Here is a 461,373-nt window from a genome sequence, read left to right on the forward strand (position 1 = left end):
GCTGCAGCCATGGTCAACGCGGTGTTGTATAACCTCGATCTTGTAAAGTAGGTGACGTCAATGTCAGAACCAGAAGATAATTTTGTTTACTATAACGGTCGTAAGTTACGAAAAGGGTACACCACTGGCACGACTGCAACCGCTGCTTCCGTTGCAGCGGCCCAGGCCATTCTCGACCAAAAAGCGCCAGCTGTGGTTAAAGTGAATGCCGCAAACGGGACACCGGTGCAGTTTGATGTTCAGGAGTGCTCATTCGATCGTCATCATGCGAGTGTCGCGATTCAAAAGGATGGCGGGGATGACCAGGATGCTACGGATGGGATGTTGATCTATTCCACGGTGACGTTACGAGATGACCACACCATTACCCTTGATGGTGGTGAGGGGATCGGCCGGGTCACTCAGGATGGACTGGCGAATAAGCCGGGGATGCCGGCCATTAACCCAACGCCGTACAAGCTGATTCAAGAAGGGGTTCGACACGTGCTTGGCTCGGAGAAGGGCGCTGACATCGTCATTTCAGCCCCTGAAGGCGAGCGTGTTGCTAAGTTGACCTATAACCCAAAACTGGGCATTGTCGGTGGCATTTCGATCCTTGGTACAAGCGGAATCGTGACCCCGATGTCTGAGGAATCCTGGAAACATTCGATCTCGATTGAAATGAACATTCACCGCAAGCGCGGCGATACTGCGCTCATCTTAACGCCGGGTAATTATGGCGAAGATTTTCTGAAGGATGAGATGCATATTTCAGTTGATAAGCAGGTGCAGATGAGTAATTTCGTCGGCTACGTCCTTAAAGAGGTGCAACGGCTTGGGTTCACTAAACTACTGATCGTGGGCGACCTTGGCAAAATGATCAAGGTCGCTGGCGGTATATTTTCGACGCACAGTAAGGACGCCGACGCACGGGCAGAAATCATGGTTGCAAACCTCGCATTAATGGGTGCGCCACTAGATCTGATGAAAAACGTCTATGGCTGTTTGACGACCATTGCGATGATCAAATTGATCAACGAAGCCGGTTACCAAGACGTTTACCAGATGATCGTCGATAAGATCAAGGGTCGAGCCGACAAACTGTTGGCGCATAAGGAACCGAAAATCGACATCGATGCGGTGATTTTCTCACGTGATACTGGCTTTTTAGCTGCAACCAAGCCACTGAAAGAAATTGAGGCGGATTGGCAATGATCACAGTCTTAGGCATTGGTCCCGGCAGTCCAGAACTGCGCTTGCAGGGGACTGAGAATTTATTGCAACAGGCTACGCTGGTGATCGGGTCAAAACGACAGCTTGCAGGGTTTGATATACCGGCTGAAAAACAGCTTGTCCTCCCTAAACTAGCGTTGCTCAAAAAAGTACTGGTTGAACAGTATGATCAAAAAGTTGTTTTACTGGCATCCGGTGATCCATTGCTATATGGCATCGGAAGTTGGACATTGCGACAATTTGGACCGGATGACGTGACGATCATTCCCGGCATTAGCTCGATTCAGTACATGTTTCACCAGGTGGGACTAGCCATGAACGATGCTTACTTTACCAGCAGTCATGGTCGAATTCCTGACTTTGATTTTCTGCTGGCACACAAAACGATTGGCATGGTGACGGATGAGGTCATTGGTCCCTACCAGATTGCCCAAGAAGTGGTGCACCGTCATCAAAAGCGGGCAATTTACATTGGTGAACAGCTCAGCTATCCAGAAGAATGCATCAGTCAGTTTCAGCCTGAAGCCGTTCCAGATAAAAAATACAAGATGAACGTGGTGATCATAACGAATGCGTGATGAGGAATTTTTACGGACAAAGGTCCCAATGACAAAGGCTGAGGTGCGTGCAATCAGTCTTGATAAGTTACAACTGCACGGCAAGTCACAGTTCCTTGATATTGGCTCAGGGACGGGCAGCGTGAGTTTGCAGGCTGCGCTGGAATTTCCAGAACTCCAGGTGACTGCTGTTGAGAGAAATGACGATGCAGTGGCCATTATGCAGGAAAATATGGCGCGTTTTGGCACAACCAACATTTCGTTAGTCCAGGGTGAGGCACCAGCTGATATTCCAGACCAGCAATACGACGCGATTTTTGTCGGCGGCAGTGGCGCTAATTTGGAGACGATCATTGATTTTTCAGTGGCTCACTTAGTTGATAGTGGGGCACTGGTGCTCAACTTCATCCTGCAAGAAAACGCGTTTGAAGCGATGACACACCTGCAGACTGTCGCTGTTACCGACCTAGAAATGGTCGAAACGCGGATCGCAAAGTGGCACGCACTTGGCAAAGGTCACTTCTTTAAACCCCAAAATCCGACACTCGTTGTGAGTGCCATCAGAAAGGTTAGATAAATTATGACAGTAGTAAGTTTTGTGGGCGCAGGCCCTGGTGATAAAGATCTCATTACGTTGAAGGGGTATCGGCGCTTAGCTGAGGCTGACGTCGTCATTTATGCGGGTTCATTAGTGAACCCAGAGTTGCTGGATTATTGCAAAGATGGCGCGGAGAAAGATGACAGCGCTAGCATGACGCTCGAAGATATTATTGCCAAAATGCAAGAAGCTGTTGCAGCAGACAAGACAGTCGTGCGGTTACAGACTGGTGACTTTTCAATCTATGGGTCGATTCGTGAACAAATTGAAGAATTAAAAAAGCTTGATATTGGGTATGAATGCATTCCCGGTGTCAGTTCGTTCCTCGGTGCGGCATCCTCAATGGGGGTTGAATATACAGTTCCTGAAGTCTCACAAAGCGTCATTATTACCCGGATGGCCGGTCGCACACCGGTGCCTGATAGTGAATCACTGCAAAGACTCGCCAGTCATCACACTTCAATGGTGATCTTCCTCTCCGTTCAGGGTGTCGGGAAAGTTGTTCGCGAACTCTTAGCCGGCGGGTACAAAGAAACGACGCCAGCTGCCGTGATTTATAAAGCAACTTGGCCGGATGAAAAAATGGTCAAGGGGACGCTGGCGGACATTGCCATGAAGGTCAAGGAAGCGGGCATTCGTCGGACAGCCTTAATCATGGTTGGTGACTTCTTAGGTGACGACTACAGTTACTCTAAACTTTATGATGCCACGTTTACTCATACCTATCGAAAAGGAATTAAAAATGCCAAGCAATGATGGCCCAAAACTCGGTGTGATCGCATTAACGCTTCAGGGGACACGGGTTGCCCGACAGATTGCGACAGCGATGCATGGTGGCCTTTATTTACCGGCCCGCTTTGCGGCACCTGATGAGTCGTCGTTTGGTAAGGGTCAGTTTACAGTCACTTGCCAGCAGCTTTTTCAGGAAATGGATTGTGTGATCTGTGTGATGGCGACCGGAATCGTTGTGCGCACGATTGCACCACTGATCAAGGATAAAACGGTTGATCCAGCTGTCCTGGTCGTCGATGAACGTGCTCACCATGTGATCAGTCTTCTGTCTGGCCACGTTGGCGGCGCTAATGCTTGGGCGACCCAGTTAGCGACCTTGCTGGATTCTGATCCCGTTATCACGACAGCGACTGACACAGAGCACGTTCAGGCATTGGACACGCTGGCACAACAGGTTGACGGCTGGTACCCGGATTTTAAATTCAATACCAAAAAATATAACAGTCTATTGGCTGCTGGTGAGCCGGTTGAAATTTGGATCGATCCAGCGTTTAACACTTATTTTCCAGACCTAAGCGGCTTTCGAAAGCTGACCACGTTGGCCGACGCATCAGCTGATGTGCCGCTGGTCATTGTGTCTGATAAGGTGAACTTTGAAAAACGTGCTGCTAGCGTCCAGGTGATTCCTAGAGTCAATGCGTTAGGTATCGGTTGTCGAAAGAATGTGACGTTCGACATGATTCAAACTGTATTTACCCAGTTTTGTATCGAACATCAATTAGCTTGGCAATCCATTTATGCGTTGGGTTCTATCGAAAAAAAGCAGCACGAGGGCGCTATTCATTACCTGGCTGACACGCTAAATGTGCCGGTAACGTTCTATACTGCGGCGGCATTGAAACCAGCAAGCCAGCACTATCCACAGTCGACATTCGTTGCCAAAACAGTGGGTGTCGGCAACGTTGCTTGCGCTGCAGCTGAAACGCTCACTGGGCAACGAACGATCACTGATCGGTTTGCGTTGGATGAAATCACGATTGCAATGAGTCGCAAGTCGTTGTAATGCAGCGCTGCGTCATCTAAATAGCACTATCATGCCGCTTCGTTGCACCACGCAGAGTGCAATGGATCGTCACCTAACATTAAAAGACGCAAGAAGCTAGTCAAAAATCATTAAACAAAGAGGAGTACAGACATATGTTATACATCGTTGGGCTTGGCCCGGGGTCAAAGGACCTGATGACTCAAGAAGCATTAGATGTCATTGAAAAAACAGACACGATCGTTGGCTACGCAACTTATGTGCGGTTAGTACAGGACATGCTGAAGGGCAAGGAACTTGTTGTAACTGGCATGCGAGGTGAGATAGAGAGGTGCAAAAAAGCCATTGAAATTGCCCAAACGGGTAAGGACGTTGCCATTATTTCCAGTGGCGACGCTGGGATCTACGGGATGGCCGGTTTAGTATTGGAACTTGCTTCAAAGGCTGACCAGCACATCGACGTTAAGGTCGTCCCTGGTGTGACGGCAAGTATTGGTGCGGCCGCTGCGTTAGGAGCACCGTTGATGAACGATTTTTGTCACATCAGTTTGAGCGACTTAATGACCCCGTGGGATGTCATCAAGGACCGCGTGGACGCTGCAGCCAAGGCCGATTTCGTGATCTGTTTGTACAACCCGCGCAGCAAGGGACGGCCAAACAATCTGCATGAAGCACTGGCTATTATTTTGAAATACAAGTCAGAAGATACAGTTGTGGGAATCGGTAAAGACGTTGCCCGCAAGAAAGAAATTGAAAAAGTGACCACTATCAAAGACCTCGATGAGGAGGAGATCAACATGACGACGATCGTAATCGTGGGAAACAAGAACACCTACGTTGCGGACGGTCGAATGGTGACACCACGGGGGTACACCCTGTGATCTTGCTCCTTGGGGGCACGAGTGAAAGTTTAGAGGTTGCTGACGACCTGACTCAGCGTAAGGTACCGTTTATCCTATCGGTCACTACGGCATACGGTGCAGAACTAGCGCGAGCCCACGCAGCACAGGTGAGTCAACAGATCCTAACACCGGCAACCTTTCACGCGTTCTTTACGCAACACGGCGTGACACTGATTATCGACGCGACGCACCCGTTTGCAAAGGTGATCTCCAGCACGATCATGAGTGCTGCTAAGACGGACGGGATTCGCTACATCCGCCTTGAACGCACAAACGGTCTGGCCGAGGGCCCCAACTTAAAGTTATTCGATGATCTGGATGGCGTTGTGCGCTATTTACAGCAAACAACTGGCACTGTTTATCTCTCGACAGGGAGTAAGACAGCCGGTGAATACGCTGAAAAATTAGGTGTTGATCGGCTGCACGTCCGCGTCTTACCAACTGTGAAAGCCATTGGCCTAGTGGATGATGCCGGGTTTGAAGCGGACCAGATTGATGGCGTTCGTGGCCCGTTTACTGAACAACTAAACGTGGACCTGTTTCAGCGGTGCAACGCTGTAGCAGTCGTCACAAAAGAGTCTGGTCGACGCGGCGGGGTTCAAGAAAAAATGGCCGCCTGTGACGCACTTGGCATTCCGTGTTTAGTGATCAAGCGACCAACGCTGACGTATCCAGAACAGGCCGCAAGTTTATCTGAATTAACGACACTATTGGAGGGAACGCAATGAATGGTTTAGTCTCATTGATCGGTGCGGGTCCGGGAAATCCGGAGCTGCTCACCTTGCTGGGAAAACGCCGGCTAGAAGAAGCCGATGTGATCGTTTACGACCGGTTGGTGAACCCTGCGATGTTGGCACCATACGCGGCCGAAAAGATCGATGTCGGGAAGTTACCGTTGCATCATAAGGTCAGCCAGTATCAGATCAACGATATGCTGGTGGACTTGTCCAAAGCCGGTAAGCGGGTGGCGCGACTCAAAGCGGGCGACCCCTACGTGTTCGGGCGCGGCGGCGAAGAAGGTCAATACTTGAGTAAAAATAAGATTCCCTTTGAAGTCGTCCCTGGCCTCACGAGCGCAATTGCGGGCTTGGCAGCCGCGGGAATTCCAATTACTCACCGTGATTTTGCGTCGAGTTTTCACGTCATTACTGGCCATCGCAAGTCAAATGGTAAGGAACTGGATTGGGAAAATATCGCGCATCAGGAAGGCACCATTGTTTTCCTGATGGGCATGGCCCAGCTGCCAACTATTACGCAGGAACTGATGGCGCATGGGATGGCGGACACGACGCCCGTTGCCGTGGTGCAGTGGGCAACACATTGGAAGCAGCGGGCAGTCTCCTCAGACTTGGCGAACATTGTCAAACTGGTTGAAGAAACGAAAATAACCTCGCCAGCGCTTATCGTTGTTGGCGGTGTCGTTCAACTCATGGGAGACCTTCAACCGCACCAACCGCTTCAGGGACTGCACCTTTTAATTCCGTATAAACAGGATTCTAAATTGTGCAACGCACTGCAGGATGAGGGTGCTGCAGTTAACTTCTTTGACCGACGTGTGAAGCGACCATTGGCGTTTGATCTACCAGATTTCAACGCTGGCGGTACGCTGATTGTGATCGACTTTGCGGCCTTTCACTATTTTCAGGAGCGGCTCTTGACAATGGGCATTGACAACCGGGCGTTGACGAATTGGAAACTGGTTGCCTGCAACCACATCGTGAAGTACCGGCTGCAACAAGATGGCCTGCTGGCAGACGAGTTGTATGATCCGCAAAAGTTAGACTATCAGCGCCCGGTTGTTTTCATTGGCGAAAAGACGGCACTCACGAGCTATAAGCCAGCAATCAAAGCAGATTATCTAGCAACCTACCAAAGTGAGACCGTGGACCAGTCAATCGACCTGAACGCGTTTCACGGAATCGTGTTTCCCAGTTCGGCTGCTGTGGCTGACCTCTACACCGGTTGCACGAGTGATGAACAGGAACTCATGCGGCACATGCGGTGTTTTGCAATGGGCCAGACAGTTGCTGATGAGTGCCAAAAACGGGGTCTCCAAAACGTGATCGAAGTTAAACCAAGTTACGATAATGTGATTCAAACAGTAAGGAAGGTCTTTGCACGATGAGTAAAACAGCACTATTGATCGTTAGTTTCGGCACGACCTATCCACAAACGCGACACGAAACGATTGAAGCCACGGAAAACGCCTTTCAAATGGCATTTCCGGATGCTGAAGTCTTTCGTGCGTTTACGTCAAAAATCGTGGTGTCGCGCATCAAACAAAACGAAGACATAACTATTGATTCCCCACAAGAAGCGATTGCTAAGATCAGCGCGGCGGGATTTGATACCCTGTATGTGCAATCGTTGCATTTGATTCCAGGCATTGAATACCATCAGGTTGAAGATGCCGTTCGCGCATCAGCGAGTCACTTCAAGCGGGTGGTCATCGGCCGGCCGTTGCTGAATGACTTTGCTGACTATCAGGCAATCGTGCACTTTCTAAAACAGATCGGCAGTCCGCTCGCAGCTGATGAAGCCGTCCTCTTTATGGGGCACGGTACGGCTAACAGTGCGTTTACCGCCTACGCGTGCTTGGATCACATGTTGATGGACAGTCAGCATTATATGGGGGCTGTGGAGAGTTACCCCGACATCCAGTTTGAGATTGGTCGGTTGAAAGCCGCTGGTACCAAAAAAGTTCGGTTACAGCCCTTTATGCTGGTCGCTGGGAATCACGCCCACAACGACATGGCATCTGATGCACCTGATTCTTGGCAGTCACAATTGCAACGCGCAGGGATTCAGGTCACGCCTGTCCAAAAGGGCATGGGCGCTTATCCTGAGATTCAGCAGCAGTTCGTAGCGCATTTAAAACGTCAGTTGGCCGCACCTTCGGCCGCTGAAACGAAAGGCGGAATGTAAGCATGGCAACATTTTACGGCATTGGCGTTGGCCCTGGTGACAGCGAGTTGATGACGATTAAGGCGGTCAACACGATCAAAGCCCTTGATGTCCTGTACGCCCCCAAGGCGCATAACGACCAACCAAGCGTGGCAGAAAAAATTGCGGCGCCGTACTTTTCAGCCCAGTTGACAATCAAACGGCGCCGGTTTCCAATGGTCAAGAACCTGGCAGAAAAACAGGCGAGTTGGCAAGCCATTGCTGAAGAAATCGTTACCGACGTTCAAGCAGGCAACGAGGTCGGCTTCATTACACTGGGTGACGCATCCGTATATAGTACCTATAGCTACTTGCTGGATATTATTGGTAATCGCATTAGTGTTGAAACACTGGCCGGCATTTCATCATACTCCCAAATTGCAGCGACCATTTCGACACCCTTAATGCTTGATGATGAATTGCTGGAAATTATTCCGGCAACCGCGGATGAAACAGCCATCGCCACCGCCATTGATGATAATGACAACGTGGTCATGATGAAGATTTCAGCCAACTTACCGCTGGTCTATGCGCTGCTTGAGAAACGCAATTTGTTGGACCACGCGCTCATCATTAGTAACGCATCAATGCGCACACAACAAACAGTCAAGTTGTCGGAAGTGGATTCAACGGAAAAATTGCCCTACTTCTCAACATTATTATTGAAGAAAACATATGCGTTTTGAGTTTCAGGTCTTTTCGTTTTGTCTTTGAGGGCGTTGGGTTCCTTGATTGGTAACGCTACTAAAGCAAAAGCCACGCTCATTTTAAAGTGGCAGATAAGATCGAAAAGACCCTACATACATGGTGGCCGCATCCCGGTCAAGACCATGAGTGTGACGCACGATCACGCGTCATTTATAAGAATCGATGACCATTGATGAATTCAGGAGGGTTGATTAGATTATGGGCACACAATCAATCATGTTTCAGGGGACCGCGTCGGATTCAGGCAAGAGCTGGGTTGCGGCCGGGCTTTGCCGGATATTGAAGAATCGCGGCTTAAAGGTTGCCCCGTTTAAATCACAAAATATGGCACTCAACTCATACATTACTGCGGATGGCAAAGAAATGGGCCGCGCGCAGGTGTTTCAGGCAGAGGCGGCTGGCGTTGCACCAGACGTGCGGATGAACCCGCTACTACTTAAACCGTCGACGGACAAGGAATCACAGGTCGTCTTTATGGGGAAGGTCCTGACCGACATGACGGCGGTTGAATACCAGAATCACAAGATGGCGCTTAAAGACCGCGTGTTAGCCACGTACCGGTCATTAGCTGCTGAAAATGATGTGATGGTGCTGGAAGGGGCTGGCAGTCCAGCAGAAATTAATCTCGATACCAAGGGCCTGGTCAACATGGGCATGGCTGAAATGGCCCACGCACCAGTGATCCTCGTTGCGGATATTGATAAGGGCGGCATGTACGCCTCAATTTATGGGACGATCAAACTGTTGCCTGAAGAAGACCAAAAGAGGCTCAAGGGCATCATTGTCAATAAGTTTCGCGGTGATGCTAGTCTACTGAAGCCCGGCAATGATATGATTGAAGAATTGACTGGTGTGCCGGTGATCGGTGTCATTCCGATGACTGACGTTGACCTGGATGAAGAAGATAGCGTGGCCTTGGAACGCAAGTCGCGAGTCATGGATACGACCAAGGACTTGGATGTGGCCGTGATGGCACTCCAGAAATTATCGAACTTTACTGATTTTCACAGTCTTGAAATTCAACCGGATGTTTCCGTTCGGTACGTGGTTAAGCCAGAAGACCTTGGCAACCCCGACTTACTGATCTTGCCAGGGAGTAAAAACACCAACGAAGATATGGCCTATCTGCGCGAGCATGGATTCGTGTCAGAAATTCAGGCGCTGCATGAACGAAAAACACAAATTGTTGGCATTTGCGGCGGTTATCAGATGTTGGGCAGTAAGCTCCATGACCCGAACCATGTTGAATCTGATATTACTGATCAAGACGGCTTACAGTTATTGGATATTCAAACGACCTTTACCGGTGAAAAAACGACCACTCAAGCGATTGCACAGCATGCAGGCACGGATTTGCACGGCTATGAGATTCACATGGGTGAAACCAGTTTAGGGGTAAACGCCAGCCCATTTTCAACGATTATTGAAAATAACGGGCAACCGGAGGATCGTTTAGACGGTGCGGTCAATGCTGATGGCAGCGTGTGGGGCACCTACCTGCATGGGATATTTGATAATACGGCATGGACGCGCCAATTATTGGATCAGCTTCGGGTTGCAAAGGGGCTCCAGCCACTACATGCCAAGAACGAAACAATGGCTGAGTATAAGGAAGCCCAGTACGAAAAATTAGCGAAAATTGTCGAAGAAAACGTCGATATGGCTAAGATTGATGACATTTTAGCTGCGTCTGACGTGGATTACAGGAAGTGAACCTCGTGAATTATCCATACCCAATCAATATTGATCTGAGTCGCAAGCAGGTCGCCGTCATTGGCGGCGGGAAGATTGCCGCTAGGAAAGTAGCCGGTCTGCTGGACGCTAAATCGAACGTCTTTGTGATCAGCCCATCGCTGTGCGACAAAATTGATCCGGCAAAAATCACCTGGATCAAAAAAGACTACGCAACGGGCGATATTGCCGACATGGATCTGATTATTGCCTGCACCAATAGTCGTCGCGTCAATCGGCAGGTCACAAAAGACGCGACTCACTTTCAATTAGTTAACGACGCGAGTGATAAAAAACAGTCTGACTTTTTCAATGTGGCGCGCGTTGAGTCAAAAAATTTGCTGGTGACCGTCTCAACGAAGGGCAAATCACCAACTAAGGCCAAGCAGATCAAAAAAGAAATTCGCCAGTGGCTGGAAACGAGACACTGGTTTAATCAGGAGGAGGGTTAACCCATGTTTGTCATCTACGTCAGTCTGAACTATCAACAGCTGCCGATCACGACCCGAGAACAGCTCGTTTTCAGTAAGGATGAGCTGACCCGGGCGAACGCACTGTTAAGTGACGAAAAATCGATCCTCGAAAATATGATATTATCAACGTGTAACCGAACCGAAGTTTACGCCGTGGTCGACCAGATCCATACCGGCCGATACTATATCAAACGGTTCTTAGCGAACTGGTGTCATGTCAGTATTGACCAAATCACACAGTGGGCGCAGATCGGGTTTAAACAGGACGCGGTTGCCCACTTGTTGCGTGTGACAACTGGGTTAGAGTCGCTGATCGTCGGCGAGCCGCAGATCCTAGGACAGGTGAAGGAAGCCTTTTTTACCGCTAGAGATCAGGGAACAACGGGGGTCATCCTTAACCATCTGGCTAAAACTGCTATCACGTTTGCTAAGAAACAACACACAACGTATCGGGTCAGTGAACTGGCTAAAACATCGGGACAGACTGGGTTACATCAAATTAAACTGAGTTTGAAAGACCTGACTGACAAGCATTTAGTCATTGCCGGTCTTGGTGATGTCGGCACTCATGTCCTAAAAAATGCAAGTACCATGGGTTTTCAAGACATCACCATTTTAAATCGGACAAACGAGCGGGCGACCGCGCTTGCCGCTAGCTATGGTGAGACGGTGCAGGCAGCTGATTGGGATAAACTGGCTGTTGCGGCTAACGCTGCGGATGCTGTGGTTTTAGCAACCTCAGCTAAACAGCCGGTGCTCAACGGCCATACCTTGGCGAGTGGCGCAACCAATTTGAAGACGGTCGTTGATCTGGGTGTGCCGCGTAACGTCCACAGTGAGGACCTACCAACTGAAATCACCTACTTTGACATTGACCATCTGACGGCGATTATCTCTGAAAACCAAATGGCTAAGGGTGAGATGCTTGAAGCGATGGCAGCCCAAGTACCAGCGGCAGTTGATGCCTTCTTTGTTTGGCAGCAACAGCTTCACGTGGTGCCCGTCATTCAAGAGATTCGTGAGTCGGCACTGGACGTTGAGAAAACCGCGTACGACAGTTTATTGCGTAAACTGCCAGAGCTAGATGCCCATCAGCGCAAAGTAATCAGCAAGCACATGAAATCGATCATCAACCAGATGATTCTTGGTCCCATTAAGAGTGTGAAGGAACTCTCTTTGCAGGATGATGCTGACTTGGACCTCGCGTTTGTTTGCCAGATCTTTGGTCTTTCAACGGACTTAGTTAAACAGGAGCAGCCTTATGAAAAATGAAGTTATTGTTGGATCCCGTAAATCGCTGCTGGCCATGTGCCAATCTAAATTGGTCATCGCAGCCTTACAGGAACGCTTCCCAAACATCACGTTTAAGATCAAGGAAATCGTGACGCAGGGGGACCGTAATTTAAAAGATAGTTTACAAAAAATGGGTGGGAAGGGCGTTTTTGTGAAGGAAATCGAGGCCCAGCTGCAAACTGGCGAGATCGATTTTGCGGTTCACAGTCTAAAGGACGTCATGCCTGTCTTACCGGATGATCTGATGATTGGGGCCATTCCCAAGCGTGAGTCGCCGTTTGATTGTCTGATCAGCCCGCGGAAGTTTTCGAGCTTAACAGATCTACCCGAGGGGGCGCGCATTGGCACGAATAGTTTGCGCCGTCAGGGCCAACTGCTGCATTTGCGCCCGGATGTTCAGGTGATTCCAATTCGTGGTAACGTGGATACGCGCATCAAGAAAATTGAAACGGAACACCTGGATGGCGTTATCTTGGCCGAATCGGGGTTGGATCGCCTGCAAGTGCCATTAGATGGGCTCTACCGTCTAAGCTTGAAGGATGATATCCTGCCTGCAACGGGGCAGGGGGCACTCGCCATCGAATGTCGCAAAACAGATGCCGACACCTTGGCCCTGTTGAGTACGATCGACGATGCAACAACCCAACTGAACGTTCGCGTGGAACGCGACTTTCTGCGTGCTCTTGGTGGCAGCTGCAATTACCCAATTGGCGCCTTTGCTGAGACGACTGGCAGTCAGGTCACCTTTAAAGGCCTGGTTGCATCGCCGGATGGCCACCATTTATTCAACAAAATAGTCCAGGGCGCGCCTGAGGATAACCTTGGCCAACAAGCTGCTGAGACATTAATTTCAGAAGGCGCTTTGAAATTAATTGAATCAACGTTAAAATAAATTTATAAGCTGGATGGTGACGCTTACTTGCTGACAATGCGGTAAGCGGTCGACACCCAACAGAAAGAAGCGTTTATCATTATGGTTACATTTGATCGTCATCGTCGTTTAAGAAGCAGTGCTGCAATGCGTGATCTCGTCCGCGAGACGCACTTGGAAAAGTCTGATCTCATCATGCCGGTTTTCGTAGATGCCACGATTTCTGATAAGGAAGAAATTGCCTCCATGCCTGGCATTTTCCGGTATAGTCTCAATACGATCTTAGATGAAATTAAGGAAATCGTTGATCTTGGTATTCAGTCGATCATCATTTTTGGGATTCCAGATCACAAGGATGACGTCGGGTCAGGCGCGTGGGAGGATGACGGCATTGTGCAACAGGCCATCCGTAAGATCAAGGCAGCCTACCCAGACCTCATTGTCATTGCCGACACCTGTATGTGTGAGTACACATCCACTGGCCATTGCGGAATCGTGAGGGATCACAAAGTGTTAAATGATGAATCACTTAAATACAACACTAAGGTTGCGGTCAGCCAAGTAAAGGCCGGGGCTGACATGGTTGCGCCATCAAATGCGATGGACGGGTTTGTTGCCGCTATTCGTGAGGGCTTGGATAAAGCTGGTTATATCGAAACGCCGATCATGGCTTATTCCGTTAAGTTTGCATCAAGCTTCTACGGCCCATTCCGGGATGCTGCTGACGGCGCCCCACAATTTGGCGATCGTAAAGGCTACCAGATGGATCCGGCTAACCGTCTTGAAGCAATTCGGGAAATGAAGAGTGATGAAGCCGAAGGGGCTGATCTTACCATGGTCAAGCCAGCGATGGCGTTTGCTGATATCATTCGTGATGTGCGTAACAACACCAATTTGCCGCTCGTGGCCTATAACGTTTCAGGCGAATGTGCGATGGTTAAAGCGGCTGCCGCAAATGGCTGGATCAATGAAGAACAGATCGTTAACGAAGTGCTGGTGGGGCTTAAGCGTGCTGGTGCTGATCTGATCATTACCTATTTTGCGAAGGAAGTTGCTGCTCGGATGGCTCAGTAGTCGGGATGTGTTGAGGCGTTTGCGTTTAATCTGTGTTTTAGATAATAATGAAACGACTTAACCGGCAACGGCAATACTCATTAAGAAGGGAACCAAACACATTGAAGAATTTTGACAACTCAAAAAAAGCGTTCAAGGAAGCGCAGGGTTACATGCCAGGTGGTGTGAATAGTCCAGTTCGTGCGTTCAAGAACGTGGGTGGCGACCCGCTGTTTATTAAACAGGGAAAAGGGTCACACATTGAAGATATTGATGGGAATACGTACATTGATTACGTGCTCTCGTGGGGACCGCTGATCTTAGGTCATGCTGATGATCAGGTCGTGAGTGCGCTCCAAGCAGCCACGGCGAAGGGAACCAGCTACGGTGCGCCAACAGAATTGGAAACACAGCTGGCAAAGAAGATCCGCGAGATCGTCCCATCCGTTGAAATGATGCGGATGGTGTCCTCTGGGACGGAAGCCACGATGAGTGCGATTCGTCTAGCCCGCGGTTTTACCCACCGTGATAAGATCGTTAAGTTCATTGGGAACTACCATGGGCATAGTGATTCATTGCTGGTTGACGCGGGTTCCGGGTTAGCCACGTTTAACATCAACACGTCGCCAGGTGTGCCAAAGGATTTGGCTTACGATACCTTGACCGTGCCATATAACGATGTTGAAGGCATCAAGGCCGTGTTCGAAAAGAACGGACCAGAAATTGCCGCTGTGATCGTTGAACCAATTGCGGGAAACATGGGTGTAATCCCTGGGACCCAAGAATTCCTGGATACGTTACGGCAACTGACAACTGACGCAGGATCACTGCTGATTTTTGACGAAGTGATGTCCGGTTTCCGGGCAGCCTACCATGGTGCGCAGAGTTTGTACCACATTAAGCCAGACCTGACCACACTTGGTAAAGTTGTTGGCGGCGGCTTGCCCGTTGGCGTCTTTGGCGGCCGGCGCGACATTATGGAACACATTACGCCGGATGGCAGTGTTTACCATGATGGGACACTGTCAGGTAATCCCCTTGCGATGACTGGTGGGTTGAGCACGCTTAATCAGCTGAATGATAACCTATACAAGAAAATGACGGCTAAAACGACGCGGTTAGTTGAAGGCATCAAAGCCGCAGCAGATGCGCACGATGTACCGATCACAGTGCACCACGTTGGGACGATGTGGAGCTACTTCTTCAACGGTGGCGACGTCAACAACTTTGCGGACGTGCAAGCCAGCGATGTGGCCTACTTTGCGAAATTCTTTAAGCAGTTGCTGCAACAGGGTATCTACACGGCACCATCACAGTTTGAAACGAACTTTATGTCGAGCAAACACACGACGCAAGACATTGACGACACGATTCAGGCGTTCAACGATGCGTTCGACGCCGTGAATAACGGGTAAAACAGATGAAAAATACACAGTTTCGAGACTTAACGTTAGCACCGATCACTTCTGAGGAATCACTCGTGATCGCGTGCGACAGCAGTGCCGGAATTGGGGAGAAAAAAGCAGACGTTGTAGCCGTTGATCCAGCTATTACGGCTGCTTATTCTTTAAGGGTTCCCTTGCTCGAGTTAATGTGCTATGGTGCCCAACCCATAACGGTGATCGATACGATCGGCAATGAGCTGGTGCCGACAGGTGAAAAAATGATTGCGGGGGTGCGTGCCGAAATGGCGCGGGCGAAGTTAGCTGATGTGCCGCTAAATGGCAGTACCGAAGATAACATGGCCACAATTACAACCTCCATTGGTATTACGGTGATCGGCCGCATTCAAAATAACATGATGCCGACGACCGCAACGGCTGAATTGACAGTTTTCCAGCTGGGGGTGCCGTATGTTGGCGATGAAGTGGTTGCCCATTTGGACAGCATTTTCAGTTATGATACGGTGCGCCAAATCAGGCAACAGTCTGCAGTGGTGGACATGCTGCCGGTTGGATCAAAAGGCGTCACCTATGAGCTCGGCCAGATGGCGCAGACTCACGGACTTGCTATTCATTATCTGGTCGACAGTGAAGCGCCAGCGTTGCACACGTCAGCAGGGCCGGCAACGGTTGTGCTGGTTGCTGTGACAAAAACGCAGGCGGCGGAAGTGACCCAGAAATTTCCAGAATTAGTTGCGATTGCGGACTTGAAGGAGGCGATAAAATGACAAACAGCTTAACACTCGTGACGGGCGGGGCAAAGAGCGGTAAATCCGTGTTTGCCGAGCAGTCTCTTCAAGATGATGCGCGAGTCTGTTATATTGCCACTGGCGTGATGACGCAACCGGATCCGGAGATGCAGTTGCGTATCAAAACGCACCAAAAACGGCGGGAAGCCAAGAATTGGGTGACTGAGGAGCGTTTTAAACAAGTTGGTGAGTTTGTGGCTTCCAGTCAATACGATGCCTATCTGCTGGATGATGCTACGATGCTCAATACCAACTTATTTTACGATTGGGCAATTGAATTTGCTAGTTCGCGCCATCTTGAGCTTGATGATGCCATCGACCAGATGACAAGCGATGAGATTGCCACGGTCAGCCACCTTATTTTTGAGGCGTGGGAAAGCATCATTTCAGCCTTGCAGAAAACCAGTCAGTCAATGGTGATCGTGACTAACGAAACAGGTCTGGGCATCGTCCCGGCAACGAAGCAGACCAGAATATTGCGAGATATTTATGGTCAAGTTAATCAGCGTCTGGCCCAAGCCGCGGACCATGTGTATTTTGTCGTCAGTGGATTACCGCAACAGTTGAAATAATTGGGGGTTCGTATGGGACAAGCAATGATTTTATACGCGCAATTCTTCACGCGCATTTCGATTCCAATTGAAATAGAGGATGCAACGACTAAATTTAAAAATAATATTCAGTACTTCAGCCTCTTTGGACTCTTATTGGGCTGCATCGAGGCGCTGATCTTCTGGGGGTTCGCTAGTATTTTTCCACTGTGGTTTGCTTGGATGATCTACTGGATCACAGATGGTCTGCTCACGGGCGGCTTTCATTTAGATGCGCTTGCGGACACTGCTGATGGGTTGTTTTCATCGCGGAAACCAGAACGGATGAAGGAAATTATGCACGATAGCCGGCTGGGGACAATGGGCGCGCTGGGGCTGATCTACTTTTACCTGATCGTTATCGGCAGTGGTATTGTGATCTGTAACCAGTTACCCCTTTGGCAGTTGATCGGACTCACCGCGGTGATGACAATGATGGCCAAAACGGGTATTGCACTACTGTTTTACAAGATGGTCTACAACGGCGATAGTGGTCTTGCCAGTATCTGGGTCGGCGTGAAGACTTGGCGGATCGTTGCCTCGCAGGTGCTCGCAATTGTGGTGATCGGCGCGGTGTTGCAGTGGCCGGGACTAGTTGGCTATTTAGCCATGGTTGTTTTCGGGTATTTTTATCGGCGCTTTCATATTCGATTATTAAAGGGCTTCAGCGGTGACACCATTGGCGCCTTTGGTGAGCTGTCGCAGGTTGTCTTCCTGCTGGTCTATAGTGGGATTATAGAGGTGCTAAAATGACGCTATTTGTGACCCGTCACGGTGAAACAACGCTTAATCAGCAACGTAAATTTTACGGTGCGCTGGATGTTCCGATTGATGAACAGGGCCGACAACAGGCAAGCCAACTGGCTGCCAAGCTACGCGGACAACCGCTAGACGTCATTATCCGTAGTGATACGCGTCGCACGCAACAAACGGCTCAGCCCATTATCGAAGACCACCCGAACGCAGAAGTACTCGTTAATCCCGGCTTGAATGAAAAAGGGTTTGGTGATTGGGAGGGCTTGGATGCGGATGAAATTGAGGCCAAGGACCCAGTGACCTGGCATGATTGGATTGCCAATCCCTTTGATGTAACGCCCATAACGCCCAATGGTGCGGAATCTTTCGCTGATTTTTCTAATAGGGTACTGACTACTGTTGCAACGTTGATGCCGATGTTCAATCAAACGGCAAACATGTTACTAGTGGCCCATTTAGGGACACTGCGCGTCATGCACCAAGCGTGGGTACCGGGAACGGTTTTCTGGAACCTCGACTTTAAGGCGGGCCACTATTCGACGTATCAGATTCAAGGTGGCAAGGGACTTCTACAAGCGCTAAATCGTTAAAATGAGAAGGTGTTTTAAGTGGCATTTTTGATTACGTATCCGAAAGAAAAGGTCTCAACTGAGTTTCAACGGGCACTCGCAACGGTAACGACGCCGTTGTATATGTCGTTGCGTGAACTGGTCGCTAGTCAGTTAACGCCGTCAGAGGTGGCTCAGATTGCCCAAGCCGAAAACATTGTGATCACCAGTCCCTTTGCACTCCAGCTCTATTTAGGACAATATTGGCAAGACCAGCGGCAACCACACTACTATGTCTTAAGTCAAAGAATGGCTGATCAGTTACGTCGCCGCGGGGCAACTCAGGTGCACCAGTCTCAATCGGAAAATCAGGCCAGTTTGGCGCAACTGGTGCAGCATAGTACCAATGCTCCCGTGCTGTGGTTAACCGGCAATCGTCACGTCAAACAAAATCGGTTGTCGGCACTCGTAAATGTGCACCAAATGGTCTGTTATAAGAACACTTGGTCGCAGCAAAAGGAGAACGAAATTGTTGCCGCGTTACAGGGTCAAACCATTAATCGAGTGCTGGTCACTAGTCCGTCGTCTTACACTCGGCTTCGTGTGATTGAGTCGCGACTTTCAAAGGTGTTTTCATCAGTCACGTATTATACGTTAGGCGATAGTACATTTACTGAAATCAACAAATTTAGCCATGACGTTGTTAAACCTGTTAACAGGCAACACGTTCTTGGACAAATGCTTATGAAAATGTGCAATGACGAACGGGCAGACCAGTAAAATATTGAACGACATCACACATTATTGTTGTAAGGAATCACATTTATGTTGTAAAGAAGTGAAAATAATGTAAATAAAGCGATTACAAATATGCTAATATTAGTTTGTTAATTGTGAATTAACAAACTAATATAAAGGTGGGTGTCACTAATGGATGGTTTTATTGGTGAGTTTTTCGGCACTGCCATCCTGATTCTCTTAGGAGCCGGGACTGGTGCTGGGATCAACTTAAATAAGACGTATGCCAAAGGCTCAGGTTGGCTGTTCGTCTGCCTGTCATGGGGTATGGCTGTTACCATGGGGGTCTATGTTGCAGGTCTTTTGGGTTCAGATGGGCATTTGAACCCTGCAGTTACAATTCCATTTGCAATCTTCGGGTTGTTTCCATGGAATGAAGTTTTGCCATATTTAGCAGGTCAATTCTTAGGTGCGTTTTGTGGCGCAGCAATCGTCATGGTTGCCTTTGGGGCACACTTTAAAGAAACCAAAGGGGAAGAGAATGGGAACACTGTTGGGATATTTGCTACGATGCCAGCAATTAAGTCACCACTTTTCAACTTCCTCTCAGAAGTTATCGCAACATTTGCGTTTGTCTTTATTCTTCTTAACTTAGGTAACTTCACAACTGGCTTGAAACCACTTGTTGTTGGTTTCTTGATCTTCGTCATTGGTACTAGTTTAGGGACGACCACCGGGTTCGCCATTAACCCGGCCCGTGACTGGGGTCCGCGGTTCGCGTACACGATCTTGCCTGTTTCTAACAAGGGTTCAGCTCATTGGGACTATGCATGGGTTCCAATGTGTGGTCCACTGATCGGTGGTTTTCTTGCCGCCGCATTGGAAACGGCTGTTCATTAGTCATCCTGCACTTATTCAAATAAAAAATGCTATCAAGTTAATTTGATAGCATTTTTTTTGCGTATTCAGAAAAGTGTCCAGTATACAATGTCATAAATTAAGTATTTTTCCTAAATTACGATGTGAAATTGAAAATAGGAGAGACTTTTAATTTATCAAACGTTAAATGGATGAGAAAACCAACTATTACTTAATTGTCGTAGGATAATTGACGCGTGTTCAAAAAAATACCATTATTTTTGCTTGTACCTGGTAAAAATGACCTAATTCGCGAATGCCGTGTAGATCCACTGTACAACTGACTTGCCTTTAATGCTGACAGCACTCGATGGCACCGTCGGCTGTTTACAGTCAACGGTATAGATCCAACCGCGAGAGCCGGTCGAGTCGGCGAGGTTGCTGATGTTATTAAAGTACGGGTAGCCATTTACCGGCTGCGAGAAGTAGGCAATGTCATTTTTTTGGAAATAGCGTTTTGAGACGTCAAAAACGGTGTCACTTTCCTGCCAGGTAATATCGCGGTGAATTGTAAAGATCTTTTGAATCGACGTATTCTGGTGGCGGTATTCCGATGGTGTCAGACCAGTGCGTTGCTTAAAGATCTTGGTGAAATAGCTCGTCTGTTGGAAGCCGATTTGATTCGCAATGTAGTTGATCGGCAGCTTAGACAAAGCGAGTTTTTCACTGGCTACTGCAATCTTTCGGTAGTTCACGTAGTCGATGAAGTTGACGTCGAGGATCTTCTTAAAAATTCGACTGAGGTAGGACGGGGACAAAAAGACTTCTTGCGCGACGGTCGACAGTGAGATCGTGTGCCGAATGTTCTTTTCAATATATTGAATGGCGGCATCAATACTCTGGGTGACGCCATCATCCTCACTTTGGACAGTGGGCTGCGATTCAGTTTCTACATTGTGGTACTTATTGCGGTCCGTCTTGACCGGCTGCGTGGTAATTTGATTACCTTCTGCTGTTGAGGCACGCAAGAAAGTGTCGAAGTAGCGGATTTTAGACAACTGCTCCGTATCTAGGGCATCCCAGACAGACACGGTGATGTTGAAATCCGGTTCTAGCAGTTGATTAAAGATATTTTCGAGATAACTTCTAGAAAGATAAATACGCTGTTGGGAAACGTTTACTGAGTTACAAATAATGAATCCCCATAGGCGATGCTCAATGGTGACAGGAAAAATCGCGTAGACCTTTAACGCATCAAAGTTGATATTCTTTTGGACCTCGTCAAGCCCTGAGTACACAGCGTTATCCTTTAGTAATTGCTCGTCTAAGGTATAAAAAACAGTGTCGATCTGAGTAATACCGGCGAACGTCGCAACCGCCCCTGCAAGTGTACGATAGTCTTCTGTTTTAAGTGGATAGTCGATCATAAATGGTCCTCCTCCAATTGTATGAGAAGCGGTTCACGTACACTGTATAAATACGGTAAACGCTGCCAACTCCTTTACAATTGATTTTAAAATAATCGCAACGGTAGTTCAACATAATTTTTAAATTAATTTGTATTATTTTGCACTAATGCCATATTCTTTTGAAAACGTTTACCTTTTTTGACATCGTGAAATACACTTGATTAAAATATCACAAATAGAATCACCTATAATGTAAGTGTTTTCGAAACTAATTGGAAATGCGCGGAAATTAGATAATAACAACTTCTCAAACGTTTACTGTCTAACGTCACTGCACTTCCAAAATTTAGGAGGAAGCTCTAATGAACCAAGAAGCTTTAGGATTAATCGAAACGAAAGGTCTGGTTGCCTCAATCGAAGCAGCCGACGCAATGGTCAAGGCCGCAAATGTTGATTTGGTGGGCCAAGAAAAGATTGGTCATGGGTTAGTCACAGTTATGGTTCGCGGTGACGTTGGTGCCGTAAAAGCCGCTGTTGATGCTGGTGTTCAAGCAGCTGAAAATATCGGTGAAGTCTTATCTAACTACGTCATTCCACGTCCACATAGCGATGTTGAAAAGATTCTCCCAGATCCTAAGAAACTCTCTGCAGAATAGTCAGTTAGCCTGATTATTAAAGGAGATTAGGGTATGAGTGTGAATAAAGACGCGTTAGTTGAGCAAGTAATGAGTGAGCTCCTCAAAAAAGGAATCTCGCTTGATGATAAAAATCAGTCAAATGCATCGGGAGGATTCGAAATGAATGATTTTTTAAACTCTACTAGTGTTGTCCCTGAGTTTGTTGGAACTCGAGAAATCGGTGACACCATTGGTATGTGTATTCCCAGTGTTGACCCAACTTTGTTAGATCAACTGCACATTACAAAGAAATACTCTGTACTTGGTATTCTTAGTGCTCGTTCAGGTGCTGGCCCACAAATTATGGCCATGGACGAAGCTGTTAAGGCAACCAACACAGAAGTTGTCGATATCGAACTTCCACGTGATACAAAGGGTGGCGCTGGTCACGGTTCTTTGATTCTTGTTGGTGGGTATGATCCTTCAGACGTTCGTTCAGCTATTAATGTAGCTTTGGATAACCTGAGCCGGACTTTTGGAGACGTTTATAACTCTGCTGCTGGTCACTTGGAATTACAATTTACTGCCCGTGCTTCAGGCGCCTGCCACATGGCATTCGGCGCTCCTGAAGGCAAAGCATACGGTTTGATTTGTGGCGCCCCTTCTGGGATCGGTGTTGTTATGGCCGATACTGCAATTAAAACTGCCGGGGTTAACGTTCTTTCCTTTGCTTCTCCTAGTCATGGGACCAGCTTCTCAAACGAAGGGATGGTTCACATTAGCGGTGATTCAGGTGCCGTTCGCCAGGCCGTTATTGCCGGCCGTGAAGTTGGCCTTAAGCTTTTGGCACAACTTGGCGAAACTCCAGTAAATGATTTTCCATCATACATTAAGTAGTAGCAGAGAGGAGGAACAATATTGGAACGTCAAAAAAGATTTGAAAAATTAGAGAAACGTCCAGTTCATTTAGATGGGTTCGTTAAGAACTGGGATGATGAAGGATTAGTTGCCCTTAACGGTAAGAATGATCCAACACCAAGTATTACGATCGAAAACGGTGTTGTTACTGAAATGGATGGTAAGAAGAAGGCAGACTTCGACCTTATCGACAAGTACATCGCCGAATACGGGATCAACTTGGACAACGCTGAAAAGACTTTAAAGACCGATTCAGTTAAGATCGCCAACATGATGTGTGATCCTAACGTCTCCCGTGCTGAAATTATTGAATACACAACAGCTATGACTCCTGCAAAGGCTGCTGAAGTTATCAGCCAGTTGAACTTTGCTGAAATGATCATGGCAACTCAAAAGATGCGGCCACGTCGGACACCTATGACACAAGTCCACGCCACCAACACGTTGGATAACCCAGTTGAAATTGCTGCTGATGCTGCCGAAGCCGCTTTACGTGGGGTTCCTGAAGAAGAAACCACGACTGCCGTTGCTCGGTATGCGCCAATGAACGCCATTTCAATCATGGTCGGTGCTCAAAGTGGCCGTCCTGGTGTTATCACCCAATGTTCAGTTGAAGAAGCTGACGAATTGAGTTTAGGGATGCGTGGGTTTACCGCCTATGCCGAAACGATTTCCGTTTATGGGACTGACCGGGTCTTCACTGATGGTGATGATACCCCTTGGTCAAAGGGCTTCTTAGCTTCTTGCTACGCTTCACGTGGGTTGAAGATGCGGTTTACTTCAGGTGCCGGTTCAGAGGTTATGATGGGCTACACTGAAGGTAAGTCAATGCTTTACCTTGAAGCACGTTGTATCTACATTACCAAAGCATCAGGTGTTCAAGGCCTGCAAAACGGTGGTGTTAGTTGTATCGGAATGCCAGGTGCCGTCGTAGGCGGGATCCGTGAAGTTCTCGGTGAAAACTTACTATGTATGTCACTTGACCTTGAATGTGCTTCTGGTAACGACCAAGCCTTCTCTCACTCTGACATTCGTCGGACTGGCCGGATGATCGGTCAATTCATCGCCGGTACTGATTACATTTCATCAGGGTATGCCGCCGAAGAAAACACTGATAACACCTTTGCTGGGTCAAACATGGATGCCTTAGACTTCGATGATTACATTACTTTGGAACGTGACTTGGCCATCAATGGTGGGATCATGCCTATCACTGAAGAAGAATCAATCAAGATTCGTCACAAGGCCGGTGTTGCTCTCCAAGCTGTCTTTGATGGGTTAGGCTTACCACCAATCACTGATGAAGAAGTTGAAGCCGCAACTTACGGCAGCAATTCAAACGACATGCCAAAACGTGACATGGTGCAAGATATGAAGGCTGCTCAAGACTTAATGACTCGTGGTATTACGGTCATTGATGTTATCAAGGCCTTATACGACCACGATATCAAAGACGTCGCTGAAGCTGTGCTTAAGTTAGCTCAACAAAAAGTTTGTGGTGACTACCTGCAAACATCCGCTGTCTTCTTGGATGGTTGGAAGTGTACTTCAGCTATTAACGATGCTAACGATTACAAAGGCCCAGGTACTGGTTACCGTCTATGGGAAGACAAAGACAAGTGGAACCGTCTAGAAAACGTTCCGTGGGCTTTGGATCCTCAGAAGTTGGAATTCTAACCAGACAGGTCGAAGGGAGGTAAGCACAGTGAGTTCAGAAATTGATGAAACATTGCTTAGAAATATTATCAAAGGCGTTTTAAGTGAAGTTCAAAACACTGATACGCCAATTTCCTTTGATGGTGACCAATCTGCAGCATCAGCCCCAGTTGCTGGTGCCAAGGAAGGTGCCGTACCAGAGAAGAAGTTAGATTGGTTTGAACACGTTGGTGTCGCCAAGCCAGGTCTGTCAAAGGACGAAGTTGTGATCGGGGTTGCCCCAGCATTTGCTGAAGTTTTGACTAAGACCATGACCAAGATTCCTCACAAGGATATCCTACGTCAAGTCATTGCCGGGATCGAAGAAGAAGGCTTGAAGGCTCGGGTCGTTAAGGTATACCGGACTTCAGATGTTTCCTTTGTTTCCGCTGATGTTGACCAGTTATCTGGTTCTGGCATTTCAGTTGCTATTCAATCAAAGGGTACAACGATCATTCACCAAAAGGATCAAGCACCATTATCTAACCTTGAATTATTCCCTCAAGCACCAGTGTTAACACTTGATGCCTACCGGGCAATTGGTAAGAACGCTGCCCAATATGCCAAGGGAATGTCACCAAACCCAGTGCCAACCGTTAACGATCAAATGGCTCGTGTCCAATATCAAGCTCTTTCAGCCTTGATGCACATTAAGGAAACGAAGCAGGTTGTCGTTGGTAAGGCTGCCGAAGAAATTAAGGTTACCCTTTAATTGAGGAGGATTTAATACTATGAGCGAAGTAGATGACTTAGTCGCTAGAATTGCTGCTCAGTTACAACAGGGCGGCAACGCTTCTAGTGCATCAACTAGTGCTAGCACCGCTACTAGTTCTGAAAAAGAATTAGGGGCTGCTGACTACCCACTATTTGAAAAGCATTCAGATTTAATCAAAACACCAACAGGACAAAGCGTTAACGAAATTACGTTGGAAAACGTCGTTAACGGTAAGGTTACTGCCAAGGATATGCGGATCACCCCAGCAACGTTGAAGTTACAAGGTGAAATTGCTGCCAACGCTGGCCGTCCTGCCATTCAACGGAACATGCAACGGGCTTCAGAATTAACTTCTGTTCCTGATGATGTTGTTTTGAACCTTTACAACTCATTACGGCCATTCCGTTCAACAAAACAAGAATTATTGGATACCGCCAAAGATCTTCGTGACAAGTACCACGCACCGATTTGTGCCGCATGGTTCGAAGAGGCTGCTACAAACTACGAAGTCAACAAGAAGTTGAAGGGCGATAAATAGTTAGGGGGTTTTAGTATGACACGTGTAATTGGTGTTGATATCGGAAATTCCTCTACTGAAGTTGCCCTTGCGGATGTGTCTGACAGTGGTGAAGTAAATTTCATTAATTCTGGAATTTCCGAAACAACTGGCATTAAAGGTACCAAGCAAAACTTGATCGGGGTTCGTAAATCGATTCAAATCGTTTTGCAAAAATCAAACATGCAAATTTCCGATGTTGATCTGATTCGGATCAACGAAGCAACGCCCGTTATTGGTGATGTTGCGATGGAAACCATTACTGAAACGGTCATTACTGAATCAACGATGATCGGGCATAACCCAGGTACGCCTGGGGGTGTCGGAACAGGTTCTGGCTACACGGTAAATTTGCTGGATCTGTTGAGTCAGGGTGATAAGGACAAGCCTTACATCGTGATCATCTCCAAAGAAATTGATTTTGCGGATGCGGCAAAGCTGATTAACGCTTACGTTGCATCAGGCTATCAGATCACAGCTGCCATCCTCCAAAGTGATGATGGTGTCCTGATCAATAACCGGTTAACAAAAAAGATTCCAATTGTGGATGAAGTGTCACAGATCGACAAGGTACCGTTGAACATGCTTGCCGCGGTTGAAGTTGCACCACCTGGCAAGGTCATTGCTCAATTGTCAAACCCATATGGTATCGCCACACTGTTCGAACTTTCTTCTGAAGAAACTAAAAACATTGTGCCCGTTGCCCGGGCTTTAATTGGAAACCGTTCAGCTGTTGTCATTAAGACGCCAGCTGGTGACGTTAAAGCGCGTGTGATTCCAGCTGGTAAGATCTTGATCAATGGCCAACCAAACGGTCATGGCGAGGTTAACGTTGCAGCTGGTGCGGATGCCATCATGAAAAAGGTGAACGAGTTCGATAGTGTCGATGACATTACCGGTGAATCGGGCACTAACGTCGGCGGAATGTTGGAAAAGGTGCGTCAAACGATGGCGCAGTTAACTGACAAACAAAACAGTGACATTGCGATTCAAGATGTGCTGGCTGTCAACACCTCCGTTCCTGTAACGGTTCGGGGTGGTCTGGCTGGTGAATTCTCGATGGAACAAGCTGTTGGGATCGCCGCCATGGTTAAATCGGATCACTTACAAATGCAAGCGATTGCGGATCTCATGAAAGACGAGTTCCACGTCCAAGTTGAAATTGGTGGTGCTGAAGCTGAATCAGCAATTCTGGGTGCGTTAACAACGCCTGGGACAACGAAGCCGATTGCCATTCTTGACTTGGGTGCCGGTTCAACCGATGCTTCAATTATCAACCAGAAAGATGAAAAGGTTGCGATTCACTTGGCTGGTGCCGGTGATATGGTCACCATGATCATCAATTCTGAACTTGGGTTGGAAGACCCATACTTGGCAGAGGATATTAAGAAGTATCCACTTGCAAAGGTTGATAATTTATTCCAGTTACGGCATGAAGATGGTGCCGTTCAATTCTTCGAAGATCCATTACCTGCTGATTTATTCGCCAGAGTTGTGGCCGTTAAACCAGATGGATACGAACCGCTTCCAGGTAATTTGAGCATTGAAAAAGTTAAAATCGTGCGTCAAACAGCCAAGAAACGGGTCTTCGTTACAAATGCTATTCGTGCCTTACACCACGTTAGTCCAACAGGTAATATCCGAGATATTCCGTTCGTGGTCATTGTCGGTGGGTCCGCCCTCGACTTTGAAATTCCACAACTGGTAACCGATGAATTATCACATTATAACTTAGTTGCAGGTCGTGGTAATATTCGGGGAATTGAAGGTCCAAGAAACGCCGTGGCGACTGGTTTGATTCTTTCATACGCGAGTGAGAAGAGGGGATAGTATGGCATTTGATTCTGAACGGCCGTCAATTATATTGGCGACACCAACGGGTTCTAATGGCCAGCTTCCTGCAGTTCTTGATCCAATGCTAAATGGCATGGAAGAGGAACAAATTCCGTTTCAAATTCTCGATATGGAAGGCAGTTCAGCCGTTGAACGAGCTTACAACGCTTCCGTTGCTTCACGATTGTCAGTGGGGGTCGCCTTTGATGATACACAGATCATTGTGCATTACAAAAACTTGGCACCTGATAAACCACTGTTTGATGTCCAGATCACTGATCCGGTCACCGTTCGTAAAGTTGGGGCAAACGCTGCTCGACTGGTAAAAGGAGTTCCATTCAAGAAGTAAAGACAGGTGAACGTTTTATGCAATCAATTGGATACCTTGAAGTAGAAGGGCTTCCTGGCGCAATCGTTGCGGCAGATCGAATGCTTAAAACAGCCGATGTGAGTCTGAAATACGTTGAAAATACTAAGGGTGGCGGTTGGATCACCGTCTCTGTCACTGGTGATGTTGCAGCCGTTCAAGCCGCAATCGATGCTGGTATCGGTGAACTTGGCGATCAAGTTTACTGCTCAGACGTGATTGCCAACCCAGCGCCTGGTATTGAGACCTTAGGGAAAAATGATGCGATCAAAGGCAATCATTTAGACGACCAAGGGCCAGATGATCCTCAAGGACCTAGTGATCCAAAGGGACCAGATGATCCGAAGGGGCCAAATGATGGACCAGCACCAAAGGATACCCCTAAGCCAAAGGACGATTCATTGGCAGCATCACCGGTGGAAGAATCGACTAATACAATCGATCAAGCTGGAGGAGCAAATGCTGCTCCTTTAGCTATTTCAAAAGGGAATACACCAGATGCTAAGCAAAAGGAAGCACCAGTGTCGGATAAGTCAGCAACTGCAAAGACAGCCGACAAAAATGATACAAAAGAAGCCACATGTAACCTTTGTGGTGATCCTGCCTGCCCACGCAAGATGGGGGAACCACATAAGAAGTGCATTCACTACGCTGAATTAAAAGGCACCAAAAAATAGGAGGAATTGATTATGAACAACGCATTAGGAATGATTGAAACAAAGGGTCTTGTCGCATCTATCGAAGCAGCCGATGCTATGGTTAAAGCAGCTAACGTCGTTATGGTTGGCCAAGAAAAGATCGGTAGCGGGTTAGTTACTGTTATGGTTCGTGGTGATGTTGGTGCCGTTAAAGCTTCTGTTGATGCCGGCGTTCAAGCTGCTGAAAACATTGGCGAAGTCTTAACGTCATTCGTTATCCCTCGTCCACACGCTGAAGTAGAAAACATCTTACCTCAACCTGCAAAATAATCAATAATCGAACAAAGGGTGGCTGTTAATTTATGGAATTAACTGAAGAGAAACTCAGACAAGTTATCAAACAAGTGATTGCGGAGGAATGCGACCCTAACCGTGTTCAGGTTAGCGTTTCAAACCACCATATTCACTTGACTGAAGCAGATTTTAAAACGTTATTTCCTAACGGCAAGATGGAAGCGTTTAAGCCTTTGAAACAACCTGGCGAATACGCAACTGCAAACGTGGCAACGATCGTCGGCCCTGCTGGCAAGATCGAACACGTGCGGGTCCTTGGCCCATGCCGGTCCCACTCACAAGTTGAAATTGCCCGTTCAGAAGCCATTGCAATTGGGGTCGATGCCCCAATTCGGCTTTCTGGGCACTTGGATGGTACGCCATCCGTTAAGCTTGTGACGCCGGATGGACAAGTTGACGTTCAAGGGGTCATTGTTGCAAAGCGTCACATTCACATGAGTGATGACGATGCCAAGCGCCTTGGCGTTAAGCTTGGCGATACGGTCTGTGTTGAGATCATGTCAAACAATCGTCGGACAACGTTTAACGACGTTATTGCCCGTCCTCGTAAGGACTTTGTTCTTGAAATGCACATCGATACTGACGAGGCCAATGCGGCTAACGTTGGTATGGGGAGCACAACATATGGCCGGATCATCGTTCCGGATAAGAAATAACTTGAATAGTTAAAGGTTGGTGGCCAACATGGATCATCTTATTGAGCAAGTACTGACGAAAATCAGACAACGCGAACACCAATCATTCGAAGTTGATTATCTTGATAAGACCTTACCACCTGATGACCAGGTTTTTACCGACTTTGCAAACGTCTCAATTAACAATGTCACCATTAATTTGTTAATTGATCTGTACCGAGTGGACACGGCAAATGACTGGGTTCACTGGCTCTTGCAAGGGATTAGCTTTCAAGTAAACTTCACGTTTAATATTAGTCAATACATGGTCAACTTTATTCCTAAAAAGATGCTGTTAAATTGGCCGGTGAAATTTGTTGTTGATAAGGGACGTCCTGTGGTGACGTTCAATCGCAAAACAGTTAGCAGATCAGACGTTGCTGCCTTACCTGATAAAGCGGTACTCGTTGTCACTACTGCTCAGCATTTAACAACCGAAGCCACGGAAGTTAGCCGGTTGAAGCAGATTACTATACAGATTAGGACTGATGAAGATTGTATATGGCAAAAGTAGTTGGAAGCGTTGTTTCAACGCAAAAAGATCGTTCACTTGTCGGTAGAAAGTTGATGATCGTGCAACCAGTCAATTCTAATGGAGAAGAAGTTCGCCACGAAGAAGTGGCTGCTGATAGCGTCGGTGCCGGGGTTGGCGAGTATGTGTTACTCGTCAGAGGCGCCGGGGCACGACGCACAAACTCAGAGGATATATCTAAGGATGTCAATGATTGTTCGATTGTCGGCATCATAGACCGATTTGATAAGTGATAAAGAAGGGGTAACTATGGCCATTTATACTAAGGGTGGCGATAAAGGCAACACAAGTTTATTCGACGGTAAACGGGTCCCCAAGAATTCCTTGCGGGTTGAAACTTATGGTACCTTTGATGAACTGAATGCAAATGTCAGCTTAGCTGATAAATTTTGCCTTGATCCGGAAAACCGTAAGATCTTACAACGAATTGAATATCGCATGTTTTTCCTTCAAGGTGAGATTGCCACCGAAGAACCAGAAAAATTTCGGCAACAAAGTACCATCATCACTGACGAGGACGTGCATTACTTGGAATCAATTATCGACAAATACACAGCCGAACTCCCTAAGGTAACGACGTTTATTTTACCCGGTTCAAGCTGTGCAGGTGCGCAATTGCATGTTTGTCGGACCGTCTGCCGTCGCGCCGAACGACAATTTGTTTCCTTTATGGCCGAAAATGACGTTCGACCAGAGTTGGAACGCTATGTAAACCGTCTTTCTGATTTCTTCTACATCATGGCGCGTTCTGAAGACCACGTTGCAGAGAATCAGAAGATCCTTGACATGGTTGTTGAACGGTATAAAAAGGCAACGGAGGAATCCTAACAATGGATAAAGATCAAATTAGTAAAATTATCAGTGAAGTTCTGGCAGAAAACGGCGTTCAAGCTGGTTCTGCTGCTCAAGCAAACGTTTTCGATAAGCATAAGATGGAACGTGCTATTGATGCCGGTATTGCAAAAGCAAATGAACTTAAAGTTGGTGTGACCTTTGCCATCATGGATTGCAAACAGGTCGTTCAAATGTCTTACCACATGCCAAACGGTAATTTGGTGGGGACATTCTTGGCACCAAAAAAGGCTTGGTCAGCAATTGCAATGAAGGAACCAACGAAGGATATCAGTAAAGATATTCAACCAGGTGGACCCCTTTATCAAATGGAGACCATGCTGGATGGCAAACTTGTGTCATTCCCAGGTGGAATCCCGTTAACTTGTGATGGTGAAATTTTCGGAGCTGTTGGTGTTAGCGGTGGCCTGATCGAAGAAGACCAAGCAATCTGTGAAGCCACAGTAAATGAGTTTCTTAAGGAGACGACTAAATAATGACAACTGAAGCAGAACAAGCAAAATTATTTGACAAGCATAAGATGGAACGCGCAATCGATGCTGGTGTCGCAAAAGCCAATGAACTTAAAGTTGGCGTGACCTTTGCAATTATGGATTGCAATCAAGTTGTTCAGATGTCATATCATCTGCCAAACGGTAACTTGGTCGGGACATTTTTAGCCCCTAAAAAAGCTTGGTCCGCTATTGCAATGAAGGAACCAACTAAGGATATCAGCAAAGATATCCAACCAGGTGGTCCTTTATACCAAATGGAAACCATGCTGGATGGCAAATTGGTGTCATTCCCAGGCGGAATTCCATTGACTATAAACGGCGAGATCATCGGCGCCGTTGGCGTTAGCGGTGGGTTGATCGAAGAAGATCAAGCCATTTGTGAAGCCGTCGTAAGCGAATTTCTAAAGGAGAGTAACTGAGTATGGCAGATCAAAATATTGAAGCAGAAATCAGACGAATTTTACAAGAAGAATTAAGCGGCAACGCTTCATCTAGTGCTGCTGGTGCAACTACCAGTCAGCCTGATGGGTTAGGCAACGGGATCTTCACTAACGTCAATGATGCCATTGCTGCTGCTAAGCAAGCTCAGGAAATCTTACAAGATAAGCCACTTGCCTTCCGTAAAAAGATCGTGCAAGCAATCAAAGACGGCTTTGGCCCATATATTGAATATATGGCCAAGCAGACCCGTGAAGAAACTGGCATGGGGACTGTTGAAGCTAAGGTTGCTAAGTTAAAGAACGCCCTCTACAACACACCAGGCGTTGAATTACTGGACCCAGAAGTTGAGACTGGTGACGGTGGAATGGTGATGTATGAATACACCCCATTCGGTGTTATCGGTGCCGTTGGCCCAAGTACCAACCCTTGTGAAACTGTTTTGAACAACTCTATCATGATGATCTCAGCTGGTAACGCTGTGTTCTTCGGTGCCCATCCTGGTGCTAAGAACATTACCCGTTGGACAATTGAAAAGTTGAACGAATTTGTCTGCAAGGCAACTGGCTTAAAGAACCTGTTAGTTTCTCTGGACACACCATCGATTGAATCCGTTCAAGAAATGATGCAACACCCAGACGTTGCCATGTTAGCTGTTACTGGTGGCCCCGCAGTTGTGCACCAAGCATTAACGAGCGGTAAGAAGGCTGTCGGTGCCGGTGCTGGTAACCCACCTGCAATGGTTGATGCCACCGCTGATATTGATCTAGCAGCGCACAACCTCTTTACATCAGCTAAGTTTGACAACGAAATCCTATGTACCTCAGAAAAGGAAATCATTGCTGAAAACTCAATCAAGGATGAACTCCTTCAAAAGATCGTTGCTAAGGGTGCTGCCCTTGTCACTGACCCTAAGGATATTCAACATCTCGCTGACATGACCATTTCAGCTAATGGTGCGCCTGACCGTAAGTATGTTGGAAAAGATGCCACCGTCATTCTTGATGCTGCGGGTATTTCATACACCGGCGATCCTAAGTTGATCATGATGGATGTTGATAAGGATAACCCATTGGTTAAGACTGAAATGTTAATGCCAATCTTACCAATCGTGGGCTGCCCAGACTTTGACGCCGTCTTAGCCACAGCCATTGAAGTTGAAGGTGGCAATCACCATACTGCTTCAATTCACTCAAACAACATTCAACACATCAACAAGGCTGCTCACCGGATGAACACCTCGATCTTCGTTGCCAATGGCCCAACATTTGCTGCAACTGGTGTTGGTGATAACGGCTACTACAGTGGTGCCGCTGCGCTGACAATTGCTACCCCAACTGGTGAAGGTACTACCACTACTAAGACCTTTACCCGTCGTCGTCGTTTCAACTGTCCACAAGGGTTCTCATTGCGTTCTTGGGAGGTTTAATCTATGGAAGAGTTTAAAATTCCAACCAAGGTCTTCTCTGGTAACGACAGTCTAACTTGGCTGCAAAACATTTCTAACAAAAAGATTTTAATGGTCTGCGATGCATTCTTGCCTGGTACACCAACTCTTGATCGTATCAAGAAGAATGTCGAAGGTAAAAATGAAGTGACCATCTTCTCTGATGTGAAGCCAGATCCACCTTTGGAAAACATCATGGCCGGTGTTGAAGTCTTCAACAAAGTCCAACCAAACGTTGTTATCGGGATTGGTGGCGGTTCTGCCATCGATACTGGGAAGGCTGTTCGGTTCTTTGGTGAAAAGCTCAACAAGTACACCATTGATCTGTTTGTCGCTGTACCAACGACCAGTGGGACTGGTTCTGAAGTCACCCAACACAGTGTGTTGACTGATACGGAACACCATAAGAAGGCCCCAATTATGGAGGACAGCATCATCCCTGATGTTGCCCTGCTGGATCCACAACTGGTGATGACGGCACCTAAGAGTGTCAGTGCGTTCTCAGGACTTGACGTCTTGACCCACTCACTAGAATCATTAGTTGCCCAGGATTCAAACACCATTACTGACGCTTTAGCTGAAAAAGCAGCTAGTGTTATCCTGCATAACTTGGTTGAATGCTATCGTCATGGTGATAACGAAGCCGCTCGTAAAGTGGTTCATGAAGCCTCATGTGCTGCCGGGATGGCCTTTGCCAATGCCGGCCTCGGAATTGCCCACTCAATTGCGCACCAATTAGGGGCAAACTTCCATGTACCGCATGGGTTAGCATGTGCCATGATGCTGCCGCACGTTGTGTTGTACAACGCAAGCAAATCTGACTTTGCTTTACACAAGTACGCAGAAGCCTTCAAGAAGTCTGGTTTAGTTTCAAACAGCATGAGTGACCGGATCGCAGTGAAGCGTTTAGCTGTTCAGATCCAACACATGATGGTTGAAATGGATTGTCCACAAACGCTTAAGTCATTTGGCATTGACCCAGCTGAAGCGTTGAAGATGGTCGATACAGTTGTTGATGGCGCTAAGAAGGATGGGACTTTCCCTGGCAACCCAGTTGTGCCTTCAGACGAAGACCTGGCTGCATTGTACAAACAAGTCATTAAATAAGTTTAGAGAGGAAGCTCATCTATGTCACAGAAAATCCTTGCCATCAATGCCGGGAGCTCTTCTTTGAAGTTTAAGCTCTATGATATGCCCGAAGAAGTCGTCCTGGTAAGCGGATTGGTTGATCGGATCAGTCACGAGGATGCCATTTTTACCTATAAAATTGGCGGTCATAGTGATAAACATGAAACGACACAACCGGTCAAAGACCACACAGCAGCTGTCCAACTGGTGATCGACGCACTTCTCGGAAGTGGGCTCATCCAAGACAAGTCTGAAATCGTTGGCGTCGGTCACCGGGTCTCTCATGGTGGGCGTTATTACACCCAATCCGTTGAGATCAACGATGACGTTGCCGAAAAGATCGACGAATTGTCCGTCTTGTCACCACTGCACAACCCTGTTAACCTCCTGGGGATTCAGGCATTTGAAAAATTATTGCCCGATGCTAAAGAGGTTGCAGTCTTTGATACTTCCTTCCATAGCACGATGCCGCGTAAGGCATTTATGTACGCGCTTCCTTACAAATACTACACTGAAGATGGCGTACGGCGTTATGGGTTCCACGGCCAATCTCACCAGTACATCTATAGCGAGGCGACCCGCTTAGTTGGTGAGCAGGCGACAAGTAAATTGATTTCTTGTCACTTGGGCAATGGTGCTAGTATCTGTGCCATCAAGGATGGTAAATCCGTCAACACCTCCATGGGCTTTACGCCCTTGGCTGGTCTCGTGATGGGGACCCGGTCCGGTGATGTTGACCCAGAGATCTTACCGTTCTTGGAAGAAGAACACCATCTCAGTTCTGAAGATGTTCGCAGTATGTTGAACCATGATTCAGGCTTAAAGGGCTTATCGGATGTTTCAAACGATGTTCGAGATGTCCTGGATGCTGAATCACAGGGCAACGACCGCGCAAAATTGGCACTTGAAGTTTATGTGCACCAGATTCAAGAGTATATCGGCAGTTACACGACCGATCTTGAAGGATTGACAACGTTAGTCTTTACAGCTGGCGTTGGTGAACATTCAGCACCAATCAGACAGCGGGTCTGTGAACGACTTGGGTACCTTGGCGTGAAGATCGATGACGCCAAGAACCAAGCCAATGAAATTGAGATTCAAGCCGATGATTCACGTGTTAAAGTGATGGTCATTCCAACTGATGAGGAACTGATCATTGCCCGTGACACGCAAAAAATTGTTGGTTAACACAGTCGTAACGGAGGGGTTCAGTCATGGCTAGGGATATTGAACGGACAATTCAAGAATACGTTCCAGGTAAACAGGTTACGCTGGCTCATATCGTTGCAAATCCGACCGAAGACATTTACGAAAAGCTTGGGATTCAAATCCACAAGAATGCGTTGGGAATTTTAACGATCACACCTAGCGAAGCATCCATCATCGCTGGTGATATTGCCATCAAGGCCAGTAACGTTCAATTAGGATTTATTGACCGGTTCAGTGGTTCTGTCGTCATTGTTGGTGAAGTTTCTGAGGTTGAGTCAGCGTTGACCCAAGTGATTGAGAAATTACACGAATTACTTGGTTTCGATATTCCTAGTATTACTCGAACTTAAATATGGAGTGGTTAGATGAAAATTGATCAAATATTCAGTCCATATCAGCTTAACAAGCGTGTCACACTTCGTAACCGTCTTGTTTTAGCACCTTTGAACTCCAATCGTCATTATTTGATGGTTCGGTGAGTCTAAACGACCTAAATTTTCATAAGGCGCGGGCAAAGTATGTGGGGCTAGATATTATCGGGTCAGCATACATTTCGGATTCGGCAAATACTGCCTATGGTGCGATCAGTGTCGCAGATGACAGTAAGATCGACGGATTGAAAAAGCTTGCAACGGTCATTCATCAAGGTGGCAGTAAGGCAATTTTGCAGCTGGTCCATGCGGGGCGGATGACAAATGCTTATGCTGCGAAGGGGGCGCCAGTCCTTGCACCAAGTGAAGTGAAAGCAGCCCATGGTGATGTTGATCTGCCGAAAGCAATGACGAAGACCGACATTGAAACGGTTATTCAACAGTTCGAAGACGCAACTATTCGGGCAATCAAGGCTGGATTTGACGGTGTCGAATTGCATGGGGCAAATACCTTTTTGTTCCAGCAGTTCATGTCACCATTGTCAAATCTGCGGACTGACGAATATGGCGGGTCACTCGAAAACCGCATTCGATTTTGTGCCCAAACGACTAAACGCGTTTTGGACACAGCGCGGGCACACAAGCCTGGGTTTATCGTTGGGTATCGGATCTCACCAGAAGAGTTTGAACCCGGTGCGCTGAAATTAGGAGACGATCTTCTCTTAATGCAGGTTCTTGGCAAGCTGGGCATTGATTATCTCAGTCTTTCACTTCGCCAGTATGATCAGACCTCGATTACATGTGAGACGCTCTCTGATTTGCAAATTACTGACATCGTGAAACAGGCAGTCGGGGACGACTTGCCGATCATGGTTGCAGGGCATCTTGGTACACAATTTGCGTTTGAACGAGCCTCAGGTGACTTGTTTGCGGTTGGCAGTAAGTTTCTTAAACAACCTAACTGGCCAGCTCAGGTACGCAACCCAGGTGTGCAGCCAGAGTCCAGGGTGACTGGCACGGTGATTCCATACACCACATTAAACTTGTAACGGTAAAGGGTGATATTAATGACACGATACAATGAGGCAATCCCAATATCAGGTGGGCTGAACTGCCGTGATCTCGGTGGTCACGTCGCGCGTGATGGCAGAACTGTCAAGTATCATAAATTAATAAGAGCCGGTCATTTGTCAGAATTGACGCCCACTGGTCAGCAGCAGTTGCTCGACTATGGGGTGACAGTTGATATTGATCTACGGTCTAGCGCGGAACTCGAACAGTATCCGGACCTTATTCCAGCGGGAATTGACTTTATTCACTTCCCATGTCTGGATAACGATGACACTGAGAGCACTGAAACAGTGAATGAGTTAAATCAATTCTACTCGAGTAGTGCGCACAGCGGCTATCTGCGGATGCTCTATGTGTACCGCAAGCTTGTGATCAATCAGCATTCTCAATCTGCAATGCGTCAGGTATTTACCTATCTTCTTGCCTATGGAAACGACGAGACTGTCCTCTTTCACTGTTCAGCAGGAAAGGATCGGACTGGACTGACCAGTTTGCTGATTTTATCGGCACTGGGCGTTTCTTTGGCGGATGTGAAGCAAGATTATCTGCTGACGAACAACTTCCTCGTTGAGCGGTTAAATCAACGGATAAGTGACGCAAAACAGGCGCATTTGAATCAGAACTTTATCAGTTCGATTCGCGACCTGTCCACGGTGAATGAAGATTATTTTGATCAAGCAATGACGTTGATCAACTATGAGTTCGGCGGTATCAAAGCTTATCTGCGTGATATCGTTCAGCTCAGCGATGCTGACATAAGACAGTTACGCGACACGTATTTGGAATAATGTATCGAAATGCAATAAGCGATAGGGACAAATAAAAGTCTCCTTTCAGCCAATGACTGAGAGGAGACCTTTTTTGGTGCGCCCGGCATGGGCGCCAACTAGACGGTGAAAGTCCGTTGCGGGCCGTAGTAGTCGGAACCGCAAGTCAATGACAAGGGTGTCCATCGTGAGGTGGAATCTGAAGGAAGTCGGCGACAAAGTACCGCATTGATGTACAAGAATCAGCTATAAGGCTGTGTTGGTCGGACGAGGTTGCCAAACAAACCAAAGTCCAATACTACTCGAGGCCATCGCAGTAAAGCTGGCAATGACATGGTACGAAAGTGGGCGTTCTTACCCGGGGAGGCCTGTATCGTACGTTCCCGACAAGAGGCGCGCTAAGCGCCACAGGAACAAACATCGCAGTGATGTGGTGCAGAACGATACAGGAGTCAGCCGAGGCCATAGTAGTGGTATCTGCCACGAAGGGCTGAACAATAATAGGTCATCATTGATATTGGAGGTGGAGACAGTGCAACAACCGCAGAATACAGAAAAAGCTGACCGCCGGCGGACAGTAGGACTGGAAGCCCAAGAACAAGTCGGGGTGCGTAGCACTGACTCTGGTGAAAATACGATGATGAACGGCACTAAGTTTCAAGAGTTAGTCTTAGACCGAAATAACCTGAACGAGGCTTATCTTCGCGTCTGCAGAAACAAAGGTGCAGCAGGACTAGACGGAATGACCGTTGACGAACTGTTGCCCTACTTGAGGAAACATAAACAGGAATTACTGCAAGCTTTACAAAACGAGACCTATCGGCCTCGTCCCGTTAAGCGGGTTGAAATTTCAAAACCTAATGGTGGTAAACGCAAGCTCGGAATACCAACTGTGATTGACCGACTTGTTCAACAAGCCATGGCGCAAGTCATGGTGCCAACATTTGAGCGTGTCTTCTCAGATAATAGTTTTGGGTTCCGACCGAATCGAAGTGCTAAAGATGCCATTGATAGAGTGGTTCAGTTCTACAATCAGGGCTATCACTATGTCGTGGATCTCGATTTAAAAGCATACTTCGATACGGTCAACCACGATCTGCTTATTAAATTTATTGAGCAGTATATTACGGATCCATGGATACTGCATCTCATTCGTCGCTTCCTAACCAGCGGTGTCATGAATGGTGGTCTATTTGAACGAAGTGATAAAGGCACCCCTCAAGGTGGCCCCTTATCGCCACTTTTGGCTAACATTTATCTCAACGAACTGGATAAGCTGTTAACTTCCAGAGGTCATAAGTTTGTCCGCTATGCGGACGATTGTAATATTTATGTCCGAAGCAAACGTGCTGGAGAACGGGTTCTGACTAATGTTACTCGCTTTCTTGAAGGCGACCTAAAGGTCACCGTCAATGAGGACAAGACATCAGTAAGTTCGCCTCTGCGGGCCAAGTTCCTGGGATTTTCCTTGGGGGTTGGTCGAGGAGGTGCGTATGCGCGACCTGCTTGGCAGGCCAAGCAACGCATCAAGTCTGCACTCAGGAAAATGACCAAGCGCAATCGGGGCGTTTCGTTAAACCTGGTGTTTAACGAGATTCATCAAAAGATGCGTGGGTGGTTACAGTACTATTCGGTCGGGAAAATGACCAATTTTATCCGTCACTTAGACGAATGGTTGCGAGCAAGGATTCGCCAGTATATTTGGAAACAGTGGAAGAAGCTCAAAACAAAGGTCAATCATCTTGTAAAACTGGGGCTTTCTGGCACCAGTGCTTATACAATGGCCAATACCCGTAAGGGTTATTGGCGAACTGCGCATAGCAAGACATTGACCTATACTCTGACAAACAAAAGACTGGAACGCCTTGGACTCATCAATATGAGCAAGACACTCCAGTCAATACAAAGTGCTTAAATTATTGAACCGCCGTATACGGAACCGTACGTACGGTGGTGTGAGAGGTCGGTAATTGAATTAATCAATTACCTCCTACTCGATTAGAGAGTGTGAAGCAAGGCGGTTAAGGGGCAGAATGTAACGGGCTCTGGCCGAAAAGTCCGGGCCTGACTTTTTGGTCAGAGCCCGTTACATGGCCGCCCCTTGCCTTGCTGAACACGTTTCGGCAATGTAAAAGTAGCGCACGTTGCCAAGCAAGACCAACAAAATAGTACGCCCAAACAAGGTATTTTCGTCAAGGCCGCTATGCGGAAGCCGTTTACTTAATGAACATAAATGCGTCCAATTCAGAAAACGCTGGCAAGAATCCATCATAGAATTTTTGTCAGCGTTCTTACGTTTCTAATAATCATGGAACAAATTTCAATTGAAACCAGCACATATAATGCTATTTCTCGGCAGCTGCCACCAACTTATCAGTAAAGGCAGCCAACGTTTCAACATCCTCTTCTACGGGTTCCAGATCGATCTTCACGTTCTCAGCCCCCTGCGTTGCACTAGCGGCCTTAAATGCCTCGCCATACTCGTCGACAGCCTTATTGAAGTCATCGCCATAGAAGACGTCGCCAGAGCCGGCAACCCCGTAAATTTTGCCTGTGAGGTCGAGGTCCTGCAGGTCCTCGTAGAAGTCCATGCCTTCTTCAGGGAGGGCACCTTCATCATAGGTGTACGGGCAAACAACACAGATGTCGGCGTCTAAGAGCTCTTCGGCATCTGTTTGTGAGATCTCCGTTTCATTGACGTCGATATCGTGTTTTTTGAGTTGATCTGAAATAATATCAGCGATATCTTCATTATTGCCTGTGATACTTGCGTAAACGACGTGTGCGTTCATAAAATAAATGCCTTCTTTTTTAGTGTTTGGTAACGGCTTGACAGTGCCTAAGCAAGTAAATCCGAAACCTTATCAATATTAGTATCAGTATAAGACGAAATCGAAATAATGGGATCAGCCCCAGCGTCATCTAACCGCTCCTTGACGATCGCGACGTCTTTGTCGTTGGCAACGTCGGTCTTAGTGACAATGCCGATGGTGGGGCAGTTGAACATTGAACTGAACCCGGTAGGAAGAATCACCCGCGGGTCAGTGGCGCTTTGCATCAACACGATAATGTCCGCACCCATGGCAGACGTCATGAGGTTGGAATACATAAATCGATGCTCGACATATTCGCCGGGGGTATCGATGATGTTGTCGTAGTATTCGATGGTTTGCGTTTTGTTGTACTGGATCTTCATTTCGTTTAATCGCTGAATCAGGGTGGTCTTGCCGCACCCAATTGGCCCGATAAACATTGCCTTCTTCATAATAAAAGGCCTCCATATCAATAGTTATAATGATGTCATTGGTTGCTGAACGCTTAAAAAGCGTTGTTTTTAATGAGGATGTAAACCCCCAGAACAATGAAAATAAGTGGGATGACCCACTTCCGGTAGTGCTCAATACGTTTCTTTAAGACGGGCAGGTTGGCTAGTTTGTACCCAATGAAGCACCAAATGAGCGTCATGACCGCGTAGACGGCGATCGTTAACCATGTTTCGCCATCATTGTATTGGGAAAATAGTGGGACGTAGATGCCGATGTTATCAGCACCGTTTGAAATGGTCAGTAGGCAAATGCTCAGGATTTTAATGATGGCAAACTGATTGTATTTGATAGCCTTGGGCAAGTTGCTGTTGTCAGTTTTGCTCCGATAATAGTAGTCAAACCAGTACTTGATGCCCAAGCAAATTGGCAGTAGGCCAAGCCATTTAAGCAATCCCGTTGTTAAAAAACTGAGGCCGTAGTCAATCAGTAGACTGAAAACGACTAGGCTGCCGATACCCAATAGTTGTCCCAAAACGATTTGGTAGTGTTTATATTTTTCTTCCTGTGTAAATAGGAGCGTGAGGACCACAATGTCGTCTAGGTCTGAACTGATAAATGACACGACCCCCGTAATAATCAGTGCTAACATGTTCAACCCTCTGTATCCGCTTTCATTTACTGCTTATCTTTTCATTTTAAGTGATAAGATGCACATATTCAAGCGCTTATCTTGTTCAGTTAGCGGTTGTCAAAATTTAAGAAGCTGCCCTGATATCAGGGTTGTGAGGATTAAATGCGTTAGGCGTGGTTTTCAGAAAGCCGTTAGATCGGGCCACCAGTTCAGGCCTGAATTATGATTATTTTGTTAGCCTTGAGACAAAATAATTGAACCATGCGAAATGTGACCATAGTGTCCCGATGAACAAGGGCGCGGACCACTGTGGTAAGTGGCAAAATTGTGATACTGACGAAGTATGTATTTTTGCCTCACGTCTCGTTGGGATGACGAGTAGAATAGAAGATAACGGTGCGTTAATCCTACATAGTAACAAGCGTTGCACCGTGTGTGCGATTCAGAAGGGAAGTTCAATACTTGACATCATCCACAAAACGCACCACCCAACTCGCCATCGGGTACGCATTAATTTCCGCGTTACTCTACGCCTTTTACCCACCGCTGGCAAAGCTCCTGATCCACTCGGTACCAGTGGCGATCCTTTCGAGTCTGTTATATTTGGGAACCGGCATCGGCACGGCGTTGATCTATCCGCTGGTGCACCGTGGTCACCACGTCGCTAACGGGTTGAAACGCAGCGACACCACGGCGTTAATTGCCGTCATTGGATTTAATATCGTTGCCAGTATTTTGATGAACCTGGCACTCAAGCTGAGTGACGCAGGCAGTGTGTCACTACTGGGCAACTTTGAGATCGTCGCCACTTCAGTGTTAGCGATGCTCTTTTTCCACGAACATATTTCACAGCAGTTGGGATTGGGCATCGTGGTCATTACCATTGCCAGTATTCTGCTGAGTTCGACCGGCGTGCTGCATTTTTCCTTCTCACTTGGCGCTGTTTTGGCGCTCATCGCCACGGCCTGCTGGGGACTTGAAAACAACCTCACCCGCGTTCTATCGGATCGTGATCCGCTGCAGGTCGTGATCGTTAAGGGACTCGGAGTTGGTATTGGGAGTTTGATTGTTTCGGTTGCGCTCCGGGAGAGCTGGCCCGCAATTGGGACTGTGATTGCAGCGCTGATCCTTGGATTTTTTGCCTATGGCATCAGCATCGTGTTCTACATTTTGGCGCAACGCAGTATCGGGGCAGCCAAAACGAGCGCTTACTATGCTGTGGCCCCCTTTCTGGCGGTTGTACTCTCGTTCTTCTTATTAGGCGAGCGGCCCACGGCTCTGTTTGGTATTGCTCTAGTGTTGATGATTATCGGCACGGTGTTTGTGACCCTTGATGCCATGAAAAATTAAAAAACACGTTGCGGGCAACTAACAGCCGTAACGTGTTTTTTTATTGGTTCAATCTTCAATACCACTGTCGTGCTAGTGCGTGTACAGCCACACACGTAACGTCAGCAAATAATCTTCAATAATCGGAAGTTCCACGTTCTCCGGCAACAACTTATCTAAGCCATCAATGGTCTGTTGCGACCAGGGGTGGCTTTCTTTTTGTTCAGAGATCAAGGCCAATTGCGCGGGTGTGAAGTAGCTGGCCAACGCCGGCCGTTTCACATGACCGAACCGGTAACGCATGCCGACGGTCCATAAATAGTTGTAAAGCTTTTGCTTCGCGTCTGCTGGCACCGTCATGACAGCCGTTAGCGCTTCGATCCGGTCAGTAAAATAGGGTTCCAGTTCGCTGTCGGTTATCGAAAAATGGGTGGTGAATTGACCGGTAACGGCGGCTGCGTTTAACAGATCCAATACGGCTCGGATAATGTTTGATTCCTGGCCGACTGCGCCTACTTTCTGGTCGTCTGTGGGGTCCACCACGATTTTATAGGGGTACAGGTAAGATGAGACCAGGTTTAAATCATGGCGCAGCGTCTCTTCATCCGTTCTTAAGTAATCCTTCAAGTCAGTTAAGGCCGTGTGTTGGGGTGCATGCACCAGCAGCCACAAGGCAAGCTGGGCTTGCCGTTCAACGAGTTCAGGGTTCATGTCTCTAATCATGTTCAGTCCCTCCTAATCGGTTAAGTATCTCGTGAGTTAATTCACGTTCATCTTCATTTTCCCAATATTTGACGGGTGTGTCAATAGAATTGAAACAATTTATAAAGCGCTTTCAACATTTTTAGCTGCGCATTAATCGTAAAGTGGTATAGTTGCGCATTTTATTGCTTTAGTAGCGTAACACACAGATGTAAGAAAAATGGTCTTGACGTCATTTAATACGAAACAGTAGCAGTGGTTGTCTTTGGTGACGATTAGGATCACAGGTCATTCAAACGACCAGCGTCTGTCGGCATTAAATACTGGTCATCGTACGTTTATGGTTCAGACAAAACAGGTTAATTGTCGCTATTTACAGGTACGGATAACCCTGGATTTACAATTACTATGCCAAACAATAAGGTATTTTTGATATTAACTTGTGCGTATTCCTGGTTTAACAGGGCTAATACAAAAATGGCAAAGATGGGTTAACTGTTGGTTAACTAAATGTCTAATTCTTAAATTAAAACGCACTTAAACGTTGCTATAACAGCGTTTATCACGATTTATGTTACAGGAATGTGTCAAACGTGATTCTTGAAACAAAATATTAACTATCATGATATTTTCTGGTAACTGACCTGTCGCACAAGAGGTGTAACTTAGTAAGCGTATCAAATGAGGAGGAATTTTTTTGAAACGAAAGAATGGACATCATTTCTATATGAAGGTCGGACTACTGGGATTGCTAGGGCTGGGTATTGGCGTTAGCGGCCACACCTTAGCCCACGCCGACACGTACGTGAAGGAATCCAGTATGACGCCCACGACATACGTTAAAAAGAGTACCGCCGGGGCGCCATGTACAATTTATCGATCAGTAGCTCAACGGTCACTTTTAGCAGTAAGACCCACTACTTATCGAACTATCCCAACACGACTTGGGAAGCAACTAAGAAACTTTACGAGAAAAAATCAGACGGCGTTACATACCTGTACTACTACGTGACCAGCAAGTCTGGGAAGGTCAGTGGTTGGATCTGGAACGGGTACCTTAAAGCTGGTGCCAGTTATGCCACAGTTTATGGCGTGGCTAAAAGTGAACTGGGAAAGTCGTATAGCTATGGGGCAACTGGCCCATCATCATTTGACTGTTCTGGCTTGACCCAGTACGTATATGAAAAGGCAGCTGACAAGACGCTGCCACGGACCGCACAGTCACAGTACAACACGTACACTCACGTCTCGAAGGCGAACTTAGAGAAGGGTGATCTCGCCTTCTTCGGGACAAGTACCGGCAGCATTACCCACGTCGGGATGTATATCGGCAGCGGTAAAATGTTGGATGCGCAAGACGATGGTGTGATCACAGAAGCGATTTCGGCACCATGGTGGCACGTGGTCGGTTACGCTCGACCAGAAACGTTAGCCCAATAATTGATTTGGATAAGGATGCATTGGTTAAACGATATCGCGATATGACTCACACGCGCCCTATCGTTTAACATAGAGGAAGGATATGATTTTTGTGAGTGAGACAGGTAACCGCCTCGGTGGTCATCGACTGATCATCTGGCTCTTTACAGCAATTTTAGTGGTGTTCGGGAGCTTGAGCATTGCCACGAAGCCGGCCAAAGCCGCCGTTGGCAGTTCGATTCCCGATCTCTCAGAGTGGCAGGGGAAACTAACCGCTACCGAAGTTCAGAATTTGAAGAAAACAGTGCCGTACGTCATCCTACGGGTTCAATACGGGAGCGACTACAAGGACAAAGACTTTGCAACAACCGCAGCCTTATGTAAGAAATACGGGTTGGAATATGGGGTCTACTCATTTAGCCAGTACTCGAGCACCTCAGATGCCAAGACTGAAGCAAAGGACCTCTACAACCGCGCCCCTGACGCTGACTTCTACGTGAACGACTACGAAGATCAGACCGTCACAAGTGGGACCACCAACAGCGCTACCGCAGCTTGGTACACTGAATTACGGTCATTGGCGCCACACAAACGGATCCTGTTTTATTCCTACAACAGTTTTGCGACTGAATACGCCAACACTGCCATGACCAAGTACGATGGTTACTGGTTGGCCGCTTACCAATCAAGCGAACCAACCATCAGCCATGATCTTTGGCAATACACCGATTCATGGGCTTCAAGTGCATTGGGTCAAAACGTTGATGCAAGTAAGGAACACAAGCGTAACAAGAGTTGGTTCCTGTCATCACGGGCAATCAGCTACAACAAGACCGTCAAGATCACAAAGTCTGGCTATGACATTTGGAAGTCATTAGTATTTACATCAAATGCTGGTACAGCCACGGTCGGTAACACGTACACGGCGAAGTACTACTATAACCACTACAACGGGCGGAAATATTACTCACTGTACTCAAACGGCAAGTGGGTCGGCTACATCAATGCCAACGCCGCTACTGTCACAGACTAATTGAAAGAAGGGCTATCAATGTTACGCAAACAAAAACTAATTACGGCGGTTGCCACTCTGGCAATCTGTGTCGGTGCCGGGGTCGGCTTATCTAAGGCCGCCTCACTGATCAGTGTTCAGGGGGATTCCGCAACCAGTACCACTCAGTTATCAGTCCCAACCAAGGTCGATTCTGATGGGTCAACGGCAAAGGCCAGTTCTGTCAGTGGGACTAACGCCAACGCGAAGGTGACATACAAGACAACGGATGACAACGATACGACAGCAACCTATCAGCAACAGACAAAGTCTTCTACTGATAAGGCAGCGTCGGACGTTTCAGCTGCTACGCACGGTGGGCAAGCGGTGACCTTGTCAAACGGTACAAAAGCCGAAGAACAGGGCGTTATGGGCCACGTGATCCTCAACTGGAAGCAGGGCGATTGGACGGTGACCACGGTGACCGACACCTCAACCTTAGCGCATTCCGCGCCATCAACGGTGGCATCAACGGTGTCAAACCAATTGAAGAAGAATAACATTACCAACCAGGATGTCGATAAGGGTGCTGTCACGGTATACGATACCGCGCAGGATTCACAGGCAAACCAGATCAGTTGGCAAAATAATAAGAAGGTCTCTACGGTTTCAAGTCAAACTTCGGACACGGCTTTGCAGATTGCTAAGAGTGCTTTGAAGGGAGATAAGTAGAGAGTGGAAGGAAGCGGTTAGAGACCAGAGTGTAAGAGCGATTAGTGAGAAATCCCGGGTTTGGATTTGTCACTAATCGCTCTTACGCGGCCGGTCTCTGCTTCCTGGAACTCGTTTCGGCTACGTGGCCTAGAAAGACAAGCTTGTAAAGCCTATCTCTCAAGGACCATAGTAAGTATGTTAATTACACAGCCAATTTTTTCCAACGTAACTATAAAGCGCCCCCAACTTAAAATCCTGATTTGGATTTTAGTTGAGGGCGTTTTTGTGTTCTAGTTTACTGAGTGCAATTGGCGACGAGCTTTAATACCACATTGTAAAAACGTGTTCAGCAAGGTCAGAGGGCTACTGTGTAAGCAACTCTGGTCAAAAAAGTCAGACTTGGGATCCATTTTCACTTTACTTAGTGCCACTGGCGACGAGCTTTCATGTCATATTGCCGAAACGTGTTCAGCAAGGTAGAGGGCTCCTGCATAAGCCAACTCTGGCAAAAATGCCAGACTTGGGGTCCATTTTCACTTTACTTAGTGCCACTGGCGACGAGCTTTCATGTCACATTGCCGAAACGTGTTCAGCAAGGCAAGGGGCTAACGTGTAACGAACTCTGACCAAAAAGTCAAGCCCAGACTTTTCGGTCAGAGTTCGTTACACACCGCCCCTAACCCGCCTTGCTTCACACTCTAAAAAACACCCCCACCAGATCATGCAAAACCTGACAGGGGTGCTATACTGGTCACCCGTTTTCTAGACGGGCAACATGCTTGATGAATTACGAGTTTAATAGTAATTCGGACTTCATTATATAAAATTATTGCGAGCCTGTCCATGTTTTTACCCAATTGTAACCGGGCTTTAAAATCGCTGAAACGTGTTAGCAACAGGGTGTTACTTTATTTTTTGATATTTAATTCCGCTGTTTATTGCTTTGGCTCTGCCCGCTGGACTGTTACTTTAACTTTGGCAACACAGACTTCTTTAAAAAGATCACTAATTGATCATATTGTTCTTGGTCTTTAGGTGTTGGAAACTGCGTTAGGTCAATTGTTGGCACCTTCAGCTCTTCCCTCAGTCTTGTCACAAACGCTTTTCGGGTCATAAAGTCTGTGTCGCCTTTATGCTCACCAATCGAATAGAATTGCATGTTAATTGTCTCTTTTCATTTAAAGGATTACTACACCGGCCATTGTTGCCAATCATAAGCCCACAATACCGCCATTGTACCGGCGCCCACGTGAACGCCCAGTACGGGTCCCAAGATGGATTCGTCGATCACCATGTCCGGGAAACTAGCGTGTAGATCTGTGACCCACTGTTGTTGGCGCTCGGCGTTGTCGGCGTTGATCACGGTGAACCGTAGCGGCACCTTGCTTGTTTCATAAGCGTTGGCAACTTTTTTCTTAATGGCATTATATGCGCGCCGCATCGTGTGTTCACGCTCGATGGCGACAATTTGACCGTCTTCGTTAAACGTCAGGATCGGTTTCACCCGCAACAGGTTCCCCACCAGACTTGAGGCGTTTGAAAGGCGTCCCGTATGAACGAGGTGTGACAGGTCGTCCACGACAAAGTAGGCGTCAATGGTATCGCGAAACTTGGTCAGCGCGGCGATAATTTCTTCCGGCGTCTTTCCAGCTTCAACCAAACGAGCGGCCAGTAACGCTAAGTTAGCTTCGCCAGCTGATGCGATCATTGAATCAAACGGGTACACCTTGATGTTCGTGACACTCGGCACGAACTGTTCAAGATTGTTGAAGAAGGTAGTGATACCGGATGATAGGTGGATACTGATGACAGCGTCGTACCCTTCATCGGCCAACTGGTCGTACATGTCCTGCATTTGCCCGAGGGTGATCTGTGATGTTGACGGCATGATGGGGTCTGCAGCCATGCGCTTATAAAATTCTGCGGTTGTGATGTCAACGTTATCAAGGAAGGTCTGCTTGCCAAAGATGACGGTGATGGGCATCACGTGGATGTTGTATTTCTTGACGTCCTCGAAATCAAGGTACGTTGCTGAATCGGTTACCACTGCAATTTTCATGGGTTGAGCACCCTCCGAAATTTCCTAGTTTTAGTGATACGTTAGTGTCAAAATGTGTATTTTGCGTAAAAAACTAGTTCCAGTTTAACGAACCGAGGTAGAAAATTCAATTAAGTTGTCGACGGGCATACCGAAATTGTGAACACTTGTCAAAAAAATTGGTAATCGTTAAGGGCTTTCACTAACGGCCGTTGAATATGACATGTTATAATAACTGTAATATTTTTAACGGTTGTTTATTAACGCGCAGATTGGCTAAGTGGGGTGGATGTATGATGAGCAGTGCCCATAACGGAATGCTAAGCATTAGTGATAATCAACAGTTGCTGCTTGATCATAAGCCGCAACTCATTTACTGTGCCAGTCAGTTTAAACATGTTGATCTGAGTCTGGCCCAGGCCCAGGCAATCATTGATTATGCAACAACTGAGGCCTTTAATCAAAACGATATTGACGTGTTATTACATTTGGTGGATGCCTTTCGTTTTATCCTGATCAACACCAACACCTTTACGTTTCGAACGATTCAGCGCATCAATCAGCTTGTCGTGGGTCCCGGTGTGGCTGGCGCTGGTAAGTTGCGAACTGCTACGATCCGTCATTTGGCACCGAGGAGTCAATGGGTACCACCGATTCCGGACCAAACGGAACGTGAGACGTACCTGATTGAACTGTTGACCAGCCGGCAACCGGTGACGGACCAAGCGATTGACCTGTTTTTAGATATTTGTCGGCTCCAGTATTTTGTGTCAGGTAATCAGCGGACTGCTTTGTTTGCGGCGAACAACCTGTTGCTCAGTCAAGGCGCCGGTGTGCTGACGATTCCGGCTGACGAACACGATGTTTTTCGGGAGCTGTTGGATGCCTTTTGTTTGAGCGGGGATGATGAGATGGTGAAGCAGTGGTTGTATGAATTTGGATTGGTGAATTGAATTGGTGATTGTATAAGTGCGAGTATGTATGGGTCGGCTGCCTTGAATTAGGGCTGGCTCTTTTTTTGTGTTAAAGGCGATTGTATGCTAGTTGATATGTACTACGGATGGGTAGTGTGATGGAGGTAGTGAGCTTTTGATGCACTTTTCTTTTTTGATTTCCGAAAGGACCCGTTTGGCATGGTGTTCTACTTTTATCTAGCCGAAACGTGCGACACGGGGCAAGGAGTTGCACCTAGTGGACTTCGCCCGCAAAAGCCAAGCCCCGGCTTTTACGGGTAAAGTCCACTAGGCTCCACTCCTTAACCGCCCCTGGTTCTGCACTCTGTTTTCTATTCTATCTTTTCTAAAGCCCCGCTATGCATGGTGTTCTACTTTTATCTAGTCGAAACGTGCGACACGGGGCAAAGGGTTGCACCTAGCCAACTTCGACAGCAAAGGCCAAGGGCGGGCCTTTGCTGTCAAAGTCAGCTAGGCTCCACCCTTTAACCGCCCCTGGTTCTGCACTCTACTCTAAAAAAGCATCCCTCCCCGATCCATGCAAAGAAAGGGGTGGGATGCTTTGGGTGTAAATCTGGTTTCCGAGCAGATTCACGGGCTTGATGAATTACCTTGTTTCGGTAAATCGTATATATTATATGGTGGTTCGAGAACTTTGTCTAGTCATTTCAGGAAAAAAGTTCTTAAATTTTGGCGGGTCAATAGTCGAAATGAGCGCGGAAACCACGCCATTTTTGGCGGGTTTGCTTGGAGGTTTGATTGTAGAGGATCGTGTTTCTTGTCACCGTCGCTGGACGCAGTTTGTTCAGGTTTTCGTGCAGGTTTGGCACCCTGTTATCTGTCCCATCGCCAAACAAGGACACCCGAAGTCGGCTCACTGAACCCGTTGCATCCTGCCAACCATACCGCAGTCGTGTCAGGTGACGCTGCGTTGGGTTGATCACCAGCACGTCCCAGGCTGAGTCAGAAGGGGTTGCGTGCGCCCCGTGGGCTGACTTCCTGCGGTCCGGCGCATCGCAAGTTGTGGTGATCCAGTTGATACCGTCATCATCCGCCCAATCGTCGACATGGGTGTGGCCGTTCATGACGCTGATGATTTGTGCGTGATGACGGATAATCGTTTGATAGACCTGAACGTAAGCACCCTGTTGATTGTTCGCAAACCAGTCGTAGGTCCAAAAACGACCAACCGCGTTATCGGTCACGGCTGAGCGGATGCTGTCGTGCGTGAAAATAATGACTTGTTCATTTGGTTCTAAATCTGCCATGGTCTGGCTAAACCAGTCTGCCTGTGCCTGTTGAATCCGGGAACGACTATGACGGATGTTTTGTAAGATTCCTGTCCAGTGAAGGCCAGTTGGCGCCTCAACGTAATCACGCTTAAAATAGCCCTCTGAGGACGAATCGGGGATATCAAACGTATCTAATAGGATCAAACTGACTGGGCTGTGAGGTACCCGGTATTTGCCGTAGAAGGCAGGCTCGCTTGTTTGTGGCCGAATTTGGCTGGCAGAAGCATGACGATTTCGTAAATTGGATGCTGCAACGTTTGAGAGCACCTGGTCAACGCGGTAGCCGTTTTCGTATCGGGCAAATCCGGAGTTGTCATCGTGGTTGCCCTGGGTGATGAAGAATGGGGTGTCACTGGTTTTGAGTGCAGTAACTGCCCGGTCGATGTCTAAAATCGTGCGATCGAGCGTTTGAACGCCATCGTTGAGGTCACCGTTAGCAACCAGGGCATCCAGTCCGTAGTTTTTGGCGAAATAACTTAGTGCCTTAAGGTCATGCAATGTGTTAGCGGATTGCGCGGTGTTGTAGCTATCAAGATGGGTGTCATTGATCAGGCCAATGACAACGGTGTCTGAAGCAGCAACCTGGGCAATTTTGGCGGCTAACTGATCGAACCCGGTTTTTTCATCGGTGGTGGGTACTAAGGATTGACGCGGGTCTTCAGTAGTTGTGATGGTTTCTGGATGCGTGTAAGTCCAGGGCTCAATTAAACGGGTCACGCCTTTCGACCCGGTCTTTTCGCGACCCCAATACTCGGCTATTCCTGCAACGTAGCGGATAAAGGGGACATACCCGTTACCACCCTCAGCATGCGAAATTTCTAGCCAGCCATGGTGAGCAGTGCGGTATTTGGCGACATATGGGAGCGTCGCACCACGTTTAAAGGTTCGGCTGACTGGCGCATTGAAATCAGGTGCGCTGTGTTCGGCAAGGGTCTTACGAGTCACTCGAAATAGTCCGTTCATTGCGTATCGATGGCCGACAACAGGCGTTTGATTTGGCACCTGCGAGACAGTGGGGTCACTGTCGGCACCAAACACGGTGTTGGTTGTCAGATCAGCCGTTGGCAGATAAGTCCCCTCAGTTGTCTTGACGTATCGGTAGTGACCAGTGGTGACGTGGTCAACGTAGTGCACAAGTGTGCCGGCCGGCAACGTTTGCGGTGGGGTGGCCAACGCGGTCCATTCCGGCGCGGTGCGGATCATCAGCGATTGCGCCAGAATAAAGGTGTGGTCGTCTGGATAGGGCGTGTGCCCACCGTGGTTGTGTTGGTTAAAGGGTTGGTCGCTCATTTCATCGGTCCTTTGCGTGTGATTTAAGGCCCAATATAGCGCGTTTCGATTAGGTTGTCTAGAAGACCGTACAAAAAAACGACATATAAAATAGCAACACTAATCCCCTGCAAACATCTCCAGAGTAGGCGCTGGTGCACGTTATCCACGTTCCATCTGAAACGCTTCAGCGTGATAGCCAAAAAAGGTGCGGGAATCAAACATCGATTCCCGCACCAGACCGTTGAAAGTCATCCTAGTTATTTAATTAGGATCAAATATAAACTATAGGGTCAACCACTGTGATTAATGATTAACCGCATTAAACGCCAAGGCAAAGTTCCCAACCGTTGCGGATCCGTTATGTTCCACGAGTGGCATTGTCAGATAATCAGCCAGCTCGCCAACATCGAGGTACCCATTCATCAAGGTCTTAAATTGGTCACGTACTTTATCCAAAAATGCCTCACTCATGACGCCACCGCCAAAAACGATTTTAGCAGGACGCATGACCAAAGTGGTCTGCAAGGCTGCTTGGGCAATGTAGTAGGCCATAATATCCCACACGTGGTCGGTCAGTGGCACATCGGCACCCTTGTTGCCGGTCCGCGCTTCAAAGGTTGGTCCGGCAACAAGGCCTTCGAGACAGTCGCCGTGGTAGGGGCAAATTCCTTTAAAGTCGAGGTCATCAGGATGGCGCTTCAACCGCACATGGCCCATTTCCGGATGTCCAAGTTCGCCGACAAACTTCCCGTCGATCACGGTTCCCGCCCCGACGCCGGTACCAATCGTATAGTAGGTCAGTGAATCGATTCGCTCGTTATATAGAACGGACATCACGTATTCACCATAGGCCGAGCCGTTCACGTCGGTCGTCCAAACAATTGGCAGATCAAAGTCCTGTTTGAGTCTGCCCAAGAAGTCGACATTGGACCAGTTGGGTTTGGGGGTTGCCGTAATGAACCCATATTTTGGCGCATTTTTACGAATTTCAATGGGGCCAAACGACGCAATTGAAATGGCCTTTAAGTCCGGAAACTGTTTAAAGTAATCGACCGTCTGTTGCAAAGTTTCCACCGGCGTTGTGGTTGGAAATTGCACCTGATCTTCAATTTGATAATTTTCGTTGCCCACAGCACAGACAAACTTTGTGCCATCGGCTTCGATGCTTCCTAGGCGCATCGGTGCCACCACCCTTGCTTGTATTTTTGGAACCGTTTTCGTTACCACTATCATAGCATGTCTTCTAAGAAATCAGGGTGTAAATTAACGGTTTAAATATGACCTTAACGCTGATTTAGCGCTGTAGACGGGCAATGTAATCGATTGTATTTTTGAACTCGTTTTAGCGCGACACCCATAGCGTACGCGAGAGGACTCCGCTATAATCAAAGCAAATGGGACATGAGAAGGTGGGTGACATAATGGCTGACAACAAGAAGGTCACAATTCGTGAGCTGGCCAAAAGGGCGGGCGTTTCTGAAGCAACCGTCTCTAGGGCGCTCAACGATAGTCCGCGGGTCAAACCAGCAACGAAGCACAAAATTCAGCAGTTAGCTAAGACACTGGGCTACCGTCCTAATTTGCTAGCGCGTAGTATGCGAACCAACCAGTCGAAAACGATTGGCGTCATCATTTCCAATATTGCGAATCCCTTTTTCACCGCAGTTGTTCGTGCCATTGAGGATGAGGCCGCGACGCTGAACTACCGAACCATCGTCATCAATACGGATGAGAACCCGGGCACTGAACGACAGGCCATTGAGATGCTGCAGGGCTACATGGTCAGCAGGTTTATTATCGCTAGTACCCGTCGCGGTGTGGATTATCATCTACTATTGGGTCGAACACCGGCCATTTTTATTGATCGTTTGCCGAACAATAATGGCGACTACGATACGCTGTTGGTCAATAATGCGGATGGCGCAAAACAGGTCGTTAATGCGTTAATTGCGCAGGGGGCTACCCGAATCGGCGTCATTTCCAGCAGCGTCTCCACGGCGGGTCAGGAACGATTGGCCGGGTACCGGATGGCGCTGCAGGAAAATCGCATTGCGGTCGACGAGAATATTATTAAATGCAGTGACGTCCAAATGAGACGGGTGCGACGGTACACCAGCAATCTACTGATCAATCAGGCCTGTGATGGGCTGTTTACGGCAGACAACGAAATTTTTTTAGCCGCTATGGCGGAAATTACGGCGAGGAATTTAACTGGCCTCAAATTAGGCACGTTCGACAATGCACCATGGTTTGACTTCTTAGCGCTTCCGGTGACTGCTGTTCAACAGCCTACTGTGGAAATGGGCACCCGGGCTGTTCAGCGCTTGGTTGCCCGAATTAACGGGTCAGATAAGTTGGATGAACCCGAGCTGATTCGTTTGTCAGTTAAATTAGTGAAACGTAACTGAAAAACGGTCTTTCCAATGTTAAAAGATTCAAATAGAACCAGCATGTCGTTATGTTCCACCATCCGGCCCCACTACACGGCCTTCCCAAATTGCGGAATGAAACGGCCTGCTACCTAATAAAGGAAAGGCTCTTAAAAAAGCAACGCCTCGATTCACCAACCAGTGGAATCGAGGCGTTGCTTTGCTTTAATATCTAACACACAAGATTAAGCCTGCTTCGTCAGCGGCGCCTTCACAAGGGAAGCGGCCGTGTCTTGAGCAGTGAAAAGGGTGACCTGGTGGCTCAGTGCCTTGGCAGCGAGCTGTTTAGAAGTCGGCGTCTCGTCTTCAGTTGCGAGGACGAAGGCGACGTTATCTGGCCAGTCTTGGTCAAGCTGGTAGACGGTGTGCGGATAGCCGCTGTCTTCCAATCCAGCCATCAACTCCGTGTTTTCAGCATCGTGCGCACTGACCAGAATGGGGCCCGTGACACTGCTGTCGAAGTGGTAGCTGTCAAAGAAGGCCTTGTGCAGCGCCTCATCCAACGTTTTACCGTGACCGAGGTCTTCACCGGTGGATTTCATTTCAGGGCTTAAGGCTGTCGGCGCGTCAGGCAGTTTGGCAAACGAGAAGACGGGTGCCTTGACGTAGACCTGGTCGGGTTCGGGGTACAATCCCGGTTCCAGATCAAGGTCTGCCAGCGATTTGCCAACGATCAACTGGGTTGCGAGTTGTGCCAGGTGCAAATGGGTAATCTTACTCATAAACGGCACGGTCCGTGATGCCCGCGGGTTCACGTCGATGACGTAAGGTTTGTCCGCCATAATAAACTGAATGTTCATCATGCCGACACAGTGAACGGCGGTGCCGATTTCCGTGGCAATTTTAACGATTTCGGCCTTCTGAGCGTCGTTTAAATGCTGTGGCGGATACATGGCAATCGAATCGCCGGAGTGCACGCCAGCGCCTTCCAAATGTTCCATGATGCCCGGAATGAAGACGTCCTTACCATCGCTCAAGATATCGACTTCACATTCGATTCCCGTAATGTCCTTGTCGACCAAAATGGGTTCGCCATGACTGTTCTTGAGGGCGGGAACCAGATAGTCATCGAGTTCTTCTTGAGTGTGGACTACGGCCATGCCCTTGCCGCCAAGGACAAAGCTCGGCCGTACTAAAACGGGGTAGCCCAGGTTGTCGGCAATGGCGTGCGCGTCGTCTAAACTGAGCGCCGTGTCGCCGGCTGGATGGTCGATGCCTTTTTCAATCAAAAGTTGTTCGAAATCGTGACGGTTTTCCGTCATTTCGATACCTTTCATGGAAGTGCCAAGAATCTTAACACCCTTGTCGACCAACTGTTGGGTGAGGTTGATGGCCGTTTGACCACCGAATTGCACGATCACGCCCATTGGCTTTTCCAAATTGATAACGTTCATGACGCTATCAATGGTCAGGGGTTCAAAGTACAACTTGTCAGAAATTGAGAAGTCCGTTGAAACCGTCTCGGGGTTGTTGTTAATAATAATGGCGTTGTAACCAGCGGCCTGAATGGCCTTTACAGAGTGGACGGTTGTGTAGTCAAATTCCACACCCTGGCCAATTCTGATGGGGCCAGCACCGATAACCACAATACTGTTGCCCAGCGGTTCGCTTTCGTTCTCGTCGCCGATGGTGCTGTAGAAGTACGGTGTGGCGCTGTCAAATTCGGCGGCACAGGTGTCGACCATCTTGTAAACGATCTTTTGATCGGCCATTTCATGGAGCTGTGCCAACTCGTGGTCGGTGATTTCCCGCACGGCCTTGATCATGGTATCGCTGAAGCCCAGCTTAGCAGCCCGCGTCAGCAGGTCAGCCGTCAGCATCCGCGTCATCAGCCGCTTTTGCATGTCCATAATGTGGGCGAGCTTTGATAGGAAGAATTCGTCGATCAGGGTGGCATCGTGCAGTTGCTCGATCGTGGCGCCCTTAGCGATGGCGGCGAAGAGTTCAAATAACCGAATGTCGGTGTCAGTGCCAACTGTGGCGAGGAACTCTTCAAGTGATTTGCCCTGAGCATCCTCTGGCAGCAAGGTGTTTTGCATGTTGGCGTTCAATTCTAGGGATTGGACGGCCTTTAAGAGCGACTCTTCGATGTTGGTCCCAATGGCCATGACTTCACCAGTGGCCTTCATTTGGGTGCCCAGAACCCGGTCGGCGTTGTAGAATTTATCAAACACAAAACGGGGGATCTTAGCCACCACGTAGTCCAGTGTTGGTTCAAACATGGCGTAGGTCGTTTGGGTGATCGGGTTGATGATCTCATCAAGGTTCAAGCCAACGGCAATTTTTGCGGCAATCTTAGCGATCGGATAACCCGTGGCCTTTGACGCAAGGGCAGATGACCGGCTAACACGCGGGTTCACTTCAATGACGAAATAGTGCTTGCTGTTCGGATCTTGAGCGAGCTGAACGTTACAGCCACCCTCGATCTTTAACGCGTTAACGATGGTCAGTGAAGCATCCCGTAACCGTTGATATTCCCGGTCTGTCAGCGTTTGCGTTGGAGCAAACACAATGGAGTCGCCAGTGTGGACACCGACAGGATCGAAGTTTTCCATCCCCGTAACGATGATGGATGAGCCGTTGTGGTCACGCATCACTTCAAATTCAATTTCTTTGTAGCCGGCGATGCTCTTTTCAATGAGGCATTCTGTTTCGGGTGACATGGTCAGCCCACGAGTCAAAATGGTGGTCATTTCATCGTCGTCCTTGGCGATCCCGCCGCCGGTTCCGCCAAGCGTGTATGCTGGCCGAATAATAACTGGGTAGCCGATCTCATGGGCGAAATCTAACCCGGATTGTAAGTCGTAGACGGTGAGCGATGCTGGAATCGGTTGGTTTAATTCGTGCATCAGGTCTTTGAATTCTTCCCGGTCTTCAGCTTGGTTGATGGTGTGCAGGTTCGTGCCCAACAACTCAATGTTCAGGTCGTCTAATACCCCGGTCTTAGCGAGTTCAACGGCCAGGTTAAGCCCAGTCTGACCACCTAAAGTTGGCAGGATGGCGTCTGGTTGTTCCTTCTTAAGAATCTCAGTGACACTGGCAACCGTCAGCGGTTCGAGGTAAACCTTATCAGCTGTCTCGTCATCGGTCATAATGGTGGCGGGGTTGGAGTTGATCAGGACCGTTTCGTAGCCCTCTTCCTTTAAGCTTAAACAAGCCTGGCTGCCAGCATAGTCAAATTCAGCGGCTTGGCCGATAACGATTGGACCAGAGCCCAAGATCACAATTTTTTTAATATCAGTTCTTTTTGGCATTATTTCGTCTCCCCGTTAGTGTGCGCGTTCATCAGATCAATGAATTGGTTAAACAAGCGATTTGCTTCGTGAGGGCCAGGTGCGGCTTCCGGATGGTACTGAACGGAAAACACTGGTCGTCCCGGATATCGCAGGCCTTCGCAGGTCTTATCATTGATCTCAACGGCGGTCACTTCTAACGGGGTGTCGTTAACGGAGTCGACGTCAACGGCATAACCGTGGTTCTGAGAGGTAATCACAACTTCATTGGTCAGTAGGTTCTTGACTGGGTGGTTGATGCCCCGGTGACCGAAGACCATTTTATAGGTCCGAGCACCGTTTGCCAGTCCTAATAATTGGTGGCCAAGGCAGATACCAAACAGCGGGTAGTGGTCCTGTAACTCACGGATAACGGGCAGAAAGGCCTCGTAGTCCTCGGGGTCGCCAGGGCCGTTGGACAGCAGCACACCAGTTGGGTGTAACTGTTCAATGTCCTTAAAACTTGCGTCTGGGGTAACGATGGTGACGTTGCAGCCCAGTTTTTGCAAGGAGTTGACGATGTTTGACTTGACCCCGAAGTCGACAAGGACAACGTGGTCAGGATGTTCGTCTTGGGGCGTCGTGAAGGTGGCCGATTTAACAACCTGTTCAACGGACTGGCTCGTGTTGAGCTGACTGTCAGCGAGTGGCTGGTTGGTTAAACTGGCCTTCATGGTCCCATGTTTGCGGATGATCTTGGTCAATTTCCGCGTATCGATTCCCGTAATCCCTGGAACGCCAGCCTTATCAAGGAAGTCGTTCAGGCTCATCACGCTTTGGTAATGAAAAACCGTTGATGCAAGTTCATGCATGACAACGGCCGATGCGGCCACTGCGGGTGATTGATTCGCATTTAGCGAAATACCGTAGTTGCCGATTAGGGGATAGGTAAATGTAATGATCTGGTTGGTATATGATGGGTCGGTGAGGGTCTCTTGGTAGCCGGTCATACTTGTTGTAAAGACCAGTTCGCCCTTGATTTCCTTGCACAGGGCACCGCAAGCATTCCCTACGAACACGTCGCCATTCTCAAGTGTTAGATATTTTTTCATTTAATAGCCTCCTGAATTTCCGCCTCACGGGACAGTGTTAATTGCTTTTTGTATAAGATAAGAGAATTATGAGAAGATGTCAAGCTCGTCTATACATAAAATTAGCTAAATATAGATTAATATACAATTTTTAGCTAAAATACGCATTTATATAAAACGTCTTTCATCATTCTCTCATGTCACAAAAAGGGTGGTGCGAGAAACTGGTAACCGTTTCAAACAGTGTGGCTATTACATTCATGAAAATTCAAATATTTACGAAAACGTGTATACATAACTAAATATATGCATAAATCGTATATACAAAAATTTTTTTGTGAATATTGGCCATCTAACGGTCACTTGATCCCAGATCATCAATTAGTTTAAAGGGAAATCGTGAACATTACTAGGGTAAATTACGACATTGTTTAATAAATTAGTGACTATTTTGACGTAAAACGATTTAATTAATCGTATTTTGTAATCATTTTTGTGAATTTTAATTTTCGAGTTTTATTTACAGATAAATCGCCATTGATATCTATTAGGCTTGATAGCGGATTCGATTAGGGTTGAAAGATCGTTGTATCAGATTGTTGCGTAGTTGATGCTCATTCAACTGGTTAAGCCAGCAGGATAATTGTGCTGGATAATGCACAATAGAAAACACTAAACGGGATAGCTATGAATGAAAAATGTATAATAACTAACAATCACTCATAAGATTGCAGACCTACTTTTGGATCATCTGGTGTGATGAATGTTTCAACATACAGTCACGTCAGCGTAGTGGCACCGGGCGGAAGCAATCATCAATGTAAGAAACTTCAACATAATGTAGGGAATCGAGTAGGAGGTAATTGATTAATTCAATTACCGACCTCTCACACCACCGTACGTACGGTTCCGTATACGGCGGTTCAATAATTTAAGCACTTTGTATTGACTGGAGTGTCTTGCTCATATTGATGAGTCCAAGGCGTTCCAGTCTTTTGTTTGTCAGAGTATAGGTCAATGTCTTGCTATGCGCAGTTCGCCAATAACCCTTACGGGTATTGGCCATTGTATAAGCACTGGTGCCAGAAAGCCCCAGTTTTACAAGATGATTGACCTTTGTTTTGAGCTTCTTCCACTGTTTCCAAATATACTGGCGAATCCTTGCTCGCAACCATTCGTCTAAGTGACGGATAAAATTGGTCATTTTCCCGACCGAATAGTACTGTAACCACCCACGCATCTTTTGATGAATCTCGTTAAACACCAGGTTTAACGAAACGCCCCGATTGCGCTTGGTCATTTTCCTGAGTGCAGACTTGATGCGTTGCTTGGCCTGCCAAGCAGGTCGCGCATACGCACCTCCTCGACCAACCCCCAAGGAAAATCCCAGGAACTTGGCCCGCAGAGGCGAACTTACTGATGTCTTGTCCTCATTGACGGTGACCTTTAGGTCGCCTTCAAGAAAGCGAGTAACATTAGTCAGAACCCGTTCTCCAGCACGTTTGCTTCGGACATAAATATTACAATCGTCCGCATAGCGGACAAACTTATGACCTCTGGAAGTTAACAGCTTATCCAGTTCGTTGAGATAAATGTTAGCCAAAAGTGGCGATAAGGGGCCACCTTGAGGGGTGCCTTTATCACTTCGTTCAAATAGACCACCATTCATGACACCGCTGGTTAGGAAGCGACGAATGAGATGCAGTATCCATGGATCCGTAATATACTGCTCAATAAATTTAATAAGCAGATCGTGGTTGACCGTATCGAAGTATGCTTTTAAATCGAGATCCACGACATAGTGATAGCCCTGATTGTAGAACTGAACCACTCTATCAATGGCATCTTTAGCACTTCGATTCGGTCGGAACCCAAAACTATTATCTGAGAAGACACGCTCAAATGTTGGCACCATGACTTGCGCCATGGCTTGTTGAACAAGTCGGTCAATCACAGTTGGTATTCCGAGCTTGCGTTTACCACCATTAGGTTTGGGAATTTCAACCCGCTTAACGGGACGAGGCCGATAGGTCTCGTTTTGTAAAGCTTGCAGTAATTCCTGTTTATGTTTCCTCAAGTAGGGCAACAGTTCGTCAACGGTCATTCCGTCTAGTCCTGCTGCACCTTTGTTTCTGCAGACGCGAAGATAAGCCTCGTTCAGGTTATTTCGGTCTAAGACTAACTCTTGAAACTTAGTGCCGTTCATCATCGTATTTTCACCAGAGTCAGTGCTACGCACCCCGACTTGTTCTTGGGCTTCCAGTCCTACTGTCCGCCGGCGGTCAGCTTTTTCTGTATTCTGCGGTTGTTGCACTGTCTCCACCTCCAATATCAATGATGACCTATTATTGTTCAGCCCTTCGTGGCAGATACCACTACTATGGCCTCGGCTGACTCCTGTATCGTTCTGCACCACATCACTGCGATGTTTGTTCCTGTGGCGCTTAGCGCGCCTCTTGTCGGGAACGTACGATACAGGCCTCCCCGGGTAAGAACGCCCACTTTCGTACCATGTCATTGCCAGCTTTACTGCGATGGCCTCGAGTAGTATTGGACTTTGGTTTGTTTGGCAACCTCGTCCGACCAACACAGCCTTATAGCTGATTCTTGTACATCAATGCGGTACTTTGTCGCCGACTTCCTTCAGATTCCACCTCACGATGGACACCCTTGTCATTGACTTGCGGTTCCGACTACTACGGCCCGCAACGGACTTTCACCGTCTAGTTGGCGCCCATGCCGGGCGCACCAAAAAAAGCACTCAGAACAGCTGTCCTGAGTGCTTCCGTTAATTACGAGGTAGACTAATTAGTTGTTGCCCTGTAACTTTTCAGCTTCATCGTCAATAGTGGCGAAGCCTGACTTCGTTGACTTGGGCTTTGGGTGCTTTGCACGCTCTTCCTCGGCTTTTTCGATCATAGCTTTACGTTCTTCTTTGCTCAATTTGTTTGACATATGATCACGCTCCCTTTTACTAATTAAAATGTTAGCGTTTTAACTAACACGTTCATCTTAGCACTCTTTTTGGAGATTGTTAAAAAAACATCCGGATAATCAAATGATTTACCATTTCGTAAGAAACGACCTACACTAGACCTGTTAGGAGGAATTCAAAATGGCAAAAACAGTAGATGAAACACAGTTTATTGATTATCAAATGAGTGACGCCTTTGATTGGAGCGACAGTGAGATGCCGGTCCGCGACGCCATTTGGGATTACCTGATGGAAAAGAACGGTCACGACACATTGAAGACAGAGGCCGATATGACCCCATTCATGACAATGGCTGAGACTGACGTTCGCGACTTTGTCGACAAGAATCTCAAGACCGTTTCCAGTAAGTAGGCCTTCTAATGTACCGCTTACCCAACCAATGAAACAGGGCTGAAAGGCACTGTCAAATAATAAAGCAGGCAACCAAACACTTTATTGCGTTTGGTTGCCTGTTTTTAGTTGGTGGCTAAGTGCTTGGCACCCTGATTAAAGATGTCGTCTAACTTATCATAATCGGTAAAGATATTAAACTTCTGGTTAGTCCGTTGGATCCAGCGCGGAATTGCGTTGACCCGGCCGATGAAGAAGCACTTATCTAATTCACTGATTTCAGTGCGTTGGTCGATCAGGCGTTCCACGAAGAAATCAAAGAAGGCACTCACAAATTCCGTGTCGTGTGCTTGGTACTGAATCATATTCTTTAGACTAGATCCCTTGATCTGCGCGAGCATTCGAAACGGGTGTTCATACAAGGTGCTCGTGTCGATGGCGTCCTGGTCCAAGACACCCTGAAAGACAGTTTCGAGCAGCTCATACTTGTCCGTGAAATGAACGTAGAAGGTTGAGCGGTTAATAAATGCGGCGGCCGCGATGTCGTTTACCGTGATCTTCGTAAATTGTTTTTGTTGCATCAATGCGTTAAACCCGTTAAACCCGTTGAGAATCATAGCCCGGGTGCGTTTTGTACGTAAGTCTGTCATAAGCGTTTCCCCACAATTTTAGATAGTGTCTATTAACACAATAACCTCTGATAATCGTGCATTGTCTTGTTAATCTATGGTGTTAGTATAGCAATATTCCAAAAATAAACAAGATATCGAGGCAATTAAAATGACAACAGTATTTATGACAGGTGCAACAGGTTACGTTGGCAGCAAGGCCGCAGCAGAATTAGTTGAAAAGGGCTATAACGTTCGGGCATTGACGCACTCTGATAAGGGTGCAGAAAAATTAACACAACAGGGCATCACTGCTGTTAAGGGTGACCTCGAAGATAACGCATTGTTAACAACTGAAGCCAAGAACGCGGATGCCGTTTTACACTTGGGCATGGGTGTCACTGAACACTACAACACGTTTGAAGGGATTTCTGACCTAGACAGCCAGAATATTCACGCCTTTGGTGATGGTGTGAAGGGGACCACGAAGCCCGTTATTGTGACTCACGGGACGGCGTCAATGATGCCTGGGCAGTTCTTTACGGAAAACGACCATGCGGATGCGGGCTTCCCAAGCCGGTCACCACGGCTTTCAGAAGTGGCTGCCCGCGAACTGTTAGCAGACGGCATCAACGCTTACGTTGTCCGGTTGGCACCGTCCGTTCATGGTGAAGGTGATGACGACCATGGGTTTATCCCGCAACTAGTTACCGAATCTCAGAAGCAGGGTTATGTCATCAACTACAACGGTGGTGAAAACCGCTGGACCGCTGTTAACGTACTGGATGCTGGTCATCTCTATGTGTTGGCCCTAGAATACGCTTTGAACGGCGATGACAACGACAAGAAGCTGCACTTTTTCAACGCCAACGATGAAGAACAGCTCAAGATGCGTGTGGTTGTCAAGAAGATCAGCGATGGCTTAAACATCCCCGTTAAGGAAGAACATGCTGATCCAGAAAAGCTGGACTTTTCACACCAGCTCTTTGCCATGGACATTCCAGCTTCAAGCAAGCTGACTCGTGAAACGCTGAAGTGGACACCAACCCATGATGATCTATTGACCGATATGGCACGGTATTTCAAGTAATTGCGACACTAGATTATATCAAAAAAGCGCCTCAAAATTCCGATTGGAGTTTCGGGGCGTTTTTTTGTATCCTGCAGTTAATGTGCAACCTTAATATCGACTAACCAGTTATCCTGGTTACTGCGGTTCTGTAAGTCATCAGTGGCCTTCAACAGGTCGTTGTTGCGCGCAATGATCCTTCCGGTTACAGGCGCCTTCAGCGTTTCAACGGCCTTGTCACCCTCGAGTTCGATCAGGTCATCGCCGGATTCAATCGCATCGTCAGGGTTTGAAAAATCCATGAACGACACGCCGCCAATGTCTTGGTAGGCAAACGGGGTCAGCCCCACGCGGACAACACCTGGTTGCAGTTCCTGGTACCAGACACCATCCTTTTCTTCGGGATCAAAGGCTGGCTGTTTCGACGTGGTACTGCCGCCAAATAGTGTTTTAATGCTGGTCATCAAACGCGTCCAAAATGAGGGTCTTGCTGCCATAGTTATCGCTCCATTCGTAAAAGATCTTATCTTGAGTATACCGAGTTTTCACAATAAAAGAAAGCGGTTATCATTGAGTGGCGAACAACGCAAAAAACCAGTAGAATAGAGATGAGACAGGAACGTCGGCTATTGGGCGACGCAACTCATGCTGCTATGTGAATTGTCAGCCGCCTAAAACTCAAAATAAAGGGGAACACTGCTATGTTCTTAATTGATACTAGTCGCGATGGCAAGCCGATCTACGACCCCATTGTGAACCAATCCTTAGATAACTATTTGATCAATGATTTAAAACTGCCCGGTCACGGGTTGATCATGTACATTAACGACCCATCCGTCATTGTCGGTGTGAACCAGAATATCTTTGCGGAAGTCAACGTACCGTATCTGCGGGCGAACAACGTTGCGTTAGTGCGCCGATCCTCTGGTGGCGGCGCCGTTTACCATGACCGCGGTAATTTGATTTTTGAAAATATCGTGGTGGGTGATACGGATGATGGCGCAAAGTGGGGCGACTACAAAGTCTTTGCTGATCCCATTTTGGACGCTTTGCACGCCCTTGGCGCCAACGATGCTGAGCTCCGTGGTCACAGTGACCTGGTTGTCAACGACCACAAGTTCACTGGGATGACGATGGTTAAATCCGGTGATGCGTTTGCTGCCGGCGGGACGTTGATGTTTGATATGAATCTCGACGCTGCCAGTCAGGCGTTGCACCCGGTGGAAGACCGGATCAACGGTAAGTGGGTCAAGTCAAACCGCAGCAATATCGAAAACATCAAGTCCCATTTGGCGCCTGAATATCAATCGTTGACGCCGGACGACTTTCGCGAGCAGCTCTTACTAAAATTGTTCAACGTTGACAAGCTGACAGACATTGAAACGTACCACCTGACCGATAAGGACTGGGCCGTTATTGACCAGCGTTTGGCAGAAAAGTACAATACCACGGATTGGAACTACGGTGAAAATCCAGGCTTTAACCGCTATCGGTTTGTGGCACTGGAACAGGGCGACCTGGGTGTCAACATGATGGTTGAAGGCAGTTTGATCACTAAGGTAGCCGTTTATGGGACCGCCTTGGATGAAAAAATTGCGCACAAACTGGAAGGCCAGTTAACGGACACCAGTGTGAACTTGGCAGAACTACAGAATAAGTTAAGCAAGCGGTGGCTGAAGAAGGCCATCGGTGAAGACGGCATTGCCGTATTAGCAAAAGAATTGTCGATTGAGCGACAGTAAAGGAAGTTTAACTAGTTGAAGGCAAAGTACAAGGTTGAAGAATATATCGGCGTGCCCGTGGAGCAGGACCAAAGCGGCCACTACGTCATTAAGGATAAGGATTTTTCGCTGCACTCGTGGCGAACTGGACGGCATACAAAAGGCAAGTTTAAACAGCTGGGTCAGGTCTTTTTGACCGAAAACAGTTTGATGGTCGCGGTCATTGACATGAAACCTGTGGCGTATAAGGACCGCCATGAGATTACGCCAATGGCGCGGTTTACTAGTGAAGTGGTTTCGGAGGAGATGTTGGCATTGGGAAGGACCAAGTTATAGAGAGTGGACGGTTTGTAGGTAACCAGTCCGTTCCATTCCGCAATTTGGCACTCCGCCATAGTGGCTCGCGATGAAGCTAATTCAGCTGTCGCGGTGCGCCATCTGAATGGATCTTCATCGTCTCGCACATCAGTAACCGACCACAGTACGGTCGCTAACTGATGTCGACACCATGGCTCCGTGCCAAATTGCTCCATTCCACTGACAATGAACGACGATATCAAACTAGTTAAGGATTGAAAGACAGTCAAAGGCCAGTTGGTAGAGAATCCGCCCTCGACTGTTAGCATATCCATTAACTGGCTTGCTTCATATGATGCTCAAGTGAACAGTAATGATGACCTAGCTTCTTTCGTACCGCATACGTAGACTGGTAGTACATGTTGATTTTTACCAGGATGTAGCTTAGAGGAGCCGTTCGGCATTGCAGCCGAAGCGACCCCACCTCAGCCTGCAGGGCCAAACGGCGTAACGAAGCGACACGTCAACACTATTTAACTCACCAGACAGTTAAAAGATTCAAACCACAACAAAAAAGGCGTCATCCAAAACTGGATGGCCCCTTTTTTTAATATAAACAGGTTTACTTCTTCACCTCAACCGCAGAAACAGTTGGCAGCCCATCCACAAAGTTCAAATAGGCCGCTTCCTCGTCAGTTTCAGTAACATCAGTCGTTTTAACGGTCACATTAGCGTGGTGTAGATCAGCCTCGTCAACATCAATGACGTGCGTTTGAGTGGCGTTACCGATTAAATCAATGTAGTACCGGTCAGCGTCCTTGTGCACCTTAGTTTTAACCATGCCGCCGGGATTGTAAACGGTAATTGGGTCGTCAAAATGGCCGAGGTTCGGGTGGACCATCGCGAAAGCCAGTGAAGTGGCTGACATACCGGTGCCACAGGCGTTGGTAAAGCCAACACCACGTTCAAAGGTTCGGACAAAGAGTTGGTTAGGCCCGAGAATCTGCGCAAAGCTAACGTTGACGCCATCCGTAAAGTATTCGTTTGGCTTGTTCAACATGGTTCCTAATTTCCCAAGGTCATCGTTGTTGATCTCTTCTTCATCAACAAAACTGATGAGGTGTGGATTGGGCACTGCGATGGCCGTGAAGTTCAGACCAGGTAAGAAGGCCGGCACTGGCGAGTCGATCAGCGGCTGGTCGCCCAAGTTTTCAAATGGAAAGGCACTTGGATTAAAACGCACCGGTGAAATTTCAACACTAAAGGCGGGGACGTTGGCTGCTAAGTCGCTTTGTCGACTGACCTGCAGATCCGCTTGTAACGTTTCGACCTTGAATTGGTTGGTGTGATGTTTTTCAGCGAGATATCGGGAAACGGTTCGCAGACCGTTGCCGCACATGGAGGCTTCGCTGCCGTCTGCGTTGATCACACGCATTTGACCCAGAACGTTGTCGTGGGTCGACTCATCAACGACTAGCACGCCATCGGCACCATTCAGGATGCCGGTCGCAGGATCGGTGACCTGTTGTGCGAGAGCGGTCAACTCTGCGTCATTTAATTTTTCAGAAAGGGTGGTTTGGTCGAGTAGAAAAAAATGGTTTTCAGAACCATGCACCTTGCGTAATTGCACCATGTAGAAGTCTCCTTGTTGGGTTAAGTGAATTAATAGAATTGCAGTTATTGTATCAGGCTGGTTGTCAAAAGTCGCGTGGATTGACTAAAACTTAATCGTTCGCAACGGCGTGTTTGGTAAAAAACTCGTCATAGATGCATTTTACAGCTTCATCCGCATCAGCTTGACGCGTGCCCAGCATGATTGAAATGCGGGACGCCCCTTGATTGATCATGTGGACGCCAATATTGTGGGCGGCCAGCGGTTCGATAATGTGCTCTGTGACACCGATCTGGTTACGCATGCCTTCACCGACAATCATGATGATGGCGTAATCGTTGATCCATTCGATGGTGTCGGGATGCAACGCCTCTTGAATATCATGGCACATGGCGTGGATCGTTTCGGTGTCTAGCTGCGTCTTATCAAAAATAACAGTCAGGTCGTCGATTCCCGAGGGCATGTGTTCGTAGGAAACGTTGTATTTGTACAGCACCTGCAGAAGCTTGAGCGTAAAGCCGACTTCCTTGTTCAACAGGTAGCGGTGCAGGTAAAGTGCCGCAAAACGATTTGAGCTCGCCACGCCCGTAATGGTTTGGGTAGGTTCAAAGTCTTTCTCGGGCACAATCAGAGTTCCCGGTAAGTCTGGCTGGTTGGTGTTCTTGACGTTGATCGGAATCTGGCCTTCAATCGCGGGAATAATGGCTTCGTCGTGGAAGACGGAAAAACCAGCGTAGGAAAGTTCTCGCATTTCGCGATAGGTCATCCGAGAGATGGCTTGCGGATGCGCAATGATCTTAGGGTTAGCCGCATAAATGGCGTTCACATCGGTAAAGTTTTCGTACCGGTCAGCGTGAAGACCGCGGGCAATGATTGCCCCCGTGATATCGGAGCCACCGCGAGAGAAGGTGGCAATTTGGCCGTTCTTTGTAAAGCCAAAGAAACCAGGGAAAATTAATTTCTCATCCCCGTAACTCAAGCGGTCAAGGTTGTCGTAGGTTTCAGGCAAGACTGTTGCGTTGTTCGGTTCATCGCTGACAATGAGGCCGCATTCCTTCGGGTCGACAAAACGTGCCTTGATACCCAGGTTATTGAGCACGGTAGCCATAAGCCGGGCGTTGAGCCGCTCGCCATGAGCCTTGAAGGCGGCCATGAGATAGTCGTCGTTGGGGTAGATGTGGTGGGGTAAATTAACGATGGCCTCTTTGATCGGTGTCATTTCTTCAGCAGGCACGTTGAAGTACGTGCCGATGGCCTGATACCGCGCAGAAATTTGTGCCACGATCTCAGAGTAGTCCTTGTGCGCAATCGTTAATGTTGCATATTTGATTAAAAGGTCCGTCACCTTAATGTCGGTATCGTGACGTTTACCAGGAGCCGAGGTAACCACCACCTGGCGCGCTGGATCTGACTTAATGATATCAATTACCTTTTCAAACTGGGGGCCATCCGCAAGCGAACTCCCACCAAACTTAACGATCTTCACATCAATACACTCCTCAATTCGTAACACCTGAGTTCTCAGTTATCACTATTTGTTAATAATTAAATCGAATTCTAACTTTTTTTAAGTGGTTGTGCAACTGTCTTTATTTTAGTTTGCGGTTCAAAATGATTCGCTTAGATAGTAATAACTATTTTTATCATGTTATTTAAGTGACGTTTTTTATGAGAGTCCGTTGCATTCCGTAATTTGGCACTCCGCCATAGTAGCTCGCGATGAAGCTAATTCAGCTGTCGCGATGCGCCATCTGAATGGATCTCCATCGACTCGCACATCAGTAACCGACCAAGAAACGGTCGCTAACTGATGTCGACACCATGGCTCCGTGCCAAATTACTCCATTCCACTAACAATGAACGACGATATCAAACTAGTTAAGGATTGAAAGACAGTCAAAGCCAGTTGGTAGAGAATCCGCCCTCGACTGCAGGACAGTCATACGGAGCGACTCTTCGAATACTGAATAAGGGTAACCCTAATCCTTCGAAATAACGGGATTTATGCATAACATGAGGGCGAATAGACTGAATTGGACAGATGAATTTGCAAGTTTAAAGTAGCATTAACATACCATCAATCTTTGAGGACTCGCTCAAATTGACTACCTGACCAGTCAAGGGCGGATTCATATCAAACTGGGGTTAATGCTTTTTTGATATTCAATGACTTTATGCGAGAAGCACTCTGTAGCGTAACGGAACGGGGTGGCATTGCGGAATGGTGTGTCGATGGTTGTTAGCGAGGGTCCTTTCCTCGCTTATAACCATGGGAGACGGAGGAGATCCACTTTCGTTGACCGCCAGGGGCGGGCAATGAAAGTTAGCTCCGGAGCGACCCACACCATGGAGCAGGGCCACCCCGTGGAGTGAAGCGACAATAGAAAACAAACCCAAAAGGTTTGCGATTTCAAAGGATATTGGACAAAATATAAGCGCTTAATGTGAAAGATTGGTTAAAAGGGGGTTGACTATCTGAAAGAATCATTATAATATCTTTAGTAAATCGAAGAGGTTGCGACCAATAAGAGTCGGTTAGTCGAGTTTCTGTATGGATGTTGACACTAACTTAAAGGGGCGGTCGCCGAAGCGCTGATAGCATACAGCTATCAGTTAGCTGGGACGTTGTTGAATAAATGACGGACTGTCGCGAGCTACGTGCTCGCGGGGCGCTATCGAACTGATACCAAATGAATCTTGTGATCGAACTATTTTGGGGTCCTTTTGTTTAGCGTAAACAAAAGGGCCCTTTTTTTGATGCAAATTGGCCGCAGCCCACGATAAAAACTATTTGGAGGTCACAGGAATGAGTGAACAAGTATCAAACCAACAGATTAACGATGCAGGACATTTAACCATCGGCGGCGTGGATGCACTGAAATTAGCTCAGCAATACCAAACGCCGTTAGCAGTGTACGATGTGTCAAAGATTCGCGACCAGATCCGCCGGTTTAAATCCGTGTTTGAGGACAACGGCGTCGACTACGCTGTGACCTATGCCAGTAAGGCGTTCGCAACCATTGCCATGTATCAAGTGGTCGACCAAGAAGGCGCCCACATCGACGTGGTGTCAGGCGGCGAACTTTACACAGCCTTGCAAGCGCACTTTCCGGCCGCTAACATCAGTTTCCATGGCAACAACAAGTCCTATGATGAACTTGAAATGGCCATTGAAAATCACGTCGGTACCATTGTGCTGGATAACTTCCATGAAATTGAGCAACTCAGTGACGTGTTGGAGAAACACGATGCCAGCGTTCAGGTTATGATGCGCATCACCCCAGGGATTTCCGCCCACACCCACGAATACATTCAAACGGGTCAGGAGGATTCCAAGTTTGGCTTTGACCTTAAAACAGGCTTGGCAGACAAGGCCTTGCAACAGGTGCTTGCGAACAAGCGGATGAACATGATCGGGATTCACGCCCACATCGGTTCCCAAATTTTTGAACTGAACGGCTTCCAAATGGCAGCTGAAAAATTAGTTGACATTGCTGCCGAATGGCACACCAAGTGTGGGTATCAACCACAGGTAATCAACGTGGGTGGCGGCTTCGGCATTCGCTACACCAAGGATGACAATCCGTTAGCACCCGAAGCGTTTGTCGATGCCATCGTCAAGACAATCAAACAAAGTGCCGCCGATAAGGGATTAACGATGCCAGCGGTTTGGATCGAACCGGGCCGTTCAATTGCCGGTCCTGCCGGTTACACCCTTTACACAGTGGGCGGACGCAAGGATGTTGACGGTCTGACCTCGTATCTGACGGTTGACGGCGGCATGGGCGATAACATCCGTCCCGCGCTGTATCAAGCGGAATACGAAGCCGTTTTGGCTAGTGATCCGTTCGCGAAGACGACCGAAACGGTGCACCTGGCCGGTAAGTACTGTGAGTCAGGCGATATCCTGATCGACCAAGCACACCTGCCAGCCACCAAGCCGGGTGACGTGCTCGCCATGTTGGATACCGGTGCTTACGGTTACTCGATGGCCTCCAACTACAACCGAAATGGTCGGCCAGCCGTTGTGTTTGTCGAAAATGGCAAGTCGCAGGTTGTTGTTAAACGTGAGTCTTACGCTGATATGACGCGGTTAGACCAATCCTACGATCCTGAATAAACTAAAAAAAATTCCTATTATAATTGAGAAAGAGGTATTTAAATGGCAACCCTAGACGCACAAGCAATTATTGATTTTATTGGTAACGCCGACAAGAAGACGCTGGTGAAGGTTTATATCAAAGGCGACCTTGACCAGCTGACCGTCCCCTCAAGCATCAAAGCGTACGTGGAAACAAGGACGGGTGTGTTATTCGGCGATTGGGCTGACATCAAGCCCTTCTTAAAGGATAACCAATCCCAGATCACCGACTACGATATTGAAAATGACACGCGTAACTCCGCCGTTCCATTATTAGATATGAAGGAAATCAACGCGCGTATCGAACCTGGCGCCATCATCCGTGACCAAGTGCTGATCGGCGACAATGCCGTCATCATGATGGGGGCGATCATCAACATCGGTGCTGAAATCGGGGCCGATACAATGATCGACATGGGCGCCGTGCTTGGTGGCCGGGCCATCGTTGGCAAACACGCCCACATTGGTGCCGGAACCGTCCTTGCCGGGGTCGTGGAACCCGCTTCCGCTCAGCCCGTTCGCGTTGACGATAACGTGTTGATCGGGGCAAACGCTGTTGTGATCGAAGGCGTCCACGTCGGTGAAAGTGCAGTTGTTGCGGCCGGCGCCGTTGTGACGAAGGACGTTGCTCCGCACACGATGGTTGCTGGGGTTCCTGCTCAATTTATTAAGAACGTTGATGACCAGACCGAATCTAAGACCGGCCTGGAAGACGATTTAAGAAAGCTGTGATTACATGCCTGTACTAACAGAAGAAAGTCTCATTCAGATTCGGCGTGACCTGCACGCCATGCCAGAGTTAGCCCTCAATGAAGTCCGAACCGAAGCTTATTTGGAGAAAGTCATCAGTGGCTTTAACCAGGCGCATTTGACGGTCAAACACATTGCGGACCTGCCGACTGCCCTGTTAGTACGGGTGGCTGGCAGTCATCCTAAACGCACTTTAGGATACCGCACCGACATTGATGCGCTGCCAGTCAGTGAAAAAACAGGCTTACCGTTTGCGTCAAAGAATCCCGGTGTCATGCACGCTTGCGGCCATGACATCCATATGACGGTTGCGTTGGGTGTCCTGAGTTATTTTTCAGAACATCAGCCGACTGACAACATGATCTTCTTTTTCCAACCCGCTGAAGAAAGTAAGAATGGCGGGAAATTGGCATACGAACTTGGCGTGTTCGAAGGCGAGTGGCGGCCGGATGAATTTTATGGGTTGCACGACAATCCTGATTTGCCTGCTGGCGCGATTGGCTGTCGGATGGGGACGTTGTTTGCCGGCACCACCGAGGTCAACATCGACCTGGAAGGCAAGGGCGGCCACGCGGCCTACCCGCAAGATGCCAACGACATGGTGGTGGCTGCGGCGCAACTGATCGGCCAAGTGCAAACCATCATTTCCCGCAGTATTGATCCCATCGAAGGCGGCGTGATCACGTTAGGCAAGATGGAAGCGGGCACGATCCGCAACGTCATTGCCGGCCACGCTCACATTGAAGGCACCATTCGTGGCCTGACCCAAACGATGATTCAAAAAATCGACCAGCGCCTGCAAGAAGTCGGCGCCGGCATCGCAAAGAGTTTCAATGCGCAGGTGACCGTCACCTTGAACCAGGGTGGGTACCTGCCAGTAGAAAATGACCCAGAACTGACCCGTCGTTTCATCACGTATATGAAGCAAAACGACGACGTCACCTTTATTGAAACGGAACCCGCCATGACCGGTGAGGACTTCGGCTACCTATTATCGAAGATTCCTGGCACCATGTTCTGGCTCGGGGTGGAAGACGACTCCCAGTTGCATTCCGCCACGTTGAACCCAGATGAATCTGCAATTGCAAAAGGCATCACCGGTATTACAGGGTTTCTAGAATCCCGAATGGCTGACTAATTTGCACCCGACAGTTAAAGTAGAAAGAGGAGAACGACTATGACTACATTGAATAACATCGATTTAATGACCGCCATCATTACCCCGTTTGACGGCAACGATAACATTGATTACACCAGTCTGGAACGCTTAACGAACCACTTATTTGAGACGGGCAGCCGCGGGTTCGTCATCGGCGGGACCACGGGCGAAACGCCGACGCTGACCCACGATGAAAAGATCGACCTCTACACGCGTTTTGCGCAAATCGTAAACGGTCGCGGTCCAGTCATTGCCGGTACTGGCAGCAACAATACCCGCGAGACTGCTGAATTAACGCGCGAAGTCTCCCAGATCGCCGGCGTTGATTACATGTTGGTCGTTGTGCCCTACTACAACAAGCCAAACCAACGCGGGATGATCGCCCACTTTACCACGGTTGCGGACGCGTCCGAGAAGCCGTTGATCATTTACAATATTCCGGGGCGGACTGGTGTGACAATGGCAAATGAGACCATTATCGAATTGTCGAAGAATCCAAACATTGCGGGTGTTAAGCAATGCACGTCAATTGAAGATATTGAATATCTGGTTGAACACACGGCGCCCGGGTTCAGCGTGTACTCTGGCGAAGACGCACAAGCCCTCGCTGCAAAGACGGTGGGCGGTGCCGGTGTTATTTCCGTAGCGGCCCACATCTACGGCGCTGAAATGCGCAAGATGTATGATGCCATTGAATCAGGCGACGTTGCTACAGCGGGTCAACTGCAACGTCAGCTAACCCCAAAGATGGCCGCCTTATTCGTGTTCCCATCACCGTCACCCGTCAAGGCCGTTTTAAATGCGCAGGGCTTCGAAGTCGGCAGCAGCCGGATGCCCGTTTTACCATTGAACGATCCTGAAAAGCGGGAACTGGCCGTTGCTTTAGGGCTTGACCAGGACGCACTGTTACACGAAGTTTCGCAAGAGTTAGGAGTATAGCCATGACCACAAAAGTGTTAGTTGCTGGATTTACCGGCGCGATGGGACAAAAGGCAGTCAATTTGGTCAACGAGAGTGATGGATTTGTCCTCACAGCTGTTTTCGCGGCGGGATTAACGTCCACGACACCTGCAGACTACGACTTGCCCGCCAACGTTGCGGTGTTTAGCAGCCTAGCTGATATTGAGACGGATGCTGAGATCTGGATCGACTTTACATTGCCAAGCGCGGTATACGCAGACACGACCTTTGCCATTGAACACGGCATTCATCCGGTAATCGGGACGACCGGTTTAACGGATGATCAGGAGACTGAACTGCAGGCACTGTCAAAAGAAAAGGGACTGGGCGGCATTATCGCGCCAAACTTTGGGATGTCGGCGGTCTTATTGATGAAGTTTGCAAAGGAGGCTGCGGCCTACTTCCCAGACGTTGAGATCATTGAAATGCACCACGGTGACAAGGCGGATGCTCCATCCGGAACGGCGCTGAGTACTGCTAAGTTGATCGACGAAGTTCGGCCGGCGCACAAACAGGGCAACGAAAACGAGACTGAAACGTTAGCCAATGTCCGCGGCGGCGATTACAACGGTATTCGGATCCACGCGGTACGGTTGCCAGGTTATCTCGCCCACGAACAGGTCCTCTTTGGCGGCCCAGGTGAAGCCCTGACCATTCGCCAAGATTCTTTTGACCGCAGCTCGTTTATGACCGGCGTGAAAGTCGCAATCGACAAAGTCAGTGGGCTTTCTGAATTGGTGATTGGGTTGGAAAACGTGCTTTAAACAAAAATAACAAGAAAAAGCGAGAGCACGCAATTCGCCTTGAACTGGATGTCTTTCGCTTTTTTTGACCAAAAATTTTACTGATTTCACCAGGGTAAGTTGTTTTTCTCAGGCAACTTAGTGTTAGCGCATGATGGTGAAATGATGAAGATGATTGAACAATAATGTGTTAATGAAGTGGTTTTCAACATGTCGTACATGCCACAACGTGTACAATTAGACACTATTGCGCAAGTTAAGCTTTCGTGAGCACCACTATGCGTGATAATTTCATATGGTGATTGCTATAAGTATCGTAGCGTAGTGGAGTCGTTCGGAATTGCAGGCTGTGGTGTCGGTGATCGTTAGCGACTGTTCTTTAGTCGGTTACGACCACGGGAGACGTAGGAGATCCTTGGATTTCTGCTAAGACATTCAATAACTCCCCAAAGCGACCCACTTCAGCCTGCAGGGCCGAGCGACGCAACGGAGTGGCAGTTCGAGACATGTTACGGCAATATAGTCTCTATCGATGACTAAACTTGCTCTAAATGCTCTAATTGAATTATAATGTTCTCAATATCTTAAGGATGGTGGATGTGTGATGCCAAAATTGGCGAGTGAGTTATCGGGACAGGTTAATGAACGCCTGAACCAAGTTGGGCCATCGGGAATCCGCGAGTTTGACCTGCGAATTTCATCGGTACCCGACATTATTAAATTAACATTAGGTGAACCGGATATGAATACGCCGGAACACGTCAAAGAAGCTGCAATCAAAAGTATTCAAGCCAATGATTCCCACTATTCTGCACAAAAAGGCACCATTGAATTGCGTCGCGCAATTAGCGGTTACCTGAAGAAAAGTCAGAATTTAGACTATGATCCAGAAACAGAAATTATCGCGACTGTCGGGGCAACCGAAGCCGTTACGGCAACGTTTCTCTCAATGCTGAACCCGGGCGATAAGGTCATTATTCCCACGCCGGCGTTTGCGCTGTATTTCCCACTGGTGACGATTGCTGGCGCAGAATTGATCATGGTCGATACCTCAAAGGACGGGTTTATCCTGACGCCGGAGAGCTTGGAAGCCGTTTTAAAGAAGGAGGGTCCCGCCGTCAAAGCGGTCCTGCTGAACTACCCGGGGAATCCAACTGGTGTGGAATACCCAGAGGAAACGATTGAGGCGCTCGCAGACGTCATTCGCGAACATCACATGTACGTTATTGCGGATGAGATCTACTGTGAATTGACGTATGGTGTCGATCACTTTTCAATTGCCAAGATCCTGCCAGAGCGAACCGTCCTGATCAACGGTCTGTCTAAATCGCACGCCATGACTGGCTGGCGGATGGGCTACATTGCCGCACCAGCAGAATTTACGGCGAACGCTACGAAGATGCACGCCTTCATGGTGACGTCACCGTCGAACCCCGCCCAGGCTGCAGCTACTGAAGCGCTGACCAACGGGTTGGATGATCCCGTTGCCATGCGGAAAATTTACCAGAAACGGCGTGACTTCGTTGAGGCTGCGATTAAGGATATGGGTCTTGACATGGCAACGCCGTCCGGTGCGTTTTACGCATTCGTCAAGATTCCTGAAGCCTTTGGAACCGACGATGTGCGCTTTGCTGAAACGTTAGCGAAGGAAGCTAAGGTCGGCGGCGTACCAGGCAGTGCGTTTGGTGCTGGCGGCGAAGGCTACATCCGCTTCTCCTACGCCGCTTCAGATGAAAACCTGCATGAAGCCATGAAACGGTTGAAGAACTACGTGGCATCACTAACGACAAGTCAGGTTGATTGATTTTAAAACAAAAACCTGTAACAATATGACAAACAAATTCTCTGAGCAGTCGTCAGAGTCAAAACGAGGTATGAGATATGAGTGATAAGTTAAGGGTTGGTGTGATTGGTGCAACGGGGATGGTCGGACAACGATTCATCACCATTTTAGCGGATCACCCATGGTTTGAAGTTGCCGTTGTTGCTGCAAGTGCCCACAGCGCTGGCAAGACGTACGGTGAGGCTGTTGACGGTCGCTGGAAGATGGACACGCCAATTCCAGAAAACGTGAAGAATATGGTCTTGATGGACGCCAGCAAGGTCAACGAAGTCGCTGATCAAGTCGACTTCGTGTTCTCTGCCATCAAATTAGATAAGGCGGACACCCGTAACCTGGAAGACCAATATGCGAAGACGGAAACTCCAGTTGTTTCCAATAACAGTGCGCACCGGTGGACGCCTGATGTGCCAATGATCGTGCCAGAAATCAACCCGCAACACGCTGATATCATTCCATACCAACGTCAACGGTTGGGGACGGAACGCGGCTTCGTTGCCGTTAAGCCGAACTGTTCGATTCAATCCTACACGCCGGCACTCTCTGCTTGGCGCAAGTTTGAACCAACGCAGGTTATCGCAACGACCTATCAAGCCATTTCCGGCGCTGGCAAGACGTTCAAGGACTGGCCAGAAATGGTCGGCAACGTGATTCCTTACATTGCCGGTGAGGAAGAAAAGTCTGAACGCGAACCGCTTAAAATCTGGGGGAACGTGGACGCTGCAACGAAGTCCATCGTGCCTGACGAAGGAACGGTGATCACGAGCCAGTGTCTTCGAGTACCAGTCCTGTATGGGCACACGGCAGCAGCGTTCGTGAACTTTAAGCAAAACCCAACTAAGGATGATTTGATTGAAGCGCTTGAAACTTACTCAGGTGAACCACAAGAACTCGGCTTGCCAAGCGCGCCAAAGCAGTTTATCCAGTACATGACGCAGGATGACCGCCCACAGGTCAGCCTTGACGTGAACTTTGAACACGGCATGGGCATCTCAATCGGCCGGTTGCGCGAGGACAAGATCTTCGATTGGAAGTTCGTCGGCCTGTCGCATAACACGGCGCGTGGCGCTGCCGGTGGTGCGGTTGAGTGCGCGGAACTCTTAAAGGCTAAAGGGTATATTTCTGCAAAGTAGAGTGTGGAGGCAGGCGGTTAGCTTATGCAGTAGCCCTCTGCCTGCTGGAACACGTTTCAGCTACGAAGCCAAGAAAGTCAGCGCACTGTAACCGTCCAAAAAGTAAAAGCCAAAAAAGCTTTGGGATTTTAATGTCCCAAGGCTTTTTTGCGTATAACAGTGAACCCCTTTAAATCATCTGAGAATTTTTAGACAATAAATAAGGCTATTGTCAATTTTCGCCCCACTGGCTAGGCGTTGATTATCTCTCTCTGGTATAATCGACCAAGAGAAAAAAACAGTTCCAAATCGAACCACGTAGTTAGAAGAAGTGAGGGAGAAACAAATGATTTTGTTGATTGTGTTTGAGCTAATTGTGGCAGTGGGGTACGCGGGCATCACCGCGTTGCTGATGAGTGTGCAGTATCACGACCATGCGGTGACCCTAACGTCGTTTCGCAAACATCTGATGTATGCGCTGTTCGTTTGGATCGTACTGATCATCATTGAAGTGGTCGTGTTTTATTGATACGGGTAACCGGCGACGCCAAAATCTGATAGAATTGAACTAATCATTTTAAAGAAGGGAATTGACACCATGACGCCGCAGGAAATATTAAAACAACAGTTTGGTTATGACACGTTTCGACCGGGGCAGGGAGACGTGATCGACCATATTATGAACCACGAGAACGTCCTGGCGATTATGCCGACAGGTGGCGGGAAATCGCTGTGTTACCAGATTCCAGCATTGCTGCAGGATGGACTCACCCTGGTGGTCTCACCGCTGATCTCGCTAATGAAGGACCAGGTGGATGCACTCAATGAAAACGGCATCCCGGCGACGTTTATTAACAGCTCGCTGACGTACGGAGAAATCAATGACCGTTTTGACCAAGCGCAGGATGGCCGAATAAAGCTGCTCTATGTGTCGCCGGAACGGCTCGATTCAGGTTATTTTGACCGGTTGGCAGAATTACCAGTTGAACTGGTCGCCATTGATGAGGCCCACTGTATTTCACAGTGGGGACACGATTTTCGCCCAAGTTATCTGAACTTGACGGCGACGATTCAACAACTGCCATCCAACCCAACTATCGTGGCTTTGACCGCCACGGCCACGCCGAAGGTCGCCAAAGATATCATGGACCGGCTACAGTTGGATGCGGAGGTCAAAACGGGGTTTGCGCGTCCCAATTTGTCGTTTAAAGTGGTTAAAGACCAAGACATTGACGCGTTTTTGATCGATTATTTAAAAACCAATGCTGACCAATCTGGCATCGTTTACGCCTCAACGCGTAAGGAAGTTGAACGCCTGACAAAGTTGCTGCAACATCACAAGGTGGCCGCAACCATGTACCACGGCGGTCTGACCAAGAACCAGCGGCGTGAAAACCAAGATGATTTTCTGTACGATCGTACGCCGGTGATGGTGGCCACGAACGCCTTTGGGATGGGGATTGACAAGAGTAACGTCCGGTTTGTGATCCACGCTCAGGTGCCGGGTAGTCTGGAATCGTGTTACCAAGAAGCTGGCCGTGCTGGTCGGGATGGATTACCTAGTGAAGCAATCCTATTGTTCAAACTGGCTGACGTTCAGATTCAACAGTTCCTGATCGACCAATCTGAGCGTGATGAGCAGAATAAACAGCGTGAGTACGAAAAACTTCAGGCGATGACCCAGTATGCCAACACGCCGGAATGTTTGCAGAAATACATTTTGGGCTACTTTGGCGAAACCTGCGATGATTGCGGGCAGTGCAGCAACTGTCTGGATACGCGTGAAAGTCAGGACATTACCGTGGATACACAAAAGGTGCTGTCGTGTGTGAAACGGATGAATGAACGATTTGGTAAAAGTCTGGTGGCTCAGGTGCTTGCTGGGTCGTCTAACCAGCGTATCAAGCAATTTCATTTTCAGAGTTTATCCACTTATGGTCTGATGAAGAATCGTAAACAAAAGGCCATTGCGGATCTAATCGATTTTTTGACGGCTTCCGGCTACCTCGCAGCGGAGGGCGGGCAGTATCCCGTTTTGAAACTGACCCCCGCTGGCGTTGACGTGTTGAAGGGTGAGACCCAGGTCTTTCGCAAGGAAGCTGTTAAGGTCGACCACACCTTGCCAGTTAACAGCGAGCTGTTTGAAAAGTTGCGTGTTCTTAGACGTGAATTTGCTGAAAAACAAGGGGTGCCACCGTTTGTTATTTTCTCGGATAAAACGTTGCGTGATATGTGTGCGCAGATGCCGCAGACCCTTGATGATATGCTGAACGTTAAGGGGATCGGCGCTAATAAGCTGGAGAAGTATGGCGATGAGTTCTTGGCTGTTGTGCGGGCTGAGGGGGACGCTTCTGACGTTGAAGATGCTGAAGAGACCGCAGGAGTTGCGGCTTCTAATGCTGATGATGGTGAATAAATTGATCGACAAAAAAGACATCTGTCCTGTTGGGGAGATGTCTTTTTTTAGTTACGCTTCCAAAATTGAATTTCGAAAAACAAATAGTTAAGTGTAAGTCAACTGTAGGGAAACAAGTTCTGCTCAGCATTGCGGTGTGGTTCTCTGTCCTCGAGCCGAAACGGGTTCCAGAAAGCAGAAGGTTGCACACAAGCCAACTCTGACACAAATTCCAAGACCGGGAATTTCTGTCAGAGTTAGCTTGTGCTCCACCTTCTAACCGCTTTCTTCCACCCTCTACTTCACCAAATACGCACTCTTATAATCCGCAACCACCCCACTAATATTATAAACAACCCCATTCAACTTAGGATTCGACAAGTAGGAGTCCGCCTGCTGGTACAGGGGCGTGACCGCCTGGTTTGTCATCAGCAGTTTTTCTGCATCCAACATTTCTTGCCAACGATTGAGTTGATTGCCAGTCGGATTGTTACTGATTTTGATAATCAGGTTATTATAGGCTTTATTTTGCCAGCTGCCGTAGTTGAACCGGCTGTTGGCTGTCATGATCTGCAGGAAGGATAGTGGGTCCGGATAGTCGGCACCCCAGCTGCTCAGTAGTAATTGGTACTGGCCGTTCAATGCCAGCCGATTTGCTGTACTGGTCCGGACGGTCCGGATTTTTACGTCAAAATGGTTTAGTTTTGTTTCTAACTGGTGTTTAATGTTAGTAGCGACTCGTTTGCTGGCCCAGTCGTTCGCAACGGTCAGGGTCAGGCTGTAATGGGACAGATGCAGTGTTTGCTGAGCTTGTTGCCACTCCTTCTTGGCCAGCGCAGTGTTCCCTTTAACGGTGCTTTGCGCAGCTTGCTGGTCAGCAAAGTCGGCCTTTGTTTTAACGTTCTTGCTCAGCCCCGCAGTCACCAGTCCCTTTGGTGCTAACGAGGCATTTTTGAGGGCGTTGTTGATCAGCGTTTTTCGGTTAATGGCGTGGGAGATGGCTAACCGCGCGTCCTGATTGTTGATCAGCTGGTCGGCCGTTTTATTGGTGGTCTTAAAATTGTAAGAGATAAACCGCATGGATGAAAATGGACGAACGAGGTAGTCGGGCTGATTTTTATTTTCAGTGATTTGATTATCAAACAACTGAACCTCGTCCAGCTTACCGGCCCGGTAATTTTTCAGGTCGGTTTTTAACGACGTCGCGGTGGTGATGGTTAACCGGTGGAGGTACACGTGGCGCTTATCCCAGTAGTAGGGGTTAGGTGCCAACACACGGGTCTTGCAATTTGACCGCCATTTGACGAGCTTAAACGGCCCACTGTACAGCTGGGTGCTGGCTCTTTTGCCATACCGAGTGCCATATCTTTGCACCTCAGTTTTGCTTTGCGGGGCGAATAAGGGTAAGCTAGAAGGGTCTTAAAATACGCAATCGGGTGATCCAGAGTAACCCGCAAATGATGAGCGGACACCGCTGTGACACCAAGTTTGCTGGCGGGAAGCTGCCCGCGACGAATCGCAGTGGCGTTTTTAATGCCGGCAAATAAGTTGGCATTGACCGAGTGGGTCGATTTCGCAATCGTTCGTTTCCAGGAGTACACAAAATCCTGGGCAGTTATCGGCTGACCATTGGACCAGCGGGCGTTTTGGCGAATCGTGAAATCGTAAATGGTACTGTTATGGCTGACCTGCGTCTTACTGGCGAGGCCGGCAACCAGATGACCGTTTTTACCCTGACGAAACAAGCCCTCAGTTGAACTGCGGAGCTTTGAAAAACTCGTCACTTTAGAAATGTCAACGGTGTCCGGTGGTGTTTGTTGCACAATGGTCACGTTTTGGTTGTGCAACATGACGCCTTTGTTATCAGATTTGGTGGCTGACTGGGTGCTTGGGTGACAGCCGGTGAGCACCAGCAGAGTGAGTCCAAGGACCCCCAGCACAGATAGCAATCGTTTCATAACGATGTTCCTTTCGTAAAAATTGCTTATGAATTGATAATAGAAGAGCAGAAGAGCCCTGTCAAACACGATTGGGCCATAAATGATGAAATCAAGGAATGACTTAAAAATGGAAGATGTATTATTAACGGCGGGACAGTTTGCGGCAATGCTGAAAATTGACCGTCACCAACTAGATTGGGCGGATGAGCGGGGCTTGTTTGTTCCCGTTAAACGGGAAAATAACGGCCATCGCTGGTATGGTCTGTCACAGGTAAACGCATGGCTGACACTGCAGTCACTGCAAGAACTGGGTGTTGCCGAAACAGATATCAAAACAATGATGTCCCAGACAACCGACTTTTCCAGCTTACTACACCAGCAACAAAAATTATTGAATCGCCAAATTGAACGCCTGACAGCTGGTCAGGAACAGGTCAGTGAACTGATTACCGCAAATGAGACGGCCAACCGGGCAGTGCCTGACCAGGTGACACTCGTGAACCGAGCACCGCAGGACATGCTGCTGACCCCTGTTACAAGTGAGACAAAGTCAGAGTCAGCACTGATTCAGGCACATCTTCAAACGCTGACTGCTGGCTTAGACGTTCCCGTAGCGACGCTCATTGTGGGAAAAATTCGTCCACGAAGCGATGTGACGGATCATAGTTTAGATCGGTTAACAGGAGTGTATACGCCACTGATTGGTGGTAACAGCGCGTTAGCGAAACACACGCGGGCAGCAGGCAGATTCTTATTGCTGTACCACCACGCTGATCAGCCTTTAGAAGTGGGGTATCAGCGGCTATTGGATTATGCGGCTGATAACCACTTGGCACTGGGCGAGCACTTCTTTGAGAGCACGATCCCAACGGCATTGCAGACGCCGTTGATTCAGGGGCCGGTGGTGCGAATCTTTGTTGCTGTGAGGGCGTAAGAGCGCGGAGCAAGGTGTTTTGAGGGCGGAGCGCGTTTCGGCTAGGTTGCGAAGAAAGTTAGAACCTTTCGAACCGCTTATAACACAAAACTTAGAAATAACAGTCAGACAAGACAAAATTTCAATCAACCAAACAGAGAGTAGGTACCCGAATGATCACTTGGTCACCATCAAAAATCAAAGCCTTCCAGAAGGCCCTATTAACCTGGTACGACACCGATGGGCGTGACCTGCCGTGGCGTCGAGACCACGATCCGTACCACGTGTGGGTCTCAGAAATTATGTTGCAGCAGACCCAAGTTAATACTGTGATTCCATACTATAACCGGTTTATGGACTGGTTTCCGACGGTGACTGATTTAGCGGACGCCCCTGAAGAGAGGCTGATGAAGGCCTGGGAGGGTCTTGGTTATTACTCCCGAGCGCGTAATTTGCAAAAGGCGGCGAAGCAGGTCGTTGAGGATTTTAACGGCAAGTGGCCGAGAACCGCGGAGGAGTTGTTAGACCTTGCAGGTATTGGTCCCTATACTGCTGGTGCCATTGCCAGTATTGCGTTTGGGGAGCCTGTGCCGGCGGTGGACGGCAATGCGTTTCGGGTGTTTTCACGGTTGTTAGAAATTGATGATGATATTGCTAAAACGCAGACGCGGCAGGTATTTGAGCAGGTTATTGGCACGATTATTCCGACTGATCGCCCCGGCGACTTTAATCAGGCCATTATGGATCTTGGATCCAGCTACATGACTGCTAAAAATCCTGATTCAGAAAACTCGCCGGTCAAGGCGTTTGACCAGGCTTATTTAGATGGCGTGGAGGATCAGTACCCGGTGAAGACAAAGAAGCCCCGGCCGGTCCAGATCCCATACTTTGGGTTGGTAATTCATGCTGACGACCGGTATTTGATGGAAAAACGCCCCAGTACGGGCTTATTGGCGAACTTCTGGACGTTCCCACTCGTTAAACGAGAAACGCTGCTGACAGGGCTAGAACACCCGGAAACGGTGACGGATGAGGAACTGGTGACACTTCTGGAACATGAAGTAGCCGAGACAGACGGGCTAAAGCTGCATCTGACACCACGTTCGGGTAAACAGGTGACCCACACATTTACACACCAAAAGTGGCTGATTACGCTGATGGACGCAGAATGGTCGGGCGACCTTGATTTAAGTTACTTCCCTGGCGAATGGCTGACTGCCTCAGATTTTGAACGGTTAGCACTCCCGAAAGTTCAGGATAAGATGTGGCAGCGGGTGAGACCGAAATAGCGTCGCCACCTTACTCAAGTAAATTGTGGTGAGGTGTCCTATTTTACTTATGTAACTAACTATAAAACCGACACATGATTGATTAAGGGAGGACAAGCAGGCGTAACTATTTGATTGAGTAGAATTATTTGTTTTAAGCTGTTGCAATTATTCAGAGAGGTGTGAACCAAATGCACAATAGTTCAAAAGCGGTCGAGCAGCCGCTTGATCAAAACGGCAAGCCATATAATCGAATCTTGCTGGTTTTGACAATGTTGATCGGAACGTTCAGTACGTTTATTACGTCAACCATGCTCACAACGGCGTTTCCAACGTTAATGAACGCCTTTAGTATTTCTGCCGATACGGTTCAGTGGTTAACGACTGGATTCATGCTGGTCATGGGGATCGTGATGCCGATCACGGGGTTCTTTCTCCAACGGTTTGATTCCCGAAAACTGTATTTATCTGCTATCGCCATCTTTTTAGTCGGGACGATCATTTGTTATTTCGCTCAGAATTTCTGGACGATTTTGATTGGGCGGCTCGTCATGGCTTCAGGAGTTGGGATTACGGCGCCCGTTTATCAAACGATTATGACGACCATTTTTCCGCCGTCGCAACGGGGAGCTGCCATGGGGACGGCCGGCATCGTTATTGGGTTAGCACCCGCTATTGGGCCGACACTTTCTGGCTGGATCCTGATTCACTATTCATGGCGGATGCTGTTTTTGGTGATCATGCCTGTTTCGATCATTGTGTTGATTATGGGGAGTTTTACACTCAGAAAAGTGTTACCCACGCGAAAGGCGCCAGTCGACTGGTTCTCAGTTTTACTGTCGATCATCGGGTTTGGGTCAATGCTGTACGGTTTTTCCTCCGTTGGGCAGTACCAGTGGTCGGATCCGATGGTTTACATGACCCTGATCATTGGGGTCATTGTGGTCGCGCTGTTCATTTGGCGGTCGCTTACAATCAAGAACCCACTCCTGCAGTTTAAAGTCTTTAAACGCTCAGATTTTGCGTTGTCGGCCACATTGGTTGCCGTTTCGTTTATGTCCATGAACGGATTTACGCTGGTGGTGCCATTGTATCTGCAAACATTGCGGGGTGAATCACCGTTAGCCTCTGGGTTGACTTTATTACCAGGTGCGATCGTGATTGGGTGTATGAACCCGATCACTGGGCGGATTTTTGACCGGCTGGGCGCTCGAAATATGGCGATTACAGGCATGTTTTTGCTGACCATTGCAACGGCCGCGTTTATTCCGATCACGGCGCAGGCACCGATTTCCTACATTGTGGCGTTGTATGCGCTGCGGATGTTTGGTATTTCAATGGTCATGATGCCAGTGACCACGACTGGGATGAACGCGTTACCGTTGAACCTGATCGGTGATAGGACGGTCGTCAACAACACGGCCCGGCAAGTTTTCGCGTCAATGGGGACCGCCATTTTAGTCTCGACGATGTCGAACGTGACGCTGAATCACACACCAGCTCACGCGGTTGCGAAGGCGACCCCATTCCTTTATCGGAAGTTGGCCATTAATGCGAATGTGCTAGGCTTCCGTTACGCATTTGGAATTGCGACGGCGTTCTCACTGCTAGGGTTCTTACTGACATTCCTGTTGAAACGTGATCCCAAGAAAGTGGGGGTAGCGAAATGATCATCCTCTTATTATTTGCGGGGGCGGTTTTGTTTGCTTGCAGTATGATCTTTATGCAGCATACCGGTTGGCGGGCAGTCTGGATCACCGTTGGACTAGTGGTGACCGTGGGCAGCGTGTTATTGATGTGTCTGAACTATAATCAACATTTGGGAATGAAACGCGTGACGACACGAATGACTTATCCGCTGACGAGTAGTGTGACGGGTAAACATATCCTGCTCTTCAAACCGGTTGGGACAAAAACGGAGCGCATTTATTTGTATAATACTAATCCGCTGCAGTCGAAATTAGAAAAAACAACACCGGCAACGACAACTGTCATTGTGCGACATCATGCCAAAACAGCCAGTATGCATATCGACACCACCCACTGGGTCTATAAAAATGAAGAGCTGCGATTGATGTTTGCCGTTGGTATGGGCGATCACACGTTTATTGGCAAACACATCACGTTTGAACTGCCGGCGAATTGGCGGGTGGTGCCAGTCACAACAGCAGCAAGATAGGGCAAAATTGTGTGGTAATGGCGAATTTTCAGCAAAGACATAAGCATTTAAGTCGTTTTCGTGTATAATAGCAAACAAACGCGTGCAGGCGAAACGGAGGGTAAGCGCAATGAGGAATATATTTGATATCTTGAAGATGGTCACGGTCAATCACCAGGGGGTCAGCAGTCCCCAAATTGTGGTGACGGACGTGTCGGGAAAGCCGAACGGGTTGCTGACGGACCTTCTCCGGGACGCGTTAAGCAACATGCGCTTGTTTGTGGATATTGATGACGTCGATTCAGCAAACGAGGTATTGAGTGCGCTGAACATTCACACCCCGCTGCCTGACGATGTGCTGGACGAATACGCAAAAATCTTAAAGGAACCGGTCCTAGGACTGAATCTAGCACCGCAGAAGGATCAGGTGGAGATTTTGGTGAGGGGCTGAGTGCGGAGCACGTTACGGCTAGGTAACATAGAAAGCCAGTAGCAAGAACCACGCAGAAAATAATGACTCACAATCCAAATGTGTATTTTTTGCCAGAGTCCGTTACATGGCCGCCCCTTGCCTTGCGGAGCACGTTACGGCTATGTAGAATAGAAAGTCAGTAGCAAGAACCACGCAGAAAAATCAAAGTGGTTCTGGCGGTTTTTGCCAAAGTTCCAACAACAAGATTCCAACAAAAAAGCAAACCCAACAAAAAAGGCTGAGAACCCACATTTCCTCAGCCTTTTTAATTCCAATCCTCTAATATATGGGACTTTCATCACCAATCGTCCGAATTCGGACATTCCACTTCAATCGTCCCAAGTTTTCCATGAAACTGGTTTCATCCTGATGAAAATAGGCCGGACTTAAGACTTTCAAAAATCATGAACACGTAAGCCAGCCGTGGCTTTCAGAGTAAATACGAACGATTCACTTATATTTTGATAACCAAATAATACTAAACATTCTCTTAAAATGTTTTGAATTTCGAACTTTATTTCTTGCCTTTTTGGGGATTAACTGTTAACCTTTAGATAATGTATTTATGCTTCGGATTAAGGTACAACGTTCTTACTAGAATGGCTCCTTATTCAAAAGTTTCAAATGCAAAATATAATTTGCGCAAAGCGCATGGAGGTTTCATTCTAATGGAACAAGGTACTGTTAAATGGTTCAACGCTGACAAGGGTTACGGTTTTATCACTTTGGAAAACGGCTCAGACGTTTTCGTTCACTTCTCAGCTATCCAAGCTGACGGCTTCAAGACTCTTGAAGAAGGCCAACACGTAACCTTAGACGTTGAAGAAGGCGACCGCGGCCCACAAGCTGCTAACGTCACTGTTGCTTAATTAGTATTAATTAAGAATAGGAAAAACACCAACCCTTTGGCTGGTGTTTTTTTGGTGCGCCCGGCATGGGCGCCAACTAGACGGTGAAAGTCCGTTGCGGGCCGTAGTAGTCGGAACCGCAAGTCAATGACAAGGGTGTCCATCGTGAGGTGGAATCTGAAGGAAGTCGGCGACAAAGTACCGCATTGATGTACAAGAATCAGCTATAAGGCTGTGTTGGTCGGACGAGGTTGCCAAACAAACCAAAGTCCAATACTACTCGAGGCCATCGCAGTAAAGCTGGCAATGACATGGTACGAAAGTGGGCGTTCTTACCCGGGGAGGCCTGTATCGTACGTTCCCGACAAGAGGCGCGCTAAGCGCCACAGGAACAAACATCGCAGTGATGTGGTGCAGAACGATACAGGAGTCAGCCGAGGCCATAGTAGTGGTATCTGCCACGAAGGGCTGAACAATAATAGGTCATCATTGATATTGGAGGTGGAGACAGTGCAACAACCGCAGAATACAGAAAAAGCTGACCGCCGGCGGACAGTAGGACTGGAAGCCCAAGAACAAGTCGGGGTGCGTAGCACTGACTCTGGTGAAAATACGATGATGAACGGCACTAAGTTTCAAGAGTTAGTCTTAGACCGAAATAACCTGAACGAGGCTTATCTTCGCGTCTGCAGAAACAAAGGTGCAGCAGGACTAGACGGAATGACCGTTGACGAACTGTTGCCCTACTTGAGGAAACATAAACAGGAATTACTGCAAGCTTTACAAAACGAGACCTATCGGCCTCGTCCCGTTAAGCGGGTTGAAATTCCCAAACCTAATGGTGGTAAACGCAAGCTCGGAATACCAACTGTGATTGACCGACTTGTTCAACAAGCCATGGCGCAAGTCATGGTGCCAACATTTGAGCGTGTCTTCTCAGATAATAGTTTTGGGTTCCGACCGAATCGAAGTGCTAAAGATGCCATTGATAGAGTGGTTCAGTTCTACAATCAGGGCTATCACTATGTCGTGGATCTCGATTTAAAAGCATACTTCGATACGGTCAACCACGATCTGCTTATTAAATTTATTGAGCAGTATATTACGGATCCATGGATACTGCATCTCATTCGTCGCTTCCTAACCAGCGGTGTCATGAATGGTGGTCTATTTGAACGAAGTGATAAAGGCACCCCTCAAGGTGGCCCCTTATCGCCACTTTTGGCTAACATTTATCTCAACGAACTGGATAAGCTGTTAACTTCCAGAGGTCATAAGTTTGTCCGCTATGCGGACGATTGTAATATTTATGTCCGAAGCAAACGTGCTGGAGAACGGGTTCTGACTAATGTTACTCGCTTTCTTGAAGGCGACCTAAAGGTCACCGTCAATGAGGACAAGACATCAGTAAGTTCGCCTCTGCGGGCCAAGTTCCTGGGATTTTCCTTGGGGGTTGGTCGAGGAGGTGCGTATGCGCGACCTGCTTGGCAGGCCAAGCAACGCATCAAGTCTGCACTCAGGAAAATGACCAAGCGCAATCGGGGCGTTTCGTTAAACCTGGTGTTTAACGAGATTCATCAAAAGATGCGTGGGTGGTTACAGTACTATTCGGTCGGGAAAATGACCAATTTTATCCGTCACTTAGACGAATGGTTGCGAGCAAGGATTCGCCAGTATATTTGGAAACAGTGGAAGAAGCTCAAAACAAAGGTCAATCATCTTGTAAAACTGGGGCTTTCTGGCACCAGTGCTTATACAATGGCCAATACCCGTAAGGGTTATTGGCGAACTGCGCATAGCAAGACATTGACCTATACTCTGACAAACAAAAGACTGGAACGCCTTGGACTCATCAATATGAGCAAGACACTCCAGTCAATACAAAGTGCTTAAATTATTGAACCGCCGTATACGGAACCGTACGTACGGTGGTGTGAGAGGTCGGTAATTGAATTAATCAATTACCTCCTACTCGATTACACTCATTTTGCCAAAATAAAAGTGCTGACGGCAGACTAAGCCACAGCACTTTTATTTTAATTTTATATGTACCCCATGGTTGATGCCCTACTTGAAACGGTTTATATAAGTGATCCAGTTTAGCGCTAATTATCGTACATCGTGGCCAGGCCCCGAATATCTGACGTTGTGATGGACTTATTTTTATTAGCGTAGTACATGACACTGTTCTTCGACGTCGCGTGTTCTAGTCCTAACGCATGTCCCAGTTCGTGTTCAGCAACGTGTTCGCGCTGAAGTTGAGAATATTTCATCTGAGTGGCCACGTTCGTGTAAATGTAGGACGTGGTGCTGACAAGAACATTGAGGTTATCAATTTTCTGGCTGCTGTGGTAAGAAGAATACGTCAGACCCACTGCATCTCCAGTAGCAGAAGTGGTCTTTTTAGTCGTGGCAGTTGCCAGTGTCATGTCGGCCTTATCACCAGGCTTAGCCGCGACAAGTGTCACGACGTTGGCATCGTTCCAGTGCTTAACGGCGCTGTTCCAGATTTGCTGGTAATAGGCGGAACTGTTATCGATCTTGTACGTGATCGTTGTGTCTTGCCAGCGGTAGCAGCCGGGGGTGGCTGTTGCGGTACCGGCAGAAAACGCATACGACATGTGCATATACGATGTGGCTTTAGCTTGAACGGATTGTTGCGTGTCTTGCGGCACAACGAAACCGGTTACACAAGCGGTTAATAAAGTGATGATAAATATGAGGGCGCTACGATATCTACGTTGCATCACAAACTCCTTTAGAAGATTTGTTTTGCCCCGTCTGATAAGTCAGTGCACGTTCGACATTCCAAAGTAAATTTATATAATTTGTTACTTAAAATTGCGACTTCATTTCACTCGTTGAAGAGGTGGCTGAAAAACTACCAAACTTCGCAAATTGTTGGGCTCAAAGACACTGTACCGTCTAAGTTATCCAACAACAACCACAGATTAGCATGTATTTGTTTGCAAATCAACAATAATTCCTATGAAAATGTGGCCATTATGAGAAGATTCATTTGTTGCAAATAACCCCGCTGTTTTCTGGATTAGATTTTAATGATGAAAGCCTACTGTGCACACGGTTTAGTGGGTGTATGTGCTTCGGGTTATAAAATATGCGGGACAAACGTGTGTACATGTCGGTATAAAATAAATTAATTTATGGCTTTTGCTTTTTGTGAAGATGGGGACTTTAGGGGAAGTTGTCATTATGTTTTTATTAAGAGAGATTATTATTGACGAGGTTTGTTTTTTATTGAACAGCTGTTGTGTCGTTTTAGATGGCGTTATGAATTTATAAAAAACGCACCGTTCTAGATGAACGATGCGTCTTTTTTTTATTTTGTGGTAACTTTCTTGGCTTCATTGCGGAAACGCGTTCAGCAAGGCAAGGGGCTACTGTGTAACGGACTCTGTCAAAAAAGTCAGAACCGGACTTTTCTGACAGAGTCCGTTACACTCCGCCCCTTAAGCGCCTTGCTTCACGCTCTACAATGCGAGATGCTTTTCCAGCAACGTCTGTCCTACCGTCAATAACCAACAGCAGAACCAGTACAGAATCGCAATCATAATGTAGATCGACATGTAGTCCTGATCCGCTCCTGCGATGATCTGGGCCTTCATGAACATTTCACTGACCGTGATCATTGCCGCTAGTGAGGTGCCCTTAAAGAGGTCTAACAAGATGTTACCCAGCGCGGGAATCGAAATTCGGAACGCTTGGGGAAAAATGACCTTGCTGACGACTTTACGGTAGGGAAGCCCCAATGAATAGGCCGCTTCCCATTGCCCCTTATCCACGGCGAGAAATGAGGACCGAAAGACTTCGGACACAAAGGCGCTGCAGTTGATCGTAAACGCAATGACCGCTGCCGGAAACGCCGCTGTTTGAAACCCAAAATAGATGACGAACAAAATGACCAGCATGGGCACACCTCGCATGCAAGAAATGAAGCTGCGAGACGCCCAGTGTAAAATTTTGATGTGGCTCAGTTGCGCCAACGTCAAAAACAGGCCTAAAATGAGTGCAAGCACGAAGCTAACGGCCGTTAACCCGATTGAAACTGGGAATCCCGACATGATCGACGGAATCGAGGAAAAGGCTAGCGGGGCGTTAAAGAAATTTGGAATCGAAAGATAGTGTAAGAATGACATGACCCATCACGTCCCTAGTTCTTGATCGTAAAGTGCTTTGAAATGTGAACTTTAGGTTCCTTAGTGACGTTGGCGCCATAGAATTTCTCAGAGATCTTCTTCAGGGTCCCGTCTTTCTTCAGTTCAGCCAAGGCCTTGTTCACTTGCTTGACCAACTTTGTGTTCCCCTTCTTCATCAAAATACCAACGCCAGAGCCGTCGTCATTGGTCGTGAAGTACATATTGTTCATGATCTTCAAACCGCTGTTTGGCATTGCCTTGAGCGCTAACTTCTGCAAGTAGTAGTCGTTCATGATTAAATCAGTCCGACCATTTTTGACATCGCGGAAGTAAACGTCGTTTGACACGTTGTTGTAGTTGACGGTTGTTGCACCAAGTTGCTTTGCAAGACGCTGGTAGTTGGTTCCGGCTTCGCCAGCGGCCTTCTTACCCTTGATGTCAGCCCATGAGTGAATGCCTGAGTCATCTTTCTTACGGACGATAATACTGTTAAACGAATGCTTGTATGGGGTAGACAGGGTGAATTCCTTCTTCCGTGCAGGCGAAATACCAAAATCGTTAGCGGCCATGTCAGCTTTGCCCGTCTTTACGGCAGTAAGTTGGCCATCAACGTTCAGTTGTTTGAATTCAACCTTTCGACCTAATTTCTTACCAACGGCCCGAACAATTTGCACGTCGAACCCAGTCAGTTTCTTTGTTTTTGGATCATGGTACGAAGTGGGGTACAGCGTCCCAGAGGTTGCCACAATTAGTGGTGATTTATCTGCTGACTTACTACTGCTGCTCTTTTGCCCACAACCTGCCAATACCAATCCAACAACGGCTACCAAACCTAATACTTTAACCCAACCAATATTCCTTTTAAACATAACCAAAACTCCTTTTATAAGAATATTTTCAGTATAAAATGATGAAAGCGGTTTTACAAGGAATTTCATTTTCATTTGGATTATAATTTCATGTGAATTAGGTTGTCTGATTTAACAACATTAGGTACAATTAATCACAAATTAAGTTGTCCACAACCAAAATAGCTTTCTGAAAGGAGCACCATTGATGAAAACAGTGGTTATTGTGTCTCACCCAAATATTGCCTCATCCAGTACGCAACAATTTCTCAGGGAGGCGGCTGCAGAACCAAATGTGACTTGGCATGTGCCGACTGATCAGCCACTAGATATCCCCGCTGAGCAGGCGCTCATCCGGGATGCTGACCGACTCATTTTTCAATTTCCACTGTACTGGTACAGTGCGCCAGCGAGTTTAAAAGCGTGGGAGGACACTGTCCTGACCAGAAGCTTTGACTATCCGTCTGTCGGCGGGGCGCTAGTGGGAAAGGAGCTGGGGCTTGTTATCTCACTGGGGCAGCCAGCCGCGCACTATACGGCAGGAGCGCCCGAACAATTCTCATTGTCACAACTGACAACGCCATACCAAGCATTGGCACACCGTCTCGGAATGACGTGGTTGCCATCGTTTGTTGTTGACCAGTTTGGCTACCAGACTGAGACTGAAAAAATGCACCTGCTTGTCGATTATCAGCGCTATCTGACTCAGGAACCACTCACTCATTTTTCAGATCAAGTTAACTGGACGGTGCGCAAGTTAAAGGCAGTCAGTGAGACCCAACCGGACGCTGACCAACAAAAAATTGGTCTTGTGATCGACCAGATCTCACAAAACGCGGCCACGTTAAGTGACCTTCAGGATACGTTGGCATTACTAAAAGATGGGGGTGAAGACTAAATGGCAGAACAGCAATGGCTTATTGACCAATTGCGGACCTTAAGTGACTCAAGTACGCGGTTTAAAGACCGAGCACTCTTTTATGCCGCGATTCAGCTCGTTGAAGAACAGCAGCGACGCATTGAAGCGGCCGAGGGGGAAATCGACGGTCGAAGTTGGAACCCATCGGGCTGGTAGATGGCGGTATCACTGGGATCGATAGTGATTTCAAATGTGTTAAATTGTTATGAAGGTGCAAGCAAAATTTAACCGACACAAGTTACGAAAAGGGTTACAATCGAGGGTAGATAAACTAATTCGAGGTGATCAATATGGGATTGGGATACACGTTTTTGGCAGGTGCCATTGTGTTTGAAATTATCAGCAGTTCACTACTGAAGGAAGCCGATGGGTTTCATCGGTTAAAACCGACCATATTGCTCATCATCGGCTACACCATCACCCTGTTTCTGTTTTCAAAATCGTTACAGTGGTTAAATCTTGGAGTGGCCTTTGCCTTATGGGGTGCGGTTGGGACGTTGTTTACGACGATCCTTGGCGTTGTCTTTTTTAAAGAGCAATTTAACCGAACCAAGGTTCTGGGGGTAGCCTGCATTATGTTGGGTACTGTGATGTTAAATCTACTGTGAGGTGAGCGGCATGCTGAAATACTATGCGGCCCTAGGTGTGGCCATTGTCAGTGAAATTTTAGGAACGATGACATTGAAATACTCGAGTGGATTCACCAGATTGTGGTGGTCGTTAGCGAGCATTATGATGTATGTCATCATGCTGTACTTTTTGTCGTATGCGATGCGCGTGGTGCCGTTAAGCGTTGCGTATGGCCTATGGAGCGGCGTTGGAACGATCTTGACAGCGGCAATGAGTGTGCTGTTGTTTCACGAAGCCATGACGATAGGCGAAACGATGGGGCTAGTGATCCTGCTCATCGGTGTCTTTGTGCTAAATAAGTCTGGTGCGCAAGAAGAAGCAGTCGATTATGAAGAGCTGCAGATTGAGGAGGAGTTCCACCAGAGATAGAGAGTGGAGCGAGGTGGTTAGAGGGCGGAGTGTAAGTAACTCTGGTCAGAAAAGTCCGGGCCTGACTTTTTTGACCAGAGTTGCTTACACAGGAGCCCTCTACCTCGCAGAACTCGTTTCGACACGGAGGCCAAGAAAGCCAGCAGCAACAACCACTTCAGTCGAAAAAGAGCAAAAATATCCTGGATTTTTGCCAGAGTCCGTTACATGGCCGCCCCTTGCCTCGCGGAACTCGTTTCGACACGGAGGCCAAGAAAGCCAGCAGCAACAACCACTTCAGTCAAAAAAGAGCAAAAGAATCCTGATTTTTTGCCAGAGTCCGTTACATGGCCGCCCCTTGCCTCGCGGAACTCGTTTCGGCATGGAGGCCAAGAAAGCCAGCAGCAACAACCACTCCAGTCGAAAAAGAGCAAAAGGATCCTGAATTTTTTACCAAATCCCGTTCAACCCGATCCGCCAACATTTTTAATTGACATCCACAAAATTTCCAGTTATAGTCATTTTGATCAAACAAGAGAGGAATCGGTGTGTGCCGCAATGAAATAAGTAACCTGTTGATCAACCAATGTTCAAAAAACCACTGTTCTTAGAGACAAGTGGATCATTTGAGCTGGTTGCAAATGGGTTACGGACACATCGGGACCATTAACGGGACCATTAACGGGACCAGTCTGCCGCCTATTTGCGAATAGGGGGCTTTTTCTATGCGCAATTAAGGGTTTACTCCAGATAAAACTAAAAGGAGTGACTTGAATGTCCGATTACCAAATAACGAACCTTGAGCAACAATATGGCGCCCGCAAGTTATACGAGATTGCCCAGCTCACAATACCCGCCAACGCTAGAATTGGGTTAATAGGGCACAACGGCGTCGGTAAAACGACTTTGTTGAACCAATTAGCAACTAAGGGAACGATCCAGCCAGAAGCCGACGTTTTGCTGGTGCCGCAATTAAAACCAACTGCAGCATTAAGTGGTGGTGAGCAGGTCCGCCAGTACTTGAATGACGCGTTTTCAAAACGTCCTGATATCCTGTTGCTGGATGAACCCACTGCTAACTTAGATGTTGCGACAATTAAGTGGTTGGAAAAGCGCTTGAAGCGATTTCGTGGTGCATTAGTGATCATTTCGCATGACCGAGATTTTCTGGATGATCTGTGTACGACAGTTTGGGCGCTTAGCGAAGCTGTCGTGACAGTATATTCCGGTAATTATTCAGCGTATTTATCGCAACGAGAAGCGGAAAAAGGGCGTCAGCAGGCGCAATACGATCAGTATGTAACCGAAAAGAAACGGTTAAAGAAGACCATTGAAAAACAAAAACAACGCGCAGAACACGCGACAGTGGTGCCGAAGAATAAACGCGGCACCTCAGAAATTCATGGCAGCAAGCCGTACTTTGAAAAAATGAGTAAGAAATTACACCAGGTTGCGAAAGCGACTGGGTCACGGATGGCACAGTTAGAAGAGGTTAGGCGTCCAAAAACAGCTAAGCCCGTTCAAATGATGATCCCCAATGCGGTCAAAATGGCTGGCAACACACTATTAACAGTGACGGATCTCACTGTTACCCAAGGTGGACATCAGCTGGTCCGCAACGTTTCTTTCAAAATCAAAGCCGGCGACCATGTCGCCATCACTGGCCCCAATAAGGCAGGCAAAACAAGCTTACTCACAACGCTGCTTCATCAAGATGATGATACCGTAAAGTGGTCACCGTTAGCGAAACTTGGTTATTTCCAACAAAATCTGTCAAATTTGAATCTAGAAGGGTCGATTCTTGCCAATGTGACTTCGACGAGTATTCAAGATGACGAAACAAACCGACTCATCCTTGCTCGGTTGGGTTTTTCTGCGAGCGATTGGGATAAACCCGTCACCGTGTTAAGCGGTGGCGAACGTGTCAAAGTCTCACTGGCTAAGGTCATATTGAGTGATGTCAATGGATTGATTTTGGACGAACCTACAAACTTCCTAGATATCGAGGCCGTTACAGCGTTGAGTGAAATGTTGCGGGAGTATAAGGGGACTGTTATCCTGGTCTCACACGACAGGTGGTTTGTCCGTCAAGTGACGGCGCGCCAGTATCACATTCGTAACCAGCAACTGGTGACTGAACAGTCGGATCAGCAAGCGAGAGCTACGACGTATGATGCGGAGAAATTGCAGCTTGAGTTGAAGCAGACTGAGTTGATCAATCAGTTAGCTGTGGCACCGAATGATACGGCGTTGGAGGATGAATTTCAGGCCGTTTCTCGGCGGTTGCGGGAATTGTCTTGAAATGAAAAAGCATCGGATTGTCGGGCGTTTTGGCAGTTCGATGTTTTTTGTTTTGGGCCGTTTTATTGATTAAAGAATCGGTCCACATAGACGCATTGCTAAATTGGCGTCGAAACGTGCTCCGAAAGGCAGAGGGCTCCTGCCTAAGCCAACTCTGCCACAAATCCAAGTTCGGGATTTCTGTCAGAGTTAACTTAGGTTCCGCCCTCTAAACGCCTTTTTCCGCACTCCACCTTCTAGGCAGCGGAGCCGAAACGTGCTCCACAAGCCAAGAGGTTGCATGTAAGCGACTTCCGTCACCAAATCCAAGCCCGGGATTTGATGACGAAAGTCACTTACATGCAACCTCTTAACCGGCTTGTTCCACACTCTACGGGTTTGCATCCCCATTAAACCTCTCCACATCCGCCGTATTACCTACCACCGAAATTAGGTCGTTTAGATCAATGACGTCTGAAGCAACTGGGGAGGTGTTGACCTTGCCGTCCGTTACGATGGCAATGACGTTGACGTGGTACTTATTTCTCAGCGCTAATTCAGCGAGGGTCTTGCCCACGAAGTCTGGGTTATCGACCTTGACCTCTGCTAAGGTCACTTTTTCATTTAAAATTAAATAGTTGACGATGTTTGGTTGGAGTTTATGAAAAACGATCCGCCGAGCCATGTCACGCTCCGGTTGGACGATCTGGTCTGCTCCGATTTTCTCCAATACGCGAGCGTGGCTGTCGTTTTCAGCTTTACAAATGACATCTTTAGCACCTAATTCCTTCGAGAGCAGCGTTGCCATAATACTAGCTTGAATGTTAGAGCCAATTGCCACAAAAACGTGGTCGAAGCTTCCAATTGATAGATCCTTCAAGGCATCCTCGTCCTGGCAATCAGCAATCACTGCGCGGGTGACGATGTTTGTAAATTCATTAACTGCGTCCTCGTCAATATCGATGGCCATGACCTCTTGGTTCGCCTCAACGAGCGACTGGCAAATTGACCCGCCAAACTGACCGAGACCAATTACCGCATAGTTTTCACGTTTAGTTGTTTTAACCAATTAAGACACTCTCCTCTGGGTAACGATAGTTTTTTTGTTGCCGATCAGCGTTTAGAATTGAGAACATGACCGTGTAAATGCCCACCCGGCCAATGAACATGAGCGCCATAATGATCAGTTTACCCAGAACGGTTAAATGTGGCGTCAGTCCAAGTGAAATGCCGGTTGTACCAAATGCTGCTAAGACCTCAAAGGTAACTGATTCGAGCCCGTTTGTTTTAGGAATCGGTTGCGTCGCACAGAGAATCAGGGTGGCGCCAGCGAGGATAATCAGGGCGACAAAGATCAGCGTTAGCGCACGGAACATATTTTCCTGCGTAAATCGCCGGTGGCCAAAGGTCGCGTCACGTCGGCCACGCAGTGTTGCAATGCTTTGAATCGTCAGCAGGCCAATCGTGGTCGTTTTGACCCCGCCAGCCGTTGATCCGGGTGTTCCACCGACAAACATCAGGAACATGGTAAATGCAATGCCAGCAATTGATAGTTTCGTGTAAGGCAATGTGACGAGCCTGGCGGTTTTAGGCGTGATCGCCATAAAGACGGTATTCATAAATCGATTGCCAGCCGACAAAGGTTTGAGTTGCGCGAGGTTATTTTCCGTTAATAAGTAAACGATCAACGACAGTACCATCAAAACGGCGCCGGTACCTAACGCTAATTTCGTATGGAGTGAGAGATGGTGTCGTTTATGAAATAACAACAGGTCCTGCCATACCAGGAACCCAAATGACCCAGCGATGATCAATAGGCTCATGACGCCAAGAACGTATGGATCGTTCGTGAAGGATTCAAGGCTATTACCGAATAAATCGAAGCCGGCGTTGCAAAAGGCGGATACGGCGTGAAACAGGCTGAACCATAATCCCTTTGTCAGACCGAACCGCGGATAAAAATCAATGAAAAGTAATCCGTTGCCGACTAATTGGATGATGAAGGATAGTAAGATAATGAGTTTAATGACGCTTAATTGTGATAAGTTATCGAGATTGAGGGATTCTTGCGCCAGCAATTGGGTTGAGAGCCGCATTCGCCGTCTGATGAATAGGAACAGCATGACGGTAAACGTCATAAACCCGAGCCCGCCAATCTCCATGAGAAATAGGATCACGACCTGACCAAAAAGTGACCAATGCAGCGCCGTGTTGACCAATGTGAGCCCGGTCACACAGGTTGCGCTGGTAGCGGTAAAGAAGGCTGTTAGAAAAGAAGTCGCGTGGTCGCTGTTCGTTGCCACGGGCAGTCTGAGAAGCACTGTGCCGATTAAAATGATGATGATAAACCCCAGCGTCAGCATCTTAGGTAACGAGAGGTGAAAATTCCGAATTTTGATCACGATAATGGCCTCGCTTTCTACAATTAAGTTCAGTATATCGTAACCGTGAAAGCCCTTCAAACAATGTCCTAGAAATGTGTTGGCCAGTGGTATAATGAACTGAGATTAAAGTTGGAGGTTGAAATTACGATGCTCATTCAACAAGTGTCAATTGAAAACGAAACAACGTTGAAGGATGTTCGCATTGAAAACGGCAAGTTTGCCGCTATTGCTGAACATCTAACGCCAGGGGATAACGAACAAGTGATTGATGGTAAGGGAAAGTTACTATTACCACCATTTGTCGACCCGCACGTTCATTTGGACTCCACATTAACTGCGGGTGATCCAGAATGGAATCAAAGCGGGACGTTGTTTGACGGTATTCGCATCTGGTCAGCACGGAAGCAAAAATTATCCATTCAGGATGTGAAGGAACGGGCAACCGCGACTTTGAAAAAGCAGGCCAGTCATGGGACACAATTTGTCCGGTCTCACGTCGACGTGACTGATCCAAACCTCACCGCTTTGCAGGCACTACTTGAAGTACGTGACGAAGTGAAAGATTTCATTGAGTTACAACTTGTGGCGTTTCCGCAAGAGGGTATTCTTTCCTTCCCAAACGGTAAAGAATTAATGACCAAGGCCGCTGAAATGGGAGTTGACGCCATTGGTGGGATTCCCCATTTTGAGTTTAATCGCGAGTACAGTGTGCAATCCTTGCATTTTGTCAGCGACCTCGCTGAAAAATACAACCGGCTCATTGATGTGCACTGTGATGAAATTGATGACCCCGCTTCTCGTGGCCTTGAGACCATGGCCACGTTAGCTTATGAGACGGGCATGCATGACATGGTGACTGCGAGTCATACCACTGCGTTGGGGTCATACAACGATGCCTATGCCTACAAACTGTTCCGTCTGTTGAAGATGTCACAGATCAACATGATTGCTAACCCGCTGGTCAATACCTTCCTAGGTGGCCGGTTTGACACGTATCCGAAGCGTCGCGGGATGACTCGGGTCAAGGAACTGGATGCTGATGGGATCAATATTGCGTTTGGTGAAGATGATATTAAGGATCCGTGGTACCCAATGGGTGATGGCAACATGCTGGATCCACTGCACCTTGGGTTGCATGTGGCCCAAACAATGGGTTACGACCAAATAATGAACGCTTACCACTACGTCACCTTGAACGGTGCAAAGGCAATGCATGTTCTGGACCATTACGGGATTGAAGAGGGTAAGGAAGCCAACTGTATTTTGATGAACCGCGGGAACTTCTACGATGCGTTGAATGAACGGGCTGAGGTGCTTTATTCCATTCATCATGGGAAGATCATTGTACAAACAAAGCCTATTGAGGTAACGACACACTTTGAGTAGAGCATGAAGGAAAACGGGTGAGGGCGGAGCCTAAGCGACTCTGGCAGAAATGCCCGAACTTGGCATTTTTGCCAGAGTCGCTTAGGCAGGAGCCCTCAGTTTTCCGAAACGCGTTTCGGCTAAAGGCCAGAGAACCACACAGAAAGGCCTGAACTTGGCCTTTCTGTCAGAGTTGGGTTACATGCAGCTTTCTGTTTTCCGAAACGCGCACAAACACTCCAATCAGAAAAAACTAAAAAAGAGACTGATGCAAACAAGCCAGTGGCAACCCCACCAACTTGCTGCACAGTCTCTTTACTTTTGTATGACGCATTTTTTACCTAGGCGTGGTCCTGTCCCAGCTTTAAAGCTTGAGCATACTGTTCCTCCTGGCGAACAACCCGGGAGCGTTCATGTTTATTGAACCAAGGTGAAATCGTAAAGGCCAACGCATCATTGGCGAGATACACTGCACTGTTCACGAACATGGCAAGGGTTGCTGAACCCTGCTGGAAGGAGATGAACCACAGCACCATTTGCGCGAGTCCTGACGCCACCCACCAAATATATTGATTGTTGTAGCGCATGAAACAAATGACACCAGCAGTCAAACTAATTGAGAAACTGATGGCGTCTATCCAGGGACGCGGATCGTTAGTGAAAGCGCCAATTAGGGTACCTGAGACACCGTAGACCACAATGGTCGATAGAATGGCAACCACCCAGGTTCGGGGCGTAAACTTACGAATTTTAGCAGCCATGTTGACGTTCCAGTTAGCACTGATCAAGACTGGCACATCTAAGGTAATGACGTACGCTAATTGTTCGGCCATACTGAGATAATTTTTAGCAGCAAACCCAGTGATCATGAAACAAATGGCAGAAAGGATCCCCAAGAAGCCGTTGACTGATTTTGCGGCGTTAATGGCAAGGACGCACAGAACACCCAACGTGGTACCGATAAAGGTCAGCACAGTCAGACCAGTGATCGGTGAGTTGACGAGGGTCATCACTTGGCAGCCCAGGCTAAAGAAGAAGAGATAGTAATTCTGTTGTGGCCAACCCTTTAGCTGATGAGAAAGAAATTGAAAATAGTTGCGCATTTTGGGACACCTTCCAATTATGAGAATAAATACTATATATGACAATTAAATGATAAAATTCAAAAGCAACCACAACATGTTGTAGGTGATATTTCGCGACAAAATTCATTATATCATCGAATGTACGTTTGGAAAGTCTTTATTTTCAGAAAATAGTCAATTTAAATCGATTAATCTGAAAACAATTCTGATGAGAACAGGGATAGCCGGCAATTTTACTATTTTTTGTCTGACAAAAGTCGACTCATTTTCTGAAATTTGTCACGTTATGGCACACACAAAAATCCCCACTAAATTCAAGTTGAATTTAGTGGGGATTCTTGTAAAATAATAGCGTTAAGCTTTCTTAGCCAACATGGCTTCTTTCTTAGCGCGGTGCATTTCGCGCAGCTGGTCCTTAAATGCAACGATATCGTCGGCATTTTTATCCTGCCAGTCTTTGAATGAGACCGATGTGTCGGAGTCACCCGGTTTTAGACCGGTATCAAGCCAAAATAGTGCTTGGCTAAGACCTGAGAAATTATGCATCCATAATGTTTGACCGTTTTCAGAATCAAAGGCAACATAGGACTTGTAATGCTTCTTCAGGAACGTGTGCTTACGAATTTTAAAAGCTTCCCGTTTCCGAGTTAACCAATAATCAGGTAAAATGTATTGACCGGTCAATGTGAGTTCTGGAAAGATTTCATTTGCCTGATTGTGCTGTTCTTTCAGCATAGAACGGGCTTGGATGATGTTAATAAGGTGGGCGCGGATAGCAGACATCAAAGATTCTCCTTAGGGACGACAGCCGAAAATGATTAACGTAGTGGACCATTCGACTTTAATTTTCTTACTCTTAGTTTTAACTTTAGCATATTATAAGGTAAATGAAAATTGATACGGCCTAGTTTATCAACATCTTAACTATAAATAGTCAAAATTAATGGAGCGATAGTCTTGAGCAAATATTATGCAATTAAAAACGGACGGCACCCTGGTATCTATACCACTTGGGATGACGCCAAAAAACAGGTCGATGGATTTTCCGGTGCGGTGTATAAAAGTTTTAAACAACGTAGCGACGCCGAAACATTCATGGCCGGGGTTGATCCGACAGCGGGTCATAGCAGATCAGGTAAACGACCAATTAAAACGCCAGTGCACGCGACTCCTGACCAGATTGTCGGATATACGGATGGCGGTTCGCGAAACACCGGTAACGTCAATGGCGGTCATGTGAAGGCCACCGACAAAGCCGCCTGGGCTTACCGGCTGGAACTGCCAGACGGCACAATTGTCGCCGATTCCGCTGGCGAATGGGGGGCCACGAATAATCGGATGGAGATCATGGCCCTGATCAAAGCGCTAACTAAGTTGCGGGATCTGGATAAAACGGATGCGGATATTCACATGGTATTAGATTCGCAATATGTTTTAAATGCCATTACAAAAAATTGGATCAGCGGCTGGAAACGACGCGGTTGGAAGCGGTCAGCCGGTGAGCTAGTCAACGCTGAATTGTGGCAAGAACTGGATGGACTTTTAAGCCAGTTTAGTCATTTATCCTATGCTTGGACGAAGGGGCATGCGACGAACGAAGGCAATATTTTTGTCGATGATCTGCTGAATAAGTCAATGGACGAAATGAAGACTGGCGAGTCACTGAAAGCTACCCATGAAACGGTCGTTAAGGGTGCCAAGCCAATTGCACCAGCGGTTCCGGTGCCACCGAAGCGGCCAGCAGTAAGTGATTCAAAACAGGCTAAAAAACCTGATAAACCACTTTCTGAGGACGTTAAGAAGTCTGTTTCGGATATTGAGAGTTCTTTGGGGCAGTTGGATTTGTTTAAGGATCTATAGAGTGTGAAGGAAAACGGTAGGAAGCGGAGTGTAACCCAACGATGACAGAAAGGCCTGATTTTGGCCTTTCTGTCAGAGTTGGGTTACATGCAGCTTCCTGTTTTCCGAAACGCGTTTCGACTCAAGGACAGAGAACCAGAAGAAAGGCCTGATTTTGGCCTTTCTGTCAGAGTTGGGTTACATGCAGCTTTCTGTTTTCCGAAACGCGTTTCGGCTGAAGGACAGAGAACCACGAAGAAAGACCTGAACTTGGCCTTTCTGTCAGAGTTGGGTTACATGCAGCTTTCTGTTTTCCGAAACGCGTTTCGGCTGAAGGACAGAGAACCACGAAGAAAGACCTGAACTTGGCCTTTCTGTCAGAGTTGAGTTACATGCAGTTTTCTGTTTTCCGAAACGCGTTTCGGTGTGGCAGCATATCCAGACAACTTGAATGGTTAACTTATGAATGATTCAAAAAGCGTGTGCCGACTGGTTTTGTTGGCATACGCTTTTTAGGACATGTAAATTAGTATCTGTTAATTTGACCAGTTTTAGGATAGAATCATTATTTAGGGACACTATGTTTTCCTCACTTTCGATTACTTTGTGGTGATTTAATCGTACCATGTGAGGACATAGCGTCCTTTTATAATGGAATAAGACAATAAAAAAGCTGGCATTGGTGTGGTCACCAATACCAGAAATTTTACAGCCGCTTTTTGATTGGGTCTATTTTTGATCTTGGTCGTCTTTCTTGGCAACCGCCCCTTGCCTTGCTTCACACTCTACTCCCTGTGTGTTGCCTTCCTAAACCTCTGATCAACTTCCTTACTCCAAAAGCCACCAGACATGTGGGTTGGTTCGTTCACCATAATGAAGGCGTCTGGCGCTAGTTCGTTGACCAGCGTCATCAAGCGCCGGTCCGCTTTCCGCGGTGCTAGAATATTCATGATCAATCGGGTACCGTTTCGACCATAGCCCCAAGTTTCAGTGACGCCATAGCCGTGGTCACGAATTTTTTCTGGTAACGCCTTGTTTTGCTCATAGTTCTTATCGTCATTATTAATATTGACCGTTACTTGAAAGTTGACGTAGCCCAACGCCACGTGGTCTTCAATGATAATCCCTAGGTAAATGCCCAGGCCAAAGCCGACCGTATATGCAATAACGTTCAACGGAGAGTTAATATTTTTTAACGCAATCGCCAGCGCAATAACGTAAACGAATTCTTCAAGGACTGCGAGTAGCGGCGCCCAGAGTCTTTGCCGCCGGACGACCAACATGGTCCGAAACGTGTTAAGCGTGATATAACAAGCGTTTAGTAGAAAAATTGTTGCTGCAAGTTTCATTTAAACCGCCTCTATTCTTAAAAATGAACACATCTATTTTAGTGTGTTTAGGCGTGTGATGAAAGTATTTACCTCGCAAGTTTCATGTTTTTAGTGTGCTATGATAAGAGACAAGGAGGAATCTTAAATGACGACTGAACGCGAAAAAATGACTGCCGGTGAACCTTACCAGCAGTTTGATAAAGAATTGATCGACCGGCGAGTATACATTCGTCAGCAGATCGAAGAAATTAACCACATTACTAATAATAACAACCGTAACGACCGGTTTAAGGCACTACTGGCGGATACCGGGGACGACTTTTTTGTTGAAAGTGACTTTAAATTTGATTACGGCTTCAACATTCACATCGGGGATCATTTTTATGGTAACTATGACATGACCTTTCTGGATACCTGTCCCATCACGATCGGCTCACACTGTTACTTTGGCCCCAACATTGGGCTGTATACGCCAGTGCACCCGCTTGACCCAACGAAGCGGAATGCTGACGTTGAGCTTGGAAAACCGATCACCATCGGAAATAGTGCCTGGCTTGGCGGTCGGGTAACCATTCTTCCTGGTGTGATACTCGGCGATAACGTTGTGGTGGGTGCCGGGGCGGTAGTCACAAAATCATTTGGCGACAACGTTGTGATTGCGGGTAATCCAGCCCGCATCATAAAAGAGATTCCGTCAAAAGCGTAAGTCATGATTTAAAAAGTTCTCAATTGCTTAAAACGCAAATTGAGGACTTTTTGTGTGGACTGATAGTCGATAACGATATTATAAATGGCAAGGAGTAAAGTGATTATTTTGATGACGCTTTCAGCTAGAGTAAGCAACGCATCAGTGATTATTTTAAAGGGGACAAATGACTAACCAACAGCTCAACTTGTTTTATAACAGATCAACCAACTGGCGCACACTTACTGTTTCATATGACTTTGCTTATTATTGTACTCGATTTTACTTATTATTTTAAACGTGTATAATGAATAATGTAAATTTGATCGGGTTTCTTTGGAAACGGCAATTTGTTGCAGAAAACGCTGTTGCAGGTGGTCTATGACTAGTCTCAGCAGCGTTTTTGTGTACAATTTGCAATCTGATCAAAAATACGCTGATTTTTTTGAAATTAAACTGAAAAAATCCGGCATGAGAGATTATAAGAGGAGGATTATTATTTTAAGAAGCAAGTTAATCAACAAGTGGGTCTTTGTTCCAACTGTTGGTTTGTTTCTGATGGCTACGTTGGTGTTAATGGTGGGCGGAAAGGGTCTGCAATCACCGTTAAGTGGTCTTCTGAACTGGATTAACCTGAAGTTGGGATGGCTGTATCTTGGTATCTATATCGTCAACTTCGTCTTCTTAATTGGATTGGCATTTAGCCATTACGGCAAGATTAAAATTGGAAAACCAAATGACAAGCCAATGTATAGCGGGTTCAAGTGGGGTGCGATGGTGTTCGCCACCGCAATCGATGCCAGTATCATGATGCTATCGATCACCGACCCGTTGACGTTTATCCAACATCCAGCGTTTCATTTACACGCCTACTCAAACGCAGCGTATGTGGCTGCAACGGCATACGGCCAGTTTAACTGGGGGCCGATGGCGTGGATGATGTTCGCGCCCGCAGCAATTTTGATCGGCTACCTGATGTATCGCAAGGGTCAGCCGGTCCAAAAATTGAGTGACGGCATTGCGATGTTGAATGGAAAATCACCATTGAAGCATTTTCTGGCCGGTTTGGTCAACTTCTTGGTGGTTGTCGGCATTATTGGCGGTGTTGGTTCGTCGATCGGGATGGAAGTGCCGATCACGGCCAAAGCGTTCTCGAGTGCAACCGGGGTGAAGTATGGTTTGCCTCTGGAACTTGGGTTATTCGCCGTTTTGTTTGTGCTCTTCGCTATGACGGTCTTTAAGGGCCTAAATGGTGGTATTGACCGTTTGAGTCAGGCACATATCTGGTTAGCCATTGGTTTTCTGGTCTTAATTTTGGCAGTGGGTCCAACCCGCTACTTAATTGTGAACCAAGCAAAGAGTCTGGGCGTTCTCGTCCAGAAGTTTATTCCGATTGCCACTAACACGGCTCCAAGTGTCACCCAGCAGGATACGATTTTCTACTGGGGTTGGTGGCTGTCATACATGCCTGTGATGGGCTTGTTTATCGCAAAGATTTCACGGGGCCGAACCATTCGGCAAATGCTGTTTGGGATGCTGCTCTACGGGTTTACAGGCTGTGCGTTGTTCTACGCCGTTATGGGTGGCTATGCACTCTGGCTGCAGCAAAATGGGGTCATTAACCTGGTCCACATTTTGAACACCCAGGGTCAAGCTGCGACGATTGCGACCGTCATTGGCACGTTGCCGATGAAGTCGATCATGACGCTCCTATACTGTGCGTCATGCTTCATCTTCCTGGCTACGACCATTTCGGGGTCAGCTTACATCCTGTCGTCGTTTACCAGCACGCCGTTGAATAACCGCGAACCAAGTCGTTTTAACCGGATGACTTGGGTGGTCGTCTTCATGATTTTTGCGTTCTCACTGGTATTAGTGGGTGGGTTCAACGTCATTCAAACGATATCAGTGATTGCCGGCTTCCCATTAATTGGAGTCGTCGTGATCGTCCTAATTTCCATCTACAGGTTGGTCCGTCGCGATTCCGAACTGGTCTTCAGCCCAAGCGAGACGGATATGAGTCTCGACGAGTTGCCAGCAACGGTGGAACGCAAGTCAGCAATTAGGGGAAAGTTGATTTTGTCGCCTAGGAATGTGGCCTGAGCGCGGAGCAAGGCGTTTTGAGGGCGGAGTGTAAGGTGTTTTGACCCGAAAAGTCCGGTTCTGACTTTTTGGGTCGAAACGCCTTACACAGGAGCCCTCAGCCTTGCGGAGCGCGTTACGGCACGGTAGCCAAGAAAGACGCTGACTTTTAAACCTAAAGTCGGCAAAACCATTCAAAGCAAATAACACGCAAAGATAAATACTGCAATTAAAAAACAGCCTTAGAAATCAATCCGATTTCTAAGGCTGTTTGTTTTCTATGGGAAGGAGGGCGTTAAACCTCTTTCTAGGCAACCGTGCCGAAACGAGTTTCGGAAAACAGAAAGCTGCGCGTAAGCCAGCTCTGACAGAAAGGCCAAGTTCGGGCCTTTCTGCCAGAGCTAGCTTACACTCCGCTTCCTCCCGTTTTCCTTCACTCTCTATCCATCAGTTGCCCCATCACCCGTGCCCATTTTCTTGTCAGCTCCGGCACTAAAGCGTCAGTAAAATTCGTAAAGCTAAGCCGTAACTGGTTCTTAGTCACCCCAAACAAAAATCCGGGACGAACTAGCAGTTCATTATTTAAAAACAACGTGTAATCCGATGGCACCAGTTCATGTGGCAGATTCAAAGTGACCCACACATTATTGCCGTTTACCGGTGGCTGAATCGTTAACCGACCAGCAGACTCAAACGGGGTCAAAGCTCGTTTGAGATTGTCGTAACGGGTCTGAAGCTGGGCATTTTGCTGGTGTAATTGGGCTGCTAAATTAGGCTGAGTTAAGAATTGGGAAGCGACTAACTGCGGAAATATACTGATACCAGATTCCATTTCCTGCCGAATATTGGCCAACCGATCCACAAGCTGTGGCGGGGCAATCAACCAGCCAATCCGCGCGTTGGCACCAATCAGTGATGACAGCGAGCCGATGTAGAGCACGTTATCAGGATCGAGCGCCTTTAAAGGTTTGATTGCTGCCCCAGTGAGTGCGAGGTTCATGCCCAACGGATCATCTTCCACGATGGGAAGTTTGAGTTCTTGACACTTTGCAATCAACGCTTGCCGTGCGTGAAGCGGCATGGTTTGTCCGGTTGGATTCTGCCCGGTTGGATTCACAAAAAGAAACCGTAAGTGGTGGCGGTAGTATAGCCGTTGCAACTCATCTAGATCCAAACTGCCATCAGGACTTAACGGAATACCAAGTACTCGGATCCCAGCGGCTTGAAACAGTGACAGTTGGTAAAAGTACGATGGCTTTTCAATCGCAATCGCATCACCATACTGTAAGAGTCCCTGAGCAATCAAATAAAATGCCTGTTGCGCCCCGGATGTGATCAGAAGCTGGTTTGCTGTCAAAGGTTGGTCCAGGTAGGTCGTTAAATGACGTATCAGCTGGTCCTTTAAGGCTGCTGAACCGCTAATGTTGACGTGCCGTTCCTGTGCCACAAGCTGGTTGCCGGACAACGCAGTCATTTCCACCGGTAATGCGAGGTCGGCACCAATACTTGAGTGGGCGAGGTTGATCACGTGCGGCTGCCCGTCTAGTTGGCGAAGGCGAACCATATAGTTATCTGGATCGCTCAACCGGTTAGCGGTGAGATAGCTTTGCCAGTCCACTTTTTGGGAGAGCACGCCCCACTTACCAGAGTTGACCCAGGTGCCGCTGCCGACTCGGCGTTCCAGAATGCCGCGGCTGACCAGTTCATTAAAGGCGTGCTGAACGGTTGACCGGTTGACGTTTAATTGTTTGGCTAATTGCCGTTCTGGCGGCAGTTGCTGACCCGGTAAAAGGGTGCCCTCTTGCAAGCCGGTCGTAATCAGTTGAATGATTTTTTGATAGGGCGGTTGTGTCCCTGAAGGTAAGTCCCACTGCATGTTAAGCCCCACTTTCAAAAATTGGTTGGGATAATTGCCTGCCAATTGGTGGTAGGCTTTTTCATTAGAATACCATAAGATGAGTTCGCGTTTCAATTAGAAAAAACACATTTAAACGAGAGGAAGTTTGTGGGTTATGGTAGAAACTGGAACAACACTTGTTAAACGAGGTATGGCTGAAATGCAAAAGGGCGGCGTCATTATGGACGTGGCGAACGTGGAACAGGCTAAGGTCGCTGAAGATGCTGGCGCCGTTGCCGTTATGGCACTGGAACGCGTCCCATCAGATATTCGAGCGGCTGGCGGCGTTGCCCGGATGTCCGACCCTGCGATGGTTGAGTCCATCATGAATGCAGTGACCATTCCGGTTATGGCAAAATGCCGCATCGGCCACATCGCCGAAGCCCGGATCTTGGAAGCTATTGGGGTTGATTACATAGATGAAAGTGAAGTACTGACACCAGCGGACAATAACTATCACATCGATAAAAACGACTTCAAGGTGCCATTTGTTTGCGGTTGCCGTGATCTTGGTGAGGCACTGCGCCGGGTCGGTGAAGGCTCATCAATGCTGCGGACGAAGGGTGAACCCGGGACAGGGAACATCATTGAAGCCGTTCGGCACATGCAGAAAGTCAACGAGCAGATTCGCCAGGTCACGTCAGCTAAACCAGAGCACCTCATGGCGATTGCTCGCGATCTCAGAGCGACTTACGAACTTGTGAAACAGGTTCATGATCTTGGAAAATTACCGGTCGTTAATTTTGCGGCTGGTGGTGTTTCAACGCCTGCCGACGCCGCACTGATGATGAATTTAGGTGCCGATGGGATCTTTGTTGGCTCAGGAATCTTTAAGTCTGAAAATCCTGCGAAGTTTGCGAAGGCAATCGTTACGGCAACGGCGCACCCAACTGATTACAGTCTGATTGCTGAAGTGTCAAAGAACTTGGGCAACCCAATGAAGGGAATCGAATTATCAACGCTGACGGAGGACCAAAAGATGGCACCCCGCGGTGTTGAATAGGAGGTGCTGATATGGAGATTGGCGTTTTAGGGTTGCAGGGTGCGGTCAGTGAGCACGAACGTCTATTGACTGCCTGTGGTGCAACGACTCGTCGGGTCACGACGGCAAACGATTTTGAGGGGCTTGACGGCATCGTGATTCCCGGCGGTGAAAGTACCGCTATTCGGAAATTGTTAGTCCGCGAAAACATGTTGGTGCCGCTGCGAGAGTTGATTGCAAAGGGCTTGCCAACGTTTGGTACCTGTGCGGGTATGGTGTTGTTAGCCCAACCTGAGAGTCTAGCCGGGATTCATGCAGATGTTGCGCGCAACGGGTTTGGCCGGCAGCGGGACAGCTTTGAAACTGACCTAACCGTTCCAGGCTGGAATACGCCATTTCCAGGCGTGTTCATCCGGGTACCGTATTTGAAGTCGGTCAGTGGTCCAACCGAGACACTTATTACCTTGAGCGATGGCCGCATTGTCGCAGCACGTGAAAAAAATGTCCTTACGACAGCGTTTCATCCGGAACTGACAGGCGATACGCGGTTTCACCAATACTTTCTTGATGAGTTTGTGAGGACGCCTGTGAAGCAGACACACTAAACCACAACGAAAAACGCCCACGACCTTGAAAAAGGTGCGGGCGTTTTTGCTATTCTGGTTGGTTAACTGCCCAGTCAGGGGTCTGACCAGACAGGACTTGATCAATCATTTTAGACGCACCAACGGCCATGCGATTGTGGGCTTCTAACGTCTGTGCAGCTGTGTGTGGTGTCAAAAAGACGTTGTCTAGATCGAACAGGGGACTGTCAGTTGGTAACGGTTCCTGGTCAAACACATCCAGCGCTGCACTTTCAATCGTGTGCGTTTTCAGTGCGGTGATCATTGCGTCTTCGTTGATGATCGGACCACGTGCCAAATTAATAATTGAAGCGGTTGGTTTCATCATTTCAAATTCAGCCTGACTGATCCGACCTTCAGTTTCGGGCGTTGCAGCGAGGTGGATCGTAATGTAGTCCGATTCTTTAAACAGCGTGTCCCAATCAACGAAGGTTCCATAAGTGGTTTCACGTGGGGTACGATTATAGATCAATACGTTGACGTCAAAGCCGGACAAAATTTTAGCAACACTTTGCCCAATGTGGCCGTAGCCAACGATGCCAACTGTTGACCCAGCGACATCTCGGCCCATTAATTTGAGGGCACCACTGAGGTCGCCGGCGCGCATTTTTTGGGAGATCCAGGGACTGCGCTTGGCAAGCAATAGCAGGTCGGACACAGCGGATTCAGCAACACTTACGGCGTTGGCACCTGGTGTATTGGTTACCCAGACACCTTTGGTTGCCGCGTACTGGGCGTCAACACTGTCGTAGCCAACACCATAACGGGCAAGTACTTTTAAATTTGGCAACTTGTCATAGATCGTATTTGGAATAGGGGCGACAAAGAGAATCGCTGCTGAAACATCAGGATGATCAAGCAAAGCTTGCTCAGTTACATTCGGAACGGTGATAATATCGTAGCCCTTTTCTTTTAAATAATGATTTGATAGGGTATCCGCCGTAGCTGGCATAATAATTTTAGGCTTCATAATCGATGGTTCCTTTCTATCACGTGGGTTTAGTATACGATAAGTTTACCACTGAATGATTTTTAAGGGCAAAGAGACAGGCCGGCACACCGTCGATTTAATCTGTTACAACCGTTGATGCTTCAACTTACGAAAGACCCATTTATCACTCGTTGCGATAAAGCTACCCTGAAAGATCAGGGCGACCAGCGTCCCAATATTGACGGCCCAAATAGTGTGTTTAACGATCAGTGTAATGATGATGATCGTAATCGGGGTCGCGTAGGCGACAAGTTGGGCAAGAATGGCGTTCCCGTGGAGAAAACGGAAGCGAATGATCTGCATCAGGTCATCGTTTGGATGCAAGATCAAATTGATGCGCTGGTAGATCGAGATGCCAGCTGCAATCAGCATGATACCCACAATGTCTAACAGCACTCGAGGAATGAGCGGCAAGCTATTGATGCCCGACCTGACCATGAGCGCCGCCAGACCACTGACCAAATAACTAAACGGGATCATGAAACAAAAATTCCCCAGCATCCGGTGCCAATCCGCGTGGTGCAGCAACACAGCGTTCACCGCAACCACGGCGACCCCTTCGAGCAGCAACATGTTACCTAGGCTGACGGGAAAGAGGTGCGAGAGATTGACCGCTGAGGCCGTCCACATGGCGCTCCCAAGATTGAGAGACACTGTGAGTGCGTTACCGAGACTATTGATCATAATCGAGACGAGAAGCAGCACAAAATCGCCGAATATAGTGGGTTTTCCATTTGCCTGGTACATTGATTTACTCCTTTTTTAAACGTCCTTAAGGCGCCGAATTGACGCTCACAAGTCAACATGATACCACAATTGCGTCTGTCTGAAAGCGATACCGAAAGATCCATGAAATTAATTTGAGAATTTAGTCATTAAGAATTGCGTAAATGCGTCACAACTTATAAAATAACGGTGTGACCACAGAAAAAGTAAAACGTAGAGGTGGTTACCATTCATACTTGTCTTTCTATTGGTTAATGAGCAATGACACCCTGCCAAGTGTTAACGCTATGAAGGCTAGACTGTGACCACAGTTTATGAATTTTGTTGACGTCATATGTCAATTCAACTAAGAAAGGGAAGCTATATTTTCTTTCTGAGTACAGCTACGCAATTGCGCTGACTTTTCTACGTTTAATATAGTAGGTAATTTTAAAAATGTCAGAACCAGATGAATTTACACCACTTTTCTTCAATCGGGTCTTACTGACCGTGGATGAAGATGATAGCACCTCTACACAGCGGGCATTCCGCTATGCCGTCACTGTTGCGCGCGACTACCAGGCCCATTTGGGTGTGTGTTCCGTGATTGAGAGTCAGGATATTAACATCTATGACTCAATGACGCCTTCTAAGGTTCAGGAAAAGCGTGACGCTGTTCAGGCCGTTGTGGACCGCTATGCTGCGGACGCAAAGAAGGCCGGTATCAAAGATGTGACTGGCTTTGTGGGTGAAGGCGGCGATGTTGACGATACGATCCTTGATGAGATCATTCCTGATTTCCAACCGGATCTGATCGTTTGTGGTGCTGATACGCAGTTTGCAAGTCACCGAGTTGCAGGCACCGTCAGCGTTCAACTGGCAAAAAAGGCGCCGGCTTCTGTCATCGTTGTCAGATAACAAGGCGTCCCTCACCGTTTTAGACGGCGGACGCGTTAAAATAAGGCACGGGAGAGGCTCTCGTGCTTTATTATTTTTCTTTTATGCAACCGTTTGCAATGCTATAATATAACCAATTAAACCGGTAAAGAAGGGGAGTACAATGACATCGTTTTCGCAACTTAAGGGCTGTCTGTTCGACCTCCATGGCGTCATTGCGGATTCGTCGACCTACCACACCCAAGCCTGGCATCAATTGGCAACTGATCTGGGGGTCACGTGGACGCAACACTTAGCAGACCAGTTACTCGGCATGAGTCGTGACGCGGCGGTTGACACCATTTTAGCTGCTGGTAATATGACGCAGGCTTTTACGGATGCCGAGAAACGCACGCTTGGCGACCGCAAAAACCAATACTACTTGGCGCTGATACAAACCATGTCCCCAAAGGATATTTTGCCAGGAATCACCCCATTTTTAAACGAGCTTCAGGCAAACGGCTACGGGATCGTTTTGGCTTCAGCTTCGGTGAATGCCCCTGTTGAGATTCAAAAAATGCAGCTGACCGACTACTTTCCACTGATTGTCGACCCCAAAACACTTCAGCATAATAAGCCGGACCCTGAGATCTACGTTCGCGCAGCTGAATTGTTAGATTTGGCGCCAGACCAATGCATGGGCTTTGAAGACTCTCAACCTGGATTAGCAGCTCTGAATGGGTCAGGGGCGCTATCCGTTGGCGTTGGTGAGCCAGACGAAATTAAGTCCGCTGATGTTCAGTTACCAAGTACGCAGGCACTGACGCTCGCAAATATTGAACGGGCGTTGCTTTAAAAAATAGTCCTCATTCACGATTGTGAGTGAGGACTATTTTTAGGGTTGCAGTTGTTTTTCGATAAATTCTTGGAGCACCACAGCTTGATTATGCGTTTCGTCTTTGGCACCAAACAACATGATCACATTACCATGGTTGAGTTTGTCTTTGATGAGCGCTAAAAACTCTGGAAGATCCGGATTGGCAGTCAATTCAGCTTCATACCGCGTTTTAAATTCTGGATATTTTTCGGGTTCGTGATTAAACCATTGGCGCAACTCCTTTGTCGGAGCAATGTTTTTAAACCAGTCATCTAACGCTGCGTTGACTTTCGAGATCCCACGCGGCCAGACCCGATCCACCAAGATTCGGTAACCATTCATATCAACTGGTTTCGTATAGATCCGTTCAATTTTTAAGGGCATCTCAATCACCTTCCTCTTATGGGTCACTATACCATAACTTGATTTAAACGTAACGGATGTTGACTGCATGACACGTGTCTTGGTTTTAAGACCACCACCGTGAATAAAAAAAGGGCGCTATTACGGCGTCCTTTTTGCAGTCTTGAGTGATTTTAAATTGTGCCACTACACTACGATAGTTGTAATTGTCATCATAGATGATAAGGCTTCATAAGTGGCGTCATGAAACCTGTTAATCAATTGTAACATGTGACAACCATATTGTGTGAGAAGCATTGCTATCGATGGTCTGACACGCAGTCGAGGGCGAATTCTCCGCAAACTAGGGTTACGCCATTGTGATGCTTAACCTGTGGTAACAAGTAAGCTCAACGTAAGTGGAATGGAGCCAAATGGCGGAATGCAACGGACAATTATCATCTATCCATAAGTTTCCCAATAATGAAAACTTAATCTTCACGCTGTTTTTGATCCTTATCATACATCTTGTCATGCACATAAGGGTAAGTGAATTTGACCATGATCGGCATGATGGTTGGTAACATAAAGACGAGCAGGATAAGCCCAACGATGACGGCGAGGGCGACTTGAATCAGTGTCGTGACGCCAGATGGCATCAGGGCTGCGAAGGTCCCACCAAGGATGATAGCGGCGGAGATAACGGTTGTCCCAATCAGGGCGGACGAATTAATGATCCGTTTTCGAACATCCTGGATGGTACCCGCATCGTCTCTGTATCTCATCATAAGGAAGATACTGTAGTCAGTGCCAAGCGCAATCAGCATGATGAAGCTAAAGAATGGTGTGTTCCAGGTCAATAGTGATTGTGACAGGAAGGTGGCTGAGAGCCACTTAGTGATGGAGAGGGCACTGTAGTAGGCAACGGTCAGCGTCCCAATAATGGTCATCGGTTGAATCAATGACCGGGTCACAAACATCAACGCGATGCCGATACCGACGAGCATAATAACGACCGTTCGTTTGAAATCAGAGTTGGCTAATTTCTGAAGGTCGGCGGTCTGAGAGGTTTCGCCGCCAATTTTTACCTTATCGTTTTTCAGCGTGCCGTGCTTTAGTTTTGCGTGTACGTCACTCGTAATCTGGTTGAGTTGGTTAGCAGCCTTGGTCGAACTTGGGTCGTGGTCTAAGACGACTGTGATCTCCGCAATTTTGCGGTTGCTTGACATGTAGGCATCCATTGATGGTTTGAAGGTGCTAGAGCTGAGTTGGCTCTTTGGCATGTAGAAGTCATTCCCTACGTAAGAGCTTTGCAGTTCCTTCAGGTAAGCATTTACTGTTGCGGTGCCCTTGCCAATTTTGCCTAGCGACTCATTAGCGGTCGTTAAACCAGCCTGTAATTGCTTCGTTTGCGACTGGACCTGCTTAAGTTTGGCGCTCATTTCCTGAACGCCGGTGTTGACTTGTGTGCTGGCACTGGCCACGGATTGAGCACCGGAAACGAGCTTGGTGCCGCTGCTGGTCAATTGTGATGCACCGCTGCTCAGTTGTGAACTGCTGGAAGCAAACGGGGAGACAGCACTATTCAGCTGACCTAAGCCACTAGATAACTGTGAGGACCCTGTCGCTAACTGGGCAGTGCTTGCGTGCAAGGTTGGAACGGCGATTGTTTGCTGGTTTAAGGCAATCGCACCGGTCGCTAATTGTTGGCTGGCCTTGTTTAATTGACTCACACTGCTGCTTAGCTGTGACGCACCACTAGTCAGTTGCGCGGTGCCGCTGGTCATCTGGTTGACGCCAGAAGTGTACGTTGACACGCCTGAGCTTAACTGCTGAGCGCCCGACTGCAATTTAGCAGTGCCGGCTGTTAGTTCATTGAGTTGTGAAGTACTGCTGCTGGAACTGGCTGAACTCAATTGTGTGTTTGCTTGGTTCAAGCCCGTTTCGACTTTCTTTAAGCCGGCGTTTGCCTCATTTAACCCAGTCACCAGCTGACTTAACTGGCTCTTGAGGTAAAGGGCTTTGATTTTTGAGCCGCCTGGCTGGGTGACGGAAGTGACTGTCTTCACACCTGGTTCTGCCCGCAGGTAATCAGTGAGGTCGTCGATGGCAGCGAGGTCTTTTTGATTGTTGAGGCCGTTTTTACTTTCAATATAAACGGTTGAGGTGCCTGACATACCGGCTGGGAAATGTTTTTGAATCAGATTATAGCCGGCCTTAGATTCAATCGTATCAGGAAGTTCATCCGCATTATTAAAATTGAGTTTTTGTGAACTAGTGAGAACCAACGGCACAAAGATGACCAGTAAAACGATGATGGCGGTCACTGTGTGCGACATGGCACCGGTTGAGATGGCTTCCCAGAGCCGGTTGCGACCATGCGCGTTCAGGTTCTTGCTTGGCCAAAACATCGCGCGACCCATGGTGGTCATGAAGAACATGTTCAGGGTCAGTAAAACGGCGAGTAGCACGATGACCCCAATGGCAACCCCAACGGCGGATTGGTAAAACGAGAATTTAGCAAGCCCGAGGACTAAGAATCCAATCAGGACGGATGAGCCACTATAGAGAATTGTCCGGCCGGCGTGTTGTCGAGCCGTATTAGCGGCTTCGGTTGCGTCAAGACCGTTTGCGAGTTCCTCTTTAAACCGGTTATAGAGCAGAATATTGTAGTCGGTCCCGATCCCAAACAAGACAACAACCATAAAGATCTGGGTGAAGTTTGAAATGGGGAAACTGACGGCTTTAGCGAGGTTCATGACAATGTTAGATGAAATCAAGTAGGACAGGCCAACGGTCAGTAGTGAGATGAGCGGGACTGGTAGTGCTCGGAAGACCAGAATTAAAACGATAAAGATGAAGATGGCTGCAATAATCTCGGTCTTCTTCAATCCGGCTTGCGTCACCGTGGAGAAGTCGTCATTCAACAGATCACTGCCAGTCACGTAGGTCCGCACACCCTTGGTCTTGACGTGGTTGCGAATGATGTTTGCCTGTTTGCTGATGGCGGTGCCTTTTTCAACGTTGATCATGGCTAACTGGGTTGACTTATCTTTTGAAGTCAGCTCTTTTTTGGCTTGTGCGTTTTGGTTGGCGCTCGTAATGCTCGTGATGTTCAGCTGTTTGTCGTTATTGACGCGGTGAATCGCCTTGGTGATATGACGATTATCACTAGCCGACAACTTACCGTTCTTTTTATTAAATACAACGATCAGCGACCGCACATTCTTGTTGCCGGACGCTTTCTTTTCAATGGTCTGCGCCACCTGGCTTTGCATATCCGATGGCAACGTCACTGAGCCGTGCTGCCGAACGAGTGACGACACGTTTGGCATCGTTACGATGGCCGCAATGGCAATGATGATCCAAACAATCAGCGAAATGCCATGGTGTTTCCATAATTGCTGCATAATTTCTCTTCCCCTTTTTTCCTTATAGATTAATAAACGAGTGATTAAATTTAGACACTTGTATAAGTTTAAGTATGATGATAAACTCGCAGGGAACAGGATTCAACTCACAAAAAAAGGATCCCGTCTAAATTTAGACAGAAACCTGAAAATGCAAAAGGAGTGTTTTCATGAAGTACGACCTACACAGAAAGCCGACCCGGGGCGCGAAACGGACCCTTGATGCGTTCTTTCACACAACACTGGCACTCTTAGCAGTGAAACCATTTGAGGCGATCAACGTCAATGAGATCTGCAACAAGAGCGATTTTCCGAGAGCGACCTTTTACAATTATTTTGATGATAAGTACGATCTGATGAACTTTTGCTGGTACATGCTTGCAAAGGATGTCGGTATTCAAAACGCTGATGAATATAAAAGCAATGAAGTGCTGACCCTCTATTTTGACCGGTTGTACGATATTTTTGAAAACAATAGTCGCTTATTGAACAGTATTTTAAAACACAATGATGCGGATGGAACGCTCCTCGATAGTTTTACAAACTTCCTGCGTCGTACAGTCCAAAAAGTCTTTACCCAACTTTTTGGCGATAAGCAGTACCGGGTGCCCGTTGAACTCATGGTCGACCACTGTGCGTCAACGGTAATGATGTTGCTGGAATGGATCTTTTTAAAGGAACAGCCAACGACAAAGGAACAGGCTCATCAGTATCTGGCTATTTTGATCAGTGACCCGAATATGGTCGTTTGCCCAGGTGAAGTGTCGCCGCACCAAGATCAAATTGCTGATAAGTGACATCGCGTAAGCCAACGTCCTGGAACATGGTTTTCAGCTGCTCGGCTGTGACGAATTCCGCGGTCGTGCGCTGCAAATAGGCGTAGTCATCATAGTTATGCACGGCCAGTTTTGTCATCGTGGGGACAAGGTTGAAGTAGATCTGCCAGCCCAAATGGATAATCGGTTGGGTCGGCTGTGAGGTTTCCAAACAGGCCACCTGACCGCCGGGGTGGATCACCCGAGCCATTTCGCTGAGCACTTGACTGGCATCGGGCACATTGCGCAACCCAAACCCAATTGTCGCTGCGTCAAAGGTGTCGTCAGGGTAGGGGAGATGCATAGCGTCGCCCTGGACAAGGGTAATGCGGTCTTCAAAATGGACCGCCTCGACCTTTTTCTTTGCTATCGCTAGCATCTCTTCGCTAAAGTCTAACCCAACCACGTGACCAGCTGGCCCCACGGCTTTTGCAAGTGCAATCGTCCAGTCACCAGTGCCACAACAAAGATCAATGGCAAAGTCACCCGGCTTAAGTGCCATTTTCTTCATGGTCACGTTGCGCCAGTGACGGTGCGTATGCAGAGTGATCAAGTTATTCATATCATCATAGTTACCAGCAATTCGGTTAAAGAGCCCCTGAACATTTTCTTCGGGGGTGTTATTGGTTATAGGCATGATGCACCTTCTAGTTTTAGAATAGTAAATTATTCTTATATTGTACCAGAGCTACTCTGTTCTGGAACAATAATTGATTGTAATTTAAAAGCCGCCTTTCCCGTTTTGGGGAAGGGCGGCTTTTGTTGATTATAGATACTTAGCATCCATTTCAGGATCTTGTGACGTTAAAATCTTGGGGCCATCCTTGGTAATGACCAGGGTGTGCTCGTACTGAGCGGATGGCGTGCCATCTGCTGAGGCATAGTATTCCCAAGTGTCACCAGGAACTTGTTTAGAAATGATTTCCCAAGTGCCAGTGTTGACCATGGGTTCAATGGTAATCGTCATGCCTTCACGTAATCGCAAGCCCTTACCCTTTTCACCGTAGTGGGGGACGTTGGGCTGTTCGTGCATCGTTGGCTGAATCCCGTGGCCGATGAGTTCGCGAACGTCGCCCATGTGGTTTTCGTCTTCAACGTAGTGTTGAATCGCGTAACCGATGTCACCGATCCGGTTACCGACAACGGCCTGGTCGATCCCCAAGTAGAGCGCCTTTAAGGTGACGTCCATGAGATGTTGTTTTTCTTCTGAAATCTCGCCGACAGCATAGGTCCAGCAAGAGTCACTCATGAAGCCGTCCAGGTTAACGACCATGTCAACTGCAACGATGTCGCCTTCTTTTAACAGCAATTCCTTACGGGGAATGGCGTGAGCAACTTCATCATTGACGCTGACACAGGTCGCATACTTGTAGCCCTCAAAGCCTTTTTCTTCGGCTTTGGCGCCGTGTTCTTCAATATATTTGTTAGCAAACCGTTCGATATCCCAAGATGAAATACCGGGTTTGATGATGTCACGCAACCCAAGGTGCACACCAGCCAAAATGGCACCAGACTTACGCATCATTTCAATTTCACGAGGTGATTTTAAAGTAATCAAATTCGTTTCTCCTTTGAATTTAGTCTCATGTATTAATGTACACCTTTTGTAGAGTGTGGAGCAAGGCGGTTGAGGGGTGGTGTGTAACGGACTCTGGCAGAAATGCCCGAACTTGGCATTTTTGCCAGAGTCCGTTACACGTTAACCCCTCGCCTTGCGAAACACGTTTCGGCATGGTTGCCAAGAAAGCCGTAGCCATAACTAGTCGGCTGACAGAAAACACAATCCAGGGCCCGTTACACGTTAGACGTGCATAACACGATTCAGCGACCTGACGACAAAAAACAATCAAACCCACAATTCCCGCCAGCAAGAATACAACATCCGCACAAAAAAGCCACCACCACAACTCGCAGCAGTAACCTGTGTATTTGACTGACTAAATAGCTTCATAAAACGCGTCCAGCTTATCTAGCCTAAACGTGCAACTCCCGGTCATATAAGGCACCCCAGACTAAACTCCAAATTCAGGATTTTAGTCTGGGGTGCCTTATATTCTGGGAGCAAAACCGCCGTTTGTCCCACTCTTCTAAGTTAAACTCGTTACATCGCCATTCTTAATGGCTTTCTTGATCTTGTTTGCTTCATCTAACCGGGATTCAACAATGTACCGCATCGTGACGTCGTTCTTGTCCTTCGCGTCGTTGAACTGTTCGGTTAGAAATTCGATTTGGTCGTTCAAATAAGAAATTAAGTCCATATTTACACCTACTTTACGTGGTCTTCACAGTTTATTATAGCGCTTTTCTACATATTCTGATATGAAAACGCTAATTGTCCCGGTCGCCACCAAAAAGGAGGACTAACCGTAAAAGTTGCAGGAAGGTCGACAGAGCCGCTGCTACGTAAGTGAGGGCGGCTGCTGTCAGCACTTTGCGAACCATTGGCACTTCTTCTTGGGTCAAAACGCCGCCTTCACCAAGAATCTTGAGGGCGCGGTGTGATGCATTGAATTCAACGGGAAGGGTGACCAGTTGAAATAGCAATGCCAGCGAGAACAATAGGATGCCGAGGTGTATTAACGTTTGATTGAAACTCAAAAGCACACCGATCAAAATCAGGGGAAACGATAGTGAGGAGCCGATGTTGGCTAGTGGGACGATGGCTGTTCGGATGCGCATTGGTGCGTAGTTGGTCGCATCTTGAACGGCGTGACCGCATTCATGGGCCGCCACACCGATGGCGGCGACCGAAGTTGAGTTGGCTGTTGATTGTGACAGACTCAGTACCTTTGTTTGTCCGTTGTAGTTATCAGTTAGATTACCAGAAATCTGCGTGACAGCAACGTCGTTAATCCCGGAATGCTGCAGAATATAGTTCGCGGCGTCAGTGCCGGTTACACCGCTGCGGGAGCGGTATTGGTCGTATTTGCGAAACGTACTATTCACGTAGCCGGATGCAACCATGGAGAGCACCAGGCCGATGATCACTAAGAAATACGTGGGGTCAAATAGGGCAAAGATGGGTGATGTCATTCAAGTTCCTCCTTCAGATAGTCTGACTAATGTTGACTAACATTCTATCAAGAAGGACTATAATAGTCACGGAAATTCCTTTAATTTTTTTGAAAGCGCAACAACCAAACTGCCATCAAGCAGGTGTCATCTATCAGGGCATCAGCGAACGCCTGTTTACATTTTTCAATCAAAGGGCTAAGATGAATATAGTTAAGAATTATTCTAAATTGCTTGAGAGGAAGATCATTGTATGTCTGATACAGTTCAATTACACGGCTCACAGCGGTTGTGGTTTATTACCACGCTGCTGATGGGTACTTTTACGATGTCCATTAGTCAGTCAGCCTTGTCGACAGCGTACCCGACGCTGATGCGGTACTTCGGGATCTCCGCGTCAACGGTACAGTGGCTGACCACTGGCTTTATGCTGATTATGTGTGTCATGATGCCAGTCAGTCCCTGGTTGCTGAACAACATTGGGTTTAAGCCATTATTCTTATTCGTGTTGCTCACCTTTGATGTTGGGACGTTGCTGATTATTTTGGCACCAAACTTTCCGTTAGTATTACTTGGACGAGCCATGGAAGCCGTCGGGGTCGGCATCTTATTTCCTTCTTATCAAACGGTCTTGCTCACCATTACGCCTAAGGAGAACCGCGGGAGTGCCATGGGGGTTGCCGGTTTGGTCATGGGCTCTGCTTTAGCAGTTGGTCCAATTATTTCCGGTATCGTTTTGAAGTTTACGACTTGGCAGGGGCTCTTCTGGGTCTTCTTAGTCATCATCACGCTGGTCGTGCTACTTGCAACACGGACGATCGTGAACGTGATGCCAAGTGATAAATCAAGTCTGGATTGGCTTTCAGTCATTTGCCTGGTTGGGTTTATCGGTATCCTGTACGTGATCAACTTGATTGGTGAGACCGGTGTCAACTGGCCACTGGCCTGGGGAATCCTAATTGTCAGCGTTCTGGCCATTATTCTGTTTGCAACGCGGCAGTTCAAGTTGGAAACCCCACTGCTTGACCTGCGGGTGTTCGGCGTGGGTCAGTTCAACATTGCCGTTTGGCTGACGGGGCTGTCCTACATTGCGTTGATCGTGGTCACGATTGTCTTTCCGTTATACTATCAAATCATTCTTGGCGTTAGTCCGTTTATTTCTGGGATGGCGCTGGTTCCTGGTGCCGTATTCCTCAGTATTCTGAACCCAATTACGGGGAAACTTGCTGACCGGATCGGATTTAAGGCAGTGCTCCTTTGTGGGATGATCATGATTCTGGTCGGATGGGGATTGCTGGCACTGATCCAGGGCGAAGTTGGTCTCTGGGGCATGATGCCGATTGCGATGTTAATCGAAGGCGGGAACGCATTTGTGATGATGCCGGCGGTCACGCTGGGTGCGGATGCGCTGCCAACCCATCTCGTCTCACACGGGACGGCGGTGATCACAACGATGCGGCAATTGTTAGGGTCCACGGGGGTTGCCGTGGCAACGTTATTATTAACGATTGGTCACGTGAAGACAGCGACACTGGGCAATTTCCATATTGTCTTCTGGGTCTTCTTTATCCTGGAAATTATTGGGTTGTGCCTGGCCTTAGCGTCGAAGCGGCCTTAGGTGCAACTCCTTGCCTTCTGTAACTCGTTTCGGCATGGTTGCCTAGAGAGTGGCGCACAAGCGGACCCTGACAGAAATTCCGGGCTTTGGAATTTGTGTCAGGGTCCGCTTGTGCGCAATCTTTTACTTTCTGGAGGGCCCCATTGTTGGGTGATTCAAAGTAGTGTTTTAACGTCGCTTTGTTCCACTGTTCGGCCCTGCAGGCTGAGGTGGGGTCGCTTCGGAGCTATTGAATGTCTTGCCAGAAATTCTAGAATCTCCTACGTCTCCCGTGGTCGTAACCGACTAAAGGACAGCCGCTAACGACCACCGACACCACAGCCTGCAATACCGAACGACTCCACTACGCTATGACTCTGGTCGTGGTCGTCACAGCTAGTAAGTCTTCATAAGTGGTATCACGAAATCTCTATATTAAGTGTTACTGGTGACGGACACATCATGAGAAGCATTGCTGTCAGTAGCCTTACCAGCAGTCGCGAGCCACTACACGGAGTGCCAAATTGCGGAATGCAACGAACTATCACCCAACATTGGAAAGACCCTATCTGTAACTTGTTTCGGCATGGTTGCCTAGAAAGAGAGTGGCGGACGCGTTTCCTCCACTCTCTTTTTGCGTTATGATAACCCTAGCCAGAAATAACCTCACTTAGATAGGAAGATGACACAATGGAATTTGATGACGTAATCAATGCACGGCACTCTGTCAGAGCGTATAGCGACAAGCAAGTTGATAAGTCGCTGTTAACTGAACTTGTGAGTGAAGCAATCAAGAGCCCTTCTTGGGTGAATTCACAACCTTGGAAGGTCTACATTGCAACGGGCGACACCATGCGCCGGCTAGCAGATCAGCAGGCAGATTTAGAATCACGTGATGTTCAGTCGCACCCCGATATTCCTGTTCAACACCGTGAATTGTGGGAAGCACCGCAACAAGCTAATATGCAGGAAAACTCAACGCGGCGTGCCGAATGGGGGACTGAACACGGCGTCAGTTATCCAGAATCACAGAGGCACCTGTACAACGCGCCAGCAGTCGCCTATTTGACCATCGCCAAATCAAGTCCGCAGTGGTCACTTTACGACCTGGGCAATTTTGCCGAGACGTTGATTCTTGCTGCAACGAACAAGGGTCTCGGGACGATTCCTTCCTATTCACTGGTTAAGTACCCAGAATTAGCACGACAGGCACTTGGCATTCCTGAAAACGAGTTGCTAGTCATCGGCATCGCCATTGGGTATCCTGCGATGTCGCCAATGAACGATTACCGCTCAAAACGGATGGCACTAGACCAAATTTTAACGATCAGCGATTAATTTAACGTTTCAACAATTCACTAGGATTAATAATGTATAAATATTAAAAATATCGTCATTTTTTCTAATTATTTAAAAAAGAAAGACGGTATTTTCACAGAAGTAATTATGATGATAAGATATGAAAACACTGGTACGGCTTCCTTTCCGTACTGTAAAATTAGATGTAAGCGGTTTATATGAAAAAATGCTAATTTTTTTATTTATATTTAATTTTTGTATTTTCGTTCGTGTTTAAATAGGCTACAATAGCCTTAAGTCGAGAAACTGACCTGGAAGGAGAATGCGATTTTATGACAGAACCACAAAATGTTGAAACGGCTGCGTTATACATGAACCCAGCCCGCGACGTCGCTGTTATTGATTATAGCAGCAAGTACATGTCAGACATCTTTACCTTGATTAACAGTAAAGAATTGTTTGAAGTCGTTCGTTTATATCTTGAACAACTTAGCCACCACGAGGCAGACTCCGATAATGAGTTTGAGGATACTGACCCGAAAACATACTTGGACACAGTCAAGGCTGTCCTGCTTGACCGTGAGGATGCCTACGATAAGTTCAACCGATATGAAATCCTGGATAGTATTGAAAACTTGTATTCATACTATCGGTCATTCCTCAGAATCGGCGTTTTGAACCTGCATGGTAACGAAGCATCTGCCAACACGTTCATGCAATTAGATGATCAATTTAACAGTCTGGTGATCCGTTCATACCGGACGATTGAAGAAAAACTACAGGGCTTTAAAAACAAGACCTACCGTCAAGTGAGCGCCGGAACCTCCGCCGTTGTCCTGACCCAGTCACACGACTGGCCAATTCCAAAGGGGTACGAATCCCTGAAGCCAATTCGCTTCCTGGACACGTTGAGCTTACGGCCACCAATGATGATGACCACGCCAAGTAACAAGCGTGAAGGGACCTTCACCGCTGTGCCTGACAACCCAATTGATAAGTTCCATGGCGATCGCAAAGAATGGTACTGTTTCCCAGCTAAGATCGGTGAGAGTTTATGCTATATCTACTTCCATCGCGACTACTTCGTAAGCGGTATTTCCCTTGCCAACTTGTTTGAAGTTGCTGACGCTAAGGAAGTTGCCGGCCATAAGCCAGACGAGATCCTGTTATTCGGGATCGATAAGACTGAGGGCGATGTTTGTCACTATCACCATGATGAAGAAAATGACATCTGGGTCGGCGAAGTGCCATACAACGATAAGACCACTTACTTTGGTTACATGAAGAAGATGTGTCTGACGTTGCATAACCTGCACATGATCTACGAGAACCGGTTGCCAATTCACGGCTCAATGGTCCGCATCAAGTTCGCTAACGGTAAGAACAAGAACGTTGTCTTCTTTGGTGATTCAGGTGCCGGGAAGTCCGAATCCTTGGAAGCCTTGCAAGAAATCGCTGACGACAAGATCATTAGTTTGGAAACGATTTTCGATGATATGGGCAGCTTCGCCTTTGACGCGGATGGCAACATGTATGCGCAAGGGACTGAAATTGGCGCCTTCGTTCGATTGGATGATCTGAGTTCGGCCGTTGCTTTCAACAACATGGACCGTGGGGTTTACTTGAACCCTGACCGGAAGAACGCCCGGGTTATCATCCCGGCCGACTCATACCGTCGTGTTGTGAAGCATCATCAAGTCGATATGTGGGTCTACGCTAACAACTACGATACCGAAATTGGGATTCACCAATTCGATAACGAAGAAGATGCAAAGGACACCTTCATCACTGGGAAGCGATTTGCGCTTGGAACCACTGATGAAGTCGGCATGAGCACCACCTTCTTTGCCAACCCATTCGGGCCTGTTCAAGAAGAAGAAAAGACTCGGCCAGTTATTGACAAAGTCTTTAATCACTTGTTCAAACAGGGCACTTATGTGGGTGAAATTTACACCCACCTTGGGACTGATAAGTCTAAGGATAGCTTGAACGAATCAGCACAGGAATTGTTGGATGTGCTTTGGAATTCATAAACTGAAATGACACTAAAAGTTCTGTAACTTCCACTTAGGAGGTTACAGAACTTTTTTTGCGTTTAAAAACAACGCAATATTAGGTTACGTAGTTAGAGGTGTTAGGAAAATTAAAATACTTTGACTAATACTTCTAAAACTTAATTTGCTATCATTAAAATGAAAATATCTGAAAACGTGAAGGAGGTTTCCAAATGAGCTTTATTGATGATTACATTGAAAAGAGAAGTAAGACGGATCTAGTCTTTGCTAAGGCTGTTCACCAAGAGGGTTTTAACCTAGCAGCGGCCAAGGCGGTTAAACAATTACGAGGTAGTTTGGGATTGACGCAAAGCGCTTTTGCAACGTTAGTCGGGCAAACACAGTCCACGATTTCGAGGATTGAGACTGGTGACTTTGATTTGTCAGTAGATCTTCTTGGACAGATTGCCAGTGCTGCCGGGAAAAGGTTGCAAATCGAATTTGTTTAAGAAACTAGTTGCCTTTAAGGAAGGAGCAACCACTAAATGTCCGAGATTGAAGAGATGATTCAACAAAGAATCAAGCAGGATCCAAATTTTGTGCACTATTTGAGACAGTTTGAATTCGATACAGCTACTGCCTTTGCTGTTGATGATTTGCGTCATCAACTTAACTTAAATCGTCCAGACTTTGCAAAAAAGATAAAAGTTCCCAAGCGAGTGCTATTGAAATTAGAGTCAGGTGATATGGAAATTACACCTCGTTTACTGAATCAGATAGCAACCAGAACTGGTAGGAAAATCAGGCTTAATTTCATCGATGCAGAAAAAGGTAAGGAGAACGCAAATGAATCTGCACACTCGAAAAATCAACCAGAATCACATGGTTGAAATTCCAGCTGAATTTAATATTGAGCCCGGGATTGCTGTGCGACCTTACCGGTTCAAAAACGGATTTGGTTATGAATTTGTTTCTGACGACCATCTTCATGTGACGGATGATGATATTTTGGCAGAAGTTTTGCGAGAAAATATTCCACGTGAAGCAGTTTTAAGTGAATTTCAGCGACGACGGGCTGCAATTGATCAGGCGTTTAAATTATTGCTGGATGAAATCGTCCGTGGAGAAAAAAGGTAGCTCGCGGCGATGGTATATAAAAGGCAATTTTCCGTCTAAAAAACACGGAACCTCAGATAGAAAATGTTCTCTGAGATGCCGTGTTAAAAAGTTTTTTAACCTATTTAGTTGGTCTTACTAATCTGCTCAGCATCCTTAGCTAAACGATAGAGCTTAAATGCTTGGTAGTCGCCCTTAACTTGTTCGATATAAGCCTGCGACCAGTCAGCAATGGCGGCGTCAAACTTTTCAGAGTGGCCCACGTAGCCAAGAATCATGCCGGCAGTTGGACTCTGTGCGTGCGCGGTCCCAAGAATCCAGGCGCAGGTCTTGGCGTAAGCTTCAAACTGTTCCCAATCGAGCTCGCTGAGGTCGATTGAAGCCTTCATATCCCGGAATTGGCGGACGTAGTAACTCCGAGATGAGCTGGCGAAATAGCCTAAGAATGGGTCGGAAGCCGATTGGAGGATCTTTTGAGAGTAGACGATCCGTTTGCCTTCGTTCTTTGCAAAGGCGGCGCTGGCTTCGTCAGGAATTCGATCCGCTAACTTACGTGTTGGCAGGGCTTCTTTGATCTGCAGCACAAGGTGACTGCCATCCGAACTGGTCAGCAACACAAGGTAGCACCGTGAGCCGAAACTCCCAACGCCAACACTGTGGCGCACGACATCCGTCACCGTAAATTGTGACAGCAGCATGTTCACATCCGGCTGCAAGGTATCGCGGTATGCCGCAAGATAGTCTTCAATGTTTTTCGTTACGTTATCCTTCACATGCTTCGTGCGCGGGGCGTTTTCGTTAAAGAGGCAGGTGCCGTCTTCCTTGGTTGTAGTAAACTTGCGCACGACTTGCTCAGAATCACGTTTACCGGCTTTTTCCATGAACTTTTTGAGCTTTTTACTGTGTTGAAGTTCGTCCGGAATCGCGTTTAACAAATTTTCGACTTCATTGATTGGGTAGAACCGGTTTAAGGTCGTCCGTTCAAACATCGCGTTCATGCTTTCTCGATAGGAGCGGCCGATGTCTTTGAGTAGCTCAGGCAGCGGTGTCTGATCGAAGTCATCGTGTTCACCGGCAGCCAGCATGACACTGACGGCCAGACGCTTGACGTCCCATTCAAATGGGTTGATTCCAGCTTCGTCAAAATCGTTCAGATCAAACAATAGATGCCGTTCTGGCGACGCAAACAGGCCAAAGTTACCGACGTGGGCGTCACCACACGTGATGGCATGGATCGGTGAGTTCGTCTGGTGGGCCAAATCAAATTCCATGAGTTCGGCCGTTCCACGGAAGAACGTGAAGAGCGACTCGCTCATCCGCTGGGTACGCTCTGGTAAGAGTTCCGGAATCAGAATCTGACGGACTTGGTCCATGAGCTTGTTGGCACTGCGTTTAATGGGTTTAAAGGTGCCCAGGGTTTCAAAGGGCGCTGTTTTTCGAATGGTTTTGCCGAGCTTTTCCTGTTGGTCAAGCGGTTGACTCACTTGAACCTGGCTAAAACTGTAGGGGCGTACTGACAAAATAAGGACCTTCTTTCAGATGATGCATTTCTTCAACAAGTGTACCATGAGTTGGGTAGAAGCGTTAGTGTGGTGGTTGGAGGTGTGGTGTTGGTGCTTTGCGGGGAGGGATGGTGGGCTTATTTACTGGTACAAAATTCAGAGTTTGATTTTTCTTGTGACACTTTAGAAGTGGCGACGTGCTATTGTTTTATGTAGCAAAAAGTGTTCCGCAAGGGGGCTTTCCATTGTTGGGTGATTCAAAGTAGCACTTTAATGTCGCTTCGTTCCCCCGTTCGGCCCTGCAGACTGAGGTGGGGTCGCTCCGGGGAGCTAGTGAATGTCTTGGCAGAAATTCAAGGATCTCCTACGTCTCCCGTGGTCGTAACCGGCTAAAGGACAGCCGCTAACGACCACCGACACCACAGCCTGCAATGCCGAACGGTTCCACTACGCTATGATCCTGATCGTGGTCGTCGCAGTTATTAGGTCTTCAAAAGTGGCATCACGAAACCTCTATATCAATCGTTACTGGTGACAGACACATCATGAGAAGCATTGCTATCAGTAGCCTTGCCAGCAGTTGAGGGCGGATTCTCTGCGAACTAGTTTTAAAGCTATTGTGATGCTTAACTAGTGTTGAACGGTAGCTCAACGTCAGTGGAATGCAGCAATTTGGCACGGAGCTGTGGTGTCGACATCAGTTAGCGACCGTACTTTGGTCGGTTACTGATGTGCGAGACGACTGAGATCCACTCGAGAGCTGCGCAGCAGAAATCGAGTTAGCTCAGTCGCGAGCCACTACACGGAGTGCCAAATTGCGGAATGCAACGGACTGTCACCTAATATTGGAAAGAACCTCCGCCCCTCTAATCGCCTTGCTCCACACTCTTTTACTAAAACTTTTACCATTTCCCTCTACCTGCGTTACAATGAAAGAGGTATAATAAGTAATCGTAAATTAGAGATGAATAAAGAGGAGCGATTTTCGATGAGCTGGAAAGATAACTATCAAACTTGGAAAAACTATCAAGACCTCGATCCACAATTAGCGACTGAATTAGCCGACATGGCGAATGATGAGACGGCACTTGAAGAAGCCTTCACCGCACCCATGTCATTTGGGACAGCTGGGATGCGCGGCTTGATCGGCCCCGGTATTGGACGGATGAACTTGTACACCGTTGGTTCAGCCAGTGAAGGGTTGGCCCGGTTCATGGACACATTAGATGATGCCACAAAACAACGTGGTGTTGCCATTAGCTTTGACTCGCGTTACCAATCGCGTGAGTTTGCCCACCACGCCGCAATGGTTCTGGGTGCTCACAACATTCCTTCCTATGTCTTTGACGATATTCGGCCAACCCCAGAATTGTCGTTTGCCGTTCGTCATTTGCACACCTACGCTGGGATCATGATTACGGCCAGCCATAACCCTAAGCAGTACAATGGGTTTAAAATTTACGGCCCAGATGGTGGTCAAATGCCACCCGTTGAAGCTGATAAGATCACTGAATACGTGCGCAGCATCGACAACCTGTTTACAGTCGCTACCGTTGCTGAACAAAAATTACGGCAAACGAACACCATGCACATCATTGGTGAAGACGTTGATGAAGACTACTTCAAGGGGATTGCTGAAGTGTCTATCAACAATAAGCTGATCGATGAAGTCGGCAAGGACATGACGTTGATCTATACGCCGCTGCATGGGACGGGCCGAGTTATTGGCTACCGTGCTTTGAAAAACGCCGGTTACGACCACTTTACGATGGTCAAGGAACAAGCCATTGCCGACCCTGAATTTCCAACGGTTGAACATCCCAACCCAGAATTCCCAGAAGCCTTCAACATGGCGATTGTTTTAGGCAAGAAACAGGGCGCTGATTTGTTGGTTGCCACCGATCCCGATGCTGACCGTCTCGGCGCCGCTGTACGGATGCCAAATGGCGACTACCAGTTGATGACTGGGAACCAAATTGCCTCCGTTTTGTTGAACTATATTTTGAAAGCTAAGCAAGATTCCAATACCTTGCCAGCTGATGGTTTAGTGGTGAAGTCGATCGTCTCCACTGAATTGGCAACTAAAATTGCTGACCACTATGGCGTGACGATGAAGAACGTCCTGACTGGGTTTAAGTACATCGCAGAACAGATCAAATTGGCCGAAGAAAATCACGACCACACCTTCCTGTTTGGGTTCGAAGAAAGTTTTGGCTACCTGATCAACCCGTTTGTTCGGGATAAGGATGCCATTCAGTCAACGATTCTGTTAGCTGAAGTTGCGGCCTATTACAAACAACAAGGTCTGACACTTTACGATGGGATTCAGCAGCTTTACAAGGAATATGGCTACTACGCTGAAAAGACCACCTTTAAAGAATTTGATGGTGTTGATGGTGCTGACAAGATGGCCGCTATCATGGCTGCTTTGCGGGCCGACAAGCCAACAGAATTTGCGGGTGTCAAAGTGGCAACCACGGATGACTATCAAACGCAAACGGCCACCCATGCTGATGGCACGACTGAAAAACTGGACTTGCCGGTATCCAACGTTTTGAAATACTGGTTAACGGATGGCACCTGGATCGCTGTTCGGCCTTCAGGGACTGAACCAAAGATTAAATTCTACACTGGTACCAGCGGCAAAACTGATGCCGAAGCCAACCAAAATCTCACCAACTTCGTCAACGCACTTGATGAGTGGGTGGCTAAGTTCGATTAATTTAAATGAATGACGATGACGACTGCTCTTATTGGGTGGTCGTTTTTTTTGGTGCGCCCGGCATGGGCGCCAACTAGACGGTGAAAGTCCGTTGCGGGCCGTAGTAGTCGGAACCGCAAGTCAATGACAAGGGTGTCCATCGTGAGGTGGAATCTGAAGGAAGTCGGCGACAAAGTACCGCATTGATGTACAAGAATCAGCTATAAGGCTGTGTTGGTCGGACGAGGTTGCCAAACAAACCAAAGTCCAATACTACTCGAGGCCATCGCAGTAAAGCTGGCAATGACATGGTACGAAAGTGGGCGTTCTTACCCGGGGAGGCCTGTATCGTACGTTCCCGACAAGAGGCGCGCTAAGCGCCACAGGAACAAACATCGCAGTGATGTGGTGCAGAACGATACAGGAGTCAGCCGAGGCCATAGTAGTGGTATCTGCCACGAAGGGCTGAACAATAATAGGTCATCATTGATATTGGAGGTGGAGACAGTGCAACAACCGCAGAATACAGAAAAAGCTGACCGCCGGCGGACAGTAGGACTGGAAGCCCAAGAACAAGTCGGGGTGCGTAGCACTGACTCTGGTGAAAATACGATGATGAACGGCACTAAGTTTCAAGAGTTAGTCTTAGACCGAAATAACCTGAACGAGGCTTATCTTCGCGTCTGCAGAAACAAAGGTGCAGCAGGACTAGACGGAATGACCGTTGACGAACTGTTGCCCTACTTGAGGAAACATAAACAGGAATTACTGCAAGCTTTACAAAACGAGACCTATCGGCCTCGTCCCGTTAAGCGGGTTGAAATTCCCAAACCTAATGGTGGTAAACGCAAGCTCGGAATACCAACTGTGATTGACCGACTTGTTCAACAAGCCATGGCGCAAGTCATGGTGCCAACATTTGAGCGTGTCTTCTCAGATAATAGTTTTGGGTTCCGACCGAATCGAAGTGCTAAAGATGCCATTGATAGAGTGGTTCAGTTCTACAATCAGGGCTATCACTATGTCGTGGATCTCGATTTAAAAGCATACTTCGATACGGTCAACCACGATCTGCTTATTAAATTTATTGAGCAGTATATTACGGATCCATGGATACTGCATCTCATTCGTCGCTTCCTAACCAGCGGTGTCATGAATGGTGGTCTATTTGAACGAAGTGATAAAGGCACCCCTCAAGGTGGCCCCTTATCGCCACTTTTGGCTAACATTTATCTCAACGAACTGGATAAGCTGTTAACTTCCAGAGGTCATCAGTTTGTCCGCTATGCGGACGATTGTAATATTTATGTCCGAAGCAAACGTGCTGGAGAACGGGTTCTGACTAATGTTACTCGCTTTCTTGAAGGCGACCTAAAGGTCACCGTCAATGAGGACAAGACATCAGTAAGTTCGCCTCTGCGGGCCAAGTTCCTGGGATTTTCCTTGGGGGTTGGTCGAGGAGGTGCGTATGCGCGACCTGCTTGGCAGGCCAAGCAACGCATCAAGTCTGCACTCAGGAAAATGACCAAGCGCAATCGGGGCGTTTCGTTAAACCTGGTGTTTAACGAGATTCATCAAAAGATGCGTGGGTGGTTACAGTACTATTCGGTCGGGAAAATGACCAATTTTATCCGTCACTTAGACGAATGGTTGCGAGCAAGGATTCGCCAGTATATTTGGAAACAGTGGAAGAAGCTCAAAACAAAGGTCAATCATCTTGTAAAACTGGGGCTTTCTGGCACCAGTGCTTATACAATGGCCAATACCCGTAAGGGTTATTGGCGAACTGCGCATAGCAAGACATTGACCTATACTCTGACAAACAAAAGACTGGAACGCCTTGGACTCATCAATATGAGCAAGACACTCCAGTCAATACAAAGTGCTTAAATTATTGAACCGCCGTATACGGAACCGTACGTACGGTGGTGTGAGAGGTCGGTAATTGAATTAATCAATTACCTCCTACTCGATTGGCGACCGTTCTGCGCTATGATTTGGTGCGCTTTACTTTTGAAAAAAATGACAAACTGAGGATTCTTGTATAGACGTTAGAGGTTAATTAGTTCATATTGCATACTCGAATCCCTGATCGTTATTAGTAAAGCAACGTGAACGGTCAACAGGTTAGGCGAAAATTCATCTCAAATTTGGTTTAACCCATATTCAATTATTAAGTGAAGTGGTTTGGAACCAGTTTTGTGAGCGTAACGGAGTCGGACGAGCTCGGAGCAGTGGTGTCGATGTTACTTGGTGAGGGTACTTTCCTCGCCTAGTAACATGTGAGTGAAGGAGATCCATTTTTTCTGAAAGAAAAAATTAGCTTCTTCGCGAACCACTACAGCTCCCAGAGTCGTCCGACGGAGTGAAGCGGACGCAAGCATAATCTCATAACCGTAGTAAAATTTACAAAGAAAATGTATGAAAACAAAATCCCATCTATGAAAAGTAACCGATTATATTTGACTTGTGACGGCATTTGGCGTATCTTAGTTTATGGTAAAAGTTTTAGTAAAAACGGAGGCCTGATCATGGACTATTCAAGTTTAAAAAAGGAATTTAACGATGCATTCGGCTACGAAGCTGACAAGGTGTACTTCGCCCCAGGCCGGATCAACCTGATTGGTGAACATACTGATTATAATGGCGGCAACGTGTTCCCTTGTGCGATTAGCATGGGGACGTACGGTGTCTACAAGGCACGTGAGGATAACAAGATCCGCGTGCAATCTGCCAACATTCCAGACGCCGGTGTCATTGAATTTACAACTGATGAATTAGATTTCAAGAAGGATCTAAGCTGGGACAAGTTCGTTCGCGGTGTCCTTTATGAATTAAAGGCTAACAAGAATTTTACTGCTCCTCATGGGTTTGATTTATTTGTTCATGGTGATTTGCCAGATGCTTCTGGCTTGTCATCTTCCGCTTCAATCGAATTACTGTTGGGCAACATTTTCAACACTGAATTTGGTTGGGGTCTCGAACAACTCGACCTCGTTAAGAATGGCCAAGCTGTTGAAAATGACTATCTTGGATTAAATACCGGGATCATGGATCAATTCGCTATCGGGATGGGGAAGAAAGACCAAGCTGTTTTGCTGGATACCAACACCCTGAAATACGAATATGTGCCTGCTGAATTGGGCGATAACGTGGTGGTGATCATGAACACCAACAAGCGGCGTGAACTCGTTGACTCAAAGTACAACGAACGTCGCAGCCAGTGTGAAGAAGCGGTTGCCCGCATGCAAAAGGGCGGCGTTGTTATCAAGACGCTTGGTGAATTAAGTCAGGATGAATTTGATGAAGAATCCTACTTAGTTGATGACGATATTTTGATCAAGCGTGCCCGTCATGCTGTTATCGAAAATCAGCGGACCCTGCGTGCTAAGCAGGCGTTGACGGATGGCGACCTTGTGAAGTTTGGCAAGCTAGTGAATGCTTCTGGCGTCTCATTACGTTATGACTACGAAGTCACTGGTAAGGAATTGGATTGCTTAGTTCAAACCGCCTTGAAACAAGACGGTGTCTTGGGTGCCCGGATGACTGGTGCCGGTTTCGGCGGCTGTGCCATTGCCATTGTCAATAAGGATAAAGTTGACGCCTTCTCTAAGGCTGTCGGTGACGTTTATAAGAAGGAGATCGGTTATGATGCTAGCTTCTATGTTGCTAATATTGCTGATGGTCCTAAGGAAATCAAAGCTTAATCTCGTTTTAGTAAAAGCGTACAATTAAATTGTGAATTGAAAAAAATGACACTCGCTGGCCCCGCCCGGTGGGTGTTGTTTATCAGATAAGAAGAGAGACTATCAGGAGGTTACTTACATGACTGTTGTTGTATTAGGTGGTGCCGGTTATATTGGCTCCCACACCGTTGATCGTTTAGTTGAAAAAGGGTATGACGTTGCTGTGATCGATAGTTTGATTACTGGGCACCGTGCTACTGTGAACCCGAAAGCGCGGTTTTACCAAGGGGACATTCGCGACCGTGGCTTCTTAGACCGCGTTTTTGGCACTGAGAAAAACGTTGAAGGCGTTATTCATTTCGCTGCCTTCTCCATCGTGCCAGAATCGATGGAAAACCCGTTGAAGTACTTTGATAACAACACTGGTGGCATGATCACTTTGTTGGAAGCCATGAAGGATCACGACATTAAGCGGATCATCTTCTCAAGTACCGCTGCAACCTATGGCGAACCTAAGCAGATTCCTATCAAGGAAACGGATCCGCAGATTCCTACCAACCCGTATGGCGAATCAAAGCTCTGCATGGAAAAAATTATCAAGTGGGCTGACAAGTCATACGGTATCAAGTTTGTGACGCTGCGCTACTTTAACGTTGCCGGTGCTAAGGACGACGGTTCCATTGGTGAAGACCACCATCCAGAAACCCACTTGGTCCCAATTATTCTCCAAGTGGCTGCTGGTGAACGTGACGGGTTGAAGATCTTCGGGACCGACTACCCAACTAAGGATGGAACCAATGTTCGTGACTATGTCCACGTGATGGATTTGGCCGACGCACACATTTTGGCTCTTGAATACCTCAAGGACGGTCATGACAGTGACGCCTTTAACTTGGGCTCTTCAACTGGATTCTCCAACAAGGAAATCTTGGAAGCTGCTCGGAAGGCCACTGGCCAACCCATTCCTGCCGAAGATGCTCCTCGGCGGGCTGGTGACCCAAGCACCTTGATTGCTGCTTCAGACAAGGCCCGTAAGATTCTGGGCTGGAAGCCACAGTATGATGACGTGGAAGAAATTATCCGAACTGCTTGGAACTGGAAGCAGAGTCATCCAAAGGGTTACAACGATCGGGGTGAAGCCTAGTCATGTCTAAAACAGTTGATCAATTCGTGGATGCAATCATTGACAGCGGCACCTATCAACCGCTGGATCGCATTTACGTGACAAATAAGGTCCTTGGCTTTGTGGGCGATGCCCAAGCCGTTGACGCCAAGAGTGACGACCTGTTAGACGTGCTCGATGCGTTGCTTGAAACAGCCGTTCAGAATGGCAAAATTGAAGACAGTCAAACGGACAAGGATATCCTTGAAGCCCAACTGACTGATTTAATGACGCCAACGCCAGCCAACATTAATGCCAAATTTTGGAACAAGTACAACAACAGTCCAGAAGAAGCCACTGACTACTTCTACGATTTGAGTCGTAAGAATGATTATATTAAGACCCGTGCGATTGCGAAGAACATCGTCTTTGACGCGCCAACTGACTTTGGTGATCTGGAAATCACGATCAATTTATCCAAGCCTGAAAAGGATCCGAAGGCCATCGCGGCCGCTCGGAACCAGAAGACTAACACTTACCCGTTAAGTCAGCTGGCCATTGAAAACGAAGGTTATCTAGGGCGGTTAGGCTATCCGGCGCGTTCCAATCACCGGGTTATTCGGATGACGCTTGGCGGCGAACCCTGGGGTTTCCAGTATTCGCCATACGCTTACTTCAGTGAGCATGCCATCTTCTTGTTGGCAGCTCACCGACCAATGGCTATCACACAGCGGACGTTTACGAACCTGCTGGAGATCGTGCACACGTTCCCACACTATTTTGTGGGGAGTAATGCTGACCTGCCAATCGTTGGCGGCTCTATGCTGGCGCAGGACCACTATCAGGGTGGTCGCCACCAGTTCCCAATGATGAAGGCCCCCGTTGCGCGCGAGATTACCTTGCCCGGTTTTGACGACGTGGATGCCGGAATCGTGAAATGGCCAATGTCCACGATTCGCCTGACTGGGGACACCCCAGATTCACTGATCAATGCCGCCAACCTGATTGCGGAATCCTGGAAACAGTATTCTGACGAAACCGTTGATGTGCGCGCCTTTACGGATGGGAAACGGCATCATACGGTGACGCCGATTGCCTACCGCAAGGGTGATCAATTCGTGCTGGATATCGTTTTACGGGATAACCAAACCTCTGACCAATATCCAGACGGCATTTTCCATCCACATCAGGATGTGCAACACATTAAAAAGGAAAACATCGGTCTCATTGAAGTCATGGGACGTGCCATTTTACCGGCACGACTGAAGACTGAAATGCAGGAAGTTAAAAAGTACGTTCTTGATCAACCTAATGAGATGAAGGACTACCACAAGGCTTGGGCTGATGACCTTAAGGCAACTAACGACTTTACAGCTGATAACGCTGATCAAATTATTGATCAAGCCATCGGGAAAGTCTTTGCGCGGGTGTTGCAAGATGCTGGCGTGTTCAAGCAGACCGCCGACGGTGAAGCCGCATTTGACCGGTTTATTGCACAGTTATAACAGTCTTTATCTGTCGTTTTGACAGGTGGTAGCTCGTGGGCGATGGTCTGCGGGCTATTGTTGTGAGGGTGTTTTGATGGTTGACGTAAGGGCTTCCATGCGACACAATGGTGATGTAAATATGTATGGAAGGGTAGATATGAGAGATGTCTCGGTTTGAGGGTCTCTCTTATCTAGCCGAAACGTGTTCAGCAGGGCACGGGGCTACTGCGTAAGGTACTCTGGCCAAAAAAGTCAGGCCCGGACTTTTTCGACCAGAGTACCTTACGCTCCGCCCCTAACCGCCCTACTTCACACTCTATCGAAACGTGCTCAGCAAGGCTGAGGGCTACTGCATAAGCTAACTATGACAAAAAATCCAAGCCCGGGATTTTCCGTCATAGTTAGCTTATGCTCCGCCCTCAAACCGCCTTGCTTCACACTCTAGGAGGGGGCTCCCCATGAAAGTCACACTTAAAGATATTGCACAAAAAGCGGGTGTTTCCTTATCCACTGTTTCTCGGGTACTGAACTACGACACCACGCTTTCGGTGAGCGACGACACTCGGCAACGGATCTTTGAAATTGCTGAAGAGTTGAACTACACCAAGATCAAACGGTCACCGAAGAATCCTGAGGTGCATCGAATCGCTGTCGTTCAGTGGTATTCAGAGAACAAGGAAATGGATGATCTCTATTACATGGCCATTCGCATGGGTATTGAAAAGCGCAGCCAAGAGTTGCAGATTCAGACCACACCCGTTTTTCAAAACCAAGTCTCTGAAATTAGCCAGGATGTTGACGGCATCATCGCCGTTGGTAAGTACAGCGAAGACCAGGTCAGTCAGCTATCAGAGTTGACAAATAATCTGATGTTCGTTGACTGGAGCGAAATTGGCCGCGGCTTTGACAGCGTTGTGACTGACTTTAAAACACCGGTGACAGCAGCGTTACAGCTATTATTAGCGCAAAGTGATGAAGTTGGAATCATTTACGGGTCAGAATACACAACTGACCGCAAGCTAAAGATTCCAGATCCAAGATATAGCATTTATAAACGCCTCATGACGAGTTCTAGCAAGTATAACGACAAGCTGGTATTCCAGGGCAACTACACAAATCAATCGGGCTATGACCTGATGCAGCAAGCCATTCGCGAATTAGGTGATGACTTACCACACGCGTTCTTTATCAGTAACGACCCAATGGCAATCGGTGCTTTGAAAGCACTGGGCGAGGCTAATATCGACGTGCCGGAACGGGTAAGCTGTTTTAGCTTTAACGACACCTCAGTGGCAAAGTACGTCTATCCAGAACTAAGCGCAGTCCATGTATACACGGACCAAATGGGTGTCACGGCTGTGGATATGATGAAGTCAAGGTTGGATGACGGGAGAGACGTCCCGTTGAAGACCGTGGTTGCGACGACTTTGATGAAGAGGAAGAGTACAAGGTAGAGTGTGGAAGCAGGCTCCGCCCTCTGCCTGCTGGAACACGTTTCAGCTATGATGCCAAGAAAAGTAGTAGCCATAAGCACTGTGCAACTAGCCCAAACAGGCTTACATGCAGGTCTTTGCTTCCTGGAACACGTTTCGGCTATGACGACAAGAAAGTCGTAGCCATAAGCAATATGCAACAGGCCAGAGTTGGCTTACATGCAATTCCTTGCTTCCTGGAACACGTTTCAGCTATGACGACAAAAAAGCCGTAGCCATAAGCACTATGCAACTAGCCCAAACAGGCTTACATGCAGTTCCTTGCTTCCTGGAACACGTTTCGGCTATGACGACAAGAAAGCCGTAGCCATGAGCAATATGCAGCAGGCCAGAGTTGGTTTACATGCAGTTCCTTGCCTTCTAGAACACGTTTCAGTGATGATGCCAAGAAAGCCACAACCACAACGCAGCAAAACATCAAAACCAAAAAAAGCGTTCAAACAGCCCCACAACATCGTCATCAAGTACCCAAGTTAATGCTTTCAACAAAAATATTAACTTTCCTAACCAAACGAGGCTCATTGACAATGTGAGTGCTGCCTAAACTAAAAAACAGATCTTATTGTTCAAAAAATGAATAATAAGATCTGTTTTTCATTTACAAAAAAGAAAAACAGCCACCTAATCAAATTAAAGATCAGTTGGCTGTTTTACAGTTTCATGCGACTAATGAATTACCAGATCTTAACCCGATCCGCAGGTGCCTTATACATGGCATCCCCCTCAACAACGTCAAACGTGCTGAAGAAGTCATCCAAATTCTGAACCTGGACGTTTGCCCGCAACTTAGCAGGGGAGTGAACATCAATGGATAACAGAAGCTGTTCGCGTTCCTTGGTTGCTTTTGAACGCCAAATTGTGGCCCAGTTGATAAAGAAGGCTTTTAGGTCAACATCGGGTTCGCCCTTTGCGGCTTCCAGCGCGCAGCTCAACCCGCCGCCATCAGCGATGTTTTCGGAAACAGTCAGTTTACCATTTACCTTTTGCCCAGCGTATGGCAGGCCGTCGAACTCATCGATCATGTTTTGTGCAAGATCTTTGAAATGCGCGTTGTCTTCTTCAGTCCACCAGTTGTTCAAATTACCGTATTCGTCAAACAACGATCCGTTGTTATCAAAGGCATGAGAAATTTCGTGGGCGATAACGGCACCGATACCACCGAAGTTCTCGCTGGACGATTGGTTCAGACTGTAGAACGGTGCTTGAAGAATCGCAGCTGGGAAGACGATGATGTTGTGGAATGGGTGGAAGTAAGCGTTGACCGTGTTAGCGCTCATTTCCCAGCGGGTGCGGTCGACCGGTTGGTTCCATTTCGAAAATTCGTCTTCGTTACGGATGCGGGTAAAAGTCATGATGTTGCTGAGCAGCGAACCGCCGTCTTCTGCAGTGGTGACTTTAAATTTCGAATACAGTGGGGTGATGGTGTCGGGGTAACCAACTTGAATGCCCAGTTTATCCAGTTTTAATACCGCCTTGTCACGGGTGGCTTTACCCAGCCAAGTGTTGTTGGCCAGCCGTTTCTTATAGACGTTGACCATCTTAACGACCATGTTGTGAACGTCCTTTTTGGCTGCCTCGCCAAAGTATTTGCGGCCGTAGTAGTCGCCGACAACTTGGTCAAACACGCCGGTAGCGAGGTCGTAGGCGGCCTTTTCTTGGGAGCGCGCTTCCTTGCGACCGGAGAGTGCCCGACCAAAGATGGTGCTTGTTTGACGGAAATCTTCGGTTAAGTAAGACGATAATCCGGAAACGGTCTTCACCAGCAACCAACTCTTCATGAGTGGGAAGTTGGCGTCAGTGAGCAGGTCGTTCAAGGCATCAAAGTACGCTGGTTCTGGCGTGATAATGACGTCTGGCGTGCCCTTCACTAAGGTCATAATTGCAGCCTTCAAATCAAGCTTATCCGTGCTGCCGGCAATGTCATCCAAACTGCGTGGATTGTACATCTTGCTGTAGTCCGCGCCTTCTTCAGCAGATTTCACGTGTGGCGCAATCAGGCGGTCGAACTGTTCAGCCTGATCGATGATCGTTTTTGCTTCATCGTCACCGTACCCGGCCAACTTAAAGAGTTGGGTCATCATGTCGGTGAATATTGGCATTAATTGAGCAGCGGCTTGGTTGCCTTCAGCGTAGTAGGTCTTGTCAGGCAGAAACAGAGAAGGACCACTCGCAAACAGCGCGTAAGTTGTGGAGTTTTTCATGTCAGAATCGATGTCAAATGAAAATGGCGTTGGCAGCCCGGTCAGGATCCAGTCAGCCAGTTGGTCACTGAGATCCTGATAGTTGGTCAATTTAGTGATGCGGTCAATGAACGGCTTCAATGGTGCGGCGCCGTCTTTTTCCCGTTTTGCAAAGTTCGTCGTCAACGCGTAGAATTTCTTGAATTCAGTTTGTTCAGGATTGGTGGGTTGTAAGTTGCCTTTGAGCAACTCATCAAAGTCGCTCATCAGCGTTTTTTCAATGTTGTCAGCGAGATCTGTAAAACCGCCAGTGGTGGAGTGGTCAGCGGGAATCACGGCCGTTTTCAGCCAGTCACCGTTGACTGCGTCGTACAGATCCGTTTTGATCTTAGTTTCATCAATTGTGTTTGCCATGCAGATACCTCCAGAATTTTCAGTTACGGTTATTATACCGCTTTGATTGGGGTTACCCAATTGATTGTATGCACAAAGTTGCGCGATGAGGCCGCTGAAAATAAAGCGAACCTAACTTTTAGTACGCTATAATGGTATATACCTATTTGAAATTTTAAATAAACAATGTTTATCAGGGTTAAGAAAACATCATGAGTGGTATCCGAATGGTTATACTCTCACAGTTGCCATGGACGTTATAGTGGATTTAATTGACTTGCTTTAGCTTATTAAGTAGGCCAATGATAATGAAAGGACGGTTCGACCGTTCGCTAGCACAGGTATTGCCGAACGCTAGTTATTAAAAAGACATTTCAAAATTATCCGATTTTGAAATGTCTTTTTGTTTATCTCAATTACAGGTTAAGGTATTAACGGATAGAACCTTTATAAAGTTAAAAGGCCCAGCATTAAAGTTCTTTTCGCTGAATCAATCCCAGCGACAGCAAGAAGCAAACAGCTAGAATTGCTATACTGACCCAAGCATATGGCCAAAATTGACTCACAGTGATCTGTCCGACACTGATCTTGACCGTGGTTGAGAAAAAGTTGATATATTTCAACCAGTGCCAGTGTGCGACAGCCGCAATGATGGAAACGGCCAACGGGAAGATGACAATAAACGCGGCACTGCCGATCTGTGACCCCGTTAAAATAAGCAACACCACCGCCATCCCGAAGACCACGCTGATGAAGAAGGTCGTGATGCCGACCGTTGCCAGCGTTGTTGATAAGAGGTGCCCCCAGCTAGTGCCTAGCTTACGGCCCATTGCCAGCCCAACGAGAATGCCGAAGACGTAGTAGGCGAGAATTTGCAGCAGGATATCTACAAGCATCGTAATGTATTTGGCGACAATGAACCCCGAACGGGAGATACCTGAAATGAGCGTGTTTTTATAGGTTTCCTGACTAAATTCATACCCGATCACCATCACGAAAATACTGATAAACGCGTACATCAGAATGCTGGCACCAATCGTCATGGCGCGGACGCCTGAGAGAACCGTCCACGTCCCACTCGCGAGTTGGGCAAGGGTGTCCTCGGGTGCACTAACCATCACGCCGCCAACGGATTTAAAATAGATCGTGACGAAACTGTAGATCAAAACTAAAACGAGTAAGAGATAATGGCCGATCGTGTGCGTTTGTCGGTAGAAATCAGCTCGTAATTGATTAAGCATGCTGGCCGCCTCCTTGCGTCTTGAGTAGATCGGTGTAATATTCCTCCAAGGAGCCCTCCTGGCGGGTGATATTCTTAACTGCGACCCCCGCAATCACCAGTTCTTGATTGAGTTTCGCAGTGTCTACTGAAAGGTCATGGACCAGGATGCGAGCATCATCTAAAACGGTGAACGGTTGGATATTTGAACTGTCTAACAACTCGGCTGCTAATTTGACATCATCCACCGTGAGTAGGATGCCTGATCTATTCTCCTTGTCCAGGTCTTCCTTGGTCACTTCTTTAATAAACTGACCGTGAGAAATGAAGCCAAACTTCGTTGAGACTTGATATAACTCTGTCAAAATATGGCTGGAAATCAAAATGGTGGTGTTCTGTTCGCGATTCAGTTTCTTCAGGAGTTCCCGAAAAGCCATGATGCCAGAAGGATCCAACCCATTGATGGGCTCATCTAATACCAAAAAATCGGGTTGCGAGAGTAATGCCAGTGCTAACCCCAAACGTTGCCGCTGCCCTAATGAGAGCTTACTGGCTTTCGTTGTTGCCTTTTCATCTAAACCAACGAAGTGAATGTTGTCCGTAATCACTTGCTTATCCTGAATCCCGTGTTGAATGGCGGCCAGCGTTAAATTTTGTTTAACCGTCAACTTCTTAAATGCAGCAGGTGTCTCGATGGCGGCGCCGACGTGCTTCAGTGCCTGCTGATAATGCGGTGCCTGTTCTCCTAATAGTGTAATACTGCCGCTGTTAAGCGGTGAGAGGTGCGTGATCAGCCGCATAATGGTTGTTTTACCGGCGCCGTTTTCGCCGATGAGCCCGTAAATATCCCCACGATTTACGGTGAATGACACATCGTTTAGTGCCTGAAAACGACCAAATTGTTTACTGACGTGTTGTAATTTTAAAATGGTGTCCATTGCGTGTCGCCCCTTTCTTGTGATTATCATAACGAATCTTTCTTAACTAGTGCCATAAGTAATCCTTAATTAATCCTTAATTAATCCTAAATTAATCCTAAATTGTGATGGCGGCATGTAAGCGGTAAAATAGAGGTAAAGAAGGAGGGGACTGCCATGCCGACCGCAACGATTCTAATTGTTGAAGATCACGACGATATTCGCACCTTATTGAAGGACGTATTGGCGCCAATGTACACGATTGCTGAGGCGGCAGACGGCGTCAAAGCCCTCTCACAATTCAATGCCACTCACCCAGATTTAATCATTCTTGATCTCATGTTGCCAGGCATCATGGGGGAGAGTGTGTTGAAGACACTGCGGCAGATAACGCAGGTGCCAGTCCTTGTCCTCACAGCGATTCAGGATAAACAAAAGATCGTTGACCTGTTAGAAGAGGGTGCGAATGATTATCTGACAAAGCCGTTCGATATCGATGAATTAGTTGCGCGTGTAAAGGTCCAGCTGCGGCAAGTGCCGGCGCAACAATCGAGTAGTACGACACTTACTTGTGGATTAGTGAGCGTGAATCAGGATACCCATGAAATACTGGTAGCGGGAAAACGGTTAACACTGCCGAAGAAAGAGTTTGAGCTGTTAACGATTCTGATGCGCCACCCACATCAGGTGTATCAAAAAGAGCAGTTGTACGAAACGGTGTGGGGCGAACCCTATGTCAACGGTGATAACACCATGAACGTGCATTTGAGCAACCTCAGGACAAAGATCAATAACTTGTCGCCGGATGCGCAGTATGTGAATTCGATTTGGGGGATTGGGGTGAGATTTGATTAAGAGCGTGGAACAAGGCGGGGTAGGGGCGGTGTGTAACGGACTCTGGGCTAAAAGTCCGGGCCTGACTTTTAGCCCAGAGTCCGTTACACGTTAGCCCCGTGCCTTGTGGAACGCGTTTCGGCACTGTTGCTAAGAAAGAGATCCTGGAACGTATGTCGGCTAGCTATCAAGAAAGCCATAACCCACAATTCAAAAAACACAAGGAGCATGAACGAGAATGACCATTCTATTATACATACTCATCGTTATCCTACTGGGCATTATTGCGCTGCTAATGACCGAAATTCACCGGATCACCAAGGAACTCACCTTCATCAACGCTCACGAAACAAACGGATACGTCACGTCAAACACTGCCTTGCCAATCATTAAACACCTAGTTACTGCCAGCAATCACAGCCTCAAAGTGAGTCGTGATCTCCAACAGCACCAAGCCCAGCAAGAAGCTGAAGTGCAGCGGATGCTGACTAATTTGACGCATGACATTAAGACCCCTCTGACCGTTTCAATGGGGTACGTGCAGTTGTTGTCTAAGGATGTGTCGCCCCAGCATCAGCCACAGTTGCAGCGGATCAGCCGCAACTTGGCGTCGGTTAATTACTATTTGCGGTATCTGATGGATTTTAATTTGATGCAGGAAAAGAGTACAACACTGACGGTTAAGCCGGTCAACGTGTCACAATTATTGGAAAATGAATTGTTTGATTACTATGATGAATTGACGAAACGACAGTTGGTTGTGACACCCGATATTGCGCCGAATGTGACGATTCCAACGGATGCTACCTTGCTGACGCGAGTCTTTCAAAATTTAATCGGCAATATTTTAAAATATGCTTCAGGACAGGTGGCTGTTAGTCTCAGTCAAGTGGATGGTAGTCACTATCACCTTGTTTTTGCAAACCAGGGAAAGCACTTGCCAGAACATCCTGATGAGTTGCTGAACCGGTTCTATACCGCAGATGAGTCACGCACCAATCAGAGTGTTGGCCTGGGATTCAGTATTGTGCAGTCGCTGGTGACCACGTTAGGCGGCCGGTTGCAGTTAGCCACTGAGGACGACTGGTTTAAGGTGACCGTGGTGTTAAAACCGTTGCAAGAAATCAAAAAATAAGTGTTGACTTGTTTTGAGCGAGCGACTATAGTATGCACTTGTGTTCAGAGTGAACGTCCTGCTTGATAGGGCGTGTTTATGAAAATAGAATCAATGCGCAATTTAGTTTTACTGGGTGTCGCTTGCGATGCACAGTAGTCATGTCTAAATTGAGATGTATCTGATGATCAGTTGTTTAGTTAGTCGTACCAATGACAAACTAAATAGGCTTATTTGGTCAGCCGATGCATCGTTTAGTTTGACTGCTGCGTTGACGCCACCCATTAAACACCAACAGCGTGAACCAGACGATACACCGGTTGATGAGGCCGTAACTGTCAAGATACGCCACCTCATAAACCCATCAACTCTCACGAAAATTCTCAACATAAGAGGGGTATCGTCATGGCAACTGAGTCTTATTTAAAGAATCAAACTGTACAAAAATACCGGTGGCTGATTTTAGTAGCTACCGGTCTCTTTACGTTTATGTCAACGCTGGACTCCAGCATTGTGAACGTGGCACTGCCGGTCATTAGCCGGGATCTGAAAGTCCAAATGAACCGGGCAGAGTGGGTCGTTTCAATCTATTTGATTGTCATTTGTGCGTTATTGTTATTATTTGGTAAATTGGGCGATTCACTTGGCAAAGTCCGGGTCTTTAAACTCGGGACTTACCTGTTCGTGATCGGCTCGTTTATGGCTGGCTTTAAGTGGAGTTTCGCCCTGTTGCTAGCTGCCCGGGTTATTCAGGCGCTGGGCGCTTCAATGACCATGGCAACCAGCAACGGTATCGTTTCCGAAGTCTTTCCCTTGGCTGAACGCGGTCGGGCATTAGGTATGATTGGCTCGTTTGTTGCGCTCGGTTCAATTACGGGACCCGGTGTCGGGGGTATCGTGCTGGCGCATTTTAGCTGGGGCTTTATCTTCTGGATCAACGTGCCCGTTGGCATTATCACGATTTTGATTGGGCACTTTGTGTTGCCGAAGGATCTCACACAGTCCCATGAGGCTATTGATCGAAGCGGCGTCACCAGTATGGCATTGCTAGTCGTCACGTTCTTCACAGCTATTTTTCTGGCTCAGGAATATGGGTATCGCTACCGGCCAGTTATCGTGTTATTTGCCATTGCAGCGGTGACGGCCATTTGGTTCGGTATCACAGAAACGCATCAAACAAAGCCGCTATTGTCATTTGCACTGTTTAAGAATAGTGCGTTTTCGGTCAGTTTACTTTGCGGGTTCCTGATTTTTATTAACAACTTCTTCTATACGGCCATCACGCCGTTCTACCTTGAAAATGCGCGGGCACTGAGTCCAAACGATGCCGGGTATATCTTGATGATCTCGCCAATCGTGCAAGTCGTAGTTGCCCCGATTGCCGGTAGTCTATCGGACCGGATCGGACCTGAAAAAATTACGTTGATTGGCCTGTGCTGCATTCTGTTGACCCAGGTTGGGTTCATGACAACGACAATGAGCACACCGTTTTGGCTGTTTGCGGCTAACATTGCGCTCCTGGGTCTTGGCAACGGATCCTTTCAGGCGCCGAACAACACGATCGTTATGAATGCGGTTGAACCCAAGGATTTGGGTGTTGCCGGTGGGATGAACGCGCTTGCCAGAAATCTAGGGATGGTCATTGGAATCGCCATTTCAACGTCAGTCCTATTTGCTGGGATGAGTCATAAAATTGGCCACCATGTCACCACCTACATTTACGGCCGGCCGGACATCTTCATCTATGGGATGCACGTTGCCTTTGCGGTTGCCATCGGTATTTGTGGCTTGGCTACGCTGATTACGTTGTACCGAGTGATTGCGGCTGAAGTGGTTAAACGTCGGGCTTAAACAATCAATTATAGAAATCCAAAGTAGTCTGCTGACTTGCAGGTTACTTTGGATTTTTTTCGTTGACACTCATTTTTTTGCGTAGTTAACAAGAGACACATAAATTGATTAATACACATAAAATGTGTATTATGAAGATCAGAAAAATGATCATGAAAACTAGAGAAATCATTAGGTTATTGCATCAGAATGGGTTTATTGAAGAATCTGAAAATGACTCATCGCATTTAAAGTTGCATAATCCATTTACAAATACGACTGTAATGGTACCGAGACATGCTCAGAAACTCGGTAAGGGATCAGAGCGCGCTATTTTGAAAGAGGCAGGTTTGAAAAAGGAGAAAAATCATGAAGAAAGATAATGTTTTATATCCAGTAGTTTTAAAACCAGATAATCAATTTATTTTTGTTCGGGTACCGGATTTAGAAGGTGGGTATACTCAGGGAAACGATACGTTTGATGCAATTGAAATGGCTGAAGACCTTATAGGCAATTTACTTGAGAATACAACCTCCTACCCAAAACCCTCGGAACCATCAGATATTTCCTTGAAAAAGGATGAAAAATTAGTCTATGTAACTGTTGATTTAGCGGCCTTTAGACGCAAATTTTCCAAAACGATTCGTCGGAACGTGACGATTCCCGAGTATCTCAATCACATGGCGAACGATGAGAAAATCAATGTCTCACAAGTGTTGACTGAGGCACTTGAGGAAAAACTGGGCGTTTAAGAAAAAAATTGTGCACACTTGAATATTATTACAAAAATAATAAAAGCATCACTTTTTCCTACACAACCGAAATCAAGGCCTATAAATTGATATAAACCCACGCAGTTATCTTAAGAAAACCGGTTTCAAAATGAGTAAACTTTAACACGAACTCATATTTTTTTAATTTACCTGTTGACACGCGTTTCATTTCGACGCATAATGGTCACTGTTAAATTCATATGAGAAACTAACGAGAAGATGAGTAGATCAGTAATCATCCCGAGAGAGTTGCCGTTTGGTGCAAGGTAATGATGAGAGCTGATTGAAGATGGTCTTTTACATCGTTTCAGCGCTGAACTACGGCTAGGCGCTGGCGGGGACGCCCGTTACAGCGTTAGGGTATGCACAACAGTAAGTACTGATTTATTAAACCAGACTTTGTTTGGCGTACCCACGAGGAATGGCTCGCGAGGGTCGTTTAAACTAAGGTGGTAACGCGAAGGCATTTTCGTCCTTATCTAGAGATAGATATGGATGGAAATGCCTTTTTATTTTGGAAAGGGAGTGTCCCGAATGAGTGAGAAAACAGAACGGTACGAGTTATTAAAACAACAAGCGCAGGCATTGTTAACGGGACAATTTGATCTCGTCGCTAACATGAGTCACCTGGCGTCATTGATTTTTAATGAGTTGCCGCAATTGAACGGGACCTCGTTTTACCGGTTCAAAAATGATGAATTAATTCTTGGTCCCTTTCAGGGGAAGCCAGCCTGCATGCACATCGCGGTTGGCAAAGGGGTCTGCGGCACGGTTGCTGCAACTAAGAAACCAGAAGTTGTCCCAAACGTTCACGAGTTTAGCGGGCACATTGCCTGTGACAGTGCCTCTAATTCCGAAGTCGTCGTTCCAATATTTAAAGACGGCAAGTTCTGGGGTGTCCTTGATTTAGATAGTCCGGAATACAATACGTTTGATGATGTTGATGCAAGTTATTTATCAGAAATTGCGCCGATCGTTTTCGGTGTTCAAGCAGAAATAGGAGGGCGGGCCTAGATGGCAGAAGAAGCGACTAACGTCATTGATTTACAACACATCAAGGTCACGTTTAAAAACAGCGGCAAGGACCTGAAAGCTGTCGATGATGTGAGCCTTCAAATCAAACAGGGCGATATTTATGGCATTATCGGCTATTCCGGCGCTGGAAAATCCACGCTGGTTCGGGTCATTAACCTCCTCCAGCAACCCAGTGATGGCAAGGTTGTCGTCAACGGTCAGGATCTGCGGGACTTAAAACCGGCACCATTGCGTGAAGCCCGCCAAAAAATCGGCATGATCTTCCAGCACTTTAATCTCATGAAGTCGCGAACCGTTTTGGGCAATGTTGAGTATCCGTTGCTGGGTAAGAAGATCAGTAAACAAGAGCGGCAGGAAAAGGCGCTCAACCTGTTGAAACGCGTTGGCTTGGAAGACTATGCCAATACTTATCCGCAGCGGTTATCCGGTGGTCAAAAGCAACGGGTTGCAATTGCCAGAGCGTTAGCCACTGAACCAGAAGTGCTCATTTCAGATGAAGCCACGAGTGCCCTGGATCCGAAAACGACGAAGGCGATTTTGGAGCTGTTGAAGAAACTCAACGATGAGCTCGGGTTGACCATCGTCTTGATCACTCATGAAATGCAGGTCATCAAATCCATCTGTCATAACGTGGCTGTCATGGATGAGGGCCGCATCATTGAACGGGGAACGGTTGCGAAGGTCTTTACGGATCCACAAGAGAAGTTGACGACCGACTTCGTTAAAACCTCGACGAACGTTAAGGCAGCCATTGACCGAATCACAACCGCGATTGATGTTGAGAAGTTACCGGCTAACCAGGAACTGGTTTACTTCAATTTTATTGGTAACGCAACGAAGCAAAGCATTCTATCCGAGTTATCGCAAACGTACCACGTGGCCGAGAACATTCTATTTGCGAACATTGACCAGATCGACGGTGAGAACGTCGGCTACATGATTGCCATTATTGAAGGCGAGCTGCCACCGTTCAACAAGGCGTTGGAAGATCTGCGGCCCCATGGTGTTAAAACACAGATTCTCAGTGGTAAGCCAGCAAAGGAGGGGGCGGAATAATGTTAGAAAAACTCATTCCAAACGTCCTCCAGATGAAGGGGCAGTTCGTGCAAGCCACGTGGGAGACGCTCTACATGACCTTTGGTTCAGCGATTATAGCGGTGGTGTTGGGGTTGCTCCTGGGAGTCTGTCTCGTGATTACCCAACCGGGCGGCATCCTGGAAGACGGGTTGACCTATTCCGTCTTGGATAAACTCACCAACCTGTTGCGGTCGATTCCATTTATCATTTTACTGGCGGTGATTTCACCATTAACTCAGTTCCTGATTGGGACGACCGTTGGGACGACCGCATCACTGGTGCCATTGATTGTCGGGATCTTCCCGTTCTATGCACGCCAGGTACAAAACGCGCTGTTGGATGTGGATCACGGCGTCATTGAAGCCGCGCAGTCCATGGGGTCAAGTCCCACCGCAATCATTTTCCGGGTCTATCTTCGTGAAGGTCTGGCAGATATCTTGCGGGTGTCCATCGTGACCATCATCAGTCTGATCGGGTTGACCACCATGGCCGGCGCCATCGGGTCTGGTGGCCTCGGAGACATCGCCATCAGCATCGGGTACGCCCGGTTTGAAAACGACGTCACCTTCGTCGCCATGATCATCATTTTGATTCTAGTCTTTGCGGTTCAGATCATCGGCGACCTGATTGTCAAAGCCGTTGAGCACAACGATTAATTTATTGGTAACAACACTTAAAAGAGATTACAGAGAAAGTTATTAGAGGTGGAGAAGTATGAAGAAGAGTTTTTGGTGGTTGATCGGCATTATTGTCGTCATCGTATTAGCAATTTTTGGGATTCATTCAGCAACCAGTCACAGTGCCAGTTCAACTAAAACGAGCACCATTACGATTGGCTCACAGGGGTCCGACTACGACATTTGGCAACACATTGCTAAGTCTAAGGATGCTAAAAATATGGGTCTGAAGATCAAGGTTAAGCAGATCACAGACGGGGTTCAGTTAAACAAGGCGACCGCTCAAGGCAACGTCGACGTGAACGCCTTCCAATCATGGTCATACTACCTGGCTTACAACAAGGAAAATAAGTCCAGCAAACTGGCTGCATTGGGCACCACATACTTGGAACCAATGGGAATCTACTCTAAGAAGTACAAGAGCGTAAAGGATATTCCCGATGGCGCAACGATCGCTATTGCGAACAACCCATCACAAGCTGCTCGTGGGTTGATTCTGTTACAAAAGGCTGGATTGATTAAGCTTGATAAAGACTTTGGTTACCTTGGCACTGTCAGTGATATCAAGAGTAACCCTAAGCACCTGAAGTTTAAGGAAATTGACGATACCACTGGTCCTCGGGTCATCAACAACGTTGACGCCGTGTTGATCTCAAACACGGTTGCGTTGGAAGGCCACTTACATGTGTTGACGGATTCCATCTACCACGAAAAGGTTGACCAATCTACGAAGGACAACATCAACATTTTGGCAACCGCTGCGAAGAACAAGAACAACAAAGCCTACAAGAAATTGGTTACCCTGTACCACAAGAAGGATATCCAATCCTATATCAAGAAGAAGTACTACGGCACTAAGATCGAAGTTAATAAGCCATTGTCATACTTTGACAACTAGGCAGTTTCAAGTCAGTTAAACACGATTAAATTAAAAGGAGATCATCAATTATGGCTAAAGTAGAAAGTTTCACCCTGGATCACACAAAGGTAAAGGCACCATACGTTCGCTTAATCACTGAAGAACACGGTGAAAAGGGCGACATCATCAGCAACTACGATCTGCGACTCGTTCAACCAAACGAAAACGCGATTCCTACAGCCGGTTTACACACCATTGAACACTTACTTGCTGGGTTATTACGTGACCGTCTTGATGGCGTTATCGATTGCTCACCGTTTGGTTGCCGGACTGGATTCCATTTAATCACTTGGGGCCAACATTCCACAACAGAAGTGGCTAAAGCTTTAAAGGGTGCCTTGGATGACATTGCCAACAAGATTACCTGGGATGATGTGCAAGGCACGGATAAGTACAGCTGTGGTAACTACCGGGACCACTCATTGTTCTCAGCTAAGGAATGGTCAAAGGACATTTTGGCAGAAGGTATTTCGGATGATCCGTTTAATCGGAATGTGGTTTAGAGAGCGCGGAACAAGGCGGTTAAAGGGGCAGAATGTAAGCAACTCTGGCAGAAATGCCCGAACTTGGCATTTTTGCCAGAGTTGCTTACATGGCCATGGCCGCCCCTTGCCTTGAGGAGCGCGTTTAGGCAAGGTGGCCAAGGAAGAAAGCACGAACGAACCTACACTGTGCGGTAGCTCGTCATCGTCATTATCTTTCGCTTTGTATAACGCGCCAATCCTAAGTTAATGTCAATCCCATACAAAACAACACCCCAGGAGGTATGCGAAATGAGTAAACTTGCAATCATTACTGGTGCCGGCCAAGGAATTGGCGAGGGCATCGCTCACCGATTAGTGAAGGACGGCTACGCTATTGCAGTGGCAGACATCAATGATGAAACGGCTGCGAAGGTGGCTGTTGATTTAACAAGTGAGGGCTATCAGGCGAAGGCATATCATGTTGATGTGGCGCACCGGGATGAGGTCTTTGCACTCGTTGAAAACGCAGTTGCAGATTTCGGTGATCTTGCATTGTACGTTAACAATGCTGGAATCGCCTTTATTGATAGTTTTGTAGATTCTGACCCTGACGATGTTGAACGATTATTGGATGTGAACCTCAAGGGGACTTATTGGGGTATCCAAGCCGCTGCTACCCAGTTTAAGAAACAGGGCAACGGTGGTCGAATCGTGAACGCAGCGTCGTTGGCAGGCTATGAAGCATCGGCTTTGCAAAGTGCTTATTCTGCCTCTAAATTTGGGATTCGTGGGTTGACCCAGTCGGCTGCCAAGGAGTTAGCAAAGGATAAAATTACAGTTAACGCCTATAACCCAGGCATCGTGCGAACGAAGATGCGTGACGCAATCGATGAAAAAACGGCAGCTATCAAGCACGAAACGGTCGCGGAACAACAGGCAAACTGCTTGGAAGAAATCGCAATCGGACGGGAAGCAACGCCAGCGGACGTAGCGGAAGTTGTGGCCTGTGTAGCACGTTTAGTCTCGAGGACAGAGAAGGACTACGTGAATAGGGCCTTTAACATGTAGATCACGAAAAAACTCTGAACCACAATCCTAAAAGATCAACTATCCAAAAAAACCACAATATACAAAAAGAGAGATACTCACATCGAGCATCTTCCTTTTTTAATACCGTGGTTTTTGTGGTTCTCTCATATGTAGCCTAAACGTGCTCCGGAAGGCAGAGGGTTCCTGCCTAAGGGCAAGTCGGTCAAAAAGGCAGGCCCAGCCTTTTCGACCAACTTGCCCTTAGGCAGGAACCCTCTAACCGCCTTCCCCCACACTCTTACTTTGTCCACCACTTCTTCGTCAACACCTGAACGCCCCTTAACTCGTTCAGCTGAAACTCCCTAACATCCCCGTCGTGGGTCAAATAAAAATGGCCATCATCAGTGTAGGTATTGACCATGCCCGTGACGCTGCCACTGCGATTAAATTGAAGTTGGATGACCCAGTTATGGCGATACGCGTCCTTGATCGTCGCTAAAAAATTACTTGATGTGTCCTGCATTTAAATTCCCCCCGCTATGAACTAAATCCCATTATAGGAACTCAAAATTTGCATTTCAATCTTGACTTTTTGAGAAATCCTGGCGTTTCAAGGGGGACGCGGGTTTATCGAATTGGGGTTTTTTTCGAGGTCAAAAATCGGTAAAATAAAGGCAACTACTATCAAACAATACTAGTCAAAATGAGGGATTATGATGACAAACTATGTGAACGGACACATTTTTACGGGTGAAAACGAAACCGCTTTCGTTGACGCCATGCAAGTGGTTGACGGTCGCGTGACTTGGACGGGGGCTACACCCGATGCGCCGCAGACCGACAACGTGGTTGATCTGAAGCACCAGACCGTTTTACCGGGGCTGCTGGACATTCATACCCATCCAAAATACATTGCTGACGCCTTACATGGGGTGGCCTGTACGCCACCTGAAATCAACAGCATTTCGGATATGCAAGCCGCCCTGCGAAAATCTCCTGAATATGGTCAGGGTGCTGACGTTTGGCTTGAAGGGTGGGGCTTTGATGAAACGAAATTAGCTGAGCACCGCACGCCGACAGTAGATGATCTCGATGCGGTCACCACTGACCAGCCAATCTTTATTTACCGGTCAGACTGTCACTCCTCCATCGGTAACTCTAAGGCACTGGCGATGGCCGGCATCACTGCTGATACGCCGGATCCTGAAGGCGGCCATATTGGTCATTTTGCGGACGGGCGGCCAAACGGTTATATGCAGGAAGTGGCCGCTTCGCAGTTGCTAATTCGTGCTAAATCCGCGCAAAACTACCAGCAGGATGTGACCAATATGCGAAACACGTCCGATCACTATCTTGCCAACGGATTAGTTGCTATTGGTGAGCTGATGGGGCGCAAGCAGCCCTATGACTCACTTCGGCTGTATCAGGATGCGATGGCTGCTGGTTTTAAGCCGCAGACTGCGATTTACTATGTTTGGGATGAATTGAAAAACGACCCGGATCCCATTTTGCCGACCGAAAATGAGAATTTGACCATCGCTGGTGTCAAAGTCTTTATGGATGGCAGTATTTCGGGCGAGACGGCCTGGAATCAGCAACCGTACCCAAGTGGCAAGAACGGGATTCAACTGACGACAGGGACTGATTTAATGGCTGCAGTGACGTTTGCGCGCGACCACCAGTTACAGGTTGCCGTCCACGCCATGGGTGATGCAGCCATTCAACTGATTTTGGACACAACTGATCAGGTGACGCCTTGGTTATCTGATCGACCATCGATTCGGATTGAACACGCCACGTTACTCAGTGATGCCATGCTGCACCAGATTCAGGCAGCCAAGATGCAGTATGCATTGGTGACTCAGCCGATCTTTTACTTTGCGGAAGACGAGTCTTATCGCGCCTACTTATCACCGCAACAGTTTAAAACAGCTTACCGGATCAAGTCGATGCTCGAAACGACTGCCACGGCGCTTAGTTCGGATGCACCGTGCACGCCATGGGCGGAACCGGATAGCCCGTTTATCGCCATGCAGGCAGCGGTCAACCGGACTGCAGTGAACGGTGATGTGGTGAATGCTGATGAAGCAATTTCAATTGGACAGGCCGTTTTGGCCTATACGAAATGGGCGGCTGAAATCGCTGGCTTGTCTGATAGCGGGCAACTCACCGTCGGAAAGCGGGCAGATTTTGTGGTGTTAAATCAGAACCCGTTTACGGTTGTGGCTGAAAAGATCGGTGAGACTCGAGTTAAGCGTACTTGGATCAAGGGGCAGTGTGTCTACGAGGATCAGTAAAGACTTGAGTATAAGTGCCTATCAATACCGGTACCACTACCATCTGTGCTACCATAAAGATAACAATAAAAAACGGAGGTGGTCTCGATGTTTGAAAAAATCTTGGTGCCCTTAGACGGCAGTGAAAATGCGTTTGCGGCCCTCAGAGCAGCGTTTGATATTGCGAAACACTACGACTCAAAAATTATTGCGGTCAGTGTGGCCAACGACCAGAGCTATACCCAATATGGTGCCGTGTTTGGTGACGATATTATGCAACATATGAAGGATCAAGCTGGAGTTGCGCTTAAACAGACAACTGGTGAAGCAGAAGATGCTGGCGTGGCAATTGAAACGCATTTTGAAGTTGGCATTCCAAAACAGTCGATTGCGGAATCGCTGCCAGAACGATTTGGGACCACGCTAACGGTCATTGGGAAGTCAGGTGCGCACGGGCTGAACCGGGCAATTATGGGATCGACAACGGCCTATGTCGTGCGGAAGTCTACTTCGCCTGTGTTAGTCATTAGTCAGAGCGTGTAGGAAAACGGGAGGAAGCGGAGTGTAAGCCGACTCTTGTATAAATGCCTGGTTTTGGCATTTATACAAGAGTCGGCTTACATGCAGCTTTCTGTTTTCCGAAACGCGTTTCGGCGTGGCTGCCAAGAAAGACTCAATAAATGCCTGCTTAAATCAAAATAACCCAAAAAAGAGGTCACACAAAAGTGGCCTTTTTTGTTGGTAATAAACACCTGCTTGTGAACGCTAAATCCATACCTTTCCAGCCATATCCGAACCCTTTCACAACTAAGTGTTCTTGCAACAAATAAGCCAAGTGCAATGCTAAAATAAGGCGATGAGTCATTATAGGATTGGGGGTCGGGGTTATGCTGCACACCTTAATGCAATCGATACGTGAGTATAAACGGCTGACGATTTTGTCGCCTATTTTAGTGGTTGCTGAAGCGGCTATTGAAACGTTTATTCCCTTTTTGATGGCGGCCATTATCGACCAGGGCATTCGGCCGGGAAACTTATCGCTAGTGGTTCACGTTGGCCTGTTGCTGCTGGTCATGGCCATGCTATCGCTGGTGATGGGCGCGGGGGCCAGCTGGGTGTCCAGCCAAGCAGCTGCTGGTTATGCCAAAAATTTGCGGCAGGATCTGTTCTATCATATTCAAACCTTTTCGTTTCAGAATCTGGATCGGTTTTCAACGTCAAGTCTGGTGACTCGGTTAACGACGGATATTACGAACATTCAAACGGCGTACCAGATGCTGATTCGAATCGCGTTTCGGGCACCATCGATGCTGATTTTCTCGATTATCATGGCGTTTACGGTAAATGCTGAGATGGCGTGGTTGTTTGTGATCGTCGTGCCATTCCTGGCACTCGGGCTGATGCTGATCGTCAGCAAATCACGCCCGCTTTTTCGGCAGGTCTTCAAACGTTATGACCAGCTCAACCGGGTTGTTCGCGAGAATTTGCGCGGTATCCGGGTCGTTAAAACGTATGGTCAGCAGGACGCTGAAACGGCAAAGTTCAAGACGGCTTCTGGCAACATCTTCAAGGTATTCTCCAAAGCACAACGCATCGTTGCGTTGAACATGCCGCTTATGCAGCTGGTCATCAACACCACGATGCTGCTCCTGTCCTGGTTCGGCGCCAAACTGATTGTTGGTCAACAGCTGGAAGTGGGCCAGTTCGTGAGCTTGTTTTCCTATAGTACATCGATTCTATTTAGTCTCAACATGCTGTCAATGATTTTCTCGCAGCTTTCCGTCTCTCAAGCCTCAGCCGAACGGGTCGTTGAAGTGCTCAATAGCGATTCGGCTATCGTGGACAAACCGACAGCGTTGACCAGCGTCGCAACCGGTGACATTGACTTTGATGATGTTTCCTTTCGGTACCCGGATACCAAAACGGATCAGTTGCAGCACATCGATCTGCATATTAAGAGCGGCCAGACGATTGGTATTATTGGTGAAACTGGGACCTCTAAGAGTACCCTTGTGGAACTGATTCCGCGTCTCTACGATGTCACCGCGGGTGCGGTTCGTGTGGCGGGCAACGACGTGCGGGACTATGACCTCAAAACGTTGCGGGACAACGTCTCAGTTGTGTTGCAAACGACCACGCTGTTCTCCGGTACCATCCGCGATAATCTCAAGTGGGGTGACGCTTCTGCCACGGATGAAGAGATCCAGCACGCTGCCAAGTTAGCACAGGCGGATGGCTTCATCCAAACGTTACCGCAGGGCTATGACACGCTGCTGGAACAAACCGGCCAAAACGTTTCTGGTGGGCAAAAACAGCGACTGACAATTGCCCGGGCGTTGTTGAAACACCCCAAAATATTGATCCTGGATAACGCGACCAGTGCGACCGACACCAATACGGAAGCAAAAATTTGGCAAGCCTTTCGCAATGAAATGCCGGATGTGACCAAACTCATCATCACCCAGCGACTAGGTGGTATCGTGGACGCCGACCAGATCCTGATCATGGCTGGCGGCCGGATCGCAGCAGCGGGTACACACCGTGACCTTCTGGCGACTAATGAGTGGTACCGGCAATTGTATGAGACGCAGACTAAGCGGGGAGGTGGCCAACATGACTAACGCAACGTCGAAAATGACGACAACACCGCAACGCCGCCAAACGTTTAAACGGTTGCTGACGCTGATATTCAGTCAGTATAAGGGGTGGCTGGTCGTCGCCTTCATTGCAATCATTATCAGCGCCCTTGCGGGGGTTGCCGGATCTCTGTTCATTCAACGACTGATCGATGATTATGTATTGCCTCTGATGCGCAGCTCGCATCCTAATTACGGGCCATTACTGGAAGCCATTCTCATTATGGCGGCACTATTTTATACGGGGGTCCTTGCAACGGTCGCCTACAGTCAGATTATGGCCGTTTTAGGACAACGGATCCAAAAGTCGATTCGGGACCAAATGTTTACGAAGATGGAGTCGCTGCCATTACGCTACTTTGATGAAAACGACTACGGCAATGTGATGAGCCGTTATACCAATGACGTGGATACGTTGACGCAACTGATCACCCAAAGCTTCCCACAGTTTATCGTGGCGACGTTTAACGTGGTTTTTGCACTGATTGCGATGGTGAGTCTGAGTCCAGCTCTTACCCTGATTTCGTTGCTGATTTTTGCAACTAGCATCATTATTGTGCGTTGGTTGACGGCACATTCCAGTAAATATTTCCGGGCTCAGCAGGCGTCCATCGGGAGTCTAAATGCCTTTATTGAAGAGATGTTAAACGGGCAGAAAGTCATTAAGGTCTTTTCTCACGAGGACGCTGTTAAGTCTGAATTTGACCAGTACAACGACGACCTGCGAAACGATGCGCGGCTGGCTAACGGGTTCTCGACAATGCTGTTTCCAATAATGAGCAATCTGGGTAATTTGCTGTATGTCTTGATTGCGATTGCTGGCGGGGCACTGGCTATCACGCACGCCAACTTATTGACGCTGGGAACAATCGCGGCGTTTTTGCAACTCAGTCGGTCGTTCAGTCAGCCAATTGCTCAAATTTCTCAACAGTTAAACGCCATTATTCAGGCAATGGCCGGCGCTGGCCGAATCTTTCAGTTGCTCGATGAAGCGCCAGAGGCCGATAGCGGTACTGTAACGCTGAAGAAGCAGGGCGAGGACTGGTACTGGCAGGATGGCACCACCCAGAAACCAGTGCGCGGTCAGATCAGCTTTAAGGACGTTAATTTTGAATATGCGCACTCGGATGCCGGACTACATGATATTAGTTTTGACGTTGACGCGGGCGAAAAGGTTGCCCTTGTGGGTGAAACGGGTGCGGGTAAGACAACGATAACCAATATGTTGAACCGTTTCTACGACATTGACAGCGGTCAGATCACCTATGATGGCATTGATATTACCCGAATCAATAAGGCTGCATTACGACAGTCAGTAGCCATTGTGTTACAGGAAACGCATTTGTTCAGTGGGTCGATCGCGGACAATATTCGGTATGGGCGGATGACTGCAACGGATGACGAGGTGGTTGCTGCGGCAAAATTAGCCAATGCTGACAAGTTCATTGAAACACTACCCGATAGATACGAAACCCAGATTACTGGTAACGGCAGCGAACTATCGTCCGGCCAACAACAAATGTTGTCGATTGCCCGGGCCGCAGTGGTTGATCCGCCAGTGATGATTCTAGATGAAGCCACGTCTAACATTGATTCGCGCACGGAACAGCTTGTTCAAGTTGGGATGGATAATCTGATGAAGGGACGGACCACGTTTGCCATCGCGCACCGATTATCGACCGTGTTTAATGCTGATCTGATTCTTGTGATTGGCGATGGGCGGATCATTGAGGCTGGGACGCATGAGGCGTTGCTGGCTAAGCGTGGGAAGTATTATGAGTTGTATACTGGGGCACTTGGGGCTTGATAAGGACTATAAAAATAAGCACCATAGCAGACTACCTTATCGTTAATAGGGTGGTTTTCTATGGTGCCTATTTTTTACTGAGTGGTGGTGCTTACGGCTTTCTTGGCAGCGTAGCCGAAACGTGTTCCAGCAGGCAGAGGGCTCCTTCCTAAGTAACTTCCGGCACCAAATCCAAACCCGGGATTTGATGCCGAAAGTTACTTAGGCTCCGCCCTCTAACCGCCTGCTTCCACACTCTAACAAAAAAAGCCCGTAAAACAAACTGCTTTACAAGCTCCTCTAATTACTTCTTGTTCTTGAGCCACTTTTGTAAGTCGGCTACTTCTTTTTGGCGCTTTTCGTCCTTCTTTGCATTAACGGGACGACGGCCTTGTACTCCATGTGGATGTGCTTTTCTCATGTGTCTAACCCTCACTTCAAAAAATATTAATCAATCATTTAATTATTTTACCGCAGAATGGGGGTGAAATGCAAGGTTGGATTTGGGTTCTCTGGAGGTTTACTGGCTTTTATTTTGAAAAGGCAACGCTGTGTTACTTTTTTATAGGAGATTTTCTCCTGCACACTAAGAGGCGAATGACTAACCGTTGATACATTCTGCCATAAGTCCCACCTAAAATTATAACGGTTTAGTTAATTATCAATGACACCAAATCTGGGGTGTAGACGGTGTGTTATGATGAATTTAAATTGTTTTTTGGGGTGAACACTATGCAGGTAGTTATGCGCCGTTGGGTGAAATGGTGGCCGATTATCATCATTTTGATCAGCGGGCTGTGTGTGCTGGGAATTGCACACGATGACGGGATTTATAAACAGTCAATTATGAAAATAACGGCCGTGAAAACAACGGCTAATGACAAGCAATCCGATCAATTTGAAAATAAGGATCGGCAAATAACGCAACGGGTGACCGGAACGATTACGAATGGTCGAGATAAGGGTGAACGTCTGACTATTAATAACACGTATATGAAGTCGCAAGCTACGACGCAGGCGTACTATAAGCATCAGCATGTGTTTTTGACCCTGCACCGGCACGACGGTAAAATTACCAGTAGTACGATATCAGGCTTGAAACGAGATACGTCGTTGGCGTTCATGGTGTGGTTGACGCTCAGTGTGCTGCTGATTCTCATGCGGTTCAGTGGGGCCATGGCCTTTTTGAGCGTGGTGGTCAACGCGGTGTTGTTTGCATTTGCGGTCAATTGGAATGCGGACACACAAGGCAGCAAGGTGCTCTTCATATTCGGGTTGCTGGCAGTCGTTTTTGCGGCGTTAACGTTACTGATCGTCATCGGGCCGAACCGGCAAATGGTGATGACGTTGATAACGACCATATGCGGGACGGCGATATCGATCGTTATCGCGTTGCTAGTCTTCATGTTTACTAATGAAAAGGGCGTCTACTATGAATCCATGCAGTACGTCACCCAGTTACCCAAGCCATTATTTTTAGCTGAAACCTTATTGGGGTCGCTGGGAGCGGTCATGGACGAATCCACGGACATCATTGCTTCACTGACGGCCTTAAAGGAAGAACGGCCGGATGTGACCGCCAGCCAGATCTTTAAGTCTGGACGGCAAATTGGCGGTGAGATCATGGGACCGCTGATCAACGTGCTGTTCTTTATCTTCGTGGCGGACACCTTACCACTCGCGTTGCTCTATTTTAAAAACGCAAATTCGTGGGGATACACGTTTAATATGACCATGTCACTTGGTGTGATCCAAAGTCTCATTAGCGGAATCGGTATCGTTTTGACGGTCCCGCTGGCCTGCGGAATCACAAGTATCATGTTAGGGGGGAGCAAGCCATGGGCACGATTACGGCATTAGGATTAGTGTTATTGATTTCAATGGTGCTCGTGAGCGGCATGCAGGGGCTACAAGCATTTTTAAGCCTGCTGTTTAACTTCGGTGCACTCTTCTTCGCCATTGTGCTGATGGCGTTTCATTTAAACCCAATCGTGGTGACATTGGTCACAAGTGTCATTGTGTTAGCGATGACGATCTTTCTTGGCGGCAGCGATGATTACAGTACGGAGGTGGCGTTTTACGCGTCACTCATTGTGCTTGTGGTGCTCGTGCTGGTAATCGTTCCGGTAGAACATTGGGCACAGATTCAAGGGTTCGGTCAAGAAGACAGTGAAGACCTGGAAGGGATGTCTAACGTGTTGGGCATCAACTATCTGCAGGTGGCAATGTCGACCGCTATCCTGAGCACGCTGGGTGCCATAGCGGAGGCGGCAATTGCTATTTCCGCAGGGTTGGCTGAGATTTTGGAACAGCACCCGCAAATTGAGCTTAAAAACCTCCAGGGTGCCGGCTTACGGATCGGTAAACAAATTATCGGGACGACGTTTAATACGTTGTTCTTCGGCTTCTTTGGCGGTTTCTTGGCCCTGTTCATCTGGTTTGCGAGCGTGCACTACTCGTTAGGCGAGATATTGAATGATCGCATATTTGTTGGCCAGATCTTGATGGTCCTATTCTCAATGGTGTCGGTGATTGCAACGATTCCGTTGACGACAACGGCGATGATGTTTCGGGTGAGGAGAATGAGGTAGAGCGTGGAAGAAGGCGGTTAAGGGGCGGAGCAGAAGGGACTCTGGTCAGAAAAGTCCGGGCCTGACTTTTCTGACCAGAGTCCCTTCTGCTCCGCCCCTTGCCTTCTGGAACGCGTTTCAGCTACGAGGCCTAGAAGATTTCAACGCTAAAAACCAAAAAACGTCCCCTGCTAAGCATCTCAAACGAATGCATAGCAGGGGACGCTTCCTACACGTAGGAACTATCAAACCAGCAATACAAACCAATCCAACCGATAAACAATACCAACCAAAAAGGAACGCCAGCCTAACGCTGACGTTCCTTTTAAGTTATTCTGATTAATTTGAGCTTGAGCTAGAAGCTGTCGTTGAGCTAGCCGTTGTGGTGCTGCTTGAACTAGAATCCGTTGTCGCACTTGAACTTTATGCAGCCGTTGTCGTTGACGGTAAGTCAAAGGCATCGGAGTAAGCCCAATATTCTTTAGCGCCCTTAGCGGTACTGGTGGTAAAGCGATACCAAGTGCTGCCTTGAGGATCCCGGATACCCTTCATGTTGATGTACACGGTCTTACCAGCCTTAGCGCTGATCGATGACCACTTGTACGTCTTCATGTTGGTGTAGGCGCCCTTAACGTGATTGTAAAGCTTGTACTTGCTGTATGAGCTAGAAAGGGTAGCCTTGGTAGACTCACTCGTGTAGGTTGCTTTGTTCAAAGACGTCTAAGCAGCGGATGATGACGATGATGAAGTCCCGCTGTTGTAGTAAGCTTTAACCAAGGTGTAGAACTGAGCCATGGTATAGGCTTGACCAAAGTACTTTTTCCCGTTTGAAGAGTAGTAACCAACAGGATCGGTATGTGATGAGCCGCCAAGCGTCTTTGAAACGGCGTTGTGTGACCAAACAGTCCCTTTACCATCATAGGCTGCATCATTTGGCTTCAAGTTATATTCATGAAGCAGGTATGCGGTATACCAAGCGGCGTTCGCAATTTCATGTGCAAAGGCTGACTTGCTGTGGACTTCGATCTGTTCGAACTGAACAAACCGAGCGTTACCAGGGTAACCAACGCCCAAAGCAAGGTAGTTGGTGTTCGCAATGTTGATGATACGACTGGCATCAACGAAAGAGTGCACGAAGGCGTTATTGTAATTCTTCTTCATGTAGGCAATTTCGTTGTAGATGGTTGAACTTGGGTTAGCCGTTTCGTGAACAACGACCCCTTCAGGCTTACCGTAGCCATTACGATATTTGTTTTTTGGAAAACCACTCCAGATACTCTTTGTAATTGAAGCAGGTTTGATATCTTGACTAGAAATATAGTCATTCAATTTTGACGAACTTGCATGTGCAGTTGTCGCGCTATGTGTGCCGACCAACCCAACCGTAACGAGGGTTAGCAAACCGGTCATTAATAATGGTAATTTTTTCAAATCTATTCATCCCTCTAATTTTAGTTTCATTTATTTTCTGCATGAACGGCTAATTCATTTTCTGTGGGTTATCATACCGAGTATTTGATTGAAAAACAACAGGGAAGCTTGGAGTGCGGGCTTATATTACAGGTGTAGGGGCTGTTTTGACGGGAAAAGGTGGGGAAGGTTTCAATCTTGTTAAGAGTAAGTAACAAAGAACGCAGAGAGCGCGGAAAAAGGGCGTTTAAAGAGCGGAGCGTAAGGGGACTTTGTCGAAAAGCCCGAACCTGGCTTTTTGACAAAGTCCCCTTACGTGCAGCTCTTTGCCCTTCGGGAGCGCGTTTCGGCTATATAACGGAGAAAGTCAGAAGCCAAAACAACCCTGAAAAAAATACCCACAACAGCCCGAACCTGGCTTTTTGACAAAGTCCCCTTGCGTGCAGCTCTTTGCCCTTAGGGAGCGCGTTTCGGCTATATAGCAGAGAAAACCAGAAGCCAAAACAACCCTATAAAAAATACCCACAACAGCCTCCCCTTACGTACAGCTCTTTGCCCTTCAGGAGTTTCGGTAATATAGTCGAGAAAAGCAGAAGCCTAAAAAACACAAAAAAAGCACCCAGCCAAGTCACCCCTTAAAGGTAACAATAACTACGGTGCTAATCGAAAACAAACCTATAGTGCCTTAGCCGCAACACTATCATCAGGTGCTTCCTTCGCCAGTTTTGCTTGGCACTCATCACACAGGCCATAAACTTCAATGTGGCTGCTGGTGATCTTATACCCAGACTGACGCGCGGCTTCGGTCTGAATCATTTCTTTAATTTTTGGAAAGTTAGGGTCGAAAATATCGGTTACTTTCCCACAGTTCTCACAGATAGCGTGATAATGGGGGCTACCAAAGAAGTCGTAGCGGACACCGCCGTTCTCATTTGGAATTTCAATAACGATCCCCATCTCCACAAACAGATTGAGCGTGTTGTAAATGGTTGACAGACTCAAACTACTCATTTGTGGAGCCAGTTCTTGATAAATGACTTCCACAGCCGGGTGGTTATGGTGCGTAATCAGGTAATTTAAGATGAGTTTGCGTTGTGGCGTGATACGGACATGTTTGTCCCGTAAGGTCTTCAGCGCAGTATCAAGGGCTTCGTCTGCCAAATGCGGTTCCTCCTTTGAATTATTATTAACACCATCATAAGTCAGATGTTAGAATAATTCCAATATAACAGATGCTTTTTTAAGATTATTCCAAATTAATCGTATTTTTAATTAATTTAGACTATTTAACGTTAATTTAATCAACAGTTCGCTGCAACGTTGTGCCATTTAGTGCAAATCCGTTCTGTATAAGCAGGGATTTTAATGGGTCGTCAGCTGAACTAATCAGCGTTTGACGATGTAATTCCTTGTCAGCAAATGCAGCGGTGTGGTCGCCTAATTCACGCACCACCTGCGCAGCATCAGCATCCGGCGTTAAGTTCAACAGTAACGTGGCTGTATCCGGGGTATCGTTTAACTGGGTCAGGCCAATAATACCGTCAAACTGTTGGCGGGCCTTATCCTGAATGCCCCAGATCAGCGCCTGGTTTTGCATCACCGTGCTCATTTGCCGGTTCACGTAATCAGCCGTCTCAACCACTGTCTCACCAGCATGGGTCTGCTGGCGCAACTGGTTAATATCCGTCAGCTTAAACTGGGTCAGCCAATCCAGCTGGTAGTGGGCGGTCATAATGGGATGATATCTTTCAAATTGAGCCAAAATTGTCGGCTCCTTCCTTCCTTACTAAAAGTACGATAAAAGTTAGTGTACCACATCTGTGTAAAAATGTAACTTAAATGATTAATTCATGTCGCTTTCATGGTTTATGATATAATGAAAGGGTTAACAAACTTGTAAAAATAGGAGATCGATGACGATGATTGAAAAGCTTCTAGTCGGAACTTATACCCATAAAAACAGCGAAGGCCTCTATGAACTTGAATTAGATACTGACACCAAAAAATTACAAAACTTGACGCTGGTTGGCCGGTCAGGGAACCCAACGTACTTAGTCCAATCTAAAGCCAACAAGGTTTACGCAATTGATGCTGAATCTGCTGATGGCAAGAAAATTGGCGGGTTAAAGGCGTTTGACGCCAGCACCCGTCCATTTACGGAAATTGGAAAATACTTAGCGGATGGGACTTCACCAGCCTACGTCACGGTGGATGAAGCGCGTCAACTTGTTTATACTGCGAACTACCACATGGGCGTTGTAACGGTGTACAAAATTGCGGCAGACGGTACGCTGACCCAGACGGATCAAGCGCAACATACAGGTAATGGTCCGCGTCCTGAACAACAGGATGGCCCACACCCGCATTTTGCTGATCTGACGCCGGACAACCGCATCGTTGTTTGTGATCTTGGAAATGACACTGTGTACGTTTACGACGTGACCGATGCCGGTAAGCTGACAGAAGTTTCCCGCTTTAGCTGTGAGGACGGCTTTGGCCCACGGCACATTGTCTTCAACCCAGAAACGGATAAGGCATATTTAGCCGGTGAACTTTCAAGCAAGGTATCAGTGCTGGACTATGATCGGCAAACAGGAAGCTTTAGTCTTGATCAAACAATCAAAACGATTCCAGACACATGGACAGAACACAACGGAGCCGCAGCGATTCGTATCACTAGCGACCACAAGTACGTCTACGTCTCAAACCGGGGCTTCAACTCACTGGCAACGTTGGCAATTCAATCTGATGGCAGTGTGAAACTCATCGACCAAACGCCAGCGGAAGGTGATTTCCCACGGGATTTCAACTTCAACAGCGATGAATCCTTTATCGTGCTGGTCAACCAGAATACAGACAACGCAACGTTGTACAGCCGAGACGCCGCATCAGGCAAACTGACGGTGGTGCAAAAGGATGTGCAGGTGCCGGAAGGGGTTTGTGTGAAGTTCGAGTATTAGAGCGTGGAGGAAAACGGTAGGAAGCGGAGTGTAAGCCAACTCTGGTAGAAATGCCCGAACTTGGCATTTTTACCAGAGTTGGCTTACATGCAGCTTTCTGTTTTCCGAAACGCGTTTCGGCTTAAGGACAGAGAACCACATAGAAATGCCCGAACTTGGCATTTTTACCAGAGTTGGCTTACATGCAGCTTTCTGTTTTCCGAAACGTGTTTCGGCACGGTTGCCAAACAAGACAATAGAAGAAACAATCTAAAATAAACGCGGTTTTTTTATACCGATTATTAAGCGCACCTAATCTCTGGTACAGCACTCTTGCGAGATTGGTTGACAGTGCAGAGTTCAAATCTATACTACCATTTAACAAAGTATCATTTTTAAACCCAAAAAAATACCAAGGCAAGGGGGAACCCCCAAGCCTTGGTATTTTACTGTCCTAAAAATTTAAAGCCTCTAACTAATGTTCCTGCAGTTCTTCCGGATGTTTCTTCTCATAACGATACTCTAAGAAGAAGTAAACGGTAATATAGAGGTAGCAAAGCGCGGGCACGATGAATGAGAATTGCATTGAGCCGGTCACATCTGACACAACTCCTTGCAAAGCAGGCATGATAGCCCCACCAATCAGTGCCATTACAATAATGGCACCAGCCGTTTCGGTATATTTCTTTTCCTTAACTTGATCGAGCGTATGCGTGTAGATCGTTGGCCATTCGGGACCGAAGAAGAAGCTGGTCATGATGGCGGCGTACACGGCCGTCATGTTCGGCACGGTGAACGTGATGATCAGACTGACGACGCCGAGTAGTGAAAATCCAGTCAGCGTACAAGTAATCGAAAAGCGACTCATGAAGAAGTTGGCGACCAGCTTACCGATAAACCAAGCAACATAACTGTAGATCATGAACGTTGAAGCCGCACTATCGGTAATGTTGTGGTTAAGGTTCAGGGCTAAACGAATCGTAAATGACCAGACCGTTGTTTGCAAGCCGGCGTAGATCAGTTGCGTGAAGACGCCTTTTTTGAAGTTTTTGTTGTGCCAAAGGTAGGCGACAGTTTCCTTCAAACTTGGTTTTTCTTCTTCAGCGACTTCAGTGCCTGAAGTTGTTTCAGCAGTGGCTTTCGCGCGAGGCATTGGGACCAGGGCAAAGATGACCAGCATCACTAACAACACGATCAAAATGTACTTGTATGGCCGAAGCGTCATTTGCAGCATTTGTTCCCCGTAAGCTAACCGTGCAGCACCGTGCATGGTGGCCATTTTTTCAGAGAGGTTGCCAACGGACCCAAAAATCAGGTACTTCCCTAGCAGGATCCCGGCGATGTCACCAAGTGGAACCAGGGTTTGAGAAAAGTTCAACCGAATCGTGGCGTACTGTTTCGGGCCAAGCATTGAGCTGTACGTGTCACAAGAGGTTTCGAGGAAGCTCAGTCCCACCGCGATGGCGAAAATGGCAACCAGAAACATGCTGTAAGTGGCGACGTGTGACGCTGGAAAGAAGGTTGCACAGCCAATAATGTAAAAAATTAAACCGGTCATAATGGCAAATTTATAGCTGTTCTTCTTGATAATGAGTGATGCGGGGATAGCAATCAAGAAATACCCGCCATAAAAAGCGCTTTGCACGAAGGCTGTTGCGGCATCGTTGAGCTGAAACACCGTTTTAAATTGGGTGATCAAGATGTCGTTTAGACTAGCGGCTGCGCCCCAGAGTGGGAAGATCAATGAAACCAATAAAAACTGGAAAACAGGGGTTTTGCTGAGGTACCCATCTGAAAGTTGGGTCCAACTATGGTGTTTTTCGGCTGTTTGTTCCATGAGAATTAAGGACTCCTTTAGTCGTAATTGAAATTGTGCATAAAACGTTTTACTAATGAAAATTTAGAAGGTGACACCGGATTCTAAAATGATGTTTGAGAAGGGGGTCATTTCACCCGTCCGAACAAATGCGTGGGTGTTGGCCAGATTCTTTTTTAAGTCGGTGTGGGGCATGAACGCAACCTCAACGTCAGGTAACAGCGCCTTGATCGCAGTCAATTGTTTAGGATTTTGTGTTTTGATCTCATCAGCGAGGTAGATCTTTTGAACTTCCAGCTCACTGAGAATGTTCTTGAGTACGTCAATAAAGCTCGGTAAGTTCTTGGTCAGGGCTAGATCGATCTTCTTGGTACCCATTGGGACGGGCATACCGGCGTCACCGATGCTGAGCCAATCCATGTGGCCCATGCCAGCGATAACGGCGGATAATTCAGAATTAATAACGGTGGTCTTTTTCACGATGGTCATCCTTTCAATGTTGGGAACTATAGCGATGATCGAGCAGTAAACAGCATATGTAAATCGTTTTACCTAAATCATCAACGAGAAATACTTTATCATACCCTGAAAACGATTGCAACCATTTCTTTGATAATCACATCACAAAATGACAGCAACAAAATGGCTACGTAGGCACTGCTTGTACGACCATACTTTAAGAAATCAATAAGCGGTCTCATTTTGAAAACCGCGCTATGAAAGGGTTTCCTTTTTGGTGCGCCCGGCATGGGCGCCAACTAGACGGTGAAAGTCCGTTGCGGGCCGTAGTAGTCGGAACCGCAAGTCAATGACAAGGGTGTCCATCGTGAGGTGGAATCTGAAGGAAGTCGGCGACAAAGTACCGCATTGATGTACAAGAATCAGCTATAAGGCTGTGTTGGTCGGACGAGGTTGCCAAACAAACCAAAGTCCAATACTACTCGAGGCCATCGCAGTAAAGCTGGCAATGACATGGTACGAAAGTGGGCGTTCTTACCCGGGGAGGCCTGTATCGTACGTTCCCGACAAGAGGCGCGCTAAGCGCCACAGGAACAAACATCGCAGTGATGTGGTGCAGAACGATACAGGAGTCAGCCGAGGCCATAGTAGTGGTATCTGCCACGAAGGGCTGAACAATAATAGGTCATCATTGATATTGGAGGTGGAGACAGTGCAACAACCGCAGAATACAGAAAAAGCTGACCGCCGGCGGACAGTAGGACTGGAAGCCCAAGAACAAGTCGGGGTGCGTAGCACTGACTCTGGTGAAAATACGATGATGAACGGCACTAAGTTTCAAGAGTTAGTCTTAGACCGAAATAACCTGAACGAGGCTTATCTTCGCGTCTGCAGAAACAAAGGTGCAGCAGGACTAGACGGAATGACCGTTGACGAACTGTTGCCCTACTTGAGGAAACATAAACAGGAATTACTGCAAGCTTTACAAAACGAGACCTATCGGCCTCGTCCCGTTAAGCGGGTTGAAATTCCAAAACCTAATGGTGGTAAACGCAAGCTCGGAATACCAACTGTGATTGACCGACTTGTTCAACAAGCCATGGCGCAAGTCATGGTGCCAACATTTGAGCGTGTCTTCTCAGATAATAGTTTTGGGTTCCGACCGAATCGAAGTGCTAAAGATGCCATTGATAGAGTGGTTCAGTTCTACAATCAGGGCTATCACTATGTCGTGGATCTCGATTTAAAAGCATACTTCGATACGGTCAACCACGATCTGCTTATTAAATTTATTGAGCAGTATATTACGGATCCATGGATACTGCATCTCATTCGTCGCTTCCTAACCAGCGGTGTCATGAATGGTGGTCTATTTGAACGAAGTGATAAAGGCACCCCTCAAGGTGGCCCCTTATCGCCACTTTTGGCTAACATTTATCTCAACGAACTGGATAAGCTGTTAACTTCCAGAGGTCATAAGTTTGTCCGCTATGCGGACGATTGTAATATTTATGTCCGAAGCAAACGTGCTGGAGAACGGGTTCTGACTAATGTTACTCGCTTTCTTGAAGGCGACCTAAAGGTCACCGTCAATGAGGACAAGACATCAGTAAGTTCGCCTCTGCGGGCCAAGTTCCTGGGATTTTCCTTGGGGGTTGGTCGAGGAGGTGCGTATGCGCGACCTGCTTGGCAGGCCAAGCAACGCATCAAGTCTGCACTCAGGAAAATGACCAAGCGCAATCGGGGCGTTTCGTTAAACCTGGTGTTTAACGAGATTCATCAAAAGATGCGTGGGTGGTTACAGTACTATTCGGTCGGGAAAATGACCAATTTTATCCGTCACTTAGACGAATGGTTGCGAGCAAGGATTCGCCAGTATATTTGGAAACAGTGGAAGAAGCTCAAAACAAAGGTCAATCATCTTGTAAAACTGGGGCTTTCTGGCACCAGTGCTTATACAATGGCCAATACCCGTAAGGGTTATTGGCGAACTGCGCATAGCAAGACATTGACCTATACTCTGACAAACAAAAGACTGGAACGCCTTGGACTCATCAATATGAGCAAGACACTCCAGTCAATACAAAGTGCTTAAATTATTGAACCGCCGTATACGGAACCGTACGTACGGTGGTGTGAGAGGTCGGTAATTGAATTAATCAATTACCTCCTACTCGATTCAGTTATGGCAATATTAGAAGTTGATAAAGCCTCTTCAAAACCCCTGTATTTCGGGCACTAGTGCGTTACAATAATCATGGAAATTAAAGAAAACCGATGGGAGTGATTGATAATGATGAATCGTCTGAATTTACAGTTGGTAGCACGAGAACACCGAATCACGGAGGGCCAATTCTTGGTCGTGATGCTCAACATTGTTAACTTCTTCGCACTGCTGGTCAGTACCTCAAATGCCGTCTATGGCATGCTGATGTTCACGAGTTTGGTTGTGCTGAGCGGCCACTTCATTGTCTTTCCTTCGACTAAAAATGCTGGCCGGTTAGCGGATCTGAATTTATGGATCGTTGGCCTAACGCTTGCAGCAGGTATCGTGAAATTATTATTGTTATGATGGCACACTAAAAAGGACCTGGGAATGCTAAATTCCCGGGTTCTTTTTTGAACGCGCTTGTCCTAAAGTGATGTACTAGCGGCCTTAAAACATGCGTTTGAGTACAGTCAGTCATCGTGTGTCGTACCCGATGGTTTAAAGAATACCATGATCTCAATGCCAATACTGATCAGCGCAATTAAGATGTAGCGTCCTAAGAACAATCCGTTCAGGAAGCTGTAATTATGCAGATGGTGCCAGGTAATGATCGTTGGCGTGAGTAAATTGAGGTAAACGTGGAGTGCGAAAACGGCCGCAAACACGATGATGGCTAACCATCCAAGCCACCGGCGTCCGGCAAATCGTTGCCAGTCGTTGAAGTAGGTCATAAAAACAACCTCGTTGATGACCATGATGAAGGGAATCAGGATGGTGTGAAACCCGTGTGGGTGAAATAAATTGAGATAACTAACCAGCCACATGATGATATTGATATAGTACGCGTAGGTTAAAACGCGCTGTTCACGTTTGGTGTGCTTGGCCTCATTGGCGTAGTGCTCAAGCAAACGATCGTCGCGCACCAGGTCATCAACGGAGACGTGGTACAGATCACTTAACGCGACCAGCCCGTTGATGTCTGGAAAACTCCGGTCGTTTTCCCAACCTGAGATGGTTTTACGGGACACGTGAATCAGGTCCGAAACCTCTCCCTGAGTCAAATTCGCCTTGGTGCGGCAGTATTTTAGTTTTTCCGATAATTTCATTGTTCAAATAACCTCTGACCGTTATTTTAGCATAGATTACTGAACGGGCAAGGTGCAGTCAGTGGGTGGTGTGACAACCGACACAAAAAAGACGCCAAACAATAGCGTCTTAACCGTTTTTTCTGAGGTGGAGATACCGTGACATGATTGCTAAATGATGTTCAATCATGAGCTGCTTTAAAATCCCCATGCCAGGGAATTTATGCGTTGTCTGTAAGGCAATCAACCGGGTGGTGGTTGTTGTCAGATTTTCTTCTGGTTGGTCTGAAATCCACTCGACAGCTTTGTCTAACGCTTCAAAAAATTTTTCTTTCGGGTGCGAAAAATCGGCATGTTGATCGGACACAAAGTGGCGAACGCGTACCTGCGCATCCTTAAGATAGGTGAGGTGCAGCGTGACCGCTCGGCTGGGGTGTCCCTGTTCCGAGTAGGTGTGGCCGAGGGTCAGAAAGTCGCTAAAGCCGGTCTCACCATATTGGTGGGCAAACGTGATGTCGTCGGCATAAAAACTGTCCGTCATGTTTTCAAAATCAGCGCTGTGTTCCGGAAACGGAAAATGGTCAAATATATGGCCAAATTGACGGCCCTGCAACAGCTGGCGCGTGCGTGCTTCTGGCGGGGCTAACAGGGGCGCTGTTTCGGGCAACCAGCCACGCTGGATAAACAGTCTTAAATCATCAAAGTGTTGCACGATAATGAGCGCTCGCGGGTTTGCGGCAAGGGTTTCTGGCGGCAGCAATGGTGTCAGCACAAACGCCGGCACAATGTTCACTGCGTCAAGCACCGCGTTGATTGGGTAACGTTGCTGGGCCTGATACTGGTAATGCCCGACCTGGGGATTTTGAATGATAGCAAGTGGACGGTTAGCAGTTGTGAAGGCGGCAATCGTTTTCGGGAGGGCGTTGAGATCCTTGACAGGTTCGATCACTGGCACGATATCGGCGTAGTCGGTCGCGGCAAACTGTGTGAGTGCCCGCAGATCGAACTGTCGACCGCGAAAGTAGGGGTAGTAGATCATGGCGTCGCCCTCTTGAGTAAATCAGCCTGTAACTGGGCAATCTCCAGGTTCAACGCGTCGATTTCTTCCTGTAATGCGGTGACGGCCGTAGATTGCGTCTCGTCGATGAACCGGTCATAAAAATTCGCTTCTGGATCGTAGATATCGTAGTGCTGATGCCGTTTTTTAAGCTCGTTATAGAGTTTTTCGGTTGGATACTGTGCGATGCCAGTGTCCATGCGCTTCGCCTTGCCGACTTCGCGCGCCAGGGAGTGCACAAAATGATCGGTCAGCGCGGATTCATCTAATTGCAGGTCTTGGTAACGTGGTTTGCGTTCAACGGTAAAGTAACCGGGTACCGTAACGGGTTCGTCCTCTGCAGCGAGGCGTTCTGCGTCATAGGGTTGATAGGACAACACCCCGATGCGTTCGGGAATCTCGTCAGCGACCTCCCGATAGAGTTTAAGCGGCAGCACAAAGTAGTTATAGTGGCCGATGAACGATAATTTTGCTTTTGAGTGGAAATCACTCTTAGTGACTTTGAGTTCGTAACAGCGCCATTCGACATGACCGTCTGCCTGACGCTGGTAACTGAGGGTGTCAACGATGCCCTGGTCATCCGGCATCGTCACTTCCTCGACGGCGACACAACCGGCGTCACGGCAGTATTGATAAAGCGTGCGTTCCATTTCAAGCGTGAGTTTGGTCTTCATTTTCAGCCTCCGTTTCAGCGTCGATCATTTGCCAGAATTGTTGGATCGTGGGTGCGAGGTCGTCTTGTTGATACAACGTACGATGAAATTGCCAGTGCGGCGGGAAGTAGCGGGTATACCTGCCGGCACTGAAACGACGGTCCATCAGGAGAATCACCCCGTGGTCGTGGACGGTCCGAATTAGGCGCCCAGCGGCCTGAAGCACGTGGTTTAAGCCGGGTAACTGATACGCGTATTCGAAGCCGGGTTCATCCTGCAGGTCGAAGTAGTCCCGCAGCAGGTCGTTTTCCGTACTGATTCCCGGCAGACCAACGGACACGATGCCGACGCCGATCAAGCGGTCAGCGGTCAGGTCAATGCCCTCAGAAAAAATACCGCCAAGAATCGCAAATCCAACCAACGTTTCGTCTGGATCATCATCAAACGCGGCCAGAAAATCACGCCGAGTGTACTCATCCATGGCGGTCGTTTGCGCAATTGTTTTGACGTCGGGAAAGGCTGTTTGAAAGACCTGTAAAACGGTATTCAGGTAGCTGTACGACGGGAGAAAGACAAGGTAATTCCCCGTTTTTTGGGCCACCATTGTGTGAATGCTGGCGACGATGTCGGGCAGACTGGCCTCCCGATTGCGATAGGTGGTATCAATATAGTTGGCAATTAAAATGGCCTGGTGCTTCGGCGGGAAGGGGGACGGTAGCTGGTAGCACAGACTATCCGTGTCGCCGCCAAGAACCCGCTGGTAATAAGATAACGGCGAGAACGTGGCGGAAAACAGGACTGCCCCGCAGCCCTTCAAGAGGGAATCCCGTAGAAAAGCACTGGGGTCAAGACATAGCTGTTTGAACACGATATCACGGTTTTCGTCGTCACCGATCATGATTCGCGTTCGGAACGTATCATCATAAAAGTCAGCTATTTTGAGGTAACTTAAACAGGCAAAGTAGTAGTTTAAAACGGCTTCGGTAAAGTCGTTTTGCGGCTGCTCATCCGCCAACCAATCACTGATGGTCCCAGAAAGTTTGTCGACAGCCTTGTTGAAGTCATCGGCTGGACTGTTAAACACGCTCTCATGCGTTGGCTTGGCCATCGTTGGTCCACTAAAGGTAAAGAAGGCCTTGCGGAGTTTGCGAAAGGCGGAAAGTAATGGCGTGCTTTTACCTTCCTGAGCCTTGGATAGATCAATGAGGTCTTGCAGTCCGGCTAGTGACAGTTCAGTAGAATACATATCCCGAGCCCGGTTGACGAGGTTGTGTGCCTCATCGACCAAAAAGAAATTATCATCATCGTGGTCGACTGCGAAGAATCGCTGGAGATAAACTTGCGGGTCGAACAGGTAGTTGTAGTCACAAATGATGACGTCACAAAATAGACTGAGGTCCAATTGAAATTCAAACGGATCCAGTTGATGGTCGCGGGCATAAGTTTCGACAGTCGTTCGCGTAATGGCGTCTTCGTGTTCCAAAACGTCCTTCATTGCTGGTTTGAGCCGGTCATAGTAGCCGACCATGTAAGGGTTATCCTCCGGCGCTAAGTCGGCCTCTTCAGGAAAGGTGATGGTGTCCTTTGCAGTCAGCGTGATACTTTTGAGATGCAGATCCTGTTTGGCTAACAGTGTGAGCGCCTCTTCCGCAACGTGGCGGGTACTCTGCTTGGCCGTTAAATAAAAGAGGCGCTGCATCTGGTTTTCCCCCATCGCCTTAATACAAGGAAAAATGGTCGAGATCGTTTTCCCGGTACCAGTCGGCGCTTCGATGAAAAGTTCGCGCTGCAAGCGAATCACTTTATAAACAGCTACAGCAAGTTCTCGTTGGCCCTGACGGTAGTGGTCGAACGGAAACTGTAGTGGCGCAATGCTGGCGTTGCGCTGGTCACGTAAATCAGCGCGTAACTGCAACCATTCTTCATACTCCTTGGTGACACCGTCAAAAAAGGTCGTGGCTTCTGCTAAGGTATAGGTGATTTTCTTAGTCGTGACTTGTTCGGTCGGCCGTTGGTAGTAGGTGAGCTGCAGGGTCAAACTAGATAGCCCTTCATCGGTCATTAGGATGAAGGCGTACATCTTCGCTTGCCCCCAATATAGGGTCAGCGTGTTTTCGGGGAGTTTTTCAAACGGCAGGTCAGAGGTCTTGATCTCTTCGATCACCGTCTTATCGCCGTTTAAAATAATACCGTCAGCACGGCCGTGAATTAACAGGTCCCGGCCCGCAAGCGTAATGGGGTAGTCCAAGGTGTACTCTTTTTGATAGTTTTCACCACGTTGACTTTGCAACATACGGTGAATGCGGGCACCTTCCAACGCGGTGTTCGTACTGTTGAGACTGGCGTTTAAGTCGCCGCCCTTCAACGTAAATTCAATTAGTTCGCGAATCCCGATCTTTGTGACGCTCATGCTGATTCCCCTTCGATTTTAGTCCAAACCAGTATACCATGTTTTGCGGGTCACTTAACGATGTGTGACTGTGTGTTCAGCATAAGTTGACCCCGTTAACTTGTGTGATTTTACGCAAGTCGCATCCCAGCGTGATCTCGCTTATGGCGTTATAATTCTCTTAATCAAAAAGGGTGAATTGGGGGTAATTAAATGAAAAACCGATGGTGGATCTTAGTTTCAATTGGACTGTTTGCGTTTATGTCTAATCTTGATGCGAGCATTGTGAACGTTGCGATGCCGTTGATGGCAAAGCAACTACAGATTCCCATGAACCAAATTGAGTGGGTCGTGTCCTTATACTTGATCGTGTTGAGTGCGTTCCTCTTATTCTTTGGGAAGTTGGGGGATCTGTACGGTAAAATTCGGATCTTCAAAATCGGCACAATCGTCTTTTTAATGGGCTCATTTCTGTCCGGTTTGCAGATCAACTTTCCGTTTTTATTATTCGGTCGAATTATTCAAGGACTAGGCGGGGCCATGACGTTGTCAAATACGTATGGCATCACGACTGCAACCTTTGATTTGAAAGAACGGGGGCGTGCGATGGGGTTTATTAGCACCTTCGTGGCATTAGGTGCCGTTGCGGGCCCAGGTGTCGGCGGTTTGATTCTCGCAAAACTGTCGTGGGGCTATATTTTCTGGGTCAACTTGCCGATTGGGCTTATCGCTATTATTCTGGGCATGTTTGTCCTACCCAAATCAACTGCTGAGACCAGTGGGAAAATTGACTGGGCCGGATTCTTAAACTTTGCGGTCCTCATTGTAAGTTTCTTTGTGGCCATTTTTATTGGTCAGGAAGTCGGCTACCTCAAGCCAATTCCACTGGTGCTTTACGCCATTGCTATCGTTACTTTTTGGGGCTTTATTCATAGCGAAAAACGTGCTGATTCGCCGCTAATGCCGTTATCAATGTTTAAGATCAAACCGTTTACGTATGGGGTTGGCGCGGCTGTCCTGATTTTTCTGTCAAACTTCTTTACGGTGGTCATTATTCCGTTTTATCTGGAAGATGCCCGCCACCTCACCGCGAGTGAAGCGGGATTGCTGTTGATCATCTTCCCAATCGTCATGACGTTTGCAGGACCGATTGGTGGTTATCTGGCGGACCATTTTTCCCAAAGTCGCATGGCAACGTTGGGACTATTGATCGTCGCAATTGGTCAATCCGGGTACATTTTCCTTGGCCTCAATAGTCCAATCTGGGTCTACGTTGCGGTCACGGTCGTCATGGCAATTGGCACCGGGTTGTTTCAATCGCCCAACAGCGACATCGTGATGTCGGTCGTCCCACGAAGTCAGCTGGGCAGCGCTGGTAGTCTTAACGCGCTAGCCAGAAACATCGGCATGATCTCAGGCACAGCGCTGTCCACGACGACCCTATTTTTAGCAATGAGCGTTAAGGCGGGCGTTCGCGTAACAAATTACCTGCCTAAACAACCAGAAGTCTTTATTTTTGGGATGCACGCGGCCTTTCTGGTCTCACTGGTGATCATCATTTTGGCGTTCTTGCTGTCCCTGCTACAGGGGAAGGCTGTCGCGGATGTGAAACTGCAGTAGGGCTGAATGATTTAAATAGCACTAATATGCCACTCCGTTGCGCCGGTCGGTCCTGCAGGCTGAGGTGGGACTCCTACATCTCCCGTGTTCGTAACCGACCCAAAAACGGTCGCTAACGAGCACCGACACCACAGCCTGCAATGCCGACCAGCGCCACTATACTACGATACTTGTAATTGTTTGCATAGATGATCAGGCTTCATAAGCAATATCATGAAACCCGTTGATCAATCGTGACCTATAACTAGAGCAAGGTGAGAAGCATACCTGTTAATGATCTGATTAGCAGTCGAGGGCGGATTCACCGCAAACTAGGGTTAATGTAATTGCGATGCTTAGTTAATAGAAAAAAGACAGCTCAACGATAGTGGAATGGCGCAATTTGGCACGGCGCTGTGGTGTCGACATCAGTTGGCGACCGTTCTTTGGTCGGTTACTGATGTGCGAGACGATGAAGATCCATTCGAGAGCTGCGCAGCAGAAATCGAATTAGCTTCATCGCGAGCCACTTCAGCGCCGTGCCAAATTGCGGAATGCAACGGACTGTTACCTGATCTTAGCCTGTTTACTAGAGACCTTAACATCGCAGCTAACATCCGCACGATGTCGTAAAGTCAGACAAAACCAGATTTCTGCAAAAACATCGCAAAACGACCTTGCATTTTTTAAAATAGTGCGTATACTTTAATTCAATTAAACCTTTAACATTTAGTCCTGTGAGGCTAAAAAGGATCGGCTATGACTGGACAGAAGTCTAGACTCGCAACCTCTTTACTCACAGGCAGTAAAGAGGTTTTTTAATTCATATTGACGATTTAATTGTCTCCCGTGAGAGCAAAACGTCCAGGAAAATCCGAACATTACAACGGACTCCTAAAAGGCGCGCTTTGCAAACATGGCAAGGCGCGTTTAATTTTAGGAGGAACTATTATGCTAGAAACCACCAAGCCGTTAAGTTACGCAAACGTACTCAGTATGAAAGAGTTAAGTGCTGAAGAAGTCATGGACATGATCCGTGAAGCCCAACAATTTAAAGCCGGTAAAGAGATTCAATTGAAGCGGCCAGTCTACGCAGCCAACCTATTTTTCGAATCAAGCACCCGGACACACACAAGTTTTGAAGTGGCAGAACGAAAACTCGGCCTGCAAGTGGTCAACTTTGATCCATCAAACAGCTCAGTGAACAAGGGCGAAACGATGAGCGACACCGTTAAAACATTCCAGGCCTTAGGGGTGGATGTTGTGGCGATTCGCGACCGGAAGAATGAATACTACAATGACCTGGTTAACGACCCACACATCCATTTAGGCATCGCGAACGGCGGGGATGGCTCTGGCGAACATCCATCACAATCGTTGCTTGACATGATGACCATCTACGAAGAATTTGGTCACTTTGACGGCTTGAAGGTTGCCATCGTTGGCGATCTGACCCACTCACGCGTTGCCCGGTCCAACATGGAAGTGCTGAACAAGTTAGGCGCTGAAGTGTACTTTGACGGACCTGAAAAATGGTTCAACAACGAATTTGCTGAATACGGCACATGGATGCCCGTCGATGACTTAGTTGAAAAGGTCGACGTCATGATGTTTCTGCGGGTTCAGCACGAACGTTTGGATGCGTCAGAAAACAGCACCTTTACCGCTTCGAAGTACAACGCTGCTTATGGCTTAACTGCAGAACGCGAAGCACGTATGCAGGACCACGCCATCATCATGCACCCGGCCCCCGTTAATCGCGGCGTTGAAATTGCTGATGAGCTGGTTGAATGCGACCGGTCTCGTATCTTTGCACAGATGGCCAATGGCGTGTTCATCCGGATGGCAATCATGGCCAGCATGCTGCGTTACCGCGGCCTGATCGACGAAGACTAGGCGGCTAAGAGAAGAATGAAACGATTGATTAAAAACGGCCAGTTACTGATCAATGGCCAACTTAAAACACAGGACATATTAGTCGAAAATGACAAAATTGCTGCCACTGGGTCACTTGATGACGCGCAAGTCAACGCGGACGCTGTTTTCGATGCCACTGGACTGTTCGTCAGCCCAGGCCTTGTTGACGTCCACGTGCACTATCGCGAACCGGGGCAGACGGATAAGGAAACAATTAAAACTGGGAGTCTCGCTGCTGCTCACGGCGGGTTTACGACCGTCGCAGCCATGCCGAATGTCATCCCAACGCCAGACACACCAGAGCGCATCACGACACAAATTGCCAAAAATCAGCAGGATGGCGCAGTGCATATCGTGCAGTATGCGACCATCACAACTGATCGCGGCGGTGACGAACTGGTGGATTTCAAAGGCCTTAAAGTGGCCGGCGCCTTCGCGTTTAGTAACGATGGCAACGGTGTTCAGACCAGTGAAACCATGTACGAAGCTATGAAACAGGCTGCTGCGTTGGACATGGCAGTGGTTGCGCACGCGGAGGATGATAGTCTGACCCACGGCGGCGTGATGCACGAAGGCGCAGCGTCACAGCGACTCGGGTTACCCGGAATCCCAAGCGTCAGCGAAACGGCGCAGGTAGCGCGTGACGTGGTGTTAGCACAAGCAACGGGTGTCCATTACCACGTTTCTTCGGCCGCAACGATTCAGGTCGTTCGGGCAGCAAAACAAGCTGGGGTCCATGTGACAGCTGAGGTCTCACCGCACCATTTACTCTTGTCAGATGATCAAATTACGACCGATAATGCCATGCTGAAGATGAACCCGCCACTGGGAAGCGACACGGACCGACAGGCGCTGATTCAAGGCTTGTTGGATGGGACGATCGACATGATTGCCACCGATCACGCGCCGCATACGGATGCGGAAAAGGCGCAGTCGATGCTGCAAGCACCGTTTGGCATCACAGGCAGTGAAACGGCTTTTCAGGAACTGTATACGAAGTTCGTAAAGCCGGGCACGTTCAGTTTGGCACAACTGGTTAACTGGATGGCGGTGCAACCAGCAAAGGTCTTTGGCCTGCAACAGGCTGGCAGTTTAACAGTTGGTCAACCAGCTGATATTGCGGTGTTTGAGCTAACAACACCGTATGAGATTCAAGCTGCAGACTTTCTTTCAATGGGACACAATTCACCATTTGTCGGCGATACCGTTTATGGCGGCACGCAACTGACATTGGTTGATGGCCAGATTGCTTATCAGCGTTAATGAAGACACAGAATTTCTCCTTAAAAAACTACCGGACAGTTGACCGGTAGTTTTTTGAGTCTGTGGTAAACTTGATGGGAGACTAAAAAAGGAGCATCAGAAATGACTGCAGCAGATCTTCAAAAATTGACTGAATTACTAAAAGCCTACAATATTGAGTTGAAAACAGACGGCACCAAAATTACGCACGTGAACGGCCACGTTGCAGAGCTTAACGGCGAAGATTACATGCCAGACCAACTCATTAACGTGGTGTTACAGATTGTTGGGACGGACCTTCGAAGTGCATGGTTTAAAGCATTACACGGATAGTGTTACATTTTTATTTCAATTATGACAAAACAACAGAATTAGGTAATCTGTATGTGACAGGCACGTCACGTTTTCTTGGTATGCTATTCCCCGGGTTGTTAAGAAAATTTAAAGGAATCGGGGAATGAAGAACAGTGTCAGTTAAAAAGTGGTTAAACGTCATCATTATCTGTGTTGCGATGATTGGTGGTCTGGCACTGCCTTCATTGTCAACGGCCGCGCCGCAAGCATACGCAAAGGCCAAATATAATCCGAGTTCGGATGCCGTCATGAGCGTGAGTGTCTTTAAGCGCATGGGGCGTGTCTACTACCATAAGCGGGTGTTTACCTATTACTCTCCAAATGGTAGCCACGTCTATGGGATGGGCGCATATACATCCGATGGAACCTACACGCTAAACGGCCGTGATAAAAACGGCTATCTCATTTTAGCCAATAACAAAAAATTTGGCACAAAAATCAAAACACCATTGGGCGTTGGGGTCGTTCACGACCGCGGGACCTATGGCAGTCACTATGATATTGTTGTGAAATGAATTGAAAGACACCACCTAAAAGACGACTCCAGAACTTTTAGGTAGTGTCTTTTTTATTGCTATTTTGGCGGGAACGGAGCGGCATGACAGCGCCACATGAACCATTGGTCTATAAAAGCCTACTTTGCGTCATCCTGTTCTTTGAGATAAATCTGCCGCCATTTACCGTCGACGATTTTGGTACCCGGAATCAAAAAATCCTGTTCAGTACCAGCTTCGTTGGCTTTTTGGTAATACCATTTTTTCCATCGCAGAAAGTCCAGATTAGCATTGAGAACTGCAATCCGCTGTTCCAGCAGGGTTTCTTGATCCGTCATGAACTTGAACCGTTCTGGTAGTGTTTCATCACCCTGCATACACCAATCGATAAAGACTCGGATATCCTTTAAAGGGATAGCGGATTGTTTTAAACAGTCGATAACTTCAAGATACCCAAGGTCATCATCCGTAAAAACCCGCTGACCCGCGGCGTTGCGTTTTACGAAGGGCAGTAGACCGCTCTCGTCATAGTACCGCAGTGTGGGGACGGTCACGTGGTAGGTTGCGGCAATTTCACTGATCGAATAAGTTTTCAAGTTCTTCTCCTTGCGCTCAAGCTAACTTGAGCTGTTATAGTGGCTTACATCATAACAAAAAGGATGGGAATTAAAAATGGAAAAACCATTGATCGTGATTACAGGCGCATCATCTGGGTTTGGTGCCGCTATGGCAAAACAGTTTAACGAAGAAGGATACGCGCTGTTACTACTAGGACGTCGCGTTGAAAAGATTGAGGCACTGCCGTTAAATTTTGACCGGGTCATGGTTCGAGCTGTTGACGTCACCGATAAGGCTACCTTTGGCGCAGCCATTACAGAAGCTGAGGCAGTGTATGGCCCAGTTGATCTGCTGGTGAACAATGCGGGCGTTATGTTGTTAGGCAATGTGCTGCATCAGGACCCACAGGAATGGCAAACGATGTTGGGCACCAATGTCATGGGGGTGTTAAACGGCATGCAGCTTGTGTTACCAGACATGGTAGCGCGTAAAAGCGGAACGGTGATCAATATTTCCTCGTTGGCTGGCAAAAAGACGTTTGTTAACCATGCCGCTTACGTTGCATCGAAGTTTGGCGTTCACGGATTATCTGAAACCATTCGTGAGGAAGTTTCTGGCAACAATGTTCGGGTGACCATCGTGGCACCTGGCGCTGCTGAAACGGACCTGTTGACCCATGTGACCGATGACGGTGCCTTAAAGGATTACGAAGCTTGGAAACAAACGATGGGTGGGCTGTCACTGGATCCTAAGCACGTCGCTGAAGCGGTCGGGTTCATTTACCACATGCCGCAAGATGTTAATGTGCGTGAAATTGACATTGCCGCTACTCGTCAAGATAGTTAGTCTCTTGACATTCACAGTGGAATCTCATATAATCTACCTAGAATTTAATTAATCGTTAATCAAAATGCGTTGATGAGAAGAGTAGTTGCGTGAGTGGTATTCAGTGAACCGTGTAAGTGAGAAGCGGTAACCATGATCGTGACGAAGATGAGCTCAGAGCAGTCGCAAGGTTCACGCTTTGCTTCCGGTTGCCACCGATAATAGGCCGGGTATCAGCAGGTACCTCGAGGTATTGCGTGTGAACGCAGTACGAACTAGGGTGGTAACACGAAAAATCGTCCCTATACCAGAACACTGGTATAGGGACGATTTTTTTGATTAACGGGCAATATTGGCAAATGAGAATATATAAAGGAGATTTTTTAAATGAGTGAAACCACAACAAAAACCTTTACAAAGCGCACCACCTCGCCATTTCGATACGATGTCGTTGGCAGCTTTCTGCGCCCATCATCACTTAAGCGTGCTCGTGACCAGTTCGCTAACCATGAGATCAACGCCGTCGAACTCAAACAGGTTGAGGACCAATCGATCATTGAGCTGTTACGGAGAGAAGAGAACGCTGGCTTGCACGCGGTTACCGATGGCGAATTTCGGCGCAGCTGGTGGCACTTAGACTTCTTCTGGGGCTTACAGGGTGTTGAAAAAGTTGCCCTGGATTCTGGCTACAGTTTCCATGATGAAGAGACCCGGGCTGAAAGTGCGCGGTTGACCGGCCTACTTAGTGGGGCCAACCATCCGTTCGTTGACCATTTCAAGTTCACCCTGAAGCACGCCAGCGATAATGTGTTGGTGAAGCAAACGATTCCAGCACCCGCTCAGTTTTTGGCGGAATTACAGCGACCAGAAAATTTAAAGGCTACGCAAGCGTACTACCCAACGGATGATGATCTGATCGAAGGCATCGCTGCGGCGTACCACCAAGTCATTTTAGACCTTTACAACGCGGGTTGTCGCAACGTCCAGTTAGATGACTGTACCTGGGGCATGCTCGTGAGCCAACACGATGGTGCCCGCCCAGATGCATCGCAGGATGAGGAACGGTTGACCATTTTGAAGCAACAGTACGTCACCGTTAACAACCAGGCGATTGCTGACCTTCCTGCTGATTTAACCGTGAACACCCACATTTGTCGTGGAAATTACCACTCCACTTGGGCGTCAGCCGGCGGTTATGATTCTGTTGCCGACCCGCTGTTTAGCCAAGAAAACGTTTCTGCATACTTCTTAGAATACGATACAGAACGCGCTGGTGGGTTTGAACCGTTGAAAAAAGTGTCGACTGATAAACTCGTTGTCCTGGGGCTAGTCACTTCCAAAGACGGGAAGCTCGAGGATCCTAAGGTCATCATCGACCGGATTCACGAAGCCGGCAAATATGTCCCACTCGACCGACTCTGTCTGAGTACCCAGTGCGGCTTTGCCTCGACTGAAGAGGGCAACGTTTTGACGGAGGCTCAGCAGTGGGCAAAAATTGAACTCGTTAAAAAGCTCGCAACTGCCGTTTGGGGCGAAGGCTAAAACACAATTTTGCGATGTAAAAAACCACGTTTCACCAGAGTCAATTAGACTTTGTGTGAGACGTGGTTTCTTTTTCACGAGCGGTTTGGTGACTCGTGAGCATTGATTGTTAACAGCATGCTAGCACTCATTCGGAATAAGATTTTTTGTGTTGCAGGCGCGATTGCGATTAGCTGACATAACTGGTGTTCCCAGTGTCAGTCGTAGTCGTGGTCGATGGGGTAGTGATATAGTAGGTGTCAAAGACAACCTTGATCGTATCGCCATAACTCAAATTACTGTTGGCTGCAGCGGTCTTTGCGGCGTCATAGACGTAGAAGGTAGACCGGCCATTACTTGCCGTTTCGCCAACATAACCAGACTTCGTGCTGCTGGTGGTCCCGGTTGCACTGTCGTAGACCGTTTCTGAGGTGCCTTGGAACAGGCTGCCGATCGACCCGCTATCCGTGTAGGCATCCGAACTGATCGTTGACCCGCTTGTGCCAGTTAAAGCGGCTTGCTGGGTGGTGGTTAACGATGGGTAGCCATTCGCAAAGTCACTTGATGACAAGGTGTTGTAGTTACTGTTAACGAAGCTGACCTTCGATGTTGCGGCTTTCGCAACGGTGACGTAGGCGGTTCCGCCATAGACGGCCGATGAGAGATCAGACGTGCTCGTGACGGTGTACCCCGACGGCGCGTTGTCCTTGGCAAACGTTTCAAGCGATTCGCCAGCCGTGTTTTTGTCCGAGCCGACCGTTTGACCTTCGGCTGTCGATGTCCCGGATGCGGCGATGAACTTGTTTGAGGCGGTCGAAATGATATTGCCGCTGGAATCGCGGTAAACGACCGTGACGCTGTTCGCCGATGTTGCGGTTGGCTCAGCGTTGGTTTGGCTTACGTTCGATGCCTTGACCCAGGCGCCAACGAGACCGTTTGTTGTCGACCCGTTTACCGAGGCGATCTTGTACCAGGTGTCGCCTTCGCGGGAAGTCTTTTCGGCGGCGCTAAAGGTAAATGTGGCGTCCGCGTAGGCACTTGTTGACGTCAGGGTCGACCCGTTTACTTTAGCCCGGCCAATCTTATATTCTGCGTACGACGGTTGGGCGTAGAACAGGGTGTTGGATGATGAGCTGGTCGACGCGCTCAACTTATAAGTAACTGTTGACGATGGGGCAGTCGCTGAGCTCGTGGTGTCATATGTCTTGATCCCGCCAGCAAAGGCAGACGTTGATTTGCCACCGTAGATCCAGCCACGATAGGTTCCGTCAAATGAGACGACCTTATAGTAGACCGAGCCGTGGCTTGTTACCGCAACCTTGTAAGCACGGAAATTAGCCTTGCCGCTTGTCGACTTCGCCAACTTCTTGGCGGTCGTCTTGGTCACGACTAATTTGGCACCCTTTGACGTACCCACCTTACTGTAAATGGCGTTGGTTCCTGTTAAAGTCACGTTCCGGCTGCTGGCCGTTGTGGTTAATGTCTTATCCGATTTGATTGTTGCGTAGGATTTAGCACTCGCAGTTGTGGCGCTGGCGGCACCTGCACCAACTAACGACATTACGGCTAACCCTAAGTAGAGAGATTTCTTCATGCCAGTTTTCATGGACATTCGCTCCTTTATAATAGAAAATCATTACGTTCGCTAACGGTTGCGTTAACGTTAGAAGCACTATAGCATCAAACTGGTCAAAAGATTGTGAAATACTGAAAGTTTAAGAATTTTGTGATGGAATATAAAGAAAAACGAAAGGTCTTTTTAGGGTTCGATTAAGGTTGAATTAGCGCCATTCACATGAATCCTAGAGTAATAAGATAGGGTTAAAAAGCCGCTCAATGATGATTTTTTAAGGTTGACATAAATTCACAATGTTATAAAAAACGCCAATTAAAAACGACGGCTGCAATTCGACTGCACCGTCGTTTTTTAGTGACAAGTTAGTTGTTTTTCCAAGAGTCAAACTCTTGCAGATGCTTACCAAGGTAGGCCATTGCTTCCTTGGTGAGTGCCTCAGACCGAGTCTCAGCGGTTTCTTGATCCGTCACGCTGGGTTCATCTGAAATGGCGCCTTCACCAACTGCTTGGTAGGACTTCAGGCGGCCTTCGCCCTGGTCTTTAAACAGGTCATCAAGCCCCTTAAGGTCGTCCTTACCAGCCTCGAATACGATCTCAGCCAGGTTATCTTTGTTGCCTAATTTTTTAGCAGCATATTCTAATAAAAAGTCATTCATATCAATGATAACTTGATGTTTTCTTTCATTTGTAGATTGTGCCATGAAATCACCTCTAACCTATTCTAGTCCTATTTTAGGTGAGGGTGCAAGCTAGATAAGCCTTGGTTGTAGTTCGTTGCATTCCGCAATTCGGCAGGTTGTCGTAGTGGCTCGCGACTGAGATCCACTCGATTTCTGCTGCGCAGCTCTCGAGTGGATCTCAGTCGTCTCGCACATCAGTAACCGACCAAAGTACGGTCGCTAACTGATGTCGACACCACGACAACCTGCCGAATTGCTACATTCCACTGACATTGAACTTGCTAATTACCACAAGTTAAACATCACAGTGGCGTTAAAACTAGTTTTCGGAGAATTCGCCCTCGACTGCTAGTCGGGCTATTAACAGCAATGCTTCTCACAATACGTTAGTCATCAGTAACGATTGGTTACCAGGGGTTATGCCACTACTTTTGAAAATTTACCATCTATGTTAACAATGTCAAGTATCGTAGCGTAGTGGAGCCGGCCGGCATTGCAGGCAGTAGTGAAAGCATGAGTTGATGACCGTTCTTTGGTCATTTACTCATGCGGGAGTGAGGGAGATCCACTTTTGCAACGCAAAAGTTAGCTTCCTCGCGACCCCACTACAGCCTGCAGGGCCGGCCGGCGCAACGGAGCGACAAGTCACATCTATCAAATCAGCCAACAGTATTTAGTGGTGCATCTTAAACTCCAAATACAAATCGTTATACTTGCCAACCATCTCAGGTGACAAATTCTGATAGATCTGTAGATGAGCCATTGTTTTTGCGTCTGGATAGAACTGCCGATCATTGCGGACGGATGCAGGCAGCAGTTGCTGGGCGGCCTTGTTAGGGGTTGCGTAACCGACGTACTTAGCATTTTGGGCGGCGTTTTTCGGTTGCATCATGAAGTTGAGGAAGGCGTAGATTGCCTTGTAGTGTTTGGCGGTCTTGGGGATGACCAAGTTATCGAACCACAAATTGCTGCCTTCAGAAGGGACAACATAGTGTAAATGGCGATTGTTGGCCATCATTTCTGAAGCTTCGCCCGACCAATCGACGGCAACCGCTGCCTCGTTTTCTGCCATGTACATTTTGATTTCATCTGCGACGATGGCTTTGACATTTGGACTGAGCCGGTCAAGTTTGTCCTTGGCCGCTTCCAATGTTTTGAGATTAGTGGTGTTCATCGATTGTCCGTTTGACGCCAACGCGAATCCTAAGACATCGCGGGCGGAGTCGACTAACATAATGTTGTTTTTGTACTTTGGCGACCACAGTTGATTCCAGTGTTGAAGCGACCCGGGCTTCACAAATTTATCGTTATAAACGATGCCGAGTGTTCCCCAGAAATAGGGAATCGAATAGCGATTATGCGGGTCGAATTGCTTATTCATCAGCCGGGGATCAAAGTTGGTCATCCCGTGGAGTTTTGACTTATCCAGCGGGACCAGCAGGTGAGCAGCCCGCATTTTTTCAATCATGTAGTCACTTGGCACAGTCAAATCATAGTCAGTGCCGCCTTGCTTGATTTTGGTGTACATCGCTTCGTTTGAATCAAAGGTTTCCATATTAACGTGATAACCAGTTTGTTTTTCAAATTTTGTGATGAGGGCTGGGTCAATGTAATCGCCCCAGTTATAGAGGTTGAGCACCTTGTTGCCGCCATTTGAATGGTCACTCGCATTTAACCGCTGAACGCCAAATCCAAGCAGTCCGCAGAGCGCCAGAATCAAAACGAGATAGCTCACGAGTCGCTTCATCAGTCAGCCACCTCATTTCGTGCCCGTCGGCGTTGCCGTGCTTGCCGTTTTTGCGCAGCCTGCTACATGAGGTAGTATCCCACGATAAGCACCAGCGTAATGAGGAAAATCAGGCCGGACAGCGCGTTGATCTCAAGGTTGATGCCTTGGCGTGCCCGCGAATAAATTTCAACAGATAGGGTGGAAAACCCGTTCCCAGTCACGAAGAAGGTGACCGCAAAATCATCCAGCGAGTAGGTCAGCGCCATAAAGAAACCGGCAAAGATGCCTGGCGTGATAAACGGAATCACCACGTTACTGAGGATTTGACGCTGGGTGGCACCAAGATCTGCCGCCGCGTCCAGCATACTCGTGTTCAGTTCCTTGAGCCGCGGAAGGACCATCAAGACAACGATGGGAATTGAAAAGGCAGCGTGGCTTAATAGCACTGAAATGAAGCCTAAAGGCACCTTCAGTGTGGTAAAGAAGATCAGGAAACTGGCCCCGATGATCACATCAGGAGACACCATCAGGATGTTGTTTAACGACAAAAGGGTGTTTTTAAACACGGGTCGGCTGGTCTGATGGATCCAAAGTGCACCAAATGTGCCGGCCGCGGTGGCGATACTGGCTGAGAGCAGGGCAATAATGACGGTGTTTAACACGATAGCAATCAGCCGGTCGTCAGCAAATAACGTTTTGTAATGTGCGAGCGTCAGTCCCTGAAAACTGTCCATGGTACTGCCGGAATTAAAGGAGTAGACGATCAAAAAGAGTATTGGGGCGTAGAGAATGGCGAACACTAAAATGAGGTATAAATAGGACCACCGGAATCGTTTTCGAGTCATCGTGACAACCTCCCATCCGTGCGGCGTTCACCAGTCAGAATCATCATGATGACCATGGCAACGATCAATACGACGCCGATTGTTGAGCCCATGCCCCAATTCATCGTCGTGAGGAAGTGTTCTTCAATCGCAGTCCCAAGGGTGATGACCTTGTTGCCGCCAATCAATCGGGTCAGCATAAAGAGGGAGAGTGACGGGATAAACACAGACTGCACGCCGGATTTAACGCCAGGCAGTGTCAGGGGCCAAATGATCTTGGTAAACGTCTGCCAGTTGGTCGCCCCTAGGTCACGGCTAGCGTTGATGTAGGAAAGATCCAGGTCATCAATGGCGTTGTAAATTGGCAGGATCATGAACGGAATCTGAATGTAGGTCGCCACGAACACAAAACTGAAGTTGGTAAATAATATCTGTTGCGGCGCGATGCCAAACAAGCCTAGGAACTGGTTGGCGATCCCCGACTGGCTGAAAATCCCGATAAATGCGTAAGCCTTAAGTAACAGGTTGATCCAGGTCGGTAAAATAGTGAGTAAGATCCATAGCTGGCGATGTTTGAGTTGGTGAATGTAGTACGCTGCCGGATAACTGATCAGCAGCGTAAACACCGTAATTAAAAAGGCCCACCATAGTGAATTGACCGTCATCATGAGATACGTACTGGACTTAAAATAGGTCGCGTAATTTTGCAGGGTAAAGTGATTGTTTAAGTTTAAAAACGACTGGTAGATGATCAGGCCAACCGGCGCGATGACAAAGAGGCCGATCCAGAGGCCGTACGGGACGTAGTATGTCCAGTTGGCAAATTGTCGACGGTTCATGATTGCGTCTCCTCCGCGTCCTCATATTTTTCGAGCCGGGCGTCAAAATCGGCCTCTGACTCGTGCAGCCGCATGACGTGAATATCGTAGGGGTCAAAGGTCAGCCCCACCCGTTGGCCTTCTTCGGATGGATTGGTGGCGTGCACCAGCCATTCGTTGTGGTCGGCATCGGTTGCGACGATTTCGTAGTAGTCACCACGAAAGAGCTGACTGTCGATCGTCACGGTTAGCTTGCCCGCATCGATCGTCGTAATGTCCAGGTCTTCCGGCCGTAAAACGATTTCGACTGGTTCGTTTGGCCGCATGCCGGCATCAGCACATTCAAAGGTCTTGCCGACAAAGGCAACTTCGTAGTCCTTAACCATGGTGCCGTTTAAAATATTGGATTCCCCAATGAAATCCGCAACAAAGTGGTTGATCGGTTCATCGTAAATATCGACAGGGGACCCACTCTGCAGGACGCGGCCATCATTCATGACGAAGATCTCATCACTCATTGCCAACGCTTCTTCCTGGTCGTGCGTCACAAACAAAAAAGTGATGCCAAGCCGTTGCTGCAAGTCGCGCAACTCGTACTGCATGTCGCGGCGAAGCTTGGCATCCAGTGCTGACAGCGGCTCGTCCAACAATAGGATCTTCGGGTTCATCACGATTGCCCGCGCGATGGCAACCCGCTGCTGCTGCCCACCAGATAATTCACTGATTTGGCGGTCGGCAAACCCCTTAAGGCGCACAGAATTCAGGGCTTGCGTGACCTTCTCGTTAATTTCTTGCTTTGAAAATGTCTTTTGCGGGCGCAGTCCAAAGGAGACGTTATCGTGCACGTTCATGTGCGGAAACAACGCATAGTTTTGGAAAACGGTGTTGACCTGTCGTTTGTTAGCCGAGAGGTCATTGATGCGGTCGCCGTTAAAGCGCACATTGCCCTCGGTAGCGTCCTCAAAGCCTGCGATGATCCGCAGAATCGTTGTTTTTCCACACCCAGAAGGACCCAGCAACGTGTAAAATTTTCCTTGTTCTAGTTCAATATCAATGCCCTTAAGCACTTCGGTTTCATCATAACGTTTAATCACGTGTTCAAGACGAATAATTGGTTCAGTCATTGGTCTTCCCCCAGTTGGTCAGGTATTTTTGAGTCAAAGCCGGTCATGATGGGGTTCTAAATGATAATCATGACGGGTTGAACGACCAGTCACCATTATAATTGGTTCGGGTGGGAAAACCAAGCAAATTAACGCGGGATGTGGGACATTTTGATGTTTCTTGCAGAAGAGACAACAGGGGTGGTTGTATCAGGTTGAAATGAACTTGAGACCGATTTTGAACGCGGTGTCGCATAAAGAATTATAATACGATTGGTATAGGTGATTTAAACGAATTGTGCTAACTTGACATCGGTCAAGGAAACCAAGCAAAATTCTGGTACACTAAGGGTAAATTAAAGGCCAAAGGAGGCGGTCGTATGGCACACCATGATGCAGTTGCCTGTGTGCAACTAGTACCCATTTTTCAAAAATTAGATTCAGCAACGACCCAAGCCATCGCAGACTTGGTTCAGGAACGGACTTTCAAAAAGGGGGATTATTTGTTCATGGCTGGCGACGACGCCCAATCGCTGATCATCGTTGCCCAGGGCCAGGTCAAGGTGACACAAACAACGGCAAGCGGGCGCGAACAATTGATCCGCGTCCTGTCAACCGGTGACTTTGATGGCGAAGCAGTCTTGTTTACCGGTAGCGGCCGAGAGACAAGCGCTCAGGCCATGGTCGACACGCAGGCCTGCATGATTTCACGAACAGCGTTTCAGCAACTGCTGCAGGCTTCTCAGTCGGTTGCGTTAAACATGCTTAATGCCCTGGGAACTCGTGTGGCGGCGCTGGAATCACAAGCAGCAGCAACGTTAACGACGAGTGTAGGTGAACGGTTAGCCAACTATTTGGTTGATACGAGCTCTGAATTAGGCGAAACCACGTTTAAGTTGCCCCTTGCTAAAAAAGATTTGGCGGCGTATTTGGGGACTTCACCAGAAACAATCAGTCGCAAATTGACCCAGTTTTCGAACCAGCACCTGATCAGTCAGTCAGGGCGCAGTACGGTTGAGATTTTAGATACGGATGGGTTAATGCTTATTGAATAGCGAAACTAAACTATCTTTAAAAAAGTCAGGACGGATAAGGTCTTGGCTTTTTTTAGTTACTTTTTAATTGCAAAACAGTCCTTCGTGTTATATAGTTAGTTAGTCAAGTAATTAACCAACTATTTGGAGGATCCGAGCATGAAGAAAAAAACTTGGGTGTGGTTAGTCATTGCGGTGATGATTATCGTGCCGACTGCAATTTTAGGCTATTCAAAGGTCCATGGGCAGACGTATTTTGCCCAGGTCGGCAAACTGGACAGGTCTTACACAGAGAAGTCTGATAATGGGAAAAATATGGGGACCGTCTATGTTTATAAAATGACGGGGTATGACAAAGCCGGAAAGGGCAAGGCGTTGACGGTTCATTCAATGGCCGGTGTTAGGTTTACCAAGGGCCACTATGTCAAGGTGCTTTGGTCGGCTAGTAAGGGTGTTAAAAGCTATGAACGGGTTAAGTTAACGCAAATTCCACGCGGGGCGCGGGATGCGTTGGATTGAGGTTATCTGACCGTTTTTTTTGATGACGTAGACTAACGAATTACAGAAAAGACCTTGTGATTCAATAGTGTTGTCATGTCGCTTCGTTGCGCCATTCGGCCCTGCAGGCTGTGGTGTCGGTATTAGTAACCGACCAAAGTACGGTCGCTAACTAATACCGACACCACAGCCTGCAATGCCGAACGGCTCCACTACGCTACAAAACTTGTCATATTAACATTGAAGGTAAGACTTCATAAATGTTGTTACGAAGCCTGTTAATCAATCGTTAGTGTCACTAGCACATTGTGAGAAGTATTACTGTCAAGGGTCTTGCCTGCAGTCGAGAGCGGGTTCTCTGCAAACTAGTTTTAACGCCATTATGATGCTTAACCAGTGGTAAAAATATAGTTCAGCATCAGTGGAATGTAGCAATTTGGCACGGAGCTGTGTCTCGAGCCACCACACGAAGTGCCAAATTGCGGAATGTAACGGACTATCACTCAGTAATGGAAAGACCCTACAGAAAGCAGAATGTTGCACATAAACGTTTTCTTTCACTCTCTACAAAATGGTTGCATTTTCCAAAACCCTAATGGTACCTTAGAGTCAGGTGCATCAACACACAACTGAGCACAGACTGAAAGGATGATTGGGTGACTTTAACAGGCAAACATATTTTGATTATTGGCGGAACTTCAGGCTTTGGACTGGCCGTCGCCCGCCAGGCGGTGCTTCAAAAGGCAGATGTGACGATTGTTGGCCGCCATGTTGACCGCGTGAACCAAGCTGTAGAACAGTTGCAGAATATGTTCACACAGGTTCGCGGGTTAACGCTCGACGCCACGAAACCGGCAGATCTTGCGCAACTATTTGACCAGCCAGAACGGTTCGACCACGTTGTTTCGATGCTGGGTGGTGCAATGGGCGGTGGATTCCTGGATAATTCGCTGGCTGACATTCGGACGGCCGTTGAAGCCAAATTTTTCGATAATTTACGGGTCGCACAAACGGCCAGCAAGCATCTCAACCCTGGTGGCTCAATGATCTTTACGTCGGGGTCGGGCGGCTCTCCAGCAACGGCGTCTGGCGCAATCATTGGGAACCACGACATTAATTTAATGGTTGAAGGACTGGCAGTTGAGCTGGCACCTGATTACCGTGTTAACGCTGTGTCACCAACCTGGACGCCAACGGGGTTGTGGCGTGATATGTCAGCTGAAGATAAGCAGGCCCAAGAGACCGCCTTTGCACAGGGTGTGCCGCTTCAACGGGTCTCAAAACCAGAAGAAGTTGCGTCTGGGTATCTCTACTTAATGGATAATGCGTTTATCACCGGTCAGGTATTACGGATTGACGGTGGCGTGGATCTAGGATAATAAAAATGACCTTGGTAGCAGTTGCTACTAAGGTCATTTTTTAGATTGCTTAATCTTTAGCAGGTTTCAAAACCCAAGTCGATACCAGCATCGCCAGACTGACGCCAATGGCGAGCGGCAACAGTGCTGAGTAATTCAAATGACTGACTTCAAACAACATGAAGAGGGCCATTAACGGCGCCTGTTGTGATGAGGCAAGCAGGGAACTTGCGCCTAAGACGCCACATTGCCAGATGGAGACGCCAGGAATAAAGAGGCTTGCGCAAAAGCCAATGGCGGTTCCAATGACTGCACCAACTGAAATTGATGGGGTCAGCGTCCCACCGGCAGCGCCTGCGCGCAACGTAAACGTCGTCACCAGTGCCTTCGCGAGGGCACCTAGTAAGAAGATCCAAATCAAACTTGCTGATTTGTTGTCTAGTGCAGTCTGCGCTAATGCTCGGCCATTCCCCATGATCTCTGGGTAATGCATGGCAATCAGACCGGTAATCAACCCCATGAGCGGCAATTGCCACAAAAGATTGTTGTTTCGAGTCTGCTTGGCGCCGGCCCACTTGAAGCCCTTTCGGAAGTAGGCACCGGCAAGACCACTAATGGGGCCGATGACAAGAACCAGAACAACAGATTTCAGCGTGAAATCGCCGGTTCCAACGGCGTAGTAAGGCCGAAACCCTTTGAGGATTGCGCCCATTAACATCGCGATGACAGACATGGTCAGACTAACCATTACGGCACGTTTCGTGATTTTTTTGTAGAGAATTTCCAGGCAAAACAGTGCCCCGGTAATTGGGGCGATGTAGACTCCGGCAAATCCGGCACCAGCTGCAGCCGCAACCAGCAACCGCCGATCGTCCTCGGTCAACTCGACCTTGTACACGCGCTTTAAGAAGCGTTGCCAAGTTTGAGAGATCATGGCACCTAATTCTCGTGGTGCCAGTTCACGGCCAACTGAGCCACCAGTGGCGACGTAGAAGATCTGCGTCATGACGTGAACGATCGTTGTCCACACCGGCATGTCTTCACCGTCAACACCCTTTGCAAGGCTAACAGTTGGGCGCATCCGAGTGCGCATCAGCCACCAAACGATAGCCGCGATGATGCCGCCAATGAAGACGGATAGCAGCCGGTGAGTCGGTGAGACTAACCAGGAATAGGGATGAAATTCGTTTTCATTAAAACTCAAAAACAGTCGTTCAATCACATTTAAAAATAATCCCAGACAAAGGGAACCCGCCCCAACGACGACCCCCAACACAACAGTCGAAATGGCCATTGTTAGATTTTCGTGTTCCTTTAACATAAGTTCAACATCCTTTGACGCGGCCCTGTGTAATCGGGCAGGACTGCGTCACATTCTTTAAATTTATACGCTAATCACTCATTATAGAGAGAACTGGGTCGAAATTCAAGAAAGGGTCATGCCCTAATGTGTTGACTAGTGGGTTGTGATGGCACTGATCAAGGAAAGATCGTTTTCAGGTATCCGGTTCCATTTTTGTGAGGCCGGCTTTTGATTGACTGACTTTTTTGAACGGTTATTTTTCCACAGTGCCACTTATTTTTTTAGAAAGTAAAAGGGATGACCATTAGTTGCTTGGTCATCCCTTTCATATGAATGGGGGTGTATCGTGAATGATGGGTGATCAGGAATCACAACCTGGGTAAATCGATTACTTTACAGCTTCTTTTCAAAACCCTCCATTGGTGCCATGGTGTTCTGGTAATCCTGGGCCTTATTTGCATCATTACTAAAGTGCATGACATCATGGAAGGACGTTTTCAGGTAAGTCTGCATGACACTCGGAATTGCCAGCTCATCCATGTCGTTTGGACTGATCTCAAAGCGCAAACTAGCGGCGTCACCGCTGGCCACTTTTTGCACCCACTGCGGCTCACGAAGCAATTCACGGCCAATAGCAACGAGGTCGCCACCGTCAGCTAACACTGCATTGGCATCTGCCGGCGTTTCAACCGAACCGATACCGATCAGCGGAATGGTGCCATTAGTATGAGCAGCAAATTGCGACAGGAGTGTTTTCGTATTGGTCTTATCGTTCAACGACGTCCGCTTATAGTTCCCCATTGAAAGGTGCAGGTAATCGATCTTGTCCTTGACCTGATCGACGAAATACAGGGAATCTTCAAGGCGGATGCCAGGATTCTCAATTTCCTCTGGCGAGATTCGGTAGCCTAGCAAGAATGGTCGGTCGGCGTATTTCTTAATTGCTGACTTTGCGGCATCGATCACTGCCAACGCAAAATTCATGCGTTTCTCACGCGAACCACCCCAGTTGTCTGTGCGCTGGTTTGAGTTAGGTGAGAAGAACTGCTGTAACAGATAGGTGTTGGCACCGTGTAATTCAACGCCGTCAAACCCGGCTGCAATGGCGCGGCGAGTTGCCTCGCCAAAGTCGACGATCAATTGCTGGATCTCGTCTTCAGTGAGAGCACGGGGTGTTTCAGAGTCGGGTGGGTAAACGGCTGCTACCGCACTGGCACTCACTGGCTGGTCACCACGGAGAATATGGTGGTTCGACTTTCTGCCGGCGTGAAAAATCTGCATAATGGCCTTGGTACCGTTTTGGTGCAGGGTGCGGGCAAGCTTGGTCAGGCCAGGAATCATATCATCGCTCGCAACTGAGAGTTCGCCTTCGAAGCCCTTGCCAGAATCGGCAACGTTTGCCACCGCGGTAATGACCATTCCTGGTCCGGCAGCCCGGGCAGCGTAGTAGTTCAGCTCATCGCTGGTGACCATCCCGTTATAGAAACTGGTCATGGTCGTCATGGGCGACATCACGACCCGGTTCTTCAGTGTGAGACCGTTGTTAAATTGAAACGAGGATAAAAATTGGTTAGTTGTCATCGTCATTACCTCTCCACTTGTTATTTTGGTGATGCAAGTGTTAGTATAGTGGCTACACAATAACAAACAAGTACGTACTATTTAGTGCGATAGTACCCAAAAAGTAACTAATGACTCATATCAGGGATTGGAGGAGGCAGGTCATGAAAAAAATTTATCGCATTGGTGTTGAAGCAACGTTGGAAGTCATTGGTGGCAAATGGAAACCGATGATTTTGTGCTATCTCGGCAATGGCCCCATTCGCACCGGGGAATTGAAACGCAATTTGCCGAACATCACCTCGAAGATGTTGACACAACAACTGCGTGAACTCGAGGCGGATAAGATCATCAGTCGGAAAGTGTACTCTCAGGTGCCACCCAAGGTGGAGTATGCCCTGACGGATGAGGGCCGGACCCTGCGGCAACTGCTCGTTGATATGGCTGAATGGGGCGAACACAGGGTTCATGAGCGTCAAGCGGCTGGTGAGGATGTTGCCTTACTGCATGAAGACCACGGCGGTTATTTGAACTTTGAGCCAATCACGACCGAAGCATAGTATCAAAAAGACCCTGCGAACAGTGATGTTCGTAGGGCCTTTTTACTTAGTGCTGAGCCACCTGCTCTTGAGGGGTCAGGTAGCGTAATTCTGCTTGTCGTCGTGCTTCGACGGCATTGGCTTTGTTATCAAAAGTCTTATTGAGGACGTAGCGGCCCTTAAAGTAGAGCCGGGCGATCCAACGGTCTTGTTTTTGGTCATAGCTGACGCCGGTAATGCCGCTGCTGTTATTCTTGCGGCGGTCGGTCGCACGGGGATGCCACGTTTTTTCTAATGGCTTCCAGTTGCCGATAAATTGTCGTGTTTTTGGATTATTACGAATAAGTTCCCGGGAACGCTGCTTGCGGATACACCCACAACTAAGGGTGCGTCCGGTACGTAACAGGTGCCCGTCAACAACACATTTATTCCCGCAGTCACACTGACAATACCAGGTGATGTTCCCGTTACTTAACTTACCAGCTCGTTTGATCACGACCAAACGTCCGATTCGGTGACCGGACATATCGATCATTCTTTGACTCAAAATGTTCACTCCTTAGGCTAATGAACGCCAGCGGTTCCGACATTTAGGGCGTAAATATCGACCGCAGTTACAGACAGTAGTTAACCTATAACAATTCCCGACTATCATTATAAGACTTATTCGAATGCTTGACTAGCGCAATAGTTGCGTTGCGAAATAATTTAACCCAAACTTAAGATACGGGACATTAATAACTATAATGTTGCAAATTATCATTGCTGCGGATTTTTCAAAGCAATAAAAAAAACGCCCCTGGCTGGACGTTTTCATCGTGATGCTTATTTCAGATCAAAGGCGGTGACAACCTGCTTAGCAACCTTTGTGGCATATGTGTTGGCTGCCTTTTTAAGCGCTGCTTGGTAATCAGAGTCCGTAATATCAGTCTTTTGTGCCTTAGCTTCGGTGTTTGCTGCCGTTGTAAAGACCTTAGTGATCGTCGGTTTTGTAAACTTGGTTGCATAAGTTGATGCGGGATTTTTCGTCGTTCTTGTGAACGTATACGTGGTTCCCTTTGTGCTGACTGCCCGGCCGTTACGGTAGTTGGTCAGTTTTGCGGTATACGTGGTGCTGCTCTTCTTATTAAGGTAAAGATAGTAGTTCTTTGTCCCAACCTTACCAGCGCTAGAGAGCGTGTGGAAACGCGCAGTGAATTTCGTTCGATTATTTGTGATTGTATTTTTCGTTGGCAACATGACCGCAACTTGAGGGGCCTTAAAGTCGCCCATAATGATCACGCGGGCAGTACCGGATTTAACTTTCACATTAGCCCACCTAAAGGCAAACCCTGCTTTGTCGCTTTTGAAATAACCTGTGGGTCCCTTAACATCCGTTTTTGAAAAGACGGATGAGGCGTGTGCAGTTGCTGGCTGATGCAGAACTGTGGCGCCAATCCCGATAGTGACAAGAACAGCGGCAATACCCTTTAATAAACGGTGCATTTTCATAATTTTCCTCCCTATGAAGCCCCTTAATATGCCCAAAGCGTACCATAGAACGATAGGGATAACAACATCAACTCGCTAAGAAATAAAAGATTTATTAAACAAAATGTGACTATAATTGTATATAAACAGCAAGGCGGCTGTTCTGTCGGCGTGGCTGGATGGTCACACATCGTGCAATCATTTTCGTAAGACCGATAGATTCGTCGACCTAGCATGGTATAGTTGAGGGTAACCAAGGAGGTGACGATGTGTCAGATTTAATGAAACAAATTCGGTTAGCCGCTGAACAGGAACCTAAAACGGTGTCCCAACAGTTCTTGAAATTAATGGAAGAAGTTGGCGAATCCAGTCAGGCTTACCTATCAAGCCAGCATGCGTCTGGCAGTGGGTATAAGCAGCTCACGACTGCGAATACCAAGGAAGAATTGACGGACGTGCTATTGGTGACGTTGGCAATCCTCCATAAGTTAGGGACAACGGATGAGGAATTAGCAACATTAGTATCAACTAAAACGGCCAAGTGGTTATCAAAACAGGATCACTTGACCTCAAAGAAGGATGACAAATGACCAAACAGATTACCTACATACAAGCCAGGACAGCAACTGAGTTTGAAATTGCTAAAAAATTGACCTTAGCGTATTCCAAAACACTCAATCTGGACCTGTCGTTTCAGAATTTTCAAGAAGAAATTGCGAGCCTTGATACCCGCTATAATGGTCCAAAAGGCGCATTGTTGATTGCGGAGATTGACGGTCAACCGGCTGGCGTGGTGGCTGTTCACGAATTTTCGGAAGGCGTTGCCGAGTTAAAACGGCTCTACGTTGATCCCAATTTTCGACAATTCGGACTTGGCGCAGAGCTGGTCGAACGCATCATTGCGATTGCGACTGATAAGGGGTATCAACGTATCCGGTTGGATACCTTACCAACAATGACTGGTGCTCAGAAGATCTATCGGGCACTCGGCTTCCACGCAATCGAAGCCTATCGGTATAACCCTGTTGTTGGAACTTTATTTCTTGAAAAAACACTGGCGTAGCTTGTTCTAGCGGTCCAAATTGGATTCTGCCACTCATATTTGAAGCAACTTGATCGTCGACTTAATCGTTAAGTTGGCGATTTTTATTGCAGTGATTCGTTATCCAAACCTATTTTTTAGGTAATCATGAGAAGGTTAGTCACTGACATAAACCGAAGTCCAATGGGCATTGTCAAACAGAATTTAGTCAGATGTTGCGTATTAGGATTCATTAAAACGGATGAAAAACTAATCAAATCCTTAATTTTATGAAATATAGGACGAAATAGCGGTATTTGTGCAATTAAAACGATTTATCTAGTCATTTTGCCGTTAATTTATGACAAATTATGACAGTTTGAAGATTTCTTGAAATGGTTGCGGTTGAACTGTAATACCATACATATTTGCCTGTAACGTTGGGTCTGTAGTATAGGCATCATCAATTAAACAAAAGGAGTTTTCAACTTACATGAAAAAATTATTACTGGCAACACTAGGTGCAACGGCAATTTTCGCAGCAGGGCTTGGGTTCAACGCAACCACAGCAAGCGCTGATACACGGGTTACTGTTAAGTCCGGTGATTCTGTATGGCAGATTGCTCAGGACAACAATTCAACGATCAACGCGATCGAAACGGCAAACAGCATTTCAAACCACATGATCTATGTTGGCGAAGTGTTAACCATTCCTGATGGCACAACGTCATCAAACACGTACAGCACCCAGTCAGCTACTGTTAACAACAGTGCTAACTATAGTAATAGCACCCAGTCAACGACCGGTTATACTGGCTCAACTACTGGGACAACGTCAACAACCAGCAACTACATGCCAAGCACGACCACTTCAAGCAACACAACGACGTCATCATCATCGTCAACGTCTAGCTCAGATGCTTCTGCAAAGGCGTGGATCGCAAACAAGGAATCAGGCGGTTCATACACAGCAACCAATGGCTCATACATTGGGAAGTATCAATTAAGTGCGTCATACTTGAACGGTGACTATTCAGCAGCTAACCAGGAAAAGGTTGCCAACCAGTACGTCTCATCACGGTACGGTTCATGGTCAGCAGCGAAGTCTTTCTGGGAAGCTAATGGATGGTATTAGAGTGTGGAAGCAGGCGGTTAGAGGGCGGAGCCTAAGTAACTTTCGGGATCAAATTCCGGGTTTGGATTTGGTACCGGAAGTTGCTTAGGCTCCGCCCTCTGCCTGCTGGAACACGTTTCGGCTATGAGGCCTAGAAGTCTCGATTGAACGAAATCTATAAAGCTTTAACTAAATTAAAAGTGCGTCTTCAGTAGTAATTCTTACTGGAGGCGCACTTTTTACGTTTGGCTGGATTTTAAGTTAATTGTTGAAATAGGTTTGTTGGCGAGAATTTCTTGATTACTTGGATCGAGCACCTCTGGTCAACATGAGTCAGTTTACGTCCGAAAGTCTGATCCGGACACTCTGGGGTTTCGCAGTCAGAGTAGTCCTAGCTACTGCGCTCCCTTGTTATCTAGACTAAACGAGTTTCGCAAGGCAAGGGGCTAACGTGTAACGGGCGTTTGTCTAAAAGTCAGACCCGGACTTTTAGACAAACGCCCGTTACACAGCGCCCCTAAACCGCCTTGCTCCACTCTCTACCCATGTCTCACCGACCGATGCCCCCCTGATCTCCTACCTTTAAGCACTTTACGCTTATATTTTGTTCGAGCATTGTCCGCCTCGAACTTAAAGTGGCGCATTTTTCCCGCGTATGGTTGGCCGTTCATTCTTGTTCTTAGCCAGGTGTGCATGGCATCCACCATTTGTTCGGCATTTTTTACCTGGACATCCTGATGTGCTGCCTTTGCTGTGGGGATGATATCGTCTTCAATTTGTTTGACTAATTTTTGATGATAGGCAATCAGCTCCATGGTCAGCGGCGCTTGAACGTACTGGTTAAAGAGACCTTCGATGTAGCGCAGCGCGTCCTTGGCGTCCTTTGGCTGATAGAAACGATTATCAGGTTCAGTCATTTTAGTGTGCCTCGTTTCTTAGAAAATTTAGGTCATTTAAAACAAAATCGTGTGTAAATTCGTTTATATAGGTGTAATCACCTCATAATACTTCCCAAGTATCATAGCTATCCGTCATGAAAATGTCAAAATATACCGGTCTAATAGACTTGACTTGGAGACGTTGTCAAGCGTACATTAATTATCTAGAATCAAAAAAATGTTCAGAAAAAGGGGTGTCGTAGTGGCTGAAAAAAGCTATTTAGAAGACGAAAATGTCCAAAAACATCGCTGGCTGATTTTGACGGCAACGGGGCTGTTTACCTTTATGTCGACGTTGGATGCCAGTATTGTAAACGTGGCATTACCCGTGATCAGTCGGGATCTTAAGGTACCGATGAACCAGTCCGAGTGGGTCGTTTCCATCTATCTTATTGTTATCTGTGCTTTGCTATTATTGTTCGGAAAACTCGGTGATTCGCTGGGGAAAATTCGTATCTTTAGAATTGGGACAGGATTGTTTGTGGTTGGGTCGCTTCTAGCCGGTTTTAATGGCAGCTTTCCACTGTTATTAGGCGCACGGGTCGTTCAAGCGCTTGGCGCATCGATGACTATGGCGAACAGTAACGGCATCGTTACGGAAGTCTTTCCGTTTAATGAACGTGGTCGCGCATTAGGCACGATTGGGTCCTTTGTGGCCTTAGGGTCGATTGCCGGTCCTGGGATTGGTGGCCTCGTGCTGGCACACTTGAGCTGGGGCTATATTTTTTGGATCAACGTCCCGGTTGGTATTTTGACGATTCTGATTGGACGGGCAATTTTTCCAAAGGATATCACGATGTCGCATGAAAAGATTGACCGCAGCGGCGCGACCAGCATGGCATTGCTGATGGTATCCTTCTTTGTTGCCATTTTCCTTGGACAGGAAGTTGGGTTCACGAACCCGTGGATCCTTGCGCTGTTTGCGGTTGCCATTATTGTTGGTTACTGGTTTGTGCACACCGAAAATCGGTTGGAAAAACCGTTATTATCGTTTACACTATTTAAGAATCGAGAATTTTCAATCAGTTTATTATGTGGGTTTCTGATCTTCATTACAAACTTCTTTTTCAACGTCATTGCGCCGTTCTATTTAGAAAATGCCCGCGGGTTAAAGCCCAATATGGCAGGGTACATTCTGATGATTTTCCCAATTGTTCAGGTGATCGTGGCACCAGTAGCGGGGACGCTTTCTGATAAATTGGTCCGGAGATGATCACGTTTGTTGGCCTGTGTTTCATCTTAATCAGCCAAGTCGGTTACATGCTAACGAGTCTAAGTACACCGCTTTGGCTGTTTACGGCCAACATCGGCTTAGTTGGACTTGGCAACGGGATCTTTCAGGCACCAAACAACACGATCGTTATGAACGCCGTGGCACCGAAAGACCTGGGTGTTGCTGGCGGGATGAACGCGCTTGCACGAAATCTCGGGATGGTGATCGGCATTTCGAGCGCAACCACGGTGTTATTTGCTGCCATGAGCCATTACGAAGGGCGGCATGTGACGACCTATGTCGCTGGTCGACCGGATATTTTTATCTACGGGATGCACATTGCATTCTGGCTGGCCATCGTGATTTGTGCAGTGGCAACGGTGATTACGGGATACCGGATGTTTAGTCGAAAACATAAACTGGCTTAGAAGGCCTCATGATGCGTTATCAAACACTCTTATTTGATGTTGACGATACTCTTTTTGATTTTCAAGCAGCGGAGAAACAGGCTGTTATCCATCTTTTTCAAGATTTAAACCTTCCATTGAGTTCAGAAACTTATGCTTATTACCATCAACTGAATGAATCGCTTTGGCGGCAATACGAAGTGGGGCAGATCACACGACCAGCGCTACTGGTCAAACGATTCCATGATTTATTTGCGCACATGGGACACTCAGAAGTTGATGATTCGCGTGCTGAAAGACTATACCGGGACCACCTCGCTGAGGGGCATGAGCTTGAACCGGATGCCCTGCAGTTGATTACTGATTTAAAGCCTAATTATGAGTTGTACGTTGTCACAAATGGCGTGGCGGCGACGCAGCGGAAACGATTAGCGGATGCGCACGTCAACGGTTATTTCGAGAACGTCTTTATTTCCGAAGTACTAGGCGCACAAAAACCAGAACCAGAATTTTTCGAACTGGTGGCGGACCAAATTCCTAACTTTGATAAATCTAAGACACTTGTGATTGGTGATTCACTTACCTCAGATATTAAGGGCGCAAATGGGTTTGATTTGGATTCAGTTTGGTTCAATCCAAATGGGGTTAACAACCAGACTGATACGCAACCGACTTATGAGATCTCGAAGTTGTTAGAGTTGGAAACAATAGTGTAGTGGCGAGTGTGGAAGAAGGCGGTTAAGGCGCAGAGTTACTCACATGGTCGCCTCTTGCCTTCTGGAAGATTTTCCATTGTTGGGTTATCAAAGTAGCACTTTAATGTCGCTTCGTTCGGAAGCCAGCAGGTGTCATGGACCCTGTCAACTGATTGTTACTGTACTTAGCAGATTGTGCGAAGCATCGATGACAAGAGGCTTACCAGCAGTCGAGGGGGATTCACCTCGGACTCGGTTTAACGCAAATGTGATGCTTAACTAACGGTAAAAATAAGCTCAATATCAGTGGAATGGAACAATTTGGCACGGCGCTGTGGTGTCGACATCAGTTAGCGACCGTCCTTGGGTCGGTTACTGATGTGCGAGACGATGAAGATCCATTCGAGAGCTGCGCAGCAGAAATCGAATTAGCTTTATCGCGAGCCACGACAGTGCCGTGCCAAATTGCGGAATGCAACGGACTATCACTTAACATTATTCTGGAACGCGTTTCGGCCACGAAGACAAGAAAGCTACTAAACTTATCGTACAAGCCAAACTAAAAAATGGTCATCGCCAAACAAAGCGATGACCATTTTATTACCCCAGACATCCTAGCTCAATGCCAAAAGGAAAACAGCGAGCGTCACGAACGAGCAAACGGTACTCCAAAACTGCGTCGAAGCGAGTTCGGATTCATTAACGTTGAACTGAATTGCAAGTGTGGTAGGCATGGTTGCCGTTGGAATTGCCAGCGTGAGCACAACTAAGCGTTGCAACTCAGACGTTGCCCCCAACGCCAGCATAATTGCCCAGACAACGAGCGGAAACAGGATATTCTTTGAAAAAACAGTGCCCACAATAGCTTTATTAACTAAGATCTTCCGGGTGAATAAGACGATCCCGGTGGCGAAAATAGCTAATCCACCGGCGCCCTTGCCCAACAGTTCAAAGGAACCGCTGAGTTCTTCGGGCATTTGCCAGCCAAGCAATGCGAGAATAAAACCGAGCAGTGCGGCAGCGACAAGCGGCTTTTTTAACGTGCCAAGGAGCCGTGACCCGAGACTGGCATCACTGCTGAGGGTGGCAAAAACGGTCGGGAGGATCAGAATATTGATAATGAGGGTACAGACACCAATTGTAATGGCACTTTGTGAGGCGCCGAAAATAAGCGGCAGAATGGCAGAGCCGATGAAGGGCACGGAGGGATCAGCGACCGACATTGCGCGCAGTGTTGCGATATGTAGTGAGGTGTGAAAAAGATACCGATTCATGATGAGAAAGATGATGTAGCAGCCAACCATGCTACAAAGCAGCCAGACACCCAAGGGAATATCCTTGATGATGATTTTTCTGGGCGTACTCCAAATACCCGAAAAGACGCTTAGTGGGAGCATGAAGTTCATGACTAATCGGACAAAGACCTGACTATCGTGATCGTCAAAAAAGTTCTGAGCAGCTGCAAAATATCCTAATGCAATGGTCACGATGATCGGTAACAACGCAAAAATTAAAGTTTTTAACACAGTGACATCTCCTCTCGACTTCTTAATGTAAAATTATACAACTAACGATTTAAATTACAAGATTATGAAAGAATATTAGATAATCTCATTTTTATTTAATCACGGTTCTTGAGGAGATTTTCTGATAATTCGTGATTACTTAACTTTTATTTTAAAACAAATTGGGGTGGCGTTACGTCTTTATTGAGTAGACACACAAAAGATGAGGTGAATGCTCTGGGCGATTGGAGTAAAAATACGGGCCCCAACCAGAAATGAATAAAATAATATTATGAGAATAATATTTGATACTAACAAAAAACCGCCAAGGCCATTGGCGGTATCATTTGGCGCTGCGTTAAAAATTAATGGGACCGGTGGAACAGGTGCTTCAGGCCGTCAGTTGCCCACTGAAAAATGGGTCCCCAGTTGGCAAAACCACCCGAGCTTGGCTGCGGCTTAATGTGGACTTTGATTTTGGGCAACCCGCCCTTGGGTTGGTTGTTATCAGGTGTACTCGGCATTTGGTGCGCCTCCGTCTCATCACAGGATTTTACTCTATTTTAACCCACTTTTGCCAAAAGGCGGGTAAAATACGTTATTGTAAGGATAATTCAATTCGAAAACCACGAGGTTAATGATGAAAACAATTTTAGCAATTCATACAGGCGGCACCATTTCTATGTCGCAAAACGAAAAGGGTGAAGTTGTGCCCAACGCAGAGAATCCAATCGCTAAGGAAGCCACCATTATAAATGGCCAGGTGAACCTGATTACGGATGAACTCTTTAATTTACCATCACCGCACGTTACGCCATCCGTAATGCTCCAGATCAAGCAGCGCATCGACCGTGCCGTTACTGAAGGCGTTGACGGTGTCGTCATCACCCACGGGACTGATACCCTGGAAGAAACGGCCTATTTCTTGGATTTAACACAGACGAGTGATATTCCCATTGTGCTGACCGGGGCCATGCGGTCGTCAAACGAGATCGGTTCAGACGGTCTGTATAATTTTCAGAGTGCCATCATGGTTGCGGCCACGCCGGAATCACAAGGCAAAGGTGCGCTGGTGGTCATGAACGATGAGATCCACACTGCGCGCTATGTCACAAAAACGCATACGACGAACGTGGCAACGTTTCGGACGCCAACGTTCGGTCCCATTGGCGTGGTCGCTAAGGGGAAGGCACAGTACTTCCAGGAATTAATTCAACAGGGGACTTGCGATATTGATCACGTTGACGACAACGTTTTCTTGATCAAGGCCTATGCTGGTATGGATGGTACGCTGTTCAACGCCATCGCAACGCCTGAGACTAAGGGACTTGTGATTGAGGGCCTTGGTGCCGGTAATCTGCCACCCGCAACCTTGCCTGCCATCGAAAAACTTCTGGCGCTCAGAATTCCAATTGTGTTGGTATCACGCTGTTATAATGGTGTAGCCCAGGACATTTACGACTATGAGGGCGGCGGCATTGAACTGACTAAAATGGGCTTGATCCTCTGTCAGGGACTAAACGGCCAAAAAGCCCGGATCAAATTACTTGTTGGGCTCAGCGGCGGGTTGACCGGTGACCGGTTAAAAGCGTTTGTTAGTAACGCAATTTCGTAGTTATTCTAAGTATTTAGGACTCAGATGTGCTATCATAGCTGTTTGAGAATAATGAAAAGAAGGTGAGACAATTTGAATTCAATCGTAAACGATTTAAGGTTTGCGTTGCAACGCGAAGCCTTAGTAAACGTCTATCAGCTGAATCAAAACGTTGTGTATACTGGGTACGTCAACATCATTGACGAGCTCAGTATCGTTTTGACCACGTTTGACGATAGCGGCATCGAGGACGGGGCTGTCTATTTGACCTTTGAAGCCATTGAATTTGTTGAGTTTGACAGCGATGACTTGGACAGTATGCGATTTCGAATTGAAAACGCACAGCAGTCTCACTTTGTGAGTTATGGTAAACTAACATCAGCGTTTAATTTAAAACGACCCCTGGTGCGCCAAGTGTTGGAAAATGCGATGGTCAATGAAAGTACCGTCATGGTGGTTGAACGCGACTCAGATAAATTTTACGAAGGCCAAGTGACCCGGATCTCAGACCACGATATGGATTTTCAGGTCTTTGATAAATTTGACCTTAGCGATAAGCCAAAATTAACCTTTGAATTTGCGGACCTGCTTCTTGTTGAGTTTGAAGGCAAGGAACTGACGCTTCAGACCGTTGCGATGGGCGTGTTTGAAAACATGCCCCCAGTGACGACCCACCTGGTTGAAAGCCAGACGAGGATCGTGGAAGCGCTGAAACACGCCGCAGAGATCAACGCACTGGTTTCCGTTAATCCGAAAGCTGACGAAGGCATGTTCTTTGTCGGGCGGGTCAATACTTTAACGTATGACACCGTTTTGATCAACTTAGTGGATATGGCGGGGCAGTTTGGCGGTTATTGGCTGACTAAATTGTCGGCTATACAACAGGTGATTACGCGGTCTGACTATCTGCAGGTGGTTGAGACCTTCATCAGCATTGATCAGCGGGTTGGCGTCACCAAACAACCTGGACTGAATGACGAGCGGCTGTTTGATCCGACCACGGATCTATTTTCAATGATTCTGGGCCAGTCAGTCGCCATGCGGCGGATCGTCCGGATTCAACTCCACGATGATCAGAGTATCACCGGTTATCTGAGTCGGTTAGATGATAAACAATTTATCTTCCACCAAGTTGAAGGGGGCATGATCATTGATCCGTTGGGGACCATGTTTGAGATTGCCGATGTCGATGAAGTGGCGTTTGACTATATGGATGCGCAGTTATTAGAAAAAGAATTACGTAATCAGGGCGAGTTGTAGGAGGAATTTGTTGTGGATCAGATATGGAAATGGTGGCAAAAACTACCAAAGTGGCTTCGGGATACGATTCAAGTGGTCATGGCAATGACGATTTTGCTGATTATTTACGACCTCGTTGCACCATTAATGACGCATAAACCGTATTCAATGAACATGGTGATCTCGTTTCCATTCCAGGTGATCCTCGGCTTCATTGTAGTGGCTGTTTATAACTATCTGAAATCGCGTTCACAGGCTAAAGAAAAGGCGGCCAAAGAACATGCAGCAGAGGTTGAACGGCTTAAGCAGGAAGAACAAACCAGACAACATTCCGAGAACCTGAAACGTAATCAGGCGAATGCGGCTAAGCAGCAGGACCGGTAATAGGGTTTTTGAAATAACTTTGCATTGCTGATTGTATAGAAAAAGAGCGTCATCAGCCGATTTGGGTTGATGGCGCTCTTTATTTTTTTGGCTTGACTGGCTTTCTAGTTTACCGTGCCGAAACGCGTTTCAGAAGGCAAGGGGGCGGCCATGTAAGGGACTCTGACACAAAATCCAGAACCGGGATTTTCCGTCAGAGTCCCTTACATTCTGCCCCTTAAGCGCCTTCTTCCACGCTCTAATCTGTATAAAACTCAACCGCCAACGCACCCAATCCCGTATACGTACTTATCACGGGGCCGGCCTCATGAATGGTTACCTCGGTATTCGGTAAACTCTCATGAATGCGATTGGCAATTTCACTTGCTTGCGTCAAGTTATCCACGTGGGTTAAGCCTACTTTTGCCGGTGATAGTAATTGAATGCGAGACACGAGTTCGTCGATCTGCTTATTTAAGAATCGCTTACCACGGCCCTTAGCAGCTACCTGCAACGCGCCATCCTTGAGTTCAGCAACCACCTTAATGTGCAGCAAATTGGCAATGCCACCAGCCGTTCGACTAAGTCGACCACCCTTGATCAGGTTTTCCAACGTGTTTAAAAACACATAGATTTCCGTATTTTGTCGATGCAGGTCAATGGCGTTGATGATATTTTCTAGTGGCGCGTGGTTTTTCGCCATTTTTGCAGCGGTGATGACCTGAAAGGCCAGGCCACGGTCAATGGACAACGAGTCAATGACGGTTACCTTTGTTTCGGAAATATCAGCCGCCTGCCGAGCAGCGTTCACAGTCCCGCTGAGATGGTGTGTCAGATTCAAACACAACACTTCATCGCCCGCATCGCCAATGTCGTTGAACACGTCAAGAAATTGGCCAATTGACGGTTGGCTTGTTTTTGGGAGTTCTTCATCACCAGTGAGGTGACTTAAAATTTCAACGTTTGTAATATCCTTACCGTCGTTTAAATACTCCTTATCGCCTAAGCGAACAATGAGCGGTACCACGGTAATGGGTAAATCAGCTAATTCTTCTTCGGTTAATTGCACGGTTGAATCCGTCACAATCTGGATACTCAATAGCGACACCTCGTTTTAAATGAATGACCTAAACTAATTAGTGATGCTGATTGGTTAATTGATGTCTATGCAGGTACTTTCAGCGCTCGTGGCGTTATAATAGGAGCATCAACACCGACCATTATACAGTAATTTGTCGGGAATACCAGATGCGAGGTTGAATGATGACAGAAAACGAAGAACACACTGAAGACACACCTGTGAAAGAAACTGCAGCAACGAAGAAAAAAATCGATCTTAACGCGTTGGCGATGAATCCAATGCAGGTGGGGATGGCGCGGATGAAGGCGCAAAAGAAGGGGGCTGCCTCGGATGAACCCGCTAAGGAAAAACGACACTGGTGGTCACGCCGAAGATAAGGGGATGACAGGATGGCAACCGTTCAAGTAGTTCAAGCAGACATTACAACGATACGGGTGGACGCAATCGTGAACGCCGCCAATACAGGATTAGTCGGAGGTGGTGGCGTGGATGGTGCGATCCATCGCGCAGCCGGGCCGCAATTGGATATCGCCTGTCGAAGATTGGGTGGTTGTCCAACCGGCGAGGCGAAGGTTACGCCTGGATTTGAGTTACCAGCCCGAATCATCATCCATACGCCCGGACCAATTTGGCGTGACGGGTCGTTTGAGGAGCCCAAACTGTTGCGGGCCTGTTATGTGAATAGTTTAAAACGGGCTGTCGAAAATCATTGCCAGACGGTTGCCTTTCCGTCCATCAGTACAGGTGTTTACGGGTATCCGTTGAAACCAGCTGCAGAAATTGCGCTCACCACCATTCGTGCGTTTGATGCGCCACTTGATGTGCAGATGGTTTGTTTAGATGACCCGACGTATGCGGTTTATCGAGACGTATTTGCTGAACTTACAGCGAAATAGAGATAAAAATAAAGCGGTTTGCTGCGAGTGATTACTCGGGCAAGCCGCTTTTGTTCGGTTATTTGATTGGTTGGTGCGGTTGTTCCGGCTAGGTTGCTGTGATGTGCTTTCTTGGCCACCGTGTCGAAACGCGTTCCAGAAGGCAAGAGGTTGCACCTAAGCGACTTCAGACACAAATTCCAGAATCGGGAATTTCTGTCTAAAGTCACTTAGACTCCACCTCTTAACCGCCTTCTTACACGCTCTAATTAATAAACTTCGTCAACTTCGCCGTTTCTTCTGCAGTCGGTTGGCTTTCCATTGATTTAATGTTATGGAGTCGTTCGACCGTGATATGAAGATTCAGTGCGAGTTCAGTATCCGTCAAATTGTGCTTTTTTTGGTATCCAATGATTTTTTCAGCGATTGCGCTCATTTCTTGTTCCATAAGATCCCTCCACCTTTTGATTTGGTCTAACCTTATTATAGCCGATTTGGACGAGAAAGGACAATGATGCGTTGGAATGGGGGAATGGTGGGATTGAGAGCGGGGATGGTTGAGTCGTTTCTATGTGGATTTGTTGTTTATTGAAGGCGGTTAGGGTTTGTGGGATAAGAATCAGGCTTTTTTCTACCTAGGGCTTTTGGCAATGGTTTTCTAGCTTATATGGCCTCAACTTCGTCAGCAAGGCTGAGGGATACTTGGGTAAGCAACTTTAGTCAAATAAGTTAGGCTCGTACTTTTCTAACTAACCGGCTATTAGCCTCGAGACTAAACGTGTTCAGCAAGGCAAGGGGCGGCCATGTAACGGGCTCTGGCAAAAATGCCAAGTTCAGGCATTTCTGATAGGATGCGGTTTGGCGACGTGCTTTCCTGCTATATTGCCTAAACGTGTTCAGCAAGGCACGGGGCTAACGTGTAACGAACACTGACCAAAAAGTCAGGCCCAGACTTTTCGGTCAGTGTTCGTTACACACCGCCCCTGGACCGCCTTGCTTCACACTCTCTGTCACCAAATCATCACCTTCACGTAATCTTCTAGTTATCTTCACGAGTTATCATTAAATTGTTGCTATAATGAAACCTAAAGAAAATAATAGATGAGGTGTTCCTATGACTTTTAAAAAGACAGTTCTCGCACTTGCTGCGACCGTTGCTTTGTTTGGTGTTTCTACTGTGAGTGCGCATGCTGCTACCATTCAAGCATTGCCGAATCAGACTGAGACTCAAGCAGCTCATGATGCTGTTAATGCTGCTTCTGATAGCGAGACGAGCAGCGCAACGTCAACCACAACCAACAGCGCCGCAACTAGTACCAGTGCCGATACAACCAGTACCTCGACCACTAGCACCAGTGCCACAAGCAGTACGACGAAGAAAGTTGTCGCCTTGGCCAAGCAGCTTGCAACTGAGAACATTCCCTATGTTTAGGGTGGCGAATCCTTAAAGGGGATGGATTGTTCAGGTCTGACAGATTACGTTTATCAGCACGCAGCCGGTATCACACTTGGCCACTATACCGTTACCCAAGAATCTAAGGTGACTAAGGAAGCTGTTTCGGATGCCCAACCTGGTGATCTGCTTTTCTGGGGTAGTCAAGGTGCCAGTTACCACGTTGCTCTCTACATCGGCAATAACCAATACGTTGCCGCACCAGAACCTGGCGAAGATGTGCAGATCCAAACGATTAGCAGTTACTTTATGCCTAGCTTTGCGGGTAAGGTCAACGCCTAAGTCTTTAAATAATTAAAAAAGGCTCAGTCAAGTGAAGACTTGCTGAGCCTTTTTGCTTTTCGCTCATGATGGTTTCATTAATGGCCGAATTAAATGAGAAATGGCATATAATACGAATAATTATAATGAATATAGAATTAAAGTTTGTGTTTGACGATTGTTAAACTGGTTAATTCAGTGTATGATTGCACTGTAAGAAAATTGTTTCAGACCACTTTCTTAGTTTGAAACAAAATGAAAACGAGACGCCACTTTGACACTGCATAAGGAGACTTGAGACACTGATGTTAATCGATGGTAAAGGGTTATCTAAGCAAATGGATGCGGCCATTATTGAAAAAGTGAATACGTTAAAAACAGCTGGTATCGAACCGAAACTCGCCGTGATTCTGGTCGGTCACGATCCAGCAAGTCAGATTTATGTTCGTAATAAGCATCGTAAAGCCAAACTGGTTGGGATTACCTCAATTGATAAGCGGATGCCTGAAACGACAACTCAGGATGAACTACTTGCGGTGATTCACGAGTACAACCGTGACGCCAGTATTCATGGGATATTAGTCCAATTGCCGTTACCCCAACAGATCGATGAATCGGCAATTATTCAAGCAATTTTACCGAGTAAGGATGTTGATGGGTTCAGCCCAGTGAACTTGGGCCGGTTATTTGAAGATAGTGCTGAAGCCTATCCAGTGCCGTGCACACCGCGCGGCATCATGACAATGTTGGACACTTACCACGTGCCGTTAGAAGGGGCACATGCTGTTATGGTCGGGAGCTCTAACATTGTTGGCAGGCCGCTTGGCGCCATGCTGCTCAATCGCAATGCCACGGTCAGTTATACCCATAAGTTTACCCAGGATCTCAGCGGTATTACCCGGACGGCTGATATTTTGGTCGTCGCAACCGGGGTGGCACACCTCATCAAGGGGCAAGATATTAAGCCTGGTGCCACAGTGATCGATGTTGGTATGGATCGCGATGAAAACGGAAAACTTGTTGGTGACGTGGATTTTGATGAAGCGGTTCAAGTTGCTGGAAAGATTACGCCTGTGCCGGGTGGGGTCGGCCCAATGACCATTACGACGCTGATGCAGCAAACCTTAGAGTTAGCAGAAGGTAAATTTAGTAAGACGCGCGAACGACAACACGTGTAAGACAATCATAGTCGTAACTTGCAAGAGGCCTTAAAGTTGTTGCTTTTGGGCCTCTTTTTTTGTGCCGTTTGCCAGTTGACATAGGACACCCGTCACATTTAATAAAATTGTGGTATATCAGTAATGGAAACCCTTACATTTTAATGAAATCTAGTCCTTGAAACCGTTATTTTCCACCCAACTAATGCTATAATTAAGGAGAGATGAAGACAAAGGAGGGTGGGTAAGACCAATACTTGGTTATTACCGCGATTATGAAACCTATTTTGAAATTGATGGTACCACTCGCACTTAGTGTGCTCCTCGTTGGCTGCGGCAATTCCAGTCAATCAGGGTCATCAAAAAAGGCTGAAACGCAAACGAGTCAGTCCACTAAGAAGTCAGACAAGACAACGACTTCGGCTGCGGATAAGGCGTCGTCCAGTTCGAATGCGTCAACCAGTGCTTCTTCCGATAGTAACAGTGACGCGAACTACCGGGTGGAATCCTCGTCTACCACAAACGCAGCAAGCACGAGTTCTGCTGATACAAGTTCTGACGTAACCACCAGCCAATCGGCCGACCAAACCAGTTCTGCAACACAAACGCATACGGTTTACCAGAGTACACTTACGGAACGGATCTATCGCTTATTAAGCGGTGCATACGCCCGTCAGGATCTGATCATGCAGATCAGTCAGTCCAGTCCTAACATCTATACCGTTCAGGTGCGTGAAAACCATCAGTCACCGAACATGCGGGCGAAGTACGTTGATCCAAGTACAAGCCCAACGGTTGCTTGGTTTAAAACAAATTCTACTGGGCAATTACTACGCTCCGATGACGGCGGTGCTACCTACTACGTTGTTGGTACGGCTTACTAATGTTAAAAATAAAGATAACACCTCATGCAAGAATCCAGCTGGACCCTTGCATGAGGTGTTATTTTCGTCTCGGTGTTGACCGGGTTGATCTAAGCTTAGGTCTACCATGATTGATGCCGATGGCGAACGGTGTCGCGCAGCTTGAACATGGATAGAATAAAAGCGTAGAAGGCGACAAAAGCGATGATGGCCCACAACCAATTCAGATGGGTTTGAATGAGAACAAAATAGCCAACCCCAAGCGAACTAATGGTGGTCAACACCAGTGAAAGTGTAAGTGAGTCGAGTCCGAAAAACGCGTGACCCACAGTAACGGCAATGGCGCCAGTGAAAACAATTTCAGCAGATTCGAGACTGCCAACATGGTAGAAAAGGGCACCAACTTCAAGGATGACACCGATAACGATCACGATAACACCAAATAACGTTGTAAACTTGAGTGAACTTTGTTTCATATCCATCACCTTCTTTTGTCATCATTATATAACTTTTTTGAAAACTGGGTTAGAAAATAATGAGATTACGGTAAATGAACGGCAAACAGCCCAACTTGAAGCACCAGTAGTGGCACAATGACGAGCACCCAATCCCACCATTTAATTGTGATAACAGTGAGGTGGGTTCTGGCCGCATCCTCGACAAAACCGTGGGATGTCATGGCATCAGCGAGGTTTTCAGACCAGTTCAGTGAGGCCAGGATGGCCTTGAAATATAACTGCGGCGACCAGAAATGTAAGACCTGGCCACGCATTTGCCCAGCGGCACGAATCGTTGCAACCTCACTGACGATTTTCGGCATGAGATTGAAAGCACCGAGAAAACCATAGGCAAATTTGCTGGGAACGTGCACGTTTTGTTCCAATGACATCACCAACGTTTGAATAGGGGTCGTTAACGTAGCAGCGGACCCTACAAAGACGTAGGCGTAGATCCGGGTGAACAAAACGGTGGCGAAGTGCACATTGTTGTCGCCACGGCCCTGCATCAACATGGCAACAGCCAGTGCCGTTGCCGGAATCAGTGGTACGAGCAGCAACAGGCCAACTCGTTTTAATGGGGTCCGGTGCCACAAAATGACAAGCAGCCCCAACACCGCCAGCACGACGTTGATCACCCACACGCTGGTGAATGAAATTTCAAGTGCAATCAACACCGCCAGCGCAAATTTAAATGTTGGGTTCATGACAGGGCCTCCTCGTAAGTGAGCTGCTGATCGCGCAATTGAACGTGATAGTCGATCAGGTCTGCAATGCCGTACAGCTGATGGCTAACGATAATGTAGGTCTGATGGCAGTCGTGCGCAACCTGTTTCATCAGCACGATGACCTGTTGCATCGACCTGAAGTCCAATCCCGTAAACGGTTCATCGAATAACAAAATTGGCGTGCCCATCATCAGCATTTCAAGAATTTGCAGCTTCTTTTTCTGACCACCGCTCAGAGAATAGACGACGTGCTCAGCCATACCATCTAGCCGTAACTGGCGCAACATGGCTGGCAAGCGGTCTTTAAAGTACGCAGCTTGTTGACTGTTCTTCGTCGACAGTGCAAGCTCCTCTGCCATGGTGACGTTTAAAAATTGCTCTTCGGCGTCTTGAAACACGATGCCGAGATGGTGATAGAATTTGCGTTTCGCCCACTTATGAACTTCTTGATTTTTGACTTGAATGGAACCAGCGTACGGATGAAGCTTTGCCATCGCGTCAAGCAGTGTTGATTTACCGACGCCATTGGGGCCAGTCAGTAATGTAATCCGATTTTGATAGAACGTAAACTGATCCTGGTCAAGCAGCGTTCGGGTGCCGGCCGTTAATTTAAGGCCACTGAGTTGAATTGCTGGGTCTTCCGTTTGGGTTGGCAGTGCGAATGTTACCTGGTCGGTCTTACTCCGGCTGAAGTCCGCCAATCGCTGGTCTTTTTCAGCATCTGAAAGGCGTGTCAACGCGGTGCCGTCAGCATTCATCACGATCAGTTGGTCAATGTAGCGACCGTAATCTTCCAAATCGTGGTCGGCTAAAATTATCGTTTTATGCTGTTCACGTTGCAACTGAGAGAGTTTACCCAGCAACAGTTGGCGGGCCTCAGGGTCCACGCTGGCAAATGGTTCGTCGAGGAGAATCGTATCAGAATCCATTGCAACGATGACGGCAAGGGCCACCTTTTGTTTTTCACCGCCCGATAACGTGCTGAGCACGCGGTCGCGTAACGCTGTGATTTCAAGAAAATCCAGTGCCTTGTCGATGCGCGGCGGAATATCTGATGGGGCTAATTGTTGGTTTTCTAACGCAAAAATCAGTTCGTTTTCCACGGTATCCATTGCGAATTGCTGATTGGGATTTTGAAACATCATGGCCACCAATTGACTACGCTTCGTCGGCGTAATTGCTGACAATGGCTGGTCATTCAGCGTCAGCGTCCCGTGAGTTACTTTGCCGGAAAAGGCTGGGTACAACCCGGCAATGAGTTTCAAAAGGGTTGATTTACCAGACCCTGATGGCCCAGTGAGCAGGGTAAACGCGCCGTTCTTAAACGTCATCGAGAGATCGGTCAGCGTGGCCTTGGGTGTTTCATCCTCAGCAGTATATGCAAATGATAGGTGGTTAACAGACACGGTAGCCATTATAAAACCTCAATTCTAGCGAGTTTGTGTTTGCAACAGATGCGTACGGTCTAGCAGGTTGGTGATGGCTTTTGATAATAATCCGCCAAAGACCCACATTGAGATCAGCCGGATAATGAACAGCGCAATCAGTAAGCCGAAGTGGTAGCTGGCGTAACCGTTTCGTGCCATGTCCCAAGCAAAGGTGATGATCGTTGTCGTCAGCACACTCATGTTAAGACCTAACCAGTTGAAGTTCTTGTAGCCGGTAAAGGTAAACCCAAGTTCGGATGCAATCCCTTGGACAACGCCAGAGATCATCGTGCTAGCGCCCCATTGGCCGCCGAGAAACATCTCAACAACGGACCCTAAGAATTCACCAAGAAAGGCGGCACCGATTCGCTTGAAGATGATGCCGGCCAGGGGACCAGCCATGCACCAGACGCCCATGAGAATGTCGTTTGCAGCCGGTCCAAGGCCAACTGGCGTTAAAGCAACGGTCAAAATGTTATAGAGCGGACCGATCACCCAAAAAATAACACCGCAGAAGATCGCAATTAAAGCTAATAAGATAATGTCGCGTAAATGCCAAGCATTTGAACGTTTCATGATGATACCTCCTAAAATTTTTGGTACTAAACGAGATCTGACTGCAAAAAAAGGGCGCCTTCAGTTATCCTGAAAACGTCCTTTTGGCTTTTTATGATTTCAAAAATTGCACAGTTCATTCATTATTCTCCCTACGCTGGTACTGACCAGATCAGGTTCAATGGGTGTATCTCAGCCAAAAGGCACCCCAGATAACGTTTAGTTTAGCACCATTTTACACGGAAACGATTTCAAATGCAATCAACGACCCTAACCTTCATTAACTTGACCAAGTCTGCGAAGGCTTGGAATCGTCAACATGGTGATGAAGCTGATGACGTAGAGAACGGCCAGGAAGCCCATGACGACAGTCAGCGAGTAGCGGTCCATCAGGAAGCCAATGACGACGGATGAAAAACCACCGATTGCTCGACCAACATTGACGATCACGTTGTTAGCAGTTGACCGGATCTCCGTTGGATAAAGCCGGCTAATGACGGCACCATAACCGCCAAACATCCCGTTTGAAAAGAAGCCGAGAATTGCACCGGCAAACAGCAGGGTGAGTTCGTTAAACGCCAGCGTGATACCGAAGACAGAAACGGCTGAACATAACAGAAAGATGCCGAATGCACGCCGCGGTCCGAAGTAATCCAGAATAGAGCCAAACGTCAGCATCCCAATACTCATCCCGACAATTGTGGCAATCATCCAGAGGGAGGAGCCAGAAACGCTGAGACCGAGTTTTTGTTGCATGATAGAGGGCAACCAGTTCATCAGGCCAAAGTAGCCGGCAATTTGTACGATAACCATGACCATTAATGCAACGGATTGATAAGCGAGTTGCGGTGTCTTAAAAAGGGCGCTGATCCGAACCCGTTTCCGCGGATCTTTAACGGCGTTTTTAGCAGCAATAAACTCATCAGATTCGTGTAAGTGACGCCGAATAAAGTAGGTCAGCACCACTGGAATCAGCCCGAACAAGAACAGTGCCCGCCAGCCCAGCGTTGGGATGATCAACGACGCGCAAATTGCGGCTAAGATTGCCCCAATTTGACCACCGATGGCAGCAACCGAGGTCATTTTACCAATATTTTTGTGCTTGAAATTTTCTGCAATCAGCGTAATGCCGACACCGTATTCACCACCGGCACCGACGCCTGCTAAGAACCGGCAGGCATAGATGAGCGTGATGTTACTTGCAAAGTACATCAGCGCCGTTGCAATCGCAAAAATAAACACAGTGTGCGAAAATGTCCTGACCCGCCCAAACCGGTCCGCAATGACGCCAAACAAAATACCACCCGCTAACATCCCCAAATTGGTGATCGATGAAATCAATCCAGCTTGAGCACCGCTGATGTGTAATTCAGCGATGATCGACGAAAGTGCAAACGAGAGAAATAACACATCCATATTCTCCAAAGCAAATCCAGCTGACGTTGAGGCAATCGTCCACTTTTGGTTGGTGGTTAACGCGTGGTCATGTACAGTTGTTTCCATATTCAATTTCTCCAAAATGAATGCTCACAGGCACTCGTTATTTTTGACGGCCACAACCGTCCTTTGTTGGTTGTATTGTGGCATAGATTTTTTGATCGTGCAACTATTATTTTGAGATAATGCGTTGCTTATTGGTGATTGTTGGGATGCTGGAAAGGGGTGGGCGAGTCCGTTGCATTCCGCAATTTGGCAGGCTGTCGAAGTGGCTCGCGATGCAGCTAATTCGATTCCTGCTGCGCAGCTCTCGAATGGATCTTCATCGTCTCGCACATCAGTAACCGACCAAAGTACGGTCGCTAACTGATGTCGACACCACGACAACCTGCCAAATTACTCCATTCCACTGACGTTGAGCTACCTTTTTACCATTAGCTAAACATCGCCATGGCGTTAGCCCTAGTTTGCGGAGAATCCGCCCTCAACTGCTAGTAAACCCATAGACAGCAATGCTTCGCACAATATGCTAGCCACTGGAAAGATTAATTAACAGGATTCATGACACCGCTTTTGAAGACTCACTAACCAAGAAGACCATGACAAGTATCATAGCGTAGTGGAGCCGGTCGGCATTGCAGGCTGTGGTGTCGGTGTTCGTTAGCGGCTGTCTTTTGGCCGGTTACGAACACGGGAGACGTAGGAGATCCTTGAATTTCGGACAAGACATTCAATAACTCCCCAGAGCGACCCACCTCAGCCTGCAGGGCCGACCGGCGGAACGGAGCGACATGTTAGCAGTATTTAACTCATTGAACAATGGACAAAATCAGCACACACCTGTTTTGCGACACACTTTGACCTTGACGCCTAAAATGTCCTGCGCTACACTGTCATAAAGAGTTCTTTAATTTAGCCCTGTGAGACTAAAAAGGTGACCGGAATAACCCACTGTTGTTACGCAACAGGTGGGATTTAACTGCAAACCGTTTAGCCGAGGGCTGGACGGTTTTTTCGTTTTGCGAAAAAAGGAAAGGTGGTACAGATGCGGCCAATTATTATTGCGTTGGATTTTAAGACGGGTGACGAGGTTTATACCTTTATTGATCAGTTTGAACATCAGGACCAACTGTTTGTGAAAGTTGGGATGGAGCTGTTTTACTTTGAAGGGCCGAAGATTATTCAAGCGTTACGTCAGCGCGGTATCCACATCTTTTTGGATCTGAAATTATACGATATTCCCAACACTGTTGAACAGGCAATGTTTCAATTAGGCCAACAAGAAGTCTCAATGGTCACCGTGCACGCTGCGGGCGGATCCGAAATGATTCGGGCTGCTAAGCGCGGTCTTGTGAACGGGAGCCAACAGGCGGGGGTTGCGCCGGCCAAACTGCTGGCCGTCACCCAGCTGACCTCAACGTCGGAAGAGCAGATGCAAACCGAGCAGCTGATTCCAGTAACACTAAAATCCTCAGTTGTGCACTATGCGCAGCTTGCTCAATCCAGTGGGGCGGACGGTGTTATCTCGTCTGCTTTGGAAGATCCGATGATTCACGAAGCCACGAACGATGACTTTCTGTGTATTAACCCAGGGATTCGACTTGCCACCGATAGTGCTGATGACCAAAAACGGGTCGTCACGCCAGCCAAAGCGGCTGACCTTGGCAGCAACGGGTTAGTCGTTGGCCGGTCGATCACTAAGGCAGCTGATCCAGTTGCCGCTTACCAGACAATCGCAAAGGAATGGGGACTTTAAACATGACAGTATCAGTAGAAAAACAAATCGCAGCCGATCTTCTTGATATTAACGCGGTGACCCTATCACCGAATAAACCCTTCTTGTGGGCGAGCGGGATCAAGGCGCCCATCTATACAGATAATCGTCGCACCATTGCGTTTCCCGAAGTTCGGACCCACATCGCTGACGGCTTGACCGCGCTCATTTCAGAACAGTTCCCAACGGCGACCGTCATTGCTGGTGTCGCGACCGCAGGGATTCCCCACGCCGCACTTGCCGCTGACCGCTTGAACCTGCCCATGAGTTATGTGCGCGCTAAGCCTAAAGATCACGGGACTGGCAAACAAATTGAAGGTCAAATTACGGCTGATGACAACGTTGTGTTGATCGACGACCTCATCTCGACAGGCGGTAGTGTTCTGGGCGCCGCTAAAGCCGTTCAAGCTGTTGGCGCGACGGTTCTTGGCATTGTCGCTATCTTCTCGTACGAACTGCCAGACCACGTGAAAAACTTTGCTGATGCGGGGTTATCGCTGCACACACTGACCAATTACAGCACCCTAATTGAAGTCGCAAATGAGAAGTACGATATTAACGCAACGGAACTCGCGTCGTTGAAGCAGTGGCGTGAAGACCCTTGGCACTGGAATAAGTAACACCTAACCGGCTGACTAGTGATCACACCTGTCTGGCCGGTTTTTGTGGTGCGCCCGGCATGGGCGCCAACTAGACGGTGAAAGTCCGTTTCGGGCCGTAGTAGTCGGAACCGCAAGTCAATGACAAGGGTGTCCATCGTGAGGTGGAATCTGAAGGAAGTCGGCGACAAAGTACCGCATTGATGTACAAGAATCAGCTATAAGGCTGTGTTGGTCGGACGAGGTTGCCAAACAAACCAAAGTCCAATACTACTCGAGGCCATCGCAGTAAAGCTGGCAATGACATGGTACGAAAGTGGGCGTTCTTACCCGGGGAGGCCTGTATCGTACGTTCCCGACAAGAGGCGCGCTAAGCGCCACAGGAACAAACATCGCAGTGATGTGGTGCAGAACGATACAGGAGTCAGCCGAGGCCATAGTAGTGGTATCTGCCACGAAGGGCTGAACAATAATAGGTCATCATTGATATTGGAGGTGGAGACAGTGCAACAACCGCAGAATACAGAAAAAGCTGACCGCCGGCGGACAGTAGGACTGGAAGCCCAAGAACAAGTCGGGGTGCGTAGCACTGACTCTGGTGAAAATACGATGATGAACGGCACTAAGTTTCAAGAGTTAGTCTTAGACCGAAATAACCTGAACGAGGCTTATCTTCGCGTCTGCAGAAACAAAGGTGCAGCAGGACTAGACGGAATGACCGTTGACGAACTGTTGCCCTACTTGAGGAAACATAAACAGGAATTACTGCAAGCTTTACAAAACGAGACCTATCGGCCTCGTCCCGTTAAGCGGGTTGAAATTCCCAAACCTAATGGTGGTAAACGCAAGCTCGGAATACCAACTGTGATTGACCGACTTGTTCAACAAGCCATGGCGCAAGTCATGGTGCCAACATTTGAGCGTGTCTTCTCAGATAATAGTTTTGGGTTCCGACCGAATCGAAGTGCTAAAGATGCCATTGATAGAGTGGTTCAGTTCTACAATCAGGGCTATCACTATGTCGTGGATCTCGATTTAAAAGCATACTTCGATACGGTCAACCACGATCTGCTTATTAAATTTATTGAGCAGTATATTACGGATCCATGGATACTGCATCTCATTCGTCGCTTCCTAACCAGCGGTGTCATGAATGGTGGTCTATTTGAACGAAGTGATAAAGGCACCCCTCAAGGTGGCCCCTTATCGCCACTTTTGGCTAACATTTATCTCAACGAACTGGATAAGCTGTTAACTTCCAGAGGTCATAAGTTTGTCCGCTATGCGGACGATTGTAATATTTATGTCCGAAGCAAACGTGCTGGAGAACGGGTTCTGACTAATGTTACTCGCTTTCTTGAAGGCGACCTAAAGGTCACCGTCAATGAGGACAAGACATCAGTAAGTTCGCCTCTGCGGGCCAAGTTCCTGGGATTTTCCTTGGGGGTTGGTCGAGGAGGTGCGTATGCGCGACCTGCTTGGCAGGCCAAGCAACGCATCAAGTCTGCACTCAGGAAAATGACCAAGCGCAATCGGGGCGTTTCGTTAAACCTGGTGTTTAACGAGATTCATCAAAAGATGCGTGGGTGGTTACAGTACTATTCGGTCGGGAAAATGACCAATTTTATCCGTCACTTAGACGAATGGTTGCGAGCAAGGATTCGCCAGTATATTTGGAAACAGTGGAAGAAGCTCAAAACAAAGGTCAATCATCTTGTAAAACTGGGGCTTTCTGGCACCAGTGCTTATACAATGGCCAATACCCGTAAGGGTTATTGGCGAACTGCGCATAGCAAGACATTGACCTATACTCTGACAAACAAAAGACTGGAACGCCTTGGACTCATCAATATGAGCAAGACACTCCAGTCAATACAAAGTGCTTAAATTATTGAACCGCCGTATACGGAACCGTACGTACGGTGGTGTGAGAGGTCGGTAATTGAATTAATCAATTACCTCCTACTCGATTGTGCTAAACTAGGTTATAATGGTGCTCATAAGGAGGCCACGCACATGACGATCAAGCTTATTGCCACCGATATTGATGGCACGTTTTTAAATGATAATAGTCAGTATGACCACGCCTATTTCCAGCAGTTGATGACGCAAATGAAAACGCAAAATGTGCGGTTTATTGTCGCTAGCGGTAATCAGTACCCGCACCTGCCACAGTATTTTGAAGAAATTAACGGCGAGATCACCTATTTAGCAGAGGATGGCGCGCATATTGTGGCCAATGGTCAGGCAATCAGTGAAGACCTGATTCCACCAACACTCGTCCACGATGCACTTCGGTGGATGGCGCAAAATGACGGGTTTAAGCATGCTTGGCTGATTCTTTCAGGGCAGCATGGTTCCTATACTGAAATTCCTGCGAGTGCTAAGCGTTTCAAACAATCCAGTTATTTCTACGGTGATTTAAGGTCCGTGATGGATCTGATGGAAGTGACAGATGCCATTTATAAGCTCGATATTACCTGGCGCCAGTTTGATGTGTCGCAGCAAGAGCGCGATTTCAATGCGGCCTTTAAAGGGCGGTTGCGCGCGACTTCAAGCGGACTAGGCGGACTGGATATCATTTTGCCGCACGTCAATAAGGCATATGGCCTACGGAAATTACAAGACATGTGGGGCATCACTAAGGCTGAAACACTGGCCTTTGGTGACAGTGGCAACGATGTCGAAATGCTGCAACAGGCGAAATTCGGCTACGTTATGAAAAATGCCCCGGTTGCCGTGCAACGACAGGTCGGCCTGGTTACGGATGACGACAACAATCACAATGGTATGCTGAAAACAGTTGCTAGATACCTCGCTGAACAGTAGGCAAGGCGCAATTAATGGGCTATACTATTGAAGTGAACCAATGAACAAGCTTTAAAAAGGGAGTTTTCAAATGATTAAACTAGTTGCGCTAGATCTTGACAATACCTTACTGACAAACGATAAAAAAATTTCCAAAACGAATGAACAGGCGCTTAAGGCCATTTCGGCTAAGGGTGTTAAAGTTGTTTTGTGTACCGGTCGGCCAATCAACGCCATCTGGCACTATATTGAACAACTTGGGTTGACGGGGGCTGATGATTATACGATCACCTTTAACGGGGCGCTGGTCATTAACAATACAACCCGGGAACCGCTGGCTAAGCAAGGGATGACCAAGGCAGATCTCCAGCCGTTGCATGACTTTCTGAAGACCAGTGGGTTTCCACTAGATGTGCTTAACTTTGATCAGGTGTACCCAATGACTGATCTAACGAAATCGATTTACACACTTGGCGGTGATATTAAATTTGAACCGATGACCTTTGCTGATTTGCCTGAACAGACCTATGCTAAGGCCGTTGTTGCGGCACCTAAGGAAGTCGTTGATGCGGTCCAGGACCAGTTACCAGATGATCTGAAGAAAAAATTCCACATTGCGCGGTCACAACCAACTATCTTGGAATTTCTGAGTCTGACCACCGACAAGTCTGTTGGCTTAAAAGCGCTGTTAAGCCACTTTGATGAAGATTTCAGTAATCTCATGGCCTTTGGGGATGCTGAAAACGATGCTGGCATGTTGAAGGCTGCCGAAGTGGGCGTTGCAATGGCGAACGCACAGCCAGCAATTACGGCCTTGACTCAGTACCATACTGGGACAAATGAGGACGATGGCGTTGCTAAATTTGTGAATGAGTATTTTAAATAAGGCATCGGTTTAAAGGCAGCTTCCTGTTTTTACTCATTTCGGCTGTGTGGCATAGTAAAATACAACCAAAAAAACACCATCTAAGAGCCAGTCATGACTCTTTGATGGTGCTTTTTAATACCTGTAGCAGCTTACTTCAACAGTTAAATTAATGCTTAGCAAACAACCCAGTCAGGTAGCTCATAAAGGTCTTCAAGTACCGGTCAGCATCGACATTGATGCCAACAGTAACGTTGGTTTCAGGGTCGTTTAAACGCGCCTGATCGCCAATGGTCCGGCCACGAGTGCCTTCGTCAGTCGTCACCTTCATGTTCAGGTTCAAAGTGGTGATGAAACTTGGGTCCAGCGAAACGCCCACCGCCAAAGGATCATGCAGGGCACAACCTGGCAACTGGCCGTTTGTGACTTCGTAGGCGTCGATGTAGTAATCAACGATGTCCGCAAAGGCAGTCCCAGCCTTAGTGTTTAAGTCACGCCACTGTTGCGTTTCCTTGCGGGTCAACAGTGTCCGCATCGTGACGTCCAACCCAACCATTGTGGATTTCAGTGGACTCGTCAGTACGGCGTTTGTCGCCTCAGGATCCTGGTTGATGTTAGCTTCGGTATAAGGGGTGACGTTCCCTTCAACGGTTAGGGCACCACCCATAAAGGTGACGTTTCCAATCTCATCAGCAATCTCAGGTGCCTTTTCCAGAGCTTCAGCCAAGTTAGTCATAGGACCAGTTGGCACGAGAATCAAATCTTTGCCATATTGCTTGGCAGCGTCCATCAAGAAGTCAACGCCAGAAGTTGTTTCTAATTGCCGTTTGGCTTCGGGTAATTCAACTTCACCGATCCCATTTTTGCCGTGGATCTGGGCACTGATCGGCATCACGTCGAAATGATCGGTCGTTGATGAGTGACCATTGCCAAGATAAACAGGCACATCAGTTGCACCAAGCAATTCAAGAATCTTAAGGGCGTTCTTGCCGCCTTGTTCAACCAATACATTCCCGTATGACCCGATGATCCCAATCAGATCAACGTCTGGTGCACCAACAGCATAGGCAATTGCCATTGCGTCGTCGATCCCGGTATCCAAGTCAAGAATCATTTTCTTTGTTGCCATTAATAAAACCTCCAAAAATAAGTGTTTTTTGAAAGCGCTAAACTATACAGTTTCAATTTTAAAGGAAGAATCATGGAAACACAACCTGTTATGGCGGAATTTTGAAGACGGTACTGCAAGTGAGGGGGATTTGGGTTAAAATCAGAGAGTGTGAGGCAAGGCGGGTTAGGGGCGGTGTGTAACGGCGGCTGGTCTAAAAGTCCGGGCCTGACTTTTAGACCAGCCGCCGTTACACGTTAGCCCCGTGCCTTGCTGAACACGTTTCGGCAATGTGGCCGAGAAAGCCAGCAGCAAGATGCAATCAATATCAGAAATGCCTGAACCTGGCATTTTTGCCAGAGTCCGTTACATGGCCGCCTTGCTGAACACGTTTCGGCAATGTAGCCGAGAAAGTCAGCAGCAAGCAGCAATCGATATCAGAAAAGTCTAGTACCGCCCTTTACAAACGGTATCCAGACAGAAGTATCGTGCCAAAAACGAGACGAATTTAAAAAAATATGTCAAACAGAAAAAATAACCATTCCATCAAACAACCCAAAAGAGGTGACCTTCGTGAAACAACAATTCACAGACGAGCAACTCAAGCAACGTAAACATCGGCAAAATATTTTAGACGATGCCACCAAGGAATTAAATGACTGGACGGGTGAAAACGAAGCGGTTGAAATCCATCTTTTCCGCATGTTTTCGGAAGTCTTTAAGCATCATGAGAAGGAGGAAGGGGACGCATTGTTCATTGTCGGCACCAAAACGACAACGCCAAGTTTGGCAGCCGTTTCCTCAGCGCCCGTTAAACCCTGGTTGTTTTCCCGAGTACTGGCCCTGTTAGGCTTTAGTTTTGGCTTATTAACGCTATTATTCCTTGTCTTTCATAGTAACAAGGCCGTTCCCGGGATGATTTTTATCGGCTCACTTGCGGTACCGTTCTCGCTTGCCATTATGTTTTTTGAAATTAACGTATATAAAAATATTTCAGTGTTTCAGGCAACGGAGGTCTTTCTCATTGGAGGAATTGCCTCGCTGGTGGCAACAATGGTCTTGTACGAAATCATTCCGTCGGGAAATGGGACAGACTTTATGTCTGCGTTGGCAATCGGCTTCATTGAAGAAACGGCCAAGATGCTGATCATTGGTTACTTTATTAATTCGTTTCGGTTAAATTATATTTTCAACGGGTTATTAGTGGGCGCTTGTGTGGGCGCCGGTTTTGCCGTGTTTGAAACCTCTGGGTATACCAGCCAGTTTGGACTGATCACACTGTTTGTCCGGAGTTGGCAATCCATTGGTACGCATACGATCTGGTCTGCAATTGTCGGGGCAGCCATCATTTTAGCAAAGGAACGACGCAAACCGGTTAAGGGCGCCACAATCGTTCGAGCCAAATTTTTACGGTTTTATGTTCTGGCCATTTTGCTTCACGCAGCTTGGGATTGGCAACCACCAGTTGCGTTTCTTAGCGCGTTTGACCTGCAAAAGTGGTTGATCATCATTGTCGGATGGATCGCTATTTTCGTTTTGATCAATGCAGGGTTACGAGAAGTCAGGACGTTGCAGGGCCAACGCATCATTAATTGAGGAATATGATGAAAACTAGGAGAATTACTTATTGAAATTAGAACCCATTTTCCGCTACGATAGATGATGAGTGAAATAAAACAACGAGATATATAGGTGAGAGGTGCGTTTGAATTGGAAAACAACTATGAAATTACAATTATTGGCGGCGGTCCTGCGGGAATTTTTGCTGCCTTTTACGCCGGGCTTCGTGAAGCGTCCGTGCAACTGATTGAAAGTCTCCCCGTTCTTGGCGGGCAGGTCAGTGCATTGTACCCCGAAAAAACGATTTTAGACGTTGCCGGCATCCCTGGGATTCAAGCGCAAAAGTTAATCGATCAACAAGTCGAACAGTTGAAGAACTTCCCGGTTGATTTGAAGTTAAACCAGGCTGTGACTGACATCACGCAAACGGCGGACGGGTTTGACATTGTGACTGATAAGGAAACGACACATAGTAAAGCAGTCGTCATTGCGGTCGGAAACGGCTCGTTCTCACCACGAAAATTGGCAATCGATAATGCGGATGATTTTGAGGGTCACCAATTGTTTTACTCAGTCAGTGATCTGGAACATTTCCGTGACCACCGGGTGTTAATTGCGGGTGGTGGCGATTCTGCAATTGACCAAGCCTTAATGCTGGAGCCAGTGGCAAAGTCAGTCACCTTGATTCACCGGCGTGACCAGTTCCGTGCTTTGGAACACAGTGTGGCCCAGATGGAAGCGTCTAGTATCGTGAAACGTACGCCATACCTTATCAAGGCCATTGACAGGTCTGACGATGGGTTAAACGTGGCCTTGAAGAAGATGCATTCAGAAGATGAGTTGGAAACGGTCAAGGCTGATGATGTGGTCGTGAGTTATGGCTTCACCTCAGATCATAAGGTCGTGGATGCTTGGCATCTGGATCTGGACACAGACCGGCATTTGTTTAAGGTGGATTCAACGATGCAAACAAGCGTGCCAAACGTTTACGCTATTGGTGACGGCGTGACGTATAACGGTAAACAAGCGCTGATTGCGAGCGGCTATGGCGAAGCACCAATTGCGATTAATTCGATTATGCAAACGTTATTCCCTGATAGAAGAGGACCGTTGCATAGTACGGCGTTAAAGAGATAGAGAGTGAAGTGAGGCGGTTAAGGGGCAGAATTTAACGGACTCTGGCAGAAAATCCCGGGTCTGGATTTTTTGCCAGAGTCCGTTACATGGCCGCCCCTTGCCTCGCGGAACTCGTTTCGGCATGGTGGCCTAGAAAGACAGCAACTTTTAAAAAAATAAGCTACAAATAAAAAGACAACTGCAAGTCAGCTGCTATCTTTGACTAAGGATAGGGGGAACTTGCAGTTGTCTTTTTTATGGTGCACTGAAAAAAACATGAATGACTGCAAACAAAAACACCCCGAGTAACGAGGCGTTTTTTTGTGGTACATGTTGGTGCTTTATTGTCAGTGGATAAAGGCTACAGAGCGTTAGAAGTCACGCGCTTCGAATTTACATAGCCGAAACGTGCTCTCCGAAGCCACATAGCTGAAACGTGTTCCAGGAAGGCAGGGGGCTACTGCGTAAGCAACTCCGACACAAATGCCCAAGACTAGGCATTTCTGTCAGAGTTACTTACGCTCCGCCCCCTAAACGCCTTCCTTCCACACTCTACTTCCCATCCGACGCACTATTATCATCCGGATTCGTAATTTTGATCCGGTTAGAATCAGTGGTCTTATGCTTCAATTCTGGGGCATCCGTTGAGAAGTCTGACTGGGTCGACTTCTTGCCGTTTTCGTCAAACAAGCTTGTTGATTTCGTTCCCAGTTTCTTTTCGATCTTCTCCGCTTTTTGCAAGCCATCAGAGTAGTTATAGTCTTCTGGATTTACAGCCTTAAAGCCCTTCGGATGGTAGAAACGCAGCAAGTTCTTTTGGTTTAGAGAGTCAGACAACGTCAGCTCTTTTTGCACCTTGGCTTGCATCCGCTTCTGCCAAGCCTTGGTCTTTTTATCTGGCTGAATGACCTTACCCGTGCGATTATCATACAGCTGATCAGCGATGCAGGTGTACTTATCGGTGACCCAATCCTGATCTCGGAAAGCCACGACATCGTCATGTTGTTTCGAGATCAGGTCGGTGCCAAACTGAATGTAGCGTTTGGTGCTGATGCCCATCAAATGCAGGAGGGTCGGCAAGACGTCAATTTCACCGCCGTACGTGTGATCGATGTAGCCGTTCTTTGTGCCAGGCATGTTAAACATCAATGGCACCCGTTGCAGCTGGGCGTTATCAAAGTCGGTCCAGTCGTCAGCGTTTTTACCTAAGACCTTAGCCAGATACTTGTTTTCAGAATCTGAGATCCCGTAGTGGTCACCGTAGAGCACGATGATCGACTTCTTTGCCAGGCCGCTCTTTTCAAGGTAACCGTAGAACTCCTTGATGGATTGATCCAGGTAGTGGGCGGTCAAGAAGTAGTCGTCAACCGTCTTGCTCCCAGTGTCAGGTGCCTTGAAGTTTGGATCTTCGTCTTCCTTGTCGAGACTGAACGGGAAGTGGTTTGTGACAGTCAGGTACTTCACGTAAAACGGCTGTTGCAGGTGCTGCAAATACTTAATGGAATCGTTAAACAGCAGCTTATCCTTCAATCCAAAACCGAGTGCTTTATCACCAGAAGTATCGTAGTAACTGGCATCAAAGAAGTACTGGTAGCCCATATTCTTATAGGTGTTGTTTCGGTTCCAGAAGCTGGCCACGTTTCCGTGGAAGACAGCGGAGGTATAACCGGCACGCTGTTTAAGAATTTGTGGTGCGGCCTGGAAGGTGTTTTCACTGCCGAGTTGGGCAAACAATGAGCCTTGTGGTAACCCATAGTTACTGGTCTCCAGCATGTTTTCGGCGTCACTGGTTTTCCCCTGACCGACTTGGTTATAGAAATTATTAAACGAAATTGTGGACTTACTCTTATAGAGTTTGTCGAGGAAGGGGGTGACTTCCTTACCATCGATCTTTTGACCAATTAGAAATTGTTGGAAGCTTTCCAAGTGAATCACGATGATGTTTTTCCCTTTTGCGACGCCATACATCTTTTTATTCGGTTTGGCATAGTGGCCCTTAACGAATTTGAGGATGCTGGTTAATTCAGATTTTTTGGCGCTCTTACGGATATCGTTGTTGTGTTGGGTACTGATACCGTCATAGGCGGTAAACGTGTCGATACCGAGATATTTGACGATGTAGGACCGGTCAAACGTCTTGGTCAGCAGTTGGGGCCGGTTCATTTCAGAAATTGAAAAATCCAGACCGAGCAACAGGAATCCGATTGAGGTGACCGCAAAACTGGCACGCCAGTTTAATTTATTGGCATCCATCTTGATGCGGCGGGTTAAAAGCAGGATCACCACCACAACGAGGTCGAGCCAAAAGAAAATATCATGGATCGAAGTGAGGGCCATTGAGCTGCCGCTAAGCCCTTGATTGACCTTGTTATATCCGAGCATGGTCGACACGGTCATAAAGTCGGTAAACTCACGGTAATAAATGACGTTTAAGTACAGCAGCACAGTGTTTAAAATGTCAAGGACCAGTGCTGAGGTGTAAAAAAGTCGTGTTGGTCTGACATAGAGCGCCAGACTGAACAAAATGACTGTCGTAGCAATCGGATTGGTGAGGTACAAGAAGACCTGAAGCGGATCGTTCAGGGTGATCCTGAAATCAGCAAAATAGGCAATCAGGGTTTTTAACCAAAACAAAATAACCAGTAAGGTCGTAAACCCGATTCGCGTATTTGTTCGTCGCCACGTGCGTTTAAGTAACTCCAAAATGATAGCCCTTTCTTCACGCATTGCACGTTATTTAAATATGACTACCAGTTTAGCAGATTTTACAGTAGTTTGCAGGCGTGCCCCTGTGAATTTATTAAAATATTAAGCCGTAGTTAAGCTTGAATCTGTATGCTAAGCGCAATCTGGAACTGTGCAGACAATTTAGTAAGCGCCTTCTTACGGTTGAAATAAAATGATATACTAAGGATAACTATAAGCAGGAGGTGCGATTGATGACTAAACTGAATCTCTACGTTGTGCGTCATGGACAGACCTATTTTAATATTTATAATAAACTGCAAGGTTGGAGCAATTCTCCATTGACCCAAAAGGGAATCGATGGGGCAAAAACAACTGGCGAGCGGTTGGCGGACGTCCATTTTGATGCGGCGTACTGCAGCGATACGACGCGGGCCATGGACACAGCTAAGCTCATTCTGGCCGCAAATAAGGCCTCAGAAGTAACTGATCCAATAACGGCACCCTTTTTCCGGGAAGAGTTTTACGGGTACTTTGAGGGCAATGATATGTCGCAAGCTTGGTATTTAGCTGGTGCCCCACATGGGTTGCCAACGTTTAAGGACATTGTTGCCAAGTATTCGATCGGTAAAGCAAAGGACTATTTGAAAGACGCTGACCCGTTTCACCAGGCTGAAAACAATGATGAATACTGGCAACGTGTGGATCAGGGCTTTGAGCTGATCCGGTCAAACAACACCTTGAAAGATAACGACAACGTGCTGCTTATCAGCCACGGCAACACGCTTTTAAGTTTGATGGAACGCTATGCGGGCGGTAAGTATGACCTGAGTACCCGGCCAGCAAATGGCAGCCTGACGCGGTTGACACTGACGGATGACGATATTGTTGTGGAGAGTTATAATCAGTAGATCTTAATGGTTTTTGGATAAAAAGAAGGTCTCAGTATCCCGAGTTAGTGGGGGTGCTGAGACCTTTTATTTTAAGTGACTGAAACTTGAAAGTATGAAGACAGACTGATCCCTTGGTATCACAGGGCATATTTTAATTAATTTAACCATTTAGCTTGCTGTTAACAGCGAAACTAACCGTTTCGGCAAAAATGTGAAGAACTGATTCATCATCTGAATAATTTGGGCTCTTCTTGCATAAACTTCATGATTAATAATCGTTTTTAACGAATTTAGAAGCCATACCAGTGCTTGAGACAACTCAATATCTGGCATGGCTTCGTTCATTATAAAGAATAAATCCCCAATGGTGCGATCATCCTGATTTTGCCGTTCCTGCCAAGCTAATAGGTCATAAGTCATCATGACAATTGCTAAATGGCCACAAAGCCCGTCATAATTTTGAACTTGTGATTTGTCGAGCCGCAAGTATTGCTTGGCAACTTTAAAGTAATTCTCAATTTGCCATCTTCGGGCGTATAGTTGAATGATCTCTTGTGGCTGAAGGCCTAACTGAGTCGTTGCCAGTACTAGGTAGTCATCTTGACGGGCCCGATTAGCCACAAATACCAAGCGAAGCTTGAATTTTTGGTTCCCGACGTGCGCTTCGACAAAGCAGCTGTATTGATAAGCTTGCTTGGGTTGATATTTTGAGGCCTGCAGTCGCTTGTATAATGCTTTAACTGAATATTGCCGTCCGCGATATTGATAGTAAATTTTGCTGGACCGTTTAAGCATGCCCACGCCGTTTAATCCCAACTAGGTTAATTCATAGAACATTTTTGGTGAGCTATACCAGCTATCAAATAACACATAGTCAGCTAGAACGCCATTTGCGAGGGCTTGCTTGACAAGTTGCAATGAAACGAGGTTCATTTTTTGCTGTGCTTGGCGACGTCTCCGGCCAGCAATTGTTCGTTGATCGGTTGTTTTAGCTGATTTTCCAAGGACGTTTTGTGGCTTCTTGGAAGACATTAATGCAAAGTTGATCGGTAAGAATGTATTGGCGTCACTCCAACCCAAAGTTAAAGCCCGGTATCCCTTAATATATAACTGTTTGTCATGGTCAAAGACTCGCGCTAGTAATTCGGTTTGGGTGGCGTACTCACGGGAAAAGAGTGTATCGTCAATGATCAATGCTAACCGCCGCCGGCGGTCAATAAACGGTCGTAAATGCTTGATTAAATGACTCCCAACTTGACAAATCAAGCGTTGCCAATTGATCCGGCCATCGTTCAAATTATTTCTGACGGTGCGACTGGTAAAGTTAGGTGTTTCATGGGCTCGATAAAGCGAGCGTCCCAGGAACTTTGTCGTGAGCAGCCATTCAATGACCTTCATCAAGCTGATTTCTGAATTCCGGCGATAATTCACCAACTTGGTGAGTTTAGATAGACCAATGAGGGAAGTAAATTGATGAACAATATTGTGAAGCTCGTTTTCTGTATTTTTTTGTCTTATAATATTCATGACGTAAGTCTCCTTTGTATCTTGGTTTTGGTCGACTAAAGTATACAACGCAGGAGAGCTTGCGTTTATTTTTTGCCAAAAAAGCCAATAACCACACGCCTTTGGCGTGATTATTAGCTTTCAAGTTTCAGTTAAGTGATATTGTGTTGGCCCGAGGGTGGACACTTCTAGTTAACGTAATGGAACGAATAGTTTTTCAAATGTTGAGTGATTCAAATAGTGCGATCAGTTCGCTTCGTTGCGCCGTTCGGCCATGCAGGCTGCAGGTAAGAGTGTGGAGCAGGCCGGTTAACTCCGGAGTGTAAGGCGACTTTGCCGGAAATTCCGTTCTTGAATTGCTGGCAAAGTTGCTTTACACAGTAGGGAGTTGGCCTGCGGAACACGTTTCCGCAATATAAACTAGAAATTCAAGGATCTCCCACGTCTCCCGTATTAGTAACCGACCAAAAGACGGTCGCTAACTAATACCGACACCACAGCCTGCAATGCCGAACAGCTCCACTACGCTACGGTACTTGTATTAGGCATTATGGATGTAAAGTTTTCGGCAGCGGTGTCATGAAAGCTGTTGATCGATCGTTGCCAGCGATTAGCACATTGTGAGAAGCATCGCTGTTGATGACTTTATTAGCAGTCGCGGGCGGATTCCTTACAAACTAGGGTTAACGCCATTGCAATGTTTAACTAGCAGTAAAAGTAAGCTCATAGTCAGTGGAATGGAGCAATTTGGCACGGAGCTGTGGTGTCGACATCAGTTAGCGACCGTACTTTGGTCGGTTACTGATGTGCGAGACGACTGAGATCCACTCGAGAGACACGCAGTGGAAATCGAGTTAGCTCAGTCGCGAGCCACCACACGGAGTGCCAAATTGCGGAATGCAACGGACTGTCACCCAATATTAGAAAGAACGTTACGTGAAAAGTCTTTAACCCTTTCCACACTCTAATTCGAGTCTCCGTCATGAAAATCCACACTCTGCTTAGCATAGTAGTCCAAAATCTCTTGCCGGTGGGATTCAAACTTCGGTGTCAGACCAAGGTTGTTGCCCATAGTTAAGATCGGCTCATCCAGACTGAAGCCAGGGGTCGGTGTTGCAAATTCAATTCGATTGTCGCCTGGTTCGCGGATGTAGAGACTCTTGAACCAGCCGCGGTCGCGGTACATTTCAATGTCCCAGCCTTGCTCTTGTGCCTTTTGGTAGAGGGCAAGTAGGGTGGCTTCATCGGCGACTCTCAGGGCGACGTGGTCGATACTGCCGCGGCCAAAGCGGGTGACTTGTTCAAAGTTGGTCGTTGGAAAGACCTTAATGCTGGCGTGACGGTCAAGATGAACGACGTCATCGCTGACGTCGGCCCCAATTAATTGAGCGAAGAAGTCCGTGGTTGCAGCGACATCTGGTACGTGCAGTTCGGTGCCCAAAAAGTGGGTAATCTGATGGTCAGCCGAGATGCCGTTACTCGGATTGATCTGCCATTCAGTTAACGTTTCTTCCGTTTCAATCATGGTGACAGGGATAAGGTCCGGGTCAAGGAATTTTAAGCCGGTCTCAGTCGCTTCTGGGTCAAAGCCCGCCGTTGACAGGCGGTCGAGCCAAAAGGCCTTACTACCGGTCGGAATTGCTAGTGAGAAGCCGTTGATGTAATGGTTGCCATCAGTTCGACGTCCCAGGAGTGGTAAAACGAAAAAGGTGATCACTGAACCTGGGGTCCCGAGATAGTCACCATAAAACAGGTGTCGAATATGAATGTTTTCTTGGTTAACGGTGTTCTTAACCAGCCGTAAACCCAGGGTCTTGGTGTAAAACTGAATATTTTGCGCCGCGTCCTTTGTCAGTAACGAAATGTGATGCGTTTGCATTGCTGTCGCCTACTTTCTGAGCATTATCTGCCACAAGTATAGCATAGGCGCAGTTAAAAGCTGGTGTAAGTGCTTACGGTCGTTGACGACTAGCCAGACTTGTGACTAAAATGAGACATTATAAGTGAGAAGGGTGAGCGTAAATGGATATCAAACAAGAACGGGGTAATCAGGGGCAAGTCTACCAGGATGCGGCAGCCATTCGCCAGGCAGTGTTTGTGACGGAACAGGGCATTGATCCACAATTAGAGTTTGACGGAGAGGACGCACAGTTGACGCACTTTGTAGGCTATGTCGCAGGAAAGCCAGTGGTGACGGCCCGGTTAAACGAGACGGTCCATCCAGCCCATATCCAGCGGGTGGCCACGTTAGAGGCAGACCGGCACCAAGGGTATGCGTTTGCGCTTCTGCAGGCAGTCCTTGCACAGTTAGGCAATCAGCCTGTCGCACTGAACGCGCAGGAGACTGCGGTCGATTTTTATAAGCGGCTTGGGTTTAAGCAAGTCGGTGAGGCCTTCTTAGAAGTTGGCATCGTCCACTATCAAATGATCAAAGAATAGCCACTAAAAAGGCCTCAGAACGTGATGTTCTGAGGCCTTTTGTTGAGAAGTTCTATGTGAATTTTAAATTAGCTGTTCATGTCAGTGACGTGAGCGTAACCAACTTTGTGCCACCAAGGGGCGTAAATGCTTTCAGTGATGACGCCGCGGTTTTGAGCATCGATCATTTGCCCCTTACCAATGTAAAGACCAACATGGCTGATGCTTGAAGTACTGCCGCCAAAGAAGACTAAGTCGCCTTTCTTAACAGCGGAACCCTTAACGTGCTTGTAAGCATTGTATTGTGCTTGGGCAGTCCGTGGAATTGTAATGTTAGCTGCCTTTTTGTAAACGTAGCTGGTAAACCCTGAGCAGTCAAATGATAAAGGACCAGTAGCGCCCCAAACATATGGCTTGCCAAGCTTTGACTTAGCGGTGGATAATACAGTTGAGAACGATGGATCGTTATCGGTAGTATCAGCATGAGCGGTGGTGTGACTAGCTGCAATACCTAAGATCGCAAAGGCAATAACAGTGGCTAACGTAATGAATCCTTTAACAACAGACTTCTTCATAAGATTTAAAACTCCTCAATTAGGTTCTATAGTTTATGTTTTCTTTAATTATGTACGAGTACCATACTACCGGTAGAATGTGTCAGTTCTGTAACAAACCAGTTTCAATGCGATTAAAAGGTTAGAATGAATTTGTAATTTACGTAACGTCTGTGAAATAATAGATAATGAAATGATGCTCGGAGGTGCGACCAATCGATAACGCATTAGAGAAACTTCTGCCAGAAGTGCTGAATCTAGAGTCGTTTAGATTCAGAATTAGTGAAATAAGTACCATGACTGGTGTGTCGACCCGCCAGTTACGTTACTGGGAACAAAAGGGGTGCATTGCCCCCATGGACAGGACGGATCCGCAAAAGGCCCGAATGTACGATTTCCGGACGTATGTTGGTGTCAGAATTATGAAGGCTTTCTTGGACGAGGGCTATCGGTTGCCCAGCGCAGCCGAAAAGATGGCAGGCGTCTTAAATGACATGAATGTGTTCCGTGATTTTGTTCAGCAAGCCTTTCGCGGCATTGACCTTGTGGACGGTAAACCCGCAGTGAACATGGGCCCGTTTGACGCAGACGGCAAGAAAACCCTCTACGGCATTAATGACGACGGCAAGATTCGTTACGATGTCAGAGATAAACAGCCCCGGATGGGCGAACAGTAAACAACCAGCAAAAAGCCCCTGAGACAGATCGGTTAGGATCTGTTTCAGGGGCTTTTGTGATGCACTATTTTCAGATGGTATTAATTTTCTTTTGTCGTCTCACGATGCTTTCGTGTGTGTTGAGGAAGCGTTACGGTGAGCTTACCAACTGCAGCTGCAATGATCGGTAATGCAATGTTAAACACAATGACGGCTGCAATGACAACTAAACCAGCTTGCGTTAACGGCCCAAAGTTGACTGCTAACAGGCCAAGGCAAACGACAATGATGCCGAATAGACGGTGTCTGAAGGATTGACCAGTTGCGGTTAATCCTGGTAACAGCCAGTCGAGCAGTGGTGCTTCGTTACGACGGTAATCCAGCGCTAATTCAATGAGCTGGGTCGCGCCAAAGGTGATGATCGGCACCATCGCAATGAGCGGTACCTGCCAGTTGAAGTCAGCCGTTCCAGATACGAAGCAGTTGATCAATTCGCCGATTTGGAAACTGGCAATGACAGACAGGCCGTACGTGAGCAACCAGTAGAGCGGCTGCAACACTGACCGACTCAGGGCTGCCAGAACGATGAACAGGACGCCGGCAACGAGAAGGGCTAACCAGCCAATATAGTGGTGGAAGTTATGCTTGATCGTTGCCTGTACCACTGGTTGACCCGTAAAGGCAACCTTGGCATCCTTCAAGGCAGTTCCCTGAAGCTGGGTGTTCACTTCCGATTGGAGATGAGCAACTGTCTGAGACGTATCGTGGCTGTTGGCCGACTGTTTCAGGTAAACGGTCAGTGCCGTTGTCTTGTAGTTGGCACTGCTGTTTGTTAATAGTGAATGCTGGAACGTCGTGCTGGTCAACTGTTCAGGGGTAATGTAGTACACCTTGGCGGCATCAGAAGCCTGAAGTGCAGACAGATAATTGTAGATGTTGGTGTACGACTGAATCAGACCATTCAAGCTCGTCGTTGATTTTTTCAAACTCGTTTGAATGACTTTGAGCTGTGACGCATAGCTGGATACGGTTGATTGCGTGTTCTCAGCAGTTGATCGGCTGCTGGATACTTCGCTGCTCAGCACTTCCATGTTGCTGGCAACGGTCTGTAACTGCGTGTTGATCAGTGACAATAACCGTTGATAACGGCGAACGAGCTTGGAAGCGTTGCTCCGTTGGGTCACGCTTGCACGGCCAGCAATCTGAGTCACTTGGCTATGCACGGTGTCAGTATCGGAAGACAGTTGCGACGTCTTGGAAGCTAACTTAGAGATCTTATCGGCTTCCTGTTGCAGCTTAACGGCGTTTAACTCAGACCGGTCAGTATTGAGATCACTCTTGATGGTGGTCAGCTGATCAGTCGCCCCTTTAAGCTGCAGGTTTAAATTATTTAACTGGTTCGTGACGTAATATTCACTAATGGGTTGGCCATTCGGCTGGGTGAGCGAAGTGACACTTGAAACACCCTTCATCGTTTGTAATTTGGTGGTCAAATTATCCAGTTGCAGCAGGGCACGTTCGTTATCTAAGCGCGTCTTAGATTGGACGTAAATGGTAACGGGCGTTGTTTGACCAGCACCGAAGTGGGCGGAAACCACTTTATTGCCTGCCACCGCATTTTGTGTTGTGGCTAAAGTGTCCGTGGCAGAGAAGTTCAGTTTGTCATGGTAAGCGTATGCAAACGCACCAACCAGGTAAGCCACGACTACGATGGCGATTGCGGGTTGCCACAAGCCGAATTTGGCTAACCTGTTCCAGAAGCCGTATCCCTTAGGCTGTCCGTCAACGGCTGGCCAGAAGAACCGGTCGCCTAACAGGGACAAGAAGATCGATGAAATGGTGATGACACCGATCATGGTGACCAACGCCACAATGGCGAGACCACTCATTGAACGCAACGTGGAGAACTTGAAGAAGTAGAACCCACCGAAGATCACAGCAAGGGTTAAGCCCGTAGCGAGCGTAAAGGTTCGAATCGACCGGATACTGTTTTTGACAGCCGCTTGCCGATCGACACCAGCCACTAGTTGCGCTTTAAAACTTCTGAAGAGATAGAAGTGGCCAATCAGCCCGTAAATAACGGTCAACAACATGACCATTAGTGGCAGATATTCTGAATATGGGAAACTTGTGCGTGATGCAAGATTGTTGATAATGCTGAGCGAGACTGCGTACATCATCAACATTGATAGGGTGGAGATCACCGGTGCAATCAGAGACTTAAATACGATCCCGATAATGAGCAGACTCAGGATAAAGACAATGACCGTTGCCACAGAGGTTGCCTGGCTGATCTTTTCGCTGGCGGCACTATTGATGATCTCCGGACTAGTGACGTATGTGTTCAACCCAGTCGTTTGGATTTGTTCATCCAATTGTTTGGCAATCAGATTCATGCTGCCTTGATCCTTAGAAACAGCTAACTTAACGATCTCCGTTGACCCGTCCTTTGACAGGAACTGGTCCTTAGCGGTCGGATTAGTCTCCATTGTGCGGACGTCTTTAATGCCGTAAGTGGCTTCCTTGCCTGCAAGTCGTTCCATGGTCTTATCAACGGCGGCTAATTGTGTCGTCGTTAATTTGCCCGATGGGTTATTGAAGACTGCAGTGACGTTATATGTGTTGGAAACGTTGCGCCCCCATTTTGATTGAATGGCCGAAGCAACCATTGGCTGACTATTGTTCGCCAATTGGGGCTGGCCGTATTCTTGAACTAGATTACTCGTGTTAGGCAGCATGACGATGGCCACGAAGATGGCGATCAACCACACTAACAGTGAGAAAATCCGGTTTTTGTGTAAATTGCGTATCCGCTCGTTCATTGCACTGTATCTCCCTTGATAGTTACATTCATCATTATGTTTTGTGTAAATAACCTTTTTTCATTTTAACATACACTTTTATTTGATTGCAGAGGAACCCAAGAATTTGTTTGAATTCTTACAAATGATCCCTATTGACCCACCTCAGGGGCCATTTAGAGCCTGGTGGCGGTTAAAAGTCATATTGGTTTTATTATGAGCCGTCTTCGCCTATAATTAAAGGTCTATATTAGGAAGATGGTTAACTTTTTTGCGTGGGTAACAGCCAATTCTGTCCCCCACAGCGACGACAGGAGATTTTTTAAATGACATATCAAAGTCCATACGCTGATCTGAATACCCCCAACCGATTTGCGTTGGCCCTCAAGCTGGCAAGCCAGTATCATTTAGATGTCAGCCAAATCATGTTTACCTATTTAAAGGTTGCAGAAATTTATTTAAAACAACAACCTGGTGGTACGATCCCACCAGCGATCCAACGAAAGATCGATGACCAATTTACCAAAACGCTGCAACAGTTAGCAACGGGAAAGGACGCTTAATATGTGTACGAGTATTTATGAGATTGCGCTTGATGGCACGCACGTCCTGGGTCGCACGATGGATTGGCATAATTTGGGTGCGGGTCCAGTCTTTGTGCCGCGCGCGTATCAGTGGCAGTCAATTTTTGATGATCAGACCTATGAAAACAAGTATGCGATTCTCGGCAGCGGTGGTGCGCATGACAATGAAATCGACATTTCAGATGGCATCAACGAAAAGGGGTTAACTGTTCAAAAATTGACGTTTACTAACGGTGCCCAGTTTGCTGCGGAACCAGATCCGGGAAAAATCTCGATCGCACCGTTTGAGTTACCTCTTTATTTGCTGGGCCACTTTAGCTCGGTAGCAGACATTGAAGCACACATTCATCAGATTCAGATGATGAGCGGTGAACACGCTAAGCACGCGTATGGGCATCCTGAACTGCACTTTGTGGCCATGGACCCAACTGGTCGCATTGTTGCAATCGAGACGTCGACCCAGCCGTTGCGCATTATTGAAAATCCATTGGGTGTGTTGACGAACGCCTATAATTTTGAACGCCAACTTAAGCAGCTTGATCAGTACATGACGTTTACGGATGACTTTGTCGAACGGAAGGTGCCGTTAAACACCGCGCGTGTGACGACTGGTAATTTTTCTGGTAAAAAGGTACCGTCTGGGTCATACACCCCCGGCTCACGGTTCATTCGTGCTGCGTACTACAAGGAAAGAATCGACCGGTCAGCTGATGAGAACGAAGCCATTGTGAGTCTTTGGCACCTCTTAAATAGCGTGAGTGTGCCTAAGATGCTTGATTACCAGCAAAACTATTCCGTTTACCGGGCGGCAACCAGTCCGGAAACTTTGAGTTACTACTATGAACCTTATAATCGGTTAGGCGTCCGTAAGTTGCAGTTGACAGACGAGATGATGACGACTTGGACGGAACCGCACTTTTTTGATAAGGATGATCGGTTGGCGATTTCGGTAATTCGGTGAGATTTTTTGAGGCTTTTTGTCGGGGATGGCAGGTCGTTGATTTTTGATAGTGTGGTGAGTGCTTTTTGCGACGTTGGTCTCGTTTCTATTGCTGAAACATTCGTAGGGCAAGGGGGACGTGTAATAAGCTCTGGCTGAAATGTTAGGATTGGTTTAGTGGGTTTGGTGGGTTGAGTGCGTGGAGTGCTTTCTTTGGCGTGGGTCTCTTTCATATTGCCGAAACGTGTTCCGCAAGGCAAGGGGCGGCCATGTAACGGACTCTGGCAAAAATGCCAAGTTCGGGCATTTCTGCCAGAGTCCGTTACATTCTGCCCCTTAACCGCCTTGCTTCACACTCTCCTAAGATTCTCCTAATAATCAGTCCATACCATTGCCGATTGTTTTTTTTATCTGTACAATTATCTGGTAATCTCTACAAAAGACACAGGAGGGTCGGTCTTGGCCAAAAAACGGCGTCGTAAAAAATCGAATCAGCAGGGAACCGCCACTTTAATTTTTATACTGGCGTTATTTGTCATTGGAGGGGGTCTCGGTGCCCGCTACGTGATGAATAAGGTGTTCACCCCGCAAACAACACAGGAACAGTCTTCAACGACGACCCTGTCACCGCAACAACGCCGGCAACGGGCGTTCATTAAACAAATGGCAACGCCAGCGGTCAAGGCTTACCATGAGACCCATCAAGTGCTGCCAAGCATCGTGATTGCGCAGGCCATCTTGGAATCTAATTGGGGCCAATCACAGTTGTACAAGGAAGCTAAAAATCCTTTTGGGATGAAAGGTAGCTACAATGGGCAGACCCAACTATTTCCAACTAAAGAATATGAAAACGGCAAAGAGGTCACCATCAAGGATTATTTTCGGGTGTATCCTAACCTGAAGGCGGCCATTTTGGATCATGACCTCGTCGTTTACCATCAGTTTATTACAACAAGAACGACGAACTACGCCACGGCGGCCAAGGAACTCCAAACAAACGGCTATGCCACAGACCCCAGCTATGCGAAGAAATTGATCAACATGATTGAAAGCTACCGGTTGGCACGGTTTGATTCATATTAATGTGATGATGGAAAGATGCTGATGAGGCATCTTTTTTACTATTTGGTCAAAAATCAGTTGCACGTTAATACACAAGTGAGTACTAGTTGAAACTTGGTGCAGACAGGTCTAAAATTCTTGTCAGAACAGGTGGAAACCGGTAAGATAAATTATCGATAAGATTAATAGGGAGAGATGTCTTAATTGCTTGAGCTCATCGGGAAACTCTACGGACCATTCTTTGACCTGCATAATTGGGAAACGGTTTTGGCGTCCAGTAGCGACTGGCTGATTATTTTATCATTAGTCATGATTGAATGTTTGCTTTCTGTGGATAACGCAGTGGTACTAGCGGCTCAGACGCAGGCGTTACCCAACAGAGAGATGCAAGAAAAATCCTTGTTTTACGGTATCTGGGGTGCGTATATTTTCCGATTCTTGATTATTGGGATCGGGACGTACCTCATTAATTTTTGGGAAATCAAGGTGTTAGGGGCAGGCTACTTGCTGTTCTTAACCATCCAATATTTCACCAAGAGCCGAGTGAAGCACACTCGGAAACTAGTTTCAGACCGAAAACGTAAGAGTCCGATTTCGTTATTCTGGTCAGTTGTGATTCAAATTGAATTGATGGACATTATCTTTTCAATTGACTCGGTGTTGGCGTCACTCGCAATCTCACCAAACCCAGTCATTGTGTTGATTGGTGGGATGATTGGGATTCTCGCAATGCGGGGCATTGCAGAGATGATCATGCGTTTGATGAAAATTGTGCCAGAGTTGGAACCGATGGCATACGGGTTGATTGCGCTAATTGCAGTCAAGTTGTTTGTCAGCATTCCACTCATTGATATTGAAATTCCAGCGTCGATTTTTGGACTGATCGTTTTGGGGGCGGTTATTGTCACCCTGATCATTCACTTTATTCGACGCGGAAGAAGGGAGCTCGTAAATGGCAACGACGATCACAAAGGATAATTTAGCTGAAGAAACGAAGGCGGGCCTCGTCTTCGTTGATTTTTGGGCCCCTTGGTGCGGGCCATGTAAGATGATGGATCCCGTTTTAGAGCAACTGGAAAACGACTACGGTGACCGAATTAAGTTCGGCAAGCTGAATGTGGATCACAACCAGGACCTTGCGATGAACTATAAGGTCATGAGCATCCCGAGTTTGGTGTTGTTTCGAGACGGGAAGGCCGTTGAAAAGATTACTGGCCTTTACCCGAAGGAAAAGTTAGCCGCGTATCTCGACAAAAAATTGGCAGCTCACGCGTAACAGTTTTGACTGCTGTCGTTGAAGGAGGAACAAGCATGAAACTTGGATTTATTGGCACTGGCGTTATGGGTGCTGCAATTGCGGGGCATCTATTGGATGGCGGTCATGAGTTGTTTGTTTATAACCGGACGAAGGCCAAAACGGATGACCTGGTCAAGAAGGGGGCAACCTGGGCTGATACGCCTGGTCAAGTTGCAGCTCAGGCGGATATCATTTTTTCGATGGTAGGATATCCCAAGGACGTCGAAGAAATATACTTCGGCGAGACTGGCATTTTCTCAACGTTGACAGCTGGCAAGATCGTTGTTGACATGACCACCAGCACGCCGACCCTGGCAGCTAAAATCGCGGTTACCGCAAAGGCGTTAGGGGCAACCGGCCTTGATGCGCCGGTTTCCGGTGGTGATGTTGGTGCCCAAAATGCTGCCTTAACCATCATGGTTGGCGGCGACAAGGCAGCTTATGACAAGCTGATGCCGCTCTTTGAGCTGATGGGTAAGTCCATTCATCTCTTTGGCGAAGCTGGCAAAGGTCAACACACGAAGATGGCTAATCAAATTATGATTGCTGGCACAATGACGGGCATGGTTGAAATGATGACCTACGCGAAGGCGGCTGATCTGCCTGTGGCGGATGTCATTCAAACTCTGAGTGGTGGCGGCGCAGACAACTGGAGCATGGAAAACTACGCCCCACGCATCCTTGCTGGTGATTACACGCCTGGTTTCTTTGCAAAGCACTTCTTGAAGGATCTGCGGATTGCGCTTGATGAAGCGGACAAGATGAATCTTGAGTTGCCAGCCACTAAGGAAGCCAAGCACCTCTATGAAGTGATGGTGGATGATAAAGGGCTTGGTAATGATGGGACTCAAGGGTTGATTAAGTTGTATCAGGATAAATAGCTATAAAAAAAAGACCTGATTTGGTCTCTTTTTTATTTTGGAATTGTTTTTACGATTGAGGGGGTAGGTCGGTTCAAGGAGGCTCTTTCTAGGCAACTGTGCCGAAACGAGTTTCGAAAAACAGAAAGCTGCGCGTAAGCCAACTCTGGCAGAAATGCCCAGGTACGGCATTTCCGCCAGAATTAGCTTACACTCCGCTTCCTACCGTTTTTCTCCACTCTCTACCCATCCAAATCACTAAAGAAACTATAAAGCTTCTCCTGAGTAAGGCCCTTTTTCTCCTCCCCAGCAACATCAAAGGTGATCTGGCCATTGTCGATCACAATCAACCGATTGCCATACTTCAACGCGTCATCCAAATGGTGGGTGATCATCAGGCAAGTTAAATCTTCCTCGGTGATCCGGTCGTTAGTGGTCTTCATCAACTCTTGCGACGTCTTGGGATCCAAGGCGGCCGTATGTTCATCCAGTAAGAGGATGTCCGGTCGCTTTAGGGTTGCCATGAGGAAACTCAACGCCTGTCGCTGACCACCCGATAAGTTACCAGTTGGGGTGCTTAATCGGTGATCCAGACCGTTATTCATTGTTGCTGTGATTTCTTTAAAATGGGGAAGGGACTTCCGTAGGCCACGCGGGACCAAGTGGCGTCCTTGTCCACGTTTGGCGGCTAACAACAGGTTTTCTGCAACGGTCATCCGCGGTGCCGTCCCGAGTTTCGGATCCTGGAAGACCCGGCTCAGAAAACGGGTTCGGCGTTCTTCAGATTCATTTGCGATGGATTTGCCGCGTAACAAAATGTCACCGCTGTCGATGGATAAGTTACCAGCAATTGTGTTAAACAGAGTTGATTTACCCGCCCCGTTAGATCCGAGGACGGTCACAAAGTCACCCTCATTAATCGTCAGGTTTAGTCCCTTTAACAGGGTCAGTTCCTCCGGCGTATTGCGGTTGACCTTGGTGACAACGTCGCGTAGTTCTAGAATTGGACTAGTCATGGCTTGTCACCCCCCGTTTAATGATGTGTTTGATATTAAACATCTTCTGGAAGACTGGCAACATCATGCAGATAGCAAGCACGATTGCTGACAACAACTGCAGGTCGTTGGTGTTGAATCCGAGACGCAGCACGATCAGCAAGACGAAGCGGTACAGAATTGAACCAAGAGTAACGGCAACGAGCCGTTGATTCATGGTCAGTTCACCAAAGGCAACTTCACCGATAATGATGGAGGCCAATGCGATAACGATGATTCCGATACCCATGTTGACGTCAGCGTAACCGTTGTTTTGTGCAACTAAGGCACCACCGAGGCCAATCAGACCGTTTGAGATCATTAGCCCCATGATCTGCATGTTGTCGGTTTTGATACCCAACGAGCGGGCCATTTTTTTATTATCACCCGTGGCGATGAATGCCTGCCCCAAATCAGTTTGTAGGAAGTATACTAAGGCAACGGTGACGATGGCGATGACGATTATCCCGAGGACGACACTGTCAAAGTATTCGGGCATCGCTTTAAAAAAGTCAGCCTTGAGTAGGGTCGGCTTATTGAGCAACGTTAAGTTTGCTCGGCCCATGATCCGCAGGTTGATTGAGTAAGCTGCGGTCATAACTAAGATCCCAGCTAACAAGATTGGAATCTTGCCCTTGGTGTAGAGCAGGCCAGTAACTAACCCACAGAGCATCCCGACGCCAATGGCCATAATGGTTGCCCAGAAGGGATCCACGCCGCGATTGATCGCAGCGACACACGTTGCGGCACCCATTGGGAAGGTCCCTTCAACGGTCATATCGGGGAAGTCGAGGATTCTAAACGTTAAGAATAGACCGATCCCAAGTGTGGCCCAGAGAAGTCCTTGGCCGATGGCTGAAACACCTAATCCAATGCTCATTTTACGATTTCTCCCTTCGCTTTAGCTTCCTTGATGACGGATGCTGGGAACGTAATGCCAAGTTGTTTAGCTTCCTTCATATTGATAATCAATTTACCATGACGTACAAATCTGATTGGCGTTGTGGCTGGTTTTTGACCCTTCAAGATCTTTGCGGTCATTTTGCCGGTCAGCACGCCGAGTTTGTACTGGTCCACACTATACGTGGCAAGGCCGCCGTCTTTAACCATGGAATCCACGGCCGGGAAGACGGGGACGTTGGCGGTATTGGCATTTTGTACGAGCGTCTGCATGGCTGAGGCAATCGTGTTATCGGTTGGCACATAGACTGCATCGACGCTGCGGACCATCTGTTGTGACACCTGTTGCACATCGTTCGTATTTGAAATGGAGTAGGCCTTCAATGGAATACCAGCTTGTTTGCACAGGACTTTAAACTGTTTGTACTGCTCAACCGCTGAATCATCGCTTGAAGTGTACATAATACCCAACGTTTTTAAATGCGGCATGACGCGGCGAATCAGGGCTAGCTGTTCGGCTAAGGGTGCCTGGTCAGACACCCCGGTCACGTTGCCGCCCGGTTTCGTATTGTTCGTCACTAAGCCGGCACCCTTTGGATCGGTAACGGCGCCCAAAATGATTGGAATTTTGGATGACGAATTAGCAAGGGCTTGTGCGGATGGGGTGGCGATACCAATCATGGCATCGGCGCCTTCGTTCACAAACCGGTTACTCATAGTCATCATGTTACTCTGATCATTTTCAGCGTTTTGATAATCGATCTTCACGTTCTTACCCGGCGTAAACCCGCCGTCCTTCAATCCCTGAATGATACCATGGTGAATCGTGTCCAAAGCGGGTTGGGACATCAGTTGTAAAATACCCACAGTGGGCGTGTGTTTCCGGTCGGCTGCCTGGTTCGGATCATTTTCCTTCACGTAAGCAAAGCCCAGGAAAACGAGCAGAATGGCAATTAATGCATACAGTCGTTTCATAACAACCACCTATCTTAAAATAATGACAACACAACGTTGCAACATAAATCACACACAAAGGAAACTACCGCACAAAAAAAGACGACTCCTTGCGAAATCGTCTCGAGTGAGCGACGTGCAAGGTTGGGCATGCAGCGTCACTCGCAATCAAAGTAACCGGCATGGACACGTGAAATGAACAGGTGAGCTCAAACCGCATCCAAAATGGCGCAGTTTGTTACCGGAATTGCCAAGAACTATTTAATTTGGCAAAAAACTTTGTCATGCGTTGTTCCTCCAGAAATAAATTATCTTTATTATACAAAGGCGGGGGGGAATGCGCAAGGGCAGAGTGTGAGACAAGGCGGTTTAGGGGCGGTGTGTAAGGGATTCTGGTCTAAAAGTCCGGGTCTGACTTTTAGACCAGAATCCCTTACACGTTAGCCCCGTGCCTTGTCGAACACGTTTAATCTATGAGGCCAAGAAAGGCGAAGCAAGATGCGCTTAGATGATAAAAACACAATGTAAGGGCCTGACTTTTTGCCAGAGTTGCTTACACAGTAGCCCTCTCGCCTTGCGGAACACGTTTAGTCTATGAGACCGAGAAAGGTGGAAGCAAGATGCGCTCAGATGCTAAAAAACACAATGTAAGGGCCTGACTTTTCTGTCAGAGTCCCTTACACGTTAACCCAGTGCTGTATCGAATAAGTTCAAATAATGAAACCAGAACCCACCAAGAAAAAACTTCCGCAATCCCAACAACCAATATCGCACCTATCAGGCCCTCAACTTGACCATTAAAGATAAATGTGGTAAATTAGCAAACAATTAGAATATTATGAGTCGTTGAAGAGAAGAGTAACCTGCTAAGTGGTTTAGAGAGTCTGCGGTGGTGGGAGCAGATGCACGGGTGCAGGTGAAGATGATCTCAGAGCATGGGGCGGTCATGATTGGCCAATACCCACGGAGGCAGCCGATACCCTGTCGAGTATGAAAATACTTTCGAGGCCTGAATTGCGAGATTGAGGCGAAGATGGGTGGTACCGCGCAATGTCGTCCCTAGTTGTTGAACAACTAGGGATTTTTTTATCTCGATACCTTAAGGAGGAAAACGCATGACAGTAATTTTGAAAAATGGCTTTTTAAAGCAGCAGCAAGCAACACCGCTATCTGACACCGGTCGGCTAGTTAAAATCTTGGTTGTGAATCTAATGCCAAACAAGCTTGAAACCGAGCGGCAGTTTGCCGAGTTATTCAGTCAACTTACTGTCGACGTTCAGGTGACCTTCGCACGGATGGCCAGCCATCACAGCAAACATATCAGTGAGGCTGACTTTAATCACGCAGACTATGTGGCCCTCGAGGACCTTCAAAATAGTTACTTTGACGGGCTGGTTGTCACTGGGGCGCCAGTCGAGGAACTGGACTTTGAGACTGTGGACTACTGGTCGGAGTTCAAAGCGCTTCTAGACTGGCGAGAAACCCATGTCCGTGAAAGTATTTTTGAGTGTTGGGCTGCCCAAGCTGGTCTGTATGCTGATTTTGGGATTCAAAAACACGTTTTACCAAGTAAGTTATTTGGTGTTTATCGGTGTCAAATTAACGCAGAAACTAAGCTGACCGCCGGGTTTGATGCCCTATCGATGCCACAGTCACGGCACTCCACGCTGACAAAAATCGATGACCCAGAAGTGGACGTTTTGGCCAGTGATCCTGAAGCTGGACCGGTCGTGATGCATGCTGTAAAGACTAGGTCTACCTATATTAGTGGGCACCCTGAGTACGAAACGAATACGCTATTCAATGAATTTCATCGGGACATGGAAAAGGGATTGCCAATTCGATTGCCGAAACGGTACTTCTCAGCAGCTGTGCCCACAAATACTTGGCGAGGTGATAGCGTCCAGTTGTATAACAACTGGGTGGCGTCGCTGAGTAATGTGCGCGTAACAACCTTTTGAATAAAAGCCTTAAGGGCAATTAAATCTTCATTAAAAACCATCGGCAATTGTTTGCGCCGGTGTTTTTTTACGGCCAGGTTCGGTATACTTAATAGTGAAGAACGAACGGAGGTTAGTCATGAATAATCGAAACTGGTGGCTTTTAAATGGCCTTGGGGTCATCGTTTATTTGATTGGCACCCTGTGGCTCATGTTGCGACCGATTAAGGATATGCGTGCGCTGCTGATTCCGGAACACCGGATGCAGACGGTTATTATTTGGAGCGTTATCGCGTTTGTTGTCTTTTTAATTGAATTGATCGTGCTGTTGGTGAAACGGCATGGGTTGAAGAAACGGGTTTCTGAGTCTTAGTAGGATTTGTTTTATGGATAGGAAAAGCGTCCGGCTGGTTGGCTGGGCGCTTTTTTCTGGCGTTAATTGTTTGTTGCGCTATTTTTCTGAGCCGTGGTTATGAGGCTTCTTGGTTGCTTTTGTGCTTTCTTATTTATTTGTGTGGCCTGCGATGTTGGTTCTGGCAACTGAGTAGCAATGACCACCGCACGCCCTTTTCACATTGCGGAAACGTGTTCAGCAAGGCACGGGGCGGCCATGTAACGGACTCTGGCAAAAATGCCAAGTTCGGGCATTTCTGCCAGAGTCCGTTACATTCTGCCCCTAAACCCGCCTTGCTTCACACTCTTACAAAATACTCCACAAATTATTCATAAAATGCAACGCCATGTCATACCGGATATCCTTAAAATGCAGGTAACATCCCGCCAAGATCCACCCCAGACCTGAATAGAATAGGGTGGTGACTGAGAAACTTAAGGTGTGCAGGAAACCAAAGATACAGCCACTGATTAGAATGCCGAAGAAAACGCTCCATCGGTTATTTTTTGCGAAGAAGAAATTAAAGAAGAACCCTCTAAAAATGAACTCTTCAAATACCGGCGCAGCAACCACACTATAGAAGTTATTCCAGAACGGGAGTTGCAGTGCCTGGGCATTGACCTCGCTTTGATTGGTTGGCATCGGCAGGATGTGGTGCACGATCAATTGTGACCACAACACCTGAACCGCAAGCATGCCAATGAAAAAGCCAAACAACTGTAAGATACTTTTAGTCGTAAACGGTCGTTTCTTAAAGTGGTGCGGGTTGCCCTGTTGCAATTGTCGCCGGTATAGCCAGGCGAATAGCGCCAAAATGACGGCCATCGTCATCAGCATAATGCCGATGTACTTGGTGGCTAACCCAGGATTGGATTTCGCATACCCGGTGGCTGTCGTCAGTTGTCCGGAATTGATCAAATAGATGATCAATAACACGATAAACGCGATAATACGAATGACTTGCCGTTTCAGATAGGTTGCCATGGGACACCCTCTTTTCATAAATTACTTATAGGTGACGATTTTGATCAAATTATGGTCAGGATCGCGAACCCACAGCGCTGTTGCATCGCCCTGCGCACCGGTGTAATCAATTGGGCCATCGTCAATTTCGACGGCATAGTTGGTCAGGTGCGACAGGGTTGCTTCAAGGTTATCTTTCGTTGAAAAGGCAAGGTCAGCAGTTCCAAGTGCGACGGTGCTGGCACTGATCTCCGGCTTGTCGGTCGGCGTTTCAAATTCGAGCCGGTGATGCCCTAAACGGACAGCAGGGCGGTCGAAATCTTTAATAATGGAAAGATCAAAGACCTCGTGATAGAAACGAACGGCGCGGTTAATATCACTGACGGTCAGGGTAATGCTATCAATATCTTTAATGTTCACGATGTGTCATCCTTTGAAATTAAATTGTGGCTTTCATTATACCACGAGTCACGGCGTCAGATGGTTGCCAATGAGTTGGTTTAGTGATAGGGTTATTAAGTTAATAGATGAAAATAGGGTCGACTGATGGGTCGATTGCGGGTGCAAGTTAGTCCCATTTTCTGAAAACTGGACTACTTACGAAATTCAATGATGTAATTTTATTGAAAATGCACCCTTTAAAAGTGGAACGATTGTATGGTATATGAACGAACGGATGGGTCTGGGCAGGCAATTACGTGTCCCGGGCCCCTTCTTTATGAACGAGAGGAGAATTGCAATGGCGTTATTAGAGGTTGAAGACCTAAGCATGAGCTTCGCTGATAAGAACTTATACGAGGATGCGAGTTTTCAGCTAAACAAGGGTGAACACATGGGCATCGTCGGTCAAAACGGGGTCGGAAAATCGACCCTGATCAAGATTATGACTGGGGACGAATTGCCGGTTACCGGTAAGATCACCTGGCAGAAGGGCATCGACGTCGGTTATTTGGATCAATACGCAGATATTCCTGATGGCATGAGGCTGATTGAATTTTTGCACACGGCGTATGCTAATTTATACGAACGCAACGATAAGATGACGGCACTATACACCGAGTATGCTGAAACTGCGGATGATAAACTGCTGGAACGCGCAGGACGGATTCAAGAGTATCTTGAAGCTAATAACTTCTATGATATTGAAACAGAAATCGAACGGATCATTTCTGGATTAGGGCTCGATGACATCGGCCGCGATCATGAAGTGGCTAAGATGTCCGGTGGCCAACGGTCAAAGATTATTTTGGCTAAATTATTGCTGCAACAGCCTGACGTGATCCTTCTTGATGAACCGACCAACTACCTGGATGTGGCGCACATTGCCTGGTTAGTGGACTACTTGAATGATTTTGAAGGGGCCGCAATGATCATTTCTCATGATTATGATTTTCTAGACCAAGTGACGAACTGCATCATCAATGTGGCGTTTGGTAAGATCAACAAGTATCGTGGCAGTTTCAAAGCTGCTATGCGTCAGCGGGCTGAGCGTGAAGAAGCCCAACGTCGTGAATATGAGAAACAACAGGTTCAAATTGAAAAGACCGAAAAATTTATTTCGAAGTTTAAGGCCGGTTCACGATCAAAACAAGCGAAATCGCGTGAGAAACAACTGGCGCGGATGGACCGGGTCGATCCGCCGTCATCAAACATTCGGGCACAGTTCAACTTCCCCTATGAAGATACAGGCTCACAAAATGCGCTGGTGGTCGACCAACTCTCCGTTGGGTATAACCGCCCATTGTTGAAGCCGGTCACGTTCTCTGTGAACACCGGTGAAAAGGTTGGCTTTGAAGGCTTTAACGGGGTCGGAAAGTCGACGTTGATCAAGACGATTCTTGGCATTATCGATGCTAAGGGCGGGGCAGCCCATTTTTCACCGTCAGCTAAGGTCAGCTACTTTAGTCAAGACCTCGAATGGGATAACAACCAGCAAACACCAATGCAGATCATTCAAGAAAAATATGATCAGCTGCAACAACGGGCTATCCGCACCAAACTGGCAAAATGTGGTTTGGATGCGGCCAACGCGATGAAGCCTATTGGCCAACTTTCTGGTGGCGAACAAACAAAGGTCAAGTTAGCGATGATGGAATTTGAACCCGCAAACTTCTTGATCTTGGACGAACCAACAAACCATTTGGATGAAGAAACAAAGGAAGCCTTGAAGGACGCAATCAATGCGTTCCCGGGCAATGCTATTGTGGTTAGCCATGAGATGAGTTTTTATGAGGGATTGGCTGATAAGATCTTGAATGTGGAGAAGTTGAGTTTGAAGAATCAGAGTGTGTAAAGAGTGTGGAGCAAGGCGTTTTAGGGGCGGTGTGTAACGGACTCTGGCAGAAATGCCTGAACTTGGCATTTTTGCCAGAGTCCGTTACACGTTAGCCCCGTGCCTTGCGGAACACGTTTCGGCAATGTGTGAAGGGAGCGCAGTAGCCTTTACAGCACGGCTGCCGAAAACAGAAAAGTTGGGGCTTGATTTTTTGGTCAGAGCCCATTACACGTTAACCCGTGCCAGCCTTGGGGAACACGCTTCGATGATAAGTCAGAGAAAACTCGAATTAATTGAAATTTGACCGTTCTATTGCCATAGAAGAAATGGTCAGTCAACTTTCAATGGTTTTCGAGTTTCATTTCGAACTTCTTTTCAAACTTAAATACTCTTAAAGTATGTTGAAGAATGCTAAACGTGTTTTTGGAGGTTGTTGGCTACGAGAAGTTAAGTGCTACAGCTTTTCTAGCCCACATTGCCGAAACGTGTTCCAGGAAGGCAAGGGGCGGCCATGTAAGGGACTCTGGCAAAAAATCCAGAATCGGGATTTTCTGCCAGAGTCCCTTACATTCTGCCCCTTAACCGCCTTCCTTCCACACTCTTTAAACTTAACTAAAGTGTCAAACCCCTGTGACGCCACTGCAATGCAGGCATGTTACAATGGTCACTATAAATGACATAAGGTTTGGAGCATATTTATGAAACGGACATTACGAATTGTATTACTAGTGGTTGTGATGGTGTTGGTTGTTTTTAGTGCGCATCACTTGTTGCACTTTTCTGCCAAGCAGGAGACAACCGAGCAGAGCAGCCAAAAATCCAGTACCGGGTCTAGTCAAAAAAAGACTAGTACTTCAAGTGACGACACGACGCCGAGTTACATGAACAAAATCAACTGGCGTAAGTCCTCAGAGAACAAACCATATCCCGATTTAAACAAATTAAGCAACGTTTGGATCCACGTCTCTATTGCCAACCAGCGTGTTTACATTAAGGACGGCAACAAAACAGTCTACACGATGTATGCGTCAACTGGGATTCACAATTCAACACCGCGGGGAACGTTCCACATTCAAGCTGAACGGGGCGATTTCTTCTATAATCAATCCTCCGGTGAAGGTGCTCATTACTGGGTCTCGTTTAAAGACCATGGGGTTTATCTTTTCCACACTGTGCCGACCGACCAATATGGGAAGTACAACGTGAAGGAGGCCGACCAACTTGGCAGGACAGCTAAATCGCATGGGTGCGTGAGGTTGTCAGTTCCCGATGCGAAGTGGTTCTACAACCACGTTAAAGAGGGCACAAAAGTGGTTATCAATTAGTTTAAAAAGACCGTTCAACAGAAATGCTGAACGGTCTTTTTGTCACCTTTACATAACCTTTACACAAACGACACAGCTTCTTTACTTTGGTTTGGTAATCTATTGGTTGCAATACGAAATAAAAAACCACTCAGCTAAGTGCTGAGTGGCGGGTTTCTTAATCGTTAAAGGTGTTGTTTTCCACATCCGTAATAAATTTAGCTAAATGCGAGTAATAAACTGGTGCGTTATCGATCATGTGGTGGTGACCACCTTCAGGCGTGGTTTCCAACCGAGCATGAGGGATTTCCTTTTGCATCCGGCGGGCGGTTGCTAATGGCATGGTTTCGTGTTCCCCAAAGGTCAGCAAAGTTGGTACCTTGATGTCCTTCAAGTGTGGTTCGAATTCCCATTCCTTCAGTTTCCCAGTAATCACGAACTCGTTGTCCCCTTGGAAGGCGTTGTAAACGGGGGTCGCCATTGTTGAGATCAAGTGAGAAATGGCAGCTGGCTTCTTACGGTCGACGTAGTTATCGTTTAAGACGTCAACGTAACCTTGGTACTTAGCGTCATCGTAGTTGCCTTTTGCTTCGCAGTCCTTCATGTAAGCGATGGCGTCAGCTGGCAAGAGGTCTTCACGCACTTGGTTGACGTGGGTGACGTATTCGTCGATGTTATCGACCATAGATGAGACAATGGCACCCTTCAAATGTTGACCGTATTTGGCAGCGTACATTTGAACCAGGGCACCGCCCCATGATTGGCCAATTAAGTAGAAGTTGTCCAAGCCAAGCTTTTGACGGACTTCTTCAACTTCGTCAAGGAAGTAGTCGTAGGTCAAGTACTTGTCAGCAATGGCCTTATCGCTATAATCGGGTTGATCTGAGTACCATGAGCCTAATTGATCGTACATGTGGACCTGAACGTTGAGCCCCTGCTTCTTTAATTGTTGAGCAGTGTCTTCCCAGTATTCGTGGTTACCGCCAGGGCCACCGTGAAGGGCGAGTAAATGAATGTCGCCTTCACCCTGTGTGTTGGTCCAAAGATGGTAGCCGTTGTCGAGTGTGATAATCGTGGTTCCTTGTTTCATGATATCCCTCATTTCTGTAAATCGTTGCTTACTATGATAGCACTAATGGCCGAGATACGGTACTTGAAGATTGGTGGCCTTCAAGTCGATCGTGTAGAATAACGGCTGATTACCACGGACGGTCATTTCCATATCAGTTGCGTAGACGATCAGTCCAAGTTGATGCCCAGGTTGTAGGTTATAGTGCGTTGGCTGGAGTGCCACATCAAACCCGTAAAATTCGTTCGGTGAAACGGTTTTGGTGGTTGTCAGCCCATCGCGGTTTTGCAGGTTAATGTGTGCTTTGCTGATCAGTTGGTAATCGGAAAGGTTGGTGAGTTGAAATTCGCGCAGGCTTTCCTTTTTTAAATGGTAGCCGAGATCCATCGCCTGACCCGCTAATGTGACTGGAGAGGGCGTCAATCGTTTGAAATGACTATAATCGATCAACTGAAAACTTAACATTCCGACGTTTTGATTGACGGCGACTTGAACGTGAACTGTTGGGCGACCATCGATCACAAGCGGTTCAGTTTGTTTTGATGCCTTAAAAATCAGCCGGTGACCAGCCATGGCAGCGTTACTATCGTCGGTGAGTGCCGCCTGCCAGTGGTCCCAGTGCTTCGCATAGTAGCGGAAAACCTTAGTCGGAAGTTGGTCACTAAACCCTTGCTGGACTGGTTGCGGCTGATTAGCAGTGGTTAACTTATCCGCACCCAAATGGAGGGTCATCACCGGATTGTCGGGTGCCAGCCAATCTGATTGGGCGTGCCACGTTTCCGCCGTAGCGTTGTCTTGAATGAGAACATTTGGCAGCAGTGTCTCAGCATGGTTATCCACATCGTAAAGTTCATGCGTCAGCCAAAGGTTGACCATGTCTGTGAAGTCTAGTGAGCGCAGATTGTTGATGTAAACGTGAGGGCCCTGGTGAAGAATGACCTTTTTCGTGATTGGCAGATTTCGGATGGCTTGCCATAGCTTGCCAACATTCTTTGGCTTGACATTCCAGTCATTCAGACCATGAACGAGCAACAGGTCGGCTTTGATGTTGGCCACATCCTTACGATAATTGCGTGCGTCCCAGAACTGATTATAGTTACCGGTTTCTCGATCTTGGTCGAGGGTCATTTGATTAAGCGCATTTTGCCACTTCGATTTGATCCGGTAGTAGTCGCCGGGCTGTTTTTCACGTGAGAAGGTTTCTTCGGCTAAGACGTCGGCATCCTCTCCAGGGAAACCACCGGGTGCAATTACGAGACCGTTTTCGCGGTAGTAGTCGTACCAGCTTGAGATAGCGGCCTCACTAATGACGGTCTTTAAGCCTTCGACACCCGTGGTCGCTGCAGCTGTGGCAAGGGTACCGAGGTAGGAACGGCCGGTCATGGCAATGTGATGATTTGACCACCAGGCCTTGATGGCGATGTTATCCGTCCGATTAGTGAACGCCGTCCGTTTGCCATCTAGCCATTCAATAACAGCGGTCGCCGCAATCGTTTCTTCAATGTCACCGGTTGTGCGTAACCCATCTGAATCCTTGGTGCCAATGCCGGAAGCATAGGCGACCGCGAAGCCCCGAGCTAAGAAATAGTCATTTAAACTATAATCAAAACTGTTGCCCATCCGTTCCTCGGCAGTTTGGGTGAGGCTGGCAATTTCACGCGGCGCGGGCACATCACGGTTAATTTCAGCCTGATCGCCAATCGTATTGCTGGTGACTGGCTTTTCCGTCAGTGGAACATTGACGTTGTGGGTCAGCGCATCACCGGCCTCGTCATTTGTGCCCTGATTATAAGGGGAGGCTGTATAAAGCGTTGGCACTGGCTGTTGGTTTGATTCTGCTGGTCGGGTGACTTCGACCTTTAACAGGTCACGTTGACCGTCGTGATCAGTATCCTGAGGAGATTCTACATAGACCACCTCATGAATGAGTGCCGTCGTATCATAAACGGCTTGGGTTTTGCCATTAAAAATAACGGGTTTTTTAATCGCCGCATTGTGCACCATTGCCTGAAAATACCCGCGTGAGGTAAGATCATCCAAAAAGGTTTGACCATTCATATTATGGGTAATCAGCAATTGGTACCAGCCATGGAGCAATTCAGTATTGTCAAGGGTGGCAGTTTTAAAAATTGGGAGATTGACTTTATGGGTAATGGCGAGTGGGTCGCCGAGATCAAAATCACGTTCTGGTAAAAAATACAGAAGTTGCAGGTAGATATTATAAAATACTTGTTGCGAGACATTGTCGTGCGTTCTCAGGTAAGCCAACGCATTTTGCGTTGGCGTTGCCATGAGACCCGCAATCTTTTCTTCACCACTACTGAGCGTTTGTGTTTCGGGGAAGCTATTGATCAACAGTTGGTGAAAAAAGGGAACCGTGGGCAACGCCAAGTCACGTTCATGAATCATTTGAATACGCACTAGTTCAGTGCGTTCCTGTTCTGGCGTCACTGGTACGATAGCGAACTGATTGAGCTTCATCATTGAATCCTCCCTTAACCATTATTTGGTTTTTATTATACCCCTCCTTAAAAGCATGCCGGTCGAAGTTTGATATTCGAGCATGCTATAATAAAACAAGTTAACTGAGATTTGTTTGAAAGGGGTTTTCCATGAGCTACATTGGCGGTATCGCCTTAATTTTATTTACCACGACCATTGCCGGTGCCATTAGTGAACGCATTGGGATTCCAATCGTCATTGGGCAACTGCTGGTTGGCATCTTGCTTGGTCCTGCAGCATTGGGCTGGCTGCACGCGAATGTGTTGCTGAATGCCGGCGCCGAAATTGGGGTCGTGATCTTGATGTTTATGGCTGGACTCGAGAGTGATCTTGGATTATTGAAGAAGTATTTCAAACCAGCACTGAGCGTTGCCACCTTTGGCGTTATTCTACCGATGATCTGTTTCTTTATCTATGGTGAAATCATGGACCAAGGGTTTGAACGGTCTGTCTTTTGGGGTGTTGTTTTTGCGGCAACTTCAGTCTCCATTAGTGTTGAGGTCCTAAGAGAATTTGGCCGTCTCAACTCGAAGGAGGGGGCGACCATCCTTGGCGCCGCCGTGGTGGACGACATCATGGCTGTGCTGATCTTAAGTATTTTCGTCAGCATGTTTGGCAACGTGAGTCAAACTGGCGGCTCACCCAATCTTTGGTTGAGTCTAGCAGAACAGGCGGTTTATTTCGTGCTCGTTTATCTGTTGATTCGCTGGTTAGCACCATTTTTGATCCGGTTATTTGAACACCTGGCCGTCCCGCAAGCCATTCCGATCATTTCTCTAGTGATCTGTTTGGGCATGGCCTACCTTGCGGACTTAACCGGCCTTAGCGCAGTTATCGGTGCCTTTTTCGCCGGGATTGCCATTGCGCAAACGAAGGCACACAAGGAAGTCAGTGCCAACATTAATCCGATTGGGTACGCCTTCTTTATTCCGATCTTCTTTGTCAGCATCGGACTGGAAATGAACTTTGACCACTTCCTGAGCAATATCTGGCTGATTGTCGTGATGACGATTCTTGCGTTGCTGACAAAACTCATTGGTGGGGGCTTGGGTGCAAAATTACTCGGGTTTAGCTGGAACAGTGCCTACGTGGTGGGTGCCGGAATGGTTTCGCGGGGTGAAATGGCTCTGATTATTGCCCAAATTGGGTATCAGGCCCATTTGCTGCACGCAAGCGTTTATTCAGAAGTGATTATTGTGATCGTGCTCTCCACATTATTAGCGCCATTAATGCTGAAACAGGCAATCAATGGATTACCAACCGAACAAGACTAAAAAAGCACCCCTTAAAGGGCGCTTTTTTTAGTCCTGTTCAATTTCGTTTGGATCGTTGAGGCGGCTATGTTTCATCCCGTAAGTAAAGTAGAGGATCAAGCCAAAAGCAAACCAGATCAGTGAAGCAATCCACGTTTCAGCCTGCAGTTGTGTCAACATGAAGATGCAGAGCAGTCCAGACACGATTGGTAATACTGGGTAGAAGGGCACTTCGAACCCTTGGTGATTTTTGATTTCCTTGTTGTGTCGCAGTGGAATGATCCCAAAGGAGACAAACAAGAAAGCAATCAATGTCCCAATGTTAACCAGATTAGTTAACTGGTCAAGTGGCACAAAGCCACCCATGATACTGATGACAATGGTAATGGTCACAAGAGCGTTTCTTGGTAAGCCCTGACCATCCAATTTTCCTAAGAATTTCGGCAGCAGGCCATCCCGGCCAATCGAGTAGATCAACCGCGATGAACTGTAGATCATGGTGACCATCATGGTAAACATGCCGGCCATCGCGCCCAGAGAGATAATGCCTGCGATCCAGTTTTGGTGAACGAACTGTAGCGCGAAGGATACCGGGTCAGCCACGTTGAGGTCTTTGTAGCTCATCATCCCGGTGAGGACAATGGAAACACCCACGTAGAGGATCGTTGTGATGATCAGCGTGCCAATAATGCCAATTGGCATGTTGCGTTTAGGATTCTTCACTTCGGCAGCTGAACTTGATACGGCATCAAACCCGAGGTAGGCAAAGAAAACGGCGGAAGCGCCCGCAAACACACCATGCACACCATACGGCGTAAACGGATGCCAGTTAGTTGGCTTCACGTAAAACGCGCCGACAACGATAAATAACAGAATAATGGCAATTTTAACAAAGACAATGATGTTGTTTAACCGGACGGATGTCCGCATCCCGCGTGCGAGCATGAGCGAGATCAGAACCACAATAATAATTGCAAACCAGTTTCCATACTGACCGTGGGCCGGGTCTAATCCGCCAACAATGGCAGCAGGGATGGGGACACCAAAACCGCTCATAAACGACTTGAAGTAGGCGCCCCAAGCGCTGGAAACGGCTGCCACGGCCAACACGTATTCCAGAATCAAAGCCCAACCGAGGACCCAGCCGACGATTTCGCCATAAACGAGATTGCCGTAGGAGTAGGCGCTTCCGGCAACCGGTATAGCGGATGCAAACTCAGCGTAGCACATGGCCGCGGTGGAACAGACAACGGCAGCAACAATAAAGGAAAGAATAATACCGGGGCCAGCCTTGGTAGCCGCAACCGTCCCGGGTAAAATGAAGATTCCAGTCCCAATAACGGCACCAATTCCCAGTGAGATCAGATCGACAGCACTCATCGTTTTAGCAAAGTGCTTATCCGTCTCCAGATAACGGTCGATGCGCTCCCGGCGAAAAATACGAGCTCTAAGTGACATGTATGTTCCTCCAACTATATTAAATACTTTTTAGAAGATTAAACCTATTTTAACTTTGTTGAGAGCGCGGAGCAAGGCGTTTAAGGGGCGCGTTTAGGCTAGGTGGGAGAGAAGATTCTAAGAATGAAGTCCCGAACTTGGCATTTTTGACAAGATAGACGTGAGGGTTGGCTAAGATGTTGACGCAATAGAGTATATGTAAGGTTTTTTCTTTTCCATTGAATTAACTTGTCGCAATCTCCGGTTCAAAGATCCCAATTGCCTTTTCTGATTCGTTCTATGTTTATATTGTCGAAACGTGTTCAGGCACGGGGCTAACGTGTAACGGACGATGACTAAAAAGTCAGGCCCGGACTTTTCGGTTTTTGGGCAGCCGTGTTGTAATGACTACTGCGCTCATTTTTTATATTGCCTAAACGTGTTCAGCAAGGCAGAGGGCTCCTGCCTAAGCCAACTCTGACAAAAATTCCAGGCCCAGGAATTTCTGTCAGAGTTAACTTAGGCTCCGCCCTCTAAACGCCTTGCTTCACACTCTGCACTGTACTTTACCCCCAAAACTCGTTAAAATAGATAGCAATCACTTATTACCTTAGGAGGAATTCATATGACAACAGAAGTTGCGAGTGGTGCTGTCGTTTATCAAGTTCGCGATGGCAAACCCTACTATCTATTATTAAAGAGTGCCACCAGTGCATTCTGGGGCTTTCCTAAGGGACACGTTGAAGCTGGGGAAAATTTGGCTGATACGGCACTTCGGGAAATTAAAGAAGAAACTCAGTTGACTGTTGAGCTGGACACGACTTACCACGACGAGTTGCAATACGACATGGCTAACGGTAATCATAAAGAAGTTCACTTATTCGTGAGTGAGGTTGCGGACAACGTCACGATCACGAAGCAGGATATTGAAATCGCGGATACCGCTTGGTTGCCATTTGACGAGGCAGTTGACCGGTTGACCTATGATAATTTAAAAGACCTATTAAAACGGGCTGATCAGTATATTTCTATGAAGATCACAGCCGGAAAATAAGGGAGAGGCCGCCTATGAAACGCGTTATTGTGATCACCGGTGCCACTGGTACTGGGAAAACCACGGTGAGCAGCTATCTCACCGACCAGTTTCACATCCCCCGAATTATTACGCATACAACTCGTCCCAAGCGTCCTGGAGAGCAGGAGGGTGTCGATTACTACTTTGAAACACCTGAGACGTTTAAACAGAATCACTACCTGGAATCTGTCCACTATGCCAACTACCAATATGGTTCGTCTTTAGAAGGGTTAGCCCGTGCCTTTTCAAAATCAGACCTTGTTAGCATTGTTTTGGATACCAAGGGTGCTGAGACCTACGTTAAAGAGTTGGATACTCGGGTGTCAGTTCTGTTCTTGACTGTCGCGCATCCTTTATTATTGAAAGAACGATTAGAGCAGCGCGGTGATCAGTTAGAAATGGTCAAGAATCGTTTAGCGAGTGATGAATATCGTCGTGACCTTACGTTACCGGCTGGTTTGTCAGGTATTGCTACGGTGATTCAAAATGATAAGTGGGACACGACTAAGAATCGTTTAGACGAATTCGTGGCTGAGTTAACAACACCAACCTCGCCCAAAGCATGATTAAACAGTTGTCGACAATATTGTAGTAGACTACTAAAAAGTAATCATTATTATTTAACTGCTGAAGATTGTCTGAACAATGAATCACTAACATGCCAGTCTTAGCAGAGGAGGCACATCATGCAACAAACGTTAACGCAAGCAATTGATGTTTTAAAAAAGAATCATTTAAAAGTGACGAAACAACGAAAGGCGCTCCTGACCTATCTGTTAGATAACCAGGATCACTACCACGATGTCACCTTGGTGGATGACTACATGCGCCAGCAATTCCCTGGCATGAGTCATAACACCATTTACCGCAACATTAAGGAATTTGAACAGGCGGGCATGGTGGAGCAACAGGTCGAGGGTGACCAGGCGCGCGTTAAATATCAGTGCGATTTTAGCCATCTGCATCACCACCACTTTATCTGTCAGCGCTGCGGCAAGGTCACAGAATTGAAAGAGTGCCCGCTTGACGTTTTCCAGGAACAATTGCCTGGATATCAGATTGTTGGTCATAGAATTGAACTTTACGGACTATGCGCACAGTGTCGTGCGGAAATGGCCGTAGATTAAAGACTAGCACCGCGTTGTTGGGTGCTAGTTTTTTGTTGAATGACAGGCATTTTTTATGGCTGAAACCTGGTTTTGGTACCCGCTTTATGGTTGACTAAAGGTTTTTAACCTAATATTATAGTTTGTCGTTTACTTTAGATGTTAGACTATTAGTATCAATGACAGCATAAGAAAAAATCCGCCTCAATTTGCGGGATCCTGTCCTGTAACGACTGCTAATTTTGGTTAAATTGGCCGGACGCTATTTTCAGAACAGACTTAAATTGGTATACTGTCAAAGAACCCTATTTTTAATTAATGAAAGCAAGCTCATCAATTACTTAGAGTTGATTGAGATAATAATGGTATAGTATTTTATTTTAAAGGAGGTGCCATTTTTATGGCATATCGCACGCCACCATTTTTAACACCCTTTGCAATTCTTTCAATTGCACTGGCCTTAGGCGCGACTAACGTGGTGGTCAACAAAGTCAGTCATTCTACTGAGGGGACGCCGACTTCAAAAACAGCTAGCGTGGCTTCAAGTAGTTCAATGGATCCGACAACTAAGTCAAAATCGTTGTCGGATTCAGCTAAGAAGAAATCCGAGTCTGAAAGTAAGGCAAAGGAATCTTCTAAAAAGGCAGAAAGTGAATCGAAGAAGAAGGCTAGCGAATCAAGTTCAAAAGCAGCGGAAAGTTCGAAGGCCGCTGATGATTCCAGCACAACCGATACTGACACAAGTAGCGCAACGACAACTAAGTCTGGGACAACTTCAAAGAAGTCCACTGGGACGACGGATAAGTCTACCAGTACCACGCCGTCAACGGCCTCATCATCTTCGACGTATTCAAGTTCAACTACAACGGATAGTGCGACAACGGATACAGGTGGGGATACCACTGGGACATCAAGTGACCAAACAACGACTACAAATGGCTACTAGACAAATAACGCAACGTGAGGAGGGTCTTACCCTTGTTTAGCTTACTTGACATGATTAATCATTATCTGGGTTACTTCAACATTAATACGAAGTTGAAGAACCGGATCTACACCATCATCGGGGCGTTTGGGACTATTTATCTGATCTACGTGGCAACACGTTGGATTCATAATGGTTACTGGCTCCGAGGATTTGGCATTCTGCTCGTAGGCCTGATTTTAGCCTACTTTACAGTGATGAATGTGTTTTATTATTTTACGACGAAAAAACCGCCGTTCGACATTTCACCAAAGATCGAAAAATTAATGGGAAAACCATTTGGGAGCGATCCGGCTGCTGAAGCCAATCAACAAGAAGCCGCCAACGCGCAACAACAAATGGGGAATGGGTTACTCAACAGCATCCCGGCAAACGGCTACTTCGACGCCAAAAAAGTGTTGCCTGGTAAGGTCAAAGTGACACTGACGCAACAACGGAACATTGATGAATTAGCAGCACATCTGCAGCAGTTGAGCTTGATGCAGCCTGATTATTCTGGCTTGGGTCAACGTGAAATTGCGATGCAGATCGAAAAACAGCATAAGCCAATTTATGCGATCGGATTAGGCGTCAACATTCCTTACTTTGAACTAAGTCACCAGGGAAACGACCTGGTAGTTCTAGCAGGCGTTAACCAGTCACAAAAAGTCGAGGTTGGGACAGTGACCACGGTTGGGTTGCAGTCAATCAATGATATTCAAGATCGGGTGAAATTGTATTTGGCGAATGTGATCCTGGTCGGCGGTCCCTACATGGAAATGGGCCGTAATATGCCGATGGAAAAACAGGCACCATACGCTATCCGGGTGCAGTTGGCCTATGAAAAACAGGGCGAGGAAAAAACGGATACGCAACCAACGTCGCAACAACCGCTATCTTCAACCGCGCGTGCCTATCAAAGTGACAATGGCGCGTCACAGCTTTACTCGAGAGAACGCAATAGTCGCGCAACGGCAAGTCAGTCGGATCGGTCAACCCAGTATGGGTCTAGTGATGAGCGAGACGATAGTAACCAAACGAATGATGAACCTACGAGGATGTCGCGGTTTAGGCATTAGAGCGTGAAGCAAGGCGGTCTAGGGGCGGTGTGTAACGGAGACTGACTGAAAAGTCCGGGTCTGACTTTTTGGTCAGTCTCCGTTACACGTTAGCCCCGTGCCTTGCTGAACGCGTTTCCACTAGATAAGGGAAACGCACGTTGCCAAAGGCACAATGCAGCATGAACCCAGGACGTTAGCACCTGTTTTTTTGTCAGAGTCGGTTACACGATAGCCTCGTGCTTGCTGAACACGTTTCTGCCAAGATTCAAAAAGCCAAACAAATATAACTTAAAAAGAGAGACACCCAATCAAAATCCACCCAGGATCTTGATTGAGCGTCTTTTTTGACTGTAAACAAGCAGGCATACTTCCAGTCGAGCCGTGTTTTAGAAAAACGAGCGCCACCTTCCAACCAACGCCGACCAAAATTCATTTTAAAGATGCCATCAAACTGTGACACCCGCATCATTTTCAATCAATTACAGTGTTGGTTTTCTAAAACCTTACAACCCCACGTTTAGCTAATACTGGCCGAAGAAGTTGATTAACGTTTTAATGGTATTCTAATTAAAATGAATGACAAAAATTTTAAATGAATAAATTTTCGGTTTTTGGCTGTTCTTTCTCGCGGTATAGAGCGGTTATGACACCGGTATTCAGCGAACAAAACGCAATATACAGGACTTTACAGATAGAATTATTTTGACCAATTCGGAATAATGGTTTAGAATTATTATTGAGTTAAAATTAAAAGTGTATGAAATCTCAAACAGCAGTTTTGACGATGATTCTAAACATTTGTGATTAAAGAAACTCACAGAACGGCGGGTTGCTGACTTGCCGTTCTGTTATTTTTCAAGGTGGAGGGAAAAGATATGTCAATGATTGAATTCCAAGACGTCGAGAAGTACTACGGCGACTTTCATGCGTTACACGATATCAACCTGACAATTGATAGCGGTGAAACGGTTGTGCTGATCGGCCCATCCGGTTCTGGTAAGTCAACCCTGATTCGGACGATCAATGGGTTGGAGCGCATTCAAGAGGGGAAACTGATCGTGAACGGCCAAGACTTGGCGGACCGCAAGACGGATATGAACCGGATTCGTAAGAACGTTGGGATGGTGTTCCAACACTTTAACCTCTATGCGAACAAAACGATTCTCGAAAACATTATGTTGTCACCACGCCTCGTGTTGAAACGACCTGAGGAAGAAAACAAAAAGTTTGCGATGGAGTTACTTGACCGCGTCGGGTTAGCCGACCAAGCACCTAAGTTACCAGCCCAACTCTCAGGGGGTCAGCAACAACGGATCGCCATCGCCCGGTCATTAGCGATGAAGCCAAAGGCACTGCTGTTTGATGAACCAACCAGCGCGTTGGATCCAGAAATGATCGATGATGTGCTGAACGTTATGAAGGATATTGCCCGTGATTCTGCCATGACCATGTTGGTTGTGACCCACGAAATGGGCTTCGCTCGTGAAGTGGCCAACCGGGTTATTTTCATGGCTGACGGTCAGATTCTTGAAGACGATAGTAAGGAAAGCTTCTTTGACGGTCAACCAACTAATGAACGGGCCCGTCAATTCTTGAGTAAGATCATTACACGCTAGTCAACAAAGGAGACGAGCACATGAAGAAAGTATTTCGATTAGTCGGAATCGTCCTCTCCAGTTTAGTCGTGTTAGTGATGTTGTCAGCCTGTGGCTCAAAAGCGTTATCCGCACAGAATGTGGTGACCAGAGCCAAGCAGACTAACACAATTACTTGGGGGGTCAAGGCCGATACCAAGTTGTTTGGGTTAATGGACGTTAAGGATGATACGATCAAAGGGTTTGACGTGGATATTGCCAAAGCCATTACGAAACAGATCTTGGGACCAAAAGGGAAGGCTAACTTCGTTCAGGTTACGAGTCAGACGCGGATGCCGCTACTGAAAAACGGGAACATCGATGCCATTATTGCCACGATGACCATTACGCCAGAACGGGAAAAGCAGGTTGATTTTTCGAAGTCCTACTTTGATGCTGGGCAATCCCTATTAGTGAAGGACAGCAGTCCGATTCATAACATTAAGGACCTGAATAAAAACGGGGCAACCGTTCTCGGCGTCGTTGGGTCAAACTCCGTGCAAAACGTGGCGAAGGCAGCTCCCAAAGCGCGGGTGTTGCAATTATCTGATTATGCGCAAGCAATGACGGCGTTGAAGTCTGGTCAGGGTGAAGCGTTGACGACTGACAACGGGATCCTGTTTGGGATGGCAGTTGAAAATCCTGGCTATCACGTCGTTGGTGGCGCCTTTACCAAGGAACCATACGGGGTTGCCATCAATAAGGGCCAACCTGAATTTAAGGCTGATGTGAACAAGGCACTGCGCCAAATTGAAAAATCTGGTGAGTATAACCGGATCTTGAAGAAGTGGTTCGGAAACGTCAAAGGGTTTAACTATAAGGAGATGGAACGACATTGATCTCAATATTCTCTAACTATGGTGGTCAACTCTTGCAAGGCTTTGGTCAAACACTCCTCTGTAGTGTGATTGCGCTATTCTTTAGTCTGATCATTGGCTCAATGTTTGCAATTTTTGAAACCACTCCAATTAAATTTTTGCGGGTCATTGCCCGAATTTATATCGAAGTTTTCCGGAACATTCCACTTTTGGTTATCACGATGTTCTTCTTCGTGGTGATTCCCATGTTTGTCGTGAAAATTAGTGGGTTTGCTGCCGGGACCATTGGCCTGACGATTTACACCTCAGCGTTTATTGCTGAAACGGTGCGTGCTGGGATCAACTCAGTGGATCCGGGTCAAATGGAAGGTGCCCGGGCAAACGGCCTGAGTTTCTGGCAATCAATGCGGTACATCGTGTTGCCCCAGGCGTTTCGCTACGTTATTCCACCACTGGGCAACCAGTTTATTAACTTGGTCAAAAACTCATCAGTGCTGGCCTTCGTTGCCGGCTTTGATCTGATGTACCAAGGGAACGTGATTGCTTCTGACTCACTCAGTACCATGAGTACGTACATGTGTGTCGGGGTGTTGTACCTGATCATCACCATGCCGCTAAGCTACTGGATGCGGCATCTTGAAAAGAAATTAGCAGCATAGGAGGTGCGATCATGAAAGACTTTATTGATGCTTATTCGTGGATCAACATGCGTTATCTTTTACAAGGCCTTTGGATTACCGTGGTCGTGTCACTTGCCTCGATTGCTGGTAGTTATGTGATTGGGACGATTCTCGGTATTATTCGCTATGTGAATATTAAAATTCTCTCGCCAATCGTTGGCTTTATCATTGATGTCATTAGAAATTTACCGTTACTGCTGATTATCTTCTTCACCTACTTCGGTTTACCTAATTTAGGGCTCCGGCCAAGTAGTGTGTGGGCAACCATCGTTGCGATGATCGTGTTTGAATCATCGATGATTGCTGAAATCGTGCGGTCAGGAATTGTGGCGGTGCCATCCGGTCAAATGGAAGGTGCCCGTGCTAATGGATTGAGCTATAGTCAAACCATGTATCACATTATTCTGCCACAGGCGATGAAGAAAATGATTCCAGCCTTAGTCAGCCAATTTATCTCGCTGATCAAGGATACGTCATTGGCCACAATCATTGTGTTGCCTGATCTGATGCATAACGCACAGATCGTTTATGGCGAAAACACCAGCTACATTCTGCCGATGTTCTTGATGTTGGCTATTATGTACTTCGTGGTGTGCTATGCGCTGTCGCTGGTTTCACGAAGTTTGGAACGACGAATGAGTTAATTGAATTTTTGCAACAAAAAAGGCTCTGACAATTGATATGTCAGGGCCTTTTTTGTTGCGATTAGGCTTCCGTTGAAACGTAGTAGGCTTGGAACCGTTGAAAATCAATATCGGTTACTTCGGCTTTGATCTGCGTACCTTCAGCTTTGTAGTCTGTTTCTAACACTGAAGCATGCTCGTTTAGATAGGAGACAACGTCACCTTTGTCGAACGGCACCATAAACGTTGCGGTAACAAAGTTCTTAAACACCTTTTTCTTGATGGCATCCACTAGTAGGTCAATGGAAGCATCATCCTTTGCTGAAATGACTAATTGATCACCAGCTTGGGTTGGATACTCACTATCGGTGAGATCAGCCTTGTTAAACACCGTTAACATTGGCAAGTCAGGAACGCCAATCTCTCGCAGTGTTTTTTCAGTTGTACTCATCATATCAGCACGGTCATCGCTAGAGTAGTCGACGATTTGAACCAAAAGATCTGCATTAGCGGCTTCGTAAAGCGTTGATTTGAAGGCTTCAACCAGAGTCGTTGGTAATTGCGAAACGAATCCAACTGTGTCACTCAGCAGGAGCTTCTTTGAATCCTCAAACTGCAGTTGACGCACACTGGTGTCCAAAGTGGCAAACAGCATGTTCTTCACCATTACTTGTTTATCGTCATTCATGCCAAACCGCTTGATGAGTTCGTTCATGATGGTGGACTTACCCGCGTTCGTATAACCGATCAAAGCCACGTTTGGTAGGTGGCCCTTTTCACGCTGTTGCCGTTTGACCTCAGCTGAGCGGTTAACTTCCTTGAGTTCATGCCGCACGTGGTTGATCTGACGTTGCACTGTCCGACGGCTTAATTCGATCTGAGCTTCACCAGCCCCACGGTTGGTAAACCCGCCACCAGCACTTGTCCCAGTCTGTTGGTCCAAACTTTGGTTAGCTGCAGTGTGCAGTCGGGGCATTTGATATTGTAATTTAGCTAATTGGACTTGGAGTTTAGCTTCACGACTTTGTGCGCGGTTCGCAAAGATGGCGAGAATTAGTCCGGTTCGGTCCATGACGGGGACCTTGATGACTTTCTCAAGGTTCCGGATCTGACTAGGGGTCAGTTCATCATTTGCGACAACAATCTGTGCGCCGGTTTCGACGACAACATCGCGGACTTCTTCGACTTTCCCAGTCCCAAAGTAGGTAGCAGCAATGGGCTTAGGCAAACTCTGGTCGATGCGCTCGACCACGTTCATGTTGTTAGCGGCACTTAAGGCAGCCAATTCATCCATGCCATAGTTAAAATTGGCGCGACCGGTATTCAACCCAATGTTGATGACCGGGGTTAATTCGCTGTTATCCATAGTTTTATCATCCTCATTTCCTATGTGTTGAGTATAACACAGAGTACGGAGGAAAGCGGTTAAAGAGCGGAGCGTAAGGGCACTCTGTCGAAAAGGCCGGGTCTGACTTTTGGACAGAGTGCCCTTACGTGCAGCTCTTTGCTTTCGGGAGCACGTTTCGACACAGAGTGCGGAGGAAAGCGGTTAAGGGGCAGAATGTAAGTAACTCTGGCAGAAATGCCTGAACTTGGCATTTTTGCCAGAGTTACTTACATGGCCGCCCCTTGCTTTCGGGAGCACGTTTCGGCAATAGAAGATAACGGCAACTATCCAGCGGGGTTTTAGCAACCGCAGAGACGATTGCCTATAACGACTAATCTTTTGTGAGATAGGCAGATAACAAAGCACTAACACCCGATAGCCAATCCTAATCCACAATATACCCGAAATATGCAACATCATCATTCATTATTGGTGCATGACTATTCACATATGCTAAATTTAATCTCCACATAGAATTCTAAGAATATCAACCGTAAAAAAGCTAGCAATCTAACATCTTTAACATAGGTCACAAACCCACTATTTTCAGTCACTTACAGCAGATACATCTAAATAGAAACCTAATGCTTGTTTAAAGCAAAAATCACTACTTACTTTTGTTACATAAATATTTTTTAATTTTCTAAAGATACGCTCATAATAGACGTACCAAGGGGTTAAGTTGAGTCACACCAAAATAATGTAAAAATTCATGATTGCTTTTAATTATTCGTTAATGTAGTATTAATGCGTTATTCATTTCGGCTATTGGGTGGTCGAAATTTTGCAATTATATTTGGTGTGTTTACAGGAGAAATTTAGAGATGAAGTTAAGACGACTTGCTGAGTTAACAGCTGTCGCTGCAGTGGCATTAACCCTTGCGGCGTGCGGTAGTAACAAGCAGTCTAGTTCAAAGGGGACCGGTAACTATGCAGCCGATCAGACCGTGAACTGGATGGAAAGTTCGCAGTTACCAACCATGGATATCTCATTAGCAACTGATGAGATTAGCATGAATATGTTGAACAACACGAATGAAGGGCTGTATCGTTTAGGGACTAATAACAAAGTCGAAGCAGGGATGGCCACTAAGACCAAAATCAGCAAAGACCAAAAGACCTGGACATTTACATTACGTAAAAATGCTAAGTGGAGTAACGGTGATCCCGTGACTGCACAAAACTTTGTCTATAGCTGGCAACGGACGGTTAACCCGAAGACCGCTGCACAATACTCATATATCTTTGATGGCGTGAAGAACGCTGATAAGATCATGAAGGGCAAGGCGCCTGTCAGCAGCTTAGGTATCAAGGCTGATGGCAAGTATAAGTTAACCGTGACTTTGGAAAAGAACATCCCATACTTCAAATTATTACTTGGGTATGTGCCATTCTTCCCGCAAGACCAAGCCTTTGTTAAAAAAGAGGGTAAGGCATATGGGACCAAGGCTAGTGCTGTTTTGTCAAACGGACCATTCAAGATCGAAGGCTGGACTGGGACTAACGATAGTTGGAAACTCGTTAAGAACAACAGTTACTGGGATGCAAAGAACGTTCATTTGAAGACCTTAAACGATCAAGTGACAAAGGATCCTGGGACAGCACTGAACCTCTTCCAGAGCGGCAAGCTTGATGAAGCTGTTTTGAGTGGTAACCAAGTGAAGAACATGTTGAACAATAAGGACATGCACGTGTTACCAATGTCCCGTTCGGCTTACCTTGAAATGAACCATAAGAAAGTGCCTGCATTTAAGAACCAAAAGATTCGTCAAGCCATTTCACTGGCACTTAACCGGAACGCTTTGACGAAGGATGTCCTTTCGGATGGCTCATTTGCAGCAAAAGGTTTTGTGACTAAGGGACTTGCCAAGAATCCTAAGACCGGTGCTGACTTTACTAAGGATGCGGACAGCAATGGAACTGGTGTGAGTTACAATACCGCTAAAGCTAAGCAACTTTGGAAACAAGGACTAAAGGAAATTGGCAAGAAGTCCGTTTCATTCACCTTGATGACTGATGATACCCAACAAGAAAAGCAAACCGGCGAATATGTTCAATCGCAATTACAAAAGGAATTGCCTGGTATCAAGGTTTCACTGAATGCCATTCCGTATAAGCAACGTTTAGCTAAATCTGCTGATCACCAGTTCCAGATGGTACTGACACTTTGGGGTGCTGACTACTCTGATCCATCAACTGACTTAGACATCATGACTTCCGACAATTCATACAACAACGGTCAGTGGAAGAACACTGAATATGATAAGTTGATTGAGAGAGCCGGTAATGAAGATGCCAACAAGCCAGAAGCACGTTGGAATGATATGGTGAAGGCTGAACAGATCTTGATGAAGGATCAAGGTGTTATCCCATTGTTCCAGAGCACGATGCCACAGTTGCTGAATGCTAAGGTTAAGGGTGTTATTTACAACACTGCTGGGACGCCATTCAACTTTAAGAATATGTATGTTTCTAAATAACCTACCATAATACGTCGAAGATCTGCCAAGGTTTCTGACTTATTGGAGTGAGTATTCTACTTGTTTAGAATACTCACTTTTCGGTTTAAAGTAGACGTATCAGAAATGAGTTAAAATGCGATAAAATTGCGCTTTGACCATTATTTTATGCTTAGTGGGGTCACGGTAATGAAACACCTTAGAACGTGTTTAAGCGCGCAAAACACAGCAAATTCTAAGATGTAAGATTTATACGTTGTAAGCAATTGATCTGCAAGTCGGATAACCCTGTCGACGATTTGCAGGTTAGTGTCTGATAGACGATTGTTGCGCAGACTAAATTTGATAAGACTGGTTTTTTCTCCGCCGTTATTCGTGGCACACTTGGGACGTTATGTGAGAAACTACTATAAAAAGGACAACCTTTCTGTGAGAAGTTATCCCCATAACGAAAAAATATTCACTGAATTAGGGCGATTAACACGGGGACTTAGTGGTCATAAGCAGTTGGAAATGATAAACCAACATTGATTTTAATTGTTTTCTAATATACAATAAAACCATTCTAACTACATATTCATAAGTCAGTATGTTTATGCGGTAAAAAGGGGTTGTATTGCTTATGAAACTTAGCTCTGCTGTTAAGTTGGGTGCCGTTTCTGCTGCGTCACTGCTTTTACTGGCCGCGTGTGGGTCTAAAAGTAGCAGTAGTAAGAACCTGGCTGATGATCAGACGTTGAATTGGGTTGAAACGTCTAATATTCCAACAATGGATCCATCAAAATCCACGGATATTGTCAGTGGTGGCGCGCTAAACAACGTCGATGAAGGATTGCTTAGAATTGGGCAAAATTCCAAGGTGCGGCCTGGGATTGCTAAATCCTATTCGATCTCAAAGGATGGGAAGACATGGACGTTTAACCTCCGCCATGCCAAGTGGAGTAACGGTGATCCCGTTACAGCTCAAGATTTTGTTTATGGTTGGCAACGGACTGTAAAGCCTTCGACCGCGTCACAATATGCTTACCTGTATGATCATGTGAAGAACTATGCGGCGGTCAATAAAGGTAAGATGTCACCTTCAAAACTTGGCATTAAAGCTGATGGCAAGTACAAGGTCGTTGTGAGCTTGTCTCGTCCACAAAGCTATTTTAAGTACATTGTCGGCGCACCAGCGTTTTTCCCACAAAGTCAAAAGATTGTTGATAAGTACGGTTCAAAGTACGCATCGAATTCAAAGCATGCCATCTATGATGGGCCGTTTAAGCTTGCTGGCTGGACTGGGACAAACAATTCATGGGAACTCGTTAAGAACAAGAATTATTGGGATGCAAAGGCCACAAAGCTTAAAGCCGTTAAGTTCCAAGTTATCAAAGATCAAGGGACTTGGTTGAGCCAGTATCAAAGTGGCAAGGTTGACGAACTGATCACTGACGGGACACAGTATAAACAGCTGAAGAACTCTAAGGATATGCACCTTAGAAACAGTGCGTCAACGTTCTATCTTGAACTCAACCAGCGCAAAGGGTTCTTTAAGAACAATGTAAACGCCCGTAAAGCCATTTCATTAGCAATCAATAAGAAACAATTTGTGAGTGATGTGCTAGCCGATGGGTCGAAGAATGCTAAAGGTTTGATTCCAACTGGATTAGTAAAGAAGGGGTCAACTGATTTTGCTGATGCCGCATATGTTAAATCTGGTACTGAGTACAATTTGGCACAAGCTAAATCGGACTGGAAGAAGGCTTTGAAACAAGCTGGTAAGTCAAGTGAAAGTCTGACACTGCTCTCGGATGATACGCCAGCTGGTAAAAAGACAACTGAGTTCATTCAGAGTCAGTTGACAAAATTGCCTGGGTTGAAGGTCACAACCGAAAACGTGCCATTTAACGTACGGTTAAGCCGGTCTCAAAAAGGACAATTTGATATTGTTGTCAGTGGCTGGATTGCTGACTTCCCAGACGCTATTTCGTTCAGTTCGCTGTTTACTTCAAACAACAGCTATAACAATGGTCAGTGGAAGAACGCGACCTACGATACCGATATCAAGAATGCCGAGGGTAAGGATGCCAATAACGCAGACGCCCGTTGGAACGACTTGGTTGGTGCCGAAAAGACTTTGATGGAACAACAAGGTATCGTGCCGTTGTATCAACAAAGTCAGGCACAGCTATTGAAGTCTAAGGTTCATGGTATCCAGTACTTCCCAACTGGTGCACAATGGGACTTTAGCCACGCTTATATCTCAAATAGTAAATAGGCGTGTTGGGATTTAGTAATCACGTGAAGAATTAATCGATACGTGGGGTTGTGAGGGCTTTCTAGGCTTCATAGCCGAAACGTGTTTGACAAGCCAGAGGGCTGCTGTGTAAGGCACTTCCGGCACAAAATCCAGGACCGGGATTTTATGCCGAAAGCACCTTACACTCCGCCCTCTACCTGGCTTGTCAAACACTCTTAAATAAATGGTTGCTCCACCGTCTAACCACACTGGGTGTGTTCTGATAGGTTTCGTGAGAGTGAGGATTGGGTATCCAGTCCTTACTTTTACATATATAAATCGTCATTTTACAGTCATGCTAAAATAGAACTAGTCTGCAAATTAGAAATGAGAGGTATATTCATGGCGAAGTATTTAGCAAAGCGGATATTTTATCTGCTACTGACATTATTTATCGTCATCACCGTCACATTCTTCATGATGAAGCTGTTACCCGGGACACCGTTGACTAACCAACAAAAACTGTCTCCTGCGCAACAACATTTGATTTTGAAACAGTACGGGTTGACTAAGCCTGTATGGCAGCAATACTTGATCTACGTTGCTGGGATCTTCCACGGGAACTTCGGGACTTCCTTCCAATTTAGTGACCAACCTGTTTCCTACCTGATCTCTAGCCGGATCGGACCTTCACTGTTGCTTGGGTTCCAAGCGATGGTCATCGGTGTTTTGCCCGGAATCGTTTTTGGCGCTTTGGGTGCCATCAACAAGAACACCTGGATCGATTCTGGAACCACGATCATCTCAATTCTTGGGATCTCCATTCCAAGTTTCGTTCTGGCCGTTCTCCTGCAATATTACGTCGGTTTGAAGTTGGGCTGGTTCCCAATTGCCGACTGGGGCGGGTTCTCGTATACCGTTCTACCGACTCTGGCACTGGCGGCCTCGCCGTTCGCCGATACGGCCCGATTTATTCGGACTGAAATGGTGGACGTCTTAAATTCAGATTATATTGAGTTAGCGACGGCCAAAGGAATGAGCAAGTGGGGTGTGATTTACCACCATGCGCTCCGGAACAGTTTAATTCCCGTTGTTACGATTATTGGACCGTTAGCCGTCAACATTATGACTGGGTCGATGGTGATTGAAAACATCTTCTCCGTTCCTGGTATCGGGGAACAATTTGTGAAGTCGATCCTGACCAACGATTATCCAACCATCATGGCGGTGACCATCGTTTATAGTGTCATGCTGATGGTCGTCCTGCTGTTGACCGATATCGTTTACGGCATCATTGATCCACGGATTCGACTCACTGGGAACAGTAACTAATTGGGAGGAAAATAAATGGCTGATCAAGTAAAACTTCCAGCAGATAGTTTTGAGCCCCTTGATAAATCGGCTCACCTGGATAGTGAAAAAATCGCAGCGCCTAACCTGACGTTCTTACAGGATGCTTGGCGGCGGTTGAGGAAAAACAAGAGTGCGGTCATTGCAATGATCATCTTGATCTTATTCTTCCTCGCGGCGTTTGGCTCCGCATTCATTTCACCACACAATCCAAATGCGGTTAACCCGCAGTTTGCAAACTTACCACCAAAGTGGCCCGGCGTTGATATTAACGGGTTGAACGGGACGTTGAACCAGGCGGGCAGCCGGGTCAATGCGTACGCCCAAGCCCACGCCGGTTCTCATTTCTACCTCTTAGGGACCGACTACCTTGGCCGTGACCTGTTATCGCGAATCCTCTACGGGACCCGGATCTCACTGACCGTTGCCGTGATTGCAACGGCAGTTGACCTGTTGTTCGGGGTGACCTTTGGCCTGTTTTCAGGTTGGCAAGGCGGCCGGATCGATAACTTTATGCAACGGTTGATTGAAATTATTATGTCAATTCCACAACTGGTTGTTGTTGTGCTGTTGATCTTGGTTTTGAAACCAGGGATGATGTCGATCACCATCGCCATTGCGTTTTCAAGTTGGACCACCATGGCCCGGCTGATTCGAGCGCAAACCTTGGAATTGAAAGAACAAGAGTATGTTTTAGCAGCACGGACGCTTGGCGAGAGTTCCGTTAAAATCGCGTTTAAGCATCTGTTGCCAAACCTTTCAAGTATCATCATTATTCAAACGATGTTTACGATTCCAAGTGCGATCTTCTTCGAAGCATTCCTGTCCTACATTGGGATCGGGATCAGTTCACCACAAGCATCACTTGGGACACTGCTGAATGATGGGCAAAAGAACTTCCAGTTCCTGCCGTATCAGATGTGGTATCCAGCAATCGTTTTGTCGGTCATCATGATTGCGTTTAACGTGTTTGCCGATGGTTTGCGGGATGCCTTTGATCCACAAACGAAAGAGTAGGTGAGCGAAAATGATGGAAAGTAACGAAAACATTCTCGAGGTCGAAAACCTCAAAATCAATTTCAAGACCTACGCTGGGACGGTCAAAGCCATCCGTGACGTGAGCTTCAACCTGAAAAAGGGTGAGACACTCGCCATTGTTGGGGAATCCGGTTCTGGGAAAACGGTCACGACGCGGTCCATTATGGGCCTGCTGGCGAACAACGCCGAGGTTGAAGGCGGGACGGTCATGTTCCACGACCAAGACGTGCTGAAGATGTCTGAAAAACAGCTTCAAGACCTGCGTGGTGCAAAGATCGCTCAGATTTTCCAAGATCCCATGACGTCGTTGGATCCCACGATGCGTATCGGTCGGCAAATTGCTGAACCGCTGATGGTGCATAAGGGCATGAAAAAGGACAAGGCCATGGCCCAAGCCCTTGAAATGATGAAGCTTGTCGGTATTACGGATGCTGAAAATCGAATCAACGACTACCCGCACCAATTCTCAGGTGGGATGCGGCAACGGATCGTGATTGCCATTGCGCTGATCAACTATCCGGAGATCCTGATTGCTGACGAACCAACTACTGCGTTGGACGTGACGATTCAGGCACAGATTCTGGATCTTATGCGTGAGTTGCAGGACAAAATCTCAACGTCGATCATCTTTATCACCCATGACCTTGGTGTCGTGGCAGGGATGGCTGACCGGGTTGCTGTTATGTATGCGGGTAAGATCGTGGAATACGGGACGGTTGACGAAATCTTCTACAACCCAAAGCACCCTTATACTTGGGGGCTGTTAAGCTCAATGCCGACGTTGGAAACCAACGACGACGAGCTGCCTTCGATTCCAGGAACGCCGCCTGATTTACTGGATCCGCCTGCTGGCGATGCGTTTGCCCCACGGAACGCGTACGCCTTAAAGATCGATACCGAACAGGAACCGCCGTTTTTCAAGGTCTCCGATACTCACTACGCCGCAACTTGGCTGCTGCATCCGGACGCCCCGAAAGTCACGCCGCCTGTTCAGATCGTGGCACGGCAAAAACAGTTTGCTGAAATGCAAAAAAACTTAGCTGCTGAGAAGTTATCGCACCCAGTAGAAGAAGAGGAGGAGAAGCAATAATGGAAGACCACAATGCCAAAAAAGTATTGGAAGTTAGCCATTTGAAGCAGTACTTCAACGTTGGCAAAAAAGACGAAGTTAAAGCCGTTGACGACATCTCCTTTGATATTTACGAGGGTGAGACCTTTGGGTTAGTGGGCGAATCCGGTTCTGGGAAGACCACGGCCGGTCGTGCCATTATCCACTTGTACACACCAACAAGCGGCTCCATCAAGTTCAATGGCGACGAAGTCATTGGCATGAAGGACAAGGCGAAAATGAAGCAGTTCCGCCGTGACATGCAGATGATCTTTCAAGATCCCTATGCCTCTTTGAATCCCCGGATGAAAGTTCGCGACATCATTGCGGAAGGCATCGACATTAATCACCTGGCAAAAACGAAGGAAGACCGTGACAAACGGGTAGCTGAATTACTCGAAACGGTCGGCCTCAATCGCGACCACGGTTCCCGTTACCCTCATGAATTCTCAGGTGGGCAGCGGCAACGAATCGGGATTGCCCGCGCCCTTGCTGTGGAACCAAAGTTCATCATTGCTGATGAACCGATCTCAGCGTTGGATGTGTCCATTCAAGCCCAAGTTGTTAACCTGTTGAAGCAACTGCAAAAGGAACGTCATTTAACGTACCTTTTCATTGCCCATGATCTGTCGATGGTCAAGTACATCAGTGACCGAATCGGTGTGTTGCATTACGGGCGGATGTTGGAAGTTGGGACGTCGGATGAAGTCTACAACCATCCGTTGCACGACTACACCCGCAGCTTGCTCTCTGCTGTGCCGATTCCTGACCCAGAGTATGAGCGGACCCGGACGCAAATCGGGTATGATCCAAAGTACGAGAAGGGCGACAAGGTACGTAAACTGGTCGAAATTGCCGATCATCACTGGGTTCAAGCCAGTGAAGACGAAATTCCAATGTATCAGAAACGTGCCCAAGAGCAGGGACTTACGGTTCTTTAAATCGTCCGATAAAAAAAGGCAGTCACATTTGTGGCTGCCTTTTTTGTCGTTTGTGGATAGCTTGCGTTGCATTCCGCAATTTGGCACTCCGTGTGATGGCTCGCGACTGAGCTAACTCGATTTCCACTGCGTGGCTCTCGAGTGGATCTCAGTCGTCTCGCACATCAGTAACCGACCCAAGAACGGTCGCTAACTGATGTCGACACCACAGCTCCGTGCCAAATTGCTCCATTCCACTGACGTTGAACTATATTTTTACCACTGGTTAAGCATCATAATGGCGTTAAAACTAGTTTGCAGAGAATCCGCCCTCGACTGCGGGTAAAACTACTGACAGTAATGCTTCTCACAATTTGCTATTGACAGTAACGATTGATTAACCGTCTTCGTGACACCACTTATGAAGTCTTACCTTCAATGTTAACTTTGACAAGTTTTGTAGCGAAGTGGAGCCGGTCGGCATTGCAGGCTGTGGTGTCGGTATTAGTTGGCGACCGTACTTTGGTCGGTTACTAATACGGGAGACGTAGGAGATCCTTGAATTTCTGCCAAGAAATTCAATAGCTCCGTAGCGACCCCACCTCAGCCTGCAGGGCCGACCGGCGGAACGAAGCGACATTCTTATGCTATTTGGATTACTTAACAATAAACTCTCAGAGTCATAAAAAAGATGCCATAACGGCACCTTTTAAATAGCGCTTATAAGGCATCACTAGTGTTATTAAAGTAATCCACGTGAATATGACCATCTGTGATCGTAAGCTTCGTGACAGAGCCGTTTTCAGTTGTTTCTGAAGGATCGAGGGTGTCACTGTACCGTGAAACAATGCTGCGGATGGTTGTACCGTGAGAGGCGACGAGGACTTTATCGCCGTCGTGGTGGGTGGCAATTAGCCGGTTAAACCCGGCGTCTAGGCGAGCCCAGAACTGCGCGTTATCTTCCGCGTCATGGTAGGGATCCTTGGCGGCAATCATGTCCTTAACCGTTTCGATGGAGTAGCCAGCAATCATTTTACTGAAAGTGTCGTACCCGTCTGGCCCGCCGATCATGTGCCAGGCTTGCAGGTCATCGTTGCCTTCAAAATAGCCGAAGTTCTCTTCACGAAAAGCAGTATCGATGGTGGCTTCGCTAACTGTTCCGGGGTTAACGGCCAGAATGTACTTGGCAGTGTTTTGGGCGCGCGGTGCATCGCTGGTGTAGGCGGCGTCAAACGGAATCACCTTAAGCCGGTCGCCGGCGTGCTTGGCATCCGCAATGCCTTTGTCAGTCAGCGGGGCGTCCACCCAGCCTTGAATCCGGTGGTACTTGTTCAAATACGTTTGCCCGTGACGGACGAAATAGACTGAAAAACTTGTCATGTATAAACTCCTTAGTGCGTCTTGTAATCAAATCTTAGGTTAAGTGTAGCATATCTATCTAGTTCAGTTTGCCAAGTTCACGCCGAATTCTTGGCGCGTCCTGTTTATTACTGGTAAATAAAATGTGATCATTGAGCTTTAACGGGGTATCACCGCTGGGCCGAATGAAGCGTTTTTCACGATAAATTTGTGTGATCGTGATGTCGTCAATGAAGGGCAGGTTGCGCACCTGAATGTCCACATATTTCCGGTTACGCAGACCGACTTCGTAAACGGCGGCTTCGGTGGAACTCAACAGTTCGATGGTAGATGGACTTTGAATCAACGCCCGCAGCATACTGATGTTAACGTCTTGGGTGTTGTAGACCTCTACGCCCATCTTGATTAAGGTCTCACGCCGGTCGTCCAAAATATTGGCGTCCTCAAACCGAGCAATGACCCGTGGGACACCATATTGTTTGGCGGCCTTAGCGAGCCGGTAGTTTTCTTTTGAGTTACTCTGTCCCAAAATGATGATGTCGGTGTCAAAAACCCCTTGATCAACGAGATCGTTGGCGTTGAGATTCTCCAGCAGGATCACGTTGGTCTCACTGTTAAACGCACTATAGTTGGTCTGCCGGTCGGTGTACATTTGCACTTGGAACCAGCCCTTCGCCAACTGTTGCGCAACGGGCACGGTCAACACGTTGGTCCCAATGAAGTGGACTTCAGTCTTTTTGAGGTCCTCTTCCTCATCTGAGTAACGCCGGTTAAAGAGCAGCGGGCCGATGACACAGGTCAAAATGGCGGCCAGCAGGAAGGCACCGGACTGTTGGCTCGTCAACTTGTTGAGGTGTTGAGCAACTTGCAACGTCGCCAAAACGACTGTCAGTGTGGTACTGGTCATGGCGGTACCGGCAAACGCGTTAGCTTTCTTAAACCGCAGTCGCAGAATCGGGTATACCAGTGCCTTGGCAAGTAAATAGGCGACAAGAAAGGCCGGAATCAATATCAGTGTTTCCCGGCTTTGGAGCAGGGTTTTCAGATTCAGCCCGACACCGCTCATGATAAAGAAGATCGGGATAAAAAAGCCGTAGCCGATGGAATCTAACCGCACCTTAGTCTCTTCGTGCGGCTCCAGCAGTTTCAATACGATCCCGGCGAGGAAAGCACCCAAGACGCCTTCTGCCCCAACCGATTCCGCCACCGTAACAAGAGCGACGATCAAGAAGAAGGCCAAGCGGACATCCAGTTGCGTGGTGGACTTGTTGATTTTATCAAAGAACTTGAAGAACGCTTTGAACCGCCAGAATAGCAGGGCAGCGACGAGCAGAATCAGCAGTAACAGCCACAGTGATTTCGAGTGGGGACTGTAAATTGAGGCGTAAAAGGTCAGCCCCAACATTGGGACGACCTCCCCGAGGGCCGAGATGAGCAATACCGTTTGGCCAAAGGGTTTGCTGAGTAATTCTTTTTCCTTCAGCGCGGCGATGACGATGCCCAGCGAGATCGTCATGAAAATAATGGCCGCCAGCCACATATCGCTGAACAAGCCCGTTAGTTGAAAAATAAAACCCAGCAGGATGGACATGACCGCGATACTGGCATAACTCAGGAAAGCCAGGGTTACGGCGGAGTAGCGCGGCGCTGACACGGCCTGCTTTTGCTGCAAAGGGGACAGGTCCGTTTGTTTCCGGCTGAAGAGGGAAAAGTCGATCTCCAGACCGCTCAAGAATAACAGGACGATCACCCCGACGTTTTTTAACAACGTCAACGTTTCGCTGGTGTGAATCAGATTAAACAGACTGGGACCCAGGATGACCCCGACAATGATCTCAATGACGGCCGTGGGTAATAGGGTCAGCCTGAATCGCGCCATCACGAGCGGAATAATGAGCGCGGCTAACAAAATAATGACTAGGGAAATTTGGTTCATGAAGCACCTCACAATTGCGGTCTAAGGAACGCCGCTAAATAGGTTATCATCGCTAAAGACGACAGTGTTGAACGCGCTTGTTTAAAAATAGTCTAATTACAACACACGCCTACGGATAAGTGGTAAAATTGATTATCGAAATTTATGGATGGAGGGGTCATTATGGCTGCGACAATTAAGCAACAAGAACAAGCCCATCTTGATGATGTTGTATCAAAGATCAAGGTGGCCCAAACCAAGGCACAAACGTCGATCGATCAAGCTGAAACCGATGAAAAGGGCATTCGCGATAACTTCCAAAATGACCTGCGACTCAAGACAGATTCGTACGCCGGAATGATGGAAACGGCTTTGTCCGTTCGCCAGCAGCAACAACTGTTAGGTGAACGGCAAAATAGCTGGCAGCATGCGACGAATGAGTTGGCCACGTTAAAGAAGTTGGAAAAAACGCCGTACTTCGCGCGAATCGATTTCCACGAGGCTGGTGAGCCCAAAACGGAGACAATCTACATCGGTCTCGCATCGTTTTCAGACGAACCGGATCGTTTTCTAGTATACGATTGGCGGGCCCCGATTTCTAGTGTTTACTACGATGGCGGCCTGGGGAACGTGACTTATTTGACCCCCGATGGTGAGCAGACGGTAGACGTGAAGCTCAAACGACAGTTCCAGATCGAAGATGGCAGCATTAAGACCGTGTTTGATACTGAAGAAGCGGTTGGCGACCAAATGTTGTTGGATGCGCTGAGCGAAAAGTCGGACACCAAGATGAAGTCCATTGTGACCACCATTCAAAAGGAACAAAACCAAATTATCCGGGATACCAAGTCGGACCTGTTATTCGTGCAGGGCGCGGCTGGTTCCGGGAAAACGGCCGCGGTGTTACAGCGGGTGGCCTATCTGCTGTACCGGTATCGCGGTAAATTAACTTCTGGTCAGGTGGTGCTATTCTCGCCTAACCAACTCTTTAACGACTATATTGATCAGGTGCTGCCTGAATTAGGCGAGCACAATATGGTTCAAATGACGTACTACCAGTATGCTGGTCGACGGATCCCAAAGATGGCTGTTGAAACGCTGTCCGAACGGTTTAGCGAGGACTATTCCGATGCCGAAAAACGAATCGATACGCTGAAGGGTGGCCTGTCATTCTTTGATGCTGTTACCGCCTATGCCAACCACCTTGAAAAAGAGAACATGATCTTTAGAAATATTAATTTTAAAGGCAAGCCGTTTTTTACCAAGGAAAAGATTCATGAGATCTACTATAGTTTCAATGAAAATTATCGGCTGGGTAACCGCTTAGACGGGACGCGCGAACAGTTGATCAAGATGCTGAACCGGCGAATCAGTTCGGAAATGCGGACCAAGTGGGTCGAAGAGACTGTTCAGGACTTGAGCAAAGAAGAAATGGACAAGTTATTTGGTGACCAGCCGCGCGAATTCGATTCCGCTGATAAGGAGTTTCAATTCTTGGCACGTAAGATCGTCATGCAGGCGTTCCAGCCGATTCGTCAAGCTATTGTTCGGAACCGGTTCTTAAGCATCAATGCCCAATTTATCCACATGCTGCGCAGTTTACCGCAGATCATCGACCTCGAAAAAGCGGGCATCAGTAAGGATGATTGGAAGGCAAGTGTCAACCGGGCAATTGACCGGATCAAAGCCGGCAAGATGACGTTGAGCAATGTGTCAGCCTACCTATACTTGTTTGATAAAATGACTGGGAAAAAGGGCGAACGCGACATTCGGTACGTCTTCATTGATGAAGTACAGGACTACACGCCGTTCCAGTTGGCATTTCTGAAATTTAGTTTCCCTCGGGCGCGGTTCACGTTGCTTGGCGATTTAAACCAGGCCATTTTTACCAAGGAAAACTCGCACACGTTACTCAGTGAATTGAGTACCATGTTCGATCCTGAAAAGACACGGGTTGTGCAATTGACACAGTCGTATCGGTCAACCCAGCAGATCACCGACTTTACCCGACACATTTTAGTGAACGGGGAAGCTGTGACTGCCTTTGACCGGGATGGTCAAATCCCAACAGTTCTCGTGGCTTCGGATGATCACGCTGCGTTAGCTGCTACGATCAAGCAAATTCAACAAAACAATGATGACCATGAAACAACGGCCATCATTGGCAAAACGTTGAAACAATGTCGTGCGTTGTCTTCTCAGTTGCAGGAAGCTGGTGTTCGCGCTACCCTGATTCAATCAGAAAACCAACGATTAGCCTCAGGTGTGATCATTGTGCCATCCTTCTTAGCCAAGGGGCTCGAGTTTGACGCTGTAATCGTCTGGGACGCTTCTGATCGTAATTACTTTGAGGAAGACGACCGGCAACTGTTGTATACGATTTGTTCACGGGCAATGCACCGGCTGACGGTGATTGCTGGCGGCAAGTTGTCGCGGTTGTTTGAGACGGTGCCAACGGATGAATATGAACTAAGTGAGTCATAATGGTAGTTGTGCCAAGTGCGAATCGTTGAGATGCGTGACTTGGTGCTTTTTGTATGGTTGGTGATAAGGTCCGTTGCATTCCGCAATTCGGCAGGCCGTCGTAGTGGCTCGCGACTGAGCTAACTCGATTTCTGCTGCGCAGCTCTCGAGTGGATCTCAGTCGTCTCGCACATCAGTAACCGACTAAGAAACGGTCGCTAACTGATGTCGACACCACGATAACCTGCCGAATTGCTCCATTCCACTAACGATGAGCTTACTCTTTACCACTAGTTAAGCATCACATTAGCGTTAAACCGAGTTCGAAGAGAATCCGTCCTCGACTGCGGTAAGCCCAGTGACAGCAATGCTTCTCACAATGCACTAGTTACTAGTAACGAATGATTAACCGGTTTCATGACACCACCTTTGAAGATTTACCATCTATGTTGCCTATGCCAGTATTGTAGCGTAGTGGAGCCGTTCGGCATTGCAGGCTGTGGTGTCGGTATTAGTTAGCGACCGTACTTTGGTCGGTTACTAATACGGGAGACGTTGAGATCCTTGAATTTCTGCCAAGAAATTCAATAGCTCCGAAGCGATCCCACCTCAGCCTGCAGGGCCGAACGGCGCAACGAAGCGGACGAACGCACCGGACGAACGCACCGGACGTAACGCACCGGACTTATTGGACAAATCATGTAAAATTATGGCCCATTTGTGAACTAATCCTACGCGGATGGTAGCGCTTAATGTATAATGGTAACAATTGTAATTCGACTGATAATGTGAGGCAGACAGGCAAATGACTGATTTGATTAACTACGATGTATTTGAAAAGCCCGAGTGGCGCGATTTTTACCAGGCAGCGTCCGTGCCGTTGACACAGGCAAGCTTGAAACAGATTCAGGCGTTCAATGACCGAATTTCACTCCAAGATGTCCAGGACGTTTACATTCCCTTGATTCACCTGCTGTCGTTAAAGATTCAGGATTTTGACCGGTGGCAGGATGTGAAGTCTGACTTTCTGCATAAAACGCCCCGGCACGTGCCGTTTATCATTGGCATCGCCGGTAGTGTCGCGGTGGGGAAGAGTACGACGGCCCGGCTGCTGGAAGTGTTAATGAACCACTTTTTCCCAACGCAGCGGGTCGAACTGGTCACTACGGATGGGTTTTTATATGCGACGGATGACTTGAAACGACGTGGCATCCTTGACCGTAAAGGCTTCCCAGAATCCTACGACATGAAGTCGCTGATTGCTTTTCTAAACGAGGTGAAAGCTGGCGTCAAGGACATTACGGTGCCCGTTTATTCACATAAGGTCTACGATATTATCCCTGACCAGGTGCAACACATTACCCAGCCGGATATTTTAATCGTTGAGGGGATCAACACCCTGCAGCTGCCAAGCACCGAACAGGTCTACGTTTCTGATTTTACGGACTTTTCCATCTATGTGGACGCAAAACCCGAACTAATTGAGAAATGGTTCTTGGAACGTTTTGATGCCTTATTGAAACTTGCATTGAAGGATCCTGATAACTACTACTATGAATACGCTACCGGGGATCATGATGATGCCATCGCAGCTGCTAAACAAACTTGGGCAAGCATTGATCTGCCCAACCTAAACGAGTATATTTTGCCCACTCGCAACCGGGCAGACCTCATTATTCATAAGGGGGATCACCACATTATCGACCAGATTCTATTACGGAAATATTAGCAAGTAAAACCCGAATAATTAAAATGTATTAATTTTGATTGACCGGCTTTAGGGCTTTCGGGTATGATAGGGTCATATGATTTAAGAAGAAGACAAACAACTAAGGGGTGAATCGTTTGGCAAAGGTGGATTTATCGTCCTTTGATAAGATTATTGTGCTGGACTTTGGTAGCCAGTACAACCAACTCATTACGCGTCGAATTCGTGATCTGGGGATCTACTCAGAACTGATGGCGCACACGATTACAGCTGACGAAGTAAAGGCTATCAACCCAAAGGGAATTATTTTCTCCGGCGGGCCGAATAGTGTTTACGCCAAAGACGCACTGCGCGTTGACCCAGAGATCTTCAAGCTAGGGATTCCTATCTTGGGTATCTGTTACGGGATGCAGCTGATGGCTTACACGCTGAACGGAAAAGTCGACACCGATAATGGTCAGTATGGCCGCGCAGCAATTACGGTGACAAGTGATGACGCAAAATTGTTCGCCGGCACGCCGAAGGAACAAAACGTTTGGATGAGCCATGGTGACCTCGTTACCGAAGTCCCAGAAGGCTTTACCAGCGTTGCAACCAGTCCTGAATGTCCCATTTCTGCCATGCAAGATACGGCGCGTAACTTCTACGGGATTCAATTCCATGCCGAAGTACGGAACACGGATTACGGCAATGAGATCTTAAAGCACTTTGCGTTTGATGTTTGTCAAGCTGAAGCAAACTGGTCAATGGATGATTTCATTGACCTGCAGATTCAGCATATTCGCGAAACTGTTGGCGACAGGAAGGTTCTCTTGGGCCTTTCTGGTGGGGTAGATTCCTCAGTTGTTGGGGTGCTGCTTCATAAAGCCATCGGTAACCAACTGACCAGTATCTTTGTTGATCACGGTTTGTTGCGGAAGGGCGAAGTTGAACAAGTGATGGATAGCCTCAAGGGCAAGTTCGGCCTCAACATTATCCAGGTCGATGCGCATGAGCGGTTCTTATCCAAGCTGGCTGGTGTCAGCGACCCTGAAAAGAAGCGGAAGATCATTGGTAACGAGTTTATCCAGGTCTTTAACGATGAAGCCACCAAGCTTGATGGGATTGACTTCTTAGCACAGGGAACCCTCTACACCGACGTGATCGAAAGTGGGACTGACACGGCGCAAACCATTAAGTCTCACCATAACGTTGGTGGATTGCCAGACGACATGCAATTCCAATTGATCGAACCGTTGCGGTCGCTCTTTAAGGATGAAGCACGTGAACTGGGTGAAAAACTCGGCATGCCTTCTGAACTCGTTTGGCGTCAGCCATTCCCTGGTCCTGGGTTAGGGATTCGGGTAATTGGTGAAATTACTGAAGAAAAACTTGAAATCGTGCGTGAGAGTGACTTTATCTTACGTGACGAAATTAAAAAAGCTGGCTTAGACCGTGATATTTGGCAATACTTCACGGTGTTACCAGGAATTCGGTCAGTGGGTGTCATGGGTGATGGTCGGACATACGACTACACCGTTGGTATCCGTGCTGTGACTTCAATTGACGGGATGACTGCGGACTTCGCACACATTCCGTGGGATGTGCTGAGTCACATTTCAACACGCATCGTAAACGAATGCGATCATGTTAACCGTATCGTGTATGACGTCACGAGCAAGCCACCTTCGACCATTGAGTGGGAATAATTTTCTGTTACGAGTGCTCGGTAAAATAAAATAACTTTGAACCGCCGCAATGATGAATTGCGGCGGTTTTTTCTCCGCTTTTTACTCATAATGTGTGACAACTGAGGAAATAACGGATTTTTAATTATTATCAGTGAATGAGTCTCATAACTGGGTAATTTTAAGCACCAGTCCATTGAACCATGTTCACATGGACATTATAGTTAAACTATTGTTTGCTATAATTAAAGGGTAAAATTACCGCTGGAGAGCGATTAGAGAGTTGAAACCTGTATTAAATTAAAAAAGTGGAGTGGACAACGAATGGAAAGAGTATCGGAATATGCAACCCAGATCAACAACTATTGGAAAAAGTATCAAACAAGTGACATGTATCTTGATTTTATTTCGATGTACGACGAAGATGAACTTAAAACGATCTTCGAAAACTTTATGACTGGACTTCTGACACTTGGCGGTACTGATCCGAAGAAGTGGCGTGTTGAAAATTACCAGATGGCTATGGAACTCGAATTTTCGGATATCAGTGATCAGTTCAGCGATAAGAACAAAGCTGAAATCACCCGCGAATTTCAGGATGTTCTGGAACCGCTAGAAGGCAGTGCGATTTTTGTCTTCGATGAGGTTGACAACGAAAAATTGGGTAACGACTTTGATGCCATGCTGGTCCAAGTAGAAGACGACTTTAAAATTGGCGCTGCTTATTACCCTGAATACTATAGCAATCCAGACGCCGATGACAAGCCGCCGTACACAAAACCATTGGATAACACACAGAAGCGCACCCTCGCCAACATCAAGAGTGAGCTTGCGAACTGGTTGGCTGACTTCAAGGAAAGTGACGAATGGCGGATGCTGGACGATGCCATTCCATTTGAAGATGCAGACTGGTACATCCATATTTTAGTTGAACAGGTGTATACCAAGTATCACCAGGTACCTAAGGACTGGACGCCTGAAGCCATTCAAATGGTCATGGCATCCTACTTCGTCAGCAATGTCGGCATGACCGCTGACAAGTACAAGGATGTTGCGCCGGCACTGATGACGTTTGTTGGGTTTATGAAATCGCACGGTCTGATTGATGCAGACGCAGCGGATGTTAACATTCAAGAAATTCAAAAAACGAACCCAACGATGATGGCCCGCGCTGAGGATCCTAGCACTTACTCAGAGTCCAAGAAAATGATTTTGGCAATGCAGGATGAAAAGATCGATATGAAAGATCAAAATGCGGTCAACGCATTTATGGTGCGGACAAATGAAAATACGCAGGCCGAACGTGCTTCAAAGGGTCAGCCTTACGATAAGTCACTCGTTAGCCAGCCAAAGGATGACTATCTGACAATGGCTCATCCGACTGAATTAGAAGGCCACAAGTGGACAAAATCCGTCGCCACGCGCATTCATGATGACATGACGCGGAATGCTTGGTACTTGTGGAGTCAGCCCGCACAACAGCGTCTGCATCATCAAATGAGTGAAGCAACCTTCGTGAATAACATTGTGTTGTTTGCGGATGAGGTGTACGCTAAAACACTGGCCACACCAAAGCGGTGGGACGCGACTCAACTGCGTGTTGTGTTAGCAACGCGAAAGCAGGAAACCTCGCAGCAGATCTACCAGCTGCTGATTGCTAGTTTGACTGCATTGATACCTTATTTGACTGCTGAAAGGAAGCTAAACAAAGCCAACGCCGAGGGCATTCAAGCGGTGATAGATGCCGAACGCGAAGACTTGCAATATGGTAAAGTTGTGTCGATGAAGCAAGCTAAGAAACTACTTGGCAAGAAAAAGAAGAATAAGAAGCGCCATTAATAACTGTCACAAAAGGGACTGGGCCTTGATAGAGGCCAGTCTCTTTTTGACTTGACGCAATCGCGTCGCTGATTCTAGTTGAATGGCTGGAATCATGGTAAACTAGAGGGAATTATGACTACAGTTAAAGGAGACAAGCATGGCTAAAAAGGACACTGATCCAGAAAAAATCTACGCCGCCTATCGCGCAGACTATGACAAAACGGAGAATGCAAAGCAAATTGCTGAATTGTTTCCAGAGGGTGAACTAAACGCGATTTTAGGAACGTTTACTTTAACACTCCTTCAAAATGCCGGGACCGACCCTCAAAAATGGCAGGTGACGGATATTAAGTCCGCGATGGAAGGTGTTTTCATTGCGTTTAAATCAAATTTGTCCAACATTTCAGAGACTGATCTGCAGGGTTACTACCGGGATCTATATGTGCCGCTGAATGATTTTGTTGTCTTTATCGTGAATAAGATTGCGACGGGTCTAAACCACTCAGATATGGCAACTGCGTTCATAGACATTGAGTCGACATACGGTGTTGGCGAAGGTAGCTATGTTGACGATGGTGGCAACGTTGACCTTGTCGGTTTTTCAGCACCAGAGTATGATACCGAATACACAATGGATGTTAAATATAAAAAAAGGGGAATTGGTAATCACACAGAGTGGCAAGAATACCGCGCGAAAGATATTAATCATTACGTGTCGGATTGGCTGACTGAATTTTTCACTTCGCCGGAGTGGCAAGCGTTACCGGATTCAATCACCCAAGAGGATGCCATTCTGTACGTGACGGAAATGACGTTTGATGCTTATGATGAATTTCATTCATCACCCAAAAATTGGGGTGTTCCGGTCATTAAAATGGTGTTGACTGATCACTTTGTGCATCAAGTTATTATTCAACCTGACCAGTACAGTACGATCGTGCCGACGTTAACAGCGTTCTTTACTTTTGCCAAGCGAGCAGGCTACATTCGGGCTGTTCAGGCCGACAAGACAATCAAAACCATCAAGGGTGTAGAAGCAGATATGATTGAAGCAGGCCAAGATCGTGACAAGTACAGCGAAACTAAAAAGATGTGGCTAGACATGGCAGCAGCTGGTATCAGCCGTGAGAATCGCGAAGCCGCAGAGACTTTCATTGCGACCTGGATTGAAAATCAACAAGCAGCGCGTGCAGGAAGTCAATTCATGGATTATGAGCGCAATCTCGTTTATCAACCTGAGGATGATTACGTGAACATGCCACATCCTGATCCAGTCGGTAAGCATCACTGGACAAAGGCAGTCGCCACAAGGAATCACGATGATCTAGCCAGATATGCCTGGACGATGTGGAGCTTACCTGCTAACCAGGATCTGCATGCCGAACTAAACGAAGCTGATTTTGTGGACTTCATTGTTTTCTTTGGTGACGTGATGTATGCCCAGTTTTTGGAAACAATATTGCATTGGGATGCGCAGTCTGCTCACGTTGTGTTTTCGGGATATGATGCCGCTGAGCAACCTGAAAGCTTCGAACTGTTGCGGGAGACCTTGAAACGGCTGGTTGATCATTTGATGACTGAAGGCAAATTGACGCGCCCTGTTGGAGAAGAAATTCGTGCCGTATTTGATGCAGCGCCACTGACGCCGAAGTCACAAGCTAAGTCCAATGTGGTTTCGATGGATGAGGCGCGGAAACGATTGAAGAATAAAAAAGATTGAAGCGGCGTGACTAACTGCCGACTTCAACAATAAAAAAGCCCCAGACTAAATCTTGAATAAGATCTTAGCCTGGGGCCTTTTTTGAGTTAGCGTTTAGCAGCTGTGCTGAACCGTTCTCGTGCGTTAGGCACGCTTTAATCTAAACCGTAAACTAGGCTCCGTGAACCACAACATCAGGAAGTTAACCATCAGCAGACAAGCCGTTGAGATAAACACGGTGTTGTAGCCGAACAGACCGGCCAGTGTGCCACCCAAGAGGGACCCAAACATGTTACCCAATGCTTGGAAGGATTGGTTCCACGAAAAGATTGCGGAGGTCGCTGTTGCTGGTGAGTTTTTGGTCAGCAACGTTTGAATGGTTGGGAACAATGCACCGTCAGAGATCCCAATCAGGAATCGCAGGGCACCGAGAATCCAAATGCTCGTCACGAACCCTTGAGGTAGATACATGATCATTGCAAACAGATAACCACCCATCAGCACTTTGCTTGACCCATTTGAGTCACCATATTCACCCAGTCTTGGCGCAGCTAGAATGTTGGAGATTCCGGGTAGGGCTGCGATGATCCCGGCCACAAACGCAATCGGGCCATTATTATGCATCAGTTGTTTCACATACAGACTAATAATTGGCGCAATGGAGGTATTTCCCAGTTGGACAAACATGGTCGATAGGAGCAACACGATGATTAAACGCGGGTTCTGGAATTGGCCGAGTAATCCGCTGATGCCATGCTGCTTGGCCTGCTTTTCCTTAGTGACCGGAACAAAGTATTCCTTCACCAGCGTTGCGGACAGGCTACCGGCAACGGCAAGTAATCCTGAGGTAATAAAGAACGTCATCCGAATTGAGAAAATTTCAGCCAGGGCACCGCCAATAATCGGCCCCATCAGCATACCTGAGGTTGACCCGGTGACCAGTGTGCCCAGAGCTTTCCCGCTGTGGTTACGCGGGGTTTGTGAGGCAATGAGGGCCTGGGCGTTTGAAATAAAGCCAGAGAAGAGCCCCTGAAGTGCCCGCAACGCCATCAATTCCAAGACGTTACTGACTAACCCCATAAGACACATTGCAACAGCCATTCCAAACGATGCCCGGATCAGCATCACTTTACGGCCTTTGCGGTCGGCAAGGGCGCCCCACATTGGTGAGACAATGGCGGTGACTAAGAAGGTCGCCGCGTAAACGACCCCACTATAAAAGGACACCTGTGCTTTAGTAAAGTTGCCCAGTTCACTGACATACAGTGACATGAACGGCATAATTTCACTAAAGGCGATGCCAGCAATAAATGTACAGCCCCAAAGAACGTATAGATTACGTTTCCAAGGGGATTTTTCACGATGCGCTTCATCCATGATGCTTAAAGATCTCCCTTATCTTATTTTGATGCAGTGTGGTCAAAACGGGCCACGGTTTTTAAGAAACTTAGTCAGGTGAATGAAAAGACACACAAAGACGCAGTTACTACTCATAGAATTGAAAAACGACCTTGCCGTTTTTGGGCTTCTATTCAAGCAACTGATGCCATGAAAGCCTTTTCTTAAATTAACCATTGTAAATTTAATTTACAAAGAGTAATAATAGGCGTGTTAGATAAAAAAAGCAAGCGAGTGAGACGATGGTACAAAAAAGAAATTTATCAATTCAAAAAATAACGGCGGCCGCTAAGCAGATCGTGAATGAATCAGGGGCAGAAAGCTTACGGTTTAGTCAGGTGGCAGAAGCGCTTGGCGTGCGGCCTCAAGCGATGTACGCCTATTTTCCTGATAAGGAGCAGCTAAAGGTTGCCTTGATTGTTGACTATTTGGATGAGGTCACAGGAAAGATTGAAAAACAGTTGGTGGGCGTTTCTGGTGAACGGGCACTGACTTTATTTTGCGAGCAGCTGCATCAACTGTTGCTGGCACAGCCTGAAATGACCCGCCTTGCCTTTGGCGGGATCGATTATAGTCATCAAGAAGTGGCCTTTGAACACCTTCATGAACTGATTTCACTCTTAGAACGGTTAATCGAACCGTTCACGTCCAGTCAAACGCAGATGTTAAACGAAGCGCGGCTGTTTCGGGCGTTGGTCTTCGGTTACGTGCAAAACGAACTTTGGGGGCTTTTTCAATTGTCAAAGGTGCCAGCACAGGAGAGCTTTGATGCTGCACTGTCGCAGGTGATTTCGAATTTAACTGCATAATAAAAGAACACATTGGTTTTAATCGCATAGGCGGTTATTGACAATGTGTTTTTTTTGTGTCGGTCGTGATTAACGCAGACTTTAAATTGGGCACTGCTATCTTACTAGTGTTCTTAAAAGAATCGGCGAAGATTAAGCTTGTTAATACAATTGTTCTTATTGCAATAATGTTTTCTGTAAAGAGTTTGATTCTTAATTAATAGATGGGTATACTTAGACAATGTAAAGAACAGAAAAGGCGGGAAAAACGTGAAAAGTACTGATAACTATAATATTGCAGACCGATTGCATAATTTAGTGGCCCGCGAGACCGAAGTGGTCCACGGCCGGCTTCGTAACCTAGGGTTAAATAACCAGCAGGCACGGCTTTTAAAGTATGTGAGCGAGCATCCAGGAACGATTCAAAAAGACGTTGCGCAGTTTTTGAACCGGCAGAATGCGACGGTCACGAACATGTTGAAATCACTGGAACGGCAAGGCTACATCAGCCGTAAAATTCCGGATGATAATGAACGACAGAAGCAACTCTACCTTGAACCAAAGGGTGAAGAGTTAATTACGTCCATCAACCAAGTCTTTGAGGAATTGGAGGCCCAGGTGGTCGATGCAGTTCCGGAAAAAGAGTTGGCGGGATTGACTAAAAACTTGGATCGGATTAGGGATAGGTTGGATGCGTTGTAGAGAGTAGAGAGTGGAGCAAGGCGGTTTAGGGGCGGTGTGTAACGGACTCTGACCGAAAAGTCTGGGCCTGACTTTTTGGTCAGAGTCCGTTACACGTTAGCCCCGTGCCTTGCGGAACTCGTTTCGGCAAGGTAGCCAAGAAAGACAAACTCAAAGAAGTAGAAAAAGAGAACCCAAAACAAGTCTTCAAAAGGACCCTCATTTAAAAAGCGTTCAGCCAAACCCAAAAAGGAGTTAAGCTGAACGCTTTTTATCGCTCAAGCCCAAAACAACAATTACCCTTGCATCCCAAGCAGCGGTGTCAACGTATCCTGCGCAATCAGTGCCACATGGTGCGTAGCCCGTGAAATGGCGGTGTACAGACGGTGCCGTGCCAATGACGTTGCCGGATACTCAGCAGTGGTGGCATCTGGCAAAATCACGTTGCCAAACTCCAGCCCCTTAGCCAGGTCCAGCGGCAACACAACGAGACCGGTTGTTGGAAGTGGTTTGTCGGATGTTATCAGGGTCGGTGAGAACGCTTGTAGGCTTGCTGCGAGAGCCGTTGCAGTTTGTGCAGTGTTTGTTATGACTGCAGTCAAGCCTGGCAGGGCGGTAAAACTGGTCAGCTGATTTTGCAGTTGCGTCATTGTATCCTGACTGTTCTGAGTGACGGTAATTGCCGGAGCTGTTCCGTTATCTTGAACAGAGGTGGGCTGAATGACGGCTGCGTTATCAGCAAGTTGGCTAAACAGCGCGGTTATTTCAGCGGTTGATCGGTAACTGGTCGTCAGGTCATATGTGACAACGGGGTGTTGCGGCGTGTTGAAAATCGAGCGCAGTGCGTCAAAGTTGGCCTTATCTGATGTGATGGCTTGGTTCTCATCGCCAAGCATGATAAAACGCGCCTTGGAAAAGAAGTGGCGCAATACCATCAGCTGTACCTCTGAGTAGTCCTGAACTTCGTCAATTAAAACGAGTTTTGCGCGCTGATTGCCATACCCCGTCAGAAATATCTTGAGCAGGAGCCAGGCCGCAACAGTTAAATGGTTGATGTGTAATAAGCGTTTACCTAGGGCTTCGAAATTTAGCCATTGATAGGCTTTCGCGTTTTGACTTTTTGTAGACGCCCGTTGTTGCAGGTACTGAAGCGTTAACTGATGAACTTGATCATCGGTCTGTGGATCAACGTGGTGACCAAAATAGTGTTCTTGTTGGGTAGGGGATAACGATAAAACGGTGTCCTGAGTTTGTTTATCAGTTGCTAACGTTCTGAGAAAGTCTTGGCACCGCAGCGCAATGACATCCTGAACAGCCTTTAATCGCTGCTGCCCCATTGGTAGGTGGTTGAACTGCTGATCAATGGCGAGAATATCAGCGGTGTTAAGCGCAGTATTTCCTAGTAGTGTTACCGGCGAAACATCGCTCGGCGTTAATGTGACTTGATCCAGGTTGGCGATGAGCTGATCAAGTTGATTTCGCGACGTTGTTTCCGATTTAGCTAATGTGCTTGGCAAATCAGGGATATCTTCAATAAATTGATCCCATGTCAGACTAATCGGATTTGTTTCGCCTAAGTTCGGCAGGACCGCACTAATATAGTGCTGAAAAGTCAGACTAGGGGTGAAGAAGTAAATGTCTTCTGGTGATAACGTTTCGCGGTGTTGGTAGAGCAGGTAAGCAACCCGCTGGAGCATCACGGAAGTTTTGCCACTGCCGGCGATCCCGTTAACCAGCATGACGGGATCATTTGGTGCTCTCACAATGGCGTTTTGTGTCTTTTGAATTGTGGCGGTAATTGCCGTCATGGTGGCATTATTATGGGCGGATAGGGCGTCGCGTAAAAGCGGATCTTCAATGGTAATGGTGGTGTCAAAATAGGCGCGTAGGTTGTCATGATCAATGTCAAACTGCCGACGTCCGGTCAACACTGTCTGAATGATTTGGCCATTCGCTTCGTAGCTAGTTGGGCCGTTATCCTGCTGGTAATATGTCGCTGCAATGGGGGATCGCCAGTCTAAAACGAGCGGTTCGCCAGCATCGTCATCAACGCCAACAGTCCCGATATAGTAGGATTCTGGCTGCTCATCGGCGCTGAATTTCAAGTCGACCTTTGCAAAATAAGGTTGCGTCAACAGTGTTGTAACCTTTGATAGTTGGCCGGTACTAATATCGTGGTTATGGTTAACGATATCGATTTCACGGTTAATGGCTTCAATATCAGCATAGGTTTCCATTGTTTTGATGTCCGTATCAAAGTTGAGGGTCAGTTCCTGATCCAGCTGCTCCTTGGTCGCAAAACCCTGTGTTTTGTTCGCAGTTAATTGAGCGTTAAGGGTGTCACGCATGTCTTCTAATTGGTGATAGACCTTGGTAAGGTGTGCTTGTTCGGATGCAAAGATTGATGCCATTTAATAACCCCCATTTTCTTAACAAGAAATATGCCGTGACAAAATTTGCCATGGAAGTTCATTTTATCTTGATTCGTTCTGTTGTCAATACAATTGTTTTAATTACAACATCGGATTGAAATATCAAATTGAAATCCTGATCAGTTTCGGTGGATGGGTAGCTTAATGTGTCCAAGCTAGACTGGTCATTTCGCGACTTGCCAGATTTTGGCAACTAGGGGTGACACAAATCAGCGGGGGAGACCAACTTTTGGTACCCGTGCTAACATAAACGAACGACCAGTGGTACACTATTGGCGGGGAAGCACCAAATGCTTCAGGAGAGACAAAAAGATGGGCATAACGGTATTACACTAGCGTCGTTTATTGAACGACTGTGAAGTAATACCTTTTCGTGTGTCCTAAAAATGAGGCGAAATTGAGGATAGCCTAATACTTGTATGAGTTTTAGAAACGGATGATGGTCTTCTTTGAAGCGGTTCGATATACTAAAATTAATCATTAACCAACAAAAAGGTGGTATATGTAGATGAAAAGATGGTCGTGGCTAATAGGTTTCATGCTTGGCGCGGTGTTACTGGTTGGCTGCACACGCCGGGTTACAGTAAAGGTCCCGACACAGTCTAACGCGAGTTTCATTGCCCAAACGCACTACCATCGTCATGATGTGGAGCAGCGTGAATTAACAACGTTTGTCCAGAAACAGTTGCTGACTTCAAAGGGGCTCTACACGAATTATTTGACCTCGGCGAACCAACGATCGCAGGCAACTGGGCATGAAATGCTAGTGGAGTCATCTGGCCTCTGGCTAACCTATTTGGCACAAACAAAACAATCTAGTGCATTTCGACGTAGTTACAAGCAGACCCTGACCACGTTTGACCAGGGTGATCAGTTGAGCTATCGCTACGATCCGGCAACAAAAAAACGTGCAACCGTTAACGCCACACTGGATGATCTGCGCGTGATTCGTGCCTTAGAAATCTATGCCGCTCAAACACATAGCCAGGCGTATGCCAAAAAAGCTGCGACTCGGTTTGCTTTGTTGAAAAAACACAATTTAGCAAAGGGACGATTGGTCGATTTCTACGACGTTCACGCCCACCAAGCAAGCACAACCAGTTCGCTAGCTTATTATGATCTGTTGACACTGCGCTATTTTGAGTCGGTTTCCAAAACGCAGCGCCACTATTATCAAAAACAACTTGAGCTTGTTCAAGCCGGTTATTTGGGGAATGCTTTTCCACTGTACGCGGCAAGCTACGACTGGCAAAGCGGTGAGTATAGTAGTCAGCATCTGAATACATCAGAGGCGTTAGAAGTCCTGTTACATTTGGCTGAGGTGGGCAAGCTGCGGCAACAGTCTCTGGATTGGCTGGTCCAGCAAGTCCGGGCGCATAAACTCTATAACAGCTACACGATCGATGGCATTGTTGTGAACAAGGATCAGGCTGCCGCCAACTATGCGTTAGCAGCCTTGATTTTTGCAACGGTGCATGACCGCGAGATGTACCAAACAGCGATGCGGGCGGTCTGGGCCTCTCAAGTGGTGACAAGACGCTCGCCAATTTATGGCGCGTTAGGCGATGCGACGACTAATCAAACGTATTCATTCAATAACCTAACGGCAGTGGTGGCAACGACTTATTAAAGAGGGGGTGACAACATGAAAACAGGGATTCAACGACAGGCAGTTCGGTTAAGTCAATGGCTATCGCCGGCCCTATTTGCCTGCTTATTTGCAGCTGTTGTCACGATTCCATTACTCTTTTTGACGCCCATTCACGGCCTGGCGGATAACGGAGATTTTTACCGGGCAATGCTGAGCAATGGTATTTATCGCCTACCCTCTCAGCACAGTCAGTATCTGAGTTTTGTTATTCAAAAATTCGGGTTGATGCAGTACTTTAATGAAAACAACGTTGCGGTTTTTTCATCGCAAACATTGGTGGTAAAGCTGGCGGTTTTGTTAAACGAACTGTTCTATAGTCGCCACATCTTTGATATTCGGTTCCTTGCGGCAGTGTACGAAGGCTTTTTCCTCGGGGCAATCTATTTGTTAACGAAGGCGCTTGTGCATCCCCACCGCAATATAAGCAGTTACATCATTGCTGCCCTTGTTGTCCTAATGTTTGCGGATGGGACGATGACGCTCTACTTTAATTCTTTCTTTGCCGAGCCAGGGATGCTGATTGCTGCCATGTACCTCTTTGCCGCGTTAATGGCCATCGTCCACAAGTGTTATCGGCATGACTGGCCAATGATCGTCCTCTTTGTGGTCAGCACTGTCTTTTTGATTACGAACAAACAGCAAAATGCCCCCTTAGCACTCAGTTTTATCGTGGCAGGTGCTGGCCTGTTGTTCTTGCCAACGCTGAGTGCTCACCGACTGGCGATTATCGCGAGTCTGGTGCTTATCCTTGGGGCTGGTGGCCTGACCTATAAGCTGATCAATTCAGAATTCAGTACCGTCAATCAATATCAGGCACTCACTCATGGCGCGCTGATTGAAACAAGTGATCCCAGCCGAAAACTTGAGAAACAAGGGTTAAATGAAGCCTATGCGCTGATGCGTAATGAGAATTATTACCCCAAAACGTTTACGGCGGTTAAGCCTAGTGATCCCAATATTCAAAAACAGTTGTTGAACAAGTACGGCACCGGGTGGTTGATTCGCTATTATGCGGAGAATCCGAAACAATTTGCACAATTAATGGACCTTGCCGCAAAAGACGTTATGCAAACAAGGGTCAGTGCTGTCGGTGACTTTGCCCGTGGGTCCGGCAAAAAAGCCGGTGCCCAGTCGACTTTTTTTACTGGATATAGCAGGTTCATGTCAAACTACTTTCCAGGCAGGTACGCGTTTGATTGCTTGTTGGCAGTCGCGTTTATAGCAATCTACAGTGTTTCAGCATGGTTGGATTATAGAGCCAAGCGCACTGGTGGTTTGATCCGCTTCTTTCTTGTTACGGGACTGATGACTGTTTGTGTGTTTGTACCGATTATTTCCATTATTGGTGACGGGGACGCGGACCTAGCGAAGCATTTATTTATGGTGCCTGTCTGCTACAACCTGACCTTTATTCTCTTTGTTTCGGATGTTTTGAATAAACGGTTGTGGCTGGCGAATGACAGCGAGGAGACTACTGATGATGCGTAGACATGGGCTGATTCATATTATGATTATTTTGGCGGGTGCCATTCTCTGTGGCCTTAATTTGATGCCGGAATCGTTAACCCATGCAAGCTCCCAGCGTGTTTTGATCGTGTATGATGCGCAAAATACAGGTGACGGCGGCGCTAAAAGAATCGACGTGCTGCAACGCAGTTTGACGTCACTTGACCTGCACGTTAAAACAGTCGCACAAAGTGATTATCAACAAGGAATGTTGTCCCAAGGCCATTATAGCGGTGTCATTACGGTTATAAATTGGCCAGCAGTGGGCATCACGAACAAACACTTTTTAGCTGATCGTCAGGCCTATCATGGAATAAAACTGCACATTGGCGGTGATCTAACACAACAAGAAGCGACAGCGATGGGGGCTAAACGGGTTATCCGATATCAACAGCAACTTACACTGAAAACCACTGGTGACAGTACTAGCTTACCTTTTTTAAAGACAATTACACTGCTCACACATTTGCCAAGTCATGTACACCAGTACGGCCATCTCGTGACGCAATCTGGCACTGAAAATGGTCATGCGTATGGTGTAACGTCAAACCAAAATGGGTACCTCCCGTTTTTGGTCACCAGTGGGGATGGCCTGATTACTGCCCAGCGCCTATTAGAGCTGATTTGTTCAGCCAATCAGCGTCGCATCACCCGCTGCTGACAATCACGAAGGTGACCCCATACAGTGACTTATCACGGCTCGTTCGGCTTAGCCGCTACCTTAACCGACACCATATTCGGTTCGCAGTGAGTGCTGTTTCAGTCGCTGAAAATGCTGAACTCGCTGCATATCGGCAGTATACAAAGCGGTTGCGGCAAGTAGAATTAAATGGTGGTGTCATTTTTCTACAGACACCGAAGATTGGCGGGGCCTCCGCTGCCAGTGGGAACAAGTTGAACCAACTCATGACCGGAGAGTTAGTGGATCTGGCAAACCAGGCCGTCTTTCCGGTTGGCATTAGCAGCGCAGGGTATTGGAATCAGGATATTGTTTTAAGAAAAAATGCCCTTTCGAAGGCGTCGAGTTGGGTATTGTTGCCTAACAAAGCGCCAACCTATTTGAAACAGGATAATAACGCGGCGGTTGCTAAGACAACATACATGGCCATGCCATTCCATTCAGTTGCCCACCAACCGTTGACTAACCTCCCGCTAGCAACGGCCTTAACGATAAACACACCTGATTCAAGAAAACGAGTCAGGATAATTGAACAACAGGTCACCCAAACCCATTTTCACTGGGCTGATCTACAGACGAATGGGTTTCAGGGCACCATTCATGTTGGCACCACAGCGTTAGCTTACAAGAACGGGCATTATTATTTGAATGGTCATCGACAACGGGTGACTCATAACGTGGCGTCACCGTACAAAACACCCAAACCGGTGGCGACACAACCGCTATTTAAACGTTTTTTTAAAGTGCAAGGGTGCTTTTAAACATCTTCTTTGCGGTTGTTTTGATTGCACTGATTGGATTTATCATTGTTGGCAGACGCATTTACTGGCGTCGATTTAGGCGTTAACGAAGGAGGACTAAGGTGGCAATTCTTGATAGTTTATTAATGGTCGCGGTGGTATCGATATGGGGTATCCTGGTGATCAACTTAGTGTTAACGCTTGCCGGTTATACCTGGTATTTGCGGCACGTTAAACGGCCTGAACCAGAGCTGCCAGAAATACCGCCATTTGTTTCGATTCTCGTTCCGGCGCATAACGAGGAGATCGTTATCGTTAAAACGGTGCTTTCCCTTCTTAGTTTTGATTATCCACACGACCGTTATGAAGTGATCATCATTAATGATAATTCTAGTGATCATTCTGCTGATAAATTGGCAGCCCTGCAACACGAATTTACAACTGACCGATTAAAGGTCATCAATACCGATAGTGTCACGGGCGGTAAAGGAAAATCCAACGCCCTTAACATTGGATTGAAACAAGCACGCGGATCCATCATTTCCGTTTATGATGCGGACAACACACCGGAAGCGCCGGCACTGCGAATCTTGGTTGCTGAACTCTTAGCCAATGACCGTCAGGCCGCTGTTATCGGTAAGTTTCGAACCCGAAATAAGAACGCCTCATTGTTGACCCGTTTTATTAACATCGAAACGCTGTCCTTTCAATGGATGGCCCAGGCTGGCCGACAACAACTCTTTCATCTATGCACGATCCCTGGAACAAACTACGTGATCCGCCGAGATATTTTGGAAAAAGTTGGGCAGTGGGATGTAAAAGCACTGGCCGAGGACACAGAAATCAGCTTTCGAATCTATCGGATGGGCTATCGAATCGGCTTTCAACCTTTAGCAGTCACTTGGGAACAGGAGCCGCAGACGCTTGACGTGTGGTTCCATCAGCGGACGCGGTGGGTTAAGGGCAACATCTACGTCATTTTAAAGAACGGCAAACTGCTCTTTAAAAAGGAGGGCCGACCAATTCGATTTGACTTGCTTTACTATCTGGCTGTCTACTTCATGCTGATGATGTCTTTGATCCTTTCAGATACAGTTTTTGTGCTGTCAGTAGCTGGCATCGTGCATTCAAATCTTCAGGGATTCAGTAACGGACTGTGGCTGTTCGCCGTCGTGATGTTTATCGTCAGTACCTTTTTGACGATTACCACGGAACGGGGCGAGTTGACCTTCAGTAATTTGTGTTTAATTGTTTTGATGTATTTAGTCTATAGTCAAATGTGGCTGGCAGTGGCCGCCTACGGAATGGTGGGGTATATTCGTGAACAAGTCTTTCATCAACAAGCAAAATGGTATAAAACCAAACGTTATCAGTAGCGGCCTAGTGGTTCTTGGCCTCCTGGTCGTTGTGATCAGCGCGCTGGTCATTCCCCGTGACGTCAAGGCCGCGTCAACGCAGACGTACACGGACCAATTTCAAAATGCAACAACGACGCTTTCAGGGACGTCAGTTACGGCATCAATGTATTTCTCAAAAGAATCCTATTGGGATGTAAAAAACGCGATGTTTAATTTGGTTTACCAAGCCTCCCAGCTTACTAACCAACAAACTTCTTCAATTACTGTGGCAGTGAACGGCGTTAAGATAGTGTCATTTCGGCCAAAAACTGGCACCGGTACGCAGACCAAGGCAATTTCAATACCGACGAAATTGCTGTCGGCTGACAATCAGTTAACGGTGAGTGGTCAAATTGAAACGCAAAAAAAGGGACAAGCTGCGCAGGTCACCCAAACGCCGGCTAATTGGCTGACTATAACGGATGCGGCCAATGTGACATTTCAGTATCAATTAACTCAAGCCAAGAATACAGTAGCGTCATTTTATAGTCACTATATCGGCGATGACACCGTCAATCAGCAACACGATTATTTAGTCACAGCGGACCAACCCAGTTCGGCTGAATTGACGGCCAGTATGCTGGCGTTATCGGGAACATCGCGCCCAATTTCGACGCAAACGAATCAAGTTCAGTTTGAGAATTGGTCTAATTTGAAGACCGCTAACGGAGATTATGTAATGGTGGTGGCAACCTATAATCATTTACCAGCAGTTTTAAAACGCACGATTTCAAAAAATAAGATTGCGCATCATGCGGTTATTCAGACAATGACGACAAAGGGTCAACATTACCTGATTGTGACTGCCAAAAACGCCAAGTTGTTGACACGTGCCGGACGATTTGTCGCAAATCAAGCACTAATGACTGAAAGCCAGCAGCCGACAGTTATGGTGGCAGGTAACACGAATACTGCAACTGCTGCAGGGCATCTTAACGCTGAACAATATTCACTAACGGATAAGGCCGTTCAGTTTTCTGGAACGGGTCACCACGAGAGCAGTTACTACGTTTCGCTGCCAAACGACCGGACGAATGCTGATGGGTCAACCATTACTCTGAACATGCGATATAGCGATAACCTGGACTTTAAACGGTCCTTAGTCACAGTTTCGGTAAACGACACGGTGACTGGCAGCCACCGGCTTGTTCTGGGTCATCTAAATGGCGACCGGCTTGAATTTAACGTGCCGCGAGGAACCGCACTTGGCAGTAGTTTCGTGGTGACCGTTGCGATGGACCTTGCAGTTAAGGACGCAACTCAGACAACCGATGGGGACACACCATGGGCAGTAATCGAACCGTCCTCAAAAATGAAGGTCAAGTCACAAAAATCAAATGACCTGCTGCTCACAAATTATCCCACGCTGTTTATGAAAAATGAGACTTTTCATCAGTTAGCTGTTATTGTGCCCAAAACGTTGACCGCTTCCGATTATCAGACGCTAGGCAACCTCTTTAATCTCATGGGCAGCTATGCAAAATTCAATACTGGAAGCTTAACTTTCTATCATCATCCAAGCCAGAAAGTGCTGAAAGAAAGCAACGTGATTGCCATTGGTACACCCAGACAGAATCCGCTGATCAAACGCCTTAATCCAAAACTCTATTTTAAATATAACCAAGCGGACACCCATTTCGTTTCAAATGAAAAGTTAAGCTTGACGCCGCAATATGGTCATACGATTGGGACAGATCAACTGTTACGGTCACCGTATAACGCCAAACGCGGGTTGTTGGTCGTCACCGGCGCGACTCCTGAGGCCACGTATCTCGCATCAACTCAGCTTAATACGGCGTCGACCATCCAGCAATATACTGGGGATGCGATCCTGGTCGATACAGATAATCAGCACATGGGGTATCGGTTTAAGAAAAACAAAGCCATCGATGAATCGTTGACGGTCAAGCGGAATTTAAACGACAATATGCAGTTGCTACTGTACCTGGGTGCAGCTTTGGTCGTTATTGCGGTTATTGGTGTTGCCATTATCTTAGTCCTGAAAAAACAGGGGCTGCTCAAGCGAGGGGGTCAAACAAATGACAAGTAAGCATCAAAACGCAAACCTCTACATTGATGTCTGCTGGTTACTTTTCTTGGCAGCATTTGCCGGTACAGCCATTTTGATGGCACTCTCCGGTCACCTGATTTTGAACACCATTTACCTGTTTTGCACGGTTGTTTTACTGCTGATGACGTACTTTTGGGGGCTGATAACAGGTTTAGTGGCTAACCTCCTATTTATTGCGGTTCAGGTCGTCATTGTGTTATATCAGTACCTACAACAAACACAAGATATTCCTTGGCCGCTCCTATTCTGGATGGTGCAGCCAATATTATTGAGCGTCATTCTCTATTTTTTGACTGTGAATCAGACCTATTTACAACAGCAGAATCGTGATCTTCAAACGGCCTTGGTTGAGCGAGGGGCCTTTGATACGCAAACCAATTTGCGGACTCGGGTTGCTTATCAAGAGGATGCCCAGGTATTTATTGAGACTAATCGCCGGTTCAACTTGCCGGTGGCGACGTTAGTCATTAAGATTCGCTATTACAATGATCTACGCCGAATGATGTCCTCAGACCAGTTAACAGAATTGTTGCAATTGGCATCGGCCACCATCAAAAAAATTACCCGTGAAAATGATATTACCTATCTATTAGACCGGGACGACCCGACATGGGCAATCTTGATCTATGCGGACACGGATGGCGCTAGGGTAGCGACTGGTCGCATTAAAGACGGGTTTGATAAAACCGTCCAGCAAAACCCAGACTTGGCGAATCTAGCATTGACCTTAGTCGTCGGAGTGGCAACCTGGGATCCAGAAACCATGAAAACACCGTCTGATTTTATGAATGCTGGGTTGAGGGAGACGGAGTATGACGTGTCGTAGAGAGCGGAACAAACCGCTTCTGTGCAAGTCTTTGGTTTGTGGAGCTCGTTTTAGCACGGTTGCCTAGAAGGAGATATTTAGGGGATTCGAATGACGTGTCGTAGAGCGTGAAGGAAAACGGTAGGAAGCGGAGTGTAAGCTAACTCTGGCGAAAATGCCCGAACTTGGCATTTTGGCCAGAGTTGGCTTACACTCCGCTTTCTGTTTTTCGAAACGCGTTTCGGCGTGGCTGCCAAGAAAGAAAAACAGAAATGCCCGGTTTTGGCATTTTTGTCAGAGTCCTCTTGTGTGCAGCTTTCTGTTTTCCGAAACGCGTTTCGACATGGTTGCCAAGAAAGAAGCCGAAAGTCGCTTTCAAAAAAAACTCAACAGGAACGAACGCCACTCCTATCCATTACCTCCAACCAATCATCAAATTCACCCACAACACACGAAAAGGGCCACCACCCCTTTTTTTGTGGTGGTGATTTTGCTAAAATGAAAGCGAATACAAACTTGAACGGAGGGATTTTATGACGGAAATGAAAGCGTCACAGGCGCTGGTGAAAGAACTTGAAAACTGGGGAATTGATCATGTATATGGTATTCCGGCTGATTCAATTATTGATGGGTTTGCACCTGAGCAGGCATCAGTCAACTATATCCAGGTTCGCCACGAAGAAGTGGGGGCATTAGCTGCCGCAGCGGAAACAAAGTTGACCGGCAAAATTGGTGTTGCACTAGCATCTGTTGGTCCTGGGGCCGTTCACCTGTTATACGGCATGGTGGACGCTAAAATGGACCATACGCCAATGTTGTTGATTATGAGCACCGTTGCCACTAGTATGATCAACACACGGTTCATTCAGGACATGGATGAAGACGAGTTGTTTGCGAGTCTCGATACCTTCCATGAGCAAATCAGCAACCCACAGCAGATTCCGGATACAATCCGTCGGGCCATTACGGCAGCGTATGAGACCCAGTCGCCATCCGTTGTCATCATTCCGGATAATTTAGCCAGCAAAACCATTAATTACACCCCAGTTCCAGTTCAGCACATCCAACAACAGAAAGGGAGCGGCACGCGTGAACAGGTTTATGAAACAATTAACCTGATCAAGAGTGCCCAGCGACCAGTTATGGTTGTCGGGACGGGGATTAGGGACGCAAAGGCTGCCGTGGTTGGTGTTTCCAAAAAATTTGGGCTACCTGTCATTTCCTCTGCGCCGGCTGCCGGGATGGTGCCAAGTAATTTTGAAAATTTCATGGGCTCTCAGGGTCGTATCGGAACGCAACCTGCGTATGAAGTGCTGCATGCTGCTGACCTGGTCTTAATGGTCGGCAGCGCTAATTCGTTTGTCCGATTCTTAGACAAGAACGTGACGTTTATTCAGGTCAATGATCAGGCATCGGAACTTGGCCGACAAGCGGCGGGCACCCAAATGATTCTGGCTGATAGCGGGACGTATCTGCAGCAGCTGATCGATGCGCAACCTGACCGTTTACCAGAAACGTCATTTTTAAAGGCCGCCCAACGGTCACGAGCAAACTGGCTAAAGTACTTAGACGCGCGGGCAGCAGAACGGCCTGAGGGGTTGTTAACCGCTGAAGGTGTCCTTAAAGAAGTCGGGACGCTTGCGGATGCCGATACGATCTACGAGTTAGATATTGGGAATAATACTGTTTGGGCGACCCGGTCGTTACCGTTTGATCAAAACCAGAAGATGACGATGTCCGCTTGGTTTGGCGCAATGGGGTACGCAGTTTCTGCTGGGATCGCTGCTAAAATTGCCGAACCGGATCGGCGGGTGATCACAGTCTCTGGTGACGGTGGTTTTTCAATGATCGTTCAGGATATTTTGACACAGGTCCAATATCAACTGCCGATTATTAACTTGGTTCTTGAAAATGGTGGGTTCGGTTTCATTCGGCAAGAAAAAGCGAATAGCGGTCAGAGCGATTATGCGTTAAACTTTAAGAATGCAAACTGGGCTGGCGTTGCTGAAAATATGGGGGGCCATTGGATTACGTGTCACAGACGATGCGTCGTTAACGGCTGCCATTCAAAAATGCAACGACTTGATTCAGGCAGGAAACACGACGCCGATCGTTATTGATGCCATCATCAGTGATCAGCCACCGTTGGAAACAGGACGGATGGCACTTGATCCTAAAGTGGACAGTGCTGACGAGATCAAGGTATTTCGTGCGCAGTACAATTTCCCTGCTGACAAGTATCCGGCTCTGAGCACACTGATCGATCAAAATTAAGTGAAACGGAGAGGCAGTATGGAGTTTAAATGGCAGGTTGAGACGATAGGACAGTCCGCCAAACAATTTTTGGCACAACAGGGCGTCAGCCACCGGATGTTTTCACAAATTAACCATAGCAACGGTCAAATTCTGGTCAACAACGTGGCGGTTGCACCGGCAACAAAATTGGCTGTCGGCGACGCGTTGACGTTGATCGTCCCAGCTGAACCGGCTGACCCTAACGTACCGGTCAGTCACGAACCGCTAGCAATCGTATCTGAAGACCCGAATTTTCTAGTCGTTTCGAAACCGGCCGGCCTAACAGTGGTCCCAGGACCCAGCAACCGAACGGATACCCTGGTGAATCGCGTAAAGGGGCATCTAGTTGCGGAACAGGAAGTCAATTTGGTACCCCACGTGATCACGCGATTAGATCGGGATACCAGTGGGTTGGTGTTGCTGGCGAAGCACCGATTGGCCAATTCTTGGATGAACCAGGAACTCGCCGACCACACACTGGTTAAACGCTACTTGGCGTTCGTTGGTGGCCGACTTGACCAGGACCATGCTATGATTGATGCGCCACTTAGACGTGCGGATGATGGATTTAACCAAATCGTTGCGGACGATGGCAAGCCGGCGCAGACAGAGTACTGGGTCAAACAACGGACAGCGTCGTTCACGCTAGTTGAAGTCTTGCTGCACACTGGGCGAACGCACCAAATTCGTGCCCATTTTGAATCCATTGGCCACCCACTATTGGGTGATGCGCTGTATGGCGGTGATCAGCAGCTCATCACGCGTCAAGCGCTGCATGCGTTTCACTTGGATTATCCAGATCCGGTGACGCATCAGCATCAAACATTTGAACAGCCGTTGCCAGATGATATGCAACACTTATTGTCTTAAAAAAAGAGCTAGTGGACCCGACCAATTCGATATTTGGTTGAGCCAACTAGCTTGTTTTTTGTTAGTTCAATGAGTAACAACCTCGTAAAATGAGAAATGGCTTGCACTTCTAAAAAGAAAGGGCAAAAGGCTTGTAATTTCATTTAAATCCGGTATAGTACGTGTGTAATAACAGATAAGGAGTGAATATAGATGACAGGTAATGACGAGTCACAGCAGGCAATTGAAAAGATTTTAAACCAAATGGAGGAAAACCTTTCCGAGTTGTCGTGGTTTGACTGTGACTTAAAAGATGACCAGTTTAAGACGCATATGGCGGAAATTCGCAAGTCGTTGCGCCTCGCAAAACGCTCATACGCTGATCGTAAGCTGGTAACCGAATAACGTGTTGCTTGGTAATTCTGTTTGTTTCTTGACTTTAGAACGATCGTACTCAAAACGAATGTGGTCGGGTGACTGATTCACATTGCACCACAATAGGCGCCGCTGATCTGAAGAGGTCACGGGGTCTATTTTATTTTGCCCGAATAGTTTAAACTAGACTTATAATTGCGATTTCAGAGAGAAGGGTATTTCAATGACTGACGAGCAGCAGACTGCAACGTGTCTGGTAGACGGCAAATTGTATTTTTTAGATGAGGGGATCTACCTGTCAGAACTGTCGACGAGCATGCGCAATCGGGTGAAAAGTGATCATCCAGAAGCAAAGGTGACGGATTTTATCTGTAATCGTCACCTGTTAAAGTACCGTTTGGCGAACGTGGATGCGATGATCAATGCAGATTTGAAACAAAGTCAAAAGATCAATCGGAAATTAACCCGCGCGCTACAAAGCGATGATTATGAAATTACTGACGTCAACGAATCGCTCAATAACAGTTTGACCACCGGACAGAAGGTCTCTGACGCGGTGGCGCACTTCGGTGGTAGTTGGGGCTTTATCTTCATTTTCGCCATGGTGCTGTTAACCTGGATGCTGGTCAACGGCTTGCAGGTCCTTGGGATTCATTTCGACCCGTACCCCTACATTTTACTAAACCTATGTCTAAGCTGTATCTCTGCGTTACAGGCGCCCATTATCATGATGAGCCAAAATCGGTCGGCGGACCGGGACCGCATGGATGCTGAAAATGACTACCATGTTAACCAAAAATCAGAACATGAATTACGAATCCTTCACGCTAAGTTGGATCATTTAACGCAGAATCAGATTCCGCATACGTTGGAAATTGAACGCATGCAGATCGAAATTTTGGGTGAAATTCGTGGCGAACTTAATGAGCTGCGGGATAATCAAGCTCAAATGGCTGCTGATAAATCGACTAAGTAGAATGTCGTTGCGTCATTAAGCGGTTCTCGACAATTATCTGTTAGGGTCAATTTTGACAAGTGTTGCCATTTCCGGTATCCTCTTACTTAACCATGAATGGAGGATTTTTAGTGATAGTCATACGTGAGGCGCAGCCCGCTGATGCAGGTCAGATAGCGCCCTTAATTAATTTGATTTTCGACGAGATGCAATTGGAAGAATTGGAAGACGTGCCCGAACCCGACTTAGAGAAGGTCATCACGATGGCGTACCGAACCAGAAGTTATCTGGCAAGTGACGCAACCACCGTGGTGGCCGAGGCCAATGGCCAAGTTGTGGGTGTCGCGTTTGGATATCCCGGAGAAAATGAAGCGCGTGTTGACGAGGTGCTGCGGCGTCTCTCAAATAAATCAGCGGCGTTTAAGCAACCCTTTGAGGCGGAGTCTGAGACGGATGGCGACGAATGGTATCTTGATTCGATTGCGGTGTCGCCAGACTTTCAGGGTCACGGGGTCGGCAGTCAGTTGTTAAAGGCACTGCCTGCTTACGCGCAACGTGATGGTGAGTCCGTGATGGGACTCATCGTTGATTTCGAAAATCCAGGTGCAATGAAATTATATGAGCGTGCCGGTTTCGAAGTGGTGGGTCGCCGCCAAGTGGGCGACCACCAGTACTATCATATGCAACGAGGTGTAAGAGTGTGGAGCAAGGCGTTTTGAGGGCGGAGCATAAGCTCACTCTGGCAGAAATGCCGAACTTGTTTTTTTGCCAGAGTGAGCTTATGCAGTAGCCCTCAGCCTTGCGGAACACGTTTCGACAATGTGAAATTAAACCACGTCGACACGAGCTCGCTCTGGCCGAAAAGAATGCGGCAAAGACTACATCTAACAGAGAAGCTAGTCGCAACCTCATTTTGTAGCACTTAACTTAATAAATTAAAAAACTAGAACACGCAGCCATCTACTGGTTGCGTGTTTTTAAAAATCATTGTTAATTTTTGTTGCACTTACCACATAAAGATGATATCCTAATCTTCAGACAATAAAAAAAGGAGAACCCGCCATCCAAATGACGCCTAAAATTACACCAGTCACCGAAAAAGACCTCGCAACACTACACACCTTAAGTATCCAGACCTTCACCGAAACCTTCGGCAGGTACAATACTGATGCAAACATGGCAAGCTATCTAGCGACGTCTTACGCACCCGACCAGCTCAAAGCGGAATTAACAAATTCCGATTCCGATTTTGTATTTCTCCACGTTAACGGCCAGCTAGCGGGCTATCTCAAACTCAATCAGGGCGCCGCACAGTCTGACGATATGGGGAAGGACTACCTTGAAGTTGAGCGGATCTATATTAAAAGTGCGTTCCAACACAGTGGATTAGGGCGGACGCTCATCACTTACGCTGAAGAACAGGCCGAAAAGAAACACCTTACAAAAATCTGGTTAGGTGTGTGGGAACACAATGAAAATGCGAAGGCGTTTTACCAACGATTAGGGTTCCATCAAACTGGGGCGCACGATTTCTTCTTAGGGGACGAGCAACAGACTGATTTTATTATGGAAAAAGAACTTGCCAACTAAAAAACGACTCAGCTAACAGGGTGTTAGTTGAGTCGTTGATCTTATCGTTAATCATCAAATGTTTTGAGTTTCCCTTTAAAATCATCAATCGATTGATAGCCTTTTGCGGCCATAATTGCGCTGAGCTCTTTGGACAGGCGTTTAAAGATGCGGGTGCCTTCGAAGCCAAACTGAGTCCCGACCTGGACCATTGACGCGCCACAGAGGATGTGTTCGAAAACATCAGTCCCATTCATGACACCGCCAGTGCCAATGATGGCAATCTCTGGTTTCAAGCGCAAGCTAAGTCCACGAACGTTTGCTAAAGCAGTTGGCTTGATGAAAGTGCCACCGATGCCGCCAAAACCGCCCTTAGGCTTGATTGCCACACGCTCGGCATTGGGATCAATGACGAGCCCGTTGCCGACACTGTTGATTGAATTAACAAATGTCAGCGGGAAGTCGTTTAAGACTGCCGCAATCTGATCGAAGTGGACCAAATCAAAGTAGGGTGGCAACTTGACACCCAGCGGCTTGTCGTAGAAGGCAAAGACTTGGGTCAAAATTTCGCGTACCCGGTCAAAGTCATAGCCGACTTGCGGCTTACCAGGTACGTTTGGGCAGGAGAGGTTCAGTTCAACGAACCCGTTAAAGTCAGAATCGGCAACCTTATGGAGCATTGCTAAATTGTCTTCAAGGGTCGTGCCCGCAATCGACAACAAGTTGGTCTTGTCTGGCCGCGCTGCTTGATCTTTCAGGACAAAATCCAGGTAATAGTCCAATCCGTGATTGGGCAATCCCATGGAATTGATGCAGCCACCAGGAAGGCTCTTCATCCGTGGCTCTGGATTGCCTTCACGCACGTTTGGGGTCGCACTCTTTGTGACGTACGCACCAGCGGGCGATGCAATCAGTTGGTTCAAGTCATTCTCGTCAGCACAACGCACACCCGCGGCGTTCATCATGCAGTTACTAAAGGTTCTATCAGCAATCGTTGTTGATAAATCTGTCATCAAAAGTCAGCTCCCAGTCTGAATTTATTTTGGTTATTTAGTTCCTAGCTACTGTAACCGGAAAATCATTTTTCGTCAACATAAAGTTTGTACACGAATGCGCAAGTTGTCGGTTTTAACCAGTATGACCCGTGACCAGACTGGGATTTGCTGGTACACTAAAATAAAGATTCAAGACGGAGGTGCACGATTTTGGACCATCAACGACCTTATTTACAATTGGGAAATCGACAGTTAGACCACATGATGGTGTATCTGACAACGCCGGTGACCCCGCAAAACCACGTGGATTTCCATTTTCTGGGGTCAGAGTTAAAGCAAATTCGGCCGGGCTTTTGGACGATGCCGGCGTATTTAAACGACTACGACACCATGAGCCTGTTCTTTTTATTCACCGCCGATGAGAATGGTGAAATGGCGATTATGATGGCTGCCGGTGAGTGGCAGGACGGCAAGCTCGGATTGTCTGACCCGATGCCGACTGGCGCTGGGCTTAACACCCTGTACCATCACCGGCACAAGAATGCCGTCAAAGCGTTTAACTACTTACTGGCACTGACGATGAATGGTAAAGCAGAGTGGCGGCAATTGCCGGTTTAAGGAGGTACTGATGAGATCGAAGACCTTTAATTGGCCGCTCTTTTTGTCACCCTTTATTTCCCGGGTGGGGGATTCACTCTATCTGTTTGGCTTAAACTGGTTTGTGGTAAAAGCCAGCGGCAGTACTGCGTTGCTGGGCATCGTACAGGCAGTTGGCGGCATCACATTGCTGTGCGGTGATCTGTTTTGCGGCGTGCTGATCGATAATTATAACCGGAAACGAATCCTAGTGGCGTCGGAGTTCATTTGTTTACTGGCCTGTTTTAGTTTTGCGGTTGTGATCGACCCGGAGAATCCGGCTGCCTGGCAGTTGATCGGTCTGACCTGCATGCTGGATGTTGGCGTGGCGTTTAGTTTTCCGGCCGCCAAGGCGATTGTGCCGGAAATCCTAGCATCGAGCGCACTTCAGCGGTTTAACGCCTTTTCGAACACGGCACTTAATTTGGCGGATATTGTGACACCGCTTTTGGGTGGCATGTTATTGACCATTAACTGGATCGACTTCCGGTCGTTCTTGCTGATCAATGGGCTTTCCTTTACGCTGTCATTTATGTTACTCGTTGGCCTAAAGTACGAGACACCAGCAGTCACCACCAATCGCCTGAGTTTTAAGACCAGTTTGTTGTCCGGCTTCGAGTACGTTGGCGCTCACAAGACACTGATCGAAAACGTCATTTTAAGCGGTTTCGCTAACGTGTTGTTCGCGGCAGTCAAACTGGTACTGCCCTTTGTGGTCAACCATTTTTATCAAGCAGATCCGCAGAAGTACAGTTTTCTGCTCACCGGATTAGCGCTGGGTGGCATTTTAGGCGGTCTGCGACTGACGCTAGTTCACCGGCCTGCCACGCGAAATGATAACTATCGCGATTTAATACTGGCAGCGTGGGGATTGATTGTTGCGGGGCTAGTTCGCCAGTACTGGGTACTTCTGGCTTTCGCCTTTGTGTACGGCTTTGCTATGGCGTCATTTAATATTCGGGCGTTTACCATGACGCAAGACATGACTGAAAATGCCTATCTGGGGCGCATTTTTGGGATTTGGTTCATCGCACTGGATGGGTTTCAGCCGCTTGGTTCGTTTACGTTTGGCTTCTTAACGGATTATACAAAGAACCTGACGTTTATGATTATTGGGGTTGTTCTGCTTGTCGGGTTGTTATTGATTCGGCTGACCATGAATCACGACCAGGTGTTGAAACGTGATTGACATCTGCCACACCGCCCGCTATACTTTGATATAAATAAACCTTTTAACTTGGTCCCGTGAGGCTAAGAAGGGGCCGTTCGAGTTTAAAAAGAAACAAACGGACACCTCTATACCTGCGCGGGTATGGGGGTGTTTTTGGTGCGCCCGGCATGGGCGCCAACTAGACGGTGAAAGTCCGTTGCGGGCCGTAGTAGTCGGAACCGCAAGTCAATGACAAGGGTGTCCATCGTGAGGTGGAATCTGAAGGAAGTCGGCGACAAAGTACCGCATTGATGTACAAGAATCAGCTATAAGGCTGTGTTGGTCGGACGAGGTTGCCAAACAAACCAAAGTCCAATACTACTCGAGGCCATCGCAGTAAAGCTGGCAATGACATGGTACGAAAGTGGGCGTTCTTACCCGGGGAGGCCTGTATCGTACGTTCCCGACAAGAGGCGCGCTAAGCGCCACAGGAACAAACATCGCAGTGATGTGGTGCAGAACGATACAGGAGTCAGCCGAGGCCATAGTAGTGGTATCTGCCACGAAGGGCTGAACAATAATAGGTCATCATTGATATTGGAGGTGGAGACAGTGCAACAACCGCAGAATACAGAAAAAGCTGACCGCCGGCGGACAGTAGGACTGGAAGCCCAAGAACAAGTCGGGGTGCGTAGCACTGACTCTGGTGAAAATACGATGATGAACGGCACTAAGTTTCAAGAGTTAGTCTTAGACCGAAATAACCTGAACGAGGCTTATCTTCGCGTCTGCAGAAACAAAGGTGCAGCAGGACTAGACGGAATGACCGTTGACGAACTGTTGCCCTACTTGAGGAAACATAAACAGGAATTACTGCAAGCTTTACAAAACGAGACCTATCGGCCTCGTCCCGTTAAGCGGGTTGAAATTCCCAAACCTAATGGTGGTAAACGCAAGCTCGGAATACCAACTGTGATTGACCGACTTGTTCAACAAGCCATGGCGCAAGTCATGGTGCCAACATTTGAGCGTGTCTTCTCAGATAATAGTTTTGGGTTCCGACCGAATCGAAGTGCTAAAGATGCCATTGATAGAGTGGTTCAGTTCTACAATCAGGGCTATCACTATGTCGTGGATCTCGATTTAAAAGCATACTTCGATACGGTCAACCACGATCTGCTTATTAAATTTATTGAGCAGTATATTACGGATCCATGGATACTGCATCTCATTCGTCGCTTCCTAACCAGCGGTGTCATGAATGGTGGTCTATTTGAACGAAGTGATAAAGGCACCCCTCAAGGTGGCCCCTTATCGCCACTTTTGGCTAACATTTATCTCAACGAACTGGATAAGCTGTTAACTTCCAGAGGTCATAAGTTTGTCCGCTATGCGGACGATTGTAATATTTATGTCCGAAGCAAACGTGCTGGAGAACGGGTTCTGACTAATGTTACTCGCTTTCTTGAAGGCGACCTAAAGGTCACCGTCAATGAGGACAAGACATCAGTAAGTTCGCCTCTGCGGGCCAAGTTCCTGGGATTTTCCTTGGGGGTTGGTCGAGGAGGTGCGTATGCGCGACCTGCTTGGCAGGCCAAGCAACGCATCAAGTCTGCACTCAGGAAAATGACCAAGCGCAATCGGGGCGTTTCGTTAAACCTGGTGTTTAACGAGATTCATCAAAAGATGCGTGGGTGGTTACAGTACTATTCGGTCGGGAAAATGACCAATTTTATCCGTCACTTAGACGAATGGTTGCGAGCAAGGATTCGCCAGTATATTTGGAAACAGTGGAAGAAGCTCAAAACAAAGGTCAATCATCTTGTAAAACTGGGGCTTTCTGGCACCAGTGCTTATACAATGGCCAATACCCGTAAGGGTTATTGGCGAACTGCGCATAGCAAGACATTGACCTATACTCTGACAAACAAAAGACTGGAACGCCTTGGACTCATCAATATGAGCAAGACACTCCAGTCAATACAAAGTGCTTAAATTATTGAACCGCCGTATACGGAACCGTACGTACGGTGGTGTGAGAGGTCGGTAATTGAATTAATCAATTACCTCCTACTCGATTGTGTTTGCCGCCAGCCAAGAAGGGATGAGGGGAAGGACGGAATCATTATGGCAAAGGACCAGCAGGAACGGTACCGAAACCCGGATGCGGTGTTAGACATCTGGGAGCGGCCGTCGTTTGGACAGTGGGTCGGACTTTCGATTCAGCACTTATTTTCGATGTTTGGCTCAACTGTTCTGGTGCCAATATTAGTTGGGTTAAACCCAGGAATAGCCCTTTTTAGCTCTGGAGTTGGGACGTTAATGTACATCCTGATCACGAAGGGAAAGATTCCAGCCTATATGGGGTCAAGTTTTTCGTTCATCGTCGTCATGCAAAGCCTGATGAAGGCGGCAGGCTACCCCTCGATTGCTCAGGGGACGCTAGCCGTTGGGATCGTTTATCTGATTGTGAGCGTCATCGTTGGGTTGATCGGGTCGGATTGGATCGACAAGGCGCTCCCACCAATCGTGGTGGGGCCGATCATCATGGTGATTGGGTTGTCGTTGGCAAGTACGACGGCTTCAGATGCGACGCTGGTCAATGGTAAGTACAGCATCACGTCGTTTTGCATCGCCATTGCCACACTGCTGATCACGGTGTTTTTCAACATGTTCCTGAAAGGCTTTCTGGGGTTGATTCCCATTCTACTTGGCATCGTTTGCGGCTATATAATTGCGGTTTTTGCCGGGGTCGTGGACTTTACGTCAGTATTACACGCAGCTTGGTTCCAAGTGCCCGCCTTTCAGATTCCTGGCGTCACTTACAAGCTCACCTGGCACATTGATGCCATTTTGAGCATGGCACCCATTGCGTTTGTCACGATGACGGAACACATGGGGCACATTATGGTGCTCAATAAGTTGACCCATCGGAACTTCTTCAAGGACCCAGGTTTAAACCACACCCTGGCTGGGGACGGGACTGCTTCAATTATTGCCAGCTTGGTCGGTGGACCGCCGATCACCAGTTATGGCGAAAACATCGGTGTGCTTGCAATCACGCGGGTACATTCGGTTTACATGCTGGGTGGCGCTGCATTCTTTGCGGTGGTGTTTTCCTTTGTGGGTAAGCTCAGTGCACTGATTGAAAGTATTCCGTCACCCGTTATCGGCGGGGTCAGCTTCCTGCTGTTTGGCGTTATTGCCTCAAGCGGGATGCGGGTCCTGGTAGATAACCACGTCGACTTTAATGAAAAACGTAATTTGATGATTGCGGCCACGATTCTGGTCATCGGGATCGGGAATGCCAGTCTGCAGTTTGCGGGACTGACGTTCTCAGGCCTGTCGGTGGTGACGGTGCTTGGGATCGCGATGAATCTCATTTTGCCGCGACACGCATTAAACGAATAGGAGGGCTGCGATTATGGCCAGCAAGAATGGAATGGGGAAAGTTTCGTCAATTCCCATGGCATCCCGGCACATGTCCTACTGGGACATGTTTGCCACATGGGTCGGTGCCAACGCGAATAACGGTACCTGGTACGTTGGCGGTGTCATTGCCGCTTGCGGTTTGGTGACTGCCTCAACAACTTTAGTGATTTCTGGTATTATTTCGTATCTGCTTTTAGCAGCTGCCGGATTCATGGGGTATAAGACGGGTTTGACTGCCATGACGTTGACCCGAGCTTCGTTTGGACTACGCGGCAGTTTGTTGCCATCAGTAATCAACCTGGTACAATTTATTGGTTGGGCCTCCGTGAACACGTTTATCGCAGCGACCTCAATGAGTTTCTTATTCCATGACCTCTTTGGCTGGCCGGTTTACGGCAAACCTGGTGGGGAACTCGGAGTGATTGTCGGCATCGCTGTTATGAGTGTGTTTCATTTGCTGAGTGTTTCCGTGGGGCAACGGTCTGTTCAAATGATTGAACGGGTCGGCATCATCTTGGTATTCGTCTTTGTGGTTTGGGAAACGATCGTTGTTTTCAAAACGGTCTCGTTTCACCAGATTCTCCACTGGCAAGCGCCCAAGGCATTACGAATGACGCCGGGGGCCGCCATTGATGTGCTGGCAGCCTTTAACCTCGCTTGGGTGACTGCTGCCAGCGATTTTTCACGCTTTACGGGCGTCAAACGAAATGCGACTCAGGCTTCATTTTTAGGTGCTAACCTTGGATTGTATTGGTTTGCGTTCATCGGTGTGATTGCGACAATTGGGACGGCCATTACGCTAGGCCACTTTGATCCGAATAACTCTGATCCAAGCACCATTGCCAGTAAATTAGGGCTTGGCTTCCTTGCGATGATCGTCATTATTTTAACCAGTACAACGGCGAACGCAGTCAATTTGATGTCAGCGGGTTCGGCACTCACGAACATGACGCGACGGTTGAGTCTGAAGGTGAGTCTCTGGGTCGTGACCCTGGTTGCAACAGCAGTGACGTTCTTACCATTGTTCGTTGCTTCATTCTTGGATATTTTCACTGTCTTTCTAGATGGTATCGGGATGGTGCTTGGCCCGGAAATTGGAATTTTCTTGGTTGACTACTTCTGGTTGCATCATCAGGATTATGAAGTGGACCAGTTTGCGAAGATCAACGGCCGGTATTGGTATCGTGGCGGTGTCAATTGGATCGCCATTCTCACCTGGATCATCTCCGTGGGGTGCTACATGGCACTTAAACACGTTTCGGTGATCGCAAACACGATTGGTGCGACCTTCGTTGTGATCGTGATTAGTATGGTGTTATACGGTGGATTGATGAAATTAACGAAATCCACGCCAAAATAATTGTTTTATTACTGTTGATAATGGTATTCTAATGATGATAACGGGATGTTAAACCGACCAGTGACTTAAAAATTGTTACGTTGATCGTTTTTGATTAGTAACCGTCGAATAGTCGCTAAACATTGACTGAGTAACATCATGCCTATGGATGGCGCTTCAATGCGCTTTGAGTGTTTAACAATAGTTAAACCAGTAATCGTACAAAATGACGAGTAATTTGGAACATCAAGTGATTGATTTCCTAATTGCTGGCCGGATCTCGTTATCAGGCGGTGGGCTTTGGCTCATCGTCTTTTTGGTTCCAATGGGATTAGTATTGTGGGGGATGGCGTTGCATTCCGCAATTTGGCACGGAGCTGTGGTGGCTCGCGATGAAGCTAATTCGATTTCTGCTGCGCAGCTCTCGAATGAATCTCCATCGACTCGCACATCAGTAACCGACCCAAGAACGGTCGCTAACTGATGTCGACACCACAGCTCCGTGCCAAATTGCGCCATTCCACTTACATAGAACTTACTTATGACTCTTGAAAAAGCATCACAATGGCGTAAAACAAGGTTTGAGGAGAATCCGCCCTTGACTGCCGACAAGAAGTCCATTGTCAGCAATGATTGATTCAATATGGTGTGCGCTATGAACACTAGCCAACCAGTCTTGCTAGTGCGATGAAGCAATGGTCGTCAACGTTAACTATTTTTCAACGTAGCAGGATAACACATTTAAAAAAAGCCCCACATCACAAAAGTGATGTGGGGTTTAATAGTTGTGGGTTAAATTATGCGGTGTGACCTGCTGGAACAGCGGTCTTGGTAAGCCGTTCGTAAGCAAAGTCTTGGACGTCAGTGAGGTCGTCGGCTTTCACTTCGACGGTGCCGGTCTTTGTAAAGCCGGACTTTTCGATGATGTGTTGCATGCCCAGGTTGTCTGGATGAGTATCAATGCGGATACCCTTAATGGAATCAAAGTTGTCGACTTCTTCAAAAATAGCATTGAAGAGTTTGCCGGCAAGTCCGTGGCCACGGTGGTTTGCTGATACGGCTACACGGTGAATTGCGACGTAGCTGTCATCGTCTGTCAGCCACTTGCCATCAATGTCTTGGTAACTGTCATCGGGACCGGGGATTACGGCCGCGGCGCCTAACACTTCGTAATCTTCAACTAAGATCATGGTATGACCATTTTGGATGTCATCCACTAGGATCTTAGTGTCAGGGTAAATGCCCTGCCATTGATCGATGTGTTGTGCCGCCAGATGGCGTTTGCCATCCTGGATGATGGATTCAATTTGTGGTAAGTCTTTCATTTCTGCGCGACGTAAGTACATTTCGCAATCCCTCCTTTGTGATATTCACAAGATTTTGATATCTTAACGCGATTTTTGCAGGTTGTCTACTAAAATCTAAATTTATTTTCCTAATAATTTAATTAAGAAAATTCTAATTTTAAAAGCCTTGATAGACCAGTATTGGAAGCGGGTTACATGACGGGTTTATCATTTTTAAAAATCTGGTATGGTTCCTGTAGTGACGGGGACTCTCATGACTAAATTAGTTTGAATTGTGCGTTCAGTTAAAGGGTGTCCCCTGATGATGCAGTGCCTTAATCTTTTTTTGACTTTGGTTAGGTTTTGTAACGGGTGTGTGGCCGATAGATCTCTTTTAAGACCACCACTGTCCGATTTGTGAAAATTGTGATTTAGACTGTCTGTTCCAGATAATCAAGAATCGTTGTTAGGAGTCCCGAATTATTTTCTTTAAATATTAAAAGATTATTTAAAAATAACACCAGTCATGCGATAATAGGATGTAACGGAGGCGAGCAATCATGGGGGAAAGAGAGACACTATCAGGACAGAAATTTTTGACAGTGACGGTGTTAAATGCTGGCATTACAGTGGTGGAACTTATCGGCGGTGTGCTGTCAGGCAGCCTGTCCTTACTTTCGGATGCCTTTCATAATCTAGGCAACACCTTCTCTATCGCTATCGGATACTTTGCACATCGCATCAGTCGGCGATGCGAGGATGAGCACAATACATATGGGTACGGACGCGCCCGAATATTAGCTGCACTGTTGAATTCACTCCTGTTGATCGTGGTTGCCATTTTTCTGGTTGCTGAAGCCGTTAAGCGTTTGATGCAACCCGAACACATTAATGGCGACGTCATGATTACCGTTGCCGTGATCGGACTTGTGGCCAATTTAATTTCAGCCGTTTTAATGCATGGCGGGTCAAAACACAATATGAACGCGAAAGCCACGTATCTTCACCTCTTAAGCGACACGTTGTCCTCTTTTGGGGTTATATTCGGCGGATTGATGATCGCGTGGTACAATGTTACTATGATTGACCCAATCATCACCATTTTGGTCGCGTTGTATATCTCGGTAGAATCATGGCCCATCGTCCGGCATGCCGTGACGATTCTCATGCAAGGCGCGCCAAAACTTGACTATGAGGCCATTAAAACGGACCTCATGAAGATCGATGGGATAACCAGCGTTCACCACATTCATGCGTGGATGATCGACGAAAATCGAATTGTGTTTTCCGCACACGTTAATATGAGGGATATGAAATTAAGCGAAGCTGAAATGATTTATCACCGAATTGAGCGTGTCCTAACGACGAAGTACCATATCTTTCACGTCACGATTCAAGCGGAAGATGTGCGTGGTAAGGACGCGGAACTGATTTCACTAAACGAAGATACTGCGGAGAAACCGTAAGTCGATTTTGATGGTAAATAAGGAGTAAAGATTATGACACCAATGAAAGAGGACTATCTCAAAATTATCTTTGAACTTGGTGGTGCAGGCGCTAAGGTTTCAAATAAGCAAATTGCCATTAGTTTGAATATTGCTGCGGGTTCGGTGACTGAAATGGTCAGCAAAATGGCCGAAGAAGGCTATGTGATCCACGAACCCTACGCTGGGATCTCCTTGACTGAAGAAGGTCGGCGGCTGGCAGTCATGCTGGTCCGGAACCACCGATTGTGGGAGACCTTCTTGGTAAACAGGCTAGGCTATGAACTGCCAGAAATTGACGAAGAAGCTGAAAAGCTTGAACACGTCACCAGCCCAAAACTAGCCAATGCGTTAGATGATGCACTGGGTAGACCAAGTCGCTGCCCACACGGTGGCATTATTCCAGACCGTGACGGAAATTACGATGAGAATAGTCACCTGGTCTTAAACGACGTTGAGGATGGCAAGACGGTGGTGGTTGAGCGATTTATCGACAACCACGACTTGTTGACGTATCTAGGTGATATCAAGTTAGACATTGGCGATAAATTAACGGTCAAAAAGCACGACCCATTTGAAGGTCCAGTTCTCGTTGAGAATTTAACTGATAAGCAGAATTTGACGATTGGGTATAAGGCGGCGCATTATATTTTTGTGAGGTAGAGAGTGGAAGAAAGCGGTTTGAAGATGGAGCAAAAGCCGACGCTGACAGAAATTCCTGGGCTTGGAATTTATGTCAGCGTCGGCTTGGGTGCAACCTTCTACTTTCTGGAACTCGTTTCGACTCGAGGACAGAGAACCACACATAAATGCCTGAACTTGGTATTTATGCCAGAGTTGGCTTACACGCAACTTTCTATTAAGACCAGAACTCGTTTCGGCAATCTTACCAAAAAAGACCAACTAAAAAAACATCAAGACCCCAGACCAAATCCATTTCAGGATATTGGCCTGGGGTCTTTTTAAAAAAATAAACGCATCACCGCTCTTTTTAACGACTCTATCTGCGAGAACTGATATAATCTTTAACAGATATAACCGGAATAGGGGAGGTGCACGGATGGCAACGGAACGTGGTCAACTCGTTTTAAAAACGGCATTACAAGCGGGTCGAATAATGATTCAAAACGGGTCAGAAGTGGCTCGGGTAGATGATACGTTAACTCGAATTGCTCAGAACTCGGGGTATCCAGACAGTAAGGTTTATGTGACGATCACGGGTATCATGATGGCGTTATCCAGCGAGGGAAACGCGCAGGTGGAGCCCGTTAAAAATCGAACGATTGATCTGGAAATGGTCACCCGCGTCAATGATCTATCGCGACGGTATGCAGCCCACGATATCTCGTTAGTCCAATTCGATGAAGCGTTGGCGGATCTTGAAGCGCACCCACACACGTTCCCAGTGTGGCTCCAACTGGTTGCGGCGGCGTTCGTGAGTGGCACGCTGGAAATTGTTTTTCGGGGTAACTACCACGATGCGCTGGTGACATTTTTGATTGGATTTTTGGGTTACGCGGTGTTTCTTGGCGTGAACCGACTTGCTCGGGTACGGTTCCTGAGTGAATTTTTGGCCGCCATCGTCATCGGCGTTTTAGCCATTGAAACGGTCAAGTGGGGTTGGGGCAACAGTACTGACGACATTATCATTGGGAGCGTCATGCCGCTTGTGCCCGGCGTGCCATTGACAAACGCGGTGCGTGACATCATGTCTGGCGACCTCGTCAGCGGTATTGCGCGTGGGATGGAAGCAGTGATGAGTGCTGTGGCAATTGGGAGCGGGATTGCCGTGATCCTGCAGTTAATGTGAGGTGATAACGATGTTAACTTTAGTGATCGACCTTATTTTAACGTACGTGTCCACCGTCGCTTTTGGGATTATTCTCAATATTCCGCGCCGCGCGTTAAACACCAGCGGTTGGATCGGCTTGTTGAGTTTTCTGGCCTATAAATTGTACTTGATGGCAGGTGGCGGCATCGTCGGCGGCAACTTCCTCGGCGCTGTTCTGATTGGCGTATTAAGTATGCAGGCGGCTCGCTGGCTAAAAATGCCGGTGATCAATTTCAATATCCCAAGTCTGGTACCGTTTGTGCCGGGTGGCCAAGCCTATCAAATGGTGAAAAATTTCGCGTTAGGCAATTCAAGTACGGCGTTACAATACCTGCTAGAAGTCGCAGAAATAGCGGGCGCAATTGCGTTTGGGTTTCTGTTGGCGGAATTGTTTAATCGCCTGCAAGCAAGAATTATGCTGAGGTTTTCAAGTAAATGGCGACATGAGCATGGGAGAAATGCGAAACTGTAGAGAGCGTGAAGCAAGGCGGTTAGGGGCGGAGCATAAGGGACTCTGGTCAGAAAAGTCCGGGCCTGACTTTTTTGACCAGAGTCCCTTATGCAGTAGCCCCGTGCCTTGCTGAACGCGTTTCCACTAGATAAGGGGAAAGCACGTAGCCAGATCCGCAATGCATTATGACCGCAGAATGTAGAACTGGCACATTTGCCAGCGTCCGTGACATGGCCGTCCGTGGCTTGCTGAGTGTGTTTCTACTCGATCTAGCTAAGGAGAAAAGTACGTAGACTGGGACTCAGTGAGTCATGAACCCAGTATGCGGATCGACTTATTGGACCAGAACCGCCCGAGCGAAAACAGTTACTTCAGAACGACACATTACTCAAAAACAACAAACCGATATCCTGCTCACGCTTCAACTGTGAAGTTTGAGCTGGGCATCGGTTTGTTGTTTTTATCATGAACTGGTATTGTAACAGTGGTTTTTGTTGCTTTTTGCGATTGTTTGCTAAAGACCCTGGCTGCTTTGGTGCTTTGGTTTCTTGGCGTCGAAACGTGTTCCGGAAGGCAAGGGGCTAACGTGTAAGTGACTCTGACCAAAAAGTCAGACCCGGACTTTTCGGTCAGAGTCACTTACACAACGCCCCTTAACCGCCTTCCTCCACACTCTAGATCACAAAACTAACCCCCAAAATCACCAACACAACCGTCGTAATCACCACATACATTCGGTCACGTTCTTTTCAAAAAGCAAAGATCGATACGACCACTCTTAAAATTGGTGTCAGTATCAGGCAGAACAGACCCAGCATCATCACAGCATAGGGTTTCAGCTGGGTGACGCCCGTCATAATGGCATGTATCGTTGTTGGATGGACATTTGTCGGATACCCGGTTTTACCACCGTTGGCGATAAGCAGAATCAAGCCGAGTAACATGACGATGGCAGCGATGCTGACACCAATCTGCAGGATTCGGCCGATAATGGCTTCGATATGATTCATTTCGGCCGTCGTAGTTGGCGACGTGTTTTGTTGTTTATCCATTACTAGCCTCCAAATCCTTTAAAAATCATTTGTAAGCCGATCAATAAGATCACCGGAATAAAAATCATGCGAATGACTCGTGATGGTAGGACTTGCATGATGCGCGTACCCAGCACGGCACCCACCAGAATGCCTAGTGCTAACGGCACCGCGATGTTTGGCAGAATTGCACCATTAAAAAAGTACACGGTGGCGCTGGCTGCTGCGGTTACGCCCATCATCAGGTTACTTGTGGCAGATGATGGTTTGAGCGGCATCTTCATGAAGGTATCCATGGCGGTTACTTTGAAGGCACCTGAGCCAATCCCAAGCAGTCCACTGGCTAACCCGGCACCCAGCATCACAACAAACCCCTGGGGGACATTGGTGACTTGATAGTCGACCTGTTTAAATGACGCTTTGTCAAAGTAGGTGCCGTTTAACTTGAGCTTCGTTGCAATCGCATCATCCTGAACGGTTCGCTCTGATTCGGCACTGCGGCGTAATTTACGATACATATTCCAGCCGGAGAACAGGAGCAGGGCACCAAACAAAAAGTACAGGTACTTAGGATTGAGAACGCCTGTCAGCAGCGCACCCATGATTGCGCCGATGGTCGTGGCGATCTCCAAGAACATGGCAACCCGCAAGTTCAACACATCATCATGCAGATAGGCGATGGTTGAGCCGGAACTCGTTGCAATGACCGCGATAATGCTTGCACCAATGGCGTATTTAATATCGAGACCCATGGCTAGTGTTAATACGGGGGTGACGACGATGCCACCGCCAAGACCAAGAATCGCCCCGACAATGCCGGTGGCCAGGCCGACACCCATCATTAAAAGGATACTAAAGCCCATAAACTCACCTCAATTTGAATTAAAAATATGTATGAATTGGCCGTTTTGTAAAAACGACACTGCACTAAACATAGCATAATCGAATTGTTAAGCAAATGTTTCTTTTCTAAAATAGGTCAAGATAGGTGCTTATTTTATGCTATACTCGATTTTGCAGTGTTTAACTGTGGTGAATAATCAGTGGAGGAATCATCATTATGATCATCGAACCAGAACGGGATCGGCCTTTTCGTTTGCTGATCAGTGGGGCTTTTCTAGTGTTTTTGATGAAGGTTGTCATGGACCATTCCGGCCCGCTCCAGTTCATGGATGACATCCTGGTCTCAGCAGTTCAAAAGCATACCACGGGGACAAAGGACGTATTATTTAAGTTGATCACGACCTTAGCGAGTCCAACAATGGATATCATATGGGTGCTCGTGATCGGTTTTCTCTTGTGGGGATTTAAGTATAAAATTCCTGCGTTATGGGCGCTAGGGACGCTCATTGGCGGTGACGTGGTTGCGTTTATCGTCAAACACATCGTTGCGCGTCAACGACCAATTGGTCATTTGGCGTCGGATAGCGGCTATAGTTTTCCAAGTGGTCACGTTTTTGGCACCTTCTTACTTGTCGCCATTCTCTGGATCATTGCGGTACCGCTATTGTCGACCATGTGGCACCGGGTGCTCATTAGAACGTTAATGGTCATCTGGTTGGCGCTCGTTGCCTTTTCACGTGTGTACCTTGGTGCGCATTACCCAACCGATACCATCGGTGCGATGTTACTGGGTTACGCCTGGTTGCAGATTGCTGAGTGGTTGTATCTGTGGTTGGCTCCAAAATTAAAAAATTGGCACCTGACACAACGGTCTGTGTTGTAGCGAGTTGCCGTATAAAAAAGCTGAGGTCTGGATTAGACCTCAGCTTTTTTAGGACTAAATGAGCAATACAATGGACGTTGCCAGTGCCATTTAGTACATTAAGAGGGAGAAGAATGGTTCATTTGAAGCATTTCTGACGATTTGCAAAAAGAAGGGATGATTATCATGAATAAACGATTAACACGTTCAGATCAACGGATTTTCTCAGGCGTTTTAGGCGGCATCGCGGAATATTTTGATTGGGATCCGGCTTGGGTGCGTTTGGGCTACGTCGTCCTAAGTGTTGCAACTGGTGGTTTGGGCGGCCTGTTGGTATACATTGGTGCCGCTGTCGTTATCCCTGAAAAATAACCGGTCATTCCGTTTGCGTTAACGTCTCGTTTAGCCACTCCTCTGCCAGTTTAAGCCAGTGGGCCACGTGAGGTTGGTCAGCATCTCGTTTCCAAGCCGTGAGATGGTTCGCGAGTGCGATACCATGCGGACCATGGTGGAAAACGTGCAGTTCGTAGGGAATGTTGTTTTCCGCAAGAGCTTTGGCGTACGCCAGACTATTTTTGGCCGGCACCAGCGGATCATCACCTGTGACCCAAATAAAGGTGGGCGGATTAGCCGCAGAAACGTGCTGGTCTGCGGCAAATTTGTCTGGCGTCGAGGTCCAAGCGGCTAATGTTTCAGCGTCGGTCGGGAACCCAAGCGCGGGATTGATCACGGGGTAGCCTAAGATAACTGCTTGTGGTTTAAGACTGATCGAGGCGCTGCCTGATTGCGTTTTGAGCCAGTCAGTGTGCCAGTAGTCGCTGTAAAGACTCACAATGTGACCGCCAACGGAAAAGCCGGCAATCACAATGGTGTTTGCATCGACGTGCCACTCGTCGGCATGCCGGCGAACCAGTGCCACCGCTTGGGCTAAATCGATAACGGGCGCAGGCAGCAGCGGTTTCTTTTCACCGGCAAAATGGTAACGCAGGTAAAAACACTGGTAGCCTAAATTGGAAAATGCCAGCGCTAAGGTCTCTGCCTGAGCTTCTGGAATGTGCGTGTAGGAGCCGCCAGGGACAACGATTACTGCCGGATAATTCTCGTGAGTACTGGTATCATCAGCGTCCTTGATGTACCCTCTTAGATAGGCCGTGGCATCTTCTGCCAGGGTCTCTTTAATGATTTTTATCGTATCATCACCTATAATGGATTGAGTTTACGATTAAGTTTAACGCACTTTAGGCAAAGGACGAAGGATAATGACGTTGCAATTGCAAACAGACCGCATGATGCTGCGGCCATTTTTAGAATCGGACCTCGCGGATTATTTTGAAATCGTGGGAAATCCTAATAGCGCTATTGCGGCCGGTTTCCAAACGGCACGGACGATGGAAGATGCTCAGTTTATGCTGCAGCGCGCGATGACGACTGGGATGGTCTACGCGCTGGTTGAACGGCGCACGGAAAAAGTAATCGGCAGTATTGGTTTGTATGAAAAAATGGGCAGTGATGGCAGTCCGATTTATGATGAAAGTGAATTGGGCTACGTGCTGAACCAGGCGTTTTGGGGGCGCGGGTACATGCCTGAAGCTGGCCAGGCGCTGATCGATTACGTCTCAAAAGAACGGCTGTTTCAGCGTCTCTGGGCGAGTTCCCTCGATGAGAATGAACGCTCACAGCGTGTTTTAGTGAAATTGAGATTTGAATTAGTTGACCGGTATCAACATTCGGATCACGCGTTGTATCAGCCGGGAAAACTCGAGCTGATCTATCAACGCGAACTTAGTTAAGGTTTGATGAGGATTCACCATAGAACCGAATACTGATTGCAAACGTCACCCAATCGGTATAATATGTACCTATCGAATAGAAGAGGCGCAGGACTTATGAGTCGCTGCGGTGAGGCAGATCAGTGCCGTTAAGCCGCAGTTAAAGGAAGTTTTGCCGAAGTGTGGTGACCCTGATCCGTCACCATGCTGGGGTCAGTCTTAATAGGGCTGGCACTGTCGCGAACCGCGGAGAGCTTCCTACGATGATGACGATGAACCTATTGATCGGTCTTCTCGCGGGTGAACTGCGGGCAGGCCGTTTTTCTATTTGCAAAATGAAATTCCGGTTAATTCAAATGAGGGTTAGCTGTTAGGAAAGTGAGAGGAATTTAGCATGGCAGATAATGATAACGATCATCAGGTGAAGCGTGAACTGAAAACACGCCATCTATCGATGATCGCGCTTGGCGGTAGTATTGGGACGGGGCTGTTCGTTGCGAGCGGTTCTGCGATTTCCACTGCCGGTCCAGGAGGTGCCTTAGTCGCTTATGTTGCCATGGGTGCCATGGTGTACTTCCTGATGACGAGTTTGGGTGAAATGGCCACGAATATGCCCGTTTCCGGCTCGTTTGCCACGTATTCAACCAAGTATGTTGACCCAGCCTTAGGATTTGCGATGGGCTGGAATTATTGGTTTAACTGGGCCATCACGCTGGCGGTCGATATCAGTACTGCAGCGCTGGTCATGAAGTATTGGCTGCCGAACATTCCCAGTTGGATCTGGAGTGTCGCGGTCCTGGTCCTCATCTTTTTGATCAATGCACTCACGGTTAAAGCGTTTGGTGAAACGGAATACTGGATGGCGATGATCAAAGTCATTACCGTCATCATTTTCCTGATCGTCGGCGTGTTAACGATTATTGGGGTCATGGGCGGCCACGCCACTGGACTTGAAAACTTCACGTATAAGAAGGCCCCATTTGTTGGTGGGCTGCCCGCAACGCTGAGTGTGTTCGTGGTTGCTGGGTTCTCCTTCCAAGGGACTGAATTAGTCGGAATTACTGCCGGCGAATCCAAAACGCCCGAAAAGAGTATCCCAAAGGCCATCAATCAGGTCTTTTGGCGGATTTTGCTCTTCTACATTTTTGCTATTTTTGTCATTGCATGTATTATTCCATACACGAGTCCTGATCTGTTGGGCTCGTCTGCTTCAGATATTGCCATCAGTCCATTCACGCTTGTCTTTAAGCGGGCTGGTCTCGCTGCGGCTGCCAGTGTCATGAACGCCGTTATTTTAACGTCAGTGATCTCAGCTGTGAACTCTGGGATGTATGCTTCTTCACGGATGCTTTACTCCCTGTCACTTGACGGGTACGCACCAAAGTACTTTGAACACACGACGAAGCATGGGGTGCCATTGCGTGCACAGGTGGCCACCACGGTTGTTGGTGCGCTGACCTTCATCGCAAGTATTGCGGGACCGCAAGTGTACGTATGGCTCGTGGCGGCGTCCGGTCTGACTGGATTCATCGCCTGGGTCGGCATCGCGATTTCTCATTTCCGCTTCCGGCGTGCTTTTGTTAAGCAGGGCCACAAGGAATCTGAGCTGAAATACCATGCCAAGTGGTTCCCACTGGGACCAATTCTGGCACTGATCCTCTGTATCGTGGTGATCGTGGGTCAAGATCCTGGTTCATTTGTCCACTTTGACTGGGAGAAGATTCTGGTCACTTACCTGAGTGTGCCACTGTTTATCGTGCTGTTCTTCTACTACAAGATCCGGCACCACACAAAGATGATTCCGCTTGATGAGGTCGATGTTGAGCCTCACAAACGGGATGAAACAACGGATGATGAAGAAGCTTAATTGAATGTGATTCTTAAAAGTCGGTAGACCAGAAGGTTGCCGGCTTTTTTGGTGCGCCCGGCATGGGCGCCAACTAGACGGTGAAAGTCCGTTTCGGGCCGTAGTAGTCGGAACCGCAAGTCAATGACAAGGGTGTCCATCGTGAGGTGGAATCTGAAGGAAGTCGGCGACAAAGTACCGCATTGATGTACAAGAATCAGCTATAAGGCTGTGTTGGTCGGACGAGGTTGCCAAACAAACCAAAGTCCAATACTACTCGAGGCCATCGCAGTAAAGCTGGCAATGACATGGTACGAAAGTGGGCGTTCTTACCCGGGGAGGCCTGTATCGTACGTTCCCGACAAGAGGCGCGCTAAGCGCCACAGGAACAAACATCGCAGTGATGTGGTGCAGAACGATACAGGAGTCAGCCGAGGCCATAGTAGTGGTATCTGCCACGAAGGGCTGAACAATAATAGGTCATCATTGATATTGGAGGTGGAGACAGTGCAACAACCGCAGAATACAGAAAAAGCTGACCGCCGGCGGACAGTAGGACTGGAAGCCCAAGAACAAGTCGGGGTGCGTAGCACTGACTCTGGTGAAAATACGATGATGAACGGCACTAAGTTTCAAGAGTTAGTCTTAGACCGAAATAACCTGAACGAGGCTTATCTTCGCGTCTGCAGAAACAAAGGTGCAGCAGGACTAGACGGAATGACCGTTGACGAACTGTTGCCCTACTTGAGGAAACATAAACAGGAATTACTGCAAGCTTTACAAAACGAGACCTATCGGCCTCGTCCCGTTAAGCGGGTTGAAATTCCCAAACCTAATGGTGGTAAACGCAAGCTCGGAATACCAACTGTGATTGACCGACTTGTTCAACAAGCCATGGCGCAAGTCATGGTGCCAACATTTGAGCGTGTCTTCTCAGATAATAGTTTTGGGTTCCGACCGAATCGAAGTGCTAAAGATGCCATTGATAGAGTGGTTCAGTTCTACAATCAGGGCTATCACTATGTCGTGGATCTCGATTTAAAAGCATACTTCGATACGGTCAACCACGATCTGCTTATTAAATTTATTGAGCAGTATATTACGGATCCATGGATACTGCATCTCATTCGTCGCTTCCTAACCAGCGGTGTCATGAATGGTGGTCTATTTGAACGAAGTGATAAAGGCACCCCTCAAGGTGGCCCCTTATCGCCACTTTTGGCTAACATTTATCTCAACGAACTGGATAAGCTGTTAACTTCCAGAGGTCATAAGTTTGTCCGCTATGCGGACGATTGTAATATTTATGTCCGAAGCAAACGTGCTGGAGAACGGGTTCTGACTAATGTTACTCGCTTTCTTGAAGGCGACCTAAAGGTCACCGTCAATGAGGACAAGACATCAGTAAGTTCGCCTCTGCGGGCCAAGTTCCTGGGATTTTCCTTGGGGGTTGGTCGAGGAGGTGCGTATGCGCGACCTGCTTGGCAGGCCAAGCAACGCATCAAGTCTGCACTCAGGAAAATGACCAAGCGCAATCGGGGCGTTTCGTTAAACCTGGTGTTTAACGAGATTCATCAAAAGATGCGTGGGTGGTTACAGTACTATTCGGTCGGGAAAATGACCAATTTTATCCGTCACTTAGACGAATGGTTGCGAGCAAGGATTCGCCAGTATATTTGGAAACAGTGGAAGAAGCTCAAAACAAAGGTCAATCATCTTGTAAAACTGGGGCTTTCTGGCACCAGTGCTTATACAATGGCCAATACCCGTAAGGGTTATTGGCGAACTGCGCATAGCAAGACATTGACCTATACTCTGACAAACAAAAGACTGGAACGCCTTGGACTCATCAATATGAGCAAGACACTCCAGTCAATACAAAGTGCTTAAATTATTGAACCGCCGTATACGGAACCGTACGTACGGTGGTGTGAGAGGTCGGTAATTGAATTAATCAATTACCTCCTACTCGATTTTACAAGTCAGCACTTTCAATACGATAAACTGGAATGTCATTCTGTTGTCCTGAATGCCATACTAAGCTCAGATGAATCAAATGCCGCAGTATGCTGATAGAATGGTATTAAACAGCCATCGTTACAATTTCTATTGAATGCTGATCACGAAGTCTATGAAATAATTTGCCACAACATATTGCATTTCACTGGCCTGATGATACAATGGGTGGTACTGACTTTTGAAGGTTAAAGGAGAATTTTAAGCCATGATTGTACTTTCAGGAACTATTGGTGCCGGCAAGACAAGTTTAACGAACCTGCTGGCTGACCATTTAAACAAACCGGCGTTTTACGAATCCGTTGAGGACAATGAAATTTTGCCGTTGTTTTATCAAGACCCCAAGAAATATGGGTTCTTGTTACAGATCTATTTCTTGAACAAACGGTTGGACAGCATTAAGCAGGCTTTTAAGGATGACGAAACGGTGCTCGACCGGTCGATCTTTGAAGACTCATTGCTGTTTAAACTCAACGCTGATATGGGCCGGGCCACACAGACTGAAGTGGACATTTATGACTCCTTACTTCAAAACATGATGGAAGAACTGCCGAATGCGGTTCATAAAAAGAACCCTGATCTTTTGATCCACATCAACATTTCGTTTGATACGATGTTGAACCGGATCAAGAAACGTGGCCGATCATACGAGCAAGTGGCACAAGACCCAAGCCTTTACGACTACTACAAGCAGTTAGATGAACGCTATGTGGATTGGTATGCCAACTACAATAAGTCACCTAAGATGATGATCAATGGAGACGAATTGGACTTCGTTGAAGATCAGGATGCCCAACAAAAAGTGCTGGATCTTGTCGATGAGAAAATGGCATCCCTCGCGCTATAAAAAGCCTGTGATCAAGTTTACGGTGACGTGACTTGTAAATAGGGGTCAAATATCGTAATATAGTGACAGTAATCAAAACGCAGTGTGACTTTAGTAGGTCTTCCAGAGAGACGGTGTGAGCTGTGAGCCGTTGACCGAAACTCCATCACACGAAAGCGGACAGTTAATCCTGTACGGTGATCGCCGTTACCGATGAGAGTGTGTGGCAGAGGCCGCAAACTTGGGTGGTACCGCGAAGTCTTCGTCCCAATTTTTTGGGGCGGAGGCTTTTTTTGACGGTACAATAACGAAGGGAGAAGTACTATTATGCTTGATTTAAAGTTGATCCGGACTGAAACGGATTTCGTGAAGGAAAAGTTGGCAACCCGTGGTGTTGACGCGCAGGAGATCGACGACTTACTGGCCTTAGACCAGAAACGACGTGACCTCATCGTGAAGAGTGAGACCATGAAGGCCAACCGAAACACGGTGTCAGATGAAATTTCTCAGTTAAAGCGCAACAAGGAAGACGCCAGCGATAAGATTGAGCAAATGAAACAGGTCAGCGCTGACATTAAGGCGTTGGATGAACAATTGACTACCATTGCCGAAGACGTTTCCGATAAGACGTCACGGCTGCCAAACATTCCGAATGACGAAGTTCCAGTCGGACTGACAGAGGATGGTAGTGTTGAACTGCGTAAGTGGGGCGAGATTCCAACGTTTGCCGACTTTAAACCAAAGTCCCATTGGGAGATCGGTGAAGACCTGGGCATTCTTGATTTTGAACGTGGCGCAAAGGTATCTGGTAGTCGTTTCCTGTACTATGTCGGCCAAGGGGCACGGTTGGAACGGGCCATTTACAACTTCTTCCTGGATGAAAACGAAAAGGCAGGCTTTACTGAAGTCTTACCACCGTACATGGTCAACAGTGAGTCCATGTTCGGAACGGGCCAGTTTCCAAAGTTTAAGGAAGACGTTTATTCGTTGAAGGAAGCTGACGAAACGTTGATTCCAACGGCGGAAGTCCCACTGGTCAACTACTATCGCGATGAAGTGATTCCAACCGAAAAATTGCCAGTTTACTTTACTGCTTTGACACCTGCCTTCCGTTCTGAAGCGGGGAGTGCGGGTCGTGATACCCGTGGACTGATCCGGTTGCACCAATTCAACAAGGTCGAAATGGTGAAGTTCACGAAGCCGGAAGACTCATGGAACGAGCTGGAATCATTAACGACCCATGCTGAGGAACTGTTGCAAAAACTCGGTCTGGCCTACCACGTTATCACCTTGACGACGGGAGACATGAGCTTTACTGCTGCGATGACCCATGACCTTGAAGTCTGGCTGCCATTCCAAGACCGGTACCGTGAAATTTCCAGTTGCTCAAACACGACCGACTTCCAAGCACGGCGGGCACACATTCAATACCGTGACGACAATGGTAAGCTCCAGTATGTCCACACGTTGAACGGCTCTGGTTTAGCTGTTGGCCGAACGGTAGCCGCTGTTTTGGAAAACTACCAAAACGCTGATGGGACGGTTGATATTCCAGAAGCATTGCAACCTTACATGGGTGGTCAAACTAAGATCACAAAAGAAGACTAGTGCATAACCAGCCAGTCTAAATACATGTTTATGAGATAAAAAAGAGAACTTATTCATCCTTGTGGGGTGGGTGAGTTCTTTTTGTTTTTGAGCGATTGAAATGATGGTGAAAACGAGTCATCCCTACGCCCAATTAAATGAATTTAATTTGAAAAAGGGGGTAGCTTTTTTTTAAAAAGGAGTGTATAGTATTTCTTGCAGTTGATTAGGAACACGTTTCGAGATGCATAACTATTCAACCTTCTCAAAAAAAGATGTTGACATCAATTACTTGAGATGATAATATGAAATAGTTGTTTCGACGAGGTCGACTGCAACGGCTTCACATGATATCCCATTCGTTTTATGGAGGATTAGCTCAGTTGGGAGAGCGTCTGCCTTACAAGCAGAGGGTCACAGGTTCGAGCCCTGTATCCTCCATTTGAGCCGTTAGCTCAGTTGGTAGAGCATCTGACTTTTAATCAGAGGGTCGACAGTTCGAGCCTGTCACGGCTCATTATCCAGGTACACCACGCGGGTGTGGCGGAACTGGCAGACGCGCTAGATTTAGGTTCTAGTGTCTTATGACGTGGGGGTTCGAGTCCCTTCACCCGCATCAAATTGAATAGTAAATTCACTTTCGCCGACTTAGCTCAGTTGGCAGAGCATCTCACTAGTAATGAGGAGGTCGGAGGTTCGAATCCTCTAGTCGGCATTGTGCGGAAGTAGTTCAGTGGTAGAACATCACCTTGCCATGGTGGGGGTCGCGGGTTCGAATCCCGTCTTCCGCTTTTAGAGCGTCATTTTCCTGCCGGGGTGGCGGAATTGGCAGACGCACAGGACTTAAAATCCTGCGGTCAGTGATGACCGTACCGGTTCGATCCCGGTCCTCGGCATTGTTTCACAATTTAATAGTTATTATGCACCCATAGCGCAATTGGATAGAGTGTCTGACTACGAATCAGAAGGTTGTAGGTTCGACTCCTACTGGGTGCATTTTGTTGTTTCTAAACAGCAATCGGGAAGTAGCTCAGCTTGGTAGAGCACCACGTTCGGGACGTGGGGGTCGCAAGTTCAAATCTTGTTTTCCCGATAGACGATTACCACGTCTGGCCACCAGTCGGGCGCTTTTTTATTGGTAATTGCAGTGCTGATTTGAAACGGCAGATAGGCAATTTTTCAATTGCCGACTTAGCTCAGTTGGCAGAGCATCTCACTAGTAATGAGGAGGTCGGAGGTTCGAATCCTCTAGTCGGCATGATGCGGAAGTAGTTCAGTGGTAGAACATCACCTTGCCATGGTGGGGGTCGCGGGTTCGAATCCCGTCTTCCGCTTCGCATGTTTCACAAGATCAAAACACTAACGTCTCATCACGAATGACCTGCGGGTCGTCTGTGATGGGACGTTTTGTTTCGGCTTGTGAATGGGATGGTGGTTTTAATAGGAAGAAACGCAACTGTTAAAACCTGCCATCGTGGCGTGAGTTCCGGTGTAATCAGGGTTAAAGCGCCCGTCTCACCTTTTTCATTTTAGGTGTCGAGACTGCAGTGAAGTTCACGTCGACATGTGTGACCCAATTGTCTGAGTTCTGTGCGCGGGTCTCAATAAATTATTTAAAGAAATCCCATTTAAATCAGTAATTTGCCTGTTTTATCGTTATAATTAAAGTATAATGCTTTGCTTTTTTACCAAAGATTCGTATAATGAAAGTCAACATTAGTCAAAGTAAATTGTTGAGTTGGTGAATGGAGGGAAGAAGCGTGCAAAATCAAAACATCTCCGATATTATTGAAAAGTACTTAAAGCAGATCTTATCGGACGCCGAGCACGTTGAAATTCGCCGATCTGAGGTTGCCGATCTCTTTAACGTCGTGCCTTCTCAGATTAATTACGTTATCAAGACGCGCTTCACATTATCGAACGGTTATTTGGTAGAAAGTAAACGCGGGGGTGGCGGCTACATCCGGATCGAAAAAGTCAATCTTTTGGATGATACGGATGTGCTCGACTCTTTGATTGAAACGATTGGTGATTCAATTGGTCAACGAGACGGTTATGCTGTAATACAGGGACTTTATGAAAGTGACGTCATTGGTAGACGCGAAGCGAATATCATTTTGACGATTATTAGTAAAGACACTTTGAAGATGGATAACCGCGCACAAGAAAACGGCTTACGGGCACGGATCTTAGTCAGTATTTTAAAGCATCTGCGCTACGAAAGCTAAGAAAGTGAGGAATTGATATGGACAATCTTTTTACCCCAAGTGCAAAGAGCGTATTGGCATTGGCACAGGAGCAAGCCAAGTATTTTAAGCACCAAGCGGTTGGTACTGAACACTTACTTTTAGCACTCACTATTGAGAAGAACGGGATCGCAAACAAGGTCTTACAACAGTTCTCCATTAGTGAAGACGATGTGCGCGAAGAAATTGAACGGTTTACAGGTTATGGCACTTTAGGCAACGTGGATAAGGACACTTATCTGCTATACTCGCCAAAGGCCAAGGACATGCTGTCGGTTGCTGGCGATGAAGCTAAGCGAATCGGGTCAACTAAGATTGGCACAGAACATATCCTGCTGGCACTTTTAAGTGACGAAACGATTTTATCCTCACGTATCCTAATGAACTTAAACATTGATCTGGCACAGGCACGCAAAGTGATTATGCGTAAGCTTGGTGTCAGCGAAACGCAAGACAAACGTCGCGGCGCCCAACGTGGCCGCGCAAAGCAACAGGGCGGCACGCCAACTTTGGATTCGTTAGCGCGTGATCTGACACAATTGGCACGGGACGACCAAATGGATCCAACGGTTGGCCGAAACAAGGAAGTTCGCCGAGTTATCCAGATCTTGTCACGCCGGACTAAGAACAACCCTGTTTTGATCGGTGAACCTGGTGTTGGTAAAACAGCGATTGCTGAAGGCCTTGCCCAACGCATTGTTGCTGGGGACGTTCCGGAAGATATGCAAAATAAGCGTCTGATGGCGCTTGACATGGGCTCCCTGGTTGCCGGCACCAAGTACCGTGGTGAATTCGAAGACCGTCTGAAGAAGGTTATTGAGGAAATTTACAACGATGGGCAGGTTATCCTGTTTATCGATGAACTGCACACACTGATTGGTGCTGGTGGCGCTGAAGGTGCCATTGATGCGTCAAACATTTTGAAACCGGCTCTTGCGCGTGGTGAACTGCAAACAATCGGTGCCACTACGTTGGATGAATACCAAAAGTACATTGAATCTGATGCCGCATTGGAACGACGGTTTGCAACGGTACAAGTTGACGAACCAACTGAAGATGAAACAATCGAGATCTTGAAGGGCTTGCGGTCACGTTATGAGGACCACCACCACGCCAACATTACGGATGACGCGGTTGAACAAGCCGTTAAGCTCTCATCACGCTACATCACAGACCGGTTCTTGCCAGACAAGGCCATTGATTTGATGGATGAAGCGGCTGCCAAGGTTCGCATCAGCCGGATGGACAAACCATCTAAGCGGTCGACTCAGGAAGCTAAGCTTGAAGAATTGTCTGATCAGCGCGAAGCCGCAATCTTGGATCAACGGTTTGAAGAGGCTGCTCAGTTGCGGACTCAGGAACTGGATCTGCGTGAAAAGCTTGAAAAGAAGAACCAGAAGGCCGCTGAAGCCAAGGATGCTGAGGGCGAGAACCGTTATGACCTCAACGTGACTGGTGAAGATGTTGCGGAAGTTGTTTCTGAGTGGACAGGCGTGCCAACCACTCAACTGCAACGGACGGAACAAGAACGGTTGATCAACCTGGAAAACGTCCTGCACAAGCGGGTCGTAGGCCAAGAAGAAGCTGTTTCAGCAGTCTCTCGTGCGATTCGGCGTGCCCGTTCTGGGCTGAAGGACCCAAATCGTCCAATTGGCTCATTTATGTTCCTTGGCCCAACTGGTGTTGGGAAGACGGAACTTGCTAAGGCCTTGGCCGAAGCAATGTTTGGCTCTGAAGACAACATGATCCGGGTCGACATGTCCGAATACATGGAAAAGTACTCCACTAGTCGGTTGATCGGGTCAGCACCTGGTTATGTCGGTTATGAAGAGGGTGGCCAACTGACTGAAAAGGTCCGTCAAAAGCCATACTCCGTTGTGCTCTTTGATGAAGTTGAAAAGGCCCACCCAGACGTCTTTAATCTGTTGTTGCAGGTGCTTGATGATGGCTACCTAACTGACTCTAAAGGTCGGAAAGTGGACTTCAGAAACACCATCATGATCATGACCTCTAACCTGGGTGCCACCACGTTACGTGATGAAAAGACCGTTGGGTTTGCTGCTGAAGACAAGTCTGAGGACTACAACGCAATGGCTGCCACTATCCGTGAAACGTTGAAACAAGCATTCCGTCCTGAATTCTTGAACCGGATCGATGAAATTGTCATCTTCCACTCATTGAAGAAGGCCGAATTGCACCAGATCGTTAAGCTGATGGCTAAGCAAGTCGTTAACCGAATTGCTGAACAAGGCATTCGGGTCAAGATTACGCCAGCTGCCATTGATGTGATTGCCAATGCGGGGTTTGATCCAGAATATGGTGCTCGACCAATTCGGCGGGCACTGCAAACGGAGATTGAAGACCGTCTGAGTGAATCCTTGCTCTCTGGTGAGATCAAGGCTGGCAACCAAGTTACACTTGGTGCCCGTCAAGGTAAGATTACAATCAACGTGAAAGATATTAAGACTAAAGAAACGAAGGACGCATCAGAACCAGTTGCTAGTAAGTAATCAGTCATGATGAGTCTTAAAATGAGGGATGACATCGAAAGTGATGCCATCCCTTTTTCTGTTGGCATTTGGTTTCATATCGGTGACGTTTCACGGTGCTCGGGTGGCCGTTAACGTCTCATTAACGGGGCTTGCGACGCTAGGATGCTTGCAGACTACTGATGAAACCGCAAGGAGGTGGTCCTTTAACATGGTCACCGCTCAGATCAGGTTAAATCTTAGGACTTGCGTAAATGAAATCACTCAGCGTAAAATGTAACATAGATAAATATGGCGTACGTGAGATTATGTATTGGTATAAGAGAGCAGTGCAGCACGCGCTAACCAGAAAGGAACTTGATCTTGAAACGAGAAGTCCAATTAGAAAAAACGCACCGTGCGATTTTAGATGAAGCACAACGTCTTTTCCTGACGAAGGGGTATCAAGACACCTCGACCCGTGACATTGCGAAGGCGGTGGGGATTACGCAACCCGCCCTGTACCATCATTTTGCGGATAAGGAAGTTATTTTTATTGAAGTGATCACCTCAGTGGGGGAGACGATTCGGGAGCGGCTGACAGCTGTGAACGAGATGGGACAGGACCTAACACCAGAGGATCATTTGATAAAAATGAGTCAGGTGCTGACCGATGTCCATCCGCGGGACGTGTTTACGATCATTCACTCCTCATTTGCGTACTTGAAACCGGAGAACATGCAAAAACTTGGCATGGTCTTTGGGCGCGATTATTTGGCACCGATTGCTGCCTTCTTCAGCACGCCTAAGGTTAAGCTCCGGGCAGGCATCACGCCCGAGGAAGCTGGCGAGTTCTATATGACAAGTCTGAGTCCGCTGTTCAGTAAGTTCCATCGACTGGGTGGTAAGAAATTGACAGATGAGGAACACGTCCACTTGTTGATCGATTTGATTCTACACGGTCTGATCGAGTAACCACGCTTGACATCATAAAACTAAATAGGTATACTACTCTCAGTATGTAACTGTGAATTGAAATGAGCCGTTGCGATCTATTGTCCGTAGCGGTTCTCATAAAAACCAAAAGTAAGAAAATTCTCTTTCTTTTGGATTTTTTTTGCCAAAAATTCGGTTTTCAGACGCATTTTTCAAAAATGTAACAAAACTGTAATATTTGGTTCGATTCGCTGAATAAAATGGAGAGGTGAACAACTTGGCAGGACACTTGGTTAAATTTGGCAAGCACCGGACCCGTCGAAGCTACGCACGAATTAAGGAAGTTTTGGATCTCCCTAACTTGATCGAAATCCAAAAGAATTCGTACCAATGGTTTCTTGATGAAGGCCTTCGCGATATGTTCGATGACATTATGCCAATCGAAGATTTCCAAGGAAACCTTTCGTTAGAGTTCGTTGATTACCAACTACTTGAACCTAAATATACCGTTGATGAAGCTCGTGAACACGATGCAAACTACTCAGCACCACTGCACGTTACGCTGCGGTTAACAAACCACGAATCAGGAGAAATTAAGTCACAGGATGTTTTCTTTGGCGACTTCCCACTGATGACTGAACAAGGAACGTTTATTATCAATGGTGCCGAACGGGTTATCGTTTCACAATTAGTCCGTTCCCCTGGTGTTTATTTCAATGAAGAAACTGACAAGAATGGTCGAACCGTCTATGGTGCCACAGTCATTCCTAACCGGGGTGCTTGGCTAGAGTTCGAAACCGACGCTAAGGGCCTCTCGTACGTTCGAATTGACCGGACACGGAAGATTCCAATGACTGAACTTGTTCGGGCATTGGGCTTCGGTTCTGATGATGAAATTATTAAGATGTACGGTGACAACGATAGTTTAATGGCCACCCTTGAAAAGGATGTTCACAAGAACACTGATGATTCTCGTGTTGAAGAATCATTGAAGGATATTTACGAACGTCTACGTCCTGGTGAACCTAAGACGGCGGACTCATCACGTAGTCTGTTGACTGCCCGTTTCTTTGACCCAAAGCGGTATGACATGGCACCTGTTGGTCGTTACAAGACCAACAAGAAGCTCGTGTTGAAGAACCGGTTGTTGGGCCTGACCTTGGCTGAGACCTTGGCTGATCCAGATACTGGTGAAGTTTTGACTGCTAAGGGTACCGTGATCGATAAGGATGTTTTGCATACCTTAACCCCTTATCTTGACCGGGAAGACTTTAAGACGGTTACTTACACTCCTTCAGATGAAGCGGTTGTTACTGAACCAGTCACGTTACAGATCATCAAGGTCCAATCTCCAGATGATCCAGAACGTGAATTACCTGTGATCGGTAACGGTCATATTGATCTTAAATATAAGCATATTACACCGGCTGATATCTTGGCTTCGGTCAACTACTTCTTTAACTTACAAGAAGGCGTTGGGTCGACCGATGATATCGACCACTTGGGTAACCGTCGGATTCGTTCCGTGGGTGAACTCCTGCAGAACCAGTTCCGAATTGGGCTATCACGGATGGAACGTGTTGTTCGCGAACAGATGTCGATTCAAGACGCCGCAACCGTTACACCACAACAACTGATCAACATTTGGCCAGTTGTTGCTTCCATTAAAGAATTCTTTGGGTCATCACAACTGTCACAATTCATGGATCAAACCAACCCACTGGGTGAATTAACGCATAAGCGTCGTTTATCAGCCCTTGGCCCTGGTGGTTTGACGCGTGACCGTGCCGGTTATGAAGTTCGTGACGTGCACTATACCCACTATGGTCGGATGTGCCCAATCGAAACGCCTGAAGGTCCTAACATTGGGTTGATCAACAGTCTGTCATCTTACGCCCGCATCAACAAGTATGGGTTCATTGAAACACCATACCGTCGTGTGAGCTGGGATACGCATAAGGTTACCGATAAGATCGATTACCTGACTGCTGATGAAGAAGATAACTTCGTTGTTGCGCAAGCAAACTCACCATTGAACGATGATGGCTCGTTTGTGAACGACCTTGTTATGGCCCGTGCGAAGTCAGAAAACATTGAAACTGGGATCGAAAACGTCGATTACATGGACGTTTCACCTAAGCAAGTTGTTTCTGTTGCCACTGCCTGCATTCCTTTCTTGGAAAACGATGACTCTAACCGTGCCTTGATGGGTGCGAACATGATGCGTCAGGCCGTTCCTTTATTGGATCCTCACTCACCACTTGTTGGGACTGGGATCGAATACAAGGCTGCCCATGACTCTGGTGTTGCGCTGATCAGTAAGCACGATGGGAGCGTTGAATACGTTGATGCCAACGAAATTCGCGTTCGTCGTGAAGACGGTGCCTTAGACACTTACAAATTAATGAAGTTCCAACGGTCAAACGGTGGTAAGAACTACAACCAACGGCCAATTGTTAAGGTGGGCGACCACGTTGATACTGACGAAGTGTTAGCTGATGGCCCAGCCATGGAAAACGGGGAGTTAGCCCTTGGGCAAAACCCACTTGTTGCCTTCATGACTTGGCAAGGGTACAACTTCGAAGATGCGATCGCCATCAACGAACGTCTGGTTAAGGATGATGTCTACACGTCTATTCATATTGAAGAATATGAATCAGAAGCACGTGACACCAAGCTTGGACCGGAAGAAATGACCCGTGAAATTCCTAACGTCGGTGAAGACGCTTTGAAGAACTTGGATGAAGAAGGGATTATCCGTATCGGTGCTGAAGTGCATGATGGTGACATCCTGGTTGGTAAAGTAACGCCTAAGGGTGTCACTGAACTGTCAGCCGAGGAACGGTTGCTCCATGCCATCTTTGGTGAAAAAGCCCGTGAAGTTCGGGATACATCACTTAAGGTGCCTCATGGTGGCGGCGGGATCATCCAGAACGTCCGGATCTTTACTCGTGAAAACGGGGATGAGTTATCACCAGGCGTTAACATGATGGTTCGGGTCTACATCGCTCAGAAGCGTAAGCTCCAAGTGGGTGACAAGATGGCCGGCCGTCATGGGAACAAGGGGACTGTTTCAATCGTGATCCCACAAGAAGACATGCCTTACATGCCTGATGGGACCCCAATTGATATTATGCTGAGCCCAATGGGTGTGCCTTCTCGGATGAACATCGGGCAAGTGCTCGAAATTCACTGGGGGATGGCTGCTCGTAAGTTAGGCATTCACGTTTCAACCCCTGTCTTTGATGGTGCCCGTGATGAAGATATCTGGGATGCTGTTAAGGAAGCCGGTATGGCTGATGATGCCAAGACTGTTCTTTATGATGGTCGGACCGGTGAACCGTTTGATAAGCGGGTTGCCGTTGGTGTTATGCACTATATGAAACTTGCCCACATGGTTGACGATAAGATCCATGCGCGTTCAATCGGACCATACTCATTAGTTACCCAACAACCACTTGGTGGGAAAGCCCAATTTGGTGGCCAACGGTTTGGTGAAATGGAAGTTTGGGCCCTTGAAGCTTATGGTGCTGCTTACACGCTGCAAGAAATCTTGACTTACAAGTCAGATGACGTTGTTGGTCGTGTTAAGACGTACGAAGCCATCGTTAAGGGTGAACCAATTCCTAAGCCAGGTGTGCCTGAATCATTCCGTGTGCTGGTTAAAGAACTCCAAGCACTTGGTCTTGATATGAAGGTCCTTGGTTCTGATAAACAAGAAATTGAACTGCGTGACATGGATGACGAAGACGACGATGTTGTCAACGTTGATGCCCTAAGCAAGTACGCAGAACAACAAAAAGAAGCAGCCGCAAAGACAGCTGATACACCGGCTAAGACTGCTAAGACAACCGATGAAGCTAACTCAAACGCTAAAGATTAATAAAGGAGGTCGTCAGTCCTTTGGTCGATGTTAATACATTCGAGAGTATGCAGATTGGTCTTGCATCTCCTGATAAAATTCGGAGCTGGTCATACGGTGAAGTTAAGAAGCCTGAAACCATCAACTACCGAACTTTGAAACCAGAAAAGGATGGGTTGTTCGATGAACGAATCTTCGGCCCAACCAAAGACTGGGAATGTGCCTGCGGGAAGTACAAACGGATCCGGTATAAGGGTGTCGTTTGTGACCGTTGTGGTGTCGAAGTTACCCGTTCTAAGGTCCGTCGTGAACGGATGGGTCACATTGAACTCGCTGCACCAGTTACCCACATTTGGTACTTCAAGGGGATTCCAAGCCGAATGGGTCTTGTTCTTGACATGAGCCCACGGTCACTTGAAGAAATCATCTACTTTGCTTCATACGTTGTTATCGAACCAGGTAACACCCCACTTGAAAAGAAGCAGTTGCTTTCAGAACGTGAATATCGTGATAAGAAACTGGAATACGGCAACGGGTTTACAGCTGAGATGGGTGCAGAAGCCATCAAGAAGTTGTTGCGCGACGTTGACCTTGAAAAAGAAGTTACCGAATTAAAGGAAGAATTGAAGGAAGCTACTGGCCAAAAGCGGACCCGTGCGGTTCGTCGTTTGGACATCTTGGAAGCCTTCGTCACTTCTGGTAACGCACCGGAATGGATGGTTATGGATACCATTCCAGTCATTCCACCTGACTTACGGCCAATGGTTCAACTGGAAGGTGGCCGTTTCGCCACTTCTGACTTGAACGATTTGTATCGTCGGGTCATCAACCGTAACAACCGTCTTAAGCGGTTGTTAGACCTTCATGCACCTGGTATCATCGTTCAAAACGAAAAACGGATGCTTCAAGAAGCCGTTGACGCCTTGATCGATAACGGTCGTCGTGGCCGTCCAGTTGCTGGTCCAGGTAACCGTCCACTGAAGTCGCTGTCACACATGTTGAAGGGTAAGCAAGGACGGTTCCGTCAGAACTTGCTTGGGAAACGTGTTGACTACTCCGGTCGTTCAGTTATCGATGTTGGCCCATCATTGCGGATGAACCAAATGGGCTTGCCAGTCCCAATGGCGATGGAATTATTCAAGCCATTTATCATGAAGGAACTGGTTAGCCGCGGGTTAGCTTCTAACATTAAGAACGCTAAGCGGAAGATCGATCGTGAAGACGACGATGTTTACGATGTGTTAGGCGACGTGATCAAGGAACACCCAGTGCTCCTTAACCGGGCACCTACACTTCACCGTTTGGGAATTCAAGCCTTCGAACCCGTGTTAGTTTCTGGTAAAGCCATGCGGTTACACCCACTGGCCTGTGAAGCTTACAACGCCGATTTCGATGGCGATCAAATGGCCATCCATGTGCCGTTATCTGATGAAGCCCAAGCTGAAGCTCGGTTGCTGATGCTTGCTGCTCACCATATCTTGGCACCTAAGGATGGGAAGCCCGTTGTGACGCCTTCTCAAGATATGGTTATCGGGAACTACTACCTGACCATGGAAGAAGCCGGTCGTGAAGGCGAAGGGATGGTCTTTAAAGACCTGGACGAAGCTGTTTTGGCTTACCGGAACGGCTTAGTTCACTGGCACAGTCGGGTTGGTGTTCAGACCAGCTCAATGCCAGACAAGCCATTTACCGACGAACAACGGTCAAAGATCTTGGTTACAAGTGTTGGGAAGTTGATCTTCAACAACATTTTGCCAAAGTCATTCCCATACTTGAACGAACCAACGAACACAAGCTTGAACGGCTTCGTGCCTGATAGTTTCTTCCTGGAACCCGGCGAAGATATCAAGGAACACTTACAGAATGCAGAACTTGTTCTGCCATTCAAGAAGGGCTTCTTAAGTGATATCATCGCTGAAGTTTACAAGCAGTACAAAGTGACTGAAACGTCATTACTGCTTGACCGCATGAAAGACTTAGGGTACGACGAATCGACGCAATCCGGCTTAACGGTTGGGATCGTCGATGTTACCGAAGTGCCAGAAAAGCCTCAGATTCTTGACGACGCCCACAAACAAGTGGCCACCGTTACGAAACAGTTCCGTCGTGGGTTAATCACCGACCACGAACGTTACGAACGGGTTATCGGAATCTGGAACGATGCTAAGGATGAACTGCAAGACAAGCTGACCAACAATTTCGAGCGTCAAAACCCTATCTTTATGATGAGTGACTCTGGTGCTCGTGGTAACATTTCAAACTTTACGCAACTTGCTGGGATGCGTGGCCTGATGGCTGCGCCTAATGGTGAGATCATGGAACTGCCAATTACCGCAAACTTCCGTGAAGGCCTCTCTGTTTTGGAAATGTTTATCTCGACCCATGGTGCTCGTAAAGGGATGACCGATACCGCCTTGAAGACTGCCAACTCAGGTTACTTAACCCGTCGTTTGGTCGATGTTGCCCAAGACGTTATCGTCCGTGAAGAAGACTGTGGGACTGATCGTGGGTTGACCATTCGTGCCATCAAGAATGGGAACGAAATGATCGAACCATTGTACGATCGGATATTGGGTCGTTACACGATGAAGACTGTCAATGATCCTAAGACCGGCGAAGTCATCATTGGTGCTAACAAGATGATCGACGAAGACATTGCGAACCGCATTGTTGACGCCGGTATCGATTCAATTACCATTCGTTCCGTATTTACTTGTAACACTGCCCATGGTGTCTGCGAACGTTGTTACGGTCGTAACGTTGCCACCGGTGATCAAGTTGAAGTCGGTGAAGCAGTCGGAACCGTTGCCGCACAATCTATCGGTGAACCAGGGACGCAATTAACCATGCGTAACTTCCATACCGGTGGTGTTGCCGGGAACGATGATATTACCCAAGGGTTACCTCGTGTTCAAGAAATTTTTGAATCTCGGAACCCTAAAGGTAAAGCTGAGATCACTGAGGTGACTGGGACTGTTGAATCAGTCGAAGAAAACCCTGCAGAACGGACTAAGGAAATCACGATTAAGGGTGAAGCAGATACCCGTTCATACACGTTGCCAATTACGGCAAAGCTCATGGTTGCTGAAGGCGACTTCGTCCACCGTGGTGCTGCATTGAACGATGGGTCTGTTGATCCTAAGGAATTGATCCGTGTTCGTGATGTGCTTTCTACCGAAAACTACTTGCTTTCAGAAGTTCAAAAGACTTACCGGATGCAAGGTGTGGCCGTCTTGGATAAGCATATTGAAATCATGGTTCGTCAAATGCTCCGGAAAGTTCGGATCATGGATCCAGGTGACACTGATGTCTTTCCTGGGACCCTGATGGATATTAAGGACTTCAAGGATCATAACTACGACACTCTGATCTCTGGTGGGATTCCTGCCACTGCTCGGCCAGTTATCTTAGGTATCACTAAGGCTGCCCTTGAAACCAACAGTTTCTTATCTGCCGCATCATTCCAGGAAACAACTCGTGTCCTGACTGACGCTGCTATCCGTGGTAAGAATGATCCACTGATTGGGCTGAAGGAAAACGTTATTATTGGTAAGATCATTCCAGCTGGTACTGGGATGCCTGACTACCGTAAGATCAAGCCTAAAGAAGTTGGCGCAACTTCAACTGACGGTGTTTACTCCATTAACGAATTGGAGAAGCGCATGAAGGAAGAAGACGCTAAGTAATAATAATCGTGCAGTTAAGCGATTAAAGAAACGTCTTATCACCAAACCACTTGCTGGGTTGGTGATGAGGCGTTTTTTTAATCGCATTAAATGTTGCTTGAGGTAGCGCACACTCTTAACGTGTTGCGTAAGTGACTTAATTGTTGTATTCACAATAAATAAGATTTATGGTTTGACTATAAACGCTTACTACTGCTTGAAATCGTCAGTTGTGGGCGTTTTTGTGTACTTATTTTTTGGTAGTTTTGTGAAAATAGTACACACATTTTGGTAAATAAGAAATCAATATATAGGTTAATAATTACATTAAATGATAATAAAAAATAAACAATCATTTTTCTAGTAGTTTGACGTGTAAAGGAATACAATAGACAGTTGTAACATAATATCAAATTTTCACCGGGCTTTTGAAGATCCTAGTGATAAGTGATACTATAAATTTGTAAATTGGAAAAGTGTTTTAACAAATGTCTAATCGGGGAATTACTCATTGATCGAAAATTAAAAAGTCACACATAGGTAGTGGGGAACTCCTGGGTCATTTTCATGATCCGTTCATTAGGCTTGTATTCTGGGGGAATAGCCATGAAAAAGACAATGGAAAAGGCACATCAAAAGATGTTGCAAGATACTTCGGAGGAGAAGTATCGCGTTAAATTATACAAGGCCGGTCGACTGTGGCTTGCTGCAGGCATGATGACGCTGGCTTTTGGTTTGGTGAGCGTTACAGGACAAGTACGGGTTAGTGCTGATGATACAACACCGACAACAAATACTGAGAGTAGTGCGGCTTCTGATCAATCGTCATCGGCCACAGATAGCGATAGTAGTACAGATAGTGCCTCTTCTGCGTCACCTTCGGCCACAGACAGTAGCCAGACTGATACTACCAGTACTGAAAGTTCAACGGGTGAAGCTGCTAGTGAGACCCAGACCAGTGCTGCTGAGACCACTGAAACAGGCACAACAACTAAAGATGCGTCAAAAAAAACGACAGACACCGCGAAAACAGCGACTGCCGACTCTTCGTCTGCAATAACGGCGTCAGTGACCACTGACGAAAAGACAGCAGATGAGTCGACTGCTGCGGATGCGACGACTGGCGCTAAAACTGTTACAGACAGGTCGACTAGTCCGACTGGAACGACCGATAACGATGCCTCGAATGCTGAAGTTACTCCAGAATCGACTGCGACGACATTAAATCCTGATCAGAGTCAAACAGTTAACGAGACAGACCTAGGTGTGGCGGATGATACTGCCGTTTCTGCTGCCAAGCAGATTGCGAGTGACACCTATACAACAACGGGCGTTGCCCAAGTAGTCACCGCACAGTTAACCGCTGCTGAAGATACGGATACCAATGATGCTGATGGCACCGACGACGCTGCAAACACTGGCGTGATCACTACTCAAAACGGCGTCGAATATCAGGGCTTTTCTGTGACTGATCCAACATACCCTGACGGCGTTAAGACCATTCCAAATTCGGATGACTATCTGTATACGGAAATTGCCTATGGAACTGTGGGTAACTATACGAGTTATGTTGCATTGTCGACTGACCGTGCCACTGCATCACAAACCAACGTCACCGTGATGGATGCGGATGGTAATGTCGTTTCAACGACGGCGTTGACCGATAGTGCCACAAGTGTGCCGATTACCGCGGATGGCGCGTCAGGGTTATCGATTACCGATAATCAGGATACCCTTTTCAATTAATTCCTCTAACGATTTTTATATTCTAACGAATGTGTTAGGTGAATTGAATGGTTACACTAAAGACGGTGCGCTTGCAAGTACAGATGGTGTGGTTGTCTTTAAACCAGAAGTTTTGACGCAGGTGACCAGTTTTGTAAAAGAAGATGGAACAGAGGTTGATCCGGCATATTCCCAATCTGGATTATCAGGCCAGGCGTATACCACAGGGACACCAGTTGTTGAACCTACTGGATACACGGCTGATGGGTCTTCTAATGAAAGTGGCTATATGTCACCATTTACGCCGGGATCTAGTGTCGCATTGGGGATTTATTACACAACCGTTAGGACAACTACTCTTGGCGGTGTGACCGTCGCCAAAGGGGCACGGGTGGAAGATCTTGTGACGTTAACCTTCAATTCAGACGGTTCGGCTAAGATGTCAATTCAGTATGGTGCTAATCTGGCCCAAGTTCCATCTACTTGGGTATCCGCTGAAAGACAAACCTATACGCTCAGTGATGGTGGGAATCTAAGCATCTTTTATGATCCAACTGATGATTCAACCAATAGTTCATATAATAAGTATATTAGTCATGCTGGTCAGTACAATGTTGCTAATCCGTACCTTCCGCAAACGGCCAATGTTTCTTATACCTATACAGCTAATACAGAAACAGTTACTGTTAATTACGTCAATCAAAACGGTAAGGTGATTGCACCAGCTACGACATTTTTAGGCACCTACGATGAAACATCAACTATTGCTAGTCCAACCATTGCTAGTCCAACCATTGCTGGTTACACGGCAGACTCAGATAATCCGACCACTTATACGGTTGAATCCACAGACCCATCAGTAAATGTGGTGACTTTGAAATATAGCGGCACGCCTCAAACCGGTTCCGTTGAGTTCGGTGATGGATCGGGTACCGTTGTAAAACAGGTCCAAGTTAGCGGCAACACTGGCGACAACGTTGTATTGACGGATGATGTCGTTAATACCGCACAGGACTTGTTAAACAATGGCTACTCACTGGTAGATGGTAGCTTAAATACTGCCTCATATGGGGTGTTTGGCGCGGATAGCAGTCAAAATATTTTCAAAATTACGGTGGCAAAGAACACCGATTACGTTGTGACACCAGTTGATTCTGCTGGGAACGCCATCAAGACGTTAACCGGTGTCCCCGAAACCGGGGTTGCTGGTGACCAGGTTGTTTTGCCAGATATTCCAGGGTACACAGCAAAAACAGATCCAGATATTCCAGCGACGGATGGGGCGGTCAACGTTGTCTACACACCGAATTCACAAAATGGGACGGTCAATTTTGTTGATGAGACGGGTTTTGTGATTGATAGAGTTTCTGTCGATGGTGTAACTGACGGCCATATTGATGCTAGTCAATATGCGGCCACTGAACAGGCTTTGATTACTGCGGGCTACACGCCAGCTTCGGGATTAACCAACACTGCGGCTAACGGAACGTTTGCTGCGACCGGCGATAGTGTGTTTACGATTGAACTGACAAAACCAGCGACGAGTGTGGACTATACGGTAACGCCAATCGATGAGGCTGGTAATCCTATTCCGCACACCACGACCACGACTAGTCAGCCAGGTATTCCTGGTCAGAATGTCCAGACACCTGATGTACCAGGATATACCTTAAAGGAGACAACAACTGCTATTCCAGATACTGACGGCAACGTGAATGTCATTTATGAAGCTGATGATCAAAAAGGGACTTTGACGTTTATTGACACGACAGGAAAAGTGCTTTCAACACCTATTCAGGTCGATGGCGTAACGGATGGTAATGTATCCGCTGACCAGTATATTGCAGCCGAACAAGCACTCATTGACGAAGGGTACACGCCAGCAAATGGACTTCTTGACAGTGCTGCGAACACTAAGTTTAGTGCGACTGGTAATAATGCATTTACAATTGAACTAACAAAACCTGCTACTAGTGTCGACTACACTGTCACCCCTGTAGATAGTCATGGGAATCCAATCCCCAATACGTCAGTAACTGAGATTCAACCTGGATTGCCAGGACAGGACGCTAAAATCCCAGATGTTCCTGGCTATACAGCTGACAAGGTCACTATCCCGGATGATGGCGGAAATATTCATGTAATCTACACACCAGTTTTACAACAGGGAACAGTCAACTTTATCGATGAAAACGGACTCCAAATTGTCGACGCAACTGCAAGTATTAGTGGTCTTACGGATGCACATATTGACCCAAGTCAGTACGCATCAGTTGAACAAACACTGATCAACGAAGGCTACACACCGGCAACTGGTTTGATCAACACGGCAGCCAATGGGACGTTTACAGCTAGCAACAATGTCTTTACGATTCAATTAACAAAACCAGCTGCTAGCGTTGATTACACGGTCACCCCAATTGACGGCGACGGTAATCAGATTCCAAACGCGTCAGTGACTGAACCACAACCTGGACTGCCGGGCCAGACGGTTAAAGTCCCAGACATTCCTGGGTATACAGCAGGAACAGGCACCATTCCTGACGATGGTGGTAATGTCAAGGTGACATATACGCCAAATGAACAAACGGGGACGCTCAATTTTGTCGACACTGACGGTACCAATCTGGGTCACACTACCGTTTTGGGTGTCACAGATGGTCATATTTCAGCCGATCAGTACGTGGCAAGTGAACAAGCGTTTATTAATTCAGGCTACACGCCAGCAAACGGACTAGAAAATACTGCAGCGAATGCAACGTTTAGTGCGACTGGCGATAATGTGTTTACGATTGAATTGACTAAGCCGGCAACAAGTGTCTCCTATACCGTCACACCAGTATTGAGCGATGGCACAACACCGGTTCCTGGAAGTACGACAAGCACTGCCACACCAGGTCTGCCGGGACAAACAGTGACAACGTTCCCAACGGTGCCAGGATATACCGTAACTGGAACAACGCTTGTGCCAAAGGCTAATGGTAACGTGAATGTGATTTACACGCCGGATGAACAGATCGGCTATGTTGACTTTGTTGATACGGATGGCAACGATTTGGGTAGTGTTAAAGTGACAGGCGTTACAAATGGCCAGATGGATCCCGCAGATTACCTATCGACAGAACAGACGATTATCAATCAGGGGTACACGCCAGCAACTGGGTTAACCAATACTGCAGCTGACGGCAAGTTTGGCCTGAGTAACAACCTCTTCACAATTGTACTGACGAAACCCGCTACTAGTGTGACTTACACCGTTACACCAGTGTTGAGTGACGGCACAACGCCGGTTCCTGGAAGTACGACTGGGACCACCACGCCAGGTTTACCCGGACAAAAAGCAACGCTGCCAACGATTCCGGGGTACACACCACAGAAAATAAACGTACCAACAACGGGCGGTAATCTCAACGTTATTTATGAAGCTGATTCACAGAATGGCAAGGTTAACTTTGTTGGACCTGACGGCTTGGTGATTGACGCCGCTGATGTTAAAGGTGTTACGGATGGTCATGTTGACAGTGCACAATATGAAGCAACGGAACAGGCGCTCATTGCGGAAGGGTATACGCCAGCAACTGGCCTGACCAATACGGCAGCGAACGGCAAGTTTAGCGTGAACGGCAATGATGAGTTTACAATCGTTTTGAAAAAAATGACCATGACTGTCTCGTATACGGTAACGCCAGTGTTGGGCAATACGACAACGCCGGTGCCTGGTAGTACAACTAGCACTACCATTACGGGAATTCCAGGCCAGTCGGTTTCAACACCAGATATTCCTGGCTATACGGCTACCGCTACGAAGGTGCCCACAGCTGGCGGTAACGTTACGGTGAGTTATACGCCGGATCAACAAACTGGAACTGTCATCTTTATTTCGACTGATAACGAGAAATTAGGGACTGTTTCTGTTTCTGGCGTTACTGATGGTAACGTGGATGCTAGCCAGTATGCAGCTGCTGAACAGGCAATCATTTCAGAGGGCTACACCCCAGCTAACGGTCTGACTAACAGTGCTGCAAATGGTCAGTTCACCGCGAATGGCAATGATGTCTTTACGATTGAACTGACTAAGCCTGCCACGACGGTGAGCTATACGGTTAACTACACGACCCCAGATGGTCAGATTGCTAAAACGGTGACTGAAAATGGGATCCCTGGTCAAACTGTCCAACTGACCCCACCTGACGGGTACGTTTGGACACCGGGCGCAAACGGTGCGTTAACCATTTCAGCGACGCCAGGTGAAACGTATACCGTTGCAGTGACAACACCAAAGGGCGAGGATACAGCCGAGAATCCGCAGACATTTGAAAAGGCTAGCGTCCCTTCAACTGACGTGCCAACCGCAGAGCGTTATACCATCAACTATACTGATGGTGCTGGCACCGTGGTTGGGACGGCGACAATCGTTGGCCAACCAGGTGAGACCTTAACCAATGATGGTACAATTCCAACTGGCTATGTGCTGGCACCTGGTGGGACGGATAGCCTCACTTTGACGACTACCCCAGCAACCCCGCTCACGGTAGCAGTCACGGAACCAAAGGGGCAGGATACCACTGGCAATCCAGCAGAAAAAACGTCGGTTCCAACGACAAACGTGCCAACGGCTGAAAGTTACACGGTCAACTACACTGATGGCGCGGGTAACGTGATTGGCACGACGACCATTGTTGGTGATCCGGGGGAAACAATCAGCACGATTGCAACAACTGTGCCGACTGGTTATGTTCTGACACCCGGTGAACCTAATGGCGTCACATTAACGGATAATCCCTCTCAGCCGCTCACGATAGCCGTGACAACACCAAAGGGTCAGGATACCACGGATGATCCGCATGTGTTTGTGAAGGCTGATGTGCCGTCAACGGACGTGCCGAACGCAACACTATATACGGTCAACTACACCGATGGTGCGGGCAATGTCGTTGGCACAACAACGCTTGTTGGTGAACCGGGGGAAACGATGACGCGCGGTGTCAGCGCGAATATTCCAGAAGGCTACGTTTTGACGCCTGGCAGTACCGGCACTGCTGAATTGCCGAATGATCCGTCGCAACCGATCGTTGTAACTGTCACAGAATCAAAGGGTGAGGAGACGACAACCAACCCAGAAGAGAAAACGGATGTCCCTACTACTGATGTACCAAACGCTGAACGTTATACGGTTGACTATACGGATGGCGCCGGGGACGTTGTCGGAACGGCAACGATCATCGGTGAGCCTGGTGAAGTGACGAGCAGCAAGGTAACTGTGGCCATTCCAACGGGGTACACGTTGACCCCCGGAGAGACCGGTGTGGTGACCTTGCCAACTGATCCGAGTCAGCCGATAATCTTGAGTGTGAGTGAACCAAAAGGCGAGGATACGACGACAGATCCAGAAGTGAAAACTGATTTACCAGACACGGATGTGCCAAATGCTGAAAGCTACACGATCAACTACACGGACGGTGCAGGTAATGTGGTTGGTACGACCACAATTGTCGGTGAACCCGGGGAAGCGACTACTCGCGGTGTCAGTGCCAATATCCCAACAGGATACGTTTTGACGCCTGGCAATACTGGCATTGCTGACTTGCCTGATGATCCATCACAACCAGTTATTGTAGCCGTCACAGAACCAAAGGGCGAGGAGACGACAACCAACCCTGAAGAGAAAACTGACGTGCCCACTACTGATGTGCCAAATGCTGAACGCTATACGATCGACTATACGGATGGGGCAGGTAACGTGGTTGGCACGACCACGATCATTGGTGAACCGGGCGAAATCACGACCCGGACGATGGAAAACAATATCCCGACGGGGTATGTGCTGACGCCTGGTGAGACAGCCAGTGTGCAGTTGCCAAATGAGCCAACCCAACCTATTATGGTTGCTGTTACACCGGCACCGGGTCAAGAAACGGCCGGTAATCCGGCAATTCGTACAGGGTTACCAGAACCTGTCTCTGTTGACCAGGCCGATTACTATGACAACACAGTACCGTCTAACGCCACGGCGTCAACATCGGATAATGCACTGACAACCCCACCAGTTACCAGTACTAACGGCAATGATATTGCCCAGACTCAAAATGGTGCCAAAACTGCCAAAGGCCTTGCCCACGGTGCTAATGGCATTGCCACAGCAGCTGGTTCTGATACGACTGGCGGCGGGGCACAGTCGCCGGTGAGTGTTCAGGGCAATGGTGCGGGTGATGATTTAGATAAAACGACTCAGGCTGATTTAAGCGATACACAGCTGAGTGTGGCAAACGTCAATAAGACAACTAATGCGAATGGGCAACCTGTTGATCATCAGAAGACGCTGCCTCAGACAAGTGAAGCTGACAATGATGCTCAAGTCGTTGGCATCCTAGGTCTCGTTTCCGCATTGTTTGGTCTATTTGGAATCAAAAAACGCAAGCGTGAAAATTAAAGGATTGCTGGAAGGGACGCTCACAAGACTGTGAGCGTCCCTTTAGGTCGCTACAGTAAACACCATAGCAACCAGTAATAGCTGACGGCTAAAAAGGGAACAAAGGGGAGCTGTCGCTGCGCCCAAAATGTAAAGCAGATAATGGCGAGACCACTACTGATAAGAATTGCTTGCGCGGTGATGATCGGACCGGCTAAAAGGCTATAGAGTACAATAATATCAATGTCGGCTGCACCTAACCAACGGTGAAAGACCGGCCACCTTTGATAACTACTCCAAAGTATCAGAATAATTAGCTGCCAGATTTCTAATTGGGAGGTGGTTAGCACCGCAATCACAACAAGTCCTGCTGCAATTATGAGTAGGTAACTAGGTACTTCTAAGGCTTGCCAGTCGCACAGACTCATTATTAATAGAAGAAACCCGATCAAAAGTAACGGTAAATTCGGTGTCAGTTGCGTGTAGAACATCGCCAGACTCCCGCCAGCCATCTCACTCAACAGGGTGGTTAGCGGGACATTGTGTCGACAATTTCGACACTTGCCTAGTAACCACAGGTATGAACAAATGGGAATCAGCTCAAACCACCTGAGCCGTTGGCCACAATAATCACAGTGAGACGGGGTCGTGGTGAGCGTGGCAGCACGCAGGCCGCGTACAGCGACGACTTGGCAAAACGACCCGATGACGCTTCCAATTGTGAATAACACGAAAAAGTTCAACATAGTTTATATCCTCCTGTGGATAACTACGTGGAAAAGTCCCGAATTGTTTGTCGGTTACCCGTTGACATTGCCCTTTCATGCGTGGTATTCTTTTAAAGGTGCTTTTTGTAGACCGGTTTCTGCTTAGGCAGACATGCTGACGGAAAACATAGCACGAAAATATGTCAGCATCAGGCTTTTCTTTTTACCCAAAAATGAACCGCCTGGATGTGTGGACTTAAATTAAGAAGAAGACTAAGGAAGGGAGGACTCTTAGATGCCTACAATCAACCAATTGGTTCGTAAAGGTCGTAAATCTAGAAGTTCTAAATCAAATGCCCCAGCTTTGAACTATGGGTATAACAGTTACAAGAAGAAGCAAGTCAACAACCCTGCACCTCAAAAACGTGGTGTTGCAACTCGTGTTGGTACCATGACGCCAAAGAAGCCTAACTCTGCTTTGCGTAAGTACGCGCGTGTTCGTTTGTCTAACTTAATTGAAGTTACGGCTTACATTCCTGGTATTGGCCATAACCTGCAAGAACATAGTGTTGTTCTTATCCGTGGGGGCCGTGTAAAGGATTTACCTGGGGTTCGTTATCACATTATCCGTGGTGCCCTCGATACTGCCGGTGTTGAAGACCGTCGTCAAGGTCGTTCAAAGTACGGTACCAAGAAGCCTAAGAAGTAAAACGATAATTAAGTTGCGCAAGGAGGATATTAAGTAATGCCAAGAAAAGGAAACGTACAAAAGTGTGAAGTCCTTCCTGATCCAATCTACAACTCAAAGATGGTTACGCGTCTGATCAACCACTTGATGTTAGATGGTAAGCGAGGCACTGCATCACAAATTCTTTATGGTGCCTTTGATGTGATCAAGGAAGAAACAGGGAACGATCCTGTTGAAGTATTTGATGAAGCAATGAAGAACGTTATGCCAGTATTGGAAGTTAAGGCTCGCCGTGTTGGTGGTTCTAACTACCAAGTGCCAATCGAAGTTCGTCCAGATCGTCGGACTACTTTAGGTCTTCGCTGGATCGTTAACTATTCACGTTCTCGTGGCGAACACACGATGACTGAACGGTTAGCTCGCGAAATCATGGATGCTGCTAACAATACCGGTGCATCAGTTAAAAAGCGTGAAGATACGCATAAAATGGCCGATGCCAACCGTGCTTTTGCTCACTACCGCTGGTAATAAGCAAACAAGTTCTCTGTCAGCTGCTTGACGGTTGCGTAACCTGCGAGGGTCATTAACCCAAAAGAGTTGATAGTGAAAGTATGGGATGGCTAAAATAGACCTTATTTTTAGCCATCCCATTTTTTGTCGAAATTAGAATACAGTTATTAAACTGAGAGGAGTTACAGATTAAACATGGCTAATACACGAGCTTTTCCACTTGAAAAGACGCGGAATATCGGGATCATGGCACATATCGATGCCGGTAAAACAACGACTACTGAGCGGATTCTGTATTACACTGGTAAAATTCACAAAATTGGTGAAACCCATGATGGTGCTTCACAAATGGACTGGATGGAACAAGAACAAGAACGTGGGATCACGATCACTTCTGCCGCTACTACTGCGGAATGGAAGAAGCACCGGATCAACATCATTGATACCCCAGGACACGTGGACTTCACTGTTGAAGTTGAACGTTCCCTTCGTGTGTTGGATGGTGCCATTGCGGTCTTAGATGCCCAAGCAGGGGTTGAACCTCAAACCGAAACTGTTTGGCGTCAAGCTTCTGACTACGATGTTCCCCGTATCGTGTTCGTTAACAAGATGGACAAGATCGGTGCCGACTTTGATTACTCTGTTCAGACTATCAAGGATCGTCTCCAAGCTAACGCCTTGGCTATTCAAATGCCAATTGGTGCCGAAGACAACTTCCAAGGGGTTATCGACTTGCTTGAAATGAAAGCCGATATCTACGACGAAGATAAATTAGGTGCTGAATGGGACACTGTTGATGTGCCTGAAGAATACAAGGAAGAAGCACAAAAGCGTCGTGACGCCATGATCGAAGAGATCGCTGACGTTGATGATGACATTATGGAAAAGTACCTTGAAGGCGAAGAGATTCCTGTCGACGAATTAAAGGCTGCTATCCGTAAAGCGACTTTGAACCTTGAATTATTCCCAGTTCTTGCCGGTTCTGCCTTCAAGAACAAGGGTGTTCAGATGTTGATGGATGCCACCGTTGACTACTTACCATCACCACTTGATGTTAAGCCATACAACGCAACTGATCCTGATACTGGCGAAAAGATCGAACTGCGTGCTAACGACGACGCTAACTTTGCCGCTTTGGCCTTCAAGATTGCCACCGACCCATTCGTTGGTCGTTTGACATTTATCCGGGTATACCAAGGAACCTTGGAATCCGGTTCATACGTCTTGAACGCTACTAAGGGCAAGCGTGAACGTGTTGGTCGTTTGCTGCAAATGCATTCAAATCACCGTCAAGAGATCCCAGAAGTCTTCTCTGGTGACATTGCTGCCGCTATTGGGTTGAAGAACACCACTACTGGTGACTCTTTGACCGATGTTGATCACCCATTACACTTGGAATCAATGGAATTCCCTGACCCAGTTATTCAGGTTGCCGTTGAACCTAAGACTAAGGCTGACCAAGATAAGATGAACACTGCATTACAAAAGCTTTCTGAAGAAGATCCTACTTTCAAGGCTGAAACTAACCCTGAAACTGGTGAAACTTTGATCGCCGGGATGGGTGAATTGCATTTGGACATCATCATCGACCGGATGAAGCGTGAATTCCACGTTGAAGCCACTGTTGGTGCCCCACAAGTTGCCTACCGTGAAGCCTTCACCAAGCAAACTTCTGCTCAAGGTAAGTTTGTTCGTCAATCTGGTGGTAAAGGTCAATATGGTGATGTTTGGATCGAATTCACCCCTAACGAAGAAGGTAAGGGCTTTGAATTCGAAGATGCCATTGTTGGTGGTGTTGTTCCTCGTGAATACATCCCTTCAGTAGAACAAGGTTTGAAAGAATCATTGGAAAACGGTGTTCTTGCCGGCTACCCATTGATCGACTTGAAGGCTAAGTTATACGATGGTAGTTACCATGAAGTCGATTCTAGTGAAGCTGCCTTTAAGGTTGCTGCCTCAATCGCTTTACGTAACGCTGCTAAGACCGCAGCACCAGTTATCTTGGAACCAATCATGAAGGTTGAAATTGTTGTCCCTGAAGAATACATGGGTGACATCATGGTCCAAGTTACTGCACGTCGTGGTCGTGTGGATGGTATGGAAGCACGTGGGAATGCACAATTGATCCACTCATTCGTACCATTGTCAGAAATGTTTGGCTATGCAACGACTCTTCGTTCTGCATCACAAGGCCGTGGGGCTTTCACCATGACCTTTGATCACTACGAGGCTGTTCCTAAGTCAATCCAAGAAGAAATCATTAAGAAGAACGGCGGCACTCCAGCTGCTGAATAAGCTTAAGGATTTGAAAGGCATCGTCCAAGGGGGCGGTGTCTTTTTTTTTGTTGTCTGGAAGGCACCAGTTTCTTAATCGAACGCGGAGCGGTAAGCAAGCAACAGTCTATGTCACCATATCGCTTTAGCCAAACAGAACATCATTAAGGGAGCCCACTATCGTAGTGGCACCAGCGGAGAATAACGATTGATCACTAGATTTCTGCACGGGTTTCTTCTATTAAATAGGGATGAACTTAAACGGCGTGTGAAATAGGGTTAGGCCAAACCTACATGCGATGATGTGGAAGTGCAGCGTGAGCAGTGACGAGTCACCAAAAACAAGGCGGCCAAAAAATATTTCTTGAAAAGGGGTGCAATCTCATTGGTTTTCATGTATCATAGACTGGTCTGTGAATGTTAAGTATCAAAATAGTGGCACAATGCATCGGTAAGTTTTGAAAAAAGCAACGGTCATGGCAGAAGTTTCTTTGATGAATTTTGAAGAAACCCTTGTCACGACGGCATTTATTTAGTATTATAGACATTGTGCTGAATTCCAAGGGGCTTTTGCGGCCCTATTGTGGGTTCAACACCGAAGAGCAATGATGTGGAAGGTTGCGACACACCCGGCCGCTTTGCCACGGGGTGTGGCGGTAATTTCTACGGAGTTAGTCTTATTTTCAAAATAGACGAAGGAGGGAATCCAATGGCAAAACAAAAAATTCGTATCCGTTTGAAGGCTTACGAACACCGTATCTTAGATCAATCAGCAGAGAAGATCGTCGAAACCGCAAAGCGTACAGGTGCTGAAATTTCAGGCCCTATTCCGTTACCAACGGAACGTACGATTTACACGGTGCTTCGTTCACCACATAAGTTCAAGAAGTCTCGTGAACAATTCGAAATGCGGACTCACAAACGGTTGATCGATATCGTGAACCCAACGCCAAAGACAGTTGACTCATTAATGAAGCTCGACTTGCCTTCAGGTGTGGACATCGAAATAAAATTATAATCATAAATCACAGCAAAATTAATACATTATATCGGAGGTGTACTCATGACCAGAAAAGGAATCTTAGGTAAAAAAGTCGGTATGACGCAAGTCTTCACTGAAAATGGTGAATTAATTCCAGTTACTGTTGTTGAAACCACGCCTAACGTTGTCTTACAAGTTAAGACCGTTGAAAACGATGGCTACGACGCAGTTCAATTGGGTTATGATGACAAGCGCGACGTTTTGAGCAACAAACCAGCTAAAGGTCATGCAGCAAAAGCAAATACGACTCCTAAGCGCTTCATTCGTGAAATCAAAGATGTTGAGCTAGGAGATTACAAGGTATCAGATGAAATCAAAGCAGATATCTTTGAATCAGGTGACTATGTTGATGTTACCGGTACGACAAAGGGTCATGGTTACCAAGGTAACGTCCACAAGGATGGCCAATCACGTGGACCTGAAACCCATGGGTCTCGTTATCACCGTCGTCCAGGTTCATTAGGTGCCATCATTAACCGTGTCTTCCCAGGTAAGAAATTGCCAGGACGCATGGGTAACAAGACGATTACCATCCTGAACTTACAAATCGTCAAGGCTGACACAGAAAACAACGTATTGTTGATCAAAGGGAATGTTCCTGGCGCCAACAAGTCATTCGTTGAAATCAAGAGTGCCGTTCGCGCACCAAAGAAATAAGAAAGGAGGAAACGTAAATGACTAGTGTTACATTATATAAACAAGACGGTAGCCAAAATGGTGACGTTACTTTAAACGACGCTATCTTTGCTATCGAACCAAACGACAACGTTGTGTTTGATACTGTTTTGATGCAACGCGCTTCACTTCGCCAAGGTACTCATGCGGTTAAAAACCGTAGTGCAGTTCGTGGCGGTGGTAAGAAGCCATGGCGTCAAAAGGGTACTGGCCGTGCTCGTCAAGGTTCTATCCGTTCACCACAATGGGTTGGCGGTGGTACCGTATTCGGCCCAACACCACGTTCATACAGCTATCACTTACCTAAGAAGGTTACCCGCTTGGCATTGAAGTCGGTTCTTTCACAAAAGGTTCTTGATAACAACTTAGTTGCTGTTGATGCTTTAAGCTTTGACGCCCCTAAGACAAAAGACTTTGCTAACGCATTGGCTAGTTTGAACGTTTCAACGAAAACATTAGTGGTACTTGAGGAAGGTAACGAAAAGGCTGCTTTAGCCGCTCGTAACTTAGATAACGTTACTGTTATTGATGCAAAGGGGATCAACGTCCTTGATGTGATCAACAGCGATAAGCTGGTTATTACTAAGTCCGCTCTTTCTCAGATCGAGGAGGTGCTCGCATAATGGAAGCACGCGATATCATTTTACGCCCAGTCATTACTGAAGCATCAACTGCCTTGTTAGATGACAAGCGCTACACGTTTGATGTGGATGTTCGTGCCACAAAGACTCAGGTTAAAAACGCGATCGAAGAAATCTTTGACGTTAAGGTTGTTAAAGTTAACATCATGAACGTTAAGGGTAAGTTAAAGCGTCAGGGTCGTTACGAAGGCTACACTAAGAAGCGTCGTAAGGCAATTGTTACCCTGTCTGCAGATTCAGAAGAAATTAAGTTATTCGGCGAAGAATAACAATCTACTAAATATAGGAGGAAATTCACGTGGCGATTAAAGTATATAAACCAACCAGTAATGGTCGGCGTAATATGACTAGTCTTGACTACAGTGGCGTGATCACTAAGTCAACTCCTGAAAAGTCATTACTAGAATCAAAGAGCCATACCGCGGGCCGTAACAACTACGGTCACAAGACTGTTCGTCATCGCGGCGGTGGTAACAAGACAAAGTATCGCGTGATCGACTTTAAGCGTAACAAGGACGATAAGTCTGCAACGGTTAAAGCTATTGAATACGATCCAAACCGTACTTCTAACATTGCGTTGTTAGTATATGAGGATGGTATCAAGACCTACATCATCGCACCAAAGGGCTTAAAGGTTGGCGACAAAGTTCAATCTGGCCCAGATGCTGATATCAAGGTAGGTAACGCCTTACCACTTCAAAACATTCCAGTTGGGACTACCATCCACAACATCGAATTAAAGCCAGGCAAGGGCGGCCAATTGGTTCGTTCAGCCGGTGCTTCAGCTCAATTGTTGGGTAAGGAAGGCAAGTACGCTTTAGTACGTTTGACTTCTGGTGAAGTTCGGATGATCTTGTCTGTTAACCGTGCCACTATTGGTACTGTTGGTAACGAAGAACACGAACTGATCAACGTTGGTAAAGCTGGTCGTAACCGTTGGGTCGGCAAGCGTCCACAATCTCGTGGGTCTGTTATGAACCCTAACGATCACCCTCATGGTGGTGGTGAAGGTAAAGCTCCTATCGGTCGTCCATCACCATTATCACCATGGGGTAAGAAGACTGCTGGTAAGAAGACGCGTTCTACCAAAGCTCGTTCAAACAAGTTTATTGTTCGTCGTAAGGGCAGAAAGTAAACAACTTAGCGCCTAAGTAATCTCACTCGTAAGGAGGGTAATCTAATGGGTCGTAGTTTAAAAAAGGGACCATTCGCAGATGCACATCTTTTGAAGAAGATCGATGCTCAAAAAGATCAAGATAAGAAGACTGTCATCAAGACATGGTCTCGTCGTTCAACAATTTTCCCAAGCTTCATCGGATACACGATTGCCGTTTATGACGGTCGTAAGAACGTTCCTGTGTTCATTCAAGAAGACATGGTTGGTCACAAGTTAGGTGAATTTGTCCCAACTCGTACTTTCCGTGGCCATGCAGGCGACGATAAGAAGACAGGGAAATAATAAGGAGGATTAACAAATGGCTGAACAAGTTACATCAGCAAAGGCAACTGCGAAAACAGTTCGTATTGCCGCACGTAAGGTCCGCCTTGTCATTGATCTGATCAGAGGCAAAAGCGTGGCCGAAGCGATTGCTATCCTGAAGTTCACCCCTCGTGGTGCTTCACCAATCGTTGAAAAAGTATTGATGTCTGCTGTTGCAAACGCTGAAAACAACTTCGATTTAGATCGTAGTGATTTGGTTGTTAGCGAAGCCTTCGTCAACGAAGGACCAACCCTTAAGCGGTTCCGTCCTCGTGCTAAAGGTTCTGCTTCTCCAATTAACAAGCGGACAAGTCACATTACAGTAGTCGTATCTGAAAAATAGGAGGGATAAAGCGTGGGTCAAAAGATTAATCCTACCGGGTTACGTGTCGGAATCATTCGCGACTGGGAAGCCAAGTGGTATGCAGAAAAAGATTTCGCTGCCTACTTAGGTGAAGACCTTAAAATCCGGAAATATATCGAAAAACGCCTTGCCGATGCCTCAGTATCTACAGTAGAAATTGAACGTGCCGCAAATCGCGTTAACATTTCAATTCACACTGCAAAGCCTGGTATGGTCATTGGTAAGGGTGGTTCTGAAGTTGAAAACTTGCGTAAGGAATTAAACAACCTGACTGGTAAGCGAGTACACATCAACATCATCGAAATCAAGAAGCCTGACTTAGACGCAAAATTAGTCGGCGAAAACATTGCCCGTCAACTTGAAGGCCGTGTTGCGTTCCGTCGTGCTATGCGTCAATCAATGCAACGGACAATGCGTTCTGGTGCCAAGGGTATCAAGACCCAGGTTGCCGGTCGTTTGAACGGTGCTGATATGAGTCGTGTTGAAGCTTACTCAGATGGAACAGTGCCTTTGCACACATTGCGTGCAGACATTGATTACGCCTGGGTTGAAGCACACACAACCTATGGTTCATTAGGTGTTAAGACTTGGATCTATCGTGGTGAAATTTTGCCAGACAAGCCTAGCACTAACCAAAACACTAACAAAGGAGGGAAATAATCATGCTAGTACCTAAGCGGGTAAAGCACCGTCGTGAGCACCGTGGTAAGTTACGTGGTGCCGCTAAAGGCGGTAAGTTTGTTGCTTTTGGTGACTACGGTCTCCAAGCATTGGATTCAAGTTGGATCAGCAACCGACAAATTGAAGCAGCTCGTATTGCCATGACACGTTACATGAAGCGTGGCGGGAAAGTTTGGATTAAGATCTTCCCTCACAAGTCTTACACTGAAAAAGGTGTTGGGGTACGTATGGGTAATGGTAAAGGGGCACCTGCAGGTTGGGTTGCACCAGTTAAGCGCGAAAAGGTTATGTTCGAAGTTGGTGGCGTTTCTGAAGAAGTTGCCCGTGAAGCATTGCGGTTGGCCTCAACTAAGCTGCCCGTTCGGACGAAGATCATCGCACGCGAGGAAGTAGGTGGCGAATCAAATGAAGGCTAACGAAATCAAAGCATTAACCACTGCTGAAATGCTCGAAAAAGAAAAAGGCTACAAGGACGAATTGTTCAACCTTCGTTTCCAATTGGCTACTGGTCAACTGGAGAACACTGCTCGTTTGAAGCAGGTTCGCAAGGATATTGCGCGAATCAAGACAGTTCTTCGTGAACAAGAATTAGAAAACAAGTAAGAATACGATAAAGGAGGTAAAATACATGGCTGAAGCACGTAATGCTCGTAAAACGTATCGTGGTCGCGTCGTTTCTGATAAGATGGACAAGACAATTACTGTAGCGGTTGATACTACTAAGACTCATCCCGTTTACGGTAAGCGGATCAAGTACACTAAGAAGTACAAGGCACATGATGAAAACAACGAAGCCAAGCAAGGCGACATTGTTGAAATTATGGAAACTCGTCCATTATCAAAGACTGTTCGTTTCCGCCTACTCAGTGTGGTAGAAAAGGCAGTTATTATCTAGTTTCGACATTTTATCGTATTCTGTTTTACTTACAGTGAAAGGAGGACACTAACGGTGATCCAACAAGAATCTCGTTTAAAAGTCGCTGATAACTCTGGTGCCCGTGAAATTTTAACTATTAAAGTCCTGGGTGGCTCAAAGCGTCGTTACGCTGGAATTGGTGACGTTATCGTTGCTACGGTTAAACAAGCAACACCAGGTGGCGTTGTCAAAAAGGGTGACGTTGTTAAAGCAGTTGTTGTTCGTACTACTTCTCGTGTTCGTCGGGCCGATGGTTCATACATCAAGTTTGATGAAAATGCTGCGGTCTTGATCCGTGACGACAAGAGTCCACAAGGTACTCGTATTTTCGGACCTGTTGCGCGTGAATTGCGTGACAATGATTATATGAAGATTGTTTCTCTTGCACCAGAAGTGCTCTAATCGTTCGAAAATAAGGAGGTGCCAAACAGGATGTTCATTAAAACTGGTGATAAAGTTCGTGTGATCAGTGGTAAGGATAAGGGCAAGGAAGGTACTGTCAAGAAGACGCTTAGTGCTAAGAACCGTGTTGTCGTCGAAGGCGTCAACATGATCAAGAAGCACCAAAAGGCTTCCCAGACCAACCCCCAAGGCGGCATTATTGATACTGAAGCACCTATTCAAGTATCTAACGTAATGCTGATCGATCCTTCTACGAACCAACCTACCCGTGTTGGTTTCCGCGAAGAAGATGGCAAGAAGGTTCGTTTCGCTAAAAAGAGCGGCGAAACCATCGACAAATAGTCTACGGAAGGAGGCAAAATTTACTAATGGCAGATCGTTTAAAAGAAAAGTACACTAAAGAAATTGTGCCATCAATGATCGAAAAGTTTAACTACTCTTCAATCATGCAAGCACCAAAGCTTGACAAGATCGTTTTGAACATGGGTGTCGGTGACGCCGTTTCAAACGCTAAGAACTTGGATGAAGCAGTTGAAGAATTAGGCTTGATTGCTGGTCAAAAACCATTGATTACCAAGGCTAAGAAGTCAATCGCCGCTTTCCGTTTACGTGAAGGTAACGCAATCGGCGCTAAGGTCACCTTACGTGGCGACCGGATGTATGAATTCTTGGACAAGTTGATCAATGTTTCATTACCACGTGTTCGTGACTTCCATGGTATCAGTTCTCGTGCCTTTGATGGCCGTGGTAACTATACCCTTGGTGTTCGTGAACAATTGATCTTCCCAGAAATCGACTTTGATAACGTTAACCGTGTTCGTGGTTTGGATATTGTTATTGTTACCACTGCTGAATCAGACGAAGAATCACGCGAGTTGTTAACACAACTTGGCATGCCATTTACTAAGTAAGGAGGTACTATTGTGGCTAAAAAATCATTAGTTGTTAAGAGTCAACGCCCAGCTAAGTACTCGACGCAAAATTACACCCGTTGCGAACGTTGTGGACGTCCACATTCAGTTTATCGGAAATTCCACTTATGCCGTCTTTGCTTACGGGAACTTGCCCACAAAGGCCAAATTCCTGGCATGAAGAAAGCTAGCTGGTAATATATCACTACAAAGGAGGATAAACGTTAATGTCCATGACTGACCCTATTGCAGACTTCTTAACTCGGATTCGTAATGCCAACATGGTATATCACGAATCATTAGAAGTACCTGCATCAAAGATGAAGCGCGACATCGCTGAAATTTTGAAGTGTGAAGGTTTCATTCGCGACGTTGAATATATTGAAGACAACAAGCAAGGCATTATTCGTGTATTCCTGAAGTATGGCCGTGACAAACAACGCGTCATTTCAGGATTAAAGCGGATTTCAAAGCCAGGTTTGCGTAGTTACGTTAAAGCCGATGCTGTTCCTAAGGTACTTAATGGCTTAGGTATTGCTATTATCTCAACTTCTGAAGGTGTTGTTACCGATAAAGAAGCTCGGGAAAAGAAAATCGGTGGCGAAGTTCTCGCCTACGTTTGGTAATAACGATATTAAGTTAGGAGGTGCACTTTAAATGAGTCGTATTGGTTATAAGACAGTTACTATCCCTGATGGCGTTGATGTTAAACGCGATGGCGATGACGTTACAGTAAAGGGCCCAAAGGGGACTATTACTCGGACCTTCTCACCAATCATCACGATGGATGTTAAGGATGGCGAAGTCAACTTTGATCGTCCAGATAACAACAACAAGACCCGTGCTTTACACGGTACTACTCGAGCTAACTTCAACAACATGGTTGAAGGCGTTACTAAAGGCTTTAGCAAGACCTTGAAGCTTGTCGGTGTTGGTTATCGTGCCCAATTAAAGGGTAAGTTGATCTTGAGTGTTGGTTATTCCAACCCTGTTGAAATGGATGTTCCTTCAGAATTGAAGGTCGAAGTTCCTGACAACAACACCATCAACATTTCTGGTATCAGCAAGCAAGAAGTTGGTGACTTTGCTGCTGAAGTCCGTGCCGTTCGTTCACCTGAACCTTACAAGGGTAAAGGTATTCGTTACGAAAATGAACACATCAGCCTTAAAGAAGGTAAAACCGGTAAGTAATGCCGCCTAAGCGCATTAACAATAATTAAAGAGGTGACTATTTTGATTTCGAAACCAGATAAGAACAAGACACGCCAAAAGCGTCATTTACGTGTCCGTAATAAAATCTCTGGTACTGCTGAGTGCCCACGCTTAAATGTATTTCGTTCCAACACAAACATCTACGCTCAAATTATTGATGACGTAGCGGGTGTGACGCTGGTCAGTGCCTCGTCATTAGATAGTGAAGTAGCTGCAGGTAACAAAACCGACCAAGCTAAGGCAGTCGGCGAATTAGTTGCTAAGCGTGCTTCAGAAAAGAAGATTGTGAATGTTGTTTTTGATCGTGGCGGTTACTTATACCACGGACGGGTACAAGCTTTGGCTGAAGCAGCTCGTGAAAACGGCTTAAACTTTTAAGAGAAGGAGGAATAACCACTAATGGCAAAGTTTATCGATCCTGAAAAGCTGGATCTTGAAGACAACGTTGTAGCGATCAACCGGATCACCAAAGTTGTAAAGGGTGGCCGTCGTCTTCGTTTTGCAGCGCTTGTTGTAGTCGGTGATCATAACGGTCACGTTGGCTTTGGTACTGGTAAAGCACAAGAAGTCCCAGAGGCTATCCGTAAGGCCGTTGAAGCCGCACGTAAGAACTTGATTGAAGTTCCTATCGTTGGTACGACCATTCCTCACGAAGTTCTCGGTACGTTTGGCGGCGGCAAGATTATGCTGAAGCCTGCTACTGAAGGTTCTGGGGTTGCTGCCGGTGGTGCCGTTCGTGCCGTCATGGAATTGGCTGGTATCGACGATGTCACTAGTAAGCGTCTTGGTTCTGACACACCAATCAACTCAATTCGTGCTGCTTTCGAAGGCTTAAAGGCTTTGAAGCGTGCCGAAACAGTTGCAGATTTACGTGGTGTTTCAGTTCAACACTTAGCTGAATAGGAGGATCTCAACATGGCTGATTTAAAGATTACTTTGATTCACAGTGCTGCCCACCGTTTGCCTAAGCAACGTAAAATCGTTAAGGCTTTGGGTTTGGGTCGCGTAAATAGCTCTGTTGTTCATCCTGACAACGACGCTACTCGTGGTGCGCTTTTCCAAATCGCCCACCTGATCAAAGTTGAAGAAGTTAAATAATAAATTTTAGAATAAGGAGGTGCCTTCTTTCATGAAGTTGAATGAATTACAACCATCTGAAGGGTCACGTGTAACCCGTAGTCGTAAAGGTCGCGGCCGTTCTGCTGGTAACGGTAAAACATCTGGTCGTGGACAAAAGGGTCAAAAGGCTCGTAGCAAGACACGTCTTGGTTTCGAAGGTGGCCAAATGCCACTGTATCGTCGGATTCCAAAACGTGGGTTTACTAACATTAACCGCAAGGAATACGCCCTTGTTAACCTGTCAACCTTAAACGACCGTTTCGAAGATGGTGCTGAGGTTAACCCAGCAGCATTGGTTGAAGCTGGCATCGTTAAGAATGAAAAAGACGGTATCAAGATTCTTGGTAACGGCGAAATTTCAAAGAAGCTTACTGTTAAAGCTAACAAGTTTTCTGCTAGCGCAACAGCAGCTATCGAAGCAGCAGACGGTAAAACAGAGGTGATTTAATGCTTTCTACCCTGAAAAACGCGTTCAAAGTTAAAGATATTCGGAATAAGATTTTCTTTACACTGTTTGTTTTGGTAGTCTTTCGTATCGGCTCCTACATTACGGTGCCTGGGGTTAATGCAAAAGCCTTACAAAGCGTTGCGTCTTCTGGATTAGTTAGCATTTTAAACATGTTTAGCGGTGGCGGATTAACAAACTACTCCATCTTTGCGATGGGGGTTTCGCCATACATTACTGCTCAAATCGTGATCCAACTTCTACAAATGGACATTGTGCCTAGATATGTAGAATGGAGTAAGCAAGGGGAAGTCGGCCGGCGGAAATTAAACCAGCATACGCGGTACTTGACCATCATTTTGGCGTTTGTCCAATCTGTTGGGATCACCGCAGGGTTCAACACATTAAGTAGTTTAAACTTAGTGAACAACCCGGGTCCTAAGACCTACGCTATGATTGGGATTATTTTAACTGGTGGTACCATGCTTACCACTTGGATGGGTGATATGATTACAGACCACGGGTTAGGTAACGGGGTCTCAATGATCATCTTCGCTGGGATCATTGCTCGTATTCCAACTGGTATTTATCAAATGTACACGACTTACTTCGTGGATGTTGCTAAGTCAAGTTGGTGGAAGAGTGGGTTATTCTCACTCGCCATTTTGATTCTTGTGTTAGTCATTGTCGTCTTCGTGACGTGGGTTAACCAAGCTGATCGAAAGATTCCGATTCAATATACGCGTCGGGTATCCGGTGACCCAGATAGTAGTTATCTACCATTGAAGGTCAACGTTGCCGGCGTTATCCCAGTTATTTTCGCTAGTTCATTTATTGCAACGCCACAAACCATTTTGATGGCGTTCTCTAATAACCATTCTGAAGATACTTGGTACCAAGTGTTATCGAACATTTTTAGTATGCAGACGACTGGTGGAATCACCCTTTACACGATTTTAATCATTTTGTTCACGTTCTTCTACGCTTTCGTTCAGGTTAATCCTGAAAAGTTGTCTGAGAACCTACAAAAACAGGGTAGTTACATTCCAGGAGTTTGGCCTGGACATGAAACCCAGGTTTACGTTTCTAACTTACTCATGCGTTTGAGTACAGTGGGTGCATTATTCTTAGGATTCGTTGCTTTGATTCCGTTAGTTGCCCAAAACGTTTGGAATCTGGATGAATCGATTGGCCTTGGTGGGACTAGTCTACTGATCGTAGTTGGGGTCGCCATTCAAACGATTCAACAGATTGAAGGATTGATGATGAAACGCCATTACATTGGCTTCATCCAAGATCCACGTCCAGCTGAATGAGACAGGTAATGGTGTGGTGACTTGCTCAGCACACCATTATGTCTTTTATAGCTGGTAGTCGCAAGGAGGTAATGACATGTCAATGGATTTAATTTTAATGGGCTTGCCCGGCGCTGGTAAGGGAACGCAAGCACAAAAGATCGTCGAAGAATTTCCGATTCCACATATCTCAACTGGTGACATTTTCCGTGACGCTATGAAAAATGAAACCGAGATGGGGCTGGAAGCTAAGAAGTACATCGATAAGGGTGACTTAGTGCCAGATTCTGTAACGAACGGGATCGTTCGCGACCGTTTAGCACAAGACGACGTTGCAAAAGGGTATATGTTGGATGGTTATCCACGTACCATCGATCAGGCACAGGCTTTAGATACGTTTGGAGCTGAACTTGATCGGGCAGTTGACGCCGTGATCAATATTCATGTTGAACCCGATGTCCTAATCGAACGACTTTCTGGCCGTTATATCTGTCAAAACTGTGGCGCAACTTATCACAAGATCTACAACCCGACGAAGGTTCCCGGAACCTGTGATGTTTGCGGCGGTCACGACTTCTTCCAGCGTGAAGATGACAAGCCTGAAACGGTTAAAAACCGGCTTGAAGTAAACGTCAAAATGAACACACCACTCGTGACCTTCTATGAACAAAAAGGGTTAGTCCATACGGTTGATGGTGATCGCGATATTGATGCTGTTTACAAAGACATTCAAGCTATTTTAACGAAATTGGCATAACCAACCCTCTTAGATTGGATTTACTTGCTTCAAACCGTGCTGTATGGTAAACTAACTCAGGTTGGCCTCAGTTTATTTGGGGTGAGATCCGGTCACGATGTCCGTAGTCGAATATCTGTTCAGGGAGGTAGTTTCGTGGCAAAAGATGTCATCGAAGTTGAAGGAAAAGTTACCGAAACATTGCCTAACGCCATGTTTCGCGTTGAACTAGAAAACGGTCATGAAATCTTGGCACACGTTTCTGGTAAGATTCGGATGCATTACATTCGGATTTTACCTGGGGACCGTGTGACAGTTGAAATGTCACCGTACGATTTGACTAATGGGCGGATTACGTATCGGTTCAAGTAACCGGTATGTGTTTTGTTCTGTACCCAGTCATTTTTTAGGAGGTTTATAGCAATGAAAGTAAGACCATCTGTTAAAAAGATGTGTGACCACTGTAAAGTGATCAAGCGTAAGGGTCGGGTTATGGTTATTTGCTCAGCCAACCCTAAGCACAAGCAACGTCAAGGTAAATAATTTATAATAATTGGAGGTGCAACTAAATGGCTCGTATTGCCGGAGTTGACTTGCCACGTGACAAGCGTATTGTCATTGGCTTAACTTATATTTTCGGAATTGGTAACACTACTGCCCAAAAGATCATCGCTGAAACCGGTGTTTCTCCAGACGTCCGCGTCTGCGACTTAACACCTGACGACGAAGATAAGATCCGTGCAGCAGTTGATAACTACAAAGTTGAAGGTGACCTTCGTCGTGAAGTAACGATGAACATCAAGAACCTTCAAGAAATCGGTTCATATCGTGGTATGCGTCACCGTCGTGGTTTGCCTGTTCGTGGCCAACACACGAAGAACAACGCACGTACTCGTAAGGGTAAAGCCGTATCGATTGCCGGTAAGAAGAAGTAATTATTTTATAAAAGGAGGTAATGACGTTTTATGGCAACTAGAAAAACTTCGCGCAAACGCCGCGTAAAGAAGAATATCGAGTCTGGTGTTGCTCACATTCACTCAACATTTAACAACACTTTAGTCATGATTACTGATATGCAAGGAAACGCAATTTCTTGGTCATCAGCTGGTTCTCTTGGTTTTAAGGGTAGTCGTAAGAGCACACCATTTGCTGCACAAATGGCTGCCGAAGCTGCTGCTAAGGCCTCAATGGAACATGGTATGAAGACTGTTGAAGTCGCTGTTAAGGGCCCAGGTTCAGGTCGTGAAGCCGCAATCCGTGCTTTACAAGCTACTGGTCTTGAAGTTTCAGCTATCCGAGATGTTACACCAGTTCCTCATAATGGTTCACGTCCTCCGAAGCGCCGTCGTGTATAGTTCATCTCGGTTGAGTGGACACACGAGACTGAATGATGGGACTTATTATCATGGCACAACGCGTTTTGAAAGGGGTAAAAGATAAGAATGATCGAATTCGAAAAGCCTAACATTCACAAAATTGAAGAAAGCGACGATTATGGTAAGTTTGTCGTTGAACCGCTCGAACGGGGTTATGGAACAACGTTGGGTAATTCATTACGACGAATTTTACTGTCTTCGTTACCTGGTGCTGCTGTCACTAGTATTCAGATCGATGGCGTTTTACATGAATTCTCAACTATCGAGGGTGTTGTGGAAGACGTTACTCAGATCATTTTGAACACTAAGAAGATTTCATTAAAGCTTGAAGGTCCTGACGACGAGATCGAATCAATGGAAATCGACGTTAAGGGTCCAGCTCAAGTTACGGCTGGTGACATCACTGCTGATAGTGATGTGACAGTTTTGAATCCTGATCTTTACATTGCTACTGTTGCTGAGGGAGCTACCTTCCACATGCGCATGACAGCGAATAAAGGTCGTGGCTACGTTTCAGCAGACCGAAACAAAGCCAAGGAAGACATGCCAATTGGCGTTTTGCCTATTGACTCTATTTATACCCCAATCGAACGTGTTAACTATCAAGTTGAAAACACGCGGGTTGGCCAAAGAGACGATTATGATAAGCTAACTTTGGATGTTTGGACTGATAATTCAATTACGCCAAGTGAGTCAATCAGTTTGGCAGCCAAGATTTTGACTGAACATTTAGCAATGTTTGTTGATTTAACGGACGAAGCTAAGAACGCTGAAATCATGGTTGAAAAGGAAGAGACTCACAAAGAAAAGATGTTGGAAATGACAATTGAAGAATTGGACCTTTCCGTTCGTTCTTACAATTGCTTGAAACGTGCTGGTATCAACACTGTTCAAGAATTGACCAACAAGACTGAAGCTGACATGATGAAAGTTCGTAACTTGGGCCGGAAGTCATTGGAAGAAGTCAAATCAAAGCTTTCTGATCTTGGACTTTCACTTCGTAAAGAAGACTAATTATAAAAAGGAGGGTATCTACTAATGAGTTACCGTAAATTGCAACGAACTAGTTCACAACGTCGTGCTTTGCTTCGCGATTTAACCACTGAATTATTGGTTCATGGCCAAATCAAGACTACTGAAGCACGGGCCAAAGAAGTACGTTCAACTACCGACAAGATGATCACCTTAGGTAAACGTGGAGACTTGCACGCCCGTCGTCAAGCCGCTGCCTTTCTTCGTGATGTAGTTGCTGATGTTAAGGAAGATGGGGACAACGTCCAAATCTCTACCGCATTGCAAAAACTATTCAGCGAAGTTGCACCTAAGTATGCTGACCGTAACGGTGGTTACACTCGTATTTTGAAGACCATGCCTCGTCGTGGGGATGGCGCTCAAATGGTTATTTTACAATTGGTCGACTAGTTTCAATTTTTATCAGTAATCGTGGCCGAGCATCTATTGCGAGGTCGCAATAGAATCACACCTGACTTAAGGTATAAAGCGTTATGATGATGACATGTTTCAAGTCTAGCTTGAATGCGGCATAGCCGTGCACCTTTTGTTGGGGTGATTTTTTTGTGCGCTGGTTTCCCCAGCATGCGCGATTAAAAGCTGGTAGTGGTCGGCTGATCACTACCAGCTTTTTACATAGCGTTAGAATCGACCGTTAGCGCGCTGATAGGCATAGACCGGACCTGAGACACGGATCTCGTTCTTCAAAGTCAAACAGCGTGAGGACACCCCTAATTAGAGGGGATGCACCCATGCAGTTAGATTTGAATGATTGATGCAGGGGTGCGACAAGTCATTAATATCAGCTTTTCGGCTTGATGTGAATTTGATGTAAAAATGTGCGTTAATTAGAGCCAACATGACAGTTTCGTTGCGGCGCTTGTGACCATCAGATGGTGATGCCTTTTCCGGGAGGCTTTAAATCCTGAAGGTCATGGGTCAGCGCTTTCTTACACTGTTTTGCCCTTTTGTTAAAAAAACAGGTGTAATCCGGCAACAGCGGGTCACAATTTGGTATAATGACGGGTGAATTTAAAAAATGAGGAATGCATAAATGGCCATTATTTCAGTTTCAAATTTATCATATGAATATTCGAATAGTGATCGTAAAGCCGTTGATGATGTAAGCTTTGACATCGAACAGGGCGACTGGGTGGCCATTGTCGGCCATAATGGGAGTGGTAAAAGTACACTTGCCAAACTACTGATCGGGTTAATGGCTGCGGACGAGGGCACCATCACGATTGACGGCCTGGAACTCACTGAGGAGACTGTCTGGGATATCCGCGAGAAGGTTGGCATGGTGTTTCAAAATCCAGACAACCAGTTCGTTGGCGCGACGGTTGCCGACGACGTTGCCTTTGGGATGGAGAACCGGCAGATGGACCGGGCGACCATGCGCGAACGTGTGACCAGTGCACTGACGCAAGTTGACATGTTGGATTACGTTGACCGGGAACCTGCAAAACTTTCTGGTGGTCAAAAACAGCGAGTTGCATTGGCGGGTATCATTGCCATTGTGCCCAAGATTTTAATTTTAGACGAAGCCACCAGTATGTTGGATCCTAAGGGACGCCGCGAAATATTAGCAACGATTAAAGCCCTCAAGACAAAGTATGATTTGACGGTTTTATCGATCACTCACGATATTGACGAAGCCGCGAGTGCGGATCACATTTTGATGATCGACGACGGTCATTTCGTTGAAGAAGCTGATCCGGAAAAGATTTTCAGCCACGGTGCGCAACTCATTCAGATGGGACTTGATGTGCCATTTGCTGAAAAGGTCAAACGCGCACTTGCGACACGTGGCGTAGATACGCCGCAGACATACATGGACGAAGGGAGCTTGGCTGACTGGTTATGGAAATCGCGTTTGAAAAAGTAAATTACTGGTACCAAGCTGGAACGCCATTTGCGGTTCAGGCACTGTACGACATTAACCTCAACATTCCCGCGGGTGAGTTTACTGCCGTTATCGGTCAGACTGGCAGTGGTAAATCGACCCTCATCCAGCATTTGAATGCACTTTTGAAGCCGACTGAGGGCCAGGTAGTCATCGGTGACCGGACAATTACATCAGAAACGAAAAATAAACATTTAAAGCCGTTACGCAAAAAGGTTGGCCTTGTGTTCCAATTCCCAGAAAATCAACTTTTTGAGGAAACGGTTTTGAAGGACATTGCTTTTGGCCCGCAAAATTTTGGTATCAGCGTGGAAGAAGCCACGAGACTTGCCCATGAAACGGCAAAAATGGTTGGTCTCGACGATTCACTGCTCGAGCGCTCACCATTTGACCTATCCGGTGGTCAAATGCGACGTGCGGCCATTGCTGGGGTTTTAGCGCTTGAACCTGACGTTTTAGTGCTTGACGAACCCACGGCTGGACTAGATCCTCGTGGTCGAAACGAGATTATGGGTCTGGTTCGCCAATTACAGGTGGAACGTCACCTGACAATTGTGTTGATCACCCACCAAATGAATGACGTTGCTGACTACGCTGATCACGTGATCGTGATGGCTCATGGTCACATGGTCAAACAGGGCACGCCTCGTGACGTTTTTAGTGACGTGGACTGGTTAACTGCTCACCAGTTGGAATTACCCTCGGCAACCGCTTATGCTAACAAACTGATGCAACAGGGGTTTGTTTTTGATCCCATTCCGCTGACTGCGGACGAATTGGCTGATCAGCTAGTGCCCCAGATCAATAAGAAGGGGGTGGCTGACAATGGATAAGTTTATGTTTGGCCGCTATATTCCTGGCGATTCTTGGGTGCACCGGTTAGACCCGCGAGCAAAGCTGATCTTAACGTTCATCTATATCGGCGTTGTCTTCTTTGCGAACAGCGTCTGGACCTATGCCGTGCTCGTTGTTTTATTGTTGGCGTCGATCTTTGCGACCGGCATTTCACTTGGGGTGTTTCTACGAGGACTGAGGCCGCTGCTTTGGCTGTTGATGTTCACCGTTGTCATCCAAATTTTCTTTGGCGCAGGGGGCCACATTTATTGGCAGTGGGGCTGGTTATCAGTGACCCACGATGGCCTGATCAACGCGTTGCTGATCCTCATGCGATTTGTCCTGATTATCATGGTGTCCACACTGTTGACGTTTTCAACCCAACCGTTGGAGATTGCTGACGGTATCGAATCCCTTCTGAGTCCGTTACGGAAGGTTCACTTCCCAGTAGCCACGCTGGCACTGATGCTGTCACTCGCACTGCGGTTTGTCCCAACGCTGATGGATGAAGCTGAAAAGATTATGAACGCTCAGCGTGCTCGGGGCGTTGACTTTGGGACGGGCGGATTGCGCCAACAGGTCAAAACGATCGTTCCGATCCTCATCCCACTCTTTGTTAATGCATTCAACCGCGCTGTTGATATTTCAACAGCGATGGAGGCGCGCGGGTACCAGGATGGTGAGAACCGTACGAAGTATCGTGAGCTGAAATGGCATCGCCAAGATACACTGAGTTTAATTATTTACGTTGCGTTTTCCGTGGTCGTCATCAGTTTACGGGAACTGCATTTGTAACACGAAAGGAAACCTATTTTGAGATACAAAGTGACATTTGCCTATGATGGCACGAATTTTGCTGGCTTTCAGCGGCAACCGCACATGCGTACCGTGGAATCGGCGCTCACTAAAGTGGTCAATAAAATGGCTAAACAACCCGATCCAGCCATTGTCGTTTACGGGTCTGGCCGGACTGATGCTGGCGTCCATGCGTTGGGTCAGGTTGCGCACTTTGATTTTCCCTTTGCTCTGCCGACTGAAAGCATGCGGCGGGGCCTCAACTCCATGCTGCCAGTCGATATGGAAGTCCTTAAGGTCGAACAGGTGAGCGACGCCTTTCACGCCCGTTACGATGTGTCTGGCAAGCGCTACATGTACCGGATGGATCTCGGTGAATTCCGGAACCCGTTTAAACGCAACTACACCGGCCACTGGAAATTCCCTGTGGACGTTGCCTTGATTCGTCAGGCAGAACAGGACCTGATCGGCGAACACGACTTTACCAGTTTTGTGGCCTCGGGCTCCAGTGCTCGGACAAATTTTCGGACGATTTATGAAGCGACCTGTCACCGTGATGAGGCGAACAATGAGTTAGTCTTTGAATTCTATGGGAACGGTTTTCTCTACAATCAGGTTCGAATTATGGTTGGGGTCCTAGTTGAAATCGGCGCCCAAACGCGGCCGGTTGATGACATTCAGCGGCTTTACAAGCTTGGTGATCGGCGCAATGCGCGTCGCACTGTTCCGGCCAGCGGGCTTTATCTGAAACACGTTTACTATGAGGGGGATGACCCCGAACACCCAACAAAATTACCAAAACATCAGCGTTAATGAAAAGTTTTCCCCGTTTGGGCGTTGACTTTTGGGGTAAAAATTTGTACTATGTTAGTTGGTATTGTTTGCCCCACGATAAGCCCCGGAAACTTGTTATTGGTGTTCAAACAAACACAGAAAAATGGAGGAATTTAACGTGCGTACAACATATATGGCTAAACCAGGTGACGTGGATCGCAAGTGGTACGTGGTTGATGCAACCGATGTCCCATTGGGTCGTCTGTCATCAGCTGTCGCTAACATCTTACGTGGTAAAAATAAGCCAACGTTCACCCCTAATGTAGATACTGGTGATAACGTGATCGTTATCAACGCATCTCAAGTTGCTTTAACGGGTAAGAAGGCTTCACGGAAGATCTATTACCATCACACGAACCACGCGGGCGGTTTAAAGCAACGCACTGCTGGCGATTTTCGTGCAAATGACCCAGAAAAATTGATTGAAACTTCTGTTAAGGGAATGCTTCCTCATACTTCATTAGGTCACAAGATCGGCTTGAAGCTTCACGTTTACGCTGGCGACCAACATGATAATGCTGCTCAAAAGCCTGAAGTTTTAGACATCACTAACCTAATTTAAGGAGGAAATTGAATTGGCTCAAGTACAATATCGCGGCACAGGCCGTCGTAAAAACTCTACTGCTCGTGTTCGTTTAGTACCAGGTACTGGTAAGATCGAAATGAACGGTAAATCAATTGAAGATTACATCCCATTCGCAAACTTGCGTGAAGTGGTTGTTCAACCATTTAACGTTACTGAAACTCTGGGTAACTACGATGTTTTAGCAAACGTTAATGGTGGCGGCTTCTCTGGTCAAGCTGGCGCCGTTCGTCATGGTATCGCCCGTGCATTGCTCGAAGTCGACCCAGATTTTCGTGGTCCCCTCAAGCGTGCCGGTCTCTTAACTCGTGACGCACGTATGAAAGAACGGAAGAAGCCAGGTCTTAAGAAAGCTCGTAAGGCTGGTCAATTCTCAAAGCGTTAAGATATATTGTATCTCAGCGTTTTACGACATCCTTTCCTGTTGGAGAGGGTGTTTTTTTGTACATGAAAACGGTCATCCCAATTTGAGATGACCGTTCTCGATTAATCGCGGTGAAGTAGCTGCGCGGCGTTATCATGAAAAATCAGTTGGCGTTGCTGTTCTGAAAGTAACGGTGTGTTGCTTAAATCATTGGCTTGTTGAGCGGACCACTCCAGAGGCGTGTATGGAATATCGCTGCCGTATAGGACATGGTGCTCATCCGCAGTGTTAACAAGGCAGGGAGCTGCCGCGGTAGCACTTGACCAGCTGTGTCAAAGTAGACATGTTTCATTACCTCGTAAATATCCGTCTCGTATTGTTTTTTGACAAAAGCCGCCACCCGGTCATCTAATATTCCTAAGAATGCGCCCGCGTGAGGAATAATCAGTTTAATATTTGGAAAGCGAGTGAAAAAGCGATATTTGAGCAGATTTAAGAACGTCATTGTCGTATCCATAAAGAACCCTAACAAAGGTGTTGGCAGATCAATGTCAACATTTTTGGGCTTCTCTGCTGGTTCGTTTGGATGTAGCGCAACAAGTGCGCTTCGGTCGTCCAGTTCTTGGTAAACACGGTCAAGAATTGGTGAGCCAAAGTAGACACCGCGACTATTAGTGGGGACAGTCACCCCCAGAGCATGCTGCTGCTCAAAGACCTTTTTAATCATCGTGACAGATTCTGTTTCATATGGTAATGGAAGCGTTGCGAGGTAGCCGAATTGGTCGGGATAGTCTTGTGATAAATGATCACCCAGCGTATTTGCATCTTCTGCTAATCTGACTGTTTCAGTTTTATCGCCAAAGTTAATGTGAGGCGAAGAGAGGGAGAGGACTGAAAACCCAATCTCATTTTGGGCCATAAACGCAAGCGTTGTTTGTGGCGACCAACTTGGCGTCGGCCAACCATCTGGATCGCCGGCAATGTGTTGTTTAAGTGCTGCTTGATAGCTTTCTGGTAAATAATGGGTATGAAAATCAATTTTTTCTAGTGTCATATGAATTCGCCTTTCAAGATGAGTTGTTAGTTGATAACACTGAAATTGTAGGGCGAAAAATGTTAGAATCATATGAACAGATTGTATGAAAGTGTGTAGTGGTGAAAAATGAAATTATTAACTGGGACACCGATGCAACAAAGACTGTACGAAACATTTGCGGAGATGTTGAAAACTAAGCAAGTTTCAGAAATTAGCGTGGTCGCGTTAACGAAACAGGCTGGTGTCAGCCGTGGCACTTTTTACATGTATTATGCTGATATTCCTCATTTTGTTGACCAGTTAGAACGTACGCTCTTTATGCACCTCGGCCGTGCTCATGCTGATAATTTACAGACAGCAATCAAAGCGACAGCGCTGGCACCTAACCCAGAAATTGCCTATCCGATTTTTGAAAAATTAATGGCCACCATTAACGACTATTATCCACTGTTTAGAGGGCTTTCAGGGCCTAATGGCGATCCTCATTTTTGGAAAATGTTTGAGACTGAAATGACGTCGTCGTTATTCTCGGCCCTACCGGAAACGCTTGAAAATACATTGTACTTAGACGATATCCCTGTTGATTACGTGATGCCGATCTTTATGAGCAGCATTTTAACGATCATTCGACACTGGCTGCTAAAAATTAATCCAGAACCGTATCAGGAAGTGGCTAAAATCATTACTGAAAGCCGGTACGTTGAGCCCTACAATCTGTTTAAGGCAAGTGATGAGTAACGTTTTTGCTGATGGAAGGTGAAGAAAAATAGATCTTCCAATGTCTAATCATGCTTGTAGGTAACTGATTGTTACTTTTATATAACTCAGTCTACTTAAATGATTAAAGATAAGAATCCAAAATGGTCTATTTTTAAAATGAATTGTTGCGTTTTACATTTTTAAGCACCACACAAAAAAGCCCGCCAAACAATCACAGGATCTGTTTAGCGAGCAGGGAACGAATAGGCGTACTATCAGTGTTCTGGGGGAGTGATAGTACTTGGAAATTAATGGTGGTTGTAGGCAACCACCACAATGTCCACTGTAACATGTTTGTCATAAAAATGCCCCCGACAATGTGTCGCATTTTGTCTGTAAAGCCTGTTATTAAAGTCTTTAATTAAGAAAATGAAACAAATTGTCGCAAAAATAGACCAATACATAAATTTCTAATCGTGTCCATTATCTAATAAGAGAACAGATTGTTGTTTGCGGGAATAATGTGACTGAACTGATGTATAAATCAGAACTGGTATGTAGTGGTTGCTGGACTGTCTATCTAAGCCCACCTTTTCGTTTAATAGTAATATTCTTCAATATTAATGGCATCTTTAGGATTCCTTAATTTTTAGAAATAGTGTAAACTGATGGTGGAGTGAGTTTAATTCAGGCACATTTCTAATGGGGGAATCAATAATGAAATATGGTGAACGCAAAGTTTCTCATTTTAAGATGTATAAAGTTAAACGACAGTGGCTATTTACGGGGATGGGCATCCTGGTGATGTCTGGCACACTGGCATTTAGTGCGCCTTCAGTTCATGCGGATACCGTTACAACCGGTGGGACAACGACGACGGCAGTTACCGATAGCAACACGACAGCCGCGTCATCGATACCTGAATCTTCGGGGCAATCGGGTACTACTTCCGAACAACAAGCAACGCAAGATACTGCCGAAGCCAATTCGACGTCCGAGCCAACTGAATCACAAACGAGCCAGTCAGTACAAACGCCCGCTAATGTCTCTACAAATACGGAAAACGATGGCTCAGCTAAAACTACTGAACCGACAACAGGCCAATCGGTTGATACGACCACAACGACTAGCGTAAATGCGACACAGCCAACCACAACTGCCCAGGTTAAAACTCGGGTCGCCGCCGTGGCTGTTAGTCAGGCAGTAACGCCAGACGCTGATGATGCGACGACCGCAAAACAAGCCTATCTTGATGATGAAAACGGCGATTATGCAACGGCAGTTACGGATTATCAATCGCAATCGGCTGCAATTCAGTCACAAATTTCTGATTACCAAACGGCAAAGGCTGCCTATGATACTGCATTGTCTCAGTACCAAACACAACTGGCCCAGGCTGAACAGGATACAACCACCGACAAAACAGCTTTAAAAACACAGCTGACAGCAAGCTACGATAGTTTAGCAAGCCAATATCAAGCACTAACGACTCAGTTGGCCGCCATCAATACGGCCGTCACGACGGCTAATCAAACATACGATGACGCCTACGAAACGCTAGTGAACTTGTACAATGCTTTACCTGAGAACATTCAAAACGCCGGCACTGAAATTCAAGACTATAACGACACGGCTGCTGACCAAGCATCAGCACTTGTGACGGACGCCACCAATACCGCTTATGCCACAGCCTTGCAGAGTACGGCCAGCGGCGTATCAACAATGGCTTCAGACGCTCAATCACTGGCTGATGGCGCTACCGAAAAGATCTTGGTCACGCCAGATACCACAAGTGATGGGACAGTTGAAGCAACTTTGTTTGGCAAGACATACACGGATGCGAACGGTGATGGGAAGATCACTTACGAGGACGATGTGATACCGACCGTTGTGAGTGATTTAAACACGGATATTACCAATGTGCAGGCAGGGGACACCACTAGCCTTCAGGGCTCATATGCTGAAGTTGTTGTACTGTTTAACTACCTCAAACAGGTTGCCGATACGGCGTTGCCTTACGAAACGGATGATGGCAGTGTGGGCCGTGTTGAATCTGGCGAGGCCAATACCGGCTCCAACGCCTTAAACCCGAATGGCTCACAGACCGCTAGTGCGTTTAGCTCCACCTATGCCAGCGAATTATTAAGTGCAATCGATGGTACCAAGGCGCAATTGGAAAACACGTTGCAGACAATTTATGATCAAACTGGTAATACCTTTGATGAAACGGCATTCAACGACACGTTCGACACGACGCTTAAGCAGGTCGCCATCCAAATTTACACGGACCAAACGAACGCCCTTATTGCAATGGCAGAACAGCTCAAGACCACGTTTGATGCTGCGGATAATGCCAATGACGCCCTTTGGGACACAACGTCGCTGTGGGTGGCACCGACAGAACTAGCTGGTGAATTACAGGATGCCATTGATACGGCAACTCAAAATGCAGCGACTGGCCTTGCTGCGTTACAGGCAATGCCAGCCTCAGATGATTTTCTGGCCATGGCGTATTCAACGGGAAATACCGCTGCCGGACTACCGACCAGCGATACGATCAGTGGTATTTGGAACGGGTTGTATTCAACGATTGACTGGTTTGGCACGACGGTCTCGCCGTTAATGAAGAACGTTGTGGCCACGGCTGACCCCAACAGTACGACAGATGTCGATGGCAACGTGACCTACTCGTCTGATTTCGTTGCGCAACATGCAGTCGTGTTTGACGCCGCAACCGCTCTGGCAAATACGGTCACGCAACTGGTTGTGAAGTCTGGTGAGATCACGGATGATCTTCAAGGTGTGTTGACTGATTTGTTGACCATTACGGGTGACTTTGATGTCACACTGCCAGCTCAGTTAGCGCCATTGACGTCGTCGAGTACAGCGGCAGAAGCACCGGAGGCAGTTGGTTCAGCGGATGTGAGCTACTACGATGACACGACAGGGAAACCTGTGTCGACGACGGAGAATGCACTGCTCGGCGCTCAGGGCGACACTGTGACCTGGACGGCAACCGTCCCTGCGAATTATGTGCTGAATCAGGCAAATGCCGCTGGAACCTATACATTAGCGGCGACGGATGGCACCGTTACGATCCACCTTGCACACGCCATCGCTACGACGACGGCTGTAGAAGAGTACATCACAGCGTTTGTAGCTGGCGCGGGGGTTGACCAGACTAAGTTACCAGCTGATGTTGTCCAAACAGTCACCTGGACGCTCCAACACGATCTGGTAACGGATACTTGGATAGCCACACCCGACAAAACGGTCATCGAAGCAGTTTTGGCGCCAATCATTCATGCGGACGCGACAACAAGCTACGTTCCTGATCTAACGGGCACCATTGCTGGCACCCTGGCAGCCTTCACAAGCAGCACTGACCCAACGGCCAGCATCGCTGGGTCGACGAAAACGATCACATACCACGCGGCTTATCTTCCAGAATCTGACCCTCAGGAAAAGACACAGGTTCCTGATACGAGTCCCAGCACCACATTGCCAACTGGTGGGGATTCGGGTACGACGGTGACGAGGCCTGATCAGGGCGATTCGGGTGAACCGTCAGCATCAGGCACGACCCAGGAGACTGGAAATGTGACAAGCCCTACAGTTACGATTGCGAATCCGGTCGCTGCACAAACGGGTGCTGATAAAACCCAGTCAGACCAGCTAGAAACAAGCAAAGCGAATGCTGCTGGTGACACGACTGTTACAGCTACCGAAGCAGGAGCGGCGACTAACCTTTCGTCAGCGACGACCACATCGCCTACCGAAAAACAGGAAGGCGCAACGCAGTCACAAACGAAACAGACCTTACCGCAAACTAATGAACAGTCAACGACGATTTGGTCGCTGTTGGGGCTGTCATTGCTTGGGTTGATGACAGCAGTGGCGGGAATCTTTAAACGCCGCCACTCATAAGAAACAATTTAAGATAAAAAAGCGTCAGCGCTTATCCTTATTGAACGAAGCGCTGACGCTTTTTGTGAATTATTTGACATCAATTCGACAAGTAACTTACACATTTCGCCTAACTATGACGATAAGTTAACACGATGATTGCATGTTAGAAGAATGACACAACGACTTAAAACTGATGTTATTTTTCAGCAAACGAACCGACGCATTGTGAGCGTAAGCTAGAAAGTACAAACAGCTGAGGAGGTCGTTATTGTGAAGAATCATCATCGAAGTCTGAAATTGGGGTTGCTGATCATCATTGGGTTAAGTCTGGGTATTATGGGGCATCTAACGCGTGCGAGTGCCGATACCTACGTTAAGGAAGCCAGTATGACACCTAAAACATACGTCCGTGCGAGTTCAGCAGGCGCCATGTACACCCTTAAGATTTCAAGCAGCACCGTTTCATTTAGCAAAAAAACGCACTATCTCAAAAATTATCCAAGTACCACGTGGGAGGCAACCAAGAAACTTTACGAAAAGAAGGCCAATGGCGCTACATATCTCTATTATTATGTGACCAACAAGTCAGGTTCCGTAAGCGGCTGGATCTGGCATAAGTACTTAAAGGCTGGTGCCACGTACGCCACACTCTATGGGTACGCGAAAGATGAACTTGGCAAACCGTACAGTTATGGCGGTAACGGACCATCATCCTTTGACTGTTCTGGACTAACAAAATATGTCTACGCCAAAGCAGCGGACAAAACGTTACCCAGAACGGCGCAGTCACAGTACGACACCTACACGCACGTTTCTAGTTCTAAATTGGAGAAGGGCGACCTTGCGTTCTTCGGCGGCAGTACGTCCAGCATTACCCACGTCGGCATTTACATTGGCGACGGCATGATGCTAGACGCGCAGAATTACGGCGTGATCAGTGAAGCCATCCACGTATCTTGGTGGCATGTGGTCGGGTATGCGTGGCCGGAGACGTTAGTTCAGTAGAGAGTGGCCGAAAACGGTAGAAGCAGAGTGTAAGCCAACTCTCTGTTTTCTGTATGGTCTTTCCATTGTTAAGTGATTCAAAGTAGCACTCCAAAGTCGCCTTACACAGTTGGGAGTCCAAGCCTGCGAACACGTTTCCACAATGTAAACTAGAAATTCAAGGATCACCTAGGTCTCCGATGTTCGTAGCCGGTCAAAGGGCAGCCAGTAACAAACACCGACATCACAGCCTGTAATGCTGAAAGGTGCCACTACGCTGTGATTCTTTCAGTGGTCATCACAGCTTGTAAGTCGTCATAAGTTGTATAACCAAACCTCTATATCAATCGTTACTGGTGACCAACACCCCATGAGAAGCGTTGCTGTTAATGGTCTTACTAGCAGTCGAGGGCGGATTCTCTGCGAACTATTTTTAACGCTATTGTGATGCTTAACTCGTGATAAAAAGGGTGATCAACGTCAGTGGAATGGAGCAATTTGGCACGGAGCTGTGGTGTCGACATCAGTTAGCGACCGTTCGTTGGTCGGTTACTGATGTGCGAGACGATGAAGATCCATTCGAGAGCTGCGCAGCAGAAATCGAATTAGCTTCATCGCGAGCCACTTCAGCACCGTGCCAAATTGCGGAATGCAACGGAATATCACCTGGTATTTATCACCTGGTATTGAAAGACGCTCTTTACATCACCAACGATCTATCAGAAAATAGACCTATTGGGTTACGGCAAGTCCACTTGGGCGAGCGACCGGACACCGGATAGTTTAGTGTGCCAGTCACGGTCACACCAGTTCAGGAGGACTTATTTTGGATCAGTTATTTGAAAAAGCACCCGTTCGTAAGGTCTATATGCAGCTCGCGTTGCCAGTTGTGATGGGGATGTTGGCTAGCATGGTGTACAACCTTGCGGATACGTTCTTTGTCGCGAAGACGAGGAATGCCAATCTAGTGGCGGGCATTTCACTTGGGGCACCGTTGTTTTCATTTTTATTAGCCGTTGGCGATATTTTCGGTCTCGGCGGCAGTGCGGTCATTTCCCAGATGTTGGGTCGCCAAGATAAAAAGGCGGCTGCCAGTCTGGCAAGTTATTGTTTCTATGCATCAATCGTGGTGAGTTTAGTACTAACGGCGCTAATGCTGGGATTTAAACGACCGATTCTGCATTTGTTAGGCACAACACCAGCAACCTATCAGTATGCAGCGGGCTTTTACAACATGTTGATTGGTGGGGCCGTGTTTATTGTGGTCTCGCTAGTGCCCGGCAACATCATCCGGACAGAAGGCTTGGCCAAACAGTCGATGATCGCCACGATTCTGGGTACGGTGCTCACGATCATTTTGGACCCGATCTTCCTCTTTGTGTGCCACTGGGGTGCGACGGGAGTGGGGCTGGCTAACGTCATTGGGTACGTGCTCAACACGAGTCTCCTGGTGTACTTCATGCAAAAACGGGCGAAGGTGCTGACGCTTGCTTGGTCGCAGGCGCACGCAACCCGGCAGACACTGCTTGCGACTATCAGCATTGGCATTCCAGCGAGTTTGACTAATTTTATGGCCAGCTTTGGGACTATGCTGCTCAATAACTATTTGGCGCGGTACGGGCGGATGCCGTCGCAGCGATGGGTATCGCCAACAAGGTCTACATGGTTGTGATGCTGGTCATGGTTGGATTTGCGTTCGGTGCGCAGCCGCTGATCGGGTACAACTACGGTTCAGGGGACCGAAAACGATTAAACGAGATCCTGCGATTTGACTACGAAGTGCTGATTGGCTACTCACTGGTCCTTGGCATCATCCTGATGATCTTGGCTCCCCATCTGGTTGGGTTATTTATGCGCCAACCGGCAATTGTCCGGATGGGAACGCTCATGTTACGCGCATTATTGGCGACGACGCCGTTGATGGGTGCAATCTTAGTCTTTACAACCGTTTTTCAATCGTTTACGAAACCAATCAGCGCACTGATCATGGCTATCGCCCGTCAAGGCATCATCTTTGCGGTGGTGATCGTGGTGCTGAGCCGAGCGCTTGGGTTTGATGGCGTTGTCTGGAGTCAAGCTGTCAGCGATTGCTTAACCTTTTTAATTGGTGTGGTGCTGTTTTACAAGGCCATGCACGATAAAAATAGAGCATCATAAAACAGCATCCGCATCACCGATTATTTCGATGATGCGGATGCTGTTTTTATGTATGGTGGCTAATGCACACTAATGCCGAGTGTGACGCGGCCCACACGACTAATGCGAGTGGGTTCCCAAACGGGATCGTTCACAATTTTGACACTGACCGAATTGATCTCATCCAGTTGTGTTAACGCATTTGAAAGATCACGTGGTAACGTTTCGATACAGTCACAAATAATTTCCGTAATTGTCGTGACCACATCGGCATGACCCGTTTCGTCTAAGCTGACCTCGTAAATGAGACCAAGATTATAAACGTCTAATTCAATATCTGGATCAATAACGGTTTGCAGTTGCTCGGCAAGGCGGTCACCGAGTGCTGCAGCCCGGTCATTTAATTTAATATCATCGCGCATAAACGAACTCCTTTCAGTAATACCAGTAGATTAAGCAATTAAGCTTCTTTGTATTCTGACATACCTAAACATGAATTTCAAGTATATATTTTTGTCATATTTGAAATAAGAATATCTATTTACTGATATAACGTGTTAAAATCTGATTAGAAATTAATTAAAATAATTTCGACTACATATCTTGAAGGGAGTCTTTTTATGGCTGAAGAACAACCAAAAAAGGATCTACGCATTAAAAGCCACGTCTATGATGGCATGGTCCGGTCACCCAATCGTGCAATGATGCGGGCAACTGGGATGACGGACGCTGATTTTAAGAAACCGTTAGTGGGGATTATCAGTGCCTGGGCCGAGAATACGCCCTGTAACATGCATCTGCACGACTTTGGCAACGTTGCTAAGGCAAGTGTGCAAGATGCGGGCGGCTGGCCGGTGAGCTTCGGGACCATTACTGTTTCCGATGGGATCGCCATGGGAACCCCTGGGATGAACTATTCGTTACCATCGCGTGACATTATTGCGGACTCGGTGGAAACAGCGGTCGGCGGACATAATTGTGATGCCTTGATTACGATCGGTGGCTGTGACAAGAATATGCCGGGGTCACTGATCGGCATGGCAAACGCTGATATTCCAGCTATTTTCGTTTACGGTGGCACGATTTCGCCCGGTAAGTTAGACGGGAAAGATATTGATTTGATTTCCGTTTTCGAAGCTGTTGGCCAGTGGAATAACGGCGACATGAGTGCCGAAGAAGTCCGGGCAATTGAGTGTAACGCTTGTCCCGGACCTGGCGGCTGCGGTGGGATGTATACCGCGAATACAATGGCGTCAGCAATCGAAGCACTTGGCATGAGTTTACCAGGATCGGCCAACCATCCGGCAAATACGGCTGCCAAGAAACAGGATGTTGCTGATGCAGGGCAGGCGGTGCTTAATCTGCTTGAAAAAAACATCCGTCCAAGTGACATTTTAACGCGTGACGCGTTTGAAAATGCCCTGACACTCGTAATGGCCCTGGGAGGCTCGACGAACTCAACGCTACACTTGCTGGCAATTGCCCACGCTGCCAACGTTGATCTGACCCTGGAAGACTTTAATACCTTCCAGAAAAAAGTGCCGCACATTGCCGATTTAAAACCAAGCGGACAGTACGTGTTCGAAGATCTGTACAACGCTGGCGGTGTCTCAGCTGTTTTGAAATACTTATACGAAAATGGGTATATTCACGGCGACTGTTTGACGGTTACGGGTAAAACGATGGCCGAGAATTTGGCAACGGTGCCATCATTGAAACCTGGTCAGAAAGTCATCATGCCGTTGGATCATCCGAAACGGCCAGACGGGCCACTGATCATCCTGAAAGGGAATCTGGCCAGTGAGGGTGCTGTTGTGAAGGTGTCTGGGGTTAAAAAGCGGCATCATGAGGGTCCCGCTAAAGTGTTTAACAATGAGGAAGATGCCATCGAAGCCGTCTTAGCAAATAAGGTCGTGGACGGCGATGTCCTGGTCGTTCGGTTCGTCGGACCAAAGGGCGGTCCTGGAATGCCGGAAATGTTGTCTTTGTCAGGTATTCTTGTTGGTAAAGGGCAGGGCGAATCCGTTGCGTTGTTGACCGATGGCCGTTTCTCAGGCGGTAGTCACGGCTTAGTGGTCGGCCACATTGCCCCTGAAGCGCAGGATGCGGGTAACATTGCTTACCTACATGATGGCGATACTGTGGTCATCGATATCGATACTCGCGAACTCACCATGAAAGTTTCCGATGAAGAACTGGCTAAACGTAAAGCGGCTACCACGATTCCACCGCTTTATACGCGTGGGGTTCTTGGTAAGTATGCGCACCTTGTGTCGAGTTCTGCCAAAGGTGCGGTCACAGATTTTTGGAAGAAGAACGAGTAACACCTCCTGAATCTACTTGAGTTGCAATACAAGAAAAGCAGCACCGTGCCATTTAGAAAATAAGGCAGTAAAACGCTCCTGAGAGATCACATGATCTCTCAGGAGCGTTTTGCATCCCAGTATCAAGATTGCGCTACGTATGTCTGTATATGCGTGAGATCGCTACCCGGAGTAGCAAAGTAAATAATAAAAAATAGTTAGCGGTCAAAGGCCGGCAACTCAGGGATATTTGAATTAATTAGCATAGCTTGTGCTATCTTTAACCTAAATAAGGTTGACCTTAGCGAAGTCTGTGATACTATATAGTTGTAGTTCAAACAATAAGAAAAAAACTTTTATGTTTAACTATATTGCGTTGCAATCATAACAATTCGTTTTTCTGAATGACGTGGAAAATACACTAACGGTAATTACTGGTCTGGTAAAGGCGAGTCAAACCACAATTTGGCCGATTTATTTATAACGATCATTCAGTGCTGTAGACCACTAAATTGGCTGCACTTTGGGGGATTTGCCGGCCCCACGTTTATTGCTGGCAATCGACACAACTAAATCGTCACGTCTGGTTCATTTTTTATGATTAACTAGTCAGCCAAGATGGTTGACCCTGACATTTGGCCCTGATACCACCAAATGGATAGTCGGTTATTTAAACTTAACTTCGCGCTGCAGTTTAGAACACCATTACTACCTGTATTGAGACCATTGTCCAAGTGTCAGTATGGGGGTGTTATCAGACAACGATTCCCACCAATTTAGCCGGCTCCTAACCCCATTCTAACTTAGGCTAAGTTGCACAAGAATCGTTGCACTGGGAACACCACCGATTTAGAGCCTCACTCACGGGCACCTTTGAAACGTTGTGGTAATCCGAGCTAGTCAGATAAATTGGCTGATTTGTCACAGTCTCAGCCATCCACTGATTTCAAGCAAATGGTCGCCAAATGTCACATTTCATTTTGCGCTGCAGATTACTTCTCGCAGGTGATGGTGACCATAAACGCTTAACAAAGGTGCAGCCGTTGGATCAATCAACGACTAATTTCTAAATCGGACAGGAGTCAGCTATCTGTGCCGAACAGGCAGTCAGGTGGTTGGCCCTCGTGACAGCCTTCTTGGCGGCTGCGATTTTAAAACTCGCGCTGGTCGCGGGTTTTAGGGTTGAAATGCCAAGCACGATGTAGCGAGCCTGATACGGTGAGGCTGAATGCTGGGCATCGTAGCGGAAAAGAGTTGATTGCTCACTGTTTGACTAACAGAATGCCTAAGGACAGCTGTTTTGTTTGACGCAATGAACCAAACACGCGCTAAACAAGGATATGCAAGTATCGGTTTTACCATGGGCTGGTAGTGGTCTTCCCCCCTCATTTGCACCACTATCCCTGTGACCTGTTCTCGAGTAGAATCGAAGCAGCATGTCAAACAGCACTAAGGCACTTTCCTATTCTGCCAAAGGGTACTTAGACTGTTAGCCAAGCGAGACGAGATCAACTCCCGTCAGTGCCACAGTGAGCGACTCGCGACAGGCAAGCTAAGAGTGCAGAGACGCTATCGTGTGAGGCACCAACGAGTGGCTTGATGGGTTTCATTGTGATCAAGGCTATCAGAAACGACCATTGAGGTGTCCTTCATGTGAAGGATAAGTTTCAATCTCTTACCAATCATTCCGGAGGTCGGGTGGGGGATTGACATGAGAAATCAGGAATGGCGCTGATAACGACAGGTCTACGAAAGAGAGATCAAAGACTGGTCATGAGTGTGTTCCGGAAACTAAGTGCGTGGCATTTTGTCACAGTCCGTTACACGTTAGCCCCGTGCCCTGTGAAACGCGTTTCAGCACAGTGGCCTAGAAGGCGGAAGGTAAGCAACTTTGGTCAGAAAAGTCCGGGTTTGACTTTTCGGTCAGCCACCGTTACACGTCAGCCACCGTTACACGTTAGCCCCGTGCCCTGTGAAACGCGTTTCAGCACGGTGGCCTAGAAGGCGGAAGGTAAGTAACTCTGGTCAGAAAAGCCCAGGTCTGACTTTTTGGTTAGCTGCCGTTACACGGAAGCCCCGTGTGCTGTGAAGGCTCTTTCCACTATTTGGTGAGGCAAATAGTGCTATCATGCCACTTCACTGCGTTGTTCGGCCCTGCCTCACTGAGGTGGTGTCGTTTCTGCCTGCAATGCTGAACGGCTGCACTATGCTACATAGATACCAATCCTCATAAGTATGGCAGGGACGCAGTTAATTAAGCGTTACTATCGACTAGCACATTATAAGAAGCATTGCTGTTAATGGTCTGACCAGCAGTCGAGAGCGGATTCGTCGCAAACTTGGTTTAACGCCATTGTGATGTCTAACCAGTGCTAAAAGGTAACTCAACGTCAGTGGAATGCAGCAATTTGGCACGGAGCTGTGGTGTCGAGATGACTTGGCGAGGGTTCTTTCCTCGCTTAGTCATCTGCGAGACGATTGAGATCCACTCGAGAGCCGCGCAGTGGGAATCGAGTTAGCTCAATCGCGAGCCACCACACGGAGTGCCAAATTGCGGAATGGAACGGACTATCACCATCCATTGGAAAGACTCCCTGTGAAACACGTTTCAGCTACATAAAATAGCGCCACGCAAAATCCATTTTCAGAATTTAACGCGACGCTATTAAACAATAAAAATACCAAACATAACCTAAATTAAATCAGGAAACAACGACATTAAAGCCTCAGTAACAATTAAAGAACGATCATTCTAAAATTAATCCACCCCAGCCAGAATCTGATAAATCGGCGCTCCTTCAGCCTGGGCCGGCATCCGTACACCCAGCAACGTTGCGATGGTTGGCGTCACATCCACTTGCCGGATGACGCGATCAGTAGTGAAGTCAGTCTTCACGCCCTGACCGGCAGCAATGAACACGGGCAACGTCGAGGTACCAAAGTAGCCTTCAGCAGTGGTCAGCCCGTCACCATGCAGGCAATTGAAACCTTCCTCGACGGTGAAGAAGATATCGCCGCATTCGGGCCCGCTGACACCCAAAATAGCGGCGTCTTTATTCCGCATAGCGATGCCCACGACCCGTTTACCAGTCACGGGATCACGGTAGTTGTAGAGGTCGGAAATAATTTTATCTTCGAGTTCGTACTGGTCCTTAGGGTCGACGATACCGTGCGCATCCCGGCCCTTTACGTTGACGTAGATGTAATTGCTGCGAATCTGCACTGCAGTCGTCTTTGTCCAGTCCACTTCGTCGATCTCGTTACCCGCAGCGTCTTTCTTGAGGGTCGTATAGCCAAGGTCTGCCATGACCTGGACGTTTAACCCACCATATTCCCCGAGAATTGGCGGCACGTTTTGCCCGACCAGCAACCCGTGATCGGAAACGACAAAGATGGTGTAGCCCTCATCTAGAAAGTGACAAAAGCGGCCGAGATAGGCATCCGTTTGAATGTACACACGTTCAATAAACGATTGATAAACTTTCTCATCGGTGGCCTTCCATGGATATAGCGTTTTAGCGAGGTGCCATAATTGGTGGCCAGCGCAGTCGACATTGTGCAGGTGACTAAAGACGGCGTCGAAGTGGTCGTGTTCAATCAGGTATTCAATACAGTCAGCTTGCCATTGACAGTAAATGTCCCAGGAAGGCAGAAAGATCTGGTCGACAAGTTCAGCATCCTCGCCGCCAATCAAACTCACGGGTGGCACTGGCCCAACATTTTTGACGATCTCTTGATATAGGTCCTTTGGCTGCCAAAGCATGTCATTCGTGGTGTCTAACGCGTTACTGATCCAAAGACGTAGGGTCTGGCCGTCATCGCTTAATTCCAGAATCTTGTACGACCGGCAACACGGTTTCGTTTCACCGTTTTTGGTGGCGTCATCGATGATACCGGAGACCATTTCACCCTCAGGAATCGTCACGAACGTTTCGTTAGCGTTTTTGGTGCGAGAGAGGGTCACCGTATCATATTTTCCGGCAGCGTTCTTTGTGATCAGCCCGTAACGCACTTCCTTACCAGCGGAGATCATCAGTTCAAACTGTAACGCGTCAGCGGGGGCGTTTTCCCAGTCATCGGCTGGTTTGATCGGGGTCATCACAATGTCGTAAGCCACCTTTGCGCCGATCATCATCTCGGTGTCTTCCAGTGATTTCACGTAGGTGCGGATCTCGCCACCTTTTCGTGATTCGTCGCCCCACCAGATCTCCATCATTTCATCTTCGTCGTCCGCGTCCTCATTTAATTTCTTTGAGGACACGACTTCTTTGAGGTTGGTGATGTTGCAACCGACACCCGCCGCTTTTTCGGTGTGGGGGATGAACTTAGGGGTGTCCAGATCACCAGACCCATAGATGATCTTTTCCCAGTCCATTTGAGCAACTCCCATGTTCACGGAACCGGGTTGGGTGCCATCGACCACGCTCAGGAGCGGATTGGTCGACGTTGCGGGCCAGGAACAACCAGGCCAGTGCCAAACGAGGGTTTTGAGTTTATCTTCAATGGTACAGTTCCAGATCTGTTCGGCCTTGCAGTTTCGTGAGTCCATGTTGTAAACGACCGCGTCCAGACTATCGGGGGATTGGCGCCAGTAGTCGGTGATCCCATGGGTACCAGGGTAAGCGCCGGTCGCTAACGTGGTCCAGCAAGGCGGGGTGATCGTTGGGTGCGCCCCAAGCATTTCCAGTCCTGATCGGGATGATCCAGCTTCCAGAAATCTTTTAATATGCGGTAATTTACCTTCTTCAACCATGCGGTGGGTCGTTTTAGCGTCCATGCCATCGATGCCAAGGACGATCATTTTTTTCGCTCGTGCGTTTGTCATATATGAATAACCTCCAGTTGTGATGAAATACGTTGGCAGCATCATGTGAGTCATTGGTGCTTGTGAACTGGCTTCATGATAGGGAGGTTAGCTGACGTTTGGTACCCCCTGGTTATCGATAGGGGGTATCGAAATGAACGTTGGGTCAAGGGCCAACAAAGCTTAATAATCAGGGATATTCGGACAAATCGATAGGGTGAAATCCTTAAGAAAATAGGCCGATTTTATAAGTTTGCCAAGCGGCCAATAACGAAATCGAATCGGGTCGCTAGGCGGTCAGTCACTTGGTTTATTGCGTCTAAATTGCCACGCATCAGGAATTATGATAGTTATTGTGTATGGCAAAACGATTGTAATTTCAAGGGATTATCGGTATCTTTTAAGTCATGCGATGCCGGTTGGCCGGTGAATCGCAGCAACGTGATTAAGGGAAGCAACATGTATTGGGTTGAAACAGGACGAAGGACCAGGGTCTTTAGTAACAACACTATGCCAGCAACTGGTGTTTAGTCCTAAAAGAAGATATGACCGTTATTCGGCGTACTAGGGGTGTTAATTACAGCCTTGGTACGCTATTTTGTTGGCCAAAACCTGATATCGGAGTGTGATCATATGAAATTGGAACAACTCTATCTATTAAATGACGCCGTTAAATGCGCGTCGATTTCTCGAGCTGCCAAACAACATTACATGGCGTAGTCATCGATCAGTCATGCAATCAGCAGTCTAGAAAAGGAGCTTCAAACACCGCTGCTGACCCGTAATTGTACAGGGGTGACCCCAACCGCTGCCGGTCGTGCCATCCTAAAGGAGGCCCAGACCATTTTTACGGGTGTCGACGCCATTAAACAAATTGCTGAGGCACAGCGGGGGCACGCGCAGGTGGCGTTTGCCTGTCTGCCGTGTCTCAATGACTGGGTGATTCCGAACACGCTCTGTCAGTTGCGGCAGTCACTGCCAGAACTCGCGGTCAGCACCACTACCGCAAACAGTGGGGCAATCGTCGATCAGGTGCGTGCGGATGGCGTGCCGTTTGACATTGTCATTCAAGATGCGGACGATGGCCAACATCGCGGGGTGACCTATCAGCCGCTGTTTCAGGACCAGTACGTCCTCTATGTCGGCCGCAGATCGCCGCTGTATGGCCGTGAGATGATCACGTATGCAGATGTGCTTGCCCAACCGTATATTGCCTACCGTGATGAATTTCAAACGCGTAACGGCGGGTTGACTGCCATGATTGCGCAGCGACCGCGACCGAACGTCCAATTTCGCACGGATAGTTTGGCCGTCATGAAGCACCTGATCGCCAGTGATGACTATGTCGCCTTTTTTCCACGGTATATGTCACAGCAGGATAGTTATTTACAATCGGGAGCCATTCAACGCTTAACGGTGGTGGATCAGCCGCTGACATTTACGGTCAGTGTTGTGCGCCGTCGTCAGGTGGCCTTGTCCTCTCAGGAGACTGGGGTTATCGAAAATTTAGAAAAGGTGATCAGGTCGGCGAAATTGAACCCAACTGATCTAAAGGAAGGTGTCCCGCTATCACAAAATTAAACCATCATTATCTACTAAGCCTGTCAACGGCGGTTATCGTAATCATTCTCTGGTTCGCGTTTACCTGGAATGGCCATGTTTCAAGTCTGATCATTCCCTCGCCAAAAACAGTCTGGGCGACCTTTCTAGACCTGCTGCAAAACGGGTACAAGGGCTACACGCTCTGGCAGCATCTGTGGGCAACACTGCAGCGGCTATTTATTGCTTACTTCTGGGCGGTCATGGTTGGCATTCCACTGGGGCTGCTGAGTGGCTATTCACCACGGGTCAAAGCCATTTTTGAACCGGTCATTACCTTTCTGCGGCCGTTGCCGCCACTGGGATACTACACGATCATTATTTTGTGGATGGGCACAGGTAATCTGTCAAAGATCCTCTTACTGTTCCTGGGCGCTTTCGCACCGATCTACGTCTCGTGTGCAGCGGGCGTCAGCCGAGTTCGAGAGGACTATATTTTAAGGGCGCAGACCCTCGGGGCAAACAAGTTTCAGGTCTTCACCCACGTCATTTTTCCGGCATCGTTACCGGATATCTTCGTCGGCCTGCGAAACGCAATGAGTGTCGCGTATGCGACATCGGTTGCGGCAGAAATGGTGGCCGCGGGCTCAGGAATCGGCTGGATGGTGCTGGATGCGAGTGAGTATCTGAGAAGCGACGTGGTGTTCGTTGGCATCATTATTATGGGCATTACGGGAATTTTGTTGGATGCGATATTGTTGTTTGTGGAGCGGAGAGTGGTGTTTTGGTAGAGAGTGCGGAACAAGGCGGGTTAGGGGCGGTGTGTAACGGACGCTGGTCTAAAAGTCCGGGCCTGACTTTTAGACCAGCGTCCGTTACACGTTAGCCCCGTGCCTTGTGGAGCACGTTTAGACAATGTAATTTATCCCCGCGTCGCAATCCCCAAACAAAAACAACCCCCCCAGAATCCAAACCAAAAATTCCAACCACAATCTCACTCAAACAGCTTATTCAATAGCACAATTTTTAATCCAAATCCAAAAACCAAAATCAGGAGAACCCAAACAATGAAAAAATCACACATCCTCACCGGTATCCTCACCATCTGCACGATCGCATTAATCCTTTCAGGCTGCGGCAGTTCCTCCAGCAGTTCCACATCAAGCGGCAAAAAGGATCCCCAAACGGGCGAAACCTATCCGAAAACAATGAAGATCGGCCTGATGGAGGGTGGCCCAGAATCGGCAATCTTAGCCAAGGAAGGCTATTTAAAGCATCTGGGAGTCAAGGTAAAGACTACCACGTACTCTTCCGGGACAAGTATCAACAATGCCATTGTGTCTAAGGACCTTGATGCCGCCTCGTTTGGCGTTTCACCGTTTGCGCTTGGGGTTTCAAATGGTGTGTCATACAAAGCAGTTGGCATTTCATACGTCGAGAGCGGCAACATCGAAGCACTGGTGTCAAAAAAGAGCATCACGTCACTTAAACAACTGAAGGGTAAGACGATCGGCGTCACATTTGGGACAACTTCTCAGTACGCGCTGGTTAAAACGCTTAAAAAAGCGGGCATCAAGACGAGCCAGGTGACCTTTAAAGATCTGTCTGGGCAAAACATCGTGGCGGCTTGGAAGCGCGGCGACATTGATGCAGCCTATACCTGGAGCCCAGCGTTGAACACGATAGAAAAGACTGGAAACGTACTGTCGACAGATGGTCAGTTGAAAAACCAGGGTGTTGAGATCCCAGAAGTTTCCGTTGTTGACACGTCATTTGCCAAGAAGTATCCGACCCTGGTCAAGAAGTATGATCAGGCGATGCTGAAGGTCTATCAGCTCGTTAAAAACAATCCAAAGCAGGCCATCAAGGACGTCGCGAGTTGGGAAGGAATCTCTGAGTCGCAGGCGAAGAGTCAAATTACTGAAAACGATTGGCTGTCGGGCAAAGAACAGGCATCTTACCTGAGCTCTGGCAAACTTGGCAGCATTTTGAAGACGGTTGAAGTCTTTAATAAACAGCAAAAGAACATTTCATCTGTGCCGTCATCATCAACACTGTCTGACGCTATTGATGCCAGTTATATTAAGAAAGCACTGAAGTAATTGAGGAAAACGAGGTGACTGATCGATGGCAACAAAAACGCAAGATTTAATTACGGTTGATAATGTTTCACTAGATTATGGCGGGTCGGATGGCAACGGTTCAGCAATTAGGGATGTTTCGCTAAATATCCACCCTGGCGAGTTCGTTTGCGTTATGGGGCCTAGTGGTTGTGGGAAGAGTACACTATTGAAAATTCTGGCTGGCTTTATTAAACCCACTGCGGGCACAGCATCGCTCGATGGTCATGAAATTGACGGTATTGACGCACAACGGGGTGTTGTTTTTCAAAATTCAACCCTGTACGACTGGTATTCGGTCAAGAAAAACGTCGGGTTTGGGCTCAGTATGCGTCACGTAGCTAGACAGACAATTGCCAAGGAGGTAGACACCTATCTGGCTGAGGTAAAGCTTGACGGCTGGGGTGATAAGAAGGTCTTTGAACTCTCTGGTGGTATGAAACAACGGGCGGCGATTGCCAGCGCGTTGATCAATAAACCAGAGATCCTGTTAATGGACGAACCCTTTGGCGCGCTGGATGCGCTGACGAAGAATCAGATGCAAAATTTGATTCGCAGGATCTGGGCAAAATCGCATAACACGATTTTCTTCATTACCCACGATGTCAACGAAGCGCTGTTGTTAGGCAGCAGGGTGGTGGTGATGTCAAAGCATCCAGGACGCATAGTGGCAGATTTCCCGGCGCCGTTTACTTCGGATATTTTGCGGGATAAGGATGATGATATTCGGTATAGTGGTGACTTTATGGCGAAGCGGAAGGAGATTTTGGGGATGATTAGAAGATAGAGCGTGGAGGGAGGCGGTTAAGGGGCGGAGTGTAACGGACTCTGGCAGAAAAGTCCGGGCCTGACTTTTTTGCCAGAGTTCGTTACACAGTAGCCCCTTGCCTCCCGGAACGCGTTTACGCAATGTTGACTAGAAAGTGGTTTAAGACATTAAAATCCCCACTCGGAATCTATCATGGATTTCGAGTGGGGATTTTGGATTGTAATGTAAGAGAACTGGCTGGTTATTGCATTGCTGAGTGCAGGAGTGACGGCAGCTTTCTTGCTAGTCAACTGTGCTGAAACGAACTATTGAAAATAGGAGTTGTACCTTGGGCCTGGTGCTTGCAAGAGCCTTTCTAGGCAACCGTGCCGAAACGAGCTCCCGGAAAGCAAGGAGTCGCACCTAAGGCCACTTCGACACAAATCCCAAAACCAGGGATTTCTGTCAAAGTGGCCTTAGGCTCCACTCCTTAACCGCTTTCTTCCGCTCTCTGTTTTTAACAGACCGGGACTTGGGCATTTCAATGGTCTTTCTAGGCAACCGTGCCGAAACGAGCTCCCGGAAAACTGAGGGCTCCTGCATAAGTAACTCTGACACAAATGCCAAAAACAGGCATTTCTGCCAGAGTTACTTATGCTCCGCCCTCAACCCGTTTTCTTCCGCTCTCTCTAATTCAGTTCCACCAAATTAGCCGCCAAACAAACCTTCAGCTCGCTAATAAAGTACTGCGCAACCTCACTCAATTCATGGGTTGCCTGGCGCAACACCACGATTTGATTTTTAGGCACATCGTGCAATGCGCGGGCAATCAATCCTGATTTTTGTGGGGTTTCTAGAATTGCTGAGCCCACCGTGTAGGCATCTGTTTGGTTAATGATGTTGGTCATTGTTGCGCGGTCGTTAATGGCGATGATCGGACCAGAACCTGGAAGCACAAACGGATCATCCGTGAATTCTGAGTAGGTGGCATCCTGCGTAAACCGGATCTGCGGGTACTGGCTCAGATCGCGTTTTTCAATGACTGGCTTGCGTGATAGGGGGTGCTCCTGACGAATGAGAATCTGCGACTGAAAGTTTCCCAATGTGTCATAAACGAGATTGTTTTGACCTAACACGTTGATGATATGCGCTTGGTTCACGTCGTTTAGGAAAACCACGCCAATTTCACTCTTTCCCTGGGCGGTGTCTTGAATGATCTTAGCAATCGTACTCTCATATGCCCGCAGATACTGATAGTTGGGGTAGCGCTCCATAACGCGACACATGGCCGTTCCAATGCCATCGTAATGCCGGGCTGAAACTGAGAAGTACCGGGTTGCCACGGGTTTATTGGTAAATGAATGCTGTAAATTTTCTGTGTCCGTCACAATCTTTCGTGCCTGGTTGACGAAGGCGGCACCCGAGGTCGTTAAAAACGTGCCCTGACGCGTGCGTTTAAAAAGTTGGACATGCAGTTCTGTTTCCAATTTTTGAATACTGTTAGACAGTGTGGGTTGCGAAATAAATAGGGCCTTGGCCGCGGAATGAAAACTGCCGTTGTCGGCGACGGCCAGGACGTAACGCATCTGTTGAATGTTCACGTGATCCCTTCCTTATCTGACAAAATAATGAAGTCACCGAATCTCATGATGACTTATTTCAGGAAAAAGCCTGTGAATGATCATGGCATTCACAGGCTTCAGAAACGGTGTTGTGTGACTGATCACTAGGCTTGGGTATCTTCACTAGCAAGTAATAGCTGGTCGCGTAATTGCGGCCGTAACACTTTCCCGGTGATGTTTCGTGGGAATTCACGCACGAATTCAACGCGGGTCGGTGCTTCAAATTTTGTGAGGTGGTCCTTTGAGTAATCAAAGATGGCCTGGCGCTGGTCACTTTCGTTGAGGCCGGGGGTCGTGCTGACTAACACGGCAGTCACTTCTTCGCCGTAAAGGTCATCTGGCATACCAATAACGGCCAGTTGTTCGATAAAGTCCAGTTCGGTTAGTGTGTTTTCAACCGCAGCTGGGGCAACTTTTTCACCCCCGCGGGAAATGATTTCCTTCTTGCGACCCTTAACAAACAGGTAGGCGTCCTCGTCAAAGTAGCCAAGGTCACCGGTCAGGAACCAACCGTCCTTAAAGGCGTCACGCTTAGGGTCCATGTAGCTGGTGATGACGTGGTCACCCTTGATAACGATTTCACCCTTCACGTTAGCATCGTGGGTGATCTTATCGTCGGCAAGGATCGCAACGTCGGTGCCAAAGGCTTTACCGGCTGAACCGATCTTTGGTACGTCAAATGGATTGATCGTACACTGACTGGCAGATTCTGTCATCCCGTACCCTTCAACGATTTGGGTGTTGAAGCGCTGTTCAAACAATTCCTTGCGTTCTTGAGGTAACGCAAACGAGCTTGACCGCACGTAACGTAAGTGGATGCCGTCCTTTAGCTTCTCGTAAGCAGCATTGGCTTTCTCGTTTAATAATAGGAAGGAAACGATGGTTGGCACAACTGACACCCAGGTGACGCCATTGTCGTGGACCTGTTCCCAGAAGTGGCTGGCAGAGAACTTCTCAGTGACTAGAACTTTCCCGCCAGACACACGGGTTTCCAAAGTCGTGATGACCTGGGCGTTAATGTGAAACATGGGCATCGTGACCATGGCAACGTCGTTTTCATTCATGTGGTTGCTGACGGCATCGTGTTGTGCGGCATTGAGGAGCATTTGCTGGGTCAGACCAACGCGTTTAGGTTCGCCGGTGGTGCCTGATGTGTTCATGATCAGTCCTAGATCATCGTCCTTAACAGGGGTGGTGTCCGCAGCGTCGCGCTTTGCCAACTGGTTTTCATCCAGGATAAAGTGCAGGTTAGGACTTGTGTGCAGATCTAACAACTGGGTTTTCCATTCGCTGCCAGTCCAGGCCTTAGCGAGTTCAGGCATTAATAACATGCCCGGATAATGCCGTTTTGCACGGTCGTCTTGGAGCTTTGCGATTAGCGTTGATGGTGAAATCGGATGAATGATGATGCCGAGGTTCCACGCCGCCTGATTAATGGCGGGAAAGACTGACGAGTTCGGCATGCAGACTAACACTTGGTCGCCGTGACCGAGTTTGTTATCCGTAAATACTTTCTCTAAAGTTGCGACATCGTCCTTGATATCTTGGCCGGTAAACCATTGTTGCATGGCTTCATCTTTAAACAGATTTTCGGTTAAGTTGTTTTCTAACTGGTCGGTGAGGATGGTGGTTAATTTTGTCATTGCAAGAACTCCTTATAAATGTGAATTATACTGGATTGTCTAGGCATTTTTCCTGGTTGGATCAAGACGCTGCAACGTCGTTTAAACTAGGCAAAACGATGAGTCGTTATCGTCGAAACGGTGCACGTAAATCCATTAGGTGATATGAATGTTAGGATAGCTAACTTAAACTGAGCTTAAAGTTGGCCTACAAGAAAGAGCCAAGATGCTGGCCAATACCCGCTTGTGAAGTAAAACCGGGAAATGTGTCCAGTATTTGGTAAAGAAAGGCTTAAGGCGTGTAAAACGATTACAAGTTCAGTTCAAGTCTCTGAGAAAATGAGCATGAGTCGTTAGAATGGCGTGCGACAAATTAGGTATTTAGATTAATTTACTAACATTATACGAAAAATGAAGCGACAAAAATAGGATTTTTGAGAATATAATTAAAAAATGAGAATGAATAATAGCAAAAATACACGTGTTTAAATAAAAAGACAGTTATTTTTGACTTTATAATTGAATTTCGCTATCATTTTATTGTTATAGGTCGATTGTTTATATTGAATCAAACTAGGTTTAAGTTGTCGCGTAAGTGCGCCTGAGTATACACAATACGCTCATTTTAAATTATTATTTAGTTGATGATAATTGGTATTTATCAACTTAAAATGAGCCATCTGTTTGATTTGAAACAAATGTTTGAGTTTTGTTGATTGTACTTGTTTGAAAGCGCCTTATAATGGAAACATAGGAATTCAACTCTAGCCTCGTTGGAAATTGGTTAGCGACATCAACTACATAACTCATCTTATTGGGGAATGTTTTGTATTTGCATCATTTTATTGGTAGGTATTTTAAATAGGATTAGCGAGCTAGGCATCGTAGCCTAGGCGAGATCGTCTGGAGAATGGTTTCGTCATGTAAGACATCAGTGTTGGGTGTCTGCTCGTGAATATTGGGGGAACGAAAAATGAATAAGCAAAGTGGCACATCGCGGAATCGGCTGTTGCGTGATGAAGGCCAATTAAAAACGCATTATAAGATGTACAAGGCAGGCAAGAAATGGCTCTACGCCGGCATTTCAATGCTGACATTTGGTGCAGCTGTCTTAACTGCGGACATTTCTGCCCACGCCGATCAAACAACTTTGGCGGATACAACAACTTCAGAAACCTCATCCAGTCAATCGCTTGCGGACCAGTCGTCCGTTGTGATTGGCACCGATGGGGATAGTTCTGTTTCATCTAATGATGATTCAGCTGCTAGTTCTTCGAGTGAGACCAGTGAAACAACTGCAAGCTCTGATGCAACGAGAATGGATAGTACCAGTACATCGGATGCCCAGACAACAACAGACAGTTTGAGTGACGCGGCATCATCAACTGCAGCGTCTTCAAGTGACACTGTGACTGACTCTAGTAACAGTGACCAGAATTCTAAAGCAACTAGTGATAATGAAGACACCACGGCAGAGACAAGTGATACGACGGCCGCTACGAAGACGACTGATTCTTCAGCAACCACGACTGATGCCCAAGCGGTTTATGCTGCGGATGGCAGTTTGTCCGATGCAGCTAAAGCTCTAATTGCGGCTCAAAATACTAGTCTTGCTGCGACTACAGACACCACTGATGCGACAACTGGTACAACCGGGGACGCTTCAACGACTGCAAGTATTGCGGACGTAAGTGATCAGGTTGCGAATGCACTGTCGCAATTGCCTGAGGGCACGCTATTTAAAACGTTAGCTGATGGAACTGTTGAGTTTGATTTACCGACTGGGCTTACCAGTACTGAACTTGAAGCTGCTAAGAGCGCACTAGCTAACAGTGGGCTTAAAGGGATTCAGGTGACGAGCGCTGCGGCAGCTGCTACAGGTGGTTGGCGGACTTATAGTGGGGCTGATACTAGTGTAGATACTTCTAATTTAGGCACGGTGGTTGCTACGCCAATTACGATGGCTGATTTTGCATTGATGACTGCTGCTGGAACGGGTGCTTATACAGACGTAAATGGCAAAACAGTTACGGATGCAAGCATCTCAAATTTGCAAGATTATTATAATCAATTAGTTAACCTGAATTATTCATAGTTCATAAAAATCCCGTCAGTTTTCGTATTTTTTCGAAAACTGACGGGTATGTCTTTATCTTTTGCTGAAATACGATGTTTATCAGTTCTAGCTAGTGAGATCTTTCAACTAACTCAGAATTGCTTTGAACTTTTGGATACACTTGTCCCTTGGTTGTACAGATTTTTTTAATTTTGCCGGTTATTCAATAGCCTGGATACGCTGTAGAGCCTGGTAGAACAGCCGATGGTAAACATGATACGAGCTCAGCCGCAACTGAATGCGTCGGCCAGTATGCACAACACGTGCCGCAACTTTGAATAAACGGATCCGCAATGTGCTAACGCACAAGCCGGAATCATGTTTTGTCAGTGCTAGCTGCTTTAAAAAGTTGACAATATTGTAAGCCAGTACACTAACCATCATCCGGGCAGCATTGGCATTAAACGTTGAACTATCAGTCTTATCGAAAAAGAAACCTGTTTTAGCTTCTTTGATGTAATTTTCCATTTGGCTGCGTTTGTGATACAGTTCGAAGGCAGTTTCAGCCGTTAAATTAGTCAGATTAGTGACGATAAATTCATGTGAAAAGATCAGTTCACCAGCTACTCGAGTTGATTTAATATAAATCTGCCGTGGCTTAGGCCACGATGCTGATTGATAGATTTCAGAGTAGTAATGAGTCTCTTCCTCTTGCCACTGGGTTTGATCACTGATCTTGACGAACTTTTCAGCTAGATTCTGTAATTTTCGATTGCATTTGAGTCGAATAATGTAAAACACATCGTTGGCTTCACAGACATCGTAAACTTCTGGCGTGGCGAAGCCGCTATCACCACGAACCAGAATGTCAGTCGTGGGCAGCTGAGTTTGATAATGCTTTAATAGTGGTGTTAAAAAAGCTTTTACATCTTTGCTGGTGTAGGCATTTCCAGGACGCAAGACAGCTTTCAATAAGTTACCATCTTGATCAGTTGCCAGTAATGGATGATATCCTTCAGTACCATAATGTGCGTTGTAGTTAGTGGCTTCCTGTTTGCCATAAGTGTCTGAGTGAGTCGAATCGATATCAATAATCGTGGCTGTCTGGTTGGTTAATAGTCGAACACGGTCGATCAAAGCCTCATTTAAAGTCTGTAATGTGCTAACACTATCTTTATCAAAGCGTTGCCAAAAACGTGATATTGTTGCTTGTGAAGCCAAAGACGGTTTATCCAATAATAATTTAAAAAGCGGTTCTTTTTCTAAAGAAGTTGCCGCAGAATCTGCGCTATAACCAGCAATAATCTGAAGAATTAACTGTTTTAAGATACTAGAATTACTGTGTTGACAATATCGTCGCTGGTCATTGAACCTCAATAGTTTGTCGGCCAAGATGGTGAACTGGAATTTTGCCATCAGCTCTACACACAATGTTAGCCCGCCATCGGAAGATAATTGACCACCCGTATGCGATACTAAAATGTTTTTGTTGAAATTTAATGCCATTTCCTGTAAAGTTTTCAATATAGAGTCCTCTTCTCTCATGTGGTTTTGTTTAGCAATTTAACTATACCAGAGCTGGGGCTCTTTTTGTGTACTTAAAAGGTGAAAATACAAAATACCCATCAAACGCGTGATGCATGTGTTTGATGGGTATTTTGCATATCTTTGTGAATAAATCAGGATAAGGTTTAATCTTTAATGGTATCATTCACGATCAGTCTCGGAAACATTGCGTTACCAGTACTAGCATCTATTGCTGAAACGTGTTCCGAAAGGCAAGGGGCGGCCATGTAAGGGACTCTGGCACAAATGCCAAGTTCAGGCATTTCTGCCAGAGTCCCTTACATGGCCGCCCCTTAAACGCCTTTCTCCACACTCTAAATGTTATAATAGTCACCACTAAATAAGAGGAAGACAATTATGGATCAAGAAATTATTAATCGTGTTAAAAAAAGTCTCACTAGTTACCAGGACCGTCAAATTGATGCCACCCTTGAGCTGTTAGGAGACAATAATACTGTTCCGTTTATCGCCCGTTACCGTAAGGAACGGACTGGCAACTTGGATGAAGTGCAGATTCGTGAGATTCAGGATGAAGCGACCCGGATCGAAAAACTGGTGCACCGGCAAGATGAAGTTAAAAATCAAATTGAGAGTCAGGGTAAGCTGACACCACAATTGCGAAAAACCATTGATGCGACCACACAGTTGCAACAGGTGGAGGATATTTACCTGCCCTATAAACAAAAACGCAAGACGAAAGCGACTGTAGCGAAGGACGCCGGCCTCATGCCGTTTGCTCAGTGGCTGCTGACCTTTCCGAGTCAGGGCTTGGATGAAAAGATTGCCACGTTTATTAATGACAAAGTTACGGATGCAGATGCCGTTTTAGCTGGTGTTCACGAAATTTTGGCTGAGGCCATTGGCGAGCGTGCTGGTTTTCGGGAATGGCTGCGGAACTATGCGCGTCGCAACGGTCAACTCACGAGTCAAGTGAAGCGCAACGGAAAGGATGCCGATGAACAGGGTGTCTATCAAACCTACTATGACTTTTCCAGTCCGTTTAAGAACGTGAGTGCCTATCAGACACTTGCACTGAACCGGGGCGAAAAAGCCGGTGTACTGACAGTGAAGCTCAACATTGACGAGCAAGCCGTTGATCAGTATCTCAACTTTCAACTCATTGGGAACCGAAAAGGACCTGCCGTGCCAATCGTCGTTGCCGCTTATCAGGATGCGTACAAACGCTTCATGGGACCCGCCATCGAGCGTGAATTGCGGCGTGAATTGACGGAAACTGCAGACGCACATGCGATCCGTGTTTTTGGTGAGAATTTGTATCATTTACTCATGCAGGCACCGCTGAAAAATCGGATTGTGATGGGGTTTGATCCGGCCTATCGGACCGGTTGCAAACTGGCTGTCATGGACGGTAACGGCAAGTATCTGGACAAGTTAGTGATTTATCCGCATAAGCCGGCAAATGCTGCGAAGCGTGCAGCAGCGATGCCAGAATTCCTCAAGTTCATTGAAAAGAACCACGTTGAAATGATTGCCATCGGGAACGGGACTGCCAGCCGTGAATCCGAACAGTTTGTGGCCGACGCCATCAAGCAGCTTGACCGACCTGTGCAGTACACAATCGTCAATGAGGCGGGGGCTTCCGTATATTCCGCGAGTGAAGTGGCCCGAACAGAATTTCCAGACTTCAACGTTGAAGAACGATCGGCTGTCAGCATTGGCCGTCGATTACAGGATCCGTTAGCGGAACTCGTCAAAATTGATCCCCAGGCTGTTGGTGTGGGCCAATATCAACACGACGTGGCCGGCAGCGCACTGGATGAACAGCTTAGCCGGGTCGTTGAAACCGCGGTCAATCAAGTGGGCGTTGACCTGAACCGAGCAAGTGTCGAATTGCTAGCGCATATTTCTGGGTTGAATCAAACCATCGCGCAAAACGTCGTCGCTTACCGGGAAGAAAATGGCGTGTTTGCTAGTAGCCCGCAGCTTAAAAAGGTGCCGCGTCTTGGCCCCAAAGCCTACGAGCAGGCCGTGGGATTCCTGCGCATCATTGGTGGCAAAACGATCTTTGATAACACTGACATTCATCCTGAAAGTTATGCGGTGGCCAAAACAGTTCTCGAGCGGCTCGGCCTTGACCAGAAGGATGTCGGCACCGAAAAAGTGACCGAGGCTGTGGCTGGGACGTCTGTCGCACAACTCGCGACAGGACTTTCAGTTGGTGAGGCAACGCTACAGGACATTTTAGACGGCCTGACAAAGCCTGGTCGTGATTTACGGGACAATATGCCAGCACCGCTTTTACGGACTGACGTGCTGAAAATGAGCGATTTAAGACCGGGGATGAAATTGGAAGGCACTGTCCGCAACGTTGTCGACTTCGGTGCGTTTGTGGACATTGGTGTTAAACAGGATGGCCTGGTTCATATTTCGCACATGGCTGATAAGTTCGTGCGAAATCCATCAACCGTCGTGTCTGTTGGCGATATCGTGACGGTTTGGGTCCTCGAAATTGATGAAAGCCGGCAACGAATCCAGCTTTCCATGGTGGCCCCTGATGACTGATCAAGAGTTACAGACACTCGTTGAAAAAATTTCTGAACAGTCCTTTGGCAAGCCGTTTCAGCACCAGGCCATGTTTAATGCGCGGTTAAAAACGACGGGCGGCCGGTACCACTTGAAAGACCACCACATCGACATCAACCCGAAAATGCTGACGGCGTTTGGGGAACCAACCCTAGAAGGCATCATTAAACATGAGCTGTGCCACTACCATCTGCATCTAGCAGGTTATTCGGGACAGCATCGCACAAAAGAATTTCAGCAGCTCTTAAAACAGGTAGGCGGCCTGCGCTATGCACCCCGAATACCGACGCAGACGAAACGGAAACCCAAGCGTTATTTGATTTATCGGTGTGAGCAGTGTGGCCAGCGGTTCGTTCGCCAGCGGCGGGGGGACACGACAAAATTTGTTTGCAGCCGCTGTCGGGGACGATTGGTCTTGCAACAAGTGCAGGAAACACAGTAAAATAACAGTAAAAATGAGCTTAACGAATAGATGAGGTGAAGGCGGTCTTGAAGAACGTTAGAATTGGGATAGTTGGCCTGGGAACGGTTGGCAGCGGCGTCGTCCGCATTTTAAAGGAGCAACAAGCATTGATTGCCCAGCAAACGGGCCTGTCATTTGAGATCGTAAAGGCAATCATTGCCAATCCAGATCGTGAACGGGCATCGTATTTGAAGGACGTGGCGCTTGGCACGGATATCACGCAGTTGTTACAGGATGAGTCGATTGACATTATCGTTGAGGTGATGGGGTCGGTTGCTGCGGCAAAGGACCTGATCGAACAAGCCTTGGCGGCGCATAAAAATGTGGTCACGGCGAATAAAGACCTGATTGCGCAGTACGGTCAGGAACTGGCGGAATTAGCAATGGCAAACAACGTTGCACTCCGGTACGAGGCGAGTGTTGCCGGTGGTATTCCGATCCTGCAGATTTTAAGAACTGCCTATAAAGCCGATCAGGTGCACACGATTGCGGGCATTCTCAATGGGACAACAAACTTTATTCTGACGCAAATGGACGAACAAGGCCTCACCTATGATCAGGCACTGAAGGCCGCCAAGGAAAAGGGGTTCGCTGAAAGTGATCCCACGAACGACGTCGACGGATTTGATGCCGCCTACAAGTTAGCCATTTTAACCAAAATGGCATTTGGCCTATCCGTTCCTCAATCGGCTATTGATATTACAGGCATTCGGGAACTGGCTATCGATGACGTCAAGGCGGCTCGGGCAGCCGGGTATGAACTCAAGCTGATCGGATTGTCTGACCTGACGGATGAGGGGTTACGGTTGGCAGTGGCACCAATGGTCGTGCATGAAAATCAGCCGATCGCACAGATTCGAAACGAACACAACGCGGTGTTAGTCAAAAGTTAAAACATTGGCACTGCGTTGTACGTCGGACCTGGTGCAGGACAGTTTCCAACCGGGAACAGTGTGGTCGCTGATCTGATCCACGTAGGTCAAACCATCACTTCCAATGGTGACGTCTATCCGTTTGCCTTAAAGGTCGCAACAACCCAACCGAAACCGGTCAGCGGTAATCGCAGTTATTGGGTATTGGTTGCAACAGACGATCCGGATAGTTTGGTCGACAACATTAAACTGTCCGTCGCTGGGGCGGTGGTGTCAAATCAACTGACCATCCGCGGGTTTGACCCGCACCAGGCCTGGACCAGTCTTGAAGTCACCGCACCGACGCTTGTTGCACAACCACACTTTACAACGACCATGCAGCGATTAGCTGATGTTAAAGCAATCTATCCAGTATTGGAGGCGTAGAAATGGGAAAAATTATTATTCGGGTACCAGCCACCTCAGCCAACATGGGTCCGGGGTTTGATTCAATTGGGATCGCGTTTCACTTGTATATGACAGTCATTGTCGAAGAGGAGACGGAAAAATGGCGGGTCAACCATGCGTTAGGGTCTGATGTCCCAACGGATGAGCGGAATTTGATCGTTCAGGCTGCGCTCAAAGTGGCACCTGATCTAAAGCCGCACCAACTCAGTGTCATGTCAGATATTCCGGTAGCACGCGGTCTGGGAAGTTCCTCAACCGGCATTGTTGCGGGGGTTAAAATTGCGGATGCTTTGGATGATCTGCATTTGACCTTAGCTGAACAAGTGACCCTTGCAACGCAGATGGAGGGGCATCCCGATAATGTGGCGCCAGCACTGTTAGGTGACGTGGTGGTCGCAAACTTTGATGGCGAGACGGCTACGACCGTGAAGTTGACCATGCCGGAACTTAAAGTGTTAGCCTACATCAAACATGATCCACTGCTGACCAGCGACAGTCGCGATGCCTTACCGAAGTCACTGCCGTTGGCACAAGCAGTTAAGGGCAGCAGCGTAGCCAATGTTGTTGTAGCGGCACTAGCCACCGGTGATTGGACACTAGCAAGTCACATGATGGAACATGATGAATTTCACGAAACTGTCAGGACAAAATTGGTGCCTGAATTACCAATTATTCGCGAAACGGCTCATAAGCTTGGCATCTACGGCACCTATCTGAGTGGCGCTGGGCCAACGATTGCGACTTTTGGGACTGAACCGCAACTCATTATTTTGCGTCAGAAGCTGACGGATATGGATATGGTGGGCAGTATGCGGATCCTAACCATCGATCGACAGGGCGCAACCGTCAACGCCGAATAGTTTTTTATACAAATTTTGCAAAAACTATTGAAAACGAGGTGTATATTTGATAATATATTTCTTGTTGATGCGGCCATGGCGGAACTGGCAGACGCGCAAGATTAAGGATCTTGTCGGGGTTTTCTCGGTGGAGGTTCGAGTCCTCTTGGCCGCATACTTAAAGAACGACTTATGACCTCCTATGAGGCTCGTAGGTCGTTTTTTTGTTTCAATCGCTGCTCGTTATCGATATACTGAATGAGAAAGGACGCTATATGAAAACTTTTATTTTTGATATTGATGGCACGTTACTTGATACGGAAAAGATGTACATGAAGGCGCTAGATCAGGTCATGACGGCCCATAACCTGCCGCATACATACCAGGAACTGACAAAAACGTTTGGGATCACCAGCCTGGATGCTTTAAAACGATTGCAGGTCCCAGCTGATCTTATCCCGACGATCTTAAACGAGTGGGCGGCTGAGATTCCCAACCACCAGGACGATGTTCGCGTGTACACTGGGATTGTGTCCATGCTCAAAAACTTGGCGGCTAAACCTGGTGTGACGTTGGCTATTATGACGTCAAAACAAAAATTTGAATTTCAACGCGACGTGACGCCGCTGGGATTAGACCAGTACTTTAGCGAATTTGTTTTCTTTGAAGATACGGCGCATGGTAAGCCGGCACCGGATCCCATCTTACTGGCGATGAAACGCACCAACGCGGACCCTGCTGAAACGGTGTACATTGGTGACACCCAGTACGATCTGCAGGCGGCTCACGCAGCAGGCATTAAGTTCGGCCTAGTTGCGTGGGGGGCTAAGAACCAGCGCGGTGTCAGTGACGCGGACTATGTACTGGCGTTCCCAGAAGAGATATTAAGTCTGACAGAAGCGCAAGCATAGGCTGGTTATCACTAGTCTGACAAAGGATTGCTAAGTGCGACCGGCCGTGGCTGGAAGCGCTGCAATGTGATATGATTAACGAAATAACTGTTGTGTCAAACGACACAATAAATTCATTGAAATCCAGGGGAGGATACAAGCATGATTGCGATGATCGTTGCGAGTCATGGAGACTTTGCAAGCGGCATTTTACAGTCAGCTACCATGATTTTTGGCGCCCAAACAAAGGTGACAGCAGTTACGTTTCAGGCATCTGAAGGGCCAGCTGACCTCAAGCAAAAATATGAACAAGCGTTAGCGGAATTTGACGCAGATGATCAAGTCTTATTTTTAGTTGATCTTTGGGGTGGGACACCGTTTAACGTGGCGAGTCAACTGGTTGCCCAGTCGCCGGAACGGATGGCACTTTTGACCGGTTTGAATCTGCCAATGATGATCGACGCGTACACGTTGCGGGAACAGCCGTTGACTGACGTGGTGCCGCATCTTGAAAATAGTGGGCGTAAGGGTATTCGGCACCTTGACCTGACCCCATCTGACGAGGAGGATGATCTACTATGAGCATGGATATTCGGTTAGCCCGGGTGGACAGCCGGCTGTTACACGGGCAAGTTGCCACCGTTTGGACGAGCAGTGTCAAACCCAATCGGATCCTTGTCGTCTCTGACAGCGTCGCACAAGATAAGCTGCGGAAAACGTTGATCACCCAGGCGGCACCTGCTGGTGTTAAAGCTAATGTCATCACCATTGCCAAGATGATCGCGATCTTTAAGGATCCGCGGTTTGACGTATTTAAGACCTTGTTGCTCACAGAAACTGTCCAGGACATGGTTGCCTTAGTTAAAGGCGGCGTCGATTTTAGTCAGGTTGGTATCAATATCGGATCCTTGTCTTACCAGGATGGAATGACCATGTTGACGGATGCCATTGCGGTTGACCATTCTGCAGTCGACGCGATTCGTTATCTCCACGATGACGCTCACCTTGACGTTTACGCCCAAAAAGTACCTGCTGACAGAAAACAGGATCTGATGGCGCTCCTAACAAAGAAGGGGCTCTAAGTGAAAAATAGCGTGACGGGAGGGTCGTTGTTATGAGCACGCTCGTCGTAATCAGTCTTTTAGTCATTAGTTTTTTAGCTGGCGTGGAAGGCATCCTTGATGAATGGGGGTTCCATCAGCCGCTGGTTGCCTGTACGCTGATCGGTATTGCGACCGGTCACATTGCTGCGGGTGTGCTGCTGGGCGGCAGTCTGCAATTGATTGCACTCGGCTGGATGAACATTGGGGCTGCTGTGTCGCCGGATGCTGCATTGGCTTCGGTTGTGTCAGCTTTCCTAGTCTGCGGCCCAGCTCACGTCAGTAACGCAATGGGCATCGCCATCGCAGTGCCAGTCGCAGTTTGTGGTCAAGCGTTTACCAGAATCGTGAGGATCTTGGTCGTGAGACTTGTTCACATTGCAGATCATCAGGTCGCCCGCGGCAACATTGCCAGTGTCTCCTGGCTGCACTTAACAAGTCTCGTGCTTCAGGGACTTCGGGTTGCGGTACCAATAGGCGTCGTCATGTTGATTCCCACCCATTTGATTCAGGCGGGGCTAACTGCCATTCCGAAGGTCATTACAAATGGGTTAACGGTTGCTGCAGGGTTCATTGTAGTCGTGGGGTATGCCATGCTCATCAACATGATGGCTAGCAAAGCGCTTTGGCCGTTTTTCTTTCTGGGGTTTGCGCTGGCAGCAGTTAAGTCGCTCAACATGGTGGCACTGGGATTAATTGGGGTCTGTTTAGCACTGATTTATATTCAGTTGACCACACAGCATCATGATTCCGGCCACGATGGCGGGACGACAGCACCCGACCCGTTGGATGACGAACTTGATGACCTGGATCAGGAACTCGAGGACCTATAGTGAGGCAAGTAAATGACAGATAAACAACAAACGCCGCGGCAATTAACCCGCGGCGATTTAGTTTCAATTTTTTGGCGGTCTGGGTTTGAGCAGGCATCGTGGAACTATGAGCGAATGCAAAACCTTGGCTTTGCGTATATTATGGTACCGGCAATCAAGCGCCTCTATCCAGATAAAACCGATCAGATCGACGCCATGCAACGACATTTGGCCTTCTTTAACACAATGCCGTACATGCAGTCGGCCGTGACTGGCGTTGTTCTATCCATGGAGGAGCAACGTGCAAATGGGGCACCGATTACTGGCGATGACATTAGCAGCACGAAAATTGGGATGATGGGCCCTCTGGCTGGCATTGGCGATCCCGTCTGGTGGGGCACGTTACGCCCCGTATTAGCGGCTTTTGCAGTTGGCTTGATCAAGGGCGGTACTGGTCTGTTAGGGCCAGCAATCTTCTTTTTTGGCTGGAACATCATGCGTCTCGGCTTTCGTTGGTGGACCCAGCGCCTTGGCTACCGTGAGGGCACGGACATTGTCCAAGTCCTCAGCAGTTCATTGATTCCTAAGCTGACTCAGGGGGCGTCAATTGTCGGCATGTTTATCATGGGTGTTTTGGTGCCAAGGTGGACGACGATTTACTTTCCAAAGACAATTGCTCATGTCAGCATCAGCGGCCATTTAACACGGCTTACCGGCCAGGGATTGCTAGATCAGTTACTTCCTGGGATTATTCCGTTAGGGCTCACGATGAGCTGTTTTTGGCTCCTCAGGCACCGGGTCAAACCAATTTGGCTGATTATCGGCCTTTTTATCCTTGGCATTCTGGGTTATTGGTCAGGCATCTTGGGATTAACAGCATAGCGGGGTGAACCAGTTGGAAACGAGCAATGCGTTGATTCAGACAAAGGCCAATTTTTTTAAAACGGGGTTTCACGCCTACCATGGCGAACTGATGTTGACCGATCAAGGATTGATCTTCGATGCGCAAGCCATGGGCAAGGTGACGATCCCATACAGCCAAATGCGGGTGGTGTGGGTGCAGGTCGTCCTGCGGCGTATTTATCGCGGTATCGTGATAGAGGCCCCAGATGGCCGCCGGTTTCATTTTGTGACGAGTCATACCAAAAAACTCCTGCATGTGCTAAATAAGCAGGTGCCAGTGGGAACGGTGAGGCACTGGCGTAAGAGCGTGAAGCAAGGCGGTTAGGGGCGGAGTGTAACGGACGCTGTTCTAAAAGTCCGGGCCTGACTTTTAGAACAGCGTCCGTTACACAGTAACCCCGTGCCTTGCTGAACGCGTTTCCACTAGAGAAGGGCAAAGCACGTCGCCACAAGCACTCAAAGGCAGAAAAGTCCGATCCTGACTTTTTTGCCAGAGTCCGTTACACGTTAGCCCCGTGCCTTGCTGAGGCTCTTTCCATTGTTGGGTGGTTCAAAGTAGCACTTTAACGTCGCTTCGTTCCACCGTTCGGCCCTGCAGGCTGAGGTGGGGTCGCTCTGGAACTATTGAATGTCTTGGCAGAAATTCAAGGATCTCCTACGTCTCCCGTGGTCGTAACCGCCGCTAGCAATCACCGATACCACCGCCTGCAATGCCGAACGGTTCCACTACGCTATAATTCTGGCAGTAGACGTCATAATTAATAAGTCTTCAAAAGTGGCATCACGAAACCTCTATATTAATTGTTACTATTGACTAATACGTCATGAGAAGATTGCTGTTAATAGCTTACTAGAGCAGTCGAGGGCGGATTCTCTGCGAACTAGTTTTAACGCTATTGTGATGCTTAAATCGTGAAAAAACCGCGCTCAACGTCAGTGGAATGCAGCAATTTGGCACGGAGCTGTGGTGTCGACATCAGTTAGCGACCGTACTTTGGTCGGTTACTGATGTGCGAGACGAATGAGATCCACTCGAGAGCTGCGCAGCAGAAATCGAGTTAGCTCAGTCGCGAGCCACTACACGGAGTGCCAAATTGCTGAATGCAACGGACTATCACCTGATATTGGAAAGCCCCTTGTTGAACGCGTTTCCACCAAAGAAGAGCAAAGCGCGTCGCCACAGCACTCAAAGGCAGAAAAGTTCGTTACACAGTATCACTCGTGCCTCGTGGAGCACATTTCAGCAATGTCGCAGAGTAGGGTGACATAGTCTAGCTCTAGCATTTGTACCAGAATCAGAGCCAAATTAAATCACAGTATCAAAAAAAGGATCCAACCTGGTTTTCCAGATTGAATCCTTTTTGATGTTGCTATTTGTCGCGATCCTGATTAATACCCGGTATACCCGTTCGAACCGCCTTGGCTGGTGGTATCAGTTGATGAGCCAGTATAGTTGCTGTCATCACCAGTACCCGTTGAACTCGATGTCAGTTTAGTCGACTTCTTCAAGTCAAGCGTTGTTCGAATGTGGTCTGAGACTTTTTGAAGTTCGTTTAACGTTGGGACTTGGTATGAAATGCCATCGATCATGGCGTTTTGACCCTGTAAGGTTTCGGACTTAATATGGTGAGTTGCATCGCCGTATCGTGAGCGAATGGTGATCATGTCATTAAACGTCATGTCCGTCTTAAGGTTCCCGTTAAGCGAGGTTAAAATTGTTTTGTAGCGGGTCAGGGATGAAATTCCCATGGCCTTGATGACTAATTTTTGAATGATTTGTCGTTGTCGTTTCTGACGGCCGTAGTCACCAAGCGGATCTTCTTCACGCATCCGTGAGTAGTCCAGCGCCTGCTTCCCATTCAAGGTCACTTTTTTACCCTTAGTCACATCAGCTGCGCCGTACTTAAAGGTTAACGTTGGGTTCACGGTCACACCGCCAACGGCATTGACCATCTTTTCCAAACCACCCATGTTGACGATGGCGTAAAAATCAATTGGCACATCTAGCAACGTTTGAACTGCGCTAACGGCCGTGGACGCACCGCCAATGGTGTAGGCGGCATTGATCTTTTCGTATGGCTGTGAGTCACCGCTGACCTGAACCCGCGTGTCACGCGGGATACTGGTTAAGTAGGCGGTCTTCTTCTGTGGGTTCACAGTTGCGATGATCATGGTATCGGTGCGCCCAGTGTCATGACGGCCCAGCGCTCCGGTATCGGTTCCCATCAGTAAAATTGAGAACGGTTTGCCGTTCTTTAAAACAGTTGATACGTTTCGTAGCTTCTTAACATTCCCCGCATCATAAGTCTTGTTAAAGGTGGTCTTCGCGGTGTTATACATGTGATACCCGTAAGCTATTCCACCAGTAACAATGATCAGGACGACAATGAGCAAGCTCCATAACAGACCATGGTGTTTCTTAGGCCGTTGTTTGAAATGTTGCGTGTCACTGCGTCGTGAATATTCCCCTGGATTCTGATTCGAATTATTAGATGACATATACTTTCCTCGCCTTTTAAATCTTTCTGCATTATATGTCAAAATCATGACAGTCTCTAAACATTTGGTAAAGTTTTAAAAGATTTTAACAAATTGATGCACCTGCTTGCCTAACTTTACCATTACATCATAAAACCGCCCGTTAGTAAACGAAACTTTAGCAAATCGGCGTGAAGTCGGGCAAAATTAAGTGGTTTTTTGACCGTAATTGGCGGGAAATTGAGGCTAGTTTTGATGATCAACTGTGGTGGTGGCATGGGAACGGTCGGCATCTATGAGAAACCCTCACAGGATGACAAGTTGTAACAAAACATCGTAAACGGTTACATTGCAAAGAATTTTTAGGTTCATAAAATCTGGTGATAGACTTGTGCTATAATAAAAATTAATTTTTGATGTGAAAATTGATGGGAGGTGAGTCAAAAATGTTGTTGCTGTTCGCTCATAGTGTAGCGGGCGTCGTCGAAATATTGCTGATGATTGCGTTAGGGTACTTACTAACAAATCTGGGTTGGTTTGACGAAAAGGCCAGTAAGCTGATTGCGCGACTGGTGACCCAGGTTGCCTTGCCAGCATACATGGCCTACACGATCGTTGATAAATTTACGTTCAAACGGCTGGTCACCACGTTGCCTGATCTGCGGTTTCCAGTGCTGTCCATGATGATCTTGTTTGTGGTGTCGATCGTGCTTGCTCGGGTGCTACATATCAAAAAGACGCACGTTGGTCTTTTTGAATCCATGTTCTTTAATTCTAATACAGTGTTTGTCGGCTTGCCGGTTAACGTAGCGCTGTTTGGTGAAGCCAAGAGTTTGCCTTACATTTTGGTGTACTATATGGCGAATACCACGATCTTTTGGACGTTGGGCGTTTATTTGATTCAACGCGATGGCCAAGGGGACTATAAGTTTAGTCTGTCTCAAACGCTTAAAAAGATTTTTTCGCCGCCTTTGCTTGGGTTTATGGTCGGGGTCGTTTTGGTTTTATTGAAGATCCAATTGCCGCAATTTATTATGGCGGACCTGAACTACGTTGGTGGTCTGACTGTGCCATTATCCATGATCTTTATCGGGATCGCCGTCGCCAACGTTAGTCTGCATGATCTGACGTTGACCCGTGCTAATTTAGGGATCTTGTTTGGCCGGTTCATTGCTGCTCCAGCCTTGATGGCACTCCTGGTGCTGCCAACTGGGATGCCGATCATGATGAAACAGGTGTTCATCATTCAGTCAGCAATGCCCGTGATGACCAACGCACCGGTTGTTTCAAAATTGTACGGTGCAGATTCAAGCTTCGCAGCGGTTATGGTGACGGAAACGACGCTGATGAGTTTGCTAGTCATTCCGATTTTAATGGTCCTACTGAATAAGTAGCTGCCTGAAATGACACCCGATATTGCTGAAAATAGCTCGTTATCACGCGCAACTAGCGTTTGTGATAGCGAGCCTTTTTGTTGAAACCCGAATTTTTGACCATATCAAGAGGCTGGAACTTGTTAAACAGGCGTTACCCTAGTAAAATGTGTGCATGAATGAGCATTTAGAAACGAGGGAAAAGAATGTCGCAATTAGTAATTCTGCGTCACGGTGAAAGTGAAGCCAATCGGGATAACATTTTTACGGGTTGGAGTGACGTTTCCCTAACTGAGAAGGGGATTCGTCAGGCCCATCAGGCAGGTCAATTGATTGCCAGTCACGCCGTTCAATTTGATCATCTGCACACGTCGATGTTAAAACGCGCTATTATGACAGCCCACATTGTTTTGGCAGAAGCCAACCAGCTCTATCTGCCAGAAACAAAGTCATGGCGGTTAAACGAACGCCACTATGGAGCGTTGCGCGGACAATCCAAAGACACGGTCAGACAACGGGTTGGCGAGCAGCAGTTCAAACTGTGGCGCCGCAGCTACAAGGTGGTCCCACCACTATTGGATCACCCTGATCAAGACCCACGATACCGGTCGCTTGGTGTCACGGAGCCACGGGGGGAAAGCCTTGAAATGGCCTATGACCGCCTTATGCCATATTGGCAGGATCAGATCGCGCCGCGACTATTGGATGGTCATAATCAATTGGTAGTGGCGCATGGGAGTACCCTGCGTGCGTTGATCAAATACATCGAACAAATTGATGACCAAGCCATTGATCAGTTGGAAGTGCCAAATGGGCTGCCGATCTGTTATACGTTTGATGAGCAACTTAATGTGACCGACAAACAAGTCTGGCAGTAAGCACAACTGGTATACCGCCCAGTAAAATAAACCAAAAAAGAGCTCGAGAAACTTAATCCCTCGAGCTCTTTTATCGTTATTAGACGTTAGTTAGCTGCCAAAGCACCCATTGGATCCCATGGTAATAGGACAGTTGGTTCTTCAGCTTGGGCCTTTAACAGGTCATCGCTGAGGTATTTCTTGTTCACAACGACTTGGTAGCAGAATTCATCCATCCACCGGTCGCTCATCACGAAGAAGCCCTTAGTTCCGACCTTGTCACCCCAGGAATTTTCAACCTTCCACTTGGTTGGCTTGCCGTCAACTAAGTCAACGCCGGTGAGCACCATGGCATGGGTCATGAGACTTTCAGCATAATCGAGTCGTTCCGCTTTGGTCATCGTTAGATCAGTGCCTAGCAGCTCATTTTTGTTGTAAGCATTCAGATCCATAATCCCTTTTTGCCGGTCGGAAGACTGACCAACATCACAGCCGAACCAGACACTTTGCCCGTCTTGCAACTGCTTGATAGCGAGTGCCTTGAAGTCAGCCATGGTGAGGTTTAAATGCTTCACTTCTCGACCGCCCAACACGTTGCCCAGCATTTCGACGGTGTAGGTCTTATTGTAAGGCTTGTCAGCGGTTGGCGCGTTGATAACTGAAACGTAGTCGTCCAGGTTCCAACCAACGTACTTGTCATAGAAGGACTTTGGTGTCAGGTCCTTATCAAGGTGGTAATTGTGGTCATCATCGCGGTATTCAAAGTCAAAGGTCTGCGTTGGTTCGCCAAGGGTGTAGCATAAAATGTTATACACTTCGCCTAACATGGTGTCGCGCGCAGCAGCGATATCAGCATCGCTCGCATTTTCTGCGCTTAATTTTCGTAACGTCACAGCATCTTTACGTAGTTTTTTATTAAGGACCTTATTGAGGTCGGCTGACTTTGAACTGCTGTACGTTTCTGGCATCACTGACTTTGGGACGATCCCGTACTTTTCAATGATGGCACACAGCATGTCCCACTGACCGCCATCCTGTTGCGGCGTGGTCATTAAGAAGGCGACCTTGCGGCTATCCAGCGGCTGGTCTGCCGTGTTTAACACGTTTTGATAGAAGTAGTTCGCTTTTTCGAACTTGTCCCAGAAGAACGTGTAGTTTTGGGAGAGTTCAAAGTCGCTGAGTTTAAAGAGATCAGCGAGGTGGTGCCGCATGGTGTTGAGCGCGGCAAACATCCAGCAACGGCCGGATTGTTTTTGATTCGCAACTTTACCGGTGTCCAGGTCGATTGAAAAAACCGGTGACATATCCGTATCAGAGGCATAGTCGGCACTGGTTGCCAAAATGCCTTGGTGGGTCAATGCGCGTTCGATGACTTGCGCATCTTTGCGTTGGTTGAACTGGTCTTGATAACGTGAAATTTGATCACTGCTGATGGCAGCGTTAGATGAATTTTGAGGCAAAAGACTCACACTCCCTTATTAGTATTCTCTCATTGTACCCCAATTTAAAGCGCGAAGGAACTCACATGATTGCTTGTTTTGGGACATAATTCGGGGTGCTTTCAGCGGTTGGATAGTGTAAGATATAAAGAAACGTTTTTTAATCAGAAACACGACTGAAGGGAGTAGACATCACTATGACACGTGGTTTTGAAATTGTTTCATCGTATACGGATAAGGACTTACGGGTGCCGTATCGGTCAACACAGCAAGCAGCGGGGTATGATTTTGAGAGTGCGGTTGACTTTACCGTACCGTCAATTTGGAAATTGAATTTTTTAAAGGTGCTATGGGCAATCTGGCATCAAGAAACGGTGTCGGCGGCGGAAACTGATAAGGCGAAGGCGATTCTAAAACCGTTTCTGATTCCCACGGGGATCAAGGCTTACATGGGTGCCGACGAAGTGCTGATCCTAGCCAACCGATCCAGCAATCCACTCAAGCGCGGGCTGGTGATTCCAAACGGGATCGGTGTGATCGATGCTGACTACTACAACAATGATAGTAACGAAGGCGAGATCTTTATGCAGGTCTTGAACTTTGGCCTGACGGATGTCCTGATCAAAAAGGGCGACCGAATCGGCCAGGGCATCTTTTTGAACTATTTAACGGCGGATAACGAAGCCCAACCAAGACAACAACGCAAGGGCGGGTTTGGCTCTTCAGGCCGATAAATTTAAGAAAGCATTAAGGCGAAACGTTAACGGTTCAAGAACGCCGAGATTATGCTAAAATAGAGTTTGGTTAGTAATAGTCAAAGTGTTGATGATCGTGATTTAGGAGGAACGAGATTGGCAAAAGCAAAAACGCAATTTATTTGTCAGAATTGTGGGTACCAAGCACCCCGATTCTTGGGGCGTTGTCCCAACTGTGGCAAGTGGAATACGCTTGTTGAAGAAGTTGTTGAATCAGCTGCCGCACCAGTTTCTCATGCGACGGTGTCAGGCACGTTGGCAAAGCCAGAAAAATTAGCAGCAGTTTCCACCGAGAAGGAGCCGCGAATCAAGACCCAAATGGCGGAATTAAACCGGGCTTTGGGTGGTGGTGTCGTGCCTGGGTCACTTGTATTAATTGGTGGTGATCCCGGGATTGGTAAGTCGACATTACTATTACAGGTTTCCGGTCAGCTAAGCCAGACCGGTGGCACAGTGCTGTATGTTTCTGGTGAGGAAAGTGCTAACCAGATCAAGATGCGAGCAAATCGATTAAGTGTCGCAAGTGACAACCTTTATCTCTATCCGGAAACGGATATGGGACGAATCAAGGAAAACATCGCCTCGATGAAGCCAGACTACGTGGTGATCGATTCGGTACAGACTATGTCTGAACCAGATATTCAATCAGCCGTCGGATCAGTGTCGCAAATTCGGGAAGTGACGGCTGAATTGATGCGAATCGCTAAAACTCAGGGTGTGACCATCTTTGTCGTTGGTCACGTGACCAAGGGCGGCGCCATCGCTGGTCCAAAGATCTTAGAACATATGGTGGATACGGTGCTCTACTTTGAGGGGGACTTGCACCATACGTACCGGATCTTACGGGCCGTTAAGAACCGGTTTGGCTCTACAAACGAGTTGGGCATCTTTGAGATGCAGGAAGATGGGTTGCAGGAAGTGAAGAACCCGTCCGAGATTTTCTTAGAGGAGCGCTTGGAAGATGCGACCGGGTCATCGATCGTAGTTTCGATGGAAGGGACCCGGCCGATTCTGGTCGAGATCCAAGCATTGATCACCCCCTCTGTTTTTGGGAACGCGCAACGGACAGCTTCAGGTGTCGATCGGAACCGGGTCTCGTTGATCATGGCCGTCCTTGAAAAGCGGGCAAGCATCATGTTGCAAAACCAGGATGCGTACATCAAGGCTGCCGGGGGCGTCAAACTTGACGAACCAGCGATTGACTTAGCGTTAGCCATTAGTATTGCCAGTTCTTATCGTGATCAGGGCACGAATCCAGAGGAATGTTACGTTGGTGAAATTGGGCTGACGGGTGAGATCCGACGGGTGAACCGAATCGAAAGTCGGATCAACGAAGCCCAGAAACTTGGGTTTAAGAAGATCTACGTCCCTAAGAACAATCTTGAGGACTGGACGGCACCAACTGGTATCGAGGTGGTCGGCGTCACAACGATCAAGCAAGCATTGAAATTGATTTTACCGAAATAATTAGACGGAGGTGCATTCATTGAAGGACAAACAGTCGAGAAGAGAACGACTTATTATTCAACTTATTTTTGCAATTGTAGGACTCGGTGTTGGCGCCGTGTACTTGCCCGTTGTTTGGGCAATCGCGGGGCTGGCCGAGCGCAACTGGTACAACAACGTCTTAACAAATTCATTGATCGGGGCCTTAGTTTTTTGGCTATTATCCCTATTATTATCAGGTTTCATCGAGCGCCTGATCAATGATTTTGAAAAGGCACTCTCGTCAAAGAGCCCTGCTTACCTGTTCTTTGGCAGTGTGTCAACGATTATCGGACTCGTTTTTGCCATTCTGATTTCAACTCCGTTAACCCGGTTGAACTCACCACTGTTCAGTGGCATTATTCCGATCGTCTTGATGATGTTGTTTGGCTATCTTGGGTTTAGGATCGGAACAACGAAACGCGACGAATGGCGGCGGCTGTTCCAGTTCCGTTCAAGAAAGGCCGAGGGGGTGGCAGATAGTGGTGAGACCATTATCGACAAACCCATTGACAAGAACTATCACCATTACAAGATCCTTGACACCAACATCTTGATCGATGGTCGAATCTATGATCTTGTGAAAACGGGCTTCATCGAAGGAACTTTACTGGTGCCAAACTTCGTGTTGTATGAACTGCAGTACATTGCAGATTCAAGTGACAGCATCAAACGCGTCCGTGGCCGCCGCGGACTTGATATCTTAAATAAGCTGCAAAATGAAAATATCATTCCAATCGAAATGTACGAAGGCGACTACGACGACATTTCAGAAGTTGATAGTAAATTGATCAGACTTGCAAAGGATATCAACGGCGTCATCGTCACCAACGACTATAACCTCAACAAGGTCATTGAATTCCAAAACGTGCAGGTATTGAACATCAATGCGTTAGCAAATGCGCTCAAGCCGCGGGTCATTCCGGGAGAGCACCTTAACGTGATGGTGGTTAAAAATGGGACTGAGCGCCAGCAGGGGGTTGCTTACTTGGATGACGGCACCATGGTCGTGGTTGAAGACGGGCGTTTCTACCTGAACCAGCACTTGGATGTTGTTGTCACGTCAGCTATTCAGACGGATGCTGGCCGGATGATCTTTGCCAAGCCGGCACATTCGCAAAACGAAATTACTGAGAAGGCGGAGACGGACAAAAAAGCGCCGCACCAGCAAAATAATCACAAACAAAATGGCAAGAAGCAGGGGAAGTAACTTTTCTTTTTGAATATTCCATTGTACACTGTTATTTGATGTGACAAATTAGCGGTGAATAACCGAGAGATTAATTAATTGAGAGGCGGAAACTACATTGGCAAAAGATTCAATTCGCGTTCGCTATGCACCAAGCCCTACTGGCCACTTGCATATTGGTAACGCCCGGACAGCGCTGTTTAACTACTTATTTGCACGGCACTACAAGGGTAAGTTCATTATTCGGATCGAGGATACCGATACAAAACGTAACGTGGCAGATGGTGAAAAAAGCCAACTGGATAACCTACGTTGGTTAGGGTTGGATTGGGATGAAGGTCCTGACAAGCCCGGCGATGTTGGTCCTTACCGTCAATCTGAACGGATGGACATCTACAAGCCTTACATTCAACAATTGCTTGATGAAGACAAAGCCTACAAATCATACAAGACCGAAGATGAATTAGAGGCTGATCGTGAAGCGCAACGTGCCCGTCACGAAATGCCGCACTATGAATACGAATACGCTGGTATGAGCGATGACGAAATTCAGGCCAAGATGGCTGAAGCTGAAGCAAATGGTCTCAAGCCCGTTATTCGTTTCCGCGTGCCAGAACACAAGACCTATGCCTGGGATGACATGGTTAAGGGCAAGGTTTCCTTTGAATCTGACACCATTGGTGGTGACTTTGTCATTGTGAAGGCCGATGGCATCCCAACGTACAACTTTGCGGTTGTTTTGGATGACCATTTAATGAAGATCAGTCACGTGTTCCGTGGCGATGATCACGTGGCCAACACGCCAAAGCAATTAATGGTTTATGAGGCCTTTGGGTGGGAAGCACCTAAGTTTGGCCACATGAGCTTGATCATCAGCAAGGATACAGGTAAGAAGTTATCTAAGCGAGATGAAACTGTGCTCCAATTTATCGAACAATATCGTAAGTTGGGCTACCTGCCGGATGCCTTACTCAACTTCATCATTTTGCTGGGCTGGTCACCAAAGGGCGAAGAGGAAATCTTCTCGCTCAAGGAATTCGTCAAGATGTACGACGAAAAACGGTTGAGCAAGTCACCAGCCACCTTTGATAAGAAGAAGCTGGAATGGATCAACAATCAATATGTGAAGTCATCTGATGAAGACGTTGTTATGGATCTGGCCTTGCAGCAATTGATCGAAGCTGGCAACATCGAAGAAAATCCAGATGCCAAGACTGTTGAATGGGCGCGTAAACTGATCAATGTTTACAAACAACAGATGAGCTACATGGCTCAGATCAACGAGATGGCGGATGTCTTCTTCCACGAACCAGCCGAAGTTTCAGGTGAAGCGTTGGAAGAGATTTCAAATGAGACTGCACCCGTTGTATTGAAGGAATTCGCTGCCCGGATCAAGGAATTACCAATCTTTGATAAGGTGAAGATTCTCGCAACCATTAAGGCCATTCAAAAGGACACTGGCATTAAGGGCCGTCAGCTCTGGATGCCGATTCGGATCGCTGTGACCCATGAAATGCACGGGCCTGAGTTACCTGAATCTATTGAATTGGTTGGCCGTGAGAAGACTTTAGAACACGTTGACCAGACTTTGAAACAGTTGGAAAATCTTTAATTTTTAGTGTGTATAGATTTTTGTGGGGACCCGTTGCCGGTTGGTGCGGGTCCTTGTTTTGTCGGTGGGGAGAGTTATGCGGTTTATCGGTTATCTAGCGGAAACGTGCTCAGCAAGGCTGAGGGCTCCTGCAGAGACCAACTCTGGCAAAAAATCCAAGCCCGGGATTTTCCGCCAGAGTTGGCCTCTGCTCCGCCCTCAAAGCGCCTTGCTTCGCACTCTGCTCGCTTAATAACCAAATGCCAAGGATGTTTAAGTGTGTTTACTGTTTATCTAGCCGAAACGTGCTCCATGGGGCAAAGGGTTGCACCTAGGGGACTTCGGCCACAAATTTCAAAACCGAAAATTTATGTCCAAAGTCCTCTAGGCTCCACCCTTTAACCGCCCCACTTCCGCACTCTGCTCGCTTAATAGCCAACTATCAAGGATGTTTAAGTGTGTTTACCGTTTATCTAGTCGAAACGTGCTCCATGGGGCAAAGGGTTGCACCTAGAGGACTTCGGCCACAAATTTCAAAACCGGAAATTTATGTCCAAAGTCCTCTAGGCTCCACCCTTTAACCGCCCCACTTCCGCACTCTATCTCCTTTCACCCACTCCCACAATATGCTAAAATGAATTTACGATTAATCGGAAGGGGAACAGCGTACATGTTAAAAGTATTTAATACGCTCACACGGCAAAAAGAAGTGTTCACACCCATTACCTCTGGGATCGTGAACATGTACGTCTGTGGGCCAACCGTCTACAATTACATTCACATTGGGAACGCGCGCAGTGCCATTGCCTTTGACACGATTCGCCGTTATTTCGAATATAAAGGGTATCACGTCAACTACCTCTCCAACTTTACGGATGTTGATGACAAAATGATCAAAGCTGCTAAGGAAGCCAATACCACGGTGCCAGCCATTGCCGAAAAATACATCAATGCCTTTATGGAAGACACCAATGCATTGAACATCGAACCGGCAACCAAGCATCCACGGGCAACCGAAAACATTAAGGATATTATCGCCTTTGTTCAGGCACTCGTTGCCAAAGGCTATGCGTATGAATCAGAAGGGGACGTTTACTACCGGGCCCGGAAATTTAAGGACTATGGCAAGTTGTCCCACCAAAACATCGATGATCTGGAAGTTGGCGCGAGTCAGCATACGGATCCTGAAGAAGTTGCTCGCAAGGAAGATCCCATTGATTTTGCGCTTTGGAAGGGTGCTAAAGCTGATGAGATCTCTTGGGATTCGCCATGGGGGAAGGGACGTCCAGGCTGGCATATTGAATGCTCAGTCATGGCCACTAAATACCTGGGTGATAACTTTGACATCCATGGTGGCGGTCAGGATCTGACCTTTCCGCACCATGAAAATGAGATTGCCCAAAGTGAAGCCAAAACCGGTGAAAAGTTTGCAAACTATTGGTTGCACAATGGGTTTGTGACCGTTGGCGACGACAACGAAAAAATGAGTAAATCACTCGGTAATTTTGTGATGGTACATGATTTACTCAAGACTGAAAATCCGCAAGTACTGCGGTTCTTCATGGCAACCACCCAGTATCGGCGGCCAATTCAGTACACCCAAGCAAACTTGGAAGATGCTAACAATAACTTGAAGCACCTGCAGACAGCGTTCAATAATTTACACTACCGGTTGGACGATGCTGAAGAAGGCAATGATCCTAAGACGGAACAAGAGATTCACCAGATCGAAGCTGATTTTGTTGATGCTATGGATGACGATTTTAACGTTCAAAACGGGATTGCTGAAGTGTACGAGTTAGCAAAACTTGCTAACGTCTACGCTGAACGGCCAGTTGTCTTCAAGGACAGCATTGCCTTTATCCTAAAGACGTTAACGGAGTTAGTTAACATTTTTGGAATTCAATTGGCTGCTGAAAGCTTAAACGATGACGGCATTGAAGCCTTGATCCAAGAACGAATCGACGCCCGGAAAAACCGTGATTTTAGCCGCAGTGATGAAATTCGCGAACAACTCAAGGCCCAGGGCATTATCTTAGAGGATACGCCGCAGGGGACCCGTTGGCATCGCGAAAAATAGGAAGGAACAGTATGAGCGAGGAAACACAAGGAGATTATCAGCAACTCAACGGAATCGCATTAGCCTACATGGGCGATGCCATCTATGAAGTTTTTATTCGGCGTCACTTAATCGAGGCAGGCTTAACTAAGCCGACCAAGTTACATCACCAAGCCACAAATTACGTGTCAGCAAAGGCCCAGGCAGCGCTGATCGATAAAATGACCAAGGATGCAATTTTAACGGAAACGGAACAGGATTATTTTCACCGTGGCCGTAACGCCAAAAGCTACACTCACGCTAAAAACACCAGCGTGCTAACGTATCGGGTATCAACGGGGTTTGAAGCTCTGTTTGGGTACCTTTATCTCAGTGACCAGATGGATCGGCTCAACTGGCTGGCACACTGGTGTATTGAACAGGTTGAATCAGGGAGTTTAGTAAATGAAGACTAATCATACAAAACCAGAACAAAAACAAGCACAGCCAGACACCGACACAGAGGAGCAGACCGACTTTATCATCGGCCGGCACCCAGCTGTTTCGGCGTTAAAGAGTGACCAAGATATTAACAAAGTCTTCATTCAAGAAGGTCTTAAAAACGACATCATTGGCGATATTGTGAAGTTGGCCAAAAAACGCAAACTGATCGTTCAGATGGTGCCAAAGACAAAGCTGGAGCGACTGGTGCCCGGTGAAAATCATCAGGGAGTTGTTCTAGCTGTTGCTGCTTACCACTATGCAACGATCGACGACCTGTTTGACAACGCTGCTAAGAGTGAACAACCGCCGTTTTTCTTAATTCTTGACGATATTAACGATCCGCATAATCTCGGGTCCATCATGCGAACGGCGGATGCTGTTGGCGCTCACGGCATCATCATTCCAAAACGGCGCGCCGTTGGGTTAACCTCAGTCGTTGCTAAAACGTCGACGGGGGCCATCGAATACATGCCGGTTGCGCGAGTGACTAATTTGGTAAACACCGTCAAGGAATTAAAAGATCGTGGCCTATGGATCTTTGGCACTGACATGGCTGGCACCGATTACCGGCATTTCGATGCTAAGGGACCGGTCGGCATCATTATTGGAAACGAAGGCAAGGGCATTTCACCATTGCTCAAAAAGTCAGTGGATGAAATGCTGACGATTCCAATGGTCGGCCATGTGCAAAGCTTGAATGCTAGTGTGGCTGCAAGTCTGCTGATGTATCAAGCCTTTCAATCCCGGAATCCGCTATAGGCGATTAGAATTGAACAGTTGAAGCGTGGGGAAGCAGAAATTCGGTCAGAATTTTTGCTTCTTTCGCTATCTTGATTAGTTTGATAAAAAATTAAGGGTAACCCGAAAGTAGGTGAGTAGATGAAAAAAGATATTTTAATCGTCGATGCGTACAACATGATTGGTAACTGGCCTGATCTGAATCGGCTGAAGCAAGCTAATCGCATGGAGGACGCCAGAGACCAGTTATTGGCCACGCTGTCGGAGTATCGTAAGTATTTAAAAACCACGATCATTGTTGTGTTTGACGCGATGTACGTTCCAGGGATTTCGCAAAAATATGATCACTATGGGTTACAGGTCGTTTGGACCGGGCAGGACGAGACCGCGGATGAATACATTGAGGCGCTGACTAAGGAAAAACAGACCCGATTTACACAAGTCACAGTTGCAACGAGTGATCAGGCGGAACAGTGGACGATTTTTTCAGAGGGCGCGCTTCGGATCCCAGCAGGGGAACTCCTGACCGATATTAACCGAACCCGCAAGGAAGTTCACACGCAAGCGGTCAAGTATGCTGACCTCGGTCAGGTACGTCGGTCGCCTTGGAGTCAAGGCCAGTTGCTGAAACTTGAAAAATTACGTGATCACCTCGGAGACGATCCTTCGAAAAAATAAGGCCAATGTAAAGATTATGTAAAGGTTAGAGATACAAATGATTATTGGTATAGTCCAGATGCCGCATAACTGCTGATTATGGGACAGTTAAGCCGCGACATTGGTTCACCTTTACAATTGAATCAAACCCAGTGTGTTCGCTTTCAATCCCACTGCTGCTTGCTATAGTGAAGCCATTAAATTCACAACGGAGGCAGCAGCATGGACTATTCAAAGCTAACGGACTGGCAGTTAGTTGCAATGGCGAAGGACAGTGACGTACAGGCATTTAACGAAGTAGCAGGTCGGTATCGGCCGCTGATCATTAGTATCCATAGCAAGACACAGGCCCTGGACCTTGATTTTGACGATTGGTTTCAAGAGGGGATGCTGGTGCTTTGGAAGATCATTGGCCACTTCAACATTGCCCGAGAACGTGCTTTTGGATCGTATTTGAAGCGGGCACTGATCAATCGACGCCGTGATCTGATCAGACGGGAAAACGCCCTGAAACGCAAAGCAGACGAGCCGTTGCTTTCACTCGATTCATTTGGTGATGGGATGTCGATGACGATGATGGATGCGTTGGCGTTGCCGGATGACGTCGCTATGGTGCGGGAAAACAACATTGTTGTGTTACGGGACCTGTGTTCGAAGCGTGAACGCGCGCTAGTTGTGTTGACGATCCTTGGGAAAAATGATGAGGAGATCATGGCGCTGCTGCACATCGATAAAAATCAATTACACAACACCCGCGAACGTGTCAGGCAGAAATTTCATCGCTAAACGTGTATAATAGTCTTATTGGTGTTTGACTGTGATTCTTGTGCATGATAGAATCAAGTTTGCTATAAGGAGGTGTTCTCGTGGCTCAAAGAAAAGTTGCGTTAGCATGTTCTGTTTGCGGATCACGGAACTATACAATTCCCGCCAATCCCAACCGAAAAGTAAGACTAGAAGTTAATAAATATTGTAAGTATTGCGGTAAGCACACGTTGCATCGCGAGACCCGTTAGGCTCACGATGCACGGTGCATCAGGAGGTTCCTATGCGATTTTTTAGATTTTTAGTAGCGGTCAAAGACGAAATGAAGCAGGTGTCTTGGCCAAACGCTAAACAAACTCGAAAAGATGTCAGCAGCGTGCTTTGGCTCGCGATTTCAATGGCCATCTTCTTAGGGTTGGTTGATTACTTGGTTCAAGCAGGACTGAAGATATTAGCTTCATAAATTCAAAATTTATGATATAATAGTTTTGTTGAGAAACTTCGCGCGTTGTCGAAGTTTTTTTATTTTGACTTAATTTTGATAGTAAACAGGTTTTAACGAGAGGATGACAACACACATGGTTGAATCAGCTGAAAAGCAATGGTACGTCTTACATACCTATTCTGGTTACGAGAACAAGGTGAAGATGAACTTGGAATCACGGGCCCAATCCATGGGAATGGCCGACTTTATTTTCCGGGTCGTCGTTCCAGAAGAAGAGGAACGCGAAGTTAAGAACGGTAAGGAAAAGATCAAGATGGACAAGACCTTCCCAGGCTACGTTCTGGTTGAAATGGTCATGACTGACCAAGCTTGGTACATCGTCCGGAACACACCAGGTGTTACCGGCTTTATCGGGTCACATGGGCAGGGGTCAAAACCAACGCCGCTGTTGCCTGACGAAGTTGACCTAATCTTGAAGCGCCTTGGGATGAGCAGTCGTCACGAGGACCTTGACGTTGACGAAGGCGATACGGTCAAGATCGTTGACGGCGCCTTTTCTGGTTTGGAAGGTAAGATCACCGAAGTTGACCATAAAAAGATGAAGCTCAAGGTCAACATCGATATGTTCGGTCGTGAAACCAGTACCGAACTGAACTTTGACCAAGTGGATCCCGTCGTTTAAAACAGTTATTGTCGGGTTTGAAACTCAGATTATCTGAGAAAAACCTTGGCATTTGTAATGAGTTGTGGTAACTTGTATGAGTATGCGTTGCATACAATGTGGGAGGAGAAATCAGCTCTCCATTTACCACAACACGGACTCAAGGAGGTATGTCTCGTGGCTAAAAAAGTAGCTAACATTGTTAAATTGCAAATTCCTGCGGGTAAAGCAACACCAGCCCCTCCAGTTGGACCAGCATTGGGCCAAGCCGGAATTAACATCATGGGCTTTACGAAGGATTTCAACGCTCGTACTGCCGATCAAGCTGGGATGATCATTCCAGTTGTCATTACGGTATATGAGGATCGTTCATTCGACTTCATTACCAAGACACCACCAGCCGCCGTTCTTTTGAAGAAGGCTGCCGGTGTTGAACATGGTTCAGGCGAACCTAACACGAAGAAGGTTGCTACGGTAACCAAGGCTCAAGTTAAGGAAATTGCTGAAACCAAAATGCAAGACCTAAACGCCGCTGACGTTGAAGCAGCTATGCGCATGGTTGAAGGTACTGCTCGTAGCATGGGCTTCACTGTAGAAGGTTAATCCCAGCTATTAACACTACGGATACTTTGTTAAAACAAATGTATCAAGTGGGAGGACAATCCGTTATCACCACATTTGCAAGGAGGAAAACACAATATGGCTCATAAAAGAGGTAAAAACTATCAAGACGCTGTCAAGAATGTAGATGCTGAAAAGCTTTACACCATTGAAGAAGCGGTTGATTTAGTAAAGAAGATCGACTTTGCTAAGTTCGATGCTACCATCGAAATTGCAATGAAGTTAAACGTAGATACGAAGCAAGCTGACCAACAATTACGTGGTGCCGTTGTTTTACCAAACGGAACTGGTAAAGATCAGACTGTTATCGTGTTTGCTAAGGGTGACAAGGCTAAGGATGCCGAAGCTGCCGGTGCTGACTTTGTCGGCGACGACGACTTAGTTGCTAAGATCCAAGACGGCTGGTTGGACTTTGACGTTGCCATTGCAACGCCAGATATGATGGCCCAAGTTGGTCGTTTAGGTCGGGTTCTTGGACCTAAGGGCTTAATGCCTAACCCTAAGACTGGGACTGTTACCATGGACGTAACGAAGGCTGTTAACGATTCTAAGGCTGGTAAGGTAACTTACCGGACTGACCGTGACGGTAACGTTGCTGTTCCTGTTGGTAAGGTATCATTCGATGCCGACAAGTTGGTTGAAAACTTGAAGACGATTGCCAACGTTGTGATCACTGCACGGCCTGCTGCCGTTAAGGGGACATACGTTCAACACGTTTCTATCGCTTCAACCTTTGGCCCAAGTGTTAACGTTGACGTTACCACTCTGTAAGCCAACCCGTTAAATTGAAAAATCCCATGTTGACTTTTAACTGAGAATCAAGTATTCTGGTTAAGTTGATGTTTGTTCTGCCCAAGACTCAGGTGGCGAAAGCCTTAATTTACCTGCCGAGGAAGAGTTTCAGGTTTATCCTGACTTTCTCTCTATGTCTGGCGGACATAGGGATTTTTTATTCCCAGATAAAATAACAGGAGGTGACATTAATGAGTAAAGAAGCTATCGCAGTTAAAGCACAAGCTGTTGACGCCGTCGTTGAACGTTTCAACGCCGCTACCTCAGCTGTTGTGGTTGACTACCGTGGTTTAACCGTTGAAGAAGTCACCGACTTACGTAAGCAATTACGTGATGCTGGTGTTTCAATGAGCGTTATCAAGAACAAGATCTTGACCCGTGCCGCTGACAAAGCTGGTTACGAAGGTCTTGAAGAAGTCTTCTCTGGTCCTACAGCCGTTGCATTTTCTGATGAAGATGCGATTGCACCTGCTAAGATCTTGAAGAAGTTCGCTGATAGCCACGACGCCCTCTCTATTAAGGGTGGGATCATCGAAGATAAGGTTGTTTCCGTTGACGAAATTAACACTTACGCTACGATGCCAAGTCGTGAAGAATTGTTGTCAATGCTTGCTAGTGCATTGTCAGATCCTATGCGTAAAATTGCTCGTGCCGTTAAGGCAGTTGCAGATAAAGGCGAAGGCGACGCAGCCTAAGCTCTACTACTAAATCCCAATTATTGGAGGAAAATATAATGGCTTTTGATAAAGATTCCATCATTGCTTCATTAAAAGAAGCATCAATCTCAGATTTAAACGACCTTGTTAAGGCAATCGAAGAAGAATTCGACGTTTCAGCTGCTGCTCCAGTTGCAGTTGCTGCTGCAGGTGCCGATGGTGGCGCTGCTAAGGATTCATACGATGTTGAATTAACTGAATCAGGCGACCAAAAGGTTAAGGCTATTAAGGCCGTTCGTGAAATCACCGGTCTTGGTTTGAAGGATGCTAAGGGGCTTGTTGACTCAGTACCTTCAGTTATCAAGGAAGGCGTTACTGAAGACGAAGCTAACGACATCAAGGCTAAGCTTGAAGAAGTTGGTGGCGTGGTTACTCTTAAGTAATTGCGTTTTAAAAGATCCCGTTATGGGGTCTTTTTTTTGAATATTAAGATAAAAAAGCGTCTGAGGATTAACTCAATTCCTCGGACGCTTTTTTTATTTACAATTGATTCTCTAAGACACGCACGATAAAAGTAAGCAGTAGATAACCGACCGTATTCAAATCAACTCTAAAATGATTTACGATTACCTCATCAAATAAAATTGGTGAGGTAATTTTTTATGACTGAAAAACCTGATATTGTTCAAATTCGCATGGGTCAAACGCCACAGTCGCAACCAACGGTTACGACGAAAGCAATGCACATCAAAGTCGGCACCAACAAATCTGTCATTATCTACAATCACATTAATGGTTATATTTTAGATGCATTCCTAAAGGCGGTGTTTAGCGATGATAATCGACCAAAATAAGCTTCATCAGATCTTTCTGGTCTGCGGAAAAACAGATTTAAGAAAAGGAATTGATGGTCTAGCTGGGGTGGTTCAAGATCAATTTGATTTGGACCCATATAACAGCGCGTTATATTTGTTCTGCGGGAGTCGTAAAGACCGATTCAAAGCACTGTACTGGGATGGTGACGGATTCCTGTTATTATACAAACGAATTGAGAATGGTCGACTCCAATGGCCAGTTGATCAAGCTGCAATTCGTAAGCTAAATCCCAAACAGTTACTTCGTCTCCTGAGCGGGTGGTCGCTGGAGTCGACCATTCATCAAGTGACCCCACCGGGTCACAAAAAATAGCTTTTAAACCCGTTTAGCGAGTGGTAAACTCATTTCAACAACTCTTATATACGGAAAGGAGTGAATGCGATGGCTAAGCACGTAAAAAATATTGAAGCCGAACTAATTCGACAGAACACTGAGCTAAAACAAGAAGTGCACGAACTAAAACAGACGATTCTACTTCTGGAAGAACAGGTGGCATTTTTAACCAAAAAGATCTATGGCCAAAGCTCTGAAAGAATTAATTCTGATCAATTGTCATTATTCGGACAAAGTGGTGTTTTTACCGAACCAGAGCAAACTGGGAACCAAAGCGAAGAGACCTACCAAGTAATAACCAAGATCAGGTCGAAAAAGAAGACACGCAAACAAACAATCAGTCCTGACCTGCCGGTTCAGGACGTTTTAATTCCATTCGATGCCAGTCAGTGTCCTCACGGACACTCTGACTGGCTCATCGTCGGCAAAAAATTTGTCCGCCAAGAAGTCTGTTACGAACCGGGACGCCTGTACGTTAAAAGAATCTACATAGAAACTGGCACCTGCAGTGAATGTGAAAGACAAACTGGCCTTACTTATATGTTTCAGAGCCAGGCGCCGCATGGTTTATTAGCCCATAGTCCATTGTCAGCATCGCTGGCAGCGCATGTGATCAGTGACAAGTTTCTGTTAGATCTGCCCTTGTATCGACAACAAAGAGCCCTTAAACAGGGCGGCTTTAATGTTTCAGAGGGGACCTTAGCTAATTAGATCATCAAAACTAGCCAACTGATAGAACCATTGTATGGTCTGATCCACCGAGAATTAATTGCCCGTCATCACCTTCAAGGTGATGAAACACCAATCCAAGTTATTAACGAGCCTGGTCGGGCAGCAAAGTCAAGATCTTACATGTGGGTCGCGACCATCCCTTTGAAGCTAACCAATCGGATTGTGTACTATGCTTATAGCCAGACCAGAGCTGGTTCATTCGCGCAGAAACAACTCTATAGCACGTATCAAGGCGTGTTACAATGCGACGGATATGCGGGCTATAATCTGCTTGGTGATCAGGCAATCAAGCGCGTCGGCTGTTGGGCGCACGTCCGGCGAAAGTTCAAAGATGCGTTTGATGCCGATAAACAGTACGTTGAAACACCCTTGCGATTGATCAACAGCATGTTTCGACTCGAAAAGACCTGGCAACACTTTTCTCCACGAGTACGCCAGCGACGTCGGCGTAGTAAAATAAGACCGCTTTTAAAACAGTTCTGGCAGTGGGTCGATCACTATGACGGGCTAGCTAAGTCCCGACTAGGTAAAGCCGTGACTTACGCGGCTGATCAACGCATGTATCTGAGCCGAATCGTGAACGATGGAACCATGGACTGGAGCAACAACACCGCTGAACGAACGATGAAGAGTTTAGTGATTGGTCGAAAGAACTGGCTGTTCAGTACTAGCCCAGAAGGTGCTAGATCAACAGCAATTTGGATGACAATTGTCGAGAGTGCCAAGGCCAATCACATTGATCCGACGAAATATATCGAATATATTCTACTCGGAGTTGCGCAACTACCAACTTTCCCAAAAAAGGAACAGTTAGCAGCTTATTTACCATGGAATTTCAAAGAATCCGATCTTGAGGCAGTCAAAAGAGCGCAAGCTGGAGTACTAATTCCTGATAAGAACGAAGACAAGAACGCATCATAGTAAGAAGCCTGGTATGTCTCAAAGAACGAGACATACCAGGCTTCTTTTTATATTTGTGATGAAATCGCAGTATTCAATACGGTCAGTTATCTACTGCTTACCGATAAAAATGCAGTTTTATGGTTCTACTGTTTTGAAAATTAAATCCACCATCTCGCTAAGATTAGTGTCTTGATGGTTGGGATTAGTCTTAAATGCATTATTGGTTTCGTTCATTGTGAAGCCCACAAACACTGACATTAAAGTCTTTGTATACAGGTCGATTGTTGTCTCATCAGGAAGTATATCTTGTAACAATCGAATTAGAATTTGAATAACATCTTGGAATGCTGCAGTTAAGTCAGCAGATTGGTCTTGAGCCGGTAAAAAAAGCAGTCGATTCAAGTGAAGATGATCCATACAAAATTGATGAAAGACTTTAAAGTACATATTAATTGCGTCTCGTCCGGATAAACCTAGCATGCCCTCTAATAATTCTTGCTTCAGGGATTTAAAAAGTGAAATACTCATTGCTATTCGTATCTCACCTAAATTATTAACATGATTGTATAGGGACTGTGACTTGATTCCCAAAGACCGTGCTATTTTCGGCATCGTAAGGCTATCAAGTCCATCTTTATTACCAATGTTTATTGCGGTTTCTGTGATTGCTGTCATGTTGATATCGCGTCGTGTCATTATTGGTTCACCTCAACACAATTATATTCCTAGAGATGATAATTTACAATTACAATAAGTTGTAGTAAACTGCATATTGGATTTAAAAACTACATTATGTAGTTTAGGAGGAATATAATGAATCGATCAAATGAATTACTTGATGTACATGGTAGAAAATATAATCGCATGTTGCTCGTTTTGTCGTTATTACTAGGTAGTTTTACGACTTTTATGACAGTCACAATGTTGATCAATGCATTTCCAAGTTTAATGAATGATTTTAACGTTTCGGCAGATACTGTTGAATGGTTAACGAATGGAACAATGCTGGTTATGGGAATCATGGTGCCGATAAGTGCCTTTTTAATGAATCGTGTATCAACAAAAGTCCTTTACCTTTCGGCGATGGCACTATTCATTGTTGGTTTATCTTTGAGCGCTGTGGCCACTAATTTTACAGTGCTGCTAATTGGACGCCTTGTTGCAGCGATTGGAACCGGAATTACGGCGCCACTTGTTCAAACAACGCTTCTAACGATATACCCAGTAAATGAACGTGGCATGGCAATGGGATTGAATGGTTTGATTGTCGCACTTGCACCTGCTGTGGGTCCTACGCTTTCAGGATGGCTATTGCTTCATTATTCTTGGAGAATGTTATTTTTATCAGTTTTACCAATTGCAATAGTAGTTTTCCTTTTGGCACTTTTTTCAGTTAGAGATGTTTTGGAGAACACGCATCCCAGCCTGGATATCGTGTCGATCATTGAATCTTCTGCTGGATTTGGTTTGTTACTTTATGCTTTTACGGAAGTTGCTACCTGGGGTTGGGAGAATTCAAAATTTTACGTCTATCTCGTTATTAGTCTTATTTTGATTTATCTATTTGGGTGGCGTCAATTTAAACTAGACAAACCAGTTTTAGACTTGTCGATTTTAAAGTCGGGTCGATTCTTATTGACCACCATTATTGTCGCCATTAACTATATTGCCATGGTCGGTATTGAAATGGTGTTCACTTTGTATATTCAAACTATCAGAGGGGAGTCAGCTTTCCATGCTGGGCTACTACTATTTCCTGGCGCCATTGCTGTCGCTATAACGTCAATGATTTCTGGCCGAACATTTGATAAGGTCGGTGCAAAAGGAATGGGATTAGCAGGCTTTATTTTAATTATCTTGGGTGGATTATCAATGACAAAGTTAGATAGTTCTTCATCGCTCATTTATATTATGGCTATTTACGCAGTGCGAATGATTGGTATTGGGTTGGTTTTAATGCCAATTACGACAGCTGGTATGAACTCTCTGACTATCGATAAGATGAGTCACGGCACAAGTATTAATAATACTTTCCGGCAGGTTGCTGGTTCGATTGGTACAGCTGTATTGATGAGTATTTTAACAAACGAAACTAAATCCAACATGCCTGTAAAACATGTGCTTACAAGAACACCTTTGTTATACAAGCGCCTTGCTGAAACTGCCGAACTAAAAGGGTATCATCTGGCATTTTTGTTTTGCGTATTTTTCTGCGTGGTGGGCGTTGCTTTGGTGCTGTTTTTACCTAACGATAATTCCGTTAAGGAGGGGTGATCATGATTATTTTGTTTCTCTTAATAATGATTGTACTATTCTGTTTCAGCACAATCATGCTTTTTAAGAATAAATATTATGGGGGATTAGCATTAATCAGCTTAATTGCAGTCTGTGGGTCGCTTTGGCTAATCTATAAAAATGATAATGATAATTTAGGCATGCATTTAAAAACTGATACGACAAAAGTTGAGTTAGATAGTAGTTATGCTAGTCCGATTCCAATGATTGTTTATAAGCAACTTGGAACTACTCAAAACATGAGTGAGCGTATTTATCTGTTTAAACCAAGTGTGTATGGCACACTAAAGAAAACGAGCCAATCCCATTTTCATATTAAGGTTGTGGATTCTAATAAAAAGGAAAAATCAGCCAAACTCATGACTCAAACTCGCCGATATGAATACAAAAACAAGTTGTGCCATATTCTTTTCTTAGGGAGTACTACGAATCGACGACAGTCTTCAACTTATACTTTTGAAATTCCCCAAAACTGGTTAGTTGTGGAAGTAAAACAAGCGAAGTTGTTACCAGAAATGATTAAACGGGAACAATCAAAAGTGAAGGTTAAAGTAAATGCATATATCAAAACCGAAGTTCAAAAAAAGGTTATGCAGGCGGTGAAAATGCAGGCCCCAGAGCTGGTTGCATCACAGTTAAAGCAGGCTATTGAAACCAATCCATCTTTATTAACCAATCAAGCTTCCTATAACCAGGAAAAGCGTATTATCACGGAAAAAGTCACGTCAGAATTAAAAGTTAAAACAATGAAGCAGGTTAAAAATAACGACTTGCCGGAAATTAAGCAGCAGGGTAAAGCATATGGTAAGCAATTGTTGATTAAGTCGTTAAAGCAGGAGCTGGGCTCATGATCTTTGAGCGATAAGTGCCATCATTTTTATTGTTCCAAGGAAAGGTCACTGCTGGTCTATTTTGTGGTTGGGTTTAATATAGATAACGAAAAGCTCACAATATTAGGTTGTCAATATGCTACAGGGTGATAATACCAATCTATAAATACCTTAATTTATGAAATGGTGAATTCACTTAGAAAGTGATTTCATTTTGTTAGAATATAGTTTCAATGTTAAAGCAGTTTAAACCCAGAATAATGTGAGGACGATTGATAAAATTAACATTGACTAAGAATAAGTCGAAATCAGCACGATACCAGCAATAATTAGATAAAATTAAAGGTGAGATCATATCACTATTGCACGTAAAACAACCGTTGCGTTGTGCTGAAAGGAAGCCACACCCATGAAAATTTATGTATACAATGTTCGTCCCGATGAGATTGCGTTTATCAAAGATTGGCAGGCCAATCATCCAGATGTTGAGCTGGCAATGACTGAAGACTTCCTGACAGTCGACACGGTGCAAAAAGCTGAGGGGTCCACAGGCATTTCAGCCCTACAGACGATCCCGTATCCGCGTGAACTCTTCAAAAAAATGGCGGCCATGCAGATTACTTTCCTGGCTTTACGAAACGTTGGTGTAGACAACCTTGATCGGCAAGCAGCCAGTGACTATGGCATCAAGATCAGCAACGTTCCCGCTTATTCACCATATGCCATTGCTGAATTTTCCGTCACCCAGGTATTGAATCTGTTACGACGGACGAAATACATTGCGCAGCAACAGTTAGCTGGTGACTTCCACTGGTCACCTGATTTTATGGGTCGTGAGCTGCGTAAGCAAACTGTTGGTGTCATTGGCACCGGCCGAATTGGACGGCACGCAATGGTCATTTATCAGGCATTTGGTGCAACGCTAATGGCATATGATCCGATGATTGAAGCGGGGGAGCATGATGGCGTGACATATGTCTCAAATCCTGAGGCTATTTTTAAAACTGCCGACATCATTACGCTGCATGTCCCAGCGGTGAAGAGTAATTATCACCTCATCAATGCCGAGACACTGAAGCTCATGAAACCAACCGCTATTATTGTGAATACGGCTCGGGGTGCTTTGATCGATCTGGACGCACTGCAGACCGCGTTAGCTAATCATGAGATTGCGGGTGCGGCACTGGATGCATTTGAAAATGAAACAGCTGCGATGCAGCAGTACAACACCACCGAAAAATTAACCGATCCGCAGTTGATTGCACTTGGGAAACTACCTAACGTTCTGTTGTCTCCACACATGGCCTTCCACACGGACGTGGCAGTGACGAATATGGTGAATGGGTCTCTGAATAGCCTGCTGGAGTTCGGTCGTCAAAACCGGGCAGAGTTTCAGGTAGAATAATTAAAAAACGTCTAAAAAACGGTCACCGAGAATCTATCGGGCGACCGTTTTTAAATTAATTTGTATATTTGTTCGGCAACGTGTGCGCAAATTGGTCGAAGAACGTCACAATTTCTGCCAGTGAGTCAGAACTCAGATACAGCTGTCGATTCTCCGCTGGCGCAAACCCGGCATCATAGCTATTTTCCAACATCGCCACCATGGGATCGAAAAAATGATCAACATTGTAGAGTACAATGGGGGCTTGATGCAGATCCATCTGGCTCCAAGACAGTATCGAGTTAAACTCTTCTAGAGTACCGAACCCGCCAGGCAATACAATGAACGCATCACAGAGTTGCATCATTTTCGTTTTCCGCTCATCCATGGTTTTTGTTTCGATAAATTCAGAAATATTTTGGTCGCTGATCCCGCGCTGAATCAAAAAGCGGGGCATGACACCAATAATCTTTCCGTTGCGTTCAGCGGCCGCTGCGGCCACTGTCCCCATGAGTCCTTTACTGCCGCCACCATAGACCAGTGTGTCGCCGTGGTCCGCGATGTATGTTCCAACGACTTGGGCTGCGTCAGTGAAGTGCGCGTTTAGCCCGTGATTTGAGCCGCAAAAAACGCCAATATTTTTACCAGATGCTGTCATGTGCAAGCCTCCAAATAGTGAGGGCCTCAATTGAAACTTCAATGCGCCCTGTTTTCAATAGCTTACGTTTATCACAAACAGAATGCAAGGTGATGTGATTGATCTTAAGGTTACTTTTGAAGCGTTAACTAAAAGGCCGTTGATTTCTTAAAACAGGCGGTAGACCGTCTTTAACTTCATAGACGGCTGATGAGACCTTTAGCAGCAATCAAAGCTGATAACGGTATTTTAAACGCTTACATTCAATGATAAAAAAGAACTCGAGGATTTCCTCAAGTTCTTTTTTGAACGCTCATTTAAATATCATAATCAGAATCATTCATTGCTTCAACATTCCCCAACAGATACCCGTTCCCAACCTGTGAGAAGAAGTCGTGGTTAGCCGTTGAAGTTGAGATCCCGTTCATGACGATTGGATTGACATCTTCAGCTGTATCTGGGAAGAGGGGGTCTTGCCCAAGGTTCATCAAAGCCTTGTTGGCATTGTAGCGGATAAAGGTCAACACTTCATCCGTCCAGCCGACTTGGTCGTACACGAGGTGGGTGTATTTTTCTTCGTTCTCGTACAGTTCGTACAAGAAATTATACATCCAATCTTTGATTTCCTGCTGTTCATTTTCGCCCATTTGGTTGTACCCTAACTGGAATTTATAGCCAATGTAGGTGCCGTGAACAGATTCGTCACGCAAAATTAATTTAATGATCTCAGCGACGTTTGGCAGCTTATTGTGACCCAGATAGTAGAGTGGGGTAAAGAAACCGGAATAGAACAAGAAAGTTTCCAAGAACACGTTCGCAATCTTCTTCTTGAGCGGATGATCATCATCGTGGTAGAGATCACGAATACGGATCGCCTTGTTTTGCAGGAATTCCTCCGAATCACTCCAGTCAAAGATCTCATCGATTTCATCCGGCGTATTTAACGTTGAGAAAATGGATGAGTAACTCTTGGCATGAATGGATTCCATGAACTGGATATTGTTTAAAACAGCCATTTCATGTTGCGTCCGCGTATCCTTTCGTAAGGAAGCCATTCCATCTTGGGACTGCAGGGTGTCCAGCAAGGTGAGCCCGCCAAACACGTGACCGACGACCCAACGGTGCTTATCGTCAAGTTCCCGCCAGTCATCTAAATCGTTAGACAGCGGGATCCGCGTGTCCAACCAAAATTGTTCGGTTAATTTTTCCCAGGTTGCCTTGTCGATCTGGTCATCGATGGCATTCCAGTTTATTGCATGGTACTGCTCAGTCATAGTGGGACCTCCTTTGTATAGTTGACTAAATAACACAACTTTCACACTGGTTTGCACCGATCTCATTATCATCGTCGGTGAAGGTCCGAACGTAGTAAATGGACTTGATGCCTTTCTTGTAGGCATAGTTCCGTAAAATACTCAGATCACGCGTGGTCATCTTATCGGTTCGGCCATCCTTCCATTCATATAAACCAGCTGGAATCGTTGAACGCATGAACAGCGTCAAACTCATGCCTTGGTCGACGTGCTTTTGCGCAGCGGCGTAGACGTCGATCACCTTACGCATATCGGTATCGTAGGCTGATTTGTAGTAGGGCATGGTGTCGTTTGACAGGTATGGTGCTGGGTAATAAATATTTCCGATCTTCTTTTCTTGACGTTCTTCGACCCGGTTAATGATGGGATGTAAACTAGCGGTTGTATCATTAATATACGAGATTGAGCCGTTCGGTGCAACTGCCATCCGGTTTTGGTGGTAGAGGCCATCGGTCATGATTGCCTGTTTCAAGGCTTCCCAGTCGGCCTTTGACGGCACAAAAATACCTTCAAAAAGTCCCTTGACCTTGTCAGATTTTGGTTCGAAATCTTGGCTGCCGTCTAAATACTGGTCAAAGTAGGTGCCGTCAGCGTAAGCGCTCTTGTCGAATTTGTAGAAGGATTCATGACGTTCCTTCGCAATTTCGTTTGACGCCTTCAGTGTCCAGTAGTTGAGCAGCATAAAGTAGGTGCTGGTGAATTCCAGAGAATCTTCATCACCGTAGTTCATGTGGTTCTTGGCAAAGTAACTGTGCAGCCCCATGGCACCCAGACCAATCGTGTGTGACAGGTGGTTCCCACGTTGAATGGATGGGACAACATCAATGTCTGAGTGGTCTGTAACGAAGGTCAAAGCACGGACCATCGTTTCAACGGAGTGGCCAAAGTCAGGGCTTGCCATTAAGTTAACGATGTTGGTTGAGCCAAGGTTACATGAAATGTCGCGCCCCATGGTACTGTATTCTTGCTTATTGTTTACGGTTGACGGGGTTTGAACCTGCAAAATTTCTGAGCACAGGTTACTCATGACGATTCGACCGTCAATGGGGTTGGCCCGGTTAGCTGTGTCAATGTTGATAATGTAAGGGTAGCCGGATTCCTGTTGGAGTTTCCCAATTTCAGTTTCCAGTTCCCGTGCCATCATCTTCTTTTTGCGGATGTTTTTGTTCGCCACCATGTTGTCGTATTCTTCAGTAATGTCAACATAGGAGAATGGCTTGCCGTATTCGCGTTCCACATCGTAGGGACTAAAGAGGTACATCTCTTCGTTGTCTCGGACGAGGTCGTAAAATTTATCTGGTACGGTGATGCCAAGGGATAACGTCTTTAACCGAATCTTTTCGTCGGCGTTTTCCTTCTTAGCAGAGAGAAAGGCGACGATGTCTGGGTGAAAGACGCTCAAATAAACGACACCGGCACCTTGACGTTGACCCAACTGGTTAGAGTAGGAGAAACTGTCCTCCAACAACTTCATCACTGGGACGACACCGCTTGCTGCGCCCTCAACGTGCTTGATAGGATCGCCCGCACCACGCAGGTTTGAGAGGTTGATACCGACACCACCGCCGATTCGAGACAGTTGAAGAGCGGAGTTAATGGTTCGACCAATGGTGTTCATGTCATCGGTAGACTGGATCAAGAAACATGAAACAAGTTCCCCACGTTGCTTTCGACCAGCACTTAAAAAACTGGGCGTTGCTGGTTGGTAGCGTTGGTGAATCATTTCATCAGCAAGATCCATGGCCAGCTTTTGGTCACCGTCTGCGAAGTACAGCGCGTTCATTGCAACCCGGTCAATGTAGTTTTCCAGATATAAATCGCCGTCATTTGACTTCAATGCATACTGCGCATAGAACTTGTAGGCTGCCATAAATGACTTAAAGTGGAAGTTTTGCGACTTTAAATAAGCGTACAACTGTTCTACGAAATCAAAGGGATACTGGTTTAAAAAGTCAGCCTCGATGTAGTCGTTATCGATCAGATAATCGAAACGGGCACGGAGCGTCTCGAATTGTTTCGTATTTGGCTTCACATTTTGGGTTAAGAAGGCGTCTAAGGCTTCCTGATCCTTGTTCAATGGAATTTGACCATTGACTGGGATATTGATCTCGTTGTTGAGGTCGTAGTAGGTCACGTCGGTAAGATCTTTCAGGGACATTTGGTAAACTCACTCTTTTCTTTGGTTGATTAGTTCGGTAAAATAGATTAGTTAGCGTCATGAGTCGATAAGAATAGAAAAGTGACGATTCATTGGTATGCATCGTCACCTAAACGCGGTTCAATTATATCGAAACTAAACGGCCAATTGTTGGAGCTTAGCGGGTTGGAATCCGCTAAACTGAAGATCGCCGTTGGCTTCAACGACGGGTAAGGATTGAAACCCGTTTTCCTTCAGGTAATCAATGTATTGGGGTTCCTCATTGATGTTTCTTTCATCAAAGTCAACGTGGTGTTCCGTGAGAAAACGCTTTGTCATTTTGCATTGCATGCAGTTGTTTCGTGAATATACAGTTACTTTTGCCATTCCTATCACACTCCTATGTGCTATGTAGCTTGTTAATAATTAGAGTTTACACCAGATATAGAAAATAGCAACTATTCCAACACCATATTTAGTACATTTACGACCTGTGTCTCGCCGAAAGGGCGTGCTCACTGAATTTTAGTAAGTAAATTATATTTGTGTGTCAAAACGGGAGCACTGGTCAAATTTGTAAGAAGGAGGTAACGGATTGAGAGCTGACGATGAAACATATATGAACGCAGCGTTAGATGAAGCACGCAAGGCAGCCTTGATTGGTGAGGTGCCGATTGGCGCTGTTGTGGTGCATGAGGGTGTCATTATTGGTCGCGGGCACAATCTGCGCGAACACAGTCAAGATGCGGCTGACCACGCAGAAATGATCGCCATTCGCGAAGCCAACGCAGCGTTAAATAGTTGGCGCTTGATCGACTGCACGCTCTACGTCACGTTAGAACCCTGTGTGATGTGCAGCGGAGCCATCATTAATGCTCGAGTCGATCGCGTGGTGTTCGGTGCCCGTGATCCGAAGGCTGGCGGGACGAAAAGTCTCTATGAAATTCTGACTGACGACCGGTTGAATCATCAAGTTGAGATTCAGGAGGGCGTGTTAGCGGATGAGGCAGGGCAGCAGCTCAAGACATTTTTCAAGGCTACGCGCAAGCGACACAAACGGGAACGACAAGAAAAATCGCGTCGTGCGTTAAATCAAGACTAGCGTTCATTTCACATCTGTGTTATTCTAGTAATTGCCGTAAGGCCTTGAAGCAAGGGCGGACTAACGAATCGTGTCAGGTCCGGAAGGAAGCAGCACTAAGTTTGCTCTGCTTTGTGCTTCAAGTTGATATGATCTTAAACGAGAGCTGGCTCATCCATTTGGGCTGGCTCTTTTTCTTGCAATGCGCGTCAAATTTGGGCCCATTATGTTTCGATTAAGTCTGGGATGGATTGCGCGCATGAGTAGAATTTTTACCCTAAACACTATATAATGAAAGTTCAAGAAAAAAACTAAGAGGGAATGTAGTCATGAGTTACCAAGCCTTATACCGGGTGTGGCGGCCGCAGCGATTTGACGAAGTGATCGGTCAGTCGCTGATCACCCAAACGTTAAAGAACGCGATAAAAACGCATCAAACAAGTCATGCTTATTTATTTGCCGGCCCCCGTGGGACTGGTAAGACGTCCATGGCGAAAATTTTTGCGAAGGCTGTTAACTGTCCGAACCAAAAAGATGGTGAGCCCTGCAACGACTGTGAGATCTGTAAAGCAATCACGCAGGGGACACTTAACGATGTTATCGAAATCGATGCGGCTTCCAACAACGGGGTTGAAGAAATTCGCGACATTCGTGATAAAGTGAAGTACGCGCCGACGGAAGCCGAATTTAAAATCTACATTATTGATGAAGTGCATATGCTGTCAACAGGGGCCTTTAATGCATTGCTGAAGACGCTGGAGGAACCACCGGCAAACGTGATCTTTGTGCTCGCAACAACTGAACCGCACAAGATTCCAGCAACCATCATTTCTCGGACACAACGGTTTGATTTTAAACAGATTCAGGCCAAGGATAGTCTGGATCGAATGACCTATATCTTGAATGAAAAACATGTGACCTACGATGAAGAAGCGTTGAAAGTCATTGCCAAAGCGTCCGAAGGTGGGATGCGGGATGCCCTTAGTATCCTGGACCAAGCCATTTCGTTTGGTGATGATACCGTGACGTTGGACAACGCGCTGTTAGTGACTGGTTCGGTGCGAAAAAAACTCCTGGTGCAGTACTTGGATCAGGTGGCCGATAATGACACGCAGCAGGCTCTCGTTACGATTCAGGATGTCCTCGCTGATGGGAAGGACCCTGAGCGGTTTACCGAAGATTTGGTTAATTTGACCCGTGATTTGCTGCTATACCAGCAATCGCCGGAATTAGTTGCCGAGATCGAATTGGATCAGGTCGATGATCAATTTAAGACCTTAGCCACGAAATTGTCACCGCAACGGTTATACGATATGATCGATGCCCTGAATGACATTCAACAACAGATGCGATTTACGACTCATGAGGACGTTTATTTGGAAGTCCTCACGGTAAAATTAGCTGGTATTAGAGGTCAACAGCCGGTTGCCAGCCAACCAGCCGTTTCAGCAACTCCAACTGACCAGGACGTCATCACGCAGTTGCAACGCGAGGTTCAAAGCCTCCAACAGACGGTTTCAGCGCTTCAACAGCAACCAGCTGGAACCGCACCAGCTGCCGTGCAGCCACAAGCACCGGCGCAATCTAAACCGGCTCACCGGGCGGGCACGTTCCATATTAATTTGGAAAAGATTTATCCGATCCTTGGTTCAGCAACCCGGACCGCTTTATCGGACTTGCAAAGTAATTGGCCGGAGTTGATTCAGTACTTTGATAGTCCGCGAAAGCGTGCCATGATGAAGATTGCAAAACCCGTTGCGGCAAGTGACCGTGGTGCGGTGATTGCCTTCGATGACAGTTTTATTGTCGAGCGGGCGGATGATGACAACTCATTTAAAGACGATATTGAAAATGCACTTGACCGCGAAACGGGTCACGTGCCGGATATCGTTTTTGTCCCAACTGGTGAGTGGCCGACGATTCGTAAGAATTATCTGAAACAGCACAAGGTGCATCCAGAAGGTGAGCCTGAGGACGATTCGTCAGCGGCTGTTGAGACACAGGAAACACAATCAGAAGACCAGCAGCCAGAAAACGACCAAATGGTGAGTGAGGCACAACAGGTCTTCGGTGAAGATATCAGCGATATAATAGAAGTTAAACAAGATTAATAAAGGTGGTTAACACAATGATGCGTGGTATGGGCAACATGAATAACATGATGAAACAAATGAAGAAAATGGAAAAACAACTGGCAGAAGAACAAAAGGTCATGGAGGCCAAAGACTTCACCGGCGTTTCTCCTGACGAGATGGTGAAGGTTACCTTTGCTGGTAAGCGGGTCATGACTGACATGACCATTGACCCTAAAGCTATCGATCCAGATGACCCTGACATGTTAAGCGACTTGGTCCTTGCCGCCGTTAACGATGCGTTGGGACAGATCGATGTTGAAGGTAAGCAAACGCTGGATAAGTACAGCAACGGGTTACCAAAGTAGGTAAGACAAGCAGTTAAATCGAGGTTAGAACATGCAATATCCAGAACCTATCGCCCAACTGATCGATAGTTATATGAAACTTCCCGGCATTGGCCAAAAGACGGCGACCCGGTTGGCATTTTTTACCATTGATATGAATGGCGATGACGTCACCCGGTTTGCAAAGTCGTTGATCTCCGCCAAACGGGACCTTCATTTCTGCTCGATTTGCGGCAACATCACGGAATCTGATCCCTGCGACATTTGTCAGGATAAGACGCGTGACCAGAGCCAGATCCTGGTGGTCGAACAGGCCAAGGACATCATGGTGATGGAAAAAATGAAGGAGTACCACGGGTTATACCACGTGCTTAACGGGGTATTATCACCAATTGAAGGCAAGGGGCCGGAAGACTTAAACATTTCTAGTCTCTTGAAACGCCTCCAAACGAACGAGGCAGTTAAGGAAATTATCATTGCCACTAACGCGAATCCAGAGGGTGAAGCTACTGCGATGTATCTGTCACGGCTGATCAAGCCGGCAGGCATTAAAGTGACCCGACTCGCACATGGATTGTCAGTGGGTACCGACATTGAGTACGCGGATGAAATGACGCTGTTCAAAGCGGTTGAAGGGCGTACTGAAATGTAACGAAGGGACGTGTCACAATGTTTGGGTCACGAAAGCAAAAAATTCGGCAAGAGTTTGATAACAAACTGTTATCATCGATTGATTTGGCAAAACAAGAGTGGGATCACACGAAGGAAACCGAAGAAGCGGTCTCGGATGTGGATGAAGAGATTACAGCACAAACGGTCCTGGCTCGGCAGAAATACCTGTTTTTGTACCGGGAAGCAAGGCTGAGGAAGGTGCATGGACAGAGGATTCAGTCTTCGGTGTTTGATTATTAGAGAGCGTGGAAGAAGGCGGTTAAGGGGCAGAATGTAAGGGATTTTTGCCAAAGCCCCTTACATGGCCGCCTCTTGCCTTCTGGAACGCGTTTCGGCACGGAGGCCAAGAAAGACTGTAGCAAGGAATTCACAGAGGCAAAAAGAGTTGAATCCAGGTTGTGGCTTCAAAGCCAGAGTTGGCATACGCAGGATCCCTCTGCTTGGCAGAAACGCGTTTCGGCAATATAACAGTAATGCTCGTCGCCGCTCAATCGCTGGTGACTCAACAGACAAATTGTTAGGTAGTTTACAATACACAAGTCAATAGTAAGACCAAGCCCCGACATGTTATTTCGGGGGTTAGTCTTATTGTTTGGTCTTTTTTAATCAGTTGTCGCTGGCTTTAGGCTTTAGTAGAGTGGTATTGGAAATGAACGGGTTGTAATTTTGCTGAGCAGGATCCACACTTGCGCGTTAGGTTGAGTTTTGCTAAAGTCCCGGTCAACGTAGTGGCGTTGCTAATTTGGCGTCTAAACGTGTTCCAGGAAGCAGGGAGCTCCTGTGTAAGGGACTCTGACAAAAATTTCAGGCCCAAAAATTTCTGTCAGAGTCCCTTACACTCCGCTCCCTAAACGCTTCCTTCCACACTCTCCCAGTTGTACAACCCCCGCGAATCAAGTACAATAAATCTAAATCAAAAAATTGGAGTTAAGACCATTGTCCGGATTATTTATTTCATTTGAAGGCCCTGATGGCGCTGGAAAAACCACCGTTTTAGAGGCCGTTACCAAGACCGTAGGCGCACAGTTAGGCGATCAGCTGCTGGTCACACGAGAACCCGGCGGCAACCAGATTTCTGAAGCCATTCGGGATATTATTTTAAATCCTGAAAATACAGAAATGGATCCACGAACTGAAGCGTTATTGTATGCGGCAGCTCGACGTCAACATTTAACTGAGACGATCTTGCCGGCGCTTCGACAAGGGAAAGTGGTCCTCTGCGACCGCTACGTTGATAGTTCAGTTGCCTATCAAGGCGCTGGTCGTCAAATCGGTGAACAGGCTGTTTATGACATGAACACGTTTGCGACAAATGGACTGTTGCCTGATTTGACCTTGTATTTTGACGTCCCATCAGAGGTCGGGATTGCGCGAATCAAGGCCCATCGACAAGATGATGTTGATCGGCTTGATCAAGAGGCGCTAGCGTTTCACAAACTGGTTCGGGCGGGGTACCTTCGTTTACGGGATGCATACCCAGAACGAATCACGACCGTGGATGCAACGCAACCCCTAAATACCGTTATTCAGACCGCTACCGACTTGGTCAACCAGGCAATCGCGAACCGCTAACCATAGGAGGAACAACTATGAAACTCATTATTGCAGTTGTGCAAGATAAGGATGCTAATCGGCTTCGAAATGAATTTATTAAAGCTAACATTGGTGCCACTCGGTTGTCGACGAGCGGCGATTTCTTAAAAGCCGGAAATACCACTTACATGGTCGGGATTGACGATGATCGGGTGCAGGAAGTCCTCGATATCATCCATGAAACCTCTCGAACCCGGCAACAATTTATGACACCGTAAGTTAATCTGGACGCCGAAGATACGACAGCTGGTTATCCAGTTGAGGTTCAGGTCGGCGGGGCAACCGTGTTTGTGTTGCCAGTTGATCAATTTCATCAATTTTAATAGGGGGCCGTTGTGATTACTGAAACAACAATTAACGAAGCCCAGCAAAAACAACCAAAATTATACGCGCACTTTATGCATCTGGTGCAGCAGAATCGGCTGACCCACGCGTACTTGTTTGCCGGCCTCGCCGGTTGCGGCAAAAAGGCGGTAGCCCAGGCTGTCGCAATGGCGCTGTTCTGTGAGCATCCGGAGCCTGATGGTGCGCCCTGTGGTGTTTGTACGGAGTGTCAGCGTATTCTAGCGGGGGATAGCCCAGACGTTGTCATGGTGTCACCTGATGGTCAACGCATCAAAGTTGACCAAGTGCGCTACATTAAGGACGAATTCGCAAAGAGCCCTGTCGAAGGCAGCATGAAGATCTTCATTATTGAGGGTGCTGATACGCTGACGACCAACGCCGCTAACAGCCTGTTGAAATTTATTGAAGAACCGGTTGCCAACCGGGTTATCTTTTTACTCACCACGAATAAGAGTCTGATCCTACCAACCATTATTTCGCGGACTCAGTTGGTGGAATTCTCGCCAGTTGCTGCGGATGTCTTCGCAGCCGAATTGGCAGCGGAAGGTATTTCCCGAAAACAAACGGTACTGCTCAGTCAACTGACGAATAGCCTGGAACAGGCTAAGGCTCTAACCACGGATGACTGGTTAGGTCATTTGCAACATGAATTAGCGCGTTGGTACACCCAGTTAGCAAAGCGGGATGCCACGGCGTTTGTGACGGTACAGACTGGGTTAATGCCATTAGCAACCGACCGCGAACGACAGAGCATCGTGTTAGATGCGATTATTATTCTGTGGCAAACGACGCTTATGGTGAAGTATCAGCAAACTGATCTGCCGCAGCCATTTCCGGACAGCCAAGCGGACATGCAAACGGTGGCACAGTCGATCACACAACGTGACCTCTTGGCCATTGTGACGGAAGCGTTAGCCACTAAGAAGGCGTTAAACGGGAATATGAACTTTCAAAGTATCATTGAGACACTTACGTTATCTGTACTGGATGGTTTAGCCGAATGATAGAAGAAGGTGCCAATTTGGAAAATCAGGATGTCTATGATTACTTAAAAAACATGCAGTCCGAAATGGCCCAAATGACCAATAAATTCGCGGATCTGCAGGATAAGGTTACAGCAACGTTGGAACAAAACGCAGAGTTAAAGATTGAAAATCAGCACTTGCGCGATCTGATCAAATCGACCCATGATGCGGAGACGCTTAGCGATAATGGCAAGGAACCGCAGTTGTCTAAATCACGTAAAAACCTCGAAAAATTGTACGAGGAGGGGTTTCACGTGTGCAATTACGAGTACGGTAAGCGACGTGAAAATAATGAACCCTGTGCGTTTTGCGTTGAAGTGATTTATGGTGAGCGATAAGGAAGGAGACTGGGGGTTTTGCAGTCACAATTAAGTTTTGAAAAACGCGATACGGGGACATTGTTTTTAGTGCCCACACCAATCGGAAATCTGGGCGATATGACCTACCGAAGTGTTGCAACATTAAAGAATGTGGCGTTGATTGCCGCCGAAGATACGCGGAACACACAAAAGTTATTAAATCACTTTGAGATCGAGACCCCTCAAATTAGTTTTCATGAACATAACACGCAGGAGCGAATCCCGCAGTTGATTGCTAAATTGCAGGCGGGAGAGGATATTGCGCAGGTCAGTGATGCGGGAATGCCGTCAATCAGTGATCCCGGTCAAGAACTGGTTAAAGCGTGTGTTGCAGCGGGATTGACCGTTGTGCCGTTACCGGGTGCCAATGCGGGATTGACGGCCTTAATTGCCTCTGGCATCACACCGCAACCGTTTTACTTTTATGGCTTCTTAGACCGAAAGCCGAAATTACAGCGCGATGAACTCACAGCACTCGTCAACCGACCAGAAACCTTGATTTTCTATGAAGCGCCGCACAGGCTAGCCAAGACGTTGACCAATATTGCATCAGAACTTGGTGAACAGCGTCCGGCGGCGCTTTGCCGCGAGCTGACAAAAAAGCACGAAGAGTTTATTCGCGGTTCATTGGCCGAACTGGTGACCTGGGCAACAACGGATCAGGTTCGTGGTGAGTTTGTCATTATTGTGAGCGGCAATCCTAACCCGGAGATTGAAACACCAGCGGATGATTTTAGTCAGCTGACAATCGAAGAACACGTGGATCAACTGATTGACAGTGGTCTGCGCCCCAATGACGCGATTAAACAGGTTGCCCACTTAAGACAACTAAAAAAACAAGACGTTTACCAAATTTACCACCATATCGAAAAGAAGTAGAGGAATTCAGATGGCTGCTAAGGAATTTTCAGAAACACACCGTGTGACGTTTTATGAAACTGACGTCACGAACACTGTTACACCGGCAATGCTGATCAATATGATCATTTTAGCCTCAGAAGATCAGACCAACTCCCTCGGCGTTGGTGCGAAGATGGTAACCGAGCTTGGCATCGGCTGGGTCGTTACGCAGTATAAGATCGATATTACGCGGATGCCCACTAACGATGAGACGGTTAAGTTAACGACCCGCGCAACTTGTTATAACCGTTACTTTGCGTTTCGGGAGTTTTGGGTGCACGACGAGACCGGGCAGGAATGCGTTCATATTGAGAGTATTTTGGTCACAATGAATCATCACACGAGAAAGATCGTGTCGATTCCCGAAGAAGTGATCACACCATTTGAAACGGAACAAGTTAAAATGATTCCACGGCTTGGACGGCCCAAACGATTAGATGATGCTGACCAGCTGATGGTCAAAGACTATCGGGTGCGTTATTTTGACATCGATGGCAATGGTCACGTCAATAATTCACGCTATTTTGACTGGTTAATAGATGCCTTACCAATGAGCTTTTTAACCCGGCATCGGTTGGTGTCCATGAATATTCGGTTTGAAAACGAGGTTCAGTATCACCACGATGTTAAGAGTGAGGCGGCACTTGTGACGGATAGTAATGATCCTATCGTTACGAAGCACCATATCTTATTGGATAATGGTGATGTTGCTACGGAAGCGGAGTGTCATTGGCAACCGATTATGAAGTAGAAGATTTTAGAGGCTTTTGGCAGTCCCCGGTACTGGTGCGGGGGTGTCTGGGCCTTTTTTGTGTGGGCAGGAGTTCTTGGTTACCATGCCGGTCTCAGCAGGGGGCTCATGCCTAAGCAACTTCCGGCACAATACCCAACTGGGATTTTCTGCCGAAAATTACTTAGGATCCGCCCTCTACCGCTTCCCTCCACGCGCTACTTTTGCTTCCCACCACCCTGGGTGGTATGATAGTGGCTGGATAATTACAAGAAACGAAGGGACTTAACGACTTACTATGAAACTTTTAGCATTGGATACGTCCAATCAACCGTTAAGTGTGGCGCTAATGGATGACGATCAGCTGTTGGCACAGACCACAGTGACGGTTCACCCGAAACATGCGTCGTATTTACAACCAATCATTGAATCGCTCATGACCTCAGTGCACCTTGACCCTGAGGACCTGGACCGGGTTGTGGTCGCTGATGGTCCCGGTTCCTATACGGGTCTGCGGACAGCTGTTACAACGGCTAAAACACTGGCGGCAACTTTAAACATTGAGCTTGTGGGCATCTCCAGCATTGCAGCGATTGCGGCCAACATTTTAACTGAGGGCCAACTAGTAACGGTGCTATTTGACGGCCGTAACGACAACGTGTTTACCGGGTTGTACCGGATTAAAAATGGGGTACCGGAACCAGTTATTGCGGATCAACACACCAGTTTTGACCAATGGGTACCACAATTAGTCGCCACTGGTGAGTCCGTTGTCGTCCTCGGTGATTTGGTAAACTTTGAAGACCGGCTGGCAGATCAGCTAAAATCAAAATTGATCACATTACCAGCAATCATGAGCATCCCACAAGCCCAACAACTTGGGCGTTTAGGGTTGACCATGACACCAGTTGCCGACGTTAATGCGTTTGTCCCGCGGTATCTTCGGTTGACAAAGGCAGAAGCAGATTGGCGTAAACAGCATCCAGAAGAGGATAGTAGCGACTATGTTGAAAAAGTTTAATGAGTGGTTTCGCCAGCTTTTTCAGGTTCAAGAGGCGAAATACCAAGACATTTTAGATATTAAAAACCACGAGGTCACCATTCAGGACGTCGATTATTTTCTGGCGAAGGCGCAGTTTACAGATATTCCTGAAATGTTGGGTATTGAACGTGCTGTCTATGGTGGGAAAACACCTTGGGATTCCTCAGCGTTTGCCAGTGAACTGAAGCGCAGTCAGGACCGGTTGTACTTAGTGGTCCGCCGACACGATCGGTTGCTGGCCTTTATTGGCTGTACCTTTAATGAGGTCAAAAGTGATGCCCACATTACGAACATCGCGGTGGTTCCTGATTTTCAAAGTCGGGGGCTCGGGCACTATCTCATTGCAATTATGGTCAAAAAAGCGCGGGAACTCGAATTGAAACAGGTCTCGCTGGAAGTCCGTCGCAGCAATACCCGTGCTCAGCAGTTGTATCAGGACATGGGCTTTGAACAAAAGGGCATCAAAAAGGGCTACTACTTTGGTGACCACGAAGATGCTGTGGACATGGTCTTACTGACTGGAGCGGAGTCAACTGATGCCTAATCAAACACAGATCGTGGCCGCACCAGCGTTGGGGCAGATGCCACACCTTGACCAACTATGTGCAACGGTTGCTAAAGCGGCCTACGCGAAGGATGAAGCCTGGTCGCA

General features: G+C 47.2%; 422 protein-coding genes, 11 tRNA genes, 1 other RNA gene, 8 pseudogenes, 3 riboswitches and 2 other annotated features (2 of these 447 running past the window's edge). Of the genes and pseudogenes, 332 read left to right on the forward strand and 110 right to left on the reverse strand.

Annotation, left to right across the window (positions count from 1 at the left end):
• From AYR61_RS07250 to AYR61_RS07360, 23 genes are all read left to right on the forward strand, one after another.
• A protein-coding gene (locus AYR61_RS07250) for a cobalt-precorrin-8 methylmutase (protein ID WP_056987720.1) crosses the window boundary here: on the forward strand, nt 1-51 show its end. 597 nt of this gene lie to the left of the window's left edge; 51 of the gene's 648 nt are visible here — the last part of the coding sequence; the start codon falls outside the window, past its left edge; its stop codon occupies nt 49-51.
• A 9-nt stretch (nt 52-60) separates the two neighbouring features.
• The gene (gene cbiD / locus AYR61_RS07255) at nt 61-1,194 is read left to right on the forward strand and encodes a cobalt-precorrin-5B (C(1))-methyltransferase CbiD (protein ID WP_054707906.1); all 1,134 of its coding nucleotides are present in this window, start codon (nt 61-63) and stop codon (nt 1,192-1,194) included.
• Nucleotides 1,191-1,790, forward strand: coding sequence for a cobalt-precorrin-7 (C(5))-methyltransferase (locus tag AYR61_RS07260; RefSeq protein ID WP_065902391.1), 600 nt, complete (start codon nt 1,191-1,193; stop codon nt 1,788-1,790). The genes cbiD and AYR61_RS07260 overlap by 4 nt, the downstream gene beginning before the upstream one ends.
• Nucleotides 1,783-2,346, forward strand: a complete 564-nt coding sequence (locus AYR61_RS07265) for a decarboxylating cobalt-precorrin-6B (C(15))-methyltransferase (RefSeq protein ID WP_054707909.1) — start codon at nt 1,783-1,785, stop codon at nt 2,344-2,346. Before AYR61_RS07260 ends, AYR61_RS07265 begins: the two co-directional genes overlap by 8 nt.
• Before the next feature lie 3 nt (nt 2,347-2,349).
• Nucleotides 2,350-3,123: a cobalt-precorrin-4 methyltransferase gene (locus AYR61_RS07270; protein WP_054707910.1), complete on the forward strand. Its 774-nt coding sequence runs from the start codon at nt 2,350-2,352 to the stop codon at nt 3,121-3,123.
• The gene (locus AYR61_RS07275; RefSeq protein WP_065902393.1) at nt 3,110-4,162 is read left to right on the forward strand and encodes a cobalt-precorrin 5A hydrolase; all 1,053 of its coding nucleotides are present in this window, start codon (nt 3,110-3,112) and stop codon (nt 4,160-4,162) included. The genes AYR61_RS07270 and AYR61_RS07275 overlap by 14 nt, the downstream gene beginning before the upstream one ends.
• A 134-nt stretch (nt 4,163-4,296) precedes the next feature.
• Entirely contained in the window at nt 4,297-5,022 is a 726-nt protein-coding gene (cobJ, locus tag AYR61_RS07280) for a precorrin-3B C(17)-methyltransferase (protein ID WP_054707915.1), read from the forward strand.
• A complete protein-coding gene (gene cobK, locus AYR61_RS07285; RefSeq protein ID WP_054707918.1) occupies nt 5,019-5,771 on the forward strand; it encodes a precorrin-6A reductase in 753 nt (250 codons plus the stop codon). The genes cobJ and cobK overlap by 4 nt, the downstream gene beginning before the upstream one ends.
• Nucleotides 5,768-7,168, forward strand: a complete 1,401-nt coding sequence (gene cobA, locus AYR61_RS07290) for a uroporphyrinogen-III C-methyltransferase (protein ID WP_065902395.1) — start codon at nt 5,768-5,770, stop codon at nt 7,166-7,168. Before cobK ends, cobA begins: the two co-directional genes overlap by 4 nt.
• Nucleotides 7,165-7,968 carry a sirohydrochlorin cobaltochelatase gene (locus tag AYR61_RS07295; protein WP_054707923.1) on the forward strand — a complete coding sequence of 268 codons (804 nt, stop codon included), beginning with the start codon at nt 7,165-7,167 and terminating at the stop codon, nt 7,966-7,968. The genes cobA and AYR61_RS07295 overlap by 4 nt, the downstream gene beginning before the upstream one ends.
• A gap of 2 nt (nt 7,969-7,970) precedes the next feature.
• On the forward strand, nt 7,971-8,672 hold the full coding sequence (locus AYR61_RS07300; RefSeq protein WP_054707926.1) for a cobalt-factor II C(20)-methyltransferase: 702 nt from the start codon (nt 7,971-7,973) through the stop codon (nt 8,670-8,672).
• Nucleotides 8,673-8,892: 220 nt separating this feature from the next.
• Entirely contained in the window at nt 8,893-10,407 is a 1,515-nt protein-coding gene (locus tag AYR61_RS07305; RefSeq protein ID WP_065902397.1) for a cobyric acid synthase, read from the forward strand.
• Nucleotides 10,408-10,412: 5 nt separating this feature from the next.
• Nucleotides 10,413-10,877: a precorrin-2 dehydrogenase/sirohydrochlorin ferrochelatase family protein gene (locus AYR61_RS07310; RefSeq protein WP_065902399.1), complete on the forward strand. Its 465-nt coding sequence runs from the start codon at nt 10,413-10,415 to the stop codon at nt 10,875-10,877.
• Nucleotides 10,878-10,880: 3 nt separating this feature from the next.
• The gene (gene hemA, locus AYR61_RS07315; RefSeq protein WP_065902401.1) at nt 10,881-12,170 is read left to right on the forward strand and encodes a glutamyl-tRNA reductase; all 1,290 of its coding nucleotides are present in this window, start codon (nt 10,881-10,883) and stop codon (nt 12,168-12,170) included.
• Nucleotides 12,160-13,083 (forward strand): hydroxymethylbilane synthase, encoded by a 924-nt coding sequence (hemC, locus tag AYR61_RS07320; RefSeq protein ID WP_065902403.1) that lies wholly within the window; start codon nt 12,160-12,162, stop codon nt 13,081-13,083. The genes hemA and hemC overlap by 11 nt, the downstream gene beginning before the upstream one ends.
• Nucleotides 13,084-13,164: 81 nt before the next feature.
• Complete coding sequence (gene hemB, locus AYR61_RS07325) at nt 13,165-14,136, forward strand: porphobilinogen synthase (protein ID WP_065902405.1); 972 nt, start codon at nt 13,165-13,167, stop codon at nt 14,134-14,136.
• A 47-nt stretch (nt 14,137-14,183) separates the two neighbouring features.
• Nucleotides 14,184-15,530 carry a glutamate-1-semialdehyde 2,1-aminomutase gene (hemL, locus tag AYR61_RS07330; protein WP_191982227.1) on the forward strand — a complete coding sequence of 449 codons (1,347 nt, stop codon included), beginning with the start codon at nt 14,184-14,186 and terminating at the stop codon, nt 15,528-15,530.
• A 5-nt stretch (nt 15,531-15,535) separates the two neighbouring features.
• Complete coding sequence (locus AYR61_RS07335; protein WP_054707958.1) at nt 15,536-16,285, forward strand: hypothetical protein; 750 nt, start codon at nt 15,536-15,538, stop codon at nt 16,283-16,285.
• Entirely contained in the window at nt 16,282-16,878 is a 597-nt protein-coding gene (locus AYR61_RS07340) for a bifunctional adenosylcobinamide kinase/adenosylcobinamide-phosphate guanylyltransferase (protein WP_065902412.1), read from the forward strand. The genes AYR61_RS07335 and AYR61_RS07340 overlap by 4 nt, the downstream gene beginning before the upstream one ends.
• A 12-nt stretch (nt 16,879-16,890) precedes the next feature.
• Nucleotides 16,891-17,649 carry an adenosylcobinamide-GDP ribazoletransferase gene (locus AYR61_RS07345; RefSeq protein WP_065902413.1) on the forward strand — a complete coding sequence of 253 codons (759 nt, stop codon included), beginning with the start codon at nt 16,891-16,893 and terminating at the stop codon, nt 17,647-17,649.
• Nucleotides 17,646-18,242, forward strand: coding sequence for a histidine phosphatase family protein (locus AYR61_RS07350; protein ID WP_065902415.1), 597 nt, complete (start codon nt 17,646-17,648; stop codon nt 18,240-18,242). The genes AYR61_RS07345 and AYR61_RS07350 overlap by 4 nt, the downstream gene beginning before the upstream one ends.
• Nucleotides 18,243-18,260: 18 nt before the next feature.
• Nucleotides 18,261-18,980 (forward strand): uroporphyrinogen-III synthase, encoded by a 720-nt coding sequence (locus tag AYR61_RS07355; protein WP_065902416.1) that lies wholly within the window; start codon nt 18,261-18,263, stop codon nt 18,978-18,980.
• 150 nt (nt 18,981-19,130) lie between these two features.
• Nucleotides 19,131-19,838 (forward strand): MIP/aquaporin family protein, encoded by a 708-nt coding sequence (locus AYR61_RS07360; RefSeq protein WP_056987726.1) that lies wholly within the window; start codon nt 19,131-19,133, stop codon nt 19,836-19,838.
• Between the two features lie 263 nt (nt 19,839-20,101).
• Here the strand turns inward: AYR61_RS07360 and AYR61_RS07365 are convergent, their stop codons facing one another.
• Nucleotides 20,102-21,223, reverse strand: coding sequence for a helix-turn-helix domain-containing protein (locus tag AYR61_RS07365; protein WP_054707973.1), 1,122 nt, complete (start codon nt 21,221-21,223; stop codon nt 20,102-20,104).
• A gap of 344 nt (nt 21,224-21,567) precedes the next feature.
• Between AYR61_RS07365 and AYR61_RS07370 the strand changes: the two genes are divergently transcribed.
• From AYR61_RS07370 to ltrA (AYR61_RS07475), 22 genes are all read left to right on the forward strand, one after another.
• Nucleotides 21,568-21,861 carry a BMC domain-containing protein gene (locus AYR61_RS07370; RefSeq protein WP_054707976.1) on the forward strand — a complete coding sequence of 98 codons (294 nt, stop codon included), beginning with the start codon at nt 21,568-21,570 and terminating at the stop codon, nt 21,859-21,861.
• 33 nt (nt 21,862-21,894) lie between these two features.
• Nucleotides 21,895-22,719 carry a propanediol utilization microcompartment protein PduB gene (gene pduB / locus AYR61_RS07375; protein WP_082409141.1) on the forward strand — a complete coding sequence of 275 codons (825 nt, stop codon included), beginning with the start codon at nt 21,895-21,897 and terminating at the stop codon, nt 22,717-22,719.
• A gap of 21 nt (nt 22,720-22,740) precedes the next feature.
• Entirely contained in the window at nt 22,741-24,417 is a 1,677-nt protein-coding gene (locus AYR61_RS07380; RefSeq protein WP_065902418.1) for a propanediol/glycerol family dehydratase large subunit, read from the forward strand.
• 28 nt (nt 24,418-24,445) lie between these two features.
• Nucleotides 24,446-25,147: a propanediol/glycerol family dehydratase medium subunit gene (locus AYR61_RS07385; RefSeq protein ID WP_065902420.1), complete on the forward strand. Its 702-nt coding sequence runs from the start codon at nt 24,446-24,448 to the stop codon at nt 25,145-25,147.
• A 19-nt stretch (nt 25,148-25,166) separates the two neighbouring features.
• A complete protein-coding gene (locus AYR61_RS07390; RefSeq protein WP_065902422.1) occupies nt 25,167-25,688 on the forward strand; it encodes a diol dehydratase small subunit in 522 nt (173 codons plus the stop codon).
• Nucleotides 25,689-25,703: 15 nt separating this feature from the next.
• Nucleotides 25,704-27,536: a diol dehydratase reactivase subunit alpha gene (locus tag AYR61_RS07395; protein WP_056987727.1), complete on the forward strand. Its 1,833-nt coding sequence runs from the start codon at nt 25,704-25,706 to the stop codon at nt 27,534-27,536.
• Between the two features lies 1 nt (nt 27,537).
• Nucleotides 27,538-27,888, forward strand: a complete 351-nt coding sequence (locus AYR61_RS07400; RefSeq protein ID WP_054707990.1) for a glycerol dehydratase reactivase beta/small subunit family protein — start codon at nt 27,538-27,540, stop codon at nt 27,886-27,888.
• A gap of 17 nt (nt 27,889-27,905) precedes the next feature.
• Entirely contained in the window at nt 27,906-28,583 is a 678-nt protein-coding gene (locus AYR61_RS15170; RefSeq protein ID WP_056987728.1) for a BMC domain-containing protein, read from the forward strand.
• A 9-nt stretch (nt 28,584-28,592) separates the two neighbouring features.
• Nucleotides 28,593-28,874, forward strand: coding sequence for a BMC domain-containing protein (locus AYR61_RS07410; RefSeq protein WP_275452939.1), 282 nt, complete (start codon nt 28,593-28,595; stop codon nt 28,872-28,874).
• A 32-nt stretch (nt 28,875-28,906) separates the two neighbouring features.
• Complete coding sequence (gene pduL / locus AYR61_RS07415) at nt 28,907-29,554, forward strand: phosphate propanoyltransferase (protein ID WP_056987729.1); 648 nt, start codon at nt 28,907-28,909, stop codon at nt 29,552-29,554.
• 28 nt (nt 29,555-29,582) lie between these two features.
• Nucleotides 29,583-30,086, forward strand: coding sequence for a PduM family microcompartment protein (pduM, locus tag AYR61_RS07420; protein WP_054707999.1), 504 nt, complete (start codon nt 29,583-29,585; stop codon nt 30,084-30,086).
• Nucleotides 30,074-30,337 (forward strand): EutN/CcmL family microcompartment protein, encoded by a 264-nt coding sequence (locus AYR61_RS07425; RefSeq protein ID WP_191982228.1) that lies wholly within the window; start codon nt 30,074-30,076, stop codon nt 30,335-30,337. Before pduM ends, AYR61_RS07425 begins: the two co-directional genes overlap by 13 nt.
• Nucleotides 30,338-30,353: 16 nt before the next feature.
• Nucleotides 30,354-30,932, forward strand: a complete 579-nt coding sequence (locus AYR61_RS07430) for a cob(I)yrinic acid a,c-diamide adenosyltransferase (RefSeq protein ID WP_054708005.1) — start codon at nt 30,354-30,356, stop codon at nt 30,930-30,932.
• 2 nt (nt 30,933-30,934) lie between these two features.
• A complete protein-coding gene (locus AYR61_RS07435; protein ID WP_065902426.1) occupies nt 30,935-31,432 on the forward strand; it encodes a GlcG/HbpS family heme-binding protein in 498 nt (165 codons plus the stop codon).
• Nucleotides 31,432-31,869 carry a GlcG/HbpS family heme-binding protein gene (locus AYR61_RS07440; protein ID WP_054708011.1) on the forward strand — a complete coding sequence of 146 codons (438 nt, stop codon included), beginning with the start codon at nt 31,432-31,434 and terminating at the stop codon, nt 31,867-31,869. Before AYR61_RS07435 ends, AYR61_RS07440 begins: the two co-directional genes overlap by 1 nt.
• A 2-nt stretch (nt 31,870-31,871) precedes the next feature.
• A complete protein-coding gene (locus tag AYR61_RS07445; RefSeq protein ID WP_056987730.1) occupies nt 31,872-33,317 on the forward strand; it encodes an aldehyde dehydrogenase family protein in 1,446 nt (481 codons plus the stop codon).
• A gap of 3 nt (nt 33,318-33,320) precedes the next feature.
• Entirely contained in the window at nt 33,321-34,442 is a 1,122-nt protein-coding gene (locus AYR61_RS07450) for a 1-propanol dehydrogenase PduQ (RefSeq protein WP_056987731.1), read from the forward strand.
• Nucleotides 34,443-34,463: 21 nt separating this feature from the next.
• Entirely contained in the window at nt 34,464-35,651 is a 1,188-nt protein-coding gene (locus AYR61_RS07455; RefSeq protein ID WP_065902428.1) for an acetate/propionate family kinase, read from the forward strand.
• Nucleotides 35,652-35,677: 26 nt separating this feature from the next.
• Nucleotides 35,678-36,022 carry a BMC domain-containing protein gene (locus tag AYR61_RS07460; RefSeq protein ID WP_065902430.1) on the forward strand — a complete coding sequence of 115 codons (345 nt, stop codon included), beginning with the start codon at nt 35,678-35,680 and terminating at the stop codon, nt 36,020-36,022.
• 170 nt (nt 36,023-36,192) lie between these two features.
• Nucleotides 36,193-37,092 carry an oxidoreductase gene (locus AYR61_RS07465; protein WP_191982229.1) on the forward strand — a complete coding sequence of 300 codons (900 nt, stop codon included), beginning with the start codon at nt 36,193-36,195 and terminating at the stop codon, nt 37,090-37,092.
• Nucleotides 37,093-37,110: 18 nt separating this feature from the next.
• Nucleotides 37,111-37,902, forward strand: coding sequence for a tyrosine-protein phosphatase (locus tag AYR61_RS07470; protein ID WP_065902438.1), 792 nt, complete (start codon nt 37,111-37,113; stop codon nt 37,900-37,902).
• A gap of 511 nt (nt 37,903-38,413) precedes the next feature.
• Nucleotides 38,414-39,796 carry a group II intron reverse transcriptase/maturase gene (gene ltrA, locus AYR61_RS07475; protein ID WP_065902440.1) on the forward strand — a complete coding sequence of 461 codons (1,383 nt, stop codon included), beginning with the start codon at nt 38,414-38,416 and terminating at the stop codon, nt 39,794-39,796.
• A gap of 430 nt (nt 39,797-40,226) precedes the next feature.
• Here ltrA (AYR61_RS07475) and AYR61_RS07480 read toward each other — a convergent pair whose 3' ends face one another.
• The 3 genes from AYR61_RS07480 to AYR61_RS07490 are packed head-to-tail and all read right to left on the reverse strand — an operon-like array spanning nt 40,227 to nt 41,796.
• Nucleotides 40,227-40,673, reverse strand: coding sequence for a flavodoxin (locus tag AYR61_RS07480; RefSeq protein ID WP_054708026.1), 447 nt, complete (start codon nt 40,671-40,673; stop codon nt 40,227-40,229).
• A 47-nt stretch (nt 40,674-40,720) separates the two neighbouring features.
• Nucleotides 40,721-41,146, reverse strand: coding sequence for a EutP/PduV family microcompartment system protein (locus tag AYR61_RS07485; RefSeq protein WP_065902442.1), 426 nt, complete (start codon nt 41,144-41,146; stop codon nt 40,721-40,723).
• 53 nt (nt 41,147-41,199) lie between these two features.
• Nucleotides 41,200-41,796 (reverse strand): cadmium resistance transporter, encoded by a 597-nt coding sequence (locus AYR61_RS07490; RefSeq protein WP_054708032.1) that lies wholly within the window; start codon nt 41,794-41,796, stop codon nt 41,200-41,202.
• Nucleotides 41,797-42,240: 444 nt separating this feature from the next.
• Between AYR61_RS07490 and AYR61_RS07495 the strand changes: the two genes are divergently transcribed.
• A complete protein-coding gene (locus AYR61_RS07495) occupies nt 42,241-43,128 on the forward strand; it encodes a DMT family transporter (RefSeq protein ID WP_065902444.1) in 888 nt (295 codons plus the stop codon).
• Between the two features lie 72 nt (nt 43,129-43,200).
• Here AYR61_RS07495 and AYR61_RS07500 read toward each other — a convergent pair whose 3' ends face one another.
• The gene (locus AYR61_RS07500; RefSeq protein ID WP_054708034.1) at nt 43,201-43,830 is read right to left on the reverse strand and encodes a hypothetical protein; all 630 of its coding nucleotides are present in this window, start codon (nt 43,828-43,830) and stop codon (nt 43,201-43,203) included.
• A gap of 843 nt (nt 43,831-44,673) precedes the next feature.
• On the opposite strand from AYR61_RS07500, the gene AYR61_RS07505 reads away from it, so the two are divergent.
• From AYR61_RS07505 to AYR61_RS07515, 3 genes are all read left to right on the forward strand, one after another.
• The gene (locus AYR61_RS07505; RefSeq protein ID WP_191982230.1) at nt 44,674-45,249 is read left to right on the forward strand and encodes a C40 family peptidase; all 576 of its coding nucleotides are present in this window, start codon (nt 44,674-44,676) and stop codon (nt 45,247-45,249) included.
• Between the two features lie 91 nt (nt 45,250-45,340).
• On the forward strand, nt 45,341-46,261 hold the full coding sequence (locus AYR61_RS07510) for a GH25 family lysozyme (RefSeq protein WP_191982231.1): 921 nt from the start codon (nt 45,341-45,343) through the stop codon (nt 46,259-46,261).
• An 18-nt stretch (nt 46,262-46,279) separates the two neighbouring features.
• The gene (locus AYR61_RS07515; RefSeq protein ID WP_083215519.1) at nt 46,280-46,951 is read left to right on the forward strand and encodes a hypothetical protein; all 672 of its coding nucleotides are present in this window, start codon (nt 46,280-46,282) and stop codon (nt 46,949-46,951) included.
• Nucleotides 46,952-47,897: 946 nt separating this feature from the next.
• Here AYR61_RS07515 and AYR61_RS07520 read toward each other — a convergent pair.
• Together AYR61_RS07520 and AYR61_RS07525 are read right to left on the reverse strand one after the other, a co-directional pair.
• On the reverse strand, nt 47,898-48,092 hold the full coding sequence (locus tag AYR61_RS07520) for a hypothetical protein (protein WP_065902448.1): 195 nt from the start codon (nt 48,090-48,092) through the stop codon (nt 47,898-47,900).
• Nucleotides 48,093-48,122: 30 nt separating this feature from the next.
• Nucleotides 48,123-48,992, reverse strand: coding sequence for a DegV family protein (locus AYR61_RS07525; RefSeq protein ID WP_065902451.1), 870 nt, complete (start codon nt 48,990-48,992; stop codon nt 48,123-48,125).
• Nucleotides 48,993-49,288: 296 nt separating this feature from the next.
• Between AYR61_RS07525 and AYR61_RS07530 the strand changes: the two genes are divergently transcribed.
• Nucleotides 49,289-49,924, forward strand: a complete 636-nt coding sequence (locus tag AYR61_RS07530) for a Fic family protein (protein ID WP_191982232.1) — start codon at nt 49,289-49,291, stop codon at nt 49,922-49,924.
• 698 nt (nt 49,925-50,622) lie between these two features.
• Here the strand turns inward: AYR61_RS07530 and AYR61_RS07535 are convergent.
• Nucleotides 50,623-52,506, reverse strand: coding sequence for a metallophosphoesterase family protein (locus tag AYR61_RS07535; protein WP_065902455.1), 1,884 nt, complete (start codon nt 52,504-52,506; stop codon nt 50,623-50,625).
• Between the two features lie 285 nt (nt 52,507-52,791).
• A complete protein-coding gene (gene scrK, locus AYR61_RS07540; RefSeq protein ID WP_065902457.1) occupies nt 52,792-53,667 on the reverse strand; it encodes a fructokinase ScrK in 876 nt (291 codons plus the stop codon).
• A 242-nt stretch (nt 53,668-53,909) separates the two neighbouring features.
• On the opposite strand from scrK, the gene AYR61_RS07545 reads away from it, so the two are divergent.
• Nucleotides 53,910-54,896 (forward strand): LacI family DNA-binding transcriptional regulator, encoded by a 987-nt coding sequence (locus AYR61_RS07545; protein ID WP_054708056.1) that lies wholly within the window; start codon nt 53,910-53,912, stop codon nt 54,894-54,896.
• Nucleotides 54,897-55,102: 206 nt separating this feature from the next.
• Here the strand turns inward: AYR61_RS07545 and carB are convergent, their stop codons facing one another.
• The 4 genes from carB to AYR61_RS15370 all read right to left on the reverse strand — a co-directional run bounded on the left by carB (nt 55,103) and on the right by AYR61_RS15370 (nt 62,175).
• Nucleotides 55,103-58,171, reverse strand: coding sequence for a carbamoyl-phosphate synthase large subunit (gene carB, locus AYR61_RS07550; protein ID WP_065902459.1), 3,069 nt, complete (start codon nt 58,169-58,171; stop codon nt 55,103-55,105).
• Nucleotides 58,171-59,241 carry a carbamoyl phosphate synthase small subunit gene (locus tag AYR61_RS07555; protein WP_054708059.1) on the reverse strand — a complete coding sequence of 357 codons (1,071 nt, stop codon included), beginning with the start codon at nt 59,239-59,241 and terminating at the stop codon, nt 58,171-58,173. The genes carB and AYR61_RS07555 overlap by 1 nt, the downstream gene beginning before the upstream one ends.
• 910 nt (nt 59,242-60,151) lie before the next feature.
• Nucleotides 60,152-61,534, reverse strand: a complete 1,383-nt coding sequence (gene ltrA / locus AYR61_RS07560) for a group II intron reverse transcriptase/maturase (protein WP_065900954.1) — start codon at nt 61,532-61,534, stop codon at nt 60,152-60,154.
• 494 nt (nt 61,535-62,028) lie between these two features.
• The gene (locus AYR61_RS15370; protein ID WP_169790392.1) at nt 62,029-62,175 is read right to left on the reverse strand and encodes a hypothetical protein; all 147 of its coding nucleotides are present in this window, start codon (nt 62,173-62,175) and stop codon (nt 62,029-62,031) included.
• Nucleotides 62,176-62,335: 160 nt separating this feature from the next.
• Between AYR61_RS15370 and AYR61_RS07565 the strand changes: the two genes are divergently transcribed.
• Nucleotides 62,336-62,566: a P8 family protein gene (locus tag AYR61_RS07565; RefSeq protein WP_054708062.1), complete on the forward strand. Its 231-nt coding sequence runs from the start codon at nt 62,336-62,338 to the stop codon at nt 62,564-62,566.
• A 104-nt stretch (nt 62,567-62,670) separates the two neighbouring features.
• On the opposite strand, the gene AYR61_RS07570 is transcribed toward AYR61_RS07565, so the two are convergent.
• Entirely contained in the window at nt 62,671-63,195 is a 525-nt protein-coding gene (locus tag AYR61_RS07570; RefSeq protein WP_065902461.1) for a TetR/AcrR family transcriptional regulator, read from the reverse strand.
• A gap of 130 nt (nt 63,196-63,325) precedes the next feature.
• On the opposite strand from AYR61_RS07570, the gene AYR61_RS07575 reads away from it, so the two are divergent.
• Nucleotides 63,326-64,243 (forward strand): NAD-dependent epimerase/dehydratase family protein, encoded by a 918-nt coding sequence (locus AYR61_RS07575; protein WP_054708079.1) that lies wholly within the window; start codon nt 63,326-63,328, stop codon nt 64,241-64,243.
• 77 nt (nt 64,244-64,320) lie between these two features.
• Here AYR61_RS07575 and AYR61_RS07580 read toward each other — a convergent pair whose 3' ends face one another.
• Complete coding sequence (locus AYR61_RS07580) at nt 64,321-64,719, reverse strand: glycine cleavage system protein H (protein WP_054708082.1); 399 nt, start codon at nt 64,717-64,719, stop codon at nt 64,321-64,323.
• A gap of 204 nt (nt 64,720-64,923) precedes the next feature.
• Here AYR61_RS07580 and AYR61_RS07585 point away from each other — a divergent pair, with 204 nt between their 5' ends.
• Both AYR61_RS07585 and AYR61_RS07590 read left to right on the forward strand, forming a co-directional pair.
• On the forward strand, nt 64,924-65,964 hold the full coding sequence (locus AYR61_RS07585; RefSeq protein WP_054708085.1) for a lipoate--protein ligase: 1,041 nt from the start codon (nt 64,924-64,926) through the stop codon (nt 65,962-65,964).
• Between the two features lie 15 nt (nt 65,965-65,979).
• Nucleotides 65,980-66,279 carry a DUF7671 family protein gene (locus tag AYR61_RS07590; protein WP_054708089.1) on the forward strand — a complete coding sequence of 100 codons (300 nt, stop codon included), beginning with the start codon at nt 65,980-65,982 and terminating at the stop codon, nt 66,277-66,279.
• A 583-nt stretch (nt 66,280-66,862) separates the two neighbouring features.
• Here AYR61_RS07590 and dapF read toward each other — a convergent pair.
• A complete protein-coding gene (gene dapF / locus AYR61_RS07595; RefSeq protein WP_065902463.1) occupies nt 66,863-67,873 on the reverse strand; it encodes a diaminopimelate epimerase in 1,011 nt (336 codons plus the stop codon).
• A 91-nt stretch (nt 67,874-67,964) separates the two neighbouring features.
• Nucleotides 67,965-69,338, reverse strand: a complete 1,374-nt coding sequence (locus tag AYR61_RS07600) for an aspartate kinase (RefSeq protein WP_054708098.1) — start codon at nt 69,336-69,338, stop codon at nt 67,965-67,967.
• Nucleotides 69,339-70,354: 1,016 nt separating this feature from the next.
• A riboswitch (Lysine riboswitch) is annotated at nt 70,355-70,535 on the forward strand.
• A 123-nt stretch (nt 70,536-70,658) separates the two neighbouring features.
• Here AYR61_RS07600 and lysA point away from each other — a divergent pair.
• The 9 genes from lysA to recQ all read left to right on the forward strand — a co-directional run bounded on the left by lysA (nt 70,659) and on the right by recQ (nt 80,973).
• A complete protein-coding gene (gene lysA, locus AYR61_RS07605) occupies nt 70,659-71,972 on the forward strand; it encodes a diaminopimelate decarboxylase (protein WP_065902465.1) in 1,314 nt (437 codons plus the stop codon).
• Nucleotides 71,973-72,014: 42 nt separating this feature from the next.
• The gene (dapD, locus tag AYR61_RS07610) at nt 72,015-72,725 is read left to right on the forward strand and encodes a 2,3,4,5-tetrahydropyridine-2,6-dicarboxylate N-acetyltransferase (RefSeq protein ID WP_065902468.1); all 711 of its coding nucleotides are present in this window, start codon (nt 72,015-72,017) and stop codon (nt 72,723-72,725) included.
• 4 nt (nt 72,726-72,729) lie between these two features.
• Nucleotides 72,730-73,881 (forward strand): N-acetyldiaminopimelate deacetylase, encoded by a 1,152-nt coding sequence (locus AYR61_RS07615; RefSeq protein ID WP_065902469.1) that lies wholly within the window; start codon nt 72,730-72,732, stop codon nt 73,879-73,881.
• 39 nt (nt 73,882-73,920) lie between these two features.
• On the forward strand, nt 73,921-74,841 hold the full coding sequence (gene dapA, locus AYR61_RS07620) for a 4-hydroxy-tetrahydrodipicolinate synthase (protein ID WP_065902470.1): 921 nt from the start codon (nt 73,921-73,923) through the stop codon (nt 74,839-74,841).
• A 2-nt stretch (nt 74,842-74,843) separates the two neighbouring features.
• A complete protein-coding gene (gene dapB / locus AYR61_RS07625) occupies nt 74,844-75,626 on the forward strand; it encodes a 4-hydroxy-tetrahydrodipicolinate reductase (protein WP_054708104.1) in 783 nt (260 codons plus the stop codon).
• Nucleotides 75,627-76,209: 583 nt separating this feature from the next.
• On the forward strand, nt 76,210-77,409 hold the full coding sequence (locus AYR61_RS07630) for an aminotransferase class I/II-fold pyridoxal phosphate-dependent enzyme (protein ID WP_056987738.1): 1,200 nt from the start codon (nt 76,210-76,212) through the stop codon (nt 77,407-77,409).
• A 77-nt stretch (nt 77,410-77,486) separates the two neighbouring features.
• Entirely contained in the window at nt 77,487-78,578 is a 1,092-nt protein-coding gene (gene asd, locus AYR61_RS07635) for an aspartate-semialdehyde dehydrogenase (protein ID WP_065902471.1), read from the forward strand.
• A gap of 325 nt (nt 78,579-78,903) precedes the next feature.
• Nucleotides 78,904-79,086, forward strand: coding sequence for a hypothetical protein (locus AYR61_RS07640; protein WP_054708107.1), 183 nt, complete (start codon nt 78,904-78,906; stop codon nt 79,084-79,086).
• A 69-nt stretch (nt 79,087-79,155) separates the two neighbouring features.
• Nucleotides 79,156-80,973: a DNA helicase RecQ gene (gene recQ / locus AYR61_RS07645; protein ID WP_065902473.1), complete on the forward strand. Its 1,818-nt coding sequence runs from the start codon at nt 79,156-79,158 to the stop codon at nt 80,971-80,973.
• A 276-nt stretch (nt 80,974-81,249) separates the two neighbouring features.
• On the opposite strand, the gene AYR61_RS15525 is transcribed toward recQ, so the two are convergent.
• The gene (locus AYR61_RS15525) at nt 81,250-82,281 is read right to left on the reverse strand and encodes an ABC transporter substrate-binding protein (RefSeq protein WP_263850108.1); all 1,032 of its coding nucleotides are present in this window, start codon (nt 82,279-82,281) and stop codon (nt 81,250-81,252) included.
• Complete coding sequence (locus AYR61_RS15700; RefSeq protein ID WP_083215522.1) at nt 82,170-82,910, reverse strand: ABC transporter substrate-binding protein; 741 nt, start codon at nt 82,908-82,910, stop codon at nt 82,170-82,172. Before AYR61_RS15700 ends, AYR61_RS15525 begins: the two co-directional genes overlap by 112 nt.
• Before the next feature lie 109 nt (nt 82,911-83,019).
• Here AYR61_RS15700 and AYR61_RS07655 point away from each other — a divergent pair, with 109 nt between their 5' ends.
• The 7 genes from AYR61_RS07655 to ltrA (AYR61_RS07685) all read left to right on the forward strand — a co-directional run bounded on the left by AYR61_RS07655 (nt 83,020) and on the right by ltrA (AYR61_RS07685) (nt 90,444).
• Nucleotides 83,020-83,826 (forward strand): MerR family transcriptional regulator, encoded by an 807-nt coding sequence (locus AYR61_RS07655; RefSeq protein WP_054708116.1) that lies wholly within the window; start codon nt 83,020-83,022, stop codon nt 83,824-83,826.
• 152 nt (nt 83,827-83,978) lie between these two features.
• Nucleotides 83,979-85,094 (forward strand): A/G-specific adenine glycosylase, encoded by a 1,116-nt coding sequence (gene mutY, locus AYR61_RS07660; protein ID WP_065902475.1) that lies wholly within the window; start codon nt 83,979-83,981, stop codon nt 85,092-85,094.
• Between the two features lie 170 nt (nt 85,095-85,264).
• Entirely contained in the window at nt 85,265-86,743 is a 1,479-nt protein-coding gene (locus tag AYR61_RS07665) for an MDR family MFS transporter (protein WP_065902477.1), read from the forward strand.
• A complete protein-coding gene (locus tag AYR61_RS07670; protein WP_065902479.1) occupies nt 86,740-87,252 on the forward strand; it encodes a DUF4811 domain-containing protein in 513 nt (170 codons plus the stop codon). The genes AYR61_RS07665 and AYR61_RS07670 overlap by 4 nt, the downstream gene beginning before the upstream one ends.
• Before the next feature lie 109 nt (nt 87,253-87,361).
• Entirely contained in the window at nt 87,362-87,682 is a 321-nt protein-coding gene (locus AYR61_RS07675; RefSeq protein ID WP_054708125.1) for a hypothetical protein, read from the forward strand.
• Nucleotides 87,683-88,371: 689 nt separating this feature from the next.
• Nucleotides 88,372-88,572: a cold-shock protein gene (locus AYR61_RS07680; protein WP_054708128.1), complete on the forward strand. Its 201-nt coding sequence runs from the start codon at nt 88,372-88,374 to the stop codon at nt 88,570-88,572.
• A gap of 489 nt (nt 88,573-89,061) precedes the next feature.
• Entirely contained in the window at nt 89,062-90,444 is a 1,383-nt protein-coding gene (gene ltrA / locus AYR61_RS07685) for a group II intron reverse transcriptase/maturase (protein ID WP_065900954.1), read from the forward strand.
• A gap of 212 nt (nt 90,445-90,656) precedes the next feature.
• Here the strand turns inward: ltrA (AYR61_RS07685) and AYR61_RS07690 are convergent, their stop codons facing one another.
• From AYR61_RS07690 to AYR61_RS07700, 3 genes are all read right to left on the reverse strand, one after another.
• Complete coding sequence (locus tag AYR61_RS07690) at nt 90,657-91,298, reverse strand: matrixin family metalloprotease (protein ID WP_054708131.1); 642 nt, start codon at nt 91,296-91,298, stop codon at nt 90,657-90,659.
• Between the two features lie 744 nt (nt 91,299-92,042).
• Nucleotides 92,043-92,708 carry an amino acid ABC transporter permease gene (locus AYR61_RS07695; protein WP_054708133.1) on the reverse strand — a complete coding sequence of 222 codons (666 nt, stop codon included), beginning with the start codon at nt 92,706-92,708 and terminating at the stop codon, nt 92,043-92,045.
• A gap of 14 nt (nt 92,709-92,722) precedes the next feature.
• Nucleotides 92,723-93,577, reverse strand: coding sequence for a transporter substrate-binding domain-containing protein (locus AYR61_RS07700; protein ID WP_056987741.1), 855 nt, complete (start codon nt 93,575-93,577; stop codon nt 92,723-92,725).
• A gap of 187 nt (nt 93,578-93,764) precedes the next feature.
• On the opposite strand from AYR61_RS07700, the gene AYR61_RS07705 reads away from it, so the two are divergent.
• From AYR61_RS07705 to abc-f (AYR61_RS07720), 5 genes are all read left to right on the forward strand, one after another.
• Nucleotides 93,765-94,454, forward strand: coding sequence for an NAD(P)H-dependent oxidoreductase (locus AYR61_RS07705; protein WP_065902481.1), 690 nt, complete (start codon nt 93,765-93,767; stop codon nt 94,452-94,454).
• Complete coding sequence (locus AYR61_RS15375; protein WP_191982233.1) at nt 94,455-94,631, forward strand: hypothetical protein; 177 nt, start codon at nt 94,455-94,457, stop codon at nt 94,629-94,631.
• A gap of 134 nt (nt 94,632-94,765) precedes the next feature.
• Nucleotides 94,766-95,083 (forward strand): DMT family transporter, encoded by a 318-nt coding sequence (locus AYR61_RS07710; protein ID WP_054708139.1) that lies wholly within the window; start codon nt 94,766-94,768, stop codon nt 95,081-95,083.
• 10 nt (nt 95,084-95,093) lie between these two features.
• Complete coding sequence (locus AYR61_RS07715) at nt 95,094-95,474, forward strand: DMT family transporter (protein WP_054708142.1); 381 nt, start codon at nt 95,094-95,096, stop codon at nt 95,472-95,474.
• 753 nt (nt 95,475-96,227) lie between these two features.
• A complete protein-coding gene (abc-f, locus tag AYR61_RS07720) occupies nt 96,228-97,754 on the forward strand; it encodes a ribosomal protection-like ABC-F family protein (RefSeq protein WP_065902487.1) in 1,527 nt (508 codons plus the stop codon).
• 370 nt (nt 97,755-98,124) lie between these two features.
• Here abc-f (AYR61_RS07720) and AYR61_RS07725 read toward each other — a convergent pair whose 3' ends face one another.
• Together AYR61_RS07725 and AYR61_RS07730 are read right to left on the reverse strand one after the other, a co-directional pair.
• Complete coding sequence (locus AYR61_RS07725) at nt 98,125-98,802, reverse strand: potassium channel family protein (RefSeq protein ID WP_054708151.1); 678 nt, start codon at nt 98,800-98,802, stop codon at nt 98,125-98,127.
• Entirely contained in the window at nt 98,795-100,135 is a 1,341-nt protein-coding gene (locus AYR61_RS07730) for a TrkH family potassium uptake protein (protein WP_065902489.1), read from the reverse strand. Before AYR61_RS07730 ends, AYR61_RS07725 begins: the two co-directional genes overlap by 8 nt.
• A 129-nt stretch (nt 100,136-100,264) precedes the next feature.
• On the opposite strand from AYR61_RS07730, the gene codA reads away from it, so the two are divergent.
• Nucleotides 100,265-101,503, forward strand: a complete 1,239-nt coding sequence (gene codA, locus AYR61_RS07735) for a cytosine deaminase (protein ID WP_065902492.1) — start codon at nt 100,265-100,267, stop codon at nt 101,501-101,503.
• Between the two features lie 320 nt (nt 101,504-101,823).
• Here codA and pnuC read toward each other — a convergent pair whose 3' ends face one another.
• Nucleotides 101,824-102,585, reverse strand: coding sequence for a nicotinamide riboside transporter PnuC (gene pnuC / locus AYR61_RS07740; RefSeq protein ID WP_054708158.1), 762 nt, complete (start codon nt 102,583-102,585; stop codon nt 101,824-101,826).
• Between the two features lie 336 nt (nt 102,586-102,921).
• Nucleotides 102,922-103,350: a hypothetical protein gene (locus AYR61_RS07745; protein WP_065902494.1), complete on the reverse strand. Its 429-nt coding sequence runs from the start codon at nt 103,348-103,350 to the stop codon at nt 102,922-102,924.
• A 174-nt stretch (nt 103,351-103,524) separates the two neighbouring features.
• Here AYR61_RS07745 and AYR61_RS07750 point away from each other — a divergent pair, with 174 nt between their 5' ends.
• Complete coding sequence (locus tag AYR61_RS07750; RefSeq protein WP_082409148.1) at nt 103,525-104,427, forward strand: ribonuclease H family protein; 903 nt, start codon at nt 103,525-103,527, stop codon at nt 104,425-104,427.
• Between the two features lie 764 nt (nt 104,428-105,191).
• On the opposite strand, the gene AYR61_RS07760 is transcribed toward AYR61_RS07750, so the two are convergent.
• Nucleotides 105,192-105,755 carry a DUF2179 domain-containing protein gene (locus AYR61_RS07760; RefSeq protein ID WP_056987745.1) on the reverse strand — a complete coding sequence of 188 codons (564 nt, stop codon included), beginning with the start codon at nt 105,753-105,755 and terminating at the stop codon, nt 105,192-105,194.
• Between the two features lie 127 nt (nt 105,756-105,882).
• On the opposite strand from AYR61_RS07760, the gene AYR61_RS07765 reads away from it, so the two are divergent.
• Both AYR61_RS07765 and AYR61_RS07770 read left to right on the forward strand, forming a co-directional pair.
• Nucleotides 105,883-106,443, forward strand: coding sequence for a sugar O-acetyltransferase (locus AYR61_RS07765; RefSeq protein ID WP_065902500.1), 561 nt, complete (start codon nt 105,883-105,885; stop codon nt 106,441-106,443).
• 450 nt (nt 106,444-106,893) lie between these two features.
• On the forward strand, nt 106,894-108,525 hold the full coding sequence (locus tag AYR61_RS07770; RefSeq protein ID WP_082409441.1) for a BCCT family transporter: 1,632 nt from the start codon (nt 106,894-106,896) through the stop codon (nt 108,523-108,525).
• A gap of 412 nt (nt 108,526-108,937) precedes the next feature.
• Here AYR61_RS07770 and AYR61_RS07775 read toward each other — a convergent pair whose 3' ends face one another.
• Entirely contained in the window at nt 108,938-110,476 is a 1,539-nt protein-coding gene (locus AYR61_RS07775) for an aminotransferase-like domain-containing protein (RefSeq protein ID WP_225356463.1), read from the reverse strand.
• Nucleotides 110,477-110,516: 40 nt separating this feature from the next.
• Here AYR61_RS07775 and pdxS point away from each other — a divergent pair, with 40 nt between their 5' ends.
• Together pdxS and pdxT are read left to right on the forward strand one after the other, a co-directional pair.
• Nucleotides 110,517-111,404 (forward strand): pyridoxal 5'-phosphate synthase lyase subunit PdxS, encoded by an 888-nt coding sequence (gene pdxS / locus AYR61_RS07780; RefSeq protein ID WP_056987746.1) that lies wholly within the window; start codon nt 110,517-110,519, stop codon nt 111,402-111,404.
• Nucleotides 111,405-111,415: 11 nt separating this feature from the next.
• Complete coding sequence (gene pdxT, locus AYR61_RS07785) at nt 111,416-111,988, forward strand: pyridoxal 5'-phosphate synthase glutaminase subunit PdxT (RefSeq protein WP_065902503.1); 573 nt, start codon at nt 111,416-111,418, stop codon at nt 111,986-111,988.
• A 49-nt stretch (nt 111,989-112,037) separates the two neighbouring features.
• On the opposite strand, the gene AYR61_RS07790 is transcribed toward pdxT, so the two are convergent.
• Complete coding sequence (locus tag AYR61_RS07790; RefSeq protein ID WP_054711647.1) at nt 112,038-112,976, reverse strand: phosphoglycerate dehydrogenase; 939 nt, start codon at nt 112,974-112,976, stop codon at nt 112,038-112,040.
• A gap of 105 nt (nt 112,977-113,081) precedes the next feature.
• Entirely contained in the window at nt 113,082-113,744 is a 663-nt protein-coding gene (locus tag AYR61_RS07795) for a hypothetical protein (RefSeq protein ID WP_065902505.1), read from the reverse strand.
• Between the two features lie 414 nt (nt 113,745-114,158).
• On the opposite strand from AYR61_RS07795, the gene AYR61_RS07800 reads away from it, so the two are divergent.
• Nucleotides 114,159-114,620: a universal stress protein gene (locus AYR61_RS07800; RefSeq protein ID WP_054711648.1), complete on the forward strand. Its 462-nt coding sequence runs from the start codon at nt 114,159-114,161 to the stop codon at nt 114,618-114,620.
• 142 nt (nt 114,621-114,762) lie between these two features.
• Nucleotides 114,763-115,434, forward strand: coding sequence for a beta-phosphoglucomutase (gene pgmB / locus AYR61_RS07805; RefSeq protein WP_054711649.1), 672 nt, complete (start codon nt 114,763-114,765; stop codon nt 115,432-115,434).
• A gap of 39 nt (nt 115,435-115,473) precedes the next feature.
• Here pgmB and AYR61_RS07810 read toward each other — a convergent pair whose 3' ends face one another.
• Entirely contained in the window at nt 115,474-115,839 is a 366-nt protein-coding gene (locus tag AYR61_RS07810) for a DUF488 domain-containing protein (protein WP_054711650.1), read from the reverse strand.
• A 449-nt stretch (nt 115,840-116,288) separates the two neighbouring features.
• Nucleotides 116,289-119,207, reverse strand: a complete 2,919-nt coding sequence (locus AYR61_RS07815) for an MMPL family transporter (protein WP_056987748.1) — start codon at nt 119,205-119,207, stop codon at nt 116,289-116,291.
• 170 nt (nt 119,208-119,377) lie between these two features.
• Between AYR61_RS07815 and AYR61_RS07820 the strand changes: the two genes are divergently transcribed.
• Nucleotides 119,378-120,004 carry a TetR/AcrR family transcriptional regulator gene (locus AYR61_RS07820; protein WP_054711651.1) on the forward strand — a complete coding sequence of 209 codons (627 nt, stop codon included), beginning with the start codon at nt 119,378-119,380 and terminating at the stop codon, nt 120,002-120,004.
• On the opposite strand, the gene AYR61_RS07825 is transcribed toward AYR61_RS07820, so the two are convergent.
• From AYR61_RS07825 to AYR61_RS07835, 4 genes are all read right to left on the reverse strand, one after another.
• Nucleotides 119,934-120,659, reverse strand: coding sequence for a demethylmenaquinone methyltransferase (locus tag AYR61_RS07825; protein WP_065902507.1), 726 nt, complete (start codon nt 120,657-120,659; stop codon nt 119,934-119,936). The genes AYR61_RS07820 and AYR61_RS07825 overlap by 71 nt on opposite strands.
• Nucleotides 120,660-120,788: 129 nt before the next feature.
• Nucleotides 120,789-121,580, reverse strand: a complete 792-nt coding sequence (map, locus tag AYR61_RS07830) for a type I methionyl aminopeptidase (RefSeq protein WP_054711653.1) — start codon at nt 121,578-121,580, stop codon at nt 120,789-120,791.
• 529 nt (nt 121,581-122,109) lie between these two features.
• Nucleotides 122,110-122,280: a hypothetical protein gene (locus AYR61_RS15380; RefSeq protein WP_169790394.1), complete on the reverse strand. Its 171-nt coding sequence runs from the start codon at nt 122,278-122,280 to the stop codon at nt 122,110-122,112.
• Nucleotides 122,281-122,350: 70 nt separating this feature from the next.
• Nucleotides 122,351-123,055 carry a zinc metallopeptidase gene (locus AYR61_RS07835; protein WP_065902508.1) on the reverse strand — a complete coding sequence of 235 codons (705 nt, stop codon included), beginning with the start codon at nt 123,053-123,055 and terminating at the stop codon, nt 122,351-122,353.
• 232 nt (nt 123,056-123,287) lie between these two features.
• On the opposite strand from AYR61_RS07835, the gene AYR61_RS07840 reads away from it, so the two are divergent.
• The 6 genes from AYR61_RS07840 to AYR61_RS07865 all read left to right on the forward strand — a co-directional run bounded on the left by AYR61_RS07840 (nt 123,288) and on the right by AYR61_RS07865 (nt 129,061).
• Entirely contained in the window at nt 123,288-124,652 is a 1,365-nt protein-coding gene (locus tag AYR61_RS07840) for an MFS transporter (protein WP_065902509.1), read from the forward strand.
• Between the two features lie 669 nt (nt 124,653-125,321).
• Nucleotides 125,322-125,969, forward strand: a complete 648-nt coding sequence (locus AYR61_RS07845; protein ID WP_054711657.1) for a nitroreductase — start codon at nt 125,322-125,324, stop codon at nt 125,967-125,969.
• 293 nt (nt 125,970-126,262) lie between these two features.
• Nucleotides 126,263-127,963 (forward strand): hypothetical protein, encoded by a 1,701-nt coding sequence (locus tag AYR61_RS07850; RefSeq protein ID WP_054711659.1) that lies wholly within the window; start codon nt 126,263-126,265, stop codon nt 127,961-127,963.
• Between the two features lie 194 nt (nt 127,964-128,157).
• On the forward strand, nt 128,158-128,433 hold the full coding sequence (locus AYR61_RS07855) for a helix-turn-helix transcriptional regulator (RefSeq protein ID WP_054711661.1): 276 nt from the start codon (nt 128,158-128,160) through the stop codon (nt 128,431-128,433).
• A 36-nt stretch (nt 128,434-128,469) separates the two neighbouring features.
• Nucleotides 128,470-128,814 carry a helix-turn-helix domain-containing protein gene (locus tag AYR61_RS07860; protein WP_054711664.1) on the forward strand — a complete coding sequence of 115 codons (345 nt, stop codon included), beginning with the start codon at nt 128,470-128,472 and terminating at the stop codon, nt 128,812-128,814.
• On the forward strand, nt 128,807-129,061 hold the full coding sequence (locus tag AYR61_RS07865; protein WP_191982234.1) for a hypothetical protein: 255 nt from the start codon (nt 128,807-128,809) through the stop codon (nt 129,059-129,061). Before AYR61_RS07860 ends, AYR61_RS07865 begins: the two co-directional genes overlap by 8 nt.
• A gap of 104 nt (nt 129,062-129,165) precedes the next feature.
• Here the strand turns inward: AYR61_RS07865 and AYR61_RS07870 are convergent, their stop codons facing one another.
• On the reverse strand, nt 129,166-130,560 hold the full coding sequence (locus AYR61_RS07870; protein WP_225356464.1) for a DUF2252 domain-containing protein: 1,395 nt from the start codon (nt 130,558-130,560) through the stop codon (nt 129,166-129,168).
• A 970-nt stretch (nt 130,561-131,530) separates the two neighbouring features.
• Between AYR61_RS07870 and AYR61_RS07875 the strand changes: the two genes are divergently transcribed.
• From AYR61_RS07875 to AYR61_RS07900, 6 genes are all read left to right on the forward strand, one after another.
• The gene (locus AYR61_RS07875; protein ID WP_065902512.1) at nt 131,531-133,264 is read left to right on the forward strand and encodes a phospho-sugar mutase; all 1,734 of its coding nucleotides are present in this window, start codon (nt 131,531-131,533) and stop codon (nt 133,262-133,264) included.
• Nucleotides 133,265-133,750: 486 nt separating this feature from the next.
• On the forward strand, nt 133,751-135,133 hold the full coding sequence (gene ltrA, locus AYR61_RS07880) for a group II intron reverse transcriptase/maturase (RefSeq protein WP_065902514.1): 1,383 nt from the start codon (nt 133,751-133,753) through the stop codon (nt 135,131-135,133).
• A 641-nt stretch (nt 135,134-135,774) separates the two neighbouring features.
• Nucleotides 135,775-136,950, forward strand: a complete 1,176-nt coding sequence (locus AYR61_RS07885) for a galactokinase (protein WP_065902516.1) — start codon at nt 135,775-135,777, stop codon at nt 136,948-136,950.
• Nucleotides 136,951-137,068: 118 nt separating this feature from the next.
• Nucleotides 137,069-138,073, forward strand: a complete 1,005-nt coding sequence (gene galE, locus AYR61_RS07890) for a UDP-glucose 4-epimerase GalE (RefSeq protein WP_065902518.1) — start codon at nt 137,069-137,071, stop codon at nt 138,071-138,073.
• Nucleotides 138,074-138,075: 2 nt separating this feature from the next.
• A complete protein-coding gene (locus AYR61_RS07895; protein ID WP_056987925.1) occupies nt 138,076-139,536 on the forward strand; it encodes a UDP-glucose--hexose-1-phosphate uridylyltransferase in 1,461 nt (486 codons plus the stop codon).
• A 440-nt stretch (nt 139,537-139,976) separates the two neighbouring features.
• Nucleotides 139,977-140,972, forward strand: a complete 996-nt coding sequence (locus tag AYR61_RS07900) for a LacI family DNA-binding transcriptional regulator (RefSeq protein ID WP_065902520.1) — start codon at nt 139,977-139,979, stop codon at nt 140,970-140,972.
• 713 nt (nt 140,973-141,685) lie between these two features.
• Here the strand turns inward: AYR61_RS07900 and AYR61_RS07905 are convergent.
• The 3 genes from AYR61_RS07905 to AYR61_RS07915 all read right to left on the reverse strand — a co-directional run bounded on the left by AYR61_RS07905 (nt 141,686) and on the right by AYR61_RS07915 (nt 145,741).
• Nucleotides 141,686-143,605, reverse strand: coding sequence for a M13 family metallopeptidase (locus tag AYR61_RS07905; protein ID WP_065902523.1), 1,920 nt, complete (start codon nt 143,603-143,605; stop codon nt 141,686-141,688).
• A gap of 449 nt (nt 143,606-144,054) precedes the next feature.
• The gene (locus tag AYR61_RS07910; protein WP_065902527.1) at nt 144,055-144,825 is read right to left on the reverse strand and encodes an ABC-2 family transporter permease; all 771 of its coding nucleotides are present in this window, start codon (nt 144,823-144,825) and stop codon (nt 144,055-144,057) included.
• The gene (locus AYR61_RS07915; protein ID WP_056987927.1) at nt 144,818-145,741 is read right to left on the reverse strand and encodes an ABC transporter ATP-binding protein; all 924 of its coding nucleotides are present in this window, start codon (nt 145,739-145,741) and stop codon (nt 144,818-144,820) included. Before AYR61_RS07915 ends, AYR61_RS07910 begins: the two co-directional genes overlap by 8 nt.
• Before the next feature lie 156 nt (nt 145,742-145,897).
• Here AYR61_RS07915 and AYR61_RS07920 point away from each other — a divergent pair, with 156 nt between their 5' ends.
• The 11 genes from AYR61_RS07920 (at nt 145,898) to AYR61_RS07970 (ending at nt 155,512) form a co-directional block, all read left to right on the forward strand.
• The gene (locus AYR61_RS07920; RefSeq protein ID WP_065902528.1) at nt 145,898-146,575 is read left to right on the forward strand and encodes a response regulator transcription factor; all 678 of its coding nucleotides are present in this window, start codon (nt 145,898-145,900) and stop codon (nt 146,573-146,575) included.
• 217 nt (nt 146,576-146,792) lie between these two features.
• The gene (locus AYR61_RS07925; RefSeq protein WP_054712031.1) at nt 146,793-147,689 is read left to right on the forward strand and encodes a sensor histidine kinase; all 897 of its coding nucleotides are present in this window, start codon (nt 146,793-146,795) and stop codon (nt 147,687-147,689) included.
• A 384-nt stretch (nt 147,690-148,073) separates the two neighbouring features.
• Entirely contained in the window at nt 148,074-149,519 is a 1,446-nt protein-coding gene (locus AYR61_RS07930) for an MFS transporter (protein WP_065902529.1), read from the forward strand.
• A 131-nt stretch (nt 149,520-149,650) separates the two neighbouring features.
• Nucleotides 149,651-149,881, forward strand: coding sequence for a type II toxin-antitoxin system HicA family toxin (locus AYR61_RS07935; protein ID WP_225356465.1), 231 nt, complete (start codon nt 149,651-149,653; stop codon nt 149,879-149,881).
• Nucleotides 149,868-150,251: a type II toxin-antitoxin system HicB family antitoxin gene (locus tag AYR61_RS07940; RefSeq protein ID WP_054712029.1), complete on the forward strand. Its 384-nt coding sequence runs from the start codon at nt 149,868-149,870 to the stop codon at nt 150,249-150,251. Before AYR61_RS07935 ends, AYR61_RS07940 begins: the two co-directional genes overlap by 14 nt.
• A 222-nt stretch (nt 150,252-150,473) precedes the next feature.
• Nucleotides 150,474-150,752, forward strand: a binding site (T-box leader).
• Nucleotides 150,753-150,806: 54 nt separating this feature from the next.
• Nucleotides 150,807-151,286 carry a GAF domain-containing protein gene (locus AYR61_RS07945; RefSeq protein ID WP_065902530.1) on the forward strand — a complete coding sequence of 160 codons (480 nt, stop codon included), beginning with the start codon at nt 150,807-150,809 and terminating at the stop codon, nt 151,284-151,286.
• Entirely contained in the window at nt 151,287-152,363 is a 1,077-nt protein-coding gene (locus tag AYR61_RS07950) for a methionine ABC transporter ATP-binding protein (protein WP_065902532.1), read from the forward strand.
• Nucleotides 152,363-153,040, forward strand: coding sequence for a methionine ABC transporter permease (locus AYR61_RS07955; protein WP_054712025.1), 678 nt, complete (start codon nt 152,363-152,365; stop codon nt 153,038-153,040). The genes AYR61_RS07950 and AYR61_RS07955 overlap by 1 nt, the downstream gene beginning before the upstream one ends.
• A gap of 58 nt (nt 153,041-153,098) precedes the next feature.
• Nucleotides 153,099-153,959 carry a MetQ/NlpA family ABC transporter substrate-binding protein gene (locus tag AYR61_RS07960; RefSeq protein WP_065902534.1) on the forward strand — a complete coding sequence of 287 codons (861 nt, stop codon included), beginning with the start codon at nt 153,099-153,101 and terminating at the stop codon, nt 153,957-153,959.
• A 50-nt stretch (nt 153,960-154,009) separates the two neighbouring features.
• A complete protein-coding gene (locus AYR61_RS07965; RefSeq protein WP_054712024.1) occupies nt 154,010-154,483 on the forward strand; it encodes an S-ribosylhomocysteine lyase in 474 nt (157 codons plus the stop codon).
• A gap of 270 nt (nt 154,484-154,753) precedes the next feature.
• The gene (locus AYR61_RS07970) at nt 154,754-155,512 is read left to right on the forward strand and encodes an acetoin reductase (RefSeq protein ID WP_083215523.1); all 759 of its coding nucleotides are present in this window, start codon (nt 154,754-154,756) and stop codon (nt 155,510-155,512) included.
• Nucleotides 155,513-155,771: 259 nt separating this feature from the next.
• On the opposite strand, the gene AYR61_RS07975 is transcribed toward AYR61_RS07970, so the two are convergent.
• Nucleotides 155,772-155,996, reverse strand: a complete 225-nt coding sequence (locus tag AYR61_RS07975; protein ID WP_054712022.1) for a hypothetical protein — start codon at nt 155,994-155,996, stop codon at nt 155,772-155,774.
• Nucleotides 155,997-156,189: 193 nt separating this feature from the next.
• Between AYR61_RS07975 and AYR61_RS07980 the strand changes: the two genes are divergently transcribed.
• The 6 genes from AYR61_RS07980 to AYR61_RS08005 all read left to right on the forward strand — a co-directional run bounded on the left by AYR61_RS07980 (nt 156,190) and on the right by AYR61_RS08005 (nt 164,762).
• Entirely contained in the window at nt 156,190-157,770 is a 1,581-nt protein-coding gene (locus tag AYR61_RS07980) for an amidohydrolase (protein WP_056987932.1), read from the forward strand.
• An 87-nt stretch (nt 157,771-157,857) separates the two neighbouring features.
• Entirely contained in the window at nt 157,858-158,292 is a 435-nt protein-coding gene (locus AYR61_RS07985) for a universal stress protein (protein WP_054712020.1), read from the forward strand.
• 344 nt (nt 158,293-158,636) lie between these two features.
• Nucleotides 158,637-160,370 carry an ABC transporter ATP-binding protein gene (locus AYR61_RS07990; RefSeq protein WP_065902536.1) on the forward strand — a complete coding sequence of 578 codons (1,734 nt, stop codon included), beginning with the start codon at nt 158,637-158,639 and terminating at the stop codon, nt 160,368-160,370.
• Entirely contained in the window at nt 160,363-162,192 is a 1,830-nt protein-coding gene (locus tag AYR61_RS07995; RefSeq protein ID WP_065902538.1) for an ABC transporter ATP-binding protein, read from the forward strand. Before AYR61_RS07990 ends, AYR61_RS07995 begins: the two co-directional genes overlap by 8 nt.
• A gap of 711 nt (nt 162,193-162,903) precedes the next feature.
• A complete protein-coding gene (locus AYR61_RS08000; protein ID WP_065902542.1) occupies nt 162,904-164,031 on the forward strand; it encodes a YibE/F family protein in 1,128 nt (375 codons plus the stop codon).
• Nucleotides 164,010-164,762 (forward strand): YibE/F family protein, encoded by a 753-nt coding sequence (locus tag AYR61_RS08005; protein WP_056987935.1) that lies wholly within the window; start codon nt 164,010-164,012, stop codon nt 164,760-164,762. Before AYR61_RS08000 ends, AYR61_RS08005 begins: the two co-directional genes overlap by 22 nt.
• Before the next feature lie 402 nt (nt 164,763-165,164).
• On the opposite strand, the gene AYR61_RS14900 is transcribed toward AYR61_RS08005, so the two are convergent.
• The 4 genes from AYR61_RS14900 to AYR61_RS08020 all read right to left on the reverse strand — a co-directional run bounded on the left by AYR61_RS14900 (nt 165,165) and on the right by AYR61_RS08020 (nt 167,913).
• Nucleotides 165,165-165,455, reverse strand: a complete 291-nt coding sequence (locus AYR61_RS14900; RefSeq protein ID WP_083220046.1) for a hypothetical protein — start codon at nt 165,453-165,455, stop codon at nt 165,165-165,167.
• A 6-nt stretch (nt 165,456-165,461) separates the two neighbouring features.
• Complete coding sequence (locus AYR61_RS08010) at nt 165,462-166,172, reverse strand: peptidoglycan recognition protein family protein (RefSeq protein ID WP_225356466.1); 711 nt, start codon at nt 166,170-166,172, stop codon at nt 165,462-165,464.
• A gap of 654 nt (nt 166,173-166,826) precedes the next feature.
• Entirely contained in the window at nt 166,827-167,312 is a 486-nt protein-coding gene (locus AYR61_RS08015) for a Fur family transcriptional regulator (RefSeq protein ID WP_054712294.1), read from the reverse strand.
• A gap of 136 nt (nt 167,313-167,448) precedes the next feature.
• On the reverse strand, nt 167,449-167,913 hold the full coding sequence (locus tag AYR61_RS08020; RefSeq protein ID WP_054712297.1) for a hypothetical protein: 465 nt from the start codon (nt 167,911-167,913) through the stop codon (nt 167,449-167,451).
• A 157-nt stretch (nt 167,914-168,070) separates the two neighbouring features.
• Here AYR61_RS08020 and AYR61_RS08025 point away from each other — a divergent pair, with 157 nt between their 5' ends.
• Nucleotides 168,071-169,111, forward strand: a complete 1,041-nt coding sequence (locus AYR61_RS08025) for a lactonase family protein (protein WP_054712299.1) — start codon at nt 168,071-168,073, stop codon at nt 169,109-169,111.
• A gap of 454 nt (nt 169,112-169,565) precedes the next feature.
• On the opposite strand, the gene fucP is transcribed toward AYR61_RS08025, so the two are convergent.
• Both fucP and rbsD read right to left on the reverse strand, forming a co-directional pair.
• On the reverse strand, nt 169,566-170,927 hold the full coding sequence (fucP, locus tag AYR61_RS08030) for an L-fucose:H+ symporter permease (RefSeq protein ID WP_054710124.1): 1,362 nt from the start codon (nt 170,925-170,927) through the stop codon (nt 169,566-169,568).
• 63 nt (nt 170,928-170,990) lie between these two features.
• Nucleotides 170,991-171,386, reverse strand: a complete 396-nt coding sequence (rbsD, locus tag AYR61_RS08035; RefSeq protein ID WP_054710127.1) for a D-ribose pyranase — start codon at nt 171,384-171,386, stop codon at nt 170,991-170,993.
• Between the two features lie 691 nt (nt 171,387-172,077).
• Here rbsD and ltrA (AYR61_RS08040) point away from each other — a divergent pair.
• Both ltrA (AYR61_RS08040) and AYR61_RS08045 read left to right on the forward strand, forming a co-directional pair.
• Nucleotides 172,078-173,460 (forward strand): group II intron reverse transcriptase/maturase, encoded by a 1,383-nt coding sequence (ltrA, locus tag AYR61_RS08040; RefSeq protein ID WP_065900954.1) that lies wholly within the window; start codon nt 172,078-172,080, stop codon nt 173,458-173,460.
• A 198-nt stretch (nt 173,461-173,658) separates the two neighbouring features.
• On the forward strand, nt 173,659-173,937 hold the full coding sequence (locus tag AYR61_RS08045) for a hypothetical protein (protein WP_054710131.1): 279 nt from the start codon (nt 173,659-173,661) through the stop codon (nt 173,935-173,937).
• A 107-nt stretch (nt 173,938-174,044) separates the two neighbouring features.
• Here the strand turns inward: AYR61_RS08045 and AYR61_RS08050 are convergent, their stop codons facing one another.
• The 4 genes from AYR61_RS08050 to AYR61_RS08065 all read right to left on the reverse strand — a co-directional run bounded on the left by AYR61_RS08050 (nt 174,045) and on the right by AYR61_RS08065 (nt 178,779).
• Nucleotides 174,045-174,680, reverse strand: coding sequence for a helix-turn-helix transcriptional regulator (locus tag AYR61_RS08050; protein ID WP_065902546.1), 636 nt, complete (start codon nt 174,678-174,680; stop codon nt 174,045-174,047).
• 109 nt (nt 174,681-174,789) lie between these two features.
• Nucleotides 174,790-175,698, reverse strand: coding sequence for a sce7725 family protein (locus AYR61_RS08055; RefSeq protein WP_056987936.1), 909 nt, complete (start codon nt 175,696-175,698; stop codon nt 174,790-174,792).
• A complete protein-coding gene (locus tag AYR61_RS08060; protein ID WP_056987937.1) occupies nt 175,695-176,390 on the reverse strand; it encodes a hypothetical protein in 696 nt (231 codons plus the stop codon). The genes AYR61_RS08055 and AYR61_RS08060 overlap by 4 nt, the downstream gene beginning before the upstream one ends.
• Nucleotides 176,368-178,779 carry an ATP-dependent DNA helicase gene (locus AYR61_RS08065; RefSeq protein WP_065902548.1) on the reverse strand — a complete coding sequence of 804 codons (2,412 nt, stop codon included), beginning with the start codon at nt 178,777-178,779 and terminating at the stop codon, nt 176,368-176,370. The genes AYR61_RS08060 and AYR61_RS08065 overlap by 23 nt, the downstream gene beginning before the upstream one ends.
• Before the next feature lie 192 nt (nt 178,780-178,971).
• On the opposite strand from AYR61_RS08065, the gene AYR61_RS08070 reads away from it, so the two are divergent.
• The 5 genes from AYR61_RS08070 to AYR61_RS08090 all read left to right on the forward strand — a co-directional run bounded on the left by AYR61_RS08070 (nt 178,972) and on the right by AYR61_RS08090 (nt 184,385).
• Nucleotides 178,972-180,378 (forward strand): MFS transporter, encoded by a 1,407-nt coding sequence (locus tag AYR61_RS08070; protein ID WP_054710139.1) that lies wholly within the window; start codon nt 178,972-178,974, stop codon nt 180,376-180,378.
• Nucleotides 180,379-181,308: 930 nt separating this feature from the next.
• A complete protein-coding gene (locus AYR61_RS08075) occupies nt 181,309-182,253 on the forward strand; it encodes an aspartate carbamoyltransferase catalytic subunit (RefSeq protein WP_065902552.1) in 945 nt (314 codons plus the stop codon).
• Nucleotides 182,254-182,268: 15 nt separating this feature from the next.
• A complete protein-coding gene (locus tag AYR61_RS08080; RefSeq protein ID WP_065902559.1) occupies nt 182,269-183,537 on the forward strand; it encodes a dihydroorotase in 1,269 nt (422 codons plus the stop codon).
• Nucleotides 183,538-183,639: 102 nt separating this feature from the next.
• Nucleotides 183,640-183,849, forward strand: coding sequence for a hypothetical protein (locus AYR61_RS08085; RefSeq protein ID WP_065902561.1), 210 nt, complete (start codon nt 183,640-183,642; stop codon nt 183,847-183,849).
• Between the two features lie 134 nt (nt 183,850-183,983).
• The gene (locus AYR61_RS08090) at nt 183,984-184,385 is read left to right on the forward strand and encodes a hypothetical protein (protein WP_065902563.1); all 402 of its coding nucleotides are present in this window, start codon (nt 183,984-183,986) and stop codon (nt 184,383-184,385) included.
• 119 nt (nt 184,386-184,504) lie between these two features.
• Here the strand turns inward: AYR61_RS08090 and AYR61_RS08095 are convergent, their stop codons facing one another.
• Nucleotides 184,505-184,960, reverse strand: coding sequence for a MerR family transcriptional regulator (locus AYR61_RS08095; protein ID WP_054710151.1), 456 nt, complete (start codon nt 184,958-184,960; stop codon nt 184,505-184,507).
• Between the two features lie 76 nt (nt 184,961-185,036).
• On the opposite strand from AYR61_RS08095, the gene AYR61_RS08100 reads away from it, so the two are divergent.
• Together AYR61_RS08100 and AYR61_RS08105 are read left to right on the forward strand one after the other, a co-directional pair.
• Nucleotides 185,037-185,768 carry an SDR family oxidoreductase gene (locus AYR61_RS08100; RefSeq protein WP_065902565.1) on the forward strand — a complete coding sequence of 244 codons (732 nt, stop codon included), beginning with the start codon at nt 185,037-185,039 and terminating at the stop codon, nt 185,766-185,768.
• 366 nt (nt 185,769-186,134) lie between these two features.
• Nucleotides 186,135-187,289, forward strand: coding sequence for a 5-methyltetrahydropteroyltriglutamate--homocysteine S-methyltransferase (locus tag AYR61_RS08105; protein ID WP_054710152.1), 1,155 nt, complete (start codon nt 186,135-186,137; stop codon nt 187,287-187,289).
• Nucleotides 187,290-187,458: 169 nt separating this feature from the next.
• On the opposite strand, the gene AYR61_RS08110 is transcribed toward AYR61_RS08105, so the two are convergent.
• From AYR61_RS08110 to AYR61_RS08135, 6 genes are all read right to left on the reverse strand, one after another.
• Nucleotides 187,459-188,874, reverse strand: coding sequence for a hypothetical protein (locus AYR61_RS08110; protein WP_054710155.1), 1,416 nt, complete (start codon nt 188,872-188,874; stop codon nt 187,459-187,461).
• Nucleotides 188,875-189,206: 332 nt separating this feature from the next.
• Nucleotides 189,207-189,545 carry a hypothetical protein gene (locus AYR61_RS08115; RefSeq protein WP_056987940.1) on the reverse strand — a complete coding sequence of 113 codons (339 nt, stop codon included), beginning with the start codon at nt 189,543-189,545 and terminating at the stop codon, nt 189,207-189,209.
• 652 nt (nt 189,546-190,197) lie between these two features.
• Nucleotides 190,198-191,271, reverse strand: coding sequence for an ABC transporter substrate-binding protein (locus tag AYR61_RS08120; protein WP_056987941.1), 1,074 nt, complete (start codon nt 191,269-191,271; stop codon nt 190,198-190,200).
• Nucleotides 191,272-191,333: 62 nt separating this feature from the next.
• A complete protein-coding gene (locus AYR61_RS08125; RefSeq protein WP_065902567.1) occupies nt 191,334-192,098 on the reverse strand; it encodes an ABC transporter permease in 765 nt (254 codons plus the stop codon).
• Nucleotides 192,095-192,916 (reverse strand): ABC transporter permease, encoded by an 822-nt coding sequence (locus tag AYR61_RS08130; protein WP_054710163.1) that lies wholly within the window; start codon nt 192,914-192,916, stop codon nt 192,095-192,097. Before AYR61_RS08130 ends, AYR61_RS08125 begins: the two co-directional genes overlap by 4 nt.
• Nucleotides 192,913-194,019, reverse strand: a complete 1,107-nt coding sequence (locus AYR61_RS08135; RefSeq protein ID WP_065902569.1) for an ABC transporter ATP-binding protein — start codon at nt 194,017-194,019, stop codon at nt 192,913-192,915. Before AYR61_RS08135 ends, AYR61_RS08130 begins: the two co-directional genes overlap by 4 nt.
• A 359-nt stretch (nt 194,020-194,378) precedes the next feature.
• Between AYR61_RS08135 and AYR61_RS08140 the strand changes: the two genes are divergently transcribed.
• The 3 genes from AYR61_RS08140 to AYR61_RS08150 all read left to right on the forward strand — a co-directional run bounded on the left by AYR61_RS08140 (nt 194,379) and on the right by AYR61_RS08150 (nt 196,909).
• Complete coding sequence (locus tag AYR61_RS08140) at nt 194,379-195,053, forward strand: Crp/Fnr family transcriptional regulator (RefSeq protein WP_054710168.1); 675 nt, start codon at nt 194,379-194,381, stop codon at nt 195,051-195,053.
• 138 nt (nt 195,054-195,191) lie between these two features.
• A complete protein-coding gene (locus tag AYR61_RS08145) occupies nt 195,192-195,551 on the forward strand; it encodes a YxeA family protein (RefSeq protein WP_054710170.1) in 360 nt (119 codons plus the stop codon).
• 635 nt (nt 195,552-196,186) lie between these two features.
• Nucleotides 196,187-196,909, forward strand: coding sequence for an SDR family oxidoreductase (locus AYR61_RS08150; protein ID WP_054710171.1), 723 nt, complete (start codon nt 196,187-196,189; stop codon nt 196,907-196,909).
• Between the two features lie 49 nt (nt 196,910-196,958).
• On the opposite strand, the gene AYR61_RS08155 is transcribed toward AYR61_RS08150, so the two are convergent.
• Together AYR61_RS08155 and AYR61_RS08160 are read right to left on the reverse strand one after the other, a co-directional pair.
• Entirely contained in the window at nt 196,959-198,209 is a 1,251-nt protein-coding gene (locus AYR61_RS08155) for a chloride channel protein (RefSeq protein ID WP_054710173.1), read from the reverse strand.
• Nucleotides 198,210-198,584: 375 nt separating this feature from the next.
• Entirely contained in the window at nt 198,585-199,772 is a 1,188-nt protein-coding gene (locus tag AYR61_RS08160) for an NADH-dependent flavin oxidoreductase (protein WP_056987942.1), read from the reverse strand.
• Between the two features lie 143 nt (nt 199,773-199,915).
• Here AYR61_RS08160 and AYR61_RS08165 point away from each other — a divergent pair, with 143 nt between their 5' ends.
• Nucleotides 199,916-200,311 (forward strand): winged helix-turn-helix transcriptional regulator, encoded by a 396-nt coding sequence (locus tag AYR61_RS08165; RefSeq protein ID WP_065902571.1) that lies wholly within the window; start codon nt 199,916-199,918, stop codon nt 200,309-200,311.
• Nucleotides 200,312-200,357: 46 nt separating this feature from the next.
• On the opposite strand, the gene AYR61_RS08170 is transcribed toward AYR61_RS08165, so the two are convergent.
• Nucleotides 200,358-200,837, reverse strand: coding sequence for an AP2 domain-containing protein (locus AYR61_RS08170; RefSeq protein ID WP_083215525.1), 480 nt, complete (start codon nt 200,835-200,837; stop codon nt 200,358-200,360).
• Between the two features lie 278 nt (nt 200,838-201,115).
• A complete protein-coding gene (locus tag AYR61_RS08175) occupies nt 201,116-201,781 on the reverse strand; it encodes a hypothetical protein (RefSeq protein WP_054710181.1) in 666 nt (221 codons plus the stop codon).
• Nucleotides 201,782-202,029: 248 nt separating this feature from the next.
• Between AYR61_RS08175 and AYR61_RS08180 the strand changes: the two genes are divergently transcribed.
• The 3 genes from AYR61_RS08180 (at nt 202,030) to apf (ending at nt 203,916) form a co-directional block, all read left to right on the forward strand.
• Nucleotides 202,030-202,350: a MazG-like family protein gene (locus AYR61_RS08180; protein WP_054710184.1), complete on the forward strand. Its 321-nt coding sequence runs from the start codon at nt 202,030-202,032 to the stop codon at nt 202,348-202,350.
• Nucleotides 202,347-202,823: a GNAT family N-acetyltransferase gene (locus tag AYR61_RS08185; protein ID WP_054710188.1), complete on the forward strand. Its 477-nt coding sequence runs from the start codon at nt 202,347-202,349 to the stop codon at nt 202,821-202,823. The genes AYR61_RS08180 and AYR61_RS08185 overlap by 4 nt, the downstream gene beginning before the upstream one ends.
• 451 nt (nt 202,824-203,274) lie before the next feature.
• On the forward strand, nt 203,275-203,916 hold the full coding sequence (gene apf / locus AYR61_RS08190; protein WP_054710192.1) for an aggregation-promoting factor: 642 nt from the start codon (nt 203,275-203,277) through the stop codon (nt 203,914-203,916).
• A gap of 518 nt (nt 203,917-204,434) precedes the next feature.
• On the opposite strand, the gene AYR61_RS08195 is transcribed toward apf, so the two are convergent.
• Complete coding sequence (locus AYR61_RS08195) at nt 204,435-204,812, reverse strand: hypothetical protein (protein ID WP_065902573.1); 378 nt, start codon at nt 204,810-204,812, stop codon at nt 204,435-204,437.
• A gap of 199 nt (nt 204,813-205,011) precedes the next feature.
• On the opposite strand from AYR61_RS08195, the pseudogene AYR61_RS08200 reads away from it, so the two are divergent.
• Together AYR61_RS08200 and AYR61_RS08205 are read left to right on the forward strand one after the other, a co-directional pair.
• Nucleotides 205,012-206,474, forward strand: a pseudogene (locus AYR61_RS08200) (MFS transporter).
• Nucleotides 206,475-206,482: 8 nt separating this feature from the next.
• A complete protein-coding gene (locus AYR61_RS08205) occupies nt 206,483-207,169 on the forward strand; it encodes a YjjG family noncanonical pyrimidine nucleotidase (RefSeq protein WP_225353184.1) in 687 nt (228 codons plus the stop codon).
• Nucleotides 207,170-207,762: 593 nt separating this feature from the next.
• On the opposite strand, the gene AYR61_RS08210 is transcribed toward AYR61_RS08205, so the two are convergent.
• Nucleotides 207,763-208,674, reverse strand: a complete 912-nt coding sequence (locus tag AYR61_RS08210) for an AEC family transporter (RefSeq protein ID WP_056987943.1) — start codon at nt 208,672-208,674, stop codon at nt 207,763-207,765.
• A gap of 344 nt (nt 208,675-209,018) precedes the next feature.
• A complete protein-coding gene (locus AYR61_RS15175) occupies nt 209,019-209,177 on the reverse strand; it encodes a hypothetical protein (protein ID WP_156319303.1) in 159 nt (52 codons plus the stop codon).
• A gap of 116 nt (nt 209,178-209,293) precedes the next feature.
• Here AYR61_RS15175 and AYR61_RS08215 point away from each other — a divergent pair, with 116 nt between their 5' ends.
• From AYR61_RS08215 to AYR61_RS08225, 3 genes are all read left to right on the forward strand, one after another.
• Complete coding sequence (locus AYR61_RS08215) at nt 209,294-210,268, forward strand: asparaginase (RefSeq protein WP_054710204.1); 975 nt, start codon at nt 209,294-209,296, stop codon at nt 210,266-210,268.
• 72 nt (nt 210,269-210,340) lie between these two features.
• A complete protein-coding gene (locus AYR61_RS08220; RefSeq protein WP_065902574.1) occupies nt 210,341-211,507 on the forward strand; it encodes a hypothetical protein in 1,167 nt (388 codons plus the stop codon).
• A 12-nt stretch (nt 211,508-211,519) separates the two neighbouring features.
• On the forward strand, nt 211,520-211,870 hold the full coding sequence (locus AYR61_RS08225) for a hypothetical protein (protein WP_054710211.1): 351 nt from the start codon (nt 211,520-211,522) through the stop codon (nt 211,868-211,870).
• A gap of 238 nt (nt 211,871-212,108) precedes the next feature.
• Here the strand turns inward: AYR61_RS08225 and AYR61_RS08230 are convergent, their stop codons facing one another.
• A complete protein-coding gene (locus AYR61_RS08230; protein ID WP_054710215.1) occupies nt 212,109-212,948 on the reverse strand; it encodes a DegV family protein in 840 nt (279 codons plus the stop codon).
• A gap of 161 nt (nt 212,949-213,109) precedes the next feature.
• Between AYR61_RS08230 and AYR61_RS08235 the strand changes: the two genes are divergently transcribed.
• Together AYR61_RS08235 and AYR61_RS08240 are read left to right on the forward strand one after the other, a co-directional pair.
• Nucleotides 213,110-213,307, forward strand: coding sequence for a hypothetical protein (locus tag AYR61_RS08235; protein WP_156319304.1), 198 nt, complete (start codon nt 213,110-213,112; stop codon nt 213,305-213,307).
• A gap of 12 nt (nt 213,308-213,319) precedes the next feature.
• Entirely contained in the window at nt 213,320-213,826 is a 507-nt protein-coding gene (locus tag AYR61_RS08240) for an O-acetyl-ADP-ribose deacetylase (protein WP_056987944.1), read from the forward strand.
• A 244-nt stretch (nt 213,827-214,070) separates the two neighbouring features.
• Here the strand turns inward: AYR61_RS08240 and AYR61_RS08245 are convergent, their stop codons facing one another.
• The gene (locus AYR61_RS08245; RefSeq protein ID WP_173585416.1) at nt 214,071-214,253 is read right to left on the reverse strand and encodes an LBP_cg2779 family protein; all 183 of its coding nucleotides are present in this window, start codon (nt 214,251-214,253) and stop codon (nt 214,071-214,073) included.
• Between the two features lie 885 nt (nt 214,254-215,138).
• Between AYR61_RS08245 and AYR61_RS15535 the strand changes: the two are divergent.
• The 3 genes and pseudogenes from AYR61_RS15535 to AYR61_RS08260 form a co-directional block, all read left to right on the forward strand.
• Nucleotides 215,139-215,540, forward strand: a pseudogene (locus tag AYR61_RS15535) (C40 family peptidase); the annotation flags it as partial.
• 284 nt (nt 215,541-215,824) lie between these two features.
• Nucleotides 215,825-216,697, forward strand: coding sequence for a bifunctional 5,10-methylenetetrahydrofolate dehydrogenase/5,10-methenyltetrahydrofolate cyclohydrolase (locus tag AYR61_RS08255; protein ID WP_065902580.1), 873 nt, complete (start codon nt 215,825-215,827; stop codon nt 216,695-216,697).
• Nucleotides 216,698-216,951: 254 nt separating this feature from the next.
• Nucleotides 216,952-217,560, forward strand: coding sequence for a hypothetical protein (locus tag AYR61_RS08260; RefSeq protein WP_156771251.1), 609 nt, complete (start codon nt 216,952-216,954; stop codon nt 217,558-217,560).
• Between the two features lie 101 nt (nt 217,561-217,661).
• On the opposite strand, the gene AYR61_RS08265 is transcribed toward AYR61_RS08260, so the two are convergent.
• The 5 genes from AYR61_RS08265 to AYR61_RS08285 all read right to left on the reverse strand — a co-directional run bounded on the left by AYR61_RS08265 (nt 217,662) and on the right by AYR61_RS08285 (nt 222,249).
• Nucleotides 217,662-218,015, reverse strand: coding sequence for a hypothetical protein (locus AYR61_RS08265; protein WP_054710230.1), 354 nt, complete (start codon nt 218,013-218,015; stop codon nt 217,662-217,664).
• A 65-nt stretch (nt 218,016-218,080) separates the two neighbouring features.
• The gene (locus AYR61_RS08270) at nt 218,081-218,743 is read right to left on the reverse strand and encodes an energy-coupling factor transporter transmembrane component T family protein (protein ID WP_054710233.1); all 663 of its coding nucleotides are present in this window, start codon (nt 218,741-218,743) and stop codon (nt 218,081-218,083) included.
• Entirely contained in the window at nt 218,740-220,179 is a 1,440-nt protein-coding gene (locus tag AYR61_RS08275; protein ID WP_065902582.1) for an ABC transporter ATP-binding protein, read from the reverse strand. Before AYR61_RS08275 ends, AYR61_RS08270 begins: the two co-directional genes overlap by 4 nt.
• Before the next feature lie 15 nt (nt 220,180-220,194).
• Nucleotides 220,195-220,767, reverse strand: coding sequence for an ECF transporter S component (locus AYR61_RS08280; RefSeq protein ID WP_054710239.1), 573 nt, complete (start codon nt 220,765-220,767; stop codon nt 220,195-220,197).
• A 110-nt stretch (nt 220,768-220,877) separates the two neighbouring features.
• Nucleotides 220,878-220,967: riboswitch (TPP riboswitch) on the reverse strand.
• Between the two features lie 49 nt (nt 220,968-221,016).
• Nucleotides 221,017-222,249 carry an MFS transporter gene (locus tag AYR61_RS08285; RefSeq protein WP_056987947.1) on the reverse strand — a complete coding sequence of 411 codons (1,233 nt, stop codon included), beginning with the start codon at nt 222,247-222,249 and terminating at the stop codon, nt 221,017-221,019.
• A 979-nt stretch (nt 222,250-223,228) separates the two neighbouring features.
• Here AYR61_RS08285 and pyrF point away from each other — a divergent pair.
• The 5 genes from pyrF (at nt 223,229) to AYR61_RS08310 (ending at nt 228,250) form a co-directional block, all read left to right on the forward strand.
• Complete coding sequence (gene pyrF, locus AYR61_RS08290; RefSeq protein ID WP_065902584.1) at nt 223,229-223,939, forward strand: orotidine-5'-phosphate decarboxylase; 711 nt, start codon at nt 223,229-223,231, stop codon at nt 223,937-223,939.
• Nucleotides 223,940-223,941: 2 nt separating this feature from the next.
• Nucleotides 223,942-224,577, forward strand: coding sequence for an orotate phosphoribosyltransferase (gene pyrE, locus AYR61_RS08295; RefSeq protein WP_054712791.1), 636 nt, complete (start codon nt 223,942-223,944; stop codon nt 224,575-224,577).
• Between the two features lie 483 nt (nt 224,578-225,060).
• Nucleotides 225,061-226,443, forward strand: a complete 1,383-nt coding sequence (gene ltrA, locus AYR61_RS08300) for a group II intron reverse transcriptase/maturase (RefSeq protein WP_065900954.1) — start codon at nt 225,061-225,063, stop codon at nt 226,441-226,443.
• Between the two features lie 129 nt (nt 226,444-226,572).
• Nucleotides 226,573-227,385 (forward strand): Cof-type HAD-IIB family hydrolase, encoded by an 813-nt coding sequence (locus AYR61_RS08305; protein ID WP_054712794.1) that lies wholly within the window; start codon nt 226,573-226,575, stop codon nt 227,383-227,385.
• A 70-nt stretch (nt 227,386-227,455) separates the two neighbouring features.
• Complete coding sequence (locus AYR61_RS08310) at nt 227,456-228,250, forward strand: Cof-type HAD-IIB family hydrolase (protein ID WP_054712797.1); 795 nt, start codon at nt 227,456-227,458, stop codon at nt 228,248-228,250.
• Nucleotides 228,251-228,398: 148 nt separating this feature from the next.
• Here AYR61_RS08310 and AYR61_RS08315 read toward each other — a convergent pair whose 3' ends face one another.
• Nucleotides 228,399-229,358, reverse strand: a complete 960-nt coding sequence (locus AYR61_RS08315) for a nucleoside hydrolase (protein ID WP_065902586.1) — start codon at nt 229,356-229,358, stop codon at nt 228,399-228,401.
• 552 nt (nt 229,359-229,910) lie between these two features.
• Here AYR61_RS08315 and AYR61_RS08320 point away from each other — a divergent pair.
• Both AYR61_RS08320 and AYR61_RS08325 read left to right on the forward strand, forming a co-directional pair.
• The gene (locus tag AYR61_RS08320) at nt 229,911-230,933 is read left to right on the forward strand and encodes a PrsW family intramembrane metalloprotease (RefSeq protein WP_054712135.1); all 1,023 of its coding nucleotides are present in this window, start codon (nt 229,911-229,913) and stop codon (nt 230,931-230,933) included.
• A gap of 114 nt (nt 230,934-231,047) precedes the next feature.
• On the forward strand, nt 231,048-232,034 hold the full coding sequence (locus tag AYR61_RS08325; RefSeq protein ID WP_065902588.1) for an NAD(P)/FAD-dependent oxidoreductase: 987 nt from the start codon (nt 231,048-231,050) through the stop codon (nt 232,032-232,034).
• A 531-nt stretch (nt 232,035-232,565) separates the two neighbouring features.
• Here the strand turns inward: AYR61_RS08325 and AYR61_RS08330 are convergent.
• The gene (locus AYR61_RS08330; protein ID WP_054712139.1) at nt 232,566-234,740 is read right to left on the reverse strand and encodes an LTA synthase family protein; all 2,175 of its coding nucleotides are present in this window, start codon (nt 234,738-234,740) and stop codon (nt 232,566-232,568) included.
• A 212-nt stretch (nt 234,741-234,952) separates the two neighbouring features.
• Between AYR61_RS08330 and AYR61_RS08335 the strand changes: the two genes are divergently transcribed.
• A complete protein-coding gene (locus AYR61_RS08335; RefSeq protein WP_056987414.1) occupies nt 234,953-235,609 on the forward strand; it encodes a histidine phosphatase family protein in 657 nt (218 codons plus the stop codon).
• A gap of 150 nt (nt 235,610-235,759) precedes the next feature.
• Here the strand turns inward: AYR61_RS08335 and AYR61_RS15885 are convergent.
• Nucleotides 235,760-237,118 (reverse strand): annotated as a pseudogene (locus AYR61_RS15885) (IS4 family transposase).
• Between the two features lie 943 nt (nt 237,119-238,061).
• Nucleotides 238,062-238,976 carry a VOC family protein gene (locus AYR61_RS08345; RefSeq protein ID WP_054712141.1) on the reverse strand — a complete coding sequence of 305 codons (915 nt, stop codon included), beginning with the start codon at nt 238,974-238,976 and terminating at the stop codon, nt 238,062-238,064.
• Between the two features lie 143 nt (nt 238,977-239,119).
• Here AYR61_RS08345 and AYR61_RS08350 point away from each other — a divergent pair, with 143 nt between their 5' ends.
• Entirely contained in the window at nt 239,120-239,536 is a 417-nt protein-coding gene (locus tag AYR61_RS08350; protein ID WP_054712143.1) for a GNAT family N-acetyltransferase, read from the forward strand.
• 68 nt (nt 239,537-239,604) lie between these two features.
• Here the strand turns inward: AYR61_RS08350 and AYR61_RS08355 are convergent, their stop codons facing one another.
• Nucleotides 239,605-240,090, reverse strand: coding sequence for a C40 family peptidase (locus AYR61_RS08355; RefSeq protein WP_054712145.1), 486 nt, complete (start codon nt 240,088-240,090; stop codon nt 239,605-239,607).
• A gap of 227 nt (nt 240,091-240,317) precedes the next feature.
• On the opposite strand from AYR61_RS08355, the gene AYR61_RS08360 reads away from it, so the two are divergent.
• The gene (locus tag AYR61_RS08360) at nt 240,318-240,746 is read left to right on the forward strand and encodes a MerR family transcriptional regulator (protein WP_225356535.1); all 429 of its coding nucleotides are present in this window, start codon (nt 240,318-240,320) and stop codon (nt 240,744-240,746) included.
• A gap of 80 nt (nt 240,747-240,826) precedes the next feature.
• Here AYR61_RS08360 and AYR61_RS08365 read toward each other — a convergent pair whose 3' ends face one another.
• Nucleotides 240,827-243,547 (reverse strand): MMPL family transporter, encoded by a 2,721-nt coding sequence (locus AYR61_RS08365; protein WP_065902590.1) that lies wholly within the window; start codon nt 243,545-243,547, stop codon nt 240,827-240,829.
• Between the two features lie 305 nt (nt 243,548-243,852).
• Between AYR61_RS08365 and AYR61_RS08370 the strand changes: the two genes are divergently transcribed.
• The 6 genes from AYR61_RS08370 (at nt 243,853) to AYR61_RS08395 (ending at nt 248,290) form a co-directional block, all read left to right on the forward strand.
• The gene (locus AYR61_RS08370) at nt 243,853-244,089 is read left to right on the forward strand and encodes a hypothetical protein (RefSeq protein ID WP_054712156.1); all 237 of its coding nucleotides are present in this window, start codon (nt 243,853-243,855) and stop codon (nt 244,087-244,089) included.
• A gap of 1 nt (nt 244,090) precedes the next feature.
• Nucleotides 244,091-245,071 (forward strand): linear amide C-N hydrolase, encoded by a 981-nt coding sequence (locus tag AYR61_RS08375; RefSeq protein ID WP_056987412.1) that lies wholly within the window; start codon nt 244,091-244,093, stop codon nt 245,069-245,071.
• Between the two features lie 438 nt (nt 245,072-245,509).
• Nucleotides 245,510-246,133 carry a glycoside hydrolase family 73 protein gene (locus AYR61_RS08380; RefSeq protein ID WP_054708642.1) on the forward strand — a complete coding sequence of 208 codons (624 nt, stop codon included), beginning with the start codon at nt 245,510-245,512 and terminating at the stop codon, nt 246,131-246,133.
• Between the two features lie 183 nt (nt 246,134-246,316).
• Nucleotides 246,317-247,090, forward strand: a complete 774-nt coding sequence (locus tag AYR61_RS08385; RefSeq protein ID WP_065902591.1) for a TerC family protein — start codon at nt 246,317-246,319, stop codon at nt 247,088-247,090.
• Nucleotides 247,065-247,388, forward strand: coding sequence for a thioredoxin (gene trxA / locus AYR61_RS08390; RefSeq protein ID WP_054708648.1), 324 nt, complete (start codon nt 247,065-247,067; stop codon nt 247,386-247,388). The genes AYR61_RS08385 and trxA overlap by 26 nt, the downstream gene beginning before the upstream one ends.
• A gap of 35 nt (nt 247,389-247,423) precedes the next feature.
• A complete protein-coding gene (locus AYR61_RS08395; RefSeq protein ID WP_065902593.1) occupies nt 247,424-248,290 on the forward strand; it encodes an NAD(P)-dependent oxidoreductase in 867 nt (288 codons plus the stop codon).
• A gap of 221 nt (nt 248,291-248,511) precedes the next feature.
• Here AYR61_RS08395 and AYR61_RS08400 read toward each other — a convergent pair whose 3' ends face one another.
• Genes AYR61_RS08400 through trpX form a run of 3 tightly spaced genes read right to left on the reverse strand, consistent with a single transcriptional unit; the run spans nt 248,512 to nt 251,178 of the window.
• On the reverse strand, nt 248,512-249,285 hold the full coding sequence (locus AYR61_RS08400) for an ABC transporter ATP-binding protein (RefSeq protein ID WP_056987410.1): 774 nt from the start codon (nt 249,283-249,285) through the stop codon (nt 248,512-248,514).
• Entirely contained in the window at nt 249,278-250,177 is a 900-nt protein-coding gene (locus AYR61_RS08405) for an ABC transporter permease (protein WP_065903879.1), read from the reverse strand. Before AYR61_RS08405 ends, AYR61_RS08400 begins: the two co-directional genes overlap by 8 nt.
• A 2-nt stretch (nt 250,178-250,179) precedes the next feature.
• Complete coding sequence (gene trpX, locus AYR61_RS08410; protein WP_065902595.1) at nt 250,180-251,178, reverse strand: tryptophan ABC transporter substrate-binding protein; 999 nt, start codon at nt 251,176-251,178, stop codon at nt 250,180-250,182.
• A 1,094-nt stretch (nt 251,179-252,272) separates the two neighbouring features.
• Between trpX and AYR61_RS08415 the strand changes: the two genes are divergently transcribed.
• Together AYR61_RS08415 and AYR61_RS08420 are read left to right on the forward strand one after the other, a co-directional pair.
• On the forward strand, nt 252,273-253,118 hold the full coding sequence (locus AYR61_RS08415) for a homoserine O-acetyltransferase/O-succinyltransferase family protein (protein ID WP_065902597.1): 846 nt from the start codon (nt 252,273-252,275) through the stop codon (nt 253,116-253,118).
• A 118-nt stretch (nt 253,119-253,236) separates the two neighbouring features.
• Nucleotides 253,237-253,470, forward strand: a complete 234-nt coding sequence (locus AYR61_RS08420) for a hypothetical protein (RefSeq protein ID WP_054708658.1) — start codon at nt 253,237-253,239, stop codon at nt 253,468-253,470.
• 327 nt (nt 253,471-253,797) lie between these two features.
• Here AYR61_RS08420 and AYR61_RS08425 read toward each other — a convergent pair whose 3' ends face one another.
• Both AYR61_RS08425 and AYR61_RS08430 read right to left on the reverse strand, forming a co-directional pair.
• Nucleotides 253,798-254,475 (reverse strand): type II CAAX endopeptidase family protein, encoded by a 678-nt coding sequence (locus tag AYR61_RS08425; protein ID WP_065902600.1) that lies wholly within the window; start codon nt 254,473-254,475, stop codon nt 253,798-253,800.
• 21 nt (nt 254,476-254,496) lie between these two features.
• Nucleotides 254,497-254,874, reverse strand: a complete 378-nt coding sequence (locus AYR61_RS08430) for a VOC family protein (RefSeq protein WP_065902602.1) — start codon at nt 254,872-254,874, stop codon at nt 254,497-254,499.
• 319 nt (nt 254,875-255,193) lie between these two features.
• On the opposite strand from AYR61_RS08430, the gene abc-f (AYR61_RS08435) reads away from it, so the two are divergent.
• Nucleotides 255,194-256,747, forward strand: a complete 1,554-nt coding sequence (abc-f, locus tag AYR61_RS08435) for a ribosomal protection-like ABC-F family protein (protein ID WP_056987407.1) — start codon at nt 255,194-255,196, stop codon at nt 256,745-256,747.
• A gap of 680 nt (nt 256,748-257,427) precedes the next feature.
• Complete coding sequence (locus AYR61_RS08440) at nt 257,428-258,054, forward strand: L,D-transpeptidase (protein ID WP_065902604.1); 627 nt, start codon at nt 257,428-257,430, stop codon at nt 258,052-258,054.
• A gap of 157 nt (nt 258,055-258,211) precedes the next feature.
• Here AYR61_RS08440 and AYR61_RS08445 read toward each other — a convergent pair whose 3' ends face one another.
• Nucleotides 258,212-259,123, reverse strand: a complete 912-nt coding sequence (locus tag AYR61_RS08445) for a proline-specific peptidase family protein (protein WP_056987437.1) — start codon at nt 259,121-259,123, stop codon at nt 258,212-258,214.
• 42 nt (nt 259,124-259,165) lie between these two features.
• Nucleotides 259,166-261,583: a Xaa-Pro dipeptidyl-peptidase gene (locus tag AYR61_RS08450; RefSeq protein WP_065902606.1), complete on the reverse strand. Its 2,418-nt coding sequence runs from the start codon at nt 261,581-261,583 to the stop codon at nt 259,166-259,168.
• A gap of 131 nt (nt 261,584-261,714) precedes the next feature.
• Between AYR61_RS08450 and AYR61_RS08455 the strand changes: the two genes are divergently transcribed.
• Nucleotides 261,715-262,878, forward strand: coding sequence for a cation:proton antiporter (locus AYR61_RS08455; RefSeq protein WP_065902608.1), 1,164 nt, complete (start codon nt 261,715-261,717; stop codon nt 262,876-262,878).
• Between the two features lie 27 nt (nt 262,879-262,905).
• Here AYR61_RS08455 and AYR61_RS08460 read toward each other — a convergent pair whose 3' ends face one another.
• Nucleotides 262,906-264,315, reverse strand: a complete 1,410-nt coding sequence (locus AYR61_RS08460) for an APC family permease (RefSeq protein ID WP_056987434.1) — start codon at nt 264,313-264,315, stop codon at nt 262,906-262,908.
• Between the two features lie 604 nt (nt 264,316-264,919).
• Here AYR61_RS08460 and AYR61_RS08465 point away from each other — a divergent pair.
• From AYR61_RS08465 to AYR61_RS08505, 9 genes are all read left to right on the forward strand, one after another.
• Nucleotides 264,920-265,348 (forward strand): bis(5'-nucleosyl)-tetraphosphatase, encoded by a 429-nt coding sequence (locus tag AYR61_RS08465; RefSeq protein ID WP_065902610.1) that lies wholly within the window; start codon nt 264,920-264,922, stop codon nt 265,346-265,348.
• A gap of 14 nt (nt 265,349-265,362) precedes the next feature.
• Nucleotides 265,363-265,935, forward strand: a complete 573-nt coding sequence (locus AYR61_RS08470; RefSeq protein ID WP_054708665.1) for a nucleoside/nucleotide kinase family protein — start codon at nt 265,363-265,365, stop codon at nt 265,933-265,935.
• A gap of 120 nt (nt 265,936-266,055) precedes the next feature.
• Nucleotides 266,056-266,496: a Fur family transcriptional regulator gene (locus AYR61_RS08475; protein WP_065902613.1), complete on the forward strand. Its 441-nt coding sequence runs from the start codon at nt 266,056-266,058 to the stop codon at nt 266,494-266,496.
• A gap of 379 nt (nt 266,497-266,875) precedes the next feature.
• Nucleotides 266,876-267,421: a hypothetical protein gene (locus AYR61_RS08480; protein WP_054708672.1), complete on the forward strand. Its 546-nt coding sequence runs from the start codon at nt 266,876-266,878 to the stop codon at nt 267,419-267,421.
• Between the two features lie 32 nt (nt 267,422-267,453).
• Complete coding sequence (locus tag AYR61_RS08485) at nt 267,454-268,518, forward strand: DUF6681 family protein (RefSeq protein WP_065902615.1); 1,065 nt, start codon at nt 267,454-267,456, stop codon at nt 268,516-268,518.
• Between the two features lie 857 nt (nt 268,519-269,375).
• Nucleotides 269,376-270,116, forward strand: a complete 741-nt coding sequence (locus AYR61_RS08490; protein WP_065902617.1) for an amino acid ABC transporter ATP-binding protein — start codon at nt 269,376-269,378, stop codon at nt 270,114-270,116.
• 20 nt (nt 270,117-270,136) lie between these two features.
• Nucleotides 270,137-270,973 (forward strand): transporter substrate-binding domain-containing protein, encoded by an 837-nt coding sequence (locus AYR61_RS08495; RefSeq protein ID WP_054708678.1) that lies wholly within the window; start codon nt 270,137-270,139, stop codon nt 270,971-270,973.
• Nucleotides 270,970-271,611, forward strand: a complete 642-nt coding sequence (locus tag AYR61_RS08500) for an amino acid ABC transporter permease (protein WP_054708681.1) — start codon at nt 270,970-270,972, stop codon at nt 271,609-271,611. The genes AYR61_RS08495 and AYR61_RS08500 overlap by 4 nt, the downstream gene beginning before the upstream one ends.
• A gap of 11 nt (nt 271,612-271,622) precedes the next feature.
• Complete coding sequence (locus AYR61_RS08505) at nt 271,623-272,276, forward strand: amino acid ABC transporter permease (RefSeq protein ID WP_056987432.1); 654 nt, start codon at nt 271,623-271,625, stop codon at nt 272,274-272,276.
• Nucleotides 272,277-272,337: 61 nt separating this feature from the next.
• Here the strand turns inward: AYR61_RS08505 and hflX are convergent, their stop codons facing one another.
• Complete coding sequence (hflX, locus tag AYR61_RS08510; protein WP_056987431.1) at nt 272,338-273,621, reverse strand: GTPase HflX; 1,284 nt, start codon at nt 273,619-273,621, stop codon at nt 272,338-272,340.
• Nucleotides 273,622-274,466: 845 nt separating this feature from the next.
• Here hflX and AYR61_RS08515 point away from each other — a divergent pair.
• The 6 genes from AYR61_RS08515 to AYR61_RS08540 all read left to right on the forward strand — a co-directional run bounded on the left by AYR61_RS08515 (nt 274,467) and on the right by AYR61_RS08540 (nt 282,759).
• The gene (locus AYR61_RS08515) at nt 274,467-276,122 is read left to right on the forward strand and encodes a peptide ABC transporter substrate-binding protein (protein ID WP_054708685.1); all 1,656 of its coding nucleotides are present in this window, start codon (nt 274,467-274,469) and stop codon (nt 276,120-276,122) included.
• 601 nt (nt 276,123-276,723) lie between these two features.
• Nucleotides 276,724-278,361, forward strand: coding sequence for a peptide ABC transporter substrate-binding protein (locus AYR61_RS08520; RefSeq protein WP_065902619.1), 1,638 nt, complete (start codon nt 276,724-276,726; stop codon nt 278,359-278,361).
• A 363-nt stretch (nt 278,362-278,724) separates the two neighbouring features.
• Nucleotides 278,725-279,654, forward strand: coding sequence for an oligopeptide ABC transporter permease (opp3b, locus tag AYR61_RS08525; protein WP_054708691.1), 930 nt, complete (start codon nt 278,725-278,727; stop codon nt 279,652-279,654).
• Nucleotides 279,655-279,669: 15 nt separating this feature from the next.
• Complete coding sequence (locus tag AYR61_RS08530; protein ID WP_054708694.1) at nt 279,670-280,689, forward strand: ABC transporter permease; 1,020 nt, start codon at nt 279,670-279,672, stop codon at nt 280,687-280,689.
• 13 nt (nt 280,690-280,702) lie between these two features.
• Nucleotides 280,703-281,800, forward strand: coding sequence for an ABC transporter ATP-binding protein (locus tag AYR61_RS08535; RefSeq protein WP_056987440.1), 1,098 nt, complete (start codon nt 280,703-280,705; stop codon nt 281,798-281,800).
• Entirely contained in the window at nt 281,800-282,759 is a 960-nt protein-coding gene (locus tag AYR61_RS08540) for an ABC transporter ATP-binding protein (RefSeq protein ID WP_065902621.1), read from the forward strand. The genes AYR61_RS08535 and AYR61_RS08540 overlap by 1 nt, the downstream gene beginning before the upstream one ends.
• 699 nt (nt 282,760-283,458) lie before the next feature.
• Here AYR61_RS08540 and AYR61_RS08545 read toward each other — a convergent pair.
• Nucleotides 283,459-284,118 (reverse strand): histidine phosphatase family protein, encoded by a 660-nt coding sequence (locus tag AYR61_RS08545; protein WP_056987430.1) that lies wholly within the window; start codon nt 284,116-284,118, stop codon nt 283,459-283,461.
• 58 nt (nt 284,119-284,176) lie between these two features.
• Nucleotides 284,177-286,033: a cation:proton antiporter family protein gene (locus AYR61_RS08550; RefSeq protein ID WP_056987429.1), complete on the reverse strand. Its 1,857-nt coding sequence runs from the start codon at nt 286,031-286,033 to the stop codon at nt 284,177-284,179.
• Between the two features lie 162 nt (nt 286,034-286,195).
• Here AYR61_RS08550 and helD point away from each other — a divergent pair, with 162 nt between their 5' ends.
• The 5 genes from helD (at nt 286,196) to AYR61_RS08575 (ending at nt 295,391) form a co-directional block, all read left to right on the forward strand.
• Nucleotides 286,196-288,496, forward strand: a complete 2,301-nt coding sequence (helD, locus tag AYR61_RS08555; RefSeq protein WP_054708704.1) for an RNA polymerase recycling motor HelD — start codon at nt 286,196-286,198, stop codon at nt 288,494-288,496.
• A 784-nt stretch (nt 288,497-289,280) separates the two neighbouring features.
• Nucleotides 289,281-290,204 (forward strand): type I pantothenate kinase, encoded by a 924-nt coding sequence (gene coaA / locus AYR61_RS08560; RefSeq protein ID WP_054708709.1) that lies wholly within the window; start codon nt 289,281-289,283, stop codon nt 290,202-290,204.
• Nucleotides 290,205-290,320: 116 nt separating this feature from the next.
• Nucleotides 290,321-291,871, forward strand: coding sequence for a glutamine-hydrolyzing GMP synthase (gene guaA, locus AYR61_RS08565; protein ID WP_156770470.1), 1,551 nt, complete (start codon nt 290,321-290,323; stop codon nt 291,869-291,871).
• 303 nt (nt 291,872-292,174) lie between these two features.
• Nucleotides 292,175-293,689 (forward strand): hypothetical protein, encoded by a 1,515-nt coding sequence (locus AYR61_RS08570; protein WP_054708715.1) that lies wholly within the window; start codon nt 292,175-292,177, stop codon nt 293,687-293,689.
• 139 nt (nt 293,690-293,828) lie between these two features.
• Complete coding sequence (locus tag AYR61_RS08575; protein ID WP_054708717.1) at nt 293,829-295,391, forward strand: hypothetical protein; 1,563 nt, start codon at nt 293,829-293,831, stop codon at nt 295,389-295,391.
• A 123-nt stretch (nt 295,392-295,514) separates the two neighbouring features.
• Here the strand turns inward: AYR61_RS08575 and AYR61_RS08580 are convergent, their stop codons facing one another.
• Nucleotides 295,515-296,747, reverse strand: a complete 1,233-nt coding sequence (locus AYR61_RS08580) for an MFS transporter (protein WP_065902625.1) — start codon at nt 296,745-296,747, stop codon at nt 295,515-295,517.
• 263 nt (nt 296,748-297,010) lie between these two features.
• On the opposite strand from AYR61_RS08580, the gene AYR61_RS08585 reads away from it, so the two are divergent.
• Nucleotides 297,011-297,577 (forward strand): TetR/AcrR family transcriptional regulator, encoded by a 567-nt coding sequence (locus tag AYR61_RS08585; protein ID WP_056987427.1) that lies wholly within the window; start codon nt 297,011-297,013, stop codon nt 297,575-297,577.
• Between the two features lie 249 nt (nt 297,578-297,826).
• Nucleotides 297,827-298,258, forward strand: coding sequence for a MarR family winged helix-turn-helix transcriptional regulator (locus tag AYR61_RS08590; protein ID WP_054708718.1), 432 nt, complete (start codon nt 297,827-297,829; stop codon nt 298,256-298,258).
• Between the two features lie 275 nt (nt 298,259-298,533).
• Here the strand turns inward: AYR61_RS08590 and AYR61_RS08595 are convergent, their stop codons facing one another.
• The gene (locus tag AYR61_RS08595; protein ID WP_065902627.1) at nt 298,534-300,648 is read right to left on the reverse strand and encodes a HelD family protein; all 2,115 of its coding nucleotides are present in this window, start codon (nt 300,646-300,648) and stop codon (nt 298,534-298,536) included.
• Nucleotides 300,649-301,177: 529 nt separating this feature from the next.
• Between AYR61_RS08595 and AYR61_RS08600 the strand changes: the two genes are divergently transcribed.
• The 14 genes from AYR61_RS08600 (at nt 301,178) to AYR61_RS08665 (ending at nt 315,582) form a co-directional block, all read left to right on the forward strand.
• Nucleotides 301,178-302,299: a hypothetical protein gene (locus AYR61_RS08600; RefSeq protein WP_056987425.1), complete on the forward strand. Its 1,122-nt coding sequence runs from the start codon at nt 301,178-301,180 to the stop codon at nt 302,297-302,299.
• Between the two features lie 15 nt (nt 302,300-302,314).
• Nucleotides 302,315-303,808 (forward strand): glycan biosynthesis hexose transferase WsfD, encoded by a 1,494-nt coding sequence (gene wsfD / locus AYR61_RS08605; RefSeq protein ID WP_056987424.1) that lies wholly within the window; start codon nt 302,315-302,317, stop codon nt 303,806-303,808.
• Complete coding sequence (locus AYR61_RS08610) at nt 303,798-304,487, forward strand: hypothetical protein (protein ID WP_156770471.1); 690 nt, start codon at nt 303,798-303,800, stop codon at nt 304,485-304,487. The genes wsfD and AYR61_RS08610 overlap by 11 nt, the downstream gene beginning before the upstream one ends.
• Nucleotides 304,488-304,498: 11 nt before the next feature.
• A complete protein-coding gene (locus tag AYR61_RS08615; RefSeq protein ID WP_191982236.1) occupies nt 304,499-305,266 on the forward strand; it encodes a hypothetical protein in 768 nt (255 codons plus the stop codon).
• A 125-nt stretch (nt 305,267-305,391) separates the two neighbouring features.
• A complete protein-coding gene (locus AYR61_RS08620) occupies nt 305,392-306,621 on the forward strand; it encodes a glycosyltransferase (protein ID WP_056987439.1) in 1,230 nt (409 codons plus the stop codon).
• Nucleotides 306,566-308,692: a cellulose biosynthesis cyclic di-GMP-binding regulatory protein BcsB gene (locus AYR61_RS08625; protein ID WP_225356472.1), complete on the forward strand. Its 2,127-nt coding sequence runs from the start codon at nt 306,566-306,568 to the stop codon at nt 308,690-308,692. Before AYR61_RS08620 ends, AYR61_RS08625 begins: the two co-directional genes overlap by 56 nt.
• Complete coding sequence (locus AYR61_RS08630; protein ID WP_056987422.1) at nt 308,682-309,539, forward strand: diguanylate cyclase domain-containing protein; 858 nt, start codon at nt 308,682-308,684, stop codon at nt 309,537-309,539. Before AYR61_RS08625 ends, AYR61_RS08630 begins: the two co-directional genes overlap by 11 nt.
• Nucleotides 309,540-310,051: 512 nt before the next feature.
• Complete coding sequence (locus AYR61_RS08640) at nt 310,052-311,638, forward strand: thiamine pyrophosphate-dependent enzyme (protein ID WP_083220050.1); 1,587 nt, start codon at nt 310,052-310,054, stop codon at nt 311,636-311,638.
• The gene (locus AYR61_RS14905) at nt 311,601-311,792 is read left to right on the forward strand and encodes a hypothetical protein (RefSeq protein WP_083215528.1); all 192 of its coding nucleotides are present in this window, start codon (nt 311,601-311,603) and stop codon (nt 311,790-311,792) included. The genes AYR61_RS08640 and AYR61_RS14905 overlap by 38 nt, the downstream gene beginning before the upstream one ends.
• 18 nt (nt 311,793-311,810) lie before the next feature.
• Nucleotides 311,811-312,683, forward strand: coding sequence for an RluA family pseudouridine synthase (locus tag AYR61_RS08645; protein WP_065902634.1), 873 nt, complete (start codon nt 311,811-311,813; stop codon nt 312,681-312,683).
• A 192-nt stretch (nt 312,684-312,875) separates the two neighbouring features.
• The gene (locus AYR61_RS08650; RefSeq protein ID WP_054708744.1) at nt 312,876-313,067 is read left to right on the forward strand and encodes a hypothetical protein; all 192 of its coding nucleotides are present in this window, start codon (nt 312,876-312,878) and stop codon (nt 313,065-313,067) included.
• Nucleotides 313,068-313,260: 193 nt separating this feature from the next.
• Nucleotides 313,261-314,013 carry a DUF1003 domain-containing protein gene (locus AYR61_RS08655; RefSeq protein WP_054708746.1) on the forward strand — a complete coding sequence of 251 codons (753 nt, stop codon included), beginning with the start codon at nt 313,261-313,263 and terminating at the stop codon, nt 314,011-314,013.
• Between the two features lie 110 nt (nt 314,014-314,123).
• Nucleotides 314,124-314,711: a GNAT family N-acetyltransferase gene (locus AYR61_RS08660; RefSeq protein WP_065902636.1), complete on the forward strand. Its 588-nt coding sequence runs from the start codon at nt 314,124-314,126 to the stop codon at nt 314,709-314,711.
• 349 nt (nt 314,712-315,060) lie between these two features.
• On the forward strand, nt 315,061-315,582 hold the full coding sequence (locus tag AYR61_RS08665) for a GNAT family N-acetyltransferase (protein WP_065902638.1): 522 nt from the start codon (nt 315,061-315,063) through the stop codon (nt 315,580-315,582).
• A 47-nt stretch (nt 315,583-315,629) separates the two neighbouring features.
• On the opposite strand, the gene AYR61_RS08670 is transcribed toward AYR61_RS08665, so the two are convergent.
• Entirely contained in the window at nt 315,630-316,574 is a 945-nt protein-coding gene (locus AYR61_RS08670; RefSeq protein ID WP_056987420.1) for a dihydroorotate oxidase, read from the reverse strand.
• A gap of 192 nt (nt 316,575-316,766) precedes the next feature.
• On the opposite strand from AYR61_RS08670, the gene AYR61_RS08675 reads away from it, so the two are divergent.
• The 6 genes from AYR61_RS08675 (at nt 316,767) to AYR61_RS15180 (ending at nt 323,597) form a co-directional block, all read left to right on the forward strand.
• Nucleotides 316,767-317,174 (forward strand): hypothetical protein, encoded by a 408-nt coding sequence (locus tag AYR61_RS08675; RefSeq protein ID WP_054708755.1) that lies wholly within the window; start codon nt 316,767-316,769, stop codon nt 317,172-317,174.
• A gap of 10 nt (nt 317,175-317,184) precedes the next feature.
• Nucleotides 317,185-318,381, forward strand: a complete 1,197-nt coding sequence (locus tag AYR61_RS08680; RefSeq protein ID WP_065902640.1) for an MFS transporter — start codon at nt 317,185-317,187, stop codon at nt 318,379-318,381.
• A 573-nt stretch (nt 318,382-318,954) separates the two neighbouring features.
• Nucleotides 318,955-320,337, forward strand: coding sequence for a group II intron reverse transcriptase/maturase (gene ltrA / locus AYR61_RS08685; protein ID WP_065900954.1), 1,383 nt, complete (start codon nt 318,955-318,957; stop codon nt 320,335-320,337).
• 132 nt (nt 320,338-320,469) lie between these two features.
• The gene (locus tag AYR61_RS08690; protein WP_065902642.1) at nt 320,470-321,753 is read left to right on the forward strand and encodes a uracil-xanthine permease family protein; all 1,284 of its coding nucleotides are present in this window, start codon (nt 320,470-320,472) and stop codon (nt 321,751-321,753) included.
• Nucleotides 321,754-321,766: 13 nt separating this feature from the next.
• Nucleotides 321,767-323,134 carry a cytosine permease gene (locus AYR61_RS08695; RefSeq protein ID WP_065902645.1) on the forward strand — a complete coding sequence of 456 codons (1,368 nt, stop codon included), beginning with the start codon at nt 321,767-321,769 and terminating at the stop codon, nt 323,132-323,134.
• A 205-nt stretch (nt 323,135-323,339) separates the two neighbouring features.
• Nucleotides 323,340-323,597 carry a hypothetical protein gene (locus AYR61_RS15180; protein WP_156652859.1) on the forward strand — a complete coding sequence of 86 codons (258 nt, stop codon included), beginning with the start codon at nt 323,340-323,342 and terminating at the stop codon, nt 323,595-323,597.
• 313 nt (nt 323,598-323,910) lie between these two features.
• Here the strand turns inward: AYR61_RS15180 and AYR61_RS08700 are convergent, their stop codons facing one another.
• A complete protein-coding gene (locus AYR61_RS08700; RefSeq protein WP_054708768.1) occupies nt 323,911-324,459 on the reverse strand; it encodes a GNAT family N-acetyltransferase in 549 nt (182 codons plus the stop codon).
• A 500-nt stretch (nt 324,460-324,959) separates the two neighbouring features.
• Here AYR61_RS08700 and AYR61_RS08705 point away from each other — a divergent pair, with 500 nt between their 5' ends.
• The 5 genes from AYR61_RS08705 (at nt 324,960) to AYR61_RS08725 (ending at nt 328,186) form a co-directional block, all read left to right on the forward strand.
• Nucleotides 324,960-325,865 carry a cation diffusion facilitator family transporter gene (locus AYR61_RS08705; RefSeq protein ID WP_065902647.1) on the forward strand — a complete coding sequence of 302 codons (906 nt, stop codon included), beginning with the start codon at nt 324,960-324,962 and terminating at the stop codon, nt 325,863-325,865.
• Between the two features lie 33 nt (nt 325,866-325,898).
• On the forward strand, nt 325,899-326,546 hold the full coding sequence (locus AYR61_RS08710) for a metal-dependent transcriptional regulator (protein WP_065902649.1): 648 nt from the start codon (nt 325,899-325,901) through the stop codon (nt 326,544-326,546).
• Between the two features lie 3 nt (nt 326,547-326,549).
• Nucleotides 326,550-326,849, forward strand: coding sequence for a hypothetical protein (locus AYR61_RS08715; RefSeq protein ID WP_065902651.1), 300 nt, complete (start codon nt 326,550-326,552; stop codon nt 326,847-326,849).
• Nucleotides 326,850-326,943: 94 nt separating this feature from the next.
• Entirely contained in the window at nt 326,944-327,693 is a 750-nt protein-coding gene (locus AYR61_RS08720; protein ID WP_065902654.1) for a threonine/serine exporter family protein, read from the forward strand.
• Between the two features lie 10 nt (nt 327,694-327,703).
• Nucleotides 327,704-328,186, forward strand: a complete 483-nt coding sequence (locus tag AYR61_RS08725) for a threonine/serine exporter family protein (protein ID WP_054708779.1) — start codon at nt 327,704-327,706, stop codon at nt 328,184-328,186.
• A gap of 731 nt (nt 328,187-328,917) precedes the next feature.
• On the opposite strand, the pseudogene AYR61_RS08730 reads toward AYR61_RS08725, so the two are convergent.
• Together AYR61_RS08730 and AYR61_RS08735 are read right to left on the reverse strand one after the other, a co-directional pair.
• Nucleotides 328,918-329,217, reverse strand: a pseudogene (locus AYR61_RS08730) (DUF1634 domain-containing protein); the annotation flags it as partial.
• A 2-nt stretch (nt 329,218-329,219) separates the two neighbouring features.
• Nucleotides 329,220-330,059 (reverse strand): sulfite exporter TauE/SafE family protein, encoded by an 840-nt coding sequence (locus tag AYR61_RS08735; RefSeq protein WP_065902656.1) that lies wholly within the window; start codon nt 330,057-330,059, stop codon nt 329,220-329,222.
• Between the two features lie 197 nt (nt 330,060-330,256).
• On the opposite strand from AYR61_RS08735, the gene AYR61_RS08740 reads away from it, so the two are divergent.
• Complete coding sequence (locus AYR61_RS08740; RefSeq protein WP_065902658.1) at nt 330,257-330,922, forward strand: phosphatase PAP2 family protein; 666 nt, start codon at nt 330,257-330,259, stop codon at nt 330,920-330,922.
• Nucleotides 330,923-331,087: 165 nt separating this feature from the next.
• Entirely contained in the window at nt 331,088-331,273 is a 186-nt protein-coding gene (locus AYR61_RS08745; protein ID WP_054708792.1) for a PspC domain-containing protein, read from the forward strand.
• Nucleotides 331,274-331,277: 4 nt separating this feature from the next.
• On the opposite strand, the gene AYR61_RS08750 is transcribed toward AYR61_RS08745, so the two are convergent.
• Nucleotides 331,278-332,090 (reverse strand): alpha/beta hydrolase, encoded by an 813-nt coding sequence (locus AYR61_RS08750; protein ID WP_056987417.1) that lies wholly within the window; start codon nt 332,088-332,090, stop codon nt 331,278-331,280.
• Nucleotides 332,091-332,160: 70 nt separating this feature from the next.
• Here AYR61_RS08750 and AYR61_RS08755 point away from each other — a divergent pair, with 70 nt between their 5' ends.
• The 22 genes from AYR61_RS08755 (at nt 332,161) to AYR61_RS08860 (ending at nt 360,277) form a co-directional block, all read left to right on the forward strand.
• A complete protein-coding gene (locus AYR61_RS08755) occupies nt 332,161-332,691 on the forward strand; it encodes a GNAT family N-acetyltransferase (RefSeq protein ID WP_054708796.1) in 531 nt (176 codons plus the stop codon).
• A gap of 72 nt (nt 332,692-332,763) precedes the next feature.
• Nucleotides 332,764-332,935: riboswitch (Lysine riboswitch) on the forward strand.
• A 129-nt stretch (nt 332,936-333,064) separates the two neighbouring features.
• On the forward strand, nt 333,065-334,537 hold the full coding sequence (locus AYR61_RS08760; protein WP_065902662.1) for an amino acid permease: 1,473 nt from the start codon (nt 333,065-333,067) through the stop codon (nt 334,535-334,537).
• A 486-nt stretch (nt 334,538-335,023) separates the two neighbouring features.
• Nucleotides 335,024-336,406 carry a group II intron reverse transcriptase/maturase gene (gene ltrA, locus AYR61_RS08765; protein ID WP_065900954.1) on the forward strand — a complete coding sequence of 461 codons (1,383 nt, stop codon included), beginning with the start codon at nt 335,024-335,026 and terminating at the stop codon, nt 336,404-336,406.
• A 334-nt stretch (nt 336,407-336,740) separates the two neighbouring features.
• Nucleotides 336,741-337,379, forward strand: a complete 639-nt coding sequence (locus AYR61_RS08770; protein WP_054709191.1) for a deoxynucleoside kinase — start codon at nt 336,741-336,743, stop codon at nt 337,377-337,379.
• Nucleotides 337,380-337,685: 306 nt separating this feature from the next.
• Complete coding sequence (serS, locus tag AYR61_RS08775; protein ID WP_065902664.1) at nt 337,686-338,966, forward strand: serine--tRNA ligase; 1,281 nt, start codon at nt 337,686-337,688, stop codon at nt 338,964-338,966.
• Nucleotides 338,967-339,313: 347 nt separating this feature from the next.
• Nucleotides 339,314-339,386, forward strand: a tRNA-Val gene (locus tag AYR61_RS08780).
• A 3-nt stretch (nt 339,387-339,389) separates the two neighbouring features.
• Nucleotides 339,390-339,462: transfer RNA gene (locus AYR61_RS08785), tRNA-Lys, on the forward strand.
• 17 nt (nt 339,463-339,479) lie between these two features.
• Nucleotides 339,480-339,561 (forward strand) — tRNA-Leu (locus tag AYR61_RS08790).
• Nucleotides 339,562-339,587: 26 nt separating this feature from the next.
• A tRNA-Thr gene (locus AYR61_RS08795) sits at nt 339,588-339,660 on the forward strand.
• 4 nt (nt 339,661-339,664) lie between these two features.
• A tRNA-Gly gene (locus AYR61_RS08800) sits at nt 339,665-339,736 on the forward strand.
• Between the two features lie 19 nt (nt 339,737-339,755).
• Nucleotides 339,756-339,841, forward strand: a tRNA-Leu gene (locus tag AYR61_RS08805).
• Between the two features lie 26 nt (nt 339,842-339,867).
• Nucleotides 339,868-339,941 (forward strand) — tRNA-Arg (locus AYR61_RS08810).
• Nucleotides 339,942-339,964: 23 nt separating this feature from the next.
• Nucleotides 339,965-340,038 (forward strand) — tRNA-Pro (locus AYR61_RS08815).
• A 92-nt stretch (nt 340,039-340,130) separates the two neighbouring features.
• Nucleotides 340,131-340,203 (forward strand) — tRNA-Thr (locus AYR61_RS08820).
• Nucleotides 340,204-340,207: 4 nt separating this feature from the next.
• A tRNA-Gly gene (locus tag AYR61_RS08825) sits at nt 340,208-340,279 on the forward strand.
• Nucleotides 340,280-340,705: 426 nt separating this feature from the next.
• Entirely contained in the window at nt 340,706-341,173 is a 468-nt protein-coding gene (locus tag AYR61_RS08830) for a CtsR family transcriptional regulator (protein ID WP_065902666.1), read from the forward strand.
• A 17-nt stretch (nt 341,174-341,190) separates the two neighbouring features.
• Entirely contained in the window at nt 341,191-343,701 is a 2,511-nt protein-coding gene (locus AYR61_RS08835; RefSeq protein ID WP_065902668.1) for an ATP-dependent Clp protease ATP-binding subunit, read from the forward strand.
• Between the two features lie 342 nt (nt 343,702-344,043).
• Nucleotides 344,044-344,634 (forward strand): TetR/AcrR family transcriptional regulator, encoded by a 591-nt coding sequence (locus tag AYR61_RS15775; protein ID WP_065902672.1) that lies wholly within the window; start codon nt 344,044-344,046, stop codon nt 344,632-344,634.
• A gap of 229 nt (nt 344,635-344,863) precedes the next feature.
• A complete protein-coding gene (gene rpoB, locus AYR61_RS08845) occupies nt 344,864-348,478 on the forward strand; it encodes a DNA-directed RNA polymerase subunit beta (protein ID WP_065902673.1) in 3,615 nt (1,204 codons plus the stop codon).
• 20 nt (nt 348,479-348,498) lie between these two features.
• A complete protein-coding gene (gene rpoC, locus AYR61_RS08850) occupies nt 348,499-352,143 on the forward strand; it encodes a DNA-directed RNA polymerase subunit beta' (RefSeq protein WP_065902674.1) in 3,645 nt (1,214 codons plus the stop codon).
• A 585-nt stretch (nt 352,144-352,728) separates the two neighbouring features.
• Nucleotides 352,729-353,868, forward strand: a complete 1,140-nt coding sequence (locus AYR61_RS08855; protein ID WP_056987467.1) for a KxYKxGKxW signal peptide domain-containing protein — start codon at nt 352,729-352,731, stop codon at nt 353,866-353,868.
• A 31-nt stretch (nt 353,869-353,899) separates the two neighbouring features.
• A complete protein-coding gene (locus tag AYR61_RS08860; RefSeq protein WP_191982239.1) occupies nt 353,900-360,277 on the forward strand; it encodes a MucBP domain-containing protein in 6,378 nt (2,125 codons plus the stop codon).
• Between the two features lie 50 nt (nt 360,278-360,327).
• Here the strand turns inward: AYR61_RS08860 and AYR61_RS08865 are convergent, their stop codons facing one another.
• On the reverse strand, nt 360,328-361,002 hold the full coding sequence (locus AYR61_RS08865) for a prepilin peptidase (protein WP_054709160.1): 675 nt from the start codon (nt 361,000-361,002) through the stop codon (nt 360,328-360,330).
• 256 nt (nt 361,003-361,258) lie between these two features.
• On the opposite strand from AYR61_RS08865, the gene rpsL reads away from it, so the two are divergent.
• From rpsL to rpsI, 38 genes are all read left to right on the forward strand, one after another.
• On the forward strand, nt 361,259-361,672 hold the full coding sequence (rpsL, locus tag AYR61_RS08870; protein ID WP_054709157.1) for a 30S ribosomal protein S12: 414 nt from the start codon (nt 361,259-361,261) through the stop codon (nt 361,670-361,672).
• A gap of 36 nt (nt 361,673-361,708) precedes the next feature.
• Nucleotides 361,709-362,179: a 30S ribosomal protein S7 gene (gene rpsG, locus AYR61_RS08875; RefSeq protein WP_065902676.1), complete on the forward strand. Its 471-nt coding sequence runs from the start codon at nt 361,709-361,711 to the stop codon at nt 362,177-362,179.
• 177 nt (nt 362,180-362,356) lie between these two features.
• The gene (fusA, locus tag AYR61_RS08880; protein WP_065902678.1) at nt 362,357-364,456 is read left to right on the forward strand and encodes an elongation factor G; all 2,100 of its coding nucleotides are present in this window, start codon (nt 362,357-362,359) and stop codon (nt 364,454-364,456) included.
• Between the two features lie 688 nt (nt 364,457-365,144).
• Complete coding sequence (gene rpsJ / locus AYR61_RS08885) at nt 365,145-365,453, forward strand: 30S ribosomal protein S10 (RefSeq protein ID WP_054709151.1); 309 nt, start codon at nt 365,145-365,147, stop codon at nt 365,451-365,453.
• Between the two features lie 45 nt (nt 365,454-365,498).
• Complete coding sequence (gene rplC, locus AYR61_RS08890; protein ID WP_056987471.1) at nt 365,499-366,134, forward strand: 50S ribosomal protein L3; 636 nt, start codon at nt 365,499-365,501, stop codon at nt 366,132-366,134.
• A 17-nt stretch (nt 366,135-366,151) separates the two neighbouring features.
• A complete protein-coding gene (gene rplD, locus AYR61_RS08895; RefSeq protein ID WP_054709146.1) occupies nt 366,152-366,775 on the forward strand; it encodes a 50S ribosomal protein L4 in 624 nt (207 codons plus the stop codon).
• A complete protein-coding gene (gene rplW / locus AYR61_RS08900; RefSeq protein ID WP_054709143.1) occupies nt 366,775-367,062 on the forward strand; it encodes a 50S ribosomal protein L23 in 288 nt (95 codons plus the stop codon). Before rplD ends, rplW begins: the two co-directional genes overlap by 1 nt.
• 29 nt (nt 367,063-367,091) lie before the next feature.
• Nucleotides 367,092-367,928, forward strand: coding sequence for a 50S ribosomal protein L2 (gene rplB / locus AYR61_RS08905; protein WP_056987472.1), 837 nt, complete (start codon nt 367,092-367,094; stop codon nt 367,926-367,928).
• A 45-nt stretch (nt 367,929-367,973) separates the two neighbouring features.
• Entirely contained in the window at nt 367,974-368,252 is a 279-nt protein-coding gene (gene rpsS, locus AYR61_RS08910) for a 30S ribosomal protein S19 (RefSeq protein ID WP_054709140.1), read from the forward strand.
• Nucleotides 368,253-368,268: 16 nt separating this feature from the next.
• Nucleotides 368,269-368,616 carry a 50S ribosomal protein L22 gene (gene rplV, locus AYR61_RS08915; protein WP_054709136.1) on the forward strand — a complete coding sequence of 116 codons (348 nt, stop codon included), beginning with the start codon at nt 368,269-368,271 and terminating at the stop codon, nt 368,614-368,616.
• Nucleotides 368,617-368,628: 12 nt separating this feature from the next.
• On the forward strand, nt 368,629-369,297 hold the full coding sequence (gene rpsC, locus AYR61_RS08920) for a 30S ribosomal protein S3 (RefSeq protein ID WP_054709133.1): 669 nt from the start codon (nt 368,629-368,631) through the stop codon (nt 369,295-369,297).
• Nucleotides 369,298-369,299: 2 nt separating this feature from the next.
• On the forward strand, nt 369,300-369,734 hold the full coding sequence (rplP, locus tag AYR61_RS08925; RefSeq protein WP_056987473.1) for a 50S ribosomal protein L16: 435 nt from the start codon (nt 369,300-369,302) through the stop codon (nt 369,732-369,734).
• Entirely contained in the window at nt 369,724-369,921 is a 198-nt protein-coding gene (gene rpmC, locus AYR61_RS08930) for a 50S ribosomal protein L29 (RefSeq protein ID WP_054709127.1), read from the forward strand. Before rplP ends, rpmC begins: the two co-directional genes overlap by 11 nt.
• A 25-nt stretch (nt 369,922-369,946) precedes the next feature.
• Complete coding sequence (rpsQ, locus tag AYR61_RS08935; RefSeq protein ID WP_054709124.1) at nt 369,947-370,213, forward strand: 30S ribosomal protein S17; 267 nt, start codon at nt 369,947-369,949, stop codon at nt 370,211-370,213.
• A gap of 54 nt (nt 370,214-370,267) precedes the next feature.
• Nucleotides 370,268-370,636 (forward strand): 50S ribosomal protein L14, encoded by a 369-nt coding sequence (gene rplN, locus AYR61_RS08940; protein ID WP_065902679.1) that lies wholly within the window; start codon nt 370,268-370,270, stop codon nt 370,634-370,636.
• 30 nt (nt 370,637-370,666) lie between these two features.
• Entirely contained in the window at nt 370,667-370,978 is a 312-nt protein-coding gene (gene rplX / locus AYR61_RS08945; RefSeq protein WP_054709118.1) for a 50S ribosomal protein L24, read from the forward strand.
• Between the two features lie 26 nt (nt 370,979-371,004).
• Nucleotides 371,005-371,547: a 50S ribosomal protein L5 gene (gene rplE, locus AYR61_RS08950; protein WP_054709115.1), complete on the forward strand. Its 543-nt coding sequence runs from the start codon at nt 371,005-371,007 to the stop codon at nt 371,545-371,547.
• A gap of 12 nt (nt 371,548-371,559) precedes the next feature.
• Nucleotides 371,560-371,745 (forward strand): type Z 30S ribosomal protein S14, encoded by a 186-nt coding sequence (locus AYR61_RS14910; RefSeq protein ID WP_082409188.1) that lies wholly within the window; start codon nt 371,560-371,562, stop codon nt 371,743-371,745.
• A 29-nt stretch (nt 371,746-371,774) separates the two neighbouring features.
• Nucleotides 371,775-372,173 (forward strand): 30S ribosomal protein S8, encoded by a 399-nt coding sequence (gene rpsH / locus AYR61_RS08955; protein ID WP_065902680.1) that lies wholly within the window; start codon nt 371,775-371,777, stop codon nt 372,171-372,173.
• 31 nt (nt 372,174-372,204) lie between these two features.
• Nucleotides 372,205-372,738: a 50S ribosomal protein L6 gene (gene rplF / locus AYR61_RS08960; protein ID WP_054709110.1), complete on the forward strand. Its 534-nt coding sequence runs from the start codon at nt 372,205-372,207 to the stop codon at nt 372,736-372,738.
• 33 nt (nt 372,739-372,771) lie between these two features.
• Nucleotides 372,772-373,137, forward strand: a complete 366-nt coding sequence (gene rplR / locus AYR61_RS08965) for a 50S ribosomal protein L18 (protein ID WP_054709107.1) — start codon at nt 372,772-372,774, stop codon at nt 373,135-373,137.
• 21 nt (nt 373,138-373,158) lie between these two features.
• Nucleotides 373,159-373,662 carry a 30S ribosomal protein S5 gene (gene rpsE, locus AYR61_RS08970; RefSeq protein WP_065902681.1) on the forward strand — a complete coding sequence of 168 codons (504 nt, stop codon included), beginning with the start codon at nt 373,159-373,161 and terminating at the stop codon, nt 373,660-373,662.
• Between the two features lie 12 nt (nt 373,663-373,674).
• The gene (gene rpmD / locus AYR61_RS08975; RefSeq protein ID WP_054709099.1) at nt 373,675-373,857 is read left to right on the forward strand and encodes a 50S ribosomal protein L30; all 183 of its coding nucleotides are present in this window, start codon (nt 373,675-373,677) and stop codon (nt 373,855-373,857) included.
• 31 nt (nt 373,858-373,888) lie between these two features.
• Entirely contained in the window at nt 373,889-374,326 is a 438-nt protein-coding gene (gene rplO, locus AYR61_RS08980; RefSeq protein WP_054709096.1) for a 50S ribosomal protein L15, read from the forward strand.
• Complete coding sequence (secY, locus tag AYR61_RS08985; protein WP_065902683.1) at nt 374,326-375,639, forward strand: preprotein translocase subunit SecY; 1,314 nt, start codon at nt 374,326-374,328, stop codon at nt 375,637-375,639. Before rplO ends, secY begins: the two co-directional genes overlap by 1 nt.
• A gap of 82 nt (nt 375,640-375,721) precedes the next feature.
• Nucleotides 375,722-376,375: an adenylate kinase gene (locus tag AYR61_RS08990; protein ID WP_404814641.1), complete on the forward strand. Its 654-nt coding sequence runs from the start codon at nt 375,722-375,724 to the stop codon at nt 376,373-376,375.
• Nucleotides 376,376-376,510: 135 nt separating this feature from the next.
• Entirely contained in the window at nt 376,511-376,726 is a 216-nt protein-coding gene (gene infA / locus AYR61_RS08995; RefSeq protein WP_065902685.1) for a translation initiation factor IF-1, read from the forward strand.
• Nucleotides 376,727-376,777: 51 nt separating this feature from the next.
• Nucleotides 376,778-376,897: a 50S ribosomal protein L36 gene (gene rpmJ / locus AYR61_RS09000; RefSeq protein ID WP_054709090.1), complete on the forward strand. Its 120-nt coding sequence runs from the start codon at nt 376,778-376,780 to the stop codon at nt 376,895-376,897.
• 26 nt (nt 376,898-376,923) lie between these two features.
• The gene (gene rpsM / locus AYR61_RS09005) at nt 376,924-377,289 is read left to right on the forward strand and encodes a 30S ribosomal protein S13 (RefSeq protein ID WP_054709084.1); all 366 of its coding nucleotides are present in this window, start codon (nt 376,924-376,926) and stop codon (nt 377,287-377,289) included.
• A 30-nt stretch (nt 377,290-377,319) separates the two neighbouring features.
• On the forward strand, nt 377,320-377,709 hold the full coding sequence (rpsK, locus tag AYR61_RS09010; RefSeq protein WP_054709082.1) for a 30S ribosomal protein S11: 390 nt from the start codon (nt 377,320-377,322) through the stop codon (nt 377,707-377,709).
• 87 nt (nt 377,710-377,796) lie between these two features.
• On the forward strand, nt 377,797-378,744 hold the full coding sequence (locus AYR61_RS09015) for a DNA-directed RNA polymerase subunit alpha (protein ID WP_065902687.1): 948 nt from the start codon (nt 377,797-377,799) through the stop codon (nt 378,742-378,744).
• A 24-nt stretch (nt 378,745-378,768) separates the two neighbouring features.
• On the forward strand, nt 378,769-379,152 hold the full coding sequence (gene rplQ / locus AYR61_RS09020; protein ID WP_054709076.1) for a 50S ribosomal protein L17: 384 nt from the start codon (nt 378,769-378,771) through the stop codon (nt 379,150-379,152).
• Between the two features lie 643 nt (nt 379,153-379,795).
• Entirely contained in the window at nt 379,796-380,629 is an 834-nt protein-coding gene (locus AYR61_RS09025) for an energy-coupling factor ABC transporter ATP-binding protein (protein WP_065902689.1), read from the forward strand.
• On the forward strand, nt 380,605-381,480 hold the full coding sequence (locus AYR61_RS09030) for an energy-coupling factor ABC transporter ATP-binding protein (protein ID WP_056987476.1): 876 nt from the start codon (nt 380,605-380,607) through the stop codon (nt 381,478-381,480). The genes AYR61_RS09025 and AYR61_RS09030 overlap by 25 nt, the downstream gene beginning before the upstream one ends.
• Nucleotides 381,473-382,276, forward strand: coding sequence for an energy-coupling factor transporter transmembrane component T family protein (locus AYR61_RS09035; protein ID WP_056987477.1), 804 nt, complete (start codon nt 381,473-381,475; stop codon nt 382,274-382,276). Before AYR61_RS09030 ends, AYR61_RS09035 begins: the two co-directional genes overlap by 8 nt.
• Before the next feature lie 15 nt (nt 382,277-382,291).
• Nucleotides 382,292-383,089, forward strand: a complete 798-nt coding sequence (gene truA / locus AYR61_RS09040) for a tRNA pseudouridine(38-40) synthase TruA (protein WP_054709074.1) — start codon at nt 382,292-382,294, stop codon at nt 383,087-383,089.
• A gap of 139 nt (nt 383,090-383,228) precedes the next feature.
• Entirely contained in the window at nt 383,229-383,672 is a 444-nt protein-coding gene (gene rplM, locus AYR61_RS09045; RefSeq protein ID WP_054709071.1) for a 50S ribosomal protein L13, read from the forward strand.
• Between the two features lie 13 nt (nt 383,673-383,685).
• Nucleotides 383,686-384,078 (forward strand): 30S ribosomal protein S9, encoded by a 393-nt coding sequence (gene rpsI / locus AYR61_RS09050; protein ID WP_054709068.1) that lies wholly within the window; start codon nt 383,686-383,688, stop codon nt 384,076-384,078.
• A 101-nt stretch (nt 384,079-384,179) separates the two neighbouring features.
• Here rpsI and AYR61_RS09055 read toward each other — a convergent pair.
• Nucleotides 384,180-385,111: pseudogene (locus tag AYR61_RS09055) on the reverse strand (amidohydrolase family protein).
• 108 nt (nt 385,112-385,219) lie between these two features.
• On the opposite strand from AYR61_RS09055, the gene AYR61_RS09060 reads away from it, so the two are divergent.
• From AYR61_RS09060 to AYR61_RS09075, 4 genes and pseudogenes are all read left to right on the forward strand, one after another.
• On the forward strand, nt 385,220-385,831 hold the full coding sequence (locus AYR61_RS09060; protein ID WP_056987478.1) for a TetR/AcrR family transcriptional regulator: 612 nt from the start codon (nt 385,220-385,222) through the stop codon (nt 385,829-385,831).
• 678 nt (nt 385,832-386,509) lie between these two features.
• A complete protein-coding gene (locus AYR61_RS09065) occupies nt 386,510-389,719 on the forward strand; it encodes an LPXTG cell wall anchor domain-containing protein (RefSeq protein WP_065902691.1) in 3,210 nt (1,069 codons plus the stop codon).
• Nucleotides 389,720-389,971: 252 nt separating this feature from the next.
• Nucleotides 389,972-390,706, forward strand: coding sequence for a C40 family peptidase (locus AYR61_RS09070; protein ID WP_054709048.1), 735 nt, complete (start codon nt 389,972-389,974; stop codon nt 390,704-390,706).
• An 805-nt stretch (nt 390,707-391,511) separates the two neighbouring features.
• A pseudogene (locus AYR61_RS09075) lies at nt 391,512-392,842 on the forward strand (MATE family efflux transporter).
• Nucleotides 392,843-392,901: 59 nt separating this feature from the next.
• Here the strand turns inward: AYR61_RS09075 and AYR61_RS09080 are convergent.
• A complete protein-coding gene (locus AYR61_RS09080; protein ID WP_054709047.1) occupies nt 392,902-393,243 on the reverse strand; it encodes a metal-sulfur cluster assembly factor in 342 nt (113 codons plus the stop codon).
• Between the two features lie 198 nt (nt 393,244-393,441).
• Here AYR61_RS09080 and ilvD point away from each other — a divergent pair, with 198 nt between their 5' ends.
• Nucleotides 393,442-395,145, forward strand: a complete 1,704-nt coding sequence (gene ilvD / locus AYR61_RS09085) for a dihydroxy-acid dehydratase (protein WP_065902692.1) — start codon at nt 393,442-393,444, stop codon at nt 395,143-395,145.
• A 2,737-nt stretch (nt 395,146-397,882) separates the two neighbouring features.
• Here the strand turns inward: ilvD and AYR61_RS09090 are convergent.
• Nucleotides 397,883-399,949, reverse strand: coding sequence for an alkaline phosphatase family protein (locus AYR61_RS09090; protein ID WP_065902693.1), 2,067 nt, complete (start codon nt 399,947-399,949; stop codon nt 397,883-397,885).
• Between the two features lie 705 nt (nt 399,950-400,654).
• Between AYR61_RS09090 and AYR61_RS09095 the strand changes: the two genes are divergently transcribed.
• The 4 genes from AYR61_RS09095 to AYR61_RS09110 all read left to right on the forward strand — a co-directional run bounded on the left by AYR61_RS09095 (nt 400,655) and on the right by AYR61_RS09110 (nt 404,374).
• Nucleotides 400,655-401,509 carry a LysR family transcriptional regulator gene (locus AYR61_RS09095; RefSeq protein ID WP_083215530.1) on the forward strand — a complete coding sequence of 285 codons (855 nt, stop codon included), beginning with the start codon at nt 400,655-400,657 and terminating at the stop codon, nt 401,507-401,509.
• A 221-nt stretch (nt 401,510-401,730) separates the two neighbouring features.
• The gene (locus tag AYR61_RS09100) at nt 401,731-402,258 is read left to right on the forward strand and encodes an ABC transporter permease (protein ID WP_225353148.1); all 528 of its coding nucleotides are present in this window, start codon (nt 401,731-401,733) and stop codon (nt 402,256-402,258) included.
• 276 nt (nt 402,259-402,534) lie between these two features.
• Nucleotides 402,535-403,569 carry a taurine ABC transporter substrate-binding protein gene (locus AYR61_RS09105; protein WP_065902698.1) on the forward strand — a complete coding sequence of 345 codons (1,035 nt, stop codon included), beginning with the start codon at nt 402,535-402,537 and terminating at the stop codon, nt 403,567-403,569.
• Nucleotides 403,570-403,594: 25 nt separating this feature from the next.
• On the forward strand, nt 403,595-404,374 hold the full coding sequence (locus AYR61_RS09110; protein ID WP_065902700.1) for an ABC transporter ATP-binding protein: 780 nt from the start codon (nt 403,595-403,597) through the stop codon (nt 404,372-404,374).
• 650 nt (nt 404,375-405,024) lie between these two features.
• Here AYR61_RS09110 and AYR61_RS09115 read toward each other — a convergent pair.
• Both AYR61_RS09115 and AYR61_RS09120 read right to left on the reverse strand, forming a co-directional pair.
• Nucleotides 405,025-405,936, reverse strand: coding sequence for a LysR family transcriptional regulator (locus tag AYR61_RS09115; RefSeq protein ID WP_054709034.1), 912 nt, complete (start codon nt 405,934-405,936; stop codon nt 405,025-405,027).
• A gap of 125 nt (nt 405,937-406,061) precedes the next feature.
• Nucleotides 406,062-407,600: an AMP-binding protein gene (locus tag AYR61_RS09120; RefSeq protein WP_065902702.1), complete on the reverse strand. Its 1,539-nt coding sequence runs from the start codon at nt 407,598-407,600 to the stop codon at nt 406,062-406,064.
• Nucleotides 407,601-408,552: 952 nt separating this feature from the next.
• Here AYR61_RS09120 and AYR61_RS09125 point away from each other — a divergent pair.
• On the forward strand, nt 408,553-409,674 hold the full coding sequence (locus AYR61_RS09125) for a KxYKxGKxW signal peptide domain-containing protein (RefSeq protein ID WP_056987483.1): 1,122 nt from the start codon (nt 408,553-408,555) through the stop codon (nt 409,672-409,674).
• Between the two features lie 180 nt (nt 409,675-409,854).
• Here AYR61_RS09125 and AYR61_RS09130 read toward each other — a convergent pair whose 3' ends face one another.
• Nucleotides 409,855-411,159: an IS1380 family transposase gene (locus tag AYR61_RS09130; RefSeq protein WP_065900857.1), complete on the reverse strand. Its 1,305-nt coding sequence runs from the start codon at nt 411,157-411,159 to the stop codon at nt 409,855-409,857.
• A gap of 399 nt (nt 411,160-411,558) precedes the next feature.
• On the opposite strand from AYR61_RS09130, the gene AYR61_RS09135 reads away from it, so the two are divergent.
• From AYR61_RS09135 to AYR61_RS09190, 12 genes are all read left to right on the forward strand, one after another.
• On the forward strand, nt 411,559-413,724 hold the full coding sequence (locus AYR61_RS09135) for a Tex family protein (RefSeq protein WP_065902704.1): 2,166 nt from the start codon (nt 411,559-411,561) through the stop codon (nt 413,722-413,724).
• Nucleotides 413,717-414,187 (forward strand): SprT family protein, encoded by a 471-nt coding sequence (locus tag AYR61_RS09140; RefSeq protein ID WP_054711744.1) that lies wholly within the window; start codon nt 413,717-413,719, stop codon nt 414,185-414,187. The genes AYR61_RS09135 and AYR61_RS09140 overlap by 8 nt, the downstream gene beginning before the upstream one ends.
• A 47-nt stretch (nt 414,188-414,234) precedes the next feature.
• Nucleotides 414,235-415,101, forward strand: a complete 867-nt coding sequence (locus tag AYR61_RS09145) for a homoserine dehydrogenase (protein ID WP_065902706.1) — start codon at nt 414,235-414,237, stop codon at nt 415,099-415,101.
• Between the two features lie 15 nt (nt 415,102-415,116).
• A complete protein-coding gene (locus tag AYR61_RS09150; RefSeq protein WP_065902708.1) occupies nt 415,117-415,506 on the forward strand; it encodes a hypothetical protein in 390 nt (129 codons plus the stop codon).
• Nucleotides 415,507-415,508: 2 nt separating this feature from the next.
• Entirely contained in the window at nt 415,509-416,387 is an 879-nt protein-coding gene (gene thrB / locus AYR61_RS09155) for a homoserine kinase (RefSeq protein WP_056987377.1), read from the forward strand.
• 69 nt (nt 416,388-416,456) lie between these two features.
• Nucleotides 416,457-416,541: transfer RNA gene (locus AYR61_RS09160), tRNA-Leu, on the forward strand.
• A gap of 100 nt (nt 416,542-416,641) precedes the next feature.
• Nucleotides 416,642-417,277, forward strand: a complete 636-nt coding sequence (locus AYR61_RS09165; protein WP_054711748.1) for an HAD family hydrolase — start codon at nt 416,642-416,644, stop codon at nt 417,275-417,277.
• 141 nt (nt 417,278-417,418) lie between these two features.
• The gene (locus AYR61_RS09170; RefSeq protein WP_054711751.1) at nt 417,419-417,838 is read left to right on the forward strand and encodes a PTS sugar transporter subunit IIA; all 420 of its coding nucleotides are present in this window, start codon (nt 417,419-417,421) and stop codon (nt 417,836-417,838) included.
• On the forward strand, nt 417,835-418,338 hold the full coding sequence (locus AYR61_RS09175) for a PTS system mannose/fructose/N-acetylgalactosamine-transporter subunit IIB (protein ID WP_054711753.1): 504 nt from the start codon (nt 417,835-417,837) through the stop codon (nt 418,336-418,338). Before AYR61_RS09170 ends, AYR61_RS09175 begins: the two co-directional genes overlap by 4 nt.
• A gap of 32 nt (nt 418,339-418,370) precedes the next feature.
• Nucleotides 418,371-419,189, forward strand: a complete 819-nt coding sequence (locus AYR61_RS09180; RefSeq protein ID WP_054711754.1) for a PTS mannose/fructose/sorbose transporter subunit IIC — start codon at nt 418,371-418,373, stop codon at nt 419,187-419,189.
• 12 nt (nt 419,190-419,201) lie between these two features.
• Entirely contained in the window at nt 419,202-420,050 is an 849-nt protein-coding gene (locus AYR61_RS09185; protein ID WP_056987376.1) for a PTS system mannose/fructose/sorbose family transporter subunit IID, read from the forward strand.
• 4 nt (nt 420,051-420,054) lie between these two features.
• On the forward strand, nt 420,055-420,396 hold the full coding sequence (locus AYR61_RS09190) for a DUF956 family protein (RefSeq protein ID WP_156770474.1): 342 nt from the start codon (nt 420,055-420,057) through the stop codon (nt 420,394-420,396).
• 1,064 nt (nt 420,397-421,460) lie between these two features.
• Here the strand turns inward: AYR61_RS09190 and AYR61_RS09195 are convergent.
• Nucleotides 421,461-422,570: an LCP family glycopolymer transferase gene (locus AYR61_RS09195; protein WP_065902714.1), complete on the reverse strand. Its 1,110-nt coding sequence runs from the start codon at nt 422,568-422,570 to the stop codon at nt 421,461-421,463.
• A gap of 425 nt (nt 422,571-422,995) precedes the next feature.
• Here AYR61_RS09195 and AYR61_RS09200 point away from each other — a divergent pair, with 425 nt between their 5' ends.
• Both AYR61_RS09200 and AYR61_RS09205 read left to right on the forward strand, forming a co-directional pair.
• Nucleotides 422,996-423,943 carry an AEC family transporter gene (locus AYR61_RS09200; protein ID WP_156652854.1) on the forward strand — a complete coding sequence of 316 codons (948 nt, stop codon included), beginning with the start codon at nt 422,996-422,998 and terminating at the stop codon, nt 423,941-423,943.
• Nucleotides 423,944-424,128: 185 nt separating this feature from the next.
• Nucleotides 424,129-424,800 carry a 2,3-bisphosphoglycerate-dependent phosphoglycerate mutase gene (locus tag AYR61_RS09205; RefSeq protein ID WP_054711757.1) on the forward strand — a complete coding sequence of 224 codons (672 nt, stop codon included), beginning with the start codon at nt 424,129-424,131 and terminating at the stop codon, nt 424,798-424,800.
• Nucleotides 424,801-424,886: 86 nt separating this feature from the next.
• On the opposite strand, the gene AYR61_RS09210 is transcribed toward AYR61_RS09205, so the two are convergent.
• A complete protein-coding gene (locus AYR61_RS09210) occupies nt 424,887-426,212 on the reverse strand; it encodes a C1 family peptidase (protein ID WP_156319363.1) in 1,326 nt (441 codons plus the stop codon).
• Between the two features lie 203 nt (nt 426,213-426,415).
• On the opposite strand from AYR61_RS09210, the gene AYR61_RS09215 reads away from it, so the two are divergent.
• The 19 genes and pseudogenes from AYR61_RS09215 to tnpC all read left to right on the forward strand — a co-directional run bounded on the left by AYR61_RS09215 (nt 426,416) and on the right by tnpC (nt 441,977).
• Nucleotides 426,416-426,952: a dCTP deaminase/dUTPase family protein gene (locus AYR61_RS09215; RefSeq protein WP_065902716.1), complete on the forward strand. Its 537-nt coding sequence runs from the start codon at nt 426,416-426,418 to the stop codon at nt 426,950-426,952.
• A 117-nt stretch (nt 426,953-427,069) separates the two neighbouring features.
• On the forward strand, nt 427,070-428,440 hold the full coding sequence (gene radA, locus AYR61_RS09220; RefSeq protein WP_065902721.1) for a DNA repair protein RadA: 1,371 nt from the start codon (nt 427,070-427,072) through the stop codon (nt 428,438-428,440).
• Between the two features lie 19 nt (nt 428,441-428,459).
• The gene (locus AYR61_RS09225) at nt 428,460-429,668 is read left to right on the forward strand and encodes a PIN/TRAM domain-containing protein (protein WP_065902723.1); all 1,209 of its coding nucleotides are present in this window, start codon (nt 428,460-428,462) and stop codon (nt 429,666-429,668) included.
• Nucleotides 429,669-429,765: 97 nt separating this feature from the next.
• Entirely contained in the window at nt 429,766-431,259 is a 1,494-nt protein-coding gene (gltX, locus tag AYR61_RS09230; protein WP_054711765.1) for a glutamate--tRNA ligase, read from the forward strand.
• A gap of 649 nt (nt 431,260-431,908) precedes the next feature.
• Nucleotides 431,909-433,318, forward strand: a complete 1,410-nt coding sequence (gene cysS / locus AYR61_RS09235) for a cysteine--tRNA ligase (RefSeq protein WP_065902731.1) — start codon at nt 431,909-431,911, stop codon at nt 433,316-433,318.
• 11 nt (nt 433,319-433,329) lie between these two features.
• Nucleotides 433,330-433,752, forward strand: a complete 423-nt coding sequence (locus AYR61_RS09240; RefSeq protein ID WP_054712626.1) for a Mini-ribonuclease 3 — start codon at nt 433,330-433,332, stop codon at nt 433,750-433,752.
• Complete coding sequence (gene rlmB / locus AYR61_RS09245; protein WP_082409423.1) at nt 433,742-434,539, forward strand: 23S rRNA (guanosine(2251)-2'-O)-methyltransferase RlmB; 798 nt, start codon at nt 433,742-433,744, stop codon at nt 434,537-434,539. Before AYR61_RS09240 ends, rlmB begins: the two co-directional genes overlap by 11 nt.
• Before the next feature lie 120 nt (nt 434,540-434,659).
• Nucleotides 434,660-435,196 (forward strand): NYN domain-containing protein, encoded by a 537-nt coding sequence (locus tag AYR61_RS09250; protein ID WP_054712623.1) that lies wholly within the window; start codon nt 434,660-434,662, stop codon nt 435,194-435,196.
• A 201-nt stretch (nt 435,197-435,397) separates the two neighbouring features.
• Nucleotides 435,398-435,961: an RNA polymerase sigma factor gene (locus AYR61_RS09255; protein WP_054712620.1), complete on the forward strand. Its 564-nt coding sequence runs from the start codon at nt 435,398-435,400 to the stop codon at nt 435,959-435,961.
• Between the two features lie 80 nt (nt 435,962-436,041).
• Nucleotides 436,042-436,191 (forward strand): 50S ribosomal protein L33, encoded by a 150-nt coding sequence (rpmG, locus tag AYR61_RS14915; protein WP_082409422.1) that lies wholly within the window; start codon nt 436,042-436,044, stop codon nt 436,189-436,191.
• Between the two features lie 32 nt (nt 436,192-436,223).
• A complete protein-coding gene (secE, locus tag AYR61_RS09260) occupies nt 436,224-436,403 on the forward strand; it encodes a preprotein translocase subunit SecE (RefSeq protein WP_054712617.1) in 180 nt (59 codons plus the stop codon).
• Nucleotides 436,404-436,518: 115 nt separating this feature from the next.
• Entirely contained in the window at nt 436,519-437,067 is a 549-nt protein-coding gene (nusG, locus tag AYR61_RS09265) for a transcription termination/antitermination protein NusG (protein ID WP_065902733.1), read from the forward strand.
• Nucleotides 437,068-437,223: 156 nt separating this feature from the next.
• The gene (gene rplK, locus AYR61_RS09270) at nt 437,224-437,649 is read left to right on the forward strand and encodes a 50S ribosomal protein L11 (RefSeq protein WP_056946227.1); all 426 of its coding nucleotides are present in this window, start codon (nt 437,224-437,226) and stop codon (nt 437,647-437,649) included.
• Nucleotides 437,650-437,745: 96 nt separating this feature from the next.
• Nucleotides 437,746-438,438 carry a 50S ribosomal protein L1 gene (rplA, locus tag AYR61_RS09275; protein ID WP_065902735.1) on the forward strand — a complete coding sequence of 231 codons (693 nt, stop codon included), beginning with the start codon at nt 437,746-437,748 and terminating at the stop codon, nt 438,436-438,438.
• A 62-nt stretch (nt 438,439-438,500) separates the two neighbouring features.
• Nucleotides 438,501-438,627 (forward strand) — a sequence feature (ribosomal protein L10 leader region).
• A 23-nt stretch (nt 438,628-438,650) separates the two neighbouring features.
• On the forward strand, nt 438,651-439,154 hold the full coding sequence (rplJ, locus tag AYR61_RS09280; RefSeq protein ID WP_054712608.1) for a 50S ribosomal protein L10: 504 nt from the start codon (nt 438,651-438,653) through the stop codon (nt 439,152-439,154).
• 38 nt (nt 439,155-439,192) lie between these two features.
• Nucleotides 439,193-439,558, forward strand: coding sequence for a 50S ribosomal protein L7/L12 (rplL, locus tag AYR61_RS09285; protein WP_054712605.1), 366 nt, complete (start codon nt 439,193-439,195; stop codon nt 439,556-439,558).
• A 219-nt stretch (nt 439,559-439,777) separates the two neighbouring features.
• Nucleotides 439,778-439,969, forward strand: coding sequence for a hypothetical protein (locus tag AYR61_RS09290; protein ID WP_054712986.1), 192 nt, complete (start codon nt 439,778-439,780; stop codon nt 439,967-439,969).
• Nucleotides 439,950-440,303 (forward strand): IS66 family insertion sequence element accessory protein TnpB, encoded by a 354-nt coding sequence (gene tnpB / locus AYR61_RS09295; RefSeq protein WP_054712984.1) that lies wholly within the window; start codon nt 439,950-439,952, stop codon nt 440,301-440,303. Before AYR61_RS09290 ends, tnpB begins: the two co-directional genes overlap by 20 nt.
• Before the next feature lie 69 nt (nt 440,304-440,372).
• Nucleotides 440,373-441,977 (forward strand): annotated as a pseudogene (gene tnpC, locus AYR61_RS14920) (IS66 family transposase).
• 117 nt (nt 441,978-442,094) lie between these two features.
• Here tnpC and AYR61_RS09310 read toward each other — a convergent pair.
• A complete protein-coding gene (locus tag AYR61_RS09310; protein WP_054711482.1) occupies nt 442,095-442,655 on the reverse strand; it encodes a TetR/AcrR family transcriptional regulator in 561 nt (186 codons plus the stop codon).
• A gap of 117 nt (nt 442,656-442,772) precedes the next feature.
• On the opposite strand from AYR61_RS09310, the gene AYR61_RS09315 reads away from it, so the two are divergent.
• The 3 genes from AYR61_RS09315 (at nt 442,773) to AYR61_RS09325 (ending at nt 446,489) form a co-directional block, all read left to right on the forward strand.
• A complete protein-coding gene (locus tag AYR61_RS09315) occupies nt 442,773-444,233 on the forward strand; it encodes an MDR family MFS transporter (protein ID WP_065902740.1) in 1,461 nt (486 codons plus the stop codon).
• Nucleotides 444,234-444,235: 2 nt separating this feature from the next.
• Nucleotides 444,236-445,105 (forward strand): DUF4811 domain-containing protein, encoded by an 870-nt coding sequence (locus AYR61_RS09320; protein WP_065902742.1) that lies wholly within the window; start codon nt 444,236-444,238, stop codon nt 445,103-445,105.
• Nucleotides 445,106-445,493: 388 nt separating this feature from the next.
• Nucleotides 445,494-446,489 (forward strand): D-2-hydroxyacid dehydrogenase, encoded by a 996-nt coding sequence (locus AYR61_RS09325; protein WP_054711476.1) that lies wholly within the window; start codon nt 445,494-445,496, stop codon nt 446,487-446,489.
• A gap of 55 nt (nt 446,490-446,544) precedes the next feature.
• On the opposite strand, the gene AYR61_RS09330 is transcribed toward AYR61_RS09325, so the two are convergent.
• The 4 genes from AYR61_RS09330 to nrdH form a co-directional block, all read right to left on the reverse strand.
• Nucleotides 446,545-447,126: an LOG family protein gene (locus AYR61_RS09330; RefSeq protein ID WP_065902744.1), complete on the reverse strand. Its 582-nt coding sequence runs from the start codon at nt 447,124-447,126 to the stop codon at nt 446,545-446,547.
• Between the two features lie 296 nt (nt 447,127-447,422).
• Nucleotides 447,423-448,379, reverse strand: a complete 957-nt coding sequence (gene nrdF, locus AYR61_RS09335) for a class 1b ribonucleoside-diphosphate reductase subunit beta (RefSeq protein WP_054711469.1) — start codon at nt 448,377-448,379, stop codon at nt 447,423-447,425.
• A gap of 25 nt (nt 448,380-448,404) precedes the next feature.
• Nucleotides 448,405-450,576, reverse strand: a complete 2,172-nt coding sequence (gene nrdE / locus AYR61_RS09340; protein ID WP_056987566.1) for a class 1b ribonucleoside-diphosphate reductase subunit alpha — start codon at nt 450,574-450,576, stop codon at nt 448,405-448,407.
• Between the two features lie 135 nt (nt 450,577-450,711).
• Complete coding sequence (gene nrdH / locus AYR61_RS09345) at nt 450,712-450,942, reverse strand: glutaredoxin-like protein NrdH (RefSeq protein ID WP_054711467.1); 231 nt, start codon at nt 450,940-450,942, stop codon at nt 450,712-450,714.
• 208 nt (nt 450,943-451,150) lie between these two features.
• Between nrdH and tadA the strand changes: the two genes are divergently transcribed.
• The 15 genes and pseudogenes from tadA to rimI (AYR61_RS09420) form a co-directional block, all read left to right on the forward strand.
• Complete coding sequence (gene tadA / locus AYR61_RS09350; RefSeq protein WP_225356473.1) at nt 451,151-451,657, forward strand: tRNA adenosine(34) deaminase TadA; 507 nt, start codon at nt 451,151-451,153, stop codon at nt 451,655-451,657.
• Nucleotides 451,658-451,693: 36 nt separating this feature from the next.
• Nucleotides 451,694-451,793: signal recognition particle sRNA small type (gene ffs, locus AYR61_RS09355), an RNA gene on the forward strand.
• A 172-nt stretch (nt 451,794-451,965) separates the two neighbouring features.
• Nucleotides 451,966-453,747 carry a DNA polymerase III subunit gamma/tau gene (gene dnaX, locus AYR61_RS09360; RefSeq protein ID WP_065902749.1) on the forward strand — a complete coding sequence of 594 codons (1,782 nt, stop codon included), beginning with the start codon at nt 451,966-451,968 and terminating at the stop codon, nt 453,745-453,747.
• 17 nt (nt 453,748-453,764) lie between these two features.
• Nucleotides 453,765-454,076 carry a YbaB/EbfC family nucleoid-associated protein gene (locus tag AYR61_RS09365; RefSeq protein ID WP_054711459.1) on the forward strand — a complete coding sequence of 104 codons (312 nt, stop codon included), beginning with the start codon at nt 453,765-453,767 and terminating at the stop codon, nt 454,074-454,076.
• 31 nt (nt 454,077-454,107) lie between these two features.
• Nucleotides 454,108-454,707: a recombination mediator RecR gene (recR, locus tag AYR61_RS09370; RefSeq protein WP_056987565.1), complete on the forward strand. Its 600-nt coding sequence runs from the start codon at nt 454,108-454,110 to the stop codon at nt 454,705-454,707.
• A gap of 17 nt (nt 454,708-454,724) precedes the next feature.
• Entirely contained in the window at nt 454,725-454,967 is a 243-nt protein-coding gene (locus tag AYR61_RS09375) for a YaaL family protein (protein ID WP_065902751.1), read from the forward strand.
• Nucleotides 454,968-455,663: 696 nt separating this feature from the next.
• The gene (gene tmk / locus AYR61_RS09380; protein ID WP_054711450.1) at nt 455,664-456,299 is read left to right on the forward strand and encodes a dTMP kinase; all 636 of its coding nucleotides are present in this window, start codon (nt 455,664-455,666) and stop codon (nt 456,297-456,299) included.
• A gap of 17 nt (nt 456,300-456,316) precedes the next feature.
• Nucleotides 456,317-456,643, forward strand: a pseudogene (locus tag AYR61_RS09385) (cyclic-di-AMP receptor).
• A 12-nt stretch (nt 456,644-456,655) separates the two neighbouring features.
• Nucleotides 456,656-457,669 (forward strand): DNA polymerase III subunit delta', encoded by a 1,014-nt coding sequence (gene holB / locus AYR61_RS09390; protein WP_083215532.1) that lies wholly within the window; start codon nt 456,656-456,658, stop codon nt 457,667-457,669.
• 17 nt (nt 457,670-457,686) lie between these two features.
• Nucleotides 457,687-458,028 carry a DNA replication initiation control protein YabA gene (locus tag AYR61_RS09395; RefSeq protein ID WP_054711485.1) on the forward strand — a complete coding sequence of 114 codons (342 nt, stop codon included), beginning with the start codon at nt 457,687-457,689 and terminating at the stop codon, nt 458,026-458,028.
• 18 nt (nt 458,029-458,046) lie between these two features.
• A complete protein-coding gene (gene rsmI, locus AYR61_RS09400; RefSeq protein WP_054711444.1) occupies nt 458,047-458,928 on the forward strand; it encodes a 16S rRNA (cytidine(1402)-2'-O)-methyltransferase in 882 nt (293 codons plus the stop codon).
• A 10-nt stretch (nt 458,929-458,938) separates the two neighbouring features.
• Nucleotides 458,939-459,700, forward strand: a complete 762-nt coding sequence (locus AYR61_RS09405; protein WP_065902753.1) for an acyl-[acyl-carrier-protein] thioesterase — start codon at nt 458,939-458,941, stop codon at nt 459,698-459,700.
• 277 nt (nt 459,701-459,977) lie between these two features.
• Complete coding sequence (gene tsaB / locus AYR61_RS09410; RefSeq protein WP_056987564.1) at nt 459,978-460,700, forward strand: tRNA (adenosine(37)-N6)-threonylcarbamoyltransferase complex dimerization subunit type 1 TsaB; 723 nt, start codon at nt 459,978-459,980, stop codon at nt 460,698-460,700.
• Nucleotides 460,684-461,265: a ribosomal protein S18-alanine N-acetyltransferase gene (rimI, locus tag AYR61_RS09415; protein WP_056987563.1), complete on the forward strand. Its 582-nt coding sequence runs from the start codon at nt 460,684-460,686 to the stop codon at nt 461,263-461,265. The genes tsaB and rimI (AYR61_RS09415) overlap by 17 nt, the downstream gene beginning before the upstream one ends.
• On the forward strand, nt 461,258-461,373 hold the beginning of the coding sequence (gene rimI, locus AYR61_RS09420) for a ribosomal protein S18-alanine N-acetyltransferase (protein WP_083215533.1). Its footprint extends 355 nt past the window's final position; only the first 116 of its 471 coding nucleotides appear in the window; it begins with the start codon at nt 461,258-461,260; its stop codon lies beyond the right edge, outside the window. Before rimI (AYR61_RS09415) ends, rimI (AYR61_RS09420) begins: the two co-directional genes overlap by 8 nt.

Source organism: Secundilactobacillus paracollinoides, from assembly GCF_001702155.1.
GTDB classification, from domain to species: domain Bacteria; phylum Bacillota; class Bacilli; order Lactobacillales; family Lactobacillaceae; genus Secundilactobacillus; species Secundilactobacillus paracollinoides.

Coding starts and splice junctions, on each gene's coding strand:
- AYR61_RS07335 (WP_054707958.1), top strand. CDS start 15,536: ATGAAAAATACACAGTTTCGAGACTTAACGTTAGCACCGATCACTTCT.
- pnuC (WP_054708158.1), bottom strand. CDS start 102,585: ATGCGCAACTATTTTCAATTTCTTTCTCATCAGCTAAAGGGTTGGCCA.
- pyrF (WP_065902584.1), top strand. CDS start 223,229: ATGCGGCCAATTATTATTGCGTTGGATTTTAAGACGGGTGACGAGGTT.
- thrB (WP_056987377.1), top strand. CDS start 415,509: ATGGGAAAAATTATTATTCGGGTACCAGCCACCTCAGCCAACATGGGT.
- AYR61_RS07970 (WP_083215523.1), top strand. CDS start 154,754: ATGAGTAAACTTGCAATCATTACTGGTGCCGGCCAAGGAATTGGCGAG.
- rplA (WP_065902735.1), top strand. CDS start 437,746: ATGGCTCATAAAAGAGGTAAAAACTATCAAGACGCTGTCAAGAATGTA.
- abc-f (WP_056987407.1), top strand. CDS start 255,194: ATGGCGTTATTAGAGGTTGAAGACCTAAGCATGAGCTTCGCTGATAAG.
- cbiD (WP_054707906.1), top strand. CDS start 61: ATGTCAGAACCAGAAGATAATTTTGTTTACTATAACGGTCGTAAGTTA.
- AYR61_RS07515 (WP_083215519.1), top strand. CDS start 46,280: ATGTTACGCAAACAAAAACTAATTACGGCGGTTGCCACTCTGGCAATC.
- AYR61_RS08465 (WP_065902610.1), top strand. CDS start 264,920: ATGACAACAGAAGTTGCGAGTGGTGCTGTCGTTTATCAAGTTCGCGAT.
- dapA (WP_065902470.1), top strand. CDS start 73,921: ATGACTACATTGAATAACATCGATTTAATGACCGCCATCATTACCCCG.
- rplL (WP_054712605.1), top strand. CDS start 439,193: ATGGCTTTTGATAAAGATTCCATCATTGCTTCATTAAAAGAAGCATCA.
- AYR61_RS08735 (WP_065902656.1), bottom strand. CDS start 330,059: ATGGGCTTTAGTATCCTTTTAATGATGGGTGTCGGCCTGGCCACCGGC.
- rplD (WP_054709146.1), top strand. CDS start 366,152: ATGACTAGTGTTACATTATATAAACAAGACGGTAGCCAAAATGGTGAC.
- AYR61_RS07470 (WP_065902438.1), top strand. CDS start 37,111: ATGACACGATACAATGAGGCAATCCCAATATCAGGTGGGCTGAACTGC.
- AYR61_RS08345 (WP_054712141.1), bottom strand. CDS start 238,976: ATGCAAACGCATCACATTTCGTTACTGACAAAGGACGCGGCGCAAAAT.
- AYR61_RS08415 (WP_065902597.1), top strand. CDS start 252,273: ATGACAGTAATTTTGAAAAATGGCTTTTTAAAGCAGCAGCAAGCAACA.
- rplE (WP_054709115.1), top strand. CDS start 371,005: ATGGCAGATCGTTTAAAAGAAAAGTACACTAAAGAAATTGTGCCATCA.
- AYR61_RS09065 (WP_065902691.1), top strand. CDS start 386,510: ATGAAATATGGTGAACGCAAAGTTTCTCATTTTAAGATGTATAAAGTT.
- AYR61_RS07995 (WP_065902538.1), top strand. CDS start 160,363: ATGACTAACGCAACGTCGAAAATGACGACAACACCGCAACGCCGCCAA.
- AYR61_RS15375 (WP_191982233.1), top strand. CDS start 94,455: ATGGCAGAACAGCAATGGCTTATTGACCAATTGCGGACCTTAAGTGAC.
- AYR61_RS08700 (WP_054708768.1), bottom strand. CDS start 324,459: ATGTACTTACGTCGCGCAGAAATGAAAGACTTACCACAAATTGAATCC.
- AYR61_RS07910 (WP_065902527.1), bottom strand. CDS start 144,825: ATGCTTAATCAATTACGAGCTGATTTCTACCGACAAACGCACACGATC.
- rpsS (WP_054709140.1), top strand. CDS start 367,974: ATGGGTCGTAGTTTAAAAAAGGGACCATTCGCAGATGCACATCTTTTG.
- rpsQ (WP_054709124.1), top strand. CDS start 369,947: ATGGCTGAAGCACGTAATGCTCGTAAAACGTATCGTGGTCGCGTCGTT.
- AYR61_RS07505 (WP_191982230.1), top strand. CDS start 44,674: ATGTACAATTTATCGATCAGTAGCTCAACGGTCACTTTTAGCAGTAAG.
- AYR61_RS08585 (WP_056987427.1), top strand. CDS start 297,011: ATGGTACAAAAAAGAAATTTATCAATTCAAAAAATAACGGCGGCCGCT.
- tnpB (WP_054712984.1), top strand. CDS start 439,950: ATGATAATCGACCAAAATAAGCTTCATCAGATCTTTCTGGTCTGCGGA.
- AYR61_RS08100 (WP_065902565.1), top strand. CDS start 185,037: ATGGAAAAACCATTGATCGTGATTACAGGCGCATCATCTGGGTTTGGT.
- pduM (WP_054707999.1), top strand. CDS start 29,583: ATGGATCATCTTATTGAGCAAGTACTGACGAAAATCAGACAACGCGAA.
- AYR61_RS07900 (WP_065902520.1), top strand. CDS start 139,977: ATGAAAGTCACACTTAAAGATATTGCACAAAAAGCGGGTGTTTCCTTA.
- AYR61_RS08670 (WP_056987420.1), bottom strand. CDS start 316,574: ATGACAGATTTATCAACAACGATTGCTGATAGAACCTTTAGTAACTGC.
- AYR61_RS09405 (WP_065902753.1), top strand. CDS start 458,939: ATGGCTGCTAAGGAATTTTCAGAAACACACCGTGTGACGTTTTATGAA.
- nrdH (WP_054711467.1), bottom strand. CDS start 450,942: ATGGCAAAAGTAACTGTATATTCACGAAACAACTGCATGCAATGCAAA.
- rpsG (WP_065902676.1), top strand. CDS start 361,709: ATGCCAAGAAAAGGAAACGTACAAAAGTGTGAAGTCCTTCCTGATCCA.
- AYR61_RS08305 (WP_054712794.1), top strand. CDS start 226,573: ATGACGATCAAGCTTATTGCCACCGATATTGATGGCACGTTTTTAAAT.
- AYR61_RS07665 (WP_065902477.1), top strand. CDS start 85,265: ATGCACAATAGTTCAAAAGCGGTCGAGCAGCCGCTTGATCAAAACGGC.
- AYR61_RS15175 (WP_156319303.1), bottom strand. CDS start 209,177: ATGCCGAGTACACCTGATAACAACCAACCCAAGGGCGGGTTGCCCAAA.
- AYR61_RS07565 (WP_054708062.1), top strand. CDS start 62,336: ATGGCAAAAACAGTAGATGAAACACAGTTTATTGATTATCAAATGAGT.
- rpsJ (WP_054709151.1), top strand. CDS start 365,145: ATGGCAAAACAAAAAATTCGTATCCGTTTGAAGGCTTACGAACACCGT.
- AYR61_RS07485 (WP_065902442.1), bottom strand. CDS start 41,146: ATGAAGAAGGCAATGTTTATCGGGCCAATTGGGTGCGGCAAGACCACC.
- AYR61_RS07430 (WP_054708005.1), top strand. CDS start 30,354: ATGGCCATTTATACTAAGGGTGGCGATAAAGGCAACACAAGTTTATTC.
- AYR61_RS07530 (WP_191982232.1), top strand. CDS start 49,289: ATGCTAAGCATTAGTGATAATCAACAGTTGCTGCTTGATCATAAGCCG.
- AYR61_RS08215 (WP_054710204.1), top strand. CDS start 209,294: ATGAAAACAATTTTAGCAATTCATACAGGCGGCACCATTTCTATGTCG.
- AYR61_RS08865 (WP_054709160.1), bottom strand. CDS start 361,002: ATGTTGAACTTTTTCGTGTTATTCACAATTGGAAGCGTCATCGGGTCG.
- rlmB (WP_082409423.1), top strand. CDS start 433,742: ATGAAGACTAATCATACAAAACCAGAACAAAAACAAGCACAGCCAGAC.
- AYR61_RS08855 (WP_056987467.1), top strand. CDS start 352,729: ATGAAAAAGACAATGGAAAAGGCACATCAAAAGATGTTGCAAGATACT.
- AYR61_RS08240 (WP_056987944.1), top strand. CDS start 213,320: ATGGCAACCGTTCAAGTAGTTCAAGCAGACATTACAACGATACGGGTG.
- AYR61_RS08760 (WP_065902662.1), top strand. CDS start 333,065: ATGGCAGATAATGATAACGATCATCAGGTGAAGCGTGAACTGAAAACA.
- AYR61_RS15170 (WP_056987728.1), top strand. CDS start 27,906: ATGCAATCAATTGGATACCTTGAAGTAGAAGGGCTTCCTGGCGCAATC.
- AYR61_RS08745 (WP_054708792.1), top strand. CDS start 331,088: ATGAATAAACGATTAACACGTTCAGATCAACGGATTTTCTCAGGCGTT.
- pduB (WP_082409141.1), top strand. CDS start 21,895: ATGAGTGTGAATAAAGACGCGTTAGTTGAGCAAGTAATGAGTGAGCTC.
- AYR61_RS08740 (WP_065902658.1), top strand. CDS start 330,257: ATGATCATCGAACCAGAACGGGATCGGCCTTTTCGTTTGCTGATCAGT.
- AYR61_RS08835 (WP_065902668.1), top strand. CDS start 341,191: ATGGACAATCTTTTTACCCCAAGTGCAAAGAGCGTATTGGCATTGGCA.
- AYR61_RS08570 (WP_054708715.1), top strand. CDS start 292,175: ATGGAAAGAGTATCGGAATATGCAACCCAGATCAACAACTATTGGAAA.
- asd (WP_065902471.1), top strand. CDS start 77,487: ATGAGTGATAAGTTAAGGGTTGGTGTGATTGGTGCAACGGGGATGGTC.
- AYR61_RS09025 (WP_065902689.1), top strand. CDS start 379,796: ATGGCCATTATTTCAGTTTCAAATTTATCATATGAATATTCGAATAGT.
- AYR61_RS07555 (WP_054708059.1), bottom strand. CDS start 59,241: ATGAAAAAATATCTAACACTTGAGAATGGCGACGTGTTCGTAGGGAAT.
- AYR61_RS07445 (WP_056987730.1), top strand. CDS start 31,872: ATGGCAGATCAAAATATTGAAGCAGAAATCAGACGAATTTTACAAGAA.
- hflX (WP_056987431.1), bottom strand. CDS start 273,621: ATGGATAACAGCGAATTAACCCCGGTCATCAACATTGGGTTGAATACC.
- AYR61_RS07715 (WP_054708142.1), top strand. CDS start 95,094: ATGCTGAAATACTATGCGGCCCTAGGTGTGGCCATTGTCAGTGAAATT.
- hemC (WP_065902403.1), top strand. CDS start 12,160: ATGAAAAATGAAGTTATTGTTGGATCCCGTAAATCGCTGCTGGCCATG.
- helD (WP_054708704.1), top strand. CDS start 286,196: ATGGCTGCGACAATTAAGCAACAAGAACAAGCCCATCTTGATGATGTT.
- AYR61_RS07300 (WP_054707926.1), top strand. CDS start 7,971: ATGGCAACATTTTACGGCATTGGCGTTGGCCCTGGTGACAGCGAGTTG.
- AYR61_RS07985 (WP_054712020.1), top strand. CDS start 157,858: ATGTTTGAAAAAATCTTGGTGCCCTTAGACGGCAGTGAAAATGCGTTT.
- rplC (WP_056987471.1), top strand. CDS start 365,499: ATGACCAGAAAAGGAATCTTAGGTAAAAAAGTCGGTATGACGCAAGTC.
- AYR61_RS07640 (WP_054708107.1), top strand. CDS start 78,904: ATGATTTTGTTGATTGTGTTTGAGCTAATTGTGGCAGTGGGGTACGCG.
- AYR61_RS08335 (WP_056987414.1), top strand. CDS start 234,953: ATGACTAAACTGAATCTCTACGTTGTGCGTCATGGACAGACCTATTTT.
- AYR61_RS08705 (WP_065902647.1), top strand. CDS start 324,960: ATGGGGGAAAGAGAGACACTATCAGGACAGAAATTTTTGACAGTGACG.
- AYR61_RS07915 (WP_056987927.1), bottom strand. CDS start 145,741: ATGGACACCATTTTAAAATTACAACACGTCAGTAAACAATTTGGTCGT.
- AYR61_RS07450 (WP_056987731.1), top strand. CDS start 33,321: ATGGAAGAGTTTAAAATTCCAACCAAGGTCTTCTCTGGTAACGACAGT.
- AYR61_RS07525 (WP_065902451.1), bottom strand. CDS start 48,992: ATGAAAATTGCAGTGGTAACCGATTCAGCAACGTACCTTGATTTCGAG.
- AYR61_RS07795 (WP_065902505.1), bottom strand. CDS start 113,744: ATGTACCAGGCAAATGGAAAACCCACTATATTCGGCGATTTTGTGCTG.
- rplP (WP_056987473.1), top strand. CDS start 369,300: ATGCTAGTACCTAAGCGGGTAAAGCACCGTCGTGAGCACCGTGGTAAG.
- AYR61_RS08160 (WP_056987942.1), bottom strand. CDS start 199,772: ATGACAACTAACCAATTTTTATCCTCGTTTCAATTTAACAACGGTCTC.
- AYR61_RS08445 (WP_056987437.1), bottom strand. CDS start 259,123: ATGAAACAAGGAACCACGATTATCACACTCGACAACGGCTACCATCTT.
- AYR61_RS07950 (WP_065902532.1), top strand. CDS start 151,287: ATGGCAGAAGAAGCGACTAACGTCATTGATTTACAACACATCAAGGTC.
- AYR61_RS07580 (WP_054708082.1), bottom strand. CDS start 64,719: ATGGCAGCAAGACCCTCATTTTGGACGCGTTTGATGACCAGCATTAAA.
- AYR61_RS07825 (WP_065902507.1), bottom strand. CDS start 120,659: ATGCCTATAACCAATAACACCCCCGAAGAAAATGTTCAGGGGCTCTTT.
- dapF (WP_065902463.1), bottom strand. CDS start 67,873: ATGGTGCAATTACGCAAGGTGCATGGTTCTGAAAACCATTTTTTTCTA.
- AYR61_RS07340 (WP_065902412.1), top strand. CDS start 16,282: ATGACAAACAGCTTAACACTCGTGACGGGCGGGGCAAAGAGCGGTAAA.
- pduL (WP_056987729.1), top strand. CDS start 28,907: ATGGAATTAACTGAAGAGAAACTCAGACAAGTTATCAAACAAGTGATT.
- AYR61_RS08650 (WP_054708744.1), top strand. CDS start 312,876: ATGACAGGTAATGACGAGTCACAGCAGGCAATTGAAAAGATTTTAAAC.
- AYR61_RS08540 (WP_065902621.1), top strand. CDS start 281,800: ATGGAAGACCACAATGCCAAAAAAGTATTGGAAGTTAGCCATTTGAAG.
- hemA (WP_065902401.1), top strand. CDS start 10,881: ATGTTTGTCATCTACGTCAGTCTGAACTATCAACAGCTGCCGATCACG.
- hemB (WP_065902405.1), top strand. CDS start 13,165: ATGGTTACATTTGATCGTCATCGTCGTTTAAGAAGCAGTGCTGCAATG.
- AYR61_RS07680 (WP_054708128.1), top strand. CDS start 88,372: ATGGAACAAGGTACTGTTAAATGGTTCAACGCTGACAAGGGTTACGGT.
- AYR61_RS08480 (WP_054708672.1), top strand. CDS start 266,876: ATGGCATATCGCACGCCACCATTTTTAACACCCTTTGCAATTCTTTCA.
- AYR61_RS07490 (WP_054708032.1), bottom strand. CDS start 41,796: ATGTTAGCACTGATTATTACGGGGGTCGTGTCATTTATCAGTTCAGAC.
- AYR61_RS08365 (WP_065902590.1), bottom strand. CDS start 243,547: ATGAACGAGCGGATACGCAATTTACACAAAAACCGGATTTTCTCACTG.
- nusG (WP_065902733.1), top strand. CDS start 436,519: ATGGTTGAATCAGCTGAAAAGCAATGGTACGTCTTACATACCTATTCT.
- AYR61_RS08175 (WP_054710181.1), bottom strand. CDS start 201,781: ATGAAAATGCACCGTTTATTAAAGGGTATTGCCGCTGTTCTTGTCACT.
- AYR61_RS07350 (WP_065902415.1), top strand. CDS start 17,646: ATGACGCTATTTGTGACCCGTCACGGTGAAACAACGCTTAATCAGCAA.
- AYR61_RS08005 (WP_056987935.1), top strand. CDS start 164,010: ATGGGCACGATTACGGCATTAGGATTAGTGTTATTGATTTCAATGGTG.
- AYR61_RS07260 (WP_065902391.1), top strand. CDS start 1,191: ATGATCACAGTCTTAGGCATTGGTCCCGGCAGTCCAGAACTGCGCTTG.
- cysS (WP_065902731.1), top strand. CDS start 431,909: ATGTTAAAAGTATTTAATACGCTCACACGGCAAAAAGAAGTGTTCACA.
- AYR61_RS07390 (WP_065902422.1), top strand. CDS start 25,167: ATGAGCGAAGTAGATGACTTAGTCGCTAGAATTGCTGCTCAGTTACAA.
- rplJ (WP_054712608.1), top strand. CDS start 438,651: ATGAGTAAAGAAGCTATCGCAGTTAAAGCACAAGCTGTTGACGCCGTC.
- AYR61_RS07425 (WP_191982228.1), top strand. CDS start 30,074: ATGGCAAAAGTAGTTGGAAGCGTTGTTTCAACGCAAAAAGATCGTTCA.
- AYR61_RS07955 (WP_054712025.1), top strand. CDS start 152,363: ATGTTAGAAAAACTCATTCCAAACGTCCTCCAGATGAAGGGGCAGTTC.
- AYR61_RS15700 (WP_083215522.1), bottom strand. CDS start 82,910: ATGAAACGATTGCTATCTGTGCTGGGGGTCCTTGGACTCACTCTGCTG.
- AYR61_RS07455 (WP_065902428.1), top strand. CDS start 34,464: ATGTCACAGAAAATCCTTGCCATCAATGCCGGGAGCTCTTCTTTGAAG.
- AYR61_RS08470 (WP_054708665.1), top strand. CDS start 265,363: ATGAAACGCGTTATTGTGATCACCGGTGCCACTGGTACTGGGAAAACC.
- AYR61_RS08505 (WP_056987432.1), top strand. CDS start 271,623: ATGAAAGACTTTATTGATGCTTATTCGTGGATCAACATGCGTTATCTT.
- AYR61_RS09180 (WP_054711754.1), top strand. CDS start 418,371: ATGAGCACGCTCGTCGTAATCAGTCTTTTAGTCATTAGTTTTTTAGCT.
- AYR61_RS09215 (WP_065902716.1), top strand. CDS start 426,416: ATGACACGTGGTTTTGAAATTGTTTCATCGTATACGGATAAGGACTTA.
- AYR61_RS07500 (WP_054708034.1), bottom strand. CDS start 43,830: ATGATTAGAGACATGAACCCTGAACTCGTTGAACGGCAAGCCCAGCTT.
- fusA (WP_065902678.1), top strand. CDS start 362,357: ATGGCTAATACACGAGCTTTTCCACTTGAAAAGACGCGGAATATCGGG.
- AYR61_RS07800 (WP_054711648.1), top strand. CDS start 114,159: ATGTCAGAACCAGATGAATTTACACCACTTTTCTTCAATCGGGTCTTA.
- AYR61_RS08055 (WP_056987936.1), bottom strand. CDS start 175,698: ATGATCTACTACCCCTACTTTCGCGGTCGACAGTTCGATCTGCGGGCA.
- AYR61_RS09060 (WP_056987478.1), top strand. CDS start 385,220: ATGAAATTATTAACTGGGACACCGATGCAACAAAGACTGTACGAAACA.
- AYR61_RS09330 (WP_065902744.1), bottom strand. CDS start 447,126: ATGACAGCATCTGGTAAAAATATTGGCGTTTTTTGCGGCTCAAATCAC.
- AYR61_RS07745 (WP_065902494.1), bottom strand. CDS start 103,350: ATGTCTGCTATCCGCGCCCACCTTATTAACATCATCCAAGCCCGTTCT.
- AYR61_RS08530 (WP_054708694.1), top strand. CDS start 279,670: ATGGCTGATCAAGTAAAACTTCCAGCAGATAGTTTTGAGCCCCTTGAT.
- AYR61_RS07460 (WP_065902430.1), top strand. CDS start 35,678: ATGGCTAGGGATATTGAACGGACAATTCAAGAATACGTTCCAGGTAAA.
- AYR61_RS07905 (WP_065902523.1), bottom strand. CDS start 143,605: ATGGCAAACACAATTGATGAAACTAAGATCAAAACGGATCTGTACGAC.
- AYR61_RS07710 (WP_054708139.1), top strand. CDS start 94,766: ATGGGATTGGGATACACGTTTTTGGCAGGTGCCATTGTGTTTGAAATT.
- opp3b (WP_054708691.1), top strand. CDS start 278,725: ATGGCGAAGTATTTAGCAAAGCGGATATTTTATCTGCTACTGACATTA.
- AYR61_RS07765 (WP_065902500.1), top strand. CDS start 105,883: ATGACGACTGAACGCGAAAAAATGACTGCCGGTGAACCTTACCAGCAG.
- recQ (WP_065902473.1), top strand. CDS start 79,156: ATGACGCCGCAGGAAATATTAAAACAACAGTTTGGTTATGACACGTTT.
- nrdE (WP_056987566.1), bottom strand. CDS start 450,576: ATGTCCCTGAAAGATCTTACCGACGTGACCTACTACGACCTCAACAAC.
- AYR61_RS08280 (WP_054710239.1), bottom strand. CDS start 220,767: ATGAAACGTTCAAATGCTTGGCATTTACGCGACATTATCTTATTAGCT.
- nrdF (WP_054711469.1), bottom strand. CDS start 448,379: ATGACTGAGCAGTACCATGCAATAAACTGGAATGCCATCGATGACCAG.
- AYR61_RS09030 (WP_056987476.1), top strand. CDS start 380,605: ATGGAAATCGCGTTTGAAAAAGTAAATTACTGGTACCAAGCTGGAACG.
- AYR61_RS08105 (WP_054710152.1), top strand. CDS start 186,135: ATGAGTGAAACCACAACAAAAACCTTTACAAAGCGCACCACCTCGCCA.
- AYR61_RS07575 (WP_054708079.1), top strand. CDS start 63,326: ATGACAACAGTATTTATGACAGGTGCAACAGGTTACGTTGGCAGCAAG.
- AYR61_RS15380 (WP_169790394.1), bottom strand. CDS start 122,280: ATGGACTTAATTTCTTATTTGAACGACCAAATCGAATTTCTAACCGAA.
- tsaB (WP_056987564.1), top strand. CDS start 459,978: ATGAAACTTTTAGCATTGGATACGTCCAATCAACCGTTAAGTGTGGCG.
- rplX (WP_054709118.1), top strand. CDS start 370,667: ATGTTCATTAAAACTGGTGATAAAGTTCGTGTGATCAGTGGTAAGGAT.
- AYR61_RS08135 (WP_065902569.1), bottom strand. CDS start 194,019: ATGACTGAACCAATTATTCGTCTTGAACACGTGATTAAACGTTATGAT.
- AYR61_RS08205 (WP_225353184.1), top strand. CDS start 206,483: ATGATGCGTTATCAAACACTCTTATTTGATGTTGACGATACTCTTTTT.
- AYR61_RS07370 (WP_054707976.1), top strand. CDS start 21,568: ATGAACCAAGAAGCTTTAGGATTAATCGAAACGAAAGGTCTGGTTGCC.
- AYR61_RS08070 (WP_054710139.1), top strand. CDS start 178,972: ATGAAAAACCGATGGTGGATCTTAGTTTCAATTGGACTGTTTGCGTTT.
- rpsL (WP_054709157.1), top strand. CDS start 361,259: ATGCCTACAATCAACCAATTGGTTCGTAAAGGTCGTAAATCTAGAAGT.
- AYR61_RS08695 (WP_065902645.1), top strand. CDS start 321,767: ATGGCCAGCAAGAATGGAATGGGGAAAGTTTCGTCAATTCCCATGGCA.
- AYR61_RS08255 (WP_065902580.1), top strand. CDS start 215,825: ATGTTAATCGATGGTAAAGGGTTATCTAAGCAAATGGATGCGGCCATT.
- AYR61_RS08665 (WP_065902638.1), top strand. CDS start 315,061: ATGACGCCTAAAATTACACCAGTCACCGAAAAAGACCTCGCAACACTA.
- carB (WP_065902459.1), bottom strand. CDS start 58,171: ATGCCAAAAAGAACTGATATTAAAAAAATTGTGATCTTGGGCTCTGGT.
- AYR61_RS08545 (WP_056987430.1), bottom strand. CDS start 284,118: ATGACAAGTTTTTCAGTCTATTTCGTCCGTCACGGGCAAACGTATTTG.
- AYR61_RS07360 (WP_056987726.1), top strand. CDS start 19,131: ATGGATGGTTTTATTGGTGAGTTTTTCGGCACTGCCATCCTGATTCTC.
- mutY (WP_065902475.1), top strand. CDS start 83,979: ATGATCACTTGGTCACCATCAAAAATCAAAGCCTTCCAGAAGGCCCTA.
- AYR61_RS07925 (WP_054712031.1), top strand. CDS start 146,793: ATGACCATTCTATTATACATACTCATCGTTATCCTACTGGGCATTATT.
- AYR61_RS09375 (WP_065902751.1), top strand. CDS start 454,725: ATGTTTGGGTCACGAAAGCAAAAAATTCGGCAAGAGTTTGATAACAAA.
- AYR61_RS09205 (WP_054711757.1), top strand. CDS start 424,129: ATGTCGCAATTAGTAATTCTGCGTCACGGTGAAAGTGAAGCCAATCGG.
- AYR61_RS07630 (WP_056987738.1), top strand. CDS start 76,210: ATGCCAAAATTGGCGAGTGAGTTATCGGGACAGGTTAATGAACGCCTG.
- AYR61_RS09315 (WP_065902740.1), top strand. CDS start 442,773: ATGAATCGATCAAATGAATTACTTGATGTACATGGTAGAAAATATAAT.
- AYR61_RS08155 (WP_054710173.1), bottom strand. CDS start 198,209: ATGTTAAAGGAACACGAAAATCTAACAATGGCCATTTCGACTGTTGTG.
- AYR61_RS07865 (WP_191982234.1), top strand. CDS start 128,807: ATGGTTGAAATTCCAGCTGAATTTAATATTGAGCCCGGGATTGCTGTG.
- AYR61_RS15180 (WP_156652859.1), top strand. CDS start 323,340: ATGACGAGTAATTTGGAACATCAAGTGATTGATTTCCTAATTGCTGGC.
- AYR61_RS08725 (WP_054708779.1), top strand. CDS start 327,704: ATGTTAACTTTAGTGATCGACCTTATTTTAACGTACGTGTCCACCGTC.
- AYR61_RS08595 (WP_065902627.1), bottom strand. CDS start 300,648: ATGGCATCAATCTTTGCATCCGAACAAGCACACCTTACCAAGGTCTAT.
- ilvD (WP_065902692.1), top strand. CDS start 393,442: ATGGCTGAAGAACAACCAAAAAAGGATCTACGCATTAAAAGCCACGTC.
- AYR61_RS08085 (WP_065902561.1), top strand. CDS start 183,640: ATGACTGCAGCAGATCTTCAAAAATTGACTGAATTACTAAAAGCCTAC.
- AYR61_RS08285 (WP_056987947.1), bottom strand. CDS start 222,249: ATGGAAACAACTGTACATGACCACGCGTTAACCACCAACCAAAAGTGG.
- AYR61_RS07670 (WP_065902479.1), top strand. CDS start 86,740: ATGATCATCCTCTTATTATTTGCGGGGGCGGTTTTGTTTGCTTGCAGT.
- AYR61_RS07815 (WP_056987748.1), bottom strand. CDS start 119,207: ATGCAGCAATTATGGAAACACCATGGCATTTCGCTGATTGTTTGGATC.
- AYR61_RS08130 (WP_054710163.1), bottom strand. CDS start 192,916: ATGAACCGTCGACAATTTGCCAACTGGACATACTACGTCCCGTACGGC.
- AYR61_RS08610 (WP_156770471.1), top strand. CDS start 303,798: ATGATGCGTAGACATGGGCTGATTCATATTATGATTATTTTGGCGGGT.
- rplF (WP_054709110.1), top strand. CDS start 372,205: ATGAGTCGTATTGGTTATAAGACAGTTACTATCCCTGATGGCGTTGAT.
- rplO (WP_054709096.1), top strand. CDS start 373,889: ATGAAGTTGAATGAATTACAACCATCTGAAGGGTCACGTGTAACCCGT.
- AYR61_RS08535 (WP_056987440.1), top strand. CDS start 280,703: ATGGAAAGTAACGAAAACATTCTCGAGGTCGAAAACCTCAAAATCAAT.
- AYR61_RS08185 (WP_054710188.1), top strand. CDS start 202,347: ATGACCAAACAGATTACCTACATACAAGCCAGGACAGCAACTGAGTTT.
- dapD (WP_065902468.1), top strand. CDS start 72,015: ATGGCAACCCTAGACGCACAAGCAATTATTGATTTTATTGGTAACGCC.
- AYR61_RS08400 (WP_056987410.1), bottom strand. CDS start 249,285: ATGACTAGTCCAATTCTAGAACTACGCGACGTTGTCACCAAGGTCAAC.
- dapB (WP_054708104.1), top strand. CDS start 74,844: ATGACCACAAAAGTGTTAGTTGCTGGATTTACCGGCGCGATGGGACAA.
- AYR61_RS07545 (WP_054708056.1), top strand. CDS start 53,910: ATGGCTGACAACAAGAAGGTCACAATTCGTGAGCTGGCCAAAAGGGCG.
- AYR61_RS07345 (WP_065902413.1), top strand. CDS start 16,891: ATGGGACAAGCAATGATTTTATACGCGCAATTCTTCACGCGCATTTCG.
- AYR61_RS07400 (WP_054707990.1), top strand. CDS start 27,538: ATGGCATTTGATTCTGAACGGCCGTCAATTATATTGGCGACACCAACG.
- AYR61_RS08110 (WP_054710155.1), bottom strand. CDS start 188,874: ATGAAAACTGGCATGAAGAAATCTCTCTACTTAGGGTTAGCCGTAATG.
- AYR61_RS07945 (WP_065902530.1), top strand. CDS start 150,807: ATGAGTGAGAAAACAGAACGGTACGAGTTATTAAAACAACAAGCGCAG.
- AYR61_RS09255 (WP_054712620.1), top strand. CDS start 435,398: ATGGACTATTCAAAGCTAACGGACTGGCAGTTAGTTGCAATGGCGAAG.
- AYR61_RS09090 (WP_065902693.1), bottom strand. CDS start 399,949: ATGACAAACGCACGAGCGAAAAAAATGATCGTCCTTGGCATCGATGGC.
- AYR61_RS07265 (WP_054707909.1), top strand. CDS start 1,783: ATGCGTGATGAGGAATTTTTACGGACAAAGGTCCCAATGACAAAGGCT.
- codA (WP_065902492.1), top strand. CDS start 100,265: ATGCTCATTCAACAAGTGTCAATTGAAAACGAAACAACGTTGAAGGAT.
- AYR61_RS09365 (WP_054711459.1), top strand. CDS start 453,765: ATGATGCGTGGTATGGGCAACATGAATAACATGATGAAACAAATGAAG.
- AYR61_RS07895 (WP_056987925.1), top strand. CDS start 138,076: ATGTCTAAAACAGTTGATCAATTCGTGGATGCAATCATTGACAGCGGC.
- AYR61_RS07675 (WP_054708125.1), top strand. CDS start 87,362: ATGAGGAATATATTTGATATCTTGAAGATGGTCACGGTCAATCACCAG.
- AYR61_RS08080 (WP_065902559.1), top strand. CDS start 182,269: ATGAAACGATTGATTAAAAACGGCCAGTTACTGATCAATGGCCAACTT.
- AYR61_RS08310 (WP_054712797.1), top strand. CDS start 227,456: ATGATTAAACTAGTTGCGCTAGATCTTGACAATACCTTACTGACAAAC.
- AYR61_RS08680 (WP_065902640.1), top strand. CDS start 317,185: ATGAGATCGAAGACCTTTAATTGGCCGCTCTTTTTGTCACCCTTTATT.
- AYR61_RS08245 (WP_173585416.1), bottom strand. CDS start 214,253: ATGGAACAAGAAATGAGCGCAATCGCTGAAAAAATCATTGGATACCAA.
- AYR61_RS08630 (WP_056987422.1), top strand. CDS start 308,682: ATGACAAGTAAGCATCAAAACGCAAACCTCTACATTGATGTCTGCTGG.
- AYR61_RS07275 (WP_065902393.1), top strand. CDS start 3,110: ATGCCAAGCAATGATGGCCCAAAACTCGGTGTGATCGCATTAACGCTT.
- AYR61_RS07845 (WP_054711657.1), top strand. CDS start 125,322: ATGGAATTTGATGACGTAATCAATGCACGGCACTCTGTCAGAGCGTAT.
- AYR61_RS09320 (WP_065902742.1), top strand. CDS start 444,236: ATGATTATTTTGTTTCTCTTAATAATGATTGTACTATTCTGTTTCAGC.
- wsfD (WP_056987424.1), top strand. CDS start 302,315: ATGAAAACAGGGATTCAACGACAGGCAGTTCGGTTAAGTCAATGGCTA.
- AYR61_RS08645 (WP_065902634.1), top strand. CDS start 311,811: ATGGAGTTTAAATGGCAGGTTGAGACGATAGGACAGTCCGCCAAACAA.
- AYR61_RS08065 (WP_065902548.1), bottom strand. CDS start 178,779: ATGAGCGTCACAAAGATCGGGATTCGCGAACTAATTGAATTTACGTTG.
- AYR61_RS07690 (WP_054708131.1), bottom strand. CDS start 91,298: ATGCAACGTAGATATCGTAGCGCCCTCATATTTATCATCACTTTATTA.
- AYR61_RS07930 (WP_065902529.1), top strand. CDS start 148,074: ATGGCAACTGAGTCTTATTTAAAGAATCAAACTGTACAAAAATACCGG.
- AYR61_RS09195 (WP_065902714.1), bottom strand. CDS start 422,570: ATGTCATCTAATAATTCGAATCAGAATCCAGGGGAATATTCACGACGC.
- AYR61_RS07875 (WP_065902512.1), top strand. CDS start 131,531: ATGAGCTGGAAAGATAACTATCAAACTTGGAAAAACTATCAAGACCTC.
- rpmC (WP_054709127.1), top strand. CDS start 369,724: ATGAAGGCTAACGAAATCAAAGCATTAACCACTGCTGAAATGCTCGAA.
- AYR61_RS09170 (WP_054711751.1), top strand. CDS start 417,419: ATGATTGCGATGATCGTTGCGAGTCATGGAGACTTTGCAAGCGGCATT.
- AYR61_RS08450 (WP_065902606.1), bottom strand. CDS start 261,583: ATGAAGCTCAATCAGTTCGCTATCGTACCAGTGACGCCAGAACAGGAA.
- AYR61_RS08580 (WP_065902625.1), bottom strand. CDS start 296,747: ATGGATGAAGCGCATCGTGAAAAATCCCCTTGGAAACGTAATCTATAC.
- AYR61_RS08770 (WP_054709191.1), top strand. CDS start 336,741: ATGATTGTACTTTCAGGAACTATTGGTGCCGGCAAGACAAGTTTAACG.
- AYR61_RS07365 (WP_054707973.1), bottom strand. CDS start 21,223: ATGATCGACTATCCACTTAAAACAGAAGACTATCGTACACTTGCAGGG.
- AYR61_RS09240 (WP_054712626.1), top strand. CDS start 433,330: ATGAGCGAGGAAACACAAGGAGATTATCAGCAACTCAACGGAATCGCA.
- AYR61_RS08145 (WP_054710170.1), top strand. CDS start 195,192: ATGAAGAAAAAAACTTGGGTGTGGTTAGTCATTGCGGTGATGATTATC.
- coaA (WP_054708709.1), top strand. CDS start 289,281: ATGACTGATTTGATTAACTACGATGTATTTGAAAAGCCCGAGTGGCGC.
- AYR61_RS08440 (WP_065902604.1), top strand. CDS start 257,428: ATGAAACGGACATTACGAATTGTATTACTAGTGGTTGTGATGGTGTTG.
- AYR61_RS07855 (WP_054711661.1), top strand. CDS start 128,158: ATGAGCTTTATTGATGATTACATTGAAAAGAGAAGTAAGACGGATCTA.
- secE (WP_054712617.1), top strand. CDS start 436,224: ATGCGATTTTTTAGATTTTTAGTAGCGGTCAAAGACGAAATGAAGCAG.
- AYR61_RS07480 (WP_054708026.1), bottom strand. CDS start 40,673: ATGAACGCACACGTCGTTTACGCAAGTATCACAGGCAATAATGAAGAT.
- AYR61_RS09120 (WP_065902702.1), bottom strand. CDS start 407,600: ATGACAAAATTAACCACCATCCTCACCGACCAGTTAGAAAACAACTTA.
- AYR61_RS08165 (WP_065902571.1), top strand. CDS start 199,916: ATGAAAAAAATTTATCGCATTGGTGTTGAAGCAACGTTGGAAGTCATT.
- AYR61_RS08420 (WP_054708658.1), top strand. CDS start 253,237: ATGAATAATCGAAACTGGTGGCTTTTAAATGGCCTTGGGGTCATCGTT.
- AYR61_RS07850 (WP_054711659.1), top strand. CDS start 126,263: ATGACAGAACCACAAAATGTTGAAACGGCTGCGTTATACATGAACCCA.
- AYR61_RS08260 (WP_156771251.1), top strand. CDS start 216,952: ATGAAACCTATTTTGAAATTGATGGTACCACTCGCACTTAGTGTGCTC.
- AYR61_RS08490 (WP_065902617.1), top strand. CDS start 269,376: ATGTCAATGATTGAATTCCAAGACGTCGAGAAGTACTACGGCGACTTT.
- AYR61_RS08270 (WP_054710233.1), bottom strand. CDS start 218,743: ATGAACCCAACATTTAAATTTGCGCTGGCGGTGTTGATTGCACTTGAA.
- rplQ (WP_054709076.1), top strand. CDS start 378,769: ATGAGTTACCGTAAATTGCAACGAACTAGTTCACAACGTCGTGCTTTG.
- AYR61_RS07940 (WP_054712029.1), top strand. CDS start 149,868: ATGAAGAAAGATAATGTTTTATATCCAGTAGTTTTAAAACCAGATAAT.
- AYR61_RS08710 (WP_065902649.1), top strand. CDS start 325,899: ATGACACCAATGAAAGAGGACTATCTCAAAATTATCTTTGAACTTGGT.
- cobA (WP_065902395.1), top strand. CDS start 5,768: ATGAATGGTTTAGTCTCATTGATCGGTGCGGGTCCGGGAAATCCGGAG.
- AYR61_RS09135 (WP_065902704.1), top strand. CDS start 411,559: ATGGATCAAGAAATTATTAATCGTGTTAAAAAAAGTCTCACTAGTTAC.
- apf (WP_054710192.1), top strand. CDS start 203,275: ATGAAAAAATTATTACTGGCAACACTAGGTGCAACGGCAATTTTCGCA.
- AYR61_RS08550 (WP_056987429.1), bottom strand. CDS start 286,033: ATGAACCAAATTTCCCTAGTCATTATTTTGTTAGCCGCGCTCATTATT.
- AYR61_RS07760 (WP_056987745.1), bottom strand. CDS start 105,755: ATGAAACTTGCAGCAACAATTTTTCTACTAAACGCTTGTTATATCACG.
- rpsE (WP_065902681.1), top strand. CDS start 373,159: ATGGCAAAGTTTATCGATCCTGAAAAGCTGGATCTTGAAGACAACGTT.
- AYR61_RS07935 (WP_225356465.1), top strand. CDS start 149,651: ATGAAGATCAGAAAAATGATCATGAAAACTAGAGAAATCATTAGGTTA.
- AYR61_RS09175 (WP_054711753.1), top strand. CDS start 417,835: ATGAGCATGGATATTCGGTTAGCCCGGGTGGACAGCCGGCTGTTACAC.
- dnaX (WP_065902749.1), top strand. CDS start 451,966: ATGAGTTACCAAGCCTTATACCGGGTGTGGCGGCCGCAGCGATTTGAC.
- trxA (WP_054708648.1), top strand. CDS start 247,065: ATGGCAACGACGATCACAAAGGATAATTTAGCTGAAGAAACGAAGGCG.
- recR (WP_056987565.1), top strand. CDS start 454,108: ATGCAATATCCAGAACCTATCGCCCAACTGATCGATAGTTATATGAAA.
- AYR61_RS08375 (WP_056987412.1), top strand. CDS start 244,091: ATGTGTACGAGTATTTATGAGATTGCGCTTGATGGCACGCACGTCCTG.
- AYR61_RS08140 (WP_054710168.1), top strand. CDS start 194,379: ATGGCACACCATGATGCAGTTGCCTGTGTGCAACTAGTACCCATTTTT.
- AYR61_RS09200 (WP_156652854.1), top strand. CDS start 422,996: ATGTTGTTGCTGTTCGCTCATAGTGTAGCGGGCGTCGTCGAAATATTG.
- rpsM (WP_054709084.1), top strand. CDS start 376,924: ATGGCTCGTATTGCCGGAGTTGACTTGCCACGTGACAAGCGTATTGTC.
- AYR61_RS07440 (WP_054708011.1), top strand. CDS start 31,432: ATGACAACTGAAGCAGAACAAGCAAAATTATTTGACAAGCATAAGATG.
- lysA (WP_065902465.1), top strand. CDS start 70,659: ATGAGTGAACAAGTATCAAACCAACAGATTAACGATGCAGGACATTTA.
- AYR61_RS09080 (WP_054709047.1), bottom strand. CDS start 393,243: ATGCGCGATGATATTAAATTAAATGACCGGGCTGCAGCACTCGGTGAC.
- AYR61_RS07435 (WP_065902426.1), top strand. CDS start 30,935: ATGGATAAAGATCAAATTAGTAAAATTATCAGTGAAGTTCTGGCAGAA.
- rplV (WP_054709136.1), top strand. CDS start 368,269: ATGGCTGAACAAGTTACATCAGCAAAGGCAACTGCGAAAACAGTTCGT.
- AYR61_RS07980 (WP_056987932.1), top strand. CDS start 156,190: ATGACAAACTATGTGAACGGACACATTTTTACGGGTGAAAACGAAACC.
- AYR61_RS07770 (WP_082409441.1), top strand. CDS start 106,894: ATGAGAGATTATAAGAGGAGGATTATTATTTTAAGAAGCAAGTTAATC.
- AYR61_RS08235 (WP_156319304.1), top strand. CDS start 213,110: ATGATGACAGAAAACGAAGAACACACTGAAGACACACCTGTGAAAGAA.
- AYR61_RS09185 (WP_056987376.1), top strand. CDS start 419,202: ATGACAGATAAACAACAAACGCCGCGGCAATTAACCCGCGGCGATTTA.
- rpmD (WP_054709099.1), top strand. CDS start 373,675: ATGGCTGATTTAAAGATTACTTTGATTCACAGTGCTGCCCACCGTTTG.
- rimI (WP_056987563.1), top strand. CDS start 460,684: ATGTTGAAAAAGTTTAATGAGTGGTTTCGCCAGCTTTTTCAGGTTCAA.
- AYR61_RS07270 (WP_054707910.1), top strand. CDS start 2,350: ATGACAGTAGTAAGTTTTGTGGGCGCAGGCCCTGGTGATAAAGATCTC.
- AYR61_RS09035 (WP_056987477.1), top strand. CDS start 381,473: ATGGATAAGTTTATGTTTGGCCGCTATATTCCTGGCGATTCTTGGGTG.
- AYR61_RS09325 (WP_054711476.1), top strand. CDS start 445,494: ATGAAAATTTATGTATACAATGTTCGTCCCGATGAGATTGCGTTTATC.
- AYR61_RS07615 (WP_065902469.1), top strand. CDS start 72,730: ATGCCTGTACTAACAGAAGAAAGTCTCATTCAGATTCGGCGTGACCTG.
- pgmB (WP_054711649.1), top strand. CDS start 114,763: ATGACATCGTTTTCGCAACTTAAGGGCTGTCTGTTCGACCTCCATGGC.
- AYR61_RS07570 (WP_065902461.1), bottom strand. CDS start 63,195: ATGACAGACTTACGTACAAAACGCACCCGGGCTATGATTCTCAACGGG.
- rplW (WP_054709143.1), top strand. CDS start 366,775: ATGGAAGCACGCGATATCATTTTACGCCCAGTCATTACTGAAGCATCA.
- AYR61_RS07535 (WP_065902455.1), bottom strand. CDS start 52,506: ATGAGCGACCAACCCTTTAACCAACACAACCACGGTGGGCACACGCCC.
- AYR61_RS07960 (WP_065902534.1), top strand. CDS start 153,099: ATGAAGAAGAGTTTTTGGTGGTTGATCGGCATTATTGTCGTCATCGTA.
- fucP (WP_054710124.1), bottom strand. CDS start 170,927: ATGGAACAAACAGCCGAAAAACACCATAGTTGGACCCAACTTTCAGAT.
- AYR61_RS08655 (WP_054708746.1), top strand. CDS start 313,261: ATGACTGACGAGCAGCAGACTGCAACGTGTCTGGTAGACGGCAAATTG.
- AYR61_RS07585 (WP_054708085.1), top strand. CDS start 64,924: ATGTTCTTAATTGATACTAGTCGCGATGGCAAGCCGATCTACGACCCC.
- AYR61_RS08370 (WP_054712156.1), top strand. CDS start 243,853: ATGACATATCAAAGTCCATACGCTGATCTGAATACCCCCAACCGATTT.
- AYR61_RS08475 (WP_065902613.1), top strand. CDS start 266,056: ATGCAACAAACGTTAACGCAAGCAATTGATGTTTTAAAAAAGAATCAT.
- AYR61_RS07975 (WP_054712022.1), bottom strand. CDS start 155,996: ATGCAGGACACATCAAGTAATTTTTTAGCGACGATCAAGGACGCGTAT.
- AYR61_RS07705 (WP_065902481.1), top strand. CDS start 93,765: ATGAAAACAGTGGTTATTGTGTCTCACCCAAATATTGCCTCATCCAGT.
- AYR61_RS08315 (WP_065902586.1), bottom strand. CDS start 229,358: ATGGCAACAAAGAAAATGATTCTTGACTTGGATACCGGGATCGACGAC.
- cobJ (WP_054707915.1), top strand. CDS start 4,297: ATGTTATACATCGTTGGGCTTGGCCCGGGGTCAAAGGACCTGATGACT.
- AYR61_RS08355 (WP_054712145.1), bottom strand. CDS start 240,090: ATGAAGAAGTCTGTTGTTAAAGGATTCATTACGTTAGCCACTGTTATT.
- AYR61_RS07520 (WP_065902448.1), bottom strand. CDS start 48,092: ATGCAATTCTATTCGATTGGTGAGCATAAAGGCGACACAGACTTTATG.
- pdxS (WP_056987746.1), top strand. CDS start 110,517: ATGGTAGAAACTGGAACAACACTTGTTAAACGAGGTATGGCTGAAATG.
- AYR61_RS07885 (WP_065902516.1), top strand. CDS start 135,775: ATGGACTATTCAAGTTTAAAAAAGGAATTTAACGATGCATTCGGCTAC.
- AYR61_RS09250 (WP_054712623.1), top strand. CDS start 434,660: ATGAAAAAAGATATTTTAATCGTCGATGCGTACAACATGATTGGTAAC.
- AYR61_RS08350 (WP_054712143.1), top strand. CDS start 239,120: ATGGATATCAAACAAGAACGGGGTAATCAGGGGCAAGTCTACCAGGAT.
- AYR61_RS07820 (WP_054711651.1), top strand. CDS start 119,378: ATGAAGTACGACCTACACAGAAAGCCGACCCGGGGCGCGAAACGGACC.
- AYR61_RS09140 (WP_054711744.1), top strand. CDS start 413,717: ATGACTGATCAAGAGTTACAGACACTCGTTGAAAAAATTTCTGAACAG.
- AYR61_RS08195 (WP_065902573.1), bottom strand. CDS start 204,812: ATGACTGAACCTGATAATCGTTTCTATCAGCCAAAGGACGCCAAGGAC.
- AYR61_RS09015 (WP_065902687.1), top strand. CDS start 377,797: ATGATCGAATTCGAAAAGCCTAACATTCACAAAATTGAAGAAAGCGAC.
- secY (WP_065902683.1), top strand. CDS start 374,326: ATGCTTTCTACCCTGAAAAACGCGTTCAAAGTTAAAGATATTCGGAAT.
- AYR61_RS08050 (WP_065902546.1), bottom strand. CDS start 174,680: ATGAAATTATCGGAAAAACTAAAATACTGCCGCACCAAGGCGAATTTG.
- AYR61_RS08600 (WP_056987425.1), top strand. CDS start 301,178: ATGAAAAGATGGTCGTGGCTAATAGGTTTCATGCTTGGCGCGGTGTTA.
- AYR61_RS07810 (WP_054711650.1), bottom strand. CDS start 115,839: ATGCCCTTAAAAATTGAACGGATCTATACGAAACCAGTTGATATGAAT.
- AYR61_RS08455 (WP_065902608.1), top strand. CDS start 261,715: ATGAGCTACATTGGCGGTATCGCCTTAATTTTATTTACCACGACCATT.
- AYR61_RS09105 (WP_065902698.1), top strand. CDS start 402,535: ATGAAAAAATCACACATCCTCACCGGTATCCTCACCATCTGCACGATC.
- rpsK (WP_054709082.1), top strand. CDS start 377,320: ATGGCAACTAGAAAAACTTCGCGCAAACGCCGCGTAAAGAAGAATATC.
- AYR61_RS07295 (WP_054707923.1), top strand. CDS start 7,165: ATGAGTAAAACAGCACTATTGATCGTTAGTTTCGGCACGACCTATCCA.
- AYR61_RS07305 (WP_065902397.1), top strand. CDS start 8,893: ATGGGCACACAATCAATCATGTTTCAGGGGACCGCGTCGGATTCAGGC.
- AYR61_RS09310 (WP_054711482.1), bottom strand. CDS start 442,655: ATGACACGACGCGATATCAACATGACAGCAATCACAGAAACCGCAATA.
- pdxT (WP_065902503.1), top strand. CDS start 111,416: ATGGAGATTGGCGTTTTAGGGTTGCAGGGTGCGGTCAGTGAGCACGAA.
- AYR61_RS08720 (WP_065902654.1), top strand. CDS start 326,944: ATGGCAACGGAACGTGGTCAACTCGTTTTAAAAACGGCATTACAAGCG.
- rpmJ (WP_054709090.1), top strand. CDS start 376,778: ATGAAAGTAAGACCATCTGTTAAAAAGATGTGTGACCACTGTAAAGTG.
- AYR61_RS07840 (WP_065902509.1), top strand. CDS start 123,288: ATGTCTGATACAGTTCAATTACACGGCTCACAGCGGTTGTGGTTTATT.
- AYR61_RS07695 (WP_054708133.1), bottom strand. CDS start 92,708: ATGTCATTCTTACACTATCTTTCGATTCCAAATTTCTTTAACGCCCCG.
- AYR61_RS07395 (WP_056987727.1), top strand. CDS start 25,704: ATGACACGTGTAATTGGTGTTGATATCGGAAATTCCTCTACTGAAGTT.
- AYR61_RS07700 (WP_056987741.1), bottom strand. CDS start 93,577: ATGTTTAAAAGGAATATTGGTTGGGTTAAAGTATTAGGTTTGGTAGCC.
- AYR61_RS08115 (WP_056987940.1), bottom strand. CDS start 189,545: ATGGCACAATCTACAAATGAAAGAAAACATCAAGTTATCATTGATATG.
- rpsH (WP_065902680.1), top strand. CDS start 371,775: ATGTCCATGACTGACCCTATTGCAGACTTCTTAACTCGGATTCGTAAT.
- AYR61_RS09125 (WP_056987483.1), top strand. CDS start 408,553: ATGAATAAGCAAAGTGGCACATCGCGGAATCGGCTGTTGCGTGATGAA.
- AYR61_RS08395 (WP_065902593.1), top strand. CDS start 247,424: ATGAAACTTGGATTTATTGGCACTGGCGTTATGGGTGCTGCAATTGCG.
- AYR61_RS07655 (WP_054708116.1), top strand. CDS start 83,020: ATGGAAGATGTATTATTAACGGCGGGACAGTTTGCGGCAATGCTGAAA.
- AYR61_RS07990 (WP_065902536.1), top strand. CDS start 158,637: ATGCTGCACACCTTAATGCAATCGATACGTGAGTATAAACGGCTGACG.
- serS (WP_065902664.1), top strand. CDS start 337,686: ATGCTTGATTTAAAGTTGATCCGGACTGAAACGGATTTCGTGAAGGAA.
- AYR61_RS08120 (WP_056987941.1), bottom strand. CDS start 191,271: ATGAAGCGACTCGTGAGCTATCTCGTTTTGATTCTGGCGCTCTGCGGA.
- AYR61_RS09290 (WP_054712986.1), top strand. CDS start 439,778: ATGACTGAAAAACCTGATATTGTTCAAATTCGCATGGGTCAAACGCCA.
- AYR61_RS08425 (WP_065902600.1), bottom strand. CDS start 254,475: ATGGCAACCTATCTGAAACGGCAAGTCATTCGTATTATCGCGTTTATC.
- AYR61_RS08620 (WP_056987439.1), top strand. CDS start 305,392: ATGGTCGCGGTGGTATCGATATGGGGTATCCTGGTGATCAACTTAGTG.
- AYR61_RS07835 (WP_065902508.1), bottom strand. CDS start 123,055: ATGACATCACCCATCTTTGCCCTATTTGACCCCACGTATTTCTTAGTG.
- AYR61_RS09165 (WP_054711748.1), top strand. CDS start 416,642: ATGAAAACTTTTATTTTTGATATTGATGGCACGTTACTTGATACGGAA.
- AYR61_RS08755 (WP_054708796.1), top strand. CDS start 332,161: ATGACGTTGCAATTGCAAACAGACCGCATGATGCTGCGGCCATTTTTA.
- AYR61_RS08060 (WP_056987937.1), bottom strand. CDS start 176,390: ATGAAGACCAAACTCACGCTTGAAATGGAACGCACGCTTTATCAATAC.
- AYR61_RS08075 (WP_065902552.1), top strand. CDS start 181,309: ATGCTAGAAACCACCAAGCCGTTAAGTTACGCAAACGTACTCAGTATG.
- AYR61_RS08125 (WP_065902567.1), bottom strand. CDS start 192,098: ATGACTCGAAAACGATTCCGGTGGTCCTATTTATACCTCATTTTAGTG.
- AYR61_RS08045 (WP_054710131.1), top strand. CDS start 173,659: ATGATGAATCGTCTGAATTTACAGTTGGTAGCACGAGAACACCGAATC.
- AYR61_RS07860 (WP_054711664.1), top strand. CDS start 128,470: ATGTCCGAGATTGAAGAGATGATTCAACAAAGAATCAAGCAGGATCCA.
- AYR61_RS08520 (WP_065902619.1), top strand. CDS start 276,724: ATGAAACTTAGCTCTGCTGTTAAGTTGGGTGCCGTTTCTGCTGCGTCA.
- AYR61_RS08640 (WP_083220050.1), top strand. CDS start 310,052: ATGACGGAAATGAAAGCGTCACAGGCGCTGGTGAAAGAACTTGAAAAC.
- AYR61_RS15370 (WP_169790392.1), bottom strand. CDS start 62,175: ATGTCAAACAAATTGAGCAAAGAAGAACGTAAAGCTATGATCGAAAAA.
- hemL (WP_191982227.1), top strand. CDS start 14,184: ATGAAACGACTTAACCGGCAACGGCAATACTCATTAAGAAGGGAACCA.
- AYR61_RS08265 (WP_054710230.1), bottom strand. CDS start 218,015: ATGAAACAAAGTTCACTCAAGTTTACAACGTTATTTGGTGTTATCGTG.
- AYR61_RS08000 (WP_065902542.1), top strand. CDS start 162,904: ATGCAGGTAGTTATGCGCCGTTGGGTGAAATGGTGGCCGATTATCATC.
- AYR61_RS07790 (WP_054711647.1), bottom strand. CDS start 112,976: ATGAAGCCTAAAATTATTATGCCAGCTACGGCGGATACCCTATCAAAT.
- AYR61_RS09110 (WP_065902700.1), top strand. CDS start 403,595: ATGGCAACAAAAACGCAAGATTTAATTACGGTTGATAATGTTTCACTA.
- AYR61_RS08990 (WP_404814641.1), top strand. CDS start 375,722: ATGGATTTAATTTTAATGGGCTTGCCCGGCGCTGGTAAGGGAACGCAA.
- scrK (WP_065902457.1), bottom strand. CDS start 53,667: ATGCGCCTAGGAAGCATCGAAGCCGATGGCACAAAGTTTGTCTGTGCT.
- AYR61_RS07920 (WP_065902528.1), top strand. CDS start 145,898: ATGCCGACCGCAACGATTCTAATTGTTGAAGATCACGACGATATTCGC.
- AYR61_RS09100 (WP_225353148.1), top strand. CDS start 401,731: ATGGTTGGCATTCCACTGGGGCTGCTGAGTGGCTATTCACCACGGGTC.
- AYR61_RS08575 (WP_054708717.1), top strand. CDS start 293,829: ATGGCTAAAAAGGACACTGATCCAGAAAAAATCTACGCCGCCTATCGC.
- abc-f (WP_065902487.1), top strand. CDS start 96,228: ATGTCCGATTACCAAATAACGAACCTTGAGCAACAATATGGCGCCCGC.
- AYR61_RS07965 (WP_054712024.1), top strand. CDS start 154,010: ATGGCTAAAGTAGAAAGTTTCACCCTGGATCACACAAAGGTAAAGGCA.
- AYR61_RS08275 (WP_065902582.1), bottom strand. CDS start 220,179: ATGGCTACCGTGTCTGTTAACCACCTATCATTTGCATATACTGCTGAG.
- galE (WP_065902518.1), top strand. CDS start 137,069: ATGACTGTTGTTGTATTAGGTGGTGCCGGTTATATTGGCTCCCACACC.
- AYR61_RS08025 (WP_054712299.1), top strand. CDS start 168,071: ATGATTGAAAAGCTTCTAGTCGGAACTTATACCCATAAAAACAGCGAA.
- pyrE (WP_054712791.1), top strand. CDS start 223,942: ATGACAGTATCAGTAGAAAAACAAATCGCAGCCGATCTTCTTGATATT.
- AYR61_RS08460 (WP_056987434.1), bottom strand. CDS start 264,315: ATGTCACTTAGAGCTCGTATTTTTCGCCGGGAGCGCATCGACCGTTAT.
- AYR61_RS08330 (WP_054712139.1), bottom strand. CDS start 234,740: ATGCGTGAAGAAAGGGCTATCATTTTGGAGTTACTTAAACGCACGTGG.
- AYR61_RS08495 (WP_054708678.1), top strand. CDS start 270,137: ATGAAGAAAGTATTTCGATTAGTCGGAATCGTCCTCTCCAGTTTAGTC.
- trpX (WP_065902595.1), bottom strand. CDS start 251,178: ATGAAACGACTGTATGCATTAATTGCCATTCTGCTCGTTTTCCTGGGC.
- AYR61_RS08515 (WP_054708685.1), top strand. CDS start 274,467: ATGAAGTTAAGACGACTTGCTGAGTTAACAGCTGTCGCTGCAGTGGCA.
- AYR61_RS08690 (WP_065902642.1), top strand. CDS start 320,470: ATGGCAAAGGACCAGCAGGAACGGTACCGAAACCCGGATGCGGTGTTA.